General features: G+C 55.6%; 291 protein-coding genes, 2 tRNA genes and 10 pseudogenes (1 of these 303 running past the window's edge). 155 read left to right on the top strand and 148 right to left on the bottom strand.

From position 1 onward, the window contains the following. The 4 genes and pseudogenes from DHN12_RS09195 to DHN12_RS25060 form a co-directional block, all read left to right on the top strand. Positions 1–419 (top strand): annotated as a pseudogene (locus tag DHN12_RS09195) (integrase core domain-containing protein); the annotation flags it as partial. 98 nt (positions 420–517) lie between these two features. Continuing rightward, the gene (locus DHN12_RS09190; RefSeq protein WP_234416595.1) at positions 518–2,572 is read left to right on the top strand and encodes an adenylate/guanylate cyclase domain-containing protein; all 2,055 of its coding nucleotides are present in this window, start codon (positions 518–520) and stop codon (positions 2,570–2,572) included. Between the two features lie 435 nt (positions 2,573–3,007). Then, complete coding sequence (locus tag DHN12_RS25065) at positions 3,008–3,322, top strand: gamma-glutamyltransferase (RefSeq protein ID WP_108859913.1); 315 nt, start codon at positions 3,008–3,010, stop codon at positions 3,320–3,322. Between the two features lie 88 nt (positions 3,323–3,410). Then, positions 3,411–4,058: pseudogene (locus DHN12_RS25060) on the top strand (gamma-glutamyltransferase). 210 nt (positions 4,059–4,268) lie between these two features. On the opposite strand, the gene DHN12_RS09170 reads toward DHN12_RS25060, so the two are convergent. Then, entirely contained in the window at positions 4,269–4,904 is a 636-nt protein-coding gene (locus DHN12_RS09170; protein WP_108859910.1) for a glutathione S-transferase, read from the bottom strand. A gap of 454 nt (positions 4,905–5,358) precedes the next feature. On the opposite strand from DHN12_RS09170, the gene DHN12_RS09165 reads away from it, so the two are divergent. Then, positions 5,359–5,604, top strand: a complete 246-nt coding sequence (locus DHN12_RS09165) for a hypothetical protein (RefSeq protein ID WP_108859909.1) — start codon at positions 5,359–5,361, stop codon at positions 5,602–5,604. A gap of 229 nt (positions 5,605–5,833) precedes the next feature. Continuing rightward, positions 5,834–6,376, top strand: a complete 543-nt coding sequence (locus tag DHN12_RS09160; protein ID WP_108859908.1) for a hypothetical protein — start codon at positions 5,834–5,836, stop codon at positions 6,374–6,376. Positions 6,377–6,834: 458 nt separating this feature from the next. On the opposite strand, the gene DHN12_RS09155 is transcribed toward DHN12_RS09160, so the two are convergent. The 4 genes from DHN12_RS09155 to DHN12_RS09140 form a co-directional block, all read right to left on the bottom strand. Further along, positions 6,835–7,812 carry a 2-dehydropantoate 2-reductase gene (locus DHN12_RS09155; protein ID WP_108859907.1) on the bottom strand — a complete coding sequence of 326 codons (978 nt, stop codon included), beginning with the start codon at positions 7,810–7,812 and terminating at the stop codon, positions 6,835–6,837. Between the two features lie 4 nt (positions 7,813–7,816). Further along, the gene (locus tag DHN12_RS09150) at positions 7,817–9,352 is read right to left on the bottom strand and encodes an acyl--CoA ligase (protein ID WP_108859906.1); all 1,536 of its coding nucleotides are present in this window, start codon (positions 9,350–9,352) and stop codon (positions 7,817–7,819) included. Between the two features lie 57 nt (positions 9,353–9,409). Next, on the bottom strand, positions 9,410–10,093 hold the full coding sequence (locus DHN12_RS09145; RefSeq protein ID WP_108859905.1) for a fumarylacetoacetate hydrolase family protein: 684 nt from the start codon (positions 10,091–10,093) through the stop codon (positions 9,410–9,412). A 187-nt stretch (positions 10,094–10,280) separates the two neighbouring features. After that, on the bottom strand, positions 10,281–10,961 hold the full coding sequence (locus tag DHN12_RS09140) for a FadR/GntR family transcriptional regulator (protein WP_108859904.1): 681 nt from the start codon (positions 10,959–10,961) through the stop codon (positions 10,281–10,283). 139 nt (positions 10,962–11,100) lie between these two features. Here DHN12_RS09140 and DHN12_RS09135 point away from each other — a divergent pair, with 139 nt between their 5' ends. The 5 genes from DHN12_RS09135 to DHN12_RS09115 all read left to right on the top strand — a co-directional run bounded on the left by DHN12_RS09135 (position 11,101) and on the right by DHN12_RS09115 (position 15,847). Beyond that, the gene (locus tag DHN12_RS09135; protein WP_108859903.1) at positions 11,101–12,021 is read left to right on the top strand and encodes a fumarylacetoacetate hydrolase family protein; all 921 of its coding nucleotides are present in this window, start codon (positions 11,101–11,103) and stop codon (positions 12,019–12,021) included. A 125-nt stretch (positions 12,022–12,146) separates the two neighbouring features. Further along, a complete protein-coding gene (locus tag DHN12_RS09130; RefSeq protein WP_234416594.1) occupies positions 12,147–13,106 on the top strand; it encodes an ABC transporter substrate-binding protein in 960 nt (319 codons plus the stop codon). Further along, positions 13,103–13,912, top strand: coding sequence for an ABC transporter ATP-binding protein (locus tag DHN12_RS09125; RefSeq protein WP_108859902.1), 810 nt, complete (start codon positions 13,103–13,105; stop codon positions 13,910–13,912). The genes DHN12_RS09130 and DHN12_RS09125 overlap by 4 nt, the downstream gene beginning before the upstream one ends. 26 nt (positions 13,913–13,938) lie before the next feature. Next, complete coding sequence (locus DHN12_RS09120) at positions 13,939–14,781, top strand: ABC transporter permease (protein WP_199913488.1); 843 nt, start codon at positions 13,939–13,941, stop codon at positions 14,779–14,781. Beyond that, a complete protein-coding gene (locus DHN12_RS09115) occupies positions 14,771–15,847 on the top strand; it encodes an Ldh family oxidoreductase (protein WP_108859900.1) in 1,077 nt (358 codons plus the stop codon). Before DHN12_RS09120 ends, DHN12_RS09115 begins: the two co-directional genes overlap by 11 nt. 42 nt (positions 15,848–15,889) lie before the next feature. Here the strand turns inward: DHN12_RS09115 and DHN12_RS09110 are convergent, their stop codons facing one another. After that, on the bottom strand, positions 15,890–16,567 hold the full coding sequence (locus tag DHN12_RS09110) for a GntR family transcriptional regulator (protein WP_108859899.1): 678 nt from the start codon (positions 16,565–16,567) through the stop codon (positions 15,890–15,892). A 9-nt stretch (positions 16,568–16,576) separates the two neighbouring features. Continuing rightward, a complete protein-coding gene (locus DHN12_RS09105) occupies positions 16,577–19,453 on the bottom strand; it encodes an FAD-binding and (Fe-S)-binding domain-containing protein (protein WP_108859898.1) in 2,877 nt (958 codons plus the stop codon). A 134-nt stretch (positions 19,454–19,587) separates the two neighbouring features. On the opposite strand from DHN12_RS09105, the gene DHN12_RS09100 reads away from it, so the two are divergent. From DHN12_RS09100 to DHN12_RS09085, 3 genes are all read left to right on the top strand, one after another. Next, the gene (locus tag DHN12_RS09100; RefSeq protein WP_108859897.1) at positions 19,588–20,751 is read left to right on the top strand and encodes an alanine--glyoxylate aminotransferase family protein; all 1,164 of its coding nucleotides are present in this window, start codon (positions 19,588–19,590) and stop codon (positions 20,749–20,751) included. A 95-nt stretch (positions 20,752–20,846) separates the two neighbouring features. Beyond that, entirely contained in the window at positions 20,847–21,734 is an 888-nt protein-coding gene (yghX, locus tag DHN12_RS09095) for a YghX family hydrolase (RefSeq protein WP_108859896.1), read from the top strand. A gap of 946 nt (positions 21,735–22,680) precedes the next feature. Further along, complete coding sequence (locus DHN12_RS09085) at positions 22,681–23,181, top strand: isoprenylcysteine carboxylmethyltransferase family protein (protein WP_234416593.1); 501 nt, start codon at positions 22,681–22,683, stop codon at positions 23,179–23,181. Positions 23,182–23,323: 142 nt separating this feature from the next. On the opposite strand, the pseudogene DHN12_RS09080 reads toward DHN12_RS09085, so the two are convergent. Then, positions 23,324–24,489: pseudogene (locus DHN12_RS09080) on the bottom strand (reductive dehalogenase). 489 nt (positions 24,490–24,978) lie between these two features. Between DHN12_RS09080 and DHN12_RS09075 the strand changes: the two are divergent. Then, positions 24,979–25,845, top strand: coding sequence for an NAD(P)-dependent oxidoreductase (locus DHN12_RS09075; RefSeq protein WP_108859893.1), 867 nt, complete (start codon positions 24,979–24,981; stop codon positions 25,843–25,845). Positions 25,846–26,043: 198 nt separating this feature from the next. Here the strand turns inward: DHN12_RS09075 and DHN12_RS09070 are convergent, their stop codons facing one another. Then, a complete protein-coding gene (locus DHN12_RS09070; RefSeq protein WP_108859892.1) occupies positions 26,044–26,442 on the bottom strand; it encodes a MerR family transcriptional regulator in 399 nt (132 codons plus the stop codon). A gap of 99 nt (positions 26,443–26,541) precedes the next feature. On the opposite strand from DHN12_RS09070, the gene DHN12_RS09065 reads away from it, so the two are divergent. The 3 genes from DHN12_RS09065 to DHN12_RS09055 all read left to right on the top strand — a co-directional run bounded on the left by DHN12_RS09065 (position 26,542) and on the right by DHN12_RS09055 (position 29,114). Beyond that, entirely contained in the window at positions 26,542–26,865 is a 324-nt protein-coding gene (locus DHN12_RS09065) for a hypothetical protein (RefSeq protein ID WP_108859891.1), read from the top strand. Between the two features lie 4 nt (positions 26,866–26,869). After that, entirely contained in the window at positions 26,870–27,088 is a 219-nt protein-coding gene (locus DHN12_RS24790; protein ID WP_108859890.1) for a GDCCVxC domain-containing (seleno)protein, read from the top strand. A gap of 313 nt (positions 27,089–27,401) precedes the next feature. Next, the gene (locus tag DHN12_RS09055) at positions 27,402–29,114 is read left to right on the top strand and encodes an adenylate/guanylate cyclase domain-containing protein (protein ID WP_108859889.1); all 1,713 of its coding nucleotides are present in this window, start codon (positions 27,402–27,404) and stop codon (positions 29,112–29,114) included. 271 nt (positions 29,115–29,385) lie between these two features. Here DHN12_RS09055 and DHN12_RS09050 read toward each other — a convergent pair whose 3' ends face one another. From DHN12_RS09050 to DHN12_RS09035, 4 genes are all read right to left on the bottom strand, one after another. After that, positions 29,386–29,604, bottom strand: a complete 219-nt coding sequence (locus DHN12_RS09050; RefSeq protein WP_108859888.1) for a hypothetical protein — start codon at positions 29,602–29,604, stop codon at positions 29,386–29,388. 110 nt (positions 29,605–29,714) lie between these two features. Beyond that, positions 29,715–30,761, bottom strand: a complete 1,047-nt coding sequence (gene sigJ / locus DHN12_RS09045; protein WP_108859887.1) for an RNA polymerase sigma factor SigJ — start codon at positions 30,759–30,761, stop codon at positions 29,715–29,717. A 78-nt stretch (positions 30,762–30,839) separates the two neighbouring features. Continuing rightward, positions 30,840–31,112: a carboxymuconolactone decarboxylase family protein gene (locus DHN12_RS09040; protein ID WP_199913486.1), complete on the bottom strand. Its 273-nt coding sequence runs from the start codon at positions 31,110–31,112 to the stop codon at positions 30,840–30,842. 240 nt (positions 31,113–31,352) lie between these two features. Continuing rightward, the gene (locus DHN12_RS09035) at positions 31,353–31,847 is read right to left on the bottom strand and encodes a MarR family winged helix-turn-helix transcriptional regulator (RefSeq protein ID WP_108859886.1); all 495 of its coding nucleotides are present in this window, start codon (positions 31,845–31,847) and stop codon (positions 31,353–31,355) included. A 78-nt stretch (positions 31,848–31,925) separates the two neighbouring features. On the opposite strand from DHN12_RS09035, the gene DHN12_RS09030 reads away from it, so the two are divergent. Continuing rightward, positions 31,926–32,834 (top strand): EamA family transporter, encoded by a 909-nt coding sequence (locus tag DHN12_RS09030; RefSeq protein WP_108859885.1) that lies wholly within the window; start codon positions 31,926–31,928, stop codon positions 32,832–32,834. 77 nt (positions 32,835–32,911) lie between these two features. Next, positions 32,912–33,472, top strand: a pseudogene (locus tag DHN12_RS09025) (NAD(P)-dependent oxidoreductase); the annotation flags it as partial. Between the two features lie 7 nt (positions 33,473–33,479). Here DHN12_RS09025 and DHN12_RS09020 read toward each other — a convergent pair. Next, the gene (locus DHN12_RS09020) at positions 33,480–33,704 is read right to left on the bottom strand and encodes a hypothetical protein (RefSeq protein ID WP_108859935.1); all 225 of its coding nucleotides are present in this window, start codon (positions 33,702–33,704) and stop codon (positions 33,480–33,482) included. Positions 33,705–34,202: 498 nt separating this feature from the next. On the opposite strand from DHN12_RS09020, the gene DHN12_RS09015 reads away from it, so the two are divergent. Together DHN12_RS09015 and DHN12_RS09010 are read left to right on the top strand one after the other, a co-directional pair. Next, positions 34,203–34,451: a hypothetical protein gene (locus tag DHN12_RS09015; RefSeq protein WP_159090003.1), complete on the top strand. Its 249-nt coding sequence runs from the start codon at positions 34,203–34,205 to the stop codon at positions 34,449–34,451. A 42-nt stretch (positions 34,452–34,493) separates the two neighbouring features. Further along, positions 34,494–34,820: a hypothetical protein gene (locus tag DHN12_RS09010; protein ID WP_108859882.1), complete on the top strand. Its 327-nt coding sequence runs from the start codon at positions 34,494–34,496 to the stop codon at positions 34,818–34,820. 259 nt (positions 34,821–35,079) lie between these two features. Here the strand turns inward: DHN12_RS09010 and DHN12_RS09005 are convergent, their stop codons facing one another. From DHN12_RS09005 to DHN12_RS08985, 5 genes are all read right to left on the bottom strand, one after another. Next, complete coding sequence (locus DHN12_RS09005; RefSeq protein WP_108859881.1) at positions 35,080–35,775, bottom strand: RNA polymerase sigma factor; 696 nt, start codon at positions 35,773–35,775, stop codon at positions 35,080–35,082. Next, complete coding sequence (locus DHN12_RS09000) at positions 35,772–36,302, bottom strand: plastocyanin/azurin family copper-binding protein (protein WP_108859880.1); 531 nt, start codon at positions 36,300–36,302, stop codon at positions 35,772–35,774. The genes DHN12_RS09005 and DHN12_RS09000 overlap by 4 nt, the downstream gene beginning before the upstream one ends. Continuing rightward, positions 36,299–36,718, bottom strand: a complete 420-nt coding sequence (locus DHN12_RS08995) for a hypothetical protein (RefSeq protein ID WP_108859879.1) — start codon at positions 36,716–36,718, stop codon at positions 36,299–36,301. Before DHN12_RS08995 ends, DHN12_RS09000 begins: the two co-directional genes overlap by 4 nt. A 316-nt stretch (positions 36,719–37,034) precedes the next feature. Further along, positions 37,035–37,505, bottom strand: coding sequence for a GFA family protein (locus tag DHN12_RS25210; protein WP_373455753.1), 471 nt, complete (start codon positions 37,503–37,505; stop codon positions 37,035–37,037). Positions 37,506–37,716: 211 nt separating this feature from the next. After that, positions 37,717–38,259 carry a DUF2938 domain-containing protein gene (locus DHN12_RS08985; protein ID WP_234416592.1) on the bottom strand — a complete coding sequence of 181 codons (543 nt, stop codon included), beginning with the start codon at positions 38,257–38,259 and terminating at the stop codon, positions 37,717–37,719. Between the two features lie 30 nt (positions 38,260–38,289). On the opposite strand from DHN12_RS08985, the gene DHN12_RS08980 reads away from it, so the two are divergent. Beyond that, the gene (locus DHN12_RS08980; RefSeq protein ID WP_108859876.1) at positions 38,290–38,721 is read left to right on the top strand and encodes a helix-turn-helix domain-containing protein; all 432 of its coding nucleotides are present in this window, start codon (positions 38,290–38,292) and stop codon (positions 38,719–38,721) included. 96 nt (positions 38,722–38,817) lie between these two features. Here the strand turns inward: DHN12_RS08980 and DHN12_RS08975 are convergent, their stop codons facing one another. Further along, positions 38,818–39,537 (bottom strand): YafY family protein, encoded by a 720-nt coding sequence (locus DHN12_RS08975; RefSeq protein WP_108859875.1) that lies wholly within the window; start codon positions 39,535–39,537, stop codon positions 38,818–38,820. Between the two features lie 85 nt (positions 39,538–39,622). Here DHN12_RS08975 and DHN12_RS08970 point away from each other — a divergent pair, with 85 nt between their 5' ends. Next, a complete protein-coding gene (locus tag DHN12_RS08970) occupies positions 39,623–40,054 on the top strand; it encodes a RidA family protein (protein ID WP_108859874.1) in 432 nt (143 codons plus the stop codon). 419 nt (positions 40,055–40,473) lie between these two features. Continuing rightward, on the top strand, positions 40,474–41,265 hold the full coding sequence (locus tag DHN12_RS08965) for an inositol monophosphatase family protein (protein ID WP_108859873.1): 792 nt from the start codon (positions 40,474–40,476) through the stop codon (positions 41,263–41,265). Positions 41,266–41,271: 6 nt separating this feature from the next. Here DHN12_RS08965 and DHN12_RS08960 read toward each other — a convergent pair whose 3' ends face one another. From DHN12_RS08960 to DHN12_RS25205, 5 genes and pseudogenes are all read right to left on the bottom strand, one after another. Then, complete coding sequence (locus DHN12_RS08960; RefSeq protein WP_108859872.1) at positions 41,272–41,838, bottom strand: histidine phosphatase family protein; 567 nt, start codon at positions 41,836–41,838, stop codon at positions 41,272–41,274. Position 41,839: 1 nt separating this feature from the next. After that, positions 41,840–42,913 (bottom strand): ABC transporter ATP-binding protein, encoded by a 1,074-nt coding sequence (locus tag DHN12_RS08955; RefSeq protein WP_108859871.1) that lies wholly within the window; start codon positions 42,911–42,913, stop codon positions 41,840–41,842. Then, positions 42,910–45,126 (bottom strand): iron ABC transporter permease, encoded by a 2,217-nt coding sequence (locus DHN12_RS08950; protein WP_108859870.1) that lies wholly within the window; start codon positions 45,124–45,126, stop codon positions 42,910–42,912. Before DHN12_RS08950 ends, DHN12_RS08955 begins: the two co-directional genes overlap by 4 nt. Beyond that, positions 45,127–46,152 carry an ABC transporter substrate-binding protein gene (locus DHN12_RS08945; RefSeq protein ID WP_108859869.1) on the bottom strand — a complete coding sequence of 342 codons (1,026 nt, stop codon included), beginning with the start codon at positions 46,150–46,152 and terminating at the stop codon, positions 45,127–45,129. Between the two features lie 1,094 nt (positions 46,153–47,246). Further along, positions 47,247–47,381 (bottom strand): annotated as a pseudogene (locus tag DHN12_RS25205) (helix-turn-helix domain-containing protein); the annotation flags it as partial. A gap of 412 nt (positions 47,382–47,793) precedes the next feature. Between DHN12_RS25205 and DHN12_RS08935 the strand changes: the two are divergent. Next, positions 47,794–48,207 carry a hypothetical protein gene (locus tag DHN12_RS08935; RefSeq protein ID WP_108859867.1) on the top strand — a complete coding sequence of 138 codons (414 nt, stop codon included), beginning with the start codon at positions 47,794–47,796 and terminating at the stop codon, positions 48,205–48,207. A 276-nt stretch (positions 48,208–48,483) separates the two neighbouring features. Here DHN12_RS08935 and DHN12_RS08930 read toward each other — a convergent pair whose 3' ends face one another. Further along, the gene (locus tag DHN12_RS08930; RefSeq protein ID WP_234416591.1) at positions 48,484–49,305 is read right to left on the bottom strand and encodes a LysR family transcriptional regulator; all 822 of its coding nucleotides are present in this window, start codon (positions 49,303–49,305) and stop codon (positions 48,484–48,486) included. 141 nt (positions 49,306–49,446) lie between these two features. Here DHN12_RS08930 and glyA point away from each other — a divergent pair, with 141 nt between their 5' ends. Continuing rightward, positions 49,447–50,754: a serine hydroxymethyltransferase gene (glyA, locus tag DHN12_RS08925; RefSeq protein ID WP_108859865.1), complete on the top strand. Its 1,308-nt coding sequence runs from the start codon at positions 49,447–49,449 to the stop codon at positions 50,752–50,754. A gap of 170 nt (positions 50,755–50,924) precedes the next feature. Further along, positions 50,925–51,272: a substrate-binding domain-containing protein gene (locus DHN12_RS08920; RefSeq protein ID WP_306418400.1), complete on the top strand. Its 348-nt coding sequence runs from the start codon at positions 50,925–50,927 to the stop codon at positions 51,270–51,272. A 95-nt stretch (positions 51,273–51,367) separates the two neighbouring features. Here DHN12_RS08920 and DHN12_RS08915 read toward each other — a convergent pair whose 3' ends face one another. Further along, positions 51,368–51,697 (bottom strand): glycine cleavage T C-terminal barrel domain-containing protein, encoded by a 330-nt coding sequence (locus DHN12_RS08915; protein ID WP_108859863.1) that lies wholly within the window; start codon positions 51,695–51,697, stop codon positions 51,368–51,370. On the opposite strand from DHN12_RS08915, the gene DHN12_RS08910 reads away from it, so the two are divergent. Together DHN12_RS08910 and DHN12_RS08905 are read left to right on the top strand one after the other, a co-directional pair. Further along, positions 51,624–51,986, top strand: a complete 363-nt coding sequence (locus DHN12_RS08910; RefSeq protein WP_108859934.1) for a helix-turn-helix transcriptional regulator — start codon at positions 51,624–51,626, stop codon at positions 51,984–51,986. The two genes, DHN12_RS08915 and DHN12_RS08910, sit on opposite strands and share 74 nt — an antisense overlap. A gap of 130 nt (positions 51,987–52,116) precedes the next feature. Beyond that, positions 52,117–52,844, top strand: a pseudogene (locus tag DHN12_RS08905) (IS6 family transposase). Positions 52,845–52,895: 51 nt separating this feature from the next. Here DHN12_RS08905 and DHN12_RS08900 read toward each other — a convergent pair. Further along, positions 52,896–53,657 (bottom strand): helix-turn-helix transcriptional regulator, encoded by a 762-nt coding sequence (locus tag DHN12_RS08900; RefSeq protein WP_108859862.1) that lies wholly within the window; start codon positions 53,655–53,657, stop codon positions 52,896–52,898. 102 nt (positions 53,658–53,759) lie between these two features. Between DHN12_RS08900 and DHN12_RS08895 the strand changes: the two genes are divergently transcribed. The 8 genes from DHN12_RS08895 (at position 53,760) to DHN12_RS08860 (ending at position 64,323) form a co-directional block, all read left to right on the top strand. Continuing rightward, a complete protein-coding gene (locus DHN12_RS08895) occupies positions 53,760–55,763 on the top strand; it encodes a CocE/NonD family hydrolase (protein WP_234416589.1) in 2,004 nt (667 codons plus the stop codon). 21 nt (positions 55,764–55,784) lie between these two features. After that, positions 55,785–57,350 carry an ABC transporter substrate-binding protein gene (locus tag DHN12_RS08890; protein WP_108859861.1) on the top strand — a complete coding sequence of 522 codons (1,566 nt, stop codon included), beginning with the start codon at positions 55,785–55,787 and terminating at the stop codon, positions 57,348–57,350. Positions 57,351–57,436: 86 nt separating this feature from the next. Beyond that, a complete protein-coding gene (locus tag DHN12_RS08885; protein WP_108859860.1) occupies positions 57,437–58,375 on the top strand; it encodes an ABC transporter permease in 939 nt (312 codons plus the stop codon). A gap of 12 nt (positions 58,376–58,387) precedes the next feature. Continuing rightward, positions 58,388–59,245: an ABC transporter permease gene (locus tag DHN12_RS08880; RefSeq protein WP_108859859.1), complete on the top strand. Its 858-nt coding sequence runs from the start codon at positions 58,388–58,390 to the stop codon at positions 59,243–59,245. Next, positions 59,242–60,222: an ABC transporter ATP-binding protein gene (locus DHN12_RS08875; protein WP_108859858.1), complete on the top strand. Its 981-nt coding sequence runs from the start codon at positions 59,242–59,244 to the stop codon at positions 60,220–60,222. Before DHN12_RS08880 ends, DHN12_RS08875 begins: the two co-directional genes overlap by 4 nt. Beyond that, positions 60,219–61,142 carry an ABC transporter ATP-binding protein gene (locus DHN12_RS08870; protein ID WP_108859857.1) on the top strand — a complete coding sequence of 308 codons (924 nt, stop codon included), beginning with the start codon at positions 60,219–60,221 and terminating at the stop codon, positions 61,140–61,142. The genes DHN12_RS08875 and DHN12_RS08870 overlap by 4 nt, the downstream gene beginning before the upstream one ends. Positions 61,143–61,153: 11 nt before the next feature. Beyond that, on the top strand, positions 61,154–62,800 hold the full coding sequence (locus DHN12_RS08865) for an amidohydrolase (protein WP_108859856.1): 1,647 nt from the start codon (positions 61,154–61,156) through the stop codon (positions 62,798–62,800). Next, the gene (locus DHN12_RS08860) at positions 62,800–64,323 is read left to right on the top strand and encodes a M81 family metallopeptidase (protein ID WP_108859855.1); all 1,524 of its coding nucleotides are present in this window, start codon (positions 62,800–62,802) and stop codon (positions 64,321–64,323) included. The genes DHN12_RS08865 and DHN12_RS08860 overlap by 1 nt, the downstream gene beginning before the upstream one ends. 377 nt (positions 64,324–64,700) lie before the next feature. On the opposite strand, the pseudogene DHN12_RS08855 reads toward DHN12_RS08860, so the two are convergent. Next, positions 64,701–65,404 (bottom strand): annotated as a pseudogene (locus DHN12_RS08855) (IS6 family transposase). A 226-nt stretch (positions 65,405–65,630) separates the two neighbouring features. After that, on the bottom strand, positions 65,631–66,344 hold the full coding sequence (locus tag DHN12_RS08850) for a GntR family transcriptional regulator (RefSeq protein ID WP_108859932.1): 714 nt from the start codon (positions 66,342–66,344) through the stop codon (positions 65,631–65,633). 230 nt (positions 66,345–66,574) lie between these two features. On the opposite strand from DHN12_RS08850, the gene DHN12_RS08845 reads away from it, so the two are divergent. From DHN12_RS08845 to DHN12_RS24785, 7 genes are all read left to right on the top strand, one after another. Beyond that, entirely contained in the window at positions 66,575–67,762 is a 1,188-nt protein-coding gene (locus tag DHN12_RS08845; RefSeq protein WP_108859854.1) for an ABC transporter substrate-binding protein, read from the top strand. 94 nt (positions 67,763–67,856) lie between these two features. Next, positions 67,857–68,726: a branched-chain amino acid ABC transporter permease gene (locus DHN12_RS08840; RefSeq protein WP_108859853.1), complete on the top strand. Its 870-nt coding sequence runs from the start codon at positions 67,857–67,859 to the stop codon at positions 68,724–68,726. 19 nt (positions 68,727–68,745) lie between these two features. Next, on the top strand, positions 68,746–69,717 hold the full coding sequence (locus tag DHN12_RS08835; protein ID WP_108859852.1) for a branched-chain amino acid ABC transporter permease: 972 nt from the start codon (positions 68,746–68,748) through the stop codon (positions 69,715–69,717). Next, positions 69,714–70,496, top strand: a complete 783-nt coding sequence (locus DHN12_RS08830; protein WP_108859851.1) for an ABC transporter ATP-binding protein — start codon at positions 69,714–69,716, stop codon at positions 70,494–70,496. Before DHN12_RS08835 ends, DHN12_RS08830 begins: the two co-directional genes overlap by 4 nt. Positions 70,497–70,508: 12 nt before the next feature. Then, positions 70,509–71,222 (top strand): ABC transporter ATP-binding protein, encoded by a 714-nt coding sequence (locus tag DHN12_RS08825; RefSeq protein WP_373455755.1) that lies wholly within the window; start codon positions 70,509–70,511, stop codon positions 71,220–71,222. A gap of 7 nt (positions 71,223–71,229) precedes the next feature. After that, complete coding sequence (locus tag DHN12_RS08820; protein WP_108859849.1) at positions 71,230–71,907, top strand: aspartate/glutamate racemase family protein; 678 nt, start codon at positions 71,230–71,232, stop codon at positions 71,905–71,907. 129 nt (positions 71,908–72,036) lie between these two features. Next, positions 72,037–72,183 carry a hypothetical protein gene (locus DHN12_RS24785; RefSeq protein ID WP_234416588.1) on the top strand — a complete coding sequence of 49 codons (147 nt, stop codon included), beginning with the start codon at positions 72,037–72,039 and terminating at the stop codon, positions 72,181–72,183. 607 nt (positions 72,184–72,790) lie between these two features. Here DHN12_RS24785 and DHN12_RS08810 read toward each other — a convergent pair. The 7 genes from DHN12_RS08810 to DHN12_RS08780 form a co-directional block, all read right to left on the bottom strand. After that, entirely contained in the window at positions 72,791–73,591 is an 801-nt protein-coding gene (locus tag DHN12_RS08810; RefSeq protein ID WP_306418397.1) for an IS110 family transposase, read from the bottom strand. Positions 73,592–73,893: 302 nt separating this feature from the next. Continuing rightward, the gene (locus tag DHN12_RS08805) at positions 73,894–74,835 is read right to left on the bottom strand and encodes an ABC transporter permease (RefSeq protein ID WP_108859848.1); all 942 of its coding nucleotides are present in this window, start codon (positions 74,833–74,835) and stop codon (positions 73,894–73,896) included. After that, positions 74,832–75,875 carry an ABC transporter permease gene (locus tag DHN12_RS08800; protein WP_108859847.1) on the bottom strand — a complete coding sequence of 348 codons (1,044 nt, stop codon included), beginning with the start codon at positions 75,873–75,875 and terminating at the stop codon, positions 74,832–74,834. The genes DHN12_RS08805 and DHN12_RS08800 overlap by 4 nt, the downstream gene beginning before the upstream one ends. Beyond that, positions 75,865–77,385 carry an ABC transporter ATP-binding protein gene (locus DHN12_RS08795; protein ID WP_108859846.1) on the bottom strand — a complete coding sequence of 507 codons (1,521 nt, stop codon included), beginning with the start codon at positions 77,383–77,385 and terminating at the stop codon, positions 75,865–75,867. The genes DHN12_RS08800 and DHN12_RS08795 overlap by 11 nt, the downstream gene beginning before the upstream one ends. Then, positions 77,382–78,788 (bottom strand): amidase, encoded by a 1,407-nt coding sequence (locus tag DHN12_RS08790; RefSeq protein ID WP_159090001.1) that lies wholly within the window; start codon positions 78,786–78,788, stop codon positions 77,382–77,384. Before DHN12_RS08790 ends, DHN12_RS08795 begins: the two co-directional genes overlap by 4 nt. Continuing rightward, complete coding sequence (locus DHN12_RS08785; RefSeq protein ID WP_108859844.1) at positions 78,757–79,740, bottom strand: BMP family protein; 984 nt, start codon at positions 79,738–79,740, stop codon at positions 78,757–78,759. The genes DHN12_RS08790 and DHN12_RS08785 overlap by 32 nt, the downstream gene beginning before the upstream one ends. Before the next feature lie 39 nt (positions 79,741–79,779). Continuing rightward, entirely contained in the window at positions 79,780–81,081 is a 1,302-nt protein-coding gene (locus DHN12_RS08780) for an amidohydrolase family protein (RefSeq protein ID WP_108859843.1), read from the bottom strand. A gap of 446 nt (positions 81,082–81,527) precedes the next feature. On the opposite strand from DHN12_RS08780, the gene DHN12_RS08770 reads away from it, so the two are divergent. Then, positions 81,528–81,956 carry a MarR family winged helix-turn-helix transcriptional regulator gene (locus tag DHN12_RS08770; RefSeq protein WP_108859841.1) on the top strand — a complete coding sequence of 143 codons (429 nt, stop codon included), beginning with the start codon at positions 81,528–81,530 and terminating at the stop codon, positions 81,954–81,956. 156 nt (positions 81,957–82,112) lie between these two features. Here the strand turns inward: DHN12_RS08770 and maiA are convergent, their stop codons facing one another. The 8 genes from maiA to DHN12_RS08730 form a co-directional block, all read right to left on the bottom strand. Next, a complete protein-coding gene (gene maiA / locus DHN12_RS08765; RefSeq protein WP_108859840.1) occupies positions 82,113–82,745 on the bottom strand; it encodes a maleylacetoacetate isomerase in 633 nt (210 codons plus the stop codon). Positions 82,746–82,830: 85 nt separating this feature from the next. Beyond that, positions 82,831–83,376: a VOC family protein gene (locus DHN12_RS08760; protein WP_058274548.1), complete on the bottom strand. Its 546-nt coding sequence runs from the start codon at positions 83,374–83,376 to the stop codon at positions 82,831–82,833. 63 nt (positions 83,377–83,439) lie between these two features. After that, positions 83,440–84,756 carry a TRAP transporter large permease gene (locus DHN12_RS08755; protein WP_108859839.1) on the bottom strand — a complete coding sequence of 439 codons (1,317 nt, stop codon included), beginning with the start codon at positions 84,754–84,756 and terminating at the stop codon, positions 83,440–83,442. Then, complete coding sequence (locus DHN12_RS08750; RefSeq protein WP_082637164.1) at positions 84,753–85,301, bottom strand: TRAP transporter small permease; 549 nt, start codon at positions 85,299–85,301, stop codon at positions 84,753–84,755. The genes DHN12_RS08755 and DHN12_RS08750 overlap by 4 nt, the downstream gene beginning before the upstream one ends. Before the next feature lie 3 nt (positions 85,302–85,304). Then, positions 85,305–86,339 carry a TRAP transporter substrate-binding protein gene (locus tag DHN12_RS08745; RefSeq protein ID WP_108859838.1) on the bottom strand — a complete coding sequence of 345 codons (1,035 nt, stop codon included), beginning with the start codon at positions 86,337–86,339 and terminating at the stop codon, positions 85,305–85,307. 16 nt (positions 86,340–86,355) lie between these two features. Then, positions 86,356–86,547: a DUF2783 domain-containing protein gene (locus DHN12_RS08740; protein WP_108859837.1), complete on the bottom strand. Its 192-nt coding sequence runs from the start codon at positions 86,545–86,547 to the stop codon at positions 86,356–86,358. Continuing rightward, positions 86,544–88,178 (bottom strand): FAD-dependent oxidoreductase, encoded by a 1,635-nt coding sequence (locus DHN12_RS08735; protein WP_108859836.1) that lies wholly within the window; start codon positions 88,176–88,178, stop codon positions 86,544–86,546. Before DHN12_RS08735 ends, DHN12_RS08740 begins: the two co-directional genes overlap by 4 nt. Positions 88,179–88,203: 25 nt before the next feature. Beyond that, positions 88,204–89,154, bottom strand: a complete 951-nt coding sequence (locus DHN12_RS08730; protein ID WP_108859835.1) for an MBL fold metallo-hydrolase — start codon at positions 89,152–89,154, stop codon at positions 88,204–88,206. 166 nt (positions 89,155–89,320) lie between these two features. Between DHN12_RS08730 and DHN12_RS08725 the strand changes: the two genes are divergently transcribed. Next, positions 89,321–89,503: a hypothetical protein gene (locus DHN12_RS08725; RefSeq protein ID WP_058278624.1), complete on the top strand. Its 183-nt coding sequence runs from the start codon at positions 89,321–89,323 to the stop codon at positions 89,501–89,503. Between the two features lie 13 nt (positions 89,504–89,516). Here DHN12_RS08725 and DHN12_RS08720 read toward each other — a convergent pair whose 3' ends face one another. From DHN12_RS08720 to DHN12_RS08685, 8 genes and pseudogenes are all read right to left on the bottom strand, one after another. Next, positions 89,517–90,245, bottom strand: coding sequence for a metallophosphoesterase family protein (locus DHN12_RS08720; RefSeq protein WP_108859834.1), 729 nt, complete (start codon positions 90,243–90,245; stop codon positions 89,517–89,519). 43 nt (positions 90,246–90,288) lie between these two features. Further along, the gene (locus tag DHN12_RS08715) at positions 90,289–91,344 is read right to left on the bottom strand and encodes an aldolase/citrate lyase family protein (RefSeq protein ID WP_108859833.1); all 1,056 of its coding nucleotides are present in this window, start codon (positions 91,342–91,344) and stop codon (positions 90,289–90,291) included. 11 nt (positions 91,345–91,355) lie between these two features. Next, a complete protein-coding gene (gene hpaH, locus DHN12_RS08710) occupies positions 91,356–92,156 on the bottom strand; it encodes a 2-oxo-hept-4-ene-1,7-dioate hydratase (RefSeq protein ID WP_108859832.1) in 801 nt (266 codons plus the stop codon). Beyond that, on the bottom strand, positions 92,153–93,007 hold the full coding sequence (locus DHN12_RS08705) for a fumarylacetoacetate hydrolase family protein (protein WP_108859831.1): 855 nt from the start codon (positions 93,005–93,007) through the stop codon (positions 92,153–92,155). Before DHN12_RS08705 ends, hpaH begins: the two co-directional genes overlap by 4 nt. Then, a pseudogene (locus DHN12_RS08700) lies at positions 93,007–94,488 on the bottom strand (NAD-dependent succinate-semialdehyde dehydrogenase). Before DHN12_RS08700 ends, DHN12_RS08705 begins: the two are co-directional and overlap by 1 nt. A 24-nt stretch (positions 94,489–94,512) precedes the next feature. Further along, positions 94,513–95,355 (bottom strand): 3,4-dihydroxyphenylacetate 2,3-dioxygenase, encoded by an 843-nt coding sequence (hpaD, locus tag DHN12_RS08695; RefSeq protein ID WP_108859830.1) that lies wholly within the window; start codon positions 95,353–95,355, stop codon positions 94,513–94,515. A 164-nt stretch (positions 95,356–95,519) separates the two neighbouring features. Beyond that, positions 95,520–97,028, bottom strand: a complete 1,509-nt coding sequence (gene hpaE, locus DHN12_RS08690; RefSeq protein ID WP_108859829.1) for a 5-carboxymethyl-2-hydroxymuconate semialdehyde dehydrogenase — start codon at positions 97,026–97,028, stop codon at positions 95,520–95,522. Between the two features lie 3 nt (positions 97,029–97,031). Next, entirely contained in the window at positions 97,032–97,430 is a 399-nt protein-coding gene (locus tag DHN12_RS08685) for a 5-carboxymethyl-2-hydroxymuconate Delta-isomerase (RefSeq protein ID WP_108859828.1), read from the bottom strand. Between the two features lie 106 nt (positions 97,431–97,536). Between DHN12_RS08685 and hpaR the strand changes: the two genes are divergently transcribed. Beyond that, positions 97,537–97,977 (top strand): homoprotocatechuate degradation operon regulator HpaR, encoded by a 441-nt coding sequence (gene hpaR / locus DHN12_RS08680; RefSeq protein ID WP_108859827.1) that lies wholly within the window; start codon positions 97,537–97,539, stop codon positions 97,975–97,977. A 33-nt stretch (positions 97,978–98,010) separates the two neighbouring features. Here hpaR and DHN12_RS08675 read toward each other — a convergent pair whose 3' ends face one another. Both DHN12_RS08675 and DHN12_RS08670 read right to left on the bottom strand, forming a co-directional pair. Continuing rightward, positions 98,011–99,363: an aminotransferase class III-fold pyridoxal phosphate-dependent enzyme gene (locus DHN12_RS08675; protein WP_108859826.1), complete on the bottom strand. Its 1,353-nt coding sequence runs from the start codon at positions 99,361–99,363 to the stop codon at positions 98,011–98,013. A 35-nt stretch (positions 99,364–99,398) separates the two neighbouring features. Further along, positions 99,399–100,178, bottom strand: a complete 780-nt coding sequence (locus DHN12_RS08670) for an IclR family transcriptional regulator (protein WP_108859825.1) — start codon at positions 100,176–100,178, stop codon at positions 99,399–99,401. Positions 100,179–100,286: 108 nt separating this feature from the next. Between DHN12_RS08670 and DHN12_RS08665 the strand changes: the two genes are divergently transcribed. From DHN12_RS08665 to DHN12_RS08640, 6 genes are read left to right on the top strand one after another with little or no spacing between them, the layout of a single operon-like run. Further along, positions 100,287–101,216 carry a tripartite tricarboxylate transporter substrate binding protein gene (locus DHN12_RS08665; RefSeq protein WP_058274540.1) on the top strand — a complete coding sequence of 310 codons (930 nt, stop codon included), beginning with the start codon at positions 100,287–100,289 and terminating at the stop codon, positions 101,214–101,216. A gap of 56 nt (positions 101,217–101,272) precedes the next feature. Then, positions 101,273–101,809: a tripartite tricarboxylate transporter TctB family protein gene (locus tag DHN12_RS08660; protein WP_108859824.1), complete on the top strand. Its 537-nt coding sequence runs from the start codon at positions 101,273–101,275 to the stop codon at positions 101,807–101,809. A gap of 9 nt (positions 101,810–101,818) precedes the next feature. Continuing rightward, the gene (locus DHN12_RS08655; protein WP_108859823.1) at positions 101,819–103,351 is read left to right on the top strand and encodes a tripartite tricarboxylate transporter permease; all 1,533 of its coding nucleotides are present in this window, start codon (positions 101,819–101,821) and stop codon (positions 103,349–103,351) included. A 7-nt stretch (positions 103,352–103,358) separates the two neighbouring features. Continuing rightward, a complete protein-coding gene (locus DHN12_RS08650; RefSeq protein ID WP_108859822.1) occupies positions 103,359–104,843 on the top strand; it encodes an aldehyde dehydrogenase in 1,485 nt (494 codons plus the stop codon). Between the two features lie 28 nt (positions 104,844–104,871). Then, positions 104,872–106,107 (top strand): Tm-1-like ATP-binding domain-containing protein, encoded by a 1,236-nt coding sequence (locus tag DHN12_RS08645; protein ID WP_108859821.1) that lies wholly within the window; start codon positions 104,872–104,874, stop codon positions 106,105–106,107. After that, on the top strand, positions 106,104–107,759 hold the full coding sequence (locus DHN12_RS08640; RefSeq protein ID WP_108859820.1) for a sulfatase-like hydrolase/transferase: 1,656 nt from the start codon (positions 106,104–106,106) through the stop codon (positions 107,757–107,759). The genes DHN12_RS08645 and DHN12_RS08640 overlap by 4 nt, the downstream gene beginning before the upstream one ends. Before the next feature lie 558 nt (positions 107,760–108,317). Here the strand turns inward: DHN12_RS08640 and DHN12_RS08635 are convergent. The 4 genes from DHN12_RS08635 to DHN12_RS08620 all read right to left on the bottom strand — a co-directional run bounded on the left by DHN12_RS08635 (position 108,318) and on the right by DHN12_RS08620 (position 118,395). Then, positions 108,318–109,343 carry an adenylate/guanylate cyclase domain-containing protein gene (locus DHN12_RS08635; RefSeq protein ID WP_108859819.1) on the bottom strand — a complete coding sequence of 342 codons (1,026 nt, stop codon included), beginning with the start codon at positions 109,341–109,343 and terminating at the stop codon, positions 108,318–108,320. Continuing rightward, positions 109,336–109,677: an Hpt domain-containing protein gene (locus DHN12_RS08630; RefSeq protein ID WP_108859818.1), complete on the bottom strand. Its 342-nt coding sequence runs from the start codon at positions 109,675–109,677 to the stop codon at positions 109,336–109,338. Before DHN12_RS08630 ends, DHN12_RS08635 begins: the two co-directional genes overlap by 8 nt. 3 nt (positions 109,678–109,680) lie before the next feature. Then, positions 109,681–117,072: a GAF domain-containing protein gene (locus DHN12_RS08625; RefSeq protein ID WP_159090000.1), complete on the bottom strand. Its 7,392-nt coding sequence runs from the start codon at positions 117,070–117,072 to the stop codon at positions 109,681–109,683. Between the two features lie 648 nt (positions 117,073–117,720). After that, entirely contained in the window at positions 117,721–118,395 is a 675-nt protein-coding gene (locus tag DHN12_RS08620) for a helix-turn-helix transcriptional regulator (RefSeq protein ID WP_234416587.1), read from the bottom strand. Between DHN12_RS08620 and DHN12_RS08615 the strand changes: the two genes are divergently transcribed. Then, positions 118,339–118,743 (top strand): LysR family transcriptional regulator substrate-binding protein, encoded by a 405-nt coding sequence (locus DHN12_RS08615; protein ID WP_159089998.1) that lies wholly within the window; start codon positions 118,339–118,341, stop codon positions 118,741–118,743. The two genes, DHN12_RS08620 and DHN12_RS08615, sit on opposite strands and share 57 nt — an antisense overlap. Before the next feature lie 601 nt (positions 118,744–119,344). Here the strand turns inward: DHN12_RS08615 and xylB are convergent. After that, the gene (gene xylB, locus DHN12_RS08605) at positions 119,345–120,781 is read right to left on the bottom strand and encodes a xylulokinase (protein ID WP_108859813.1); all 1,437 of its coding nucleotides are present in this window, start codon (positions 120,779–120,781) and stop codon (positions 119,345–119,347) included. A 120-nt stretch (positions 120,782–120,901) separates the two neighbouring features. Between xylB and DHN12_RS08600 the strand changes: the two genes are divergently transcribed. From DHN12_RS08600 to DHN12_RS08570, 7 genes are all read left to right on the top strand, one after another. After that, positions 120,902–121,927 (top strand): LacI family DNA-binding transcriptional regulator, encoded by a 1,026-nt coding sequence (locus DHN12_RS08600; RefSeq protein ID WP_108859812.1) that lies wholly within the window; start codon positions 120,902–120,904, stop codon positions 121,925–121,927. Positions 121,928–122,021: 94 nt separating this feature from the next. Continuing rightward, positions 122,022–123,323 carry a sugar ABC transporter substrate-binding protein gene (locus tag DHN12_RS08595; RefSeq protein WP_108859811.1) on the top strand — a complete coding sequence of 434 codons (1,302 nt, stop codon included), beginning with the start codon at positions 122,022–122,024 and terminating at the stop codon, positions 123,321–123,323. A 107-nt stretch (positions 123,324–123,430) separates the two neighbouring features. Next, positions 123,431–124,297, top strand: coding sequence for a carbohydrate ABC transporter permease (locus tag DHN12_RS08590; protein WP_108859810.1), 867 nt, complete (start codon positions 123,431–123,433; stop codon positions 124,295–124,297). A gap of 12 nt (positions 124,298–124,309) precedes the next feature. Then, on the top strand, positions 124,310–125,140 hold the full coding sequence (locus tag DHN12_RS08585; RefSeq protein WP_108859809.1) for a carbohydrate ABC transporter permease: 831 nt from the start codon (positions 124,310–124,312) through the stop codon (positions 125,138–125,140). A 12-nt stretch (positions 125,141–125,152) separates the two neighbouring features. Further along, positions 125,153–126,157, top strand: a complete 1,005-nt coding sequence (locus tag DHN12_RS08580) for an ABC transporter ATP-binding protein (RefSeq protein ID WP_108859808.1) — start codon at positions 125,153–125,155, stop codon at positions 126,155–126,157. Continuing rightward, on the top strand, positions 126,154–126,927 hold the full coding sequence (locus tag DHN12_RS08575) for an L-iditol 2-dehydrogenase (RefSeq protein ID WP_108859807.1): 774 nt from the start codon (positions 126,154–126,156) through the stop codon (positions 126,925–126,927). Before DHN12_RS08580 ends, DHN12_RS08575 begins: the two co-directional genes overlap by 4 nt. Beyond that, a complete protein-coding gene (locus tag DHN12_RS08570; RefSeq protein ID WP_108859806.1) occupies positions 126,927–128,438 on the top strand; it encodes a mannitol dehydrogenase family protein in 1,512 nt (503 codons plus the stop codon). Before DHN12_RS08575 ends, DHN12_RS08570 begins: the two co-directional genes overlap by 1 nt. Positions 128,439–128,667: 229 nt before the next feature. Here DHN12_RS08570 and DHN12_RS08565 read toward each other — a convergent pair whose 3' ends face one another. Then, positions 128,668–130,263 (bottom strand): GMC family oxidoreductase, encoded by a 1,596-nt coding sequence (locus tag DHN12_RS08565; protein WP_108859805.1) that lies wholly within the window; start codon positions 130,261–130,263, stop codon positions 128,668–128,670. A 109-nt stretch (positions 130,264–130,372) separates the two neighbouring features. On the opposite strand from DHN12_RS08565, the gene DHN12_RS08560 reads away from it, so the two are divergent. The 5 genes from DHN12_RS08560 to DHN12_RS08540 all read left to right on the top strand — a co-directional run bounded on the left by DHN12_RS08560 (position 130,373) and on the right by DHN12_RS08540 (position 135,864). Then, positions 130,373–131,611, top strand: a complete 1,239-nt coding sequence (locus DHN12_RS08560; RefSeq protein ID WP_108859804.1) for a TRAP transporter substrate-binding protein — start codon at positions 130,373–130,375, stop codon at positions 131,609–131,611. A 66-nt stretch (positions 131,612–131,677) separates the two neighbouring features. Continuing rightward, the gene (locus tag DHN12_RS08555) at positions 131,678–132,343 is read left to right on the top strand and encodes a TRAP transporter small permease (protein ID WP_108859803.1); all 666 of its coding nucleotides are present in this window, start codon (positions 131,678–131,680) and stop codon (positions 132,341–132,343) included. Next, complete coding sequence (locus DHN12_RS08550) at positions 132,343–133,701, top strand: TRAP transporter large permease (protein ID WP_058276698.1); 1,359 nt, start codon at positions 132,343–132,345, stop codon at positions 133,699–133,701. The genes DHN12_RS08555 and DHN12_RS08550 overlap by 1 nt, the downstream gene beginning before the upstream one ends. Before the next feature lie 11 nt (positions 133,702–133,712). Next, positions 133,713–134,492 (top strand): IclR family transcriptional regulator, encoded by a 780-nt coding sequence (locus DHN12_RS08545; RefSeq protein ID WP_108859802.1) that lies wholly within the window; start codon positions 133,713–133,715, stop codon positions 134,490–134,492. Between the two features lie 766 nt (positions 134,493–135,258). After that, positions 135,259–135,864 (top strand): YrbL family protein, encoded by a 606-nt coding sequence (locus DHN12_RS08540; RefSeq protein WP_108859801.1) that lies wholly within the window; start codon positions 135,259–135,261, stop codon positions 135,862–135,864. A gap of 131 nt (positions 135,865–135,995) precedes the next feature. On the opposite strand, the gene DHN12_RS08535 is transcribed toward DHN12_RS08540, so the two are convergent. Beyond that, positions 135,996–136,649 carry a YrbL family protein gene (locus DHN12_RS08535; RefSeq protein ID WP_108859800.1) on the bottom strand — a complete coding sequence of 218 codons (654 nt, stop codon included), beginning with the start codon at positions 136,647–136,649 and terminating at the stop codon, positions 135,996–135,998. A 304-nt stretch (positions 136,650–136,953) separates the two neighbouring features. Further along, positions 136,954–137,397: a hypothetical protein gene (locus tag DHN12_RS08530; protein WP_108859799.1), complete on the bottom strand. Its 444-nt coding sequence runs from the start codon at positions 137,395–137,397 to the stop codon at positions 136,954–136,956. Between the two features lie 640 nt (positions 137,398–138,037). Between DHN12_RS08530 and DHN12_RS08520 the strand changes: the two genes are divergently transcribed. Then, positions 138,038–138,349, top strand: coding sequence for a hypothetical protein (locus DHN12_RS08520; RefSeq protein ID WP_108859797.1), 312 nt, complete (start codon positions 138,038–138,040; stop codon positions 138,347–138,349). A gap of 98 nt (positions 138,350–138,447) precedes the next feature. Here DHN12_RS08520 and DHN12_RS08515 read toward each other — a convergent pair whose 3' ends face one another. The 5 genes from DHN12_RS08515 to ugpB all read right to left on the bottom strand — a co-directional run bounded on the left by DHN12_RS08515 (position 138,448) and on the right by ugpB (position 143,561). Continuing rightward, positions 138,448–139,392 carry a glycerophosphodiester phosphodiesterase family protein gene (locus DHN12_RS08515; protein ID WP_234416586.1) on the bottom strand — a complete coding sequence of 315 codons (945 nt, stop codon included), beginning with the start codon at positions 139,390–139,392 and terminating at the stop codon, positions 138,448–138,450. Further along, a complete protein-coding gene (ugpC, locus tag DHN12_RS08510; RefSeq protein ID WP_108859795.1) occupies positions 139,392–140,447 on the bottom strand; it encodes a sn-glycerol-3-phosphate ABC transporter ATP-binding protein UgpC in 1,056 nt (351 codons plus the stop codon). The genes DHN12_RS08515 and ugpC overlap by 1 nt, the downstream gene beginning before the upstream one ends. A 3-nt stretch (positions 140,448–140,450) precedes the next feature. After that, positions 140,451–141,287, bottom strand: coding sequence for a sn-glycerol-3-phosphate ABC transporter permease UgpE (gene ugpE, locus DHN12_RS08505; RefSeq protein WP_058274572.1), 837 nt, complete (start codon positions 141,285–141,287; stop codon positions 140,451–140,453). A 20-nt stretch (positions 141,288–141,307) separates the two neighbouring features. Then, positions 141,308–142,189 carry a sn-glycerol-3-phosphate ABC transporter permease UgpA gene (gene ugpA / locus DHN12_RS08500; protein WP_058274560.1) on the bottom strand — a complete coding sequence of 294 codons (882 nt, stop codon included), beginning with the start codon at positions 142,187–142,189 and terminating at the stop codon, positions 141,308–141,310. 61 nt (positions 142,190–142,250) lie between these two features. After that, positions 142,251–143,561: a sn-glycerol-3-phosphate ABC transporter substrate-binding protein UgpB gene (gene ugpB / locus DHN12_RS08495; protein ID WP_108859794.1), complete on the bottom strand. Its 1,311-nt coding sequence runs from the start codon at positions 143,559–143,561 to the stop codon at positions 142,251–142,253. Positions 143,562–143,734: 173 nt separating this feature from the next. On the opposite strand from ugpB, the gene DHN12_RS08490 reads away from it, so the two are divergent. The 9 genes from DHN12_RS08490 to iolB all read left to right on the top strand — a co-directional run bounded on the left by DHN12_RS08490 (position 143,735) and on the right by iolB (position 153,713). After that, a complete protein-coding gene (locus DHN12_RS08490) occupies positions 143,735–144,637 on the top strand; it encodes a LysR substrate-binding domain-containing protein (RefSeq protein WP_108859793.1) in 903 nt (300 codons plus the stop codon). Between the two features lie 76 nt (positions 144,638–144,713). Further along, complete coding sequence (gene iolG / locus DHN12_RS08485) at positions 144,714–145,712, top strand: inositol 2-dehydrogenase (protein WP_108859792.1); 999 nt, start codon at positions 144,714–144,716, stop codon at positions 145,710–145,712. Positions 145,713–145,848: 136 nt separating this feature from the next. After that, a complete protein-coding gene (locus DHN12_RS08480; protein WP_108859931.1) occupies positions 145,849–146,790 on the top strand; it encodes a sugar ABC transporter substrate-binding protein in 942 nt (313 codons plus the stop codon). An 81-nt stretch (positions 146,791–146,871) separates the two neighbouring features. Beyond that, positions 146,872–147,996, top strand: coding sequence for an ABC transporter permease (locus DHN12_RS08475; RefSeq protein WP_108859791.1), 1,125 nt, complete (start codon positions 146,872–146,874; stop codon positions 147,994–147,996). A gap of 1 nt (position 147,997) precedes the next feature. After that, positions 147,998–148,816 (top strand): ATP-binding cassette domain-containing protein, encoded by an 819-nt coding sequence (locus DHN12_RS08470; protein ID WP_058274555.1) that lies wholly within the window; start codon positions 147,998–148,000, stop codon positions 148,814–148,816. A gap of 81 nt (positions 148,817–148,897) precedes the next feature. Continuing rightward, a complete protein-coding gene (gene iolD / locus DHN12_RS08465; protein ID WP_108859790.1) occupies positions 148,898–150,730 on the top strand; it encodes a 3D-(3,5/4)-trihydroxycyclohexane-1,2-dione acylhydrolase (decyclizing) in 1,833 nt (610 codons plus the stop codon). Next, positions 150,727–151,626 carry a myo-inosose-2 dehydratase gene (gene iolE / locus DHN12_RS08460; RefSeq protein WP_108859789.1) on the top strand — a complete coding sequence of 300 codons (900 nt, stop codon included), beginning with the start codon at positions 150,727–150,729 and terminating at the stop codon, positions 151,624–151,626. The genes iolD and iolE overlap by 4 nt, the downstream gene beginning before the upstream one ends. A gap of 50 nt (positions 151,627–151,676) precedes the next feature. Next, positions 151,677–152,858: a phytanoyl-CoA dioxygenase family protein gene (locus DHN12_RS08455; protein WP_108859788.1), complete on the top strand. Its 1,182-nt coding sequence runs from the start codon at positions 151,677–151,679 to the stop codon at positions 152,856–152,858. Positions 152,859–152,906: 48 nt separating this feature from the next. Continuing rightward, on the top strand, positions 152,907–153,713 hold the full coding sequence (gene iolB, locus DHN12_RS08450; protein WP_108859787.1) for a 5-deoxy-glucuronate isomerase: 807 nt from the start codon (positions 152,907–152,909) through the stop codon (positions 153,711–153,713). Between the two features lie 9 nt (positions 153,714–153,722). Here iolB and DHN12_RS08445 read toward each other — a convergent pair whose 3' ends face one another. The 3 genes from DHN12_RS08445 to iolC are packed head-to-tail and all read right to left on the bottom strand — an operon-like array spanning position 153,723 to position 156,385. Next, the gene (locus DHN12_RS08445; RefSeq protein ID WP_108859786.1) at positions 153,723–154,562 is read right to left on the bottom strand and encodes a class II fructose-bisphosphate aldolase; all 840 of its coding nucleotides are present in this window, start codon (positions 154,560–154,562) and stop codon (positions 153,723–153,725) included. Further along, positions 154,559–155,395 carry a 5-deoxy-glucuronate isomerase gene (locus DHN12_RS08440; RefSeq protein WP_108859785.1) on the bottom strand — a complete coding sequence of 279 codons (837 nt, stop codon included), beginning with the start codon at positions 155,393–155,395 and terminating at the stop codon, positions 154,559–154,561. Before DHN12_RS08440 ends, DHN12_RS08445 begins: the two co-directional genes overlap by 4 nt. A gap of 9 nt (positions 155,396–155,404) precedes the next feature. Further along, complete coding sequence (gene iolC / locus DHN12_RS08435) at positions 155,405–156,385, bottom strand: 5-dehydro-2-deoxygluconokinase (RefSeq protein ID WP_108859784.1); 981 nt, start codon at positions 156,383–156,385, stop codon at positions 155,405–155,407. Positions 156,386–156,500: 115 nt separating this feature from the next. Here iolC and DHN12_RS08430 point away from each other — a divergent pair, with 115 nt between their 5' ends. Together DHN12_RS08430 and DHN12_RS08425 are read left to right on the top strand one after the other, a co-directional pair. Continuing rightward, complete coding sequence (locus DHN12_RS08430; RefSeq protein ID WP_108859783.1) at positions 156,501–157,604, top strand: Gfo/Idh/MocA family protein; 1,104 nt, start codon at positions 156,501–156,503, stop codon at positions 157,602–157,604. A gap of 39 nt (positions 157,605–157,643) precedes the next feature. After that, positions 157,644–158,777 carry a Gfo/Idh/MocA family protein gene (locus DHN12_RS08425; RefSeq protein ID WP_108859782.1) on the top strand — a complete coding sequence of 378 codons (1,134 nt, stop codon included), beginning with the start codon at positions 157,644–157,646 and terminating at the stop codon, positions 158,775–158,777. Here DHN12_RS08425 and DHN12_RS08420 read toward each other — a convergent pair whose 3' ends face one another. The 3 genes from DHN12_RS08420 to DHN12_RS08410 form a co-directional block, all read right to left on the bottom strand. Beyond that, entirely contained in the window at positions 158,778–159,776 is a 999-nt protein-coding gene (locus DHN12_RS08420; RefSeq protein WP_108859781.1) for a LacI family DNA-binding transcriptional regulator, read from the bottom strand. A gap of 268 nt (positions 159,777–160,044) precedes the next feature. Further along, a complete protein-coding gene (locus DHN12_RS08415; RefSeq protein WP_234416585.1) occupies positions 160,045–160,794 on the bottom strand; it encodes a hypothetical protein in 750 nt (249 codons plus the stop codon). A 164-nt stretch (positions 160,795–160,958) separates the two neighbouring features. Beyond that, positions 160,959–161,873 carry a LysR family transcriptional regulator gene (locus DHN12_RS08410; RefSeq protein ID WP_108859779.1) on the bottom strand — a complete coding sequence of 305 codons (915 nt, stop codon included), beginning with the start codon at positions 161,871–161,873 and terminating at the stop codon, positions 160,959–160,961. Between the two features lie 100 nt (positions 161,874–161,973). Between DHN12_RS08410 and DHN12_RS08405 the strand changes: the two genes are divergently transcribed. From DHN12_RS08405 to DHN12_RS08390, 4 genes are all read left to right on the top strand, one after another. After that, the gene (locus tag DHN12_RS08405; RefSeq protein WP_108859778.1) at positions 161,974–162,933 is read left to right on the top strand and encodes a tripartite tricarboxylate transporter substrate binding protein; all 960 of its coding nucleotides are present in this window, start codon (positions 161,974–161,976) and stop codon (positions 162,931–162,933) included. Positions 162,934–163,002: 69 nt separating this feature from the next. After that, a complete protein-coding gene (locus tag DHN12_RS08400; RefSeq protein ID WP_108859777.1) occupies positions 163,003–163,470 on the top strand; it encodes a tripartite tricarboxylate transporter TctB family protein in 468 nt (155 codons plus the stop codon). A 6-nt stretch (positions 163,471–163,476) separates the two neighbouring features. After that, positions 163,477–164,991 (top strand): tripartite tricarboxylate transporter permease, encoded by a 1,515-nt coding sequence (locus DHN12_RS08395; protein ID WP_108859776.1) that lies wholly within the window; start codon positions 163,477–163,479, stop codon positions 164,989–164,991. After that, on the top strand, positions 164,984–166,090 hold the full coding sequence (locus tag DHN12_RS08390) for a lyase family protein (RefSeq protein WP_108859775.1): 1,107 nt from the start codon (positions 164,984–164,986) through the stop codon (positions 166,088–166,090). Before DHN12_RS08395 ends, DHN12_RS08390 begins: the two co-directional genes overlap by 8 nt. Positions 166,091–166,153: 63 nt before the next feature. Here the strand turns inward: DHN12_RS08390 and DHN12_RS08385 are convergent, their stop codons facing one another. The 3 genes from DHN12_RS08385 to DHN12_RS08375 are packed head-to-tail and all read right to left on the bottom strand — an operon-like array spanning position 166,154 to position 169,871. After that, positions 166,154–166,930, bottom strand: a complete 777-nt coding sequence (locus DHN12_RS08385) for an enoyl-CoA hydratase-related protein (protein WP_108859774.1) — start codon at positions 166,928–166,930, stop codon at positions 166,154–166,156. Positions 166,931–166,932: 2 nt separating this feature from the next. Then, a complete protein-coding gene (locus DHN12_RS08380; RefSeq protein WP_108859773.1) occupies positions 166,933–168,246 on the bottom strand; it encodes a hypothetical protein in 1,314 nt (437 codons plus the stop codon). Beyond that, the gene (locus DHN12_RS08375) at positions 168,246–169,871 is read right to left on the bottom strand and encodes an amino acid adenylation domain-containing protein (protein ID WP_108859772.1); all 1,626 of its coding nucleotides are present in this window, start codon (positions 169,869–169,871) and stop codon (positions 168,246–168,248) included. The genes DHN12_RS08380 and DHN12_RS08375 overlap by 1 nt, the downstream gene beginning before the upstream one ends. 153 nt (positions 169,872–170,024) lie before the next feature. Here DHN12_RS08375 and DHN12_RS08370 point away from each other — a divergent pair, with 153 nt between their 5' ends. From DHN12_RS08370 to DHN12_RS08350, 5 genes are all read left to right on the top strand, one after another. After that, the gene (locus DHN12_RS08370; protein WP_108859771.1) at positions 170,025–170,855 is read left to right on the top strand and encodes a DUF6502 family protein; all 831 of its coding nucleotides are present in this window, start codon (positions 170,025–170,027) and stop codon (positions 170,853–170,855) included. Positions 170,856–170,896: 41 nt separating this feature from the next. Beyond that, positions 170,897–171,727, top strand: coding sequence for a DUF5666 domain-containing protein (locus DHN12_RS08365; RefSeq protein WP_159089995.1), 831 nt, complete (start codon positions 170,897–170,899; stop codon positions 171,725–171,727). Positions 171,728–171,860: 133 nt separating this feature from the next. Next, the gene (locus DHN12_RS08360; RefSeq protein WP_306418395.1) at positions 171,861–172,868 is read left to right on the top strand and encodes a phytanoyl-CoA dioxygenase family protein; all 1,008 of its coding nucleotides are present in this window, start codon (positions 171,861–171,863) and stop codon (positions 172,866–172,868) included. A 128-nt stretch (positions 172,869–172,996) separates the two neighbouring features. After that, the gene (gene gmd, locus DHN12_RS08355) at positions 172,997–174,121 is read left to right on the top strand and encodes a GDP-mannose 4,6-dehydratase (RefSeq protein ID WP_108859769.1); all 1,125 of its coding nucleotides are present in this window, start codon (positions 172,997–172,999) and stop codon (positions 174,119–174,121) included. A gap of 10 nt (positions 174,122–174,131) precedes the next feature. After that, on the top strand, positions 174,132–175,109 hold the full coding sequence (locus DHN12_RS08350) for a GDP-L-fucose synthase (RefSeq protein ID WP_108859768.1): 978 nt from the start codon (positions 174,132–174,134) through the stop codon (positions 175,107–175,109). A 33-nt stretch (positions 175,110–175,142) separates the two neighbouring features. Here the strand turns inward: DHN12_RS08350 and DHN12_RS24775 are convergent, their stop codons facing one another. The 8 genes and pseudogenes from DHN12_RS24775 to DHN12_RS08315 form a co-directional block, all read right to left on the bottom strand. Next, complete coding sequence (locus DHN12_RS24775; protein WP_234416584.1) at positions 175,143–175,796, bottom strand: hypothetical protein; 654 nt, start codon at positions 175,794–175,796, stop codon at positions 175,143–175,145. Positions 175,797–175,901: 105 nt separating this feature from the next. Then, positions 175,902–176,105, bottom strand: a pseudogene (locus DHN12_RS24770) (DUF2793 domain-containing protein); the annotation flags it as partial. Between the two features lie 361 nt (positions 176,106–176,466). After that, positions 176,467–177,360: a UTP--glucose-1-phosphate uridylyltransferase GalU gene (gene galU, locus DHN12_RS08340; protein WP_108859767.1), complete on the bottom strand. Its 894-nt coding sequence runs from the start codon at positions 177,358–177,360 to the stop codon at positions 176,467–176,469. 305 nt (positions 177,361–177,665) lie between these two features. Then, a complete protein-coding gene (locus DHN12_RS08335; protein ID WP_108859766.1) occupies positions 177,666–179,471 on the bottom strand; it encodes an ABC transporter ATP-binding protein in 1,806 nt (601 codons plus the stop codon). Between the two features lies 1 nt (position 179,472). Continuing rightward, positions 179,473–180,402, bottom strand: a complete 930-nt coding sequence (locus tag DHN12_RS08330; RefSeq protein ID WP_108859765.1) for an ABC transporter permease subunit — start codon at positions 180,400–180,402, stop codon at positions 179,473–179,475. Between the two features lie 10 nt (positions 180,403–180,412). Then, positions 180,413–181,336 (bottom strand): oligopeptide ABC transporter permease OppB, encoded by a 924-nt coding sequence (gene oppB / locus DHN12_RS08325; RefSeq protein ID WP_058274596.1) that lies wholly within the window; start codon positions 181,334–181,336, stop codon positions 180,413–180,415. A gap of 65 nt (positions 181,337–181,401) precedes the next feature. Further along, the gene (locus DHN12_RS08320) at positions 181,402–183,030 is read right to left on the bottom strand and encodes a peptide ABC transporter substrate-binding protein (RefSeq protein ID WP_108859764.1); all 1,629 of its coding nucleotides are present in this window, start codon (positions 183,028–183,030) and stop codon (positions 181,402–181,404) included. 404 nt (positions 183,031–183,434) lie between these two features. Continuing rightward, positions 183,435–184,658 (bottom strand): lytic transglycosylase domain-containing protein, encoded by a 1,224-nt coding sequence (locus tag DHN12_RS08315; protein ID WP_373455752.1) that lies wholly within the window; start codon positions 184,656–184,658, stop codon positions 183,435–183,437. A gap of 199 nt (positions 184,659–184,857) precedes the next feature. Here DHN12_RS08315 and DHN12_RS08310 point away from each other — a divergent pair, with 199 nt between their 5' ends. Genes DHN12_RS08310 through DHN12_RS08285 form a run of 6 tightly spaced genes read left to right on the top strand, consistent with a single transcriptional unit; the run spans position 184,858 to position 191,389 of the window. After that, positions 184,858–185,820, top strand: a complete 963-nt coding sequence (locus DHN12_RS08310; protein ID WP_199913485.1) for a ubiquinol oxidase subunit II — start codon at positions 184,858–184,860, stop codon at positions 185,818–185,820. After that, complete coding sequence (locus DHN12_RS08305) at positions 185,817–187,907, top strand: cbb3-type cytochrome c oxidase subunit I (RefSeq protein ID WP_108859762.1); 2,091 nt, start codon at positions 185,817–185,819, stop codon at positions 187,905–187,907. Before DHN12_RS08310 ends, DHN12_RS08305 begins: the two co-directional genes overlap by 4 nt. Continuing rightward, positions 187,904–188,536, top strand: a complete 633-nt coding sequence (locus tag DHN12_RS08300; protein WP_108859761.1) for a cytochrome c oxidase subunit 3 — start codon at positions 187,904–187,906, stop codon at positions 188,534–188,536. The genes DHN12_RS08305 and DHN12_RS08300 overlap by 4 nt, the downstream gene beginning before the upstream one ends. Beyond that, positions 188,529–188,855, top strand: coding sequence for a cytochrome o ubiquinol/quinol oxidase subunit IV (locus DHN12_RS08295; protein ID WP_234416583.1), 327 nt, complete (start codon positions 188,529–188,531; stop codon positions 188,853–188,855). Before DHN12_RS08300 ends, DHN12_RS08295 begins: the two co-directional genes overlap by 8 nt. Positions 188,856–188,888: 33 nt before the next feature. Continuing rightward, a complete protein-coding gene (locus DHN12_RS08290; RefSeq protein ID WP_108859760.1) occupies positions 188,889–189,869 on the top strand; it encodes an HlyD family secretion protein in 981 nt (326 codons plus the stop codon). Then, positions 189,866–191,389: a DHA2 family efflux MFS transporter permease subunit gene (locus DHN12_RS08285; RefSeq protein WP_108859759.1), complete on the top strand. Its 1,524-nt coding sequence runs from the start codon at positions 189,866–189,868 to the stop codon at positions 191,387–191,389. Before DHN12_RS08290 ends, DHN12_RS08285 begins: the two co-directional genes overlap by 4 nt. Here DHN12_RS08285 and DHN12_RS08280 read toward each other — a convergent pair. Together DHN12_RS08280 and DHN12_RS08275 are read right to left on the bottom strand one after the other, a co-directional pair. Continuing rightward, positions 191,386–191,748: a CrcB family protein gene (locus tag DHN12_RS08280; RefSeq protein ID WP_108859758.1), complete on the bottom strand. Its 363-nt coding sequence runs from the start codon at positions 191,746–191,748 to the stop codon at positions 191,386–191,388. The two genes, DHN12_RS08285 and DHN12_RS08280, sit on opposite strands and share 4 nt — an antisense overlap. After that, positions 191,745–192,236 (bottom strand): CrcB family protein, encoded by a 492-nt coding sequence (locus tag DHN12_RS08275; protein ID WP_234416582.1) that lies wholly within the window; start codon positions 192,234–192,236, stop codon positions 191,745–191,747. The genes DHN12_RS08280 and DHN12_RS08275 overlap by 4 nt, the downstream gene beginning before the upstream one ends. A 132-nt stretch (positions 192,237–192,368) precedes the next feature. Between DHN12_RS08275 and DHN12_RS08270 the strand changes: the two genes are divergently transcribed. The 3 genes from DHN12_RS08270 to DHN12_RS08260 all read left to right on the top strand — a co-directional run bounded on the left by DHN12_RS08270 (position 192,369) and on the right by DHN12_RS08260 (position 196,476). After that, positions 192,369–193,949: an FMN-binding glutamate synthase family protein gene (locus DHN12_RS08270; RefSeq protein ID WP_108859757.1), complete on the top strand. Its 1,581-nt coding sequence runs from the start codon at positions 192,369–192,371 to the stop codon at positions 193,947–193,949. A 62-nt stretch (positions 193,950–194,011) separates the two neighbouring features. Further along, on the top strand, positions 194,012–194,551 hold the full coding sequence (locus tag DHN12_RS08265; protein ID WP_108859927.1) for an RNA polymerase sigma factor: 540 nt from the start codon (positions 194,012–194,014) through the stop codon (positions 194,549–194,551). Then, positions 194,548–196,476: a VWA domain-containing protein gene (locus DHN12_RS08260; protein ID WP_108859756.1), complete on the top strand. Its 1,929-nt coding sequence runs from the start codon at positions 194,548–194,550 to the stop codon at positions 196,474–196,476. Before DHN12_RS08265 ends, DHN12_RS08260 begins: the two co-directional genes overlap by 4 nt. Positions 196,477–196,519: 43 nt before the next feature. On the opposite strand, the gene DHN12_RS08255 is transcribed toward DHN12_RS08260, so the two are convergent. Genes DHN12_RS08255 through DHN12_RS08240 form a run of 4 tightly spaced genes read right to left on the bottom strand, consistent with a single transcriptional unit; the run spans position 196,520 to position 200,430 of the window. Next, positions 196,520–197,170, bottom strand: a complete 651-nt coding sequence (locus DHN12_RS08255; RefSeq protein ID WP_108859755.1) for an ABC-type transport auxiliary lipoprotein family protein — start codon at positions 197,168–197,170, stop codon at positions 196,520–196,522. Then, on the bottom strand, positions 197,167–198,483 hold the full coding sequence (locus DHN12_RS08250; protein ID WP_108859754.1) for an MlaD family protein: 1,317 nt from the start codon (positions 198,481–198,483) through the stop codon (positions 197,167–197,169). Before DHN12_RS08250 ends, DHN12_RS08255 begins: the two co-directional genes overlap by 4 nt. Positions 198,484–198,488: 5 nt before the next feature. Next, positions 198,489–199,304, bottom strand: coding sequence for an ABC transporter ATP-binding protein (locus tag DHN12_RS08245; protein WP_108859753.1), 816 nt, complete (start codon positions 199,302–199,304; stop codon positions 198,489–198,491). 1 nt (position 199,305) lies between these two features. Then, positions 199,306–200,430, bottom strand: coding sequence for an MlaE family lipid ABC transporter permease subunit (locus DHN12_RS08240; protein ID WP_108859752.1), 1,125 nt, complete (start codon positions 200,428–200,430; stop codon positions 199,306–199,308). A gap of 296 nt (positions 200,431–200,726) precedes the next feature. Here DHN12_RS08240 and DHN12_RS08235 point away from each other — a divergent pair, with 296 nt between their 5' ends. The 3 genes from DHN12_RS08235 (at position 200,727) to DHN12_RS08225 (ending at position 204,953) form a co-directional block, all read left to right on the top strand. Continuing rightward, entirely contained in the window at positions 200,727–202,259 is a 1,533-nt protein-coding gene (locus DHN12_RS08235; protein WP_108859751.1) for a sulfatase-like hydrolase/transferase, read from the top strand. A gap of 130 nt (positions 202,260–202,389) precedes the next feature. Next, entirely contained in the window at positions 202,390–204,255 is a 1,866-nt protein-coding gene (locus DHN12_RS08230) for a PAS-domain containing protein (protein ID WP_234416581.1), read from the top strand. After that, entirely contained in the window at positions 204,255–204,953 is a 699-nt protein-coding gene (locus DHN12_RS08225) for a response regulator transcription factor (RefSeq protein ID WP_108859750.1), read from the top strand. Before DHN12_RS08230 ends, DHN12_RS08225 begins: the two co-directional genes overlap by 1 nt. Before the next feature lie 124 nt (positions 204,954–205,077). On the opposite strand, the gene DHN12_RS08220 is transcribed toward DHN12_RS08225, so the two are convergent. Next, a complete protein-coding gene (locus tag DHN12_RS08220) occupies positions 205,078–205,302 on the bottom strand; it encodes a hypothetical protein (protein WP_234416580.1) in 225 nt (74 codons plus the stop codon). An 11-nt stretch (positions 205,303–205,313) separates the two neighbouring features. On the opposite strand from DHN12_RS08220, the gene DHN12_RS08215 reads away from it, so the two are divergent. Then, positions 205,314–206,228, top strand: a complete 915-nt coding sequence (locus tag DHN12_RS08215; protein ID WP_373455754.1) for a dockerin type I domain-containing protein — start codon at positions 205,314–205,316, stop codon at positions 206,226–206,228. 13 nt (positions 206,229–206,241) lie between these two features. On the opposite strand, the gene DHN12_RS08210 is transcribed toward DHN12_RS08215, so the two are convergent. From DHN12_RS08210 to DHN12_RS08190, 3 genes are all read right to left on the bottom strand, one after another. After that, on the bottom strand, positions 206,242–207,555 hold the full coding sequence (locus DHN12_RS08210; RefSeq protein ID WP_108859748.1) for an HlyD family type I secretion periplasmic adaptor subunit: 1,314 nt from the start codon (positions 207,553–207,555) through the stop codon (positions 206,242–206,244). Beyond that, positions 207,555–209,252, bottom strand: coding sequence for a type I secretion system permease/ATPase (locus DHN12_RS08205; protein ID WP_108859747.1), 1,698 nt, complete (start codon positions 209,250–209,252; stop codon positions 207,555–207,557). The genes DHN12_RS08210 and DHN12_RS08205 overlap by 1 nt, the downstream gene beginning before the upstream one ends. A 980-nt stretch (positions 209,253–210,232) precedes the next feature. Beyond that, positions 210,233–211,492 carry an aminotransferase class V-fold PLP-dependent enzyme gene (locus DHN12_RS08190; protein ID WP_108859925.1) on the bottom strand — a complete coding sequence of 420 codons (1,260 nt, stop codon included), beginning with the start codon at positions 211,490–211,492 and terminating at the stop codon, positions 210,233–210,235. 557 nt (positions 211,493–212,049) lie between these two features. Between DHN12_RS08190 and DHN12_RS08185 the strand changes: the two genes are divergently transcribed. The 8 genes from DHN12_RS08185 (at position 212,050) to DHN12_RS08150 (ending at position 219,612) form a co-directional block, all read left to right on the top strand. Continuing rightward, positions 212,050–213,789, top strand: coding sequence for an ABC transporter substrate-binding protein (locus DHN12_RS08185; protein WP_058274618.1), 1,740 nt, complete (start codon positions 212,050–212,052; stop codon positions 213,787–213,789). Positions 213,790–213,871: 82 nt separating this feature from the next. Beyond that, positions 213,872–214,921, top strand: a complete 1,050-nt coding sequence (locus tag DHN12_RS08180) for an ABC transporter ATP-binding protein (RefSeq protein WP_108859744.1) — start codon at positions 213,872–213,874, stop codon at positions 214,919–214,921. Position 214,922: 1 nt separating this feature from the next. After that, positions 214,923–215,999 (top strand): ABC transporter ATP-binding protein, encoded by a 1,077-nt coding sequence (locus tag DHN12_RS08175; RefSeq protein WP_108859743.1) that lies wholly within the window; start codon positions 214,923–214,925, stop codon positions 215,997–215,999. Further along, positions 215,996–216,859, top strand: coding sequence for a carbohydrate ABC transporter permease (locus DHN12_RS08170; RefSeq protein ID WP_058274620.1), 864 nt, complete (start codon positions 215,996–215,998; stop codon positions 216,857–216,859). Before DHN12_RS08175 ends, DHN12_RS08170 begins: the two co-directional genes overlap by 4 nt. Continuing rightward, entirely contained in the window at positions 216,856–217,653 is a 798-nt protein-coding gene (locus DHN12_RS08165; RefSeq protein WP_058274621.1) for a carbohydrate ABC transporter permease, read from the top strand. The genes DHN12_RS08170 and DHN12_RS08165 overlap by 4 nt, the downstream gene beginning before the upstream one ends. A gap of 143 nt (positions 217,654–217,796) precedes the next feature. Next, on the top strand, positions 217,797–218,066 hold the full coding sequence (locus tag DHN12_RS08160) for a DUF2160 domain-containing protein (RefSeq protein ID WP_306418399.1): 270 nt from the start codon (positions 217,797–217,799) through the stop codon (positions 218,064–218,066). A gap of 66 nt (positions 218,067–218,132) precedes the next feature. After that, complete coding sequence (locus DHN12_RS08155; protein ID WP_108859924.1) at positions 218,133–218,528, top strand: BlaI/MecI/CopY family transcriptional regulator; 396 nt, start codon at positions 218,133–218,135, stop codon at positions 218,526–218,528. Then, entirely contained in the window at positions 218,515–219,612 is a 1,098-nt protein-coding gene (locus DHN12_RS08150; protein WP_108859741.1) for a M56 family metallopeptidase, read from the top strand. Before DHN12_RS08155 ends, DHN12_RS08150 begins: the two co-directional genes overlap by 14 nt. A 571-nt stretch (positions 219,613–220,183) precedes the next feature. Here the strand turns inward: DHN12_RS08150 and DHN12_RS24765 are convergent. The 4 genes from DHN12_RS24765 to DHN12_RS24425 all read right to left on the bottom strand — a co-directional run bounded on the left by DHN12_RS24765 (position 220,184) and on the right by DHN12_RS24425 (position 222,455). Next, complete coding sequence (locus DHN12_RS24765; RefSeq protein ID WP_234416579.1) at positions 220,184–220,327, bottom strand: hypothetical protein; 144 nt, start codon at positions 220,325–220,327, stop codon at positions 220,184–220,186. 14 nt (positions 220,328–220,341) lie between these two features. After that, a complete protein-coding gene (locus DHN12_RS08145) occupies positions 220,342–221,055 on the bottom strand; it encodes a hypothetical protein (RefSeq protein WP_234416578.1) in 714 nt (237 codons plus the stop codon). A gap of 660 nt (positions 221,056–221,715) precedes the next feature. Beyond that, on the bottom strand, positions 221,716–222,051 hold the full coding sequence (locus tag DHN12_RS08135) for a hypothetical protein (RefSeq protein WP_159089994.1): 336 nt from the start codon (positions 222,049–222,051) through the stop codon (positions 221,716–221,718). Beyond that, the gene (locus DHN12_RS24425) at positions 222,018–222,455 is read right to left on the bottom strand and encodes a hypothetical protein (protein ID WP_159089993.1); all 438 of its coding nucleotides are present in this window, start codon (positions 222,453–222,455) and stop codon (positions 222,018–222,020) included. The genes DHN12_RS08135 and DHN12_RS24425 overlap by 34 nt, the downstream gene beginning before the upstream one ends. A 556-nt stretch (positions 222,456–223,011) precedes the next feature. On the opposite strand from DHN12_RS24425, the gene DHN12_RS08125 reads away from it, so the two are divergent. From DHN12_RS08125 to DHN12_RS08110, 4 genes are all read left to right on the top strand, one after another. Further along, complete coding sequence (locus DHN12_RS08125; RefSeq protein ID WP_108859738.1) at positions 223,012–224,217, top strand: YcaO-like family protein; 1,206 nt, start codon at positions 223,012–223,014, stop codon at positions 224,215–224,217. Further along, complete coding sequence (locus DHN12_RS08120; protein ID WP_108859737.1) at positions 224,214–225,572, top strand: TfuA-like protein; 1,359 nt, start codon at positions 224,214–224,216, stop codon at positions 225,570–225,572. The genes DHN12_RS08125 and DHN12_RS08120 overlap by 4 nt, the downstream gene beginning before the upstream one ends. Then, complete coding sequence (locus DHN12_RS08115; protein ID WP_108859736.1) at positions 225,559–226,854, top strand: hypothetical protein; 1,296 nt, start codon at positions 225,559–225,561, stop codon at positions 226,852–226,854. Before DHN12_RS08120 ends, DHN12_RS08115 begins: the two co-directional genes overlap by 14 nt. Positions 226,855–227,003: 149 nt before the next feature. Further along, positions 227,004–227,579: a pentapeptide repeat-containing protein gene (locus DHN12_RS08110; RefSeq protein WP_108859735.1), complete on the top strand. Its 576-nt coding sequence runs from the start codon at positions 227,004–227,006 to the stop codon at positions 227,577–227,579. A gap of 55 nt (positions 227,580–227,634) precedes the next feature. Here DHN12_RS08110 and DHN12_RS08105 read toward each other — a convergent pair whose 3' ends face one another. Next, positions 227,635–229,404, bottom strand: coding sequence for an adenylate/guanylate cyclase domain-containing protein (locus DHN12_RS08105; protein WP_234416577.1), 1,770 nt, complete (start codon positions 229,402–229,404; stop codon positions 227,635–227,637). A gap of 94 nt (positions 229,405–229,498) precedes the next feature. Further along, the gene (locus tag DHN12_RS08100) at positions 229,499–230,101 is read right to left on the bottom strand and encodes a GNAT family N-acetyltransferase (protein ID WP_108859733.1); all 603 of its coding nucleotides are present in this window, start codon (positions 230,099–230,101) and stop codon (positions 229,499–229,501) included. Between the two features lie 278 nt (positions 230,102–230,379). On the opposite strand from DHN12_RS08100, the gene DHN12_RS08095 reads away from it, so the two are divergent. Beyond that, entirely contained in the window at positions 230,380–231,222 is an 843-nt protein-coding gene (locus tag DHN12_RS08095) for a fumarylacetoacetate hydrolase family protein (protein WP_108859732.1), read from the top strand. A gap of 55 nt (positions 231,223–231,277) precedes the next feature. Here DHN12_RS08095 and phnY read toward each other — a convergent pair whose 3' ends face one another. Further along, complete coding sequence (phnY, locus tag DHN12_RS08090) at positions 231,278–232,738, bottom strand: phosphonoacetaldehyde dehydrogenase (RefSeq protein WP_234416576.1); 1,461 nt, start codon at positions 232,736–232,738, stop codon at positions 231,278–231,280. A 174-nt stretch (positions 232,739–232,912) separates the two neighbouring features. Then, on the bottom strand, positions 232,913–233,932 hold the full coding sequence (locus tag DHN12_RS08085; protein ID WP_108859731.1) for a GlxA family transcriptional regulator: 1,020 nt from the start codon (positions 233,930–233,932) through the stop codon (positions 232,913–232,915). Positions 233,933–234,082: 150 nt separating this feature from the next. Here DHN12_RS08085 and DHN12_RS08080 point away from each other — a divergent pair, with 150 nt between their 5' ends. Next, positions 234,083–234,763, top strand: a complete 681-nt coding sequence (locus DHN12_RS08080; RefSeq protein WP_108859730.1) for a GntR family transcriptional regulator — start codon at positions 234,083–234,085, stop codon at positions 234,761–234,763. 12 nt (positions 234,764–234,775) lie between these two features. Here DHN12_RS08080 and DHN12_RS08075 read toward each other — a convergent pair whose 3' ends face one another. The 7 genes from DHN12_RS08075 to DHN12_RS08045 all read right to left on the bottom strand — a co-directional run bounded on the left by DHN12_RS08075 (position 234,776) and on the right by DHN12_RS08045 (position 242,514). After that, positions 234,776–235,732 (bottom strand): ABC transporter ATP-binding protein, encoded by a 957-nt coding sequence (locus DHN12_RS08075; RefSeq protein ID WP_108859729.1) that lies wholly within the window; start codon positions 235,730–235,732, stop codon positions 234,776–234,778. After that, positions 235,729–236,706 carry an ABC transporter ATP-binding protein gene (locus DHN12_RS08070; protein ID WP_058277169.1) on the bottom strand — a complete coding sequence of 326 codons (978 nt, stop codon included), beginning with the start codon at positions 236,704–236,706 and terminating at the stop codon, positions 235,729–235,731. The genes DHN12_RS08075 and DHN12_RS08070 overlap by 4 nt, the downstream gene beginning before the upstream one ends. Before the next feature lie 4 nt (positions 236,707–236,710). Beyond that, positions 236,711–237,616 (bottom strand): ABC transporter permease subunit, encoded by a 906-nt coding sequence (locus DHN12_RS08065; protein WP_082649183.1) that lies wholly within the window; start codon positions 237,614–237,616, stop codon positions 236,711–236,713. Further along, a complete protein-coding gene (locus tag DHN12_RS08060) occupies positions 237,613–238,620 on the bottom strand; it encodes an ABC transporter permease subunit (RefSeq protein ID WP_058277167.1) in 1,008 nt (335 codons plus the stop codon). The genes DHN12_RS08065 and DHN12_RS08060 overlap by 4 nt, the downstream gene beginning before the upstream one ends. Then, complete coding sequence (locus tag DHN12_RS08055; RefSeq protein ID WP_108859728.1) at positions 238,620–239,714, bottom strand: Xaa-Pro peptidase family protein; 1,095 nt, start codon at positions 239,712–239,714, stop codon at positions 238,620–238,622. The genes DHN12_RS08060 and DHN12_RS08055 overlap by 1 nt, the downstream gene beginning before the upstream one ends. A 68-nt stretch (positions 239,715–239,782) precedes the next feature. Then, positions 239,783–241,366, bottom strand: a complete 1,584-nt coding sequence (locus DHN12_RS08050) for an ABC transporter substrate-binding protein (RefSeq protein WP_108859727.1) — start codon at positions 241,364–241,366, stop codon at positions 239,783–239,785. Positions 241,367–241,593: 227 nt separating this feature from the next. Beyond that, positions 241,594–242,514 carry a LysR family transcriptional regulator gene (locus tag DHN12_RS08045; protein WP_108859726.1) on the bottom strand — a complete coding sequence of 307 codons (921 nt, stop codon included), beginning with the start codon at positions 242,512–242,514 and terminating at the stop codon, positions 241,594–241,596. Positions 242,515–242,859: 345 nt separating this feature from the next. On the opposite strand from DHN12_RS08045, the gene DHN12_RS08040 reads away from it, so the two are divergent. The 3 genes from DHN12_RS08040 to DHN12_RS08030 are packed head-to-tail and all read left to right on the top strand — an operon-like array spanning position 242,860 to position 249,763. Next, positions 242,860–246,579 carry an S-layer family protein gene (locus tag DHN12_RS08040; protein ID WP_108859725.1) on the top strand — a complete coding sequence of 1,240 codons (3,720 nt, stop codon included), beginning with the start codon at positions 242,860–242,862 and terminating at the stop codon, positions 246,577–246,579. Positions 246,580–246,638: 59 nt separating this feature from the next. Next, positions 246,639–248,396 carry a type I secretion system permease/ATPase gene (locus DHN12_RS08035; protein ID WP_108859724.1) on the top strand — a complete coding sequence of 586 codons (1,758 nt, stop codon included), beginning with the start codon at positions 246,639–246,641 and terminating at the stop codon, positions 248,394–248,396. Next, positions 248,393–249,763: an HlyD family type I secretion periplasmic adaptor subunit gene (locus tag DHN12_RS08030; protein ID WP_108859723.1), complete on the top strand. Its 1,371-nt coding sequence runs from the start codon at positions 248,393–248,395 to the stop codon at positions 249,761–249,763. Before DHN12_RS08035 ends, DHN12_RS08030 begins: the two co-directional genes overlap by 4 nt. A gap of 70 nt (positions 249,764–249,833) precedes the next feature. Here DHN12_RS08030 and DHN12_RS08025 read toward each other — a convergent pair whose 3' ends face one another. Continuing rightward, complete coding sequence (locus tag DHN12_RS08025) at positions 249,834–250,451, bottom strand: TetR/AcrR family transcriptional regulator (protein WP_108859722.1); 618 nt, start codon at positions 250,449–250,451, stop codon at positions 249,834–249,836. Between the two features lie 207 nt (positions 250,452–250,658). On the opposite strand from DHN12_RS08025, the gene DHN12_RS08020 reads away from it, so the two are divergent. The 5 genes from DHN12_RS08020 to DHN12_RS08000 all read left to right on the top strand — a co-directional run bounded on the left by DHN12_RS08020 (position 250,659) and on the right by DHN12_RS08000 (position 255,200). Beyond that, on the top strand, positions 250,659–251,588 hold the full coding sequence (locus DHN12_RS08020; RefSeq protein WP_108859721.1) for an AEC family transporter: 930 nt from the start codon (positions 250,659–250,661) through the stop codon (positions 251,586–251,588). Positions 251,589–251,689: 101 nt separating this feature from the next. Beyond that, positions 251,690–252,523 (top strand): S-formylglutathione hydrolase, encoded by an 834-nt coding sequence (gene fghA / locus DHN12_RS08015; RefSeq protein ID WP_108859720.1) that lies wholly within the window; start codon positions 251,690–251,692, stop codon positions 252,521–252,523. 3 nt (positions 252,524–252,526) lie between these two features. Beyond that, positions 252,527–253,984, top strand: coding sequence for a Si-specific NAD(P)(+) transhydrogenase (sthA, locus tag DHN12_RS08010; protein WP_108859719.1), 1,458 nt, complete (start codon positions 252,527–252,529; stop codon positions 253,982–253,984). Next, positions 253,981–254,436: a YaiI/YqxD family protein gene (locus DHN12_RS08005; RefSeq protein ID WP_058272080.1), complete on the top strand. Its 456-nt coding sequence runs from the start codon at positions 253,981–253,983 to the stop codon at positions 254,434–254,436. The genes sthA and DHN12_RS08005 overlap by 4 nt, the downstream gene beginning before the upstream one ends. 143 nt (positions 254,437–254,579) lie before the next feature. Beyond that, positions 254,580–255,200 carry an HAD family phosphatase gene (locus DHN12_RS08000; RefSeq protein WP_108859718.1) on the top strand — a complete coding sequence of 207 codons (621 nt, stop codon included), beginning with the start codon at positions 254,580–254,582 and terminating at the stop codon, positions 255,198–255,200. 1 nt (position 255,201) lies between these two features. On the opposite strand, the gene DHN12_RS07995 is transcribed toward DHN12_RS08000, so the two are convergent. Then, on the bottom strand, positions 255,202–256,440 hold the full coding sequence (locus tag DHN12_RS07995; RefSeq protein WP_108859922.1) for an MFS transporter: 1,239 nt from the start codon (positions 256,438–256,440) through the stop codon (positions 255,202–255,204). A 146-nt stretch (positions 256,441–256,586) separates the two neighbouring features. On the opposite strand from DHN12_RS07995, the gene zapE reads away from it, so the two are divergent. Continuing rightward, entirely contained in the window at positions 256,587–257,645 is a 1,059-nt protein-coding gene (gene zapE, locus DHN12_RS07990) for a cell division protein ZapE (RefSeq protein WP_108859921.1), read from the top strand. Between the two features lie 81 nt (positions 257,646–257,726). On the opposite strand, the gene DHN12_RS07985 is transcribed toward zapE, so the two are convergent. The 4 genes from DHN12_RS07985 to DHN12_RS07970 are packed head-to-tail and all read right to left on the bottom strand — an operon-like array spanning position 257,727 to position 263,978. Continuing rightward, complete coding sequence (locus DHN12_RS07985; RefSeq protein WP_108859717.1) at positions 257,727–259,001, bottom strand: folylpolyglutamate synthase/dihydrofolate synthase family protein; 1,275 nt, start codon at positions 258,999–259,001, stop codon at positions 257,727–257,729. Further along, positions 258,998–259,930 (bottom strand): acetyl-CoA carboxylase, carboxyltransferase subunit beta, encoded by a 933-nt coding sequence (gene accD, locus DHN12_RS07980; protein ID WP_058272084.1) that lies wholly within the window; start codon positions 259,928–259,930, stop codon positions 258,998–259,000. The genes DHN12_RS07985 and accD overlap by 4 nt, the downstream gene beginning before the upstream one ends. Before the next feature lie 60 nt (positions 259,931–259,990). Beyond that, positions 259,991–260,887: a CPBP family intramembrane glutamic endopeptidase gene (locus DHN12_RS07975; RefSeq protein WP_108859716.1), complete on the bottom strand. Its 897-nt coding sequence runs from the start codon at positions 260,885–260,887 to the stop codon at positions 259,991–259,993. Next, positions 260,880–263,978: an ABC transporter transmembrane domain-containing protein gene (locus DHN12_RS07970; protein ID WP_108859715.1), complete on the bottom strand. Its 3,099-nt coding sequence runs from the start codon at positions 263,976–263,978 to the stop codon at positions 260,880–260,882. The genes DHN12_RS07975 and DHN12_RS07970 overlap by 8 nt, the downstream gene beginning before the upstream one ends. A gap of 245 nt (positions 263,979–264,223) precedes the next feature. Here DHN12_RS07970 and DHN12_RS07965 point away from each other — a divergent pair, with 245 nt between their 5' ends. From DHN12_RS07965 to DHN12_RS07955, 3 genes are all read left to right on the top strand, one after another. Further along, the gene (locus DHN12_RS07965; RefSeq protein ID WP_108859714.1) at positions 264,224–264,985 is read left to right on the top strand and encodes a DUF6478 family protein; all 762 of its coding nucleotides are present in this window, start codon (positions 264,224–264,226) and stop codon (positions 264,983–264,985) included. An 11-nt stretch (positions 264,986–264,996) separates the two neighbouring features. After that, positions 264,997–265,356: a hypothetical protein gene (locus DHN12_RS07960; RefSeq protein WP_108859713.1), complete on the top strand. Its 360-nt coding sequence runs from the start codon at positions 264,997–264,999 to the stop codon at positions 265,354–265,356. A 90-nt stretch (positions 265,357–265,446) separates the two neighbouring features. After that, a complete protein-coding gene (locus tag DHN12_RS07955) occupies positions 265,447–266,973 on the top strand; it encodes an MFS transporter (RefSeq protein WP_108859712.1) in 1,527 nt (508 codons plus the stop codon). A gap of 48 nt (positions 266,974–267,021) precedes the next feature. Here the strand turns inward: DHN12_RS07955 and DHN12_RS07950 are convergent, their stop codons facing one another. From DHN12_RS07950 to DHN12_RS07925, 6 genes are all read right to left on the bottom strand, one after another. Beyond that, positions 267,022–268,362 carry a S41 family peptidase gene (locus DHN12_RS07950; protein ID WP_108859711.1) on the bottom strand — a complete coding sequence of 447 codons (1,341 nt, stop codon included), beginning with the start codon at positions 268,360–268,362 and terminating at the stop codon, positions 267,022–267,024. A gap of 6 nt (positions 268,363–268,368) precedes the next feature. Beyond that, positions 268,369–269,499, bottom strand: coding sequence for a murein hydrolase activator EnvC (locus DHN12_RS07945; RefSeq protein WP_108859710.1), 1,131 nt, complete (start codon positions 269,497–269,499; stop codon positions 268,369–268,371). Beyond that, positions 269,496–271,013, bottom strand: coding sequence for a 2,3-bisphosphoglycerate-independent phosphoglycerate mutase (gene gpmI / locus DHN12_RS07940; RefSeq protein WP_108859709.1), 1,518 nt, complete (start codon positions 271,011–271,013; stop codon positions 269,496–269,498). Before gpmI ends, DHN12_RS07945 begins: the two co-directional genes overlap by 4 nt. Before the next feature lie 103 nt (positions 271,014–271,116). Beyond that, positions 271,117–272,760 carry a sulfatase-like hydrolase/transferase gene (locus DHN12_RS07935; RefSeq protein WP_234416575.1) on the bottom strand — a complete coding sequence of 548 codons (1,644 nt, stop codon included), beginning with the start codon at positions 272,758–272,760 and terminating at the stop codon, positions 271,117–271,119. Between the two features lie 105 nt (positions 272,761–272,865). Beyond that, positions 272,866–273,102: a (Na+)-NQR maturation NqrM gene (nqrM, locus tag DHN12_RS07930; RefSeq protein WP_058272093.1), complete on the bottom strand. Its 237-nt coding sequence runs from the start codon at positions 273,100–273,102 to the stop codon at positions 272,866–272,868. Positions 273,103–273,117: 15 nt separating this feature from the next. Beyond that, entirely contained in the window at positions 273,118–274,143 is a 1,026-nt protein-coding gene (locus DHN12_RS07925; RefSeq protein ID WP_108859707.1) for an FAD:protein FMN transferase, read from the bottom strand. Between the two features lie 374 nt (positions 274,144–274,517). Between DHN12_RS07925 and DHN12_RS07915 the strand changes: the two genes are divergently transcribed. The 3 genes and pseudogenes from DHN12_RS07915 (at position 274,518) to DHN12_RS07905 (ending at position 277,262) form a co-directional block, all read left to right on the top strand. Beyond that, positions 274,518–275,042: a CBS domain-containing protein gene (locus DHN12_RS07915; RefSeq protein ID WP_058277144.1), complete on the top strand. Its 525-nt coding sequence runs from the start codon at positions 274,518–274,520 to the stop codon at positions 275,040–275,042. A gap of 84 nt (positions 275,043–275,126) precedes the next feature. Further along, positions 275,127–276,140, top strand: a complete 1,014-nt coding sequence (locus tag DHN12_RS07910; protein ID WP_108859705.1) for an NAD-dependent epimerase/dehydratase family protein — start codon at positions 275,127–275,129, stop codon at positions 276,138–276,140. A 72-nt stretch (positions 276,141–276,212) separates the two neighbouring features. After that, a pseudogene (locus DHN12_RS07905) lies at positions 276,213–277,262 on the top strand (nucleotide sugar dehydrogenase). Between the two features lie 44 nt (positions 277,263–277,306). Here the strand turns inward: DHN12_RS07905 and nqrF are convergent. Genes nqrF through DHN12_RS07875 form a run of 6 tightly spaced genes read right to left on the bottom strand, consistent with a single transcriptional unit; the run spans position 277,307 to position 283,167 of the window. After that, positions 277,307–278,530: an NADH:ubiquinone reductase (Na(+)-transporting) subunit F gene (gene nqrF / locus DHN12_RS07900; protein ID WP_108859704.1), complete on the bottom strand. Its 1,224-nt coding sequence runs from the start codon at positions 278,528–278,530 to the stop codon at positions 277,307–277,309. 10 nt (positions 278,531–278,540) lie between these two features. Then, positions 278,541–279,149, bottom strand: a complete 609-nt coding sequence (gene nqrE / locus DHN12_RS07895; RefSeq protein ID WP_058272100.1) for an NADH:ubiquinone reductase (Na(+)-transporting) subunit E — start codon at positions 279,147–279,149, stop codon at positions 278,541–278,543. Beyond that, positions 279,149–279,802, bottom strand: coding sequence for an NADH:ubiquinone reductase (Na(+)-transporting) subunit D (locus DHN12_RS07890; protein ID WP_058272101.1), 654 nt, complete (start codon positions 279,800–279,802; stop codon positions 279,149–279,151). The genes nqrE and DHN12_RS07890 overlap by 1 nt, the downstream gene beginning before the upstream one ends. Next, positions 279,802–280,617, bottom strand: a complete 816-nt coding sequence (locus DHN12_RS07885; RefSeq protein WP_108859703.1) for a Na(+)-translocating NADH-quinone reductase subunit C — start codon at positions 280,615–280,617, stop codon at positions 279,802–279,804. The genes DHN12_RS07890 and DHN12_RS07885 overlap by 1 nt, the downstream gene beginning before the upstream one ends. Continuing rightward, the gene (locus DHN12_RS07880; protein WP_108859702.1) at positions 280,610–281,818 is read right to left on the bottom strand and encodes an NADH:ubiquinone reductase (Na(+)-transporting) subunit B; all 1,209 of its coding nucleotides are present in this window, start codon (positions 281,816–281,818) and stop codon (positions 280,610–280,612) included. Before DHN12_RS07880 ends, DHN12_RS07885 begins: the two co-directional genes overlap by 8 nt. A gap of 5 nt (positions 281,819–281,823) precedes the next feature. After that, positions 281,824–283,167, bottom strand: a complete 1,344-nt coding sequence (locus DHN12_RS07875; protein WP_108859701.1) for a Na(+)-translocating NADH-quinone reductase subunit A — start codon at positions 283,165–283,167, stop codon at positions 281,824–281,826. A gap of 288 nt (positions 283,168–283,455) precedes the next feature. On the opposite strand from DHN12_RS07875, the gene DHN12_RS07870 reads away from it, so the two are divergent. After that, complete coding sequence (locus DHN12_RS07870) at positions 283,456–284,571, top strand: class I SAM-dependent RNA methyltransferase (RefSeq protein ID WP_108859700.1); 1,116 nt, start codon at positions 283,456–283,458, stop codon at positions 284,569–284,571. Positions 284,572–284,665: 94 nt separating this feature from the next. Further along, positions 284,666–284,742, top strand: a tRNA-Pro gene (locus DHN12_RS07865). Positions 284,743–285,346: 604 nt separating this feature from the next. Here the strand turns inward: DHN12_RS07865 and DHN12_RS24420 are convergent. After that, entirely contained in the window at positions 285,347–285,700 is a 354-nt protein-coding gene (locus tag DHN12_RS24420) for a hypothetical protein (RefSeq protein ID WP_159089992.1), read from the bottom strand. Between DHN12_RS24420 and DHN12_RS07855 the strand changes: the two genes are divergently transcribed. Beyond that, the gene (locus DHN12_RS07855; protein ID WP_108859698.1) at positions 285,699–288,491 is read left to right on the top strand and encodes a bifunctional aconitate hydratase 2/2-methylisocitrate dehydratase; all 2,793 of its coding nucleotides are present in this window, start codon (positions 285,699–285,701) and stop codon (positions 288,489–288,491) included. The genes DHN12_RS24420 and DHN12_RS07855 overlap by 2 nt on opposite strands. A 37-nt stretch (positions 288,492–288,528) precedes the next feature. Here DHN12_RS07855 and DHN12_RS07850 read toward each other — a convergent pair whose 3' ends face one another. From DHN12_RS07850 to DHN12_RS07825, 6 genes are all read right to left on the bottom strand, one after another. Next, positions 288,529–289,461 carry a hypothetical protein gene (locus DHN12_RS07850; RefSeq protein ID WP_108859697.1) on the bottom strand — a complete coding sequence of 311 codons (933 nt, stop codon included), beginning with the start codon at positions 289,459–289,461 and terminating at the stop codon, positions 288,529–288,531. Between the two features lie 6 nt (positions 289,462–289,467). After that, on the bottom strand, positions 289,468–290,781 hold the full coding sequence (locus DHN12_RS07845) for a TRAP transporter large permease (protein ID WP_108859696.1): 1,314 nt from the start codon (positions 290,779–290,781) through the stop codon (positions 289,468–289,470). A 4-nt stretch (positions 290,782–290,785) separates the two neighbouring features. After that, on the bottom strand, positions 290,786–291,319 hold the full coding sequence (locus tag DHN12_RS07840) for a TRAP transporter small permease (protein ID WP_108859695.1): 534 nt from the start codon (positions 291,317–291,319) through the stop codon (positions 290,786–290,788). Between the two features lie 68 nt (positions 291,320–291,387). Then, positions 291,388–292,365, bottom strand: coding sequence for a TRAP transporter substrate-binding protein (locus DHN12_RS07835; RefSeq protein WP_108859694.1), 978 nt, complete (start codon positions 292,363–292,365; stop codon positions 291,388–291,390). Between the two features lie 52 nt (positions 292,366–292,417). Then, the gene (locus tag DHN12_RS07830) at positions 292,418–293,668 is read right to left on the bottom strand and encodes an FAD-binding oxidoreductase (RefSeq protein WP_108859693.1); all 1,251 of its coding nucleotides are present in this window, start codon (positions 293,666–293,668) and stop codon (positions 292,418–292,420) included. Then, the gene (locus DHN12_RS07825; RefSeq protein WP_108859692.1) at positions 293,665–294,798 is read right to left on the bottom strand and encodes an enolase C-terminal domain-like protein; all 1,134 of its coding nucleotides are present in this window, start codon (positions 294,796–294,798) and stop codon (positions 293,665–293,667) included. Before DHN12_RS07825 ends, DHN12_RS07830 begins: the two co-directional genes overlap by 4 nt. A 99-nt stretch (positions 294,799–294,897) precedes the next feature. On the opposite strand from DHN12_RS07825, the gene DHN12_RS07820 reads away from it, so the two are divergent. Continuing rightward, the gene (locus DHN12_RS07820) at positions 294,898–295,818 is read left to right on the top strand and encodes a LysR family transcriptional regulator (RefSeq protein WP_108859691.1); all 921 of its coding nucleotides are present in this window, start codon (positions 294,898–294,900) and stop codon (positions 295,816–295,818) included. Here DHN12_RS07820 and DHN12_RS07815 read toward each other — a convergent pair. Then, complete coding sequence (locus DHN12_RS07815; protein ID WP_108859690.1) at positions 295,779–297,473, bottom strand: thiamine pyrophosphate-binding protein; 1,695 nt, start codon at positions 297,471–297,473, stop codon at positions 295,779–295,781. The two genes, DHN12_RS07820 and DHN12_RS07815, sit on opposite strands and share 40 nt — an antisense overlap. Before the next feature lie 109 nt (positions 297,474–297,582). Between DHN12_RS07815 and DHN12_RS07810 the strand changes: the two genes are divergently transcribed. From DHN12_RS07810 to DHN12_RS07780, 7 genes are all read left to right on the top strand, one after another. Continuing rightward, positions 297,583–298,287, top strand: coding sequence for a GntR family transcriptional regulator (locus tag DHN12_RS07810; protein ID WP_108859689.1), 705 nt, complete (start codon positions 297,583–297,585; stop codon positions 298,285–298,287). Continuing rightward, a complete protein-coding gene (locus DHN12_RS07805; protein ID WP_108859688.1) occupies positions 298,284–299,003 on the top strand; it encodes an aspartate/glutamate racemase family protein in 720 nt (239 codons plus the stop codon). Before DHN12_RS07810 ends, DHN12_RS07805 begins: the two co-directional genes overlap by 4 nt. Before the next feature lie 129 nt (positions 299,004–299,132). Next, on the top strand, positions 299,133–299,831 hold the full coding sequence (gene queC, locus DHN12_RS07800) for a 7-cyano-7-deazaguanine synthase QueC (protein ID WP_108859687.1): 699 nt from the start codon (positions 299,133–299,135) through the stop codon (positions 299,829–299,831). Beyond that, the gene (queD, locus tag DHN12_RS07795) at positions 299,831–300,184 is read left to right on the top strand and encodes a 6-carboxytetrahydropterin synthase QueD (protein WP_108859686.1); all 354 of its coding nucleotides are present in this window, start codon (positions 299,831–299,833) and stop codon (positions 300,182–300,184) included. Before queC ends, queD begins: the two co-directional genes overlap by 1 nt. Then, complete coding sequence (gene queE / locus DHN12_RS07790; RefSeq protein ID WP_108859685.1) at positions 300,181–300,882, top strand: 7-carboxy-7-deazaguanine synthase QueE; 702 nt, start codon at positions 300,181–300,183, stop codon at positions 300,880–300,882. The genes queD and queE overlap by 4 nt, the downstream gene beginning before the upstream one ends. 16 nt (positions 300,883–300,898) lie before the next feature. After that, positions 300,899–301,363 (top strand): preQ(1) synthase, encoded by a 465-nt coding sequence (gene queF, locus DHN12_RS07785; protein WP_108859684.1) that lies wholly within the window; start codon positions 300,899–300,901, stop codon positions 301,361–301,363. 224 nt (positions 301,364–301,587) lie between these two features. Then, on the top strand, positions 301,588–303,444 hold the full coding sequence (locus tag DHN12_RS07780) for an SLC13 family permease (protein ID WP_108859683.1): 1,857 nt from the start codon (positions 301,588–301,590) through the stop codon (positions 303,442–303,444). Between the two features lie 208 nt (positions 303,445–303,652). On the opposite strand, the gene DHN12_RS07775 is transcribed toward DHN12_RS07780, so the two are convergent. The 6 genes from DHN12_RS07775 to bioB are packed head-to-tail and all read right to left on the bottom strand — an operon-like array spanning position 303,653 to position 309,035. Continuing rightward, positions 303,653–304,411 (bottom strand): methyltransferase, encoded by a 759-nt coding sequence (locus DHN12_RS07775; protein ID WP_159089991.1) that lies wholly within the window; start codon positions 304,409–304,411, stop codon positions 303,653–303,655. Continuing rightward, positions 304,408–305,028: a pimeloyl-ACP methyl esterase BioG family protein gene (locus DHN12_RS07770; protein ID WP_108859681.1), complete on the bottom strand. Its 621-nt coding sequence runs from the start codon at positions 305,026–305,028 to the stop codon at positions 304,408–304,410. Before DHN12_RS07770 ends, DHN12_RS07775 begins: the two co-directional genes overlap by 4 nt. Beyond that, on the bottom strand, positions 305,025–306,311 hold the full coding sequence (gene bioA, locus DHN12_RS07765; protein ID WP_108859680.1) for an adenosylmethionine--8-amino-7-oxononanoate transaminase: 1,287 nt from the start codon (positions 306,309–306,311) through the stop codon (positions 305,025–305,027). Before bioA ends, DHN12_RS07770 begins: the two co-directional genes overlap by 4 nt. After that, on the bottom strand, positions 306,308–306,928 hold the full coding sequence (gene bioD, locus DHN12_RS07760; RefSeq protein ID WP_108859679.1) for a dethiobiotin synthase: 621 nt from the start codon (positions 306,926–306,928) through the stop codon (positions 306,308–306,310). Before bioD ends, bioA begins: the two co-directional genes overlap by 4 nt. Then, positions 306,925–308,058 carry an 8-amino-7-oxononanoate synthase gene (locus DHN12_RS07755; protein ID WP_108859678.1) on the bottom strand — a complete coding sequence of 378 codons (1,134 nt, stop codon included), beginning with the start codon at positions 308,056–308,058 and terminating at the stop codon, positions 306,925–306,927. The genes bioD and DHN12_RS07755 overlap by 4 nt, the downstream gene beginning before the upstream one ends. Beyond that, a complete protein-coding gene (gene bioB / locus DHN12_RS07750; RefSeq protein ID WP_108859677.1) occupies positions 308,055–309,035 on the bottom strand; it encodes a biotin synthase BioB in 981 nt (326 codons plus the stop codon). Before bioB ends, DHN12_RS07755 begins: the two co-directional genes overlap by 4 nt. Before the next feature lie 389 nt (positions 309,036–309,424). Here bioB and DHN12_RS07745 point away from each other — a divergent pair, with 389 nt between their 5' ends. Beyond that, positions 309,425–311,404, top strand: a complete 1,980-nt coding sequence (locus DHN12_RS07745) for a bifunctional 2',3'-cyclic-nucleotide 2'-phosphodiesterase/3'-nucleotidase (protein WP_108859676.1) — start codon at positions 309,425–309,427, stop codon at positions 311,402–311,404. A 102-nt stretch (positions 311,405–311,506) separates the two neighbouring features. Here DHN12_RS07745 and DHN12_RS07740 read toward each other — a convergent pair whose 3' ends face one another. From DHN12_RS07740 to DHN12_RS07720, 5 genes are all read right to left on the bottom strand, one after another. After that, on the bottom strand, positions 311,507–312,616 hold the full coding sequence (locus DHN12_RS07740) for an AI-2E family transporter (protein WP_108859675.1): 1,110 nt from the start codon (positions 312,614–312,616) through the stop codon (positions 311,507–311,509). Continuing rightward, positions 312,613–313,425, bottom strand: coding sequence for a TIGR03084 family metal-binding protein (locus DHN12_RS07735; protein WP_108859674.1), 813 nt, complete (start codon positions 313,423–313,425; stop codon positions 312,613–312,615). The genes DHN12_RS07740 and DHN12_RS07735 overlap by 4 nt, the downstream gene beginning before the upstream one ends. A gap of 88 nt (positions 313,426–313,513) precedes the next feature. Further along, a complete protein-coding gene (locus DHN12_RS07730) occupies positions 313,514–315,487 on the bottom strand; it encodes an acetyl-CoA carboxylase biotin carboxylase subunit (RefSeq protein WP_108859673.1) in 1,974 nt (657 codons plus the stop codon). Between the two features lie 55 nt (positions 315,488–315,542). After that, positions 315,543–317,162 (bottom strand): acyl-CoA carboxylase subunit beta, encoded by a 1,620-nt coding sequence (locus DHN12_RS07725; RefSeq protein WP_108859672.1) that lies wholly within the window; start codon positions 317,160–317,162, stop codon positions 315,543–315,545. Then, positions 317,162–318,946: an acyclic terpene utilization AtuA family protein gene (locus DHN12_RS07720; protein ID WP_108859671.1), complete on the bottom strand. Its 1,785-nt coding sequence runs from the start codon at positions 318,944–318,946 to the stop codon at positions 317,162–317,164. The genes DHN12_RS07725 and DHN12_RS07720 overlap by 1 nt, the downstream gene beginning before the upstream one ends. A gap of 125 nt (positions 318,947–319,071) precedes the next feature. Between DHN12_RS07720 and DHN12_RS07715 the strand changes: the two genes are divergently transcribed. The 3 genes from DHN12_RS07715 (at position 319,072) to DHN12_RS07705 (ending at position 321,215) form a co-directional block, all read left to right on the top strand. After that, on the top strand, positions 319,072–319,695 hold the full coding sequence (locus DHN12_RS07715) for a TetR/AcrR family transcriptional regulator (protein ID WP_159089990.1): 624 nt from the start codon (positions 319,072–319,074) through the stop codon (positions 319,693–319,695). Then, positions 319,692–320,849, top strand: a complete 1,158-nt coding sequence (locus DHN12_RS07710) for an acyl-CoA dehydrogenase family protein (RefSeq protein ID WP_199913484.1) — start codon at positions 319,692–319,694, stop codon at positions 320,847–320,849. The genes DHN12_RS07715 and DHN12_RS07710 overlap by 4 nt, the downstream gene beginning before the upstream one ends. A 168-nt stretch (positions 320,850–321,017) precedes the next feature. After that, positions 321,018–321,215 carry a hypothetical protein gene (locus DHN12_RS07705; protein ID WP_108859669.1) on the top strand — a complete coding sequence of 66 codons (198 nt, stop codon included), beginning with the start codon at positions 321,018–321,020 and terminating at the stop codon, positions 321,213–321,215. Positions 321,216–321,427: 212 nt separating this feature from the next. Here the strand turns inward: DHN12_RS07705 and DHN12_RS07700 are convergent. After that, a tRNA-Leu gene (locus DHN12_RS07700) sits at positions 321,428–321,512 on the bottom strand. Positions 321,513–322,069: 557 nt separating this feature from the next. On the opposite strand from DHN12_RS07700, the gene DHN12_RS24415 reads away from it, so the two are divergent. From DHN12_RS24415 to DHN12_RS07655, 10 genes are all read left to right on the top strand, one after another. Continuing rightward, positions 322,070–322,294: a hypothetical protein gene (locus DHN12_RS24415; RefSeq protein ID WP_159089989.1), complete on the top strand. Its 225-nt coding sequence runs from the start codon at positions 322,070–322,072 to the stop codon at positions 322,292–322,294. A 5-nt stretch (positions 322,295–322,299) separates the two neighbouring features. After that, on the top strand, positions 322,300–322,695 hold the full coding sequence (locus DHN12_RS07695; protein ID WP_174822482.1) for a hypothetical protein: 396 nt from the start codon (positions 322,300–322,302) through the stop codon (positions 322,693–322,695). A 2-nt stretch (positions 322,696–322,697) separates the two neighbouring features. After that, positions 322,698–324,710 carry a dynamin family protein gene (locus DHN12_RS07690; RefSeq protein ID WP_108859668.1) on the top strand — a complete coding sequence of 671 codons (2,013 nt, stop codon included), beginning with the start codon at positions 322,698–322,700 and terminating at the stop codon, positions 324,708–324,710. 8 nt (positions 324,711–324,718) lie between these two features. Continuing rightward, positions 324,719–326,437, top strand: coding sequence for a dynamin family protein (locus DHN12_RS07685; RefSeq protein WP_108859667.1), 1,719 nt, complete (start codon positions 324,719–324,721; stop codon positions 326,435–326,437). A gap of 32 nt (positions 326,438–326,469) precedes the next feature. Then, a complete protein-coding gene (locus DHN12_RS07680; RefSeq protein ID WP_058276616.1) occupies positions 326,470–326,871 on the top strand; it encodes a hypothetical protein in 402 nt (133 codons plus the stop codon). 23 nt (positions 326,872–326,894) lie between these two features. Beyond that, positions 326,895–327,755 carry a hypothetical protein gene (locus tag DHN12_RS07675; protein WP_108859666.1) on the top strand — a complete coding sequence of 287 codons (861 nt, stop codon included), beginning with the start codon at positions 326,895–326,897 and terminating at the stop codon, positions 327,753–327,755. A gap of 66 nt (positions 327,756–327,821) precedes the next feature. Then, the gene (locus DHN12_RS07670) at positions 327,822–329,864 is read left to right on the top strand and encodes a dynamin family protein (protein ID WP_108859665.1); all 2,043 of its coding nucleotides are present in this window, start codon (positions 327,822–327,824) and stop codon (positions 329,862–329,864) included. Continuing rightward, positions 329,861–331,147 (top strand): dynamin family protein, encoded by a 1,287-nt coding sequence (locus DHN12_RS07665; RefSeq protein ID WP_108859664.1) that lies wholly within the window; start codon positions 329,861–329,863, stop codon positions 331,145–331,147. Before DHN12_RS07670 ends, DHN12_RS07665 begins: the two co-directional genes overlap by 4 nt. 338 nt (positions 331,148–331,485) lie before the next feature. After that, complete coding sequence (locus tag DHN12_RS07660; RefSeq protein ID WP_108859663.1) at positions 331,486–333,648, top strand: serine/threonine-protein kinase; 2,163 nt, start codon at positions 331,486–331,488, stop codon at positions 333,646–333,648. A 206-nt stretch (positions 333,649–333,854) separates the two neighbouring features. Next, positions 333,855–334,478, top strand: the 5' portion of a protein-coding gene (locus tag DHN12_RS07655; protein ID WP_108859662.1) for an FHA domain-containing protein. It continues 366 nt past the right edge of the window; only the first 624 of its 990 coding nucleotides appear in the window; its start codon is at positions 333,855–333,857; its stop codon lies beyond the right edge, outside the window.

Here is a 334,478-nt window from a genome sequence, read left to right as displayed (position 1 = left end):
ACCCTCTGGAAGCGGTGCCCTACCGTATCCACACCATCTAGACTGACAACGGCATCCAGTTCGCAGAGCAACCCCGGAACCGGAACACTATCTATTCCAGGCCGATGCGGTTCGACATGATCTGCGAGGTCAACGGGGTTGAACATCGTCTGACAAAGCCGAACCACCCATGGACCAACGGTCAGGTCGAACGCATGAACCGCACCATCAAGGACGCAACCGTCAAGCGGTATCACTACGAAAACCACGACCAGCTTCGCCCGCACTTGGCCGACTTCCTCGATGCCTACAACTACGCCCGTCGTTTGAAGGCACTAAGCGATCTCACGCCATGCGAATACATCTGCAAAACCTGGACTTCAGGACCAGATCGATTCATCGTCAATCCAATCCACCAGATGCCGGGACTTAACGCCTAACAGTTGCGTGAGATTCCGGGTCTGGGTCTAAGAAAACTTTGCTCTCTTAGCTGTCTCAATTCAATACTGAAACAAGTAGCTTTTCGGCGGAGATTTAATTGCGATTTAGTGTAGGCATTGCGGTGTCAATTCTGGTGGCTGTGTCTATCGGAGTGTCGACGTTTATTGTTCATTCGCTGTGGTGGACAACAGCGCGCGACAATAGCCGCATGCTTGCAGCAGAAATAAACGGCCAGATCGCAAACACAGTGCGTATCGAAGTTGGTGTGACACTCAGGTCGGCCGAGGCCGCCTGGGCGGCCGTTCGTACGATCTTTGTTCAGAACGTCATCGCGACGCGACAGGCCGACAAGCGGGAGTTTGTTTTCCTGTCACAATTGCAGGCGCAGCCGAATATCTCATGGATGTTCTTCGGTTGGCCTGATGGAAATTTCTTCGCGTCACATCGCTTGGGTGACGGTGGGCTTGAGATGATTGAAATCGATGAGGGAATCCGCGACCGAATGCTGCGGAAAGACCGCTACATCTTCATTCCCGGTGACATACAGTTCGAAGAGCGGACCTTTACTGAAACATCTTATGATCCGCGCGAACATGCCTGGTTCAAAAACTTCATGGGCCTCAATTCTTCTGGGTGGATCGAAGCGCGCGACCTTCCGGATAGTGACAGAACCGTTTACGCCTTTGCCGGTCCGATAGACGTCAATAGAGCGCGACAAGGCGTTCTGGCAGTTGCGATCGAAACGGATCGTTTGTCACGGTTTCTTGCCACGCTTGCGCCCGGCGAATTTGGCGCGGCGTTTATCTTGAATGCCGATGGAAAGGTTATTGCGGTCCCCGATGCCGAAGCGGATGAGGTTACTCCGGCGCGCATGGGCGAGGGCAAGCTTTATGAAGTCGCAACGATCTCGGGCGAAAGGCTGTTGGCTGACCCACAAGCAAATGCCTCTGGTACATTGACGAAACGTGTCGTCATTGAAGGCGTGCCTTATGCGGTGGCGCTGACGCCCCTGGGGTTTTACGGCTGGCGCGTTGCCACAGTCATACCTGAAGCGGCCTTTCTTTCGGGGATCGACGAGACGCTTATCAATCTGATTTACGTTTTGATCATTGTGGTAGTTGTCGCAACCGGATTAGCGATCTGGCTGATCCGCAAAGTCGTGGCAAATCCGTTGGCCCGCATCGCCGAAGACCTCGGTAAGATTGAGCGCTTTGACGTCGAACAAATTGAGCGCAGACCGTCCAAACTGTCTGAGCTTGCCAATCTTTCTGCGGCCACTGCTAGCATGGCGGCTGGTTTGTCGGCATTCCGAAAATACGTACCCACGGATCTCGTGCGCATGCTGCTTGCTGAAGGTATCAAGATACAGCCAGGCGGAGAGATGAAGCAGATCTCTGTTTTGTTTTGCGATGTCAAGGGCTTCACTGGTTTGTCCGAGAAACTTGGCCCCAAGATTACCCAACTGATGGAGCCCTTCTTCAGCGCGGCCTCGACGGCCATCGCTAAAAATGGTGGGACGATCGACAAATTCATGGGTGATGCTGTGATGGCGTTTTGGGGGGCGCCGCGCAAGGATGTAAACCACGCTGAAAACGCTTGCCGCGCAGCATTGGACCTTGTCGCTGCAGTGGAATCGTCCGGAATTAAAGATGATGACGGCACTCCCTTGCGTGTCAGGATCGGGCTGAACAGCGGCGAGGCTTTGGTCGGAAACATCGGATCAGAGCAGCGGTTGAACTACACCGCGATTGGCGATGTTGTGAACGTTGCCAGCCGGTTGGAAGGAGCCAACAAAGATTATGGCACGCTGATCCTCATTGGGCCGGAAACGAGACAACAGGCTGCCGGCACAATCGTGGTGCGCGAACTGGACACGCTTACCGTATTCGGACGCCTTGAAGAGCTGGTGGTCTACGAACTGATAGCGATGGCAGATGGGTGTGACGGGTCATTTGCTTGGATAGAGGCCTATGAACAAGGCCTTGCGCACTACCGGGCAGGGCAGTTTGAAAAAGCTGTTGCCGCATTTGAGGTTGCGGACCGAACACGAAACGGAGATCCAGCGTCAGTCGCCATGATGGCCCGCGCCCAAAGCCTGTTAGACAGGCCTCCACCGGAAGACTGGCGCGCAATTACAAGCACCAAAAAATAGTAGTAGTCAGATCCGGTCAAATTAAGATGTTTAGGTCTTGGGGTATTTCGCGGTCATGATATCCATTGATTGCGCGAAAAAGGGGCAGTGATTTGGGCAGCGTTTCGCGAATGTAGGCTGCGACCGCAACACCTCGGTTGGTTGTTGGATTTCGGCTCTGGGCCGTAAGATAGCTCCCGGTGTATATGCTACTATAGGCAGAGGTCTGGTATCACATGGAAACCAAAGTATCTGCGTCTGTTAATCAAGGTTTCGTGCCACCCGAGGCGGTAACTCTGCATAAGATGCGTCATAGAAATAGGTTAGCCAAATTGACGACCCATCGAAGAAAATATCGGAAATCCCGCGCGAATTAGAGCCGGCACTCAATGGAAGAACGGTACCATCGGTTTCAACACGCAAGAGCTTCGAATTTGGGTACTCTTCGTGACCCCGATGTCGGCTTTTTATGAGGACCCCTTCACGTTGAACTATCGCGGCCACACCGTGTGCAAAACCGGACCGTGGGGTCAGGGTCCGGTGCTGTTGCTGGGGTTGGCACTTGCCGAACAGCTTGAGGATCACCTGCGCAACCCAAACAGCGTTGATTTCTATCATACGCTGATCGAAATCATGAAACTGACCTGTGCCGATCGGGAAACCTACTACGGTGATCCAAAAGTGGTGCAGGTGCCGATGGAACAATTGTTGGGTCGAGGTTACGCACAAAGCCGCGCGAAACTGATTTGCGATCAGGCCAACAACGCCTAGGCGACCTGGCGACATCCCTGGATTTGGCCATCCCGTAGACTATCACAGCGCCGCCACTAAGGTATTCGACGCCGAGGCGCTGGCCGCGATGGGCCTGGGTGAACCGACATCTAAAAGCGACGGCGGCAGCGGTGATCCGGGGCCCGCAACCGGTGATACCTGCCACATCAGCGTGGTCGACCGCTGGGGCAACTTGGTGTCGGCCACCCCGTCCGGTGGCTGGATGGAATCCTCGCCAGTGATCCCAAACCTTGGCGTGTGTCTGGGTACCCGCCTTCAGATGATGAGCCTAACGCCAGGTGCGCCCGATATGCTTTTGCCGGGTAAACGTCCACGCAGCACGTTAACCCCGACGATTGTTCTGAACGACGCTGGCAAGCCCTATATGGCAGTTGGCACACCGGGCGGTGACAAGTAGGGTCAATGGCAACTGGCGTTTCTGGTTCGCCATCTTCTGTGCGGAATGTCTCCGCAACAGGCCAACGATGCGCCAGGGTTCAGCTCGATCCATTGGCCGGGCTCGTTTTACCCGCGCAACGCTGAGCCTGGGCATATGAAAATCGAAGCTCGCGCGGACCGCGAGATTATTGCCGCGCTGAAAGCCCGTGGTCACGTTGTCAACGCAGCACTGCCTTGGTTAGAAGGATGGAATTGCAGCGCAATGAACACCGCTGAGGGAACGTTGACTGGGTCTGCCAGTGTCAGAGGAATGCAGGCCTATGCGCTTGGGAGATGATTAAAAGGCGACGACTGCTAATTGGTAGCAAAAGGTGAGGACCGGTCATTTAGACAGATGTAGTAGAAGGTAAACTTGTTCTGGGTCTCTTTATTGACACTATTCCCAGCTTTGCGTTCACAGACGAATGTCTGCAATGAGGGCTATGACTGCAGCATTTTAACTTGGCGCTCAAGGTCGGCCGTGGGTCGTGAAAACAACGTGGTTGGTTCAGCCGTTGAACCAAATCGGAGCGTCGCCTTCTGACCAAGTTGCGTATTTACTCATCACAAGCAAAAATACCTCACTGTCTAGGAATTGATCCAGCCACGCTGTTAAATTCGGCCACTCCTGCACGTCAAACCATGCCCGATCTATATGCGCAAACTGGCGCACAAATGGTAGAATCGCCAGATCGGCAAGGGTGGGGCGATCTCCGAAAAGCCATGCCTGCCCAACTATCCGCTCGTCGAGGCTGTGCAAATAGCTTGCCGTTTTCCTGCGTTCCTCTTTGGCGTCTAAATCCGGATACCGCGTGGTGTATTTTGTGTGATCTAAAGCCGCCTTGAACGGACCATCATTTACCGTAATCAGACCCCAACCTTCTTGAGGCATTTCCAAAAGCCGCTGTGGATCACTTTGTTGGAGCGCCCAAACCATGATTTCCAGACTTTCATCAATAACTTTGTCTGGAAGTCGAAGCGTGGGCACTGTTCCGGATGGGGATGTTTGTAAGAAGGCCTCTGGCTTGTCCCGTAAGAGAATTTCGCGCAGCTCGACTGTAACTCGTGAACTCGCCAATGCGAGGCGGGCCCTTATCGCGTACGGGCAGCGACGGAACGTCCATAAGATAGGGTAGTGAGCCATATGAGAATCTATCTCCAATCTACCAGCTTGGTCAAATCACACATCGTTTCCCAGTAGGTACTCCTGCTCAAACGCAATAGTATTATGATTTGGATGTCATGTGACACTAAATGCGGTGATCCATTGATTTTTCTCGATTGGAAACAAGTCAACGCATCCAACCGCTGACGGCGTCATACCCATGGTGTGCTGAGATCCGCGCGCCGCGCGAAGCTCACATTGATCAATTGACAGGGCAGGGGGTCGACGCGCCGCAGCGCGCTCACCCTGACCCTAATTTTTGCGATAGCTGGCTCGCTTTGCGGTCTGCGGTGCTTGTTTTCCCGGAAGCCAGGGGGCCGAAGATCTCTCGTATCTGATCCGGTCCAGGTGGAAGGCGCGAAGAGAGAGCCGCACCACGGGCGCTGCTCAAGCTTCACTTGTTTGGACGCCTCAAGACGGGCATTCGTGCGGTTTGGACCCCAACGTTCGAGAACTTTTTCAGCCGCATTTCCGGCCCTTATCTAACGAGATTTGGAACACCGTTCTGGGCTTAAAAAAGACCCAAGCGCAGGCGCTGAGCTTCGAGGCGCTCAAGGTTGGCCAGAAGTGCAAGAAACTGGATACGCTGTTCAACGATGCTGACACGCGCAATGCGATGAAGCTGAACAAGGCGGTGAAAAAGCGGATCGACACATGGTTGCCCGAAGCAATGGGCTGATCGACGCGGAGCAGGGCGCACAGGCGCCCTGCTCCATCAGGCTAGAGAAAGAACCCCGACTTATAAATCGGCGCTAACTCTGGGCATATCTGACGAGGAAAAATCGGGTCAAAGAAGTGCATGATGTATTTGTTGTTGGGCAGGCGGCTGCACGCTCGTTTACGCCGAGCACCGGAACCGTCCAAGTGTTTCGCTGGGTCGAACATCTGCAATATGAGGACTGGCAGACATGACCAAATCAACCAATTCGGCCATAGCTGAGACCGCCATCCGCCGTGTCTGGAAATCTGCCCAGATGTTCGTTGGGTTCCACAGAGACCAGAGCGGCAAGGATCGCGTCGAGCCGAAACTCTGGCCTCCGAAGAATGGTAGCGCATCAATCCATGATAACCCGAAGGCGCAGGAAGCGGTTGTTGTCGTCAAAGCCTCTGATCCAAAGGACACGCAGGATATCGAGATCAAGATGCATCCGAACCGCATCATCGTGCGTCTGGAAACGGACAAATGGTGGCAGGGTGTGGCCGTCGAAGAGGACACGATCCGGGTTCGAATGGCTGATGGCACCTACATAACCATCGAATACGACGGTCGCATCAAGCGCTATGGTCATAATGATCACACTTATGTTGAGGCGGATGGCAGCATCTTCAAACACACGGCCCATGCCGAGTCACATATGACAGGAGACGGGGTCCAGATGACCTGCGGCACAGCGGACCGGATTGCCTCGATTACACGTGGCTGCGTTGTCGATAGAGGGCGGAAAGGTTAGCAAAGGGTCAATACCTCGAGACTTCCTTTGGTAGACCTCAGGGCCCGCATTGGCGGGCCATTTTTTTGATGCGGAACGATCCTTTTTTCGCCCGCATCCTTGGCCACGCCGGTCAAGGGGCCAGCGCCGCGCGGAATGCGCGTCGTCTTCTCGTCAAAATCCCGGTTCCTCCCCCGCGTGAAGTAAGAGCGGGTCCCTCCCGGATTTGGCCGGTCCGACCCCGTGACAGTCCTGTGGAACGTCACAGACCTTTTACTCAATCGACGACCATAACCTCAAGAATCGAACAAATCGCTACACTCTATTCAGACCTGAACGTCAAGCATTTCTAACCCAAAATGAGTAGCTAACTGTCACCAAAGGTGCAGGCAAACTCCCAAAGGCGCTGTATGACACGTTCGAACCAGTCCCCGTTATCCGCCTCAAGCGATGCTCTCGTTGCAAGGCCCACAAAGACTTTAATAAAGACCGGCGACCTTTGCCCTCAGTTTGATCAGTGATGCTACGGTATCGATTGTGGGCGTTGAGATTCCCGTAAGGTGCCCCAGTTCTTGCACTGAAGTGACCAAGGCATTAATTTCCATCGGTCGGCGCAACTCCAAATCCTGCCACATCGAGGTTCTGTGCGCACCGACAGCCGCTCCGCCGTCGAGGCGTTTTTCAACATCTATCGGGAACTTTACACCAAGTTTTTCACCGACTTCTTGAGCCTCGAGCATCATTCCGCGTGCCACGGAGCGTGTGCCTTCGTCGGCACACAGGACATCAAGTGTTGAGTGGGTAAGAGCGGAAATCGGGTTGAACGACAAGTTACCCCACAGTTTCAACCAAATTTCATCCCGGATTCTTGGTCTGACGGGCGCACGCAGTCCGGCGGCGGATAGCGCAGCCGAAAGCTTGGCGGCACGGTCTGATTTAGATCCATCGGGCTCGCCCAACGAAAAACGATTGCCTTCGATATGCTTGATTGATCCCGGAGCAATGACCTCGGCGGCAGGATAAACAACACATCCGAGGACACGATCTGGCCCAAAACCGTCCCATTGCACATTACCCGGGTCGACTGACGCCAACCGCGTCCCCTCGTACGGGCCGCCCAGTTTGTGGAAGTACCACCAGGGCACCCCGTTCACTCCACTTACTACGGTTGTCTCGTCTGCAATCAACGGCTGCATTGAGTCTACGACTGCCGGGACAGAATGCGCTTTCAGTGTGATGAAGACATAATCTTGTGGGCCGAGATCGGCAGCATTGTCTGAAGCGCGTATTGGAACGCTAACCGGATCCTGCCCTTCCTCAACAAGGGTCAGCCCTTTTTCCTGCATTGCCGCCAGGTGGGGGCCACGCGCGACGACACTGACTTCTGTGTCGGTCTGTGCAAGTTTCGCGGCAACGTAACCTCCGATAGCTCCAGCACCAAAGATACAAACTTTCATGTGTCTAAGCCTTTGCCAGTCCCAATTTAGCAGCTAGTCCGATCCTTTGTATCTTGCCAGTCGCGCCTTTTGGAATTTCTTCAAGAACAACCACCGAAGTCGGCACCTTGAATTTTGCGAGCCGCGCGCCAACAAAAGCCCTGACTTCCTGACCTTGGATCGTCGCTCCTTCTGAAAGCACCACAGCTGCCGCTATGTCTTCACCCAGTTTTTCGTGGGGAACGGCAAAACAAACTGCCTGAGCGACTTCTGGGTGGCTTAAGAGTACAGCGTCAACCTCAAGTGGACTGATTTTCTCTCCACCGCGATTGATAAGCTCCTTTAGACGACCGGTCAGTCGCAGATAATTCTCTTCGTCGAATGAACCTTGGTCACCAGTGCGAAACCAAGTTTTTCCGTCCACTTCAAAGAAATTGTCGGCATTTGCCTGCGGGTTGCTTTCGTATCCCGGCGTCACGTTCGGACCGCTGATAACGATTTCTCCGACGTCCCGCGAAGAGATCAGAACATTTTCGTTCTCGTCTGCAATTCTGACTTCGGGGCCTGCTGCTATTCCAACAGATCCGGGTTTTTGCGTTAGGGGAGTAAGCGGGTTGCAACACATTTGATGTGTCGCCTCAGTCATACCGTAGGCTTCGATGACAGGCGCATTAAAAGTTGCCACCAACTCTTCCATTACCGGGCCCGGCAACGAAGCAGAAGAAGACCGAAGAAAGCGCAACCGCGATTGCTCAATGATCGATTGGTTTCGTGCAGCTCGGGCAAGTATAGCTTGATGCATTGTCGGAACTGCGGTGTACCAGGTCGGATCAACTTCAGCGACCTGTGAGAAAAAGCTAAGAGCGTTGAAACCGGGGGCGCAGCTAATTTGAGATCCAGCACCTAAAGACGCGGCAACAGCCGCAATCAACCCGTGGATATGAAACAGCGGCATAATACTCAGACAGCGATCGTCGATTGTCAGTTTCAAAGACGAAGCCACATTTCGAGCGGATGCGTAGATATTAGCCTGCGTCAGAGGGACAATTTTGGGACGCGACGTTGTTCCTGATGTGTGCAGTATCAGGGCGACATCATCTTCACCCGGTGCGGATTTGTCAGCCGTGCCAATTGGGTCACAGGACAATATGGAGAACTGTCCGGCCGAATGTAAGCTATCGTGAGAGGCCCTCAAGATTGCGATGCCAAGGTCCCCAGCAGCCTTTACGGCAGGTCCATCGTCATTTTCGTTTACAAGTAGGGCCTTGGCCCTCAGGTCTTTGAGGTAGAAAACGTATTCTTCGTAAGTATACGCCGGGTTCAAAGGTGCCGTCGTCGCCACTTGGGCAACCGATATGAAGGCCGTCGCCATTTCGGGGCCATTGGGCAGCACAATTGCCACTCGGTCACTACGACCTACTCCGATCTGATGGAGATCTTTTTTGACCTTTGCGCAAAGCTCACGCAGCCCGAGGTAGTTCAACCATGATCGACCTGGGGCACCGATAGCATTAGCAGTGCCAGAATGGGGTGCGATCAATTCGGCAACTAAGTGGGGCATCTGGGATCCGTTTACAAAAGCGTTGGCCTATTTCGCGGAGAGGGTTTGGTGTGGTTGCTAAGTTACCTTGACAGTTAGGCTACCCAATTTGTCGACCGACAGCACCAATACATCGCCGCGGTTTACTGGACCAACTCCAGAGGGCGTGCCAGACAGGATAACGTCACCGGCGGCAAGTTCGAAGTAATCGCTCAGGTAAGAGATCATTTCAGGGACTTTCCAGATCATCTGGTTCAAATCACCTTCCTGCCGAATTTCTCCGTTCACCGATAGGCGAATTGCGCCTTCGTCGAGTGGCCCAACATCTTCTGCTTTGTGCACCGGTCCGCATGGAGCTGATCGCTCAAATGCCTTCCCGATTTCCCAAGGACGACCCATTTTCTTCATTTCGCCCTGTAGATCTCGACGGGTCATGTCTAGTGAAAGCCCGTAGCCGTAGACATGATCCAGAGCATCTTCCACGGAAATTTTCGTGCCGCCGGATTTAAGCGCCACATACATTTCAGCTTCATGATGTACGTCCGAGCTGTGAGCCGGATATGGAAATTCTCCGGATGGATCGAGGTTGTCGGGGTTCTTTTGGAAGAAAAATGGGGGTTCACGATTTGGGTCGTGGCCCATTTCTATGGCGTGCGCCGCGTAGTTTCGACCAATGCAATAAACCCGACGTACCGGGAATATGCCACCGCCTTCTACCGGTATTTCGTGAACCCTCACCGCGGGAATTACAAGATCGTGCATCGCTATCCTCCTGAACACATCGTTGCCAAAGATCGGTTTGCCAATCTGTGGCCTTGTTCCGATCGATGCTGTGCCACACCCGAAAAGACGTAGCTCTTGTCTCAGTCATCGCCAATGTGACCGTCGATTTGCAAGAGGTTCAGCCGCTGCTTGGCCCAACCATTTCCCAAATTGGTCGGGCGCTAGTTTAGTGGTCGGCCTCAAGACTAGCTGGCAACACGCGGGAGTAAACGGACCTCAGATGCGCCAACATGGCCTGCGCCGCCTGTTCTCCGTCTCCACTCGATATCGCCGACAGGATTAAGTCATGCTCTCGAAAACTGGAATAATCATCGGGGGGTTTATAGGTTTTACGAGGTTGCCCCCACACAATGGACCTTCGAACAGAGTTCAGAGTCTCGAAGAAATACAGGAAAAGTTGGTTACGCGTTGCCCGGGCGATCGCGTGATGCAAATTATTGTCCCATGCTTCATATGTGCGCCAGTCTTCTGCGGCTCGGCACCTCTCAACGCAGAGCCTCATTTGCTCGCGATCCGAACGCGTAGAATGAAGCGCGGCAAGGCGGCTAAGCTGCGGCTCGATGGTAAACCGAACACCCACAACTTGTTCAGGCTTAATCTGTGCACCCAAATAGGTCACGTCCGTCAGATTTAGAACCGGTCGGGCGCCAACGAACGTGCCCCGACCCACATGCCGCCAGATAAGGCCCTGCGCCTCTAGTTCGGCCAATACGCGCCTCAGCTGATTTCTGGTTGTGCCTAGCCATTGGCACAGTTCCCTTTCAGGTGGAAGTCTATCGTTGTGCCGGTATCCCGCATTGTCGATCAGGTCCCGGACACGTTGCGAAAGTTCTGAAGGCTCACTCACATTTCCACCCAATTTGCTGATTGGTTGATTGATTGAAACGCCAAGTCAGCAAAAACTCAAGGGCAAGTGACAACCAAATCTGAGTCGCCTGCCAAGATCGGTGACCTAAGTGGGCGCCAGCATGTAGGAGGAGAGCCGAGTGCGTTTAGCGACTGTTTCATTAGATGGCCACGCCGTTTGTGTCGCAATGCTTTCCAACGGAAGCAGGTTGGATGTTTCGCGTGCGATTAAGATGTTCATGCCGGGTACGGCTCTTGATGTAAGCACGATGCAGCTGATTATCGAGGGCGGTCAGACCTCACTTGAAGCGTTGAAGGCCGTTGTTGCTGCGGGTGAGGCAGGCGAACTCAAGGACTTGCTCGTCCCCGAAGACACGCCTCTTATGTCGCCCATTCCCACGCCACGTAAGAACGTGTTCTGTGTGGGGCGGAACTACGCTGAACACATCGCAGAAGGCGAACGGGCGCAAAAAGAGAAAATCGGCGTCACCGAACATCCGGTTTTCTTTACCAAGCCGCCGACCTCGGTCGTTGCACCAGACGCCGACATCCTACTTTTCCCTTCAGTGTCGCAGTCCATCGACTACGAAGTCGAGTTGGCAGTCGTGATAGGGAAGCGCGGGCGTAACATCACCAAGGCAGATGCGTTTAATCATGTCTTTGGGTATTCTATTCTGAACGACATAACCGCCCGTGACGTACAGCGCCGCCATGGCGGCCAGTACTTCAAAGGCAAAGGGCTTGATGGATCTTGCCCAATTGGTCCCTACATCGTGACCGCCGATGCCATCGGCGATCCACAAGCTCTGTCGATCGGACTGACAGTTAACGGTGAGCAGCGCCAAAACGGCATGACGTCGGACATGATATTCGACATTCCAACGTTGATCGCATCCTTGTCAGAAGGCCTGACACTAGAACCGGGAGACATCATTGCGACAGGTACGCCATCAGGCGTCGGATACGCAATGGAACCGCCGCAGTTTTTGAAAAACGGGGACGTCGTAGTTTGCGAGGTTTCCGAAATCGGCACGCTAAGGAACACAGTGCGCGCCGTATAATGGCTCCTACGCAGCAATCACTGTGAGGCGTCAACATTCAAGGGAGGAAGACTACAATGATGAACAGAAGGACTTTCACAGCGTCCCTGCTTACTGCTGTTCCGGTAGCAGGAGCACTAGGAACAATGGGTTTTGCGCAAGACTTGCGTGAAATCACCTTCGTGCAACCAAGCCCTTCGGCAATCAACTCATTTCCTGTGTTTGTCGCCATAGGAGAAGGGTACTTCGCAGATGAAGGGCTGAACGTGACCGTCGAGGCGATCAACGGCTCGGGAGCCGTACTTCAGGCATTGTCCGCCGGGCAAGCGCATTTCGGTCGCCCTGGACCCGGACCTCTGATTGCAGCGCGGTCGCGCGATGTGGATGCAGTACATATCTACAACGTTGCGGCGCGCAGCAACTTCGGCATCGCAGTGCCGGAAGACTCTGAAGTCCAAAGCGTTGAGGAACTGCGCGGAAAGGTCATCGGAACCGGCACTGCAGACGGTGCCGAAGTGGGTTTTGCACGAAACGTCTTGACCGGTGCAGGCATGAAAGAAGGTGAGGATTTCACATTTCTTACCGTTGGCGACGGCGGTCCCGCGACTGCAGCTTTCCTGAACGGTGAAATTGACGCTTATTCTGCTTCGACGGCAGATACAGCAATCCTGAACCAGCGCGGAATGAAGGTGCGTGACATCACGCCTGCGGAATTCGGGCGTTTCTTCGGAAACGGTATCGCCACAATGGCTGACACAATCGCCAATGATCGCGAATTGGTCGAGGCCTGGAGCCGCGCGTTCGCACGTGGCCATGCCTTTGCTCTCGATGATGCTAACCGTGAAGCTGTGCTGAAGCATCTGGCGGACGGCAATCCGCAGGAAGGCGAAGATAAGGAATTCCAGGCCGCGCTGTTCGATGCCGTACGCTCGAAGACCATAGCAGCGGATCCAAGCAATGGTCTGGGATGGTACCCCGCCGAGGTTTGGCAAGAATGGCAAGACGCACTTGTCGCAGGGGGCGAAATTCCGGGACCGCTTGATGACTTGAGCGCCGCCTGGACCAATGAATTTGCCGCCATTGGCAACGAGGCCGCCAGCAAATGAACGCTGCAGCCGCACAAGAGTTTTCCGGCGCGCCCTTGGGCACGCCGGTCTACGAATTGACCCATTTAAGCAAGACCTATGCACGCAACCTTGTTGTTGCGCTTGAGGACATTAATCTGACGCTACGGAAAGGCAGCTTCACTTCTGTCATTGGGTCCAGCGGGTGCGGGAAATCCACTCTGCTAAAGATCATGGCGGGTCTGATCCCTCCCACCAAAGGGCGTGTGATCCTACAAGGTCTGCCAGTGACCGGTCCCCGTCGAGACATTGGTATGATGTTCCAACAGGCAACACTATTTCCCTGGAAAACGGCAGTGGAAAACATCGTGTTGCCAATCGAGATCCGCGACGGAAAGGCAGCTGCCAAGCAAGCAATGGGCAAGGCTCACGAACTTTTGGACATCGTGGGTTTGAAGGGATTCGAAAACGTATATCCGAACGAATTGTCTGGCGGCATGGCTCAGCGCGCCTCAATCTGCCGTATGCTGATCACAGAACCAGCCGTGCTTTTGTTAGACGAACCATTCAGCGCGCTGGACGAGCTGTCACGCGACATGATGAATATGGAACTGCAGCGGATTTGCCATGAACAGGATGCAACTGCTTTTCTTGTAACGCACTCTATTCAGGAAGCCGTGATATTGTCCGACGAAATCGTCGTGCTGAAACCACGCCCGGGCAGGATTGCTGAAATTGTGAAAGTCGACCTGCCACGCCCACGCACGTTGGATATGATGACCACGCCCAAGTTTGGCGCTATTGTAGACTACATTCGCGGCCTCCTGGATAAGGGAGAAGAAATGTGAGCGACGTTCATAACCACTCACCTTCCCTGAAGGATTCTGACACCGCAGAAGACACTGTATGGGAACAGAAAATTCACTTTATTGACTCGGTCCCGCGCTGGCTGGCGATGACCTTTGTCTTCGTGGTTTTCGTGGGCACATGGCAAAGTGTCACGAGCCTTGGGCTGGTTTCCCCAATCATTTTGCCGACACCGATGGAAACCCTAAAAGATATGATCTTCGTGGGACAAAATCTATTGACTGGCGGCTATATGCTTGGGGCGCTGTGGATCACAATCAAAGAAGTTATCTATGGTTTTGCGCTGGCAATCGCGATCGGTTTTTCGCTGGGCGTATTGGTGGGGGAAACGGCATTTGGTGAAAAGGCAGTGATGCCTTACCTGGTGGCCATAGATACCATGCCAAAGGTGGCATTTGCCCCACTCTTTGTAGCGTGGTTGGGTTTTGGCATTGAATCAAAGGTCGCGCTTGCTGCGTTTATTGCGACATTTCCAATCGTTGTTGGTACTGCGGCCGGGCTTCACGCTGCCGACGAAAACGCGCGTATGCTTTTCAAGACGATGGGCGCAAGTCGTATGCAGACATTGATCAAGATGAAACTGCCAACTGGCCTACCGCAGGTTTTCACTGGCCTCAAGATTGGAGCGGTCGGCGTAATGGCTGGTGCGATCACAGGAGAATTCCTGGGTGGTGGCAAGGGATTTGGCGAACTTATCCGAGTTGCGGCCTCGCAGCTCAACACGCCGCGCGTCTTCTCGTTGATCCTGTATCTCAGCCTTGTCGGTCTAGTGGTATTTGCGTCGGTGGTTTGGACACAGCGTAAATTGGTGTTCTGGCACAAGGAACAGGTGGGAAGAGATGACTTCTGAGCCTGTGAAAATAGACTGCCACACCCTGCGTAATTTTGTGGCGGTCGCGCTCGAAACTCGAGGTGTGCCAAAAACAGATGCGGACAAGGTCGCCTCGTTGATGGTCGAGGCCGACATTTATGGCTACGGCACGCACGGTGTCTTTCGCCTGCGACAGTACCTAGCCCGGCTGGCGGGAGGTGGCTCCAATCCTACGCCAAAAGTCACGGTAGTACATGAGACTGTCGCAACCGCTTTGATCGACGGAGACGATGGCCTCGGCCATCTGGCTATGTCGGCGGCGCGGGATCTTGCAATTGAAAAGGCAAAAGCGGCCGGTATCGGGTGGGTTGGTGTTCGGCGCGGCAATCATGCGGGACCACTCGCACTTTATGTAGGTCCACAAGCTGAGGCTGGGTTGCTTGGTATGGCCGCGGCAGTGGGCAGCGCAAACCACGTCCCGCCTTATGGCGGTAGCGATTTGCTTCTTGGCACCAATCCCATTGCTTTTTCCGCCCCTGCCGATGGTCCCGACCCGTTTGTGTTTGATATGGCGACGACCGTAGCCGCGATGGGTAAGATCAAAACCCTGTTGCAGCAAGGCAAGCTTATGCCCGAGGGCTGGATGGTTGGGCGTGATGGAAACCCATTGACGGACCCCGCCCTCAAGTCAGAAGGATTTCTGTTGCCGATTGGGGGTCCGAAAGGGTTCGGTCTTTCCGTAGCTATCGGATTGATGGCTGGGGTCTTGAACGGCGCGGCCTTCGGCTCTGATGTGGTTAACTTCACCTCAGATACGACCTCGTCCACAAACACAGGGCAATTTGTAATGGCGCTTGATCCGGCGGCTTTTGGAATGGACAAAGACTTTGCTTCGAATGCAGCCCGCGTGTTTTCTGAGATGCGTGCGTCCCCACCCTTGCCCGGTCATGATCCCGTGCGGCTGCCGGGCGACGGCAAAACTGCCGCCGCTGAGGCTCGCCGCAAAGACGGTGTTAGGCTTAACCCAGCCCTATGTCGGGACCTCAACAAACTTGCCTTGAACTGTGGGCTGAAGCCCCCGTTTCCTGGTCTAAAGACTGACTAGCAGCGTATCTGTGGGTAGCTGATAGGCGCATTCGACCAGTCGTTAACTAAGCAACTCATCCTCAGCCTCCAGCGCTTTCACAAGGGCCGAAAGTTTGTTCATCATGTGAAGCTTCATGGATTTTCCAAGCCCATCTGCATCCCGGGCCCTGAGTAACTCCATCATAACTTCATGTTCGTCAATAGCCTGCGCCCATCGCTCGTCCGACAAGTTGGCCATAAAACGTGCGCGGCGGACCCGTGCGGCAAGCAGCTTGTGGTGGCTTTCAAGGATATCGTTTCGCGCGCCACGTATCAGTGCCTGATGAATGTCCTGATTGGCCCTAAAATATGCCTGTCGGTCATGTGACTCATAGGCTTTCAGCATATCGGCGTGGCGACGTTCGATTTGTTCAATTTCAGCGGAATCCATGTGCTGACATGCCAACTCTCCCGCCAGTTGCTCAAGCGTCGCAAGCACTGGAAACGTATTCTCCAATTCATCTCGCGTGACACTTGCGACGCGGGCCCCCCGGTTGGCTTGAAGTACCACAAAGCCTTCTGATGCAAGCACCTTTAAAGCTTCTCGCAAAGGTGTCCGTGAGACCCCCAACGAGTCGCAAAGCTGTTTCTCGGGCACTTTTTCACCCGGCTTTAGAACATCTTCGACAACCAGGTTACGCAGCCTTTCGACCAATTCTTCGTGAAGGGTCGGGCGATTAATGCTGTCCGTCAGGTTCATTTCCATTTCCTAAACATCAAGAACCATATCCAACAGGCGCGCGACATGCATAGCTTGGCGTTGCGTACCTTCGGCGATTTGGTGGCGGCAAGATGTTCCGTCTGCCACGATAACTGCATCTATAGGCGCTGCTTCCAACGCCGGGAACAAGTCGAGTTGTGCCATCTTTATCGAAACATCGATAGTGTCAGGCGCGTATCCAAACGCCCCGGCCATGCCGCAACAACCGCTTTCTATCATGTGAACTTGTGCCCCAGGAATACGCTTCAAAAGGTTGAGCATCGGTGTGACGGCATCGTGTGCTTTCTGGTGGCAATGCCCATGCACATAGATCGGGCGATCCAACGAACTCAGGGGCAAATCCGGCTGCTTGGCCAAGAATTCCTCAAAGGTGTGGGCTGCGTTCGACAACATCTCCGTTTCCGCCCCCGGGCAAAGCGCCATAAATTCATCCCGGAAAGTGAGGATAGAGGACGGTTCGAGCCCGACTACTGGAACACCTTTTGCAACCGCCTCTCGCGTCGCGTCAATCACGCGTTGTGCCTCGTAACGAGCTTCATCCACGCAACCCAAAGCTAAAAGAGTACGTCCGCAATCCAAGGCCCTGTCAGATCGATCGTCTCGCGCCACAGCCACCCGAAGTCCTGTTGCCCGTAATACCCGAACTGCAGCGCGTAAATTTTCTGGCTCGAAATACCGGTTGAACACATCGGCAAACAGCAACACCTGCGGATCATTGTCCTGAGCCTCGGCATCACGGAACGGAGCAGAAGACCACACTGGCAGATTACGTCGCGCTGAAATACCAGTCGGTCCCTCCAATAGCTTACGCGAGGGTCCAATTTTGTTTCGTAAATTCACAAGCCACGCGATCTTCGCGACTTTTGGCGCATATCGGGGCAGGTGAGCTATAAATTTGTCTGCCAACGTCAGCCCATCTTTTTTACGTTTTGCTGACAATACTTCGATTTTCATTCGCGCCATGTCGACGCCGGTCGGACATTCCCGAGCGCAAGCTTTGCAGGACACGCAGTACTTCATTGTGTCCAACATGGCATCGGACGACAAACCGCCCGGCATCTGCCCGCTGATCGCAAACCGCAGCGTATTTGCCCGTCCACGCGTAACATCACGCTCGTTTCGGGTAGCTCGAAAAGATGGGCACATAACCCCACCCTTGAGCTTGCGGCATGCACCGTTGTTGTTGCACATCTCGACGGCACCCTGAAACCCTCCTCCGGAACCCGGCCAAGCGGACCAATCCAGCGTCGTTTCGAATTCAGGAACCGAATAGTCCTGACCATAGCGGAACAATCGCCGGTCATTCATCGCAGGCGCGTTAACGATCTTGCCCGGATTCATCACCCCGTTGGGATCAAACCGGTTTTTAACCTGCTCAAACGCAGAAACGATACGCTGACCGAACATCTTCTCATGAAATTCTGATCTTACGATCCCGTCACCATGTTCACCTGAATGAGATCCTTTATATTTTTTGACCAGATCAAATGTTTCTTCGGCGATCGCCCTCATTGTTCGGACGTCTTTGTCCTGCCGCATGTTCAGCACAGGGCGCACGTGTAAACACCCCACCGAGGCATGTGCGTACCATGTGCCCTTTGTGCCATGCCGGGCAAATATTTCGGTCAGGCCAGCGGTGTAGTCGGCGAGGTCGGGCAAAGGGACGGCGCAATCTTCGACAAAAGAGATCGGTTTGCCTGCCTCCTTCATCGACATCATGACATTCAACCCGGATTTTCGGTACTCGGCGATAGAATTCTGCAAAGAGTTGTCTGTAACAGAGACAACGCCGCCCCACCGGTTTTCCGCACCGCTGAAAGCAAACCCGAGATCTCCCAACAGTTGCGAGAGCTCGACCAGTTTTGCGGCATTGGCCTCGGCGCTGCCCTCGGCGAATTCCACCAGCAGCAGGGCTTCGGGATTGCCTTCAACAAATGCATTAATCGTTTCGCGAAACAATGGGATTTCACGCCCCAATGCAATCATGGTGTCGTCGACCAACTCTACCGCCTGCGGGTTGAGTGTCACGATGTGCTGGGTGGCTTCCATTGCAGCACGGAATGTCGGGAAATGGCACACACCTGTAACTTTCGCGCCCGGCAGTTTTGCCAGACTTAATTCCAGTTCTGTGAAATAGGCCAATGTGCCTTCTGACCCCACCAATAAATGGGACATGTTGATGTCGTTACCTACAAGGGCGTCGATATTGTACCCGCCCACACGGCGCTGGACTTTGGGAAAACAAGCGTCAATTTCAGCAGCCTCGCGACGCCCAAGAGCGCGCATGTCACCAACAAGATCCGCATAACCGCCTGATGCAGCCGTATCAGCGCTGAACCGCGCTTCCGTGCCGTCAGCCATGATTGCGTTTATCGCACGGACGTTGTCTCGCATGATCCCGTATCGCAGAGACTTTCCGCCTGAAGAATTGTTTGCCGCCATCCCCCCAAGAGTGCACCGAGACGCTGTTGAGGGATCCACAGGAAACCACAGGTCATGCTGCTTCAACGCTTGGTTCAATTGATCCAGAACAACACCGGGCTGAACGCGCGCGATACGTTTCTCAGCGTCTACGTCAAGAATACGATTCAAGTGTTTTGTGTTGTCCAGCACAACGCCCTGATTGACCGTTTGCCCGCATTGCGACGTGCCGGCGCCGCGCGGCAGAACCGAACATCCTTCGTCCCGCGCAATGGACATCACGGCTTGGACATCTTCTGTGGACCGGGGGATCACCACAGCGTCCGGTATCATCTGATAGATTGAGGCATCGGTCGAGTATCGAGCAAGCGATGCCGGATCTGACATCACTTCCCCCCGCACATCAGACAACAGTCGGCGGCACAACGCTCCATTCTCTACCATCAGGTACGCCTTCTCTTCCGTGTAAGCCTAATTAGACCCCTCACTTCATCGTTGACTGAATAATGAATTCATAATTAACTTTTGCAATAGGTAATAGCGCCACTTTTTTGGCACCAGCGTAAGGATCAGTTCAAATGCGTCAGGCGGGTAGACACTTTTTGCAGATTCCAGGGCCAAGCGCTGTGCCAGATCGAATCCTGAGAGCCATAAGCACGCAGACTATTGATCATCGAGGACCCAATTTTGCAGAAGTCGGGAATAAAGCCCTCAATGGTATGAAGACGATTTTCAGGACAAAACAGAACGTCTTTATCTATCCTTCATCCGGCACTGGTGCATGGGAAGCCGCACTTGTGAACACGGTTTCGCCGGGCAAAAAAGTTCTGATGTTCGAAACAGGGCATTTCGCTTTCATGTGGTGCAACTTGGCTGGAAAACTAGGGTTGCACCCAGAGCTGATTGAAGGAGATTGGCGTAGCGGCGCGGACCCCAATCAGATTGAAGACCGTCTTCGTGCGGACGAGCAGCACGACATCAAGGCGGTTTGCGTCGTCCACAACGAAACGTCTACCGGGTCAGTCTCACCAATTGAGGAAGTGCGCAGGGCCATAGACGCAGCCAAACACCCTGCACTTCTAATCGTGGACTCCATCTCCGGCCTTGCGTCGATTGATTTTCGGTTCGATGACTGGGGGGTCGATGTGTGTGTCTCCGGCTCGCAAAAAGGACTGATGTTACCGCCTGGTCTGAGCTTCAACGCCGTGAGCGATCGGGCGCTGAAACACTCAAAATCCGTGACAACGCCGCGAAGTTACTGGGATTGGCATGATATGGTCGGGCCAAATCAGAAGGGGTTTTTTCCCTATACACCCAGCACCAATCTTCTCTATGGATTAAATGAGGCCATAGACATGTTGCTCGAGGAAGGGTTGGGCAACGTTTTTGCCCGTCATGCCCGACACGGAGCCGCTACACGGGCTGCCGTGCGCGCCTGGGGTCTTGAGGTTTTGTGCACACATCAAGGTCAGGAATCGGGCGTCTTGACTGCGGTTAAGGTCCCAGAAGGTCACTCCGCCGATGCGTTTCGTGCTACGGCGCTTGAGCACTATGACATCTCACTAGGAAATGGTCTGTCCAAGGTAGCCGACAAGGTGTTCCGCATTGGTCATTTGGGCGATTTCAACGACCTAATGTTGATGGCCACCCTTTCTGGCGTAGAAATGGGGCTAGCCAAGAGCGGTATGCCTCATGACGGAGGCGGCACTCAAGCTGCCTTGGAACATCTCAAGGCTGCGTAGCGCTGGACAGAGTTTCTTAAAACGCAACCAAACCAAGACTCATAGACCGGAAAATAGCGAACCTTTTTGACTGCCAACTCATAAGGAGACTTACAATGACCCGCATGACGGCAAAGGACTTCGACCAGGAACTTCTGGACCTGTACGACTTTTACGCGCACGGCAAAATCACCAAGCGCCAGTTCCTGGACCGCGCCGGTAAGTTCGCGGTTGGTGGTTTGTCAGCGGTCGCATTGCTGAGCATGCTTAGCCCGAATTATGCTTTGGCCGAGCAGGTTTCATTCAACGATCCCGATATCCATGCAGACTACATCACCTATCCCTCACCAAATGGAACTGGCGATGTAAGGGGGTACCTTGTCAGACCGGCCGGTGTGGATGGGCCCTTGCCAGCAGTGCTGGTCATCCACGAAAATCGCGGCCTGAACCCCTACATCGAGGACGTGGCGCGCAGATTGGCGAAAGCCGGATTCATGGCACTGGCCCCTGACGGCCTAACATCAGTGGGCGGATACCCCGGCAACGACGCGGATGGGCGCGAGCTGCAAAAGACAGTGGACCGGGTCGAATTGATGAACGATTTCTTCAATGGGTTCGCATACCTGTTGAACCGAGATGATTGCACTGGAAAGGTCGGCGCTGTTGGTTTCTGCTACGGCGGCGGTGTGGTCAGCGCAATTGCCGTGRCCTATCCCGAACTGACCGCTGGTGTCCCGTTCTACGGGCGCCAGCCAGCGGCCGAGGATGTGGCCAAAATCCAGGCGCCTTTGCTTATTCAGATGGGAGAGCTTGACGAACGCATTAACGCGGGCTGGCCAGATTTTGAGGCTGCTCTAAAAGCCAACGATAAGATTTATGAGGCCTATATCTACGAAAACGCCAACCACGGTTTCCATAATGACAGCACGCCACGCTATGACGAGGAGATGGCAAACCTGGCCTGGGACCGCACAATTGAATGGTTCAAAACCTATCTGGAGTAATTGGGGTGTGCTGCGAAGCCAACATTGGGTTGGTATCGCTTTGACGACACCCAAAGTTCTCCGAGAACAAATCCAGTGATGTTAGAGCATTCTAACTTACTAGTAAGATACTGCCGCGTAGTTGTGGAGTGTCAGGGAGTGCTATTTTTCACTGTTGACAGACTTGCCGGAGTTGATCCGTTGCCGGCATTGCGCGGAAAGCGGGCTGTGCAATTTCGCCGTGGATTGTACAGCCTACCACAACGATTGTCTCTTGGGTATATCGTGCGTGAAGAATGACTTAGCTGCGGCGAACCTTAGTGCGTTTGACCTTTCTGCATGGTCAATTTCTGGATCTACCCAATGAGAACGAATTCCAGTACGTTGCAGTAGACAGGTTAGTTTTCGCGGGGAAATTCCGGGACCTCCTCGGCTTATTAGATGTTTTCGTCCAAAGGCGCACGACCTCTTCGTAGTTTCGGTTCATGAATTGCGCTAGAGCCAGAAACGAGACATCCCGGTATATCTTCACGGGACTAAGACGTTTGGCGATCAACAGATAGTCCACGGCACTTGCGGCGTCCCCCGCAAACTGGAGAAAGAATCCCATGAAGAGGTTTGCCTCGTAGCCGTTAGGTTCGAGGATAAGTGCCTGATAGACAGCGTCGACGGCTGCATCTGCGTCGCCGCTGGCGACATACACGCCTCCCAGGGCAATGTGCCCCCACGCAAAATCCCTGTCGAGCGTCATCCGAATGCCGTGGCGAGCGCCGAAACTTCTGAAAGTGGCGGATCCTCCCAGTAGCCCGAATGGCAGGTTTCGGGATCAGCCGAGAAAATCGAACCTTTGGCTCAGCGTCGGCTCTTGACCGTCAGTTTCGAAGGACGTCATTGAGCTATTGGCCGCTGCGGGACAGCGCAAAACACGATCGACAAGCTGTGGTAAGATCCCTCTATGTTTTGGCGCATGACGAAAACGGTGCTTATCCTTCCGGGTACAGCACTGATTTACATCCCGATATTGATCCAATGGTTCAGCAATCGATGGCCATTTGGCGCAAGTGTGGGAAACTTTCTGCATTGGGTTGTGGCGACGATGTTGGTTGTCCCTGCGTTTGTCCTTGCCGCCAAGTCGATGAAACTGTTTGTTCTTGAGGGGCGCGGAACTCCCGCGCCGTGGGGCCCACCTCAAAGATTCGTGGTCAGCGGACCTTATCGCTATGTGCGCAACCCCATGCTATCATCGGTCATTCTAATGATAATGGCGGAAGCAGTGGCACTGAGTAGCCCACTCCTGCTGCTTTGGGCGATAGTGTTCTTTCTCCTCAACACACTCTATTTCAAATTTATAGAGGAGCCGGGGCTGGAACGACGCTTTGGAGGGGACTATTTACGGTACAAGGCAAAGGTTTCGCGATGGGTTCCCATGTTTTGGCCGTATGAGCCCCTAGGCGCCAACGACAGTTGAATAGCAGGCTTTCTTGCGACGTATGAGTTTGCTTGGACTTGTTTTCGCTGTTGCCGCGAGTTCCTATCAAGACAAACCTCACCGAAGAAGCAACAGCCTTGCCATGCATGGAACTATTTTGTGGCCTCAGTTAGGTTCGACACTAAGGGCTTTGCCACCAATCGGTAGGCTTGGCGCGCTTGCCGCGGTTACGGTCAAGCCAGAGTGCAAATCTGCGAAACCGAGAGAACGCCATCTTCAACCAAAGACGGTGCTGCCATTGTGTGAAGTCGCGGTTGAATGGGCAGACGCGCATGCAGATGGCACAATCAGAGGACAGTTTGGCCCAGAACCCGAAGCACTCGGCTGCGTCGGAAGTCCACTTGCGCACACCTTTTATGGCCGATTGGTCCTTGGAGGTCTCAGGTGGGCCGTAGGGGAGCGCATTGACTGGACAGGCATCAGCGCATTTGGTGCATATGTTACAGAACGCACGCACACCTAAGGATTTGGGTGGATCATGGACTAATGGAAGGTTGGTGAAAACCTTGGAGAACCGCAAGCGCGGCCCGTATTCAGGTGTTATCACCATTTGATTGCGGGCATATTCGCCCAAGCCCGCCTTGATCGCATAGGGATCACGAGGCCGGTGTCGTTCATAGAGGCCGTGGCCTCATAGCCCAGGTTCCGGACATAGGCTGCAAGCTGCATCACGATGCTGGCCTCGTGGGAATATTCACGTCCGGTGGCGGCCCCCGCGAGCGCGGAAGGATAGGTGGCGACGAGGTCCTCATCCATCTGATGGCCCATCACAATGACAGATGTCATGCCTTCTGGCAGGTCGTTGGGCGCGTCGGAGAAGTCACGGGTGTCAACGCGGGTTGCGTAAAGCCAACGGTCATCCATATCAGTGATGCCGCAGAGATCGGCACCAAAGAATTTGGCGATGAGTTTGATTTCCTTGGCCATCGCGGCGGGATCGTCAATCGGTTGCTGTGTCGGGGCGACGGGTGTGTCGTTGTCGATGGAGGCCTGGAAGCCCTCGCGTTTCCCGGTTTCGCCAGCCCTTTCCGAGATCAAGTCTGAAATTAGCCAAGAGGCGTTTCTAAGCGCGAAGTCTCGTTGGGTGAACCCGTCTCCACGACGAGGCATGGCCTCCATCCGGTACGAGGCAAAGAAAGCGTCGGTCTGTTTGCTGCGGATACGCTCGTCCCAGAAGGCGCGGGTGAAAATGTCATTACGTTGGTTGAAACGTTCGAATTCGTCTGTGACATCAATGCCTGCAGCAGCGTCGTCCGCTCGTTGGGGTTGGTTGGAGGGGTAGGCCATGATGAGACGATGCGGTGAGGTGAAGCAGTTGTCAAAGGTTAGCGCGCGAAAGTCGGTGTTGGGGACCGACTGAGTGTTGATAGACACTGCCAAAGCCGGCCCGGAGCAGCGAAAGCGGCTGACGACGGTTACTTTTTCAATATGATCCAAAAGTTTTTAGGCGCAGCCCTTTCGAAAACACTCATGTAGGTCTCTAGCGAATTCACACCCTTTCCAGCGTTGCTGACTTCTAGCAACGTTGGAACGGTGCACATGCAGCGAATGACGGCAATGCGGGCTGCGACCGCAGCATCTCGGTTGGCTGCTGGATGTCCGCAATGGGCCGTCCTCGCGATCAGCTAATGGCGGGGCAGGGGGCTTTGCTGCAAGGGCGCCGAGGTCCGCATCGAGCTCAAAGCGGAAAATTAGATTCCCCGGTTCTCCTCAGTCATCCGTGATATCGTTTTTAGGCTTGCGGCTGGAAAGCGGAGCACATTGGGGGAATTGGGAATGACAAGCGACATTACAGTTGTTGGACTAGGTTCAATGGGAACTGCTCTGGCAACTGCGCTCTTGGACTCTGGGCGTAATGTTACCGTCTGGAACCGCACGCAGGGCAAAATGAAGTCCTTGGTGGATCGGGGTGCGCGGGGTGCCGATGAATTGGATGAGGCCATTTCGGCAAGCCCTAGGACATTGATCTGCCTTCTCAACTATTCAACCACAAACGCTCTTTTTTATACTCCTCCAGTCTCAAAGGCTGCCGCCGGTAGCAACATTATTCAGCTTGGCACTTCGTCGCCGCAAGAATCTGAGGACAGAAAAAAGCAATTTAACAATTGGGGCGCAGGTTACCTTGACGGTACGATCATGTGTTGGCCAGGCGATATCGGAACGCCAACCGGTCGGATAGCGGTCGCCGGAGACGAAATCGCATTTTCAGATAGCAAGGCAGACCTTGGCGTACTCGCCGGCGATTTACGCTACTTGGGTTTCAACGTCCGCTCGGCAGCGACATTGGAGCTTGCGTTTCTTTCGCGACTCCTTGGCATAATTTTTGGGAGTATACACGGATCGCTTGTCTGCGAAGCAGAGGGATTGCCTGTGTCTGAGTTTACGTCCATCCTTCCCGCAGGTGACAGGGCTATCCCGCTTACCGAAGCAATCCATGCAGGTTCTTTCGACGAGATTTCTGGCGGCGGCGCATCAGTTGATGTGGCAGGAGAGGCGGTCATCGGTTTCTACGATCACGCTGTTTCCATGGGTATCAACACTGAACTACCGACTGTGATGCGCAATTGGGTCAAACGTGCGCAGGACGCTGGCTTTGGAAAACAGGAAACTGCAGCAATCATCAAAGTGCTTCGGAAAAATTGAGGCGCCAATTGTCCGCTACGTCCGCAATCTGTGAGTTCGGCCTGGCCTGGAGCTCACACTAGTAGCAAAGGGCGGCTTTCGCAGGCTACACCGCAACAACGGGCGGGCTAGATGAACGGCAGGATTGGTCGTCCACATCGTAGCTAGGCGGTTCTAACCAACAGTTGCCGCGTTCTCTCCTATGTCAGCATCGAGCCCTTAATTTCCTTCTGCCGTTCGCAATTGGGAAAGCATTGGGCACGAAGCATTTCCGCTGTCACAGTTTGCTGTCAGTTCATCTAGCGCGGCCTCCAAACATCTCAGCTCCTCAATCTTGTCGCGCACATTGGAGATATGAATCTCGGCCATCTCCTTCACGGATTGACAGTCTTCACCGTCGCCCTCCGACAGGTCGAGCAGTGTCCTTGCGTCTGTCAGAGGGAAGCCCAACTCCCGGCACCGCTTCAAGAATCGCAGCCTTCCAACATCATGCTCTGAGTACAATCGACGATTGTTAGAAGCCCGAGCGGGCTTTGGTACAATTCCTTCGCGCTCATAGTAACGAATGGTTTCAATCCCGACCCCACTTTGCCGGGACGCTTTTCCAATTGCGATCATGTGACATTGTCCTTCTTGATCCTGTAGCGACGACAGGAGTTATACTTCACTTGGGTCATCGCCGCAAAGCCGTGCAGTGAAGACTGATGGAGAAGTGGAATGCAGAAATACCTTAGCCTCAGCTATTTAGGGTCGGTTTCAGCAATTGGCGTGGCAACCTGCTGCGTTTTGCCCATGGCTATGATGTTGCTTGGGTTGGGTGGCAGTTGGCTGGCAATATTCGGAAAAATTGTGGCAGCAGGTTTCTATGTACTGGCAATATCAACTGCGCTAGTCGTGCTATCTTGGTTGGTATCGCACCGACGCGGGTCAATCGCGCGGCTGAAGTGGTGGCTTGTCGGAAGCACCGTCATCACCGGAATGGCATGGGTTATCGTGTTCAATGAAGCCCGGATCAACGACTACCTAATCATGCAGATGTGAGACGATGACAGAACAACCCGTGGTGCTTGAAAGCACATTGACGTGTCCTAAATGCGGGCACATTGAAACTGAAGTAATGCCGACAGACGCCTGCCAGTGGTTTTATGAATGCAGGTCCTGCAAGGCCGTATTGAAGCCGCTCGAAGGCGATTGCTGCGTTTATTGCTCCTATGCCACTGTGCCGTGCCCACCCATACAATTGGGCGATAGCTGCTGCGGATAAGGCAAAGGATCTCTTTGTCCGCACAGCCGCCATCCGCTCCTGATTGTTGACTTCAAATGTCCGCTGTGAGCCCAAAGCGGCAGTGGTACGCGACGAAGCGTTGGCAGAGACATCAACACAAACAACTGTGGCGGCGGCAACTTCACGGAAATGAAGGCGGCCGGTTGTTGAGTGCGCGACAAGTAATTGAGTTTTAATGCTGCAATTGCAGGTGTATCAGTGTTAATCTTCTCATGCAGGGGTTATTAAAACTGTCGAACGGGCTGACAGAATTAACCCACCAAGCTAATGTCCCCGAAAACAGGAGATGTGAATGGGACGACGTCTCACCACGGTATTGGCCGCCGACATTGTTGGCTATTCCGCACTGATGGATCATGACCGAACTGGCACAATCGCAGCGCTGAAGACGTTCCGCGAGAACACGTTTCTCGCGATCCTTGCAGATCACAATGGTGCATTGATCAAAAGCATGGGTGACGGCTGGATAGTCGAGCTCCAATCACCATCCGAAGCGGCAGCCTGTGCCATCGCGGTTCAGTCTGCGCGGAAACCTGACCAGATCAAACTGCGCATCGGGATTCACACAGGGGAAGTGGTGACCGATGGCGATGACATTTTCGGCGATGGCATCAATGTTGCCGCGCGTCTTGAGGCCCTTGCGAAGCCCGGGCAAGTCCTCCTCTCAGACACGTCCCATAACAGCCTTGATCGCAGCGATGCGGAGTTTTTTGACGGCGGAGAACAAACCGAACTGAAAAACATTACGCGCCGTGTCGGAATTTGGTGTTGGCCAAAGGGCACGAAAGCCAATCTAGCGGTGAAAGCGAATGTCAGGCCGGGAATAGCTGTGCTCCCATTCGACAATATGTCAGGTGATCCGGAGCAGGAGTTCTTTGCCGATGGCATCACGGAAGACATCATAACCGAGTTATCGCGGTTTCGTTGGCTTATGGTGGTCGCACGAAACTCTTCTTTTACCTATAAGGGGAAAAGCACGGACATCCGCGAAGTTGGTCGCGACTTAGGTGTTCGGTATGTACTGGAAGGCTCCGTTCGGCGCGCCGGGCAGCGCATTCGCATCACTGGACAGCTCATAGATGCCGAAGACGGTAGCCATTTGTGGGCGGACCGCTTTGACGGTGTGCTCGACGATATTTTTGACCTTCAAGATCAGGTTACAGAGGACGTGGTTACAGCTATTGAACCGTCTTTGCGGCACGCCGAAACAAATCGTGCGCGGGCAAAACCCACCAAGGATTTGCAAGCATACGAGCTCTATCTCCGAGCTGTATCACATTTCCACTTGCTGACTGACGAGGACAACAAAGAGGCAATAGGACTGACAAAACTGGCTTTGGATCGAGATCCGGACTACGCGTCCGCGGCGGGCTTGCTGGCATGGCTTCATATCCAACGTCTCGTGCAAGGTTTGGAGTCGGTGGATCAGGGACCCAGATCAGCCGTCGCAGCGGCAGAGCAGGTCCTTAGAAGCGATCGCGCGGACGGTATTGCAAAGGCCTACGCCGCACATTCGATCTCTATGCTGGCACAAGACCTGTCTCGCGCGCGGACGGCCTTTATAGAAGCATTGTCGGAAAACCCCAACGCGGCGACGGTCCACATGCTTGCCTCTGCAAATCTCCTTTTGCTGAATCGTCCTGACAAGGCGCTGGAACATGCAACCCGGTCTGTCGAACTTAGCCCAGGTGATCCATTGCGTCACGCCTCTTTCATGTCACAAGGTGCTGCCTTGTTTCACCTAGGACGTTATGAGGAAGCCGTGCTGGCTTGTCGCGAAGCTTTATCAGTGCGTTCGGCCTTTCTTATGAGTCACCTGATGCTGATTGCCTCGCTCGCCCAACTTGATGACATCGATGCGGCAAAAACAGCGGCTGCCGATTTGAAAGAAATCGCTCCGAATTTGGCTTCGATAACCGAAGCCACTCGTTTGCCAATATTTTCTATCCCAGCCTGCGCTGGTCGCTGGCGCGATGGGTGGGAAAAAGCCGGGCTGCAGGTGTGAGAGCAAATGACACCAGACCGCTCGGGTTCTGACAGCCGCGCATTCGTTGCACGTTATCTCGCCTTTGCCCTGAAGCTCAGTCGCTGACCAAAACTCTTCCAAGCTGGCCCTCTTCATGGATTCGGAACACCAAAATGGTAGCCCCTGCATCCCCTGAGTGGGCGGTATGCACTTTTTTCATTGGCACGACAGCTACATCACCTGCAAAAGCTTCTTGCTCGACTTCGCCGTCTAAGATGAGGGTCGCGCTGCCCTGCAGAACGTAGGCAAATTATTCGCCAGGATGCCAATGCGTCGGCAAAGTGAAGTTAGGCGGCAGCGCAACATGGCTCACGATCACCTCAACGCCCTCAGCGCTTTTGAGCGCCGTCGTAGACAAGTCTTGGATATTCGGTTCATGCAGTGTCGCTAAATCCCGTACGTCGTGCGACAATGCTACTGTGACACCAGCGCAGGTCGTCAAAAAGGCAAATACGATTGGTTTCCACATCTAAAACCCTCCCACATTTAGAAGATGATGGCATTTGTACCTTTTTGAAATCAATGTTGGAGTACGTACGATCCAAGGTGTGTTTCGAAACTATAATGCCTAATGCTGTTTTAAGGTCCGCAAAGTCCGCGTGTTGTGAATTCGTAGGGCTTTAGATATTGCGCTCGCAGCGAATGTCCCCTCTGACGGGCCGCACTGCGGCATCGAACCTCTCGGACGGATGGCCGCTTTGGGCCGATGTTGTCAGCCTTGTCAGATAGGCTACCGTCGATGGGCATTTGTTGGTCGAAAGACAAATGACGAGTCTTTTCCGGATTTCGTACCACGTAAACAGCTGTAATCACGTCGCATTCGATCTCCAAAGATGTTGTTTGCAAAAGGCCGCCCTCTTCGTGGCTGAGGATCGATGGCAGATTGTTCAGGTGGCAGAATTGCCATTGCTGTTCAGGTTGATCAGAATACTTGCGCGCCAGTCCAGACAAAAGCCGCATCACCTTGTCTCGGCCCAAAATCGGATTAAGTGTCGCCAGAACTTGGCCGCCGCCATCCGAAACAAATCTTATGTCTTGCGCAAGCAATTTGGTAAGAACGTCGGTGTCACCGCTTTTGGCTGCCATGAAAAATGCCTTCGCGATGGCTTCGCCCTGTTGCGGCTCTACCTGCGTTCGAGGTTTGTTGCGTTGCACATGTTTCCGGGCACGACTGACAAGCTGTCGGCAGGATTCAGGTGTGCGTTCCGGTGCCTGTGCAAGTTCGTCATATGACTGCTCAAACACATCGTTGAATAGAAAGGCTGCCCGCTCGAAAGGTGATAGTCGCTCCAGCGCCAGTAGGAGCGCCACCGAGACGTCACGATCCAGTCGCTCGGTAGCCTCATCTGTGATTAGTGGTTCAGGCAACCACTCGACGGGATATGTTTCGCGTCGAGTACGCGCGGCCCGCATGTGATCCAAATACAACCGCGTGACCGTTCGGATCAGAAACCCCGTCGCGTCCCGCACACTGGTATGATCAACCTTTTGCCGACGCAAAAAAGCGTCCTGTACTACATCCTCCGCGTCACTAAAGGTGCCCAACATTCGATAGGCGACTGCGAACAAGCGCGGTCGCAGATCGACAAATGTCTGGTCGTTGACGAGTGAAGTTATATGGCTCATGAAGCCGAGGCCTCCTTGGCGGCAGGATATGGCGTTGCAAAGTCAATAGTTCTGCTCGATGCGGGTCAGCGTTTTGGCCTAGGCAAGAGCGGCGCATTCACGCTCGGAATAAAGAGACGACTCTCGCCGCGCATTCAGTAAGTGAAGCCTGTCTTCGCTCTCACCCTGCGCACGCGCGTCATGGGTGTGCATATGGATGCAGAACGCGCAGCCATTGATCTGCGACAAGCGCAATTTTACCAATTCGATGAGGCTGTGCTCAAGGCCCGATGTATTGAGGCATTCCTCCATATAGAGCATTGGCTGCATCAGTTGCGGGGCAACGGCGAAATGGTTGAGACGGGATTTCATGTGGTGCTCCTGTTTTCGGGGTGTACAGAAACAGGACGAAGCAAGCTTGGAGTTTGTGACATGGGCGTGCAACGAATCAGTTTTTATTGCGCAGGGTGTATAGTTGAGCCTTAATCGAGTTGCGCAATGTTCACCTGCGTTTTGCAAAAGTTTTGCTCGAGTGCGGGTGTCTTGTTTCCAAGGCACGCCATGTTCTTAAAGTGTGATGGTTTTTTGGGAAGCGCTTAATTCACTAGTGATTTATTTCGTATCTACGTCAACCGTTTCGCCCAGTGCTCTAAGCAATGAATTTAAGTTATCGCGCTGCGCGGGTGATATACCGTTCATAAGCCGATGTTGCGTTATAACGTGATCTGATACGGCGTTTTCGATTTTTGAGAACCCGGCCCTCGTCAATCGGATCAAGAAGCCGCGTTTGTCTTCCGGATTTGGAACGCGCTCGACCAAGCCTGCTTTGACGAGCTGGTCAATCCGGTTGGTCATCGTCCCCGACGTCACCATGGTCAGGTCAAGCAATTCCCCGGGCGACAAGCCTTCCGGCTTTCCGGACCTGCGCAGAGTCGCCAGTACATCAAAGCTGGCGAGGTTGAGCCCATAAATCTTCCAGGTTTTGTCCATCTCTTTTCTGAGCTGAGCCGCCAGGCGGGAGAGACGCCCAATCGTTTCCATCGGTCCGACATCGAGGTCAGGTCGGGCTTTGTTCCATTGCGTAATGATACGATCGATGTGGTCCATGGAAGCATATTGCGAAGAATTATCTTGACGTCAAGAGAATGAAATGTATCTTGACGTCAAGATATATGGAGATTCCTCATGAAGCATCATGTCGACATCGCGCTCACTGCCATCGCGCCGTTGGTCTGGGGCAGCACGTACTATGTTACGACTGAATTCCTTCCTGCTGGGTATCCAATCACAATGGCTGCGCTGCGTGCGTTGCCTGCTGGCCTGCTTTTGCTCGTTCTTGCTCGGCAACTGCCGCAGGGTATCTGGTGGATACGCGCTTTCGTTCTTGGTGCGCTCAATTTCACCGTGTTCTGGACGTTGCTATTTGTGGCGGCGTACCGGTTGCCTGGAGGTGTAGCCGCAACGGTTGGAGCGGTTCAGCCTTTGATTGTCGTGTTCTTAGCTGGGATGCTGATTGATACGACGGTCAAAGTATCTGCGGTGATCGCGGCTCTGATTGGTATCTTTGGTGTCGGACTTCTTGTGCTTGGTTCGGGGATTTCACTTGATCCGATTGGGGTTATTGCAGGCATAGGAGGGGCAGTCTCCATGGGGGCGGGCACAGTTCTGACTCGGAAGTGGCAAGCCCCTGTGCCGCTTTTGACCTTGGCGGCCTGGCAGCTTTCGGCAGGGGGGCTGTTTCTGATACCGCTGGCACTCCTGTTTGAACCTGCGCTTCCGCCATTGAATACGCAAAATTTCACCGGAATCGTCTATCTCACCCTGATCGGGGCTGCGCTGACATACATCTTATGGTTCCGAGGTGTTTCCCGGATCGAGCCCGGCGCCGTTTCAGCCCTTGGTTTTCTCAGCCCGCTTTCCGCAGTCATCATTGGGTGGATGTTTCTTGATCAGACTTTGACGCCCACCCAGATCGCCGGAGCCGGAGTTGTACTCACCGCAATCTGGCTTGGGCAGCGTGCCGGGCGTTTAGGCACTTCCGTACTTTCAAAAACCGCCAATTCACACTTCATCTCAAAAGGAGAATGCTCATGAAACTTGTCGTATTTGGTGCCGCTGGCGACGTCGGTTCTCGTGTCGTGACTGAGGCGATCTAGCGTGGCTATGACGTTACCGCGGCTGTTCGAAACGAGGCGGGGCTCGAAAAACTACCCAAAGGTGCCAAGCCGGTTGTTGCGGATGTTACGGACCCGGCGGCTTTGGCCACCGCCATGGCCGGTCAGGATCTGGCAATAAGCGCTGTGCGCACACCAGCTGGGCGTGAGGGCGAAATTGTTGCGTTGACCCGATCCATCCTGGACGCCGCATCGCTTGCCGGTCTTCGAGTGATCATTATCGGTGGCGCGGCACGTTTGCATATGCCTGATCGCAGCCCGCACACCGTCTTGTCAGATCCAGATTTTCTGCCCGAAAGCATAGTCCCAACCGCACGTGCGTCCATGGCGCAGTGGGAACTCTGTTCATCTGATGCATCGGCAAACTGGACCTATGCCAGCCCGTCTGCATTATTGCAGCCCGGTGAGCGCCTGGATGTCTTCAGAACCGACACAGATAACCTGATTGTTGATGACGCGGGCAACTCGCAAATTTCTATGGAAGATTTTGCGATCGCTATTTTGGATGAGGCTCAGTCAGCCAAGTTTCTACGCGCTGCCTTTACCGTTGGCTACTGATACACCATTACCTGTTTCGGGGATGGTTGCGTGCCTTGCGTTCATTGCCGCGTTTGTAGTTTCCGGTGAGGCGGGCCAACTCTTGTTGCTGGCTTTCGAAATCCAGCACGTCCATGCCTTGCAGGAACCATTCTGCTTTGTCGCCCCGAAGAGTCGTGGCGCGCTTACCGCGATGGTCGACCACCACCTCACCGTTCTTTGATTGCCTAAAAGTGAAGCCAAGATCGCTCATTCTATCCTCATGGAACCGTGTCTTCGAAACCTTTAAGACAGGAATTTCAGCAAGGGTCAAATCCATCTTGGGATCGACCGCTTGCAAAGAGTAGTGCACATGTTTTGCCAAGTCTGATCATGGAATTTAGGAAGAACCCCGATCATTGGGCAAACGAGCGGACCAACGGCGATATCCACTTGTGAGTGATCACGGAGAGTTCCATAAGAAGCTGATGCAGCCAGTGGCGTTAATCATCGGACTAAACCAATCTTGGCAAATTCATATTGACTTTGGCATGCCAACCAACAATGCGCGCATGGTTTCAGGGGCTGAACTTGGGCAAAAAGCCCCGGTGTCACTGTAGCAAGCTGTCAAGAACTGGAATTTGTGATGAGCGAGAGAAATTTAAGAAAGTCGGCGCTTGCTGCCCAGAACAATGCCGATCTTTGTGCAGCAGTGTTTGCAGCGCACGGTCTTTCTGTGCGACTTGACGGGACCGCATTGGTGTGCGCGGGCATGCCTCCGCCCCTTTACCCCAAGGTGGTTACTTTGCGACCGGAAATCGGTGCCGATCTTTTTCGGTCCGAGAACATGGCCGCTCAATCCGCATTTGCCGTAAAGGACAGTTTTGCCGACTTACCACTAGAGCAACTTCCGGCAGAAACACTGTTTTCCACGACGTGGATCAGGAAAGAGGCTTCGGCCGAAGTGCCTTCCGGCGCTCCTTGGAAAAGGATCGCTACCAAAGAAGACCTGACACGATGAGAAGTCGCATGGAGCGCATCGAACGTGCAATCTGAAACATCGATGTTTCCTGCCAGCCTGTTGGATAGCACCAACATCGCGTTCTTTGTAAAAGAGGGCAAAGAGGGAATGCGGGCGGGTTGTATTGCAAATCAGTCGTCCGAAGTGGTTGGCCTGTCTAATGTGTTTGGGCCGGCTAACGATCGCTCAGTTGCTGATGCTGCTATTCAATGTACGGAGTGCTTTGGCGCAGGGCGCCCCATCGTCGGATATGAAACTCACGAAGATGCCAGACCATTCGTCGACCAAGGGTTCGAAAAAACAGGAAATCTCCGGGTGCTGTTGATAGATCAGAATATGCAAGATGAACGGGTTAGCGCGTCACAGTAGACAATTTCGGCGCCCAAAGTGTTCCTTTCCAGCCCATTGTGATCAGATGGTCGGAACAGATCGTCAAAAAAGTCACGGCATGTTGTTAGATAATCATTTTCCGCAACCTCCGACCTGACCAAATCGACGCCGGTTGTCCGTAGACTGCAAGTTCGCCCACCGCCAAATCTTGAACTCGCAGCGAACGTCCGGTCTGATGGGCCATACCGTAGCGGCAACAGGTGGTGATCAATGACTGGAACGGGCAGCGTTTTCTCCGTCAAAGTGCGCCACTCGCCTGCAACAGCGCTATTACGCGATCGTTCATGTTGGCGCATCGTTTTCCGCCGGATGGGAAGATTGCATCGAAACCGCCCCGAACCCGGTGTTCGATGGTGGTGCGCAATCGGCGACGGGCGCGGAATAGGCGTGTTTTCACGGTTATCGGATTGATCTGAAGCTCGCTTGCAATGGCAATAACGCTCATATCCTCAGCCTCACGCAGAAGAAACGGCAATCTCAGATTTGGCGGCAGCTCGGAAACGGCCGTTTCGAGAAATTCTCTCAATTGCGCGCGTCCAAGCCTTGCATCGGGGAGCTCAGAATATTGCCTGGGGAAAGTTATAAGTGAGCTTGATTCGTCCACTGTGTCATACTCTTCAGCAGTACGTGCTCGTCTGCGCTGCATTCGCGCGGTATTAATCACGATCCGGGTGATCCAGGTAGAAAAGCTGGCATGTTCACGAAACCCCTCCAGTTTGCTGAATGCCGAAAGATAAGCCTCCTGCAGCGCTTCTTCAGCCACGGCGTCGCTGTCCACGATACCTCGGGCAACGCGAAACAGGCGAGGGTTCAGGCGGCGGATGAGTTCCCGGACGGCCAGTTCGCTACCTTCACGCGCAGCTTTTACAAGCTCTGCTTCCGATTTGGCCGCATCGGTCGAGGCTTGTTGTCTGAGGCTCAAATGAACTTTCATGATCCGTCTTCCTTACGAACGGTGCCTTCTGAACGGATCTTTTGGACCAAAGGCAATGCCGTTAGGACGTCCTCCGACACATCGCTTTTGTCGTTTGAACTTCCCTCCCAGCCGGTGTCGTTGGGTGTTCCAAACAAAATGCGACCGACCACCGCCGCCATCTCGTTCGGTAGACAATAATAGTCATAAACGCCGGGTGCGGTAAGGGTGAATTCAAAATACTCATCCGGAAGCAAAAAGTCGCTGTTCCATGGGTCGGCCTCAGCGGGGATGCGACGCATTCGATTATAGTTTGCCGGATGATAGGCAGTTACCGTATGGCTGTTCTCGGGATTGCGATTGATGAACCGGATGGTGGTGCCCGGAGACACCGCAATACCAATAGGATCATACCAGATGCGCTCACCACGCGGGCTTCCGCGCATCTCAATCGTAGTGGACAGATGCGCTAGCGCGACCCGGGAACTAGCGATAGTAGCAATTGCATAACCACCAAGCCAAACGGCGTGGCGTCGCGTACAGATCATTCTGCCAGACGCTCTTTGGCGGTATCATCGTGGAAAAGAACGACATGCGTGTGCGGCTTATCCACACCGGGATGCCCGGCATTGAAATAGATATCTGTCGAACTGACGGTGTGTGATCCGATTTTCAGGCCGTCAAACGATGTACCGTGTTGCAGATCGTCGAACGGTGTCATGTAAACCGTGGCTGACAATCGACCATCGCGATCATAGGCGAGGAACGGGCCAGCGGGCAATGTGGCCGAATCCACGAAAAGCGTTCCCAGACCTGGGATGAATTCGGGCAAGGGGAGAAAGTCGCTCACTTTCACATAAGGATCCCCAATTGGGGCATTCGCGAGGGCCAGCTCATCATGAGCTTTGGCGGTCGATGCACTAACGACGATGAATCCAACAGCAATTGCGGTTTTTCCAAACATGGTTGGGTCCTTTCTAAGGTTTTCTTCGAATGCGCGTTTGTGCGCACCTAGTTACTTGGATGCAGGAGGTGCAGAAAGGTTCCCGAAATTCCACGAAATCGAGCAAAAAAATCGTAATGCGCTGAAGGCCGGCTTTGTCAGTGATGTATGAATTCAATTGTTTCCAGGTTTTGCGCTCGCGGCGAATGTCCGGAAAGCAGGCTGCATCCGCAATATTGCCGGGGTACATCCAAGGTCGCCTTTGGGCCGTCCGTGTGATCAGTTAATAGCCGGGCAGGGGCCTGTGCCGCAACGGCTCTGAGGTCCTGTTTCAGCCCTATGTGCACTTGTCTGGATGTTGGTTTGACTCCACAGAGGCATTCCAGATTTCATCAGCCTGCCGCAGTTCCGGAGGCTTTTCGGGGAGACTCGCAAGCCCGTGGAAACATTTTTGGCGGTATCGGGCGTTCACTTGAACTTCTGGCTGAGCAAGGTCCGGATTATCCAACGCGCCAATCGCAATCTCAACTACACCGTCAAACTCGTATGGAAGAGGTGTCCCACAGGCACTACAAAATCCCCGCCAATTTGTTCTCGAGCTATGAAATATGGACCGATTTCCGCGTGTCCAGGTGATATCATAGGCCTCAACTAATAGTGCAAAGAGGCTTCCAAAAGCCTTCTGACACATCCGGCAATGACAGATTGACGCCTTCCCAAGTCTTTCAATTGAGAGCCGGACTGCACCACACTGACTCCCACCAGTGACGGGGCCCGCCAACGGAGCGGTGCTATTTGTTTGAGACATAAAATAGAAATCCTTCTAGTGACCTAAACTTCAAAGACACGTCCCGAAGAAGTCAAGGTCAGCATTGTCCTCATGGCGGACCTCCGTCCGGCTTCCAGCCTCGCTGCAGTAGCAAAATTTGGTGGCTGCCGAATTCACAGCCTGCGCAACAAGGCAGTCATAAGCGCCCCGTGGCGCTTCTGACAGCTTTCGGTACGATCTTCGCGAAATGTTAGAACGAATTGGATATGCAGTTTGCCGCAATCCAAAGCCCAATTCCAAAGCTGAGATGTGCAAAGACGCTCTTGAGCCGCGCAGCTCGTGGGTCGAGCGTCAACCGTGCCGCCAGCCCCGCTCCCATGCCCGGCTGAAGGATCAGAAAAGGCGCGAGCACTGTAATAACTCCAAATGCAATCGCAGGCAGCAGGCTCGGCGCTTCAAGCCAGCCCCGACCGACAACGGCCAAAAAAACCAGCGCAAACACGACGCCCGTCAGATAATGTGCGCTCCAGCCCAACAAACGCTCCGCCGGAACAGGGTCGCTGGCCATGATGTGCCTATGAATAAACCGCCCCTGCGCGACATTGCCGAGCCAACGGCCCACCATCGCGTAGTTGAGCGATTGCTGAGAGAAGATCAGCTTCTGGGTAAAGGCGACCATATCCATGAAGGCTGTCGCGCCTATGCCGATCAGAACAGCGCTAAAGAATATTTCTGTTGTCATGGAGGTATCGACCTTAGTTTCTGTTGATGTTTTAGAGTGGAGGGGCAACATGCAACTTCAAGCCCACTTGAGGTCAAGACGATGTTCGACATTTCTGAACTTTCTCGCGCAAGCGGATTTTCACCATCAAAACTCCGCTATTATGAAGAGATTGGCCTGATCCGGTCGGCGGGCCGAAGGGGGTTGAAGCGTTTCTATGAAGATGAGGTGAAGACGCGGATTTCCCTCATCTCTCTGGCGCAAACCGCCGGGTTTTCACTCGGCGAGATCAAAGAGACGATGGGTTCAGAAGGCAGGCCCGATCTGGATCGTAATGTTTTGGCAGCAAAGGCCGATGCAATTGACGTGAGGATCAAGGAACTGACGGCCTTACGGGACGGCCTTCGCCATGTCATGAATTGCACCGCCGAAAACCATCTGGATTGCCCTCGGTTTCAGCGCATCATCCGTGTTGCACTGACGAAGAAGCAGGTCGATGCGAAACGTTCTAAAAGGAATCCCGACAAAGGGTGAAGGGATTAAGCGTGGACCCCGATCCACCATTTCGGGGCTGTTGACGGGTCGAGATACTGGAACCACTGCCGCTCGGACGTCACGCGTTCCTGGTGATCAGCGCGGTAATTCACTGAATGGACAGACATCGTCCTCGAACGGAACATGCCGTCTCCGGAACGATGTTCCCTCGACGATCTCGGGGCGGCTGATCCGATCCATGCGAAAATGCCGGAATTCCTCGCGGCTGGAATCCCAGGCTACGAGATACCAGAGCGGCGGCAGGATGAGCATAGCTTGTGGTTCGACTTCGCGACTGGTCTCTGCGCCTTTGGCGTCCCGGTAGCCGAAGCGCAGGTTTTGCCGTAGCAGAAACGCGGTCTCGAAGGCAGGCAAAAGCGCGGGGTCAATCGTGCCCATGTCCGAGATGTCCTGTTTGGGCGACAGCTGACCGACATGTAGACAGTCAAGGAACCTGCGCAGATCCCGCACCTTATCCGACGGCAGGGCCTTCTCGATCTTGGCAAGCCCTGCGTCGGCGAGACCGGAAAAGGGAAGGCTTTGCGCCGCACGCATGGCTGCGACACTGACGAGAAGAGCAAACACCTCTGCGACCGTGAGACGGGCAGTGGTCTGCACGGATTGCGGATCAAGTTGCACGCCCCCACCGCGCCCACATTCGGAATGGATGACAAAACCCTGATCACGCAACGCCCCGATATCGCGCAATACCGTTCGCCTGGACGCACCGACCTGACAGGCCAGTTCGTCGACCGTTGCGGTTCCGTTACGGCGAAGGGTGCGCACGATGGCATCATGTCGGAGACGAATGTTCATTTACTCACCTTAGCAAAAACGGTGACAAATTTTGTCACCGTAGGGTTCTAAGTCAATCTCAGACCACTCAGCAAGGAGAATGAACATGACGTCCCGAGACCAGAATACATCCAACGGCGCATTGCCGATCATCGTCAATCCACCGCATCTGCATGATCCCACGCCAAACGGTTATTGTACGGCAGTCGTGTCTCCTGCTGCAGGACGGCTTGCTTTTGTATCAGGACAGGGCGGACAGGATCAAACCGGAAGCCTATCGCCGGAGTTCGACAATCAGGTTGAGCAAGCCTACTTCAATCTGGCTGCGGTCCTTGACGCACTCGGCGCTCTCCCCAAACAGGTCGTGAAGCTGACCGTGTTCGTGGTCGACCACGATATGTCGAAGCTGCACGTGCTGACCGAAAACGTGAAGCGGATGTTCGGCGATACGCTGCCCGCGCAAACGCTGATCCCCGTTCCGAAGCTTGCCATCGACCCGATGCTCTTCGAGGTCGAGGCCGTCGTGTTTTTGGATTGAGCGCTCGATTGCGACGGCGACTTACCGCCGCAATCACAAACCCTACCTGGTTTGCGAAGTGGAAGCCGACGTTCCCAAACTGCGAAGCATCGGTTTCTATGGGCTCGATGCTGACACCGCTGCTATCGTGGCATCTTTTCGACTGCCCGACCTCGCTTAGGTGTGAGCGGTCCAAAGTGGCCCGTCGGTACAACTTCAATCGCTGCGATGCAGCGTTCTCTAAAGAAAGCCGACGTTGGTCATGAGCAACGTGCGGCTCCACTGTGTGGAAGTGAATGAGCGCTTTAATAGGGATATTCTTTCGACAGAAACTCATTTGACGCGAAGAAAGTGGATTTTAGCCTGACAAACACTGTTTTGTTTTCCGACACCCCTTCCCGTAGACGTGGTGATGCATTCAGCAGGAGGCGAGCCGACCAATGCATAACATCATTGCAAGAAGAAACTTCGCTGTCGCGGTAGCCGAAGAGGCGGGCGCACTTGCGCTAGAGTATTTTGCTGCCAGAGACACCTTGGTCATTGATCAAAAGGGCGCGCAGGACTGGGTTAGCGAGGCGGATCGCAACGTTGAAACCTTCATTCGTCAAAAGATTATGAACTCTTTTCCCGATGATGGGATTTATGGCGAAGAACACGCCGAAAAAGCTGGCTCCAGCGGTTTTGACTGGGTGATCGATCCGATTGATGGGACAACGAACTTCGTCAATGGCATTCCGGCCTGGACGATTGTCTTAGCGGGCGTTTCAGACAGTCAGACGCAGGTCGGCGTGATTTTCGAGCCAAACGTTGGTGAAACTTACGTGGCGGTTCGAGGCGAAGGCGCCACTTTGAATGGACATGCCGTGCAGGTTGCCTCAAGCGTGGAACTTGCAAGTGGAACCGTCTCAATTGGCTATTCGAACCGGGTCGAAGCATCAAAGGTCATTCCGGTGATTGCGGCCCTTATCGAACGTGGCGCCCTCTATCATCGCAATGCAAGCGGTGCGCTTTCGCTGGCCTATGTCGCGGCGGGACGTCTTTTGGGGTACATTGAAGAGCACATGAACGCCTGGGATTGCCTCGCCGGTCAGTTGATGATTGCCGAAGCAGGTGGCGAGATCGAGGATCAAGACGCCGACGAGATGATCCGGGACGGCGGTCGCGTGATCGCTGGTACGCCAGCTGTGTTCGATACATTGAAAATGATCTGCGAAGACGCTTGGAACGAATAACGTCTTTCAGGCAATCGGGCGCCACCCGAATTCGGGTTGAAGAGTTTTAATATCCGCGCGCCAGAAGTGGCCCTGCCCAGGTTTATCAAACCGCCGGTCGATTTCCTTCCCTGCCAGATGGCACCAAAGCAGCGTTCCGACCGCGCCGTGGGTTACAATGGCCAGGTCTCTTCCGTTGTGGTTTTTGACGATTGACAGGACTGTTCGAACGATACGCAATTGAGCAGCATGGGCTGTTTCCCAGCCACGGAAACTGGAATTGGGTGCAACGAAGAAGGTGTCAGCGGCGGACTCGAATATCGAGGGAGGAAGGAATCCGGTAGTGCTTCGGTCGTTCTCTCCCAGTTCAGGATCGGATTTCGCGACCAGCCCCAAAGGCTTTGCAAGGATAGCCGCTGTCTCGGACGCTTTTCGCTCGGTGCTGGACCATATTTCTGTCACGCACGACATTGTCTGACTTTGTGCAAACGTGTCGGCTCGGGCGCGGCCAATTTCACTCAAACCCCATTCGGTGACCGGTGTCTCAGGTTCGACGACGACCTCCGGGTGAGAGACGACTAAAAGCTTACCCACGTCACCCTTCCGGCAACAGAACGGGTCCACGTTCGGCAAAAGACATTTTGACTTCCGAGCCGATTTCCAACGGTTCGTCCACGTCGTCCTGCACAGCAAACACCTGTCCGAAGGCACCGGCCAGAGTGTACTCCATCCTCACACCAACATAAGTCGCCTTGGCGACTTTGGCCGGGATGCCGGTATCAGATCCAATCAAAACCCGTGACGGGCGCACGGCCAGCGTTGCGGGACCAGGCGTCAGATCGCGAGAGGGGAGCGTGTGTTGATAGTTCTCGATCTCGATCGTGGCTAAATCGCCTTCAACAGAAAGGATTGTACAATTGATCAGGTTTGCCTCGCCAATGAAGTCCGCCACGAACCGGTCAACCGGCGCATCATAGAGTTTACGCGGTGTGCCGATCTGAGCGATGGCAGCGTTGCGCATGACGACAATCTCGTCTGAAACGGCAAGGGCTTCTTCCTGATCGTGTGTCACATAGACGACGGTCAAACCAAGATCTTGCTGAATGGCACGGATATCTTCGCGCACTTGGCGACGCAGTTTCGCATCGAGGTTTGAGAGAGGTTCGTCAAAGAGCAAAACCTGCGGTTCCAAAACCAATGCACGAGCGACTGCAACGCGCTGTTGCTGCCCGCCGGAAAGTTCGCTTGGCAAACGATTGTCGAAGCCCTTCAGGCCAACCAAGTCTAACCCATGTAGCGCGCGCGATCGGGACTCGTGTTTGTTGAAGCCGGAAAAGGTCAACCCATACATGACGTTTTCTAGCACGCTCATATGAGGAAAAAGCGCGTAGGATTGGAATACCATCGACACGTCACGGTCGGTAGCGGGTAATTTGGTCACGTCTCGGTCGCCTATCAGAATTCGGCCCGAGGTCGCCATTTCCAGACCTGCGATCATGCGCAATGTCGTCGTTTTACCGCAGCCTGAGGGGCCTAAAAGCGTCACCAGTTTGCCCGCCTGGACGTGCAGATCGATGCCGTCGACGGCCACCACATCCTTGCCGAACACTTTCGAAACACTGTCGAAACGAACAGGCGCGGCCTTACTTGCTATAGTCGTTTCGGTCATGTCGTTTTCTCTGCTCCGAGTTGTGTACGTCGCCCAATCTGAACACGGCCTACGAGGATTTGTAACATCCCGACTGCCGCCAACATCACGATGATCAGCGTTGTGGAGTATGCGATTGCAAGACCGTAATCGTTGTTCTCGACCCGACCGATAATATAGCTGGTGGCCATGTCATACTCGGCGGAAACAAGGAATATCACCGCCGAAATCGCCGTCATTGCCCGGACAAAGCTGTAGACCAGCGCAGCCAGGATTGCCGGCCGCAAAAGCGGGAGGATCACTCGCCTGAATGTCTGCCACGAGTTCGCACCAAGCGTTAGCGAGGACTCGTCGAGGGATTTGTCCAACTGCGACATCGACGCGATACCCGCGCGAACCCCAACCGGCATATTGCGGAAGATAAAGCTGACGACCAAGATAACGCCTGTGCCGGTGATCTCGATTGGGGGCACATTGAATGCCAGAATATAGCTGACGCCAATAACGGTGCCGGGAATAGCGAAAGAGAGCATCGTGCCAAACTCAAACGCATTCTTTCCCGCAAAACTTTGCCGCGTTAGCAGATAGGCGGTGACCAACCCCACGGCGGCCGTCAGAGGCGCGGCAATGCCGGCGATGGTGATTGTGGTCCAGAAACTGTCCCAGGCGGCTCCGGTCCAGCGAATACCCTCTTCCTCGAAGCGGACCGAAAAGGCAGTGACGTAGTGCTTGAACGTCAGCGAGTTATCGACGCCCCACAGTTCGACAATACTGCCGTAGATGATCATCCCGTAAACCACAGCAGTGAAAACCGCCCAGGCAACTGCAATGCCCAGAACCGGTATGGCAAGACCCCTTGGCATCAAGGGATGTACACCCGCGTCGCCTTTGCCGGAAACGGTGGTATAGCTCTTTTTCCCCAACCACGCGCGCTGCGCATAGAAGGCAGAAAGTGTGAAGAACAAGAGCACCATGGCTAGAACAGCAGCCCGGCCCTGATCGTACTGCGCACCGACGATGGCAAAAAATATCTCAGTCGAAAGCACATCGAAGTTTCCGCCCAAGACAAGTGGGTTGCCAAAATCGGCCATAGATTCGATGAACCCCAGCAAAAAAGCATTAGCCAGGCCCGGTCGCATCAGAGGCAGGGACACGGTTTTGAAGGTTTGCCAACGATTGGCTCGAAGGGTTTGGGCGGCCTCCTCCATCGATGGTGACACCCCTTCTACCACCCCGATCAAGACCAGAAAGGCGATTGGCGTAAATGCCAGCGTCTGAGCGATCAGCACCCCGGGCATGCCATATAGCCAGCGCGTCGGCTGCACGCCAAAGATCTCGGCAACAAATCTGGTGACCGACCCGGAAAGCCCAAACAACAGGATCAGTGCCAGACCAATCACGAAAGGCGGCGTAATAATCGGCAAGACTGTCAACGCGCGCATCCCGCGTTTAAAGCGGAATCCCGACCGTGTGACGACAAGCGCAAAACAAAGGCCAAGCACGGTCGTGATGAAACCCACAAGAATTGCAAGAAACAGAGAGTTCCACGCGGCACCGCATTTGGCACCGGCAAAACAACCCAAGCCCCAAAGTCGGTCATCAAAGAACTTCGAGGCAAAAACCGAAACTGAATAGGCACCGTCTTCAGTAACGAAGGCGGCAAACAACATCTTCGCAATTGGAAAGAAGACGAAAACTGTAACAATGGTGATTACGCCACCAATAGCGCTGACGACAAAAACGTCGCCATTGATGGCGCCGCGCGCCGCAATACCCTGAGTTAAAAGGAACAGGAACGCTGTGGCGCAGATCATCGCGCCGTATCCCATGCCGAACTGGCGGATCTTCGGTTCTCCGAACAGCGCCTTCATCCAGACGAAATTGAACCCGCGAATACCAATTGAGAACCCTTGCGCAATCAGCCAGCCAAAACCCAAGGCACCAGCCAAAATCAGGATGCGCGCGTATTGCGGATTGGACTTCGGTTTGCCGAGTACCAACAAAGGCAACGCAAGCGGGACCAAAAGCGGCGCAAGCCACAGCTTTTCGCCTTGTCCGACCAGAAAAGCGGCGGGCGCATAATCTTCATCGAACGGATATCCATCGACCAGCCATAGGAATGACCAAATGCCATCCTCTACCATGAACCATGGCAGCAGGCAGAAACCAATCCACCCGGCAGCAATCCAGAAGATTAGAACCGGGTGGTTCGTTTTTGACGTGATTTCAATCACTTACTGAGGCAGCACAGAGACCTCTTCGTCCCATTTCTGCAAAAGACGCTTGCGTTCATCTGACGAGCCATACTTTTTGAAGTCATAGTCGATCAGCTTAATCTGGCTCATGTCAGGTGCGCTTTCAGAGGTTTCCGCATTTTTGTTGGACGGAACCTGGAAGGCGTTTACCTCAAGCGCAAGGTTCTGGGCCTCGGGGCTGAGCGCCCAGTCATAAAACTTTTTGGCTTCTTCTTCATTTCGAGCGCCGTCAATGATCGACATCGAGCCGATCTCATAGCCTGTGCCTTCGCATGGGGCCACGACCTTGACCGGAAAACCTGATACGGCCTGCTTGACCGCATCATGCATGAAGACGATACCGATGGTGTTCTCACCCCGACCGGCGGCCTTGATTGGGGCTGAACCCGACTTGGTGTATTGGTTGATGTTCGAATGTAGGCCCTTCATGAACTCAAAGCCGTCGTCTTCGCCAAATATCTGAACCATCGAGGCAAGCGTCGTATAAGCGGTGCCCGAGGAATTCGGGTTCGCCATTTGCACGTGCCCTTTATACTCGGGCTTCAGCAAGTCTTTCCAACATGCGGGCTCAGGCAGGCTGTTCGCGGCCAAGAGGTCGGAGTTGTAGCCGTAGCCGAGTGCGCCTGAATAAATTCCGATGGTTTTGTTACCTGCACTTTCAGCCTGCGAGATCGCCCAGTCGTGAAGCTGGTCACGCATCGGCGACACGTATTCCGTCGTCAGGCCTTCTTCGGCAGCTTGCAAATGGGGATCACCGGTACCGCCCCACCATACATCGCCTTTAGGGTTAGAACTTTCCGCGCGAATTTGTGCAAACGTCTCGCCCGACGACTTGCGGGTCATATTGACGTCTATGCCGGTGGCATCCTCGAAACTGCGCGCCATGAGTTGACACCAATCTTCCTGTGCCGAGCAGTAAAACGTCAGCTTCTCAGCTTGGGCCGCACTTACCGAAGCCGCAAATGCTATCAGCGATCCCGCCAGCGTTGTCGTCAGATTTTTCAATTTCTTTCCTCCCCTATGTGTCGTGCCGAAATTCCCAGCGCGATACTCGTCAATTCGTCGTTGGAGGCGGTCGCTCAAAGTCGCTAGTGGATCTAATTGCGTTGGCCAAATCAATATCCGACCAGCCTCCCAATGACAGAAACAATCTCAACACCGTACTGTTAGTTCTGCAAGGAAATTCCACGAGTACCATTTTCTTGCACCGTTAGCTTTTGAAGCACCAAGCCAGTTTACAGCACCAAGTGAGAGGATCGGGAGTGTATTTTGATGCCGCATTGTTTAGATGGCCTTTTGCTGAAGCGACCTTTCTCGCCAATGTAGAGCAATCATCGTATTGCGAATTTAAGGTCTGGTTTTCGCCTGCAATCTGAGTCCCCGTGCGGCTGCAGCGAACTTCCGCTCTCCGCCCTCCCGGTGGATGGTTTTGCGCTTGCAGTAGACTATTCGCGTATGCAGAGAACGGCAGTTTTGTGGCCGTTACCGCCAATAGATTTGCGTTAGTGCTCCACGAGCGACAAATGTCCGGATAGGGGAAGCCGCACCGCGGCCTCATTGAGACGATGAATGTCGGTTAGCTTCGGTTCAATGACTTGTAGACGTACTGGTTGAACCCAGCTTGATTGCGCGTATCGTGATCGGCCAGTATTTCAAGGTGGTTGAAGACAAGTCTCGCGTTTCCTCTCGTCTGCTCGGTACCGTTTCTTCCGCCTGCTCACAGAGTGCCCTATGATGTCCACTTTCGATGGTGGATATTTTGACACCCTTTATCAAACGCATTAGCTCAGCCCCACAGGACAATCATGGTTCAATATGTATTCACTTCTGCTTTGCGGCTGTGTTTTCCTGACGTCAGACAGAAATCGCAAAAAATTGCGGAAGATGACGGCGATGACAAAACCTGCATGGATCGCGACATTGGGAACAGACTCTTGGCGGCTTTAGCATCCCAGATTTGCCCGCAAAACTGACGTTTGTGATTGCGACAGTGAACTATTAGCACAAGAATACTAGCCTGTCTGAAGCACAGGATCTCGGTCCTTTCTGGCTCAAAAATGGGTCCCATCGCATTGCCACAACCTTTCCTGAACCAGGGATCACGGCCTTCCCGGGCTTTGCCCCTCAGCCTCCTCTGATTGGGCGTAGCGCTCAGGAAACAGCTCCTCAACTGGCTGATTTAACACAGAAGCCAAGTACTTTTCGATTTTCTCCGAACGGCTTTTCCAAGCGACACAGAGCTGACGGCGCTGGCTCCGACACCGATCCGTTGCGCTAGGTCCGTGAGCTTCAACCCTCTGATTTCTAGTTCACACTTGATCCGCGCATGCCTTGCTCGGTCGATGGGGATATAATTGTGTCTCATGACTTGACCTCGCGAATGGAGTCGATTTTTCAACTATCCCAAATAGATTTGATCGTGCGCGCGGCAGTCAAATCTTTTAAACGCTGCCCCAAATTGCAAAAGTACCTTCTTGGAAGTAGAAACATAGAATTGGCGAATTGAAGAGAAAGTCGCATGTAGCTTGCCCGCGATACGTGGATGGTTAAGAATGACCACAAAACTTTCAGAAAAATAGACCCGACGGCAGTTACACGCTGTCATATTCGTTTGGAAAAAATGGTGATCTCTGCGCGACGGTCTGGTTGAAAGCCAAATCAGGGCTGTCTTTCCAGTTCTCGTCGAAGCATCTCGTTGAAGACTTTCATGCCATAGAAATGCTCAAAGATTTACGTGCACGGTACTATAGTTCTCGCAAGTCTCTTTGGAGGCTGCTTGATCAGCTGGGTTTGGATCCATGGGAACGCGTCATCAAATACTATAAATCGCGCATGTCCTTGGCGCAGGTAGCAAAGCGTCATGGTTTGAAGTCAACCACGCTTTCGGACGGGCTGAAGCATCGCGAAGTTCCAATTCGCACTGGAAGGCCTCCTATTCAATTCGATCGCACCGAAGTTCAAAAAGCGCTTCAAGACTGTCCTTCAGTCAACGAGTTGAGCAGAAGGCTAGGGGCTTCTTGGGACAAAGCGAAAAAACAGATGAAGTCTTTTGAAGGATAGGCATCCGTTTGATGCTCATTGCTCCAGAATTGCGATACGCGGCAAGACAGATCGCTAGATCTTTGTACTCACAGAGCGATTACGGACCTGCGATAAGAGCCTTGAGCCGCCATTGTTATGAGAACTGAGTGCTGCGGGAGCATTAGTCTGCTCTCCGCGCATTGTCGACCTCGGCCGCCCAGATACCCGTAATTGTCTGAGTGAAATGATCGGATGTCGGCTGCGAGCCTAAAGAGACGATGCTGCACGACGAGCGAATGACGGCTTTCTGGCGGTTTATGAAAGCAACGAAACGACTTGATGGGTTTCGGCCCTCTGCTTGGAGGGCTCTGGAACCTGACAAAAAAGAAAGCGGCCGGTGTTGCAAGAGTGATCGCTTGCCGGTTTGAGTGCATTATTAACCAGTGCATCCTCGACCAAACACAAGTGTCCCATCAAAGCTCCGGCGCCCGCCTTCGCCTCCTCAACCGCCAAACTATAGAGCGAATAATGAGGACCGCTTTGGGGCTCACTCAGAGGTACGCCAGTCGCCTTGGACCAAATGCTCCAGTCATCGGCCCATGTCTGGTCGTGGAGCAGGGTCATGGAGTCGAGAGTGTCCACTCGACCCAAAAGAGCTGGAGAGCAAACCGGAACGATTTCATCAGCACAGATGGGGATTTGAGTGTCTGCTTGCTCGGGAACTCCGATGAAAATAGCCAGATCGAACAGTTCCCGCGACAGGCTTGGCGGGTGCTCCATCGCTGTGACCGAAAAGTTGATCTCAGGAAACCGGGCTCTGACCTTGCTCAACTTCTTCGGCAACCATAGCTGAGCGACGGACGGCAGGGCTGCGATGTGAAAGTCTGCATTGGGCTTGAGATTGCGTAACGCGCGCGTGGCATCAGCCAGCCCGTCGAAGGCGGAGGTGAAGCTTGTTTCCAAAGAAGCGCCTGCCTTGGTCAACGCGACGCCCTGAGCGTTGCGGCGAAATAGCGGGGCGCCCGCCCAGCTTTCAAGTGTTTTGATATGCTGCGAAATGGCGCCGGGCGTGACGTTCAACTCGTCTGCCGCGGCGACAAAGCTGACGTGTCGCGCCGCGGCCTCAAAGGCGCGCATGGCATTCAACGGAGGCCCTTTGGGGCGTTTGGGCGCAACACTCATTTCTCTAGCCCCAGTTTTTCTACGCCAAGAAATAGCAAATCTGATTTGCGCTGTCACGGTTCCGCCGTCACAACATCCTGAGGAGGAGGGCGGCCAATGATACTTGCAGAACGAGACTGGGTACCCAGCATAAGCGAAGTACTGGTTCAAGACATCGCTCGGAAGACGATTTCGGCCAGGTCTGATGTTTTATTGACTCGGCTTGAGCAGCTTGCTGAACAGAACCGTGTGATCCATGAAGAAGAGTGCTTCAATCTTAACCCAGCAACAAACGTGATGAACCCCAAGGCTGAGGCGCTTTTGTCTTCCGGCATCGGGTCACGCCCGTCTTTGGGCTATCCGGGCGACAAATACGAAATGGGGCTGGAAGCAATTGAGGAGATCGAGGTGATCGCGGCGCAGCTGTGCGCTGACGTCTTCGACGCCAAATATGCTGAAATTCGCGTTCCGTCTGGCGCGATTGCCAACCTCTATGGGTTCATGGCGACCTGCAAGCCAGGGGACACGATCATTGCGCCACCCGCATCGATTGGTGGCCATGTCACGCATCATGTAGCGGGCTGTGCAGGGCTTTACGGACTGCGGACGATTGAGGCTCCGGTCAATGCGGATGGATATACCGTTGATTTGGAACGGCTTCGAGTATTGGCTCTGGTTGAGAGGCCCAAATTAATCACGATTGGCGGCAGCCTGAATCTTTTCGAACATCCGGTAGCCGAAGTTAGGGCGATTGCCGATGAAGTTGGTGCCCACGTTATGTTCGACGCCGCTCATCAATGTGGGATCATAGCCGGACGCGCTTGGTCAAACCCATTGGCTGAAGGTGCACATTTTATGACTATGAGCACCTATAAGAGCCTTGGCGGTCCGGCAGGAGGATTGATTGTGTCAAATGACGCCGAGATCGCGCGGGCCCTAGATGCGATTGCTTTTCCCGGTATGACTGCCAATTTCGACGCAGCAAAAACCGCTGCATTGGCTGTGACCATGCTCGATTGGAAAGATTTTGGCGCAGCCTATGCCAAAGAAATGATTGCACTGTCGCAGGCCTTGGCTACAGCGCTGGACGCGCAGGGTGTGCCTGTCTTTGCGGATGGCCACGGGTTCACCAATTCTCACCAATTTGCAGTTCTGGCCGAACGCTATGGAGGCGGGCAATCGACCTCGAAGGGTTTGCGCCAAAATGGCTTTCTTGCATGCGGGATTGGCCTTCCAGCGGCGACGGTTGATGGCGACATGAACGGATTGCGAATCGGGACGCCCGAACTTGTCCGCTGGGGCATGACGACGGCAGATGCGGAGCGACTGGCCAGTCTGATTAAGCGTGGGCTGGATGGCGTGAAAGTGGCCTCTGAAGTGGCATCCTGGAGACGCGAGTTTTCAAAGCTCTCTTTTGTCCACTGATTGAACGCAGACATTCGCGCAGCCGCAGCGAAAGCTCACTTTGTCTGCGGTCCAGACCTCGTTTGGCCTTCCGGTTTTGCGCTTGCAGCGAATGTCTCCTCCGACGGGCCGCACTGCAGCATCGCTAACCCGCACGCCGATATTGTGGTGATGTCAGGGGTGCGACCCCGATCGGCACGCATCGGATTTCACTGTTCCGGGATGAGCTGATGTTCATCTTTCCGCCCAATCATACGCTTGCCGGTAAGGCCTATATTGATGGGCACGACATCGAAGGTGAGGACTTTATCACCTACACTCTGACGCCAGAACCTGATCGCGAGATTGCCCGCCTCTTTCGCCCATCAGGCAGGTATCCGCGGTGGACGGCGATGGTGGAGATGCCCGAAGCCATCGTTGAGTTGGTCGCTGCCGGTCAGGGCAGCAGTGTCCTGGCAGGTTGGGCAGTGCGCCCTGCAATCAATGCGGGACGCATCATCGGCGCGCGGGTCGGCAAAGACGGCATAAAGGTGCCCTAGAGTGCGCTAATGCGCTCAGAAGATAAGCATACAGGACCCATTCTGGATGTGGCCGAAGCCCTTGCCCAATGGTCATCGATCAATGGTGGTTTTGGCTAGGATCGCAATCTGTCGTTGCCCGGATCGTAGACATGATGCGAGTGGCGCGTGGCAGCGCGCATCTCTGCGAACGCCTGAACGAAACAGGTGCCGCCCATCTCCAGCGTGCCGTTTTCCACGTATCCAAGTGCCAGGAGTTTCCCCGTTCGATACCCCATCGAGATGGAAGTGAGATAGCCAATGACCCGATCCTCTAGGATGATAGGGTCCGAGGGCAGCGGCTCTGGTCCCGGATCGTTGATTTCCAACCCTATGAAGGCCCAATCGGCCTGTTGCTTTGCTTGTTGCACGACAGCAGTGCGACCCGCGAAGTTAACTTTGGCCATATTGGCGAACCTGGATAAACCTGCATCAAACAGCGTGTATTCGGTTCCAATATCCGCACAAATTCTCTATCATCTGACCTCAGGAGAGAAGACTGTTACTGAACTCCAGACGGCCCTTACTTTCCTACAATCCTGGGTTTCCCAGCAGTTGTCGCGCCTTCGGCTGAAGGGATTGGTTAGTCCGCGGCGGGACGGCAAATCAATTTACTATCGATTATCAGACGATCGGGCTCAAAGTATTTTGGCGGCAATACAGGATGTTATTTGCGGAGTTGCAATTGAGACATAGCCGGCCGGAGATAGGTTGAGGAGGCCCGCTATCTTCTCCACTTGGAATTGGCCGATTGAGTGCAGCTGTATATATGGGACTGCTGCGTAAATCGGATCGTTTGGCCAGCTTCTTGCCGTTGAGGTTGGGCATGTCGCGTAGATCCCCTTTCAAGCGCCACCGCTTCCCGCGTGAGGTCATTCTTTGTGCCCTGCGTTGGTACTTGCGCTAACAGCTATCCTATCAAGATGTGGTTGATTTTCTGGCGGAGCGTGGCAATCTTGGTAAATTGATCGACAGTGTACCGGTGGGTTGGCGCCTGTGTGGCGAACGGCATTAACCGCTTTGGTCGTCACTTCATCAATTGTATCAGGCGAGACCAGCCAAAGGCGGCCAACAAATGGCATTTGGACGAAGTGGTCATCCCGATCAACGGCCGAAAGTGCTGGCTCTGGCGGGCGGTGGACGCGAGCGGATATGCCCTTGATATTCTCGTTCATCAACAGCGGAACGCCAAGGCGGCCCCGTATTTTTGTGAGGCGATTGCTTTCGCAAAATGGCGAACCCCATGTCCTGATCACGGATAAGTTGCGAAGCTATTTCAAGCCGATCCGAGATCTCGCGCCGGGTGCGGATCACCGAGCACATAAAGGGTAAAACAATCGGATCGAAGGATCATACAGACCCACGCGAAAGCGCAAGAAGCTGATGGGCCGTTTCAAATCCCCGAGGCAAGTTCAGAGTTTATTATCCGCGAATGGCTAGATCAACCTGATCTTTCGCCCTCGCCGCCATCAACTCTCCGCCGTCTCATTTCGTCGCGCCAGGACCGAAGCTTTCGACCCATGGGACGGTCACTCTCTCGAAATGACCGCCTGACGAACACAGATCAGGCCGCAGTCTGCGCGTGCAAATAACTTGGCAATGCCTTCAAGAATCCCGAAGGTGTTTCCTGACAGTTGGATCGATCCTGTTGCTCTGGGCCGGGTAGATCCCGCAAGCGGCAATAGCCTCGCGGGCTGTCACACGCTCATGCAAGCGTTTCCAGATTGTCTTGGCAGCATAAGGATGCGGGTATGGTCGCCATGCGACACCCATTGTCATGCCCCGCAGGTACTTCAGCTGCTGACGGTGTGCCGAATACAATATGGTGGTGGCAACGCTACCTTCGCGCGCAAGCTCGTGCTCGGTCACGAATATCCTGTTCCCACGCATTGTCACCAAACCCGCATAGCGCGAAATCTGGTGCGTGCTCTTGTCTGGGGATATGGCAATTTCCCTGGATCGGATCGTGAACAACCCATCAACTTCCTGAATCCGGATCAATGAGCAGAAAATCTTTCCTTCCCAAGAAGGCGTGCAGAAATAGGAATGATAGAAGCCTACATATCGCCTCAGGTTTTTCTGTTGGCTCCGAAATGGATCCAGAAATGCGTCCGTGGGCGCTGTCCCGGATTGGGGCAGGGTGCCTTTCAGCATTCGTTCAAAAGCATCGGTTTCAGCAAACAACTCTGCTTCTGTCAGGCCGAAATGACGCGCGATGCGACGCATGTTGTGGGCAGAGGGCAGACTGGAGCCATTCAGGTAGCGATTGAATTGCTGTCTGTTGACGCCGATATCGCGGCAAATCTGTGAAATGTTCCCATGCTCTGCGCACAGCGACCGCAGGTTGGCAGAAAAATTCTCTGACACAGGCAAAACCTTTCGCGTTCTGACGCTATATAACTGCAAAATGCGTCAGTTCGCGTAAGATCGCACAATTTGTTTTATCTGCAAATCGGTTTCTTCTTCAGCATGAACTCGCAACAGACAAGCGCCCAGATGCCAATTGAAGCCATCGAGAACACATGGATCACGCTCGCCGATGGGCGACGGCTGGCTGCGCGCATCTGGTTGCCCGAAACCGGTCCTGCCCCCGCAATTCTGGAATATTTGCCGTACCGCAAACGTGACGGCACCGCGCCAAGAGATGAAACGACACACACGGTATTCGCCGAGGCAGGCTATGCCTGCATCCGCGTTGACATAGCTGGAACCGGGGACAGCGAAGGGCAATTCGACGATGAGTACTCTGAGCAGGAACTGCATGATGGTGAGGAAATCATAGCCTGGATCGCCGCGCAGGATTGGTGTGACGGCCATGTCGGGATGATTGGGATATCGTGGGGCGGATTTAACGGCTTGCAGCTAGCCTTTCGACAACCACCAGCATTAAAGGCCGTCGTCAGCGTCGCCTCGACCGTGGATCGCTATGCGGATGACATCCATTTTATGGGCGGGTGCCTGCTGAGTGACAACATGAATTGGGGCAGCCAAATGTTTGCCTACCTGACCCGACCCGCTGATCCGGACCTTCGTGCAGATTGGCGTGAGGATTGGCTAACCCGACTGCAAAGCGTCCCATTTTCTGCTGCGGATTGGCTGCGCCATCAGACACGTGACGCGTTTTGGAAACATGGATCGGTTTGCGAGGATTGGTCTGCGATCCAAACGCCTGTTTTGGCTATCACCGGATGGGCAGATGCTTATGTCAATGCGCCCACGGCATTGGCAGCCAACCTAACCGTGCCTACCAAAGCCGTCATTGGGCCTTGGGAACACCGCTATCCTCATATCTCGAAACTCGATCCTGCAGACTTTCACTCCGAAGTGATCGGCTGGTTTGACCGCTGGCTGAAAGGACAGGAAAATGGGGCCGAGGACTTGCCTGCGTACAGGACTTACATGCAGGAACACTTCAATCCGACGGCGCACAACTCTGCTCGGCAAGGTCGTTGGACTGCGGAAACCACGTGGCCGTCGCCGCATGTGTCTGAACAGGCTTGGCATTTGGCGCAAGGCGGGTTTTCTCGGGAACCGGCTACAGGCACGGTCGCTGTCACATCACCCAGTCATGTCGGTGGGGAGGGCGGATATTTCTGTGCGGGCATGCGGATCGACAATGAACTTGCAGGGGATCAGGCAAGGGATGATGCCCTTTCGGTTTGTTTTGACAGCGCGCCGCTCCAAGCCCCGCTGGAGCTGCTGGGCCGAGCAAAGCTGAAGTTTCGGTTTTCGGTAGATCGACCTGTTGCCCAATTTGTCGCGCGGTTATGCGATGTCTCGCCCGAAGGTTTATCGCAGCGCATCAGCTATCGTCCACTGAACCTGTGCCACTACCGCAGCCACGAAACGCCTGAAACCCTGCAACCGGGTGAAATCTATGAAGCCGAAATTGTTCTGAACGAATGCGCGCATTATTTGCGCGAGGGTCACGTGTTGCGACTGGCGCTGTCGACGTCATACTGGCCGATCGTCTGGCCAGCACCGCACTCGGCCGAGGTGACAATGCACTTGCAGGATTGCACCCTGCATTTGCCGGTGCGGGAAGTCACGCATGACGTTCAAGCTTCTGAACCTGGCCCGGCACAGAACTATCCAGTTCTTGCCGGTGAACAATTGCGTCCACCATCCGCGCAATCCGAACGCACCGTGACCAAAAATGGTCAGGTGGTTCTGGAGACATTTGATGACTACGGAAAATCGCGCGACCCGTATCATGATCTGATTGTCGGCAGTGACGTTCGTATGCGCTACTGCATTCACCCCGATGATCCGACAACCGCGCATTTCGAGACCGCTTGGAGTTTTTCGTTCGAGCGCGAAGATTGGCAAGTCGCCATCTCAACCGAATGCCGGATGACCTGCGACGCGCAAAATTTCTATCTCTACCGCAAACTACGCGCCACTGAAGGTGCAGATGAAATCGAAGTTTTGACGAAGGAATGGTCAGAAACCGTTCCGCGCGGACTTCTCTGACTTAATCCAAGGGAGGATACTATGAAGATTGAATGGACAAAGGCCAATGTAGGTCGGCGGAGGTTCCTGAAAGGTGCAACCGCGCTTGGGGCCGCCACGGCGCTTCCGATGGGATGGACGAACCGTGCGTTTGCGGCAGATGACGGCGTGCTGCGGGTGCGTGCCTATGGAGATGCGCAGAACATGGATCCGGCCCATTCCGTCGGTGTCGTTGAAGAAGAGGTTCATGCCTCGATCTACAACAAGCTGATTCAGTACAAACCAGGCGAGGAATGGGGCTGGCAGATGGATGCCGCCACGATGATCGAGCAGGTTGATCCGACCCATATCAAGTTCGCACTGCGTGACGATATCGGGTTCACCAATGGATTTGGCGCCATGACCGCCGAGGACGTCAAGTTCAGCATGGAACGGATCGTGGACGACGCGACCGACAGTCCGAACAAACCCGATCTGGGGCCATTCAGCCATGTTGAGGTCACCGGAGAACGTGAAGGCACGATCGTGCTGAACAAACCGTTCGCACCGATCTGGTCTATCGCCCTTCCGTACATTACCGGCAACATTGTCTCGAAAGCCGCAGTCGAAGCCGCCGGCGGCCGGATCGGCGCTGATCCGGTTGCGGAATCCGGTCCTTACCTGCGCGACAGCTGGTCGCCCAAGGAAAAGACTGTTCTTAAGCGTAACCCCGACTGGAAAGGGGATGCGCCCACCTGGGACACCGTCGAGATCTATCCAATTGACGATGAAAACACTGCCGAGATTGCGTTCGAAGCGGGTGAACTGGATGTAACCCGCGTGTCGCTGGGCTCGGTCGAGCGTTACCGCGCCGGGGTTCCCAATGGTGGATCGCTGGTCGAAAAACCCTCGCTTTATTATGTCTGGATGGGCATGAACGTCGAGCATCCGAAGCTGCAAAATCAAAAACTGCGGCAAGCGATTCAGCACGCGGTGGATGTACCCAGCATTCTGGAGGCCGCCTATTTTGGTGCTGCCGAACCAGCGACCGGCATCATCGCACCGGGCCTCGCCGGGCATCGGGCTTCTTCGCTGGTGCCACCGGCGGCGGATTTTGAGAAGGCGGCACAGCTGCTGGCGGAATCCGGTGAAACCAATGTCACGCTGACCCTAGACACGCTGAACAAAACGACCTTCACGACAACTGCTCAGATCATTCAGGCGACGCTCGCGCAAATTGGGATCACGGTTGAAGTCAACGTTCTGGAATCCGGTGCATTCTGGGCGTCCGGCGACAATGAAAACCTGCAGCTCGTTCTGAACCGTTTTTCGATGACCCCAGACCCGTATTATGCGACGTCGTGGTTCACGCCCGAACAGATCGGAAAATGGAACTGGGAACGCTTTAACAGCCCTGAATTCAACGAGATTCACGAAACTGCGGCTGCTGAAACGGATATCGCAAAGCGGGCGGAAATGTATCAGCGCGCGCAGGATCTGATGGAAGAAAGCGGCGCCTATCGCTTCATTACGCACGAGGCGACACCGGTCATTCACAGCGCCCGGGTCATTCCTGCATTGCGGCCAGATGGCCTGTCGTTGCTTCGCTATTTCGGCAAGGCGACCTGACCTCCCCTGGTCGACCGGGTACGGCGAGCGCGTGACGCTCGCCGTGCCAAATTGAACGCCATCAAGCCACAAGGAGCCAGTTGGCCATGCTAAGTTTTGCAACCCGTCGCTTCGGGCTGTCGCTGCTCATCCTGTTCGTGGCGGTCACCGTCATGTTCCTGATGATCCGCGCCGTGCCTGGCGATCCGGTCCAGATCATGCTGGGCCCGCGTGCCACGCCCGAACTTCAGGCCCAACTCACAGCGGCGCTGGGGCTTGATCAACCGATCTGGAAACAGCTTTTGATCTTCTATGGGAATCTTCTGCAAGGAGACCTGGGAACCGATGTATTTTCGGGTCGGTCCGTGACGGACATCGTGTTCCAGCAATTGCCATTCACGCTAGAACTGATTTTTGCGTCAATCCTTTGGTCTGCAAGCCTGGGCATCGCACTTGGTGCCTATGCTGCGGCACATCCCAACACGCTGATCGATCGGATCGCCGCAGCAATTTCCGTCAGCTTCGTGGCTGCCCCGGCCTTTGTTGTCGCACTTTTGGCGCTGCTGGTATTCGCCGTGCATTTGCAGTGGTTTCCCGCCATCGGCGCCGGAGAGGGGTTCTGGGACCGCCTCGACCATCTGGTTCTGCCCGCCTTTGCCATCGGCCTCAGCTGGGTTGGCTATATTGCCCGGCTGGTACGCGCCTCGATGCTCGAGGTTATGGGCGAAAGCCATGTGCGCACGGCGCGCGCCTTTGGCATCGCCGAGCGTCGCGTGGTCATGGTCTACGCGCTGCGCATTGCCATTCTGCCGGTCGTTACGGTGATTGGGGTAGGGATGGGCTTTCTTCTCAGCTCCGCCGTTTTTGCTGAAATCGTCTTTGCCCGACCGGGTTTGGGTAAGTTGGTTATCGATAGCATTACCACCAGAAACTACCCGATTGTTATGGGCTCGGTCCTCATATCAACGGCGTTGTTCGTGGTATCGACCGCATTGGCAGACCTGATCAATGCGTTGCTCGACCCACGCGCACGCACGGCTCATTGAGGAGGGAGCGTTATGGAAAAATCTCATTCCGAACTTGGTCAGATCATCGTCGGCGTCGCCCGCGACCCGCTTGGCCTAATGGGCTTGATCATCGTCGGTGTCATCGTGTTCTGTGCCATCTTCGCCTATTGGATTGTACCCTATGATCCGATTGCGATGGATATCAAATCCCGCTTGCAAGGACCGTCCTCCGCACACCTGCTAGGTACAGATCAGTTGGGGCGCGATACGTTTTCGCGGGTTATCGCCGGGGGGCAAGTTGCGCTCAAGGTGGCATTGCCTGCCGTGTTCGGCGCAATGGCGATTGGCCTGACGCTGGGCATGATTGCCGGGTATGGGCCGAAATGGCTTGATAACCTTCTGATGCTGTTCTTCGATACCATCCGATCCTTTCCGACAGTGATGTTTGCGCTTGCCGTTGTGGCGCTGATCGGACCCAGCCTGCAAACCGTGGTCTTCGTCGTCATGGCGACCTCAATCCCGACCTACGGTCGCGTCGCGCGAACCCAGACACTGACGCTGCGCAACTCTGAATTCATTCTGGCAGAGCGGTCGATGGGGGCCAGCATGGCGCGCATTCTGGGTGTGCATATGCTGCCCAACATCATCGGCGTTCTGGCTGTGCTGGCGGCTATGGATATCCCCACGGTTATCGCGCTGGAGGCGGGGCTGTCCTTTCTGGGGCTGGGCGTGAAACCTCCGACCCCCAGCTGGGGGGCATTGCTGAAGGACGGGTACTCATTGATCCGCCAAACCCCCTGGTTGGTGGTCGGTGGTGGACTCCCGATCATTCTGGCGACGCTCGGGTTTACCTTCCTGGGTGAAAGCCTGCGCGACGTGGTTGACCCAAAACTGAGGAAACAACGATGACCGACACACTTCTGGAAATCGACCACCTCAGCGTCGACTACGAAACCGGCCGTGGTGACCTCAAAGCTCTGAGGGACATTACATTCGACGTCAACAAGGGCGAAATCGTTGGCATCGTCGGGGAATCCGGCTGTGGCAAATCCACCTTGATCTCATCCATCCTGCGCCTGACCGCGCCCAATACGCGGTTCCGCGAAGGAGAGATCAGGTTCAAGGGGCAAGATTTGCTGCAGGCCTCAGAACGACACATGCGCGACTTGCGCGGGGCGGACATATCCATCGTCTTTCAGGACCCGATGCAAACGCACAATCCGGTTTTGACCATCGGGCAGCAGATGCTGGACATTCAGCACCGCTCCAAACAGTCAAAAGCGGACAAGCTGGCCCACGCGGCCAAGATGCTGGGCGCTGTTGGCATCCCTGATCCCGAAGCGCGCCTAAAGCAGTATCCGCATGAATTCTCGGGCGGGATGCGTCAACGGATCGCCATTGCGATGGCGTTGATGTCTGAACCTGATCTTTTGATTGCGGATGAGCCAACAACAGCACTAGATGCGACGCTTGAGGTGCAGATAATTGAGCGTCTGCAAGAGCTGCAGCGCGAGTTTCACTGTGCCATCCTGTTCATCTCGCACCATCTGGGCGTGATCGCGGAGCTCTGTGACCGGGTGGTCGTGATGTATGCCGGTGCGGTTGTCGAAAGCGGGGAGGTGCGTGAGATTTTCCACAACTCGAAACACCCCTACACACGTCGCCTGATCGAATGTGATCCCGGTCATATCAAAGAACGCGCGCGTGTTTTGCCGACCATTCCCGGTGAAGTGCCTGATCTGGCCAACCTGCCGGGTGGCTGCATCTTCCGGGATCGTTGTGATCAAGCGATGGCACGGTGCGCCACCGAAGTGCCACCGTTGGATCAATTGAAAGAAGGCCATCACGCCGCATGCTGGCTGAACCACGAGGAGGTCACAACATGAGCTTGCTGAACGTCGTGGACCTTAAAACCAGTTATGGCCCGGTCAATGTTTTGGCGGGTGTCAGCTTTACCGTGCAACCCGGCGAGACATACGCTCTGGTTGGTGAAAGTGGATCCGGCAAAACGACCGTGATACGCGCCATTTCGGGTCTTGCGCCTGCGCAGGACGGCTCGGTTACTTTTGAGGGTCAGGAAATTCGCGGCGCGCCGGAACGTGTCATGCGCCCGCTGCGCAAAGACATGGCAATGATGTTTCAGGATCCGGTGGGAAGTCTGTCGCCGCGTCTGACAATCCGCAGCCTGATCACTGAGCCTTACCGTATTCAGGGTATGAAAGACAAAGATCTGGATGCAGAAGCCATGCGACTGCTGGAAATGGTCAATCTACCCACGCATTTCGCAGACCGCTATCCCTACCAGTTGTCGGGTGGGCAAGCGCGGCGAGTAGGCGTGGCCCGTGCGCTGGCGTTGGAGCCGAAATTGATCCTCGCGGATGAGCCGACCGCAGGCCTCGACGTGTCGGTGCAGGGTGAGCTTTTGAATCTGCTCAACGATCTGCGCGAAAGGCTGGGTCTGGCGATGGTAATCATCACCCATAACCTCAGCGTTGTACGCCACGTGGCCGACAGAATGGGCATCATGTATCTCGGCCGGTTGGTAGAAGAAGGCACAACCGAGACGATTTTCAGAGATCCGCGCCACCCCTACACCCGTTGCCTGTTAAGCGCCAACCCAGAGCCGGACCCGGATGCGCGGTTGGAACGGATCGCCTTAAAAGGTGAACCCCCCAGCCTGCTCAAACGCCCCTCTGGATGTGAATTCCGTGAACGCTGTCCTTTTGCAAAGGACATTTGCACCCAGACCCCGGAATGGGAAGTGGACGGCGGCCATGGGCTGCGTTGTCTGGCGCCGTTATCTTAGTAGGAAGCCCAATGCCAAGTACACTTTTTTTCAACGGCACAATCCTGACTATGGATGCGCAGAATTCTTCGCCGGAGGCAGTTTTGACCGAAGGAGACAGGATCAAGGACGTTGGAACCGAGGCCGATCTGCGCGCTTGCATGCCTGCGGATACTCAGGAACGCAACCTGCGGGGGCGCACCCTGATGCCCGCGTTTATTGACCCGCACGGACATTTCCCGGATCCGGGATTCATCCGGCTGTTCCGTGTTGACCTGTCGTCGCCTCCTTTAGGAGATTGCCGGACCATGGCGCAGGCGTTGGACAGGCTTTGGGAAAAGGCCAACACAACGCCTGAGGGTGAATGGATCATGGGGGTGTCGATTGACAATACCTCTATTCTCGAAGGTCGCATGCCGACGCGCGCCGAGTTGGACGACGTATCGCAACGTCATCCAATCTGGGTAATCCATGCCTCGGGCCACAATGGTGTGGCCAATTCTCTTGCGCTGGAAAGGCGCGGTGTAACCCGTCACACACCTGACCCAGAGGGTGGCCGTTTTGGCCGTGATCCTGAAACCGGAGCCCTAACGGGATTGATCGAAGGGTTATCGGCCATGGGAGAGATGGGCGATACCGATTTCCTGATTGACCGCGAAAGGTTCTGGCAGGGCTTTGATGCCTGCCGTAACGAATATCTGACCCATGGGGTGACCTATGCCCAAAATGCCTGGACGTCGCAAACCATGCTGGATCACTTCGCCAGCCTACCCGCAGATCAGGATCCGGGAATTGATATCGAGCTGCTACCCGTCGGAAGTCTGGAGCCAGAGCTAAGTACCCAATGGATCGGCACGAACTGGCCCAGCAACCCGCATTTCACACTAGGACCGCGCAAACTGTTCACGGATGGAGCCTTTCAGTTGCAGACCGCGTATCTGACTGCCCCGTACTTTAAGCCGGCTGATCCAGAACATCCACGTGGGATGACTTACACCTCGCAAGAGCAGCTGGATGCTGATGTTAGCAAACTCCATAGCAAGGGATTACAGATTCATTGCCACTGTAACGGCGATGCCGGCGCAGAGATGTTCATTGGTGCAGTTGAAAAAGTACTGCGAGCCTACCCCCGTAAAGATCATCGTCACACCATCATTCATGGCCAGGCCCTGCGGGATGATCAGTTAGAGCGTATGGCCCAACTTGGCCTTACCGTTAGCTTCTTTCCCGCCCATGTTTATTTTTGGGGGGATCGCCACTACGACACCTTCTTGGGCCCCGAGCGGTCCGAGAGGATATCCCCGGCAGCATCAGCCGAGCGGTTTGGCGTGCGTTATACGATCCACAACGATGCGTCGGTCACGCCAACACGTCCAATCCACCTGGCCCATTGTGCGGTAAATCGGAAAACCTCTTCAGGCCGTGTGCTTGGCGAGGATCAAAAGATCAACGTTCTGTCAGCTTTGCGTGCCCAAACCATCGACGCCGCCTGGCAGGTATTCAAGGAGGATCGGCGCGGATCAATCGAAACAGGTAAAGTTGCAGACTTCGTTGTCCTTTCGCGCAATCCCCTTCACGATCCGAACCGTCTGAAGGATACACAGGTGCTCGAAACGATCCGTGCCGGTCAAAGTGTTTTTGCCGCAACGCATGCCAAAAAAGAAATCGAGCACACCTAATGAAGACCAAGCGTATTGCGATTGCGGGGTTTCAGCATGAAACAAATTGCTTTGGTGTGACAAAGGCCGGTCTCCCCGAGTTTGAGATGGCAGATTCCTGGCCCGGCATGTTGCGCGGTGAAAAGGTCTTGTTGGAAACGGAGGGCATGAACTTGCCCGTCGCAGGATTTGCGGCGGCTGCTCAAGCCGCAGGGATTGAGGTTGTTCCAATCCTTTGGTGTTCTGCCGAGCCGTCTGCGCATGTAACCGATCATGCATTCGAAACGATTTGCGGGATGTTGTTCAATGGAATCCGAGATGCCGGCCACATTGACGGCGTTTATCTGGATCTCCACGGGGCAATGGTCACTGAAAGCCTTGCTGACGGTGAAGGAGAGCTTCTGCGCCTTATTCGAGAGCTTGTGGGTCCCGGAACTCCAGTGGTCGCAAGTTTGGATCTGCACGCCAATATCTCTGCTCAGATGGTCGAATATACAGACTATTTGTCTGTTTTCAGAACCTATCCTCATTTGGATATGGCGGAAACCGGCGCACGATGCGTTCCTGTCCTGCAGCAATTGCTGGCGGGCGAAACACTATACAAGGTGTTCCAGCCGGTGCCATATCTCATCCCCTTACATGCGCAACATACGGGCTCTGCGCCATTCGACGAAATCTACCAGTTACCAGTTAGATTTGAGCGGCAGGAAATCTTGGCCGAAATCGCTCTGGGTTTCACGGCGGCGGACTTCCCAGACACCGGCCCGTCCTGCCTTGCCTACTCAGCCACAGCCCAGAAAGCCGCCGCCGCCGCCGAAGAAATCGTCAACTTGTTTATGTCCCGGGAAGCCGATCTTGATTGTTCGATGCTGTCGTTGGAGGAAACCGTTTCGACATGCCGCGAAAGACGGGAAAAACCCGTTGTTCTCGCAGATGTTCAGGACAACGCTGGCGCGGGCGGGACGTCTGATACCACAGGGTTGCTGGCCGCACTTATTGAGGGTGGGGTAAAGAGTGTTTTGATGGGTCTGTTCCATGATCCTGAATGTGCAATGCAGGCCCATGAAGCAGGAGAGGGTGCACAGATTGAGTTGGCAATTGGTGCAAAGTCCAACCTGGCCGGACACGTTCCGGTCAAAGCAGAGTTTGAGGTCCTGGCTTTGGGTGATGGCACTTGCCGTTATACTGGAGAAATGTATGGCGGTGGCGTGGCAACGCTGGGCAAAACAGCTGCTCTACGATTGGTTGGGCATGAGGCCGATATTGACCTTGTTGTGACGAGTATTCGCAACCAATGCCTTGATCGTGCGCATTTTACTCACATAGGCCTAAATCCCACACGATATTCAGTGATTTGCGTAAAAAGCACGACGCATTTCAGGGCAGATTTTGGACCTATTGCAGGAGATATTTTTGCGGTCTCGTCACTTGGTGACTTTCTCTGCGATCTGAAAAAAATCCCTTACACCCGTATCACCAGAAGGCTACCTAACACCGCCATTGTAAATAGAAATTCACCACGTGCGGGACCGCGTTTTTTGTAGGTGCAATCCTGTGCGCGAGGTCATTAAGCCGCGACCCATTCAAGACTAACTTTTCCGGTCTATTCCAGTGGCTTTGTCGCATTCTTTTCTGAAGCGTAAATTCATCATGAAAGTTGCTGTGCTTAGATGGCAAGTTCCACAAATGGCAACACCAAATGGTGGCATCCGATCCAATTGGTGAGAAAAAAACGGGGTGATTTTGAAGTTCGTATTTTCTCATATCGTGATCGAGTGATGGAGGCCATGCAGAGAGCTGGGCGTCAGCCTTATCGCACAGCTGGTTTGATTATGCCACATTACTCTGTCGGTTCGGCGTTTAGTCCAGAGGGTGTTGTCACGTTAGCTTCCTGGCCACCAAAGAATGCTGATGCCGGATTTCATGCAGCTCGAGTCGCGGCATTCCAGGCGTCAAAGGCCTCAAGGTGGCTATATCGAATTGTTAAGGCCGAGCGGCGGCGAGCTGGGATGCTAAAGCAATTGCGGATGGCAGAGTGGGTCGCCACGAACCTTTGCAACCCTCCTGGAGAGCGACGGCTCTTGCATCGTCCTTTCCCGCTTTCGGAAAGGGAGGTGGCTGTTCTCGTCTCAATTGTTCAAGCCCTTGTGCGACCAATGATCCAACCCCGGCGCGATCTCACGCTTGGCGGCACCATACGAGCGCAGTTTGTCCGTGATGATCCGCTTGGGAATACGAAACCAAGGCGCTTTATCAGGCGGCGCAACAGCCGTTTTGCGGCCCGTTTGTCCCGTTTCGATTGGAGGATTTCGTCCAGCATGACGCCATGTTGATCGACCGCGCGCCAGAGCCAATCGTTGCGACCTGAGATCCTCAAGGCAACTTCATCCAGATGCCAGACATCACCTGGACTTCCTGTCTCTGCCGCAGGTTTCGAGCTACCGCTGGCCCGAATTTGATGACCCAACGCCGGACAGTTTCGTAAGACACATTGATCCCACGCTGCAAAAGCATCTCTTCAACTTCTCGCAGACTCAGATTGAAGCGAACGTACAGCCACACAGTATGCGCGATTATCTGAGGAGGAAACCGGCTGCGCTTGTAGCTGATCGGCGATGACTTCATCGATGCCACCTACGACCAATTACGGGCTTGAGCAACCGAACGACAGTGAACGTGATAACACCACAAAAACCGTTGCAGTATAGACATCTGCCAATGTTCTCCACGGGTCGCTATCCGTCAGTAGATAGTTTCCCTCAACTACGATAATTGGAGTTTCTGGGTGAAGAGCAAGCGCGTTGGCATTGGCCGCTGTCCGTCGTCAGAGATTTTTGGAACAAAAAGCAAATTAAATACGCCCGGTAAGAATCTTGACTAGGTCGGGTTCCGCCTTCTGCGTCTGCTCTAAATCCAAACTGTTTTGAACGTGCAGGAGGTGATCACGAATGGCTTCTTCAGCGGAATGTGGATCTCCGCAGACGATGGCGTCGATTATTGATGCGTGCTCATCATCTGGGCACATTGAGGCTTGGCTTGTTCCGAAAAGCGCGACGATCAGAGAAGTTCGGGTTACCAATTCGCGCACAACGCGGGTCAGAACCGGGTTCTCATGGCGCTTAGCTAGTTCGACATGAAATGCACCCGAAAGGCGGATGATTTCGGTTCGGTCATCGCTTTTGCGGGCAACCTCTTCCTTCTCGACATGGGCGCGCAGGGCCTGAATGCCAATTTCGCCAATGCCGCGTGCCAGTTCCCGCACGATCCCGGTTTCAATCATCAGGCGGGCAACAAAAACTTCGCGGGCTTCGTCAGCGCTGGGGCATGCAACATAGGCGCCTCGATTAGATTGGAGATCGACGATTCCCTGACTACTGAGCAAAAGCAACGCGCGGCGCACGCGCATTCGGCCAACACCAAAGGTCTCACACAATGCCAGTTCGCTCAGTTTGGTTCTGGGCGCAAGCTTTTGCTCCATAACGGCTGAGTAAATCCGGTCGACGATCATTTGTTCGTCGGGATCGGTTCGCAAGGTGTCGAGCTTGTCTTCAGCTTCGTTTGTCATCTGGTTCCATGCCGGTGGAATACGCTTGAAAATTGTTAATAGCTGTAAGGCTTTCTCCTTACAATATATCGGGTTTGTGTCGACAATATCAATCTTGTTGAGAACAAAATATGTTGACAAGAATTGTTAACAATGCAGGAATTATCCTGATCACCGGGATTCGACCTGTGACACGGTTTAGTTATTCAAGCGCCCCAAAGAGGCGCCGAGACCTCAAAAGGGAGGAAACAATGAAACGCAGAAATCTGATGAAATCATCGGCTGCTTTGGCTTTGGCCGCATCCGTTCTGGGATCGGCAGCCTGGGCGGAAAACCCGGTGCTAAAAATAGGCTTTGTTGGAGTAACCTCTGGTCCGGCTGCGGCCTGGGGGATTTCCAATCAGCGCTCAATGGAAGCGCGGGCAGATTGGATAAACGAGGCCGGTGGATACAAGATCGGCGATACCACGTACGACATCGAAATCGTTTCTTTCGATGATCAGAAAGACCCCAAGCGCGCAATTGCCGGTATGGAGAAGATGGCGCAAGAGGGTATCCACTATGTGGTGGGGCCAAACGTGGATGATGGTGCTGCAGCGGTGCGCCCCGTCGCCGAAGCGCAGGGGATCATGTATTTCCCCTATGCCTTCCCGAAAGAGTTGTACACCGCCCCGGCATCGAATGCGGTGCTTGGCATGGTCGCAAACTATCAGTCTGGCCCAGCGATCTATAAATACCTGAAGGACGAAAAGGGCGTATCGTCCGTTGCTTTCGTTGCCGCGAACGAGTCCGACCCACTGAGCCAACGGGATGGTGGTGTCGAAGCAGCCAAGTTGTTGGGTCTTGAGGTTGTTTCTGACAACGTGACCTACCAGGTGGATACCACTGATTTCACGCCGGTGCTGACACCGGTCATGCGCACGCAGCCTGACTTGCTGGTTTTGTCCGGTGTTTCTCCGGCTAATGCGCCTCAGTTGATCCGGTCGGCGCGTGAGCTTGGATTCCAGGGCCTCATCTCAACCGAAACCGCGCAGGATGCGACGGTACTGCGCGAAGGGGCAGGGGACCTGGCCAACGGGTTCATTTCCGTTGGCGGCGCGTCAACCCCTGAGATCGCTTCGGATGATATGAAGGAATTCGTCAAACGCTATACCGATATGTTCGGCGAGTATAACGACGAGTCCAACACCAAGGTTTACGCGCTGGAGTACATTCTTGCGACGTTGAACGCCAATCCCGCAGGTATCGAGGATGTCACAGCGTTCCAGACAACCATGGATACCTTTGAAGCGCCAAACCCTTTTATGAAAGGTGACGCTAAGATGCGGTATGTGGGTTCGACGTCATTCGGGCAAAAGCGCCAGATCGCCGTTCCCTTGGTGGTGAATGTCTATCAGGATGGCGCGTTTGAGACGCTGTTTGTCGCCGAAGTCGACTGAGGCAATACTCCCAATCAAGACAGAACCTAACGTGCCACTCACTCTCCCGGGCTGATAATCGGCCCGGGATACCCGAAACTTAAGCGGGACACTCATGGAACAAATATTAGCAAATGGGATCTATCTGGGCGCGCAATATGCGATGATCGCCCTTGGACTGACGCTGATTTTCGCCCTGATGAACGTGCTGAATTTTGCCCATGGGCAGATGTATGTTCTTGGCGGTTTCGTCACCTATACATTTTACGGCCAACTCGGTTGGCCGTTTGTGCTGGCTCTCTTGGCGTCCTGCCTCACCCTTGCGGTTCTTGGCGCATTGATCGAGCGTTTTCTGTTTGCGCCGGTCATACGGCGATCTTCGCGCGAGGAAAGCACAATGCTGCTGGCGGCCGGGTTGGCCTTTTTCTTCGACGCGGTCATCCTGCTTGTTTTTGGCGAAAAACAGCGCGGCGTCCCCAAAATTGTTGACGGGGTTTTCAATTGGGATTTCCGATTGATCATGCCCTATGATCGCATCCTGATCTGTGTTCTGGCTATTCTGTCGATCGTCTCGTTTATCTTGTTTATGCAATATTCCAAAACCGGCCGAGCGCTGCGCGCGCTGGCGCAGGATCGGACGGCAGCGCAGTTGATGGGCGTCAACGTCGCCCAGTATTCGATGATCGGGTTCGCGCTTGGCGCCATGCTGGCAGGTTTGGTTGGTGGATTGCTGGTGACCATCACGGGCGTCAATCTTGGCATGGGCGGGCCGACCTCGATCAAAGCCTTCATGATGGTGATGATCGGTGGTGCAGGGGTGATATCCGGCGCAATTGCAGGTGGGATCATTCTTGGGTTTCTCGAAGCCATCGGTCTGGCTGTTCTCTCGCAATATGGCGACATAACCTATCTGCTGATTTTCGTATCGCTTATGATTTTCCTGGCCATCCGCCCACAAGGGCTGATGGGTAAACCGTGGGGATAACGCAGTGCCAAAATTCCAAATGATCCAATGGACCGGATTGGCTGTGTTCCTGATGGCGATTTTTATCGCAGTGCCCAGCTTTATCGCGGCCGCTGGACGATCGGACCTGTATTATACCCTGACCGCGGTGGCGTTGTTGTCTATCGCAAGTGCGGGTGTCTGGCTGACCTTCTATATCGGTCGTATTAATATCGGGCAGGGCGCCTTTGCCCTGATCGGGGCCTATGTCTCGGCTATTCTGGTAACGAAGGCGGGCATGTCCTTCTGGCTGTCCCTGCCACTTGCAGGGCTGTTTGCCGCCGGGGTAGCGGTCGTGATCGGGGTTCCGATCTTGCGGCTGCGCGGTGTCTATTTTGCGATGATCTCGCTGGTTCTGACGCAGGTGGTCACGCTGACCGCGCTTGCGTTGCCTGTCACCAATGGGGCAAAGGGCATCACCTCGATCCCGTTGCCCGGTGGTGTGTCGATCCTGGGGCTGACCTTGGTCCCCGATTTCGCCACGCTTGAGAACCCGAGGCTGGCTTTCTACTACGCGGCTTGCGTGTTGATGGTGCTGACCTTCGGCGCGATGTACCGCCTGGTGAATTCGCGGCTTGGTCACCTGTGCCGGTCGATGCAGCAGAATGAGGAACTGGCAAGCTCTATCGGCGTCAACATCTCGTATATCCGGGTCATTGTGTTTGCGATCTCATCCTTTCTGGGCGGTATCGGCGGGGCCATGTTCGGCTCAATCGCACAGTCGGTCTATCCCTCCAGCTTTCAGGTCGCCGACAGTGTGAACTTCATGCTGAACTGCTTTCTTGGCGGGTTGGGCTATGTCTTTGGTCCGATGCTGGGCACCTTAGTGCTGTATTTCGGCTGGGACCTTTTGTTCGAACTCGGCCGCTTCCAGCTTCTGGCCTATTCCAGTTTGCTGATCATCCTGATGCTGTTTCTGCCGAACGGGCTGCTTAGCATGCGTTTGCCGGGCAAAAAAGGAACGGACAAATGAGCCATATTCTGGAAGTCCGCCATGTCACCAAAAAGTTTGGTGGCCTGATCGCCAACAGCGATATCTCATTTAATGTCAATGAGAACGAAATCCTTTCGGTTATCGGGCCAAACGGGGCGGGCAAAAGCACCCTGTTCAAGATGATCTCGTCTTTTTTGCCCACGACGACGGGTGAGGTACTGTTCAACGGTGAAAGGATTTCAAACCTGAAACCTCACGTGGTGGCGCGCAAAGGTGTTGTTCGCACGTTTCAGGAAACGACGATTTTCAAGTCGATGACCGTGCGGGAAAGCATAATTGTCGCCCAGCACCTGCGCGCCCGGGCCTCTCTGGCGGGATATTTCTGGGGCACCAGAACAGCGCATGAGGATGTCGACAGTTTCGGGCAATATGCCGACGACCTGATTGAGTTCCTCGCCATGACCGAGATCGCGAATGAACAGGCCTCGAACCTGCCTCAGGGCAACCTGAGGGCGTTGGGAATTGCTATCGGATTGGCCACCGACCCCAAAGTTTTGCTGTTGGATGAGCCCTTTGCGGGCATGAACCACGACGAGACCATGAAAATGGTCAATCTGGTCCGCAAGGTCCGCGATGACCGGGGTGTTACGGTGCTGCTGGTGGAACACGACATGCCAGCGGTAATGAATATTTCCGACCGGATTGTGGTGCTGAACTTTGGTGAAATGATTGCCGAAGGCGTGCCGGCGGAAATTCAGAACAACGAAAGGGTTATCGAAGCCTATCTGGGCAGCGCAGATGACGAGATCGGGATCTGAGCCATGACAAAAATGTTGGAATTCAAGGATGTCGAACTCTACTACGATCACGTTTACGCGCTGAAAGGCGTGTCGATTGATCTGGAGCAGGGTGAAACCGTTGCTCTGATCGGTGCCAACGGGGCGGGCAAAAGTTCGATCTTGCGCGCAATCACCGGGCTGGCCAAAGTAAAGTCCGGTTCGGTCGCGTTTGAGGGTGAACAGATCGCCGGTACTAACCCTGCCGAGATTGTGTCCAGAGGTATTGCTATGGTACCGGAAGGGCGCCGGGTTTTTCCCTACATGACGGTAAAAGACAACCTGCTGATGGGCGCGTTCACCCGGTCGGACAAGGCCGGAATTCAGCAGACCTTGGAGTCTGTATTGGAACGGTTTCCGCGCCTGAAGGAACGGTTTTCCCAATCCGCCGGGACCCTTTCAGGGGGTGAGCAGCAAATGATGGTAATCGGCCGGGCATTGATGGCGAAACCCCGTCTGCTGCTGCTGGATGAACCGTCGCTGGGCATCGCGCCCAAACTGGTGCAGGACATTGCCCGTTCCATTGTGGCCATTAACCGCGACGAAGGGGTTTCGGTTCTTTTGGTCGAACAGAATTCGCGTATGGCGTTGTCAATTTCGCATCGCGCCTATGCGTTGACGACCGGGAACGTAGTGATTTCAGGAAATTCCAAGGAACTTCTGACTGATCCGAGGATCAAAGCTGCCTATCTGGGCGGAGAAGTGTGAGGATGTCGTGAAACTGCTTGTCGTCAACCCCAATACCACAAGTTCCATGACCCGAAAGATCAAGGCTGCAGCGCGGGCGGTCGCACATGCCGAAACCGAGATTGTGGCCGTCAACTCGCACGATGGCCCGGCTAGTATTCAGGGATACCTCGATGTTTCGACCTGCGTTCCGGGCTTGCTGGAAGTTGTTTCGCAATACCCGGACGCGGACGCGATTGTCGTTGCCTGTTTCGACGACACTGGCGTTGATGCGGTGCGCTGCGTCACATCTGCCCCGGTGATCGGTGTTGGTGAAGCGGCCTATCACGCCGCGTCCATGATTAGCCCAAAATTTAGCGTTATTACGACATTGTCCCGGTCGCTTGCGGGATTGGAAGCGAACCTGTTGCGCTATGGTCTAGACCGCCGATGTGTCCGGGTTCGCGCGTCAGATGTGCCAGTTTTGAAGCTTGAGGAAAACGACCCAAAGACCGTCGACAAAATACGGTCCGAAATTCGTGCCGCGATTAATGAAGATAGGGCTGAAGCTATTGTACTAGGTTGCGCGGGTATGACGGATTTGATGTCGCTGCTTTCAGAGGAGTTCGGTTTGCCCGTGGTCGACGGGGTAGCGTGTGCCGTCGCGTTTTCTGAAGCCTTAGTAAAAGCGAAGCTGACGACATCGAAACTGTGTTCTTATGCCTAAAAAGAGCGTTGGAGATTTCGCTTTTTAGAGGTCTGGAGGGTTCTAATGGAATGGACATCCCCTGATTGCACATCTGGTAGGATTTGGAGATGGAATCCATCGGAACCACTGACCAACGACGGTTTGACAATGGCGACCAACACGCGTGGTGTTCAGGCGAGTGCGCGTGAACATACAGATGCAAGACACCAAAATTGGCGCGCTGTCTGGAGCGCAAAAGGCGGGTTTGGCGATGTTGATATTACGGCTCAAGTTTCCAAGTTTTTACTTGCTTGATAAGCCGACAAGCCACCTCGACATTGAAGGGTAATAAGCTCTTGAGAACGAATTGATTAGGCAAAATGCTTCGTGTCTGCTCGTTAGTCACGACCGCAGCTTTTAGCGCAATGTCGGCAATCGGTTTTGGCTGATCACAGGTAAAGGTCTGGAAGAAATGGACAGCCCTGAGCCGTTTCTGGTGTGTAAGATGTGCTTTTAGTATGCCGTCGGGTCTAGAATATTTATGTGGGGCTAATGGTCTCGAAACAGGCTTTTGTGTGCTTGCAGCTTACCCTCCATTCGCTGCGCAACGGAGCCATCTGTAATCCACAAAGCCAATGCCCGGTCTGCGCGGGTTGCGACGCAGCACCGCGATCCGCCGACGAAAGTCTTGTGTAGATGGCTCCTGCATTGCCAGAGATTTCTGTGATTGCGATGGTCCTTCAGTTCAGTCCTGTGTCCGGCCTGTTTGCTTGGCAGTTGCCACTGGCCCTGATGAGTTCCGCGAGCAAGGTTCCTATCGGCTAAACGACCTCAGGGGCCACGACATTCGCCGGGCTTTCGTTACTCTTGGTTGACTTCGTTTCGCATCATCACATCAAGCGTCTTGCATCTCGTGGCAGGATCAAGCGATCGGCTGCCGGTATTCTTCCTGTTTCGTTAGTGGCGCCCAGATGATCCGGGCGGATTTGTTCGCCATGGCGACCGTTGCCAGCCTGAAGGGTTTCTCGTCGAACAGCTTGGCGGTCCAAATATCCGCTTTCTCAGGTTTGTTCTTCGCCATAAATGCACGCGACGTCATTCCGATGATCAACAGTTTTCGGATGTAACGGTCACCCTTCTTTGTGATCCGCCCGAGGCGCTCTCGACCGCCACTGGATTTGTTCAGCGGTGTCAGCCCCAGCCAAGCCGCCAAATTTAGTCCGGTCTCGAACTGTTTTGCATCGTCAATGGTGGCGACAACGGCCGAAGCGGTGATCGGTCCGATCCCCGGCATTCTCATCAGACGTCGTGCATCGGGATCATACCATGCGTGTTGTTCGATCAGTTTGGTAAGCCCATCAACCTGCGCATTGAGTCCGTTCAGTTGATGACACATCACGCCAAGAATTTCGTCCGCGATCTCGGGCATTTCCAACTGCGCTTCGGTGCCGTGTTCCCGAGCGAATTTAGAAACAGCCTCGATACCGGTTGGCAGAATATGTTGAAATTCCCGGAGGATGCTGCGGATCATATTGACGACCTGGGTGCGCTGCCTAACGACCAGATCCCGGGCGCGGTGTATTGCAAGAACGGCCTGCTGGTCTTCGGACTTGATCTCGAAAAAGCGCATGGTTGGTCGACGCACTGCTTCACAAATCGCCTCGGCATCCGCTGCGTCTGTCTTGCCGCGCTTCAAATAGGGTTTGACATAGGCTGCTGGCATGAGCCGAACGTCATGGCCAAACTTGCTCAGCTAGCCCCCCAGTGATGGGATGAACCGCAAGCCTCTGTCCCAACCACACAGCGCGGCAATGTCTCGAAAAAGGAGATCAGCTTCGCGCGTTTGATCTTCCTGTTGATGATCCGACGCCCCATGGCCGAAACACAGTGCACTTGAAAACGTCCTTGGCCAAATCCAGGCCCACAGTCTTTACCGTCATTGGGTGGCTTCTTTCCTGGCAGTTAGTGACAACTGTACTTTCGCACGTTCGATACAGGTGGTGCAGGAACCATCCACCTCATCCGCTAACGTTCACCGCGTCGATAGGGTACCATCAACGCCGCGGGTATTTCGGCTCTGCGGGCGACAAGGACGAGCGCGACGATAGAAAGTACGTAAGGCGCCATCAGGAAGAGCTGGTAGGGTACGCCTTCAATCGCAGTCTGCAGCCGCAGTTGGTATGCATCAAAGAATGCGAATAATACGGCGCCAACCAGCGCCTTGCCGGGCCGCCAGCTGGCGAAGACGACCAGCGCAATGCAAATCCAGCCACGCCCCTGAACCATACCCGGGAAAAAGCTGTTAAACGCAGTTGTCGTCAGGAAAGCCCCGCCCACCGCCATCAAAGCCGATCCGACAACAACTGCGCCGATGCGGATGCGGATGGGGTTCAGCCCCTGTGCCTCAACCGCATGCGGGCTTTCACCGGTCATCCGAATGGCTAGCCCTAACGGTGTACGGGCAAGAACATAAGCCATCGCAGCCACAGCAAAGAGCGCCAGGTAAGTCGGAAGGGCTTGGGAAAACAGTATCGGACCGAGAACAGGTATATCGGAAAGCCCCGGAACATTGAGCGGCTGGAAAGGCTCTATCGTTGGGGGCAAGTCACCCACTTCGACAAGTAGCCTGTAGAGGTAGTAGGCCAAAGCAGATGCAAACAGCGTAATACCAAGCCCCGATACATGTTGCGAAAGCCCAAGCGGAACCGTCAGCATGGCATGCAGCAAGCCCATCACGGCGCCGCAAAGGGCCGCAATCATCAGGCCCACCAGCAAAGGTGCGCCCATATAGACGGCAAGCCATCCGCTCATCGCGCCCATGGTCATGATCCCCTCGATTCCCAGATTGAGCACGCCCGAACGTTCGCAGAGCAATGCGCCAAGGACGCCGAATATGAGTGGCGTGGCAATACGCAACACGGAAGCCCACAGGCTGGTATTCAGCAGCAGATCAATTGCATCACTCATCGGCGCACCCGGTAGGTTGTGAAAAGAAGGGCCACGATCATGGTAAGCAAACAGAGCGCTACAATCACATCGGCGATGAAACTGGGAACACCGGTCGCGCGGCTCATGGCGTCGGCCCCGACGAAGACTGTAGCAACGAAAACAGCGGCAGCAACGACGCCGGCCGGATGCAAGGCGGCGAGCATGGCGACAACGATGCCTGCATAGCCAAAACCGGGGCTCATGGTGGTGGTGACCCCTGCTGTAACACCCATGACTTCGACAGACCCGGCGAGCCCCGCCAGGGCGCCCGAAAGCAGAGCTACGCCCATGATCGTTCGGGGTAGGGATATTCCGGCAAAGGCAGCGGCACTGGCGTTCAAACCTGCGGCGCGCGTTTCAGCGCCAAAAACGGTGCGCGCCAGGATCAGCCAAACGGCGCCTGCTGCTGCGATGGCAAAAAGCAGCCCGATATGCAGACGCGTGCGCGGGATCAGATCCGGGAGACGAAAATCTCCGTCTACGGGCACTGAAGAGGGCCACCCAAAGGCCAACGGATCGCGCATCGGGCCTTCAATCATGAGGCCCACAAAAAGGATTACGATGAAGTTGAGCAGAAGGGTCGTCACCACCTCATCCACCCCGAAACGCAGGCGCAAATAGGCAGGTCCCGCCAAAAGAGCCGCGCCCGCAGTCATGCCTGCTAGCATCAAAAGTGGAATACCAATCCATCCCGGAACCCCGAGCGAATGCCCGATCCAAGCGGTGACCAGCGCACCAACAAAGAACTGTCCCTCACCTCCGATGTTCCAAAGCCGTGCACGGAATGCGACGGCCGCGGCAAGTCCAGTGAAAATGAGCGGCGTGGCGCGGGTCAGCATCTCGGTGATCGAAAGGCGTGAGCCAAGCGCACCGGCCAGCATTTCGCCATACGCCGTGAGCGGGTTTACCCCCGCAGCTGCGATGAGACCCGCAGCGAGAAGTAACGCAGTAAAGATCGCGGCCAGCGGCGCAATGACCACAAGGTGCAGCGGCACATGTGTGCGTCGTTCAAGCCGCATTATCATTTTCCTTCCAAACACCCGCCATCATCAGGCCAAGACGTTGCGGGTCAGCCTCGTTGGCGGATATGGGCTCCGACAAGCGCCCTTTAACGATGGCCTGTATACGGTCTGACAGGGCCACGGCTTCTTCCAGTTCTTCAGAGATGAGCAAAATTGCTGCGCCTTCGGCCCGTGCAGCCAAAAGCTCGGCATGAACGGCGGCAATTGCCCCTTCATCGAGGCCTCGCGTCGGCTGGTTGGCGAGCACAAAACGCGGTCCGTTTGTCAGGACCCGACCGAGGATAAGCTTTTGCATATTGCCGCCAGACAACAGCCTTGTTCGCGTGTCGGGACTGGCACCACGGATATCAAAACGTTCTATCAGCCCTGAGGTGTAATCGCGAGCGGCGCCTTGCCGGACAAAGCCGCGGCGCGAAAACTCTGGTGTGCGCAGCCGTTCGAGCACTGCATTTTCCCACAGGCTCAACTCGCCTACTACGCCTTCCGCGTGTCGGTCTTCTGGTACTCTACCAGCCCCCGCACGGATCATGCCGCGCGGCCCCAGATGGCCGATATCTTCGTCCAGAAGTGTCAGCTGCCCCGCGCTTGGGTGAACCAACCCAGAAAGCAACCCGCCGAGCGAAGCCTGACCATTGCCTGAAACGCCAACGATACCAAGGATTTCACCAGTATGGACGGTGAATGACACGTCATCCAGACGCAACTCACCGTCCTCTTCCACGCGCACATTGTTTGCAATCAGAACTGGCGCGCCAATCTTATGGTCATGGCGTACGGGCCGTTCCACTTTGCGGCCAACCATCAGTTCCGCCAGCTCTCCTGGGTTGGTTTCAGAGGTTTTGCGTTCTGCAACCATCTTGCCGCCGCGTAGCACTGCCACACGGTCAGAGGCAGCCATGACCTCATGCAGTTTGTGGCTGATGAAGATAAGCGAAAGACCCTCTTTCGTCATGTCGCGCAGGGTCTCGAACAGGCGCATCGCCTCGGGCCGGGCCAGAACGGCGGTAGGTTCATCCAGTATCAATATACGCGCGTCGCGGTAGAGCGCTTTAAGAATTTCAACACGCTGGCGTTCTCCCACGGAAAGCGACCTAACTTTGGCCTCGGGGTTCACGGGCAGGCCAAACCGCTCTGCGATCTGCAACAGCTTTTCGCGCGCCTCACCACGAGCGGAACGCGCGCGCGTCAAGGGTTCGGAGCCAAGCATGACGTTTTCAAGAACGGTGAGGTTGCCCGCAAGCGTGAAGTGCTGGTGAACCATTCCCACACCCACCTCGATCGCTGCGCGCGGAAGGCCCGGAGGCAGCTCTTCGCCGAACACCCTGACAGTACCTGCGTCGGCTGCGTAGTGGCCAAACAGGATATTCATCAGCGTCGTCTTGCCAGCGCCGTTTTCACCCAGAAGCGCAAGGATTTCCCCCTCCGCCAGTGTCAGGGTCACATCATCATTTGCGGTAAGCGTTCCAAAACGCTTAGTGATGCCGTGAAGCTCAAGAACCTTGGTCATGCGGGTAGGCCTGCGATTGGGGACGGAAAGGAAAGTGCGGGCGCGCGGGTCTCGATAAGTGCACCGAGTTTTAGCAGTGCGAAATCGGCGCCGGCGGGACCAATCAGTTGCACACCGAGAGGAAGGTCATTTGCCATGCCAAAAGGCAGCGCCAGGGCTGGCAAGCCCGCAACATTGGCAAGTGCTGCGTTTGGGGCAAAAGCTTCCAGCCGCGCCATGTGTTCATCGGGGGAAGTGCCAGACAGATCCAAAGTGCCGACTACGGGTGGTGCAGAGGAGAGGACCGGCATCAGGATGGCATCGGCGGATTTAAAAAGCTTGCGGGAGCGATTTGTCAGGCGTGCCAGCTGTCGCGAGGCCGCAAAAAGCGCGGTAGCAGGTGTCGCACGACCCTCAGTAGCCATGGCGGCTGCGAGCGGTGGAACCTGGTCGTCAGAGATCTTGAGTGCGGTCAGCCACTCAGCCAACGAAACAGCCAGTATGGTTCGGGCGATTTCATGAGCCTCAGCCCCAATCCGGTCGGGGGCACGAACATCATGCACTTCACAGCCTGCGTCGCGCAGCGCGTCGGCAGCACCTTCCGCAGCTTTGCGCTGATCAGGTCCACAACGTTCCGGCAATGCCACCGCGACACGGGGACGTTTTGGGAAATGCACCGGGGCCATAGGTTGGACAACAGCATGAAGGGCGGTCTCCACGTCGCGAACCGAGCGCGCCAAGACCAGCTCAGATGCTATGCCCATCAGGTGATTGGCAAAATCAGGGCCTCCGGGCACCGCACCACGAGACGGCTTGAGCCCGGTCAAACCGCAACACGCAGCAGGTACTCTGATGGATCCGGCTGCATCCGTGGCATGAGCAATTGCTACGATACCGGCTGCAACCGCAGCCGCAGCGCCGCCAGATGAACCACCAGGTGTCAACGTGGGATTCCATGGATTTCGGGTCGCAGCCATGCCATCTGGTTCGCATGACAGGGAAAGGCCGAATGCGGGTGTTGTAGTCAAGCCAAATGGGATCAAGCCAGTTTGGCGCAAATCTTGCAACAGGCGGCTGTCACTTTCGGGTTTACGCGCTTTTGCGCGGATTGCTGCGGATCCGGCCGCAGCGGGTAGCCCTTTTGCGAAACCACCAAGGTCTTTCACCAAAAACGGAACCCCATGAAACGGGCCGCGCCGGTCAGATGGCAATGCGTCTGCTGCACTTGCCCCGGCGCGCGCCATGTCTTCGTCCAGAAATGCCACGGCCCCCAAATCCGCCTGCCCATGGCAGGCAGAAAGACTTACCTCCATCACGTCGACGGCAGTGATCTGCCTTGCCGTAATGGCGGCCGCAAGAGCCGTGGCATCGGTCACGTCAAAGCCCGCGGGATCAGGAGGGCTCGCTTTCGTCGATCGGAACATCCCATTCGCCGGATTGGATCGCTGCCTGTTTAGCCTCCATCGCCGGGATGGCGTCAGCAGGCACTTCATCGGCGACATAGATCAGTTCATTGCCGCCATGGGCCATGAAGGAATATTCCGTGTAGTTGCGCCCCGTTGGATTACCGGCTTGAACGTCCGCTACGATGGCCTCGATAGTAGGACCGTAATTCCAGATCGCGTTGGCAAAGACTGTGCCCGGATAGCGAGGCGTATAGTCGATAAGCGAACCGATGGCCTTTACGTCCCGCGCTTGGGCGGCATCCGCAGTGCCTATGCGCTCACCAAACAGGACATCCGCGCCCGCATCGATCTGGGCAATCGCAGCTTCCTGCGCGCGGGCTGGATCAAACCATGCACCAATAAAGCCGTTGAGGAAGGTGGCCTCCGGGTTCACCTCGGTTACGCCCATACGGAAGGCATTGATCAACAGGTTCACCTCGGGGATGGGATAACCGCCGACCGAGCCGAAGACGTTGCTTTCTGACATTTGGCCCGCAAGCATTCCGGCCAGATAAGCCGCTTCGTGGTTGCGGGTGCCGAAGACCCCGAAATTGTCCCCTTCCGGCCCACCGGAAGAGCCCATGAGGAAAGCGGTATCCGGGTAATCGCCCGCCACTTCGCGTGCTTCGCGTTCCACGGCGTAGGACTCGCCCCAAATGATTTGCGCACCACCTTCGGCATACTCGCGCATCGCGCGGGGATAGTCAGTCGGAGCCACACCTTCCGAGAATTCATACTCGATCAGACCAGCATCGGCGGCCTCCTGCATCGCTACGTGGATTCGACTGTTCCACGCGTTTTCGACCGGAGACATATGCACGCCAGCGACTCGGGTCGCAGATTGTGCGTTCACGCGACGGACATAAGCCGGCAGGGCCAACGTGGCCGCAGCGCCGACCATCAGTTGACGGCGGGTTGTGGTGAGTTTCATTGGTAGATCCTCTTCTGTTGGTGGCAATTGTTCTTGTTCTTAAGCTTCCTGAGTATTGGGCCTGGGCGCGTAATCTGCGGGATCCAGGGTCGTGGGGCGGCCGGGCAACGAAAGCGCGGCCATTCGGGGTTCTGTACGGGCCAATACCTTGCCGTTTTTGATTACGGCAAGGCGGGTGGGTTTCATGCGAACAGCTTCAATCGGATCACGCGCCTGCAGCACAACCATACTGGCAGGGCCGCCCTCGCGGATTGTCGGGTCGGGCAAGCCCATGGCTTTGGCACCATTCTGGGTGACGGAAGTAAACGCCCATTCCATCGCTTCTCGGGATGTCATCGGTACCGCGTGCACACCCATATGAGCCACTTCCAGCATGTCAGCGGACCCGAGCGAATACCACGGGTCCATTGTGCAATCCTGCCCGAAGGCAACGTTTACACCGGCCGCGCGCAGCTCTGGCACGCGGGTCAGACCTCGGCGGCGCGGATAGGTGTCCGAACGCCCTTGCAGCGTGATATTAATCAGAGGGTTGGGTACCGCGTTCATACCGCTTTCTGCGATGAGCGGGATCAGCTTCGATGCATAGTAGTTGTCATAAGAATGCATCGCAGTGACGTGGCTTGCAGTTACACGGCCCCCAAGCCCAAGGCGCGTAGTCTCAAAGGCCAACGTTTCTACGTGGCGTGACATCGGATCGTCGCTTTCGTCGCAATGCAGGTCCAGCATCAGGCCCCGGTCCGCCGCTATCTCGGCCAGTCTCGTGACCGATCGAGCCCCTTCCGACATCGTGCGTTCAAAATGCGGGATCCCGCCCACGACATCGACACCCATATCGAGCGCCTGGATCAGGTTTCTCTCTGCGTTTTCTGATCGGTAAAGGCCATCTTGCGGGAATGCCACCAGTTGCAGGTCGATATAGGGGGCAACCTGTTTACGTACCTCCAAGAGCGCTTCAACGCCCACCAACGGGGCGGATGAAACATCCACATGCGAACGGATAGCCAGCAGCCCCTGCGACACAGCAAGGTCGCAATAGCGCATGGCCCGCTCAATCACCGCTTCTGGTGTCAGCAGGGGCTTCAATTCCCCCCAAAGCGCGATACCCTCCAAAAGCGTGCCCGAGACATTCATGCGCGGCAACCCTAGGCTCAGGGTCGCATCCATATGGAAGTGCGGGTCCGTAAAAGGAGGGGAAACCAAACGCCCAGCCGCCTGTATCTCCTCATGCGCCTCAGCCTTGATATCAGGCGCAATTTCCGCAACGCGGTCTGCCTTGATCGCGATATCTACCGGCCCGCTGCCATCTGGCAGGCTGGCCTGTCTGATGATTAAATCGAGCATCCAATTCCCCCAAATTTGACCGCATGGTAAAAAGTATTCTGCAAGAATGCTAATAGTTTTTGTTGCACTTCCGGGTCCAGTGTTTCCGCTAGTCTCGGTGTGTGCCTATATCCAAGGCTTGTGTTGACCTTTCTTGGCAGCTGAAGCTGACACAACGATCAACTTTCGCTTTTGGGATTTTGCGTTGCAGAACTGCTAAATTTTGCAAAGGTCGGTTCACGCTGGGAATCTGTCCGTTTCAGCAGATTGCCGATCTGGAACCTTGATCCAGCGGATCCGCAGTTTTCTGGCAAGCAGAAAAAATCTTCGCAACGGAATCAAAACACTGGGAACCGGGATTTCGTCAACTTCGGCTTTTAGTGTGCAAAACAACCTGCATAAGGATGGCGAAGATCAGTGCAGGCAAATGTCGTTGCATATGAAACAAAGCGGGATTATAGTTTCGTATGCAACTAGATTCCTTCTTTCCCTATCGCCTCGCCGTGGCATCCGAAGCGTTCTCACGAAACCTCACGGAAGTATACCAGCGCGAATTCGGGCTATCACGGGAGGAATGGCGCCTGCTTTTTCTACTTGCCAATGCCAAAAGCCTGACCTCTCTGGAACTCTCGCAACGCACCACTCTGGATAAGGTTCAAGTCAGCCGAGCCGCGCAGAGGCTTGACGATAAAGGTTTGATAACCAGAGCAATTTCCGAAGAAGATCGCCGGATAAGGGTTTATCATTGTACGCCGGAAGGCCATCGGTGTTTCGAACAGTTGCTGCCACAAGTCGATGCTTGCGCGCAAGGGATGCTGAATTCCATGTCGGCCGAGGACCGTGCAGCACTGGACCGAGGCGTGACTGCGCTGCTTAAGGCCGCGTCGGTGACATAGGTACATAAGCCAATCTGGGCAACTCAAGCCATCTGGAGCGCTGGCTGTCGACCGGCGTAGAAATCCGTGTAGTCGGTGACGCGGAAGAGCATTGCCTTCTTGGTTGGGCTAAGGCCGTCGACCTACAATAGAATGAGGTCTGCCAGTGTATTTCTCTCAGGAGGCGTCGGCCTGATTTTCAGGTCGGGCGGCGTCGAAAGCGGGCAGGGTGAATGCGCGTTCTTCGATCTCAAGCAGACGGTCGAATGGAGCCATATCGACGCCCCAGCGATGTGCATTGTAAAGCTGTGCGACAAGGCAGATATCGGCAAGGTCCGGCTTGTCACCAAAACTGAAGGTGGTGTTAGCTGGCAAAAGCGCTTGGTAGGCATGGAAACCTTCGGTCATCCAATGCCGGAACCACTCGATCCCATCCTCGGCCGCAAGCCCGTACCGGGTCTTCAGATGCACAGTTACCTTAAGGTTGTTAACCGGATGAATGTCCATCGCGATGGTATGGGCCGCAGCCTGTACCCGCGCACGCTCGAACGGGTCCTCCGGCAGGAACGGAGGTTCGGGTATGGCAGCGTCGAGATAATTGATGATCGCAAGCGATTGGGTGAGTACACGACCGTCCTCAAGGATCAGCGTAGGGACGCCCTTGCCGGGGTTCAGCGCGACATAGTCCGGCGCGCGTTGCTCTCCGGCAACAAGGTTGACCGGAACTGTTTCATAGGAAACACCCTTGAGATTTAGTGCGATCCGGACCCGAAAAGAGGTCGTCGAGCGCCAATAGCCGTATAGTTTCATGACTTCCTTGTTTTGTGGTAAACCGTCTCGGATTTTGCCAAAGATAAGTTCCCGCGCTGGAAACCGATCCGGCACGGGACGCCCGTCAGGCAGACTTGTTGAGTTCTTTGGCATGCAGCCAATCGGCATGTTTCGGAGCTTTCTTGGTCTTCGACCACTCGTCCAACATAAGCCATTTCACTTCGTCCATGCGCTCCAGCAGCGCTTCTTCTTCCGGGTCCGGGCAGGCCAGTTCGATACGATGGCCGGAAGGATCAAAGAAGTAGATAGAGTGGAAAATCGAATGGTCGGTCACGCCGAGTACTTCGACGCCATTAGCTTCCAGATGGTCCTTGAACTGAAGCAGCGTTTCACGATCCTTCACCTTGAAGGCGATGTGCTGCACCCAGATCGGGGTATTGGGATCCCGGCCCATTTCCGGCTTCGTGGGCAGCTCGAAGAAAGCCAGAACATTCCCATTCCCGGCATCCAAAAACAGATGCATGTAGGGGTCCGGCTCATGCGTAGATGGGACATGATCCTCGGCGATGGCCAGGATAAAGTCCATGTTCAGCATTTTCCCATACCATTCGACCGTCTCTTTTGCGTCTTTGCAGCGGTAAGCGACGTGATGGATCTTCTCGATTTTCATCGATTTCTCCTTTCCGAGGGTGCAGTTTTCAAGACCAAGGCAACGTACGGTCGCCTCAGGCGTTCACATCAACCCCACCAGCCAGAGTGACAGTGAGGGTACAAGGATGAGCAGGGTCAGCCGCAGGATGTCCGCGATCCAGAATGGCAGCACGCCGCGAAAGATCGTTCCGAGTGAGACATCTTGCAACACGCCCTTCAGCACGAAGACATTCATTCCGACCGGGGGCGTGATCAGGCTGATTTCAGTGGCCACAACAACCACAATGGCGAACCAGATCAGGGCGTTTTCGGGATCGAGCAGGAGTTCATTGGCAAACTCAAGCTCAAACATCAGTGGGTAAAAGACCGGCACTGTTAGCAAGATCATCGACAGGCTTTCAAGCACACAACCAAGAACCATGTAGGTCAGCATTATGAACAAGATGACCGCCCAGACCGGCAATTCATTGTCGACAACAAAGCCTGATAGGGCATCCGGCAGTCCGGCGTAGTTTATGAAATTGGTGAACAGCTCGGCACCTATAATCACTGCAAAGATCATGGCAGTAGCCCGGATCGAATCCAGCGTAGTTGCGAAAAAGCTGCGCCAGGTCATCGTTCTTAGGGCAATGGCGATCAGGATCGAAGCACCTGCACCCATTCCGGCCGCCTCAGTCGGTGTGAAGAACCCACCATAGATGCCAACCATGATGAAGAGAAAAAGGCCCAGCACACAGATCACGCCTATGACGTCAGCCCGACTCATGGGTTCGGTGTTTTCCTCCTCCGGAGCCAGAGAAGGGTTCAACCGTACCGCAACCATGACCGCGCCAAGATAAAACAGCACACCAATGATACCTGGCACAATTCCCGCGATAAAAAGCTTGGCAATATTGGTTTCGGTCAACAGGCCGTAGATGATCAGGATCACCGACGGCGGGATCAAAATGCCTAGTGTCCCTCCCGCGGCGATAGAGCCTGTCGCCAGCCGGTCATCATAGCCAAAACGACGCATTGAAGGCATGGCAACTTTTGACATCGTGGCAGCAGTGGCCAGGGATGAGCCACACACCGCGGAGAACCCGCCGCAAGAAAAGACCGAAGCCATGGCAAGTCCACCGCGCAGCCTGCCAAAAAGCCGATCGGCACCGGCAAACAGCCCGTGTGCCACGCCTGAGCCGGCCAACACGTTGCCCATGAAGATAAACAGAGGGATGACCGAAAGGGAGTAAGACAAAGAAGTGTCAAAGGCCACTTGCCCTGTCATAGCCCAGGCAGGCTCCCAACCACGCATATAGGCAAACCCAAAGCCGCCTACAGCCGCCATTGCGAACGCGATGGGCACGCGCAGTAGAATAAGTCCCAGAAGGATCGCAAAGCCGATCAGAGATTCAATCATGGGGCGCCCTCTAGGTGATCTTGATCGGTGTCGTGTTCGATGGGAGGTTGTAATCCGCGCAGGAATGCGATGAACGCCGAAACCATGCAGGAGACCCCAGCCAGATAGCCGAATGGTGCCAGTGGAATCTCAAGCGCGTTGGTCACCGCGCCGTCATGTGCGGCCTTGGCCGCATGGGTGAAAAGCCGCCAAGAAAAGGTGGCTAACAGGGCTGCAGAGAACAGGCCAGCAAACGCAGACAAAAGACGTTGCGTCTTGCGTCCAAGCGCCAGATTCAGCAGGTCGACCTCGACATGTTCGCGGCGCTCTGTCGTCAGTGGTAAGGCAAGGAAAACGAGCGCTGCCAGCAGTATTTCAGTGAGTTCGAAGGCGCCGGAAAGCGGTGCGTTGAACAGGTAGCGCCCAACTACATCCACACAGGTGATGAGGACGAGGCTGAACAGGATCAGTGCGGCCCCGACACCCAGAGATCTGTCGAGCAGCAGCCCGATGTCCAGCCCCTCATCAGGGGGCTGGTCGGGGAAACGATGGCGAAGCCGCTCCATGGATCAGAAGTCCACGCCAGCTTGTTTGCGCATTTCTTCCAGAGCAGCAGTGCCGTCATAGCCGTCCGCCGAGATGGCTTCGGACCACGCTGTTTCGGCATCTGCGGCTTGGGACTTGATCGCATCAACGACTTCGGCTGGCGCTTCGTAGATTTCGATCCCGGCCTTTTCGGCCGCGGCACTGCCTTTCTTGTCTGCACCGACCCAAGCTTCGCCAACCAGTGCTGCAAAAGCTTCACCGGAAATCGCCTCGATGGCTGCCTGATCCTCTTCAGAGATCTCGTTCCATTTGTCTTCGTTCATGACCATGAACCAAGTGGTGTTGTAGATGCCGCCAGGGACTTGCATCGTGTACTTGACGTCTTCGGTCAGCTTGAACGCAGCCAGAGCATCGTAGGGGAACGTCACGCCATCGATTACTCCGCGCGAGAGCTTTTCATACACCTCACCCGAAGACATGAAGAGCGTTGTGGAGCCGAGACCAGACATCAGGTCCGAGATGTAGCCACCAGGAACGCGGATCTTGAGACCCGAGAAATCGTCTGTCTTTTCGATCTTGCGGACATTGTTGTGCAACATGCCGGGGCCATGCACGAAGAGCCCCAGAAGTTTGGTGCCCTCATGTTCTTTCTGCGCCTCCAGCGGGCCGGAATAGACATTCCAGAATGCTTTGGAACCAGCAACGGCATCGTCACCAATGAACGAGAACTGACCGATCCGAGAGCGGGTGAAACGGTCATCTGTGGTAAAGGAATGCAAGCCATAGGTGATGTCAGCGATACCTTCGGCAGCCATGTCGTAATGTGCAGGGGGCGGGCCCATGGGCTTTGCAAGCACACGTACGGTCACACGGCCATCGGTGACTTCCTCCACTTGCTTGGCCCAGGGTTTGATTGCCTCAACAACGATCGGATGGCGCGGCGGCAGCCAGCTCGAAAGCGCCAGTTTGGTTTCTGCCACGGTAGTCGTTGCGATAGACATTGCAGCGGTTGCAATGCCGGCGAGCAGCAGGGTGTTGCCCTTCAGTTTGATATTCATGGTATCCTCCCTTGGATTACGTGATGTTGGCGGCATTGAGCGCCTGGCTCAGGACGTTCCGGTCGCCGATGTGGTTGGCCAGAATCAGAATTAACCTTGCGTTGATTGTATCGCTCTCGGCCTTGGTTTTGCCCTCATGCGTTGCCAGCAGGTCGGCGTAGAAATCGTCGGTTCCGTCGATATTCGGTGTCAGGGTCAGATCGCTCATTGGCTTACTTCTTTACCGGCCGCACGGCGCAAGGCGGTGCGCATCAGGGTTTCGTTGTATTCCGCTCGGCGGGCAGCGACATGCTGATCTGGGCGGATCAGGTAGACCGCCGAACTGGCTTCGCCGAGATAGCGTTTCCTGAGTTGACCGGTCGGGTCGTCGCGGGTTGAAAGAGCCAGGCGGCGTGCCGTAATCCCGTCCTCTTCCAGAATTTCAGGTGCTTCTGCATCGATTGTCAAAAGGATGAACTCATCACCCAGCTTCGACAACAGGTATTCATCGCCCAACGGGGCATCAGGGCAGGGGGCGCCGGGCTGCGTCCGTTCGGGACCGCCTGCCAGTGCGTCAGCGGAATTGAGTCCCGATCCACTGTACACGCATGGAACCGAGAGCCGACCCGAGTTGACCATCGGTCGTGCGAATTCATACGTTCCGCTCAGGCTGAGCACGGCATCGCGGAAGATCCGGCTTGTTTCTGATTTCGGTGTGATGAAATCGGTGGACCGTGTAGAGTTCAGAATATTCTCGTCCGCGCCGTGAACCCGTTCGGCATTGTAGGTGTCAAGCAGGCTCTCCGGCGCTTTGCCTTGAATAACCAACCCTAGTTTCCAACCAAGATTGTCCACGTCCTGCATGCCGGAATTGGCACCACGCGCACCAAAGGGCGAGACTTGGTGCGCCGCATCACCAGCAAAAAACACCCGCCCCGAGCGGAAACTGTCCATCCGCTTGCACTGGAAGGTGTAGATAGAGGACCAGACCATTTCATAATCCACATCCCCCAGCATCGCATCCAATCGGCGACGGATATTCTCTTCTTTAAGTTCTTCTTTGCGGTCAACATCCCAGCCGATCTGGAAGTCGATCCGCCAGACATCATCAGGTTGCTTGTGCAACAACGCTGAGGCGCCAGAGCCGTGGGTCGGTTCAAACCAGAACCAGCGCTCAGTAGGGAAGTTCAGATCGCCTTTCAGTTTGACATCGGCAATCAGGAAGCTGTCCTGAAAGACGCGACCGCTGAAATCGAGACCAAGCATCCCGCGCAGTGGTGAGTTGGCGCCGTCGCAACCGATAAGCCAGTCCGCTTCAAGGGTGTATGGCCCATCCGGTGTCATCACCGTCAGGGTGACGTGATCGTCGTGTACTTCAACGCTGTCCACACGGTTCTTGCCACGCAACTGGATCGGGGCACCCTTGTCCTGCAGCTCGCGCAGGCGATCGATCATGTATTGCTCGAAATATGGCTGTTGTAGATTGATGAAGGCGGGGTATTTATGCCCGTCTTCCGGCAACAGGTTAAATTCGAATACCTTGTCATCGCGATGGAATACCTTACCGAGATTCCAGACAACGCCTTTTTTGAGCATCGGTTCGCCGCAGCCATAGCGGTCGGCCACTTCCAGGCAGCGCTTTGCGAAACAAATCGCCCGACTGCCCATGCCGATGCCCTCATGATCATCAAGCACAACCACCGGAATACCCTGGCGGCCGAGGTCCAGGGCTGTGGCGACTCCGATCGGCCCGCCGCCCATGACCACAACCGGGTGACGCACCGGCGCGTCAATATCCTGATCGGGCGATTTCTCGTATGGATAGCTCTTGTAGGCGAGCGTGTAACGGTCATCAAACATTGGAAAATCCCCTCCCTTCAGGCGTTCAGCCTTGCAGTTGCTCCCACATTTCCAGATCCCGCTGCGCCGTCCAGATACGTGGTGTGTCGATGCCGCGGGCTTCGTCATAGGCGCGCGCAACATTGAACGGCAGGCAGTGTTCGTAGATCGCGTAGTCAGCGAATTTCGGGTCGCATGCGTCACGTACAGCGTCCCAGGCATCTTTCAGGGTGCCGCCGCTAGCGGCGACACGAGCGGCCGGGCGATAGGTGCTTTGGACAAAATCCCGGGTGGACTCAATTGCTGCTTCAACCATGTCTTTTCCGAGCAGAGCATCACCGCGGCCGGGCGCGATAGCATCGACGTCAAATGCGCCGATATTGTCCAGAGTGCCACCCCAATCGTTGAAATGGCCGTCGCCGCAATAGCAGGCCGAGTGGTACTCGACGATGTCACCGGTAAACATGACGTTCTGATCGGGGACGTGAATGACGATGTCACCGGCAGTATGGGCGCGACCAAGATGCATTAGATCGACGCGCCGGTTGCCGAGGTATACACTCATGCGATCCTTGAAGGTCGTGGTGGGCCAGGTCAGTCCGGGAATGCTTTCATGGCCTTCGAACAGACGTGGAAAACGCTGAAACTCACTGTCCCAATCTTCCTGACCGCGTTCGACAACCTGCGCTCGGGTTGTTTCGGACATGAGAACCTGATCTGCGCCATACGCTGAAGCGCCTAGAACGCGAACCGCGTGATAGTGAGTTAGCGCCAGATGTGTGATCGGTTTGTCGGTAACTTCTCTGACCTTCTCAATCACCTTGCCAGCCAGACGTGGCGTGGCCTGCGCCTCGACAATCATGACACTATCATCGCCGATGATCACGCCGGAATTGGGATCACCTTCAGCAGTAAAGGCCCAAAGCCCTTCACCCACTTCGGTGAAGCTAACCGTCTTTTCACCCAAATCTCCCTGAGATGCGAATGCCTTAGCCATTGTGTTCTCCCGAAGTATGTCGCTCGCGTGACTCGTTTTGTTTCATTTGCAACGAATATCGTTACATATGAAACTAAAGTCAATGCCGTTTCGTTTGGAGTCACGTGTTTGAACTATTGTTGCTGAGTGCATTCGAAGATTTTTCCGAAGTTGCCGGCGTAGAAAAATGTTGTCCATTCCAGCTATTATTGCCGCCAATCCTGCCGACCGCCGTAAAGAACTGCTGTTCCAAAAAACGTCTGATGGACCCAATGTGGTGGTTCAAGGCTTAGCGATGACGGCGATCATGGTTGAGAAGCTTTTTAAAAAAGAAACGACATCGGCGACGCCACATTTTTACGCCATGTGAGTCAGAGTCTGTCTCAGTGGGTCACAAGTCTACGCCCACCAGCATCCAGTACCCAACACGTGGTGCCTTCGAACACGGCGGCGGTCAGGGCTTGGCCATAGCCTGCTCCTGTATCCAGATTGATACGGTTTCCATGATGTTCAGGTGCGGCCACGTGGCTGTGGCCGTGGACAACCAACCATGGATGTGGATCTTTATGGTTCAGGAATTCCTCACGAATCCATATCAGATCGTCGTGGTCTTGCTGCTCCAGTTTCACCCCGGGTCGAATACCTGCATGCACGAACAGCAATGCGCCGTCCTGATGGAACGGTTTTAGCCCGTTCAGAAAATCGATATGAGCCTGAGGGACGGCCTGTTTGGCTTTGGCGTGAACTTGATAGATTCTGTCCACGTTGGTGGCTTCAACCCCATAGGACCGCAGCGTTTCGATCCCGCCGATCCGAGGATGAAGCCAGTGATACCCGACCAGCAGGCGCGCATCATTGCGCGGATAGTCCTCCAGAAACATTGCGCACATCTGGTCATGATTGCCACGTAGAAAGACCCAGTTCTTACCGTCGGCGTTCCCTCGGACCAGCAGATCCAAAACCCCGCAACTTTGCGCACCCCTGTCCGTATAATCGCCAAGAAACACGATCTTGGCGTCTGGCCCTCCATCCCGTTCGATCCGGTCCAGTGCGTCTTCAAGCATCCCCAGTTGGCCATGGATATCGCCAATTACATAAACCGGATCTGACATGAGTGTTCCTTGTAGTCGTCTTCAGGCGGTAGTTGATTTGGGATCAGCCCACCCAGTCAATGCTAATGTCTTCGCGAAAAGCAAACCGTACCAGATGCGCTTCGATGACTTCCTGCCAGCGGGTCAGATCTCCGCGAGGGCCGGTTTCAGCCGTCAGCGAAAGGCTGGATTCACCTGCGACCAAGGTCAGCCGGTTTCCGCCCGGAAATTCCACGCTGCCGTGGGTGTCGTCGAAAGCCACCTGGGCCTTGTGGGACCAGTGCTTGCACAATTGCTGCAGGTACTTGCTGGCCGCTTCCGTTTGGGCAACACCCGAAACGCTTTGGTTAGGTAGCAACGCCAAGGCTTCATCGGCAGCCCGGCGCACCGCCTGCGCGAACAAAGTAACGTCGATGTTTGTGGCCAGGAAGGTCGCCCCCAGATCCAGACATTTACGCTGCATGGCCGGATCAAGTGTCAGTATCCCGGCAAATTTGCCTGCCGCGACGACCCGAGTTATCGCGTCCAAAACGGCCTCGACCACTTCTGTATGACCAACATCACCGATATGGCCCATGTCAGCGGCCAGATCGGAGGGACCGAGAAAGACCCCATCAACGTCAGAGGCAAGAATATCGTCTAGTGCCTCTAACCCGGCGCGGTTTTCCACCTGAACAAGCAGGCAGATCTGTTCATCAGCCGTTTTCAGATAGTCCGGGATCGCCGCAAAGCGCGAAGCCCTGGCCAACGCTGATCCCACGCCCCGAACTCCGTGGGGCGGGTATCGCACCGCCCGTACCAAATCCCGCGCCTGATCTCCGCTTTCGACCATCGGCACCAGAATATTCTGAACGCCGGCATCGAGGTATTGCTTGATCATCCAGGTTTCACCTATCGGCAAGCGTGCGACCGGTTGGCTGCCGCTTCCTTCGATGACCCGCACCTGTTCCAGGATTGAGCGAAGATCGTTTGGGGCGTGCTCTCCGTCAACAAGCAACCAGTCGAACTGGGACGTGGCCGCGATTTCAGCGGCATAGGTGTCCGCCATTCCAATCCAGCAGCCAACCTGCGGTTGACCAGCCTGCAGCGCGGCCTTGAAAGCGTTTAGTGGCGCGGGCATCCCGGCCTCCTTCAGGCAAAGTTGATATCGACCGAGCCAAATGGTCCGAAATCAGCATGGATTTCGGTGCTCGGCGGGCATTCGACGGGTCGAATAAAACTACCAGACAAGATCACCTGGCCCGGTTCTATCCTCTGGTCGTACTGCGCCATGCGACGGGCCAGCCAGACGACGCTTTCGACTGGGTCGTTCAAAACACCCGCGCCCAGACCGGTTTCCTCGATCTCACCATTGCGGAAGGTCAGTGCCCCGACCCAACGCAAATCACATGCATCTATCGAATGACGTTCGGGGCCCAACACGATGCCGGCATTGGCGGCGTTGTCGCTGATTGTGTCATAGACGGTACGTGTTTGTCCGGTCGCGGGGTCGACACGCTGAATACGCGTGTCGAGGATTTCAATCGAAGGCGCGACGTAATCCGTGGCGGCAATGATGTCGTCACGGGTGACGTTCTCTCCGCCTACAGCAGATTTCATGACAAAAGCAATCTCGGCCTCGATCCGGGGCTGGATGAACCGGCCCGCAGGAACGGTTTCGCCGTGATCGAACTTCATATCATCGAACAAAATTCCGCTGTCGGGGATGTCGATATTCAGCGCATATTGCATCGCTTTCGAGGTCAACCCGATTTTCCAGCCGATCACCTTGCGGCCTTCGGCCAATTTTTGTCGATAAATGGCGTTCTGCACCTCATAGGCGTCGCTCATTCCCATTTCGGGATGGCGCAGTGTCAAAAGGCCAATCTGTTCGTGCGAGCATTCAGCTTGCAATAAGTCGGCTGCGGCACGGGCATGATCTTCGGGGGTCATACCTGTTCGTCCTCGACTGTGTTGCGCAGCGTTCCAATGCCCTCGACTGAGATTTCCACTACGTCACCCGGTGCCAGGTACTTCGGTGGATCAAACCGCGCGCCCGCACCCGTCGGGGTGCCGGTGACGATGATGTCACCGGGCAGAAGCGTCATGAAGGTCGAGATATATTCGATCTCGCGCCGGATCGGGAACATCATGCGATTCAGCGTATCGTCCTGACGCAACTCACCATTCACATGGGTCTGAATTCGGGCATCGTCCAACTGGGCCGCGTCGGTGAATGGCACTAGCCACGGACCGATGGCACCGGAATTGTCCCAGTTCTTTCCCTGTGTGACGTTGAACTTGGCATGGCGGACCCAGTCGCGGATTGTGCCTTCGTTACATAAAGTCAGGGCTGCGATGTGGTCATAGGCATCTACCTGCGAAATTCGCCGACCGGATTTGCCAATCACGATAACGACCTCGCCCTCGTAATCCAGCGTGTGGTTTTCCGGAGGACGGATCAGCGGGCGGTCGTGCCCGGTGAAACCGCTGGCAAAGCGCGGAAACAACGACATGTATTTCGGCTGTTTGCTGCCGTCTTTGTATTCCGCGTTGCGGTCGGGAAAGTTCACCCCGACGCAGAGGATGCGGCGGACATCTGGCATCACCATTTCGTAAGTGAATTTTTTGTGGGTCACTTCGCGGCCTGCTGAGGCCTCGGTCAACTTTTCAAACGCGCCCGCGGCGATCACCTCGTAAAGGCTGGCCTGATCGGGAAAGGCGTCGTTCAGCGCAATTGCACCGTCATTGGTGATCGCGCCGAAAAAAGTTGCTCCGTTTGCGGTGAAAGTTGAAAAGCGCATCAGGCCTCCTCGGCGGCGTCAATGCCACCCATGCACAAGTATTTGAGTTCCATGAAGTCATCCAGCCCATGGCGCGACCCCTCGCGCCCCAGACCTGACATCTTAACGCCTCCAAAGGGCGCTTCGGCAGTTGAGATCAGGCCGGTGTTGATCCCGACCATGCCATATTCCAATGCTTGGGACACGCGCCAGACACGGGCCATGTCGCGCGAATAGAAATACGAAGCGAGGCCGAATTCGGTATCATTGGCGGCTGCGATAACTTCGCTTTCCCTGTCGAATTTGAACAAAGGCGCGACTGGGCCGAAGGTTTCCTCGGTCGCCACCGCCATGTCTGCGGTCACGCCAGTCAGGATGGTCGGCTCGAAAAAAGTGCCGCCAAGGGCGTGCGGCTTGCCGCCCAGTGTGACTGTTGCACCCTTGGCGGTTGCGTCTTTGATATGCTCAGACACTTTCGCGACTGCGGCTTGATCGATTAGTGGGCCAAAGACGGTGCCCTCGTCAAAGCCGTTTCCAGTCGGCAGTTTTGCGACCTTAGCGGCCAGTTTTTCGGCGAACGTGTCGTTGATCCCAGACTGGACATAGATGCGGTTGGCGCAGACGCAAGTCTGGCCGTTGTTTCGGAACTTGGCGATCACTGCCCCTTCGACTGCCGCGTCCAGATCTGCGTCGTCAAACACGATGAACGGCGCGTTGCCGCCCAATTCTAAACCTAGTTTCTTGATCGTAGGTGCGCATTGCGCATAAAGCATCGCGCCGATTTCGGTGGACCCGGTAAAGGTCAGTTTCTGCACGGTTTTGCTCGAGGTCATCTCACCTCCGATGGCGCGCGCTGATCCAGTGATGACCGAGAACAATCCCGCAGGCAACCCGGCTCGCTCGGCCAGAACTGCCAGCGCGATAGCCGAGAATGGCGTCTGGCTGGCAGGTTTGAGCACCATGGAGCAGCCTGCCGCCAGTGCCGGTCCCGCCTTTCGCGTGATCATGGCATTGGGGAAATTCCACGGCGTGATCGCGGCAACAACCCCAATCGGCTGTTTGATGGTGATGATCCGCTTATCCGGCGCGTGGCCGGGGGTGACGTCGCCATAGGCGCGGCGGGCCTCTTCAGCGAACCATTCGATGAAGCTGGCGCCATAAGCGATTTCACCCTTGGCCTCAGCCCACGGCTTGCCCTGCTTGGCGGTTAGGATAGTGCCAAGATCATCCTGGTTTTCGATCATCAGCTCCTACCAGCGGCGCAGGATTTGACTGCGGTCCTTCGCTGTGCGCTTGGCCCAGCCCTTCTGTGCACGGTGCGCTTCGGCGATTGCTTCGGCCGTTTCGGCCGCCCCAAGATTTGGGACTCGTCCGATTAGATCACCAGTTGCCGGGTTGGTCACTTCCAGAGTGGCGGATACCTCAGTGGCACCGACCCATTTGGAGCCAACCCGCGCCGCTTCGATAAGCAACGTGGGGTCGTTGAGACGTAAGTCTGTCATTTGCAGGATTCCCGTGTCTCGGCCTCAGACCGAAAAGCTGATATTTGCCTGACCCGTTCCGGAACTACCGAAATACGGGGTGTAGATGTCGATCTCGCCTTTGTAACTGCCCCATCCCAACGCACCGAACAGCAGGGCAGTGTCGTTCATCGCACACTCGCCCGTACATTTTTTGGCGTAGTCAGGCAAAAGGTCCAGGAACTCTTCGAAACGGCCCTGCTGCCACAATTCGAGAACGCGCATATCCATCTGGCGGTTGAACTCGCCATTCACTGCGTTCAGACCTTCGACAGAGCGCTCATTCGGCGTGAAGTCATGACTTAGAGACCCGGAGGCCAGAATCGAAACATTGCGGTTCGAACGCCGGATGCCTTCGGCGATGGCTTCACCCCAAACGCGGTTCTCGGCGATAGACGAGAACTGGTTGACCGCAACTGGCAGCACCCGGGCATTCACACCTTCATTGATGAAATGCATAGGCAAAAGGGTACCGTACTCCATTCCCATGTCGGGATGCGAATGACCCAGAGCCCGTTCCCCACGCTCTCTCAGAACGTCGAGGATGGTTTCACCAAGTTCGTGATCACCGCGGTAATCGAACTCCATATCCGCCAGCATGTGCGGCAGTTCGTGGCTGATGAATCGGCCCTTGTGGCGCTCTTTTGTGTTCAGGTGAAAACCCTGATTGGTGATCCAATGTGTATCGAATACGATGAAGGTGTCGACATCGCGGTCAATCGCGTCCTGCCGCAGACGCGCGTAACCATCTATCGCAGGTTGCCGGATACCTTTGTATTTCGGCATCGTGTGGGACATCCAGATGCTGGGCACATGTGTGATCTTAGCAGCCTGTACAATCTTTCCCATGACAGTTCCTCCTCATATAAGGTGGCGTCTGACCGCTTTGTAAGGGAGAGCGGACGACCAGACGTCGTTTGGTCCGACTCTCAAAGAGTTCATGGACCATAGATGTGCGCACGTATTCTATCTTTTTACGAGCGGCACCTTGACCAGACGTCGCTCGGAAGGCGTTACTTTCCCAACTGCATAATCTTGTGCTGACCAGTGGCAAAGCCCACGTGTTTCTGCTCCATATAGAAGTCAAAGCTCCAATCACCGCCGTCGCGACCGATACCTGACGCCTTTACCCCGCCAAAGGGCGTGTGCAGGTGGCGAACATTTTCCGAGTTCACCCAGATCATCCCAGCTTCCAACTTATCGGTAAAGCGCAGGGCGCGTGTAAGGTCGTTGGTCCAGACATAGCCGGTTAACCCATAGGGCGTGTCATTGGCGATATGCAGCGCTTCTTCTTCGGTCGAGAATGGAATGGAAGTTAGCACGGGGCCAAATATTTCCTCTCGCGCGATGCGCATGTTGTTGTTGGCATTGGTAAACAATGTCGGGCGTACGAAAAATCCGACATCACCAACCTTGACCCCACCGGCCGCGACGGTCGCACCATCCTCTTTGGCGATGTCAAAGTATGAGGTCACCTTGTTGTAATGCTCCTCAGTGACTAGCGGGCCGATCTCGGTCGCAGGGTCCAGGGGGTGCCCGACCTTGATGTTGTTCACACGCTCGACCAGTTTGGCCTCGAATTCTTCCTTGATAGTGTCCTGCACCAGCAGCCGCGAGGACGAGGTGCAGCGTTCACCGTTGATCGAGTAGATCATGAAGATCACCGCATCCAGAGCCCGGTCCAGATCGGCGTCATCAAACACGATAACGGGGTTCTTGCCGCCCAGTTCCAAGTGCATCCGCTTGAGCGTATCGGCACCCTGCTTTGTGATGATGCTGCCTGTCCGGCTTTCTCCGACAAAAGCGATGGCTTTGATCAAGGGGTGCTCTGTCAACGCCTTACCGGCATCAGGGCCAAAACCGTTCACGGTATTCAGCACGCCCTTGGGCAAACCCGCTTCTTCGGCGATTTCCACCAACAGGCGGGCGGACAAAGGCGAGTCTTCGGCTGGCTTGTGGACCACGGTGCAGCCCGCGGCCAGAGCGGGCGCGATTTTCCACGTCGACAGCATGAAGGGCGTGTTCCACGGAGTGATCACACCAACCGGGCCGATAGGTACACGGGTGGTGATATTCATCAACGTCGGCGATTTCAGGTGCTGCCCGTCGCGAGCCTGCACGACCTGATCCGCAAAGTAGCGAAAATTCTCGGCACCGCGCAGCGCCGCCTTGGACATGAATCGCAGTGTTTGGCCGGTATCCCAACATTCACACAGCGCGATTTCTTCGGCCCGGGATTCGATGGCGTCGGCAACGTTTAGCAGGATCCGGCGGCGTTCGGTGGCGGGCATGTCGCGCCATTCAGTAAAGGCAGCATGGGCCGCTTTGACCGCCGCGTCGATATCGTCGGACGTACCGTGCGCAACGTTGCAGATTACTGATTTGTCCACCGGAGAGGTGGATTGGAAAACGCCCGCTGCGCCATCCCGGTCTTCGCCTGCGATACGGTTCTTGATGCCCGTTTCTTTGAACCGGGCCAGAAAGCCTGCCAGTTTCTCGATATTCGTATCCGGTACGCTCATGTGTCAGGTCTCCTGCTTTGTCGCAGCCAAATGATTCCGGATTGTGCCGGTCTTGGGCGAAAGGTCTGGGTCGATGTCACGCATCTCTAGTGAAAGTGCGATAGAGTGTTTCGAGAAGGCCTGTTCCAGATACGCCTCAACCGCATCAAAGATACGTTGTGTTGCGTTCTTCTTAACGTCGTCAGGACGGCCAGCGCGCAGGCGGATTGAGATGTCCACAAAGCCATGCTTGGGATCTCCATCCGCAATGGCAAAATAGTCAACACGCGTGGCGCGGACGCGAATTCCCGGCATTGGAAAAGCCTCAATCCCCGCAGCGGTGTCTCGTATGCATTCGCACAAGCCACCGATGTCGACCCGATCGTCCAGATTGCCGGAGTATTCGACGTGGAAGTGTGGCATGAGCTCTCCTTTACTACTTAACATGTTTAGTAAATTGTATCGCGACCGTCAAGAACTTGCTTTGTTAATCTTTGCATTTCCTGAAATGGCGTTCTAGAAGGCTGGAATGAACCGACAAAGCCATACCACGAGAACCTCTCGCGCTCTTCCGATCGCCCTGCTACGCGCACGCGAAACCGTTATGGCCCCAATTCGGGATATGCTGCAGGGGATACAGCTGACCGAGCAAAAGTGGCGTATCCTTCGTGTTCTGGACGAAATGGGCGAAGTGGAACAAAGCACTATTGCAAATGAGGCCTGCCTTTTGCTGCCCAGCCTGACGCGAATTCTACGCGCGATGGAGAATGATGGGCAGATATCCCGCCGTCAGGGCAGCACGGATAAGCGTCGCACCATGGTGAAGATCACCGATGAGGGGCGTCAAATTCTTGAAGAGAACCTTGCGACCTCGCTGGCGATTCACAATACAATCGAGGCACAAATGGGACAGGAAAAAATCGACAACCTTCTGGATCTACTTGAGGAATTGCAGGCCGTAAAGGTTTGACCCCGACCTTGAAGGCCGGGGCCAGTGTGATCACTACAGGCTCGCTAGTCCTGTATCCAGGGCTGACAGGATCTTGGCTACGTCATCAGACGTGATGACCAGCGGCGGAGACAATATGATGTTGTTTCCAGATACACGGACCATCACGCCATCTTCATAAGTAGCTTTTTGAACCTGCAGCGGAAGATGTTTGGCGATTGGTGCCTTGGTCGCACGGTCCGAAACCAGCTCGAGCGCGCACATTAGACCTTCACCCCCTCGCACGTCACCGACTACGTCGTATTTGTCGGCCAGTTTTTTCAACCCGGCAAACAACTCATCCCCCCGTGCAGCTGCGTTTTCCCAAACTCGCAGGCGGTTGATCTCGGCAAGCGTGGCCAAGGCTGCGGCCGCGCCAACCGGGTGCCCGGAATAGGTGTAGCCCTGATCGACAGAAGCTCTGCCGGTAGTGTCGCTTTCGAACACCTCCGCAACCGCGCCAGAGATCATTGCCGCGCCGAATGGGAAATAGCCGTTTGTGATGGCTTTGGCCGTTGTCATGATATCGGGCTGCACCTCCCAATGTCGCGCGCCACTTTCGCTGCCTGTACGCCCAAAGGCAGTAATGATCTCGTCCGAAATCAGCAGAATTCCGTGCTTCGAGCAGACTTCACGCACCATGGGCATGAAGCTCTTGTGCGGCGGGATCACTCCACCTGCGCCCAAGATTGGCTCCATGATGAATGCGGCGACGGTGTTTGCACCCTGGAATGCGATTTCGGCCTCCAGCGCTTTTACGCAAAGCTGCGCAAGACGCTCGGGGTCCGTCTCATCGAACGGATTGCGATAGGTCCAGGGCGCGGGCACGTGGAAACATCCCGGCATCATCGGCTCATAAGCCGCGCGGAACTTCTGATTGCCATTGACCGAGGCAGCCGCGAAATGGGTGCCGTGATAGCCCTGTTTCAGGCTGATGAACTTGGTACGGCCAGCCTCGCCGCGTACTTTGTGATACTGGCGCGCCAGTTTCAGCGCGATCTCAACCGAATCCGATCCACCCGAAGTAAAGAATGCACGGGTCAATCCGTCAGGCGCAAAGAACTGAGCCAACTCGTAGGACAGTTCGATCGCCTTGTCGTTGCTGGTGCCGCGAAAGGTTGAATAATAGGGCAGCGCGTTCAGCTGATTGGTGATGGCCTGCTTCACAGGATCACAGGAATAGCCCAGATTGACGTTCCACAAGCCACCTACTGCATCCAACGCCTTGTGGCCATCCACATCAATGATGCTGACCCTTTCACCGCCGGTCAGAATGGTCGGCGGGTTTTTCTGGCTGTCGGCCGGGTGCGCCATTGGTTGCCAGAAATGTCGGGCGTTGTTTTCTTTCAGAAAGTTGGAGTCTTTCATGTAGCGTGTCTCCGGAGATTTAGTCCGCCCGTCAATCATGGGTGGAATTCGGTTGGAAAAGTTTCGGGCATCTGGCCGCCAAAGTTTGCGGTCAGGTCTTTCGAAAGAGTGTGGAGTGAGGTCAAAATCAGCGGCTGCCGCGCGCTGGTTGCACGAATTTCGGGAACGGCAATCGCAATGGTTCCAATCGCGATCTGATCAATACCGAAGATAGGCGCCGCATATCCGAAGACACCATCTTCAAAGCTGCCATTACTATTGGCCCAGCCCGCCTGGCCGATTTGTGCAACCCGGTCACGAATAATCTTTGGGTCTGTCATTGTTGCCTCGGTAAATCGGGTGAGTGTGTCGGATTCCAAGCGTTCCAGAAGGAAAGCGGGACCGAAACTCAGCATACACAATCCCGAAGCAGTCGCGTTAACCGGAATAATTTCGCTAGGGTCGAGACTTACGCGAACGCTGTGCTGCGTGGTTTCAACCACCAACGCGGTTTGTAGAGTGTCTTTCTCAAGCAGCGTAAGGTGCAGACTCTCGCCAACCTCATGCATCGCGGCCTGCATTTTCTGGCGTGCACCATCAAGGCCCGGCTTGGCAATTTCGCGCAGGGCGGCCAACCGTAGAGCAGCTGGTCCGATGGCATATGATTTCGTCTGCGGATTCTGCTCGATCAGGCCGAACTCTTCCAGTGCCCGTAAGTGGCGGAGGGCGGTCGCCTTGTTCAAACCAGCCAGGCGCGCAATGTGACTCAGCCCGATTTCCGGCTGAGAGCTTGAAAAGTACTCTAGCATTTTCAAGGCATTAAGTGCGGTGCCCATGTGTTTTGCCTCCTCCTGGTCAGGTAATACTTGACAGAATTAACTTAACAACGCAACATTATTATTGTTAACGCGGTTCATTTGTTGAACCACTAACGGGAGGTGTCAATGAAGAAATTTCTAGCAACCGCCGCATTTGTAGCGTCAGCAACCGCTGCACTGGCAGAGTATCCAGAGAAACCGGTAACCTTCGTGGTTCCATGGCCTCCGGGCGATCTTGAGGACGTGCTGACGCGAATGATCGCGGACGAATTTCAAGCCATGTACGACGTCCCGGCCGCGGTCGTGAACAAGCCTGGCGGCGGCGGCGGTCCGTTCCCAGGTGCAGTCGAAGTCGCCACCGCCCCGGCGGACGGATACACTATTGGTTCTTTCGTCATTGGCGTTCCCGTCATTGGACCGGAAATCGGTATCCCTGAACTGAACCCGAACCCGTTTGATCCGATCGGTATTTTTCTGACTTACCCATTCGTAATCGCATCCAGCAAGGATGCGCCGTTCTCGAACTGGGAAGAACTGGCAGAACACGGCAAGGACAACGATTTGGCGCTTGGTCATTTCGGCTCGGTCTTGCCGCCCACGCAGGTCACCTTTGCTGCTGCTGTAAGCAGCGGATTTGATTTTGCAAGTGAAGCAGCCTTTGACGCGTTGGATTGCAACACGTTGGCATCGGGTGATGTGGACGTCATCAATACCACGTTGCAACTTGTTCTACCTTGTTTGGACGACGTGAATATTCTGGCGAGCATTGGTGGCGAGCGGATTTCGCTGATCCCCGATACGCCGACGATCGTCGAGCTCAACCCGGATCTGCCGCTGGCATTGTGGAACGGCCTGTTCGTTCACAAGGATACTCCACCCGAGGCACGCGAAAAAATCACTGCAGCAGCACAAAAGGCGGTGCAGTCGGACAAGGCCAAGCAGCTTGCTGAGGAAACCGGTGCTTTGATCTACTGGCAGGACCCAGACGCATCCAACGCTCAGATTGAGCAAGACAAATCCTCTTTCGCTAAGATTGAAGAAATTCTGGGCGAGTAAGATCCAGATTGGGCGTGGGGCACAGCCTCACGCCTCTTTCAGGTTGGGAGGAAACGATGATTGCAAAGACTTTACAGGACATGTTCAAAAGGTATCGCCGACCCGGCGATGTCGTTTTCGCCGTACTGTTTCTGGCATTCGCGGTGTTTCTTTTGTCCCAGCTGGGTGATCAGACCAAGGTCGTCAAACGAACCAAATGGTTCGCGCAGCCGGGTCTTTGGCCCACAATTGCAATCTGGTGCATGGTGGTGTTCGGGTTTCTGCATTGGCTTAGCTCGGCCTTGTCAGACCGGATCAGTGGCCGCTGGACCGAGGTCGGGTTCTGGGTTCGCTCGTTCGAATATGTTGCCTATTTCCTGATCTATGTGCTGGTGGTTCCGCAGCTGGGATATCTGCCCTCAACCATGTTATTCGCAGTCTTCCTGACCCTTCGTGTAGGGTTTCGTGGTGCAAATGCTATCGGAATAGCTGCGTTGTTCGGCTTTGTGGTCACCATCGTTTTCCGTGGCTTTCTTCAGGTCAAAATCCCCGCCGGAGCGGTCTATGAATACCTTCCGGATTCCGTGCGCGCCTTTGCGCTGACCTATCTGTAAGGGGCCACTATGGAAACGCTTCTTTCCGGCATTTCTATCCTGCTGCAATGGCAGGTAATCGTCGCCCTGCTGATCGGCTCGATCGGCGGCGTCATCATCGGTGCATTGCCCGGCGTGGGTGCGGCGGTGGCCATCGCAATCCTGTTGCCTGCCACCTTTGCGTTCGAGCCCATCGTAGGACTAACCCTGTTATTGGGTATCTACGGCTCGTCCATGTATGGCGGAGCCATTCCTGCGATTCTGATCAACACCCCCGGCACAGCGGTGAACGCGCTGACCACTTATGACGGATATCCCATGACCAAACGGGGGCAGGGCCACCGTGCGTTGTCTCTGGCGTATTCGGCCTCGTTCTTCGGGGGCGTGTTTGCGATCATCTGTCTGATGGTGTTGTCACCGGTTCTGGCCCTTGTCGCCCCACACTTCGGCAGCCGCGAGATTTTCCTGGCCGCGCTATTGGGCATCATTCTGGTTGTGCTGGCCCACCGGGGTCAGATTTTTGCCGCTGGTATGCTGGCCGCCTTCGGCATTTTCCTGAATTCGGTGGGGCTGGAGCCCGTGAAATATACCCGCCGGTTCACCTTTGATCAAAGCTGGCTGGCATCGGGCGTCGATCTTATTGTTGTCGTGCTTGGTCTGTTTGCGATCAGCCAGGCATTTCTGCTGCTATTGGAAAAGAACCACGCGCCAGGCGACACCCATGTAAGTGGCAATATCTTTGCCGGCCTCAAAGAACTTCTGGGCGTGAAACGCGTTGCTACCGTGTCCTCAAGTATCGGTGTTTTCATGGGCATGGTGCCGGGCACCGGTGAGTTTACATCGCAATTTCTGTCCTACACCTATGCTCAAAAGACGTCAAAAAACCCAGAAAAGTTTGGTGATGGCTCTCCCGAGGGACTTGTAGCGTCCGAGGCCGCGAACAACGCCGTTCCAGGCGCTGCGATGATTCCTCTGCTGGCTCTGGGTATTCCCGGCGAGGCGCTGACGGCGATGATGCTGTCCGTGTTTTATGTCCACAACGTGATCCCCGGACCCCAGCTGTTCGAAAACCAGATGGATTTCGTATTGGCCCTGTATATGGCGCTGATCCTGCTTAACGTGATCGTTCTTGTTTTCTTGTTGTTTTCGACGAACCTGCTGTTGAAGATTATCCAGATCCCGACCCGGTTCCTTGGTGTCATGATCCTGATTTTGGCATTCGTGGGGGTCTATAGTCTGCGCAACTCGATCACAGATTGTGCCATTGCTGCCGGGTTCGGGGTTTTTGGGCTGATCCTAAAACGGCTGGACCTGCCGATTGTTCCAATCATTTTGGGCATGGTTCTTGGCGGGATTATGGAAACCAAGTTGCGCAGCGCAATGGCACGGGTCAAAACGCCGCTCGACTTCATCGACCGGCCCATCGCGGCCATTCTGTTTGGCCTGATCGTTCTGATCCTGATCCTGCACTGCCGAACGTTGTATTTCGAATTCAAAAACAAACTGCGGCCGGAACCTACGATGCAACCCGTGGATTCCGATAATCCGAACCAGCAAGGATAAGCGACCTATGGATCAACTTGCCATCGATGCGCTACGTGGTCAGCCCGTACCGGCACGGAGCCTTCTGATTGATGGGCGTCACGAGGCCGCAGCGGCAGGAGGGCAACTGGATGTCCTTTCTCCAATTGACGGTCAGGTTCTAACTCAAATTGCCGAGGGCACCCCCGCGGATATGGAGCGGGCTATTGCGGCGGCCCGCACGGCGTTTGAAGACGGACGCTGGTCGCGGGCTGCACCTTCTGTACGCAAGAAGGTGTTGTTGAAACTGGCCGATCTGATTGAAAAACACGCTTTGGAACTGGCCGTTCTGGGCGTGCGGGACAACGGCACTGAGATCAATATGGCCATGAAGGCAGAGCCGATGTCGGCTGCGGGCACGTTCCGCTATTATGGCGAGGCCATTGACAAGATCTATGGTCAGATTGCGCCCACAGCTGAAAATGTGCTGGGTCTTGTGCATCACGCGCCTGTCGGCGTTGTGGGGGCGATTGTACCTTGGAACATGCCAATGATGATCGGTGCGTGGAAGATCGCGCCGGCGCTGGCGGCGGGTAACTCGGTGGTGTTGAAACCTGCGGAATCGGCCTCACTATCACTTTTGCGATTGGCCGAATTGGTGCTTGAGGCAGGTGTGCCGGACGGTGTCCTAAATGTCGTCACAGGCAAAGGCAGCGTGGTTGGTGAAACACTGGCCCTGTCGATGGATGTAGACATCATGGTTTTTACCGGCTCGGGTGCGACAGGGCGGCGGCTTCTGGAATATTCCGCGCGCTCGAATTTGAAACGCTGCTACTTGGAGCTTGGCGGAAAGTCCCCCAACATCGTGTTCAACGACGCCCCCGATCTCGCGCAGGCGGCTAAGGTCTCCGCCTCAGGTATTTTCCGAAATTCAGGTCAGATTTGCGTCGCGGGATCGCGCTTGCTGGTTCAGGAGGATATTCACGAAGATTTCGTCGCCGAGATCGTTAAACACGCGCAGGCCTTCCGCGTCGGCGATCCGCTGGATTTGAGCACTCAGATCGGCGCAGTGCACTCATTGCCGGAATTGGAAAGCAATCTGGATTTTGTCGCCCAAGCCGAAGCGGAAGGTGCTGAGCGCCGTGCCGGCGGTGACCGAATTCTGACGGAAACGGGCGGTTATTATATGGCACCCACTGTAATGAACGGGGTCAAACCGACCGACAATCTGTTCCGCAATGAGGTCTTTGGTCCGGTTCTGGCCGTGACATCGTTCAGAGACGAAGATGAGGCACTGCGCCTGGCAAATGACAGCGTTTATGGACTGGCCTCAGGCGTGTGGACTGCAAACCTGAGCCGTGCGCATCGCATGGTGGCGGGCATCCGCTCTGGCGTTGTTCACGTCAACACTTATGGCGGTGCGGACGCCACTGTGCCTTTGGGCGGAGTAAAGCAGTCGGGCAACGGTCACGACAAATCTATGCACGCAATGGAAAAGTATTTCGATCTGAAAACAGCCTGGATTCAGCTGTAAGACGATAGCCTGCAAGGAGAAGATTACCATGGGCGAAAAGATTATCTTGCTGATCGGCACCTATGATACCAAAGACCCCGAGATGCGCTACATCGAAGAATGCATCACTGCGCAAGGTGGCAACGTGCTGACCATGGACGTCTCGGTTCTTGGGGATCCAACCACGCCCACAGACATTTCCAAACATGATGTGGCCGCGGCCGGTGGTATGACCATAGATGAGGTGATCGCGCTCGGTGACGAAAACAAGGCTTTTCGCGTGATGTCGCAGGGCGCTGCAGCACTGGTTGCGCAGGTCTACGCCGAGGGAAAATTTGATGGGATGATCGCAACTGGTGGCACGATGGGCACCGATCTGGCGCTGGATTGTGCGCAGGCTTTGCCAATGGGTGTGCCGAAATACATTGTCTCTACCGTTAGTTTTTCACCGCTGATTCCGCCACACCGTTTGGCGCCGGATATACAGATGATCCTGTGGGCTGGCGGGCTTTATGGTATGAACTCGGTTTGCCGCTCATCGCTAAGCCAGGCCGCAGGCGCTGTTTTAGGTGCAGCCCGCGCGGTTCAACGCCCTCAACGCGGTCGCCCGATGATCGGAATGACCTCGTTGGGCTCATCCTGCCTGCGTTATATGAAAACTCTGAAACCTGCTTTAGAAGAACGGGGATACGAAGTGGCTGTGTTCCATTCTACGGGCATGGGCGGTATGGCATTTGAGAAACTTGCGGGAGAGGGTGCGTTCTGTTGCGTAATGGATTTCTGCATGCAGGAATTTGCCAACATGCTCGCAGGTTCGCTGGTGTCCTCGGGGCAGGACCGGCTGACAAATGCTGGACGCGCGGGCGTGCCGCAAATGGTGGCCCCAGGCGCGCTGGATCTTTTGGATTTTGCCGGTTGGCAGGACATTCCCGACCAATATGCCGACCGCCCGTTCCACGAACATAATCGCCTGATCAAAAGTGCAGTGTTCAACGCAAAAGAGCGACGGGCCGCTATTCGGGAAATGGCCGGTCGTCTGAAACAGTCTACCGGCCCTACCCATTTTTTCCTGCCCACCGGCGGTGTTGAGGAATGGGATCGCGAAGGTCAGGAAGCGCATGACCCGGAAGCGCTTGCCGAAATGGTTGACGAGGCCCGCAACGTGATGCCTGCGGTTGCATCAACTACGGAAATTGACGCCCATATCAATGACGACGTATTCTGCGATGCTGTACTCAAACAGTTCGACAAATGGATGAATGACGGGGTGGTTAAGGCGCCATGACCAGAAAAGCCAAAAACATCCTGTTTATCATGTTCGATCAGCTTCGGTACGACTACCTGAGCTGCACCGGACATCCGAGTTTGAACACCCCCCATTTGGATGCGCTTGCGGCGAAGGGAGTGCGGTTTTCCCATTGCTATGTTCAATCGCCCATCTGCGGGGCCTCAAGGATGAGCTTTTACACAGGGCGTTACGTACACAGCCACGGCGCTGCCTGGAATAATTTTCCGCTCAAGGTCGGAGAGGTCACTCTGGGCGATCATCTGCGCGAACGTGGGATGGATAGTTGGTTGATCGGAAAGACGCATATGAGCGTGGATCAGGCAGGGATGGACCGTCTGGGCATTTCGCGCGACGGAGTGATCGGAGCACGTGTCGCGGAATGTGGTTTTGATGTCTTCCTTCGTGATGACGGCTTATGGGGTGAGGGGCCGCAAGGCTTTTATGACAAAAGACGTTCGCCCTATAACGAGTATCTGAAAGGGCAGGGGTATGAGGCTGAAAACCCCTGGCAGCACAATGCCAATGCCGGGCTAGATGAAGAAGGTGGTGTCGCTTCGGGTTGGTTTATGCGGCACGCAGATAAGCCTGCAAACATCAAGGAAGAAGATAGCGAAACGCCGTGGCTGACGGGACAGGCGATTGAATTTATCAAAACGCAGGATGCAAATTCCGCTGGGCCATGGATGTGCCACCTTTCTTATATCAAGCCGCACTGGCCTTACATTGTTCCAGCGCCGTATCATGACATGTACACGGCAGAGGATGTTTTGCCGGTGGTTCGCTCGGATGGCGAGTTACATAATCCTCACCCTGTCTATGAACAATTCATGCAGAACGAAATTGGCCAAACCTTTAGCAAACCGGGTGTGCGTGAAAAGGTGATACCTGCCTATATGGGGCTGATCAAACAGGCTGATGATCAGATGGGTCGCCTGTTCAATTGGCTAGAAGAGAATGGCCACATGGAAGATACTATGATCGTCGTGACCTCCGACCATGGGGACTACCTTGGCGATCATTGGATGGGTGAAAAGGATCTCTTCCATGATCCGTCGGTGCGCGTTCCACTGATCATCTATGATCCGTCACAAGAAGCAGACGCAACACGTGGCACTGTTTGTAGCGCGCTGGTCGAAAGTATTGATCTGGCGGCAACATTTGTTGATCTGGCAGGTAGCGATGTCCCGGATCACGTTATCGAAGGCCGCTCGCTACTGCCGTTCCTGTATGGCCAAAACCCCAAGGCATGGCGCGAGTATGTGGTTAGCGAATATGATTATTCTGCCACGCCCGAAGCCGCGGCTCTGGGCCTTGACCCCAAACAGGCACGCCTGTTCATGCTGGCGGACAAGGATTGGAAATTCATCTTTGCCGATGGTGGGTTTCGCCCGTTATTGTTCGACCTGAAAAACGACCCTAAAGAGTTGAATGATCTCGGTGCCGATTTGGGCCATGCCGAGGTGATTAACATGTTCATGAAGCGCATGTCAGAATGGGCGCGCCGTCCATCGCAACGTACAACAGTTTCAAATGAAACGTTGCTGAAGAAGCGAGACGGGAGTGCGGCTGATGTCGGTATTTTTATCGGTGTTTATGATGAGCGTGAACTGCCCTACGACGTAATAGAGAAAACGATCAGGCGTCGGTGAAACATGCAGGGTTTTTGTCATGTTGTGGGTCTTTTGCGGATGTTTCGCAAAGTTGTTTAGGTAGTTGCGATGACCCCATTCAACTACCTTAAAGGCAACAACACAAACAACAACAACGAAAAACGAGCGTAAACGGCCTGGATCCAGAATCTTAGTTAATCTGCACCAGGCTATTCAACTTCGTCGGATAAATGGGTGGTATAGCCAGTAGTTGTCTTAAAAAAACGAACCACAGGTCATACCGACGTTTGTCGGACGGAATTGTCGGGGTAGGGCGGAATGCGGAAGTTCGCTGCGGTGCAAAGCAAATGCTACACTACTCCAAAGCGGTCATTGAACCGGACAAACTGCTTAAAAGACCCGGATGATAGTGATCTATCAAAGTTCGCTTCATCTGTTCTCCCCGCATTGAATGAAGTCCGATTTTGTCTGTGGTAATAGGCCAATGGTCGGGCGAAAAAATATGACCTGTTTTCGCGAAACCAAATTGAATGGCTGCGACTGCAGGGGGCGTTAGTAGTAATCGATCTTTCAGGAAACGATACTCGTGTCGGAAGATCACAATGCGTGAATGTCGAATGGATCGGAGAAGCCCTTGATCTGGGTCCCGCCAAATGTCTTCTGAATATCAACCCCGTTGAGCAGATCCAGGGTCTCTTGATCAACCAAGATCCTGCTTCCGGTGTTCTGGGTTTCCGCTTCCAATCGGGCTGCGAGATTTACCGCGGATCCGATACAGGTATAGGTCGCCCGGTTGTCAGTGCCGGCATAGCCCGCGACGACTTCGCCTGTAGCGATACCGATGCCGATCCTGAGGCTCTCTTCGCCATCAGCGAGTCGGTCGTGATTCAACATCTCGATCATGCTATGCATTTCATGTCCTGCGGCAACCGCACTTTGCGCAGTATTGTTCAGCGGTTGTGGAACACCGAAGAGAGCCATCAATCCGTCACCCAGCATCAGGCTGACAATGCCGCCATTGCTGGTCACCGCCTCGAACATCAGCGTGTAGAAGGTGTTGAGCAGATCAATTGTTGCCTCAGGTGCAAGGTTTTCCGACAGGGTCGTGAAACCGCGAATATCACAAAAGAGGACTGATGCGTTTGCACGTTTGCCGCCGATGGCAAAACCGGACTCTTGCAGGTCTTGCGCAACCTCGGTTGTTGCGAAGCGTTCAAGCAGGCGTCTTTGTTCGTCCCGCAGTCGCTTCTTTTCAAGGCCGCTGGAGACGCGGGCGCTGAGAAGTGTCTTGTTCACTGGCTTGGGCAAGTAGTCTTCTGCGCCTAACTCGATGCAGCGCACAATATTGTCGAGCCCTTCGACCGAAGAAGTCACAAGCACCGGCAATTCGCGCAGGTCGGGGTCCGCATTGATAGCCTCCAGAACCTGAAACCCGTCCATTTCGGGCATTTCGATATCAAGTAGAAGCAGGTCAAATGACTGACTCGACAGCATCTCCATGGCGACGCGGCCGTTCTCCGCGACAGAAGCTTTGTGCCCCAACAGTTCAACATTGCGAGACAAGAGCAGCCGATTGACCTTGTTGTCATCAACAATGAGGAGATGGCCGGGTGCATCAGTCATTGTTCAGGGTCCGCAGGGCCGCAGCAGCTTTGGCGAAAGAGGCCTCCAGTGCTTTGGCATCCGTAAGGTCGCCAGTTGCGGGTATGCCCCCGAGTTCGATTTTCCTTGCCAACTCAGCCAGCGCAGTCGCACCAAAGGTGTTTGCATTCGATTTGATGGAATGAGCTGCGCGGCGATATCCATCAGCGTCCGACGCGTCGGCAGCCGCTTTCAATTCGGCAATCATGCCGGGGGCCTCGTCGAGAAAGGTGTTTACAAGCTCGGCGGCAAATTCATCGCCTGTCGCGTCCTTGAGCTCAGCGAGGATATCAAGATCAATTGGTCCGTTTGTCATGGGTTACTTGCATTTCCTGGGGACATTCAAAAGGGCTTCGATAAGAATAGGCAGGCGGATCGGTTTGGCGATGTAGTCGTCCATTCCGGCATCTAAACACATCTCGCGGTCACCTTGCATGGCGTTAGCGGTCATGGCGACTATACGCGGTCGGTCTTCTCCGGGGAAATCTTTGTTTATGCAGCGTGAGGCTTCGAGCCCATCCATTTCGGGCATCTGCACATCCATTAATACAACATCGTATGTTTGCCGCTTCACGCTTTCGACCGCCTCAGCGCCGTTGCTGGCCAGATCAGCGCGATAGCCCATCTGTTCAAGAAGGCGAAGCGCAAGTTTCTGGTTCACCAAATTATCCTCAGCCAGCAGAATACGCAGAGGGTGGCGTTTGGCCATCTGTGGATCAGTCTGGGGTTTGTCTGCGGGTTTGGTCGCTTTCACGGGAGTATCTTCGGTTGAAAACAACGTGACCAGAGTATCGAAAAGATGCGACTGACGCAGCGGCTTGGTGAGGTTGGCAGCAAAGAGACCGTCTTCGAGGTCAATTTCACGTGGACCAAGAGAACTAAAGAGGATCAGCGGTAAGTCCGGATGCATGGCCCGAATGTTCTGGGCAAGTTCCTCGCCATCCATTTCTGGCATGTGCATGTCGAGAATGGCCAGATCGAACTTTTGAGCCTTCTCGAGTGTCGCCAGCGCATCGGACGGGGTTTCGCAGGTAGTGGTTTTAGTGCCCCATTTCTCGGTCTGGAGCGACAAGATTTTTCGGTTGGTGGCGTTATCATCCACCATAAGAATGCGCTTGCCTTCAAGCTCGGACTGAATGCCTACCAGATCACGCGACGACGATTTGACAGGTTTGGAAGGTTTGGTCTGGATTGTAAACGTAAAGGTCGAACCGTGCCCCTCGCCGTCACTTCGTGCCCACATGGTGCCGCCCATGAGTTCCGCAAGACGTTTGGAAATCGCCAGACCAAGACCGGTGCCGCCATATTTACGAGTTGTTGAGCTGTCTGCCTGACTGAAGGACTGGAACAGACGGCTCATACCTTTTTCGCTCAGGCCAATACCAGTGTCGCGGACTGTGAAAGTTAGCTCAAGCGATCCGCGTTTCTTGGTGGTTTGTTCAACAGATAAAACCACTTCCCCGCTTTCGGTAAACTTCACGGCGTTGGAAAGAAGGTTCAGCAGGATCTGCCGCAACCGGGTCAGGTCGGCACTGATCGCAAGGGGCAGAGCGTCGTCAAATTCATAGGCCAGATCAAGCTTCTTTTCGGCGGCCTTGCCGCTGATCAGATCTAGCGCGCTTTCGATACATTCACGCAGGTCAAACGGATGGTTCTCGATGTCCATCTGCCCGGCTTCGATTTTCGAAAAATCGAGAATTTCGTTGATGATGCCAAGCAGCGCGTCGCCACTGTCGCGGATCGTGTTGGCATAATCGCTTTGTTCGGCATCTAACTTGGTATCCATCAGGAGCCCACTCATCCCGATAACGGCATTCATCGGTGTACGGATTTCGTGGGACATGGTGGCGAGGAACGCGCTCTTCGCTTCGTTAGCAGACTCGGCCACCTCACGGGCCTTTTCGGCCTCGCGGAAAAGGCGCACGTTCTCAATGGCAATAACAGACTGATCCGCAAAAGACTCAGCCATAGCAATATCGTCGTCCGAAAACGGTATTTTTGATTTCCTGATGAAATAGAGTCCGCCCAAACACTTGTCTCCGCGCATTAACGGTATGCCAAGAAAAGCTTCAAATCCGTTTTCTTCGTGAAGCTTCTTTGCTAACCGAGGTAAGCCCTGCGACGTCAAATCGTGTACATGCATGGTTTTCCCGGACAGTAACACGGACGACAGAAAATTATCCTTCGGGTCCAACGGGTGTCGGGTTCGTCCGAAATCACGTAATAGGCCTTTTGGCGTCGCCAAAGCCACTTGCCACCAGAAACTGTCATCTGACAAAGCGGCGCCTGCCATGTCGCATGAAACAAGCCGTGTCGCGGAATTTACAATCGCCTCAAAAACAGGTGTGGTATCTGAAGGCGATTGGCTGATCACCCGCAGTACATCAGCACTGGCAGTCTGTCGCGCTAAGGAAGCCTGAGTTTCATTGAACAGACGCACGTTTTCCAGCGCGATGATAGCCTGATCCGCGAAAGATTCGGCAATGGCTACTTCGTCATCACTGAAAGCCTTCGACGTTTTCCGAATAAAGACGAGAGTGCCGAAACAGTCTTTCCCTCGCATCAAGGGTACCATCAAGAACGACTTGAATCCTTGTCGCTCTACGATTTCCGTGTCCCGCGGAGATAGTTCATCAAAGCGCGATTCATCCAATTGCAGCGTCTTGCCGCTCTGGATGACGCGGGATGGCAGGTTGTCGTCGGGATCAATTGGCAGGCGCTCAGTCCAAGTGATTTCCTCTAAACCATCCGGAGTTGCGGCCGCCACTTGCCAGTATTCAGTTTTGTTAGCCTGCATGGCAATCGACAAGTCGCAATCGATGAGAGCTGTAGCCAGTCCGACAATCTTCTCAAAAACCGGTTTGGTATCTGTCGGGGATTCCGAGATCACTCTGAGAACATCCGCACTTGCCGTTTGGCGAGAGAGTGCGACTTGCGTATCGTTGAACAATTTAGAGTTTTGAATCGCTATGATCGCCTGCGAGGCAAAAGTCTCCATCTGCTTGATTTGCTTGTCCTCAAAGGCGGCTTTATTTCGGCTGCCCATACTGATGACACCAATCGTGTCACCGTCGCGTATCAAAGGTACAGAGAGAACCGACCTGTATCCTTGCGAGTTGGACCTAAGGACCGGATCATAGTTAGGGTCCGCTTGAGTATCCTCAACGTAGTCGGCGCGCCCATATAAAAGCGCCCGGGCGGTCGCCGACGTTTCCCCTGGCTCAAATGGATGCGACTCGAGGAATTTGGCAAAACTCTCTGTGAGATTGTGCCCGGCAAAGAAATGGAATTTTCCGTCCTCGGGTTTCTTTAGCGCCACAAAAGCATCCTGTAGGCGGCAGATGCGCGACGAAACCGCTACCAACGCTTCCAAAACCGGCTCTAAAGCGTCAGGGGAACGGGAAATAACCTCGAGCACTTCGGATGTCGCCTTCTGATACCCCAGTGCCTCTTCAACTTCTGCAGTGCGGGCCTGCACTTCTTTGAACAGTCGCGTATTGTTGATGGCGATCACGGCCTGGGACGCGAAGGTTTCGAGTAGGCTGACTTGTTTGTCGCTAAACGCAGCTGCCTGCCGATGCGCCATAACAATAACGCCAACGGTTACGCCATTGCTGACCAAAGGGACACCAAGAGTAGTAAGATAGTCCCCGATCTCAGCCGCTTTTTTCCATGTGTAGGACGGATCTCCTCGGGTGTCTTTTATATAGACTGTCTTGCCGTGCAGTGCTGTACGCCCAATACAAGAACCTTCCTCGGGCGCGATAGGGTTGTGGGACAGGAATTTGCGAAAAGCGTCACTGACGTTGTGGGACATGGCCACGCGGTATAGGCCATCGTCAGCATCCTTCATTGCAAAGAACGCGTATTCCGGTGAACAGATACGCGACGAGACCTCCAGAATGGCGTCCAAAACCGGAGGAAGATCGTTCGGTGAGCGCGAGATGACGTCGAGCACTTCAGACGTCGCCGTCTGATACTTCAGCGCCTCCTCGACTTCAGCAGTACGTTCCTGAGTTTCCCGGAACAGCCGTGCGTTCTCGATGGCGATGCTGACTTGATTTGCAAAACCCTGAACGAGTTCGACGCTGTTTTGTTGCGGCGGTCCGGCCTCTGCCCAACCGACAATTATGACGCCCCAAATCCGCGCCTCTGCCCGGATCGGTACGGCCATCAAGCGCCGATACCCAGCCTTTCGGGCAAGCTCTGGACTGAAATACTCGGGCCCCCGCGCATCTGCTAGATGCTGGACTTCGCCGCTTTCCACGACCAATGGAGCCAGATGACCCTTGGAAGGTCCCAAGGGATAATCCGAAGTCAGTGCCTTCAAAGTAGCCTGCGGAAACCCGTATTGTGCGCAGAAATGATAGAGGTTGCCGTCAAAGCGCTCGAGGACGCAGAACTGCGCTCCACAAAGCTCAGCGGATTTTTGCACGACAAGGTCAAACACAGGCTGGATGTCGGAAGAAGCTTCGTTGATCAGGTGCAAGATTTCAGCACTGGAACGTTCGCGCACCAATGCGTCTTCAACCTCGGTCGTGCGCGCTCGTACTTCCTCGAAGAGCCGTGTGTTATTGATAGCAATCAACGCTTGGGAGGCGAACGTTTCCAAGAGCGCGATCTGTTTTGAATTGAATGGTGCAACTTTGTCGTGGCAGAGCACGATCACACCGACTACAACCTTATCCTTGACCAATGGGACACCCAGAAGCGAGCGATACTTGCCAATACGCGCCGCTTCCTTCCAGGCGTATTCGTCAGCTTCAGTGTCCTCGTAGTAGACTGTTTCTCCTCGTGCAGCTGTTTGGCCAATACCGCTCCCATGACCTGCCGCCACTGGGTGTGCCTTCATGAACTTCATGAAATCACTGTCAAAGTCGAGCATGATGTCAGTATGGTAAAGGTTGTCTTGCGGATTCAGAATCGAGATTGCCGCATATTTTGGCTCGCAAATTCGGCTGGCGACTCTCAGTATCTCCTGCAGCACCGGCTCCAGCTCATTCGGAGATCGCGAGATCACAGACAACACGTCTGACGTGGCGGTCTGATACTCCAGCGCCTGCGTGACTTCTTCTGTCCGCTCCTCCAACTCGTGAAAAAGGTTTGCGTTGGTAATCGCGATAACGGCCTGATCCGCAAAAGTTTCCAGCAGTTTGATCTGTTTGACGGAAAAACCCGAGACCACTGGCGCCCCAAGAGAGATAACGCCTACGACTTCACCGTTTTTAACCAGCGGAAGCCCAAGCAATGACTTGTAATCACCTACGCCGCTTTCTTCCAACCAGGTGTAGGTGTCATCCGCTTCGACATCTTCGACATAGCTTGTGCGTTTCGACAGGATCGAACGCCCACTTACACCGTTCTCCACTGGTGAAATCGGGTGAGCTTTGACGTACTCTGCAAAGGCCGTATCCTGTGTGAGCGTCGAGTGCACATGAAAAAGCCCATCGTCCGGGTTGAGCATCGCGACATAGGCATCCTGCAATTCGCAGATGCGCGACGCTTCTTTAAGAATGGCGTCAAGAACGGGCGACAGTTGATTGGGAGAGGCTGAGATCACACGCAGAACTTCGGATGTTGAAGTCTGATACTCCAAGGCTTGCGTGACTTCCGCCGTACGGTCTTGCACCTCTCGGAACTGGCGTACGTTATCCATTGCGATCACGGCTTGGGCCGCAAAGGTTTGGACCAGAGCGACGTCATCATCCGAGAATGGCGAAACTTCACGGCGGTAGAGAACGATCACCCCAAGACCCGTGTCGTCTTTCATCAACGGCACCGCAAGGACCGAGCGAGCCCCTTCGACTTCAACCATCTGAACCCGTTTTGGATCGCGATCCTGATAATAAAGCGGATCATCTGCAATATCGTCTTGCCGGATGACCTGGCCATCGATCATAGGGCGGATTGCAACGAGTTCCGTGCGTGTCAAGGGCTCCACGAACCCCTTCAGGGCCTCATCAAAATCCGTTCGCGCACCGATATTGGTCGGAATTGTTGCAAGGCCTCGTTCGTGATCGGCGACACACAGAAAGGCCAGCGGCGCTTTGCACAAACGGCTGGCATTTTCGAGTATGCTATTGAAGACAGGGCTATCGTCATCGCGACTGCGGCTGATGACTTCGAGGATTTCACGCGACGCTTCTTCCCGTTCAAGTCGTTCCTGAACTTCACGAAACTGGCGCGTGTTTTCGATGGCAATGACTGCATGTTTGGCGAATTCTTCAATCAACTGCACGTCAGGGTCAGCAAATGGCCGCACCTCACGGCGGCTGACTGCGATGGCTCCGATGGCCTGATCTCCTTGCATCAAGGGGACTGTAACGCGTGACCGAATGCCTTCGATCTCAACCATCATGGCAGCTGTAGGATGGCCCGAGCGATAAAAATCCGTGTCGGTCAAATCATCGATGCGACCAACCTTACCTGTTCGTATCGCAGTGGCTATGGGAATCGATTCGTCTAACTGCCACTCGTCTCCGACATCAAATCCGGTTCTCTGATGTCCCCAATTCGCGGCCAACCGCCCGTGGGTCCTGGCAGCGTTGATAAGAATAAGTACAGCCTGATCTGCATCACATACCCTAGTGGCCTGCTGAAGCACTGAATCAAAGACGCGCGCATCGTCATCACGGCTTTGGCTAATGACCGTTAGAATTTCTTGCGTTGCCGTCTGACGCTCCAACTGAGTGTGCAGTTCATTCAATTGACGCGTGTTGTCCAAAGCGATCACGGCTTGGGCGGCGAAGCCCTCAACCAGAGAGATCTCGTCGTTTGTAAATGCGCGAACCACACGTCGGTAAATCCCGATGACGCCCACGGGCGTGCCATCTGCCGACATTAGTGGGACCGTCAGAAATGACCGGACACCTTCTTCGTCTACAAGTTGACGGCGCCATGGGTCGCCTTTGATATACTGGTCAGTCAGGCGCAAATCGACATTGTGAATGACGCTTGCCTCGCGCATGGATTCCGCAACCTGGAGATGTGAATCCAGTGACCAGCGATCTACGCCAACCTCGTAGGTCGCCAACTGATCACCGAAATGGGCCGCATATTCAAGGTGGGTTCCTGCCTCATTCAACAGGCTCAATGTGGCGACATCTGTTTCGCAAAGCCGGGCGGTGTTTTCCAGGATCGTCTGGAACACCGGCGTCTCATCCTCCCGCGATCGGCTAATAGTCTCGAGAACCTCACGCGTGGCACCTTCGCGTGCCAGACGGATCTGCAATTCGCGAAATTGGCGAACGTTCTCAATGGCGATTACCGCTTGGGCGGCAAAGGTTTCGACGAGCTTGACCTGATCGTCGGTATAGGGCCGCACCTCGTCTCGCGCCAACATCAAGCATCCGATTGCACCGCCATCCACCTTTAACGGAACAAACAGATTGCTGCGGCACCCATGTTTGTCGACAATCAGCTTGAACCGCTCATCGCCGGACTTGTGGAATTCAGTGTCTCCCATATCCTCAACACGTTTGGTCTCGCCGCTGAGGATTGTTTCAGTCACCAAAGAATTGCCCGGCTCCATCGTGTATTTTCCGTCGCGCCAGAGCTGCTGAATGTCAGGGTGCAGGTTAACACTGGCCACGAGCCGCTGAAGTGTGTCGCCTTCCTGTCCAAGAACCAGACCAGCAAAAACAGCGTCGCAAAGGTCTTTGGCAAGCGCAACAATCAGATCGCAAACCGGCTGAACGTCGTCCTTGGTCACAGAGATCGCCTGCATCACCTGAGCGGTGGCTTCAAACCGCGCCTGTTGATCAGCTGCGCTTAACTCCGAACTTGGCGCAGATGATGGCGCGGGACTTATCGGGGTCCCTGATGCCTTTTTGTCGCCCAACTGAGCCCAAACTCCCACGTCAATTCTGACTAACAACTGCCCGGAGTTTAGAGAGCATGTTATAGAAGTCACTGGAATTCTTTACGGATGATGCCCTTTGCATTCATGCACGCGCGAGCACGGCCCACTTTGCTCGGATCATCCGGCTGGTCAGCGCGATGAATCAAAAGTGCAGTGCCAAGGCGCAGGATAGCCTTATAGGCCTTACTGTTCTGGCACACCATATGCGCCTCGAAATCGTCAGGACGTTCGATCTCTGAGGCGCTCCACCGAATGCCATTGCCAAAGCCCAGACTTCAGTTGGCGAAAGGCAGCATGTTCTGGGCACGCAAGCCCTTGTGAACTCACTGGGAAGATGCATTGCGAAGTGTACTGCTCGCTTAACACGACGGCAGACATGTTCCCATGTCAGCCATCGAAGCAAAGGAAATGTTGCAAATGTCGGAATGGCCGCTTTCAGGAAGCTGATTAGTTAATCATGGTTCAAGCTCAATGTCCGGTTTGGGCCGCAGATTACCGTCATTCGATTTGTGGTTTCTCTTTTGAATTTCTAAGTACCCGGTACTCGATAGGCGATTGTCCGTAGACCCGTTGGAATGCACGATAGAAGTTGGAACGTGCCAAGAACCCTGATTGAGCAGCGATGTTGGCAACGCCTTCATCAGTCTCTGCAAGCAACCGGGCCGCATGAGTCAATCGAAACTCGTTCACGTATTGCGACATGTTAGTTCCCTGAGTTCTGTTGACAGCAGACGAAACAGTGCGGGCTGGAAGGCTCAGGCGTTTGGCAAGTCGTTGGGCGGTTATGTTGGGGTCCAGAAAAGGCTGTTGTTCATCCATCAATGCCTTCAGTCGCTCTACGACTTCCGCATCTTCAGTATTGGCTACTGGCGCTGCGTTTGACACCGCGTTGGCTTTGGAGAACATCACTGGGAGCGTGATTGACGTCGCAAGAAGAAAGATCAACGGAACAGTTCCGTAAGAAATCAACATTGAGGCATTGGCCCCCTTGTTGACTGCAAAGTCGATTGCTATCGCGTTATCCAAAACAAGTACAAAGACGAGAAATCCAATGCCGCATAAAAGCCAGTTGGAAGGGGTCTGTCTGACAAAATCCGGATCTTCCGGACCTGGCCTGTGGCACAGGACCAGTTTGTCGCCTTGGTTGCCGCCGACAGTACTTTGGCCAGGCAATCTTCAATCCGATTGGAGCAACTGTGCGAAATGCCATTCATCATGCCGGAATCTGGTTCTGCCCGGATCATTCGCCGTTTGTTCACGCAGGCCCGATTTAGTCCAAATGTGCGGTATCGGACATCGCAGATGCTAAGTACATTGACCATGGTGGCACGCAACCAGGGCGTCTCGGTTGTTGCCGAGATGGCCTTGCCGCCAACGAATGGTAAAGAGGGCTGGGTCAGCAAACCGCTGAATTCAGTCAGGACACGAAAAATTGGTCTCGCGATGCATCCGCACGCAACGCCATCCCCTGCGGCGGTCGCTTTTGTTGAGGTTGCAAAAGAAAGTAGAGACGATCTTTGACGACGTGTGCAAGGGAAAGTGGCGACATACCGACTTGAACTTTTGAGTTCGAATCTGACATTAGAAAACACTTCGTGAATTGCTGGTTTGTTGCGTATATGTGAATTCGACCAGCCCGAGATTTGGCGTGCGCAGTAAATCGCCGGCTTGGGAAGGCCGCGCCGCAGCGCCGGGGATAGTGACGAATGTCGGTAAAGGGCCGTCTACTATAATAGCGGGCAGTTCGTGAGGCAAGCAAGCGGTGATCGGTCTGATGAGCGCAAAGAACCCAAAAGACCTTGTTAATTCGGCCTTACATTGGCCTATATCAATCTGCTCATGCGAAAACTCCCAGAACTATCTGACCGCCACCACGACCCTAACGCCTTTCCTCCGGGTGTTGCTTTCATGGATGGGCAATACCTGCCGTGTCCGTCATCAAATGAATTGGAACAAGGGCGTTTGATCGGTTGGGAGGATCAGGTTCGGCGTAGCTTCTGTAGATATGCGCGGACTCTCGGGACATTTCCTGTAAATTCCTTGATTTGGGATGGAGAAAAATCGGGTGCCCTAATTGACGAAAAGCTGACTCACACGGTCAAAATCAACGGTTGTACCGAGGTCAGTTTACCGCCCTTACCGCAGTGTAGAGTCGGCGAAACAGCCTCAGTCTGTCGTGCAGCGCACCGGGATTAACGGGCTCAAACCTGTCTTTTGTCTGGGGCTGAACCGCCAGATCGGCAATACAAAATGTACCAACTCCACACGCGGACAACAGGGCTGCGCCATAGGCGGGGCCAGAATCCGATCCTTCTGAGCGTATTACCGGCTTTCCTGTCACCGATGCAATCAGGCCTAGCAAGAGGTCCGATTGACTGCCACCGCCGATAGCTGCCAGTTCAGGGAGATTTTCTATCGTGTCTCCGAAACTCTGCGCGGCGTCAGCAAAACAAAAAGCAATTGCTTCGACCACGGAACGGCAGAGATCCGCGCGCGTTGTCGAATCCTCAAGACCAAAGAAACAGGCGCGAATATGTGGATCCCCAAGTGGGCTGCGTTCACCCGTCAAATACGGCAGGAAAATCGGCCCGCGATCACCGCTGACCGTTTCAGCAAGCGCAACAACTTCAGGAGCGGACAGCCCCAGTTGACCACCAACCCACGAAATCGGCCTTGCGCCGTTCAGCATAGCGGCCATTTGATACCAACGGTCGGGCAATGTGTGCGCAAAAGCGTGCACATAGCGTTCAGGATTGGGCTTGAACCGACGGTCCGCCACGAACAACTGGCCAGACGTCCCCAGTGAAATGAAGCCACGTCCCGGTTCGGTGGCGCCCAGAGATATCGCCCCGGTTGCCGCGTCTCCTCCTCCGGCAACGACGGGCACGCCGGGTTTCAGCCCGGTTTCAGCTGCGGCTTGCGCCGTCACGGCTCCAACGACGACGTGGCCGTCGAAAACCTGCGGTAGCCAATCGGGCGCTACATCAGTGGCTTCGGCAATTCCGGCGTGCCATTTTCGCGATGCCTGATCGAGCCACATTGTACCGGCTGCATCGGACGTGTCGGTTGCCAACTCACCATGCAGGCATAACCCGATGTAATCCTTGGGCAGCAGGATATGAGCAAGTCGGGCATATTGTGCCGGCTCATGTTGTTTCAACCAGGCGATCTTGGGTGCCGTGAAACCCGGCAAAGGGAGGACGCCAGCGATATGCCCAATCTGCGGCTGGGCTGCGCGAAGTTCATCGCATTCACGTACCGCTCTGCTGTCATTCCACAGGATCGCCGGGCGGATCGGGCGCAGATCACGATCCAGCAAAACGGCCCCATGCATCTGACCGGACAACCCGATGGCCTGCACATCCGACAGCGTGACTTGTTTTGCAAGTTGGCCCAATGCATCGCGCGTCGCCTGCCACCAAATATCCGGGTGCTGCTCTGACCAACCGGGCTGCGGCGAGGAAGTCTTTATGTCTACTGAAGACGTTGCAAGAATTCGATCGGTATCTGCACAGACAAGTTTGACCGCAGACGTTCCGATATCAATCCCGAGAAACATTCAATCCCCTTGCCCGCAGAAACGCCCGGACCTTGCATGGCTATTGATTTTTTAGCGCGCGCAAAGAATATGTAAAAATATGATAAGATCAAGGCGGCTCAGATCCGCAGGCAGACTGACATGACCAAAATAAAGAATATGGAAGAGTTCGCAGCCCTCAGTGGCATCTCGCGGCCTACGGTATCCAAGTACTTTCACGATCCCGACAGCGTTCGCCCAACAACGCGGGCCCGTATCGAAGAGGCGCTGGAGCGGTTCGACTATCGCCCCAACATTTATGCGGTGAACCAGAACCGGAAGCTGACCAAGAATATCGGCATCGTCGTGCCCTATCTGGCTGATCCGTTCTTTGCCGAAATCGCGCGCTATTTGGAACAAAGCTGTATCGCAGCTGGGTATCGTCCGTCCCTCTTTAGCTCTCATGGTGAACAAAAACTGGAAAACGACATTCTGGACGGGCTGCAATCCTTGAAGCCTGCCGGGGTTTTGTTGGCGCCATTGGGACGGACCTCAGATCAATCAGTGATCGAAAGGTTCTGCGCGAATGTGCCGACTGTATTGTTCGACAGTAACCTAGAAGGTCTGGGTGCCGCGTTTATCGGGTCGGACAATTTCAGCTTTGTTTCGCAAACCGTGGAATACATGATCCGGACGGGCGAGCCCCCGTCATTCTTCGAAATGCGAACGCCTGCAAACCCGAACGCCAATAAACGCCGAAAAGCCTATATTGAAGTCATGGAGCGTCTCGGGTTCGAGCCGCATATCATCAGAGTCGACGGTAAGGGTTGGGCGTTTGAAGAGATCGGTCACAAGGGTGCGCTGAAAGTTCTGGCGGAAAATGGGCTGCGAACTAATTCGGTCCTGTGCAGCAATGACCGGCTGGCAATCGGTTTTCTGGCGGCCTGCTACGAGCAAGGGATTCGGGTCGGGCGACGGGACGATTGCGCGCTGCGTCTGGCTTCAAATGACGATCATCCCTTCGCAAAATTTACGTGCCCCTCTCTGACCACGGCTGCCCATGATTATGACAACGTTGCCGGGCGTAGCGTCGAAACTCTGTTCGAACTCATTGAAAGTGGAGGGAAATTTGAAACGCGGTCGGAGACGTTGTTCCCTGCAAGGTTGGTTTTGAGGGATTCCGCGTAATCTTAAAACTTAACGCGCGTAAAGTTTTCATTGACGCCGCGACAATTTTTGTATTACGTTCTCTGTACGACATCCAAGCTCAGGGAGGACAGGGATGTATTTGAGAAACGCACTTCGTGCGGCGACTGCAATGACACTCGTCGCGACGGCAGCAGCTAATGCGGATACCTTAACAATAGCGACCGTGAACAACGGCGACATGATCCGGATGCAGGGCTATACCGATAAATTCACCGAGGCGACCGGCATTGACGTCGAATGGGTGACGTTGGAAGAAAACGTGCTGCGTCAGCGCGTAACGACCGACATCACGACCAAAGGCGGTACGTTCGACATCATGACAATCGGCATGTATGAGACGCCGATCTGGGGCGCGAATGGCTGGCTGGTGCCGCTGGATGGCCTGTCCGAAGAATACGACGTTGGTGACATTCTGCCAGCGATGGCAGGTGGGTTGAGCCATGACGGAACGCTTTTTGCGGCGCCGTTCTATGGTGAAAGCTCGATGATCATGTACCGCACTGACCTTATGGAAAAGGCGGGCATGGAAATGCCGGATGCGCCGACCTGGCAGTTCATCAAAGAGGCCGCCGCCGCGATGACCGACCGGGACGCCGAGATCAACGGCATCTGCCTTCGCGGCAAAGCCGGTTGGGGTGAAGGCGGAGCCTTTATCACTGCGATGTCCAATTCATTCGGCGCCCGCTGGTTCGACGAAGAATGGAAGCCCCAGTTCGATCAGCCCGAGTGGGCAGACACACTGAATTTCTACGTTGAAATGATGAACGAATCCGGTCCTGCCGGCTATGCCACCAATGGGTTTAACGAAAACCTGTCGCTGTTCCAGCAGGGCAAATGCGGCATGTGGATCGACGCGACAGTTGCCGCGTCTTTCGTGACCAACCCTAACGACTCTACGGTCGCAGATCACGTAGGATTTGCGCTGGCACCCGACACCGGATTGGGCAAGCGGTCCAACTGGCTTTGGGCGTGGGCACTGGCTATTCCTGCTGGCACACAGCAAGAAGATGCTGCCAAGCAATTCATCGAATGGGCGACCTCAAAGGACTACATTGAGTTAGTGGCCGAAAGCGAAGGCTGGGCAAACGTTCCCCCGGGTGCACGTACGTCTCTGTACGAGAATCCGGAATACCAAAAGGTTCCGTTCTCCAAGATGACACTGGACTCAATCCTGTCAGCTGATCCGAACAGCCCGACGGTAAAACCCGTCCCGTATGTTGGCATCCAGTTTGCCGCGATCCCGGAATTCGCAGGCATTGCCACACAGGTGAGCCAGGAGTTCTCGGCGGTATATGCCGGACAGCAAACGGTTGAGGAAGCACTTGCCAAAGCGCAGGCTTTCACAGCTGAAGAAATGGAAGCCGCCGGTTACTGAGGCATCCTCCCAACGGGTGGGCAGAGGTCTGCCCACCCGTTCAACCCTTCCACAATTCGCGTTTTTCTCGCAGGCTGAGTTACGCCTGAACAGAGAGGGTTTGCCTTATGGCTACTCAACATTCCCGATCAGTTGCCCGCCTGATGATGGCACCCGCAGTGGTCCTGCTGCTTGGCTGGATGCTCGTGCCTCTGACGATGACGCTGTATTTTTCTTTCAAGAAATACCTGCCGCTGCGTGGAGGTGATCTGGGTTGGGTCGGGTTCGACAACTACGTTCGTTTCGTATCCTCCAGTTCCTTCTGGCCCGCGGTTCAAGCAACATTGGTAATCGTTGGCGGCGTGCTGGTGATTACGGTCATTCTGGGCATTCTGCTGGCCATGCTTCTGGATCAGCCCATGTGGGGGCAGGGCGTTGTCCGCATCCTTGTGATCGCGCCATTCTTTGTCATGCCGACCGTATCAGCGCTGGTCTGGAAGAACATGTTCATGGATCCGGTGAACGGTTTGCTGGCCCATCTATGGCGCTTTTTCGGGGCCGAGCCGATTTCGTGGCTGTCCGAGGCTTCGATGACCTCGATCGTTATGATCGTTTCCTGGCAGTGGCTGCCCTTTGCGACGCTGATCCTGCTGACGGCTATCCAGTCTCTGGACAGTGAACAGCTGGAAGCGGCCGAGATGGACGGCGCGCCGGTTCTGAAGCGCTTTTACCACATCATCCTGCCGCATCTTGGTCGCGCCATAACGATTGTGATCCTGATCCAGACGATCTTTCTACTGTCGATCTTCGCCGAGATTTTCGTGACCACCGGCGGCGCCTTCGGCACCCGTACACTGACCTACATGATCTTCCAGCGCGTGTTGGAAAGCCAGAACGTTGGCCTCGGATCGGCCGGTGGTGTCTATGCAATCATCCTTGCCAACATCGTTGCCATCTTCCTGATGCGCATTGTCGGCAAAAACCTGGACGCGTGAGGAGACAAAACCATGGCCCGCACCGTCACGACACAACGCAAAACACTAAACACTGCCCTTGCCTGGGCCGTAGGTCTGCTGATCTTCTTCCCAATCTTCTGGACGATCCTGACCAGCTTCAAGACCGAGGCGCAGGCGATTGCAAGCCCACCGATCTTCCTCAACTTCGAATGGACGCTCGAAAATTACGCCATCGTGCAGGAACGCTCTGACTATATGCGGTTCCTGTGGAATTCGGTCATCATCGCAGGCGGATCGACCGTTCTGGGTGTGATCGTCGCGATACCCGCAGCCTGGGCGATGGCGTTTGTTCCGTCCAAACGCACCAAGGACATTCTGTTGTGGATGCTATCCACAAAGATGTTGCCTGCAGTTGGTGTTCTGTACCCGATTTACTTGCTGTTCATTCAGCTGGGTTTGCTGGACAGTCGCGGTGGGCTGGTCGTGGTGCTGATGCTGATCAACCTGCCGATCATCGTCTGGATGCTCTATACCTATTTCCGCGAAATTCCGGGGGAAATCCTTGAAGCGGCACGGATGGACGGAGCGACGCTGAAAGAGGAAATCCTTTATATCCTGACGCCCATGGCCATCCCCGGCATCGCCTCGACCGTTCTGTTAAACTTCATCCTGGCCTGGAACGAGGCGTTCTGGACCCTAAACCTGACGGCCGTCGATGCGGCCCCGCTTACTGCATTTATCGCCAGCTATTCCAGCCCCGAAGGCTTGTTCTTTGCCAAGCTCAGCGCGGCCTCGACCATGGCGATTGCACCCATCCTGATCCTTGGCTGGTTCAGCCAGAAACAACTTGTCCGCGGCCTGACTTTCGGCGCTGTGAAATAAGGAAGACTTCGCATGGGACGTATACAACTCAAGTCCGTGACCAAAAGCTTCGGCGACGTAGAGGTCATTCCCCCGCTGGATCTGACCATCGAAGATGGCGAGTTCACCGTATTTGTTGGCCCCTCGGGTTGCGGCAAGTCCACTTTGCTGCGCCTGATTGCGGGACTGGAAGACATGACCTCTGGCTCCATCGACATTGACGGCGCCGACGCAACAGACGTGCCGCCTGCCAAACGCGGGCTGGCGATGGTGTTCCAATCCTACGCCTTGTATCCGCACATGACCGTTCGCAAGAACATCGCATTTCCGCTGCGCATGGCGAAACTGGATCAGGCTGAGATCGACAAGCGGGTTGAAGGTGCGGCGAGCGTTCTGAACCTGACCGACTACCTGGACCGTCGTCCCGGCCAACTGTCTGGCGGGCAACGTCAAAGGGTGGCCATCGGTCGGGCCATTGTACGCGAACCGGCTGCGTTCCTGTTTGATGAGCCGCTGTCGAACCTGGACGCCGCCTTGCGCGTTGGCATGCGGCTGGAAATCAGCGAACTGCACGAACGTCTGGCGACTACGATGATCTACGTCACCCACGATCAGGTCGAAGCCATGACTATGGCCGACAAGATCGTTGTGCTTCAGGCAGGTGTGATCGAACAGGTTGGGAGCCCGCTGGAGCTGTACCGTACGCCGCGCAACCTGTTTGTTGCAGGCTTCATCGGTTCGCCCAAGATGAACTTCATCGAAGGCCCCGAAGCAGAAAAGCTCGGTGCCCAGACCATCGGAATTCGCCCTGAACACATTGCGGTGTCTGAATCTGAGGGAGACTGGTCCGGCGTCGTAAGTGTCTCTGAGCATCTTGGCTCGGACACTTTCTTCCACGTCCACGAAACAGGGTTGGCCGAGACCATCACCGTCCGAGCAGATGGCGAGGTCAGCTTTCGCCACGGCGACCGTATCCACCTGACGCCACGCTCGGATGCCATCCACCGGTTTGACGCGAAAGGTCTGCGGTTCGAATGACGCGTCTGACCGGAAAAACTGCCCTGATCACCGGGGCCGGGCGGGGCATCGGACTGGCGTTTGCCAAGGCTTATGTGGCTGAGGGCGCGCGCGTCGCCATCGCGGACATAGACGGGCAGCGCGCGCAGGACGCAGCAACTGAGATCGGCGCAGCCGCGTTGGCCGTCGAGATGGATGTGACCAGCCAACAAAGCATAGAAGCCGCCGTTGCACGAACGGCTGAACATTTTGGCCCAATCGACATTCTGATCAACAACGCGGCCATCTTCTCCGCCGCTCCAATCGTTGAAATTGAGCGTGCTGACTACAATCGCGTTTTTGATATCAACGTTTCTGGCGCGCTGTTTACGATGCAGGCCGTTGCGCGCCACATGATTGATCAAGGGACCAAAGGTCGGATCATCAACATGGCATCGCAGGCAGGGCGTAGGGGCGAGCCGTTGGTCGCCGTGTACTGTGCCAGCAAAGCCGCGATCATATCCTTGACCCAATCGGCCGGGCTGAACCTGATCTCTCATGGGATCAACGTAAACGCCATTGCACCTGGTGTCGTCGATGGCGAGCACTGGGATGGTGTTGATGCGTTTTTTGCAAAGCACGAAGGCAAACCACTGGGCCAGAAGAAACGCGAAGTGGCTGCAGCCGTTCCTTATGGCCGAATGGGTCGGGCCGAAGATCTGACCGGGATGGCAGTATTTCTGGCTTCTGAAGACGCAAAGTACATCGTCGGACAAACCTACAATGTCGATGGCGGAAATTGGATGAGCTGATGGACCCTGTGGCGAATGCAAAACCTTCGGTACGGCTACGGCGTGACAGTCTTTCAGACCTGCCAGAGATTGTCAGGACTCCAACCTATGCCCGCTCTGACCTGACACCGGGCATTGTCCATATCGGACTTGGCAACTTTCATCGCGCGCATCAGGCCTGGTATATTCACCAGTTAATGCAGCTGGGCCAGGCCCATGACTGGGCAATCATCGGGGCAGGTGTCCGAAGCTATGACGCAAACATGCGAGAGCGACTGTTGGCGCAGGACTGCCTGACAACGCTGATCGAACTGGACCCAAAAGGAATGTCCGCCGAAGTGATTGGTCCGATGATCGATTACCTGCCGATTGAAGACAACAATGCCGCGCTTGTCCGGACGATGGCGGACCCTGCCATACGAATTGTGTCGCTGACTGTAACTGAAGGTGGGTATTTCCCGGACGCCAACACTGATGCGTTCGATACGGATCACGCAGACATTCGGCACGATGCCGAGAACCCGGACCAGCCGCGTACGGCTTTCGGAGCTATTGTCGCGGCGCTCAAGCAACGGCGTACAAATGGCTTGAAACCCTTTACCGCGCTCAGCTGCGATAATCTTCAGGGCAACGGTGGAATTCTGCGAAACTGCGTTGTTGGTTTGGCGCGTCTATCCGACCCGGATCTGGCCGATTGGATCGATCAGAATGGAGCATTTCCGAACTCGATGGTGGACTGCATTGTTCCCGCAACGACCGAGGATGTCGTAGCGCAATGCCGGGCACTGGGCGTCGACGACCGTGCGCCGGTCACGCATGAGAACTTTCGCCAATGGGTGATTGAGGACAATTTCTGCGAAGAACGACCGCCCCTTGAGCAAGTTGGAGTAACACTGACGCAGGACGTCCACAGCTATGAAGCGATGAAACTGCGCATATTGAACGGCGGCCACCAACTGCTCGCAAATGTCGGGGAGATTCTGAATGTGCCCACGATTTCAGACTGCATGCAGGACCAGGACATCGTGGCGTTTTTCAGGAAAGTTCAGACGGAAGAAATTCTGCCTCAGGTCGAAGCCGTCCCCGGAACCACTGCCGCCGAATATCTTGGGTTGGTTGAGAGGCGATTTTCCAATACCACTATCCACGACACAACACGACGCGTGGCGTTCGATGGATCTTCACGACACCCGGGTTTCTTACTGCCGTCGCTGCGAGATGCACTTGCGTCCAGGTCGTCCGTAAATGGGCTTGCGCTGGCCGAAGCATTCTGGTGCCGGATGTGTGCGGGTGTTCGCGAAGATGGTTCAGAAATTGCCCCAAACGATCCCCATTGGGAGCATTTGCAAATTACTGCGCTGGCTTCTAAAGCCAATCCGATATTGTGGGTCGAACAAAGCCAGTATTTTGGTGACTTGGGCCGAGACACGCAGTTCACAGACGCTTTTTCCACCTGGCTAGCCGCGATATGGCAACGTGGTTGCCGCGAGGCGATAGCTGACTTTACCGCTCTTGAGCCAAAGTCCCGCTGATTCTGCGGCAGGCATGTTTCAAGCCAGTCTCTGTGGTAGAGGCCAGTTTGGTATGAGGTTTAATAATGGCCCAAGAATAGGCAATCTTTGAGCGTTCTATTCTGGCTGTCCATGGTGCGTAAGCGCCGTAGGCCATTGCCTTCGACATGCCCGTGTAACTTATGGAATCTGACCATCTTATACAGGTTAGCTCCTGGCATGGATAAGGAAGGTCATGAAATGTCCAAAATCACTTGTTTGCGCATAGCATCTCACTGGCTTTTTCACCGATCATAATCGCTGGAGCATTAGTGTTGCCGCTGACGATTTCCGGCATGATTGAACAGTCGGCGACGCGGAGATTTTCGATTCCCTTGACCTTCAGGTTTGGGTCCACAACAGAGCTTTCCGAGGTGCCCATCGCGCAGGTTCCTGTCGGGTGATAGATTGAGACAGAATTCGAGCGCGCCCAATCCAAAGTGCCTTCGTAGTCATCGCGGGATAAATCCGAGGTTGGTCGGAACTCTTCAGAGATCTTAGAAGCCAGTGGATTATGCCGGGCGATGTCCCGCGCGATGTTCACGCCGTCAACGATGGTTCTGCAATCAGTTTCCGTCGACAGGTAGTTAGGAATGATCTTAACGTAGTTGGCCGGATCGGGGCCATCTAGGCGCAGTTCTCCGCGGCTTTCCGGCCTCAGTTGACAGACGGACATTGTGAAGGCAGAAAACGGGTGCACGCCCTCTCCGGGACTGTCGGCAGACCAGGGTTGAACGTGGAATTGAATGTCGGGTGTCTGAACCTCGGGGCGGGTTTTCAGAAATCCGGTGGCCAGGCTGGCCGCCATTGTCATAGGTCCTGCCCGGAATAGTGCGTATTTCAGCGCGATCCGTGCCTGATTGAACAGGCTGCGCACCTCATCATTCAGCGTTGGCTCGTTGCATTTGAAGACCAGGCGTGCCTGCAAGTGATCCTGCAGCCCTTTGCCGACGCCGGGCAGCGAATGAACGGGTTCAATGCCGTTGGCCTTCAACTGATCCGGGTCTCCGATGCCTGACAACATCAAGATCTGAGGTGAGTTGATGGCACCACCGGACAAGATGATTTCGCGGCGCACTTTGATCGACTTCACTTCACCCGATCGGTCGCGATAAAGAAGTCCGGTTGCTTTTTTGCCGTCCAGTTCGACCTTGGTTACCAATGCACGGGTGATGATGTTCAGGTTCGGCCTGTTCCTGATCGGTTTGAGGTATGCAACGGCGGCACTGCAACGACGACCATTCCGAGTGGTCAGTTGAAAGTAACCAACGCCTTCCTGATCGGCCCCGTTGTAGTCAGGATTAAACGGGTAACCCGCTTCTTGGGCGGCGGCGACCCAGGCGTCACAGATCGGTCTTTGAATGCGCATGTTGGATACCGACAGCGGGCCGTCTGTACCGTGAAATGCGTCTTCGCCGCGCTCTTGATCCTCGCTGCGTTTGAACAGAGGCAAGACATCATCCCAACCCCAACCGACATTGCCCATCTGACGCCAGCGGTCATAGTCCTCTTTCTGACCGCGAACATAGAGAAGCCCGTTCAACGAAGATGATCCGCCAAGAACCTTTCCGCGCGGCCAATCAATCGAGCGTCCATTCAAACCTGGGTCTGGTTCAGTGCGGTAACACCAATCCAATGAGGGGTTATGCATGGTTTTGAAGTATCCAACCGGTATGTGAATCCACGGGTTGGTGTCAGTTCCGCCAGCTTCCAACAATGCCACTGTTGTGCTGGGGTCAGCGCTTAGCCGATTGGCAATGACGCAGCCCGAAGAGCCTGCTCCGACGACTGCATAATCCACCTCCATGACGGTCTCCTCCCAAGGTAACTGAAAAAAACACTATGCAAATTGCCGGAACTATACTAGCATTTTTTGATACAAAACGTCTCAATAATTGTGATCAGGGAGGTAAGCAATGGAGATCGGTAAGAAACTAAGCGGTGTCTCACGGCGGGATTTTTTTCGTGTAGCCGGGCGTTATGGCATGAGCTCAACGCTGCTGGCAGCGGGTGGCTTTGGCGGCGCGATGAGTTTGGCCAATTTGGCCCAAGCTGCAGAATCAACTTATGAAAAAAGGTTCTCGAAAGAGCCCAAACACACGCTGAAATTCGGTGCATCAGGCTTCAATACGCGCAACCTGCTGATCGAACGGGCAGGGGCCATCGAATTCGCCCGAGATCTGGAAGAACGCACTGACGGTGAGATTCGGATCGAGTTCATTGGCGACAACCAGATCTGCGGACAACTGAGCTGTGTAGAGAAGACTCAGCAGGGAATCGTCGACATTTATGCGGCGTCGACCCAAAACTCTGCTGGCGGTGCGCCATATCTGAACGTGCTGGACTATGCCTATATGTTCCCCAGCAGGGCGGCCCAATATCATTTCTTCTACAGCCCCGAAAGCCAGCGCATATTGCGAGACCCCCTCGAAAAGCGCCACGGGCTGAAATTCCTGTTCACCCACTGTGAACTGCGCGGCCTGCAAATGGGCTCGACCTTTGCTGACAAGCCAACAGTCACCAAACTGGAAGAACTGTTCGGGACCAAGAACCGTGTGACAGGGACACAGCTTGGCCGGATCGCCATGCAGCTACTGAACCTGAATCCGGTACCGGTGGCATGGGAAGAAACGCTGGACGCGCTCAAGACGGGCCTAATTGATGGGGCCGAAACCTGGGCCTCGGCTGTGGCTTATGCCAACATGTCACCTGTGGTGTCGCAATCGGTGAATCTCAAGTTCTTCTGTGGCACTGAACATACGTCGATGTCGGCCAAGGTGTTCGACGGACTTGGTGGTGAACTGCAGGACGCTGTTATGGAATCGTCCTACTTCACGCAGGCCTTGATTCAGGGTGCAAATGAGGCAGCGTTGCTGAATACCGTGGGATTCTCGGAGCCGCAATTGCCTAACACGATCTTCGCAGAAAACGGTGTGCGTCCTGCCTTCCTGGCGGATGATCAGATCAAACTGGCCGAGGAAATGTGTGCGCCGAACTTCAATCCTGAACCATGGGCGCAGTGGCGCGAACGGCTGAATAAATGGGCTGGTGGCATCGACACATACCAGGAAATCTACGACATCGCGCGCGAGATTCCGGCAGACACACTGCCCGAAAATGTTGAGCCCCGCCGTTGGTGGAAGGGCGCGGCCTGATCTAACATTTAGAGCCGGCCCTTCACGGGCCGGTTTCACTAAACACCGACTGGGAGGACGGGGTTCATGTCTTTATGGGCAGATATCGGGGCAATTTTTGGCGCCTTGCTCAGCCGTGATTCATTCGAGATTCAATCCGCATTGGAATCTGACGCTGCCTGGGTTGTCGGCACAATTTTCGCCGCTCTTGGCGGCCTTCTGGTGATGCAGATCTATCGCAAAGTGCCCTTTGTTGAACGCCACTTTGAACGGTCGGTCATGGTGTATTCGTACCTCGCCATTGCGCTGATCATCTTCTGGGGTGTGATCGACCGCTTTGTCTTCAACGATCAGGAACCCTGGTCCACCACCATTCCCCCGCTTCTTTTCATGATAATGGCCTGGTTTGGTGCGTCCTATAATGTCCGCTTGCGCACCCATCTTAGCTTCAGCGAGTTTCGCACCGCGATGCCGCGCGGCGGTCAACTGGCGTGTTTGTTTTTGGATGCCATTTTGTGGTTCATCTTTGCAGTAATCGTCATCGTGACTACAACACGCCTCGTTGCGCTGTCAGCCTCGAACTTTCAGATCGTGCTTGGGACAGACAACATCATGCAATGGTGGTTTCTGTTGGCCGCGCCTGTGTCCTTCTTTCTGATGGTCGGTCGTGTGTTTCAGAATCTTGCTGACGACCTGCACAACTGGAAAACCGGAGAGCCGCTGATCAAGCAGGCCGTGATAGGGGCAGACTGATGACAGACGGAACTTTGGTTACACTAATTTCGCTGGGCGTCACGTTTTTGTTCATGTTGGGCGTACCGGTACTGCTGGTCATCGGCTACTGGGTGATCGGATGCTCATTCGTTCTGGGTCTGACACTCGACAATATGGGTGCAGAGCTGCTGAACGTGTTTAACAAAGGCTTCGCCCTGTTGGCGATGCCGCTGTTCATCCTGACCGGCGACCTGATCAACAAGTCGGGGATCGCGCGGCGGCTGAGTGATTTTGCCTATTCCTGTTTAGGCTGGATACGCGGCGGGCTGGCTATGGCATCCCTTGGGGCATGTGGATTGTTTGCGGCGATTTCCGGATCGAACTCTGCAACGACCGCAACTATCGGTTCAATGCTGCACCCTGAGATGGTTAAAGGCGGCTACGACGAACGCTTTAGCGCGGCCACGGCGGCTGCGGGCGGTACGGTCGGGATCATCATCCCGCCATCCATCATCTTCATCGTCTACGGGTTCTTGATGAACCTGCCCATTTCCGAGCTGTTTGTCGCCGGTATCATACCTGGTGCGCTTATGGTCTTTGGCATGCAATTTGCGTGCTGGATCATCTGTCGGATCAACGGGTGGGGGCACCTGATCCCACTGCAACTGAACCGGATTCTCAAAACGGCATTTGGTGCATGGCTCGGCTTTTTCGCCATCGGCCTCGTGCTTTGGGGCATCTATACAGGCAAATTCTCACCGACCGAGGCGGCGGGTGTTACCGTTGGCTTCTGTGTCATCGCGGGCTTGGTGAGCTATCCGATCAACCGGATCATGGGCGCGCGGGATAATATCTCGCCCACAGACAAAAGCTTTGCCGAAATGCTGGTTGTCGAAGGTTTCACGATCCCTGAGATCCCCTCGATCGTGATCCGTTCGGCTCAGATCACGGGTATCCTTGCGCCGCTGATTGCGATCTCGGTGGTCATGCAGCAAATTCTGTCGCTGCTTGGAGCACAACAAACTATCGGAGATTTCGTGACTTCGATGGGGGGATATTACGCGGTTCTGTTCACATCGATGGTCATCGTCTTCTTCTCAGGCATGGTGCTGGAAAGTCTGCCGGTCACGATTATCCTTGCGCCGATCCTCGCGCCAATTGCTGCGTCGGTAGGGGTCGATCCGATCCATTTTTCGGTGATCTTCCTTGTGGGTGCGTCGATTGGCTTCATCACGCCGCCTTATGGCCTGAACCTCTATGTTGCGTCCGGTGTGACAGGCGTGCCTTACTTCCGGCTGCTGCGCTACACTGTGCCGTACCTTGTGGCTTTGCTGTCTGTGTGGATTTTGGTCTCACTGGTGCCTGATCTGGCCTTGATCTTGTTGCCAAACAACTAGAGTTTAGCGGGATGGCAAACGCAGACACGCGAGACAGAGAATCCCAAATCCCGACGAACCTGCGTTTGCTGGTTATTCTTGAAGAGGTTGCAAAGCGCGGGGTCGCAGTCAAACCGTCAGACCTGATTGAATCATTGGGTCTGGCGAAGCCGACAATCCACCGCCTGCTTCAAACGGCTGAGACTGAAGGGTTCCTTCAACGTGATCTGGATGGGCGGTCTTACGGTCCCGGGCCACGTTTGCGGCAGCTTTCGGTAAACACGGTGTCGTCGGAGCACCTTCGGACAGCCCGCCTTGCGATCCTTCGGGGCATCGCCGATGAAATTGGCGAGACCTGCAACCTCGCCATCCCGGATAGGGAAGGAATGATATATCTGGACCGGGTAGAAACGAAATGGCCCCTGAGGATTCAATTGCCGATTGGCACTCAGGTTCCGTTTCATTGCACGGCCAGCGGCAAGATGTATCTGTCCACGCTTCGTGAGAACACGTTGGACGGGTTTATGTCCGCTCGTAAGCTGAACCCAAATACAAAAAAAACTCTAACTGAACCTGAAACTCTGCGCGCCGAAGTCATCAATGTTGCGCGAAAAGGATATTCGACAGACAACGAGGAGTTTATGCCGGGAATGGCTGCTGTAGCTGTTCCTGTACTAGATAAAAACAACAGGCTCGTGGCCACTCTGTCAGTTCACGCTCCAACCCAGCGCCACAATTTGGAAAGTTTAATGCAGTTTGTTAAATTGCTGCAGGTCGGAGCCAACAAAATATCGGGATTGCTCGTATCATAAATACGTCTTGAAAGAGTTATCACTTAGAGAACCATCAACAATATTCTGGATTGCCCGGCCAGTGACAGTACTTGCATCAGGATCAGACGTGGACTTTCCTTCATTTCGGGAGAAAAACGCACTCTCTATGCGTCTAACTTCAAAACCATCGCCTTTGGCTATAGCGCGAGGCTGAATGGTCAGAAAAACTTTTGATGATTGTGGCGCACGGGCTGCGGGATAATTGTTTCCGCCCGGTAAACCTGATCAGACGCGTTTGATAGCGAGAGCCTAAGTGCCTGCTATCAATAGTGGATACCCTGAGGCATTCTATGAGCAAGCGGAAGACGTGGTTAAAGGCCATTGCTTTGCCGCGTGAAGCACATGCAAGATTATTCGGCGATGGCGACCTCCGCATAGATTACGAAGCATGAGGTGCCCCCAGAGTTGTAGACGCTGTGCCGCCGATTTGTGAGGAAACCGTCAAACGGCATCGCTGCGAAAGCCAAGACCAGGTTCGCTCGAATCTGACAGACTGCCTTGATGCCTTCAACTACGTCCGCCATTTGAATACACTGAGTGGCCTCAAGGCAAACAAATACATCTGCAATATCTGGACTTAAGAACCGTACCGATTCACGTATCGATACGTTCCGCAAGATGCCTGTAATAAATGTCTGGTTTCGGCATCTGGTTGTCCTCAAACATGAAAAGGACTAATTGGAGACCTTGGTTTGAGAGGATGGCTGTAATCGGTGATCTTCGTTATTAGGATCGGCAAAACAACATGATTGACTTAAGTAAAATTCGGCCATTGCGAGGAAGCCGCAACTACGAGATTTATCAGCATCCGTTTATTGAGCGCGCGCTGTTGAAAGTCAGGGTGGATGAACCGGTGCGCAACCACGTGATTCCTCGTTATGCCGAGAGACGCTATGGCAACCTGCGTCAGTGGAACCGGGAAGCAAACGAATACTTAGCCGCGTTGACACGAGGCTGCCCCGAGATTGAACGCCTTGCGGATTTTATGGGGTACGCTGCAACATCTCAAGGACCAGCACTGGTGGTCGAAAAGATGACCGGTCCTGATGGCGATTTGGCGCCAACGTTGGAATCGGAACGGGCCGCATTGGGCGATGACCTGTCAGAGCGCAAGCAGCTGCACGGTGAATTCATGGAACTCATGGACGACCTTGAACGTGGCCGGATTATCGTGGGCGATCTGGGTTTTGAAAACATTGTACGGGCGCAAGAGCGCAATGGAAAACTGGTCGTTATCGATGGCTTGGGCGAAAGAGTGTTGTTTCCGCTGACGCTGGTTTCTGACTTAGCATTCCGCAAATCCATCGAGCGCCGCCGCACGCGCATGGGCCAGTCATTTGGTCTGGGTTAATAACACCCGCTCTACGGCAATCAACTGGCGTCGATTTGGCTTCGCTGCATAAGCCACCAGCTGAATAGGCGCCTTCCCAGCCGAACCAAACAAGGGCCTGTTGAACCCAATCAACTGGTCTAGTCAGACGACTAGCCCTTTGCAGCGTCTATCAAGTCAAAGAACTTTTTTCGAACTTGGCCGAGCTTGCGGTCATTGTAACTGCGAACCCATCTTCGCAGAGGAATGACTTGTTTAGACCCAAAGCTGTCAATCCAGACCCATCGCCCGGATCCGTCGGGCCATGTTTGATAGACAAGATTGCCAGTGTTCTTGTTGCTTATGATGACACGTTCATCTGACAGTTGGTCGAAGTGTTTATTGAGATCGCTCAAATGCTGAGGGGTGAGGCGACCTTCGGCAATCAACTGACCCAGACTTGGGGAAAGCTGTCCATCCGGATCAGAAATGCGTTCATAGACCAACGCCAGACCCTTGTCTGTCGGTGCGGTGCCAAACACCCTACAAACGGGCATCACGTCCGGGCTATCCTGATGGCGGACCATCAGAAAAAAGGCTTCATCGAACTCACGCATGAATCCCTTAAAAGCGGTAGCTCTGCGAAAAAATCGGTCATACCACTTGTCGGTTACAAGCCTCGAACCTTCATCCATCGTGTGAGGTTGCGGAACCTTTAACAGCAACCCCTTGTCAAATGGGTGTTCATATACGAATTGCCTGTTTCCCTTCGCGATAACAGGGCTGTTTCCTAGTTCAAGCAGAGTGGGATTTTGGTGGAATTTCATATTTTCTGTTTAAGTTGATTCCGGACCAGCGCAAGTTGTTTTTTGATCATTGATATTGTTACGTTAAACGCGGGGGACAATTGCGATCATGATGCTTGGAATTCAAGCTGCACAGGGGCGGTCACCATCTTGATTGTTGCCGGGAACCTATGGGGTCGCCGCAGTATCCGTCGCTACGCCCCTGCAGGCGCGCATGATCTCTGGAAAGGTCATGCCCTAACAATGACCACCTAGCTGCACCGTCCGACACTCTTTGCAAGCGATGTCACACAACTTGAAAATACTGGTGCGGTGTCCTGAATTTTCAGATCTCGCGACCCTTTCGGGCGCCCCTAGTTTTCCGTTTCGCGGGGTTTTCGACAAACTCCTTTGGGGTTTTCAGGTTCAGCGCATGGCACAGATCGCCCGTCATTGCCTTCAGCTCTGCGGTTGGGGCCGCGACCTCACCGATGATCCGGTCGATCAGCGCCACAGCCAGCGCCTGGTCTTCGGGTTGCGAAAAAAGATTCGGCAAGGTCTCTACTGCGCCATCCGTGTCGAGCGTTGCTATTATCGATTGTTCATACAGCAGATGCTGGCGGCGTTCGACCAATAGATCGGCAAAGGGCTCTTCCCGAGTGAGGATATCAGACCGCCGATCCAGCATCTCGGAGCGATAGCCGCGGTTGCTGCCCCTAAGCAGGATCAATATCCGGACCACCGCTTCGGCTACGTCGGCACGCGGCTTGCAAGCCTCGGTACATTTCAAATGCGGTGCCGCAAACCCGGCCGAACCTGCGACGGACCGGAAAAATCTGCTTGGACGTATCGAACAAGTGTTGGAGTTTGCTGAACGGCCCTCGTCGACACGGGTGTATTGCGATACGCTTGCGGATATAGATCGTGGTTACTTCGTAAGAGTTGGCGCAATTGATCCCTGTGGCAATCCGACAGATGTATCTCGTCGCATTGCCGCCCACCACCAGATGCGGTTGCGTTCGGAACAATGACGGATCTGTTGAGAAGCATTTGAGCTGACCTTTGCGGGCCATGTGCGCATATGAGCTATCCCTTTAGATCTCCGGTTTGAAATCTTCTTTGCCGTACGTCACAGGCACCCGAACAGGTCCGTCTGAGGTGCATAGCCTCACCGACGATACGCTGGTGATCTATACGTCCGATCATAGCATGGCGTTGGGTGAGCATGGCTTTTGGGCTCATGGCGAAGTTAGCTGGCCGTCAATTACGCATTGCGAGGCCAACCGCATCCTGATGATCATCACATCACCGTACGCGCCGCGCTGGGGACAGGTTTGCGATCATCTGGTTGGGATAACGAACATCACTGCCACGGTGCTTGATTACATTGGCGCTAGACTATTGGGGTGAGGGAAAGCCTCGCGGGTACGATGCGGCCTCTGCTTGAACAGGATACGGTCGATTGGACCGATGAGATTTTCATGGAGCAGGAGGAAAAGCGCTCGATCCGAACCCGCCGATGGAATTTCATGCGCCGCCTTCAGCCCACCTATTATGGGTTTGGACATACGCTCAATAATTTGGCGAATGACCCTGATGAACGTGTGAACGTGGCAGATGATCCGGAATATGCGTCTGTTGTGAAAGAACTTTTTGCTCGGGCGGATCAGCAGCGGCGGACATATTCGGATCCGAAATGGGGCCTTTGGATTGGCCGGCACCGCAAATCGAATTCGACCTGATCTTTCCTATGGCGTGAGGTCTAGGGAGAGGATTGGACGCCCGTTTTTTATGTCGGGACAGGACGGTGCCGTTTGAATTCATGCAATGTCTGGCTGTCCTATAGCGCGGCATTCCACCTGATGCCGAAATCCGAAAGATGTCTTTGAACCCGTCCGGGATAATCCGACACGATTGCATCCACACCAAGATTGATCATCCTGTCTATGTCGTCGGGTTCGTTGACTGTCCACACTGCAACACACAGGCCCAACGATTTTGCATAATCAACATTTTCAGCAGTCACATCCGCAAAATACGGACACCAAAGCGCACCGCCGGCTTCCTTGACCAACTTTGGAATTTCATCGTGACGGCCACGAAAGTCTGGACAAACTGTTTTTGATGAGTCTTCGCCCACATCGTCCGCGTTATCGGGAAGCTGCGTCAGGTACGAAGATGGCATATCAGGGGCCTGTCGCCGACATTCTTCCAATAAAGCCCAGTCAAAGCTGTGCAGAACCGCACGCGACGACAAATCCTTGGCGCGAACGTCTAGAAGAACCCGCCCGACGAAGTTCTGTCTGTAAAACGCATCATGTGCCAAATCGGGATCTGACTTTAGTTCGAGCATCAGACAGGCATCGCGGTATTTTGGGTCATCGACCAGTTCCAGCAGGTTCATCAGCGTTGGAACACGAACACCGTCCATTTGGGCCTGGTCTGGAAAACGACGACCGTAGGCGGAGTGCCCGTCCAACCGTCCGATGTCGAATTGCCGAATCTGTTCGAGGGTCAACAAGGAAACCTTTGGCTCTTCTCCCACCAAAAATCGACCATTGGCGTCACGAAATGTCGGCGCGTGCAGCCGGTGGTTATGGGTTATGACCGGAACGTCATCTGCCGTCAGAACGACATCAAACTCAAGGAGCGGGACGCCGATGGACAGCGAAAAGTCAAAGCCAATCATGCTGTTTTCAGGTAAAACGCCGCGTGCACCCCGGTGCCCTACAACCCGGATCAGGTTTTCACCGCCACGAAAGGCTTCAACCTGTGGAAACGTCATCAGCTTTGCAGCCTTTCGCCGGTTGAGTGGTCAAACAGGTGCATGTTCTCTGAGGCAACCAAAAACCGCATGTTCGGATGCTGGCCTTCGATTGGGTGGACACCTGGAAGGCTTATCGTAATCGCGCTGCCAGAGCCTTTGAGCTGACCGTGCAATAGTGTGTTTGCCCCCAACGGTTCCGCAATCTGAATCGTAGCTTCCAGCGGACCGTTTTCATCCAACAACAGATGCTCTGGTCGTATCCCCAACTTTACTGCGATATCAGGCCCCTGAGATGCGCCAACCTCAATTTCTTCGATCTTGACCGTCCCGTTTTCACGGCGGGCATCAAACACGTTCATCGCAGGGCTGCCAATAAACTGCGCCGCGAACAGAGTTCTGGGTGTTTCGTAAACTTCCAGTGGCGTTCCAATCTGCTCGGCGATACCGCCATTCATCACGATCATCCTGTCCGCCATCGTCATGGCCTCGACCTGGTCGTGCGTAACGTACAGGGAGGTGACTCCAAGCTTTTCCTGGAGCTCACGGATTTCCAGACGCATCTGAACACGCAGTTTGGCATCGAGGTTCGAGAGTGGCTCATCAAACAGGAAGACTGCCGGTTCGCGGACAATGGCACGGCCCATGGCCACCCTTTGGCGTTGACCGCCAGACAGTTGTCTGGGCTTACGATCCAGCAAAGGTTCCAACTGCAATAGCTTTGCCGCGGCAGTCACCTTTTGATCGATCTGATCTTTGGGAAGTCCGGCAATCTTCAGGCCGTAACCCATATTCTGACGCACGGACATGTGCGGGTAGAGCGCATAGTTCTGGAACACCATCGCGATGTCCCGATCCATTGGCTCTTTGTCGTTGGCCCGTTCCTCGCCGATCCGGATTTCCCCGGACGTAACCGTTTCCAACCCTGCCACCATCCGCAGCAGTGTGGATTTACCGCAGCCGGAGGGGCCGACGATCACAATGAACTCTCCGTCTGCGATATTGACATCAATACCGTGGATCACATCCGTCGGGCCAAAACTCTTTTTGACGTTCTCTAGGGTTACTGTTGCCATTTCTTATTTCTCGCTATCGACAAGGCCGCGGACAAAGAGCTTTTGCATCGACACCACCACGATGACCGGCGGGATCATTGCCAGAATTGAGGTCGCCATGATTGTGGGCCAATGCGCAAAATCATCACCCGACGGGAACATCTGCTTGATGCCCATCACGATGGTGTTCATTTCAGGGTCTGTCGTGATCAGCAGCGGCCACAGGTATTGGTTCCAGCCGTAGATGAACAAGATCACGAACAGCGCCGCGATATTGGTCCGGCTCATGGGCACCACGATGTCGATGAAGAACCGCATCGGGCGGGCTCCATCCACGCGGGCAGCTTCGGCCAGTTCATCAGGGATGGTTAGGAAGAATTGACGGAACAGGAAGGTCGCCGTTGCCGAGGCAATCAGGGGGAAGATCAGACCGTAGTAACTGTTGAGCATGCCAAACCCGGCAACAACCTCGAAGGTTGGAACAATCCGCACCTCGACCGGCAGCATCAGGGTCAGGAAGATCAGCCAGAAAAACGTCGTACGGCCGGGAAACTTGAAGTAGACAATCGCAAACGCTGACAGCAGGGAGATGATGATTTTGCCCACCGCGATGCCAATGGCCATCACCAGGCTGTTGAAAAGCATCGTTGCGACGGGCACGTTTACCCCCGAGAACAGCGCCGCTTTGTAGTTCACCCAGAACTGATCACCTGGCACCACGGGCATAGGTGGCGAGACGATATCGGCCTGGGTCACGGTTGAAGCAACAAAGGCCAGCCAGATCGGGAAAAAGATGATCAAAACGCCTAGGATCATGAATGCATGGGTAAACCAGATGCCTACGCCGCGTTTTTCGACCATTCCGTGTTGTTGGGCTGCCATCAGTAATGCACCCTCTTTTCCACGTATTTGAACTGAATGACGGTCAGTAGGCCAACAACAATCAGCAAGATTACAGATTGTGCCGAAGATGACCCAAGATCCTGCCCGACAAACCCATCTGAGAAGACCTTGTAGACTAGGATCGTCGTCGCCTGTTGCGGGCCGCCGCCAGTGATCGTGTGGATCACTCCGAAGGTCTCAAAGAAGGCATAGACAACATTCACCACCAGCAGGAAGAATGCAGTCGGAGACAGCAGCGGCAGCACAATCGTGAAGAACCGGCGCCAGAAATGCGCGCCGTCAATCGCCGCCGCTTCGATGACCGAGCGGGGAACGGATTGCAGCGCTGCAAAGAAAAACAGGAAGTTATAGCTGATGCGGCCCCAGGCCGAGGCGACGACAACCAACCCCATAGCTTCGGTGTCGTTCAGGACATGGTTCCAGTCATAGCCAAGCTGGCTGAGATACCACGCCACCACACCGACGCGTGTATTAAACATGAACAGCCACAGCACACCAGCCACGGCGGGGGCCACGGCATAAGGCCAGATCAGCAATGTGCGATAAACACCCGAGCCTTTAATGAGCCTATCTGCGATAACTGCCAGAAATAGCGCCGGAATCATTGAACAGAGCGTCACGAGCGTCGAAAACACGGCGGTTGTGACGAAAGATGCGCGATAATACTTGTCGCTCAGCAGGAACTCAAAGTTGCCGAGCCCCACAAACTGCGACGACAGACCAAACGGGTCGGGAATGAACAGGGACTGCCACACCGCCTGACCGGCGGGATAAAAGAAGAAGACGGCGGAAATGATGACCTGTGGGGCGATCAGCGCCAATGGCAATAGCCAGCCGCGAAAGGTGACGCGTTTTTCCATCCTGAATTTCCACCGAAGAAAGATAATGCGGGCCCGAAAAGGGCCCGCATGAAGTTATGACTTATTGATTGGCGGATTCGAATCGGCGCAGCAACGCGTCACCGCGTTCCTTCGCGCTATCCATCGCTTCCTGAGCAGTTTTCTCACCGGCCCAGACAGCCTCAAGCTCTTCGTCGATGATACCGCGGATCTGGTCGAATGACCCCAGACGAAGACCTTTGGAATTTGCGGTCGGCTCTTTCGCGGTCATCTGGATCACAGCGATGTCGGTGCCGGGGTTTTCGTCATAAAAACCTGCCGCACGTGTCGCGTCACCCGCTTCGGCCGTGATCGGAAGGTAGCCGGTGTTCTGGTGCCAGGCCGACTGCACGTCAGACGATGACAGGAAGCTTAGGAACTCTCCGACGCCCTTGTACTCCTCAGGGTCATGACCTTCCATTACCCAAAGGGATGCGCCACCGATAATGGTGTTCTGCGGTTCACTTGTGACGGCTTCCCAGTAGGGCAGCGGGCGGACGTCAAAGTCGAATTCGGCCTCTGCCTTGATGCCCGCGTAACCTGCCGAACTTTCAGTGAACAATGCGCATTCGCCGGACCGGAAGTTCGCGCCACCTTCGTTTCTGCGACCGGTGTAGATGAACTTGCCATCCTTGGCCCAGTCACCCATCGCGGTCAGGTGTGCCACCTGCGCCGGACCGTTCAGCATCAGTTCGGTATCCAGTCCGGCAAAACCGTTGTCCTGAGACGCGAATGGAACGTCGTGATAGGCCGACATGTTTTCAAGATGGATCCAGCTTTGCCATGCTGTGACCAGCGGGCACTCTTCGCCGCCAGCTTTCAACTGCTCAAGCACGTCACCAACTTTTTCCCAAGTGGACAGATCCGTGTCTGGATCAACGCCTGCCGCTTCGAACGCATCGCGGTTGACCCACAGAACCGGTGTGGATGAGTTGAAGGGCAGCGAAAGCATGTCCCCGTCAGTGGTCGTATAGTACCCTTTGACGGCACCGATATATGCGTCGGGATCAAAAGACGCGCCACTTTCAGCCATCACTTCGTAGACCGGTCGGATCGCACCTTCGGCTGACATCATCGTTGCCGTGCCGACCTCGAATACCATCAGGATTTGCGGCTGCTCACCGGCGCGGAAGGCAGCGATCCCCGCGTTCAGGGTTTCCGAGTAGTTGCCCTTGTGGCTTTCGACCACGACAAACTCGTCCTGACTGGCGTTGAATTCTTCCACTTGGGCTTTGACAAGCTCACCAAGGCGGCCGGTAAAGGCGTGCCAGAACTGAACCTCGGTTTGTGCCATTGCCGCCACTGGGGACAAGGCAGTTGTAACGGCAAGAGCGCCGAGAAAATTCTTTTTCATGATTCCTCCCATGCATCAGGTTCGATGCTTCGTTGAATACCGACCGCAACGGGTAAACGGCACACATGACGATTTCACGACGTTAACGTTACAGAAATATAATTCAAGCCCAATTTACTGGATAAAAAAATAACATAATGTTATGAGGCGGGGGCGGCAGATTGGGATCGGTAATGAGTCAAATTCTTAGGGTCCGGCAGTTAGAAGCCCTTATGGCTGTCACCACCAACGGCTCTGTCACGGCGGCAGCGACCGACCTGGGGGTGAGCCAGCCAGCCGTCAGCAGGTTGCTTTCGGATCTTGAAAAGTCACTTGGGTTTCAGCTTTTCGATCGCCGCGAAGGCCGGTTGGTGCCAACGCAGGAGGTTCGGTATCTTTTGCCCAGCGTCGAGCGTGTTCTGGAACTGATGAGGCAAATCTCTGACGTCAGCCAGGACATCACACAGCGCAAAGCAGGGCACATCCGTGTTGCATGCCTGCCCGGGTTCGCCACCAGCCATTTGCCCGATGTTGTCGCCAGATTCTTGAAGGATCGGCCCGGCGTCACCCTGACGATCGAACCTGACAGACCTGAGCGCATTCTTGAATGGATGATCGGCGAGCAGTATGATTTCGGGATCACCGACAGCTTTAACGGTCATCCCGCCGTTGAAAGCTGGGATATCGAGGTCCGGACGGTTTGTGTGTTCCCCACTGGAAGTGAATTGGAAAACCTCTCTGAGGTCACACCGGCGGACCTCGTGAATAGCAAAATTATCCACACACGACGCGACAGCGACTTTTTCGGACGGCTCTCAAAAGCATTTCAAAGTGCCAATGTGGAATTGAATTCCCATATTGAAGTCAGGCAGTTCACGGCGGCATGTGAATTGGCCGTGAAAGGCGTTGGCGTTTCCGTCGTGAGCGAACTGGACGCCGTCCAATACGCAGCGCACGGATTAAGCTATCGACCGTTCAAGCCATTCTTGCCGCATACTCTCTCGCTTGTTCGCCCGATTTTGAAACAACCTTCACTAGTGACGCTGGAATTCATCGAGCAGTTCCGAGACAGCCTTGAGCCTTTCAAAGCAGAATAGGGCCGTCGAAATTAATTCTTGCAACCGGTTGCAAAAATATTGATTGTGTCACCTGAGAATTGATTCGGGGGACCGTATGTTGAAGATCGGATTGCTGGGGGCCGGACGTATTGGTCGCGTGCATGCGGAAGCGATTTCGGCACACCCCAAAACCGAATTGACGGCTATTTCAGACGCGGTGAATGATGCCGCTGTCGGTCTGGCTGCTGAGTACGGCGCCAGGGTGCAAAGCTCTGACGAGATTATCGGTGATTCAACGATTGATGCGGTTCTGATCGCAACGCCTACAGATACGCATTCCGACTTGATCGAAGCGGCAACGCAGGCCGGCAAAGCAGTCCTGTGCGAAAAACCCGTAGATCTGGACCTTGAGCGAGCAAAAATTTGCCAAAAAGCCGCGGGCGCGACTAGTCAACCGGTCATGCTTGGTTTCAACCGTCGCTTCGACCCAAATTTCCAGGCGCTGAAAACCACCTATGATGGTGGCGAGGTCGGGAAAGCTGAGTTGTTGTGCATAACGTCGTTTGATCCGGCGCCGCCTCCGGTGAGTTATGTCAAGGTATCGGGCGGGTTGTTCCGGGACATGATGATCCATGATTTTGACATGGCCAACTACCTGACGGGGCAAATTCCTGTCACCATTTCAGCCGTGGGAACCTCGATCGTCGATCCGGAAATAGGGCAGGCCGGTGACGTAGATACGGCTGTGGTAACAATGACTTATCCGGATGGTAGCCTCGCTGTTATCAAGAACTCGCGGCGGGCAGCATACGGGTATGATCAACGGGTCGAACTGCTGGGCTCAAGGGGCCTTTTGCAAGCGCATAATGTCCTTGAGAATTCGGTTGTTAAATCAACGGCTGACGGCGTGACCGGAGCGAAGCCAACATATTTCTTTCTTGAACGCTACATGGCCGCTTACCGCGCCGAATGGGATGCGTTTACGCGCGCCATTCAGTCCGGCTCGGACGTGCCGGTAACACTTGAGGATGGTGTCGCGGCGTTGGCGATGGCCGAAGCTGCAACGCGCTCGGCAAAGTCCGGAAGGCCGGTTGCGATGGAGGAAGTTTTTTGAAACCGGTTGCAAAATGATCGGATATCCGGAAACTGAAGGAAGCCCGATCACCGATCGGAGCAGACGAGATTCGGTTTAGCCGAATGGCCGGGCAGACCCGGCACCAAGATTGAATTTTCTATTGGGAGGAATGGAAATGAAAAAAATCGTAAAAGGTGTGCTGATGGCCAGCGCAGTCGCATTTGCCGGCGCCACAGGCGTTGCGGCAGAAGGCGAGAAGTATATTCTGGTCAGCCATGCTCCGGACAGCGACAGCTGGTGGAACACCATCAAGAACGGTATTGCCCTGGCGGGCGATCAGATGGGTGTCGAGGTTGAATATCGCAACCCGCCCACCGGCGACCTTGCCGACATGGCGCGGATCATCGATCAAGCCGCCGCTTCGGGACCCAATGGTATCATCACTACGCTGGCCGACCCGGACATTCTGGAAGGTCCGATCAAAGCCGCCGTGGATTCCGGTATCGACGTCATCATCATGAACACTGGCACGCCGGAAAAGGCGCGCGAAGTTGGTGCGCTGATGTATGTCGGCCAGCCGGAATATGACGCTGGATTGGCCGCTGGCCAGCGCGCCAAAGGCGATGGCATCAGCTCGTTCCTGTGCGTAAACCACTATATCGTGCAGCCATCCAGCCAAGAACGCTGCCAGGGCTTTGCAGACGGTCTGGGCATCGAACTGGGCGAGCAGATGATCGACGCAGGACAGGATCCGGCCGAGATCAAGAACCGCGTTCTGGCCTACTTGTCAGCAAACCCCGACACTGACGCCGTTCTGACGCTTGGCCCGGTTTCGGCTGACCCAACCATTCTGGCGCTGGAAGAAAATGGTATGGCAGGTGACATCTACTTCGGCACCTTTGATCTGGGTGGTGAAATCGTCAAAGGCATCAAAAGTGGTGTGATCCAGTGGGGCATTGACCAGCAGCCCTTCCTGCAAGCCTACCTGCCAGTTGTCGTGATGACGAACTACCACCGTTACGGCGTGCTGCCGGGCAACAACATCAACTCTGGTCCCGGTTTCGTGACCGCTGACGGGTTGGAAAAGATCGAAGAGTTCGCGGGCGAATACCGCTGATCTTCAAAACGGTGCGGACGCATGACGTGTGTCCGCACCACCTGATGCAAGCATTCAGACGAACGCGCCAAGGAGGCAACAATGGCTGAGTCAGCGCAATCCGCAGTCGGTGGTGACGAGCGGGTAAAAGAGATATCACCTCTACGCCAGGCCCTGATACGCCCTGAATTGGGCGGAATGGTCGGCACAGTCGCGGTATTCACGTTTTTCCTGCTGTTTGCTTTTGACAGCGGCATGTTCACCAGTCAGGGCGTGATGAACTGGTCCGTGGTCTCCGCGCAGTTCATGATCATCGCTGTTGGAGCCTGTTTGCTTATGATCGCGGGTGAGTTTGACCTTTCCGTCGGCTCAATGATCGGATTCGCGGGCATGATGATCGCAATTTTCTCGGTCACTCTTAGCTGGCCGGTTTGGATTGCCATCATGGTGACCTTTGTACTTTGCGTCTCAATTGGGGCGCTGAACGGCTTTATCGTCGTGCGCACCGGATTGCCCAGCTTTATCGTGACGCTGGCCTTCCTGTTCATCCTGCGTGGCTTTACCATTTTCCTGCCGCAAACCATCGAGCGGAAAACCATCATTGGTGGCATCCGGGATGTGGCCGAAGGTGACTGGTTGGCATCGGTGTTTGGCGGCAAGATTGGGCAGGGCTTTTTCGCCTGGTTGGGCGATAACGGCATAATAGAAACTTTCGAACGCGGTACGCGCGAGGGTCAGCCGGTGGTTGATGGGATCCCCATGCTGATCATTTGGGCCATCGTGCTTATCATCTTCGGCCATGTGCTTCTGACCAAAACAAAATTCGGCAATTGGATTTTCGCCTCTGGCGGTGACGCTGAGGCTGCCCGAAACTCGGGTGTTCCGGTCAACAGGGTCAAAGTTCTGATGTTCATGTTTACCGCATTCTGCGCGACAGTTTTTGCGACCTGTCAGGTGATGGAATTCGGTTCCGCTGGTGCGGATCGCGGGTTGTTGAAGGAATTCGAAGCAATCATCGCCGTGGTCATTGGCGGTGCGCTGCTGACCGGCGGATATGGCTCCGTCATTGGGGCGGCACTTGGTGCCCTGATCTTTGGTGTGGTGCAGCAGGGGCTGTTCTTTGCCGGGGTCGAAAGCTCTCTGTTCCGGGTGTTTCTGGGCATGATCCTGTTGGGTGCCGTGATCCTGAATACCTACATCCGTCGCATCATCACAGGAGAACGCTGAGATGACCGAAGATACCAATTTCCATCACGGTGATGTGCAGGGTCAGGATCCGATCATCCGGATGATCGACATTGAAAAGCACTTTGGCTCTGTGATCGCTCTGGCCGGGGTCAGCTTTGATCTGAAACCGGGTGAGTGTCACTGCCTTCTGGGTGACAATGGCGCGGGTAAATCGACCTTCATCAAGACTATGTCCGGGGTCCATAAGCCGACAGCTGGCGAGATCATCTTTGAAGACAAACCTATGCATTTTGAGGACCCGCGTGATGCCATCGAAGCCGGGATCGCAACGGTGCACCAACATCTGGCTATGATCCCGCTGATGAGCGTTAGCCGCAACTTCTTCATGGGCAATGAACCCACTCGCAAGGTCGCGGGGATCAGCTTTTTCGACAAGAAGTTGGCCGACGAAATCACCATGGAAGAGATGCGCAAAATGGGCATCAACCTGCGTGGTCCCGATCAGGCTGTGGGTACGTTGTCAGGTGGTGAGCGTCAGACGGTTGCGATTGCACGCGCCGTGCATTTTGGCGCGAAAATCTTGATTTTGGACGAACCTACATCGGCTCTTGGCGTGCGCCAGACTTCGAACGTTTTGGCGACCATCGACAAAGTGCGCAGTCAGGGTGTGGGTGTGGTGTTCATCAGCCACAATGTTCGTCATGCGCTGGCCGTCGGTGATAGGTTTACGGTGTTGAACCGGGGTAAAACTCTGGGCACCGCCAAACGGGGTGAGATTTCGCCCGAAGAACTACAGGACCTGATGGCAGGTGGTCAGGAATTGGCCCAGCTGGAAGGGTCTTTGGGCGGAACGGTCTGACGCGGTCCCGCGCAGACCCAGCTTTCGAAAAACTGGTATTCAACGGACTGGCCGGGTGGCCTTGAGTTGAAAGGGATCAATATGGGCAAAACTATCAGACTGACCGCAGCGCAAGCTCTGGTTCGCTATCTGGGCGCGCAGATGAATGAGGCCGGAGAACCGTTTATCGCAGGCGTCTGGGCTATTTTCGGCCACGGCAACGTGGCTGGCCTGGGCGAGGCGCTGCATGCTGTGAAAGACAGCCTGCCGACCTATCGCGGCCATAACGAACAGACGATGGCGCATTGTGCTATCGCGTATGCGAAGCAGATGCGGCGCACGCGCGCGATGGCAGTGACCTCGTCCATTGGGCCGGGCGCGACCAACATGGTGACAGCCGCCGCCTTGGCACATGTGAACCGGTTGCCGGTGTTGATCATCCCCGGGGATATCTTCGCGACGCGCGGTCCTGATCCTGTGTTGCAGCAGATCGAGAGCTTTGGGGACGGAACGGTCAGCGCGAACGACTGTTTCAAACCTGTCAGCCGTTACTTCGACCGCATCTCAAGGCCGGAGCATCTGCTAACCGCACTCCCAAGGGCTTTCCGCACGATGACGGACCCGGCCGACTGCGGACCGGCAACACTGGCCTTCTGTCAGGATGTTCAGGCCGAGGCCTACGACTATCCTGCAAGCTTCTTTGAGCCCCGCGTCTGGTATCAACGTCGTATTCGCCCTGACGAAGGTGAACTGTCCCGCGCCGTCGCTGCCATCAAAGCGGCAAAGCGCCCGGTTATCGTGGCGGGTGGCGGCGTTCACTACTCTGGCGCTACGAACGCACTGCAGAGTTTCGTGGAAACGCACAATATCCCGATCACCGAGACACAAGCAGGCAAGTCCGCGCTGGCATGGGATCATCCACTGAACCTTGGACCCGTGGGCGTGACCGGTGGCGAACCGGCAAACTCGGTCTGCGCTGAGGCTGATCTGGTATTGGCGGTTGGCTCTCGCCTGCAGGATTTCACGACCGGCTCGTGGGGTCTGTTTTCGAACCCACAGCGCGAAATGATTTGCCTGAATACCGCTGCCTATGATTCTGAAAAGCACGGCGCGATGCCCCTGCAGTCAGATGCGCGCGTTGGGCTTGAGGAGCTGGGTTCGGCTTTGCAAGGATACCGTGCCGATCCTGTGGCAGATACACTTAAGGGTGATTGGTATGGCAAGGTTGACAAGTTGACGGATGCCCCCGGCGACGGCAATGCGCTGCCGACCGATATGCAGGTGGTTGGTGCGGTTCAGCGAGCCTCGAACAACGATACTGTTGTCATGTGCGCGGCGGGCACCATGCCCGGAGAACTGCACAAGCTGTGGAAAGCGCCGCGCCCGGGTGCCTATCACATGGAATATGGTTTCAGTTGCATGGGGTATGAGATTGCCGGTGCGATGGGCATCAAGATGGCGCAACCGGATCGAGATGTGATCTGCTTTACCGGCGATGGCACCTATATGATGGCGAACTCGGAAATGGCTTCGGCTGCGATGATGGGCATCTCGTTCACCGTGGTCATTACCGACAATCGCGGCTTTGGCTGTATCAACCGTCTGCAGATGGGCACAGGTGGAGCCGAGTTTAACAATCTGCTGGATCATGCTGTGCACGAGAACCCCTCGGCCATCGATTTCGCGGCCCACGCCGCGGCAATGGGCGCGACCTCGGTCAAGGTCAGCTCGATTGCGGAACTGGAAGACGCGCTTGACAAGCGTGGCGATATCAAAGGGCCTTATGTGGTGGTTATCGACACCGATCCGTACCCCTCGACCGAATACGGCGGCACTTGGTGGGAAGTGGCGGTTCCGGAAGTCAGCATCCGCCCCGAAGTGAACGAAAAACGCGCGGCCTATGAGCTGGCGATCAAGGAAAGAAACACGAAATGAGCGTGAAAATCGGGATTTCTCCGATCGCCTGGCAGAATGATGACCTGCCGGACCTGACGGCGGCGTACACGATGGAACAGGCGCTGAAAGAGGCGCGCGAGATCGGATACACCGGTGTGGAGCGTGGTCAGCGGATGCCCAGCGATACCGAAGGGTTGCGTGCCTATCTGGAAGGCAAGGACATCGCGCTCTGTGGCGGGTGGTGCTCGGGTGCGTCACTGGTCAACGATTTCGAGGCGGAACGTGAGGCTGTGCGGGAACAAGTTGAACAATTCGTGGCCCTGAACAGTCCGTGTATCGTCTATGCGGAATGCTCGAACACCGTGCAGGGTCAGGCTGGTACGCCGGTGAACAACCGGTCCAAGCTATCTAAAGACGAAGTGTTAGCCTATGCCGCCAAGATCACCGAGCTGGCCAAGTGGATGGCCGATCAGGGGATGCCGATGGCCTATCACCATCACATGGGTACCATCATCGAGACCGAAGATGACGTGAACTGGTTGATGGAAGGTTCGGGCACGGAGGTGAACCTGTGCTTTGACACTGGACACTTGTTGTTTGGCGGCGGCGATGTGATGGCGACCCTCAAACGCTGGGGCGACCGTGTGCATCACGTGCATTTCAAAGATATCCGCCCGGCTGTGGTGCAGGACGTAAAGGAGAATGATCGCAGCTTTCTCGATGCGGTCGTCGCTGGAGCATTCACCGTGCCAGGTGACGGATGTATCGACTTTCAAGCCGTGGCGAATGCCCTCAAAACCTTGGATTACAACGGATGGATCGTTGTCGAGGCCGAACAGGACCCGGCCAAGGCACCGCCATACGAATATTCCAAGAAAGGCTACGAGCAAATTCTCGACGTCTGTGGACAGGCAGGATTGGAGGTCCAGGCGTAACAACGCTCCCTACGGGGTTAACACCTAAGCCATGAAAAAGGAGAACTCTCATGGTAGATCAGCAGCTAGGTTTTGTCGGCTATTTCGACCGGGAATCCTGTGATCTGGATGAATTCAAGGTGTTGACCTCGCAGAACCTTACAGCCGATGTCGCCCCGTACGCCGCCACGATCGAAAAGAACGTTCCAGTCTATTACATGGACGAATTGCGCCCTGCGCTGGAAAACGTAGGTAAGCGCAAGGCTCTGCTGGCTGAGTGGGGCCATGTGTTGGACAAATCGTCGGGCGTAATCGTTCTGAAACGTGCGTTCGCCGATACGTCCGTGATTGACCGCGCAACCGATGTCTTTCGCCAGATCATAGTTGACGAAAGACAAAGCGGCGCGGGAGAGGGCGACCACTTTGCGGCGTCCGGGGCCAATGATCGGATCTGGAACGCCCTCCAAAAGCAATGTCTGCGCGACCCCGAGGGTTTTGCCCTTTATTTCGGGAACACGGCTGTTGCTGCAGCCTGCGAGGCGTGGTTGGGGCCAAACTATCAGGTCACGGCACAGATCAATCAGGTGCGACCGGGTGGTAAAGCGCAGCAGGCGCATAGGGATTACCATCTTGGATTCCAGAGCGCAGAAAGTGCTGCGCGCTATCCAGTGCACGCACATCTTGTGACGGCATCACTGACATTGCAGGGGGCTATTGCCCATTGCGACATGCCGGTCGAAAGCGGGCCAACCAAGCTGCTGCCGTTCTCGCAGCTTTATCCGCCGGGCTATCTGGCGTTTCATGACGAGGGTCATCGCGAGTATTTCGAAGACAGCTACATCCAACTGGCGCTGGACAAGGGCGATGCAGTGTTCTTCAACCCGGCACTGTTCCATGCGGCTGGTGAAAATCGCAGTGCGGATATCGACCGGATGGCGAACCTGTTGCAAATCTCCTCCGCTTTCGGTCGCGCGATGGAAACCGTTGACCGGCGGTCCATGTCTGAGGCGGTGTTTCCTTCGCTTATTGCGTTGAAACAACGCGGACAGATGAAAGGGGCCGAACTGGATGCAGCCATCGCGGCCACGGCAGAGGGATACCCGTTCCCGACCAATCTGGATACGGACCCACCGGTCGGCGGCAACGCACCGGAAAGTCAGGCCTATATTTTGCGACGTGCTGTGTCTGAAGGCTGGACCGAACAACAACTGACCGAAACATTCTCGGCGCTGCAAACAAGGCAAGTTGCCTGAAGGAATACGGGCGGGCCTTCAAAGCCCGCCCCACACGGAGAAAAACACATGGCGGACCTGCTCAAAAAGCCCTTTGGGACCAGAGGTAAAGTGCATGACATCACTCCGGCAAGTGCCGGGTGGAGGTACGTCGGGTTTGCGCTTTACCACCTGCGGGCAGGCGATACAGTGGCCGAGGCGACGGGTGATCGCGAGGTCATTCTGGTCATGGTCGAGGGCAAGGCCCGCATCGCCGGAGCTGACCGAGACTGGGGTGTTCTGGGCGATCGGATGAACGTGTTCGAAAAGACGCCGCCGCACTGCCTGTATCTGCCGAACGGCACAGAATGGACGGCCACAGCCGAAACGGATTGCGTGATTGCGGTGTGTTTAGCCCCAGGCAAAGGTGGCCACACCGCGCGCCGCATCGGCCCCGAAGGGATTACTTTGACCGAGCGCGGCAAGGGTGTAAATACGCGCTATATCAACAACATAGCGATGGAGAATGAGGACTATGCCGATAGCTTGCTGGTGACCGAAGTGTTTACGCCAAGCGGGCATTGGTCATCGTATCCCAGCCATCGACATGATGAAGATGATTTTCCGCGGATCACCTATCTGGAGGAGACCTACTACCACCGTCTGAACCCGGCGAACGGGTTCGGGATTCAGCGCGTCTATACCGATGATGGGCAGTTGGATGAGACTATGGCTGTTTCCGATGGCGATGTTGTTTGCGTGCCCCGCGGTCATCACCCATGCGCCGCACCCTACGGGTTCGAGATGTATTATCTGAACGTTATGGCCGGACCGCTGCGCAAATGGCGCTTTGTTCCGGCCCCCGAAGTCGAATGGATCATGGAGCGCGACGCGTAACGCCCACGCCTACCTCTGCGCGGGCGCACCAAAGGCCCGAATGACCATGCGGGTTGCGGCCTCGACCGGGTCGTGGGTCTCTTTCAGGATCGTCACGCGGTCAAATCTGTCAGGGTCTCGGTTGACTGCCTCGCGCAGTGCGTTGCCAAACGCCATACGCAGTTCTGTCCCGATATTGAACTTGCAGATCGACGTTTCCCGCGCCAACCGGCTGCGTTGTTCTACAGGCACGCCAGAGCCGCCATGAATAACCAACGGAACATTTGTCGCAGCGTCGATTTCGGCTATGCGAGCCTCGTCCAATCCGCCTTCTTTGTCTTGTTGCAGATGGACGTTTCCGACTGAGATGGCCATCGCGTCCACGCCGCTTTCACGAGCGAACTGCGCGGCCTCGTTTGGGTCTGTCCCGTTCGATCCTTCGCCGCCGGAATAGCCGACAAAGCCGATCTCACCTTCGCAGGAAATACCGGCCGCATGGGCCATTTCGGCAATGGCAGCAGTTTCGTCGATGTTTTGCTGCAGCGGCTTGCGTGACCCGTCAAACATGAGCGATGTGAACCCGCTGTCCAATGCGATCTTGCAGTCCTCGAATGTATAACCGTGATCCAGATGGGCCACGACCGGAACCGAGGCATTTTCGGCCAGGTAGCGAAACATCTTGCCCAGAACAGGCAGGGGGGTGTGTTCGCGGCAGCTTGGACCAGCCTGAAGGATCACCGGCGCATTTTCCGCCTCGGCGGCGGCTACATAGGCGCGCATATCCTCCCATCCCAGCGTAACAAGCCCGCCAACAGAGTAGCCGTTTTTGTATGCGGGGGTGAGGACGTCTTTGAGTGTGGCGAGGGTCATTTGAATTTGGCAATCATGTCTTTGATGCCTGGAATGGTCTCGACCTGATAGGCATGGGTTGGTTGGAAGTACTGGACCAGCGAACGCTGAGTCAGACCGCCAAGGATGGTGAAATAGTACATCTCGTATCCAGGCAGAACACAGCAGGGGTGATAGCCCTTGTCGATGCAGATCGTTGAGCCGTCGACGATGTGATAGGCGTCGCCCGGTTCGTTGTCCTCACGCTGCAACATCTGAAGGCCCGACCCCCAGTTGGGTTTGAAACGGAAATTGTAGGTCTCGTCGTGCCGCGTCTCGTCGGGCAGACGGTTTGTGTCATGCTTGTGGCTGGGGAAGCCGGACCAGCCACCCTGACCCACGGTGAACAGCTCACTGATCAGCAGGCGACCCACCTTGTCGTGCTGTTTCTGGCCGAGGATGTGTTTGATTTTGCGATGCGTTTTAGTGTCGTCGCTGCCGTATTGCACAAGGTCATGTTCACGCACATCGAACGGATCCAGCACCTTGTCGTACTTGGCGCCCGCTATGAAGATTTCGGTTTCATCCGACACGCAGACCAGTTGGACCTTAGCGCCGACCGGCACATAAACGCCTTCCGGATCCCCATCCCAGACGTCTTCGCCCCGCTTGCCCAACTTGGCGAACTGCTCGCCTTCGACTTCGACATCGACACTGCCCGTGGCGGGCACGATACACGTCTCATAACCGGGCACCTGATATTCAAACGCTTCGCCCTTTTTCAGTTTGACGATGTTGAAGTAATTCAGGGGAACCGTTGGATCATCGGCGTCGACGATCGGTTTGTTCTGATTGTCATAGGGAGCGATATGCATGAGGGTTTCCTATGTCGTTGGGCCGGGTTGGGACGCAAGAAACGCGTCCAGTTCCGACGTTGTGGGCATAGCCGGGGCGCAGCCGGGCTTGGACACGACGATTGAGGCGCAGGCTGAGCCGCGCATAACCGCTTCTTTAGGCTCGCTTCCAGCGGCGATCGAGGCCAGCAGGCCGGCCATGAAACTGTCGCCAGCACCGTTGGGTTTGACGGCCTCTACCGGATAGATGCCGGTTTCGATTTCCTGCCCATCTACCAGAGTTACCGCGCCTTTTTCGCCCATTTTGTAAATCACGATCCGTCCCGGTTTCGCCGCCAACTCCTTGGCTTTAGCGAAGCCTTTGTCGATGCCGCCAGCCATGAACCCAAATTCTTCGTCATTGCCGACGATTAGATCGCTTGCTTCGCCTGCGCGCGACAGGACTTCGGCAGCAACCTCAGGTGATGGCCAGCTGTAGGGGCGGTAGTCTATGTCAAAAATTACCGGCAACCCCGCCTTGCGGGCGTTGTCGAACGCGCGAAACGTGGCGCTGCGCGAGGGTTCGGCGGCAAACACCGTTCCGGCAGATATCACGGCTGAAAATTTACCGTAGTCGACCTTGTCCATGTCATCCTCGGTCACCTGAAAGTCGACTGCACCATTGCGGTAGATGACATTCTGAAACTCTTCGATCCGGCTTTCGTAAACGGCTAGCGACATGCGGTATTCACCGCCGACGACGCGGATAAAGGACGTGTCTACACCGTAATGAGCAAGTTTATTCAGGCAGAACCGGCCCACAGCATCATCTGAGACCGAAGTGATCAAGGATGCCTGGCTGCCCAGTTTGACCAGCCCCGCGCAGATATTTGCCGATGATCCACCCAGGTCGGCGTGGAAAGAGTCGGCGTCTTCGCTTTTGACACCAACCGGATCGGCATAAAGGTCCATACCCGCGCGTCCGAAGACCGCAAACCGGTTTCCTTTGATGCCGTCTATCAAAGCGCTCACGTGATGTCCTCCGGCAAAAATGGGCTGGCGAGGATCGTTGGTCCTTGCGTTGAATCGATTCACACGATACTGATTTTGCAACCGGTTGCAAATACATTGTTCGGAGCCGTTGCAGATGCCTGAAATCGGAATTGGAATAATCGGCGGTGGCTATATGGGCAAAGCTCATTCAGTCGCGATGTCAGCCGTAGGCGCAGTTTTCAACACAGCCTTGCGGCCACGACTTGAGATGATCTGCGCCTCCACGCCCGAAAGCGCCGAGCGATACCGCGCGGCTTACGGCTTTCGTCGCGCGACCTCGGATTGGTCAGTGCTGGTCAATGACCCGGCAGTGGATGCTGTCGTGATTGCCTCGCCTCAAACAACGCACAGACAGATTGCAGAGGCCGCGTTAGCCTTGGGCAAGCCTGTGTTGTGTGAAAAACCCCTCGGATCTTCTTTGGATGATGGGCGCGCAATGGTTGCTGCGGCCGAGGCCACGGGCGTCACCAATATGGTCGGGTTCAACTACGTCAGAACGCCCGCAACACAGTTTGCCCGTCAGTTGATAGCCAACGGTGAATTGGGGGACATAACCTGGTTTCGCGGCGAGCATACTGAGGACTTCTATGCCGACCCTGACGCCCCGGCCACATGGCGGACGTCCGGAATGGCCAACGGCACGATCGGAGATCTTGCCCCACATATGGTCAACGGTGCTTTGGCCCTGATCGGTCCGATTGTCGAGGTTATGGCCGAAGTCGAAACGGTTCATACTGAGCGCCCAGGCGGCACCGTCACCAATGATGACCACGCGCAAATCATGTGCCGGTTTGCCAGTGGCGCGATGGGCAATATCTATGTCAGCCGCATCGCGACAGGTCGAAAGATGGGCTATGCCTATGAAATTACAGGCACCAAAGGCGCAATCCGGTTTGATCAGGAAGATCAGAACGCCCTGTGGCTCTATCGGCGCGAAGGACCAGAGGAAGAAAGGGGCTTCACTAAGATCCTGACGGGTCCGGCGCACCCCGACTACGAGCATTTCTGTCAGGGCCCCGGTCATGGAACAGGTTATCAGGACCAGATCATCATCGAGGCCAAAGATTTTCTTGAGGCCATTCACACGGGCAAAACGATTTGGCCCACATTCCGTGATGGGCATGAGGTCAACTGCGTTCTGGCCGCCGCGTTGAAATCGTCAGAGCAGCGGCAGTGGCAGGACGTCAGTACCGTCTGAACACAAAAACTAAGAGATCATCTAAGAGAGACGAGAACCATGGCAAAGCTGAAATGGGGCATGATTGGTGGTGGTGAAGGCAGTCAGATCGGACCCGCACACCGGTTAGGAGCGTTGGCGGACGGGATGTTCGAATTCGCTGCGGGTGCTTTGGATCACCGACCCGAAGTCGGGCGGGAATATGCGCGACGACTTGGAGTGGCATCGGATCGTGCCTATGGCGACTGGCAGGAAATGCTGGCCGGGGAAAAGAACCGTCCCGACCGGGTTGATCTGGTGACCATCGCCACTCCGAACTCCACCCATTTTGAAATTGCCAAAGCGTTCCTTGAAGCCGGGTTCAATGTGCTTTGCGAAAAGCCAATGACAATGAACGTGGAAGAGGGCCAAGAGATCGTTCGCGTTGCAGAGGCCTCGGGCAAGATTTGTGCCGTGAACTATTGCTATTCCGCTTATCCGATGGTGCGCCAGGCGCGTGCGATGGTTCGCGCCGGGGATATTGGCAAGGTGCGTCTGGTTGTGACGAATTTCAGCCATGGCCACCATGGCGACGCGACTGACGCCGATAACCCGCGCGTACGCTGGCGCTATGATCCAGCGATGGCGGGTGTGTCTGGCCAATTCGCCGATTGCGGTATCCATGCGCTGCACATGGCCAGTTTCATCAGTGACGATGAAGTCAAAACCTTGTCTGCAGATATGGCGTCTACGATTTCAAGCCGCGAACTTGAGGACGATGCCATGGTCAACTTCCGGACCGAAGGCGGTGCTGTCGGGCGGTTGTGGACCTCTTCGGTGGCAATTGGGCGTCAGCACGGGTTTGATATTCAGGTGTTTGGCGAAACCGGAGGTCTTCGCTGGACGTCCGAGCAACCCAATCAATTGATCTATACGCCTGTCGGTGGCCGGACACAGATCATCGAAAAAGGCGAGGGCGGTCTTCACGACGATGCGCAACGATTGTCCCGTGTGGCGATTGCCCATCCCGAAGGGTTCCCGCTGGCCGTGGCCAACATCTATTGCGATCTTGCCGACGCTATTCGCGGAAAGGCGCGTGATGGTCTGCCTACACCTGCCGACGGGGTGCGGTCGATCGCAGCCGTGCATGCCGCAGTGGCGTCGGCGAAAAATGACGGGGCATGGACGGACGCGCGCCCGCCGATGTTTCGCTGATCAGGGTCGGGGTCGCAATGTGCCCCGCTCGATCACACGGCAGGGGAAAATACGGGCCTCGGGGTAACGCTCGGGGTCTTTCAGCATCTCTTCGACCAGATCGACGGATGCAGTAATGATTTGCTTGATAGGCTGATGGATCGTCGTCAGGTCCACGCTTTCCCAGCGCGACATCTCCATGTCGTTCAGGCCGATGATGCCGATATCTTTACCCGGTTTCAGCCCGTGATCGGACAATGCGGACAGGGCACCTATGGACAGAATATCGTCGCCGCAAAAGTACCCTTCGGCAGGGCCTTCCGCCAGTTGCTGAAGCATTTCTTCCCGCCCGGCTTCAAAAGAATAGGCGCCTGCGAAGCAATGCGTGACTTCGAGTTCCGGGTGCTTTTCAACTTCTTCCATGAAGCCGCGATACCGATCCATCGCCGATGTCGCATCTTTCGGGCCGCCCAGATAGCCGATACGACGATACCCCCGCGACGACAGCTCCCGCGCGGCCATGCGCCCACATTCAACATTGTCGATGCCTACAACATGTACCTCTGGCGACGTCGCTGATCGACCGAAAGTGTGCACTACCGGAACGCCTGCATCGTGGAACGCCTTGGCAAAACTGGGGGGCAAGGTAGATGAGGCGACGATGGCAGCATCCACAGAATACTGTCGCAGCATTCGGACCGAATTTGTCGGCTCGGTTTCGTCGGTCAGGTTCACGATCAGCGGACGCAGGCCGCGTTCCTGCAGGGCGCGGGTGAACTGGTCAAAGACCTCAAGAAAAATGGGGTTGTGGAAGTTGTTGGAAATCAACCCGATCAACTTGGTGCGTCCGGTTGTCAGCGAAGAAGCCAACGCGTTTGGGCTGTACCCCAGTTCGGCCGCAGCCTTTTCCACCTTGCTCCGTGTCTTTGGCGAGACGGATGCGCCTTCGGTAAAGGTCCGCGATACGGCAGAGCGAGATACACCGGCCAGTGCGGCCACTTCTTTGAGTGTCACACTCATGGCTGGCACCGATGGGTTCGGGGATGGCTTTCAGTCAATTTCATGGGAAAATACTACGCCCTATTGCGTTGGGTTTGCAATCGGTTGCAAGGCTGTGCTGAAAAGACGTTGGGTTCCTTGCAGAAGGGCATGCCAAATCCCAGACATTCCGACTTGGATGCAATCTGTAAGTCTAGGCGCTGTATCGAAGGGGGTTTCGGCAGGCGCATCGCACTTAACAACCCTGACATTGCGTGGCCAGCAACCTGAGAATACCCCTTTTTCGACCTCATTGAAGCAATGACCATTCAAGACGGTTATCTCCGCACACTTCAGCCCGAACGCGCATTGCCCCGCTTTTGGTGGGCGCAGTGACGATTGTGCCTTCTTTGACCGGTGACAAGGGTGTTGCCGTCCATCGCAGTCTCTGTTCAGGGGTAACATGCCTAAGAGGGCGCTGCAGGCTGGGTTCTTCGTAAAAAACGGGGCGGTTTGGTGCATAAACATTCAGGGATGTCATCCTGTAGGCGGTGAACACATCAAACGGCTTGCTCCGTTTTATGGCCGCCCGCATGGAATGCCGCCACGCCTCAAGGCCTGCTGGTGACACATAGAGAATAGCGATTGCACCGGCCATGGAGTGCAGCTTCAGCCAATCGCTGTTCTCAGTCGAAGCGAGTGCAAGGTTGTAATGCGCGCGGTGCCCGAAGCGTTGAACATAGCGACGTGTCCGGGGAAAGCAGCCGAAGGGTGAAACCCCCAAATAAACGATGTCCGCATCTTTTGGAATTTCGGGAATGGTCAGATCTTCGGTCAACGCGGAGACATCATCCTCCAGAACCAATACCGGGAGCGTTTTGATTGACTTAAGCGCTGCAAGATGGGCGTGGGCGCAGTTCCGGGCATGGCTTTGTCCGGTGCTGCCTTTTGATAATGAAAAACTGATGCCAAGCTTGTTCATCAAGTTGGTCATATGAAGCCGTCTGCTATTGTTATCGGGTAAATTGATGACCCGGCAGTCTGCAACGATTGCGCTCAACTTCTTCATTCTGGTGTCCGTCAGCTACGCCGCGCAATTCGCGCAGCCGATGAATGATCGTGGATCGGAGATTTCAAGATGCTTGAGCATCGGATCTGTTGCAATCGTTGCTTTGGCCTAGGCGGGGCATGGGACATGGACCTGAATCCGCCTGACATGGACTGTCAGGCAAGAGCCAATGTTGGGCTGTTCTTGCATAGCTCGGACGCCTGCCAAAACAGAACATCCTCAAAATCCTGAAGCGCCTGTGACTTCTCCTGCGTCGCGGGGTACAGCAGGCCAAAGGTCATCCAACGCTCTGGTGCGATCGGAACCAGGGCCAAACGTTCTTTTGTTTCCTGTGCTGCGACCAGTTCGTCGGCAATCGTGATGCCAGCACCTTCTGCGACAAGCGAACAGGCAAGCTGGGACGCCGCGACTTCACAGGTATGTCTGGGATTGACGCCCGCAGACCGGAAGATGTCATCAAGCTGTTCGCGCAATAGAAGCCCGTTCATCAGCCGAATGACCGGCTCGCGGGCGAGATCGGTGGCGGTTACCGATTTGCGATCAGACAATGCATGAGCAACAGGCAAAACAGCCTGCGCCCGGACCCGCAGCAGGGGTTTTGTCCTGACACCCGGATGCTCGACCGGCAATGCCCCGATGCCGATGTCATATTCACGTCCGGCAAGCCATTTGCTGGCCTCACGTCGTGCCCGGATGTCCAGGGTTACGTTTGTATCAGGGTGGGCTTGCAAAAACATCGCAAGTGCAGGCGCCGAAATTGCCCGTGCGATACGCGGCATCGTGACCACGCGCAGTGTTTCTGTACGTCCGGCTTTAATCTCTGCAGCGATGCGGGGCACTTCATCAAGGTTGTCCAGGATACGCCCGGCTTCGCGGTAGAATGCCAACCCTTCGCGTGTCGGTGTCAAGTTGCGGCCACTGCGATCAAACAGGGTCAGGCCCAATTCTGCCTCAAGCCCGGAAATCAGTCGGCTGATTGCAGGCTGACTCAGGTGCAGGATTTCAGAGGCAGCAACCAGCGTTCCTTCGGAAAGGGTGGCACGAAAGGCGCGAAGGGCTTTGATATTCATCAGGCAGACTCTTTACTATTTTGCAAGATAAGATAACACCTTTGCATTTTTATTAACACTGAATTTAAGCTAGATTAGATCGCATCTTAGGGAGGATGCTATGAAGCGTAGATCAATTCTCACTGCTGTTCTGGCGGCAGTAACCGTGACTGCAACAGCAACAGCAAGTTTCGCAGCCGACTGGCCGAAACGTCCGATCAACCTGGTTGTTCCATACAAAGCTGGCGGCGGTACAGACGCTTATGCCCGCGCTATTTCGGCAGCAGCCGAAGGCATTCTGGACGTTCCAGTTGTCGTCGTTAACAAACCCGGCTCGGGCGGTCTGAATGGTGCGAACTCGGTCGTGGGTGCACGCCCTGACGGCTATACATTGATGATGACTTCGGGCGGTTCGTTCCTGTTGTCGACCATGACACGTGACACCGATATCGATGCGCTGGACAGCTTTGAGTTTGTTGCTCAGGTCGGTCAGCTGCAAACGTCGCTGATGGTGCCGCTAAACAGCCCGTTCGAGTCCGTTCAGGACGTGATCGACGCGGCCAAAGCCAACCCCGGTCAATTGCGTTGGGCCCATTCGGGACGCGGAGGCTTCCACCACGTTGGCGGCATGGGCTTTCTGGCCAGTAACGGCATCGAAGCTCAGGACGTTCCGTTCAAAGGTGGCGGGCCGACCCGCGCTGCACTGATCGGTGAACAGGCTGACTTTGGTTTCCTGGGTGTTCAGCAGCTGGCAGGGTTTGAAGAGCAGCTTCGCGCCTTGGCGGTTAACAGCCAAGAACGTGATGGCATCATGAAAGACGTGCCTGCGTTTGGCGAACTGGGCATTCAGTTTGCCGCTGTTTCTTCGCCAGTGATCGTGTTCGCCCCGAAGGGCACACCGGCCGAGGTTGTTACCGCGATGGAAACTGCGCTGGAGCAAATCGCCGCGAAACCCGAATTTGCCGAATTGCTGGCCTCGCGCGGAACAGGCCCGGTCTATCAGAATGGTGCGAACGCTAAAGCAACGCTGTCCGCCATGAAAGAGGACGCCGCTCCCCTGGTCGAAAGCCTGACCAACTAAAGTCCTCGGGGCCGGGTGGATTTTCTTCCCCCGGCCTTTTTGTATCTAACGCAATCAGGGAGGAACGATATGCGCGCCTATGCAGAAGGCCTTGTGCTTGCCCTAATTTCCATCGTTGCCATTTTGGGCGCTTGGCAAGTGCCAGCAGCCTCGCCGGGGGATACCTGGGCTGGCATCGTACCATTTTCAGCATCCATCGCACTGCTGTTTCTTTCCGGCCCGTTACTGTTAGGTGCCGTTCGTCAAACGGCGGGCGATACCGGTCAGGAACAGGATAGCGGAGCAACCCTGCAGATCATCGGCTTGTTCGTCATCGCCCTGATCTATCAGCAGTCATTCCGGTGGTTTGGCTATCTTTTGCCAACGGCGATCGCTGCGCCGGTCGTTTTGTGCTTTTTCGGAGTTCGCAGCTGGATCGGTCTGGCGGTTTCCGTCGTTCTGTGCCCATTGATCTTCCACCTCATCTTTTTTGTGCTGCTTGGTGTGTACCCGCCTTATGGCGAGGTCTTTGACCTGCTCAGCTGGATACAGGGGTAAATCGTCATGGAAATTTTTCCCGCACTTCTTTCGGTCATAACCGACCCCAGTTTGCTGTTTGCCATCGTGCTGGCCGCAGCTGTGGGCATGGTCGTTGGGGCCACGCCCGGTCTGACCGCATCGGCGGCGATTGCCATGCTGCTGCCCATCACATTTTACATGTCGCCACTATTCGCACTCGCCTTCCTGTATGTGATAGGTAAATCCGGTCGCTATGGTGGCTCGATCGCGGCTATTCTGTTCAACACGCCGGGCACTGCAGCCAGTGCCGCAACACAGATTGACGGCTATCCTCTTGCACGCGCCGGTCAGGCCGGAAAGGCGATGAAGGTCGCGACTATTTCATCAGTCATCGGTGACTTCATGGGGGATATCCTGCTGGTCGTCGGCGTCGGTTTCATTGCGGCTATCGCCCTAAAGCTTGGCCCGCCAGAAACCTTTGCGATCTACTTTGCAGCCTTCGTGGTCATCGGTTCGGTCATTGGCAGCTCAATCGTCAAAGGATTGGCATCTGCCCTGATGGGTATCTTGATCGCCATGGTCGGATTGGACCCAATCTCAAGCGAAGAGCGCTATACCTTTGGCTCGTTCGATCTGTCCAACGGGATTGGCCTTGTGCCCCTGATGATCGGTGTATTCGTTTTGGGCGAGGTCTTTGCCCAATTGGAAACGCGCCGCAAAGCAACCGGTGAAACCAAAGAAAATGAAAGCACGGAAGACGGCAACAGCCTGACATGGGAAGAGTATAAACCTTGCTTGCCTCATGCGTTCCGTGGAGGTTTCATCGGTGCAGGTATCGGTGTGCTCCCAGGTTTGGGTTCGGCTATTGCGGCCTTCATTTCGTACGGTGAAGGCAAACGCCGCGCCAAAAACCCCGAGAAGTGGGGCAAGGGCGCGCTGGAAGGTGTCGCAGCACCCGAAGCCGCAAACAACGCGGTGTCGGGTCCGTCGATGGCCCCGCTGCTGACGCTGGGCATTCCGGGTTCGACGATTGGTGCAATCCTTTTGGGTGTTTTCCTGATCCACGGCATCCAGGTAGGACCAACCCTGTTCCTGACCGACAAAGAACTGGTCTACAAACTGTTCGCCTGCGGGATGCTGGGTATCGTGGCCTATGGTCTGATCGGTTACTTCGGTGCCACTCAGGTTGCACGAATTATCCTGAAGATTCCGACCAATGTCCTGTACCCGCTGATCTTCCTGACCGCGTTTGTCGCAGCCTATTCTGCACGTGGATCAATGTTTGACGTCACGGTCATGACCTGTGCGGGCTTTGCTGGCTGGCTGATGCGGAAATACGACTTCAACGTAGCGGCATTTGTCATTTCGTTCGTGCTGGCCAAAGGTGCTGAAGAGACATTCCGTCAGTCGTTGCTGATGTCGGATGGTGGCGCTCTGATCTTCGTTGAACGTCCAATCGCTTTGGCTTTCCTGGTCATCGGCGCAGGGGCAATTGCCTTCCGCGTCCGTGGGATCATGAAAGAGCGCAAGATCGCAAAGGGAGCGTTGGAAGATGCTTGAGCACTCCCTTTACCGCGACTGCTTTTCCAGCGCCGATATGCGGTCCGTCTGGTCGGAACACGCCACGATCTCGGCCTGGTTGATGGTTGAACAGACGCTGGCCCGTCACCAGGCGCTGGAAAACCAGATTCCGCAAGAGGCTGCAGATGCGTTGGACGCGGTGTCAGTCTGCAATCTGGATACCGAACGGTTGCACGAAAACATGATGCTTGTCGGGCGCCCGATCGTTGGTCTGGTCGAACAATTGCGAAGACATGTCGGTGACCATGCAGAAAAGGTCCACTATAGGGCGACAACGCAGGACATTATGGACACTGCACTGGCCCTGCAAATGAAGATCGGTCTGGAGCACATCCAGACCGGACTGCAAAGACTGACCACCGCTATTGAGCAACACATCGATCAGCTTGGTGATACTATCATGATCGGTCGCACGAATGGACAGCATGCCTTGCCTATTCGGGCTGAAACCAAACTGACCGTCTGGAAAGTTGAACTGCAGCGGCGTGCACAAGCGTTGGAAGAAGCAGCCGTTCGCGGACTGAATGTCCAGATGGGTGGCCCTGTTGGGGATCTGCGCGGATACGAAAACGGGACCGGACATCGCATCAAGGAAGGCGTGGCAGCCACTTTGGGTCTGAATGTAGTTGAACCCCATTGGCAAAATGCCCGTGACGGGCTTGCCGATGTTGTAACTGCGCTGGGAGGGCTGTGTGCGACGCTGTGCAAGATCTCGCATAATGTCAATCTGTTGTCCTCATCTGATATTTCCGAATGGTCCGAGGTGCATGAAGCCGGTAAAGGCGCATCTTCGGCTATGGCGCACAAACAGAACCAGCGCGCGTCAGAATTCGGAGAGGCCGTCGCCCGGCTTGGACGACAGCGGGCCGAACAGATCGGCGAATTCACCACCCATCAACACGAACGTTCGGGTGGTATGTGGATTGGCGAATGGATCGTCATCCCAGAGACGTTTTTGCTGACATCCGGCGCTTTGTCATGGGTCGAAACTATTTTTGCGAACCTGGTTGTGGATTCTGAATCCATGGCCCGCAAGATTTCAGACTTTGAGTATAGCACGGCAGGGAAAACGCACTGAAGCGATAAGACTGGTCATATCACCGCTCTTTTATCGAGCGGTGATTGACGATGCGGGATAAGATCACTGGGTCCTGCGCCTGAATTGGGGCTTTCGCTTTTCCAGAAAGGCATTCATGCCTTCTTGTTGGGCCGGCAATCCATAAAGCGCGTGATACATCTGCCGCTCGAACCGCACACCCGATTCAAGTGTGCTTTGGTCGGCCATGTTTACACAGGTGCGCGCCATACTGACGATATCATCAGCATAATCCGCAATGGTTTCGGCCACCTCTTGCGCGGTGTTCAAAAGGGTGTCCTGCGGGACAACCCGACTGACCAGACCCATCTGCAGGGCCTCTGACGCGTCAATCATGCGCCCGGTCAGGATCATGTCCATAGCTCTGGCACGGCCGACCAGCCGTGTAAGCCGCTGCGTGCCGCCAATTCCGGGAATGCAGCCGATTTTGATTTCGGGTTGACCGAATTTGGCAGTGTCCGAGGCCAGAATGACGTCACACATCAGCGCAACTTCACACCCGCCGCCCAGGGCATAGCCACTGACCGCTGCCACCTTGGGCAGGCGAAGCGCCGCAAACCTGTCCCATTCGGCAAAGTAGTCACTTGCCTGCATGGTCGCGTAAGTTTGCACCGCAAGCTCGCCGATATCTGCCCCGGTGGCAAAAGCACGATCATTGCCCGTGAGGATCAAGCATCCGATGCCGGGGTTCTTGTCGAATTCGGTGGCGGCGGTTAGGGCTTCGTGCATGAGTTGCGTGTTCAACGCGTTCAGCTGATCAGGCCGATTGAGGCGGATCGTTGCGACCCGCCCCCGTGTTTCAGTTTCGATTGTCTCAAACATGATCAGCTATCCCAAATTGCGCCATAGGCGGGAATGCCAAGGCTTTCCAAGTCATGCACAACCTTGCGGGTCAGCTTTTGGTTCGAGATCACGATAACCGCTTCGGCCCCGCTGTCGCGAACGGCTTGCAATGCCAAGGCCGAAAGGTTTGGTTTGCCATCTTCGTCGGTGTCCCAGATCAAAGGCTGCTCGGTATTTGCTTCGATCTCGTCAACCAGCGCGTCACCATAGGTTTTGCGCGGGCTTCGGGTGGACCAGATCAGGCGGTTCGGCACCTCTTTGGCCAGCAGATGCGGCAGGATCGGCCCAATACCCGAACCGGTGCCCACATACACCACCTTTTTGAAAAGCACCTCGATCCGCGCCACACCTGATGTCGTAATACCTTTGACCCAAACTTTGTCTGGCGGATTGTCGATAAAACGCCCGGTCCAGTCCCCGGCGCGGCTGATGGCCAATCGATAGCCCGACCGGTCCGGAGCGGGGATATTGGCGAAAGAGTGATACTCACCAAACGGGGTGTGGCTGATCGCGTTCGAGCTGCCGGGGAATGGCGTATCCCCATAGTCAAAATGCGCAATTACCGCGTGGTTTGACGGCTTTTCAATCCTGACATCGACGCGTTTCAGTGTCAGCCACGGCGACAGGATCGACAAGGTGATCAGGCAGAGCATCCAGAAGGCCGGGCTGTGCAACAACATGCCCCCCATGTCATTTATGATCGAGATCGTCTGCGCCCAGAACAATCCCAAAACCGTCCAGCCGGCAAAGCGGTGCGTTTTCTCGAACGCATTGTGGAACCGCGCGCGGATCGGGCCGAGGGCCGATATCACCATCAATGTCATCAAGACGACCATTGTCGCGCTCAAGCCCAGTGTCAGGTCTGAGGGCACGGCGGCTCCGTTGGTGCGGTTCCAAATTATCGCAAACAGAAGAAAGCCGAACCAAATGGCCCCAGTGACGGTGCCGCCGGAATGCAAACCGCCAAAGTGGAACACCTTGCCAGCCCCCCAGCGGATCCATAGTGGCCATGATGTGGGAATGCGTGTGGCCAGCCAGAACAGGGCGTTGACCACCCGCTGTTGCCGGATCAGGATGCCGAGGCTGACGTTGATCAGCGCCATATCCCCAATCGGGCCGAGCGTGAATGCATTCTCATCGAACCAAGCCCCATCGCGCAATCCAACCACTAAGACGGCCAGGTTCACCAATGCAACAAGCATTGCCAGGCGGCGGTATTCCATCAGGGCCGGGTGGCGGGTCACCCGCCGCCAATTCATGCCGCCTGTGTCAAGATTTGTCGTCTGCGTCGTCATCAGTTCAACTCCGCACCAGTTTTCGCGATATGGTTGCGCGCCAGATCCAGCAAGAGACGCTTGTCCAGCTTGCCGCGCGGAGTGCGAGGCAGCGTGTCCATCGGGACCACAACAGCGGGGCTGCAGTAGTATGGTAAACGATCCGAGACGGATTGCGCCGCCTGCTTGGGGCAGGCCGACAACGGTGAGATAAAGCTGACCAGATTGCGGCTGTCATATTGCAAGGTCACAGCCTGCTGACAGCAGGGCGAGGCCTCAAGCGCGGATGTAACACCGTCCAGCTCTACCCGGAATCCGCGCACCTTGACTAAGTCGTCAACGCGCCCGAAATGCTCAAGCTCACCGGTCCTTGTCCAGCGTCCCAGATCACGGGTGCGAAACATCATATGCCTCGGCCGAAATGGGTCGGGTTGGTAACGCTCGGCCGTCAGTTTGGGGTTGGCGAGGTAACCGGCTGTGACGCAATCGCCGCCAGCCCACATCTCGCCCTTTTCGCCGATAGGCAAAGGGCGCAGGTTTTCGTCCAGAACATAAACCGTGTTGTTCGGTGTTGGGCGCCCAATCGACAGAAACGGTTTGTCGGGGTCATGCGGCTCGGCCGTATTTATGATGGTGGTCTCGGTCGGACCACAGGAATTGTAGAAGGTGCAAAAGGTTGACCAACGATCGGCAAGCGGTCGGGGGCAGGGTTCGCCTGCTACGGCGACAGCTTTGACCTGCGTGCAGCGGGTCTGGTCCAGCGCATTCAGGATCGAAGGCGTGGCGATCAGCACATCCACCTTCTCGGCCGTTTCCTGAAACGATTTGCCACGGATCACCAAAGTTGCGCCATTGGACAAAGCGCCAAGGATCTCCCACGCGGCCATGTCGAATGAGATCGACAGGATCTGTCCGACCCGCAAGCCCGGTCGCATCCCTAGATCCCCGGGGGCGGTCAGCAAGATATTGGCCAGGTTCCGATGGCTAACTTGTACGCCGTTTGGAACGCCGGTTGTGCCGGACGTGAACAATACCATCGCCAAATCGTCGGGGCTGGCCCGATAATCAGGGCCGGGGGCCGGGGCGTTCAGCATCGGGTCGAACATCGTCGTATCAATTGTGATCAGGGTCTGGTCCAATCCAACGGGGATTTGATCAGCCAGTTCGCTCAGGCTGAGGATGATTTTTGCACCAGTTACATTCGCAACATGGCGTAAGGTTTCCGTCGGCGCGACACCGACATGTTGCGGAATATAAGCGGCCCCAAGCTTTATGGCGGCGACGATACCTACGACCATTTCGACCGAACGATGCAAGAACAGGCACACCGCGTCGCCGCGTTTCACGCCATGGGCGCGCATGACATTCGCCAATCGGTTCGAGGCCTCGTCGAGCGCCTGGTAGCTAAGGTTATGGTTCGCACATTCCACCGCGGTGGCATCGGGCTGAATCAGCAACGTCTGGCGCAGCGCGTCGGCGATGGTGGCATGGCGGGGCGGAACCTGCGGCCCCCAGCCAAAGGATAGAAACAGCTTTTGATCTTCGGGGCTGAGCACGTCCAGCGCACCCGGTTTTTTTGTGCGGGTAAAATCGGTTTGAGACAGGGGGGGGTAGTTTGTCTGGGGATCGGTTGCGATAAGGTGCATGGCATTCTCCAGTTCAAGAAGGGGTCACACCTTAGTGATAATGGGAAAAATTCCCATTAAAGGTCACATTCGATCACATTTTGAACACGAAAGCGTTGAATTCGTTAATTCTAGGAAAATGTTATCAACTACCAATCCGTGACGAGTGCCCAAATGTCGAATGATCCCAAACCTCCTCTTGAAACCGCGCTGTCTGCGTTGCTGGTCCCACTGGCGCGGGCAATGGTTGCGCATGGGGTCACGCTTGGCTCCGCGACCGAAGCTCTAAAACTGGCCTTGCTGACGGCAGCTGAGCAAAGCACGGACGGAAAGCTAAGCGACAGTCACGCCAGTCTGTTGACGGGTCTGCATCGCAAGGATGTCAAAAGGCTACGCCACATCGACGATGATGCCCCGTTGAAGCGCAGTTGTAATGCGGCGGCATTGGTCATCAGCTATTGGTCGACGACGCCCGAATTTCTGGACGACTTGGGCGCGCCTCGGATTCTGAGCCGTAAAGGCGACGCAACTGGGCCGGGATTTGATGATCTGGTGCGGCGTGCGCGTGTGGACATGGCCCCAGGTACCGTTCTGGAAACCTTGGTCGTTCAAAAAAATGTGGAACAGGTCGGAAAAGGCGAGCTTCGCCTGTTGTCCCAAGCCTTTCTTCCTTCAGTTGGTAGCGCTGAACAAGTGGCGGCCTATGAGGCGACGCTGTCTGCGCATTTGGCAGTGGCAACACAGAACCTGCTGGCAGAACCGGATGCCCCACGCAATTTTGACCGTGCGGTGCGGTATTCTCATCTGTCGTCAGAATCGATTGAAGAGTTGCGTCAATTCTCGTCAGACCGGGCGCAAGCACTGCTGCAAGAGATCAATTCCCTGGCCCGCGAGCTGCAGGATAAAGACAGTGATGGCGATCACAGCGGTCGATTTGCAGCGGGCGCTTTTGTCCTGCCCTCGCCGCAGAAAGCGCAAAGTAGAAACCCGAAAGAGGATGAGTAAGTATGGGTGTTTTTTTTCGTGTGCTCGCGGCGTTTTTTTTGATGTCTTGGCTGCCTGCTCCGATTCAGGCCGAAGACAAAGGTGAAACTGATCGTGAAGGTGGCATTATCGGCACCGGTATCGTGGGCACGATCACCCATCTGGGCAGCATCCATGTGAATGGGCAGCATATTCTGTTCGATGGCCAGATGCTGGTTGCCGACTCGGTTCCTCTGATCACTGCGGGCGAGTTGAAGCCGGGTCATACCGTTGCGGTTGTTGTAACTCAGGAAAATGGCGGGTGGCACGCAAAACATATCCGTCAAGTCCTGCCTCTGGTCGGACCAGTGTCCAGCGTGCAGGACGGCAAGATATCGGTTCTTGGAACTGAAGTTGCGTTTGAGCGGCGTGAGGACATTCAGGTCGGCGATTGGGTCGCGATCAGCGGATTGTGGCAAGGTCAGTCTGTGCGCGCTTCACACATCGAAAGACTGACAAACACTGGGCACGAAGTGCGTTTGTCGGGCACATATCTTGGGCCTGACCTTCAGGCCCGGACTGTGATCGGGGCAAGCGTTGTCAGTGGGCTTGAGCCGCAACATCTGTCGCCGGGTGATCTTGTCCGGGTCGTTGGACAGCCAACACGCGACGGGATCAGGGCCGAGCGTCTGGAAGCCGGGCTGTTCGCCGAGGCCGTTGGCGTTGTACAGGTCCAGGGCTATTACTCGGAACCCCAGCCCGGCGGGCTGTATACGGTGCTGGGAAGTGGCTTGATTGCCTATAGCGATCAGCCTGAGATGATAGACCCGAACACCCGTGTTATTCGCTGCGGCGATGGCAGCGGGCTGGTGAATGTAGGCAGCATAGGTGTTTTCGCTCAGCTGGGATGCTGAAACGTGAACTCTGGTTTTGGCTTTCGGGCGACGCGTTTGATCCGGGAGAGTTTGGTCGTGCCCTCAATCTAATAAAAGGGTCTGATCCGTGTGGATTAGGCCAGAGTTTTGAAAGCACGAAAGCGTTTCAGAAATGAAACGCGAGGTGACTTGCCCCAAAGGCAAAGCTGAACTTATCGTCGCAGATAGGATAAGCGCCCTGCGGGCAGCGCAGGGTAAAACTCTGGGAAAGCAAGTTTTCGAGAAGGTATACCAGATGTCTGAAAGCACCCCAACGCGTGATGTCGTACTTAGCCAGGCGCAATCCGACAAATATTGGGAGGATGGGTTTCTTTTCCCGCTGACCATCTTTTCCGAAACCGAGGCCACCGAAACCCGCGCTGAGCTTGAGCGGATAGAACAGGACTGGCTTGAGGCGGATCTGCCCTTGCCGTTGAACACCTATAAACGGGTAAACGCACATCTGGTGATGCCGCTTGCGGCGCGTGTCGCGACGGATCCCCGCGTATTGGATGTGGTCGAGGGCGTATTGGGGCCGGATATCATGGTCTGGTCAGCTGAATTCTTCATTAAAGAGCCGGACACAGCCCATACCGTCGGAATGCACCAGGATTTGACCTACTGGGGTATGGGTGAAACCCCGGATCAAGTCACCGCCTGGATTGCGCTTTCGCCGGCAACGGTCGAAAGTGGATGCATGGATTTTGTGCGCGCCAGCCACAAGAACCCGATCCTTCCGCATAACGATACGTATTCAGACACCAATCTTCTGTCGCGCGGACAAGAGGTTGCAGTGTATGTCGCCGAGGAAGACAAGACCCACATCGAATTGGCACCGGGGCAGATGTCCCTGCATCACGGGCTGACGATCCACGGTTCAGGTCCCAATCAATCGGGCGACCGGCGAATTGGTCTTGCGATCCGCTATCTCAACCCGAATGCCAAGCAGCTGGTGGCCGAGAGAGACTATGCCATGCTCGCGCGCGGGCAGGACGGCCAAAGCAACTTTGTTCACGTTCAGCCACCAGCCGAGTTGTTTTCTGCCGATGCGCTGGCGCTGTATGAAAAGGTTCGCAGCGATCAGAGCAAAGCGCTTTCGGAAGGCGCAAAGGGATCGGTGCCTCTGTACGCGTCGACCTGAAACTTTTGCGCAGGCGTGGGTCTGCTCATGTGAAATCAAAGCCCGACCGCGGCGCAGGGTTGCATTCAGGAGTTTATTGCTGTTTCAGAGGCTGCAAAAAGCAAATCAGATATTCTCGGATCGCGGCTATGACAAAAACAGCATTGGTGACTGGTATTACAGGGCAGGACGGATCTTATCTTGCTGAGCTTTTGCTGGAAAAAGGATATGAAGTCCATGGGATCAAGCGCCGTGCATCTTCGTTCAACACACAGCGCATTGACCACATTTATCAGGACCCGCATGTGCCCAATCCGCGCCTGCACCTGCATTACGGTGACCTAAGCGATACATCGAACCTGACGCGCATCATTCAAGAGGTTCAGCCGGACGAGGTGTATAACCTTGGCGCTCAGTCCCACGTGGCGGTCAGTTTTGAATCGCCGGAGTATACCGCTGATGTCGACGCGATCGGTACGTTGCGCCTTCTCGAGGCGATCCGCTTTCTGGGTCTTGAGAAAAAGACACGCTTTTATCAGGCGTCCACGTCCGAACTGTACGGATTGGTCCAAGAAACACCGCAACGCGAAACAACGCCGTTTTATCCGCGTTCCCCTTATGCGGTGGCCAAGCTGTATTCCTATTGGATTACAGTGAACTACCGCGAAGCGTATGGCATGTATGCGTGCAACGGCATCCTGTTCAATCACGAAAGCCCACGCCGGGGCGAAACCTTTGTGACGCGCAAGATCACCCGTGGTCTCTCCAACATTGCCCAGGGTCTTGAAAGCTGCCTTTACATGGGCAACATCGACAGCCTGCGCGACTGGGGGCACGCCAAGGATTACGTCCGGATGCAATGGTTGATGCTGCAACAGGACGCCCCCGAGGACTTTGTTATCGCAACGGGTGTACAGTATGCGGTGCGGCAATTCATCGAATGGTCTGCCGCTGAACTGGGCGTGACGCTTGAATTCTCAGGTACAGGCGTCGATGAAATCGCGATGGTCAAATCCGTCGAGGGCGATAGTGCACCTGCGTTGAAACCCGGCGACGTGATCATGCGCATCGACCCGCAATATTTCCGCCCGGCCGAAGTGGAAACATTGCTTGGCGATCCTTCGAACGCCAAAAACAAACTGGGCTGGGAGCCGGAACTGACGGTTCAGCAGATGTGCGTTGAAATGATCACCGAGGACCTGAAGACAGCCAAACGGCATGCCTTGCTGAAACAGCATGGTTATGAATTACCGGTCACGCTTGAAAATGGCTAACGCAGGGGGCATGCGCAAGATCTACGTCGCCGGGCACCGCGGCATGGTCGGCGGCGCAATCCTGCGTCGCTTGCAAGACCGTCAGGCATCAGGTGAGGCGCTGGAACTTGTAACACGGACCCGTGCGGAACTTGATCTGACCAATCAAGCCGCTGTCGCCGATTTCATGCAAGCCGAGCGCCCAGACGTTGTCATTCTGGCGGCGGCTAAAGTCGGCGGTATCCATGCCAACAACACCTACCCGGCTGATTTCATTTACAAAAACCTGATGATCGAGTGCAACGTGATCCATCAGGCGTTTGCCGCGGGGGTCAAAAACCTGCTGCAGTTGGGCAGTTCCTGCATCTATCCGCGCGCTGTGCCGCAGCCAATGCGCGAAGATGCCCTGCTGACAGGTGTGCTAGAGCCGACAAACGAACCCTATGCCGTGGCAAAGATTGCCGGAATCAAGCTGTGTGAAAGCTACAATCGGCAGTACGGCCTGGACTATCGTTCCGTGATGCCGACAAACCTGTATGGTCCTGGCGATAATTTTCACCCTGAAAACAGTCACGTCCTACCCGCCCTGATCCGCCGATTTCACGAGGCACGCCGGGATGATCTGGAAGAAGTTGTCATCTGGGGCACAGGTAAGCCCCGGCGCGAGTTTCTGCATGTTGACGACATGGCTGAGGCGTCTTTGTTCGTAATGGACCTGCGCCGTGCTGCATATGAGGCGAATACCCAACCCATGCTGAGCCATATCAACGTGGGATGTGGTGAAGATATCTCAATCGCGGAACTGGCAGCGATGATTGCAAAGATCACCGAGTTCACTGGGCGGATTACGCAAGACGTCAGCAAGCCGGACGGTACCATGCGAAAGCTGATGGACGTTTCCCGGCTGGCCGACATGGGATGGCGCGCGACTATCAGGATCGAAGACGGTATTCGCGAAACCTATGCCTGGTTTCTAGAGCAACCCGAGGCAGAACTTCGCGCGAAGTGACCGCCCGGGCACAGATCCGGGCAGTCTGGCGGATCAGAACCAGCGGCCAATTGCTATGGCCGATGGTGGCAAGGCCGCCGCGTCGGAAGCGGACGAAAGAATTTTGTACGCGGCCTGAGTGTCGGTCGGTCCATCAAACCCGATAAACCTGCCGATTGAACCTCCGCTGCCGCTGAGTGCCGGCGTCGTGCCCGCAGCAAAAGCAGTTGGAAAATCCCATGTTTCCGACGAGCTTGCATACAGTGCACCTTCTGTGTTTGTGCATGTCGTTGCATCCAGTGAAGCGGTGCAAATCTGGGTACCATCAGCAAACCGGACGAAATCACCACTCGGTGTGACTCCTCGTTCAATCACAGCGCCGGTCGGGGTTCCGTCACTTTGCGTGACCGCCCCCAAAAGATTTCCGGGCCCATAGCCATAGTCAGCCCGCATCAGGCGGCCCGCAGTTGTGTCTTCCGCGCTGTTTTGCACGGCCGTGCCAGAGGCCACCCCGGACGTTGGATCAAAGCTCGGCGCTTCGGGCCAATTGTTCCCATCCGGCGAGACCTTGATGGAAAAGCCTGTGCTACCGGACAGACCCATTTCCGCATGTCCGGTCCAGTTGGATTGAAACAAAAGGGATGCGGTCTCACCCGTATTTGCCTTGTTGATCTTCAGTTGATGCCCGGCACCCTCGTGGCTTAGCAAGGTTGCCGGCGCGCGTACTGAAAGACGATCGGTCGTGTCGTGCCCGGTGGCAATTCCGACGCCTGGCAGGTTCTGCGTCGTGGTCGGGGGTTCGACCCATGCTGACCCGTCCCAAATTGTCAGACGATTATTCTCTTGGTCCCACGCGCGCCAGCCCGATTTGGGCGTTATGAAATGCCAGCAATTGTCTAACCAAGCTGCAAGTTCTCCCGCATGATCCGACCAATCGCCGGAGGGCGTCGACCCAAGGGCATAAAGCTCACCCTGCGCCGGAACTGCGGGCGGGGTCGAGGCATTAGTAGACTCAATTCAAAGCTGGACGACCAGATCAAGGCGTCTCTGGGCTTCATTATGCGTGACGTGCTTTTGCGCTTGCGACGATTGCAGGAATGGCAGGTTCAATTTGGGCGAACTTTGGGACAAAGGGCATTCTCCGTTGGCTGTCTGAACGACAATTGCGTTGCGCGCCAGACTGCCGCGCCTCACATGAATCCCGCCTGACCGATACGAACGCTCGGTTAATGCCGTGCCAACACTTCGCGGGAGTGAAGGTCTGCTCAATTGCCCCCAGGGCTTTTCATCCACATCGAAAGAAAAAGGCAAACTGCAATGCCCGCAGTTTGCCCTTAAATCGATGCCGTTTACCTCGTCGTCAAGGCTGCAATCTTGGTTACTGAGCTGCCTGACCCGTTGCGACAACGTCGTGCAGGTATTTCTGCAAATCCTCTCGAAGGTCATCGCGCGCCAGCGCAAAGGCGACGGTCGCCTGCAGGAAACCCGCTTTGGACCCGCAGTCAAACCGCTGGCCGTCGAATTTGTACCCGAAGACCGGGACACCGTTTCTGATATCTTCGGCGATTGCGTCGGTCAGTTGAATTTCGCCGCCACTGCCCTGCTTGTTCTGATTGAGGTTATACAGCACCGACGGACGCAGAATGTAACGGCCGATTACCGCCAGATTGGATGGTGCTTCCTCGGGTTTCGGTTTCTCGACCATGCCGCGCGCGCGCACGACTGTGCCGATGTTATCGCCGACATCTAGAACGCCGTAAGAGCTTGTCTTTTCCGAGGGAACTTCCATGGTGGCAACCATATTGCCGCCGGTTTCTTCATAGGCTTCTATCATCTGCTGCAAGCAGGGCTTATCCCCCGCGATGACGTCGTCGGGCAGCATGACCGCAAATGGTTCGTCTCCGATCAGGCGGCGTGCGCACCATACGGCGTGACCCAAACCCAAAGCTTTGTGTTGCCGGATATAGGCGATTGCCCCGCTTTCCATGTTGGTCGCATTTAGCGTTTCCAACAGGTCGTCTTTGCCCTTTTCCTTAAGCGTTTGTTCAAGGATTTGGTTGTGGTCAAAATAGTCCTCAAGCGCCGATTTTCCGCGGGACGTTACAAAAATGAATTCGGTAATCCCGGCCGCCCGAGCTTCGTCGATTGCATATTGAACTAGCGGGCGATCGACAAGGGTCATGATTTCCTTAGGTACCGATTTTGTCGCGGGGAGAAAGCGAGTACCAAGACCCGCAACCGGAAAAATCGCCTTTGTGACCTTACGTGCCATGCTACCTCTCAGCAAAAAGTCTTGTCCGTATGAAAGTGTTTTGTCGACGCCACCTCATAGTGTGCGCAGCTAGAACAATCAACGCAAGTAGGCAGTGCCGGTCTATTGGGAGAAATCGTGCTACCGTTGAAATAGCAAGTCCAAACGCTCAACTCATGTGGTTAAGTCATAGCTTCGAAAGTTTCGGTTTAGGGGGTAAAGAGGATGAATATGCGCGCATTAGGCAGAGTAGGGAAACAAAATAGAGTCGCTGAAACACCCAAAAACTGCCCCGAAGGCAATTACTTGCTTCGGGGCAGGCTGGTTTATGCCTTTGCCATGATCGCCTCGAGCGGGTCGTGCTCGGCCACAAAATGATTGGGCTTCACTTCACTCAACAGAGGAACATAGTCATTTTCACCAGCCGCCAGACGACTTGGGAGGAAACGCAACGCGGCTTTCGGATCCATCGGTGAGGGCAATTCGCCCGGCAGTTTCAGGCGCGTGCGGCTGCGCTCCACGTCCGGGTCCGGAATTGGCACGGCCGAGATCAGCGATTTGGTGTAGGGGTGGATCGGATCAGAACAGATCACTTCTCCGTCGCCCAGTTCCACGATCCGGCCCAGATACAGCACCATGATCCGGTTAGATACCGCTCGTACAACCGACAGGTCGTGACTGATGAAGATCATCGACAGACCGAACTCCTGCTGCAACTCGCGCAGCAATTCCACGATCTGCGCCTGAATTGACACGTCCAGCGCGGACACTGCTTCGTCGCAGATGATCAGCTTGGGTTTGTTGATCATCGCCCGTGCAATGCCGACGCGCTGGTTCTGACCGCCCGAAAGCTCGTGCGGATAGCGGTTGATCATGTTGGCCTTCAGGCCGACCCGTTCCATCATTTCGGCAACCAGTTTCTTGCGTTCACGCTCCGTCAGGTCAGGGCGATAGGTCTTCAAGGGTTCCGCAATTGAGGCCGAGATGGTCATACGCGGATCGAGGCTGGCCAGCGGATCCTGGAACACGATCTGCAAGTCCTTGCGGTACTTGTTCAACTCGGCCCTTCTAAGACCGACAATTGGATGGCCCAGCCAGCTAACATTGCCCGCGCTGGGTTCGATCAGCTGCAGAACAGCCCGTGCCAGAGTGGACTTTCCGCAACCGGACTCGCCCACAACCCCCAATGTTTCGCCCTTGCGGATGTCAAAACTGACACCATCGACGGCTTTCAAAGGTACTTTGTGCCCAAACAAACCGCCCGAGACGTGGATTGGGAAGTGCACTTTAACGTCGTCGACTTTCAGTAGCGGCTCATCGACTTTTTCCAGCGCCTTGGGTGCGTCACCGGCGTCGATGCGGGGCATCGCGGCCAGCAAAGTCTTGGTGTAGTCGTGTTTAGGCGCCCGGAAGATTTCGCGCGTCTCGCCGGCCTCGACGAATTGACCCAGTCGCATGACCTGAACGCGGTCGCACATGCGTGCGACAACGCCCATGTCGTGCGTAATCAGCGCAATCGCGGTGCCTTCGTCCTTTTGCAGGCGTACCATCAGGTCCAGAATGTCGGCCTGAACGGTTACATCCAGCGCTGTCGTCGGTTCGTCCGCGATCAACAACTTTGGATTACACAGCATCGACATGGCGATCATGACCCTTTGGCGCATGCCGCCAGAAAGCTCATGCGGATATTGGTCCAGACGCCGTTTAGCCTCAGGGATGCGTACACGGTCGAGCCATTCAAGACAGCGCGCCCGAGCAGCCGAACCTTGCAGCCCTTCGTGAACCTGCAGAACTTCGCGCATTTGTTGGCCAATACGCAGGTGCGGGGTCAGGGCTGTCAGGGGATCCTGGAAGATCATGCCGACATCGTCGCCACGGATCTGGTTCAGCTTGTTCACTGGCAGGTTCAGAATTTCCTGACCGTTCAGCATGGCGGAACCGGTCGCCTGCCCGGCAGGTGGCAGCAGGCCCATCGCTGCCATAAATGTCTGGCTTTTGCCGGACCCGCTTTCACCCACGATACCCAGGCATTCGCCGGGATTGATGTCAAAACTGATGCCTTTTACGGCCTCAACAACGCCGTCGGCGGTGTTGAACTGGACGCTCAGGTTTTTTACGGAAAACAGGCTCATATCAGCGATCCTTCGGGTCCAGAGCGTCGCGCAAGCCGTCACCAATGAAGAACATGGTGATGATGATTGCGACGTAGAATGTCAGTGGGAACAACAACTGCCACAGTGTGCCATAGCCCATCGTCCCGGCCCCTTCGGCGATCAGTCGACCCAGCGAAGTGTAGGGTTCAGAAATCCCAAGGCCGAGGAACGAGATGAAACTTTCAGTCAGGATCATCTCAGGCACCAGTAGCGAAGCATACACAATCACCACGCCCAGAAGGTTGGGCAGGATATGGCGGTACATGATGGTGAATTCGCTGACCCCAGCGGCGCGTGCGGCCTCGATGAACTCTCGGTTCTTCAGGGTCAGGGTTTGCCCCCGGACAATTCGTGCCATCGTCAGCCAACCAACCGCACCAAGTGCGATGAACAGCATGACGAATGATCGACCCGCAACAACCAGCAACAGGATGATGACCAGAGTTGCCGGAATGGCCAGCAGGATATCGACGAAGCGCATCATTACGCCATCAGTACGGCCACCGATATACCCTGCAGAAATACCGTAACATGTACCGACGATCAGGGCGGTTGCGGCACCGATCAGACCCACCAGCAGCGATGTCGTCGTCGCCTGAATGATGCGGCTGTATAGATCGCGCCCCAGATCGTCGACGCCAAAGAAATGTCCGGTCTCTGCCGACGGCATTCCCATGCCGCGCACGTCGCCCATGACATTCCAGTCGATTTCCTCGTTGCTCCAAACGGCAAAGTAGGGGCCAATGATCGTGAACAAAACGATCATAGCCAGAATGAATAGGCTCGCCATGGCCGCCTTGTTGCGAACAAAACGCATCCGTGCGTCCTGCCAAAGTGAACGCCCCTGAATGACCGTGTAATCGGTGATGTCTTCGGCCAGGTGGGCGGCTTTTTGTGATTTACCAAGCATTGCCAGCCCCTCAGTAACGGATTTTTGGATCGAACCAGGCATAGGCCAGGTCGGTCAGCAGGTTTACGAGTACGGTAAGGACGCCATATAGGATAGTGACACCCAACAGCACCGCGTAATCACGCGACAGCGCGGAACCCACATAGGCCTGCCCCAGTCCACCGGTCGAAAAATAGATGTCCACAAAGACCGAACCGGTCAGTACGTAGACGAAAACCGGACCCAGATAAGACACGACGGGCAGCAAGGTTGGTTTCAGTGCATGGCGCCAGATCACCGTTCTTGTCGGCAGACCTTTGGCGCGGGCAGTGCGGATAAAGTTCGAGTTCAGAACTTCTAGCATCGATGACCGCGTGATCCGCGCAATGGACCCCATGTATGAGGTCGCAAGCGCGATAACGGGCATGATCAGGTACGGCCACTGACCGCCATTCCAGCCACCGCCCGGCAGCCATCCCAGCCACAAGGTGAAGGTCAAGATCAGGATCGGACCCATGATGAAGTTCGGCAGCGCCTGCGCTGCGATACCCAGGCCAACAGCCAAATAGTCGATCCAGCTGTTGTGCTTGATCGCCGCGGCAATCCCCAGCGCGACTCCGACGGTTGTTGCGACCAGAAAGGACAGCGAACCGTAGGTCAGCGAGATCGGGAAACCTTGCGCGATGATATCATTCACGTCCCGGTCCTTGAACTTAAAGGACGGGCCGAAATCAAAATGCACGACGATGTTGTACAGATAGTCCCACAGCTGTTTCCACAGCGGTTGGTCCAACCCGTACCGCGCCTCGATATTGGCCAGAACCGCGGGCGGCAGTGGCCGTTCCGAGGTGAATGGTCCACCTGGCGCGAAGTGCATCAGAAAGAAACTTGCAACGATCAGCAAAAGGATCGTTGGGACGGCGATCAGCAATCGCCGGACGATATAGGCAAGCATTTGATGCCCCCATTATTGGCTTTGCCCCGGAATGAACCCCGGGGCAAAGCTTGGTCTAAGGAAGATTATTCGGCGGTTTTGTAGAGGTTCTTGGAATACCAGTTCTGCTCTACGTTTTTGACCGGCCAGTTACCGACATCGCTGTCCATCATGTAGACGCCAGCATAGTGATAGATCGGGATAACGGGCGTCTCTTGCGCGATGATACGCTCGACCTCGGTGTAGAGAGGAGCGGCATCGTCAGAGGTTTTGGCTTCGGACAGCAGTTCATCAACGCGGGCGTTGTTGTACTTGCCGTCGTTATAGCCGGAATCCGACTGTAGCAGATCGAGGAAGGTCGAGGCTTCGTTATAGTCGCCACACCATGCGCCGCGTGCCATATCGAAGTTCTGGTTGCCACGCTCTTCCAGAAAAATTTTCCATTCCATGTTGGCCAGCTCGGCATTGACGCCCAGCTTTTGCTTCCACATCTGGCTCAGGGCCACGGCAACTTTTTTGTGCGCTTCCGAGGTGTTGTAAACCATCTCAAAGCTCAGTGGGTTGTCGGGACCATAACCGGCTGCGGCTAGCAGTTCCTTGGCCAGTTCGTCGCGCTCGGCCTGCGACATGGCCGCCATTTCTACGTCTGGAACGTCAAAGCCAGCGGTTGCTGCCGGGGCAAAGGTATAAGCCTGCGGCTGCCCACCTGCCATGATGTTCTCGGTGATGATCTTACGATCAACTGCCAGGGACAGCGCCTGACGGACGTTCGGGTCCTTGAAGGCTTCGGGGCCACCATCGGACAGGTTGAACGTGTAATAATAGTTACACAGGCGCGGGAAGCTGATTGCTTCTTCCGGGTGCTCTTTTTGCAAGCGTGGGAACTGACCTGCGGGAACTTCTGTGCGGTCCAGCTCACCTGCCAGGTAACGGGTCAGCGCGACGTTTTCGTCGTTGATGACCAGTGCCACGACTTTTTCGATGATCGTGTTGTCGTTGTCCCAGTAGTTTTCGTTCCGCTCACGAACCGAACGTTCCTGCGGCAGATGCTCGGTCAGGACGTATGCACCGTTCGATACGATGTTTTCAGGCTTGGTCCAGGCGTCGCCAAACTCTTCGACAACTTTCTGCGGGGCAGGAAATGTGGTCGAGTGTGTAGTCATTTGTGGGAAGTACGGCAGCGGTGCGCTGAGCGTCACTTCAAGCGTGTGGTCGTCGATGGCTTTGACGCCCAAGTCGTCAACCGACTTGTCACCTGCGATGATTTCAGATGCGTTATCGATCGACATCAGTTCCATGAACCAAGCATAGGGCGAGGACAGGGCGGGATCGACGGCACGTTTCCAGGCGAAAACAAAATCGCTGGCGGTTACCGGATCACCATTCGACCACTTCGCATCGTCGCGCAGGGTAAAGGTGTAAACGTCTTTAGAGTCGTTGGTGGTGTAACCGGTGGCAACACCGGGGACCAGATTGCCGTCTTCGTCCTGGTTCATCAAGCCTTCGAACAGGTCACGCACGATCTCGGCGCCGGAAACATCTTCAACAACCTGAGGATCGACCGAGCTGTGTTCGTCCAGAATACGATAGGTAAAGGTCTGGTCATCCGCCAACGCTTCGCCGGTAGTCGGATGGGTTCCGGCGGCAAATGCAGCACTGGCTATCATGGTCGAGGTCAACAGCCCCGCAAGAGATGTACGAATATACTTGTTCATGTTTTTCAACTCCCGTTTTTTATTCGGCAACCCACGCGCATCCCTTCAGGATGGCTGAAGGCCACCATGTTTGTCCGACCCAGAAAGAGACCGGGACTGGTTCGAATTTTGCTTTTTCAGATCGCAATGAACACCGCGTCGCAGTCTTTCGGTTTGCAGTCGGGAACGTGTTTGCAAAAGTCGCCTTTCACTGAGGTCGAACGTGGCATTATTTCAAAAAAGGTTAAAGCCTTTGCCTGAAAATTGGGCAACCAGAGGTGGATTGTGAATGGAAACGGGGGTGCAGTGGAAATTTTATGTTGAAACTCGGAGGCTTCGTGACATTTTCGTGAAAGGCGACAATTTTCGTTTGGCTGTTGCCGTCGGGTCAAACAGCTGAGGGGGCTCTGGATCAGGGCGAATCGCTACTGTTTCAGGCTGGCCTTCATGCCCGCGTCAGGAAAGCAGGTCGGAGCCTGGCCGATCGATTCTTGCCAGCGTCCGATCGAGCGACGGGTTTTGAAACCCGGTAGGCCATCTGCTCCGCCCACGTCGTGTCCTTGTTGTTCCAGTGTGCGCTGCATGGCAGCGATATCGGATCGGTACATGGCGTCGATCTTGCCCCAGCGACCAGAAAAATCGCCAACGCCATATTGAATGCGGTCTCCGACGTGTCCAACGAACAAGGCATAAAGATCGCTTTTGTTGTATTCCTTGAGGACATAGAAGTTCGGCGTGACGACAAAGGCAGGGCCGTTCCGCCCTGCGGGCATCATCAAATACCCATCTCCGGCCAGTTCATGTTTTGGAAACGGCTTGCCTGACACGCGCGCAATTCCCATTGCGGCCCAGTCCCTAATGGGTCTGCCTTGGTCAGGACCTTCCAGTGCGCAGGATATGGTCTCAGGAACTATGACCTCGAACCCCCAATCTCGCCCGGTCCTCCAGCTATGCTGCGCCAGATAGTTCCCGATAGAAGCAATTGTATCTTCGGCTGAGGTCCAAATGTCAGCTTTTCCGTCCGCGTTTCCGTCGGCCGCATAGGTCAGGAAATTGGAGGGCATGAATTGCGGCTGGCCCAAAGCGCCCGCCCAGCTGCTTTTCATTGTGCCCGGCGGTGCATCGCCCGCCTCGGCGATTTGCAGCGCCGCGATCAGCTCTTTGGTAAAATAGTCAGCGCGGGTACTCATGAACCCTTTGGTGCCCAGCACCTGGAAGGTGTTGTGCCGAATGGGAACTTGCCCATAGCCGCTCTCACGACCCCAGATGGCCAGAATGATGCGGGCGGGCACGCCTGTTTCGGCCTCGACACGCGCCAAGGTTGCGGCGTGTCGCCGGGCCATCTGGCGCCCGACAGATGTCGCGCCCTGAACGGAACCCGCGTTGAAGTATCGACCCGGAGAGCCAAATTCAGCCTGTTTTTGCCGTTTCGGGGTTTTGATCGGTTGCCCTGGCGGCACCAGATCCGGCAATTTCCAGTTCAGCGTCACACCGTCAAACGCCTGTTGCATCGTGCGCCTGGAAACACCCTTGGCTCTGGCCTTTGGCCAGATGGTATCTTGCAGCCAAGACTGGAATTGTCTTTCAACCGCAGCACGATCTTGCGCGGTTGCACTTGTGGACAGGCACCAAAGACCCAGGACGAACATGATCCATCGCATCGCTTAAGGTCTGGCTTGGTCAAAGCCGCAAGTCAACAGCGGTTTTCCCGTGGTTTTGTCTGCGCCTATCCCCACCGTTGATCAGGGTCGGTGGCAGAGCACCGACCTATTTGGGAAAAAGCCTTGAGAAATTTCATTTGTCTGCCGATAGTTGGCGCGAGAGCTTGCTTTAGGAGGACAATCAGGCGTGGCCCTATTCCGAATGTCACCAAAGGCGATGCAAGTTGTGATTGCCGCTGCGGCTCTCACTGCTACGGCGCAAGCTGCCTGTGCAAGTGACAGTTTCATGGACCCACAAGGCCCGATTGCCGCTGTCCAAAAAGTGCACCTTTTCCGGGCAACTATCCTAATCCTATTGGCGGTTATTCCGGTTCTTGTTCTGGTGCCGCTGATTGCCTTTCGGTATCGCCGCCGCAAAGAAGGCGGAGCCATATACCGGCCCAAGTGGGATTTCTCCGGTCCGTTGGAGTTCGTTATGTGGGGCGTGCCGGTCCTGATTGTTGCGCTGCTGTCTTTCTATCTGTGGAAGGCGACCCACCGATTGGACCCATATTCGGATCGCTTTGGCGAAATGCCTGCGTTGAACGTTCAGATCGTCGGATTGGATTGGAAGTGGCTGTTCATCTACCCCGATCTTGGCATCGCCAGCGTCGGAGAGCTTGGCATCCCCGTCAAACAGCAGGTTGCAATGACGCTGACGACCGATACTGTGATGCAGTCCTTCATGATCCCTGCTTTGGCAGGCCAGATTTACGCAATGCCCGGTATGACGACAGAGTTGCATGTCGTGTCGGATGTAGCTGCAACAATGCAGGGCGAGAACACCCAGTATAACGGGCGCGGGTTCACCAAACAGAAGTTCCAAACCGTTGCCATGTCCGCTGAGGAATTCAACGAATGGGTCGACATGGTGCGCAGTAACGGCATTGCGCTGAATGACGAGACCTATCGCATTTTGGCCATGCGGACGGACCGGGACGAGGTGCAAGCCGCGTTGGGAACCGCGCAAATGCCAGATAACGCGTTGTATTTCACGCTGGAGGACAGCAACCTGTTTCATTCAATTGTGCATCGGTATCACGGCAACAATGCTCTGACCGCCGACCAGCAGCCGGGGACGGTAGAATTCGGGCAGGAGGCGCAGCAATGACCACCAATGGTTCTGGCTTCTTCGGCCGCCTGAATTGGGACGCGTTTCCGATTACAGGGCTTATTCAGAATCCCAACACGAACGAGATTGTCGCCAACACTGCCGCTGCGATAGTGATTGTCGGTGTCATCGTCGTCGTTGGATCATTAACGTGGTTTCGCCTTTGGGGACCATTGTGGCGCGATTGGCTAACCAGTGCGGATCACAAGAAGATCGGCATCATGTACATCGTCTTTGCAATCGTCATGCTTGCGCGCGGCGTTTTGGAAGGCGTGGTAATGCGGGCGCAGCAGGCGGCCGGTCCGGGCGATGGATTTCTTGAGGCCGAGCATTTCGCCGAGCTATTTAGTACCCATGGCACGATCATGATCTTCTTTGTCGCCGTTCCGTTTGTGTTTGGGTTAGCGAATTTCTTGATACCGCTGATGATCGGTGCGCGCGATGTGGCCTTTCCTGTGATGAACCAGATCAGCCTTGGTCTGACCGTCTCAGCCGGGATGATGCTGATGGTGTCGCTTGTGGTGGGCGAGTTTTCGACCGGCGGCTGGACAGCATATCCGCCATATACCGGTGCGGCGTTCAATCCCGGTGTTGGCCCTGACTACTGGATCTGGGCGATCGTGGTCTCTGGTGTCGGAACCACACTGACGGGCATCAATTTTGCTGTCACGATCTATAAGTTGCGCGCACCTGGCATGAAATTCATGCGGCTACCGATGTATTGCTGGACAATCATCTGTAGCTCGATCCTGATTGTCTTTGCCATGCCGCCTCTGGGCGTTGCCGCACTGATGCTGGCAGCGGACCGGTATCTGGACTTTCATTTTTTCACCAACGACCTTGGCGGCAACATGATGAACTATGCCAATATGTTCTGGCTGTTTGGTCATCCCGAAGTCTATTTGCTGGTTCTGCCGGCCTACGGTATCTACTCTGAGGTCTTCGCAACATTCTCGGCCAAGCGCCTGTATGGCTACAACTCGCTGGTTATCGCCACCATGTCGATTGCGGTGTTGTCATTCACTGTCTGGCTGCACCACTTCTTCACCATGGGTCAAAGCGCGCTGATCAATGCCGTTTTTGGCATCGCGACAATGCTGATCGCTATCCCGACCGGCGTGAAGGTCTATGACTGGATGGCTACCCTGTTCCGCGGGCGCATCCGGTTTTCGGTGCCGATGCTCTACGGGTTATCTTTCTTGATGTTGTTTGTCATCGGCGGGCTTTCCGGTGTGATCCTCGCAAACCCAACAGTGGACTATCAGGTCCACAACACGCTATTTCTTGTCGCCCACTTCCACAATGTCCTGTTGCCGGGTGTGCTGTTCGGACTGCTTGCCGGATACAACTATTGGTTCCCCAAGGCTTTCGGGTTCCGCCTGAACGAATTCTGGGGCCGCGTCTCGGTTGCGTTGTGGACCGTCGGGTTCATGCTGACATTCCTGCCGCTGTATTTCGTCGGTCTGATGGGAATGCCACGCAGGTCTTTCAGTTGGGAGGACCCGAGCTTCCACCCGTACATGATCGTCGCCGTCGTCGGCGCGCTGATCATATTGGCGGCTTTGCTATCGGTGATCGTGCAACTGTGGGTTAGTATCCGTGATCGGGAAAAGGCACGCGTTCCAGTCGGTGATCCGTGGGATGCGCATACGTTGGAATGGTCGATCCCGGCCCCGCCTCCTTCCTACAATTTTGCCATCATCCCCCATGTGACCGATCGCGACGATTTCGCTGCCGCGAAAGAGCGCGGCAACGCGTATCCGTCGCCTGATGCCTATGAGGATATCTCGGTTCCGCTGAACACTGGCATAGGCTTCAGTCTCTGCGTGCTCAGCGGGGTTTGGATGTTTGCGCTGGTCTGGTTGATCTGGTGGCTGGCGGCGCTGGTGACAATCTTTATGCTCGCCACCTTTATCGCATGGACGTTCAAGGCCGAAACAGAACGGGTCATTCCGGCGGAAGAGGTGCGAAAACAACACGAAGCCTGGTTGGATCTGGTTCACAATTCTACGCCTGTTGACCGCGATCACGAAACAGCCCCGGAAAATCGCGGGTTGGCCCGCCCTGATCTGGAGGCCGTGACATGAAACGCGCGCCCACCCACAGCTATCCCGGCCTGAACCTTGGACGGCGGCACGCAAGTGCCGACAAGGCAAGCGAAGTCGTCACCTTCGGTTTCTGGGTCTTTTTGATGAGCGATCTGGTCTATTTCGGGCTGATGTTTGCGATCTACATCACGATGATCGACGCACAGGCAGGCGGACCCGGGCCGCACGAATTGTTCGACCTGAAAAGCATCTTTGCCCAGACGCTGATCCTTTTGACCAGCAGTCTTACCGTGGGTCTGGCGATGCTTGCGCTCAAATACAATCTTCCGCGGTGGCGGATCGTATTCTGGTTCTTCGTGACTCTGGTTCTTGGTCTCAGTTTTCTGGTTCTGGAGATCCGCGATTTCATGGCGATGGCGGACAAGGGCGGTGTCCCTCAGCGCAGTGGGTTTCTATCCGCGTTTTATGGGCTGGTGCCTTTGCACGGTCTGCACGTCACGGCCGGGTGCATTTGGTTGATCGTGCTGGGTATTCAGCTACGAATTTTTGGGCTGACCGATCTCCTGATGTCACGCGTCGTGCGGCTGGCGCTGTTCTGGCACTTTCTGGACCTGATCTGGATAGGCATCATCACGATCGTTTATTTCGGAGGGCTGACCTATGGATAAGCGCAGCGAGATGCATCGCCGCGAGCGCCGCCGCTATGTGATCGGTTATGGTGGGTCGCTTTTGTTGACCTTTGCAGTTTTCGGAATCGCTTATCGTTACGGCATTGAGACACCGGGCGTTTACCTTGCAATCAGCCTGCTTGGGTTGGCTCAGCTGATCGTACAGCTGGTTTATTTCCTGCACATCGACCGACGTCGCAGTAGTCGCGAAGATCTGGACCTTATCCTGTTCTCCACGATGGTGCTGCTGATCATTATTCTTGGAACTGTTTGGATCATGGGTAATCTGGCGGTTCGGATGCACACGTTTCCAATGTGACGTCTGGCCAAGCCAAATGAAGGGGGCAGGTTCATGAAATCTCTTAAGGTTGTTGGCGCGGTGGTCATCTTGGGCGCAATTGCCGTCGGGCTGCTGTTGTACTGGCGCCATCAGGAACGATACCCTTCGACCGATGACGCCTATGTGGGGGCGAACATCATATACGTGGCCCCACAAGTCACCGGTCAGGTTGCCGAAGTGCTTGTGATTGAGAACCAGCCAGTCAAAACTGGGGACTTGCTGTTCACAATCGACGATACGCAATTCAAAGCTTCGGTTGATCAGGCCAAGGCCAACCTCGATAGCGCGGTGCAGCAGGCGCAGTCTTACGGTACGCAGATCGCGGCCGCACAAGCGGTGGTCGACAGCACGCAGTCGGCCTACAATACCGCTCAGAGCAATCTGGAACGTGCTAAGGCGCTGTTTTCAGATGGTGATCTGGCACAGGCGTCACTGGATCAAACCAGTTCGGAATTTGCGCGCGCCGCGGCGCAGCTTACCACAAGCCAATCCGCCCTGTTGGCCTTGCAAAGCGGTCTGGCGGCCAAACAGGATGATATTCTGTCATCGCAAGCTCAATTGGAAATTGCGCAGGCCAATCAGAATTGGACCAAGATTTTCGCATCGGCAGATGGGTGGATCGCCAACCTGACCCTCAGGCCTGGATCGTCGGTTTCAGCTAACGCGCCGCAGTTTTCCATCGTCGAGTCGTCTGATTGGTGGGTAGACGCCAATTTCAAAGAGACTTCTCTGCCACGAATTCGTCCGGGTCAGCAGGTCACGGTAAAGATCGACATGATGCCGGGCGTCACCCTGACGGGCAAAGTTGCGTCAATCGGGCGGGGGTCGGGGGATACGTTCTCGCTTCTGCCGTCCGAGAATGCCAGCGGGAATTGGGTCAAGGTCACGCGGCGCTTTCCGGTGCGGGTTGAACTTGACCCTACGGATGCCCCATTGCGGGTGGGTGGCAGTAGCAAGGTGACCGTGGATACCACACCGCAGGCCCAAAAATGACATCCCCGGCAGCAGGCCACATCAATCCGGTGATTGTGGTTGCTGTTGTCCTCAGCGCTATTCTTGAGGTGCTCGACAGTACAATCGTCAATGTCGCGCTGCCCCATATTCAGGCGGCGTTCGGCGCAACAACCGATCAGGCCACGTGGATACTGACCAGTTATATTGTGTCGGCCGTTGTGGTCATGCCACTGACGGGCTTTGTCGCCCGCCGTGTCGGCCGTCGACGTCTGATCCTGACCGCTGTGACCGGGTTCGCGACGATGTCGGTCATGTGTGGCCTGTCCTGGAGCCTTGAGACCATCGTCGCCTTTCGCCTGGCCCAAGGCATGTTTGGGGCGTTTCTGATCCCGCTGTCCCAATCCATTCTGTTCGACGCTTTCCCCCGCGAAAAACGCGGGCAGGCGATGGCGGTCTTCGGTTTGGGAGTCGTCGTGGCCCCAGTGTTGGGGCCCACAGTAGGGGCGATCCTGACCGAATATTTCTCGTGGCGGATGGTGTTCTTCGTGAACCTTCCGGTAGCCGCGATGGCACTGCTATTGTTGGCCGGAGAGTTGCCAGACGACGAAACCGAAGAGGTTCGCATCGATTGGAAGGGTCTTGCCCTACTGGCCATTGGCATAGGCTGCCTGCAATTTGTTCTGGATCAGGGAGAGACCAAGGACTGGCTGTCATCACGGATCATTCAGGTTGCCCTCATCGCGTCGGTTTTGGGCGCGTTTGGGTTCATCATTCACGTGTTGACCACGGAAAAGCCGGTTGTCGATCTGCGCTTTTTTGCGGATCGCAATTTCGCGCTGTGCAATCTGGTTATCGCCGGATTTGCCATTTCCCTGTTCGGCGGTATCGCGATCCTGCCGACTTTCGTTCAGAACTTGCTGGACTATCCAGTCATCACATCGGGCCATTTGTTTATCCCGCGAGGGGTCGCCGCCGGGCTGTCGATGGTCCTGACCGGCGCTGTTCTGGTTACGCGTTTCGATCCGCGTGTTCTGGCCGGGCTGGGTATGCTTTTGACGGCTGTCAGCAATTTCATGATGGGGGCGCTCAACATGGATGCTGGATTTTGGGAGCTTGCCTGGCCAGGGGCGGTAAGCGGTCTGGGAATGGGGCTGGTGTTTGTGCCGATGTCGATATTGGCCTTCGAAAGCATCTCCAAATCGCGGCAGGACGAGGCATCCGGCCTGTTCAATGTTACCCGTCAGCTTGGCTCATCGGTTGGAATTTCCTTGGTCGGAACTTGGGTCGTTCGGGGCCTTCAAACAAACACGGCTGTTCTCAGCCAAAATGTGACGCCCTATAACCCGGCCGCGCACGCCTATCTTGCGCCACTGAACCTGACGCCAGACAGTGCGCAGGGGGCGGCCATTCTTGGACAGGAGATCGCGCAGCAGGCTGAACTGATTTCATATCTGACAGTCTTCAACAATCTAGGGCTTTTGGCCTTGGCGACCATTCCGCTGCTGTTCTTTTGCAAAGCACCTAAACCTAGAACGCAGGCGTCAGTGCCTGCACATTAATGCATCAGGAACAAGCCAAATGCCAACGCCGCCCAGCAAAGACCCAAGCTGAGCAATATATTGCCCGCCGCCAGCGCGATGGTCCGCTCACGTCTTAGTTCCAGCGATTGATAGGCAAAACTGGAAAAAGTCGTGAAGCCGCCGCAAAAACCAAAGACCAGACGTCTTTGTTCTTCGCCCATCTCTATTGATCCGCCGAGATAGCCGATCCACAACCCCAGCAGCAGGCTACCCAGAACGTTTACAATCAGGGTCGAAAACGGCAGGTCATGAACAATCCGCAGTGCGATCCAGTGGCGCAAAACGGCCCCTAAACCGCCGCCGAATCCGAACATGGCGTGCAGGAACAATTCGCTCATTCAGTCGCCCTCGGTGGATGAAAGCGCCTTCCGATAGCCTCACCCAGAATAGCAGCGGCCAGTCCCGCCGCGATTTCCAACGCTGCGGCCGAAGCCGCAACCCAGATGTTGGACAATGCCAACCGCTCCAATTCGGAAACAAATGAGGAAAAGGTCGACAGGCCACCACAAAAGCCGACTGCGCCAAGATGCAACACATGGGCATGGACGCGGTTTCGAACCGAATACAGCCACCCCAGTATGAAGCAGGCCACTATATTGATGCCAAAGGTCTGCGTTAGAAATCCGGCATGCGGTATGCTCACCGAGAACAACTCGCGCAGCAGCGACCCAACTGCGCCACCAATGAACACGGCTCCGAACATCAATGCCGTGGTCCGAACATGCGTTCGTTTCTGTGTCACAGCCTGCCGTCCTGCCCCTATCCCGTTTCTTCGGGCATAATGGCTGACGTTGCCCGGATCAACAGTGACCAATGTCCGCGCCACATTTCACATCTTCGCCCGATTACGTGAAGGCGGGCACAATCGCTTGCAATCTAACAGCGATTTGCCCCACGTTTGGCAAACACCTCGGCTGCTACCGCAGGCCGGAAAGCACGCGACCCTGGGAGAGCACGAATGATTGTACGCAGACTCTATTACTTCATTACATATGCGTGTCTGCCGCTGACCCTGTTGTGGGGTTTTTTCTGGCCGCCCGCCCATTGGTTGCTGGTTGTGCTCATTCCATATGCCTTGATCGGCCTCTATGACATGTTGTCGACCAAGCATAACGTTTTGAACAACTATCCGGTCCTGGGGCATTTCCGGTACATGCTGGAATTCGTAAGCCCGGAAATCCGACAGTATTTTGTGGAAACCAACGAAAGCGGCCGCCCATTCAACAGGATCGTACGATCTCTTGTCTACTCGCGCGCTAAGGGGCAGGTGGATACGCAGGCCTTTGGTACACAGTACGACGTTCTGTCAGTCGGATATCATCGTGCCAACCACTCACTCGCGCCCAAACATGTGGATGAAAGCGAAGAACGGATCATATTGGGTGGCCCGCAATGCACGCAGCCATATAGTGCGTCGCGGCTGAACGTCTCCGCCATGAGCTTTGGGGCGCTCAGCGCCAATGCGATCCGGGCACTGAACGGCGGCGCCAAGGACGGAGGATTTGCGCACAACACCGGGGAAGGCGGCCTGTCCCCGCACCATCTGGCCGAGGGTGGCGACATCATTTGGCAGATCGGAACAGGCTATTTCGGCTGCCGCACGCCCGAGGGTGGTTTTGACAAGGACCAGTTTGCCGAAAAGGCAAAAAAGGACGTTGTCAAAGCGATTGAAATCAAACTGTCGCAGGGGGCCAAACCCTCGCATGGCGGGGTGCTGCCTGCCGCAAAAGTGGATCAGGAGATCGCTGAAATCCGTGGCGTGCCCGAGCATCAGGACGTGATATCCCCGCCCACCCACTCTGCCTTCGAAGGCCCGACCGGTCTGATCCATTTTGTGCAGCATCTGCGGGAAATGTCTGGTGGTAAACCAATCGGGTTCAAGCTGTGTATTGGCAGACCGTCCGAATTCATGGCGATTTGCAAGGCGATGCTGGAAACAGGAATCCTGCCGGACTTCATCACAATTGACGGTGCCGAAGGCGGTACCGGCGCCGCCCCGGTCGAATTCACCAACCGTTTGGGCATGCCGCTGAACGAGGCGCTGATTTTCGTCAACAACTGCCTGCGCGGCGTGGGATTGCGAGACAAGATCCGGATCATCTGCTCAGGCAAGGTGGCCACCGGTTACGATATGGTCGAGAAATTCTCGCTGGGGGCGGACATGTGTAATGCAGCGCGCGCAATGATGTTTGCCGTAGGATGCATTCAGGCCCTGCATTGCAATACGAACCGCTGTCCTTCCGGCGTTGCCACACAGGACCCGATACGGGGCAGGGCGGTCAATGTTCCCCAAAAACGCCAGCGCGTACACCGCTTTCACGATGCGACCTTGGAAAGCTTCCGCGAACTTTTGGGCGCTATGGGCAAAGACAAAGTGTCAGACCTTCACCCGATAGATATCCGCCGCCGCACGGCGGACGAGCGGGAACGGTCTTATGCCGAACTCTATACCATTATCGATGAAGGCGTTTTTCTGACCGATTCAATTCCGACCGACTTTGCCGTGGATTGGAAACTGGCTTCAGCGAACCATTTTTAGACTTTTTTGACGACTTCGCCAAGGATTGACGTTTTCGATCCGTCATACTCAGTGTGATGCGTATGAAAACATCGGATGAGGACTTGGCCAGGGCCGCCGCGGACGGGGACGCTGATGCGTTTGCAACCCTGTTGCAGCGCCATTACGACCGGGTCTTTCGTCTGGCTTTTCGTCTGACCGGACGGGCTGATCAGGCCGAGGATCTGACACAGGATATATGCGCGGCGCTGCCCGCCAAAATCGCGGGTTTTCGGGCGCAGGCCAAGTTCACGACCTGGCTCTATCGCGTTGTCGTCAACGCGGCCGAGGACGCCCGGCGTCGCCAGGCAAGCCACAGCCGCGCCGCCGCAGGGTGGGGTGATGTGGAGCAATTGCGACGGGCAGAGGCGACCGAAACGGCCCAAGCAATGGATTGGTTGCAGCGCGCCATGCGGTCTCTGCCACCTGATTTGCAAGATACTCTGGCCCTGACATTAGAGGATGAAATGACACACGCCGAAGCTGCAGCAGTTCTGGGCGTGTCCGAAGGCACCGTGTCCTGGCGCATGTCCGACATTCGCAAACGTCTGCGCGCCCTGCGACAAGAGGAATTGGCACCATGACCGATGATCTTGATGACTTCAAAGCCTTGATGGATGCTGCGACGCCGGCACCAGATGCCGAACGGCGGGCGCAAAACTTGAAACGGGCTCAAAAAAATTTTGCACACAGCCAAGGATCGCATGCAGCGATGCGTCCGACTGTTAAGCGAGGCCCAATGGCCCGCATGACAGAAGGAGCGAAATCCATGTTGAGTGCTTTGTCCCATCGCGGTGCCCTGACCGCGACAACCGCAATTGCCGCTGTTGCGCTGATTATGTTCGTGCCGCAATCCCGCGACATTGTTGTGCAGCCCCTATCGCGCAGCGAAAGCCCTGCGCCCGCACCCGAAGCAGATTCTGCCGCATTGGAAGAACCCGTCGTTGAGGCCCCGGTCGTAGTTGAAGACTATGCCGCGCCCGTGCGATCCAAAGCGGCCGCCCCTCAGCAAGGCGTTGCGGGCTTGGTTGCTGAAAACACTGCGCGACTTGGCGTCACTTCGGGTGATGCCACTCATATGATGGTTGAACCAGAGGTGGGAATTCTGCCCCTCCCGGATACCGAGGCGTTTTCAAACGCTGAAGCTAATCCTCTGAAAGTCACCAGTGAAGAGCCTGTTTCCACCTTTTCAGTTGACGTTGATACGGCCTCATATTCGATCGTCCGGTCCTCTCTTATGCGCGGTCAGCTTCCACCCAAGGATGCCGTCCGTGTCGAAGAGATGGTAAATTATTTTCCTTACTCGTACCCCGCACCAGAAGGGGACGCGCCGTTCCGGCCGACGATCACAGTAACACCGACGCCTTGGAATGAGGGTACTCAGCTTGTGCATGTCGGTATCCAAGGGGCATTGCCGCAGATTGAGGACCGATCACCGCTTAATCTGGTCTTTTTGATCGATACCTCGGGATCGATGCATGATGCCAACAAGCTACCTCTGTTAAAACAATCGTTCCGTTTGATGCTGTCAGTGTTGCGAGATGAGGACGAGGTCTCGATCGTGACCTATGCCGGAAGCGCGGGGCAGGTTCTGGAACCCACCGCGGCCGTGGAACGTGACAAAATCCTCGGCGCGCTCGACCAGTTGGAGGCAGGCGGTTCGACCGCAGGTCAGGTCGGGTTGCAACAGGCATATCAGGTAGCCGAAAGCATGAGGGCCGACGACGAGGTCACGCGGGTCATCCTAGCAACGGATGGCGACTTTAATGTTGGCTTGTCTGATCCTGATGCGCTGAAAGACTTCATAGCAAATAAACGAGACAGCGGTACGTTTCTGAGTGTTTTGGGTTTTGGCCGGGGTAATCTGGACGATGCCACGATTCAGGCACTTGCCCAGAACGGAAACGGACAGGCTGCGTATATCGACACGCTGAGCGAGGCGCAAAAAGTCTTGGTCGACCAGTTGACCGGCGCATTGTTCCCAATCGCAAACGACGTCAAAATCCAGGTTGAGTTCAACCCGTCACAAATAGCCGAATATCGCCTGATCGGATACGAGACGCGCGCGTTGCGTCGGGAAGATTTCACCAATGACAAAGTTGACGCCGGTGATATTGGAGCAGGCCACTCGGTCACGGCGATTTACGAGGTCACGCCTGTTGGCTCAGACGCCATCCTGAACGACCCGTTGCGCTATGGTGCCCAAGCGGTGCGCGATGGTTCGGATGAGATCGGGTTTTTCAAGCTGCGTTACAAAACGCCGGGATCTGACCAGAGTCAGTTGATCGAACAGCCCATTGCGGCGACGCAGGGCGAGGCTACAGACGATGTCCGCTTTTCCTATGCCATCGCCGGATTCGGGCAGTTATTGCGCGGTGCAGAGTATCTGGGGAACTGGTCCTACGACGATGCGATCGGATTGGCAAACGCTGCGCGTGGCGAAGATCCCTTTGGGTACAGGGCCGAAGCTGCCACGCTCATGCGCCTTGCACAAACGCTGTCACGGTAACAGCGGGCAATGGGGCGCTGCGTTGGGCAGCGCCCGTGTCCCGTCAATACGATCTTTGGTTGTTGGCCGCATGTGTGTTGATCCGGCGCACGCTCCACTCTACGGCGTCGCGCATGGTCCTGCCCAAAGCATCGTCAAAGGCTTTCACAAGGTCAGGCGTCGCTTCGCTGGCAGAGGCAACAACTTCCCGAAATGAACTAGACGCGATGATCTTGTCTTCGTACTCATCAATGATCTTAATGTTCATGCGCACTTCGACGCGGATGGTTTTTGTCCCTTCGACATCACTGACGACGAACCCCTGAAATTCGCGCAGGTCCGGAACGATGACATAGTCGGCACGCAGGCCCACGGTTGAGCGACCAACAGCGGCCACCTTGCCGCTGTTTTCATAGCTTTCGACCAGTAACGCCTGCACGATAAGCGGTGCACGGTCGACCCATCTGGCGCGCGGTAGGTATTGCACCTGCAATGGGGTCGGCTGAATGGCGATCTGATCGGTATTGACCGCCGCCGTTGCGGTTGGTTCCTGTACAACGATTTGTTTTTGGACGCGCGGTAACGAAGGCGAAAAGGTGCTTTTCGGCGTTAAAAGATACAGGTCGTTTGGCTTGGATGCCTGTCTCAGCGTGCCCAACCCGGTGCATGCCCCCAGCGACCCCAACGCCAGAACTAAAAGAAACAGCCTGATCATTGGCGAAACTCCGAAGCTTGGGTTCCCAGTAAGAAGCGTGCCGGGTCACGTTCGACCTTGTCCACCAGCCGATCCAGGCTGATTACCAGTCGTTGGGACTCTTCTACGAAACGTGTGAATTGCGGCAGGCCGACGCGGAGGAAGTCGGACAATTGCCGCCGATTGTCCTGGACGATGCCGTCAATAGTGCCCAGCAACTCGGACGCCGATCGCGATGCATTGAGAATATCGGCCGAAATCTCGTCCAACTTGCTTGTGACATTAGACACCGTTGAAGCGACCTGATTGGCCGCATTGCGGATATCGTCCATGACTGCGCCGACGTCTTTGTTTATGACTTCATTGGCCGAGTCAAAAGCGCGTTCTGCAGAAGCCAATGTGGTGTTTGCTGTATCCATCGCTGCCGTGATCGACCCCAGTGTTTTGTTTGCATTTACAAAGGTCTCGGTCGCGGTCGCCAAGGCAACGCTGCCTTCGTCAGACAGGTCGGTCAGACGTTCCGCCAATGTCGAGGCGCGATCGATGAAGGGTTTCACGTCGTCCTGCATCATGCGATCGGCGGTTTCAATTGTGGTCTTGGCGCTGTTCAGTGTTTCTGTTGCGGACTCGGATGCAGTTTTTACGCTTTTGAGTGTGTCTGTCCCTGTCGTCAGGGTGGTTTCGGCTGTGTCGGCCAATTTATCAAGCCGCGTTGTAAAGTTGCCCAGTTGCTTGGCCGCGCCGCCAAGGTCGGTGGACAAGCTTTCGAAATCTGTCAGCGTTTTGTCCAGCCGGCCGGACGCAGAAGCCAGATTGTCCAAAATTTCGCTGACGGATTGGCGGTTTTTGTCGTCAACGACCGAGTTCAAGCTTTCAAGCAGGGTAACCGCCTCATCCAGAACTTTCGGGGCGCCTTCGAACAAGGATTGAATCGCGCTACGCTTGCTTTTGATAACGCTGTTTTCGGGTAAGGGTTTGTCACCGCTTTTGCCACCCGTCAGCTCAACATAACTGACGCCTGTAACACCCAGAGATTGTAGCTGCGCGATGGTATCTTCGGTGACGGGTATGTCGGCATCAACTTCAATCTTCACGCGCACTTTTGACGGATCGTCCTCGTCCAGATTCAACGAGATCACCTGGCCAACGGGTAAGCCATTGAAACTTACGCCACCTGCGGAGGAGAGGCCCGATACGTTTTCGAACAGAACGTCGTAATATGCGTATTGGCGCGACACCTCGAATTTCGCGAGCCATAGGAAAAACCCGAAGGCACCAAGGATACCCGTGATTGTGAACGCGCCGATCAGGATATAGTTTGCCCGGGTTTCCATAGCCTCTACCTGTCCTGCCCCTTCTCTTGCGCCGCGCGGGCCCGGGGGCCGGTGAAATACTCTTGAACCCAAGGATGGTCGACTTTGGTCATTTCTTCAATCGGACCTTCAACCAGAACCCGGTTTTCTGCGAGCACTGCGACCCTATCGCAAATGGCATAAAGACTATCGAGGTCATGCGTAACCATAAAGACGGTCAAGCCTAAAGCATGCTGCAATTCACTGATCAACTCGTCATACGCAGCCGCGCCGATTGGGTCGAGGCCCGCGGTTGGCTCGTCAAGAAATACGATCTCGGGGTCCAACGCCAAGGCGCGGGCAAGGGCAGCGCGTTTGCGCATCCCGCCGGACAATTCAGAGGGTAACTTGCCGCAACTTAGTTGCGGCAATCCGACAAGGCTGATCTTCAGGTTGCCAAGCGCGCACATCAGGCTTTCGCTCAGCCCTGTATGTTCGCGTAGCGGGGCCATCACGTTCTGCAAAACCGTCAGTGAGGAAAACAAAGCCCCGTCCTGAAAAGCAACACCCCAGCGGCGCTCAATCCGGCGGCGTTCCTGTTCCGGGCCGTTCAACACGTCGACACCCAGCACCTCGATGCTGCCCGCCGCGGGTCTGTTCAAGCCCACAATCGTGCGCAGCAATACCGATTTGCCAGTTCCCGATCCGCCGACAATGCCCAGAACTTCACCACGCCACACATCCAGATTTAGGTTCTGATGTACAACTTGCGGACCGAACTGGTTTGTAAGATTGCGAACGCGGATCACCGCTTCGCGCTGAGCGCCCGTATGGGATGTCTGTTCCAGCGTCGTGCCGTCCATCTCAGACCTCCATCACCGAAAAGAAGATCGAGAACAAAGCATCCAAAGCGATCACCAGAAAGATGGATTGCACAACCGAAGCCGTGGTTCGTTGCCCGACGGATTGGGCAGACCCCTTGACCTGCATTGCCTGCCAGCAAGCAATAACGCCGATGACCAAGGCGAAGAAGGGGGCCTTGATCATGCCGATGGCGAATTGCCAAATGCCGGTGTTTTCTTTCAGACGCGTGACGAACATGCCGGGGCTGACACCCAGATCAATCCAACTCATCAATCCGCCGCCTATCAGGGCGGCAAGGTCGGCGATGAAGCCAAGGATCGGCAGCATGATCAACAGGGCAACAACACGCGGGATCACCAACACCTCGATTGGGTCCAAACCCAATGTGCGCATTGCGTCGATCTCTTCCTGAACCTTCATCGAGCCAATTGAGGCGGTAAAAGCCGAGCCTGAACGCCCCGCAACGATGATCGCTGTCAGCAAAATGCCGAGCTCACGCAAAACTGAGATCGAAATCAGTTCGACCACGAAAATCTCGGCGCCGAACTGCTTTAGCTGGGTCGCGCCCTGAAAGGCCAAAACGACGCCGATCAGGAACCCCATAAGAGCAACGATCGGGATGGCCTTGAGTCCGGTCTCTTCCATTTGCGAGACCAAGGCCGCTTTCCGCAAACGGCGCGGCATCAGAATTGTACGTGCGAGGCGATGCAGCGTCAGACCCAAGAACCCCAAAAGGGAAAGCATATCTTTTCCAGCTTGAGTTGTGCGTTCCCCGACGCTTGCGACCCAATCAGTGAAGCTGCGGCGTTCTGCCGCCACGCCGGGGTCATCCGGTATGTTTTCCGCCACGGTTTCCAAAAGCGCGGAATGGGCGGGCTTTAACCCTTCGTAATGTACGTTGGCGCCACTTGCCTTTGCGCGTCGCGCAACATCGGCAATCAGCCATGCGCCACCGGTATCCAGTGCTCCGACCTTCGAAAGATCGACAGTTAGTTCGTTACTGTCAGCGCGAAACCCTTCAAACGCCTTTTCGATCGTGTCCAGGGATTGAGTCACCAGATCACCCGAAACCCGCAGGTAAACGCCGTTGGCGTCACGGTCCGACTGTATCACTGGCTGCGTCATGAGCGTATGTGATGGCAAAGGACATTGACCTGCAACGGATTTTTGCGAACTACGTTGTATTTCTTGCCGCTCAATAGCGTCTAAGTGACATCTCCAGACACCAAAGCCATGGTTGGGGTTGGTTTTGCGCTCAACTGGGCCGACCGGTGCAAGATCATTTCAAATTAATCTGTTGCTTCTGTTGCAAGGGCGCGCGGGGCGAAAATCCGATGGGTCGTGACTCAGGTGTTGCGGGGTTCCGCGAACCAAGACAGAGTTCGCTCTGGCGCCACTGACGTGGAATCAGGGAGAGCGAAATGCGGCACGCTAAGAATGTTTTGTTCATCATCATAGATCAGTTGCGCGCCGACTGTCTGAACGGCGCTTTAGCGGCCCATGTCGATCTGCCAAACCTGCGTGCATTCATGGACGAGGCGGTGACGTTTGACCGGCATTTTTCGGTGACCAACCCCTGTGGCCCTTCGCGTGTGTCAATCCTGACCGGGCAATATGCGATGAACCACCGGTCGGTTCGCAATGGAACCCCGTTGCGGCATGATACCCCGAACATCGCGACCGAAATGCGCAAAGCCGGCTATCTGCCCATGCTGTTTGGATACACGGATACATCCGCCGACCCTAGGGTTCATGACCACAACGATCCGATCCTGAAATCCTATGAACACCCAATGGCCGGGTTTCATGAGGTCCTCGAAATGCGGTTGGAGGAATCCTATCCTTGGCGCGGACATCTGATGCAAAAGGGTTATGCGTTCGAAGACTATTGGGACGTTCACAAGCCGGTCGCGCCGAATGGGGTTGATCCCCGGTTGAATGACCCTGCGATGTATCGGGCGGAAGACAGTGATACTGCGTTCCTGACGGACGTGTTCTTGAACAGCATGGCGCCTTATGTTGGCCAAGACTGGTTTGCCCATCTGACCTATATTCGACCACACCCGCCATTGGTCGCCCCGGCACCCTACAATGATATGTATGACCCAGCGACCCTGCCTCGGCCCGAAGGGTTCTCTGATCCGATGGATGAGCGGGCGATGCACCCGTTTGTTGGCCCGACAATTGACAATACGTCCGCCGGTGATTTTGTTCTGGGCTTTGACGGGGTTGAGCCGACGCTTGAAAACACCCAATCGCTACGCGCCGTTTATTTGGGCCTTGCGACCGAGGTTGACCATCACATCGGGCGTGTCGTCCAGTTCCTGAAGGATAGTGGCCAATACGACAACACGATGGTTGTCATCACTGCGGATCACGGAGAGATGCTGGGCGACCGACACAGCTGGGGCAAGATGGCAGTCTTTGACGCCGCCTATAAAACGCCACTGATGATTAGGGACCCCAACAATCAATCGCATGCCGGGTCGGTGATCTCGGTACCGACGGAATCCATTGACATAACGCCGACGATTTTGGATTGGGTCGGCCAGCCGATCCCGAATTCCATGGACGGCCGGTCGTTGCTGCCGCTGTTGCAAGGGAAAATCCCCGACGATTGGCGCACATATTCCTTCAGTGAATTGGATTTTGCCGAACCTGAGCAGCCAACAATCTGGCAGCAGGTTTTGGGGACGGGCAATAGCGACTCGTGCCTTGGCATCCTGAGGGATGAGCGTTTCACTCTGGTCGAATTCGCCGCAGACCTTCCGCCCATGCTGTTTGATCAGCAGGATGGTGGAGAATTGCGGAACAAAGCAAATGATCCCGAATGTATGTCGGTCTTGATGCGCCTATCCAGACAAATGTTGCGCCACCGCATGCAAAATATGGATCATACACTGTCCCTGGATTCCATTACGGCGGATGGTCCCAAGACCAAATCCAGGTATTGAACGCAAAATAAATGCGACTCGTTTTTCCAACCTGTCGCGCTGTTGCCCTCTACACCTGTAACAGATCCGGTGTTACGCATGTGTCGCGGGGAGGATGGATTTGGAAATAACCGAGCAACAGATAAAATCCATGACGACGGCTGGCCTGAATCTGATCGGCCAGGCCCTGTCAATTTATGACAGCCAGCTTCGGCTGGTGGTCAGCAATCGACCGTTTCAGACGATGTTCGATTTGCCGGACCATCTTGTCCAGCCCGGCGCGTTGTTCAGTGACACAATCCGACACCTCGCATCCAGTGGCGAATACGGCGATGTCGATGATGTCGAAGCGGCTGTCGATCTGCGTGTCAATCAAGCTCTTACGTTCGAATCTCACTATATCGAACGTGTTCGGGCCAATGGCCAGGTCATATCGGTCGAAGGGGCCCCTCTGCCCAAAGGTGGATGGGTAGCGGTCTACACGGACATCACCAATACCAAACAGGCTGAGGCCCTGTTGCGCGCCCGTTCCGAGGAGCTGTCTGGTCAATTGCTTGACCGGGCAGAGGAGCTGTCAGCAGCGAACAGAAAATTGGCGGCCACAAACTCGGCTTTAGAGGAAGCCAAACGCCAATTGACCGAGATCGAAGCGCGCACCCGCATGACGACCGAGATGATGCCGGCCCATATTGCACATCTGGATGCCGAAGGCCGTTACGATTACTCCAACCGGCGGCTAAACTCGGTCATGCCAGGTCGCCCGTCCGAGATTTTGGGTATGCATATTTCTCAGGCATTGGGATCTGCCGCTTTCACACGCGTCCAGGCGCATCTGAAAAAGGCCTACGCCGGGGAAACCTCTGTTTTTGAATTTACCGAAGATCAGGATTCCAGGCGCATTCGCGTATCCTTCACACCTGATGGCGAAGGTGGTGTTTACATCATGTCCGTCGACATCACCGAGGAAACGCAGGCGCGTGTCGCGCTGCAACAGACCCGCCGCCGCGCGATGGCCGCACAGATGACGAGTGGGTTGGCACATGATTTCTCGAATTTGTTGACCATTATCTTAGGCATGCAGTCCCGATTGGAAAAGATGGATCTGCTGGAAGACGCACGTGAGTTGATCGACGCGACCAAGCAGACAGCGCGCAGAGGCGGACAATTGCTGAATCGCATCGCCGACATGACGGGTAACCGGACGCCTCAACCCAAAGCGACGGACATGCGCGGGTTGCTCGAGGATTTGCGCATTCTGGCCTCTCCATCCTTGCCGCGCGGGGTTGGCCTTTCGGTGGTCAATACGTTGCCGGACAAAGCCCTTATGCTGGATCCTGGGATGGTTCAGGACGCCTTGCTGAACCTGGTTTTGAATGCGCGCGATGCTTGTGGTGAAACCGGTCAGATTACAATCAGCGCCCACACAATCGGTGAGATATGGACGGAAATAGCAGTGTCAGACACGGGCCCCGGGTTTTCGAAAGATGCGTTGGATAAGGCGCTGAACCCATTTTTCACAACTAAAGGAGACAAAGGGTCGGGCCTTGGTCTGCCGATGGTCTACGACACCGTCAAGCTGGCCGGAGGCGATCTGAGTCTGCGCAACACCCCGTCAGGTGCGTCGGTCATTTTGCGATTGCCTTACCGTGCGGCCCCGCCGGTACAGGAGGGGTTGGTTCTGTTGGTCGAAGACAGCAACGATCTGCGCAGTCAGTTCCGCGATATGTTGGTCGACATCGGGTTTGCAGTGATTGAAGCGACGTCTTGTGACGAAGCCATCGCCCTGGCAAAAGATGTCAAAGACATTGCTTTGGTGCTGTCCGATATTCGCCTTGAAGGGCAGGAGACGGGTTTGGATCTTTTGGCAAAACTGGAGCCCGCCTTGCCCCGTATCCTTATGACATCCTTGCCTTATTCCGATCCGTTGTATCGCGAGGCGCTGAAACGTGCGCCGGTGCTGCGGAAGCCCTTTACCCGGGCGCAACTGTCCGCCCTGATCCGTGACGAGGCTGCCTGATGACTCAACCGCTGGTGACCATCGTCGATGATGAGCCCGAGATCCGGCGCATTCTGACCGACGCGCTTGAAGAAGCAGGCTTTCGCACCCAGAGCTTTGCGCGCGCGCGGGAATTCGAAGCGTCGCTCAAACGGGTCACGCCGGACGTATGTCTGGTTGACTTGTCATTGCCGGATACGGACGGGTTGGCACTGGTCCATCGGCTGGCGCTGGAGCAGGGGGCTTCGGTCATCATCATATCCGGTCGTGCTCAGGTTCAGGATCGTGTCACCGGTTTGGAACTGGGGGCGGATGACTATATTACCAAGCCATTCGACCCTGCCGAAGTTGTGGCGCGCATTCGGGCGCGGTTGCGGTCCCCCAAGGCGCAGACCACACAGTCTGACGTGGCGCGTTTCAACGGTTGGACGGCTTATTTTGATCGCTACATCCTAGAAGACGGATCCGGCGCCGAGACCCCGTTCAGTCATGCAGAGGGAGAAGTTCTGAGGCTGTTTCTGGAAAGTCCCAAGCGATTGATCAGCCGCACTCAGATGCAAGATGCCCTGGGTGGCGCTGCCGGCGACAGTTTCGATCGTGCGATGGATGTTAGAATTTCCAGGTTGCGGACCAAACTGGGCGAAGACCCCAAAAACCCTCGCCTGATCAAGACTATCTATGGTGCCGGATATATATTTTTGGGTGAGGTTGAATGGTAAACAATGGTTTAAACGACGCCCTGCCGCGTTAATACTTGGGGCACCAGTTTGTCGTTTGACGCCGCGCCTTATTATTCGCGCAGAGCGCGATCCTTGATCTTGATTACGGGTTGCAAAAGGTAGTCTAGAACCGTTTTCTGCCTGATAAGATATCCACTTTCGCAACCATCCCGGGGATGATCTCGACGGCAACGCCGCTTGCGTCCAGAATAGTGTGACGTGTCTGGATTTCGATGACGAATACCTCTTCATCATTACGTTCCGGCCTTGTCACCGTGTTCGCGCCTATGCGGGTGATCTCACCGTCCAGCGCACCATAACGCGCAAAATCATAGGCCGTAATTTTCACCTTGCGGCAATATCCTTCCGACGACCCTTATTGGTGGGGCCGGTGATGACATATTGATTGCGGGTTCGGCCGCGACCACAATGACGGGCGGGTCCGGTGCCGACATCTTTGTCATGCAATACGGAGCGGAAACCACCACAATCACGGACTTTCAGGCCGGTATCGACCGGTTGGACACATTCGACTATCCGCTGCTCAGAACGCCGGGACAGTTGACTTTTACCGTGACGGCGCAAGGCGCCCGGATTGAATACTTCAATGAGACAATATACGTGAATTCCGCCTCTGGTGGTCCGCTGACCAGCGCTCAGGTTTTTGGCGCGGGTTTTGGCGGCCCCGATCACATTCCCGTCGATTTCGGCGATTTCGTGGGGCTCGATCCGGGCAGTTCCGATGGGGTTTTGGGGGATGTTTCAATTAACTCACAAACCGCCAACCCCAGCCTCAGCGACGCAGAAATCAGCTTCACCCCAAATGGCGGAGCTACAATCACTTTACGTGCAGACAGCAATGGACGGTTCGATTTGAATTTACCGTCCGGCACTTTTGGGGGCGAGTTCGACGTCATCAAGACCTATTCCACTGCGAGCAAGGACATCAACGCATTGGACGCGCTGCAGGTTTTGCGAATTTCAGTCGGACTGAACCCGACATGGGGACCGGCCTCGAAGGAGAATTTGATAGCGGCAGATTTCAACCGGGATGGCTCGGTGAATGCGCTCGATGCATTGTCGATTTTGCAAGTGGCGGTCGGACAGCCCACTGCTGTTCGCCCGGAATGGGTTTTCATCGACAGTGACGCGGACCTTTCAGGGATCACGCACACTGACGTTTCTTATGATACCGGGGCCAATGTGGTGGCTATGGATGGCGTGATTGCCTCCGACATGACCTCAATCCTGCTGGGCAACCTCGAAGCGCCTTAGTGCGACCGGGCGGTCACTCTCGGAACGCCCGGTTGAAGTAATCTGCCAGTGGTTTGACCAAATAAGACATTGGCGTACGTTCGTCCGTCTTGATCAACGTTTCCACTGGCATGCCGGGCAGCAGTTCCTGCCCTTTCAGACGATCAACTTGCCCGTCTTGTGGAACGACTTCGGCGCGATAGAATGTCTGGCCGGTGTTTTCGTCGGTAAACGTATCAGCCGAGACATTCATAACCTGTCCGTCAATTTCAGGCGTTTCACGCTGATTGAACGCGGGAAACCGCAACAAAACCGGCTGGCCAACATGCAACTGGTCCACGTGAATTGCATCGACGCGCGCGGCGACGACCAGGGGCGTATCCTGCGGTACCAGATACATCATAGGTTCCGCCGGTTGGATCACGGACTGCAGGGCAAAGACCTGACTGCCGTACACCGTTCCCGAAACCGGGGCGCGGATATCCAGTCGCGAAAGGCGGGTGTCCAATGACAGACGGCGCTCGGCCAATTCAGCAATCTGGGACTGAATATCACGCAGGGTCGTGATGGCCTCTTCTCGCCGCGTCGCCTCTAGCTCGACGATCGCGATTTCAGTCGCTGAAATCTCGCCTCCCAGACGAGCAGCCGCGGCTTCCAGGCGACCAATATCCCCGGTCAGGCTTGCCTCTTCGCGTTGCAGGGCTGAAACACGACTGGCCTGAGTGAGGCCGCGCTGAAGCAAGCTTTGCTGATCGTCCAGTTCGGTTTGGATCAATTCAACCTGACGCCGCAACGAGACAAGCTGCGCTTCGGTACCGTCGATTTCACTTTCGATTTGAACGGTCTGTTTGCCCAGTTGCTCAGTTTGCTGGTCCAATGTATTCAATCGCGCCTCGAACAGGCGTTGCTGACCGGCGATCAGATCAGGGTCGATGTTTTCCTGTTGCTGAATCTCAGCCAACCGGGCGGCCAAAGCTTCGGCATTTGCGCCATCGCGCTCGACTTCCAAACGGGCCCGGCGGGCCAGCAGTTCGAAAAGCTGGGCTTCAACAATGGTTTTCTCGGACGACAGAAACGTATCATCCAACCGCAGCAGCAATTCGCCGCTGGTGACGGCATCGCCATCGCGCACATAGATCTCACCAACAACGCCGCCGTCGGGGTGTTCAATCACCTGACGGTTGCTTTCGACCTCGATAATGCCCTGAGAGATAATGGCACCGGCCAAACGCGTGTTGACTGCCCAAACACCCAAACCGCCAACAAGGATGCCAAGGGCCGCAAATCCGACCAGGGCAGGGATCGTAATGCGCCATACAGGGCGCGGATTATTTGTTTTGTCCTGCATCAGTTGCTAGCCTTGCTAAGGTTGCGCTTGATCGATCCGGCATTTTGAACGACTGCGCCCAAAACCTCATCCCTTGGGCCGGATTTGACAACCTGTCCTCGTTCGACAACCGCAAGATCATCACATTCCGAGATCGCTTGGGGACGGTGCGTCATAATGATCGTAGACTTTCCCGCGGCCTTAAGATCGCGGACAGCGGCGTTCAGCGCCTCGGTTCCATCGGCATCCAGCGCCGAGTTCGGTTCGTCCAGGATCAACAAAACGGGGTCTCCGTACAGCGCGCGCGAGAGCGCGATCCGCTGCTTCTGACCGCCTGACAGCTGACTGTCATTGCCTTCCAGAATGGTATCGTAGCCTTTTTCCAGCGTCAGAATCAGCTCATGCGCATTGGCCTTTTTGGCTGCTGCTACAACAGCTTCAGGGTTTGGGTATTCCGACATGCGCGCGATGTTTTCGGCGACAGTTCCGTTGAATAGCGTAACTTCCTGCGGCAGGTATCCGATATGCTGACCAAGATCAGTTGGATCATATTGATCTAGCGTTGCGCCTCCCAACCGGATCTCGCCTGCAGCAGGATGCCAGATACCCAAAAGCGCTTTGGCCAAAGTGGATTTTCCTGACCCGCTTTTTCCGATGACACCAAGTGCCCGCCCCGGCTCAAGGTTCAATGAGACGTTACGCAGGGTTGGAGTATCCGCTCCTGGCGGGATGACTGTCAGGCCCTTGGCTGTTAGCCGTGCCTGGGGCACAGGCAGCTTGGTGCGCTGTGCTTCCGGCGGCGTGGCATCCAAAAACCGGCTCAACGAGGTCCACGCAGTTCGGGCACGTTCAACGACAGCCCATTGCCCAACGACCTGTTCAACAGGAGCCAAAGCGCGGCCCAGTAGGATTGATCCCGCGATCATCGCGCCGGGTGTCAGTTCGTTACGCAGAACCAGCAATGCCCCAAGTGCCAGCATTGCAGATTGCAAAAACAGCCGCAGCGATTTCGTCACTGACGTAAAGCTGCCGGTCCAGTCACTGGCGGCGATTGTTTGTTTCAAGGCGTCTGTTCGTTGACGCTGCCATCTACGCGTGATGTCCTCTTGCATGCCTTGCGAGCGTACGACTTCGGCTGCCTGTCGGGCATGTTCGGAAAAGATGTTGGCTTTTGCCGACGCGGTTTGCGCCAAAGCGACCTTGCGACGAGTCAGTAATTGGTTCAGCAACGCGATCACAACCAAAAGCGAGCCACCGCCAACAGCCAGCCAACCCAGAAGCGGATGGAACAGAAAAATTGCGGCAATAAAGATAGGCGTCCAAGGTATGTCCATGATGGCCAGCAGAACCGGAGAAGAACACAGGTTTTGGATTGATTCCAGATCGCGCAACGCTGTTGCGGGCGCAGCCCGGGCGTGCGGGTGCAGCGATCGGCGCAGGGTCGCATCAAAGACGCGTTCGTCCAACTGCGACTGAAATCGCGCACCGAAACGGGCCACAATTCGGCCCCGCGCGAAATCGAGCATGGCCATAAGGCCGTACAAAAGTGCCACCAGCAAAAACAGCGCAGCCAACGTTTCTACCGCTCGGGACCCAAGAACGCGATCATAGACCTGCAACATGAACAAAGGCCCGGTCAGCATCAGTAAGTTGACAAAGATACTAAACAAAAACGCCAGCACCAGGAACGTGATCCCCTGGTTGCGCGCCGATTGCATTTCACGTCTTGGCTGTGCTGCCATGTGGTTCTTAATATTCACGAACGAAGCTTCTCGTGTTTGTTGCTCGGGTTTCGAATGGGCTAGCATTCGCGCGCATCCTAGACTGATGTCCCAACAGTGGAAACACATGTCGTCGCGGATGGTCCATATGCCGCCGACCGAGCTTCGAAATCGGCGTTTTCACTATGGTTTATTAGCATTAACTCGCACGTTGAGTGAAGGGATACTCCCCTGACCTTCAAATAGCGCATTCGGGACAGAGTCCACATGACAAGTACCTCAGGCCCTAAGCCGCGTTCTTGTCATGGTCGCGTCCAGCTTTAACCTCGCCGATACAATGGGGCTTATTGATCCGTTTCGTGCGGTCAATTGTCTGGATGGCAAACCCTATTTTGAATGGAACTTCGGGTCCGAGACAGGCGGCTATTGTGTTACAAGCAATAGCGCGGGGATAAGCATAGTTGCGCTTAGTGACGTCGATGTGACCGATACAATGGTGGCTTCAACGAGCTGGACACTTGAACAGTACCTGACCTGGAAAACGGACAATGCTCTTCGTCACTGGGTGTGCTGAACCCAAAGGCGTTGTCTCGGCCGACTAGGCGGTCCGCGGTGGGCCAACAATGCTGTTCAACTTTGGGGCAGGTTTCAGGCTTTTTGCGCTCACTTGCTCAAACCTTCAACGGATTGGGGATGACTCGGGCAATGTTCACCTGACCGATGATGTAACCCGACAACTGGATGACAGAGTTGCAGCGGAAACGTGTGGAAAATTGTTGGGCAGGCTGTCACGGAAACGTGATGCAAGGATCGTTGCCCGGCTAAAGCGGATTGCAAGATTGCGCTGACATTTGGTGTGTTCGCAAAGGTTCACCAGGGCCATCATCGTGCTGACGCCGATCGTGTCTTTGCTGCGATTCTGACGGCGCTCGGACGCGCGGCAGAACGCGGCGCGCTCGTTTATGTTCACCAGCCCGTCAGCCGTTTTCACCCAATACCTTGATGGCCCCAAGCAGACGGGCGATTTCCTGTTCCGTGTTGTAGTGACAGAAGGAAATGCGGATGCAATCCGACAGGCCGAGCGGTGCAAGGACGTTGCCGGAATAGTGGTCGGCCTTTCGCGTATGGGTACGAATGCCTTGTTGATTCAATATCTCGACCACATCTTCGGATGCCCGCTCCTTGATCACGACCGACACCAGCCCTTCGCGGGCCGGGTTGTCGGCACCCGCCAGAACGGTCACGTGATCCATATCGCGCAGCCCAGGCAGATTGCCTGTGCCATTAATGGCAGTATTGGTCAGGTGGGTCTCATAGGCGTAAATGGCGCGACCCGCAGCCTCGATCCGCTTGCGCGGCTCGGTCTCATCCGAAACTTCGCCACCGAGCCAGTCAAAATACGCTACTACGTCTGATACGGTTGCATACGATCCCGTATCGCGGGTCCCGAACTCCCACCCGGTTGCGGGTGCGTCGACCAACATGTCATGCGGCAAAGCGCTGAGTTTGTCAGAAATCCAGGCGATGCCATATCCGTGACGCGAAAACACTTTATAGGGCGAGATCGCGTAGCCATCGACATTATAGCCATCCAGGTCCAGTTGCCCGTGGGCTGCGTGCTGAATGCCGTCGACGATGATCAAACAATCTGGTGCCACTGAGCGGATCGCCGCGGAAATCGCAGCTACGTCCATGCCCATGCCTGTCACGGGCGACGCATGCAGGATCGTTGCCACTACGACATCTGGCGTCATCAGCGCGGTATAGTCATCGGCCGTCACCAATCCGGTGTCGTTGCCGTGGGGCACATTCACATACTCCAGCCCTGCGATTTCAGCCCAACGGTGTGCTGCGCTTCGGGTGGCCGGGTGCTCGATGGATGAACCTATCACTTTTGACCCTTTGGGGGCGACCAGACACGCGGTGCGGATCATGCGAAACAGCAACTCGGTTCCGCTTTCACCTGCGAAGAACTGCCCGGAAGATGCGTTCATGAACACGGCCAGGTCGTCCTTGGCCTTGTTAATAACGCCTTGGGTTCCCTGACCTGCCGGATTTATGCGCCCGGGATTGTCCGGGATTGCTGCATAGAAAGCCGAGGTTTCAGCGACGGATTTCAATGTAAGTGCTCCGCCCGCATTCTCGAAAAAGATGCGTTCCCCCTGAAACGGGCAAGTGCCAACATGGGCGAACCGGTCGCGGATGGCGTCGATGAGGGCAGGGTTGTCTTGGATCATAGATTTGTCCTGTGCATAGTCAGAGCGCGGTTCACGATCGTGCGGCGGAGCTTGGCCACCGCGATAAGGCATTTTTCGGAAAACCGTCGACAGAGTCATCGAAAATTCCGCGAATTGAATTGATAAGGCCGTATGCTGCCATCCTGCCAAGCGACAACGCGACATGATTGCGCTGCACCGTCGTTTTGTGTCGCTATCGAACTATTCTTTCCTATTAATTTTCGCGCGTTTTACCGTGAGATCCAGATGAGAATGGCGTCTTCTGTTGGCTCGTGTGTGTGGTGAAGCAGTCGATATGTATCGTGAACGGTTTCATATCCTCGACAAAGGTTTTTGTCAGCTTAAGCATTCTTCCCGCAGGATGATTTTCACGATGATCGGGCACTATCCTGTCGTTGGTAGATACGCTAGTTTTCTAAAAAATATAATACTATCAAAAAGTTGCGCTAGATTTATCTATTTACTAAAAATTTAGTTTGACAGGTGCGCAGAAAATCGCTGATGCTGTCTGCTATCCGGTTTGCGCCGGAAAACCATAATTTTTTGGGAGGAAAGAGATGCGGAGACATCTACTTTCCGCAGTGGCGGCTGTTGCCGTCATTGCGGGGCACGGTCCCGTTTGGGCCGACGAAGCCGCAGCACAACGTTGGATCGACGATGAATTCCAGCCATCGACCTTGTCGAAAGACGAACAGATGTCGGAAATGCAGTGGTTCATCGAAGCTGCACAGCCTTATGCTGGCATGGAAATCAACGTCCTGTCCGAAGGCATTCCGACCCATTCCTACGAATCCGAGGTCCTGACCAAGGCGTTCGAGGAAATCACCGGTATCAAGGTCAATCACCAGATCCTTGGTGAGGGCGAAGTGGTTCAGGCGGTTCAGACCCAGTTGCAGACAGGCCGGAACCTGTACGACGGCTATGTCAACGACAGTGACCTGATCGGCACGCATTCGCGTTTGCAGCTGGCCTATCCGCTGACCGATATGATGGGTGGCGACTGGGCCGGTACGACCTCACCGACGCTGGATCTGGATGATTTCATGGGCATTCAGTTCACCACCGGTCCGGACGGCAAGCTGTATCAGCTGCCGGATCAGCAGTTCGCAAACCTCTATTGGTTCCGCAAGGACTGGTTCGATGATGAGGCCAACAAAGCCGCGTTCAAAGAGAAGTACGGCTATGATCTGGGTGTTCCGGTCAACTGGTCAGCTTACGAGGACATCGCAGATTTCTTCACCAACGACGTGAAAGAAGTCGACGGCACCACGATCTATGGTCACATGGATTACGGCAAGCGTGCGCCCGACCTAGGTTGGCGTATGACTGATGCATGGCTGTCGATGGCTGGTGCAGGTGATAAAGGCGAGCCAAACGGTATCCCCGTCGACGAATGGGGCATCCGCATGGAAGCAGGAACCTGTAACCCCGTTGGTGCATCCGTATCACGCGGTGGTGCGGCCAACGGTCCGGCCGCGGTCTATGCGATCCGTAAGTGGGATGAATGGCTGCGGAACTATGCACCTCCGGGTGCGGCTTCTTATGACTTCTACCAGTCACTGCCGGCGCTTAGCCAGGGCAACGTGGCCCAGCAGATCTTCTGGTACACCGCCTTTACCGCAGACATGGTGAAGCCCAAGTCCGAGGGCAACAACACCGTGGATGACGAAGGCACGCCGCTTTGGCGGATGGCACCCAGCCCGCACGGCCCCTATTGGGAAGATGGCCAGAAGGTCGGGTATCAGGACGTGGGTTCCTGGACATTCCTGAAGTCGACCCCTGCGGATCGTGCTCAGGCGGCTTGGCTCTATGCTCAGTTCGTGACCTCCAAGACCGTCGATGTGAAGAAGTCCCACGTGGGTCTGACCTTCATCCGCGACAGCTCGGTCAACCACGAGTCGTTCACCGAGCGCGCACCTAAGCTGGGTGGTCTGGTCGAGTTCTACCGCTCGCCTGACCGTGTGGCATGGTCGCCGACCGGTATCAACGTGCCGGACTATCCGAAGCTGGCCCAGATCTGGTGGCAGCAGATCGGTGACGTGAACTCGGGTGCCTTCACCCCGCAAGAGGCGATGGACCGTCTGGCCGAAGAGATGGACATCACCATGGCCCGCATGCAGGCCGCGGATGAAAGTGCTGGTGTCTACGGTGGCTGTGGTCCCCGCTTGAACGAACCGCAGGATGCGTCGTTCTGGTTGGAAAAAGCAGGCTCGCCCAAAGCCAAGCTCGAGAACGAAAAGCCGCAGGGCCAGACCGTCAACTACGACGAACTGGTTCAGCGCTGGCAGTCTCAGTAAGCCATTGAAACCCGGGGATGCCGTTTCAGGCATCCCCACCTCAAGACCAGTGCGACGCACTGAAGAACCGGAACCCACGGACATGATCGAACTACAAGATGCCACCAAACGCGTCGGCAACGTTATCCATATCAAGCCCACGACCCTGACGCTGCAAACCGGCCATTTCAATGTGCTGCTGGGCGCGACGGGATCGGGCAAAACCTCTCTGATCAAGATGATGGCCGGGCTGGACCCGGTCGCCTCCGGCAAGGTGCTGATGGACGGGCAGGACGTCACAAGGCTGAACACGCAAAAGCGGCAGATCAGCCTCGTGCACCAGTTCTTCGTGAACTATCCGCATATGACTGTTTTTGACAACATCGCCTCGCCGTTGCGTGTGGCTGGGATGGCGAAATCCGAGATTGAAGGGCGCGTGGAAGAGGCCGCCGACTTGCTGCAACTGCGCCCTATGTTGCATCGTCGACCGCATGAGTTGTCAGGCGGCCAACAACAACGTACCGCGTTGGCCCGTGCCATCGCAAAAGAAAGCCGAGCCGTGTTCCTCGATGAACCGTTGGCCAACCTGGATTACAAGCTGCGCGAAGAACTGCGCGAGCAACTACCCGACCTGTTTGCCGGTCGTGGGGCGGTGGTGGTTTACGCCACCTCGGAACCCGAAGAGGCGCTGCTTTTGGGTGGGTATACCGCCCTTATGGAAGACGGTCGCGTTACGCAATTCGGCCCGACTGCTGATATCTATCGCAACCCTGAGAATATTGCCGCTGCGCGCGTGTTCTCAGACCCGCCGATCAATGTGGCCCGCGTCACCGTGTCCGGCGCACAAGCGCGATTGGCGGGTGGAGGTGGCTGGCAGGTCGCGGATATGACCGATGGCGAGTACATGGTCGCAGTGCGGCCGCACCGAGTGACACCAATCCGCACCTCGGATGCGGATGTGGAACTGACCGGTCGGGTGATTGTAACCGAATTGTCAGGGTCGGATTCCAGCGCTCATTTTCAGCATGGGGACGATGCGTGGGTCTCTTTGGCAGCTGGTGTACACCCCTATCAGGTGGGCGAAGACCATCGTTTTTTCATGAACCCGGCCCATTGCCGGTATTTCGGCCAAGACGGCAAAAGGGTAGCCTGACATGGCACAGATCAAGCTTTCAAACCTCAAACACAGCTATATGCCGACGCCAAAAGGCCCGGATGACTACGCGCTGAAGGAAATCGACGTGACCTGGCGAGATGGTGGAGCTTATGCCCTGTTAGGGCCGTCCGGCTGTGGGAAGTCCACGTTGCTGAACATCATTTCCGGCCTTCTGACACCGTCTGAGGGGCAGATCCTGTTCGATGACCGCGACGTGACTGCCTTGCCGCCCGATCAACGCAATATCGCGCAGGTGTTCCAGTTTCCAGTGATCTACGACACGATGACCGTGGGTGAAAACCTGGCTTTTCCGCTGAAAAACCGGGGGGTCGACGCCGCGACAATCAAACGCCGCGTCGATGAGATTGCCGAGATGCTGGACGTCACCGAGTTGCTGAAAACCCGCGCGTCGGGCCTTAGCCCGGACAACAAACAGAAGATCTCGATGGGGCGCGGTTTGGTGCGTGATGACGTGAATGCGGTGATGTTCGACGAACCGCTGACTGTGATCGACCCTCACCTGAAATGGAAACTGCGGTCGAAACTGAAGGAACTGCATCAGCGCGTCAAAGCCACGATGATTTACGTGACCCACGATCAGACCGAGGCGCTGACCTTCGCGGACGAAGTGGTCGTGATGCAAGACGGCGAAGTGGTTCAGATCGGCACACCTGTCGAGCTGTTCGAGCGGCCCCAGCACACTTTTGTTGGTCACTTCATCGGCTCACCCGGCATGAACGTCTTGCCATGTGAAGCTAGGGGCGACCGCGCCGTTTTCGAAGGCCACGAAGTGATGCTGGAAGGTCCGACCCATGGTGACGGCGGTCGCACCGATCTGGGCATTCGCCCCGAATATGTTGGGTTCGGGGACACCGGTATCCCGGCACATGTGACAAAGGTTTCGGATATTGGCCGTCACTACGTGGTAAGCGCCATGGTAGGTAACACGGCCCTAAAAGCAGTAACTGAACACAGTGTTCCGGAACCGGGATCGCAAGTCTTCCTGCAATTCAAACCTGAACAATCGCGCGTCTATCGCGACGGCTGGATCGCAAGCGAGGAGCGGGCACAATGAGAACGGAAAACCAAAAGGCATGGTTCTTTGTCTTGCCGGTTCTGGCACTGGTCGCGTTCAACGCGCTGGTGCCGATGATGACGGTGGTCAACTACTCAGTGCAGGAGACCTTCGGCAACAACCAGTTCTTCTGGGAGGGACTGGGCTGGTTCGAACAAATCCTGCGGTCCGACCGGTTCCAGGCCGCACTTGGACGGCAGTTCCTGTTCACTTTCCTGATCCTGCTGATTGAGGTGCCCCTGGGCATCATCGTGGCCCTTTCGATGCCGCGCAAAGGGTTCTGGGTTCCTGTCTGTCTGGTTCTCATGGCTCTGCCGATGCTGATCCCGTGGAATGTAGTCGGGTCGATGTGGAATATCTTTACCCTGCCCAAGATCGGCTTGCTGGGCTATTTCCTAAATGACGTTTTGGGCATCAACTATGACATGACACAGCAACCGCTGTCGGCGTGGATCACGGTCGTCATCATGGATGTCTGGCACTGGACTTCATTGGTCGTACTGCTTTGCTATGCGGGTCTCGTATCGATCCCGGACGCCTATTATCAGGCCGCCAAGATTGACGGCGCCAGCCCGTGGTCGGTGTTCCGCTATATTCAGCTGCCCAAGATGAAAACAGTCCTGACCATCGCCGTGCTGCTACGATTCATGGACAGTTTCAACATCTATACCGAGCCCTTCGTTCTGACCGGAGGCGGCCCCGGCAATTCAACCACCTTGCTGTCGATCGACCTTGTGAAGATCGCATTGGGACAGTTCGACCTTGGCCCTGCAGCGGCGATGAGCCTAATCTACTTCGCAATCACGCTGCTGGTGTCTTGGGTATTCTACACTCTGATGACAAAGGATGACGCGCAATGAAGAAGCGGTCCCTTATTCCGATCCTCTATATCGCGTTTCTGATGCTGCCGATCTATTGGCTGGTGGCGATGTCCTTCAAGACCACGAACGAGATTCTGTCGGGCTTTTCCCTGTTCCCTCAGACCTTCACGCTGGAGAATTACATCACCATCTTCACAGATCCGACGTGGTATTGGGGCTACATAAATTCGATTGCCTACGTGACGATCAACACGGTGCTTTCCGTTTGTGTGGCCTTGCCCGCTGCCTATGCGTTCTCGCGGTATCGGTTTCTTGGTGACAAACAGTTGTTTTTCTGGTTGCTGACCAACCGTATGGCGCCGGCTGCGGTGTTCGCGCTGCCCTTCTTCCAGCTATATTCATCCATCGGTCTGTTCGACACATACCTGGCCGTGGCACTTGCCCATACACTGTTCAACGTGCCGCTGGCCGTTTGGATCCTGGAAGGTTTCATGCGCGGCATTCCCAAAGAGCTGGATGAGACCGCCTATGTGGATGGCTATTCGTTTCCACGCTTCTTCGTGACGATTTTCCTGCCGAACATCAAAGCGGGTGTCGGTGTCGCGGCCTTCTTCTGTTTCATGTTTTCGTGGGTCGAGATGCTGTTGGCCAAAACCCTGACTGCGGTAGAGGCTAAACCCATCGCTGCCGTGATGACGCGTACTGCCTCCAGCGCCGGGTACGAGCTGGGCCTGCTGGCCGCTGCTGGAACCCTGACCATCATCCCCGGAGCCATCGTCATTTGGTTTGTCCGCAACTACATCGCGCGCGGTTTCGCGATGGGTCGTGTGTGAGGTTCGATATGCGTAAACTTCTTCTTATCCTCCCCTTCCTACCTACGACGGCCTTAGCTCAGGCTCAGACCGGATGGGGCAACGTTGGCCAACAAGAGGAAAAGGGATTTTCCTGGACCGACCCTCTGTGGCCCGATTTCTGGATGGCCTGGACGCCTGCGACACTTGCAGTTTTCGTTGGGATATTCTCAGCCATCGCGCTGATTGGCGTTCTCGAAGGCATCAAGTATCGCGACGGGATTGAGCGGAGCGGCGTGTTGGGTTTGACCACCACGCTCGGCGATCGTCTCTTTATCACGCTTCTGGGCTCGGCCTACATCTTTTTGGCCTGGCTCGGATTGGTTGGGCAACCGGTTTGGACGCCGCTGTTTTTGTCCATCGGTTGGGGCATCTTCGTCTTCTGGAAAGTTTAGGCTTTGCGAAATAGTGAAAGGATGCTTGTCTGTCAGGCATACTAAAAAATGGCGACACCGAGACTGATGCGAAAGAAAAAAACTACAAACTTGCTGACCGAAGTGGAACTTGAGTTCATGAACGAACTCTGGGCGCTGGGTCAGGGCTCGGTCCGTGATGTTCTTGATCGTTTGGCGCCAGATCGAAATCTGGCCTACACATCCGGCGCAACAATTTTGCGCATTCTCGATGAAAAGGGATTTGTACAAAGCGAAAAGAACGGCAAATCGTTGATTTATAGGCCACTTCTGGAAAAAGACAGGTATCAGTCGCGTTCGTTGCAAAATCTCTCCCGGACGTTATTCGACGACACCCCCGCAACTTTGGTTGCAAGGTTGGTCGACGATGCGGGGCTGACAGAAGATGATCTTGAGGAAATTCGAGCACTGGTAGAGAGGAGACTGCAAAATGACGGCGGTTAAACCGGTTCTCGACGCTTTTCTCGAGTTAAATGTTGTACTTGGATTGTCGGCACTTATCTGGCTGGCGGTGCGCGTCGTGTTCGCGCGATCGTCTATGCGATATGGGTTTGTTGCACAACTTCGATCGCTCAAAGCACTTTGTATTTGTGTTGTGCTGAGCCCGGTGCTGGCCATGGGTGTCTCGGCCTTTATCGGTTTTCTGTGGCCTGGACGCGCAGTCGCGCTGGGGGATCTGGCCGTGGCTGCCTACTTGCGTGGTGATATTGCCATGCCGGCTGCGCAGTTCGAAACCCTGCTGAACACGCGTGAACGTTGGCTTGATCACGTTCTTTCTGGTTCGTCTGTCCTTGTAACATGCGTTTTGATTGCATTCGCCCTGGTGTCGACTTTCTTGACAATTCGTGTGCTTCGCGATGCATGGGCAATTCGCAAAACCGTGAGATCCAGCTTTCTTTGGCGGCGGTCGTCGAGGGTAGACATCCGTTTGTCGGACCGGATAACCGTACCCTTCGCTGTGCGCGGCCTACGTCGCCGCCACGTCGTCTTACCCAGCCATTTGCTGAATACACCGCGTGAATTGCGGTTCGCTCTGGCACACGAATTTCAACACATCCGTGCCATGGATGTGGAGTGGGAGCTGGGCTTTGAGCTGATGCGCCCGCTACTGTTCTGGAACCCGGCATATCTGGTGATTAAGCACCAGTTTGACCGACTGCGCGAGTTGGCCTGTGACCAATCCGTTGTCTCGCGTAAGGGGATAGACGCCAAAGACTATACGGCCTGTTTGCTGGATTACTGTTCGCGATCTCTTACAATGAACTGCCCACGTATTCTTCATGTGGCCTTGGTGAACGGGACAAAAGCAAAGCACGTGTTGCGTTTGCGTGTGATTGCCTTGACCGAAGCGTCGACGGCAAGTCCTCCTCTGCCTGCCGTATTTCTTGGGATGACCCTAGCATTGGCAACCATTCTTGCCATCAGCTCGGCGTCAGTACGCCAAACTCAGGATTGGAGCCACGATCGCTTGATGCTGTCGACAGTTGTTAATCTGGAACGACTTGAGGCTCGCACTCAGGGGAATTGACTCGCGGTGACGATCTCCAGCCAGGGTTGGAGAGACGGATTGCGGTGTTATGCGCATGTGTTCAGTGCCGGGCATTTTTGGCCCGAGGCTGACGCATGTTGAGTTCCTGATGTGGCAGGGGTGCCTCTTTTTCATGCAATCAGGCAGAGGTAAGTCGTTAAACAAACGTACAACCGCTTGCGCAACTGGCACGGTGTTGTTGTGCGGGCCCGAATCCAGTGCCGGTTGCACAAATCCCAAAGAATGGATCAGATATCAAACGAGAGTCTGACGGCAAATAATCAAGCTCTGTATTAATCTCCTACAGGTTGTATATTTGTTGGCACAGCGGGACAGTCAAACCCGAACAACCATGCAGTCAGATTGACTATAGAGACCAATAGAATTGAATTGGATCAAAATTTTTGGTTTTCTAGCCGAACAATTGAAAGATAGCGATGTAGATCAGGGAAATAACCAGTGCAAATGCACCAACGATCTGAGTAATTCCCGATATTGCTTCCCATAGCATGGGTGTTCTCCTTCGTTTCGGCCTATCGGCGATTCCGTTTTGAGATACCCGGTCTATGAATCAACGAAGTTCAGCCGCTGGCGTAAACCGTGCAAGCCAGACAATGCACCGCTGCGCATCGCGATCTTCATACGTGTCCAACGCGCCCTCGGGGTCCAAAGTGAACGCATTTTCGGCGCCTTCACTAAGAGTTGTCAAACGCATCGAATACCATGCAGTCACACCTCCGCGCGGGGGGCGTCGAATATTGGAAACTCAGGGTCGCCGCCTTGCTCGTTTAGCCAGGTATTCGCAAGCGATGGGTTCAAAACCATTGCGCGGGCAAGACTGATGGCATCTGCCGCGCCGTCCTTCAATGCTTGCACCGCCTGCGCGCGAGTTTCAAAGCCGCCGGTTAGAACGACGGGAATGGATGTCACGTCCTTGGCAAGTTTGCCAAAGTCGATGAAGTAAGGTCCGGGCGAGCAAGCACCATCGGAGCTTGATACAGCACCCGGGAAATAGGTTCCGCCGCTGACGTCGACCAGGTCAGCCGATGTTGTATCAAGCAATCGCACAACTTTCAGCGTTTCGTCCTGCGACAAGCCACCTTCGAACATGTCGGTAGAGTTGATCTTGATGCCAATCGGGTAAGCTGGTCCGACAGCTTTCCGCACCGCGTCAATCACTTCGCCGATGACACGGAAACGCCCGTCAACTGCGCCGCCATAGGCATCGGTCCGGCGGTTGAACAGAGGTGACAGAAACGGGCTGAACAGAAAACCGTGACCGGCATGGATCAGGACGCCGCCGAAACCGACCTCCTGAGAAAGAACAGCGGCTTGAGCATAAGATTGGGGCAGGTCTTGGATTTCATCCAGATACATGCCGTCGCATTTCAAACCCTCGACATCCAGATGGTACAAGGCCACACGATACATGATCGGCGGCATCAATATCCTTCAGCGGAGCGCAGATCGCGGGGCTTCTGTGAAGGTGCTTGATGAGCGCTGGCTCGACCTACCACTCCGATGGGCAAGAGCATCCTCGCTTTCCTTAGGGCATTGGACGAAGGCGAACGGGAACGAATCACTCGGCGCGCGAACGAGGGTCGTGCCGGCGCTGCGCAACAGGCGTTATATTTGGTCGGCTATCGCACTCGATCTCGGCGTGGCGCACACTACGATCTCAAGGCTGCGTGAATCTGACAGGCTCCAACGTCCGCAAGCAAGAGGTTTCCTAAAAACACTGTAAGTGCCACAAAAACCATAGTGTTCGGAACTATGGACGTTGCCGCTCAACTACTCGGTTTCATTATCAACGTACTCCGACAGGCTATGTCGGATCACCTAGTTTGCGAGGCTGAGTTCGAAATAAAATCAAGTACTTAGGTTTTTGAGTTTCGGAGACTCAAAAATCTACCGAGACATACCTAGTTCGAGAGCCAGACTTCCGATCAACACGCAAAGAGTACTAGAGCGAGCCCAACCGAGACGTTGACAAGGATGCAGCGAAAGTCAGTAGTCTCAGACCTGTTGAAGACCGTGTCAATAAAGCTGCGAAGGTTTTAGGTTCTTTGTATTGCTTTAGCGGATCGAGCCCATACCGGCAAACTAGGGATCCTTGCAGTTATGTGAGACGCTAAAGTAAGAAGGCACTTGCTCTTCGCCCCAAATCTTGTTGCCAACTTTCTTTGGGTTGTTTCTTAAAATAGCATTTCTCACTGCAAAATACCGGTCGTTTGCCTGTTTTGCTTCATCAACGGATTGGTAGTTGCTGTTCTGTATTGCAGATTGCGACAGCCCACTGAAAACAGGCTCGATAACGTTGAGGAACTGTGCGCGTGCTGGAAGCGGGCGCAGCTTAACTAACGGAGACTGGTAGGTGTTGCGGTATTCTCGTTTGTTGACGCGCTTCACTTCTGCGAAAAATTTTTTGAAAAATGCCACGAAGCTGCATCCCATGACAAAAAGAGCCTCCTACAATCAAAGTACTCATGCAGAAGAACATGCAGAAGCTTAATCATCTCATCTGTGTCTTTCTTCTTGGAGTAGAAATGGGTGATTTGATTGCTGCTCAGTTCCAAGGCAGCAGATACAATCAAAAAGCCTTCCGAGTGTTGGTATTGGGGAACAGTTGGCCGTGTAGCACGTTTCACCAAGCGCCGGCCGCCTCGCTCGCGTGCAGAGATTTGGCCGTACTCATCCATCGAGAAGAATCGGTCCATGGGGCCAAATCGCCGCAAAGTGCGCGTGATCTTGACAAGTCTTTCTCGATAGTCGGGGTCGTTGCTGGTAAGCACCTCGCGTGTTTTGCACTGTGAGTAGCCTGTCTCTGGGAATATCTGACCCATTGTGTTCTTGTTGACTAACGTCCCTTTGGCTTTCAAAATACGATGCAGCAGATCGATGGCCCACGTGGTTTCAAAAAGCTGATCTCTCAGCTTTTGATCGTCGTATTTGCGAGAGTTCTTTGGAAATCAATCAGGCCTTCGTGATCGCCGATCTCAAAACGCCTGACTAACAATCTGATCGTCCACCAGGTGTAGCCTATGAACTCGGCGATTGACCGCGACACGTCCAGATTTCAGTGAACGTTCCAACGTGTGCTGACGTCGACTTGTAATGCCTAGATCGTCGAAAAATGCAAAGAGCACAAAAATCTTAAGGTGTTGAATTCAATGCGAGGCGAGTCTCGTTAATTCGTACTCCGACAGGTTATTTTAGCACATTTGGGGATACGCATAAACAATCTTATGGTAAATAAAATTATTGAGATTTACCGCCAAGTTAGAAAATCAACGCCAGACACCTGCAAGGTTGACCCACGCGAATTCATCTACCATCCTATTTGCGTATAGCTTGTTATATTGTGCGAACCTGCACGTTTGTTTTGGCAAGGTCGATGAAATGACCGATAAATCACAAAAGACCTACGTGCATGACACCCACCGTCTGCGCGACCCCGCGCACACCTTAAGCATCGTGCAACCATTTCTTCGGGAAATGGGCATAACTCGGATCGCAAATCTGACCGGCCTGGATCGGATTGGTTTGCCGACCGTTATGGTTGCTCGTCCCAATTCCCGATCTGTTGCGGTGTCACTTGGTAAGGGACTGTCGTTGCAGGCAGCGCAAGCTTCAGGCGTTATGGAAGCGATCGAATCCTGGCATGCGGAACGTGTGCGACTTCCGCAACGGCTTGCCAGACATACCGATATGGCTGATGAAGCAACCGTTGTGGATGTGGAGCGATTGCCTAAGGTCACCGGCGCGCAATTTGATCCCAATAGCAACATGTTATGGGTCGAAGGCCGGGATTTGAAAAGCCAACACGCCTGCTGGGTTCCGCTTGAGATTGTGGACACAGATTACACCACTGCTCCTCTCGCCGGACAGCGCGCCTTTCCCAGAACAACAAACGGTTTGGCTTCGGGCAATAATGTCGCCGAGGCAAGTTGTCATGCGATTTGCGAATTGATTGAGCGCGATGCAACGACGTTGTGGTCTCATCAAACCACGACCGCGCGTATTGATCCCGGCACTGTCGACGATCCACGATGTCAGACGGCCATTGGAAAAGTCATCGCCGCAAATCTGGAGATCGGACTGTGGAACACCACGTCGGATACTGGAATTGCCAGTTTTCGGTGCGTGATCTGTGAGGCCGGCGGGCAACCTGGTCACATCGGCATCGGCGACGGATGCCATCCGGATCGAGCAATCGCGTTGCTGCGCGCGGTGACAGAAGCTGCTCAGACCCGGCTGACCTATATCTCGGGCGCCCGCGATGATCTGGATCCGGCAGAATTCACTGACCAGGCGCAATCTGACCGGTGTAGATATGTACGGGATCTGATCGATCGTGCCCCTCCGACAGAGAATTTCCAGGACTGCCCGACGCATTTAACCAAGACATTCGAGGATGACCTAGCTTTGCTGTTGAACAGGTTAGAGGCCGTCGGGATTTCTCAGGTGGTGATCGTGGACTTGTCTCGGCCTGAATTTGATCTATCGGTCGTTCGGGCGGTCATACCAGGCTTGGAGGCGCCACATGACGATGCGGATTATATTCCTGGCTTAAGGGCATTACAGATCAGGGACGAATTTACATGACCGTCGTTGTATTTGTGGGCCCTACCCTGCCAGCACAGGAAGTCACGGCACAATTGAATGCTGCGATCCTGCCCCCTGTTCAGCAGGGTGATGTTTATCGTGCAGCCAAGGACCAACCGCACGCCATCGGGATCATAGATGGGTTCTTCGAAGGTGTGCCCTCGGTCTGGCACAAGGAAATCTTGTGGGCGATGGAGCAAGGGATACCGGTCTTCGGCAGCGCCAGCATGGGCGCCCTGCGTGCCGCGGAACTTGCCGATTTTGGAATGATCGGTGTTGGCGGGATCTTTGAGGACTACCTCAGCGGCGTTTTGCAGGATGACGATGAGGTCGCGGTTCTGCACAGCCCGGCCGAGTTGGGATTTCAACCGCTCAGTACACCGATGGTGTCTATCCGAGCCACAGTCAAACAGGCGCAGGCCCAAGGGATTTTGCGTTCTGAAAGCGTCGCCACTATCCTAGAGCATGCGAAATCCAGACACTATCGGTACCGCATCTGGCAGAACATCGGCAAAGAGTTAAGCGGCCTGCCGGGAATAGCGGCCTTCTTAGATTGGCTGCCCAACGGCCAAATTGATGCCAAGGCAGATGACGCCCGCGCGATGCTGGCCCTTATGGCGGATTGCCTGTCGCAGGGCACCCTACCCCCAAGTCCCGTAACACGGACCGAGCCAACATTAGTCTGGAAGCATTTGCGCAAACGCATCGACACCAACGAGGCCAAGAACCATGCGGTGATCGACGAGTTGAGGTTAAACCCGGAACTTTACGCCGAATTGCGCAACCGCGCAGTGCTGAGCGTGATGGCACAGGAAGAAGCCGCCGAGCTGGATCGGCAACCTGATCGTGACGCCCTGATCCGGCAGATGACGGACCACAGGGCCAAGGCTGGATTGTCTCATAAAACGCATTTGATGGAATGGCTGGCCGCCAATGATCTGAACCTTGCAGAATACGAGGACATTCTGGCAGATGCCGCCCGGATCGATGCGACGGTCGTCGCGCGTTTGGCCCAATTGGATGTGCCATTGCTGGCCGAATTGAAACGAACCGGAAAGTATGCCGATCTACGGGAACGGGCGGCCGCCAAGGAAAAAGCTGCGATTGTGAATGGGCACCTCTCGGGCGCGGATCGTCTGCGTATGGTCGTGTGGTATTTTGAAACGCGCCTTGACCAGGACGTGCCGGATAACTTGGACAGCTACGCAACCTCGCTTGGCCTATCCGGGCGCGCGGAGCTTGGTGAGTTGATCGAAGCAGAGTATTTGTTTTGCCACAGGAGTGCCTGTGCGGACGTCCCAAAAAGCAAGGTGACTTCCGCCCGGCACGAGGGGTCGATTGATGAACACACATGAGACTGTAAGCGACGAAGAACCCGGCACACGGTTCCTGCTATATCCGCAATCACCTTTTCTGGAGCCGGGTGCGCAACCGGAGCTTGTCGAAATTTCGGCTCCGCAAGGCAGCATCGGACCGGGCCCATCCGGACCACGCATGTACACTGTAAATCCTGTCGGCAAAACCACACCTTACGGCGCCATCGTTCCGGGGCCAAATGGACCGGGTATGTATCTGCCACCTTGGGACGGATACTTTCAACCGCCCGCGATGCCTGATGAGTTAGGGAACTTCTTTCATATTGCCCCGTCGGACCCCTCATTTGAGGCGGCGCATTTGTTCGGGTCAGCTCACTTTACAATGGATGTTTGGCAAGGGTATTTTGACCGGCCGATCCCATGGCATTTCTCACGCGATTTCAACCGGCTGGAGCTGTCGCTGCTGCCCAGCCTGGATAACGCCCATATTGGCTGGGGATTTCTGGAAACAGGCGGCACACACGAACATGGCGATGAGTACCGCCCATACAGCCTGAACTTTGACGTTGTCTCCCATGAAATTGGACATGCCATTATCTATAGCGTCATTGGTATGCCGTCAGACGGGGATGCGTCGGGAGAATATTACGGTTTTCACGAGTCCGCTGCCGATATGGTCGCCCTTCTTGCGTCGCTGCATTTTGGTTCTGTTGTTGACGCATTGTTGAAAAACACGCGGGGCAACCTGTACACCTTCAATCGTCTGAACCGGTTTGCCGAACTGGGGGAAAACGCGCAAATCCGAATTGCCGCCAACACACGGTCCATGTCAGAGTTTGCGGCCGGATGGACCAGCGAACACGATCTGTCCGAACCATTGACCGGAGCGATGTTCGACATTTTCGTAGATATTTATCACGAACGCCTGCTGCTGCATGGGCTGATCTCACCTGAAGAAGAACACCTGTCCGATCAACTGGAAGACTCTCCGGATTACAGCGAGGTTATGCAGGGTGTGTTCGATGCCCGTTATGCCGAAAACCCGGAAGGTTTCCGGATCGCTTTGCTTGAAGCGCGCGATTTTCTGGGAACCTATCTGGCCGACACATGGGAGCGGCTGGATGCCGATATCCTCAGCTATTTCGGCGTCGAAAAAGCACTGCTGGCGGTCGATCAGGAAATCACTGGCGGTGCGTTTCGCAACATCATCGAAGGCAACTTCCGCATGCGTGATATTGGTCTGACATCTGCCGGTCCACGTCTTCCCGATCCCGAAGAAGACAGCCACTCTGCTTCGGTTCGTACGCAGGTGCCGGAATGACGTGTAAAATCCTTTATTTTTAAGCGGTTTTATGGCATGCAATCGGAAGAAGATTATTGGAACGCATTTGCTCGAATATTTTTCGAGTTTATTTTGAGGGGGAGATGAGGGTTCTGGCTTCGTCGATCCCATAATTGGGAGAGAGAGATATGCCTGAATCCTTGCTCAGTTTTTCAGAAGTGTTGATATATGGCCGTGAGCTCGAAGATTTAGAATACAAACGTATCCCGTCCAAAGGAAAGGGCGCCAACAAGCATCTCGACGATCAATTTGGGGTGGAAAAAGGGGAGAAAGGTCCTCGGTTCGCCAAGATTTATGGCTTTGCCTTTGAGGGCACCTATTACGATATGCCGGAGCCGGTGATTTTTCTGGTTCATGGTAAAGGTGAGCTGGTCGCTGATCCCAATAAGCCTACAGACGACGCATCCCGAGCGCCGCAAGACCCGAGTATTGGCGGCGTCGCAGCGGCCGACTATCAGGTCGCCGATGGCATCCGCGTCTGGCGGTACGACAAATCTGACCAGACCATGCGTATGGACGTGATGACCGGCCAGTTCGAACAAGTCCTGTTGGACATCTATTTCGGTTTTGACAGCCCAGCTATTAGCGGTGCCAAAGTCAGCGGCGCGAAAGTAAGTGGGGCCAAGGTCAGCGGTGCCAAAGTCAGTGGCGCGAAGGTGAGCGGTGCCAAGGTCAGCGGCGCAAAGGTACGCGGCGGCGACTAAATCCAGTTTTCGAAAGTAAGCTCAGGGGCACCGGAACGCGGTGCCCCTTTGCATTTTAGAACCCGGCCTTTTTCAGACCTTCCACAAAGTGCTGCGTGTCTTCCTCTAGCCGATCCGGTTGAACGGTTGTCCACCGGGCCAGCGAAAAGTTCGGATGCGCCTCGCGGTGCTTTTCCCTTATGAGGCGGGCCATGTCCGTTTGACCCAGCTGAGCATAGCTGGCGGCCAGCATACGCTGCCCTTCAGTCGGATTGTTCATCTTGTTGACTGTCTCAATTACATCCTCATAGCGTCTGAGGTTGTAATACGCTCCGCCCAAGTGCCAAAGGTATTGATCCGGGAAATAGGGATTTAGACGCATTGCTTGCTGAAGATGCGTTATGGCCGTCTCGTTATCGCCCGAATGGGCCAGAGCATCGGCAAAGTCAGAATGCATATCTGCGTCATTTGGGTTTAACGCCAGCGCCCTCTGATAGGATTGGATGGCTGCGTCATGCTCTTTGCGGTACAGGTGCACATAGCCCAATTCGCCGAAACCACGCGCGTCGGTCGGGTCCAGCTCAATCGCGCGCTGCGCCAACATCAGCGCCTTTTCCAGGGATTGTGACGGCTCTTCGGCCCAGGAATAACGCCAGTCGATATTTAGAGTTCGCGACAGCGCTGCTGCAGCACGGGCATATCCTTCGTCCCGTTCAAGGGCTGATTGATAGAAATTCTGTGCCTTGCGGTTGTCGTTTCGGGTATATTTGAAGATGTGGTGCTGACCTTGAAGGACCGAACCATAGGCCTCAAGATCGTTTGGAATCGCCTGAATCATGCGCTGTTTTTCATGCGACTCGATCATCACCGCAGTGGCCGCCACAATGCACTCCGTGACCTCATCAAGAATGTCGAAAATATCGTCGATCTTGCGATCGAACCGTTCGCCCCAGATCGTGCGCTCGGTGTTGGCATCAATCAACTCGGCGGAAATCCTGATCCGACTGGCTGACCGACGTACACTGCCGCGCGCGACATAGCGGACATTCAGCTTTTGCGCGGCCTCTTTCGGAGGCATCGACTGTGTCCTGAAGAAAAATGACGAATTCCGGGCGATGATAAAAAGGTTCCGGAACTTGGACAGATTCATGATGATGTCGTCCGTCAGGCCTTCGGCGATCCAGCTGTCGGACTCATCGCCGCCAGAGCTGCTGAAGGGCAGAACGGCCACCGACGGCGTATCCGGCCGTTCGAATATGTCCCCTTTCAAATCCGGGCGCATCGTGCCGGCCATGGTCGCGCCGGCCACTTCGCTGCGGACGCAGTAGGTCGAGACAGGATTCATGATATTCTTGAGCTGTTTTGGCCCCAGAAACTCGTACCCAAAGCGCAGGCGATTGCAGACCTGATCATACACGGCAGAGCTGACATAGACCCGCTCAGGCTCGGCTATTTCTTGCAACCGGGCCGCGATATTGACGTTGTCGCCGTGAATGCCGCGCTCGTCTATCAGTATCTCACCAAGGTGAATCCCAGCCCGGAACGTGATTCGCTGATCCTGCGCGCGGGTTTTATTCTGATCGCTTGCGATTTGATGCAATTCGACCCCGAATTCCACTGCGCTGGTGGCAGTTTCGAACAGGGCCAAAATCCCGTCCCCACGTACCTCAACCACTCGGCCGTTGTACTTTGCGCACGATGCCTCAAGCAAAGAAATCAATGCTTTCAATTCATTATAGGTATCCAGCTCATTCTCGCTCATAAGCCGGGAGTATCCTACGACATCGGCGAACAATACTGCGCCAAGCCGTTGAGTAATTGGAATGTCAGAAATTGTCGTACTCACAAGTGTTACTCTTTTTTCGGATTCATAGCGGACCCGTAACCAACATATATCAAAAAACGTTTTTGACGACCGAAGCAGTTTTGATTGGAACTGATCACACCTCTGCGATCTGAGGCGGCCATGACCAGGCGGCGCAATCATTCGGCCCCAATGTCACGACCGTAGTCGCATCAAGTTCCTGTGCCAGAACGTTTCGGCGAACCATCCACTCGGACTTCAGAATGCCCACAACAACCATATCCTGAAACTCACCTTCAGCGAACCACGCTTGACGCATCGTCCCTTCAATCTGGAATCCTATCTTGGCAACAAGATCACGGCTGTGATGATTGTCCTCACGATAATAAGACGTTATGCGGTTCAGCCCCAGTTGTCGAAATGCCAGATCCAGCACCAAAGCGGATGCCCGGAGCCCGACGCCGGATCTGCGCATTGCCTTGTTAACGAAAACTGCAACCACTGCATCGCGATTGATGTTCGAGATAGACTCGAGCCCGGCCAGTCCAACGGCCTCACCTGCGGAGGACTCGACGACAAACCAACATTTGCGGCTGGCATCGGAAGACGTAAATGAATCTCTCCAAAATTCTTCGGCATGCGATGTATTGAGGGGCACGCGCGTTGTACGATCGAAACGCGCAAGGTCTTCAACGTCCTGAAACCAACTCAGAACGGAATCCAGATCTGCCCTTTCCATTGGGCGCAACCTGAACGTGTTTTGTGAATTGTTGCTCACGATAAATAGTACCTTTGAAAGAAATCAGTAAAATCTGCTCGGACACTAGCACAAAAAATTAAAAATTACGAAATGAGATTACAGTAACTCTGTCCTCTGTTTAATTCGCTGCAAGATTTGAGTTTTTGATGCAGTGGGTCGATAATTTTGCTGTCCGGTCAAATGCAACGGAATTTCCCATCCACACCTCTGTTTGCTAATGATGGCCCCGGAAGCTCTGAGCAATGGGAACACCATCAATGAAAATGCTGCGTTTCGGTCCCAAGGGCGCCGAAAAGCCTGGTCTAATGGATGCCAAAGGCGCAATTCGCGATTTGTCGGGTGTGATTGGTGATCTCACAGGCGAGTCGCTTGGCGATGAGGCCTTGGACCGATTGCGCAGGTTGGATACGGCAAGCCTGCCTCTGGTGGATGGTCAACCGCGGATTGGCGCTTGCGTCGGTCAGGTCGGTAAGTTCGTCTGCATAGGTCTGAACTATGCCGATCATGCGGCCGAAAGTGGGATGGAGCTGCCGCAGGAACCGGTGATCTTTTTCAAGGCGACATCAGCTATTGTTGGCCCCAACGATACGGTTGAAATTCCACGTGGATTGGTCAAAACTGATTGGGAAGTCGAGCTGGGCGTAGTGATCGGGACAGAGGCCAAATACGCCTCGGAATCCGAAGCCTTGAACCATGTCGCCGGTTATTGCGTCGTCAACGACATATCAGAACGCGATTTCCAACTGCACCGTTCGGGCCAGTGGGTCAAAGGCAAATCTGCTGACACTTTCGGCCCGATAGGCCCATTGCTTGTGACACGGGATGAGGTACCCAATCCGCAGGACCTGCAAATGTATCTTGAGGTGAACGGGCAACGGTTTCAGGATGGATCGACCCGAACGATGCATTTTAGCGTGGCGACTGTAATCTCTCATCTGTCGCAGTTCATGTCGCTGCAGCCGGGAGATGTGATTTCAACAGGCACCCCTTCGGGCGTGGGCATGGGCCAATATCCGCCTACCTATCTAAAACCCGGCGACAGGATGGAGTTGGGCATCAAAGGCTTGGGCGTGCAACGGCAGAACGTTATGCAGGGCTGAGCCCCCTGTTTGTGCAATTGTCACAATTTCCCGCAACAGAAAGAGGGCTAAAAAGTCACTCGGGCCAGGGCAGTGAATAAGTTTTGACGTTGGTGAAAAATTTCATCGCCTCGATCACGCCTTCCTTGACGCCGTTGCCGCTGTCCTTGATGCCGCCAAAAGGAGACATTTCGATCCGGTAGCCGGGCTGTTCCCAGATGTTGCAGGTGCCGACGTTCAAACCGTTGATGTAGGTAATCGCCCGGTTCAGATCGTTAGTGCAAACGCCCGCCGCCAAACCAAATGCGGTTCCGTTTGAGATCACCATGACTTGCGCATCGTCATCTGGAACACGAACGATTGGCACGATTGGGCCAAATGTCTCTTCCATTACCAACTCGCTGCCATGGGGCACCTTGTCGACAACGATCGGTGGCAACAGTGCACCGACGCGGCCGGGGTGATAGAGGATTTCCGCGCCCTCTTGTTCAGCCTTCAGCACGCGGTTTTCGAACAACTCCGCGGCTTGTGCGTGGATAACGCAACCCAATTGCGTTTCCGAGTCCTGAGGGTCACCAAACCGGATCGCCTTGGCCTTTTCCAGGACAAGTGGCACAAATCTATCTGCCACACTTTCCTGAACCAGAATGCGTTTGATCGCGGTGCAGCGTTGCCCCGAATTCCCTGTGGCCCCGGCCACAGCTATGCTGGCGGCCTTGTCCAGATCGGCGTCATTCAGATCATTCAGCACGATCAGAGGGTCATTGCCGCCCAATTCCAGTGCCTGCCGTTTGTAACCTGCCTTGGACGCGATCATCTTGCCCACCGGCACACCGCCCGTGAAGGTGACTATGTCGATGTGTTCATTGGTGATCATCTCATCGCCGATATCTCTCGGCCAACCTGTCACGACGTGAAACATTTCGGGCGGCAGCCCTGCCTCGTACAGAATGTCCGCCAGCGTCAGGGCCGTCAGTGGGGTCAGCTCGGTCGGTTTGCAGACCATGCAATTATTGGTGGCAATGGACGGCGCAATCTTGTGACTGACCATGTTCAGAGGGTGATTGAACGGTGTAATCGCGCTGATGGTTCTGACCGGCTCGCGTTTGGTGAAAATCTTGCGCGCCTTGCCGTTGTGGGTCAGATCGCACGAGAAAACCTCACCATCGTCCTTCAGGGCCTCGGAGGCAGCGAACTGAAAAACGTCCTGCGCGCGCCTGGTTTCATAGATCGAGTGCTGATGGCAGATGCCAAGTTCAAGCGTCAGCCATTTTGCGAGGTTTTCGCGATTCTCACCAATCAACGCGCCGGCGCGCCGCAAAATCTCGCTGCGTTCGTAACGCGTCAATTTGGGCGTGTAATTTGCGGCGATCTCAAAAGCTTTGCGTACATGTTCAGAAGTGCCGGCAGGGACGGTACCGACAACTTCACTCGTGTAGGGGTAGTGGACCGGGATTTTAGCATCGGTAAAGACAATCTCGCCACCAATACGCATGCCTTCGTTGCGGATGCCGGATGTGTTCATGATATTGTCCATGATAAAGGGGCCAACGCTGTGCTGGCAAACAGCGGTGCTTCAAAATTGCGCAATGGCGGGCCCTGCCAAGTGTCGATCACGCAACTGAAGATGAAGGGAACGCCCCGCTCGGTCAATCCACTGTGTCAGTCCAGTGCTGGAATGAAACTCGATATCCAAGTTACACCAATAGTCTTAGCTGCCACTTTCGTGCGACCACGATCTGCGGAAGTTATGCGGCGAAACCTTGTACCGGCCTCGGAAATGAACCGAAAGCCTGTCCGTACTGGAAAACCCGGATGCAAAGGCAATCTCGGATACGCTGAGGTCGGTTTCATTCAATAGGGCGAAGGCGCGATCCAGCCTGAGGTTGTTGTAATACTGGCCGGGCGACATCTTTGTGTACTGCTGGAACAGCCGTTCCATGTGGCGTCTGGACAGTGACGCCTGATCCGCCACCGCCTCAAGGCTGAGCGGCGATTCAATGTTGTCCCGCATGATTTGGACAGCTTCGACCAGCTTGCCGTTGCGCGTCCCCAAAAGGGCCGAGACGGGCGAAACCTGATTGCTGCCACTTTCACCGACGCGCCGATGCAGACACATCTCGGACACGTTGATGGCCAGGGCGTTGCCGAACAATTCCTCAATCACTTCCAGCATCATATCAGTGCTGGCGTGCCCTCCTCCGCAAGTGCGCAGCTTGCCGTCTATCTCATACAGGCTCTGGGTTGGTGTCATTGTCGGAAAATACTCGCAAAACCCGGGGCGATTTTCCCAATGAACGGTGAACTTTCTGTCGCCGATCAGGCCTGCTTTGGCCAAAGCAAATGCCCCGGTGCAGATACCGCCAAAATCACATCCATGTGCCTTTTGCCGACGGATCCAATTCAGAACCCGGGTGTCAAACGAGGCCATCGGCTCAGTGCCGGAACACACGAAGGTATAGGCCCCCTGCTCCAGATCGTGCATGGGTTGGTCGGCTTGAATGCGGATTCCGTTCGAACACGTGACCGGTGCGCCATCTGCGGACAGGACGTACCATTCGAACAATTGCTTTCGTGCCAGTTGGTTTGAAATACGCAAGGGTTCAATCGCTGCGCTAAACGCCAACATCGTGGTATTAGGCAGCAACAGGAAATGAAAGGCCTTGGGGGGTCCATCATAGGGAACGTCGACGGAAATCGCCCCCCTGGGCAGGAAACGTTGGCTGTCCACTACACCCCTCCTTCGCGTTCGAATACCGCATCGTCGCTGGCCTGCTGAAACGCTCGAGCAACTTTAAGTTATCAATAGATGTAAGACCCTTGGAAATCGAACGCTCATTTTGTATTTTGGATACAACTTACACCGACCGAGACCACTCTTATGCCCAGAACCCGCGCGATCGCACGTCAAAGTCTTCCAGAAGTCATCACAAATGATCTGCGGGAACGTATCCTAAGCGGAGAGATGGCCGAAGGTGAAACCATCCGGCAAGAGGCCCTTGCCGAGGATTATGATGTTTCGCGCATGCCCATCCGCGAAGCACTGAAGCGGCTGGATGCCGAAGGCCTTGTGCAGCTGACAAACAACCGAGGTGCATCGGTGACCTCGCATTCGCTTTCGGAAATTGGCGAGATTTTCGACCTTCGGGTTCTTTTGGAGGTCGACTTGTTTAAACGGGCCATTCCGCAGATGACGGAAGCTGATTTCGCCAGATGCGAGAAGCTGCTCGATGACATGGAAAGGTCTTACGAAGCTTATAATGTCGGGCGGTGGGGCAGTCTGAATTACGAATACCACAAAGCCCTTTATGCGGCTGCTGATCGTGGGCTGACCAATGAGATCCTGCAAAGGGTTAATCTGCAATCGGACCGCTATGTCCGCATGCATCTGAGCGTCATGGAACAGCGCGAGCCCGCCAAGCAAGATCACCGACAGCTTTTGTCGCTGGCACGCAAACGTCAGGTTGATGCAGCAGGTAATCTGCTGACCAAGCATATTCAACGGACCAAGGATCAGTTGTTGGCGATGGTGATTAAGACACGGAAAGGCGACGCCAGCTGAACGTCGGTATTCCTACCCCAGTGGATGCAGGCACGCCACTTTGTGGTCTGACCCGCTCAGTTCTGGCGGCGCGGCGCGGCATTCTTCGGTTGCAAGCCAGCACCGTTGTGCAAAAGCACAGCCTTTGGGGATGTTCATCGGGGACGGAAGCTCGCCTTCCAGTTTGATCCGATCTTTTCGCGCGTCAGGATCTGCGCGGGGCGTCGTCGACAAAAGAGCCTTGGAATAAGGATGTCGAGGGGCCGCAAACAGCTTTTCTTTCGGAGCTTTCTCAACCGCGCGGCCTAAATACATAACGATCACATCGTCGGCAAAATGCTTTACCACCGACAAATCATGCGAAATGAACAGATAGGCGAGGTTCAGGCGTTCCTGCAGTTCGACCAGCAGGTTCAGAATTTGCGACTGGATTGAGACGTCCAGTGCTGAAACCGGCTCATCCAGCACCAGCACCTTGGGGTTCAGCATCAGGGCGCGGGCGATTGCAATCCGCTGGCGCTGCCCGCCCGAAAACATGTGTGGGTAGCGGTCGTAATGTTCGGGGCGCAAACCCACAAGGTCGATCATTTCACGCGCGCGCGCCTCGCGGTCGGCTGCGGACATCTCGCGGCGGTTAATTATCAATGGCTCTTGCAGGATTTGACCAATCCGTTGGCGCGGGTTGAGCGAGCCGTAGGGATCCTGAAACACAATTTGCACAGTTTCCCGCATCTGGGCCCATTTCGATGGAGATATTTCAACACCATCGATGGTCAGACTACCCGAGGTCGGTTCTTCGATCATCGTCACCACCCTTGCGAGGGTCGACTTCCCACAACCGGACTCTCCTACGATCGCCAACGTTTTGCCCGGCCGCAGTTCGAAGTCCACGCCAGACAAGGCCTTTACCGTTGCGGCCTTCGACAACAACCCGCCTTTTACGGTGTAAAACCTGGCCAATTCACTGGCCTGAACGATGGGGGCGGTCATGCCAGCTCTCCGGTTGTTATCTTTTCAACGTAATGGCAACGAGCCTTGCCGAACTCCGCACTGTGCGGAGTTGGGGGCAACGATCGGCACAGATCATCTGCATATTGGCATCTGGGGCTGAACAGACACCCTTTTGGCCGGTCAAACTGCCCTGGAACGACGCCGGGAATAGTAGGCAGCATCTTCGACGTCGCCCGTTCCGGAAGCGCGTTAAGCAACGCAGTTGTGTAGGGGTGACGCGGGGTGCGGAACAGGTCTTTGACTGCCTGCTCCTCGACCTTTTGGCCAGCATATTGGACTTGAACCCGCTCGGCGGTCTCGGCGACAACACCCATATCATGAGTGATAAGGACCAAACCCATGCCCTGTTCGTCCCGAAGGCGAACCAACAGATCAAGGATTTGCGCCTGAATTGTCACGTCCAGTGCCGTCGTCGGCTCGTCTGCAATCAACAGCTTGGGTTTGCAGGCGATGGCCATCGCAATCATCACCCTCTGGTTCATGCCGCCGGACATCTGGTGCGGAAACGTGTTCAGACGGCTTTCGGGTGCGGGGATGCCGACCTGATCAAACAGTTCGATGGCGCGCTGGTGGCGGTCCTTTCGGTTCAGGCCCAGGTGGATGCGCAAGGCCTCCTTGATTTGGAAGCCAACCGTAAAACAAGGATTCAGTGACGACATCGGTTCCTGAAAAATCATGGCAATGTCTTTGCCGATGATCTTGCGACGGTCACGGGCCGAGATTTTGGTCAGGTCAATGCCTTCAAAGCTTAGTTGGTCGGCCGTAATTGTGGCCGTCCAGGGTAGCAGGCCCATCAATGCCAACATCGACACCGATTTGCCCGAGCCGCTTTCGCCGACGATGGCCATCAACTCGCCCTTGTCGACCGACAGGTCAACACCATCCACAGCCCGGAACTGACCCGAGGCAGTTGCGAATTCGACAGTGAGGTTTCGGATATCCAACAGGCTCATGTCGTCAGCTCCGCTTTAGCTTAGGGTCCAGCGCGTCGCGCAGACCGTCGCCCATCAGGTTGATGGCCAGCACCGTGACTAGGATGGCCAGGCCGGGGAACGTCACCACCCACCAAGCGCGCAGAATAAACTCACGCGCTTCGGCCAGCATGGTGCCCCATTCCGGCGTGGGCGGTTGCGCGCCCATGCCCAGAAAGCCAAGGGCTGCAGCATCCAGAATGGCGGTTGAAAACGACAGTGCCGCCTGAACGATGATCGGAGCCAGACAATTCGGCAGCACGGTCTTGAACATCAGCCGGGCCTTGCTGGCACCGGCAACGCGAGCAGAGGTCACATAATCCTTTTGCCGCTCTGCCAACACAGATGCCCGGGTCAAACGCACGTAATGCGGTTGAAACACAATGGCGATGGCGATCATCGCGTTGGTCAACGAGGGACCAAGGATGGCAACCAGAACCAGCGCAAGCAGCAGTGAGGGGAAGGACAGGATGATATCCATTACCCGCATGATCATCGTATCGACCCATTTGGGCGCGAAACCCGACAGCAGGCCGACAATCACCCCGCCCGTGACGGCCACACAAACCACCACGATGCCGACAAAGAAGGAATAACGCGATCCCATGATCAGCCGCGACAACATATCCCGACCCAGCGGATCGGTGCCCAACGGGAAGGCCCAGCTTCCGCCCTCTTGCCACGCAGGGGGTTGCAGGATGTGATTGCGGAATTGTTCAGTCGGGTCGTAGGGGGCCAACAAAGGCGCAAAGGCCGCACAGAAAACAAAAGCGGCAAAGACCCAAAGGCCCATCACCGCACCGCGGTTTTCGCTGAAATAGAACCAGAACTCTCGCAGGGCGCTGGGGCGGTCTTCGGTTTTTGGTGGGGTCGCGGACAATTCAGCCATCATCGCCTCCGGATTTTGGGGTTGATGACGCCGTACAGGACATCGACCAGCAGGTTCACCAGCATGACGATCACGGCGATCATCAGCAGGCCGCCCTGCACCACCGGGTAGTCGCGACGGAAGATGCTGTCGACCATCCACTTGCCGATACCGGGCCAGCTAAAGATTGTCTCGGTCAGGATCGCCCCAGCCAGCAAAGTGCCGACCGACAGGCCGATCACTGTAATCACCGGGATCAGCGCATTGCGCAGCGCATGCAGCCCATTGATCCGTGCGGGGGCGAGGCCCTTGGCGCGGGCCGTGCGGATGTAATCCTCACCCAACACTTCCAGCATGGCCGAACGGGTCTGGCGCGCAATTACGGCCAAAGGGATCGTGCCCAAAACGATGGTCGGCAGGATCAGATGGCGTACAGCCGATCCAAACGCCCCCTCCTGCCCGGACAGCAGACTGTCGATCAACATGAAGCCCGTGACGCTTGGAAAGTAGTACAGCAGGTCGATCCGACCTGAGACAGGCGTCCAACCAAGGTTGCCGGAAAACACGATGATCAACAACAGCGCCCACCAGAAGATCGGCATGGAATACCCGATCAGCGCGGACGACATCAGCGCCCGGTCGAAGAATTTGCCCCGGTTCACAGCGGCAATAACGCCCGCAGGCAGCCCCAAAGCCACAGCAAAGATCATGGCGCAGATCGACAGTTCCAGCGTGGCGGGAAACAGGGCAAAGAATTCGTCCCAAACCGGCTTCTTGGTGACAAAGCTCTCGCCCAGATCACCATGCAACACGCCAACCAGATAGTCCCAGTATTGCTCTAGCACCGGTTTGTCGAAACCCAGTTTCTCGACCATCTCCTGATAGCGTTCTTCGGACATTCCGCGTTCACCGGCCATGACGATGATCGGATCGCCTGGAAGCACCCGAATGAACATAAACGAGATCAGTGTTACGCCCAGAAATGTCGGAATGAACATGCCGAGGCGGGTAAGAAAATAGCCAAACATCAGCGGCCTATGATTGTTAGTTCTTTGGGAAAGCTGGTCAGCGACCGGCAACCGTCTTTGGTCACCAGTACGTCATCTTCGATCCGAACGCCGAAATTGTCCAGATCATAGAGGCCCGGCTCGTTGGTCCAAACCATGCCCGCGCGCATGATCTGGTTGTTTCCACGCATAATATAGGGCGCTTCATGAACGTCCCGTCCCAGCCCGTGACCCGTCTTGGTGCGGATGCGATCCGCATAGGGCGAGGCCTCGAGCACGCTGGTCACCGCGTCGTCAATATCGTGGGCCGTTACGCCGGGTCGGCAAGCTTCGAACCCGACCAGGTTGGCGCGCAAAACCGTGTCATAAACCGCCCTGCCCTCATCCGAGGCTTCTGCGACAAAAAAGGTGCGTGTGATGTCGGCAGCAAACCCATGTTTGCGTGCGCCGAAATCGAACAGCAGCGCGTCGCCTGCTTTGATCTGGTAATCCGCACGCGCTTTACCATGTGGTTGAGCCGAGTTTCCTCCGGCCGTCACGATGGGCGAAAATGCCAGCGACGCGGCTCCTTCGGCGAATAGCGCCTGGATCAAGGCTTGCTCGATTTGTACTTCTGTCTGACCAACACGAACATCCGCAATGACTCGTTCCAGTGCTCGTTCCGAGATATCAATCGCCGCTTGCAGCGCTGCAATGTCATCGTCCGTCTTGATGATGCGCAGGCCGGAAATCTCGCGCTCAGCATCCACGATCCGCAAGTTGGGCAGGGCTCTGGTAAATGCCTTGGAGACAAAGACGCGCATCACCTGCCCTTCGACTGCCAGAGATCGTAACGATAAATGTTCAGCCAGCGCCGCGAAGGCATCGTCATAGCCCGTCTGATCGCGCCAGTCGAAGACAGCGCCGTCAAACCCGACCAGCGCCCAAGAACCCAATTCTAGGTTCGGCACAATCGCTGCCGGTACGCCTTCGGCCGGGATCACGACCACAAAGGGCCGCTCGTTGCTCATGAAGGGTTTTACCAAAGCGCGGGTAAAATTCGGGCCGGGCACCAGTGCCACGGCATCTACTGACATGTCCTTTGCCAGTTGTTGGTACTCGGACAAATCCGGCATTCGCGCCGACCTCCCAATAAAGAAAACCGGAGCCGCCAATTGGGCGGCTCCGGTCGTCGAGTGGTGGTTTATTCGACGCTCACACCGTAGAAGATGTGGCCGCCCAGCGGGTGCACTTTATAGCCCTGAACCTTATTGCTCATCGGCATATACACGACCGAGTGCGCAATGGTTGCCCACGGGGCCTGCTCTTTGAAAATGACCTGGGCATCTTCATACAGCTTGGTGCGTTCAGCCTGATCCGTGGACTGTTTGGCCTTCAGGATCAGATCTTCGAACGGCTCATGGCACCATTGTGCTCGGTTCGACGCTTCGCGACCGTCACAGCCCAGCAGAACCGCCAGGAAGTTGTCTGGATCGCCATTGTCACCGGTCCAACCCAACAGAACGGCACCGTCACGGTCCAGATCTTTCGAACGCGACAGGTACTCGCCCCATTCGTAAGACACGATCTCGACGTCCACGCCGACCTTCGCGAAATCCGCCTGGATCAGTTCAGCCATACGGCGTGCATTCGGGTTATAAGGACGCTGCACCGGCATTGCCCATACCTTCATCGATAGGTCGGAAACACCTTCGGCTTCCAGCATCGCCTTGGCCGCTTCGGGATCATAAGCGTCGTCGGTGATCGCGTCGTTATAGCCCCACATGGTCGGTGGGATCGGGTTCTTTGCAACCTGGCCCGAGCCCTGGAACACCACGTCGATGATCGCGTTCTTGTCGATTGCCATGTTCAGCGCCTTGCGGACGTTCGGGTTGTCGAACGGCGCCATTGTGGTGTTGTAGGCCAGATAGCCCACGTTCAGGCCTTCCTGCTCCAACATGTTGATGTCGGCATCATCCTGCATCGCCTGAATGTCCGCCGGGTTCGGATACGGCATGATGTGACATTCGCCGGCCTTCAGCTTCTGATAGCGCACGGATGCGTCCGGAGTGATCGCAAAGATCAGGTTTTCAACATCCGCCGGGTCTTTCCAGTAGTCGGCATTCTGGGCGTACCGGATTACGGCGTCCTTTTGATAAGCCAAGAACGAGAACGGGCCGGTGCCGATGGGTGCGGTGTTCAGCTTTTCAGGTGTTCCGGCTTCCATCATCGCATCTGCATATTCTGCAGACAGGACCGAAGCGAAATCCATCGCCATGTTGGCAACAAACGGCGCCTCAGGCTTGGTCAGCGTGAATTTGACGGTGTAGTCGTCGACCTTTTCAATGGACTCGACCAGATCGGGCATACCCATACCCTTGAAGTATTCCCATGTACCACCAGAGACCTGATTATAAGGATGGCTGTCATCCTTCTGGCGCATGAATGAGAAGATCACGTCATCCGCATTGAAATCGCGGGTCGGTGTGAATTCGTCATTCGAATGGAATTTAACGCCCTGACGCAGCTTGAATGTGTACTCCAGGCCATCATCACTGGCTTCGACGCTTTCGGCCAGACCGGGGATAACGTTGGTCGTGCCGGTTTCGAACTCCAGCAGGCGGTTGTAGATCGGGTGCGATGAGGCATCAAATGTGGTTCCGGCTGTAAACAGTGCGGGATCGAACCCCTCGGGTGAGCCTTCTGAACAATAAACCAGCGTGTTGGCCTGCGCGGCTGCGCTGGACAGGGCAATTGCCGCTGTTGCAGCCAATAATTTAAGTTTCATGATTGTCTCCCAGAAAAAATATCAATCGGCTTTCGCGTTGCTTTTGTTGACCAAGCAATTTCTGACGACTCTCATCGCCGCGAAATCTGTGCCCAATGTATCCAAAATACAAAATCCATTGTCAACTCACTTTGAGTGCTCTTGCACAGCTTGACCAAATGCAAAGGAAGCAGCCGAAAGACTGCCTATCTTCATTGCGTTGGCTGACCAAAGGAATCGACGTGTATTTATTGCGAGAAAGTTGGCGTCACACCAACCGGTGGCCGGTCCTGAATATATGCGCCGACACGGTTCAGCACAGGGCTTCTGGGGCACCCCGGGCGCGTCGCGGCGCCAAGGTTGCGCAGGTTCCCCGGACCCTCAAACGGAACAAAGCACAAGGGCCATTTGTCCCGCTTGAATTGCTCGGCAGCCAGGGCCGACACAATTGTACAATCATCAGAATGACAGATGTGCCGACAAATCGTTTCAAACCTCAGCGCGCTTAGATCAAACCGTTTGGCGACCCGGATCGCGGGATCTGCCTTGGGCAGCCGGTCTTCAAGCTCATAGCCAAAACTGTGAGGAAGCCGGATAAAGTCATGCGGGGGAACGTCCTCAGGTACTATTGAGGGCAGTATACACAGCGGATGCCCCTCGCGCATGGCCAGAAACAGGGGTTCGGACCAAATCGACGTGAAAGCCAGAGCGTTGCTGTTGTTGACTTTGGCCACCAGCGCCATGTCCAGCTGATGGTCTTCAACCATCTGCAACATGTTCAGCGGAAGATCCTCAATCATTGTCACGCGCATACGCGGAAAAATATCGCTGAACAGCTCTGAAAAATACTGTGTCAGGTACGGGGCAAGCGTTGGCGTCATGCCAATCCGATATGCAACGGCCTCGGGATCGCGAAATTGGGTGGCAGAGTCGCGGATCTTTTGTGCATCTGACAGAATGGATTCAGCGATACTCAGGATACTCTGACCAAACGCGGTTGGCCGCACTTCGTTATTCAGCCGCAGGAACAGTTCAACACCCAGTTCCTTTTCCAGCTTCTTGATCTGGTTCGACAGTGCCGGTTGTGAAACGTTGCACATAACCGCCGCCTGGCTGAACTTGCCATGTTTCGCAATGGCAAGCACGTACTCCAAATCTCTGAAATTCATCCGCCCAATCTCTCTGCGGTCATACAAAAGACGGCACTGGACCGTTCTCTTCTCTAACGTAAAGCGGGGAAAGGTGCATGAAATACTGATCAATTTTGCTGACAAAACTGTTAACCAGCGCTTTCGAATAGAACGTCATGTGGGGCGAATACGCCGTAACATATTGACTTATATAGAGTGAACTTCCCAGACTCTCACGGAAACCGTGATTATTAGCATTGGTTATACAACCGATTTGCAGGATGAATTTCAGCTAACCCGGGGTGCCGTCTACCCCTTTGCTACGTGGAATGCCCGAAACACCGGGCGAACTGCCAAACGTAACAATTTTTGACGGAGTACCCCATGCTGTCCCAACTTCTGACAAGCCTGCGCACTCGTCTCTTGACCACGTCTACAATAGCGCAAGAGACTACCCGCGACGGTCAAACCCTTTTCAATAACTTTTTCCAAAGCACAGTCGTCGATGACACTCCGGCCTTTGTTCTGGCAAACGACTTCTCGCGTCTGCTGAACTTTGGCGAGATCATCACCAACAACGCCGTCGCTGCTGTTCAGGCGCAGGGTCAGGATGTTGACGTGTTCAATTTCCGCTCGGGCCGGATCGAGGCGAACAACGGCCCCGACGCACTGGCCACTGGCGTTCAGGTCACCGGCAGCGCAAGCGTTCGCAACTTTGGTGAGATCGCGGGTGAGTTCAACGGTGTACAGTTTGCCGGCGCTCAAAGCTCGGGCGGCCTGGACAACTTCAGCGGTGGTGTGATCAGTTCGGACAGCCGTGCGGTGGACATTCAGGGCCAGGGCATTGATGTACGCAACTTTGGCGACATCATCGGCACCGGCGATCAGCGCAATGGTACGATCTACACCAACAGCACCGCCGAAGACATTTCGATTTCGAACTTTGTGGGTGGCACGATTGACGCCGGTGAAGGCAATCAGGGCGCTGGCATCTCGTTGCAGATCGGTGACGAGGTCGGCGACCGTGTGGAAACCGACATCTTCAACGGCTTTGGCGCTACGATTCAGGGCCGTGGCCAAGGTGCGGCCAATACCGGGCTGGCCGGAGACGGCATCCGCATTGACGACGGTGCCGAAGGAGCCACGCTGGAAACCGAAATCATCAACAGCGGCCTGATCTCGACCGAAAGCAACCAAGGCACGGCCGCCGGTATCCGCATCGCGGATGGCGTAAACGCCGAAGACGAGATCCTGAACACGTCCACCGGCGTGATCGAAGGCCCGCGCAATGGTCTTTACATCGGCAATGGGGAACATGATCTGGACGTGCTGAACTTTGGCACCATCCAATCCGGAAGCCGGGCGGTGAACATCGACGGCTCGGGTGTCAACCTGATCAACGGCGGCGACATTCTGGGAACCGACAACCAGCGTAACGGCACCGTTTATGCCGACGGCACCGCAGATGACTTTTCGGTCCGCAATCTGGCCAATGGCACAATCGACGCGGGCGAGCACAACCAGGGCTCGGGTTTCGCAGCAGAAATCGGTGGAGCCGCAGACGGTGCGAACACGTTCTCGTTGGAAAACGATGGCCTGATCCAGGGTCGGGGCAACGGCGCAGCAAGCGCTGGCCTGGCCGGAGATGGTATCCGCATCGGCAACCCGGGAAATCAGGGCATCGCCGAAGCGACCATTGTCAACCGTGGCGAGCTGCGTTCGGAAGGTGCCAACGGCACTGTAGCCGGTGCGCGCGTTGTGGATGGCGTGAGCTTTCAGGGCGAATTTACCAACTCCGGCACAATCTCGGGTGTCCAAAACGGCGTCTACTTTGGCAACGCGGATCATACAGGTGGTCGTTTCGTCAACGAAGCAGGAGGCGTTGTGTCCTCGGACAGCCGGGCGTTCAACATTGATGGCACGGGGCTTGAGGTCGACAACCAAGGCAACATCTTTGGCACCGGAGATCAGCGCAACGGTACGGTTTATGCTGACGGAACTGCGGATGACTTCTCGGTACAGAACTCAGGTCTGATCGACGCTGGTGACGGCAATCAGGGTTCTGGCTTTGGTGTGGAAATCGGTGGTGCTGAAGATGGTGCCAACACATTCACACTGGAAAACACGGGCGTAATCAACGGGCGCGGAAATCCGGGTGCGGCCACGCCGCTTTCCGGTGATGGCGTTCGCATCGGCAACGTTGGCAACACCGGCACTACCGATGCGACGATCTCCAACTTTGGCGGGGTTTTCTCTGAAGGTGCCAACGGCACGGTCGCCGGCATCCGAGTTGTCAATGGCGTGAACTTCCAGGGCACATTGCTTAACGCGGGTGCTGTCGAAGGTGTGCAAAACGGTGTCTACTTTGGCACTGGCGACCACTCGGGCGGGTCGTTTGTCAATAGCGGCACCGTTTCCTCGGACAGCCGGGCACTGAACATCGATGGTAACGGGCTTTCCGTTCAGAACCTGGGTGCCATCTTAGGTACAGGCAATCAGCGCAACGGCACGGTCTACGCTGATAGTACGGCAGACAACTACGCCTTCAACAACACTGGTCTGGTGGACGCAGGTGAGGGCAATAGCGGCTCGGCTGTTTCGCTGCAAACAGGTGACATTTCAGGCGATGTCGTCTCGGCAGCGATTGTAAACGAAGGTGTCTTGCAGGGCCGCGGCAATGCAAGCGAGGGCAATCAGGTCGGCGACGGCCTGCGTCTGTTCACCGGACAAAATGATGCGTCCTTTGCCGGAGTTGTTATCAACGAAGGTCTGATTGCCGGGTCCGAACAGTCGGATGCCGCAGCCGGTATTCGTATCGATGGCGGTTTGAACCTTCTGGGTGCGATCCTGAACGAAGGCGAAATCCGAGGCACGGTAAATGCGATCGATGCATCGGTTGCTGGTGACGTTACCATCGTCAACGACGACGAAGGTGTGATCAACGGCAACGTCCTGCTGGGCAACGGCAATGACATTTTCGTCGATCTAGGCACCACTAACGGCGATATCAGCGGTGGTGCAGGTGATGACGTTCTGATCGCAGGCGATGCAGACAATCTGCTGACCGGTGGTCTGGGCAATGACTTCATCGATGGTGGAGAAGGCATCGATACCGCCGATTTCTCGGATCTTGATGTCGCGGTCGAGGTCCGTCTGGACGCCAATGGCAACGGCACCGCCACGCGCGATACCGGGTTCAACGTCTCGATCGTGGATGCGGCTGTTGTGGCTCCGGACCAGTTTGGTGCGAATATCCCGGATGGAGGCTGGTTTGTAGAAGAGGCCGTTCTGGGCAACCTGTACTACAACATCCACACCGCCGACTTCCCTGGTGGGGAAATTCGCGGGCAGCTTCTGGTCGACGGCGACGTGACCGAGAACGGTATTCGCTCCGTAACGCTGAGCGGCGGTCTGGACGCGGCGCAAGAGCCTGGGCCGACATCGGACAGCGAGGCCTCTGGCAACGCAACCGTTGTCATCACTCAGAACCTTGCAACCGGCGAAGTCACCTACTCGAGCGCGCTAAGCATTGTGGGCCTGAACGAAACCGACCTGAACACGCCGATCCCCGGTGCTGTATCGGCAATCCATCTGCACAATGCACCAGCGGGCGTAAACGGCACGGTCGTGCAGGACACGCTGGTGGATGCGGGCGCAACTCTGGATGTTGACGCAACAGGCGGTACCGGTGTTGTCGGGCTGGACGTGATCGACAATCAGGTTGAAACCGACGTGCTGGTCTCGATCGAGAATGTCATCGGCTCCAATGATGGTGACGTGATCGTCGGCAGCAATCTGGAGAATGTTCTGAACGGCGCGGATGGCGACGACCAGCTGAACGGTGAGGGCGGCAATGATGTCCTGATCGGCGGCGAAGGCGCTGACACCTTCCTGTTCCAGGGCACCTTCGGTGACGATACCATCTCGGACTTTGAAGCGGGAGTGGACAGAATTCAGATCGGAGATCTGGATCCCGACTTCGCCGGTGGTCCGAACCCTGTTCAGGATGGTGAGGACACGGTGATCAGCTTCGGCGACGCAGGGTCCATCCGTCTGACCGGTGTCGATGCTGCTGACCTGACCGAAAACGACTTCATCGTTTAACCAAACAACAGCGGGGCGGCCAAGGTCGCCCCGTTTGTCAAACCGGAAAGGGTTCCCTGATGTCCCAGCAAACCAATCCCGTAAAAACCGCCTGGGGGTCGTTGCGCAAGGGTTTTGTCGCAGTTGCCTTCTTCAGCTTGTTTCTGAACCTTCTGATGCTGGCTGGTCCACTTTATATGCTGCAGGTCTATGATCGCGTCCTGACCAGCCAGAATGTCGACACCTTGATTGCACTGTCTGCATTGCTGGCTGGTGTTTTCGTTGTGGTCGCCTGCCTTGACCTGATGCGGATGCGCATTTTGGGACGTCTGGCCGCCCGCTTTGAGCTGAACGTTGGTGCGCCGGTCCTCGGCGCTGCGATGCGCCGCCGTGTCCATGGCGAAGCCGAGGCTGGAGAAAACCTTGTCGAAGACGTGAACGGCTTTCGTGAATTCATCTCGGGAACCACGCTGACCGCGTTTTTCGACGCGCCGTGGATCCCGCTCTATCTGTTGGTCCTTTATGCCCTTCACCCCTATCTGGGTCTGCTTGGTCTGGCCGGGGCCGTCATGCTGACGATCATGGCCCTGATCAACAACTCGCGCGCCCGGGAACCGATGCGGTCGGCTTCGCAAGCGCGCGGTCGTTCAGATGCATTGTTCAGCATCAGTGACAAAAACGCCGAGCTTGTTCAGGCACTTGGCATGAAATCCGATTTGCTGCGGCGCTGGACCTCGCTTCAGGCTGAGGCCCATCAGCACAAGACCCGTGCCGCTGACCGGGTTGCCAGCTTTTCTGTTGTGTCCAAGACCGTTCGGATGGGTTTGCAGTCGGCCATTCTGGGACTTGGCGCGGCGCTGGCCATCACCGGAGAATCCACGGCTGGCGTCATGATTGCGGCAACCATCGTGCTGGCCCGTGCACTGGCCCCAATTGACCAATTGATCGGTCAGTGGCGCAGCTTTCTGGCCGCGCGCGGATCGTATTCCAAGCTGGCAAAACTGACCGAAGAGTTTGCTGAAGCCCCACCCAATCTGCACCTGCCGCGCGCGTTCAAATCTCTGGACGTTAAGATTGCGCAGGCTGGCCCCCCGCGTGCCGTCAACGCCTCGCTCCGCCAGATCGACTTTGGCCTTGTGCCCGGAGACGTGCTGGCGGTTATCGGGCATAGCGGTTCGGGTAAGACCACTCTGGGCAAGATGATGGCCGGTATTTGGCACCCACAGCGAGGCGAAGTCTTGCTGGACGGCAGCCCGATGTCCAAATGGAACCACGAGGATCTGGGCAAACAGATCGGTTATCTGCCACAGGAAATCGAGTTGTTCGACGGCACGATCCGCGAAAACATCGGGCGCTTCTCGGTCGCCATAGATGATGCAGAGGTGCTGCGTGCCGCCCGCGAGGCCGGTGTGCACGAAATGATCAGCGCCCTTCCTGACGGATATGAAACGCGCATCGGTCGAGGGTTTTTCCTGTCAGGTGGTCAACGTCAGCGGCTGGCACTGGCCCGGGCGCTTTATGGCGATCCGTTTGTGTTGATTTTGGACGAACCGAATTCGGATCTGGATGCCGATGGCGAACAGGCTCTGCGCGATGCGATCGTGTCGGCGCAGGCCCGCGGTGCAATTGCCATCGTCATGACCCATCGTCCGGCAACGCTGCAGGCCGCCAACAAGGTGATGGTCCTGCGAAACGGCGCTCAATCTCAGTTCGGAGACAAAGAGGACGTTCTGAAGGTCAATCGCCGGAACGTTCTGGACAACCCTACCCAATCCGCGGCGAAAAAAACCGACACGACCCCTGCCAGTGAAACTCAGATCAGCGGAGCTGCCCAATGACCCAGTTGATGAAACGCTCGCAATCTCAGAACGCGCTTGCTGCCCACGATGTACACGCCTTGGACATCACGACCGAGACCTCTGAGATCAAACGCTATGTCCTGTTCGGGTTGTTTACCCTGCTGGCCTTCGTTGGCGGCAGCGCCTATTGGGCCTTCGCCTCGAAACTGGACGGGGCGGTGGTCGCGCCGGCCTCGTTTGTGGTGGAAGGTGACCGCAAGACGGTCGAACATCTGGACGGTGGCATCATTGACTCGATCCTTGTCACGGATGGTGAATTTGTTCAGGCAGGTCAGCCCCTTGTGCGACTTGACAGCTCGGATATCGACGTAGATCTGAGCATTCTGGGCAGCCAATTGGGCGAATTGTCGGTCCGCCGTGCCCGCTTGCTGGCGCAGATCAACGGCACGGACGGGTTTGACGAGCCAACAGCATTGGCCGGTTTCAGCGATGGGATGCAGCGGCTGCATTGGTTGTCGCCTTACCTGACGCAGAAACAACTGTTTGACGCCGAAGCCCGCGCCCGCCGGACCGAAGCTCAAATCAACGCGCAACGCATTCAGGGGCTGCGCAATCAGATCGCCGGCCTGAACGAACAACGCCTCTCGACCCAAAACCAGAAGGACATCACGCAGATTGAGCTGTCCAATCTGAAATCTTTGTTGGACAAAGGACTTGTGGCCGTCACACGGGTCAGCGCGCGCCAGATCGAAATGGAACGTCTGGGCGGTGTCGATGCGTCGTTGCGCACCCAGATTGCGCAGGCCCATGACCAGGTGCAAGAGTTGCAGCTGTCCCTGCTCAGCCAACAAAAGCTGCGCGACGAGGTGATCGCCGGAGAGCTTGCGGTTGTGGATGCCCAGCTTGATCTGATCCGCTCACAATATTCAGGGGCATCGGAACGGTTGAAACGAACACAGGTCCTGGCCCCCGCCAGCGGGCGGGTCGTTAATTTGGCAGTATCCACAACCGGCGGCGTCATTCGCCCCGGAGAGGCGATCATGGATATTGTTCCCGCCAATCAGGCCCTGATCGTCGAAGCGCGTATCAAAACCGGCGATATCGACAAGCTGCAGATCGGTCAGGCAACGGGCATTCGCCTGTCTGCCTTTACGCAGACCGATGTGCCCGAAGCCAGCGGTCGGATATTTGACATCTCAGCGGATGCGCTGGAGGACGACCGTACCGGCGAGCCCTATTACAAAGCACGTGTGAAACTGGACGCCAATCAACCCACCGAAGTCGCCGCACTGGATCTGTTGCCAGGAATGCCCGCGGATCTGTTCGTAAAAACCGGCGAGCGCGCAGTAATCAGCTACCTGTCACAACCAATCAGTGACCGGCTCGCCAAGACTTTTATCGAGTAACTTGTTTTGCCCGCATCCGGCTTGCCGGGTGCGGGTCGTTCACGTCTTTCTCGTGATTAAATGCAGCAGGTTAGACGCCGTATCGCGCCATGAACATATCAACGGCCTGCGTCGCAATTGCATCCAACTCTACTTTGGAAAAGCTCTTTTGAACGCCAATGGCAGCGCGGGTCCAAATCCGAACCTTGCATAGTTCACTGAACTGTTCGGCTGCCAATTGCAGGTTGTCGATGGCCAACTCACCCTTGTTGACCGCCTTTTCCAGATACTCGACCATCTGGCGCTGACCGTTCTGCGGCCCCGCCTCGTAAAATGTTTGGCCCAACTCCGGGAACCGGTCACGTTCGGCGATGCAGATGCGGAACATCTGCTGCGAGAAGTCCGAGACCAAAAAAGTTGTCAGCTCTGTTGCAGCGATTGTCAGAACTTCGCGTGCAGGTTTGCAATCGTCGACCATCGCCACGACGTTTTCCGCCATCCGTCTACACTCGACCTGCGCCACTTCCATGAAAAGCAGACGCTTGTCGGGGAAATAACTGTATAGCGTGGCCTTAGACACCCCGGCGGCACGGGCTATATCATCGACGCTTGCACCTTCGAAACCATCCGCCATGAAAACCTCTCGGGCTCCGCGCAGGACCTGATCAAATTTTCGGCCGGTACGCAGAATGACGGCTGCTTCGGTCATGTACTCTCCTTCGGTCGATTGGGTGACAAATGTTTAAACCGTTCAGTTCAGATACAACAAATCGCACAATTAGCAGGCATCTGGCAACACAGATGACGTTAGGTTTTCGATTAACCAGTTAAGTTAATTTACAACGCGCGTCCCCAAAACCCTATAATTGGCCCGTCATATCTTGCAGCCTGTGTGTTACGTGCTACCACTTTGCACATGGTCGATATCTTTCTGCGCACACTGCCCTTTTTTGCGATCATCGGCTTGGGATACTGGGCTGGGCGCAGTCGATTTTTTTCTGAAGAAGCAACGGCGTACCTGACGAAATTCGTTTTCTATTTTGCGCTGTCGGCCATGCTGTTTCGCTTTGCCGCCACCCTGCCCTTTGCTGATATTTTCAATGCAAGGCTAGTCGTTGGATACTTGATCGGAACCGCCGCTGTGTACGTCTTGGCGACGGTTGTCGCATGGATACGTCGGCTTGATATCCCGACCGCAGCGGTAGAGGCGCAATGCGCGGCCATCGGCAATGTCGGTTTTCTGGGCCTGCCCATGCTGGCGCTGCTGTTTACCGAAGCCGCGATTGGCCCGGTTATGCTGGTTCTGACGGTTGATCTGGTGGTTTTTTCATCCCTGATCGTCATCTTGATAAATGGCGGGCGCGACGGGCGGTTGACGCCTGCAACCTTCCGACTGATCGGGATCGGGTTGATCAAGAATCCGATGATCGTTTCGATCTCGGCGGGAATGCTCTGGTCCGCGTTGCAGATTCCTGTTCCTGTCCCATTGAACGATTTCCTGACAATTCTGGGCGGGGCAGCCACACCGGGTGCCCTGTTCGCTATCGGAGCTTCTCTGGCCAGCAAATCCGCCGAACGCGTTCACATTGCAGGCTGGCTGAGCTTTTGCAAACTTGTCGTTCACCCTGTCTGCGTTGCCGTTGTGTTGATTTGGATTTTGCCCGTGGCAGCATTTCCTGCTTCTGTCGCAATCGCCGCCGCGGCACTGCCGGTGGCGGGTAACGTGTATATGCTGGCCGCCCATTACAGGGTGGCCCCGCACCGTGCATCAGCTGCGATACTACTGTCCACAGCGGCCAGCATTCTGACGGTGCCATTGGTCATCGCCTGGGTCGGAACGCCTTGATCTAAGCCTTGTGAAAAATGGCACACCAAAGCCGCGCAGCCTTTACGTATCGAGCGTGTAAGGATAGCCATGTCGCAAACCCAACGTAAGGACGAAACCAAATGGAAACCCTTTCGGAAAATGCATGTTTTGGAGGCGTTCAGGGCGTCTATCGCCACGCCTCGACTGCCTGCCAGTGCGACATGACCTTTGGCTTGTTCCTGCCAGCCGAGGCCAAGGACGGCCCGGTTCCGGTTTTGTGGTATCTGTCAGGCCTGACCTGCACCCATGAAAACGCGATGACCAAAGCAGGTGCTCAGGCCTGGGCGGCCGAACAAGGCATCGCGGTGGTCTTCCCGGACACCTCGCCGCGCGGTGAGGGTGTTGCCGATCACGATGATTACGATCTGGGCCAGGGCGCCGGGTTCTATCTGAACGCCACGCAGCAGCCTTGGGCACCGCATTTCAATATGTGGGATTACGTGGCCGAAGAATTGCCTGCTTTGCTGACCGAAAACTTCGCAATCGACGCGGAGCGTCAGGCCATAACCGGACATTCGATGGGAGGGCACGGAGCGCTGACTCTGGCCATGAACTTGCCGGGGCGCTTCCGGTCTGTGTCTGCTTTCGCACCCATTTCAAACCCGACGGGTGCGGATTGGGGTCGCAAACAACTTAGCGCCTACCTAGGCGATGATCAGGCAACATGGGCCAATCATGACGCATCGGTCCTGATGAAAGAAAAAGGCTTTGACGGCCCCATCCTGATTGACACTGGTGCCAATGACCAATTCATCGACCTGTTGCGCCCCGAAACTTTGGCGCAGGCGATAGCGGAACGTCGTCAGCAGGCAATCTTCCGTCTTCAACCAGGCTATGACCACTCATACTTCTTCGTGTCGACCTTCATGGAAGACCACATCACCTTCCACGCCGAGGCACTGTACGGAGACTGAGGCATGAGCAAATTTGACTATGACCTGATCATCATCGGGTCCGGCCCCTCGGGTCGTTCGGCCGCGATACAGGCGGGCAAACTGCAACGGCGTGTTCTGGTGATCGATCGCAAGGATCGGTTTGGCGGCGTGTCCGTCCACACCGGAACGATCCCGTCAAAGACCCTGCGTGAAACGGTACTGAACCTGTCCGGGTGGCGTGAGCGCAGCTTCTATGGCCGCTCGTACCGCGTCAAAGATCAGATCCGGGCCGAAGACCTGAAGGCACGTCTGCATATGACGCTGGATCATGAAGTTGACGTGCTGGAACACCAATTCAACCGCAACCATGTGGAGACCCTGAACGGGTTGGCCAAATTCGTTGGGCCTCACGATATTGAGGTTGCCACTGATGCCGGCGAGACAACGAGACTTACGGCGGCCAAGTTCCTGATCGCAACCGGAACAAAAACCTATCGCCCGGATTATGTGCCATTCAACGGAAAGACCGTTGTGGACGGTGACGACTTTCTTGAGATGGCAGAGATCCCGCGCTCGCTGGTCGTGATAGGTGCCGGAGTGATTGGCGTGGAATACGCCACCATGTTCTCGGCATTGGACGTCCGGGTGACGTTAATTGAACCTCGTGAAACCTTCTTAGATTTCATCGACACCCGCCTAATCCATGATTTCACCCATCAGATCCGCGAAAACGGCGTGGACCTACGTCTGGGCTCAGCCGTTCAAAAGATAGAAGACGCTGGGGGCCATGTCGAAGTGACTCTCGAGAATGGCCGCCACGTGCGAGCTGAGATGCTACTGTTCGCCGCCGGGCGCATGGGGGCGACATCGGCATTGAACCTGCAGGCCGTTGGCTTGGAAACCGATCATCGCAATCGGATCGACGTGGATCGCAAGACGTATCAAACTGCAGTGCCGCATATCTACGCGACTGGCGATGTGATTGGGCACCCATCATTGGCCTCAACCTCGCTGCAACAGGGCCGTGTGGCTGCATGTCACGCGCTGGAAACCCCTACCCTGCCGGAAAGTCCCTGGTATCCTTACGGCATTTATTCGGTCCCCGAGATCTCAACTTGCGGCATGTCCGAAGAGGAACTGCAAGAACGCGGCATCCCATACGAAGTCGGCGTGGCGCGGTTCCGGGAGACTTCGCGTGGGCATATCATGGGGTTGGAGCACGGCATGCTGAAGATGCTGTTTTCACTGAAAACCCGCCGGGTGCTTGGCGTGCAGATCGTGGGCGAAGGTGCGACAGAGTTGATCCATATCGCGCAGGCAGTCCTGAATCTGAAGGGCACGGTGGATTACTTCGTGCAGAATACGTTCAACTATCCAACCCTTGCCGAGGCCTATAAGATCGCTGGTTTGGATGCATTCAATCGGATGCCAATCCCGGACGAGTTCAAAGTGCGCAAGAAACCCGCTGAAAAGACCGAGAAGAAGGCCGGGAAAGCGTGACGACGCTCTATATCGATGGCGATGCCTGCCCCGTGAAAGCCGAGGCTGAACGGGTTGCAACCCGGCACAAAGTTCCGATGGCACTGGTGTCAAACGGTGGCTTGCGGCCGTCTGCAAACCCATTGGTGCAGGTGGTCATCGTGTCTGAGGGTGCGGATGAGGCAGACAAATGGATCGCCGAACGATGCGGCGCAGGGGACGTAGTGGTAACCTCGGATATCCCGCTGGCCGCAAAATGTGTTGAGGCCGGCGCTCGGGTCCTCCGTCCAAACGGTGAAGCCTTTACCGCGGCCAATATCGGCCAGCAACTGGCCATGCGTGATTTGATGGCCGACTTGCGCGCATCCAACCCATTGGGCGCGGGTGGCGGCGGAAAACCCTTTGGCAAAGCTGACCGATCCCGGTTTTTGGACGCCCTGGAACGTGAGTTAAGGGCTGCGCAGCGGGGCTAATCCTCCCGCTTGCCAGCGACGCATCATAGATGCGTCTTTGACAATTGGGCCGGGCAGCGCTGCGCGCTGCGGTTGTGCCTTGAACAATCCCGTCGCGCTTGGTTCAGTGGCACCAACTAAGGAACAAGAAGACAGGTACGTACATGTCGGTGAAAGCTGTTGTTTTTGACATCGGGAATGTTCTGATCGAATGGCAACCCGAACGCTATTACGACCAGGTCATCGGGGAAGAGCGCCGTCGTGCCATGTTCTCGGAAGTTGACCTGCACGGGATGAACGACCTGGTTGACCAGGGTCATCACTTCACTGACACAATCTATGATTGGGCCGAGAAATACCCGGAATGGCGGGATGAAATCCGCATGTGGCACGACAAGTGGATCGAACTTGCCGCGCCCGAGATCCCCCACTCGATCCGTCTGCAACGGGCCTTGCGGGCCAAAGGCGTGCCGGTTTTTGCATTGACCAATTTCGGGGTGCAAAATTTCGACTATGCGACGACGGTTTACCCGTTCCTCAACGAGTTCGACAAACAATACGTGTCGGGACGGATGCAGACCGTCAAACCGCATGTTCCGATCTATGAAATGGTCGAAGCGGATTGTGGACTACCGCCCGAGGCGCTTTTGTTCACCGACGACCGACTCGAAAATATCGAAACGGCGCGCGCCCGTGGATGGCAGACGCACCACTTTACCGGCCCACAGGGTTGGGCGGACCGACTGCTGCAAGAAGGTCTACTGACGGTCGAAGAGGCGCTGTAGCTCAGGCGGTGACGGGCGTTGGGCGGTTTTCGCGAATGGGAAGGTGGACGATGGCACTGAACGCCCCAATCGCGACTCCGATCCACCAGACCATAGTGTAGTCGCCGTACTGGTCATACATGCGCCCGCCCAACCAGACGCCCAAGAAACTGCCGACCTGGTGGCTGAAAAAGATGATCCCATACAGCGTTCCCATATAACGCAATCCGTAGAGATGCGCGACCAGCCCCGAGGTCAGCGGTACCGTGGCAAGCCACAGCGACCCCATGACCAGTGAAAACACGATGACCGACAGCGGTGTGATCGGGAACACGATGAAGGCCGCCGCGGCGAGTGTTCGCGCGGTATAGACTCCGGCCAGCAGGTATTTTTTGGGGAAATGGTTCCCTGCCCAACCGGCCATCAGTGTACCCGCAATATTTGCTAGGCCAATCAATGAAATTGACACGGCCCCCAGTGCTGATGTGGTTGTGATGCCAATCGAATGCAGTACGCCACCGGGTTGTATGGGTCCGCACATCTCTGTCACGAAAGCGGGGAAATGTGCGGTTATGAAGCCAAGCTGATAACCGCAGCTGAAAAAGCCCAGAAAGATCAGCGTATAGGATGGATCGCGGAAAGCCCTGGTCAGGATCTGACTCATGCTTTCTTCGATCTCTGCTTTACTGGCAGCCTGAGGGGCGCGCATGAACGGCAGTGTCAGCACCAGTGCCAAGATCGCTGCAGCGAATACAATGAACACCTGCTGCCAAGGCATAAAGCTCAGCATCCATTCGGCTGTAGGCGCCCCCAGAACCTGACCGAAACTGCCAGCAGCTGTAATAATCGCAAGCGACATAGAGCGGTTTTCGTCCGACGATGCCCGCGCCACCACGGCAAGCACCACGCCAAATCCTGTTCCCGCGATACCGAACCCCACAAGCCATGCGTACATCTGGTGTTCGAACGGAGTGACGGACCAGGCCGACAAAACCATGCCCGCCGCATATGTCAGAGCCCCTAGAATAATCGCGCGCCTATCGCCGACCTTTTCGGCGATGGCGCCGAAAATTGGCTGCCCAATGCCCCAGGCCAAATTCTGAATTGCGATTGCCATCGAGAAGTCCGAGCGCAGCCAGCCGAATTCATCCTCGATGGGGATCTGAAACACGCCAAACGATGCGCGCACGGCAAAACTGACGGTGATGATGATACATCCGACGATCAGGATCGGGTTCAGCAAGCGCGTGTGTTGGGGCATAGCGACCTCGGGCGTTCGAAGGGCAGACGTTACCGTGTTTGGATCATGCGTCAATTCAGGAGTTTTGCGATCACGGATAAGCAAATTTGATGTGTCTGAGAAATGGCTGCTTTTCAACGGGCAAACCGGGCGCTATGCCTCAAGACATGACGGGTTTGATTTCGCTTTATGACACGCAGGTGGCCGATGGCACCCTGACCAGAGACGACGCGCAAGAGGCTGTTCTTCCTCATTTCGAACGTATCCGGGCGGCATTGGCCGAACCGGTGAAGCGCGGGTTCTTTCGAAAGGCCCCGCCGCCACCTAAAGGTCTATATCTGTGGGGGGGCGTCGGCCGCGGGAAATCCATGCTGATGGATATGTTCGTCGACTCTTTGGCAGACATCCCCGCTCGTCGGGTGCATTTTCATGCCTTCATGCAGGAAATTCACGCAGGCATGCACAAGGCCCGTAAGGACGGGGTCGAAGATGCACTGGCTCCTGTAGCCGCCTCGGTGATCAAGTCCGCGCGCGTACTGGCATTTGACGAAATGCAAATCACCGATATCACGGACGCGATGATTGTTGGTCGTCTGTTCGATCTGCTGCATGAAGGTGGCACCGTGGTCGTGACGACATCGAACCGCCATCCGGATAATCTGTACAAGGACGGGCTAAACCGTCAGTTATTTTTGCCCTTCATTGCACATATCAAAGAACAGCTTGAGGTGTGGGAGCTGATCTCACCCACGGATTACCGGCAAAACCGACTGGAAGGCGCGCCTGTTTATTTTACGCCCATAGGTCCCGAGGCGCGTGAGAGCATTCGCAGTGTCTGGAATGACCTGGCCGGGGGCGCAGCGGACCCGCTGATCCTGCAGGTCAACAGTCGTGCGGTAGAACTGCCCGCCTTTCGAAATGGCGTGGCGCGGGCCAGTTTTTATGACCTTTGTGGAAGGATGCTGGGCCCGGCGGACTATCTTGCCATCGCGGAAGGGGTCAAAGTCCTGGTGCTTGAGGACATCCCGCGCCTGTCGCGTAATAATTTCAACGAAGCCAAACGGTTCGTCACGCTGATCGACGCACTGTATGAGGGAAAGGTCCGGTTGATCTGTTCAGCTGCGGCAGAGCCCGAAATGCTGTATGTCGAAGGTGAAGGCACGTTTGAGTTTGAGCGTACCGCGTCGCGCCTGCGCGAGATGCAGGATCAGGATTGGGGGAAATAGGGGCTTTGCCCCTGCCTCGCTTTGTGCGGCCCCCCCCCCCGGGATATTTTGGCCAGATGAAGCTGTGCGGATGCGCCTTTTTCAGCCGTTCTCGCGCAAAATATTACCGGCCAGGTATAGCGATCCACAGATCAGAACCCGCACCTGCGGGTCATCTTCAGTAATTTTTTTCAGGGCCTCGGCCACACTATTGGCAGTAGACGCTGCTAGCCCAACCCGAGAAGCGGCTTCAGCGGTGTCGTCAGCGCTCAGCGTATTGACTTCGCCCGGGATAGAGACTGCCGTCAGGCTTTGCGCCTGTGCGGCCAGCGGAGCCAGATACCCGGTGACGTCCTTTGTGTTCAACATCCCACAGATCATATGGGTTGGACGTGCAGGCAGCTTCGCCAGTAGATCGGCCAATGCCAAACCCGCGGCCGCGTTGTGACCGCCATCCAGCCAGAGCTCGGCCTCGGGGGCCTGTTCGACCAGAGGGCCGGTTTTCAATCGCTGCATGCGGGCTGGCCATTCAGCCTTGGTCACCGCAGCCTCATAGGCGTCTTCCCCAAGATCCAGATAACGCAAGACCGCTAGCGCAGCACCGGCATTTTGATACTGATGTGCGCCCAACAGATTTGGCAGCGGTAGATCGCGCAGGCCAGTTTCGTCCTGATAGACGAGCCGCCCGTTTTCTTCGGTGACGTGCCAGTGTTGGCCATGCATCAACAAAGGTGCACCCAGACGCGCGGCAGTGTATTCAATGACCTCCAGCGCCTCATCCTGTTGCGGGCCAACGATGCAGGGAACACCGGGCTTGATGATGCCGGCCTTTTCTGCGGCGATCTTGCCCAAGGTATCGCCCAGAAATTGCTCATGGTCGATTGAAACCGGCGTGATGACCGTTACCGCTGGGTCGTGAATGACATTGGTCGCATCCAACCGGCCACCCAACCCGACCTCAAGCAACGTGTAGTCCGCCTTGGACCGGGCAAAAGCCAGCAGGGCCGCGCAGGTCGTGATCTCAAAATACGTGATGTTCTCGCCACCGTTGGCGGCATAACATTCGTCCAGAACCGCCGTCAGATCCGGTTCGGAAATGAGTTCACCCGCCAGACGAATACGCTCATGAAACCGGGCCAGGTGGGGCGAGGTATAGGCATGGGCGGTCAGCCCTGCCCCTTCCAGCCCCGCTCGGATCATGGCCTGGGTCGAGCCCTTGCCGTTGGTTCCCGCGATATGGATCACCGGCGGCAGTTTGTTTTGCGGATTGTTCAGCGTGGTCAGCAGACGCCAGACACGATCCAAGGTCAGGTCAATGATCTTGGGATGCAGCGCCATCATCCTCTCCAGAATGATGTCCGATGTCTGAGAGGTCATTTTTCTTCCGCGTCTTCAGCCGGGGCTTCTGCCACTGCATCTTCGGATTCGGGCGCAGGCAGATCACCTTTGACCGCCGGAGGCTGGTTCATCAACATCCGCGTGATGGTGATCAACTCATCGCGCATTTCGGTCCGCTTGGTCACACGGTCCAACATGCCGTGATCCAACAGGTATTCCGCGCGTTGGAAGCCTTCGGGCAGCTTTTCCCGGATCGTCTGTTCGATCACGCGTGGACCGGCAAAACAAATCAGCGCATTGGGCTCTGAGATATGGACATCACCCAGCATCGCGTATGAAGCCGTCACACCACCTGTCGTTGGGTGAGTCAGCACTACGATGTAGGGCAGATTTGCCTCTTTCAGCATTTCTACTGCCACGGTTGTGCGGGGCATCTGCATCAGGCTCAGGATACCTTCCTGCATCCGCGCGCCGCCAGCGGCCGAAAACAGGATCAGCGGGCGCTTTAGCTTCACCGCCTCTTGCGCGGCCGCGATGATCGCGTTGCCGACATACATGCCCATGGATCCGCCCATGAACGAAAAGTCCTGCGCAGCTGCCACAATCGGGGTTCGGCCAATTTCACCCAGAGCGACCAACATCGCCTCTTTCTCGCCCGTTTTCTTTTGGGCGGCTTTCATCCGGTCGGGGTACTTTTTCTGATCGCGGAACTGCAGCGGATCGTCTTTGGGCGCGGGAACCTCGACCTCGGTAAAGATCCCACCATCGAAAAGATGATCGAACCGCTCGCGCGGAGTGATCGCCATGTGATGATCGCACTGGGTGCAGACATTCTGGTTTTCTGCCAACTCACGGTGAAACAGCATGGTTCCGCATTCATCGCATTTGTGCCAAAGATTCTCCGGCACTTCTCGGCGCGAGAAGATCGAGTTGATCCGTGGGCGGACGTAGTTTGTAATCCAGTTCATATCGGAACCTTGGCTTGTGCGGCTTTGACGTCAAATAAGACGCTACGGAAAGAAATGCAATCAACGCCTGAGCGCAACCCGCGCTGTTAGCCAACTGACGATCATCACAGCAAAATCCACATACAGCCATTGCCGCAGCGCCCCGGTATCCGACATGTCGTAAGGAAGCAGATACAATGCCAGACCACTTAAGCCATCGGGTAAGGAAACAAACAGGAGAGCGACCATATTATTGAACAGGTGCAATGCGATAGCAGGCCCCAACGTCCCTGCCCGTGCCGTCAGATCCGCCGCCATCAGGCCAAACATCCCAGACCACACAGCAACCAATAGCGCGTTGTCTCCGGCCGCGCCGGGGGCATAGTGACCTGCCGCGAACAAAATCGACGGTACGCCCAACCAAATAACCGGCGATCGGAATCGCGCTGCCAGACTTTGCTGAATGTATCCCCGAAAAAGCACCTCTTCTGCGCTTGTCTGAATCAGCACTGCAAAAAGCGAGAAAGGCAGAAACAACAGCCAGGTCGACAGTGCCAAATTCTGCGTCAGCGTTGCGCCCATGCCATATGGCGGCAAGATGGCCACGACGATCCCAACGATCAGCAATGCCTTAAAAACATTCCAAAATTGCCCAATGCCCTTGCGCCATGGACCACAGATTGAGCTCAGAGTTCGATGTTGTAGGCGTTTTGCAGCGATGGACACGCCCAATGTGATGAAGCCAAAGCTTGCCAGTAGAACCAAAAGTGCAACCGGGGATGCGCCGGTCAGCAAACCTTGGGCCCATTCGACGGATCCAAAACCCGCAACCAATCCAAAAAGTAGAAAGTTCAGAAGGATGCCAACCACGCCAACAATGGTCAGCCCGACCAGCAGGCGCCAAAGCTCTGGCCGTGCGCGCGAAGGTGCAACAAGTCGTTCATGCGCTATGTACCTGCCGGGGCGGGCGTCAGGCATTGTCGGCCGTTTCCCGGTTCGGCTCGTCATCATCGAAGATCAATGAGGTTGCATTGGCGGCGTTTAGCCTTTCGGAAATCGTAGTCAGATAGCCGGCAACCGTTTGCAGCAGCTGCATTGCAACACCTGCGTCACTTTCAATAACCGCGCGCAATTCCTCGGCCCCAATGCGCAGGAACGAACAATTTTTGACCGCAACCAAATCAAATTGCCGAATTTCGCCTGTGATAATCGACAAGTCTCCGATCAGACGCCCCGGCTCGATGACCGAGATCGTACGCGCGGTTCCGTTCCCTTCATTCCAGATCAGGTCGGCTTCGCCCGAAATACACAGATAAGCGGCATCTGGCGTTTGCCCTTCGGAAAAGATGATCTGCCCGGCTGCGGCATCGTACCATTGCGCCGAAAACGCCAGAAGGCGCTGGTTGCGACCGTCAATGCCGGAAAACAGCTCGGTCGACGAGATAATCTTGAGCTTACGGCTCAGGTCATCCGTTGAGCTGGCCTCCTCTTCTGGACGGGTCCGCGAGACGCCGTCAATTCGACCATCCTTGATCTCGACGAACAGATCATAGGCTTCGGGATGGGCGAAGTAATCCTCCATGAAGACCATGATGGAATCCGGCAACAATTCCCGCAGTTTCAGCCGGGTTCTCAGCCTGCTCTCGGAATCATGGCTGGCCAGAGCTTTGTCCAGGATCAACACATCAGGACGCTTGATTCCCGCGCGTGAGAATGCGGCGCGTTCCTGAAACACTGTCGGCAGGTTATTCCCGCCAAGTCCTGACGGTAGGTCATAGATAATGGCTGCCGCCCGGCGGCGCAGGCCAGCTTCGTTCATGGCTTCGGCGACGACATCTTCGATTTCATCCGCGTGCGCCCCGGCCATCAAAGAAACCCGCCCGAACAGGGCATTTTCCATGACAGTCATGCGTTCAATATATGCATCTGGCGTGACCGGAACGAACATCCCGTCCATCGAGGCACGCAGCTGTTCCGCCTGCCCCCTTCGAATGGCCAAGATCTTATCCTTGTACTCGTCCGGAAAATCAGGTCCGATCTGTTCCGCCGTCAGCAGGAACGGAACGGTCAGCAACAAGGCACGCTCGCCCTCGCTGATTGCTTCATCCCCTTTGGCTTTGCGCCGATCCTCGATATCAAGCAGACGGTGGAACATTTCCTTGGCCATACCCAGACGAAGAAACAGCGGGTGATCTGCCCCGTCCCGCCCAAACGTCTGGAGCAGTGTTTCCAGCACCGCGCTTGCAATGCTCATTGCGTCATCATCCAGATCGTGATGGCGCAGCATCCACATGAACCGATCATCGCCCGCCAGAATATCCGGTGAGATATCGCGAGACGGAGCGGCAAACAGCAGGTTGCCCCCCAGTGGAACCGCCGGGTTAAAGCGGTCCGGTTCGAACCGATAGACATACCGCGCCAGGTCTTTTTCTTCCAACCTCTGCGCGACCGTATCGCGCAGATTTACGATATCCCGCGCCAGGGCAGAATGTTGCAATGGATCGAACTGGGTACGTAATGTTCGGCGAAACATGAACTCGTCGATGCCCATCGCCTCGACCAGCTGGAACCACCAGTTACGGATATCCTCGATGTCTTCCAGCCCTGCCAGGCCGGGATCAATCCACTCATCCAACAGGGAATCCGGTGGGTTCCCGGCCCGCACCGCTTCGATCTGCCACCGGCTTGGGGCCCTCTTCGCGTCGGGTTCGTGTTGTGGGCGGGTTCGCAACGGCATCAAGAGGTTGTCACCCAAAGTCCCGTCAAACAGATAGGGCCGCGAATAGGCATAGCCGATCCGCGCCGCAATTACCGTCTGATGGAGTTTTTGCAGATCATGACCCGCAATTGTGACGCTGCCTTGTATCGGCAAAAGCTCTCGTGTCAGCAGTTGTGCCAACGCGCCGCGTTCGGCGGCGCTTGAAGACTGAATAGCAACGCGGGCACCCTTGGGGATGGTCAGGTCGATATCTTCAAGGATGGTTTTCCCGTCATCATCGCGCACTGTTACATTGCGCAGTTCGATATCTCCGCTGAGATGCGGAATAGACTCTGGCTCACCCACAAATAGCTCTTCAGGGATCATGTTGTCCGGGGCAAAGCGTTCAATGACGATTTCCCAGCGCAAAGACATATCCTGAACCTGGTTGTAATAGGTCAGCAAATCTTTCCATGGGCCACTTAGGTCCTTGTATGCCCCAAGCGCCGCGACCAACGCGCCCACTGTCACCTCACCCGTGATCGCCAGATAGCCACCGACCGAATAGAACAGGAACGGTGTCATCTGAGTGATCAGATTGTTGAGGAACTTCATAAAGAACTTCTTGTTGTAGATCTTGAACCGGATCTCGAACAAGGTTCCCAACCGGTGGCTGAATTGTGCCAACCGATAGCGCCAGCCACCATTGGCCCGCAAATCGCTGATGCCCGCCGCGCTTTCGCCAATTTCCGAGCTGAGGTGGCGGACCTGCTGAATACGTTCCTTGTTCAGCAGGTTGATCTGGCGCTGCAGTTTTGGGATCAGCCATGCCTGCAACGGAATCAATGCGATGCTGGCCAGACCAAACCAAACGCTTTGCATGAACAGAAAGGTGACAATGGTCATCATCTGACCAAACTGAAACACCGGTTGGGCAATCGCATCACCCATCAGACCGCCCATCGGTTCGGCCTCTGAGGTGATCATTGAAACAAGTTCACCTTGGCTGGTGGTGGCAAAATACGATTTCGGGAATCGCATCGCGCGGTGAATCAGCGTGAACCGAAGCCGGCGCAGCATACGCTCGGCCAATATGCCCTTCATCGTGTTGATGCGCATCTTCATCAAGCCGCTGGCGATTACAGTGGCCAAAAATGCAAAACAGAGGATTAGCAGATATTGGACCTGCGTGAAGGTGAACCCAAAAAGCGTAACGCTATCGTTGGGCGCACCAATTGCGTCGTTGATGATCTGTTTTGGCAGCTCAAGCGAGGCGTAGAGAAACGGAAACGACAATACCGTCAGAAACAACAGCACAAGTTGCTGCTTTTTTGAGTGTTTCCAGATGAACGAAAATAGTGTGGGTTCCATGCCCCGGCCTTGCCTCAAAGAAATTAGTACGCGGTTTTTCGGATAATCCAAAGCAATCAGGTGCCGGACGGTACGCACAGTCCCAGATGATTGCAAGAACGGCGATGGGGGCCTTAGCAGACACAACCAAAACCGCCCAGTCACAACAACGTTAGTGTCGGATAGTTTTATGCGGATTTCACCAATTCGGCCTTATCCTCGCCGTTGTCTTTGACTAAAGAAGGTCAAGTTCAGACGATGGGATCATGGGCAGACTTCTCGAACGATATCTACACCGCAAAACTATTGCGCGTTGGCAACGGGCCGTTCAAGACGCGGCCAGGGCCACGAACCCCCAATTGCGTCAACAGCGCGATGAGGCGCGCAAACTGCGCGCGCAATTGGACCGTTTGCTACGTGAAGCAAACGAAAGACTGACGCTGCCCCTGATTGGATCAAGGCAATTCCCCAAACCGCTGGGTACTGACTGGTGCTGGCGACCTGATTTGTGGCGGGGTCCCTTGCCCCGGCCCGGTCTCGCCTCAATCCCGCGCAAGGTCGAGTTGGATCAACAGGTCAAGATCTTCCATGACTGCGCCTTGTCTGAGATCAGCGTGCGACAAGCGCGCAACATGGACGAAAAGGATCTGGCCGCTTTTGGACTTGGCGTCGAAGTGTTCGGTTTTGCAGGGTCATTCCTTTCCGTGTCGCTGGATTTGCCGCCTGAGGCTGTGCAAGGTCTGACGCGGCAGCACCTGATGCGGGTCGATGCCCAGATTGAAACAGAACGCCCGCTGGACGTGACCGCGCGACTGAATATTCAGCACGGCCCAAACACCGATTCCGTTCCACGATCTCTGGACTTATCGACAAGTTCGAATGTTCTGGATTTCGATCTTGCCAATTTGCCGCTGAACGAACGGCGCATAGACAAGATTTGGCTGGACCTGGTTCTGACCAATCCGGCTATGAACCGCATAGTTCTGCGGGACCTGACCCTTTGCCGCCACCACCGCGCCGACCTGTGAGAGCATTGGCCATGACACAACCAACCTTGACCCCAACCCTGTTCGAAAACGGCATCTGGCGCGGGTACCTGCAGGCCGACACTGAACCGCATGTCGAAGTCCGTTATATGGGCCAGGCGCTGGAGGGTGTGTTCATTACCGCCACCGATGGTGGTTGGGACCTGAGTGTGCCGGTGCCATCAACCGCGATTGCCGACGGGGTTCATTGCTTTGTAATAGCCGATGCAAACACATCACAGAAGATCGGTGAATTCACAATCATTGCGGGTGCATCAGCCGCGGATGATTTGCGGACCGAAATCGCTTTGTTGCGGGCGGAGCTGGACTTGTTGAAACGGGCATTTAGACGGTCTCAGGCACCTTCGGACTGATCCGGGTTTTCTTCGTTTCCAAGGCTTTGTCTATCTTTCAGGCGGAATCCGTGCATCATAAATGTCATCCGAAGCAACCCGGGTGCGAAAATGGACCGCAGCAGTATCGTCAAGGTCATCGCTCTGATGGTAACAGGGTTCGGGATCGGTATCGACTTTACCGGCGCTCTTATTCTTGTCCCGGCCATCGAAAACAGCTTTGACGCTGATATTACCAGCACCCAATGGGTTCTGAATATCTACGCCTTGTTTTTTGCCATGACCATGGTCGCCGGGGGGCGCATGGGGGACATGTTCGGGCATCGCAAGATGATGATCATCGGGCTGGCGATCTTTCTATTTGCATCCGTCATGTGCTTTGTCTCTCCCAGTCTCGACTTCCTGATCGCCGCGCGTGCTTTGCAAGGGATTGGTTCGGGTTGCGTCTGGCCCTGCACACTTGCTTTTGGCGCCACCAAAGTTTCGCGTCCTGAATACCGCGCCATGATCATGGGTATGATCCTCGCCGGTGTGACCAGCGGCAATGTCTTTGGTCCTCTCATCAGCGGCGCCGCAGTCAGCTTTGGCGACTGGCGCTTGTTCTTTCTTGCAAACGTGTTGTTTTCGACCATTTCGATGGTTACGGCCCTGATCCTTATGGAGCGTGAAACTCAACACAAACAGGGCGAACATATCGATTTCGCCGGAATAGGTATTCTTTCGTTTGCCGTTCTTTTGCTGCTTTACGGGCTGGACATCGGTGCGGACTGGGGCTGGACGTCTGTCCCGCTGCTGATGTTGTTTTTCGTCAGCGCCGCGCTGTTCTTCTTTTTTCCGCAGGTCGAGAAGCGCGTGAAAGAGCCGCTTATACTGCCTCAAATGATGCAGAACCGCGAGTTTCGGATCACGCTGGGACTGAACATGTTCAACGTATCGGCGGCCTTTGTCGGGCTGCTATACTTCCCTCAATACATGCAAAAGGTCCTTGGGTGGTCCGTGTTTGAATCCGCGATTGGGCTTGCCCCACTGACACTCCTGCTGGCCGTCGGCTCGATTGTTTCGGGCACTCTTTATAATGATTTCGGGCCAAAGCGCCTGCTGTTCTGGGGGTATTTGATCGCAACGACTGGCGCTCTCAGCATTATCATCTTGCCGGCGGGGCTGGGCTATTTTCAGATTTTGCCCGGCATGGCGATGATCGGGCTGGGTGCAACGTTGACGGTTGGGCCGTCAGGCACTGCAGCCGTGTGCGCCGTCAAACCTGAACGCGCTGGCCTTGTCGGCGGGCTGAGCTTTATGACCCATCTGGTATACGGCGCTATATCCGTCGCCTTCGCGACCGCAATAATGTATGTCGTCAGCCTGTCCAGCCTCAGCAAACAGCTGGTTGCGGATGGGATCAACATGTCCGTAACCGATCAAAAGGCGATCAACGGTGGAACGCTTACGACCGGTGCAGCCCGCGCTGTTATGGAAAAACTAAGCTCGGAAGAGGCTGAAAAGGTCAAATCTGCCATCGGCGCCGCATTTGATGCAGGTATGAACATGGCCTTTGTTTTCGCGGCCATCTCGGTCTCGATAGGCATTGTTCTGGCGATGATGCTTGACGAAGAGAAACTGCACAAGGTTGAGGTCTGATCCCGGCCTTTGCAGAAAGGGCCGCCGGTATCGGCGGCCCTGTTTGTCTTACTGAGACGGTCTGTTGGGGTTGAACGCCGACAAACCTTTGAGGATGTCGATGGCGTAGGCCAGCTGATAATCCTCTTCCCGCAATTCAGCCGTGGCTTCGGCTTTGGCGCGATCCTCTTCGATTTGGCGGATTTCATCTTCGCTCAGACTGTCATTGTTCAGGCTGCCGCGCAGGTCAGCTTCGGACCGCGTGCGGGCGTTGGCTTCCTCTTCCTCGGCATCCGGCGCAGGGCGCGGTTGTTCGACGATGATGTCGGGGCTAACGCCAAGTGCCTGAATTGACCGGCCCGAGGGCGTGTAATAGCGCGAGGTCGTCAGACGCATCGCACCATCGCCACGCAGCGGCATGACCGTTTGCACCGACCCTTTGCCAAAGCTCTTGGTGCCGACAACGATCGCACGACGGTGATCTTGCAACGCGCCAGCTACGATTTCCGAAGCTGATGCCGAACCACCATTGATCAGTACAACGATCGGCTTGCCTTCGGCCAAATCACCCAGCGTTGCATTGAACCGCTCGCCATCGCTTGGGTCGCGACCACGCGTGGACACGATCTCTCCTTCGTTCAGGAATGCGTCCGAAACTTTGATTGCCTGGGTCAGCAACCCGCCGGGATTATTCCGCAGGTCAAGGACAACACCATTGACCTTGTCCAGACCACCGGCTTCTTCGATCTGCTCATTCAGGCCCTCTTGCAGGTTCGGGAATGTCTGATCGTTGAAAGTGGTGACGCGCAGGACAACGCTGGTGCCTTCAGTCCGGGCACGCACGGCTGTCAGTTTGATGGTGTCCCGGATGATGGTGATATCAAACGGCTCTTGCTCGCCCTCGCGGACGACGGTGATCACGATTTCCGACCCGACCGGGCCACGCATCAGATCGACGGCCTTGTCCAATGTCAGGCCAAGGATGCTTTCCCCATCGACATGCGTGATGAAATCACCTGCTTCGATCCCCGCCTCATCTGCCGGGGTATCGTCGATCGGCGAGACAACTTTGACATAGCCTTCCTCTTGCGTGACCTCGATGCCCAACCCACCAAATTCGCCACGTGTCTGCACGCGCATCTGCTCGGCATCATCGGGCGAAAGGTAGCTGGAATGCGGATCAAGCGACGTGAGCATGCCGTCAATGGCCGCCTCAATCAGCTCTTCCGGCTCGACGTCTTCGACATACTGGGCGCGGATACGTTCGAAAATATCGCCAAACAGATCCAGTTGCTCGTACACGCTGGCCTTCCGGTCAGCCTCTTGCGCCAGCAAAGGACCGGCGATTTGTGTCGTTGCGATTACACCTGCCACGGTTCCGGCCAGGCCGGCCATCAGAAATTTCTTCATACTCGTTTATCCATCCTTGTCGGTCCGAAACCATGATTCCGGGTCCACGGGGCTATTATTCTGTCTTACCTCTATATAGAGCGTTTCTGACCGGTCAGTTCCAGTGCCATCACCGCTTGTTGACAAAATTGCGCCGATTTCGGGCGATTCACCCGGCATCAAACCCACTGGAGTGCCTTCGGGGATCACCTCGCCCATGTCTCCGTAAACGTACTGCAGGCCGGCGAACACGAACAACAAGCCCGGTTGCGGCTCGAGGATCATGACGTTCCCAAGCTCCAGCAATGGTCCACGATACCGGATTGTTGCCGCGGTTGGCGCTGTAACAATCGCCCGCGGGCGGGTGGCCAGAACCACACCGGGGCGCGTCACACCTGCCGCGTCAGTCTCATCCGCGCGGTGCAAAACAACGCCTTGGGTCGGCAATGCAATCCGCCCCTTGCGATCAGAGACATCCGCGTCTGTTTCGGCTATTTCGCCTTCCGAGATTTCGGACAATCCGCTGGCAAACCCGTCCAGCGTCTCGGTTGATGAAATCAGGATGGCGGTGCGCACCGGATCTTCGACAAAGCGACGGGGCAAATCCGTGCGGTCGGCGATGGCCTCACTGAGGCTGGCGCGCGCGTTTTGCACACCGGTTAACCCTTCGACCAGGGTATCCGCAGCACTTTGCTGCAGTTTCCGAAGGGTCTGAACCTCTTGCAGATCATGGGCCAGTGCCTGCGCACGCGCGTTCAGACCGGGAGTGACTTCGGACAGCATCATGCCCGCCCGTGCGGAACCCAAGGGACCAGACGGATGCAGCATCAGAACGGGTGGCGCCGTGGTCTCAATGGTCTGCAATACACCCAGCAACTGCGCAACCTCCTGTTCCCGCGACCGCAATTCTGCCGTCAGCTGCGCCTCGCGGGTCGCTGCCATGCGCAACCCGTCACGCATCGCCGAAAGCCCGGCCTCATAAGCCTGGATAGTTTCGGTCAGGGCGCGCACGCGGTCGCGGGCACCATCCGCTTCGGTCAGGTTGATCGAGGCCTGTTCCAGTATGCGCGCAGCATTCAAGGCCGCCGTGGACGGATCATTCTGCGCGCTGGCAGGCGACGCAAGACATATCGCAAAGATAAGCGCGCGCATCCTCATGATAGCAGGCTCTTCCCCGTCATCTCGGGCGGTTGCTCAAGACCCATCAGGTCCAGCAGCGTCGGGGCCAGATCGGAAAGGCGGCCGTTTCGGAGCGATGCATCTTTTGGTCCGCCGACCAGCGCCACGGGAACCGGGTTCAGAGTATGCGCGGTGTGCGGCCCGCCGGTTTCGGGGTCAACCATGACCTCGCAATTGCCGTGATCCGCAGTGACGATCATCGCGCCACCGACCTTGTTCAGCGCCGCGACAACCAGTGACAAGCCTTGATCGACGGCCTCACATGCCTTGATAGCAGCTTGCAGATCGCCCGTGTGACCGACCATGTCAGGGTTGGCATAGTTGGTGATGATCAAGTCGTATCCGGCCTCGATCGCCTCGACAAACTTCGCCGTCACTTCGGCCGAAGACATCTCGGGCTGCAGGTCGTAGGTGGCCACTTTGGGCGACTTCGGCATAAACCGGTCTTCGCCTTCCTCGGGCGTTTCCTTGCCACCATTGAGGAAGAACGTGACATGGGGGTATTTTTCGGTCTCGGCCAGACGGAACTGACGCAACCCCTTCTTGGCAACCCACTCACCCAAAGTGTTCACAATTTTCCGCTTGGGGAATACGGTTGTCATATAGTCATTGTGACCATCGGAATATTCGACCATCCCCAACAGAGCGGAAAGTTGCGGGCGCGGGCCGGTATCGAAGTCGGAAAAGCCCGGTTCGCCAATTGCACGCAAGATTTCCCGCGCCCGGTCCGCACGGAAATTCAGGCAGAAAACCCCGTCACCATCCTGAATGCCGTCGTAGCCTTCCAGAACAGTGGGAACGACGAATTCATCGGTTTCAGACTGGTTATACGCGTGATCCACAGCGCCATGCGCGGTTGTGGCTGCCCGACCCTGGCCTTTGACCATCGCATCGTAAGCCTCGCTGACGCGTTCCCAGCGGTTGTCCCGATCCATTGCAAAATACCGCCCGCAAACCGTGACGATACGCGCCCCGTCGGGCAAACGATCTTCAAGCTCTGACAGGTAGGTATATGCCGATTTCGGAGCGACGTCGCGCCCGTCCGTCATGGCGTGCAACGCCACCGGAACGCCTGCATCAGTAATAGCCTTGGCAGCCGCGACGATGTGGTTCAAATGGCCGTGGACGCCACCGTCCGAGACCAAACCCATCAGGTGCGCCGTTCCACCTGCAGCCTTTACCTTTGCGATGAAGGTCTGCAATGCGGTATTGTCGAAAAAGCTGCCGTCTTCAATCGCCAGGTCAATCTGCCCCAGATCCATCGCAACAACGCGGCCCGCGCCAATATTGGTGTGGCCTACCTCGGAATTGCCCATCTGGCCGCTGGGCAAGCCAGCATCCGGGCCATGTGTAATTATGGTCGCGTGCGGCCTATTGGTCATGATCGCATCAAAGGTCGGAGTATCTGCAAGAAATGGCGCGTTAGACCGCGTGTCTTCGGACAGGCCCCAACCATCAAGAATGCACAGGACGACGGGTTTGGGGGCGGTCATTTCGGCTCTCCGGATTTCTGCTCTGTTCGGTCTTGTATCGCCTGCCCTCGGGCAATTGAACTGTATTTTGTGCGCGGTTGTGCAGATTTAATACTTAGGCCGCTCAACCCTTGTTTATCAAATCCGTATACGGACGCGCCGTGCGACCGCGATACTTGACTGTCAGGTCCAGCGGCGCATCGTTTTCATCATAGACCCCGACCACGATCCCCCTGCCCCGGCTTTTGCTCCGCATCTCAATCAACTGCTGTTCCGACCGCGTCGTGCGCTGCGACTGGCGGCGTGTCCAAACGAACAGGTGGTCGTACATTTGGGCAATAATATCGGCGTGATCGGCACTGTTCCCCAGATCGACAAGCTCGTTAGGGTCATTTTCCAGATCAAACAGGATAGGCCGATGGCCGCCTTCGCAGTGTATCAGCTTCCATTTTTTGTTGGCTGCCATGAACATGACTGCGTCCCGGACAGAGGCATTCAACATGTCTGCAATTGGTGATGCAGAGTAATCGTACTCACAAATCACCACGTCGCGGGGTGTTTCGTTCTGCTGCCCATGCAGGATCGGAAGCAAGGAGTGCCCCTCAAGGATATGCCCTGCGATCTCACCACCCGCCACATCCACACATGTCGGAGCAAGGTCGATGGATTCGACCAGTGCATCGCTTACGGTGCCACGCGTTCCGTCTGCTTCGGGTGACGGGTCATAGATGATCAGTGGCACCTTGGTTGATGCGTCTTGAAAGAACGTTTTCTCGCCCATCCAGTGATCGCCCAGAAAATCGCCGTGATCGGATGTCAGCACGATCATCGTGTCCTCCATCCGGCCGGTTTCCCCCATCCAGTCAAACAGTCGCCCCATCTGGTCATCGGCCTGTTTGATCAGCCCCATATAGGCCGGGATCACCGCATCACGTACATCCTGCCGCGAGAATGTCTGCCCGACTTTAGTATCCATGAATGCCTTGAGCACCGGATGCGCATTCTGACGTTCCGCGTCGGAGCGCACGACCGGCAGAACATGTTCCGGCCCGTACATCGAGGCATAAGGTTCCGGCACGATGTATGGCCAATGCGGCTTGATAAAGCTCAGATGACAGCACCACGGGCCATCATGGGTGTCCATGAATTCGATGCCACGTCCGGTCAGATAAGGGGTTTCGCTGTCCTCTTCCGCTATGTTGGCCGCCTCGGTTGAGTTCTTCAAAAACCAGCCGGACAGGACATTGCCGTCCTCATCCAGCCCCGAATTGGCAAAGTCGTGCCAGGGGTTGTCGCTCTCATACCATTTATCAGCCAGATGCTTATTGTATTCCTGCGCGCCATCCGGATCATTAAATCCGTCGGGTCCTTCAGGCAGCATACCGTCATCGCGTTCATATACATCAAACCCGCATTCCGCGACGCGCGCGCCGATCAGACTGTCAGGCTCCAACCCCAGCCGCTCCATGCCTTCCGCATCTGCGCGCATATGGGTTTTGCCGACCAACCAGCAGCCCATGCCTGCCTTGCGCAGCTGGTCCCCCATCGTGATTTCACCGACCTTCAATGGAATGCCATTCCATGAGGCTCCGTGTGAATGCACGTAGCGGCCGGTATAAGTCGACATGCGCGAACTGCCGCAAATCGGGGACTGGATGTAGGCCCGATCAAAGCGGACTCCGTCAGCAGCCAGCCGGTCAATGTTGGGGGTGTGCAAATGCGGATGCCCGTAACAGCTGAGGTAGTCCCAGCGCAGCTGATCGAACATGATAAACAGGATGTTTTTGGCTTTGGCCAAACGCGCGCTCTCCCCCAAGTCACCTCAGGGGTCTATTTAGCCATTACCATCACTATAGCGAAGCGCAATCTGCGTTCAGGCCTGACGCTCCATCTGCTCAAGCATCTTTTTGGCACGTTTGCATTGCAACTGATCACGCAAGGGCGAATTGGGATCGACATCCTTTTTGCAGACCACACATTTGTCCGCGCCAGAGATTGCGTTCAGACCACCACAGCTGCCTTTGATCGTCTTGCCCATCAGCATGACGCCCAGCGACATGCCAACCACGATGATCAAAAGCAGAAAAAAGGCTATGATAAAGGTGCTCATCCCGGTTCCTACCTATCAGTTGGTGCCCAGTGCGTCTTTGAACGCAGTGCTGTGAACCGTAATATAGGCATCGTCGCCACCTGTCACATCCCGCGAGATAAAATACACGGCAAGTTTATGTTCTTCAGCCAGCCCCAGGCCCTTATCCTGACCCAGCGCTAACATCGCTGTCGCCCAGGCATCCGCCATCATTGCATTTTCGGCCAGAACCGTGACCGAGGTCGTGCGATGCGTGATCGGACGACCTGTTGTTGGGTCGATGATATGCGAATACCGCACGCCGTCCTGTTCAAAGAAATTCTTGTAGTCGCCAGAGGTCGCCATACCGAGGTTGTCCAGCTCAACTACCAACTGCAGGTTTTGGGCCCCCGCTTCGGGCTTTTCGATCCCGATCCGCCATGCCTCACCTTTGTCGTTCTGGCCCATGGTGACCAGATCACCACCGATCTCGACCATATAGTTTTCGATCCCAGCGTCGCGCAGCGTCGCAGCCACCGCGTCGATGCCATATCCTTTGGCGATTGCTGACAGGTTGATGCCCACGCCAGCATCTGATTTGGCCAAAGTTCCGTTGTCGCTGTCCAACATCAGCAAGCGTTCCTGACCAACGCTTTCCAACGCCGCCTGTATCTCGGCATCTGATGGCACCGGATCTTCTGGCTTGCGCGGACCAAAGCCCCACAGTTCGATCAGCGGGCCAAGCGTTACGTCGAACGTGCCTCCCGATTTTTCATGCACGTCATTTGCTGCGCCTAAAACCAGCGCAAATTCTTCGGAAACCTCAGTGGGTTCAGTGCTGGACGCCGCCGAAAATGTCGAAACCTCTGAGTTGGGGTCCCAGTTGGACATCTTGGCGTTCACGTCTGCCAACGTCTCTTCGACGGCAGAGCCCAATGCAGTCTCATCCACATCCGTGCCGATAGCGGTGATGTTGAATGTGGTACCCATGGTCTCACCGGACAGGCGCACAACCTCGGGTTCTTTGTCAAAGAGACATCCGGAAACAAGTGTTGCAACAGCCAGAACAGGCAAAAGGCGCATCGAGAGACCTCCAGAGGAAAACCGTGCCCGGCATATGCCAGCGGCCCCTTGCAGAGTCAAACCGACTTCACAACTTTAGCGGCAGGAAGCCCAACATAAGCAGTCCGATGCCGGCAGGCACACCAAATAGCCAAGCTTTCTTTTGCCAGCCGACAGCCTGCTGTTTCCAGGCCATTCTAAAGTTATGCCCGCACACGACCACGGCAAAGAAAATCAGCACTGCGACGGGCGGGGTAAGGTACAAGTCAGACAACAGGCCGGATATCCTTGTTTAGCGGCAGTTTTCCCCGGTTTGGGCATTTGTACCCTATACAGACCGCATTGCTGCGGTAAGGTGTAAGGGAAGCCATCTCAAAAATAAGAGGAGATTGCCAATGGCCCCAACCTCATATCAGCCCCCTACCCGCGGCGACAAGACCGATACAAGCACGCACAGCCAATCGGTTGAATCCAATCTGTCGCACTCGCAGACGACGGTGGCAAAATTGCTTGCGGGTAAAGGGGATGCTGTATTTGCGGTGCGCCCAAACGACACGATCCATTCGGTCGTGAATACCCTCAGTGAAAAGCGGATTGGTGCCGTGGTCGTGACCGACCAGAACGGCACCCTTCAGGGTATTCTGTCCGAACGCGACATCGTCCGGCGCATGGCTGACACGCCCGGCCAGACCCTGCCGCAATCCGTCGAGGATCTGATGACGCGCGAGGTCAAGACATGTTCACCAGACGATCTGTTGAATGATGTCCTGAAAACCATGACCGAAGGACGTTTTCGCCACATGCCCGTTGTTGGCGACGGCAAACTGCGCGGCGTCGTCACAATAGGTGACGTTGTTCATTTCCGGCTGAAAGAACTGGAGTATGAAGCGTTGCGTATGAAACAAATGATCGTAGGCTGATCCTTCCGGCAGAAATCCCTTGACCTTGGCTGACTGACAGTATCCTTGATGCCAAAATTTGTTCGGTTATAGGTCGAGGGTAAAATGAAGCACGTTCTGGTAACGGGTACAGCGGGTTTCATCGGGTTCCATCTTGCGAAACTGTTGCTTTCGGAAGGATTCCGGGTGCACGGCTATGACGGGATGACCGATTACTATGATGTCGCGCTAAAAAATCGCCGGCATCAGATGCTGCTGCAAAACCCTGGGTTTTCCGTCACCGAGGATTTGTTGGAAAATCACGAAAAGCTCAAACAGGTTGGTGATGAATTTCAGCCAGATGTGATCGTGCACCTGGCCGGTCAGGCAGGCGTGCGTTACAGCCTGGAGAATCCGCGCAGCTATATCGACTCGAATATTGTCGGTACATTCAACGTGATGGAGGTTGCCCGCGAACATAATGTTGAACACCTTTTGATGGCATCCACCTCGTCGGTCTATGGCGCGAATGAAGTGATGCCCTTCACCGAGGTGGATAAGGCCGACGCGCCACTGACTATTTATGCGGCAACCAAAAAGGCCAATGAAGCGATGGGACATTCCTACGCGCATCTTTGGAACCTTCCGACCACAATGTTCCGCTTCTTTACCGTATATGGCACTTGGGGCCGCCCCGATCTGGCGTATTACAAGTTTGTAAATGCCATTCTGGAAAACCGCCCAATTGACATCTACAACCACGGTGACATGTACCGTGATTTCACCCATGTAGATGATCTGGTGCGCGGAATCAGGTTGCTGATCGACGTTCCGCCAGTGCGCCCGGACAACGCAAACGACATCGAAGACGGAGACAGCCTTTCACCCGTGGCGCCCTGGCGCGTGGTCAATGTAGGTAATGGCGACAAAGTTCGGTTGATGGATTTCATCGATGCCATCGAAGAAGCCGTTGGTAAGAAAGCTATCCGCAACTACATGCCCATGCAAAAGGGCGACGTGCCCGCGACTTGGGCCAACAATGATTTGCTTCAGAAACTCACTGGCTATCGTCCCAAAACCGACTTCAAAGACGGGATCGTTCGTTTTGTCGAATGGTTTCGTGAGTATCACGGGAAATGAACTGAGTTTCTGCATGTACGAAACAAATCTCGGTTCGCGAAAAAATGTCGTCATTGGGTTAGCTTTGGCGATCTGCCACTGGCTGTGGCTTTTGCCGGCGAAAGCCCGGTAGTAGGGTTTGATATCAATGCCAAACGCATTGACGCGCTGCGCGCGGGGCAGGATAGCACTCAGGAAGTTGAACCCAATGATCTGAGCGCTGCGAAAGGTTTGCCCTTTATTTCGGAACCTTCCGATCTGGCAACATGTGACACCTTTGTCATAACCGTTCCAACGCCAATCACGGCGGGCAAATAACCGGATTTGTCGCCTTTGCTGAGTGCGTCCGAGGCGGTCGGGCGTATTCTAAAAAAAAGTTGACTTGGTGATTTACGAGTCCACGGTTAATCTAGGTGCAACCGAGGATGACTGTGTGCCAGTCCTCGAACGGGTTTCAGGACTTACATTCAACACGGATTTCTTTGCCGGATACAGCCCAGAGCGGATTAATCCGGGTGATAAGGCCCATCGGATCTCGGACATTTGCAAGGTGACCTGGGGTTCGACACCCGAAGTTGCTGATCTGGTAGACGCGCTTTATGGCCGGATTATCACGGCAGGTACGCACAAAGCGGAAAGCATCCGCGTGGCCGAAGCAGCGAAAGTTATCGAAAACACGCAACGCGACATGAACATCGCGCTGGTCAATGAATTGGCGATGATTTTTGGACGTCTGGGCATTGATACCGATGCCGTTCTGCGCGCAGCGGGTACCAAGTGGAACTTTTTGCCCTTCCGTCCTGGCCTCGTTGGCGGACACTGTATCGGCGTTGACCCTTGCTACCTGACACATAAGGCAGAGGCGATCGGCCATCATCCATAGATCATTCTGGCCGGGCGACGCCTGAACGACAGCATGGGCAGTTATGTAGTGTCGCAACTGGTAAAGCGTTGGCCGAGTATGGGATTCCCCTTGTCGACACCCCTAAGGAACACGCCTATGACGGCGTCGTTTTGGCCGTCGCACATCGAGAGTCTTTGGATGTCGAGTCCGCGCAAATCAGAGCGTTCGGAAAAGACACAAGCGTGGTCTTCGACGTCAAGTCGGTCCTGCCGATAGAGGCCAGCGACCTTCGTCTTTGAGCACAAAAGAAAACCGGCGCATGTAAGCGCCGGTTCTTTGTTTCTTACCCGCCGAAATCGTCGAGCATGATGTCTTCGCGGTCCACGCCCAGATCCAGCAGCATGTTGATGACCGACTGGTTCATGATTGGTGGGCCACACATATAGAACTCACAGTCCTCAGGCGCAGGGTGGTTCTTGAGATATTCTTCGAACAGAACGTTGTGGATAAAGCCGGTGTAGCCTTTCCAATCGTCCTCTGGCTGCGCATCCGACAGGGCAACATGCCATTCGAAGTTGTCGAATTCCTCGGCCAGAGTGTCGAAATCCTCGACAAAGAACATCTCTTTCTTGGACCGTGCGCCGTACCAGAAGCTAATTTTTCGGTCGCGATTTTCAAGACGCTTGAGCTGATCGAAAATATGGCTGCGCATGGGGGCCATACCGGCACCACCGCCGATAAAGACCATCTCTTTCTGGGTGTCGCGGGCAAAGAATTCGCCAAACGGGCCCGAGATGGTGACCTTATCACCCGGTTTTAGGTTGAAGATGTAAGACGACATCTGACCTGCTGGGATACCTTCGGAACCCGGAGGTGGCGAGGCAACGCGGACGTTCAGCATGATCATGCCTTTTTCGTCCGGGTAGTTGGCCATTGAATACGCGCGCTCGATCGGTTCGTTCACAACCGACTCATACTGCCACAGATTGAAGCGGTCCCAATCTTCGCGGTATTCCTCTTCCACGTCGAAATCAGTGTATTTCAACGCATGCGCAGGGGCTTCGATCTGGATGTATCCGCCAGCGCGAAAGTTCACGTCCTCCCCTTCGGGCAGATCCAGAGTCAGCGCCTTGATGAAGGTTGCCACGTTTTCGTTCGAGCGAACCGTGCATTCCCATTTCTTGACGCCAAAGACCTCTTCGGGAACTTCGATGTTCATGTCCTGCTTGACCGCAACCTGACAGGACAGGCGGTCGCCGCAAGAGGCTTCGCGCTTGGTGATATGGCTTTCTTCGGTCGGCAGGATCGAACCGCCACCTGAATGCACACGCACACGGCACTGCGCACAGGTGCCACCACCGCCGCAGGCAGAAGGCACAAACAGCTTTTCGGCCGCCAGTGTCTGCAGCAATTTGCCACCTGCGGGAACGGAAATGGTTTTTTCGCCGTTGATTGTGATGTTCACATCGCCAGTCGATACCAGTCTCGAACGGGCGGCCATGATGAGGGCCACCAAAGCGACAACGATCAGGGTGAAAAGGACGACGCCCAGGCTAAAAGTTTCCATTCGTCCCTCCTTACAGCTTCACGCCCGAGAAAGACATGAAGGCCATCGCCATCAGTCCCGCGGTGATGAAGGTGATACCAAGACCCTGCAAGCCATCCGGAATATCCGAGTACTTCAGCTTTTCACGAACGCCCGCCATCGCGGTGATCGCCAGTGCCCAGCCAAAGCCCGAAGACACACCGTACGTGGCTGCTTCGGCAAAGTTATAGTCACGCTCGACCATGAACAGCGATCCACCCAGAATGGCACAGTTCACTGTGATAAGCGGCAGGAAGATCCCAAGCGCGTTATAAAGCGGCGGGAAATACTTATCGAGAACCATCTCAAGGATCTGCACCATCGCCGCGATCACGCCAATATAGGAAATCAGACCAAGGAAGGTCAGGTCCACATCGGGGAAACCCGCCCAGGCCAACGCACCGGGCTTCAGCAGATAGCTGAGCAGCAGGTTGTTCGTGGGAACGGTGATCGCCTGAACGACCATGACCGAGATGCCAAGACCCAGCGCGGTCGAAATCTTCTTAGACACGGCGATGAATGTACACATCCCGAGGAAGAAGCTGAGCGCGAGGTTTTCAACAAAGATGGCCTTTACGGCCAGTGAAATCAGACCTTCCATCAGTGGGCCTCTACCTGCTGAATTTTGTATTCACGTTCTTCGACCTGGTTCGGCTTCCATGTGCGGAAGGCCCAGATGATCAAGCCGATGATAAAGAACGCGGACGGCGGCAGCAGCAGCATGCCGTTGGGCACGTACCAGCCTCCATTGTTCACGGTTTCCAGAATGGTAACGCCAAACAGCGATCCGTTGCCGAACAGCTCACGAATGAAACCGACCAGCAGCAGGATCAGGCCGTAGCCCATTCCGTTGCCCAGACCGTCTATGAAGGACGCGACAGGCGGGTTCTTCATCGCAAATGCCTCGGCCCGGCCCATCACGATACAGTTGGTGATGATCAGACCAACAAAAACCGACAAGGTTTTTGAAATCTCAAAGGCATAAGCCTTGAGAACCTGGTCCACCAGGATCACCAGCGAGGCGATGATCACCATCTGCACGATGATCCGGATCGAGCCCGGGATCTGATTGCGCAGGCATGAGATGAAGAAGGACGAGAACGAGGTCACGAAGGTAACCGCCAGCGCCATCACGAAGGACACTTGCAGCGAAGAGGTTACCGCCAGTGCCGAACAGATACCCAGCACCTGCAGTGTGATCGGGTTGTTGTCGACAAGCGGGTCGACCAGCATCTCTCTCTTGGTCTGGGACATCAGAACTCTCCTGCTTGCAGTTTGGCCAGGAACGGAGCGAAGCCCGCATCACCCATCCAGAATTTCACCAGGTTATCAACACCAACCGAAGTCAGCGTGGCACCGGCCAGCGCATCTACATAAAAGTCGGGGCCAGCGGCAGGTTGCGACTTGGATACTGTGATCTGCAGATCACCGGCATCGTCCCGCAGCTTCTTGCCGTTCCACAACGCTTTCCAACGCGGATTGTCCACCTCGGCGCCAAGACCGGGAGTTTCGCCGTGCTGGTAAAATTGCAGGCCGTAGATATCGTTGCCGTTATTTTCCAGCGCGATAAAGCCATAGAGTGTCGACCAAAGGCCATAGCCGTGCAGCGGCAGGATAACCTTGTCCAACGCACCGGAATCGTCGCGCAGCAAGTAGACAACGCGGTACAACGCCTTTCGGCCGATACCGGCCGGGTCATCGTCCAGCGCGACGCTCAGCTCTGGATCGCTTGCGGCGGCCAGATCGTCGAATGTTGCGGGATCGAACTGGTCGTCGACGAACTCACCCGTCGAAAGTTCAACAACGTGCGGCTCGAACGCGGCGAAAGCCTCAGACACGTCGGTGCCGGGTTCATAGACACCAGCAACCTGCAGAACGTTGATCTGCTTGTCCTTCAGCGCGTTGGCTTCCTGGACCGGGCGCAGGCTAACGGCTGCGGCGGACACAACCATCGAGGCCACTAGGCAAACAGCGACGGCGATAAAGATCGTTTTGCCGACCGAGTCCGGCGAGGCCGCCAGAAACTTGGCAATCGCGCCCTTGGGTTCTGGGGATTGCGTATCAGACATGGCGACGCGCCCTCCGTTTGATGTTTGCCTGAACGACGAAGTAGTCGATCAGCGGTGCAAAGACGTTACCGAACAGGATTGCCAGCATCATGCCTTCGGGGAAAGCGGGGTTCACCACACGGATCAACACAACCATGATACCGATCAGAGCACCGTAGATATAACGGCCCATGTTGGTATGGCTGGCTGAAACGGGCTCGGTCACCATGAAAGCCAGACCGAAAGCGTAACCGCCGGCGACGACGTGCCAGTACCATGGCATCGCGAACATCGGGTTGGTATCCGAGCCAATGAGGTTGAACAGCAGCGTCAGGCCTATGGTCCCGGCCAGACAGCCGACAATCAGTCGGAAATTGGCGATGCGGGTCGTCAGCAGGAATGCCAGGCCGATCATACAGGCCAGCGTTGACGTCTCACCAAAGCTGCCCTGCATCTGACCCAGAAACGCATTCCACCATGTCAGCCCCTCAGTGGCCAACGCCTGATATCCTTCTGAGGCGGATACCGACAGCGCTGTAGCGCCTGAAAAGCCATCAACCGGGGTCCAGACTGTGTCACCTGACATGTTCGCCGGATAGGCAAAGTACAGGAACGCACGACCGACTAGTGCTGGGTTCAGGAAGTTCTTGCCAGTACCGCCAAAGACTTCTTTGCCGATCACCACCCCGAAGATGATGCCCAACGCAACCTGCCAAAGTGGCGTGGATGCGGGCATGATCAGCGTGTAAAGCATTGAAGTTACAAGGAAACCCTCGTTCACCTCATGGCCGCGAACAGTCGCAAAGATGACCTCAAAGATACCACCCGCAACCAGAGTGACGATGTAAATTGGCAGGAAATACATCATCCCGTGCATCACATTGGCAAAGATGCTGGCGGGGTTCAGCGAGATGCCGAACATCTGCAGGATGGCGATCCGCCAGCCGGTGGCTGAATCCGGACCCAGCGCGGCAATGGCTGTGTTTGCTTGACAGCCGGTATTATACATCCCCCACAGGATACAGGGGATCGTAGCGATCACGACATAAGTCATGATCCGCTTCATATCCACGTAGGACCGCGCATGGGGTGCAACGGAGGTTACGGTTTTCGGAGTGTAGATGAAGCTTTCGACCATCTCGTAGATGGGGAAATACTTCTCGTACTTGCCGCCCTTAGTAAAGTTCGGCTCGATCCGGTCAAAGAAGTTGCGCAAACCCATTCGGATCAGCCCTCCTTTTCAATCTTTGTAAGGCAGTCGCGCAGCGCCAGCCCATATTCATATTTCGCCGGACAGGCAAAGCCGATAAGGCCAAGGTCCTCTTCGTCCAACTCGAGCGCACCCAGCGCCTGTGCAGTATCGGTGTCCATTACCAGCAAAGCGCGTAGCAATTGCGTCGGCAAATAGTCCTGCGGCATCAACTGTTCGAATGTACCGGTCGGAACCATCGCACGGCGTCCACCATTCAGATTGGACGTGAATGCAAACAGCTTCTTGGCAAAGGCCGAGCCAAGAACCGGCTGAACCGCGTATTTCGACGGCATCGGAAGAATCCAGCCCAACGTATGCTGATCATGGTCTTCGCGGATGATGCTGATCTGACGCGCGAAACGGCCCAGGTAGGCTTGTGGCCCCTCTGCATGACGGCCTGACAGGATCGAGCCCGAGATTACACGGGCCGTGCCGTCCACATTGATTTCGTCACGGGTAAGATCATCGGTCGATGCCCCCATGACGGTGCGGATCAGGCGGGGTTGACGCGCGCCGGGGCCTGAAAGGGCAACCACGATGTTCGGATCCAGATGGCCCGTTTGCATCAGACGGCCAATCGCGATGACATCCTGATAGCCGATTGTCCAAACCTGCTTTTCACCGGCCAGCGGCTCAAGGAAGTGGATGTGGGTTCCAGCCAGGCCTGCGGGATGCGGTCCGGAAAATGCTGCGGCTTCAACACCCGGAACGTCGGTGCCCGGCAGGGCTGCGCCCTCATTTTGGCACAGATACGTCTTGCCCTCGGTCAGCTTGGCAACTGCGCTCAGGCCGACAGCAAAGGCGTCACCTGCATCCTGGATAATGATCGCGGCATCAGCGGCCAGAGGCTCGCTATCCATCGCTGTCACGAAAATTGCCGTGGGCTTGGTACCCGGTGCGGGCATCTTGGAATAGGGCCGCGTGCGGAAAGCGGTCCACAGGCCAGCCGCACATAGACGTTCGGTCACGCCCTCGGCGGTATCGGCATTGCCCACAGCCGAGAAATCCAGACCTGTGTCGTTGACGTTCGAGACTTCGATCACGACACTCTGCAACACCCGACGCGCACCACGGTTGATGGCCACAATCTTGCCGCTGAGCGGGGCGACCATCATCGCCTCGGGCACGTCCTTGTGGCAAAACAACGGTGTGCCCCGCTGAACCTCTTCACCCTCTTGAACCAGCATGCGCGGTTTCAGGCCCAGATAATCAGCCCCCAAAACCCCGACAGACCTGAATTCAGGACCCGGTTGGATCGTCTGCTCTGGCGCGCCTTGCACCGGCAGCTCCAACCCTTTTTTCAGTTTGAAAGTTTGCATGTCGCTACTGTCTTCCAAGCCTCTTTCCTGCAACACATCGTTCCCACCACTGCATAGTGGCACAAAACGATCTGTATGTGGGAGCCTGAGAGCAAAAAAGGCGCATAGCACCTGTTTTCATTCCAAGCTTCGTTTTGATCACGGTCCCTTTACGCGGGGATGTTGCCAAACGCAAACCCGTTGCCGCCTAAATTGCCGATATTTTGTCAAATTAACTTGAAGGGCTGCATTTTGGACCTGTTGAAATTGCATATCGCACCCACAACACTTCCGGTGTAAGCACCCGGGATGGAACCAAACAACGATTTAGAGATTTTTCTGGTGGCAACGCCCGGCCTTGAAGCCCCGCTGCATGCCGAAGCGGTCGAACAGGGATTCGCAGATGCAAAGCCCGTACCCGGCGGCGTCACCTGTCGCGGCGGCTGGCCTGAAGTTTGGCGCGCGAACCTGTGTCTGCGCGGTGCGAACAAGGTTCTGGTGCGATTGGGTGGGTTTCCCGCAGTTCACCTGGCACAACTGGATAAACGGGCCCGAAAATTTCCCTGGGCCGAATTTTTGCGCCCCGATGTGCCCGTCAAAGTCGAAGCGACAAGTCGCAAATCCCGAATCTACCATGCAGGGGCCGCCCGGCAACGTATCGAAGTGGCAATTACGGAAACTCTGGGCGCACCGGTTTCGTCCGATGCGGCCGTGCGCGTCCTGCTGCGCATCGAAAAGGACCTGTGCACATTTTCGATCGACAGTTCCGGCGAGCCTTTGCACAAACGCGGCCACAAACCGGCTGTCGCCAAAGCCCCGATGCGCGAAACGATGGCGGCAATGTTCCTCCGAGAGTGCGGATTTGATGGGTCCGAGCCAGTTCTGGACCCGATGTGCGGCTCTGGCACCTTTGTCATTGAAGCGGCCGAAATCGCGCTGGGGCTGCGCCCCGGCCGTACCCGCAATTTTGCCTTTGAAAATCTACCAAGTTTCGACCCCAACGCCTGGTCCTCGATGCGCGAGCAACATCCTTTGGCTAAACCGGACGTGGTTTTTTATGGCTCGGACCGCAATAGCGGAGCGATTGAGGCCTCGACCAAAAATGCTGACCGCGCAGGGATTGCCGATCTCACCATGTTTCAGACGCGCTCGGTTAGCGACATAAAACCCCCGTCGGATGCCGCGGGTCTTGTTATTGTCAATCCACCCTATGGTGCCCGGGTCGGGGATGAAAAACGCCTGCGATCAGTTTACGGCAGCCTGGGCAAGGTACTGCAAACCAAGTTCAAGGGCTGGCGTGTCGGCATAGTGACCAGCAACGCAAGCCTGGCTCGATCTACCCGTCTGCCTCTGCTGCCCCCGGGGCCAATTGTGGACCACGGTGGCACCAAAATCCGACTGTATCGAACCGGTGTGCTGGCCTGACCTGATGTTCGGAAACGACGAACGCAATTCGCACAAACGACACGGAAAGCCCCTTGCACATCCAAAAATGCAAGTATAAATCACGCGCCACGGTCGGAGTGTAGCTCAGCCTGGTAGAGCACTGTCTTCGGGAGGCAGGGGTCGGAGGTTCGAATCCTCTCACTCCGACCAATAAAAAAAGGCGCTCTAGGGCGCCTTTGTTGTTTACAAGACAGTGCTCTGAGGTTCAATGAACCTGCCGAACCTGAACTTGGCTGGTTTGATTGGCGACAACGCCTGGAAAACAGGGCTCCTTTGACTAAAATTCAATAACTTGGCCCTCTGCACCGGTCTTCGGGAGGCAGGGGTCGGAGGTTCGAATCCTCTCACTTCGACCAAATAAGTCAAGGCGCCAAAGGTGTCTTTGACGATCTTCTCGCCAGAGCTCTTCGTTGGCTTTCTCATGTCCCACTCCTCAATGGTTACGATGAGCCAGAAACACCTTCATATCAAGTATTGCTTTTTGGACCGGTAAGCGCTGACGTCAGACAGGTTTACCTATGTGTTGGCGTCTGTCGCATTCAGGGAACGAGTTGTTGGGCCGTCTCTCATCCCGGTGCCGACAGGTTGCCAACTTAGTAGTCGGCCTCTGCGTCATCGGGATATTTCCCGAAGAGGCAAACACCAAAAATTTCAGGATATTCGACCGCAGAAGAGTTGACCGCCAGAACATTTTCGACAGTCTCCAGTCCCAACATTTGTCAAATGAACCCATTCTCGAGACCGGCCCTGGTGCTCATTTTGGTGGCCTTTCGTTTGAAGGCCCGGCGGAGGCTGTTCTGTCCCAGAGCTGAGTGTCGCCGTCGCGGATCACAAAATCCGCTGATGTTTGCAAGTATGGCGATCTAGGTTTTATGGCGCGGCTGCGAGGATCGTTGCACCAAAGTTGGACCTCAATCGTCTTGAAGAAGGTTTGGTCCGGCGTTCTGGATTTGAACTGTGTACCGTTATCAAACAAAAACCGGTAAATTTCCCAAGCGGTATCTTGAAACCTTGGCGGCAAATGTATACCGGTGCATACAAATGCGATCGAGCGGGTTGTCCGACGCCACTCAACAGCAGCAGATTCACACAAAGCGGAAACAGCCATGAGCCAGTATTCAGATTATTTGGATGAAATTGAAACGCGCAAAGAACAAGGGCTTAGCCCAAAACCCATCGATGATGGCGCGCTGGTCGAGGAAATCGTCGAACAAATCAAGGATACCGGTCATCCACATCGCGCAGATTCGCTGCACCACCTGATTTACAACACGCTGCCCGGCACAACCAGTGCTGCGGGTGCGAAGGCAACGTTCCTGAAGGCCATCATCGTCGGCGAGGTTGCAGTCGAAGAAATCTCGCCCGAATTCGCGTTCGAACTTCTGTCCCACATGAAAGGCGGACCGTCGGTTGACGTGCTTTTGGATGTTGCATTGGGCGACAAGCAGGACACAGCGGTTCAGGCGGGTGAGGTTCTGAAAACTCAGGTATTCCTGTACGAGGCTGACACAGACCGCCTGAAAGCCGCTTATGAGGCGGGCAACAAGATCGCTGCGGATCTCCTTGAGAGCTACTCCAAGGCCGAATTTTTCACCAAGCTGCCCGACGTGGACGAAGAAATCCAAGTTGTCACATATATTGCAGCCGAGGGTGACATCTCCACTGACCTTCTGTCGCCAGGCAATCAGGCGCATTCGCGTTCCGACCGCGAGCTGCATGGCAAATGCCTGATTTCCGAGGCCGCACAAAAAGAGATTGAAGCGCTGAAGTTGCAGCACCCCGACAAGCGCGTGATGCTGGTTGCGGAAAAAGGCACAATGGGCGTTGGTTCGTCGCGGATGTCGGGGGTCAACAACGTGGCGCTTTGGACCGGCAAACAAGCCAGCCCTTACGTGCCCTTCGTCAATTTTGCACCAGTCGTGGCCGGCACAAACGGCATTTCGCCCATCTTTTTGACAACCGTGGGCGTCACCGGTGGTATCGGTGTCGACCTGAAGAACTGGGTCAAGAAAGTGGACGAGGATGGCAAGGCGATCCTCAACAACGATGGCAACCCGATTCTGGAACAGCGCTATTCGGTTGAGACCGGCACCGTGCTGACCATCAACACGAAAAAGAAAAAGCTCTATAGCGCGGATGGCAGTGAAGAACTGGTCGACATGGCCGGCTCATTCACCCCGCAAAAGATGGAGTTCATGAAAGCCGGCGGCTCTTATGCCATCGTCTTTGGCAAGAAACTGCAGACATTTGCATGTGAGACGTTGGGCATCGAACTGAAGTCGGCCTTCGCCCCTGCGAAGGAAGTCAGCCATGAAGGTCAGGGGCTAACGGCTGTCGAAAAGATCTTTAATGCAAATGCGCGCGGAGCGACCCCGGGCAAAGTGTTACATGCCGGCTCTGACGTGCGCGCCAAAGTCAATATCGTGGGCTCTCAGGACACCACCGGTCTGATGACCAGCCAGGAGCTTGAGGCTATGGCTGCCACCGTCCTGTCACCCAGTGTCGATGGTGCCTATCAGTCCGGCTGTCACACAGCTTCGGTCTGGGACCTCAAGGCGCAAGCCAACACGCCGCGCCTGATGGCGTTCATGCACAAATTCGGCCTGATTACTGCGCGTGATCCCAAGGACGTGTACCACGCGATGACGGACGTCATTCACAAGGTGCTCAACGACATCACCGTGGATGACTGGGCAATCATCATCGGCGGCGACAGCCATACGCGGATGTCCAAAGGCGTGGCCTTTGGTGCGGACTCGGGCACGGTTGCGCTGGCGCTGGCCACGGGTGAGGCGACAATGCCTATCCCGGAATCCGTCAAGGTGACGTTCAAGGGCGAAATGGCACCGCACATGGATTTCCGCGACGTGGTGCACGCGACGCAGGCGCAGATGCTGGCGCAACACGGCGACAACGTATTCCAGGGTCGCATCATCGAAGTGCATATCGGTACGCTGCTGGCGGATCAGGCCTTTACCTTCACCGACTGGACGGCCGAGATGAAGGCCAAGGCGTCGATCTGTATCTCGAACGACGATACGCTGATTGAATCGCTGGAAATCGCCAAGTCGCGGATCAAGATCATGATCGAGAAGGGCATGGACAACGATGTTCAAATGCTGCAGGGCCTGATCGACATCGCCGACAAACGTATCGCCGAAATCCGCTCGGGTGAAAAACCGGCCCTGCGCCCTGATGACAACGCCAAGTACTTTGCCGAAGTCGTTGTGGATCTGGATCAGATCGTCGAACCGATGATCGCCGACCCCGATGTGAACAATGCCGACGTGTCTAAGCGCTATACTCACGACACGATCCGCCCGATCTCATATTATGCGGCCGAAAAGAAGGTTGATCTGGGCTTTGTGGGCTCCTGCATGGTGCACAAGGGTGACATCAAGATCGTGGCCCAGATGTTGCGCAATCTCGAAGACGAGTATGGCAAAGTCGAGTTTAAGGCCCCGCTTGTTGTTGCTGCACCGACGTACAACATCGTTGATGAGCTGAAAGAAGAAGGTGATTGGGCAATTCTGCAGAAGTATTCAGGCTTTGAATTCGATGACCTGTTCCCCAAGCAAACCGCTCGGACCGAGTACGAGAATATCCTCTATCTTGAACGCCCGGGCTGTAACCTTTGCATGGGCAACCAGGAAAAAGCTGCCAAAGGCGACACTGTTCTGGCCACGTCCACCCGTCTGTTCCAAGGCCGTGTTGTAGCGGACAGTGAGACAAAGAAGGGTGAATCCCTTCTGGGTTCAACTCCGGTTGTTGTTCTGTCAGCCATTCTGGGTCGTACGCCGACGCTGGAGGAATATAAGGTTGCGGTCGAAGGCATCGACCTGACCAAATTTGCACCACCGATGGAAGTTCCCGGTACTGCCCGTTCTGTGCATTTCTAGTAAAATAGGGGGCGCGGCGAATGTTGCCGCACCCGCTTTACCCCAACCTGCCCGAAGCTTGGTAAAAACGGCGCATTACAATGGGGGTCAGGTACATCGGGATCTGATAGGCCCCGATGAACACCAAAAGTGGCGATGTCACCTCGGGTGGTAACGCAATCAGGAAAATCGCGACATTCCGGTTTCCGGCGACAATGGACAACGCGGTGGCTTTTTCGGCAGCCACTCGGTTGCGTGTCAGAAAGTAGATCACCAGTTGCGCGCCGAAATTGGCCAGACATGCGAACCCCACCCAAAAAGCCGCAAGCCCGGGATCAACAAGCGCAGTCGCGGTCACTGATGGCATCAGGCCGATCACAAAGACAGCGAGGGTGATCGTTGCTAATCCTTCAAGATTTTTAAGGGTAGTTTGTGACGGGTTTCTCAGAAACGCGAGGCGCAACAAAACGGCTGCAACAGTCGCCCCCGCGATTGTCCGAAACAGGCGAAAGACGGCGATAAGAACGGATTGAAAGTCGCCCAGTTCGGGCATCAGCACGAATATGGGAAATACGGTCAACGGCAATACGGCGGTCCCGATCACCATAAGGCGCATGGCTTGTTCTGCCGGATGTCCCATCATCAGGCACATGTTGGCACTGCCCGAGATGGACGGAGCCGCGGCCATGATCAGCAGAGACAAAAAGACCGGCGTACCGGTCCACCCACCGATTATGCCAATAGTCACAACTAGTAGCGGTAAAACCAGCTGGAATGCGATCACTGTGTTTGCCACCTGACGTAAATCGACCAAGGACCCCAACAACATAGCAGGCTCAATTCTAAGGACCGTCAGAAACAGCAGCAGTGCGACAAGCGGCGGTAAGATCGCTCGCATCGGCTCGGCTAGCGCGGGCAGCACCAATCCGGCGGCCAGCCCTGCGACCAGAACATAAGGACCGTTACGTGCCGCCAGATGAAGTGGGTTCAAAGCCCCCTACCCGCCCGGGCTTTGCCTAAGGTTTTCCGGCAGCCAGGTGGCCAGATCCGGGAACCAGATCAAGACGAAGACCATCACCACCATGATCAGGAACATCGGGATTGCCGCGCGGGCGATATAGCTCATCTCATGGTTCGTCATGCCTTGCATCACGAACAGGTTGAAGCCGATTGGCGGTGTAATTTGCGCCATCTCAACGACAACCACGATGAAAATACCGAACCAGATGAGGTCGATACCCGCGTCCCGGATCATCGGTTCCACCACGGCCATGGTCAGCACGACCGAGGAGATACCATCAAGGAAGCAACCCAGAATGATGTAAAAGACCAGCAGAACCATCAACAGTTCGAACCGCGTCAGCTCCCACCCTGCGATCAGATCAGCCAGACCCCGCGGCAGACCCGTAAATCCCATGGACAATGACAAGAACGCAGCCCCAGCAAGGATCAGGGCGATCATCGCACTGGTCCGGGTGGCCCCCATCAGGCTTTCGGTGAAGGTCTTCCAGGTCAGCGACCCCTGTCCCGCTGCGAGCAGCAGACCACCGATCACGCCAAAGGCGGCGGCTTCGGTCGCGGTGGCATAGCCCAGATACATCGACCCGATCACCACCATGATCAGCAGGATTACGGGCAACAAGAAGCGAGAGTTCTTGAGCTTTTCAGAAAAGCTCAGCTTATCTTCGCTGTTTGGGTTCCAGTCTTTCCCGAATTTCGAATAAATCGCGACGTATCCCATGAACATCGTCGCCAGTACCAATCCGGGCAGGATGCCCGCAAAGAACAGCTTGGTGATCGATTCATTGATGGTCACGCCATACACGATCAGCGTCAGCGATGGTGGGATCATCAGACCCAGTGTCGCCGCGCCGGTCAATGTTCCGATGATCATTCGTTCGGGGTAATTGCGTTTTCTCAGTTCAGGGATCGACATCTTGCCCACGGTCGTCAGTGTCGCCGCCGACGACCCGGATACGGCGGCAAAGACTGTGCAGCCCACGATATTGGTGTGCACCAATCCACCGGGCAAAGGTGCCATCCACGGCGACAGACCTTTGAACATATCCTCGGATAATCGCGTTCGATACAGGATTTCGCCCATCCAGATGAACATCGGCAGAGCTGTCAGGGTCCAGGACGAGGACGCCGACCAGATGGTGGTGATCATCACGTCGCCGACGGGCCGTGTAGTGAATAACTCCATCCCGACCCAGGCAACACCCATAAGCGCCAGACCGACCCAGACGCCGGTGCCCAACAGGGTGAAAAGAACAAAGAGGAAGAGGATGATAACAGACAAGTTTTCCATGCGCTTACTCCCCGTGGCTCTGATCGGCCAGATCACGGACGATACGGTGATTGCCACGGAAGATGACGTGGACCAGATGATCGGTCAGAGCGATTGCAAGAATGACCCCGCCGATCAGCATCGCAGACTGCGGAATCCACAGCGCGGTTTTGTCCTGACCCTGGCTGATGTCGTTGAACTTCCAGCTCCAATAGACAAAACGATAGGCATACCAGCAAAAGTACCACATCACCGCTGCACCCACGGAAAAACACCATATTTCAAGGATGCGTCGGACCCGATCGGGAACCGCATTGAGCAGGATCGACACACGAATGTGGCTGCCTCGGTTCAGCGCATTAGCAAATGCCAGAAAGGACGCGGCGGCCATGGCATAGCCTGCGTAATCGGGGGCGCCGGGAAAAACCTCACCGGTCCAGCGGGCCAACATTTGCACAACGATCAGCAGCAAAATGGCGATCAGGCTAAGCGCTGCCAGAACCCCTGCTGCCTGATAGATGAAATCTAATACGGACCTGAACCCTCGTAGTGCCGCCATGCTGTCCCCACTATTAGTTATTCTATGGAAACGGGCGGCAGGTTGATCCGCCGCCCATCTTTGGCCAATTACTGAGACGAATTGAACGCATCGACGATGGCCTTGCCCTCGTCACCTGCGGCCTCAAGCCACTCATTGGTCATGGTGACACCGATCTCTTTCAGCTCGTTTGTCATCTGTTCGGAGGCCGGACCAACTGTCATGCCGCCATCGCGCAAGCCTTGCAGGGTAAAGCCGGTGTATTCCTTGGCGCGCCAGTTGCCGGCATATTCGGCAAGCTCAGCACAGGCCTTGATGACGTTCTTGTTGGCATCAGAAACGCCAGCCCAGATGTCAGAGTTGACCATGACGTAGTTGCGCGGCAGCCACGCGTCCACCTCGTAGAAATAATTCAGGCTTTCCCATACTTTGCGGTCATATCCGGTCGATCCCGACGACACCATTGAGTCCGCGACACCAGTGGCAAAAGCCTGGCTGATTTCTGCAGCCTCGATTGTCACGGGCAGCATGCCGGTTAGTTCCGCCAATCGCGACGTGGCATTATTGTAGGACCGGAACTTGATGCCCTCCATGTCGGCGACCGAGTTCACCTCGTCTTTGAAGTACAGCCCTTGCGGCGGCCAAGGCACAGCATAAAGCAACGTAAGGTTCTGTTCAGCCAGCAGACTTTCAATCGAGGGTCTCGCCGCCTCCCATAGCTTGGCGCTGTCATCGAACGACGTTGCCAAGAATGGGATCGAGTCGAACCCAAACAGTGCGTTTTCGTTCTGGTGACCGGACAGCAGACGCTCACCAATTGGTGCTTGCCCGGTTTGAATGGCACGCTTGATGTCGGCACCTTTGAACAGCGACCCGGACGGATGCGTGACGATTTCAACCTCACCACCGGTGCCTGTTGTCACGCATTTGGCAAATTCCGCACCCGTGGCCGAGTGGAAGTTCGATGCCGAATATGCCATAGGCATATCCCATTTCTCGGCCATCGCCGGTGCGGTTGCTGCGGCTGTCAAAGCGGTTGCCGCCAGAAGGCTTGTCAATTTCTTCATCTTTTTCTCCCTGTTTAATTTTGTGTTGCCGGCTTGTGTTACCGGACATTTCTTAAGTCGCGTAGCGAGACGGCGCATAGACGCTCATATCCGCGTTTGGGGTCCTGCCCGTGATCATCTGCGCCAACAGACGCCCTGTTTTCGGCCCGCCTGTCAGGCCGATATGATGGTGGCCAAACCCCATATATGCCCCGTCAATTCCCGGCACCTCGCCGATGATCGGGATCGAGTCTGCCGGTGCGGGCCGGTGCCCCATCCATTCTACTTCGTCCTTCCATGTCACGCCCGGAAAGGCCGCCCGGGCATATTTGCGCATAAGTTCGAACGGTGCCTTCGAAGGCGGCGCATCCAGCCCGCCGAATTCGACAATCCCAGCCAGCCGGATGCGGCCGTCCATCGGCGTGGCAACGAACTTGCCCGAAGCAACCATAACCGGACTTTTCGGCATCGCGGAAGGTTCCACCAATTCAAGATGATAACCACGTTCTGTCTCCAGTGGAACAGAAACGCCCAATTTGCTGGCCAAAGGTCCCGACCAGACGCCCGCAGTGACAATTGCAGTGTCACACGGGATGGTCTCACCAGCCACCCGAACGCCTGAGACTTTACCGTTCTCGTGTACGACATCCTCAACAGCAGCACGGATGACCCTGCCGCCGTTGGCCTCGACATGTGCGGCGAGGTCTTTCACGTACCGCCCGGGATCGGTAATGTGTCCGTGATCGGGAAGTTTGGCAGCAAACCCGATATCTTTGCTGTAGATCGGGTCGTAGGCGTGGAACGCGGCACCCTCTAGTTCTTCCCACTTGAACCCGTGTTTGCGCCGAACACCCCAACCAAAGGCATCGCCTTCAAAATGCTGGCGGTTTTCGTAGAGGAACAGGTAGTCGGATGGCACAATCCATTTCTCGGCCGTCGTACCCTGAGCCAGGGCCTGATGATCGTTTAGGCTGTCTCCGACAATGGGGGTTAGCGCGGCCGCTATACGTTCGACGTCGCCTGCGTTTGCGTGTTTCAGATAGCGCGTCAACCACGGCAAGAGCTTGGGTACATAGCCCCATTTCATGAACAAAGGTTGCGACGGGTCAAACAGCATCCTCGGCGCTTTTTTCAAAAGCCCCGGCACCGTGACCGGAATAATCGAGCAAGAGGCCAGCACACCGCCATTGCCATGCGAGGTGCCCTCTCCGGGGCCGGCCTTGTCGATCAGGATGACATCATGTCCGTCACGTTGCAGCCAGACGGCGGTCGAGACACCAACGATACCGGCACCGATAATGGCAATTGTCTTTTTCTCGCTCATGCCGCCACCGCTTTGGAAACAGCATAGTGGTTCAGCTTTGCCTCGTCCGGCTTCCCGCCAAGACCCGGTGTGTTGGGGACAACGACTTGACCCTGTTTCACCTCGAAAGGTTTTTCAAGAATGTCTTCGTTAAGGAAGTATGAGGCCTGATAAAACTCGCAGCCCAGCGTAATTTCCGGCGTCGCGGCGATCATATGAGCCCCGGCAAGATGTGCCAAACCGGCCTCAAACATATCTCCGCCATACGCGCTGAGACCATGTGCGGCGGCCATGCGGGCGACTGTTTGCCCGCGCGTCAGACCGCCGGATTTCATGATTTTGACCGAGACACCGTCGCAGATCCCTTCGCTTGCAGCGCGTTCCATATCCTCGGGGCCAAAAACGCTTTCATCGGCCAGTAGCGGCACATCCGTCATTTGCCGTAGCTTCGCCATCATGCCGTAGTGATGTGCGCGTACCGGTTGTTCGATGAAATCGGGATTGAACGATGCCACGTCCCGTACCTGCGCCGGTGCGTCCTCGATCGACAGACCTTGATTGTAATCAACGCGGGCCGAGAACTGTGGGTAATGCTTCGCCAAATACTCGAGCCGCATGATATCAAAAGCATGATCCTTAAACCCAGTCTTCAACTTCACGATCCGCACACCGTCGTCCTGCAAACGGGCCAGAAGATCTATATCCTGCGCAAAATCAGGGTTAGCGATGGAGCAGCTTAGCGGGATCGCGTCGCGGCATTTCCCTCCCAACAAGGCCCAAACAGGAACGGCGCTGATCCTGCCAGTCAAATCAAGCAAAGCCGCTTCCAGCGCCGCCTTGGCCTCGGTGCAATGCGCAACCGCATATGCGGCCTGCGCCATGATAGCGGCTCTGTCAGCAACCCTCGCCCCCATCACCAACGGACGCAGATACCTATTCAATGCGGCGTAAGTCGCTTCGGGCGTTCCGGTGAATACGGACCAGGGTGAGGCTTCGCCATATCCGTGGCTACCATCCTCGGACGTCAGGCGCAGGACAACGACCTCGCACACGCCTTCGACAGATCCAATACCGTGGTCCCGGCGGGATGTGACGGGCAGTTCAAGGTGCCACAGGTCGTATCCGATGATTTGTTGTGACAGATCGCCCATTCGTCCTCCCCAGCGGTAGGTGGAAGCCTGCCTTGACCGGCATATCATTTCAAATACTATGTTTTCGTAAGTCCATCATAAGAAATGATAGGTTGAGCTATGTCTCTGCGCTTTCGTCAGTTGCAGGCGTTCCACGCCATCATGGAAACCGGCACTGTGACGGGAGCCGCGTCAGTCCTGGGAATCTCCCAGCCGGGCATCAGCAATCTGTTGGCTCAGTTGGAACGTGAGGCCCGGCTGCCTTTGTTCGAACGCAACAAAGGACGTCTTTTGCCGACGCCAGAGGCAGAGCTTTTGTATCGAGAGGTCGATACCGTGGTCCGCGGGCTGGATCACGTTGCGCAGGCCGTGTCGGACCTGCAGAACAAGCACCCCGGGCAATTGCAGGTCGCAGCGCCGCATTTATTGTCGTTCGGTTTCATGCCGCGAGAGATAGCACGCTTTGCCAAGTCACGCCCCAATCTATCCGTCAGCTTCCAGTCGCAGTATTCTTCAAAAATACAGGAATGGGTGACCTCGGGCTTGTTCGAAATTGGTATCGTCGAGATGCCAATTCTCCACGACACGCTGAACTATCAGGTCTTCCATTTTGAAACGATGGCCACGTTCCCCGAGGGTAGCCATTTGGCGACCCATGACGTTCTGACGCCAGAGCTGTTGGAGAATGAGCCGTTCATCGTCATGGGCCCCGAGCACCAAACCCATCGCAGGACCCGCGACATTTTTCAGACTGCAGAGCGTACCTGGCAGACGCGAATTCACACACACTTGTCGGAAAACCTGCTGAGCTTTGTCAAACAGGGCATGGGCGTGGCGATGATTGATCCGTTCACAGTGACCTTCGATGAAGAGGGCGGATATCAAACCCGCCCTTTCAGACCAGCCGTTACGCTGGATCTTGCGATAATCACTGCCAAAGGACGTCCTTTGTCGATGATTGCACAAGAGTTTCTTGCCCAGTTGACCCCGTCAATCGCGTCTTATGCCACCCATTCCGACACCGGTGCCGCAGCTTCGTGAAGCTGTTGTGAGTGGATGTCGACCAGCGTCGGGCCATCATGCTCAACAGCCTGCTTCAAAACTCTGCGCAGATCATCCGGGTCTTTCACTGTCCAGGATTTTACCCCAAATGCCGCTGCAACAGCGGCGTGATCGGTCCGATTGAAATCGACGTTGTAGTAACGCTGCCCAAAGCCTGCATCCTGACCCGCTTTGATCCAGCCAAAGACTGAGTTCGAGAATACGATCGAGGTAATCGGCATTTTGTGCCGCACCATCGTTTCAAACTCACCGCAAGTGAAGCCAAACGATCCATCCCCCATAACGGACAATGTCTTGACCGATGGCCGACCTACATGGGCGCCCATCGCCGCACCAAGCGAATAACCCAACGCGCCATGCGCCCGATTGGTGATAAAATGCCGCCCCGGTTTGCGCCAGCGGTAATGGGCGCTGAAGTAAGGGCACGGGGTGCCCGGATCAGCGACAACAATCGCATCATCGTCCAGGATGTCTGCAAGAGCCGCCATTACGGCTTCGGGCCGGATCGGGGTGTCGCGACTGGCCGCAAGCGGTGCGAACGCTTGCAACTTGGCCTCCCAGGCGGCACGGGCCTGGGCCGCTCCACCAAGGCCTGGCAGATCGCGCCGCGTTTTCAGTGACTGCGCCAAGGCCTCTAACGCTAGCCGGGCGTCGGCGCAGATGGCCACCTCTGTCTGATAGTTTGCGCCGATCACCATCGGATCGCTGTCTATATGGATGATGTTAGCATCCCGCCCGGGGCTGCGCCAGCGTTCGGTCGTGACCGACCCCGCGCGGCATCCGACAAATATGACCACATCGGCCTGATCCACAATGGCGCGCGTGGCCGGAACACCACCGTTCGAGCCAACGACGCCCAAGGCCAGCGGATCCGTTTCGGCAATGGAACCCTGACCGGAAACTGTTGTGGCAACTGGGATATCCAACAGGGTGGCAACACGGTGCAATGCCTCTTCGGCCCCGGACAGAACCGGCCCGCCGCCGCAAACGATGACTGCTGATTTGGCTTTGGCCAGGATATCCGCGGCCGCTTCAATGGCATCCAGATCCGGTCCAGCCCGTTCAGCGGGATAGCTGCGGTGGCGTGCATCTGCCCAAACCTCAGCTTCGTCCACCGGACCTTTCTGCGTATCAAAGGGCAGCGCCAGATGTGTGGCGCCCGGAGTTCCGGTCGTCATTGCACGAAACGCAGCCCGCACCATCGCAGGCAAACGCGAGGCGTCGTCCAGAGACGCATTCCACTTTGCCAACGGCTTGAACAGCGCAGCCTGATCCAACTCAGTCAACGGGTATTTTCCGCGGCTGGTCGTCGCCACGTCAGAGGTGATCGCCAGAATGGGAACCGAGCTTTCGCTGGCCTCGATCACCCCCGGCAGTATGTAGGTCGCCCCGCCTCCGGACGGGCCTTCGCAGACGCCCGGCTTGCCAGTGACGCGTGCGTATCCATCCGCCATATAGGCCGCGTGACGTTCATCCCGGGTCAATATGTGCTGAATACCATGATCCACCCGCGCTAACGCGTCATAGAAGGGCAGCGTTGTATCACCGCACAGGCCGAACATGTGTTTCACGCCGTGTGCCTCCAGCATGCGCACCATTGCCTCAGCACCTGTCAGATAATTCGTCCCGGTCATCGCTGATTTCCTTTGATTTCGATCTGCATGCAGATCTGTATACAGTTTTGTATATTGATTTCAAGAGCAGCCTGTGGCACGCCTTAGCAAACGGAAAAAGGCGGCACTTATGGCAGGTCCACGCGTTGACGACATCTATGATCAGGTAAAGGCGATGGCCGTCTCGTTTCACCTTCGACCAGGTGATCGGTTGAACGAGGTGGCGCTGTCGAAGGAATTGGGCGTCAGCCGAACCCCCCTGCGCGAGGCCCTGAACCGGTTGGTGGCCGAACACCTGTTCGACTTTCGCCCCGGTCTGGGGTTTTTCTGCCGCCCGCTGGACCCGCAGAGCGTGTTTGATCTGTTCGAGCTGCGCCAAATCATCGAATCCGCCGCCGCGCGCGTTGCTTGCGCAAAGGCGTCTGACAAAGATCTACAAACACTTCGGGATGAGCTTTACGCGACCGGCATCGACATCACCGGCCTGACCGTCGAAGAAGCCGTCAGCAGAGACGAAGATTTTCATCTGGGCATTGCGAGGCTATCGGGCAACAATGAGCTGGTGCAAACCCTGACCCGGATCAACGAACGCATCCGATATATCCGCTGGGTTTCCATGAGCTTGGATCGGGTTCAACGCTCGAAAGACGAACATAAACGGGTCATGCAGGCCTTGCTGGATCGCGACGAGGATGAGGCCGCGAGCGTACTGGGCGCGCATATTTCCAAGCGAATGGATCAGGTGCAGGACGCCGTGCGCCACGGGATATCCAGCATCTACATGGAAGGGTCCGAAGACATCTCGGCCCGCATTATCGAGGAGGCGCACGGATGATCGCCCAAGGTGGCAAATCCATTTACGGAGCGTCAGTGGGCATTCTGATGCTGGACGCCCAATTCCCACGCATCCCCGGTGATATGGGAAATGCGCTGACATGGCCTTTTCCGGTGCTCTATCGCATTGTGCGGGATGCCTCGCCGGACCTAGTCGTTCGACACCGGGCCGAGGGCATGTTGGACGCATTCATTGATGCCGCGCGAGAACTGGTCAAGGACGGCGCGGATGGCATTACCACCAATTGCGGGTTTCTGTCCCTGTTTCAGAAAGAGCTGTCCGAGGCTGTGCCGGTTCCTGTTGTGACCTCATCTTTGATGCAGGTGGAGATGGTGAACGGTATCCTTCCGGCCGGAAAACGCACGGGGGTTCTGACCATCTCTGCCTCCACTTTGACCCGTGAACATCTGCGCTGTGCTAAGGTTCCGGACGATACACCCATCGGATCCACCGAAGGCGGGCGCGAATTCACACGCGCGATACTGGGGAATGAACTTGGCCTGGATGTTGATAAGGCCCGTGCCGATAACGTTGATGCCGCAATTGCGCTGCAGTCCGAAAATCCGGACCTTGGCGCGATTGTGCTGGAATGCACGAATATGTGCCCATACGCGGCAGATATTCAGCGCGCTACCGGTTTGCCCGTCTTTTCCATTGTGACATTGGTCAGTTGGTTTCAAGCTGGACTTGTGCCGCCGCGCTTTCCCAATCCCTAAAGGGCGCGGCGGTCAGGCCTAAGGTCTCTTTTGTCCACCAATTCGTGCATTGCGCTTACCGGAAAAAGACCGTAAGCGTCCCGCCCGCCGGTCGCAGCCTACCCGGTTATCAAAACAAGGACTGAAAACATGAAAACTACATTGGTCTGCTCCGGCGGGCTGGATTCCGTGTCGTTGGCGCATGTGCTGGCCGCGGAAGGAAACCTGTCACGGCTTGTGTCTTTCGACTACGGCCAACGCCACACCAAGGAGCTGACCTTCGCGGCCCTCTGTGCAAAGCGGCTAGGCGTGCCTCATCACGTGATCGACCTGCGTTCTGTCGGAGCGTCGCTGACAGGCTCGGCCTTGACCGACGATGTCGACGTGCCTGACGGGCATTACGCGGAAGAAACGATGAAGGTCACGGTTGTCCCCAACCGCAATGCGATCATGCTGACCATCGCTTATGGCGTGGCAGCAGCGCAGGGTGACGACGCAGTCGCGACAGCTGTGCATGGAGGCGACCATTTCATCTATCCCGATTGCCGTCCGGCATTCACAGATGCGTTTGACACCATGCAGCGCGCCGCGTTGGACGGCTACGCGGATGTGGCGCTGCATGTGCCATTCGTGCACCGCAGCAAAGCCGATATTGTCCGCGAAGGCGCGCGCGTGGATACCCCGTTCGATCAGACGTGGTCCTGTTACAAGGGCGGCGACGTGCATTGTGGCCGTTGCGGAACATGCGTTGAACGGCGCGAGGCGTTTGATCTGGCCGGTGTGCCGGACCCAACGCAATACGAAGACGCCAAATTCTGGAAGTCGGCCATCGCGGGGGCACAGGTCTGATGTACCGGATCACCAAGGAATTCCACTTTTCCGCCTCGCACCAGCTGACCCACCTGCCCGAAGATCATCAGTGTGCCCGGATGCATGGACACAACTATGTCGTCGTGGTCGAATTGGCCCGGCGCGAGTTGAACGCGGATGGGTTCGTGCGGGATTACCACGAGCTGAAATCGCTCAAGACCTATATCGACGACGAATTTGACCACCGGCACCTGAACAATGTGCTGAACGTCGTGTCGACTGCCGAAAACCTCGCGCGGCACTTCTTTGACTGGTGCGCGGCCCGCTGGCCCGAAACCGCTGCGGTGAAAGTGTCCGAGACGCCCAAGACATGGGCCGAGTATCGCCCATGACCCTACGAATATCCGAAATATTTGGCCCCACGGTACAGGGCGAAGGCGCGCTGATCGGTCAGCCGACAGTATTTGTTCGCTCGGGCGGATGCGATTTTCGGTGCAGCTGGTGCGACAGCCTCCATGCTGTCGACAGCACCTATCGCCACGATTGGGCAGCAATGGAAACGCAGGCCGTCTGGTCTGAGGTTCAGCGTTTGTCAGGCGGGCGGCCACTGACCGTGTCTCTGTCTGGCGGAAATCCCGCCATTCAGGATTTTGGTCCGCTGATCCGACAGGGCAAAGCGGAAGGTTATGCCTTTTTATGCGAAACCCAAGGGTCAATCGCAAAGCCGTGGTTTTCCGACCTTGCTATGCTTGTTCTCAGCCCGAAACCCCCCAGCAGTGGCGAGGATATGGATTGGACGGCGTTTGGCGCCTGCCTCAACGTGCGCCCCGTGCAGACTGTCCTCAAAATCGTGATCTTTGACGACACGGATTTTAACTGGGCACGCAGCGTTGCCGACCGGTATCCGGACCTTCCGCTGTACCTTCAACCAGGTAACCCGGAAACCGATCCGGCCAGCCCGGTTGATTTGAACAATGCCACCAGCCGCATGGAATGGCTGATCGACAAGACTTTGAATGCCGGTTGGTTCGCGCCTCGCATTCTGCCCCAGCTACATGTGCTGATCTGGGGCAACAAACGCGGCGTCTGACTGCAGGAGAGATAACATGACCGATAGTATCTACAGTAACCTCACCCAGTTGGGCGGAGACACCAAAATGCCAGCCAGCCCGGAAGAGGCGGTTCTGGAACGCGTGCAGAACCCGCAGGCTGATGTGGATTACAACGTGCGCTTTACCGCGCCCGAGTTCACCTCGCTTTGCCCGATGACGGGCCAACCGGATTTTGCCCATCTGGTGATAGATTACGTGCCCGATCAGTGGTTGGTGGAAAGCAAGGCACTCAAGCTGTTTCTGGGCTCGTTCCGCAATCATGGTGCCTTTCACGAAGATTGCACCATCTCGATTGCCCGCCGGCTGCAGGAGTTTCTGGAACCCCGATGGCTGCGTATCGGAGGGTACTGGTATCCGCGCGGGGGCATTCCGATCGACGTGTTCTGGCAAACTGGCCCAACGCCCGAAGGCGTCTGGATCCCGGATCAGGGTGTGCCGCCTTACCGTGGGCGTGGTTGACCACGATGATTTGAGAGGCGTGTAGGCCCCAGCCTGACAAGCAATCAAAGGGGCCCCTACACCGGTTCGAAACGTGGCGCTTTGGCAGTGGTGGTAATTTTGTTTCGTCCAAGCTTGTGGTTTTGAAACATCATGACAATTCAGCGTTGATGGGTTAGATGTTCTTTTAATGTAAGAACGAATTCCTGGTGACGTTTGTGGAACAGGTGGCTTTTAACTTTGAGATGGGTGTTGTTTGCGCCCTTCTTGCCTTCACCGTATTTCTCTTTGTATCCGAAATCGTCAGAATTGACCTTTCTGCCATACTTGTTCTGGTCCTTATCGGCCTTCTCAGTTACGCGCCCGGGCTCGAAAAACTCGCTGACGTGCCGCACCTGTTTGATGGATTTGCATCCAATGCGGTGATTTCCATTATCGCGGTCATGATCGTCGGCGCGGGCCTCGACAAGACCGGCATAATGAACAAAGTCGCCGCTGTTATTCTGAAATATGGCGGTACGTCCGAGAAACGCGTGCTACCTATTATTTCGGGCACTGTTGGGGTCATTTCCTCGTTCATGCAGAACGTTGGGGCCGCTGCGCTGTTTCTTCCGGTCGTCAGCCGAATATCTTCCCGATCGGGCATCCCGTTGTCGCGCTTGCTGATGCCCATGGGGTTCTGCGCCATCCTTGGCGGAACAATGACGATGGTCGGATCTTCGCCTCTTATATTGCTGAACGATCTGATCCAGTCAGCCAACAATAGCCTGCCCGACGGTCAGAAAATGGAACAGTTCGGCCTGTTCTCTGTGACGCCGATCGGGATTGTTCTGATCCTGACCGGCATCGCCTACTTTCTGCTGCTGGGTCGGTGGGTTTTGCCGGGTGATGAGGGATCGGAAAACACCGGGACCGGACAGGGAACGCAGGAGTATCTGCAACGTGTCTACGGCCTGAAAGCCGACGTTTTTGAAGTAATCGTTCCAGCCGAAAGCCCGTTGGTCGGGCAGATTTTGGCCGACATAAACCACGAAAACCACCTGTACATCATTTCGACATTCTATCGCGGTAAAACCTCGATGGTTCAGGTTCTGACAGCTGAAATTGCTGCGCCTTGCCGATTGGCGATCATTGGTCGGCGCTGGGTCGTAGAGGAGTTCGCGCAGAAATACGGGCTGACCGTGCTGCCGGCGCTGGACATCTTTGTCGAAGAATTCGCGCCAACCAATGCAGGCATCGCCGAAGTTGTCATAACACCCGACAGCAAGCTGATCGGGAAATGCCCTCGCGAGCTATTGTTCCGCAAGACATACGGCATGTCGTTGCTTGCCATCCATCGCGGCGAGGAAACGCTTAGCCATGTTGAATCCGAAACGCACGAGTCCACTCAAATCGGGCTTGAGGAGTTTCACGCAGGCGACATGCTTGTTGCCCATACACGGTGGGACAACCTGATGCGGATCAAGCGCGATCCCGATTTTGTGGTCGTCACCACCGACTTCCCACAAGACGAACTGCGCCCGCAAAAGGTCGGTTGGGCGCTGGCGTTTTTCGCCGTTTCCTTGTCGATGATCCTGTTCACCGACATTCGGCTCTCGCTCTGTCTGTTAACCGGCGCCGCGGGAATGATGCTAACACGTGTGTTGAGTGTCGATGAAGCCTACCGTGCGGTCGGATGGAACACAGTCTTTCTGCTCGCATGCCTTATTCCACTGGGTCAGGCGGTACAGAACACCGGCACGGCTGCGTGGATTGCACAACAGATCATGGTCATTCTGGACGGCTGGCCGATCTGGTCACTTCAGGCCGGCGTTGCGATTTTGGCCACGGCGTTTTCATTGGTGATGTCCAACGTCGGGGCCACTGTTCTGCTTGTGCCATTGGCCGTTTCCATTGCGGTGGCAGCTGGCGGAAATCCGGCTGTATTTGCCCTGACAGTTGCCATATCAACGTCGAACAGCTTTATAATTCCGACCCATCAGGTAAACGCCCTGATTATGGGTCCTGCAGGGTATAAAGTCATGGACTTTGTGCGCTCAGGGGGGGTTATGACGATCCTGTTTCTTGTCGTTTCACTCCTTATGCTCAATTTGCTGTACTGACCGCGCCGGCAAGCAGGAATGGTCCATAATTACAAGACCTTACAGCTGTAAACTACCGCTCGCTGAATGCGCTTTCCATTGTCATCTGCACCAGCTTCAACAAGTAGGAAAGCAGCGTCTATTGGCCGAAGCGGTACTGACCAACCCGGGCTCTGAGATCTCGTGTATCCAAACCGAAGCCTATGAGGGAATTGATTGGTAGCGGCACTCAGCCATGTTTGCGAGCCACGATCCAAGTTGGGTTATATGTCAGGGACACGCCATCATCGTCGCCAAAGTGTCGGACATATTGTTCCGAGAATTGGGCAAGACTGGTTTTGGTCCAGACCTTCTGCGCGCGCCCGTTGACCCCAGTTCTTCGAAGGTGATTGAGAACGCCTCGGGGCGTATCAAAGTGCAGTGCAGAAAGGTTTTCGCCGCAACTGATAATCTCTAATTGGCCTTCGACTGCCGCGGCCAAATCTTCAGATCGGCGCAAGCCCGGCGCTTTGGCAGTTGACCCTACTTTCACCAGCTCCCGATATTGTTCCGGTCCAAAGCCTGAAACCGCCAACCACCCACCTGGAGCCAATGCTTTGGCTGCGCGTTGTAGAAAGGTTGCAGGGTCATGCAACCATTGGACCATAGACGCTGACGTAATTAGGTTTGGCTGAAACGGCCATTCAACAGTTTTGGCATCACCACACAAAAAGTCTGCGCCGACCGCTGTTGCGGTCTCAGCTGCTTCGGGCGACAGGTCATTGACCGTCAACTGGCCAATATCGAATGCGCTACACACCCGATGCGTGAGGTGGCCGGTACCACAGCCAAATTCCAATCCGGTCGCGAAACGATGCGGTGCGCCGCCGGCCCGCATCTCATGGACCAGCCGATCCGCGATTTTGGCCTGCTGGCTGGCCGAGCCGTGATAGCTGCGGAAACTGCGGCTGAAACTGCGCTGGACGCGGTCCGCGATCTGCACGTTCATGAGATCCACTCCTGCCAGTTCTGGCTGTCGCGAAACGGAACATGCGGGGCGGCAATACCACGCACGGCAGATTGTTGGTGCGCCCATGCCGCCTCTTGCGCGGGGGTCGGGATAATACGGTCCCGCTGGGGGATCCAAATCCGGTCAAACGCCACTTCGGGTGCGCCACCACGGTCGATCACGGCGTGAAGCTCTGCCTGCGCAGCCTCCAGATCAATTTCAGGAACCGGCCCGTTCAATCCGGCACGGCGGCAGAACTTTGAGAAACTGGCTGCGGTCAGGTTTTCCGCCGTGGCGCGGATCATATCCGGCGCGATTCCACGCTCGGGGTCAGCCGGACATAGCGTGCCACTGACAGCAATCAGCCGATCGGGACGAAACCCAGTTTGCGCCAGCCAGTGGCCCGCAGATGCGACGCCAAAAGAAAAGGCAATCAAATTGACGCGGTCATATTGCGCAATATCAGGCAGAGGATCGTCAAAGTGGCGGAAGTCGTCGACGAATAGCACATCGCCGCGCCCTGTAAGTCCAGTAAAAGGCGCAGCCCCCAGCGCCCAACCACCAAAAATCAGGATCAATTCATCCGTTCCCGAACGCGATAACCACCGCTGTTTCATGACATGCCTTTGACGAGCGAGATCATGGCCGATGTTACACGGCTCAATTCATTCGCAGAGATGATGTAAGGCGGCATGCAATAGATGTTGCGGGCAAACGGGCGCAACCAAACGCCGGTATCGGGTGCGAGCGCATGCGCAACCGCAGGATCAACCCATCGCTCCATTTCGATGACCCCGATCGCGCCAAGCACGCGCACATCGGCAACGCCTGGCAATTCACGTGCGGGGGCAAGCTCTTGCTTCATCTGGTCGGCGATCGCGTGCACTTCGGCGTGCCAATCTCTGATCGATAATTGTTCCAGACTGGCCACCGCGGCAGAACAGGCCAGCGGGTTGGCCATATAGGTCGGGCCATGCATCAAAACGCTGGCTTCGCTTTCCCCAATTCGGCGCGCGACATCTTCAGTCGTGGCGGTCGCGGCCAGAGTAATATGGCCGCCAGTCAAAGCTTTGCCCAAACAGATGATGTCCGGAACCACTTCGGCGTGGTTCATCGAGAACAGTTCGCCCGTGCGACCAAACCCGGTCGCGATTTCGTCAAAAATCACAAGAATTCCATGTGCTTTACACAGGTCTTGCGCGCCTTTTAGCCACTTGGGGTGATAGAAGTACATACCACCCGCGCCCTGCACCACAGGCTCAAGGATCAGGGCCGCGATTTGATCGGCCTTGGTTTCCAGCAGCTCTTCCAAAGCATCCAGCCCATTCAGGGTTGGATCATCCGTCCATTCCTGCTCAAACGATATCGGCGGGCGTGGCAGGAAATGTTGGATTGACAGCGCGCCACTGAACAGCCCATGCATCCCATTCTCGGGGTCGCAGACGCTCATCGCTTTCCATGTGTCCCCGTGATAACCGCCGTGAATGGTCGCAAACTGCGTGCGCCCCGTGTGACCCAGCGCCATCTGAAACTGCACGGCCATTTTCAAAGCGACTTCAATCGCGACCGATCCGCTGTCGCTGTAGAAAATGCGATCCAGTCCGTCAGGCAACAGCTCGACCAGCTTGCGGCCCAGGTCAATTGCGGGTCGATGCGTCAGGCCACCGAACATGACATGGGGCATTTGCCGCAGCTGTTCCTGCATCGCAGCAGTAATGCCCGGATGACGATGCCCGTGCACCGCACACCACCACGACGACATTGCGTCGATCATCCGAGTGCCGTCTTCCCGGGTCAGCCATACCCCTTCGGCCTCGGTGATCAGATGCATCGGACCGGGGTTCAGAACATTCGTATAGGGATGCCAAAGGTGGCGGGCATCAAACTCCAGAGCGGTCACAGAGCCCTCCGAATTGTTGCTGTGTCAATCGCATCGAAAGCATCCGACAGCGTTCCCCGCGACAGGGTTTCAAGATACGGCAAGCGTCCCAAATGGGTAACCTGACACATCTCGGCGATGGTTTGTTCAACCTCCGGCTCGGCGTCGCCTACGAATGCTACGCCGACGACGTTGCAACCTGCACCCCGCAAGGCCATCAGGGACAGGGTAGTGTGGTTGATCGTGCCCAACGCGGTTCTGGCCACCAGAACCACGGGTGCCTGCCACACCGAGATGACGTCAAGGAAAAAGGTCTTGCGGTTCAGCGGCACCATGATCCCGCCTGCCCCCTCGACGACCAAGGGCCCGTTGACCTGCGGCAGCGCAAGCCGATCCGGCGAAATCTCGACGCGCATGTCTTCGGCCGACAAATGTGGTGAGGCTGGCATGTTCAGCCGATAGGCTTCCGGCAAAATTTCGGCACCGGAAAGTGTCGCGACGGTTTCTGTGTCCGTTGCATCTTCAAGCCCGGATTGCACCGGCTTCCAATAGGTCGCGCCAAGCGCGGCCGTCAGGCCTGCAGCAAAAACCGTTTTTCCGACGCCGGTGTCGGTGCCCGAGACAATAACAGCGCTCATGCCGCCTCCGTCTGTTGATGCGCCAGCGTTTCGAACAGGGCGCTTATGTCATCCTTGCCCACGTTGCCAGTGATCGACACGCGCAGGCGCGACGTGCCCCGTGGCACGGTCGGCGGCCGGATACCACGGACATCAAAACCTTTGGCCTGTAACGTCGCAGCCATTTCCATTGTTTTGGCGTCATCGTCCAGAATTATGGGGATAATCTGGCTGTTCAGCGCCACTTGGGGTGTTCCGATCTGACTTGCGGCGGCATGCGCGTGGCGAATGCGGGACAGGGCATTCTGGGCCAGCAAGCTATCTGTTTGAAGATGCTGTAGAACCGCACGAACGAGGGCTGCGTTGAATGGCGATGGGGCCGTGGCAAAGATAAACGGACGTGCGCGGTTGATCAGTGTTTCGATCATCACCCGAGGGCCGCAAATCAATCCGCCCGAAACCCCCAACCCTTTGCCGCATGTGTGCAAAGTTAGCAACTCAGCCTTGATGCCATGCGCCAGACCCTTACCGTTCGGGCCAAATACTCCGGTCGCATGAGCCTCATCCACGACCAATATGGCACCGTGTTCACAGGCCAGATCAGACAGCGCGGCCAAGGGCGCAATGTCGCCTTCCATGGAATAGATGCTTTCCACGGCGATCCAGATTTGGCCAGACCCTCCTTTTGCCACCCACGCCTCAATGGCCAGACGTGCTGCGGTCACGTCATTATGAGCAAAGGCACGTGTTTGGCCGCGTCCCATCCGCATGCCTTCATGCGCACTTGCATGAACCAAAGCATCGTAAAGGATCAGATCTTCGGCGGCAGGAAGGGTCGAGAAAATCGCCTGATTGGCCTGGAATCCTCCGCCCATGAACAAAGCAGCCTCAGCATCAAAAAAGGCGGCGGCCTCGTGTTCAAGCGCCTCATGTTCGGGATGATTGCCCCGCAAAAGACGGGAACCACCGGATCCCAGCGGCACGCCCTGCGCCAATGCCGCTTGCGCGGCATCGCGCAGGAATGACGATTGCGCCAATCCGAGGTAATCATTGGACGCAAAATCCAGGCCGCGCGGTGGTGCCAACACCCGGCGGCGGTGTCGGGTGTCCAACAGTTCAAGCATCGAGTTCAACCGACTCAGTGCTTTCATTCAGCAGCATCCAGACAGGATTTTTCAACCGACGTTTCTGCCTGCAACCCAAGCTTGGCAAACAAAATGGCATCAGTGTCTTCTTCGGGGTTTTCTGCCGTCAAAAGCGTTTCACCAACAAAGATCGAGTTCGCACCGGCGAAAAAGCACATGGCTTGCAATTCCTCACTCATATCGCTGCGCCCGGCGGAAAGCCGTACATAAGACTGTGGCATCATGATCCGCCCAACGGCTATTACCCGCACAAAGTCGATCGGATCGATCGGTTTGGCGTCTGCCAGAGGCGTGTCTTCTTGCGGCATCAACATGTTGATCGGCACCGAATCCGGTGCCGGGTTCATATTGGCCAAGGTGACCAGCATATCGACACGGTCCTGAACCTCTTCGCCCAGTCCAAGGATACCGCCGGAACAGACCTTGATACCCGCTTCCTGCACGCGGTTCATCGTGTCAATGCGGTCCGCAAAGGTGCGAGTGGTGATAACTTCAGGATAGTACCGCTCGGACGTGTCGATGTTGTGGTTGTAGTAGTCCAGCCCGGCATCACGCAAACGGATCACCTGATTATCGTCCAGCATGCCAAGGGTCATGCAGGTTTCCATCCCCATCTCGCGCACACCTTCGACCATTGCGACAAGCGCATCCATGTCGCGGTCCTTGGGTTCGCGCCATGCGGCACCCATGCAGAAACGGGTTGCCCCGCCGTCGCGGGCCTTGCGGGCTTCGGTCAGAACGCGCTGAACCTCAATCAGTTTCGAGGCCGACAGCTTTGATCCGTTCCGTGCTGATTGCGAGCAATAGGCGCAATCTTCGGCACAGCCACCTGTTTTGATCGACAGCAGTTTCGATGTCTGGACCTTGTTTGGATCAAAGTTCTCGCGGTGCACTGTCTGCGCGCGAAACAGCAAATCCATCAGCGGAAGGTCATACAGAGCTTGAGCAGCCTCACGGGACCATATCGGGGCAGTGTTTTTCATTTTATAGATACTTTTCGAAAACTCTCATGGCTATGCACTCTTTTATAGATAAAGACCGCTATCACAACCAGAATCTACCTTCTGCGTCACTCAGGCGGAAAAACGCGGATGCTTGCGATAGCCCGCTGTACCAACGACGCTTTGGCAAACGATACGGAGCATTCTGCCCCAATGCGGATGCCGCCATTTCCGCAATATGCGCCGCGCGATAATCCACCGTCTCAAAACGACATATGTTGCCATGATTGGGCAAGCAGATCACAATGGGCATCAGTACCGAACATTCCCGCATGCGCCGCGCCGCTGCAAACGCGTTGGATACCGGTGTCACAAGATTGTTTTGTAAGTCATGCAGAAGGCGCGTTAGCCAACATATTGAAAGGTTCCGAATGACCTCCTCCAGCCATTTTTCGATGTCTCGCCGCCAGTTCCTTGCCACAACCACGGCCAGCGCCGCCGCAATCACCCTGCACCCTTTTTCGGCCGCCGCTGCCGACAATCAGGCGCATCTTCGGATCATGGAAACCACCGATATCCATGTGCATGTCTTCCCTTATGATTACTACGCAGACAAGCCGCGCGATACGGTGGGCCTGTCGCGCACCGCATCGATCATCAATGACATTCGGTCAGAGGCAACCAACTCGTTGCTTGTGGACAATGGCGACTTTTTGCAGGGCAACCCAATGGGCGATTACATCGCTTATGAGCGTGGCATGAAAGAAGGCGACAGCCATCCGATCATCGCCGCATTCAACACCGTGGGCTATGACGCCGCGACCTTAGGCAACCACGAGTTCAATTACGGCTTGGATTTTTTAGAAAAGTCACTCGCCGGTGCAGATTTCCCGGTCGTTTTGGCCAATATCGCCAAGGAGCAAGGCGCAGGGCCACGCGACGACAAAACTTTGGTCAAGCCTTACGCCATTCTCGACCGCGAGATTGAAATGGGCGACGGCAGTAAGCATCCGATCAAGGTTGGCGTCATTGGCTTTACCCCACCTCAGATCATGAATTGGGACCGCAAGCATCTGGAAGGCAACGTTCAGGCCCGCGACATCGTCGATACGGCGCAAGCGTATGTGCCAGAGATGCAAGAGCAAGGCTGCGATCTGATCATCGCCCTGTCGCATTCTGGTATCGGTGAGGCAGATCACACTGATGGCATGGAGAACGCCTCGGTCGTGCTGGCCGGCGTCGATGGCATCGACGCGCTGGTCACGGGCCACAATCATCTGGTCTTCCCTTCGCCCACCTTCGCGGATCGCCCGGGTATTGATGTCGAAAAAGGCACGCTGATGGACAAACCAGCGGTCATGGGCGGTTTCTGGGGCTCGCATCTGGGTCTGCTGGATTTGCTGTTGGAACGCGACGGGAATGAATGGCGCGTCGTGACGACGACGTCCGAGGCGCGCCCGATCTCAAAGCGCAACGAAGATCGTTCAATCACCGCGCTGGTGGGCGACGACCAGACCGTGCTGGATTCGGTCGCCAAAGATCACGACGAAACACTGGCATATGTTCGCCGCGCCGTTGGGAAGACGTCCGCGCCTTTGCACAGCTACTTCGCACTAGTCGCGGATGATCCGTCGGTGCAAATCGTGTCGATAGCACAAAAATGGTATGTCGAAGAGATGATGAAGGGCACCGAGCACGAGGGGCTACCCATCCTATCAGCCGCTGCCCCGTTCAAGGCCGGTGGCCGTGGTGGGCCAGAGTATTATACCGACGTTCCAGTGGGCGATGTGGCTATCAAAAATGTGGCTGACCTGTATCTCTATCCGAACACCGTGCGGGCGGTCCGCGTGAACGGGGCACAGGTTCGAGGCTGGCTGGAGCGTTCGGCAGGCATGTTCAATCAGATCGAGCCGGGCTCAGCCGACGCAATCCTGCTGAACCCAGAGTTCCCATCCTACAATTTTGATGTGATGGACGGCGTGACCTATCAGATCGACCTGTCCCAACCCTCGCGATTTGGACCAAAAAGCGAAGAAGTAAACCCAGACGCGGCGCGGATTGTGAACCTGTCCTTCAACGGCACGCCGGTTACGGACGATATGGAGTTCATCATCGCCACCAACAATTACCGCGCGTCTGGCGGCGGGTCCTTCCCGGGCGCATTGGGCGACACGATTGTTTTCGAGGCCCCAGACACCAACCGCGACGTCATCGTGCGCTATATTGTTGAGCAGGGTACAATTGATCCAAAAGCGGACGCCAACTGGTCCTTCGCCCCGCTTGCAGATACCACGGTGCTTTTCGAAACCGGCCCCAAAGCGCGCGACTATATGAGCGATGTCAAAGGAGTGGTGATCGAAGACGCAGGCGAAGGCGCCGATGGTTTCGCCGCGTTCCGCATTAAACTTTAAACGCCAAAGATTTTTAGCCGGCCGCCACCCCGACTAACGGGTGGCGGTCGCGCACCGAAGATGGCGAATTATTTCAGCACCTAAAACCGGGCTTGGGGGCAATCAGTCAAGTTCGCCGCTTTCTGACATCAAAATCGCCAGCGGTCGCGTAGAATGGATTTGCGACAAGATGATCATCACCACGGCAGTCAACGGTATCGCCAATATGGTGCCTGCCAGACCCCACATCGCGGTCCAGATCGTCAGCGAAAACAGCACCATAAATCCGCTCAGGTTCACCGAGTTTCCGACCAAGCGGGGTTCAAGGAAGTTTCCGACAAACAGCTGAGCGGCCATAAGCGCGATCAGCGCGACACCGGCGTGCCAGATGCCGCCGAATTGCACAAGGCTCAGCATGACGGGAAACAGAACACCCACGATTGAACCCAGATATGGGATATAGTTCAAAAGTCCGATCAATATGGCCCAGAACATTGCGAACTCGATCCCAAGCAACAACATGATCACATATGAGATCACAGCCAAAATGACGTTGATCAGGGTCTTTGCGCTTAGGTAGCTGCCAATCTTCTGGTTGATCTGGGCGACGATTTGCAGCGACCGGTCAGCTGTTTCGGCATCACCCAATGCCTTTCTAACTTTTTCCGGCATGTCATCCAGATCGGACAGGATGAACACAATATAAAGGATTGTCATCAACATGACCGTCCCGAAACCCTGCACTGTGGAAAGCGTCCCCTGAACAAAACCCAAAATATCGAACTTGCCGGCAATCGTCTGCTCGATCGTGGACCAATCTGGCAGTTTTTTGACGCCCAACATCGCCATTGCCGAGTCAATCAGCGCTTTTAAATTGGCTTGGTAACGCGGGATATTCTGGGCGACCGCTTGTGCGTTTGCCTCAAGAAAGACCCCTATCAGAACCAGCGTTAGAAATATGGCAAGCAGCGCAAGCAAACGGCGCCCGCGGCGTGGTATGTGGCGCAACCCCGGAACTCGGCCAATAGTCGAAGCGGTCGAGTCCAGAATGTATATTCCGATTATGCCCAAAAGCACCGGAAGAAGGATGCTTTTGCCCAGCACCAGCAGCCAGCCGATGACAACAGCGACGATCAGGCCAGATGCAAGTTTTGTCACATTAAACTGCAGCATATCTTCGCTTTCGGTCGGACGGGTGGTTTCTTTTGTGCCGGGTTCAAGGCTTATATTCAACTTCTTTCAAGCGATCTGCGGCCCCGAGCGCGGTGACGGCTACCCGGTGCAGGAGGCGTTTCGCGACCACCGGCAAAACACTGCGCGATTGACATCCATTCGGCAGCAACCGGTCCCACCACCTTCAGCGATGTATCCGCGATGTTACGGGTTTGAGCTGAGACCTGTGCAAACTCCACCGCGAGGCCCGCTATCAGATTTCCCCCCGGCTCACCGAACTCCCATAAGGCTCCGGATGGCGCGGTCAGTTCAAGCCGCGGCATCGCCTCGGGAACAGGTTTGCCGTTGACCTGATAAGCCCAGCCAAAGGTGTTCACACCCAGAATGACGATGTTCTTAACCCGGTCTTGTTCGACGCGCTCGATACCGAGAACGTCAAAAACCTCTTGCCCGTGTGCCCAAGTCTCCATCTGGCGGGCCGTGATCGACGAGCGTACGGACATATCCGGACCGGCCCATTGCACCCGGTGCTTTGGATCGAGATCGGCCCAACGCGCGCCAATATCTGTGTAAAGTGTCCGCCAGGCATCGCGCAGCTTGTTCCCACGCAGCAGGATCGCTTCGTTCTCGGCTGCGCGCAGCCCTTCGGCCTTGGCTTTGACAAACAACGCGCCAATGCGCGCAGTGAACGCGGCGGGGTCGTGAAGCGACAGATCTGCCATCTGGTTCCAATAGTGCAAATGCACCAGAACATCGTTCAGCGTCCAACCCTTGAACTGAGTTGGTACTTCCCATTGATCGCCCGAAATATCGTCCAGAATGGCAAACAATGCCTCGCTTTCTTGCAGAAAATCCGTTGCCTGTTGCACTGCTTGTTCCCTCGATTTTGTGTTTGCCTATTCGATGTCCCCGGATGCAGTGTCTGAGCAGCGGTGGCCGACACACACCCAATTCTATCTATATTTCGTCAATCTCGATCATCACATCCCCCGCGCTCAGCTGTTGCCCGACCTCAACGTGGACAGAGGTGATGACGCCTGCGACGGCAGCGGTGATCTGGTGTTGCATCTTCATGGCTTCGAGAACGGCCAGACAGTCGCCTTTGGAAACACTTTGACCGGTTCTTGCCGCCACCTCGACCAGGGCACCCGGCATGGGGGCGGTGACGCGACCGCTAGCGATCGTTCCCGCATCCAATGCACCGGGGCGCAGGTGTCGAAACGTCAGGCGCTCGGCGCCGATGGCGATCTGGGCCGTGTCCCGGGTTATGTGTGCGGTGGCGTCGACGGTGTTGTCATTTATGCGTGCCCGGACCTTCCCGCTGCTGTGCTTGATAAACGAGACATCATACGCGTTGCCCTCAACCCTTACCGTCCATCCATCGGGGCGGGCGAGTGCGCTCGTTTGTATCTCTTCGTCGCCATAGGCAAGCGTCACGGCGAACGGCGGCAACGCCGCGCTGGACCAACCCAACTGTTCGGTTGAGACATAGCCCGACGCCGCCCTTGCGCGGGCCTGATCCGCATCCAACAACAGCGCGGCCGCCAACGCGATGTCCGGCGCAGTTACCTGGTACGCAGGAATGCCCTGGGGGTAGGTCCGATCCAGAAATGTTGTCGTTGCATCGCCGGCAATGAAATCTCTGTGCTGCAGCACATCTGCAAGAAACCGCGAATTTGCCACCGTTCCCAGCAGAATAGTTTCATCCACAGCCTTGATCAGCCGCGCACGTGCAGTTTCGCGGGTTGGACCTTGCGCGATGATCTTTGCAAGCATGGCGTCATAGAAAGGCGATACCTCTTGCCCCTGCTGAATGCCTGAATCCACACGCACACCGGGTCCAGTCGCAGCCTGCCAGAAATCAATTGGACCGGTCGCCGGCAGATATCCGTTAGCAGGGTCTTCGGCATAAAGCCGCGCCTCGATGGCGTGGCCGTTCATGGTGACGTCTTCCTGAGAGATTGGAAGGGCGTCACCCTGCGCGATTGCGATCTGCAGCGCCACAAGATCAAGGCCGGTGACCATCTCGGTCACAGGATGCTCAACCTGCAGTCGGGTGTTCATTTCAAGAAAAAAGAATGCGCCGGAGGGTTCCAGAAGAAACTCCACTGTTCCTGCACCGCGATAGTTCACCGCACGGGCCGCCTCAATAGCCACAGCCCCCATTTTTGCGCGCAACTCTGGCGTCATGGCAGGGCTTGGGGCTTCTTCGATGACTTTTTGGTGGCGACGCTGAACCGAGCATTCCCTTTCGCCCAGATGAATTACGTTCCCATAGCTATCGGCAAAAATCTGAAATTCGATATGGCGCGCGTCACCGATCGCTTTCTCAAGGATCAGTTCGCCGGATCCAAAAGCGTTCTCTGCCTCGGATCTGGCAAGCGCGATCGCCTCAGAAAGAGCATCGGCGGATTGGACCACGCGCATTCCACGTCCACCGCCACCAGCTGCGGCTTTGACCATGATGGGAAAACCGATTTTGCTCGCTTCGGCGACCAGCGCAGTATCCGATTGATCATCGCCTTCATACCCCGGAACGCAGGGAACGCCCGCGCCGATCACAAGGCGTTTGGCGACGGCTTTGTCGCCCATCAGCCGGATCGCTTCAGGGTCAGGTCCGATAAATGTCAGACCTGCGGCCTCGACCGCGGCCGCAAAACCCGCATTTTCGGACAAAAAACCATAGCCCGGGTGGATCGCCCCTGCCCTAGCTTTCTGAGCGGCGGCAATGATCTTTTCTGCGTTCAGATAGCTGTCACCTATCGGCCCTTCACCGATCCAAACCGCCTTATCAGCAAGTTCGACATGAGGTGCCCGTTCGTCAGCGGTTGCAAAAACGGCCACTGTGCGCAGGCCAAGCGACCGAGCGGTTCGCATGATACGCGCGGCTATTTCCCCACGATTGGCAACGAGAAGCGTGTCGAATGTCATGCCTCAGCCTCTGTTATCTGTCTTGGATGTGGATATGGCGAGTAATGCAGCATGGTCAGAACCTGTGCACCCCGTACGAACTGGGATTGACCGTTCGCGAACGGCCCTCAAGGCAAGTTTCAAGGCAAAAACCTAACACACGCCGCGTGTCGCGGGGGTCAATGACGCCATGATCGATACACCGGCCCGAGGTGTAAAACGCATTCTCTTGTCGTGTGAAATGCGCAGTGATCGCTGCCTTCTGCGCAGACAGTTTGGCTTCGTCGGGGTCGATCCCTTTGCGTTTAAACCCTGCGCGCGCGACCAGTTCCATCGTCCCGGCGGCTTGCTCGCCGCCCATCACGCCCGTTGCCGCATTGGGCCAGGCGAACAGGAAGTCCGGGTCATAGGCGTAGCCGCACATCCCGTAATTGCCAGCCCCGAAACTTGCCCCGACATAGATTGTGATCTTGGGCACATCGACTGACGTAACGGCCTGGATCATCTTGGCCCCATGTTTGATCATGCCGCTTTGTTCATATTGGGTTCCGACCATGAACCCAGTGATATTATTGAGAAAAATAAGGGGAATATCGGCCTGACCACATAACTGAATAAATTGCGCGGCTTTGTTTGCGCCTGCAGGTTCCAGTGGCCCGTTGTTTCCAAGAATACCCACTGCGATACCATTGATTGCGGCCTGCAAACAGACAGTCGCCGAGCCATAGTCGGGTTTGAAATCCTCAAAGTCCGAGCCGTCTACTATGCGGGCCACGACCTCGCGGACGTCATAGGGAACGCGATAATCGGTTGGAACAATGCCTGCGATCTCATCCGCATCATAATTCGGTGGCTGCACTTCTTTGCAGCGACGCTCAGGCAAGGATTTGTTCCAATCCAGCCGGGCCATCACGTTCCGCGCCATTTCGATACCGTGCGCATCATCCTCGGCCAGATAGTCGACCAGCCCGGATGTGGCGGCATGCATCTCGGACCCGCCCAGATCACGGTCATTGGCCTTTTCGCCCGTCGCCGCATGAACCAAAGCAGCTCCGGCCAAGGCGGCCATGCCGTTGTTCTTCACACCAACGACATAGTCTGCAAGGCCGGGCATATAGGCCCCACCGGCGGTTGACGGGCCGTGCAGCACTGCAATGTTGGGCAGTCCTGCGGCCGAATGGCGGGCCAGATTGCGGAACAGTTTGCCGCCATTGGCCCAGAATTCGACCTTGTATTCCATCAGGTTTGCACCGGCGCTTTCGACAAGATGCACAAAAGGCAGGTTCTGTTTCAATGCCATGTCTTGCGCGCTCAGGAAGGCCGCAGCTGACATCTCGACCATCGCACCGGCTTTGATCCCTGAATCGTCGACGATGATCATGCAGCGCACGCCGGAGATGAAGCCGATGCCGATGACCAATGACGCGCCCGGAACCGATTGCTCGGGATCGTTTGTATCGACGCAGTAGCCCGCCAACCCGTGCAGTTGCAAAAAAGGCATTCCGGGATCCAACAGTTGGACCAAACGGTCACGGGGTGTGATCTGCCCCCGGGCCTCCATCCGTTCGCGCCGTTTCTCTGACAGGGCGACAGGACGCGCTTCAAGCGCACGCATCTCGTCGACAAGAGCCAGCATATCGCCTCGGTTCTTGGAAAAGCTGTCAGAATCGCGGACGACTTTACTGACAAAACCCATCAGTGTTCTCCTCGCTCGGTGTATGAGGATAACTCTGCAGGAATCCTGATCGGTGTGGCCAGCAATATCTGGGCATAACTCTTGCCTTGCGCGTCGTTGCGCAACGAGGCGACGCCACCGCCACCCAGCGCATTGTGCAGCAGAATGTTCATGGAATGTGTTCCTGGAAGATAGAACCGCTCGACCCTGCCGGATAGATGGTCAGAAAAAACATCTGCCAGCGTCGCTTCGGTCAGCGCAGCCCAAATATAGGGCAAAAAGGTAGCATGGCGCGCAATGACCCCAATGTTTGCGGCGTCGCCTTTGTCCCCAGATCTTGCCCAGGCCAAATCTTCCAAAGGGCATGTGATCCACTCGGTCACCTTTTCATCGGTTATTTCCGGGGCTTTTGCCGGGACAGGTTCCGGGTCTTGCAGGAACGTTTTCGGCTGATTGTATGCGATATCGTCCCCATCCATCGTTACGCAATAGGTCAGCGTGTCGTTTGGCACCAAGAAGGAAAACAGGGCAACGACTGGCGAGGGCTTTGGACGCCCTCCTCCGGTAAAGATGTGCAACCCCGGCGGAGCGGCCAGTGCGCACCCGGTCATTTCACGCAGGAATACGCCAACCGCGCGAGGGTCGTCGTGTTTCACGGCTGCCTTGAGCGAGATCTCTTCGTAATCGCCGTCGCCAGGCCGACCTCCGAAGGTTTCAAACGATACCTCGCGATAGTCGGGAGCACCGATCCGGTGCAGGACAGCGCGCGCGCGATCCAACCCCGCTTGGGCAAAAGTCTTCGCCTTTTGTCGTGCCTCACGCCCGTTGATCAGAATCGTCATGCCCGCGCGATAGCCATCCGCCCAGGTGGCGGACACTTTGAACTGTCCGGTCGGCGCGCGGCCTTTTGCTCCGGAAACGGTTACATGGTCTGGCTCGGATTGCTCAATCCTGACATCGGAAAAGTCGCAAATCACGTCAGGCAGAATATAGGACTGCGGGTCGCCGATCTCATACAGCATCTGCTCGCAGACCGAAGCCGGGGTCACACATCCCGCCGTGCCCTTCGGCTTGGTCAGGACCAACCCGCCATCTGTGCTTACCTCGACAATCGGATAGCCGATTTGGGCGATATCCCCCGCCATTTCCCAGTCCGTGAAATTCCCGCCAGTGGCTTGGGGTCCACATTCCAGCAGATGCCCCGCAAGCGACCCGGCAGCCAGTAAGTCGTGGTTTTCTTGTCGCCATCCAAAATGATACATGCACGCCGCCAACGTCAGCGCGCTGTCGACGCAGCGGCCTGTGATGACGATGTCAGCCCTGGCGTGCAGCGCCGCCAATATCGGCCCTGCCCCAACATAAGCATTCACCGAGGCGATCTTTTCGGTCGGTGGCATCGGCGCACCGGAAAACATCTCAGTCCGATCGACAAACTCAGCAACACGTGGCAGCAGGTCGTCGCCTTCGACCACTGCGACTTTCACGTTCAATCCCAATTCAGCAGATTTGCGACGCAAAGCAACAGCACAGGCCACTGGGTTGACCCCACCCGCATTTGACAACACCTTGACGCCCTGCTCGGCGATCTGGGTTAAATTGTTGGCTATAACGTCAGAGACGAAATCCACCGCATATCCCTTTTGGGGGTCTTTAAGGCGGGCGCGGGCCATGATCGACATGGTGATTTCGGCCAGGTAGTCGTAGACCAGAAAGTCAATCTTTGGGGCACGCAGCAATTGCTGTGTCGCATGAGGGGCATCCCCCCAAAAACCACTTGCTCCTCCGATCCGCAGAGAATGTGTCACGCCACGTCTCTCCCGCTTGGGTACGATCTGCAGTTTACAGACCGACTGTTCTGTTTTTATGATCTACTGACCTCCTTGGTCAACGAAGATTTGCCACTGCGACGCGACGGAAGATGACGGATACGATGCCAAAAAAACCCTCGGTCCAGGATCAAAGGTCCCGGGATATGCAGGCCAAAATCTGCAATGCGACGGTCACCTGTCTGGATCACCTTGGGTATGCCGAGACTACTTTTGCCAAGGTGCAAGCCAAGGCGGGCATCTCACGCGGGGCAATTACGCATCACTTCCCCACGAAACAGGCCCTGGTCGCAGCTACCGCGATGCGACTGCTGGGCAATGCGCAAAACCCGCTCTGGCCACATGATCGCGCCCCTCAGCCCGTCTATGATCTGATTATGTCCGCCTGGGCCAATATCGTAAATTCCGCAGGCGGACGTGCCATAGTCGAGATTCTGGTTGCTTGCCGAACCGACCCAGCACTGTTCGGAATGCTTGAACAGAGCCTAAGAGAATGGGACAAATCGAACCTGAGCCTGATCTCAGCCCGGTATGTCAGCGCAACAGGCAACCGTGACGACACTGAATTGTTGTGGAGCATCGCCCGGAATTTCCTGCGTGGTCTGTTGTTGCATGAGAAATTTGTTTCGTCGCCAGAATACCTTACGCAGATGATGGATCGCTTTGCTCGCATGATGGAAAGCCAGCTTCAGGTATTGCCCGAAAATGACGTCGAGGAGGTCGAATGACCCTGCCATCCCCTTTCATGACCCCTGAACGCGAAGCTTTCCGCGGGAATTTCCAGCGGTTTGTCGATGCCGAAATCAAACCTAATATTGAGCAATGGGAGGCGGATCGCAACGTCCCATGGGAACTGCATGCAGCAATTGCTGAGTTCGGAGTATATGGCTTTGGGATCGATGAGGAATACGGCGGCCTGGGTTTCGACAACGCCTTTATGCGCCATGATTATAGTGAAATCCTGTTTGGCTGTGGGGCATCTGGTATCGGAGCCGCCGTAGGGGGACGCACGATTTCAATCAGCCCAATTGCGAAATTCGCTTCCGAGGAGTTCAAACAGAAAGTGCTGCCCGAGATCATCTCGGGGCGCATGATGTCGGCCCTTGGGATCACCGAACCGGGCGCAGGGTCGGACGTTGCCAATATTCAAACAAGGGCCGAGTGCAAAGGCGGCAAATGGATTCTGAACGGGGAAAAGACCTATATCACCGGGGGAATGGATGCCGAATGGTTTGTGGTTGGTGCCCGCACTGGCGTCCCAGGGTTGACCGGCATTTCGTTGTTCTTGGTCCCTCATGACGCGCCCGGGTTCAGCCGCACTCCGTTGGGTGGCAAGATGGGCTGGCACAGTTCACAGCAAGCGACACTGCATTTCGATGATTGCGAGCTGGATTCTACTGCCCTGTTGGGGCCTGAGAACAGGGGCTTCATCGCAATCATGAACAATTTCAACTTTGAACGGCTCGGCCTGACATCCGCTTCGTTGGGAATGATGAAACTATGCTACGATAGTGCGCTGGACTGGGCACGGGAACGCGAGACATTCGGCAAGCGACTGGTCGAACATCAGGTCATTGGCCACAAATTTGCAGAAATGTCCGCCCGGATAGATATGAATGAGGCATATATCGAGCGGATCTGCTGGGCGATTGAGCAGGGCTTGATGCCTGTCGCCGAAATCGCCAAGGCCAAAGTTCAGGCCACGACGTCGCTGCAATTTGTTGCTTCCGAGGCGATGCAGATCTTTGGCGGCGCCGCGTACATGCTGGGTAACCCTGTGGAGCGTGTATGGCGCGAAATCAAAATCATGGCGATTGGCGGCGGATCCGAAGAGATATTGCGCGATCTGGCCGTGCGGCAGATGGGATTGGCAGGGCAATAGCGGCGACGTTGTGGGTCCGCATGCGCGTGCTATGAACGTGATGAGGTCGCCGACAGGCCGGCCTAAAACAAGTTCTTTGCCCGGCAATTGCCCGTAAATGATCAATGCACAATTGCGCAATCATTTATGACAACCTAAGTTGCGCCAAACTCATCACGCGAGGGAATTATGGATATTTGGTTCTATGTGGGGCTTGGCTTGTTGATATGGGCTATCAGAGACTTGGCATTTGGTTCGACCTACTGGTGGGAACGGGTAGCCCTTGCCGAAAATCCGGGGACGTACTGGGTTTGTGTTTTGGTTTGGCTTGTCGCTGCGTTGGCTATTTTGGCCACGTCGCCAACGACCTACTACCTGTTCTCCTGACAATGCGTTCCGATAGGCAGGCCATGTAACCAGCCTTTCCACAACATCGAGACAGGTGTTTTCACAATGGATGCAGTCACCTAATCGTTCGCTTGGCGAGCGTACCCGACTGTTCAAACGTCAAAATCCAATCGGCTTCCCAGTACATAATTTTGGTGATTGCCTGAAAGCCCGCAAAGGTGAACCGGAAAAGAAAAATCTGCGAAACGATATGGTGCGGGTGGAGGGACTTGAACCCCCACGCCTTGCGGCGCCAGAACCTAAATCTGGTGCGTCTACCAATTTCGCCACACCCGCATCCCAAGCACTCTGTGCCGGAATGTCGGGGTGAATAGCAAAGCTTGCAGCGGAGTGCGAGAGGGAAAATTGAGTTGTGCGCAAGATTATTGATGACATCGGCGCAATATGCTTCTGAACTGACCGCCGTGCACATATGGTGTCTGCCGGACGCTGCTGCTAAGCGGGATGCGGGATGTTCTCACGTCGTGCTGCTCGTCGCGGGAAAGCAGTCTGATTTTGGGCGTTCTCCGAGCAGATAAAATAGATTCTTAGGTCAAATTTGATTAATTTCATTGTTTTGCATTTGGCAACATTCGGGTCCTTTTGGTGAGCAGTATAAAACTATCTAACGTTGAGTAAAGCGCTTCTCATCTAAGACCCGGCAATAATGAGAACCCAAAGTCGACTACAACAGACATATATTTTGCAGACGTCCTCTGGGTAGATTTGGTGTAAGGTTGGTTTCAAAAGTTAGTAAATTTTTAATTTAATAACAAACCACTATACGGATCACCAAAAGTACCACACGTGCGCATCGTGACAAATTTTCTGGTCTTGAATGCTGCGGACAGTAAATGGCGTTGTTTACATTGATGCCGAAAATACGCCCGGAGGTTGTGGTTGAAAAATACCGCCAAACACAATTGCGCCACAATTCAACCGCCAAAAAATCTTATTCGCGTCAAAATAAGACCGCCTTGAAAGTCACTTATAGGCAGAAGGAGTTAATGAGTCTTTTTTGCCTTCGGGCGCTGTACGAGTTTTTTCGCTCAACTCCAGTACAAGGGTCTGAAACGTGACCAATATGATGAACTCCGCAGCTGCCGAGCAAGAAGCCGTTGGTCTTGCGCGTGAAAGTTTTCTTGGCGAACTCAAATCCCTGAATCGAGACCATCCAAACACCGGGTTTGGCGTCTCGTTGCGTACGCGCTCGGGGCGGCGGTACTTGCTTGCAAACTCGCGTATGCCGCTGCCCGAAACCAAATCCGAGGGTTTTCCGACCGGACGCCGCCTTGCCCGCCTTGAAAACAGCGAGCGCTTCAGCTCGATCGAAGTTTTGGCGGATTGCCACACGTTTGAGTCGATTTCGCCGGGTGCCGAAGCCGCTATCCTGGGCAATGCGCTGAATCTGATCGCCCGAATCGACACCATGACCAGCACGCCAACAGACACGTTGGCCGCGACAGGAACCGGAGGCTGAACATGGCGCGCAACGACCATCTTTTATCAGTTGGCAATGAGGCACTGACGCCCATGACGTCAGCGATGAACTCGCTGACCGCACAGATTGATCAATTGACAGAGGTGGCGGATGCGCGCTCGTCCGCCCGCCTTGCCACGCTGAAGACGCGGATGGAGAATTTCTCGGCCAGCGTTACGATGGTCGGGCAGGTCAAGGCCGGCAAGTCTTCGATCGTGAACATCCTAGCCGGGCGCCCCGCCCTGCTGCCATCGGATGTGAACCCGTGGACATCGGTGGTGACCACGTTGAACATCAACACCCGTACCGAAGGCGACAAACGCGCCAAGTTTACTTTCTTTGAACAAGAAGAATGGGACAACCTGATGGTCGGCGGCGGCCGTCTGGGTGAGCTGGCAAATCGCGCCGGCGCCGATGACGAGATGGATGACATTCGTCGCCAGATCGGCGAGATGAAGGCTAAATCCGAATCCAGATTGGGCCAGCATTTCGACCTGATTCTGGGGCAGAGCCATCAATATGATTACTTCGACGAAGAGCTGATCCAGCGCTATGTCTGTCTGGGCGACGAAGATGACCCGGACATCAACCCCAAGACCGGGCGGTTCGCCGATGTAACGAAGTCGGCAGAGTTGTATATGGACATCCCGCAATACCCGATTGCGCTCAAACTGTGCGACACGCCAGGCGTAAACGATACATTCATGGTCCGCGAGCAGATCACCCTGCGAAGCTTGCGCGGATCTGAGGTCTGCGTTGTTGTTCTGGCTGCCAGCCAGGCGCTTACAACGATGGACATGGCGCTGATGCGGATTATTGCCCAGTTTGAGAACCGGCAGATCATCCTGTTTGTGAACCGAATTGACGAACTGGCTGATCCGGTCAATCAGGTCCCGGAAATCCGTGACCGTATCCAGGACACGCTCAAGCAGAACAATATCGATGCCAGTACCAGCGTTGTCTTTGGCAGCGCATTGTGGGCCGAAGCCGCGTTGACGGGCAACCCCGAGATTCTGTCCGATGAATCGCGCGAGGCGTTGAACACGTTCTATCTGGCTGCTGGTTTTGGTGATCAGGCACCCTCGCTCGACAAGATCTGGGCACTGTCAGGCTTGCCCGATTTGCTGTTGGCCATGAACGAGCGCATCGCCGAAGGCGCAGGCACCCGTTTGCTGGATCGCGTCCGCCACCGCGCCCGCAACATAGCCAGCCAAATCCGCGCCACGGCCGTTGCCAAGACCCTTTCAGGCGGCGAAGGTCTTGTGCGTGATCTGGATGGTGTATCGCCAGAGGACGCGATTGCCACACTCTCGGATCAATACGAAAAGAACGTAGCTGAACTGACCGCATCCTTACGTGCGAAGGTGTTGGAGAGACTGAATTCAGCGGAAACCAACTTTGTCAAACGAGCAACGGATTCGCTGATTGCCCACCTTGAACGGAACGGCGAACAAGGCACGTGGCAGTATGACCCGGCGGGTCTGCGGACCTTGCAAAAGGCCGCGTATTTCAGCTTTGCGCGGTCGATGCGCAAAGAAGCAGGTGCGCTGTACAATACGGCGGCCGCAGATATTGAGACGCTGTATCAGAAGATACTGGGCAACCACTTGGGTGAGTTCAGTATCGAAGCGCCCATTGTTCCACGTGTCCCACCCCCACTCGGTATTGGGCGAACAATCGCATTGGACTTGCAAAGCACCTGGTGGCGTCGCTGGTGGCAGCGCCGCAAAGGGTTCGAAGCCTATGCAGCCGACTACACGCGCCTGATCGCGTCCGAGGCGAATTCGATCACCAAGGATATCGAGGAAAATCAGGTTGCAGCCGTGTTGGAAAACGTGCGGGCGATCCTGTCGGATTTCATGCGCGAGCAGAAAGAGACGTTGCTTAGCATTTCGGCTTCGGCCGAGGGTGATCCAAGCCGCAACGCAGCTCTGATGGCAGGGCTGACACCACAGAAATCGCGTGACGATATTCTGGGCGACATCCTGAAAGATCTTAGTAACGAGGCAGCATAAGTAGCGATATGGCAAAAGACTCACAAACCCGTTTCGTCTCGCCCAAGGCATGGGAACGCATTGAGCAGTGGTCCCGCCGCAAGCCGATCTTTGCGCTTATGGGAGAGTTCAGCGCCGGCAAATCCACGCTGATCAACTTTCTGCTTCGGTCGCACACGCTGCCGACTCAGGTGACTGCCACGCAGTTGCCGCCCGTCTGGTTCAGCTGGGGCAAGAAATCTGCGTATGTGCAGCGCCATGACGGCACACGCGAAAACATCGAATTGGATGCCTTGGAGTCTGTCGGCGTCAACGACGCCCAATTCGTGCGTATTTTCCTTGAGTCCGACATTCTCGAGGCGGTCGATCTGATCGATACGCCCGGCATCTCGGACCCCAAGATTTCAACTGATGTCTGGCGTCGCGCCGTGGGTCAGGCCAATGGGGTGCTGTGGTGCACACACTCTACCCAGGCCTGGCGCGAGACCGAACGGGCGACATGGGTCGCGCTGCCGGAGCGGTTGCAACACAACTCGCTGTTGTTGGTCACCCGCGCGGATACACTGGGCGCGAAGGACCGCCAGAAGGTGTTGCGCCGGGTCAACCGCGAGGCAGGGCATCTGTTCAATCGGTCGATTTTGTTCTCGGCCCGCGATGCGATTACCGCACGTGACAAGAGCGGTGATGCCGAACTGTGGGGACGCAGTGGCGGCGGCAAGATGGTGGACAGCTTTCTTGAGATCACCGAACAGATCATGGACAACCGGGCAGACATGCTGGCGCGTTACCAGATCGACAACAGCCTTGCTCATATGCCCAGTGTGCAACCTGTCCGTCCACGCAAACCCGCCGAGAGCGCAGAGCAGCCTGCCCCGCTAAAGCTGGTCGATCCCGTTCAGGGCGAAATTCTGCAGGACGAAGTCGTAACGAGCTTTCCGGTCCGTCCTGCCCGGGTCGAGGCACGCTCAGGCGATACTGAACGCGCACCCCGCATTGACGCAGACGAGGCCGAACGGTTGCGGGCTGAAATGACCGCGATCTCGGAAGAGACCACTCCTGAAACCGATCAGGATGAATTGCGCTCTTTTTTCCGGGAAACGCCCAGTCAGCCTCTGAATTTGGCCGATGTTGCCGAGATCCCTTCGGAAGAAAACGCGTTTCTTGAACTGGATGACGAGGATTTCGACGAAGAAGAGACCTTGGAACTGGAAGCCGAGGGTGAAGGCGAGGCTAATCAGTCTGACACCGCCTCCGATGGTCAGGATCACCTGTTGGCGTCGATCGAGGATAAGCTGGCTGACGCAGCTGAAGATACTGTATCCGAAAACCCCGAAGCAGACGCACAATGCGCTGACACATCTGTGTCGTCAATCGTTGCATTGCTCGCCGAGCAATCGGATGGTGCAGCCGATGAGTTCGAACTGGAACCCGAATCCAACGGCCTGATCGAAACACAGGTCGTGCCTATGTCAAACGGAACGTCCGAGACAGGGCCCGAGGCTGAATCCTTAGAGAAATTGCTGAATGCGGACGCCGGATCAACACTCAGCGCATCGGCGATGTGGTGCGAGATCACCGCTGGTGAGGATCTTCCCGAAGACCCGGAAGGCCTGAAAAAGGTTTTTGTGGCCTTCCTGGAAGAGTTCGACAAGATCGCCGCTGAACACGGCGCTCGCGACGCGAAAAAAGACGTTTCAACGCTTCCGAAAGCCGGGAACAAGGGCGGGGCTGAATGGCATGTTTTATAACGTGAAACCAAGGTAGAAGGACGGGAAGCCCGATGTCTATCGAAGCCGCACTGAAATCTGCGATGGAAACGATACCCGACTGCGTCGCAGCCGGGTATATCGACATGGAAACAGGGATGTTATTGGGGACCAGTGTCCGCGATCAAGAGGACGCCGAAGTGCTGGACAGTCTCGCGCTTGCAGTGGCGAACCTGTTTCAGGGCGGCGGCGTGGGTGCTTTTGAAGCATTGCTGCGGAAATCGGGTAATGCTGATACCGAAAATCCGGGATTTGGGGAAATCGCGGTGTTTTCAAAGGATCGGTTGAACATTTTCTTGCGGACGCAGGCCTATCCGGATCATGTGGTCTGCTACATCTGTCGCAACAGCGCGAATGTAGGGTTGGCACTGACAAAATCGCATCTCAGTCTGGGGCCCGTCGCGGCCGCAGTTTAGACGGGACCAGAGGGGGTCACGGCATGATGGATACAAACATACTCGATTTGCTCGAGGACATTGGGCGATCATCGGTCGCGCGGCTGGAACCAGCCGTCGCGCTTGCTGGTGACACTGCGCTTGAGCGTCGCGAAAAGGTATTGCAGTCCATCCGTGGCACTGTTTTGCCGCGTCGGTTGGAGTTTACGGCTGCCAATGGCGATTGTCTCGCGATCGAGGTCAACAGCTCTCGGGTTACTGATGTCTTTCGTGTCCGGTCCGGCGTTGCGCCTGATTTTGAAACCGAAGAGCGCGATACGCTGGCGGGTCAATTGGCGCAGCTGGTAACCGATATTGCCGTCGCGCCTGCACCGCTCAGCCTGATATCTCTGCGGCCGGACGCCACGCTGGAAGCGGACGATGTCGGAATCACTTTTAGCGAAATCGCTAGTGCTTGCACGATGATCGCAATGCCAGCTGAACCCGTCATAGCGGTCGTTCCGGACACTGCCGAGCCCGCAAATGACGCGGCACCAACAGACGATGCCAGCGATTTGGCCAACCAGTTCTATCTCGGCAGCCAGCGTTTGGCTGTTGGTCGCATCCAGGTCAAAGCTGAAGGCGGGGAAATGGTTCAGTCTGACGGCGATTGTAGTGAAGGTCAGCCATTACATGCAGATGAAACTTTGCTGGCGCAGTTCGCACGTGACCTGTCGGGCTGGGATGATGACGCTGCCGCCGCGCTGGATCATCCGCAACTGATCGTCATGCGTCCGTCCGGCGGTAAAGGTTCTGGTTTGGCCGTCCTGAATGACGGCAAGGAATTCTCCATGGTCGTTCACGAGGCGCGCAAGCTAGGCGCCATTGTGAATCTGTGGACATCTCTGACGGAGCGTTCCGAATGAGCGCGCCCGTAATATTCAATTTTTCGACTAATTCAATCTGTGATTGCAAGTACCCAGGGTAACAGTATGAGTGAAAATAACCGTCGTGAGTTAATTCGAATCGCCGAAGACATGAACGGGGTCAGCAACGACGAGACCCGCCAGTTTATTTCACGCATTGTAGGCGATCTATCAAATCTGAAACCGTCAATTGCATTTGTCGGGCAGATCAAGGCTGGCAAGTCCCGCCTTATCAACGGGTTTACGGGGCAGGCCGAATACCTGCCCTCGGATGTTAATCCGTGGACGACCGTGATCACCGATATGCATTTCGGTCACCCCTCGGGTCGAACCCAAGGGGCCGAATTTCATTTCTTCGATAACCGTCAGTGGCAAGCTCTGATCGCCGAGGGCGAAGAGCTGCGCAACATGTTCCCCGATGACGAGGACAGCTATAAGCGCGAGATGATTGAAGAGCAGGTCGACGCGATGAAAACCCGCGCCCAACTGCGATTGGGCGACAGCTATGAGCAGTTGCTGGGTCAGCATCACGATCTGGAGCAGCTGAACTCGGACGATCTGGCCCGTTATGTTTGTGCGGGTGACGATCCGACCGACAGCGAAGAATACGACCCCGGTTCAGATCGGGGACTGTACAGTGACATCACGCGCAAGGCCGAGGTCTACTTTGACATTGGCCATTTTCCGTTCCCGCTGACGGTCACGGACACGCCGGGCGTCAACGACCCGCTGCTGATCCGCGAGGAAATCTCGCGCCAATACCTCAAGGAATCCGATTTCTTTGTTGTTGTATTGTCCGCGCATCAGGCCTTGTCGCGGGCGGACTTGAAGCTGTTCCGCCTGATGCAGGCGTTGGAACTGGGACAGATTGTTGTTTTCATCAACCGTGTGGACGAGTTGGGTGGTGGGGCCGAGGATGCCGGAAAAGTCAGAGCCGACGTTTTGGATGGCCTGGAAAAAGCCCTGGGCAATTCGGACATTGATGTCCTGATGGGTAGTGCCCAATGGGCCCACTATGCCTTGACCGGTGACGATACCGGCGTGAACCACGATCATGTTCTGGCTTGGCTGCGCGCCCATCCTGAGCAGATGAAGCAATATCTGGACGGAGTAGAAGAGATAAAACAGGGCCCCGGCCCAATCAGCCGTGAGGGCGTTTTGCGCTTTGCCGCAATGATCGCCTCTGGTCTGCCCGATCTGCGCCGCCACGTTACGCACGCCTTGACCCAAGGGCCCCGTGACGAACAGCTCAAGATGGCCTGGCAGCACCTTAACAGTTTTGCGCAAGGTGAGCTGGAACGGTCCAAGGCCCATCTGCGCGTAATTGACGACGAAAACTCCGCCGACGTGACCGACGGCGACGAAAACGACAAAACATTGGCCGAGCTGCGCGCGCTGGTTTCGCAAAAAACCACACAGATTATTGACGATATGGATGATGTGTTGGCCAATCTTCGCGGCGTCATGGATGACACTGTATCCGAAGCCGTCTCCGCCGTTGTCCGCGGACCGAATGGCGATTCCCCTTTGTTGGCCAAGGGAGGTGACACTGAATTGAACTTTTCACCGCTGCGGGATCGCATGCGCGAGCTGGTTCAGGGTGCAACACAGGTGGTGCGGCAGCGAATGCTCAGCGAACTTTACGCCGTCGACATGAACAGCAATGCCGCGCTTCGCGCCCTGCCCGGCTGGCAGGACCCGGCCGATAGCCGGATGAACACCAGTGCAGTTCGATGGTTCCGTCCTGATACCACGGCACTTACCCGGGGCATCACCGTGGAATTGCGCGTCAGCTGGTTGTCCCGGCTGATTTCGCGCAAAAGTGTGGTCGCTCGGGCCGAGCGGATGATCGTTCAGGAATTCGAAATGATCGGGGACGATCTGGTGGACACGGCGCGCGCCGATCTGCTTGAGCGTCTGAACACCGTTCTTGACCATTATCTGGCATTGTTGGCTGGACATCTTGAACAACGGGTCGGAACCGGCCAAACCAATGTTCGTGCAGAAGCACAGGCAGCATTCGATCAGGCGCAACGTGTCGCAGATGATCTGGATGCGGTATTCGGCGGCAATAGCGCCGACAAGAAATTAGCAGAGGCTGCGGAATGATTGAATTTCCCGGAACCGAACAGGAAGTACGCAAGCTTGAACGCTTCCTGACCGCCACCGAAAACCTGCCATCAGAGGCCGGTCTGGACAAGATGCGCGAGCGCGCCTTGTTCCATGCCGAACGGCTTTCGAATGCGGTCAATATCGGTTTTGCCGGGGAATTCGGGGCCGGGAAATCCAGCCTCGCAAACATGCTAGCCGGGGCGGACATTCTGCCCACGGGTCCGCAGCATCTGAAACTGCCATTGGTCATCGTGGCCTATGCGGACGCACCGGAAACCACGGTTGGCTGGTGGGACAAAGAGCCCAAAGTCTATTCCGGCATTGCGCTGGAAAAAGCCGCGGCTGATAACCCTGATTTTATCTCGGTTGGGTTGAATACCCCTGCCCTGCAAGAGATCTCATTATTCGATCTGCCGGGAACCGGCGCACTGGATGACACCTACAAGTCCACTCTGGACCTATTATCCTATGTCGATTGTGCCATCTGGTGCACGAACGGAACCAATGCCTGGCGTGAGACTGAGCGCCACCTGTGGGCACAAGTTCCGCAAGAGTTGCGCTCGAACAGTTTGCTGGCCGTAACCCACGCGGATCTCCCCCCGGTTCGGGACGCGCTGGACCGTGTTCTGCACCGGTTGGAAAAAGAAAAAGGTAAATTCTTCCGGTCTGTCGTGCCCATTGGCACACCGGTCGCCGTCAAGGCTATGGCGCAAGAACCCGAGCCTGATTTTGATTTGTGGGAGACCTGTGGCGGTCAAAATCTGGCCGAACAGGTCCTGCAAGTCGCATCTGAGCGGCGTTTGAAGGATTTGGAAGCTGCCCAAAATGACATCGAGCAGGAGTTTCTTCCGTTTCTGGCCAGCCTGAACATCGCAGAAGCTGAACCAGCGCAGGTCGAAGCCCCCTCAATTCATGCGACGCTGGAATCCGCCCTTCCCCCGCTTGAAAACCCGATCCTTGAAGACTGGCTGGCGGCAATTGCTAGCATCTATGACGACTTGCGCGAGACATCGGATATTGAACCCGCCGCGTTCCTGAACAGCTGTCAGGAAATCGTCGAAGATTTTGCAGAGCGTCTGGAGCAAGGCGGCGAAATCGCCACTGAAGCCGACTGGATTCCCGGTGAGTTTGAAAAGGCCACTGATCTTCTTTTGCTGCTGCAATTCGAAAGCGGTGACGCGCCACTGAAGGACGCGATCAGCATCCTCGCCCAGCTCAGCGACAACCTCGCCTGGGCCGGCAGCCGCGTCGATTCAGTTCAGGCAAAAACCGGAACTTGACGCCTACCCGTTTTAATTGAGCCGCAATGCAGCGATTCGAAGCCCTCAGAATCGCGCGCTTATTGTTTCGGATTTAGTGACCAATCCGCAAAAAACAGGCACTCAGTCCGCAAGTATTGCCGCTAGAAAATCTACATTTAGATTTTCTCATGGGAAAGAACACGATATATAGATTTTCTTTGCGCTGGGTTCTTAGTGAAGCCATCGGGCGGCCCCAATAAAGTCAAATTTGAAACGTCTAACGTACATGAGTGTCCTGCGGTTGTGTTTGGTTGTGAGTTCGCGGGCTGAAAGCCCAGTTAAGTAAGCCGCAAAACGATTAGAACGGGCGGAAAGAAATGAGCCACAACCAGGCCGTCGGCGCGACGCACGACGAACCGAAAATTGAAGGTCTTCAACCAGGCGCCAAGCTGCTGCGCGGGCAGTACGAGATCCTGCGCTTTATCAGCAATGGCGGATTTGGGATCACCTATCTTGCGCGGGACAGTCTGGAACGCGAAGTTGTGATCAAAGAGTGCTATCCCGGTGCCCTTTGCCGTCGTAACGGCGATATGGTTGAACCGGTCGAGCCGGACTACAAGGACGATCTGCGCGCAATCATCGACTTGTTTATCCTCGAAGCACGCAATCACGCTCGCTTGGTACACCCCAATATCGTCGATGTTCATCAGGTGTTCGAAGACAACGAGACCGCTTATATCGCGATGGATTTTATCCGTGGCTGCGATCTGCTGGACTATGTTGAAGATTCCAAAAACAAAGCTGGTCCGGACTTTATCGTTCAGATCACTGAAAAAATGCTGTCGGCGGTGTCTTTCATCCACCAAAGCGGCATGCTGCACCGCGATATTTCGCCCGACAACATCCTGATCGACGAAAATGGTGATCCGGTGCTGATCGACTTTGGCGCCGCGCGCGAACAGGCTGCGCACCAGTCCGCCGCGCTGATGACCCTGCGGGTTATCAAGGATGGTTATTCGCCGCATGAGTTTTATGTACGCGGTGCGGAACAAGGGCCAAGCAGTGACCTCTATGTTCTTGCGGCGACCCTGTATCACGCCATCAGCGGCGAACGTCCGATCGACGGTCAGACCCGCCTGAACGCATTCAACAACGGTCAGACGGACCCCTACACACCGCTGGCGGGGCGTTTCGAAGGTTACCCCGACGGGTTCCTGGAAGCCATTGACAAGGCAATGGAAGTTCACGCAACGGATCGCCTTCAGACTGCATTAGATTGGCTACGCATGTTCCGCGGCCCCGGCGTTATGTTCGACAGCTTTGACTATCGGCCGGTGTCGGTGATCGTGGCAATGGACCAAAAAGACGAAGAAGAAGAGAAAGCCAGGATCAAGGCTGAAAGCGAAAACGCCGAAGCCGTTGTCACCGCATTGCTTGCCGGAAACACTGACATTGCCCTGGGCAATGAGGACAAGAACGACGACGGGCTCGCCACGTTCACAGCGAAGGATGAAGTTCCGGTCGCGGTGGATACCGTGGTCAAAAGCGGATCCAATGGCGCAGGCAAAATTGTTGCGGGTGTGGCCGTGGTCGCCGCTTTGGCGGCAGGCGGGTTCTTTCTGATGTCCGGAGAGGAAACTCCGGTCAAGGATACCGCATCGACGCAAGCGCCCGTAGTAACGGAAACGGTGGAGGAAACCGCCGCAGTCGAAACATCCGAGCAGGACCCGGTCGAACAAGTGACCGCAGCCGAAGTGGAGCCGGCATCAGAACCAATTGAGACCACGCAGGCCGAGGTCGCATCCACTCCAGAGCCTGTCGAGCAGGCGCAAGAAGATCCGGTTGTCACGGAGCAGGAAGAAGCTGCGGCGACGGAAACGGCTGAAGCCGCGACCGTCGAGCCGACGCCGCCTGTTCCGGCGGAACCGGTAAATCTGGCAGAACAACAGATCGCATTCTCTCACTGGGACGTAGACATCCCGTTTCAGACATCACGCCGCCGGGCTTCGACCGGCAACGTGATTGCGATAACTGGTGTTGACCAGGATATGGACGCGTCAATTGTGGGTGAGTGGGTCACGCGCGGCGCCACGATCTTCACTCTGAACGGCAAGCCAGTGCAGGCAGATACGACTTTTGCTGCTCAGGTGTTGAACGATCTGAATGTGGACCCGGACGGCTACATCCGCGTTTCTGCCCGCTATCGCACATTGGGTGAAACCCGCCCTCAGAACGGATTGTTGGCACTGCCCGCAATGCGCGTGATCGGCTTGGAAAATGGCTACGTTTTCACAATTCAGAACAAAGACGGTGCGGGTTGGACAACAGTTCTAAGCTCGGTTCCGCCAGAGGCATCAGGCAGCTTGCAGGAAGGGGATGTCCTGGTCTCAGAGACAATTTCTGGCACTGGCATTGATGGCTCGGACAGCCTTGATGTTTTGTTGGCCAAACTCGTTTCCGAAGACCAGCCGCAGGCCCGTTTCAGCGTTTTGCGCAATGGCGTCGAGACGGATGCTGACATGCCATTAGCGCAGGAGTGATCTGACCGGTTCGTATGTGATCTGCCAGTATGTATTTGCTGAGGGTAGCGCCAAATTCGGCACCCCTGACGGGAACCGGCCCGTCGCGGAAATAGAAAGTGACCTTGTTGTCACAAATATCCGTGCCGTTGTGCAACCGCGCACAGAGGTAAGAAGCAGCCCCATAGGACCATTGTCCTGTGCCAAGGAATAAAGGTGTCGACACCATGTTCAAATACAAAAGCCCTCTTAGCCGGCTTCTCGAAGGTGCCGGCAAACCGAAAGAGAACGAAGCCGAAGAAGCGGTAGCGCCAGAGCCGGAAAAGGCCGAACCAATCGCCGATTTCAATGCCCTGCGCGAAGCGCTGGCAGGCGGCAATATGTCCTCGGACAGCTACGAAGAAGCCGATGAGTTGGTGCCCGAAGAGAAAATGCCGGAATTCTCTGAGGAAGACGTAGCAGATGCAACTGAGGCTGAAGATGAAGTCGTCGTCGCTGAAGTTATCGCAGAAGTTCAGAACGTGGCAGACGAAGTAACCGCGCTCGAAGAAGAAACCGTGTTGACGCTGCACTCGGCAATTGAGGAAGAAGTCGAAGAGGTTGTCGAACACGAGGTACTTGAAGTCGAGGAACCCGAGCCGGAACAGATCATCGAGGTAGTCTCTGACGAACCCGCCGCAGAACCGGTGCCAGAAGCACCGGTCGCCGAAGAACCACTGGCTGAAGTTGCCCCGGTTCCGCAGCCCGCGGCTGCCGAAGATCGTCGTGGTCGCGTCAAGACAACCTTCCTGGGTTTCGAACGCGCCGACACGCATGTGCAGGACCTCATCGAGACAGCGGAACCTGCAGCC

Origin of the sequence: Ruegeria sp. Alg231-54 (genome assembly GCF_900143525.1) — a bacterium.
Taxonomy (GTDB): Bacteria; Pseudomonadota; Alphaproteobacteria; order Rhodobacterales; family Rhodobacteraceae; genus Ruegeria.
The sequence above is the reverse complement of the archived record's forward strand: the minus strand, read 5'-3'. Positions and strand labels throughout refer to the sequence as shown.

What these genes read in the sequence shown, in the direction of transcription:
- DHN12_RS25065 (WP_108859913.1), top strand. Translation starts at nt 3,008, where the DNA reads ATGTCGGCTTTTTATGAGGACCCCTTCACGTTGAACTATCGCGGCCAC.
- DHN12_RS09170 (WP_108859910.1), bottom strand. Translation starts at nt 4,904, where the DNA reads ATGGCTCACTACCCTATCTTATGGACGTTCCGTCGCTGCCCGTACGCG.
- DHN12_RS09160 (WP_108859908.1), top strand. Translation starts at nt 5,834, where the DNA reads ATGACCAAATCAACCAATTCGGCCATAGCTGAGACCGCCATCCGCCGT.
- DHN12_RS09155 (WP_108859907.1), bottom strand. Translation starts at nt 7,812, where the DNA reads ATGAAAGTTTGTATCTTTGGTGCTGGAGCTATCGGAGGTTACGTTGCC.
- DHN12_RS09150 (WP_108859906.1), bottom strand. Translation starts at nt 9,352, where the DNA reads ATGCCCCACTTAGTTGCCGAATTGATCGCACCCCATTCTGGCACTGCT.
- DHN12_RS09145 (WP_108859905.1), bottom strand. Translation starts at nt 10,093, where the DNA reads ATGCACGATCTTGTAATTCCCGCGGTGAGGGTTCACGAAATACCGGTA.
- DHN12_RS09130 (WP_234416594.1), top strand. Translation starts at nt 12,147, where the DNA reads ATGGGTTTTGCGCAAGACTTGCGTGAAATCACCTTCGTGCAACCAAGC.
- DHN12_RS09125 (WP_108859902.1), top strand. Translation starts at nt 13,103, where the DNA reads ATGAACGCTGCAGCCGCACAAGAGTTTTCCGGCGCGCCCTTGGGCACG.
- DHN12_RS09115 (WP_108859900.1), top strand. Translation starts at nt 14,771, where the DNA reads ATGACTTCTGAGCCTGTGAAAATAGACTGCCACACCCTGCGTAATTTT.
- DHN12_RS09110 (WP_108859899.1), bottom strand. Translation starts at nt 16,567, where the DNA reads ATGAACCTGACGGACAGCATTAATCGCCCGACCCTTCACGAAGAATTG.
- DHN12_RS09105 (WP_108859898.1), bottom strand. Translation starts at nt 19,453, where the DNA reads ATGGTAGAGAATGGAGCGTTGTGCCGCCGACTGTTGTCTGATGTGCGG.
- DHN12_RS09100 (WP_108859897.1), top strand. Translation starts at nt 19,588, where the DNA reads ATGCGTCAGGCGGGTAGACACTTTTTGCAGATTCCAGGGCCAAGCGCT.
- DHN12_RS09085 (WP_234416593.1), top strand. Translation starts at nt 22,681, where the DNA reads ATGACGAAAACGGTGCTTATCCTTCCGGGTACAGCACTGATTTACATC.
- DHN12_RS09075 (WP_108859893.1), top strand. Translation starts at nt 24,979, where the DNA reads ATGACAAGCGACATTACAGTTGTTGGACTAGGTTCAATGGGAACTGCT.
- DHN12_RS09070 (WP_108859892.1), bottom strand. Translation starts at nt 26,442, where the DNA reads ATGATCGCAATTGGAAAAGCGTCCCGGCAAAGTGGGGTCGGGATTGAA.
- DHN12_RS09065 (WP_108859891.1), top strand. Translation starts at nt 26,542, where the DNA reads ATGCAGAAATACCTTAGCCTCAGCTATTTAGGGTCGGTTTCAGCAATT.
- DHN12_RS24790 (WP_108859890.1), top strand. Translation starts at nt 26,870, where the DNA reads ATGACAGAACAACCCGTGGTGCTTGAAAGCACATTGACGTGTCCTAAA.
- DHN12_RS09055 (WP_108859889.1), top strand. Translation starts at nt 27,402, where the DNA reads ATGGGACGACGTCTCACCACGGTATTGGCCGCCGACATTGTTGGCTAT.
- DHN12_RS09050 (WP_108859888.1), bottom strand. Translation starts at nt 29,604, where the DNA reads ATGTGGAAACCAATCGTATTTGCCTTTTTGACGACCTGCGCTGGTGTC.
- sigJ (WP_108859887.1), bottom strand. Translation starts at nt 30,761, where the DNA reads ATGAGCCATATAACTTCACTCGTCAACGACCAGACATTTGTCGATCTG.
- DHN12_RS09040 (WP_199913486.1), bottom strand. Translation starts at nt 31,112, where the DNA reads ATGAAATCCCGTCTCAACCATTTCGCCGTTGCCCCGCAACTGATGCAG.
- DHN12_RS09035 (WP_108859886.1), bottom strand. Translation starts at nt 31,847, where the DNA reads ATGGACCACATCGATCGTATCATTACGCAATGGAACAAAGCCCGACCT.
- DHN12_RS09030 (WP_108859885.1), top strand. Translation starts at nt 31,926, where the DNA reads ATGAAGCATCATGTCGACATCGCGCTCACTGCCATCGCGCCGTTGGTC.
- DHN12_RS09020 (WP_108859935.1), bottom strand. Translation starts at nt 33,704, where the DNA reads ATGAGCGATCTTGGCTTCACTTTTAGGCAATCAAAGAACGGTGAGGTG.
- DHN12_RS09015 (WP_159090003.1), top strand. Translation starts at nt 34,203, where the DNA reads ATGCCTCCGCCCCTTTACCCCAAGGTGGTTACTTTGCGACCGGAAATC.
- DHN12_RS09010 (WP_108859882.1), top strand. Translation starts at nt 34,494, where the DNA reads ATGTTTCCTGCCAGCCTGTTGGATAGCACCAACATCGCGTTCTTTGTA.
- DHN12_RS09005 (WP_108859881.1), bottom strand. Translation starts at nt 35,775, where the DNA reads ATGAAAGTTCATTTGAGCCTCAGACAACAAGCCTCGACCGATGCGGCC.
- DHN12_RS09000 (WP_108859880.1), bottom strand. Translation starts at nt 36,302, where the DNA reads ATGATCTGTACGCGACGCCACGCCGTTTGGCTTGGTGGTTATGCAATT.
- DHN12_RS08995 (WP_108859879.1), bottom strand. Translation starts at nt 36,718, where the DNA reads ATGTTTGGAAAAACCGCAATTGCTGTTGGATTCATCGTCGTTAGTGCA.
- DHN12_RS25210 (WP_373455753.1), bottom strand. Translation starts at nt 37,505, where the DNA reads ATGTCTCAAACAAATAGCACCGCTCCGTTGGCGGGCCCCGTCACTGGT.
- DHN12_RS08985 (WP_234416592.1), bottom strand. Translation starts at nt 38,259, where the DNA reads ATGTTGCCCCTCCACTCTAAAACATCAACAGAAACTAAGGTCGATACC.
- DHN12_RS08980 (WP_108859876.1), top strand. Translation starts at nt 38,290, where the DNA reads ATGTTCGACATTTCTGAACTTTCTCGCGCAAGCGGATTTTCACCATCA.
- DHN12_RS08975 (WP_108859875.1), bottom strand. Translation starts at nt 39,537, where the DNA reads ATGAACATTCGTCTCCGACATGATGCCATCGTGCGCACCCTTCGCCGT.
- DHN12_RS08970 (WP_108859874.1), top strand. Translation starts at nt 39,623, where the DNA reads ATGACGTCCCGAGACCAGAATACATCCAACGGCGCATTGCCGATCATC.
- DHN12_RS08965 (WP_108859873.1), top strand. Translation starts at nt 40,474, where the DNA reads ATGCATAACATCATTGCAAGAAGAAACTTCGCTGTCGCGGTAGCCGAA.
- DHN12_RS08955 (WP_108859871.1), bottom strand. Translation starts at nt 42,913, where the DNA reads ATGACCGAAACGACTATAGCAAGTAAGGCCGCGCCTGTTCGTTTCGAC.
- DHN12_RS08930 (WP_234416591.1), bottom strand. Translation starts at nt 49,305, where the DNA reads ATGCGCGCCTTTGAGGCCGCGGCGCGACACGTCAGCTTTGTCGCCGCG.
- glyA (WP_108859865.1), top strand. Translation starts at nt 49,447, where the DNA reads ATGATACTTGCAGAACGAGACTGGGTACCCAGCATAAGCGAAGTACTG.
- DHN12_RS08910 (WP_108859934.1), top strand. Translation starts at nt 51,624, where the DNA reads ATGAAGGCCCAATCGGCCTGTTGCTTTGCTTGTTGCACGACAGCAGTG.
- DHN12_RS08915 (WP_108859863.1), bottom strand. Translation starts at nt 51,697, where the DNA reads ATGGCCAAAGTTAACTTCGCGGGTCGCACTGCTGTCGTGCAACAAGCA.
- DHN12_RS08895 (WP_234416589.1), top strand. Translation starts at nt 53,760, where the DNA reads ATGAACTCGCAACAGACAAGCGCCCAGATGCCAATTGAAGCCATCGAG.
- DHN12_RS08890 (WP_108859861.1), top strand. Translation starts at nt 55,785, where the DNA reads ATGAAGATTGAATGGACAAAGGCCAATGTAGGTCGGCGGAGGTTCCTG.
- DHN12_RS08885 (WP_108859860.1), top strand. Translation starts at nt 57,437, where the DNA reads ATGCTAAGTTTTGCAACCCGTCGCTTCGGGCTGTCGCTGCTCATCCTG.
- DHN12_RS08880 (WP_108859859.1), top strand. Translation starts at nt 58,388, where the DNA reads ATGGAAAAATCTCATTCCGAACTTGGTCAGATCATCGTCGGCGTCGCC.
- DHN12_RS08875 (WP_108859858.1), top strand. Translation starts at nt 59,242, where the DNA reads ATGACCGACACACTTCTGGAAATCGACCACCTCAGCGTCGACTACGAA.
- DHN12_RS08870 (WP_108859857.1), top strand. Translation starts at nt 60,219, where the DNA reads ATGAGCTTGCTGAACGTCGTGGACCTTAAAACCAGTTATGGCCCGGTC.
- DHN12_RS08865 (WP_108859856.1), top strand. Translation starts at nt 61,154, where the DNA reads ATGCCAAGTACACTTTTTTTCAACGGCACAATCCTGACTATGGATGCG.
- DHN12_RS08860 (WP_108859855.1), top strand. Translation starts at nt 62,800, where the DNA reads ATGAAGACCAAGCGTATTGCGATTGCGGGGTTTCAGCATGAAACAAAT.
- DHN12_RS08850 (WP_108859932.1), bottom strand. Translation starts at nt 66,344, where the DNA reads ATGACAAACGAAGCTGAAGACAAGCTCGACACCTTGCGAACCGATCCC.
- DHN12_RS08845 (WP_108859854.1), top strand. Translation starts at nt 66,575, where the DNA reads ATGAAACGCAGAAATCTGATGAAATCATCGGCTGCTTTGGCTTTGGCC.
- DHN12_RS08840 (WP_108859853.1), top strand. Translation starts at nt 67,857, where the DNA reads ATGGAACAAATATTAGCAAATGGGATCTATCTGGGCGCGCAATATGCG.
- DHN12_RS08835 (WP_108859852.1), top strand. Translation starts at nt 68,746, where the DNA reads ATGATCCAATGGACCGGATTGGCTGTGTTCCTGATGGCGATTTTTATC.
- DHN12_RS08830 (WP_108859851.1), top strand. Translation starts at nt 69,714, where the DNA reads ATGAGCCATATTCTGGAAGTCCGCCATGTCACCAAAAAGTTTGGTGGC.
- DHN12_RS08825 (WP_373455755.1), top strand. Translation starts at nt 70,509, where the DNA reads ATGTTGGAATTCAAGGATGTCGAACTCTACTACGATCACGTTTACGCG.
- DHN12_RS24785 (WP_234416588.1), top strand. Translation starts at nt 72,037, where the DNA reads ATGGCGACCAACACGCGTGGTGTTCAGGCGAGTGCGCGTGAACATACA.
- DHN12_RS08810 (WP_306418397.1), bottom strand. Translation starts at nt 73,591, where the DNA reads ATGCCAGCAGCCTATGTCAAACCCTATTTGAAGCGCGGCAAGACAGAC.
- DHN12_RS08805 (WP_108859848.1), bottom strand. Translation starts at nt 74,835, where the DNA reads ATGAGTGATGCAATTGATCTGCTGCTGAATACCAGCCTGTGGGCTTCC.
- DHN12_RS08800 (WP_108859847.1), bottom strand. Translation starts at nt 75,875, where the DNA reads ATGCGGCTTGAACGACGCACACATGTGCCGCTGCACCTTGTGGTCATT.
- DHN12_RS08795 (WP_108859846.1), bottom strand. Translation starts at nt 77,385, where the DNA reads ATGACCAAGGTTCTTGAGCTTCACGGCATCACTAAGCGTTTTGGAACG.
- DHN12_RS08790 (WP_159090001.1), bottom strand. Translation starts at nt 78,788, where the DNA reads ATGTTCCGATCGACGAAAGCGAGCCCTCCTGATCCCGCGGGCTTTGAC.
- DHN12_RS08785 (WP_108859844.1), bottom strand. Translation starts at nt 79,740, where the DNA reads ATGAAACTCACCACAACCCGCCGTCAACTGATGGTCGGCGCTGCGGCC.
- DHN12_RS08780 (WP_108859843.1), bottom strand. Translation starts at nt 81,081, where the DNA reads ATGCTCGATTTAATCATCAGACAGGCCAGCCTGCCAGATGGCAGCGGG.
- DHN12_RS08770 (WP_108859841.1), top strand. Translation starts at nt 81,528, where the DNA reads ATGCAACTAGATTCCTTCTTTCCCTATCGCCTCGCCGTGGCATCCGAA.
- maiA (WP_108859840.1), bottom strand. Translation starts at nt 82,745, where the DNA reads ATGAAACTATACGGCTATTGGCGCTCGACGACCTCTTTTCGGGTCCGG.
- DHN12_RS08760 (WP_058274548.1), bottom strand. Translation starts at nt 83,376, where the DNA reads ATGAAAATCGAGAAGATCCATCACGTCGCTTACCGCTGCAAAGACGCA.
- DHN12_RS08755 (WP_108859839.1), bottom strand. Translation starts at nt 84,756, where the DNA reads ATGATTGAATCTCTGATCGGCTTTGCGATCCTTCTGGGACTTATTCTA.
- DHN12_RS08750 (WP_082637164.1), bottom strand. Translation starts at nt 85,301, where the DNA reads ATGGAGCGGCTTCGCCATCGTTTCCCCGACCAGCCCCCTGATGAGGGG.
- DHN12_RS08745 (WP_108859838.1), bottom strand. Translation starts at nt 86,339, where the DNA reads ATGAATATCAAACTGAAGGGCAACACCCTGCTGCTCGCCGGCATTGCA.
- DHN12_RS08740 (WP_108859837.1), bottom strand. Translation starts at nt 86,547, where the DNA reads ATGAGCGATCTGACCCTGACACCGAATATCGACGGAACCGACGATTTC.
- DHN12_RS08735 (WP_108859836.1), bottom strand. Translation starts at nt 88,178, where the DNA reads ATGTTTGATGACCGTTACACGCTCGCCTACAAGAGCTATCCATACGAG.
- DHN12_RS08730 (WP_108859835.1), bottom strand. Translation starts at nt 89,154, where the DNA reads ATGGCTAAGGCATTCGCATCTCAGGGAGATTTGGGTGAAAAGACGGTT.
- DHN12_RS08725 (WP_058278624.1), top strand. Translation starts at nt 89,321, where the DNA reads ATGTTGTCCATTCCAGCTATTATTGCCGCCAATCCTGCCGACCGCCGT.
- DHN12_RS08720 (WP_108859834.1), bottom strand. Translation starts at nt 90,245, where the DNA reads ATGTCAGATCCGGTTTATGTAATTGGCGATATCCATGGCCAACTGGGG.
- DHN12_RS08715 (WP_108859833.1), bottom strand. Translation starts at nt 91,344, where the DNA reads ATGCCCGCGCCACTAAACGCTTTCAAGGCCGCGCTGCAGGCTGGTCAA.
- hpaH (WP_108859832.1), bottom strand. Translation starts at nt 92,156, where the DNA reads ATGACCCCCGAAGATCATGCCCGTGCCGCAGCCGACTTATTGCAAGCT.
- DHN12_RS08705 (WP_108859831.1), bottom strand. Translation starts at nt 93,007, where the DNA reads ATGCGCTTTTCAACTTTCACCGCAAACGGAGCAACTTTTTTCGGCGCG.
- hpaD (WP_108859830.1), bottom strand. Translation starts at nt 95,355, where the DNA reads ATGGGAAAGATTGTACAGGCTGCTAAGATCACACATGTGCCCAGCATC.
- hpaE (WP_108859829.1), bottom strand. Translation starts at nt 97,028, where the DNA reads ATGAGCGTACCGGATACGAATATCGAGAAACTGGCAGGCTTTCTGGCC.
- DHN12_RS08685 (WP_108859828.1), bottom strand. Translation starts at nt 97,430, where the DNA reads ATGCCACACTTCCACGTCGAATACTCCGGCAATCTGGACGATCGGGTC.
- hpaR (WP_108859827.1), top strand. Translation starts at nt 97,537, where the DNA reads ATGAACCGACAAAGCCATACCACGAGAACCTCTCGCGCTCTTCCGATC.
- DHN12_RS08675 (WP_108859826.1), bottom strand. Translation starts at nt 99,363, where the DNA reads ATGAAAGACTCCAACTTTCTGAAAGAAAACAACGCCCGACATTTCTGG.
- DHN12_RS08670 (WP_108859825.1), bottom strand. Translation starts at nt 100,178, where the DNA reads ATGGGCACCGCACTTAATGCCTTGAAAATGCTAGAGTACTTTTCAAGC.
- DHN12_RS08665 (WP_058274540.1), top strand. Translation starts at nt 100,287, where the DNA reads ATGAAGAAATTTCTAGCAACCGCCGCATTTGTAGCGTCAGCAACCGCT.
- DHN12_RS08660 (WP_108859824.1), top strand. Translation starts at nt 101,273, where the DNA reads ATGATTGCAAAGACTTTACAGGACATGTTCAAAAGGTATCGCCGACCC.
- DHN12_RS08655 (WP_108859823.1), top strand. Translation starts at nt 101,819, where the DNA reads ATGGAAACGCTTCTTTCCGGCATTTCTATCCTGCTGCAATGGCAGGTA.
- DHN12_RS08650 (WP_108859822.1), top strand. Translation starts at nt 103,359, where the DNA reads ATGGATCAACTTGCCATCGATGCGCTACGTGGTCAGCCCGTACCGGCA.
- DHN12_RS08645 (WP_108859821.1), top strand. Translation starts at nt 104,872, where the DNA reads ATGGGCGAAAAGATTATCTTGCTGATCGGCACCTATGATACCAAAGAC.
- DHN12_RS08640 (WP_108859820.1), top strand. Translation starts at nt 106,104, where the DNA reads ATGACCAGAAAAGCCAAAAACATCCTGTTTATCATGTTCGATCAGCTT.
- DHN12_RS08635 (WP_108859819.1), bottom strand. Translation starts at nt 109,343, where the DNA reads ATGACTGATGCACCCGGCCATCTCCTCATTGTTGATGACAACAAGGTC.
- DHN12_RS08630 (WP_108859818.1), bottom strand. Translation starts at nt 109,677, where the DNA reads ATGACAAACGGACCAATTGATCTTGATATCCTCGCTGAGCTCAAGGAC.
- xylB (WP_108859813.1), bottom strand. Translation starts at nt 120,781, where the DNA reads ATGTTTCTCGGGATTGATATCGGAACGTCTGCGGTCAAACTTGTCTGT.
- DHN12_RS08600 (WP_108859812.1), top strand. Translation starts at nt 120,902, where the DNA reads ATGACCAAAATAAAGAATATGGAAGAGTTCGCAGCCCTCAGTGGCATC.
- DHN12_RS08595 (WP_108859811.1), top strand. Translation starts at nt 122,022, where the DNA reads ATGTATTTGAGAAACGCACTTCGTGCGGCGACTGCAATGACACTCGTC.
- DHN12_RS08590 (WP_108859810.1), top strand. Translation starts at nt 123,431, where the DNA reads ATGGCTACTCAACATTCCCGATCAGTTGCCCGCCTGATGATGGCACCC.
- DHN12_RS08585 (WP_108859809.1), top strand. Translation starts at nt 124,310, where the DNA reads ATGGCCCGCACCGTCACGACACAACGCAAAACACTAAACACTGCCCTT.
- DHN12_RS08580 (WP_108859808.1), top strand. Translation starts at nt 125,153, where the DNA reads ATGGGACGTATACAACTCAAGTCCGTGACCAAAAGCTTCGGCGACGTA.
- DHN12_RS08575 (WP_108859807.1), top strand. Translation starts at nt 126,154, where the DNA reads ATGACGCGTCTGACCGGAAAAACTGCCCTGATCACCGGGGCCGGGCGG.
- DHN12_RS08570 (WP_108859806.1), top strand. Translation starts at nt 126,927, where the DNA reads ATGGACCCTGTGGCGAATGCAAAACCTTCGGTACGGCTACGGCGTGAC.
- DHN12_RS08565 (WP_108859805.1), bottom strand. Translation starts at nt 130,263, where the DNA reads ATGGAGGTGGATTATGCAGTCGTCGGAGCAGGCTCTTCGGGCTGCGTC.
- DHN12_RS08560 (WP_108859804.1), top strand. Translation starts at nt 130,373, where the DNA reads ATGGAGATCGGTAAGAAACTAAGCGGTGTCTCACGGCGGGATTTTTTT.
- DHN12_RS08555 (WP_108859803.1), top strand. Translation starts at nt 131,678, where the DNA reads ATGTCTTTATGGGCAGATATCGGGGCAATTTTTGGCGCCTTGCTCAGC.
- DHN12_RS08550 (WP_058276698.1), top strand. Translation starts at nt 132,343, where the DNA reads ATGACAGACGGAACTTTGGTTACACTAATTTCGCTGGGCGTCACGTTT.
- DHN12_RS08545 (WP_108859802.1), top strand. Translation starts at nt 133,713, where the DNA reads ATGGCAAACGCAGACACGCGAGACAGAGAATCCCAAATCCCGACGAAC.
- DHN12_RS08540 (WP_108859801.1), top strand. Translation starts at nt 135,259, where the DNA reads ATGATTGACTTAAGTAAAATTCGGCCATTGCGAGGAAGCCGCAACTAC.
- DHN12_RS08535 (WP_108859800.1), bottom strand. Translation starts at nt 136,649, where the DNA reads ATGAAATTCCACCAAAATCCCACTCTGCTTGAACTAGGAAACAGCCCT.
- DHN12_RS08520 (WP_108859797.1), top strand. Translation starts at nt 138,038, where the DNA reads ATGCGGCCTCTGCTTGAACAGGATACGGTCGATTGGACCGATGAGATT.
- DHN12_RS08515 (WP_234416586.1), bottom strand. Translation starts at nt 139,392, where the DNA reads ATGACGTTTCCACAGGTTGAAGCCTTTCGTGGCGGTGAAAACCTGATC.
- ugpC (WP_108859795.1), bottom strand. Translation starts at nt 140,447, where the DNA reads ATGGCAACAGTAACCCTAGAGAACGTCAAAAAGAGTTTTGGCCCGACG.
- ugpE (WP_058274572.1), bottom strand. Translation starts at nt 141,287, where the DNA reads ATGGTCGAAAAACGCGGCGTAGGCATCTGGTTTACCCATGCATTCATG.
- ugpA (WP_058274560.1), bottom strand. Translation starts at nt 142,189, where the DNA reads ATGGAAAAACGCGTCACCTTTCGCGGCTGGCTATTGCCATTGGCGCTG.
- ugpB (WP_108859794.1), bottom strand. Translation starts at nt 143,561, where the DNA reads ATGAAAAAGAATTTTCTCGGCGCTCTTGCCGTTACAACTGCCTTGTCC.
- DHN12_RS08490 (WP_108859793.1), top strand. Translation starts at nt 143,735, where the DNA reads ATGAGTCAAATTCTTAGGGTCCGGCAGTTAGAAGCCCTTATGGCTGTC.
- iolG (WP_108859792.1), top strand. Translation starts at nt 144,714, where the DNA reads ATGTTGAAGATCGGATTGCTGGGGGCCGGACGTATTGGTCGCGTGCAT.
- DHN12_RS08480 (WP_108859931.1), top strand. Translation starts at nt 145,849, where the DNA reads ATGAAAAAAATCGTAAAAGGTGTGCTGATGGCCAGCGCAGTCGCATTT.
- DHN12_RS08475 (WP_108859791.1), top strand. Translation starts at nt 146,872, where the DNA reads ATGGCTGAGTCAGCGCAATCCGCAGTCGGTGGTGACGAGCGGGTAAAA.
- DHN12_RS08470 (WP_058274555.1), top strand. Translation starts at nt 147,998, where the DNA reads ATGACCGAAGATACCAATTTCCATCACGGTGATGTGCAGGGTCAGGAT.
- iolD (WP_108859790.1), top strand. Translation starts at nt 148,898, where the DNA reads ATGGGCAAAACTATCAGACTGACCGCAGCGCAAGCTCTGGTTCGCTAT.
- iolE (WP_108859789.1), top strand. Translation starts at nt 150,727, where the DNA reads ATGAGCGTGAAAATCGGGATTTCTCCGATCGCCTGGCAGAATGATGAC.
- DHN12_RS08455 (WP_108859788.1), top strand. Translation starts at nt 151,677, where the DNA reads ATGGTAGATCAGCAGCTAGGTTTTGTCGGCTATTTCGACCGGGAATCC.
- iolB (WP_108859787.1), top strand. Translation starts at nt 152,907, where the DNA reads ATGGCGGACCTGCTCAAAAAGCCCTTTGGGACCAGAGGTAAAGTGCAT.
- DHN12_RS08445 (WP_108859786.1), bottom strand. Translation starts at nt 154,562, where the DNA reads ATGACCCTCGCCACACTCAAAGACGTCCTCACCCCCGCATACAAAAAC.
- DHN12_RS08440 (WP_108859785.1), bottom strand. Translation starts at nt 155,395, where the DNA reads ATGCATATCGCTCCCTATGACAATCAGAACAAACCGATCGTCGACGCC.
- DHN12_RS08430 (WP_108859783.1), top strand. Translation starts at nt 156,501, where the DNA reads ATGCCTGAAATCGGAATTGGAATAATCGGCGGTGGCTATATGGGCAAA.
- DHN12_RS08425 (WP_108859782.1), top strand. Translation starts at nt 157,644, where the DNA reads ATGGCAAAGCTGAAATGGGGCATGATTGGTGGTGGTGAAGGCAGTCAG.
- DHN12_RS08420 (WP_108859781.1), bottom strand. Translation starts at nt 159,776, where the DNA reads ATGAGTGTGACACTCAAAGAAGTGGCCGCACTGGCCGGTGTATCTCGC.
- DHN12_RS08410 (WP_108859779.1), bottom strand. Translation starts at nt 161,873, where the DNA reads ATGAATATCAAAGCCCTTCGCGCCTTTCGTGCCACCCTTTCCGAAGGA.
- DHN12_RS08405 (WP_108859778.1), top strand. Translation starts at nt 161,974, where the DNA reads ATGAAGCGTAGATCAATTCTCACTGCTGTTCTGGCGGCAGTAACCGTG.
- DHN12_RS08400 (WP_108859777.1), top strand. Translation starts at nt 163,003, where the DNA reads ATGCGCGCCTATGCAGAAGGCCTTGTGCTTGCCCTAATTTCCATCGTT.
- DHN12_RS08395 (WP_108859776.1), top strand. Translation starts at nt 163,477, where the DNA reads ATGGAAATTTTTCCCGCACTTCTTTCGGTCATAACCGACCCCAGTTTG.
- DHN12_RS08390 (WP_108859775.1), top strand. Translation starts at nt 164,984, where the DNA reads ATGCTTGAGCACTCCCTTTACCGCGACTGCTTTTCCAGCGCCGATATG.
- DHN12_RS08385 (WP_108859774.1), bottom strand. Translation starts at nt 166,930, where the DNA reads ATGTTTGAGACAATCGAAACTGAAACACGGGGGCGGGTCGCAACGATC.
- DHN12_RS08380 (WP_108859773.1), bottom strand. Translation starts at nt 168,246, where the DNA reads ATGACGACGCAGACGACAAATCTTGACACAGGCGGCATGAATTGGCGG.
- DHN12_RS08375 (WP_108859772.1), bottom strand. Translation starts at nt 169,871, where the DNA reads ATGCACCTTATCGCAACCGATCCCCAGACAAACTACCCCCCCCTGTCT.
- DHN12_RS08370 (WP_108859771.1), top strand. Translation starts at nt 170,025, where the DNA reads ATGTCGAATGATCCCAAACCTCCTCTTGAAACCGCGCTGTCTGCGTTG.
- DHN12_RS08365 (WP_159089995.1), top strand. Translation starts at nt 170,897, where the DNA reads ATGTCTTGGCTGCCTGCTCCGATTCAGGCCGAAGACAAAGGTGAAACT.
- DHN12_RS08360 (WP_306418395.1), top strand. Translation starts at nt 171,861, where the DNA reads ATGAAACGCGAGGTGACTTGCCCCAAAGGCAAAGCTGAACTTATCGTC.
- gmd (WP_108859769.1), top strand. Translation starts at nt 172,997, where the DNA reads ATGACAAAAACAGCATTGGTGACTGGTATTACAGGGCAGGACGGATCT.
- DHN12_RS08350 (WP_108859768.1), top strand. Translation starts at nt 174,132, where the DNA reads ATGCGCAAGATCTACGTCGCCGGGCACCGCGGCATGGTCGGCGGCGCA.
- galU (WP_108859767.1), bottom strand. Translation starts at nt 177,360, where the DNA reads ATGGCACGTAAGGTCACAAAGGCGATTTTTCCGGTTGCGGGTCTTGGT.
- DHN12_RS08335 (WP_108859766.1), bottom strand. Translation starts at nt 179,471, where the DNA reads ATGAGCCTGTTTTCCGTAAAAAACCTGAGCGTCCAGTTCAACACCGCC.
- DHN12_RS08330 (WP_108859765.1), bottom strand. Translation starts at nt 180,402, where the DNA reads ATGCTTGGTAAATCACAAAAAGCCGCCCACCTGGCCGAAGACATCACC.
- oppB (WP_058274596.1), bottom strand. Translation starts at nt 181,336, where the DNA reads ATGCTTGCCTATATCGTCCGGCGATTGCTGATCGCCGTCCCAACGATC.
- DHN12_RS08320 (WP_108859764.1), bottom strand. Translation starts at nt 183,030, where the DNA reads ATGAACAAGTATATTCGTACATCTCTTGCGGGGCTGTTGACCTCGACC.
- DHN12_RS08315 (WP_373455752.1), bottom strand. Translation starts at nt 184,658, where the DNA reads ATGTTCGTCCTGGGTCTTTGGTGCCTGTCCACAAGTGCAACCGCGCAA.
- DHN12_RS08305 (WP_108859762.1), top strand. Translation starts at nt 185,817, where the DNA reads ATGACCACCAATGGTTCTGGCTTCTTCGGCCGCCTGAATTGGGACGCG.
- DHN12_RS08300 (WP_108859761.1), top strand. Translation starts at nt 187,904, where the DNA reads ATGAAACGCGCGCCCACCCACAGCTATCCCGGCCTGAACCTTGGACGG.
- DHN12_RS08295 (WP_234416583.1), top strand. Translation starts at nt 188,529, where the DNA reads ATGGATAAGCGCAGCGAGATGCATCGCCGCGAGCGCCGCCGCTATGTG.
- DHN12_RS08290 (WP_108859760.1), top strand. Translation starts at nt 188,889, where the DNA reads ATGAAATCTCTTAAGGTTGTTGGCGCGGTGGTCATCTTGGGCGCAATT.
- DHN12_RS08285 (WP_108859759.1), top strand. Translation starts at nt 189,866, where the DNA reads ATGACATCCCCGGCAGCAGGCCACATCAATCCGGTGATTGTGGTTGCT.
- DHN12_RS08280 (WP_108859758.1), bottom strand. Translation starts at nt 191,748, where the DNA reads ATGAGCGAATTGTTCCTGCACGCCATGTTCGGATTCGGCGGCGGTTTA.
- DHN12_RS08270 (WP_108859757.1), top strand. Translation starts at nt 192,369, where the DNA reads ATGATTGTACGCAGACTCTATTACTTCATTACATATGCGTGTCTGCCG.
- DHN12_RS08265 (WP_108859927.1), top strand. Translation starts at nt 194,012, where the DNA reads ATGAAAACATCGGATGAGGACTTGGCCAGGGCCGCCGCGGACGGGGAC.
- DHN12_RS08260 (WP_108859756.1), top strand. Translation starts at nt 194,548, where the DNA reads ATGACCGATGATCTTGATGACTTCAAAGCCTTGATGGATGCTGCGACG.
- DHN12_RS08255 (WP_108859755.1), bottom strand. Translation starts at nt 197,170, where the DNA reads ATGATCAGGCTGTTTCTTTTAGTTCTGGCGTTGGGGTCGCTGGGGGCA.
- DHN12_RS08250 (WP_108859754.1), bottom strand. Translation starts at nt 198,483, where the DNA reads ATGGAAACCCGGGCAAACTATATCCTGATCGGCGCGTTCACAATCACG.
- DHN12_RS08245 (WP_108859753.1), bottom strand. Translation starts at nt 199,304, where the DNA reads ATGGACGGCACGACGCTGGAACAGACATCCCATACGGGCGCTCAGCGC.
- DHN12_RS08240 (WP_108859752.1), bottom strand. Translation starts at nt 200,430, where the DNA reads ATGACGCAGCCAGTGATACAGTCGGACCGTGACGCCAACGGCGTTTAC.
- DHN12_RS08235 (WP_108859751.1), top strand. Translation starts at nt 200,727, where the DNA reads ATGCGGCACGCTAAGAATGTTTTGTTCATCATCATAGATCAGTTGCGC.
- DHN12_RS08230 (WP_234416581.1), top strand. Translation starts at nt 202,390, where the DNA reads ATGACGACGGCTGGCCTGAATCTGATCGGCCAGGCCCTGTCAATTTAT.
- DHN12_RS08225 (WP_108859750.1), top strand. Translation starts at nt 204,255, where the DNA reads ATGACTCAACCGCTGGTGACCATCGTCGATGATGAGCCCGAGATCCGG.
- DHN12_RS08210 (WP_108859748.1), bottom strand. Translation starts at nt 207,555, where the DNA reads ATGCAGGACAAAACAAATAATCCGCGCCCTGTATGGCGCATTACGATC.
- DHN12_RS08205 (WP_108859747.1), bottom strand. Translation starts at nt 209,252, where the DNA reads ATGCAATCGGCGCGCAACCAGGGGATCACGTTCCTGGTGCTGGCGTTT.
- DHN12_RS08190 (WP_108859925.1), bottom strand. Translation starts at nt 211,492, where the DNA reads ATGATCCAAGACAACCCTGCCCTCATCGACGCCATCCGCGACCGGTTC.
- DHN12_RS08185 (WP_058274618.1), top strand. Translation starts at nt 212,050, where the DNA reads ATGCGGAGACATCTACTTTCCGCAGTGGCGGCTGTTGCCGTCATTGCG.
- DHN12_RS08180 (WP_108859744.1), top strand. Translation starts at nt 213,872, where the DNA reads ATGATCGAACTACAAGATGCCACCAAACGCGTCGGCAACGTTATCCAT.
- DHN12_RS08175 (WP_108859743.1), top strand. Translation starts at nt 214,923, where the DNA reads ATGGCACAGATCAAGCTTTCAAACCTCAAACACAGCTATATGCCGACG.
- DHN12_RS08170 (WP_058274620.1), top strand. Translation starts at nt 215,996, where the DNA reads ATGAGAACGGAAAACCAAAAGGCATGGTTCTTTGTCTTGCCGGTTCTG.
- DHN12_RS08165 (WP_058274621.1), top strand. Translation starts at nt 216,856, where the DNA reads ATGAAGAAGCGGTCCCTTATTCCGATCCTCTATATCGCGTTTCTGATG.
- DHN12_RS08160 (WP_306418399.1), top strand. Translation starts at nt 217,797, where the DNA reads ATGGCCTGGACGCCTGCGACACTTGCAGTTTTCGTTGGGATATTCTCA.
- DHN12_RS08155 (WP_108859924.1), top strand. Translation starts at nt 218,133, where the DNA reads ATGCGAAAGAAAAAAACTACAAACTTGCTGACCGAAGTGGAACTTGAG.
- DHN12_RS08150 (WP_108859741.1), top strand. Translation starts at nt 218,515, where the DNA reads ATGACGGCGGTTAAACCGGTTCTCGACGCTTTTCTCGAGTTAAATGTT.
- DHN12_RS24765 (WP_234416579.1), bottom strand. Translation starts at nt 220,327, where the DNA reads ATGCGTTTGACAACTCTTAGTGAAGGCGCCGAAAATGCGTTCACTTTG.
- DHN12_RS08145 (WP_234416578.1), bottom strand. Translation starts at nt 221,055, where the DNA reads ATGCCGCCGATCATGTATCGTGTGGCCTTGTACCATCTGGATGTCGAG.
- DHN12_RS24425 (WP_159089993.1), bottom strand. Translation starts at nt 222,455, where the DNA reads ATGGGTCAGATATTCCCAGAGACAGGCTACTCACAGTGCAAAACACGC.
- DHN12_RS08125 (WP_108859738.1), top strand. Translation starts at nt 223,012, where the DNA reads ATGACCGATAAATCACAAAAGACCTACGTGCATGACACCCACCGTCTG.
- DHN12_RS08120 (WP_108859737.1), top strand. Translation starts at nt 224,214, where the DNA reads ATGACCGTCGTTGTATTTGTGGGCCCTACCCTGCCAGCACAGGAAGTC.
- DHN12_RS08115 (WP_108859736.1), top strand. Translation starts at nt 225,559, where the DNA reads ATGAACACACATGAGACTGTAAGCGACGAAGAACCCGGCACACGGTTC.
- DHN12_RS08110 (WP_108859735.1), top strand. Translation starts at nt 227,004, where the DNA reads ATGCCTGAATCCTTGCTCAGTTTTTCAGAAGTGTTGATATATGGCCGT.
- DHN12_RS08100 (WP_108859733.1), bottom strand. Translation starts at nt 230,101, where the DNA reads ATGGAAAGGGCAGATCTGGATTCCGTTCTGAGTTGGTTTCAGGACGTT.
- DHN12_RS08095 (WP_108859732.1), top strand. Translation starts at nt 230,380, where the DNA reads ATGAAAATGCTGCGTTTCGGTCCCAAGGGCGCCGAAAAGCCTGGTCTA.
- phnY (WP_234416576.1), bottom strand. Translation starts at nt 232,738, where the DNA reads ATGGACAATATCATGAACACATCCGGCATCCGCAACGAAGGCATGCGT.
- DHN12_RS08080 (WP_108859730.1), top strand. Translation starts at nt 234,083, where the DNA reads ATGCCCAGAACCCGCGCGATCGCACGTCAAAGTCTTCCAGAAGTCATC.
- DHN12_RS08075 (WP_108859729.1), bottom strand. Translation starts at nt 235,732, where the DNA reads ATGACCGCCCCCATCGTTCAGGCCAGTGAATTGGCCAGGTTTTACACC.
- DHN12_RS08070 (WP_058277169.1), bottom strand. Translation starts at nt 236,706, where the DNA reads ATGAGCCTGTTGGATATCCGAAACCTCACTGTCGAATTCGCAACTGCC.
- DHN12_RS08065 (WP_082649183.1), bottom strand. Translation starts at nt 237,616, where the DNA reads ATGATGGCTGAATTGTCCGCGACCCCACCAAAAACCGAAGACCGCCCC.
- DHN12_RS08060 (WP_058277167.1), bottom strand. Translation starts at nt 238,620, where the DNA reads ATGTTTGGCTATTTTCTTACCCGCCTCGGCATGTTCATTCCGACATTT.
- DHN12_RS08055 (WP_108859728.1), bottom strand. Translation starts at nt 239,714, where the DNA reads ATGCCGGATTTGTCCGAGTACCAACAACTGGCAAAGGACATGTCAGTA.
- DHN12_RS08050 (WP_108859727.1), bottom strand. Translation starts at nt 241,366, where the DNA reads ATGAAACTTAAATTATTGGCTGCAACAGCGGCAATTGCCCTGTCCAGC.
- DHN12_RS08045 (WP_108859726.1), bottom strand. Translation starts at nt 242,514, where the DNA reads ATGAATTTCAGAGATTTGGAGTACGTGCTTGCCATTGCGAAACATGGC.
- DHN12_RS08040 (WP_108859725.1), top strand. Translation starts at nt 242,860, where the DNA reads ATGCTGTCCCAACTTCTGACAAGCCTGCGCACTCGTCTCTTGACCACG.
- DHN12_RS08035 (WP_108859724.1), top strand. Translation starts at nt 246,639, where the DNA reads ATGTCCCAGCAAACCAATCCCGTAAAAACCGCCTGGGGGTCGTTGCGC.
- DHN12_RS08030 (WP_108859723.1), top strand. Translation starts at nt 248,393, where the DNA reads ATGACCCAGTTGATGAAACGCTCGCAATCTCAGAACGCGCTTGCTGCC.
- DHN12_RS08025 (WP_108859722.1), bottom strand. Translation starts at nt 250,451, where the DNA reads ATGACCGAAGCAGCCGTCATTCTGCGTACCGGCCGAAAATTTGATCAG.
- DHN12_RS08020 (WP_108859721.1), top strand. Translation starts at nt 250,659, where the DNA reads ATGGTCGATATCTTTCTGCGCACACTGCCCTTTTTTGCGATCATCGGC.
- fghA (WP_108859720.1), top strand. Translation starts at nt 251,690, where the DNA reads ATGGAAACCCTTTCGGAAAATGCATGTTTTGGAGGCGTTCAGGGCGTC.
- sthA (WP_108859719.1), top strand. Translation starts at nt 252,527, where the DNA reads ATGAGCAAATTTGACTATGACCTGATCATCATCGGGTCCGGCCCCTCG.
- DHN12_RS08000 (WP_108859718.1), top strand. Translation starts at nt 254,580, where the DNA reads ATGTCGGTGAAAGCTGTTGTTTTTGACATCGGGAATGTTCTGATCGAA.
- DHN12_RS07995 (WP_108859922.1), bottom strand. Translation starts at nt 256,440, where the DNA reads ATGCCCCAACACACGCGCTTGCTGAACCCGATCCTGATCGTCGGATGT.
- zapE (WP_108859921.1), top strand. Translation starts at nt 256,587, where the DNA reads ATGACGGGTTTGATTTCGCTTTATGACACGCAGGTGGCCGATGGCACC.
- DHN12_RS07985 (WP_108859717.1), bottom strand. Translation starts at nt 259,001, where the DNA reads ATGACCTCTCAGACATCGGACATCATTCTGGAGAGGATGATGGCGCTG.
- accD (WP_058272084.1), bottom strand. Translation starts at nt 259,930, where the DNA reads ATGAACTGGATTACAAACTACGTCCGCCCACGGATCAACTCGATCTTC.
- DHN12_RS07975 (WP_108859716.1), bottom strand. Translation starts at nt 260,887, where the DNA reads ATGCCTGACGCCCGCCCCGGCAGGTACATAGCGCATGAACGACTTGTT.
- DHN12_RS07970 (WP_108859715.1), bottom strand. Translation starts at nt 263,978, where the DNA reads ATGGAACCCACACTATTTTCGTTCATCTGGAAACACTCAAAAAAGCAG.
- DHN12_RS07965 (WP_108859714.1), top strand. Translation starts at nt 264,224, where the DNA reads ATGGGCAGACTTCTCGAACGATATCTACACCGCAAAACTATTGCGCGT.
- DHN12_RS07960 (WP_108859713.1), top strand. Translation starts at nt 264,997, where the DNA reads ATGACACAACCAACCTTGACCCCAACCCTGTTCGAAAACGGCATCTGG.
- DHN12_RS07955 (WP_108859712.1), top strand. Translation starts at nt 265,447, where the DNA reads ATGGACCGCAGCAGTATCGTCAAGGTCATCGCTCTGATGGTAACAGGG.
- DHN12_RS07950 (WP_108859711.1), bottom strand. Translation starts at nt 268,362, where the DNA reads ATGAAGAAATTTCTGATGGCCGGCCTGGCCGGAACCGTGGCAGGTGTA.
- DHN12_RS07945 (WP_108859710.1), bottom strand. Translation starts at nt 269,499, where the DNA reads ATGAGGATGCGCGCGCTTATCTTTGCGATATGTCTTGCGTCGCCTGCC.
- gpmI (WP_108859709.1), bottom strand. Translation starts at nt 271,013, where the DNA reads ATGACCGCCCCCAAACCCGTCGTCCTGTGCATTCTTGATGGTTGGGGC.
- DHN12_RS07935 (WP_234416575.1), bottom strand. Translation starts at nt 272,760, where the DNA reads ATGTTCGATCAGCTGCGCTGGGACTACCTCAGCTGTTACGGGCATCCG.
- nqrM (WP_058272093.1), bottom strand. Translation starts at nt 273,102, where the DNA reads ATGAGCACCTTTATCATAGCCTTTTTTCTGCTTTTGATCATCGTGGTT.
- DHN12_RS07925 (WP_108859707.1), bottom strand. Translation starts at nt 274,143, where the DNA reads ATGCGCCTTTTGCCTGTTCTGGCTGTTGCAACACTTGTTTCCGGATGT.
- DHN12_RS07915 (WP_058277144.1), top strand. Translation starts at nt 274,518, where the DNA reads ATGGCCCCAACCTCATATCAGCCCCCTACCCGCGGCGACAAGACCGAT.
- DHN12_RS07910 (WP_108859705.1), top strand. Translation starts at nt 275,127, where the DNA reads ATGAAGCACGTTCTGGTAACGGGTACAGCGGGTTTCATCGGGTTCCAT.
- nqrF (WP_108859704.1), bottom strand. Translation starts at nt 278,530, where the DNA reads ATGGAAACTTTTAGCCTGGGCGTCGTCCTTTTCACCCTGATCGTTGTC.
- nqrE (WP_058272100.1), bottom strand. Translation starts at nt 279,149, where the DNA reads ATGGAAGGTCTGATTTCACTGGCCGTAAAGGCCATCTTTGTTGAAAAC.
- DHN12_RS07890 (WP_058272101.1), bottom strand. Translation starts at nt 279,802, where the DNA reads ATGTCCCAGACCAAGAGAGAGATGCTGGTCGACCCGCTTGTCGACAAC.
- DHN12_RS07885 (WP_108859703.1), bottom strand. Translation starts at nt 280,617, where the DNA reads ATGTCTGATACGCAATCCCCAGAACCCAAGGGCGCGATTGCCAAGTTT.
- DHN12_RS07880 (WP_108859702.1), bottom strand. Translation starts at nt 281,818, where the DNA reads ATGGGTTTGCGCAACTTCTTTGACCGGATCGAGCCGAACTTTACTAAG.
- DHN12_RS07875 (WP_108859701.1), bottom strand. Translation starts at nt 283,167, where the DNA reads ATGCAAACTTTCAAACTGAAAAAAGGGTTGGAGCTGCCGGTGCAAGGC.
- DHN12_RS07870 (WP_108859700.1), top strand. Translation starts at nt 283,456, where the DNA reads ATGGAACCAAACAACGATTTAGAGATTTTTCTGGTGGCAACGCCCGGC.
- DHN12_RS07855 (WP_108859698.1), top strand. Translation starts at nt 285,699, where the DNA reads ATGAGCCAGTATTCAGATTATTTGGATGAAATTGAAACGCGCAAAGAA.
- DHN12_RS24420 (WP_159089992.1), bottom strand. Translation starts at nt 285,700, where the DNA reads ATGGCTGTTTCCGCTTTGTGTGAATCTGCTGCTGTTGAGTGGCGTCGG.
- DHN12_RS07845 (WP_108859696.1), bottom strand. Translation starts at nt 290,781, where the DNA reads ATGGAAAACTTGTCTGTTATCATCCTCTTCCTCTTTGTTCTTTTCACC.
- DHN12_RS07840 (WP_108859695.1), bottom strand. Translation starts at nt 291,319, where the DNA reads ATGGCGGCACTACGAGGGTTCAGGTCCGTATTAGATTTCATCTATCAG.
- DHN12_RS07835 (WP_108859694.1), bottom strand. Translation starts at nt 292,365, where the DNA reads ATGAAGAAATTGACAAGCCTTCTGGCGGCAACCGCTTTGACAGCCGCA.
- DHN12_RS07830 (WP_108859693.1), bottom strand. Translation starts at nt 293,668, where the DNA reads ATGAGCGAGAAAAAGACAATTGCCATTATCGGTGCCGGTATCGTTGGT.
- DHN12_RS07825 (WP_108859692.1), bottom strand. Translation starts at nt 294,798, where the DNA reads ATGGGCGATCTGTCACAACAAATCATCGGATACGACCTGTGGCACCTT.
- DHN12_RS07820 (WP_108859691.1), top strand. Translation starts at nt 294,898, where the DNA reads ATGTCTCTGCGCTTTCGTCAGTTGCAGGCGTTCCACGCCATCATGGAA.
- DHN12_RS07815 (WP_108859690.1), bottom strand. Translation starts at nt 297,473, where the DNA reads ATGACCGGGACGAATTATCTGACAGGTGCTGAGGCAATGGTGCGCATG.
- DHN12_RS07810 (WP_108859689.1), top strand. Translation starts at nt 297,583, where the DNA reads ATGGCAGGTCCACGCGTTGACGACATCTATGATCAGGTAAAGGCGATG.
- DHN12_RS07805 (WP_108859688.1), top strand. Translation starts at nt 298,284, where the DNA reads ATGATCGCCCAAGGTGGCAAATCCATTTACGGAGCGTCAGTGGGCATT.
- queC (WP_108859687.1), top strand. Translation starts at nt 299,133, where the DNA reads ATGAAAACTACATTGGTCTGCTCCGGCGGGCTGGATTCCGTGTCGTTG.
- queD (WP_108859686.1), top strand. Translation starts at nt 299,831, where the DNA reads ATGTACCGGATCACCAAGGAATTCCACTTTTCCGCCTCGCACCAGCTG.
- queE (WP_108859685.1), top strand. Translation starts at nt 300,181, where the DNA reads ATGACCCTACGAATATCCGAAATATTTGGCCCCACGGTACAGGGCGAA.
- queF (WP_108859684.1), top strand. Translation starts at nt 300,899, where the DNA reads ATGACCGATAGTATCTACAGTAACCTCACCCAGTTGGGCGGAGACACC.
- DHN12_RS07780 (WP_108859683.1), top strand. Translation starts at nt 301,588, where the DNA reads ATGGGTGTTGTTTGCGCCCTTCTTGCCTTCACCGTATTTCTCTTTGTA.
- DHN12_RS07775 (WP_159089991.1), bottom strand. Translation starts at nt 304,411, where the DNA reads ATGAACGTGCAGATCGCGGACCGCGTCCAGCGCAGTTTCAGCCGCAGT.
- DHN12_RS07770 (WP_108859681.1), bottom strand. Translation starts at nt 305,028, where the DNA reads ATGAAACAGCGGTGGTTATCGCGTTCGGGAACGGATGAATTGATCCTG.
- bioD (WP_108859679.1), bottom strand. Translation starts at nt 306,928, where the DNA reads ATGAGCGCTGTTATTGTCTCGGGCACCGACACCGGCGTCGGAAAAACG.
- DHN12_RS07755 (WP_108859678.1), bottom strand. Translation starts at nt 308,058, where the DNA reads ATGAAAGCACTGAGTCGGTTGAACTCGATGCTTGAACTGTTGGACACC.
- bioB (WP_108859677.1), bottom strand. Translation starts at nt 309,035, where the DNA reads ATGAAAAACACTGCCCCGATATGGTCCCGTGAGGCTGCTCAAGCTCTG.
- DHN12_RS07745 (WP_108859676.1), top strand. Translation starts at nt 309,425, where the DNA reads ATGACCTCCTCCAGCCATTTTTCGATGTCTCGCCGCCAGTTCCTTGCC.
- DHN12_RS07730 (WP_108859673.1), bottom strand. Translation starts at nt 315,487, where the DNA reads ATGACATTCGACACGCTTCTCGTTGCCAATCGTGGGGAAATAGCCGCG.
- DHN12_RS07725 (WP_108859672.1), bottom strand. Translation starts at nt 317,162, where the DNA reads ATGGGTTTTGTCAGTAAAGTCGTCCGCGATTCTGACAGCTTTTCCAAG.
- DHN12_RS07715 (WP_159089990.1), top strand. Translation starts at nt 319,072, where the DNA reads ATGCCAAAAAAACCCTCGGTCCAGGATCAAAGGTCCCGGGATATGCAG.
- DHN12_RS07710 (WP_199913484.1), top strand. Translation starts at nt 319,692, where the DNA reads ATGACCCTGCCATCCCCTTTCATGACCCCTGAACGCGAAGCTTTCCGC.
- DHN12_RS07705 (WP_108859669.1), top strand. Translation starts at nt 321,018, where the DNA reads ATGGATATTTGGTTCTATGTGGGGCTTGGCTTGTTGATATGGGCTATC.
- DHN12_RS24415 (WP_159089989.1), top strand. Translation starts at nt 322,070, where the DNA reads ATGGCGTTGTTTACATTGATGCCGAAAATACGCCCGGAGGTTGTGGTT.
- DHN12_RS07695 (WP_174822482.1), top strand. Translation starts at nt 322,300, where the DNA reads ATGATGAACTCCGCAGCTGCCGAGCAAGAAGCCGTTGGTCTTGCGCGT.
- DHN12_RS07690 (WP_108859668.1), top strand. Translation starts at nt 322,698, where the DNA reads ATGGCGCGCAACGACCATCTTTTATCAGTTGGCAATGAGGCACTGACG.
- DHN12_RS07685 (WP_108859667.1), top strand. Translation starts at nt 324,719, where the DNA reads ATGGCAAAAGACTCACAAACCCGTTTCGTCTCGCCCAAGGCATGGGAA.
- DHN12_RS07680 (WP_058276616.1), top strand. Translation starts at nt 326,470, where the DNA reads ATGTCTATCGAAGCCGCACTGAAATCTGCGATGGAAACGATACCCGAC.
- DHN12_RS07675 (WP_108859666.1), top strand. Translation starts at nt 326,895, where the DNA reads ATGATGGATACAAACATACTCGATTTGCTCGAGGACATTGGGCGATCA.
- DHN12_RS07670 (WP_108859665.1), top strand. Translation starts at nt 327,822, where the DNA reads ATGAGTGAAAATAACCGTCGTGAGTTAATTCGAATCGCCGAAGACATG.
- DHN12_RS07665 (WP_108859664.1), top strand. Translation starts at nt 329,861, where the DNA reads ATGATTGAATTTCCCGGAACCGAACAGGAAGTACGCAAGCTTGAACGC.
- DHN12_RS07660 (WP_108859663.1), top strand. Translation starts at nt 331,486, where the DNA reads ATGAGCCACAACCAGGCCGTCGGCGCGACGCACGACGAACCGAAAATT.